Below are 459284 nucleotides of genomic sequence, written 5' to 3' on the forward strand. Positions count from 1 at the left end.
TCCGCTTTCGCGAGCAGGCTCGCTCCCACAGGTTCATTGCCTGGCCATCGGCGTCGGGTTCTTTCCACCGGTCAGAAGTGGAAATTGGTACTCAACAACGCCGTGCGCCCGGCCGCCTGGTTGGCGAAGTGGGTCGAGAATGCCTTGTCGTAGTAAGTCTCGTCGGTCAGGTTCTGCACGTTGAGTTGCAGGTCCAGGTGCTTGCTGACCTTGTAGCTGGCCATGGCGTCATAACGCACATAAGAGTCGACCATGGTGGTGTTCGCCACGCTGCCGAACACATCATCCACATAGAAGGCCCCGCCACCGATGGTCAGCTTTGGCGTGAGTGCGTAGGTGGTCCAGACGCTGGCGCTGTTTTTCGGCGTGTTCGGCAATTCGTTGCCATCGCTGGTGCTCATTGGCCCGCCATCGACCTGCTCACTGTCCAGGTAGCTGTAGCCGGCGAACACCTGCCATTTCTCGGTGAGCTTGCCGCTGGCCGACAGCTCCAGGCCGTCGACGCGAGTCTTGCCGGCGTTTTCATAGTTCGTGGTGTCGACCTGCACCCGGGCGTTTTCCTTCTCGGTGCGGAAAATCGCCGCGGTCAGCGAAAGCCGGCTGTCGAGCAAGTCCCACTTGGTGCCGATCTCGTAGTTCTTGGTGGTTTCCGGCTCCATGTCACTGGCGAGCAGGTTGCCACTGCGGTCTGGCGTCCCACCGAGCGGATTGCCCTCGATGCCTTCGCCAACCATGCTGCCGGGCGGCGTGGCCGAGGTCGCGTAGGACGCATAGATGCTGCCGTTGTCGGCTGGTTTCCAGATCAGGCCGAACTGGCCGGTGACGAACTCGCTGGTGTCGTCACCCTTGGACGTGGTGGTACCGGCGGCGTCGTAAGTCTTGTATTTCGTGTCGAAGTGGTCGTAGCGCAAGCCCATGTTCACCAGCCACTGCGGTGACAGTTCCAGCGTGTCGAACACGTAGAGCGCGCGGGTGACGCTGGTGGTGTCGGTGCCGGCGTAATTGCGCGAAATCGCGCCGTTCCAGGGATCGTTCGGGTTCGGGTTGGACAGCGACGTGCAGTTGTAGCCGCTCGGTGCGCCGACCAGCGATGGCGCGCAGTTGGTGTTCGCGGCGGTGGTGCCCGGTACGGTGTCGGTGTTGACGTTGTACGAAGTCTTCTCGCCGGTCTCGCGGCTCAGCTCGATGCCGGTGGAGAAACTGTTCTTGAAGCCGGCCACATAAAAATCACCGAACAGATCAGTCTGGTTGGTGGTGGTGTCGACGTTGCTGACGCGGCTGTTGACGCGCCGCCAGACCGTACCGTTGTTGACGTTGCCCTTGCTGTCGTCGGGTTGGGTGAGAATGTAGTCCTGCATGCTGGAGCCGTGGCGCAGGGTGTTCTTGACGGTCAGTGCATCGCTCAGGTCATGCTCGATGGCGATGGTCGCGGTGTCGACGCGGGTCTTGCGGAAGTCGCGGTCGGTGAGGCCATAGAAGTTGCTGCTGTCGCCGCCGGCATCGGGCTTGTCCGGGTTGGCTTTGGTGCGATCGGCGGTGCGGCCCGAGGCGGGAACGCTGTAGGGAATGCCCGAATCCGGCAGATCGTTGCTTTCCAGGTGGTAGTAGTCGAGGTTGATCCGGGTGTCGGTGCCCAGGCCGAACGCCAGCGACGGCGCGACGCCCCAGCGATCGTAGTTGACCTGGTCACGACCGGCGACGTTGCTTTCGTGGCTCATCAGGTTGAGCCGGCCGGCGGCGCTGTCGCTGAACTGGTAATTGCCGTCGAGGGTGTAGCGCTGGGTCTGGTCCGAACCCCAGGTGAAGCCGCCGTCGAATGAGTCGCCCAAGTGGGCTTTCTTGCTCACCAGATTGATGGTGCCGCCAGCGGCGCCGCGGCCGCCGATGGCCGAGTTCGGGCCCTTGCTGACCTCGATGGACTCCACCGCAAAGATCTCCCGGCTTTGCGAACCGGTATCACGCACGTTATCCAGGTAGGTGTCGCCCTGGGCATCGAAGCCACGGATGAATGGACGGTCGCCCTGGGGGTTGCCGCCTTCACCGGCACCAAAGGTGATGCCCGGCACGGTACGCAGGGCGTCCTGCATGTTAAGGGCGCCGGTGTCCTTGAGCACCTGCTGGGGAATGACCGTCACCGAGCGCGGCGTGTCGACCAGCGGCGCGGTGTATTTCGAGGACGAGGCTTTTTCGACCTGGTAGGACGTCATGTCCTGGGCCTCGCCCGTAATGCTGGTAGCGTCCAGGGAAATGGCATTGCGCGGGGCTTTTTCGTCGATCTTTTCCGCCGCTTGGGCCATCTGTGCGATTGACGTCGCACCGAGGGCGACGCCGATGGCGGAGGCCAGCAGACGAGGTGAATTAACCGGTAATTGTGATTGTTGACGCGACATGAACAGTGCCTTCCCCAAGGTTGAGGCGGCGGAATATAGGGTAAACACTTTTATGTATCAATTGCGAAACATTGCTATTTGGGAGGAATTTACATTCTTTACATTTTGCCTTTACGGTTTCTGCCCAATGGCGCGTTGGCGGGGGTTGTACACAGTCAATAAGAATCACTACCATTGGCGCCCCGCGTTATCCACAGGTCTTGAATGCCATGTTGCTGCACATTCCCGGTGTGTTTTCTCCTGAAGAAGTGCAGCGTATCCGCGAGGCCCTGGAGCAGGCCGAATGGGCAGATGGCAAGGTCACGGCCGGTTATCAATCGGCCAAAGCCAAGCACAACCTGCAACTGCCCGAGGGGCATCCCCTGGCCAAGGAAATCGGCGCGGCCATGCTGGATCGGTTGTGGAAAAACCCCTTGTTCATGTCGGCGGCGCTTCCACACAAAGTCTTCCCGCCGCTGGTGAACTGCTACACCGCCGGCGGCAGTTTCGATTTCCATATCGACAATGCCGTACGCCAGCCCAAGGGCAGTGCCGAGCGGGTGCGCACCGACCTGTCGGCCACGCTGTTCTTCAGCGACCCGGAGGACTACGACGGCGGCGAGCTGGAAATCCAGGACACCTACGGCACCCAACGGGTCAAATTGCCGGCCGGGGACATGGTGTTGTATCCGGGCACCAGCCTGCACAAGGTCAACGCGGTTACCCGTGGCGCACGCTATGCCTCGTTCTTCTGGACCCAGAGCCTGGTGCGCGAAGACAGCCAGCGCGCGCTGCTGTTCGAGATGGACGGTGCGATCCGGGAACTGACCCGGGACGTGCCCGAGCATCCGTCGTTGATTCGCCTGACCGGCACCTACCACAACCTGTTGCGTCGCTGGGTCGAGGTGTAGGTGGCGGATTTTCGTCTGCGCCGCGAGGAAGTGCTCGACGGCGAGGCCCTCAAGGCCATGCTCGAGGACAGCCCGGCGCGGGCGGCCCAGGCGATTCTGATCGCAGCGGGCGAAGGGCTGCTTGAGGCCCAGGCGCTGCTCGGGCAGATCCTGCTCGACGGGCGCGGTATCGAACAGGACAAAACCCTGGCCCGGCGCTGGTTCGAGATCGCCGCCCAACGCGGGCACCTGATGGCGCGCAACATGTTGGGGCGTTGCCATGAGCATGGCTGGGGTTGTGTCGCCGATCCTTCGGTCGCGGCCGGACATTATCGCCAGGCAGCCGAGGCAGGACTGGATTGGGCGATGTACAACCTGGCCAACCTGCTGGCGACTGGGCGCGGCGTTTCTGAGAATCAGCCGCAGGCATTGGTCCTTTATCGGCGCGCGGCCGAGCTGGGGCACGCCAAATCAATGAATCTGTTGGGGCGGTATCTGGAAGAGGGGCGTTTCTGCCCGGCGGACCCGGTGGCGGCGGCCCGGTGGTATCGACGTTCGGCCGAAGGCGGGGATTTTCGGGGGCAGTTCAGCCATGGCTGCGTATTGATTGCCGATGCCCGTATCGAAGAGGGCTTGGTGTGGTTGCGCCGGGCGTTGGCCGGAGGGAATCTGAATTTTCTTCGTGTCGCCGTGCAAACCTTGCAGACGGCGCGGCTGACTGCGTTGTCTTCACTGATCGAGGCCTATCAGGCGCGAATCCAGCAGATGCAAAAAAGCCCGTGAGCAAGTCACGGGCTTTTGGGTCAGGCAAGCGCGTTTTTACACGTAGAACGATTTCAGCGGCGGAAAGCCATTGAACTCCACAGCGCTGTAGCTGGTGGTGTAGGCACCGGTCGACAGCCAGTACAAACGATCGCCAATCGCCAGGTTCAGCGGCAAACCGTATTTGTAGTTTTCGTACATGATGTCGGCGCTGTCGCAGGTCGGGCCGGCGATGACAACTTCTTCCATCTCGCCTTTCTTCTCGGTCCAGATCGGGAACTTGATGGCCTCGTCCATGGTTTCGATCAGGCCGGAGAATTTGCCCACGTCGGTGTACACCCAACGCTCGACGGCGGTACGCGACTTGCGCGCCACCAGCACCACTTCGCTGACCAGGATGCCGGCGTTGGCGATCAACGAACGGCCCGGCTCGAGGATGATTTCCGGCAGTTCGTCGCCGAAGTCTTCCTTGAGGAAGCGGATGATTTCCTCGGCGTAGGTTTCCAGGCTGTTGGTGCGGGTGATGTAGTTGGCCGGGAAGCCACCGCCCATGTTGATCAGCTTCAAGACGATGCCGTCTTCTTCTTTCAGACGCTCGAAGATCACCTTGACCTTGGCGATGGCCGCGTCCCAGACGCTGATGTCGCGCTGTTGCGAGCCGACGTGGAACGAGATGCCGTAAGGCACCAGGCCCAGGTCGCGGGCGAGGATCAGCAGGTCCATGGCCATGTCGGTCTGGCAACCGAACTTGCGCGACAGGGGCCAGTCAGCCGTGGTCGAACCTTCGGTGAGGATGCGCACATAGACTTTCGAACCCGGCGCGGCCTTGGCGATATTGCGCAGGTCGGCTTCGGAGTCGGTGGCGTAGAGGCGCACGCCCTTCTCGTAGAAGTAGCGGATGTCCTTGGATTTCTTGATGGTGTTGCCGTAGCTGATCTGGTCCGGGCCGACGCCACGGCTCATCACCTTGTCCAGCTCATAGATCGAGGCGATGTCGAAGTTCGAGCCTTTATCCTTGAGCAGGTCGATGATTTCCACCGCCGGGTTGGCCTTGACGGCGTAGTAGACCTTGGCAAATTCGAAACCGGCGCGCAGGTCGTCATAGGCCTTCGAGATCATCGCGGTGTCGATCACCACGAACGGGGTTTCCTGCTTGTCGGCGAACGCCTTCATTTTCTGAAAGGTTTCGCGCGCGAAATAATCTTCGACCTGGATCGACATACTTGGGACTCCTACTGGCAAACATCAGGATCAATGGGTTTGAGGGCAGCAACCCCCGCGAACGTCCTCCGTATCCCCACTTTGGTTCGCCTACTTCCCAAGGCATGTCGCCGAAAGCAAAAAGGCCACGGGATGCGTGATTCCCTTGGCCTTGCTGTCTCGTCGTCAGTACTTGAGCCGGATGGATCGTTTCCAGCATGGACGTTCGGCGCGAACTTTAGGGCGTGAGGGGCCTGAGATCAACTAAAAATGTCGCGTTTTTGCACGTCTCCGTCGTGCAGTGCGCGACAGCTCATGATGTAACCGACCGGTGTGACAGGTTGATGTTCCCTCGGATCGGTTTTCAACCTTGCGCAATGTGCCTTTTGATTTTGTGGCGAGGGGATTTATCCCCGCTGGGCTGCGCAGCAGCCCCATCCGGTTGATTCGCCCTATCTGAATAAGCGTGGTCCCAGAGTCTGGGTCTGCTTCGCAGCCCAACGGGGATAAATCCCCTCGCCACAAATTGCCCCCTCACTACAAAGGAATTGTGCTTCACCGATGGTCAGGTAGACGCGGTCTCGGCCGGCGAGACGATACTGGTCTTGCCGCCACGGGACTTGCCGGAGCTCAGGTATTCGGCAATCGATTCCTGGGTCACTTCCCCAAGAAAGACCCGCTCGGCATCCATCACCGGCAGCCACGAACGGTTGAACTCATACATGCGCGACAACAGGATCCGCAGATGTTCGTCGTAGGCCGCGGTGGCGTTGAATTCCCGCAGGAACTGCCCGCAGGTGCCGGTCTGGCGGTACAGGTCGCGCCGGCGCACATACCCCAGCGCCTTGTTCTCGGCGCAGGTGACCACCACGTAGCGACGGTCGTGTTCGTCCATCAACTCCAGCGCCTCGGCCACCGGCGTCTCGGGGCTGACCGACGGGGCGTTGTCGGCGGCGTCTTCGGCCTTGACCAGCAACAGGCGCTTGAGCGTGCTGTCCTGGCCGACGAAATTGCTGACGAATTCATCGGCCGGGTGGGCGAGGAGCGTGTCCGGGTGATCGCACTGGACCAGCTTGCCGGCGCGGAAGATCGCGATCTTGTCGCCCAGCTTGATGGCTTCGTCGATGTCGTGGCTGACCATGATCACGGTTTTGTTCAGCGCCCGTTGCATCTCGAAGAACTCGTTCTGGATCATCTCGCGGTTGATCGGGTCGACCGCGCCGAAAGGTTCGTCCATCAGCAGCAACGGCGCATCGGCGGCCAGGGCGCGGATCACGCCGATCCGCTGCTGCTGGCCGCCCGACAGTTCACGGGGGTAGCGATGCAGGTACTGCTTGGGTTCGAGCTTGATCATGCTCATCAACTCGCGGGCGCGGTCGTGGCATTTCTGCTTGTCCCAGCCGAGCAGGCGCGGCACCACGGTGATGTTCTCCTCGATGGTCATGTTCGGGAACAGGCCGATCTGCTGGATCACGTAGCCGATGTTGCGGCGTAGGGTTACCTCGTCGAGGCCGGTGGTGTCTTCGCCGTTGATCAAGACCTTGCCCGAGGTCGGCGGGATCAAGCGGTTGATCATCTTCAGCGTGGTGCTTTTGCCACAGCCCGACGGCCCGAGGAACACGCAGATCTCGCCTTCGTTGACGGTCAGGTTCACCGAGTCCACGGCTTTTACATCCTTGCCGTTGCTCTTGAAGGTTTTGCTGAGGTTTTGAAGTTCGATCATTTTAATAGTCCTTTCGGGGTCAGCGAGCGTTGCAGCCATTGCAGAAGCAGGTCGGCGAAGATGGCCAGGAGGCTGACCAGCACGGCGCCGACGATCAGCATCGACATGTCGCTGCGGCTGATGGAAGCGAGTATGAGCACGCCCAGGCCACCGGCGCCGATGGTGGCGGCGATGGTCATGACGCCGATGTTCATGACCACGGCGGTGCGTACGCCGGCGAGGATCACCGGCACGGCAATCGGCAGTTCGACCATGCGCAGGCGCTGGCCGAAGGTCATGCCGATGCCGCGGGCGGCTTCACGAATGCCCGGTTCGACGCCGGTCAAGGCCAGGTACGTGTTGCGCATGATCGGCAGCAGCGAATAAAGGAACACTGCGGTGATCGCCGGCATCGGACCCAGGCCCTGGCCGAACTTGGAATAGAACGGCAGCAGCAGGCCGAACAGGGCAATCGACGGAATGGTCAACAGTACCGTGGCGCTGGCTTGCAACGGGCCGGCGAGCGCCGGGAAGCGGGTCATGAAAATGCCCAGCGGCACGCCGACGATTATCGCCAGGGTCACGGCGATGCCCACCAGGGTGATGTGCTGCCAGGTCAGGTGCAGCACCAGCGGCCAGTCCAGATGGGAAAAGGCGTCAAGAAAATCCATGGCTTTTCCTCTAGGTCATTGGGTTGAGAGCAGGGAATGCTGGCGCAGGAAATCGGCGGCAACGGCGGAAGGGCTTTCATGATCGACATCCACGCGGGCGTTGAGCTGGCGCATGGTTTCGTCGTCGAACAATTCGGCCAGTGGCTTGAGCTGCGCGGCCAGTTGCGGATGGGCGTCGAGGAAGGCCTGGCGCACCACTGGCGCGGCGGTGTAGTCGGGGAAATAGTGCTTGTCGTCTTCCAGCAGCTTCAGCTTGAACGCGTTCAGTCGGCCGTCGGTGGTGTACACCAGTCCGGCGAACACCTGGCTGTTGCGCAGGGCGGTGTAGACCAGGCCGGCGTCCATCTGCCGGATATTCTTGCGGGTCAGGTTCATGCCGTAGCGCTCGACCATGCCGGCCAGGCCGTCGGAACGGTTGGCGAACTCGGTGTCCAGCGCGACCAGGTGATTTTCCTCGGCCTCGGTCTGCAGCACCGTATTCAATTGGCTGATGGAATTGATCTGCGGGTACTTCTTCGCGACTTTCTCCGGCAGGGCCAAGGCGTAGGTGTTGCTGAATTTCGACGGCGCGAGCCAGACCAGGCCTTTTTTCGCGTCGAGTTCTTTCACCCGGGCGTAGGACTGGGCGCTGTCGAGTTTTTCCGTGACATGGTTGTAGGAAATCAGCGACACGCCGGTGTATTCCCAGAGTAAATCCAACTGCCCGGTTTCATGGGCGCTGCGGGCCAGGTTGCTGCCCAGCCCGCCAGTGACCTGTGCGTCGTAGCCCTTGTCGCGCAGGTATTGCGCGGTGATCTCGGCCAGCAGGGTCTGCTCGGTGAACACCCGGGCACCGAGGCGGATCAGCGGTTTTTCAGCGGCTTGGGCGAACCCCGCGAACAGCAGCAGGCAGCCCAGGATCAAGCTCAACTTCTTCATAATGATTCCTTTATCCAGCCAGGCTCAGGACGGTCGCAGACCGCGTTCCAGCCAGAGGCGGCTGGCCAGGGTTACCAGGCCGTCGAGCAGCAGCGCCAGCAAGGCGGTGCAGGCCGCGCCGAGCAGCAATTGCGGCTGATTGTTCAAGGCGATGCCGGGGAAAATCAGGCTGCCAAGGCTGTTGGCGCCGATCAGGAACGCCAGCGGTGCGGTGCCGACGTTGATCGCCAGGGCTACGCGCACGCCACCGACGATGATCGGCACGGCGTTGGGCAGTTCGACTTTCCACAACACCTGGCGCGGGGTCATGCCGATGCCGACGGCAGCTTCCTTGAGCGAGCCCTGGACATTTTTCAAGCCTTCATAGGTGTTGCGCACGATGGGCAACAGCGAGGCGAGGAACAGGGCGAAGATCGCCGGCCCGCTGCCGATGCCCAGGATACCCAGGGCAATGGCCAGCACGGCCAGGGGCGGCACGGTATTGCCGATGTTGAACACTTGCATGAAGCGTTCGGCGCGCCCGACCATGCCGGGGCGGCTGAGGGCGATGCCGGCGGGAATGCCGACGATCAGGGCCGCCAACATGGAAGCCAGTACAAGCATCAGGTGCGCTTGCAGGTAGAACAGCAGGTCGTCGCGGTAACGGTGGATCGTATCGATGCCGATCCAGTGGACCAACAGGGCCAGGAGGGCGACGACAACCGCCCCCCCGATAAGCCCTTTGCCATAGCGGATAGCCACAGGCGGACTCCTTTGTCTTTTTTTGTCGGCGCACGCTTTCCCGGGCGGCGGACCTTCATCGGTTGCCGGGAAAACGTTCGCGAGAAGCAGCTCTTTTCGATGCCGTCAAAACGGCTGTCGAAGCGAGCCATGAGCGCAGCCTCGTCAGGCTAACTTGCTGATTTTTCAGCCCCTGACGGTTGCTCGTATCAGGGTGGTGGACGCCTCCACGTGGCAAAAGGTTCCCATGTGCGGCAGCATCTGGCCACCCTTGATGTGCTCAACGGTTCGGTTCCTGGCACAAGTTGAGCTATAATCGCCGCCCTTTTTTGAATCACCTGCCAGGCGATTTCCCATGACCAAACAGGCCGCCGAAGTCGCGAAACGCCGCACTTTCGCCATCATTTCCCACCCCGATGCCGGTAAGACCACCATCACCGAAAAGCTCTTGCTGATGGGCAAGGCGATTGCGGTGGCCGGCACGGTGAAATCCCGCAAGTCCGACCGCCATGCCACCTCCGACTGGATGGAGATGGAAAAGCAGCGGGGTATCTCCATTACCACGTCGGTCATGCAGTTCCCGTATCGCGATCACATGATCAACCTGCTCGACACCCCGGGCCACGAAGACTTCTCCGAAGACACCTACCGCACGCTGACCGCGGTGGACTCGGCCTTGATGGTCCTCGACGGCGGTAAGGGCGTCGAGCCACGGACCATCGCGCTGATGGACGTCTGCCGTCTGCGGGACACGCCGATCGTCAGCTTTATCAACAAGCTCGACCGCGACATTCGCGACCCGATCGAACTGCTCGACGAAATCGAAGCGGTCCTAAAGATCAAGGCCGCGCCGATCACCTGGCCGATCGGTTGCTACCGCGACTTCAAGGGCGTTTACCACCTGGCCGACGACTACATCATCGTCTACACCGCCGGCCACGGTCATGAACGCACCGAAACCAAGATCATCGAGAAGCTCGACTCCGACGAGGCCCGCGCGCACCTGGGCGACGAATACGAGCGTTTTGTCGAGCAACTGGAGCTGGTGCAGGGCGCCTGCCATGAATTCAACCAGCAGGAATTTCTCGACGGCCAGCTGACCCCGGTGTTCTTCGGTACCGCCCTGGGCAACTTCGGCGTCGACCATGTGCTCGACGCCGTTGTCGACTGGGCCCCGCGGCCGCTGCCACGCGTTGCCAACGAGCGCACCGTGGAACCGGTGGAAGAGAAGTTCGCAGGCTTCGTGTTCAAGATCCAGGCGAACATGGACCCCAAGCACCGCGACCGTATCGCCTTCATGCGCATCTGCTCCGGCAAATACGAAAAAGGCATGAAGATGCGCCACGTGCGCACCGGCAAGGACGTGCGTATCGGCGACGCATTGACCTTCTTCTCCTCGGAGCGCGAGCAACTGGAAGAGGCCTTCGCCGGTGACATCATCGGCCTGCACAACCACGGCACCATCCAGATCGGCGACACCTTCACCGAAGGCGAAGCCCTGGGTTTTACCGGCATCCCGCATTTCGCCCCGGAACTGTTCCGCCGCGTACGCCTGAAGGACCCGCTCAAGTCCAAGCAATTGCGCCAGGGCCTCCAGCAGTTGGCCGAAGAGGGCGCCACCCAGGTGTTCTTCCCGGAGCGCAGCAACGACATCATCCTCGGCGCCGTCGGTGTGCTGCAGTTCGACGTCGTCGCCAGTCGCCTGAAAGAGGAATACAAGGTCGAGTGCTCCTACGAGCCGATCACCGTGTATTCCGCCCGCTGGATTGAATGCGACGACAAGAAAAAACTCGAGGAATTTTCCAACAAGGCCGTGGAAAACCTCGCGCTGGACGGCGGCGGCCACCTGACCTACCTGGCGCCAACACGGGTCAACCTCGCGCTGATGGAAGAGCGCTGGCCAGATGTGAAATTCCGCGCGACGCGCGAGCATCACTAAGCCCCAAGCGTCGAAACCGAAAACCTGTGGGAGCGAGCCTGCTCGCGAAAGCGGAGTGTCAGCCATATCCATTTTGGATGTGCCGCCGTCATCGCGAGCAAGCTCGCTCCCACATTGGTCCTATGCAGGTCGCCAATCTTCCAGTCATCCACAACCCCTGTGGGAGCGAGCTTGCTCGCGAAAGCGGTGGGTCAGCCTGCCTGGATGCCGGATGTGCGGGCCTCTTCGCGAGCAGGCTCGCTCCCACATTGGACCTTTTGGTGCCAGTGGGTTTGGGAATAAACCTTATTCGAAACCATTCTTTAGAAGAGCGGCATTTCTGGCTGTTCCATGGCGTCCTATCTGATGAACCGGTCTGTTCAGAACACGATTTTCCTGAGCACCGTCGGCCCCGGCTTTATCCGGTAAAGAAGGAATTGGCTATGAATAAGCTGCTGCGCATAATGTTTTTTCTAAAAGTGTTGGTGATGCTGTCCCTCGGTTCCACCGCTGCGTGGGCCGAATGCGATGAGCACGAGAAGCACGCGTCGAGTGGCTCGGTGGTTCAAGGCGAGTTGATGCTTGCCGCGACCGATGCGGACGCAGGCGATCCGGACGATGGCGAGGATGATGATGGTTCGCCGATTGACACGCCGGATGGCGATGAGGATGAAGAGGGCGACAGCCAGACGTAGATGCCCTGCATAAAAAACCCTCCAGCCCGAGTCGGTCTGGAGGGTTTTTTTATTTCCTGTGGCGAGGGAGCTTGCTCCCGCTGGGCCGCAAAGCGGACCCTCTTTTTGGGCCTGCTACGCAGTCCAGCGGGAGCAAGCTCCCTCGCCACAAAGGCTTTTCCGCCTTAAGTGCTTTTGCTGTCCTTTAGCCTTACGCCGCGCCGTCAAGAAACCGCTCGGCGTAGTGACACGCCACCAACCGGTTGTCGAGTGGCCGCAACGCCGGTTCTTCAGTCTTGCAACGCTCAGTCGCGTACGGGCAGCGCTTGTGGAAGGCGCAGCCGGACGGTGGGTTGAGCGGGTTGGGCAGTTCGCCGACGATCTTGATCTTCGGCTTGTTCGGGTCCGGATGGATGGTCGGGGTGGCCGACAGCAGCGCCTGGGTGTAGGGGTGCAATGGGCGGCTGTAGATGGACTCGTTGGGGCCCATTTCCACCGGGCGGCCGAGGTACATCACCATCACGTCGTCAGCGACGTGCTGCACCACCGCCAGGTTGTGGGAGATGAACACGTAGGCGGTATTGAACTCCTGTTGCAGATCCATGAACAGGTTCAGCACCTGCGCCTGGATCGACACGTCCAGCGCCGAGGTCGGTTCGTCCGCCACCAGCACCTTGGGCTGCAGCATCATGGCGCGGGCCAGGGCGATGCGCTGGCGCTGGCCGCCAGAGAACATATGCGGATAGCGCTGGTAATGCTCGGGGCGCAGGCCCACCTGCTTCATCATCGCCTGGACTTTGTCGCGACGCTCGGTGGCCGAGAGGTTGGTGTTGATGAGCAACGGCTCGGCCAGTTGATCACCGATTTTCTGCCGCGGGTTGAGGGACGCATAAGGACTCTGGAAGACCATCTGCACGTCTTTGCGCAGTTGCTTGCGCTCGGCCTTGTTGGCGCCGGCCACTTCCTGGCCGGCGATTTTCAAGGAACCGGCGGACGGCTCTTCGATCAGCGTCAGGGCCCGGGCGAGGGTGGATTTGCCGCAACCGGATTCACCCACCACGGCCAGGGTCTTGCCGGCTTCCAGTTCAAACGACACACCGTTGAGGGCGCGCACGGTCGCATGGCCCTTGAACATGCCACGGGACACTTCGTAATGACGGGTCAGGTCACGGGCGGTAAGTACGACGGCCATCACGCCACCTCCTGGTTCAACGGGTAGAAGCAGCGGGCGAGGCTGTTGGATTTCGGATCGAGCGCAGGGCGCTCCTGGCGGCAGTTGTCGCGCACGTACGGGCAGCGCGGCGACAGCAGGCAGCCTTGCGGGCGGTCGTAGCGACCGGGCACGATCCCCGGCAACGTCGCCAGACGCTCGGCGCCCATGCTGTGCTCCGGAATCGCCGCCAGCAGTGCTTCGCTGTACGGGTGGGCCGGGATGTCGAACAGCTGCGGCACCTGGCCCACTTCCACGGCCTGGCCGGCGTACATCACGCACACGCGCTGGGCGGTTTCAGCCACGACGGCGAGGTCATGGGTGATCAGCACCAGGCCCATGTCCTGCTCTTTCTGCAGGGCCAGCAGCAGGTCCATGATCTGCGCCTGGATGGTCACGTCCAGAGCGGTGGTCGGTTCGTCGGCGATCAACAGTTTCGGCTCGCCGGCAATCGCCATGGCAATTGCCACGCGCTGGCTCATGCCGCCGGACAGTTGATGCGGGTAGGCATCCATGCGGCTGGCGGCGCCCGGGATCTCGACTTTTTCCAGCAGTTCGATGGCGCGCTTGCGGGCGGCCTTGCCGGACAGCTTCAGATGCAGGCGCAGTACTTCTTCGATCTGGAAACCCACGGTGTAGCTGGGGTTGAGCGCGGTCATCGGGTCCTGAAAAACCATCGCCAGGTCCTTGCCGACGATCTGCCGGCGCTGGCGGTTGCTCAGCTTGAGCATGTTCTTGCCGTCGAAGTTCAGCGCATCGGCGGTAACGATGCCGGGGTGCTCGATCAGGCCCATCAGCGCCATCATGGTCACGGATTTACCCGAGCCCGATTCGCCGACGATCGCCAGGACCTCGCCTTTATCCACGCTCAGGTCCAGGCCGTCGACCACCGGCACGGCGGTGGCGTCGCCGAAGCGGACGTTGAGATTCTTGATTTCTAGCAATGACATGGGAATCTCCTCAGGCGGCATTCTTGAGTTTCGGGTCCAGCGCATCGCGCAGACCGTCGCCCATCAGGTTGATTGCCAGCACGCTGAGCAAAATGGTCAAGCCAGGCAGGCTCACAACCCACCAGGCGCGTTCGATGTAGTCGCGGGCGGAGGCCAGCATGGTGCCCCATTCAGGGGTCGGCGGTTGCACGCCGAGGCCGAGGAAGCCCAGGGCGGCGGCGTCGAGGATCGCCGAGGAGAAGCTCAGGGTCGCCTGGACGATCAGCGGTGCCATGCAGTTGGGCAGCACGGTGATGAACATCAGGCGCGGCAGGCCGGCACCGGCCAGGCGGGCGGCGGTCACGTAGTCGCGGTTCAGCTCGCCCATCACGGCGGCGCGGGTCAGGCGCACGTAGGACGGCAACGAGACGATGGCGATGGCGATCACAGTGTTGATCAGGCCTGGGCCGAGGATGGCGACGATCGCCACGGCCAGCAGCAGCGAGGGCAGGGCGAGCATGATGTCCATCAGGCGCATGATGGTCGGGCCGAGGATGCGCGGGAAGAACCCGGCGAGCAGCCCCAGCAGGATGCCCGGGATCAGCGACATCACCACCGACGACAAGCCGATCAGCAGCGACAGCCGCGAACCCTGGATCAGGCGCGAGAGCAAATCACGGCCCAGTTCGTCGGTGCCCAGCAGGAACTGCATCTGCCCGCCTTCGAGCCATGCCGGCGGCGTCAGCAGAAAGTCGCGGTATTGCTCGCTCGGGTCGTGCGGCGCGACCCACGGGGCGAAGAGTGCGCAGAACACGATCAGGATCATGAACATCAGCCCGGCGACGGCGCCCTTGTTGCGGGAAAACGCCTGCCAGAATTCTTTGTACGGGGACGGGTACAGCAGGCTTTGATCGACTGCTACCGCGGTAGTTGGAGTACTCATGGTCTTGATCTCAGCGCTGGTGACGGATACGTGGGTTGGCAAAGCCGTAGAGAATGTCCACGACGAAGTTGACCAGAATCACCAGGCAGGCGATTAACAGGATGCCGTTCTGCACCACGGGATAGTCCCGGGCGCCGATGGCTTCGATCAGCCACTTGCCGATGCCCGGCCAGGAGAAGATCGTTTCGGTCAGGACCGCGCCGGCCAGCAGCGTGCCGACTTGCAGGCCGACCACGGTCAACACCGGGATCAGCGCGTTGCGCAGGCCGTGCACGAACACCACGCGCGATGGCGACAGACCCTTGGCCTTGGCGGTGCGGATGTAGTCCTCGCGCAGCACTTCGAGCATCGAGGAACGGGTCATGCGGGCGATCACCGCCAGCGGAATGGTGCCCAGCACGATGGCCGGCAGGATCAGGTGATGCAACGCGTCGAGGAACGCGCCCGGCTCATCGGCCAGCAGCGTGTCGATCAGCATGAAGCCGGTTTTCGGCTCGATGTCGTAGAGCAGGTCGATCCGTCCCGACACCGGTGTCCAGCCCAGGGACACGGAGAAGAACATGATCAGGATCAGGCCCCACCAGAAGATCGGCATCGAATACCCCGCCAGGGAGATGCCCATCACCCCATGGTCGAACAGGGATCCTCGCTTGAGTGCCGCGATCACCCCGGCCAGCAGGCCGAGGATACCGGCGAACAGCAGCGCGGCCAGGGACAGTTCCAGGGTCGCGGGAAACAGTGAGCTGAACTCGGTCCATACGCTTTCACGGGTGCGCAGCGATTCGCCAAGATCGCCCTGGGCCAGTTTGCCGATGTAGTCCAGGTACTGGGCATACAGCGGTTTGTTCAGGCCAAGGCGTTCCATTGCCTGAGCATGCATTTCGGGATCGACCCGACGTTCGCCCATCATCACTTCCACGGGGTCGCCGGGGATCATGCGAATCAACGCGAAGGTCAGCAAGGTGATGCCGAAGAACGTGGGAATCAGTAATCCCAGTCGGCGGGCAATAAAACTAAACATCTTCAGGTGTACCTCATCAGCCGGTTAGGCGTGCCCGGCAATCCTTTGGTGAAGGTTGCCGGGCGTTTTCTTATCTACTTCACCTGGGTGGTGGCGAAGTTGTTGGTGGTGAGCGGGCTAATCACATAGCCCTCTACGTTCTTGCGCATTGCCGTGAACATGCGGGTGTGGGCCATGCTGATCCATGGCTGGTCCTGGTTGAAAATCACCTGGGCCTGCTCATAGAGCCTGGCGCGCTCCTCGGGGTTCACTGTGGCGCGTGCCTGGTCGAGCAGCGCCTGGAATTTCTCGTTGCACCAGCGCGCGTAGTTTTCGCCGTTCTTGGCGGCTTCGCAACTGAGCATAGGCGTCAGGAAATTATCCGGGTCGCCGTTATCGCCCGCCCATCCGGCGGAAACCATGTCGTGCTCGCCGTTTTTCGCGCGTTTGAGCATTTCGCCCCATTCCATCACGCGGATATCGACCTTGATCCCGACTTTCGCGAGGTCGGCCTGCATCATTTGCGCGCCGAGCATCGGGTTGGGGTTGGTCGGACCGCCGCCGTTGCGGGTGAACAGGGTAAACACGGTGCCTTCCGGCACGCCGGCTTCCTTGAGCAACTGGCGCGCCTTGTCGAGGTCGCGGGTCGGGTTCTTCAGGTCGTGGTTGTAACCCAGCAGCGTCGGCGGGTAAGGGTTGACTGCGGCGGTGGCGTTACCCTTGCCGAACAGCGCGTTGACGTAGGCTTCCTTGTCGAAGGCCAGGTCGATGGCTTTGCGCACCCGCACGTCGCTCATGTATTTGTGGCTGGTGTTCAGGGCGGTGTAGGAAACGGTCATCGCATCCAGCTCGGTGACCTTCAGGTTCGGGTCTTTCTTGATGCTGGGGATATCGTCCGGTTTCGGGTACAGCGCAATCTGGCACTCGTTGGTCTTGAGTTTTTGCATGCGCACATTGTTGTCGGTGGCGATCGCCAGCACCAGCGCATCGGCCGGCGGCTTGCCCCGGAAGTAGTCCGGGTTGGCCTTGAAGCGAACCTGGGCGTCTTTGTTGTAGCGCTGGAAGATGAACGGCCCGGTGCCGATCGGCTTGTTGTTCAGCTCGCCGGCCTTGCCTGCCTTGAGCAACTGGTCGGCGTATTCGGCCGGGTAAATCGAGGAGAACGCCATGGCGATGTCGGCCAGGAACGGTGCTTCGCGGCGGGTCAGGGTGAACTTGACCGTGTGCTCGTCGACTTTTTCGACGTTTTTGAGCAGTTCCTTGAAACCCATGCTTTCAAAGTACGGGAAACCCACGCTCGACAGTTTGTGCCACGGGTGATTCGGGTCCAGCTGGCGCTGGAAGCTCCAGACCACGTCGTCGGCGTTCATGTCGCGGGTCGGCTTGAAGTAATCGGTGGTGTGGAACTTGACGCCTTTGCGCAGGTGGAAGGTATACGTCAGGCCGTCGTCGCTGATGTCCCAGGACTCGGCCAGGGCAGGAATCACTTCGGTGGTGCCGGGCTTGAAGTCGGCCAGGCGGTTAAAGATCGTTTCGGCCACGGCGTCGGCGGTGACTGCAGTCGTGTACTGGACCATGTCGAAGCCTTCCGGGCTGGCTTCTGTGCAAACCACCAGGGGTTTGGCCGTGGCGCCAACGGCAACACTCAGCAGTGCGGCGGCAATGGCGGCGCGTAGGGGGTTCATGTTCATCGTCAATCCTCTGCAATCGGTTGAACGGCAAAAAACCGAACGGTCAACCTTGTGGGTCGACCGTCGGTGGAAAGGTTAGAGAATGTTGAACGGGATGGTGGTGACCAGGCGGAATTCGTTGATGTTGCCATCAGCCTGGTTTTCGCTGGCGCGGTGTGTGGTGTAGGTCGCACGAATCGCGGTGGCCTTGAGCGGGCCGCTCTGCACGGCGTAGGAGGCGCCGATGCCATATTCGTAGTGAGTTTCGCCGTCCATCAGGCTCAGGTCGCCGCGCTGCTTACCTGGATCGGTGTAGGCAGTGCCACGGTAATGCGTGCCGTCAATGCCCCAGCCACGTGCCTGGTAGATGTTGAACTTCAGGCCGGGCACGCCGTACTCGGCCATGTTCAGGCCGTAGGCGATCTGGAACGATTTCTCGTTCGGGCTGTTGAAGTCGGACAGCAAGGAGTTGGCCAGGTAGATGCCGTTGGTTTCGTGCAGGTAGTCGAAGTATTCGTCGCCGTTCACTTCCTGGTAGGAGAACGTCAGGCTGTGGGCCTGGTGAGCAAGGCCGAGGGACAGGGAGTAGGTATCGTTGTCGATATTCCCCATCAGTTTTTTGCCTTCGTCGACGGTTTTGTAATAATTCAGGCTGGTGGTCAGGCTGAGCACCTGGCTATCGCCCAGTTCATGGGTGGCGCCGAAGTAGTATTGGTTCCAGAAGTCTTCGACCTTGGCGCCATACAGGCTGGTTTTCAGGCTCTTAAACGGCTGGTAGTTGACGCCGGCGGTATAGACCTTGTCGGTTTCCACGCCAGTGGCGGAATACTCGGTGCGAAATTTCGACAGGCTCTGCTCGGTTCGTGGCGAAACGCGATCGAAGCCGGCCAGATCGAACGACAGGTTGTTGAATTCTTCACTGTGCAGGCTGATACCTTCGAAGCTCGAAGGCAATGCACGGTTGCCGATGACGTCGATGATCGGCGTACTGAAATTCTGGCGACCCGCGGTCAGCGTCGTGTTCGATACGCGGAACTTGGCGTTGGCCAGGCCCAGTTTGCTCCACTGGTCCACGGCATCGCCGTTGGAGTCCGCCAGGGTGCGGTTGGAGCCACCGGCGATGTGCTTGCGATCCCGGTCCAGCACGATAGCGTTGTAGGCGGCGACTTCGGTGCTGACGCCGACGGTGCCCTGGGTAAAGCCCGAGGTGTAGTTGACGATGGTGCCTTGGACCCAGTTGATACGACGAGCAATCGGCGTCGCTGGCACGGTAGGGTCATTTTTTACGCTATTTGGCTTGTAGCTGAATCGGTCGTCGCGGCGTTTCAACTCGTTGGAGTACCAGTTACGCGTCGTGCCTCCCAGGCTTTGGCCGTCGATGAAACCTTTTGCTTCGCTTTGGGCGCTGCTGTCGGCCAGCGCGGTAGGAACGAATTCCTGACTGACAGATTCAGCGTAAGCCGTGGCCGTAACGCTGCTGATGGCCAGGGCCAGTATCGCGGTGCTGCTCAGTTTCATAGGTAACGCTCCTTTTTCTTTCTTTTTTATGCCGTTCTTTTTCGGTGATACGGCTATTGGTTTACAACTCATTTGCAGCTTGCAAACGTTTGCCAGGCGCTTGATCGGCGAATTAAGGCAAAACGCTGGCGGAGGGCTTCCAAAGGAAGCCCTCGCTGCATGGCTAAACGGTTATGGGTTCAGGCTGACGCCCGAGAAGACGTTGCGACCGAAGGGGCTGACCTTGAACCCTTCGACTTTGGCACTCAGCGGCTGGTTGACCGTCGAGTGGGCGATCGGCGTGATCGGCACTTGCTGCTTGAGCAACTGCTGGGCCTGTTTATAGAGCACGGTGCGCTGCTCGCGGTCGGTGACGATCTTGGCCTGCTTGATCAGCTTGTCGTAGTCCTGGTCACACCATTGGGAGTAGTTGTTGCCGCCAATGGCGTCGCAGCTGTACAGCGTGCCCATCCAGTTGTCCGGGTCCCCATTGTCGCCGGTCCAGCCGATCAGGTTGATGTCGTGCTCGCCGTTCTTGGTGCGCTTGATGTACTCGCCCCATTCGTAGGTGACGATCTTCACCTTCAAACCGATCTTCGCCCAGTCGGACTGGAGCATTTCGGCCATCAGCTTGGCGTTGGGGTTGTACGGGCGTTGCACGGGCATGGCCCAGAGGGTGATTTCGGTGCCTTCCTTGACCCCGGCGGCCTTGAGCAGCTCCTTGGCTTTTTCAGGGTCGTAGGGAGCGTCCTTGATCGTGTCGTCGTAGGACCATTGGGTTGGCGGCATGGAGTTTTGCGCCAACTGCCCCGCGCCCTGGTACACGGCGTTGAGAATGCCCTGCTTGTTCACCGCCATGTCCAGCGCCCGGCGTACTTCGACCTGGTCGAAGGGTTTGTGGCGAACGTTATAGGCGATATAGCCAAGGTTGAAACCGGGCTTCTCGATCAGTTGCAGCTTGGGATCGTTCTTCAGCGCCGGCACATCGGCCGGGCGTGGATGCAGGGTAATCTGGCATTCGTTGGCCTTGAGCTTCTGCACCCGCACCGACGCATCGGTGTTGATCGAGAAGATCAGGTTGTCCAGCTTGACCCGCTCAGGCGCCCAGTACTGCTTGTTGGCGACGTAGCGGATGTTGGAGTCTTTCTGGTAGCTCTTGAACTCGAAAGCCCCGGTGCCGATCGGCTTCTGGTTGATGTCGCTCGGCTTGCCGCTAGTGAGCAGCTTGTCGGCGTACTCGGCCGAAAGGATCGAGGCGAAGCTCATGGCGATGTTCTGGATGAATGCGGCGTCCACGCTGTTGAGCGTCATGACCACCGTCAGCGGTCCTGTCGCTTCGACCTTCGCGATGTTCTTGTTCAGGCTCATGCCGTTGAAGTACGGGAACTCGGTGGGGTAGGCCTTGCGAAACGGATGCTGCGGATCGAGCATGCGGTTGAAGGTGAACAGCACATCGTCGGCATTGAAATCCCGGGTCGGCGTGAAGTAGTCGGTGGTGTGGAACTTCACCCCTTCGCGCAGGTGGAAGGTGTATTTCAAGCCGTCTTCGGAAATGTCCCAGCTCGTCGCCAGGCCCGGCACGACATTGGTCGCGCCTTTTTCAAACTCGGCCAGGCGGTTGTACAGCGGTTCGGCGGCATCGTTGTCGGTCGCGGTGGTGTATTGCGCGGTGTCGAAACCGGCAGGGCTGCCTTCGGAACAGAACACCAAGCTGCCGCCGGCAGCCTGGGCCGCGGATGTAGCGGCCAGCAGGCCGGTGCCCAGCAATGCGGATAAAACCAAGGTATGGCGCATGACGCTCCCTCTCTCGTTCGGGGTGTTTGACAGTGAACCGGTGTCCTTCCAGTGACAGGGCCGGGGCACTGGGCTCATTCCAATGCGTGAACAGCGCTGCCGCAGGATTGGCAAAACCTCCAGCCCCGACGGTATGAGTCGTGTGCCAGGCGGTATATGCGCAATGCCTGAAAGACTTGTGGGAAAAGGCGACACGTCCTAAACCAACTGCTGTGGTACGCAGTGCTTTTGGATGTAGGCAATTTCCAAGTCTTTGTCTCGGCAGATAAAGCAACGGCGACGTTGGAAACGCCGCCGTTGATTACCTTTATTTGCTGACGCTGACGCCGTAGAAGGAGTTCAAGCCAAAGGGGCTGATCTTGAAGTCCTGCACGTTGGCGCGCATGGGTTGATACACCGTCGAGTGAGCGATAGGTGTCATCGGTACGGCGTCCTTGAGGACGTGTTGCGCCTGTTTGTAGAGGTCGGTGCGCTTGGCCTGGTCGGTGGTGCGCTTGGCTTCCTTGACGAGGCCGTCGAACTTCTTGTCGCACCATTTGGAGAAGTTGTTGCCTTGCAGCGAGTCGCAGCCAAACAACACGTTGAGCCAGTTGTCCGGGTCACCGTTATCACCGCTCCAGCCGATGATCATGGCCTGGTTCTCGCCGCCCTTGGAACGCTTGATGTACTCGCCCCACTCATAGCTGGTGATCTTGACCTTCAGGCCGATCTTGGACCAGTCGTTCTGCAGCATTTCCGCCATCAGTTTGGCGTTCGGGTTGTACGGACGCTGAACCGGCATGGCCCACAGAACGATCTCTGTGCCTTCCTTGACGCCGGCTTCCTTGAGCAGAGCCTTGGCTTTTTCAGGGTCGTATTTGGCATCTTTGATGGTGGTGTCGTAGGACCATTGGGTCGGAGGCATGGCGTTGACCGCCAGTTGTCCCGCACCTTGGTACACCGAGTCGATGATCTGTTGCTTGTTTACAGCCATGTCCAAGGCTTGACGAACGCGCAGGTCAGCCAACGGGTTGGGCTTGTCGTCGCCTTTGACTTTTTCCATCACGTTGTAAGCTACATAACCCAGGTTGAAACCCGCCTGGTCAGGCATCTTCAGCGCTTTGTCGTCCTTGAGGGCCTTGAGGTCGGCCGGGCGTGGGAAGAGGGTGATCTGGCACTCGTTCTTCTTCAGCTTCTGGATACGCACCGACGGGTCGGTGGTGATGGCGAAGATCAGGTTGTCGATCTTCACGTCTTCAGGCTTCCAATAGTCCTTGTTGCCGGTATAACGGATGTTGGAGTCTTTCTGGTAGCTCTTGAACACGAACGGGCCGGTGCCGATCGGCTTCTGGTTGATGTCGGCAGGCTTGCCGTCCTTGAGCAGCTGGGCGGCGTACTCGGCGGACTGGATCGAGGCGAAGCTCATGGCCAGGTTCTGGATGAACGCGGCGTCGACATCCTTGAGGGTGAACTTGACGGTGTGGTCGTCGACTTTATCGACCTTGGTGATGTTGGTGTCCATCCCCATGTCGGTGAAGTACGGGAATTCGGTTGGGTACGCCTTACGGAACGGATCGTCCTTGTTGATCATGCGGTTGAACGTGAACAGCACGTCATCGGCATTAAATTCACGGGTCGGCTTGAAATACGGGGTGGTGTGGAACTTGACGCCGTCACGCAGATGGAACGTGTAGGTCAGGCCGTCTTCGGAAATGTCCCACTTGGTGGCCAGGCCAGGAATCACGGCGGTACCGCCGCGCTCAAACTGGGTCAGGCGGTTGAACATGGTTTCTGCAGAGGCATCGAAGTCGGTTCCGGTGGTGTACTGACCAGGGTCAAAACCGGCCGGGCTGCCTTCGGAGCAGAACACCAGGTTAGTCGCGGCGGAAGCGAAAGGAGCGCTGGCTAACAAGCCTGCGCCGACTAAAAACGGAATGACCGCGTGTTTAAGCATGTTGGCCTCATGATTTGTTGTCATTTTTGGATTTGAGGGCGACCTCGTGAGTCGTCCTGCGGATACTTATGCAGGCCCCATACCCAATGCAAGATCCAGAGCGGTTTCAAGTCTGAAACAGTGGCACGTACGTACCTTAATGTCGCATCTTTATAACTTTTGACGCATTTTAACGTTTGCGCAGGTTTTTTTGGGGCAAGCGGCGCTCCGTGCCGGTGCGCTGCGAGGCTGCAACGCACCGGCCTGGGGCGGGTTTTACTTGTTCAAACCCACGCCGTAGAAGGGTGTAAGCCCGAACGGGCTGAGCTTGAAATCCACCACTTCCTTGCGTATCGGCTGGAACACCGTCGAGTTGGCGATGGGCGTGATGGGCACCTGCTGCTTGAGGATTTTCTGCGCCTGGCGGTACAGGTCGATGCGTTGTTGGCGGTCGGTCGAGACCTTGGCCTGCTGGACCAGCCGGTCGTAGGCCGGGTCGCACCACTTGGCGTAGTTGCTGCCCTTGACCGCCGCGCAGCTGTACAGCACGCCGAGCCAATTGTCCGGATCGCCGTTGTCGCCGGTCCAGCCGTAGATCATCGCGTCGTGGTCGCCATTCTTGGCGCGCTTGATGTACTCCCCCCATTCGTAGCTGACGATGTTGGCCTTGATGCCAACTTTGGCCCAGTCCTGCTGGATCATTTGCGCAGACATTCGCGCATTGGGGTTGGAGGCGCGCTGCACCGTCATTGCCCATAAATCAATGGTTGTACCGGGCGCAACCCCGGCTTCCTTGAGGAGCGCCTTGGCCTTGGTTACGTCATGGGGCGCATCCTGGATCGCCGGGTCGAACGACCATTGAGCCGGGGGCAAGGCGTTCTGCGCCAGCTGCCCGGCGCCCTGATACACGGCCTTGATGATCGCCGGCTTGTCGATGGCCATGTCCAGCGCCTGACGGACCTTGAGCTGGTCCAGCGGCGGATGCGTCAGGTTATAGGCGAGGAAACCCAGGTTGAAACCGGGCTGCCTGAGCACGCGCAGGTTCGGGTCCTGCTCCATCACTTCGATGTCGGCCGGACGCGGATAACCGCTGACCTGGCATTCGCCGCGCTTGAGCTTTTGCAGGCGCACGGCAGCGTCCGGGGTAATGGAAAAAATCAGGTTGTCGAGCTTCACGTCCTCGGGTTTCCAGTACGCGGTGTTGGCGGCGTAGCGGATCTGCGAATCCTTCTGATAGCGCTTGAACACAAACGGCCCGGTGCCGATGGGCTTCTGGTTGAGGTCGCCGGCCTTGCCTTCCTTCAATAGCTGCGCTGCGTACTCGGCGGACTGCACCGAGGCAAAACTCATCGCCAGGTTCTGCACGAATGCGGCGTCGACGTTGTTCAGGCTGAAGCGCACGGTGTGCTCGTCGATTTTTTCGACGCTTTTGATCGTGGTGTTCAGGCCCATGTCGGTGAAGTACGGCGACTCGGTGGGGTAGGCCTGACGGAACGGGTGTTGCGGATCGAGCAGGCGCTGGAACGTGAACAGCACGTCGTCGGCGTTGAAGTCGCGGCTCGGGGTGAAATAGTCGGTGGTATGAAACTTCACACCCTCGCGCAGGTGGAAGGTGTAGGCCAGGCCATCGGCGGATACCTCCCAGCTCGACGCCAACCCGGGCTCGACTTCGGTGCCGCCGCGCTTGAACTGGGTGAGGCGGTTGAAGACGGTTTCGGCCGAGGCATCGAAGTCGGTGCCGCTGGTGTATTGGCTGGGATCGAAGCCGGCGGGGCTGGCTTCGGAGCAATAGACCAGGGTGGTCGCGGCCTGGGCCAGTGGGGCGCCGCTGATCAGGGCGAGCGTGAGCAAGAGGGGCTTGAAGGTGGTTCTGTCCATGAAATCCCTTAGGGCTTGATGACGGTTTTTCTGAAGGGTAGCGGGTGGGGCGGGCGCGTAGGAAATATCTAAAAGTGAGGATGACCCGTGGGTTTGGGCATACCGCGCTTTTCATCAATATTTAATTGACGCCGAAATAATGGCTATCTAGTATCGCGCCACTATTTTGATATTGCTTTTTCGGGGCGGGGACGATGCGCGTCTTCCCGCCTCGGGACGAAGTCATGTTCGGCTCTGCCGCGACCGACTTCGGCATGGATGACCTTTAATTGCTCTGCAACGAGACCCGATCATGGACGACCGCCAACACGCCTTCCTGGCCCGCCAACCTTCTGCTCTCCTGAAAAACCGCGAGCGGTTTCTCGGCATGCCCAAGCGCGGCCTGGCGTTCCTCTTGGCCAACGTCATGTTCTGGCAACCGATGTGGGCCCAGGCTGACGGCATCGTGGTCAGCGCGCCGGGCACCGGCCTGGACCGGGCGGGCAACGGCGTGCCCATCGTCAACATCGCCAAGCCCAATGCCAACGGTCTGTCCCACAACCAGTTCAAGGACTACAACGTCGGCAGCAACGGCGTAATCCTCAACAACGCCACCTCGCGCACCCAGACCACGCAACTGGGCGGGATCATCCTCGGCAACCCGAACCTGCAAGGCGCGGCCGCCACGACCATCCTCAACGAAGTTAACGGCGGCAACCCGAGCCAGCTGCGCGGCTACACCGAAGTGGCCGGGCAATCGGCCCATGTCATCGTCGCCAACCCGTATGGCATCAGCTGCAATGGCTGCGGCTTTATCAACAGCCCGAAAGTGACCTTGAGCACCGGTAAACCGGTGGTGGAAAACGGTCGGCTGGATCGCTACCAGGTCGACCAGGGCAGCGTCGCCATCGAAGGCGCCGGTCTCAACGCCAGCAATGTCGATCACTTCGAAATCATCACCCGTAGCGCCAAGATCAACGCCGAGATTCAGGCGAAGAACCTGACGATCGTGGCCGGGCGTAACGATGTCAACGCAGAGACTTTGAGCGCCAGCGCTCGCGCCGATGACGGCAGTGTGAAGCCGGAACTGGCGATCGACTCCTCGGCCCTGGGTGGCATGTACGCCGGCGCGATCAAGCTGGTCGGCACCGAGGCTGGGGTTGGGGTGAAGCTGGACGGCAAGTTGATTGCCAGTGGCGGGGATATTCAGCTCGATGCCAATGGGCATTTGAGCATGGTTGATACCTCGGCCAGCGGGGCGGTCAACGTCAAGGCGGCGAGTCTTGACGCGAAGGGGCCGGTCTATGCCGGCACGACCCTGAGCGCCCAGACCCAGGGCAACCTGACTAACCAACAAACCCTCGCCGCTCGGGATAGCATCACGTTGAATGCCGGTGGGCAGCTAACCAACAACGGCATTATCGAAGCTGGAGTTAACGCGGATAACACGCGCAATGCTTCGGGAGATGTGAGCCTTACAGCGCAGAACCTGAACAACAACGGCAAGAGCATCGTCGCCAGCCGTAACCTCACCGCCAACGTTGCGCAAACCCTGAACAACCAGGGCGGCACCCTGAGCGCCGGGCAAACCGCCACGGTAAAAGCCGGGACGCTGGACAACCAGAACAAGGGTCGCGTGCTGAGCAGCGGCGCGCTGGGCGTTACTGCCGACAAACTCCTCAACACCCAAGGCACCGTCAGCAGCAACGGCAACCTGACGGCCAATGTCGGGCAGTTGAATAACCACGACGGCGAAGTCTCCAGCGCCGCCACCACTCAAGTCATCGGCACTGCGCTGGACAACAGCGATGGCCTGCTCACCGGCGACGTGGCGCTGAACATCGGGTTGATCGGTGCCCTGAACAACCAGAACGGCGTGTTGGGTTCCGGCAAGCACCTGAGCGTTACCGCCACCAGCCTGGACAACACCCTCGACGGTAGCCTGGTCAGCGATGGCAGTCTGAGCGTGCGCATCAGCGGCCTACTCGACAACCGACAAGGCAGCCTCGGCGCCAAGGGCATGACCGATGTCCAGGCAGACAGCCTGGACAATCGCGCCGGCAAGGTCCAATCCGTGAAGGACCTGCAACTGACGGTCGCCAAGCTCGATAACCGCGGGCAAGGCTTGCTCAGCAGCCAGGCGGGGCTGCGTGTCGATGGCTCGCAATTGGATAATGGCGCCGGCCTGCTCAGTGCCGTCGGCCCTGTGCATTTGCAAGTGACTGACGTCGACAACAGCGGCGGACGAATCTCCAGCAAAACCGACCTCACCGCCGACGTCTCGCACCTGAACAACCAGGGCGGCGAACTGGTCGCCCAAGGTGTGCTCACCGTTAGCGGCCAGGACCTGGATAACCGCGGCGGATTGGTTGGCGCGACCAACGCACTGAAACTCGACATCGACACGCTGGACAATCGAAACGGCGAAATCTCCAGTACCGCCGATATCAACATCACCGGCCAGCGCCTGGACAACAGCGACAACGGTAAGGTCCTCGCCGGCACTGATCTGGGCCTGAAAGTCGCGGCCATCATCAACCAGACCAAAGGCCTGCTGTTCAGTACGGGCGTCTCCACTGTCGAGGGCAAAAGCCTGGACAACAGCGGCGCCAATCTGGTCGCCCGCCAGGGTTTGGATATTCGCCTGGACAATGCATTGATCAACGTCGGCGGCGCCATCACCACCGAAGCCGGCCTGACCGTCAACAGCCAAAGCCTGGATAACCACGGCGACGGCCTGCTCAGCGCCAAAGGCGCCACCCACGTGACCACTGGCACGTTCGACAACACCGCCGGCGGTTATCTGGTCAGTGGCGACATGCTTGACCTCACCGCCACCCAGGTCAACAACGGAGCCGCCAGCCGCATCGCCAGTGACAAGGTGCTGACTGCAAGGGTCACCGGCCTCGACCAGCAGGGCGGCGAACTGTTCAGCAAGACAGCCTTGACCCTGGACTTGAACAACGGCCAGTTGAACAACCTCAAGGGCATGATCAACGCGCCGCTCCTGGTGCTGAAAAACCTCAAGGACGTGGACAACCGTGGCGGCGAGATTTCCAGTGCCCAGGCGTTCACCCTGGCGGCACGCAACCTGGACAACCGTGACGGTAAGCTGATCAGCAACCAGGCGCTGACCCTGCGTATCGACCAAGCGCTTAACAACATCAAGGGGCTGGTTTCCGCGCAATCCATCGACACCCATAGCGCCAGCCTGGACAACAACGATGGCTTGATCAGCAGCCGTGGCGCCCTGATCATGACCGTGGACGGTCAACTGACCAATCGGGACGCCGCGATCATTGCCGACCGTGACCTGCACATCGAGGCCACCCACCTCGACAACGGCGCCGGCCAGATCGCCGGCAAAACCAATGTCACGGCCACTATCGACAGTGTGAACAACCAGGGCGGCCAGATGATCGCCCTCGGCGGATTGACGCTGACCGGCGCCTCGCTGGACAACCGCGCCGCAGGGCTGGTCGGGGCGACCGACACGCTGACGTTGAACGTCGGTTCGATCGACAACCGTGGCGGCGAACTGTCCGGCCACGCCGACGTTGCTTTGACAGGCGACGCGCTGAACAACAGTGACGGCGGCCAAGTCATCGCCAACGGCGCGTTGGCCCTGAAGGTGAAGGAAGTGCTCAACCGCACCAAGGGCCTGCTGTCCGGCAAGACCGGTCTGACCTTGAGCGGCGAGACGCTGGATAACAGCGGCGGCGCGCTACTGACCCAAAAGAACCTCACCGCGCACCTCGACGGCGACCTGAACAACGCCAAGGGCACGTTGAGCGCCGAAGGCGAGCTTGAAGTCACCGCCGCCAGCCTCACCAACACCCTGGGCAGCGTTTCCAGTGCCGGAGCGTTGGCACTCACCCTCGACAACGCCGTGCTGAACCAGGGCGGCGAAATCGTCACCGATGCCGGCCTCACCCTCAAAAGCTTGAGCCTGGACAACCGCAGCCAAGGCAGCATCAGCGCCAAGCAAGCGGTCGCCGTTGAAACCGGCGCGTTCGACAACAGCCAGGCCGGACGCCTGAGCAGCGGCGCCAACCTTGACCTCACCATGAAGCAGTTGACCAATCAGGACGGCGGCCGCATCGCCAGCAGCGGTGCGCTGATCGCTAGCGTCACGGGCCTCGACCAGCAGGGCGGCCAGCTTTTCAGCAACACGTCGCTGAGCCTTGATCTGAACCAAGGGCAACTGAACAACCAGAGTGGCTTGATCAACGCCCCCTTGCTGATGCTGAAAAACCTCAAGGGCGTCAACAACGCCGGCGGCGAAATCTCCAGCGCCCAGGCGTTCACCCTGGCCGCACAAAACCTCAACAACGACAACGGCAAGTTGCTGAGCAACCAGGCCCTGACCCTGCGCATCGATAACGCGCTGACCAACCTCAAGGGCCTGATCGCCGCCGCCGCGCTGGACGTCGAGGCCGCGAGCCTGGACAACAGCGCCGGCACCCTGACCAGTCGCGCCAACCTCGACCTGAAACTGGCCGGCCCGCTGATTAACCAGAATCAAGGCCTTATCAACGCCGCCGACGCCTTGACCGTCAGCACTCACAACTTGAACAACCACCAGGGTTCGTTGCTGGGCAGCGCCATCGCCATCGACTTCGGTGCCGCCACGGGAGACTTGAGCAACAGCGCCGGCCTGATCACTACCGCCGGCGTACTCAGCCTCAAGCACCTGCGGGACCTGGACAACCAGGGCGGCGAAATCTCCAGCAGCCAGCCCCTCGACCTGACGGTTCGCGATTTCAACAACAGCGCCGGCAAACTCATCAGCAACGGTTTACTGACCGTGAAGGCTCGCGACGTCATCAACCAGGGCGGCCTGATGTCCGGTTTCAAAGGCCTCGGCCTGAGCGCCGTGGGCCTGGACAACCGCAACGCCGGCACGCTGTCGAGCCGCGACGAAGACGTCAGCGTGACCCTGAGCGGCGCGCTGCTTAACAGCACTGACGGCGCGTTGGCGAGCAAGAAAACACTCACCGTCACCGCGGCCAGCGTCGACAACCGCGGCGGGATTCTGTCCAGCGGCACCGACCAGACCTTGACCGTCACCGGCGGTTTGCTGAACAACGCCCAAGGCGGCTTGGTCGACAGCGGCGCGACCCTGGTCATCAACGCCATGACCCTGGGCAACGCTGGCGGCACCGTCAACGCGCAAAACGCACTGACCTTCACCGGCACCACCCTGGACAACACCGGCGGCAAGCTGATCGGCAACTCTGCCGTGACCCTGGACCTGCTCGGCGCCCTGACCAACACCAACGGCAAACTCGCCAGTGCCGGCCCGCTGCGGGTCGAGCGCGCCACGCAGCTCGACAACCAGGGCGGCCAGATCGCCAGCCAAAGCTTGCTGACCTTGCTGATCGGCGGTCTGGACAACCGCAATCGCGGCACCGTCGCGGCCAATGACGCACTCGTCCTGACCGCCTCCGGCGCGGTGCAGAACGGTGGCGATGGCCTGATCTACAGCCAGAACGGCGCCGTGCGAATCGACGCCAATAGCCTCGCCAACGGCAAGGGCACCGTACAAAGCCAGGGCAACCTGACCCTGGTCGTCGACCAAGACATCGACAACCAGAGCGGCCGCATCCAGGCCAAGGCCGGTGACCTGACCGTTGAAGCGCGCAACCTCGACAACCGCGGCGGCGTGCTCGCCAGCCTGCAAGGACTGCTGAAGACCGACCTGACCGGCGTGTTGAAAAACGGCTACGACCTGAACAACAACCGCCAGGGCGGCATCACCCAGGCCCAGCGCCTGAACCTGATCGCATCGGGCGGCCTGGACAACTACGGCGGACGCATCTCGGCGCAAACCGGCGATGCCCTCATCACCACCGGCAACATCGACAACCGCAACGGCGGCCTCTACGCCAAAGGCAAAGTCAACGTTACCGCCAACAATTTCGACAACAGCGGCGACAACGACGGCCAGATCGCCGGCAGCCAGATCGACCTGAACCTGACCGGCGCCTTGAACAACCGCCTGGGTATCATCGAAAGCGACAGCACGCTGATGATCAAGGCCGCGAGCCTGGATAACCAGACGGGGCAGATCCGTGCCTTGGGTACGGGGGGCAAGACCAATTTCCAGATCGGCGGGTTGTTCGATAACCGCAGTGGTGTGTTGGAAAGTGCCAACACTGACCTGACCCTTGGCGCCTCCAGTTTCCTCAATACCGGCGGCAGCTTGCTGCACGTTGGCACCGGCACGTTCGATATCTCCACCGCCAATGTCACCGGAGCCGGCGGTACGGTCGTGACGCGTGGCGGCCTGACTATCAGCACCGACACTTGGACCAACAGCGGGGTCATCCAGGCCGGACGCCTGAACGTCAACGTCAACCATTTCACCCAGACTGCCGGTGGCCAGTTGCTGGCTTCCGACAGCTTCATCGGCAGCGGCGTCAATTGGTTCAACGAAGGCCTTGTTGCCAGTAATGGCAGCCTGAAAATCGACCTGGGTGGTGCCTATTGGGGGGCCGGTCGTCTCAATAGCCTGGGGACGCTTGGCCTCAGCGCGGCCCAGGTGAGCCTCAACAGCGTCAGCTCCAGCATAACGGGCGGCGGCGATACCACCATTGGCGTTAATGGTCAGCTCGACAATGCCGGTCGCTTGACCTCGGCGGCGCGCCTGACAATTGGCGCCACGGGGATCAATAACTTTGGGACGTTGGGCGGTGGTCAAGCTTTGACCGTCACGACCGGCGCGCTGACCAACAGTCAAGGGCTGATTTTCAGCGGCGGCGACATGGGCCTGCGGGTCGATACGCTGAACAACCTCGATGCCAACATTTACAGCCTGGGAAATCTCAGTATTGACCGTAACGGCCTGGGCGCGCTGGCGAGCAGTATCGTCAACAGCTCCAGCTCGATTCAAAGCGACGGCAGCATGAGCCTGGCCGCCAGCACGATTCAGAACATCCGCACTCTGCTGACCATGGGCAGCAGTGGAATCTATACCGCCAAAATCTACGAAATCGCCTGCATCGAGGGGTACAACGCCGGTGACTGCAGCGGCAAGCAGAACCATGTATGGGAGCTGCTGCAACGCGAGAAAACCGAAGTGACCGCTGCCACCGCGGCCTCCAGCATCACGGCGGGTGGAAACCTGAGCCTGAGCGGCGGCGATCTGCTGAACCAGAGCAGCACTATCGCCAGCGGCGGCAACCTGACGGCCTCGCTGGTTAACTTGACCAACAACGGCGTCGAAACCGGCGAGACCGAAACGACGCGGGTGTTCCGTTCCGAGCGGACCCGAAATGCGGGTGGGTGGTACAACGCGGCCAGTAACTTCACCAATAAATATTGGTTTGAAAGTGCCGGTTACGATGTCAACAGCCTGAGCGGCTTGGAAGCGGGTATTGCCAACTTCATTGGCATGACCGAAATGGAGTACACGAATTTAGGCACCACCCGGAAACTCGCCGGCGGTGACCAGAGCTACGCAGCCGTGATCCAGGCCGGTGGCGCCGTCAATATTAATGCGCAAAACAACATCGACAACAGCGTTGTGCGGCCTGGTTACAGCTACGTCGGCAGCGGTCCACGGACCAATACCGGGGCAGCCGGCAGCCCGTACTCCACGCGCATCACACTTAATCAACAACTACCGCCCAATCTGGCGCAACAACAAGTCAATCCGGTAGCCCTGCCTGGTTTCAGCCTGCCCACTGGCCAGAACGGCCTGTTCCGCCTGAGCGGGCAGGGCGGTGGTGCACCAGCCATCAGCGGCCCGCAAAGCTGGACACTGGGTAACGCAAGCCTGACTCCGGCTCAGCGCCAACAGGGCCTGCCTGCCGTCCAGGCCAGGGACCTGCAAGCAGGCAACGTCCCTCAAGCCAGCGCCAGCAACCTTGACCTGAGCATCGCAGCGCGCCAGGCAACCGCCATCGGCGACCAGGCCAGCAGTTTCGACACCAATACGGCCGGCGCCCCTGCGTCCGGCGCCGTGCCTGGCCGCACCACCGCGTTCACGATCAACCGCGTCCAGGGCCTGCCCGCTCCCACCCTGGCGGCCAATCCGCACAAATACCTGATCGAAACCAACCCGGTACTCACCGACCTCAAGCAGTTCATGAGCTCGGATTACCTGCTGGCAAACCTCGGCTACGACCCGGACCAGAGTGCCAAGCGTCTGGGCGACGGGTTGTATGAGCAGACCCTGATCCAGCAAGCCGTGGTTGCCCGCACCGGCCAGCGCTTCATCGACGGGCAGACCTCCAACGAGGACATGTTCAAGTACCTGATGAACAACGCCATCGCCAGCAAACAGGCGCTCAACCTGGCCCTGGGCGTCAGCCTCACCTCCGAGCAAGTCGCGGCGCTGACCCACGACATCGTCTGGATGGAAAACGTCGAGATCAACGGTGAACAAGTTCTGGTCCCCGTCCTGTACCTGGCTAACGCCAACAACCGCCTGGCGGCCAACGGCGCGCTGATCCAGGGCAGCGACGTCACTCTGATCGCCGGCAAGGACCTGAATAACGCCGGGACCCTGCGTGCCAGCAACAACCTGTCCGCGACCGCCACCAACGACCTGGTCAACAGCGGCCTGGTGGAAGCGGGCAATCGCCTCGACCTGCTGGCGGGCAACAACCTCGTCAACAAGGCCGGCGGCATCATTGCCGGACGCGAGGTCACGCTCACCGCCACCCGGGGCGACGTGATCAACGAACGCACCGTCACCACCCACGAAAGCGACAGCGGCTACCGCCGCGAGCGCACCGATTTCATCGACAGCGCCTCACGCATCGAAGCCGCGAATAACCTGACCATCAGCGCCGGGCGTGACATCAACAATGTCGGCGGTGTACTGAAAAGCGGCGCTGATACCACCCTCAACGCCACCCGCGACGTCAATCTTGCCTCCGCCGAGCGCATCACCAGCGGCAATCGTGGCACGCATCGCAACGAAACCATCACCCAGTACGGCTCCAGCCTCGACATAGGCCGCGACCTGGCCGCCAACGCCGGCCGCGACCTCACCGCTGTAGCCAGCCAGATCGACGCCAAGCGCGACATCACCATGAGCGCCATCGGCGACCTGACCTTGGCGTCTGCGGCGGATGAGCAGCATTCATATGGCAAGAGCAAGAAGGTCACGGCTCAGGAAGACCATGTGAGCCAAGTCTCCACCAGTGTGACGGCGGGTGGAAATGTGACGCTGAGCGCGGGCAAGGACCTGGGGTTGATTGCCAGTCGGGTAAGTGCGGGGGATGAGGCATATCTGGTCGCCGGCGCGAACCTGGTACTGCAATCGGCCGAGGATTCGGACTACAGCTTTTACAGCAAGACCAAGAAATCTTCTTCCGGGAAGAAGTTTCGGTTGGATGAGACCAGTTCGGTTACCAACGTTGCCAGCTCGGTTACCTCCGGAGGCAACAACGTGCTGACCGCCGGCAACGATCTGCTGATCAAAGGCAGCAACGTCATTTCCGAAAAAGGCAGCGTCGGCCTGGGGGCTGGCAATGATGTGGAAATTGTTGCGGTTACCGACTCCGAGAGCGCTCGCCACGAGCGCAGCAAAAGCAAAAGCAGTTGGGGCGGTTTGAAATCGAGCAAGGTCCAGGACAAGTTGGCCGAAACTCAGACAACCGCCGTCGGTAGCCTGATCTCGGGCGACACCATCGCCGTCAGCGCCAAACGTGATGCCACCGTGACGGGTTCGGCGCTGGTCAGTACCAATGACCTGGCGGTACGTGCAGGGCGCGACCTGACTATAGACGCGGCAGAAAATACCTTCTCCCGTACCCAAATGCACAAGGAAAAAAATCGCGATCTGACGGGCGTGTTAACAGGCAACAATTTGGGCCTCGACGACATTACCGGCAACCAGCACCTGTCGATCAGTAACCAGAAACACAACGGCACGGCATCGCAGACCACCCTGACCGGCAGCACCATCGGCTCCAGCAAAGGCAACGTCAGCCTCGTTGCCGGTGGCGACCTCAACGTCATCGCCAGTGACTTGGTCAGCACCAAGAACATGAGCCTTCGCGGTTCGAACGTCACTATCGCTGCGGGCATGGAAACGGCCAAACAAAGCACCGCCGATAAATCCAGCAGCCTGGCCGTGGGGCGTGTCATCGGTGGGGCGATCATCGACACGGTCAACACCATTCGCTCGTCAGTCGAAGCCGCCAAGAATGCTGATGACCCTCGGCTCAAAGCCGTGAAGCTGGCGCAGGCGGCGCTGGCGGCTTACAACCTTGGCGGGATGGTTTCGGAAGCCAATGATCAAAAAACCGGTTTCGCCGATAAACAGGGCGGTACCGCGAGCAACGGCTCGTTGATCAAAATCGGTACCGAGCTCGCCAGTACCCACAGCAAAAGTACCAGCGATTACGCCAGCCAAACCGCCAAGCAAAGCACCCTTAACGCGGGCGCCACGTTATCCATCATCGCTAACGGCAATGCGGCGGAAAACGACGGCGATCTACACGTCATCGGCAGCAGCATCAAAGCGGCCAATACTTCTCTGCTCGCCAGCAACGACATCATCCTGGAAAGCGCACAGAACACGGCGGATTGGTCCAACCGTAACAGCAACAACAAGACCGCTATCGGCGCGAGCTTCAACATCGGCCAGCAAAACGGCTTCACCCTGGACCTTGGCGCGCAACTCGCAAAAGGCATGGGCAACGGCAGTTCTGTCACGCAGGTCAACACGACGGTCGATACCGGTTCGTTGCTGTTGCGCAGCGGCGGCGACACCACGCTGGCGGGCGCTCAGGTTCGTGCTGATGAAATCGACGCGCTGATCGATGGCAACCTCAACATCATTTCCCGCCAGGACACCCAAGACCAGAAAAGCAAGCAAAGCAGCGGCGGTTTTGGTGCGAGCATCTGCATTCCGCCGTTCTGCTACGGCACACCTGTAGCCGCCTCGGCCAACCTGGCCGCCGGCAACATGAACAGCGAATACAAAGCCGTCACGGACCAGACCGGCCTGTTCGCGGGAACGGGTGGCTACACCGTTGACGTGGGCAAGACCACCACGCTTGAAGGCGGGGTGATTGCCAGTGATGCCTCGGCGGATAAAAACACGCTGATCACCGACCGACTCATCGCGCGCGACATCAAGAACGTCAGTGAAATCGAGGCTCAGTCCGCAGGTATCAGCATCTCGGGCAGTTACGGTGGCGCTGGGGCGAGCGCCTCGGTGGGGGGCTTGTACGGCATTGCCCTAAGCGAATCCGACAAGAGCCATACACGTAGCGCGGTGAGTGAAGGCACGATCATCGTCCGCAATCCGGAGGGGGCACAGGACACGGTTGGCCTGAATCGCGATACGAAGAATGCCAACGAGCTTTTGGACAAGCCTGATGAAGAGGCGATGAACGAGCGTATCGAGCTGGTGAAGAGCTCGGTGGAGTTGGTGAAAGGGATCAGCAGTGTGGTTGCTGCGGAGAGGATCAAGGAGGCTCAAGATCCAAATAGCGAGGCCTACCAAGTTGCGCGTGAAAAGTTGAACGACAGTGGTGTGGCTAATCCAACCCCTGAGCAAATCAGCCAACAGGTTCAGCGCGATTATGGAACAGGCAGTAGTTTCCAAAAGGCCAGCCAGGCGGTCGCAGGGATTGTCCAAGGCATCCTGACTGGAGACATTGGAGCTATCGTGGGAGGAGGGGCGGCGCCTTACCTGGCTCAAGCCGTTAAACAGCTCACGGAAGGAGACGACGCAGCCAACCTGATGGCGCATGCCGTACTGGGTGCTGTTTTGGCAAAAGCGCAAGGAGGCTCGGCGCTGGCCGGTGCTGCTGGTGCCACTGCCGGTGAGCTGATAGCCAGCCAACTCTACCCGGGCAAGTCCAGCGACCAATTGACCGAAGCGGAAAAACAAACAATCGCGGCGCTATCGACTCTGGCTGGTGGGTTATCCGGGGCGCTTGCTGGAGGGGACGCATTTAATGCGGCGCTTGGCGCTGGAACAGCTAAAAATGCTGTCGAAAACAATCATCTGAGCGATATAGAAAGGCTTTCGTTAACGGCGCTGCAGAGAGAGTACCAGGCGTCGTGCAAAGGCTCTACCTCGAGCGATTGTCAAGGATTGTCCAAAGATATCTCGGATCTTATCGCCAAGGGCTATAGCGTACTCAAGGAAGAACGGATCTCAGAGGATGGCGATTTCACGCGTGCCTTTGTGTTCACTACCAACCCTGGAGATGTGGTTTCCTGCGCTACGTCACCAAACGGATATTGTGTTGCTACCGACAAGTCGATCATAACGGATCAAGGTGAGGAGTGGATTCTGCAACCTGCTTCGTTTGAACAGGCGACAGGAGGAAAGGCAAGGAATGAGTTGAATGAGGCGGCTGTAAAGGCTCAGCTTCAGGGGCTTTCCAATGAGCTATTCACTGCTGGTTGTGGTGGGGCTGGCCCGGCCGGTGCTGGGTGCTCATTTTATATGTTCGCAGGAGGCTCGAATCCTGTTACGGGGGAGGCGGCCACAGGTAGCGAAAGGGTGGTATGGGGTATACAGAGCTTATTGAGTGCGTGGGGGGTGTTCGGTTCTGTTTACACTGGTGGAATAAAGGCGACAGCAGATATTCCGTTAAAACTTGGCGAAACAAAAGTTATTAATGGGGTCAGTGAAGTTCGTGTGGGGAGGTGGATGTCTCCCACCGAGTTGGCACAAATGAAAGATACGGGTAGAGTAGTGCAAGGTGGTGGAGGCCAAACCTTTATTTCTATTAATGGTGCTCTGGATTTTAAAGGTGCTGCGTCGAAGGGGGCGGTGTATGTTGAATTCGATGTGCCAAGTAATTCTTTGTTGCAAGGTGGGAAAGAAGGTTGGCTTAAAATGATTGGTCCGGATGCAAGCAAGTCTCAACAGTTTCTGCTTAATAAACAAGGGGGGCAGCACCTTCCCGAAGTAAAAAATATTCTAATCATAGACAGGAAGTAAGGTGTTTATGGACGGTTCTTGGTTTGATGAGTTTATAAAGCCTAGGCTGGGTGGGTATTCATTTGAGTACTCAATATTTGTTAATGGTGACTTTGGTGATCTTGAGAGGATAGAGCTGGAAGGTTTAGATAAATTAGGAACGGTAGAGTTTTGGTCCAAAGGTTGGGTGGGGTTAGATGTGTATGACTGTGCTTGTGACGGGCAGATTATGAATGTATTGCTTTCGCCTGAGGAGAAGGAATCCGTTTTGCAAGAGTTTGAAAGATTTATTGGGGTGTTAATGCAGAGTGGTTAGGGAGTAAGGCAATCGCCACATTGACTCTAATGGTGATTAATGATGTTGAAAAAAAGGGGCATATTTGAATGGCGCTTACTTAACCTTCTTCGGGTGACCATTCTTCCCAACCTCGGCCCTGGCTGATCGACGTGGTTTCATCAGCATGGGGTAAGGCTTGGGTCTTCGTTTTATGGCGCGCGGCTCAATCCTGCCAGGACGCCTTCCAACACGTTTCTGGGCAATATGCGTCTAAGTTGAACCCGGGTGATTTCAGGAAAAAATAATGATGAGCTTCGAACTGTTGGGTTTTGGTGATTTAGGTCCGGTGCACGTGGGTATGACTCGCGATCAATCGCGAGCGATATTGGGAGGTGGTTTTGATGAGTTCTTCAAAACGACAGACTCTACAGTTCCGATTGACGCCTACGATGATTTAGGAGTGCATGTTTATTTTGATGAGGGTTTCACCATCATCGGCCTGGAATTCGTGAAATGGAGTGACCTCAGCTGGCGCGGACAGCGTTTGTCCGGTGCGGATGTCCTTGAAGTTCAGCAGAATTTAGTTGCGCAAGGCGAGATCCTTAACTTTAATAGTTCAGGATTTGATGTGGATGGATTAGGTCTTAGGATTTATGCGCCTGATATCGGTGAGGAGGACGCTGTGATAGAGGCGGTTTATGTCAGCTTTGTAAAAAACAAATAAGCTTGCTAAAAGGGTCAGGCACATTATTAAAGCCTTAAATTTGATATTCCATCGGCCGTGCCTCTCACAAAAAAAGGCGACAGATTTTACTTAACAAATGGCACGAAAGTAAATGGCAATCCAACAAGCATGTTACTTGCTGTGCGAGTTCAGCCTGGCGGTCTGAGGGCTGCAAAATTAAAAAAGGAATTCAAATGAGGTCTGGGAGGCTTGAGCGGTTAAAGCTTGTTTTTTGCGCTGACTCGATAAAAGGCTTGCAGGCTTTGGATCTGGTTGTTCGCATTTTGAATGATTTCGGATTTCCATCTGTATTTTCGCTGCAGGGTGTTGAGGTTGATGTCGCAACACTTGAGAAAAAAATCCAGAACAAAAAATCTTGGCCTAGTGGTGTTGCATCAAATAATTTCGAGTTTCGATTTGGAACGCTGCCCGCCTTGGATCAGTGTTTTTTAGTAGTTGAAGAAGTACAAAATTTTGATGGTTTTGATTGGGATCAGGCTGTAAGGCCTTTTCTCGATGTTGAAGGTTTTATCCAAGCATGGCTTGCTGATGTTGAATACGATTTTTGGCAAAATGCGACAGATCCTTTAGAGTACGAATGTGCTGGTAGATCATTTGCAAAACTTCCTCTGAAATCGAGTGGATTGCCTGCGCCCTTAAATCAAATGGAAATAGACACATCGGTAAATCCAGGTCGTGTCTTGTTGAGACAAGGGTTTATGGAGGCAATCGGAAGTTTTATGTGGCTAGGTGACCAGTTCTGGGAGCGGACGGGAAGGAACAAGCTAGAAAGTCTGACATTTCTGAGGAGAGCAGGGGTTAGTATTTTTGAGTGTGGTAGCACTGTAAAGGTGGTTGCGTCTGAAAAGTGTTTTCATGATGACTTAACAGCGGATAAGCAACGTGTTCTTCGGCGCGCTTTGTTTGGCGTAAGTTAGCCTTAAGAAAGGGGGGGCGACGCGGAGCGGGTTTTTAGGAAGAGACCAAAAAGGACCAAAAAAAAAAGGGGAGGTATGACTCACCCACATAGGTTACAAATCAGGTCACTCACATAGGTAACAGTTTTTAACTGGCAGGGTCGGTTTTCGAGGATCTGACCATGCCATGGCGAGAGCTGAAACCTATGGACCTGAAACTGCTATTCATCGCGGACTACATCAAAGGCTTGCCAAGCTTCAGTGCGCTTTGCCAGGCTTACGAGATCAGGAGAAAAGGGGACAGATTTGTTTTCTGAGCCTGTAATGATGCGGAGTGGTCAGGCCCTGGTTTGATCGTGTAGAGGCAAAGCTGATCGGAAAATAAATCTGTCCCCTTTTTTGGTCCCCTTTTTTGTCCCCTTTTTTCTCTTTTTTCTCAAATTTGGACTTTAATGGTCACTGAGAATCACGATTATGTTTGCCCTGTTTGTGGGTACGACCGTCTTGATGAGCCGGCTTACGATAGCTTCGGCTGTGCCACGTACAATATTTGTCCGTGCTGTGGCACAGAGTTTGGATACGATGACTCGACAGTAGCGCATGCAGAGCTACGCAAAAAATGGATTTCTGAGGGTAGATTGTGGTGGAGTAAACACCAATTGAAACCTAATGATTGGGATCCGGTAAGGCAGTTAAAAACCACTCTCGTAATTGGCGAAAATTAGAAAAGAGAAAAATAAAACGAATAAAAAACGGTACGGATTTATCGCGGGGGGACACAAGACAGTTCTCACCTAACATATCGCGTATGGGGCGAAGCCAAGAGCTTATTGAGAAATAAATCCGTCCCTTTTTATGAAGTTAATGTTCGGAATGGAATTATCAATACGGTTTTCCCAAAGTGATGGAGAGGCTATGGTCAATAACAGTTTGATTGAGCGATTTATTGCTCAAGAGTTGAGCCCTCATGTTCGTAAGGTTTTAAGTGAGGCCCTCCAGCAAAGAGCTGATTCCGATAAGGTTTTAGCTAGGCAGTGTGAGTTTAATTGTTTTGATGTTGAATTTGATTTTTTAAAAGGAATGGTTGTTGTTCAAGATATTCTCCACTCAGGGGAAGAGAGTAGCGTGGAACTGCCGATTGCAGATTTTGTTATTCTCTGTAGTTTGAATGATCGTTAATGGGGTGGTGGGGACGGACCATTTGGCCGAAATGTGGGTTTCTCAGGGACAGACCACGTTTCCGGGCAATACTTTTAATTCGACCAAAAAGGACCAAAAAGGGGACGGATTTATTTCTAGCGAGAAAAGGGTACAGATTTGTTTTCTGAGCCTGTGATGATGCGGAGTGGTCAGGCCTTGGTTTGATCGTGTAGAGCAAAGCTGAACGGAAAATAAATCTGTCCCCTTTTTCTACTCTACATTAGGGGCTAATTACGTGCCGACTGCAGTGCAAAAAAGCTCTAGGAGTAAAATTGAAATGATTTATGGCGATCCGTTTTTGTTCTCATTGCAATTTGATGTGGTGGAGGAGTGGACCGATTCAAGTTGCTTTTGGAGAAATGGTTTGTTTTCAATGTTAGTCGATGGGGAGCGCCTGTTAGATTGTATTGATGTTGTTGAGTTGCAAACTGCGGTTGATTTTTATGCGAAGATGCAGTTCGATCGGAGTGTAACAGGTGATGCAACGATCTCCGCAGCGGAGTTATTCAGGACCGCTCACAGTCATTTTTTTGAGGGTGACTTGGCTCCTCCAAAGGGGGTTCAAGATATGACATGTACTGCACTGGGGGATTCAGGTTTGTTTGTTTATTTCCAGAAAACTGAGCAGTCGGATCGGCTCGTTTGGAGTTATGATTTTGGCAAGGTTGTGTACGAGAAGCTGCTGCCGGTGGGTACGATAATTGGGGTTGTAGAGCGTATTGTTGAGATGTAAGTAGGTAATAAGTTTGTTTTTATTTCATTTTCTCGGTAAGGAGTGGTGGGGTTGTTTTTTGTCTTCTGAGGTTGTAGCTCGGAAAAATAAATCCGTCGCGAATGGCGCGTACTTAACCTTCTTCGGGAGTCCATTCTTACTGATCTCGGCCCTTGCTGAACGATGTGTTTTTGCGGGCTTAGGCATGAACTGTGCGATTCGATGGTGTGAAATGCAAAAAACTGAATGGCTTGTCGGTCAGCTAGTCACCTAATTCATACGCATGGAGTGTTTATGTATAAGTTTCCACTGATAGTCTTAACCCTGATCCTGACCTTACCCGCCTGCAAATCCAACGTCAGAGATTCCTCCCCCACGCTGCTCAACGACGGCATCCAGTTCCAGCAAAACAAAGTGACCGTCGATGCGCAGCACGCCAAGGTCATCATGAAAGCGTCCGGGGCTACTTATCCGGTGGAGTTTTCCATCAGGCGCGCGGCGGATCCTGATCAGCGTCTGGATGTGCAGGGAACCGTGGTGGATACCGGTCGGGGCAAGGTGTTCGGCTGGATTGCCAAGGTCAACGAGACGGTGCACAGCGCAACCTTGAAGCACTTTCCGCAGCTGGAAGTGCAAGCTGACGTTGATCAGCCCTTCGAGGTGTCAGGCTTCGCCAGTGGCGGGAGCATCGGTAATGGTTACCGCTGTGGTCCGCTCCGAAGCACTTTTACGCCGCAGCGGAGCAAGGTTTATCTGGTGGAATTCCAGTTTGTGGGCAGCCGGTGCGAGCAGCATGTGTTTGATGTCACGCAGCCACAGGAGCGGGTTCCTGTGGCGAGCTTGCCTTAGCTCGGAGCGAGTGGGATGGGTGGCTTGATGTTGTCATGTCGTACTGAGGTGTCTGGTTTGGGGCTGCTGTGCAGCCCAGCGGGAGCAAGCTCCCTCGCCACGGAGGTTGTGTCGGGTGTTGGGTGGCATGCGTCCTTCGAGAGCGTAGGAACGTTCGGCCCTACATAAGGAAATGTCCGACGTGTTTTTAGGGTTGCCGGTCGGAAGTGCGGTCTCTAGTCTTTTGGTTGTCGCTGCCACTCAGCGACCGGGCGTGAGAAACCCGAATAATAGGCATCCAGCCTCGGTACCTGCATAATTGCAGCCAGCTTATCCGCTGCCTGTAGATGCGTTATGGCGGCTGTGTGCGGGCAGACCTCGGTCTGGCCGAGTACCTATTCTCGGATTTCTCACCCCTGCACACAGCTGCCACCCATTTGCCGAGTGAGAAACGGTAAGTGATGGCTATCATCACTAATAGGTAAAAAAATGGATAAGCCAGTCCCCGACCCACCCTTCAACAAACTCAACCCGCTTGCCGGCTTCGATTCCATCGAAGAGCTGCTGAAAGACCGCGCCGCCGCCGAGCGAGTCCTCGATCATTACCTCAACCCGAAATCGTCAGAGACAAGCACTGATCCACGCATCGACAGCCTGTTTGCAGTCACGGCCGTAGCCGACACCGATACGTTGCTAACCAGCGCTTCCGAAACCCTGGCCTCGATCAAAGCCATGGCCGAGGATCTGGCCTTTGAAGTGGAGGGCACGCGGCGCAGCGTGGCGCTGGGGATTCATCAGTTGGTGGAGTTGTGCCAGTTGCTGGTGGACAAGGCGCTGGACCAGCTTGAAGCACAGGCCAGCCCGGCACCTTGATCTCCTTGTGGCGAGGGAGCTTGCTCCCGCTGGACTGCGAAGCGGTCCCAACAGCAGCGACTCAATTTATCTGGCACACCGAGGTGTCTGGTTTTGGGGCTGCTGCGCCCGAAGCGTCGGACCGTCCCAGCGGGAGCAAGCTCCCTCGCCACGGGGGACGCGGTGGTCGGTCGGTGGATACTGACTGGCCACCGCCAATCATTACTGCATCAACACCTCAACCACCCCGTCCGCGGTCATGGTCACTTTGCTGGTGCCGGCTTCCACCTCAGGCGTGACCGACTCGGCGTCCATGGATGCCGCTTTCATCATCATTTGCGGGCGCATGTACGGTTGTGGGTAACCGTTGGTGTTGAAGTTCAGGTTGACGATCTTGTAGCCCTTGCCACCCAGGGCCTCGGTGGCGAGTTGGGCGCGGGCCTTGAAGGCGTTGACGGCGTCCTTGAGCAGGGCGTCTTCGCTGGTCTGGCGTGTGGCGGTGGCGATGGCGAAGTCCATGCCCGCCATTTTCATGTCGCCCAGCAGTTCGCCGGTGAGTTTGGACAGGGCGGCGAAGTCGGCGCTTTCCAGGCGTAATTCGGCGCGTTCGCGCCAGCCGGTGATTTTCCCGCCTTTGTTGTCATAGACCGGGTAGCTGTTGCGGCTGCCCTGGCGCAGGTTGATGTCCTTGACTTGTTTGGCCTGGCCGATGGCTTTGTTCAGCGTGGTGCTGACGGCGGCGGCGAGTTTGGCCGGGTCGGTGTTCTGTTCCTCGGTGTAGAGGGTGACGATCATCAGGTCGCGGGCCACTTCCTGGCTGGCTTCGGCGTGCAGGGAAATCTGGTTGTAGTGCAGCTCATCGGCGGCCAGGGCCGGCAGGCTGGCGACGGCGCCGAGGCTGAGGGCGAGCAGGGCGGCGGGGCGACTGAACGTGTGCATGAAAGCTCCTTGGGATGATGCGCAGGGGTAGGTTCCGAGCCTGCGTGGACGATAAGACTCTAGCTTTTATGGGCGGGTTCGCACAGTTACAACTTCTATACAGATGATGCCCGGCGAAGGGCTTTTGTGGCGAGGGAGCTTGCTCCTGCTGGACCGGTCCGACGTTTCGGGCGAAGCAGGCCCAACCGATGGCGACTGCTGCGCAGCCGAGCGGGAGCAAGCTCCCTCGCCACAGAGGGGGTATGTAGCCATCAGGGCTGTGGCGCTTTGCCGCATCTTCGCCTCTGCCTGCCGCGCCTTGGTTATACTCCGTGCGATCCGCCTGGAGCGCTCATCAGGAGAGCTCATGCTCGCCCCTTTGCAAATGACTTCCGCTTCGCGCCAGAACCTCTGGCGTCTGACGTTCATCCGCATTCTGGTCCTCGCGGCCCAGGCCGGCTCCGTGGGGCTTGCCTATTGGTTCGACCTGCTGCCGCTGCCCTGGCTGCAACTGGCGATTACCCTGGTGTGCTCCAGCGTACTCTGCGCATTGACGGCGATTCGCCTGCGCACTTCCTGGCCAGTGACCGAGCTTGAATACGCCGTGCAATTGGCCTGCGACCTGTTTATCCACAGCGCGCTGCTATATTTCTCCGGCGGCTCGACCAACCCCTTCGTGTCGTATTACCTGGTGCCGCTGACGATTGCTGCGGTCACGCTGCCGTGGCGTTTTTCGCTGATCCTGTCCGGCATCGCCCTGGCGCTGTACACCTTGTTGCTGGCGCGGTTCTATCCGCTGGAAACCTTTCCCATCGCCCGGGAAAACCTGCAGATCTACGGCATGTGGCTGAGTTTTGCCCTGGCCGCCGCCGTCATCACGTTTTTTGCCGCGCGCATGGCTGAGGAGCTGCGTCGCCAGGAAGAGCTGCGGGCGATTCGCCGCGAAGAGGGCCTGCGCGACGAGCAACTGCTGGCCGTGGCGACCCAGGCCGCAGGCGCCGCCCATGAATTGGGCACGCCGCTGGCGACCATGAGCGTGCTGCTCAAGGAAATGCGCCAGGATCATCACGACCCGGCGTTGCAGGAAGACCTCGGCGTGCTGCAGGACCAGGTCCAGCTGTGCAAGGAAACCCTGCAATACCTGGTGCGTGCCGCCGAGGCCAACCGCCGGTTGGCCATCGAAATGCAGGACGTCACCGACTGGCTCGATGAGGCCTTGAATCGCTGGCACCTGATGCGCCCCGAAGCCAGTTATCGCTTCCAGTGCCTGGGCCAGGGCACGGTGCCGCGCATGGCGCCGCCGCCGGACCTGACCCAGGCCTTGCTGAACCTGCTGAACAACGCCGCCGACGCCTGCCCCGAAGGCCTGGAGGTGGTGCTGGACTGGAACGCCTATGAACTGACGATCTGCATTCGCGACCACGGCGCCGGTGTGCCGCTGGCGATTGCCGAGCAGATCGGCAAACCGTTTTACACCACCAAGGGCAAGGGTTTCGGCCTCGGCCTGTTTTTGAGCAAGGCCAGCGTGACACGCGCCGGCGGCTCGGTGAAACTCTACCCCCATGAGGAGGGCGGCACGCTCACCGAGCTGCGCCTGCCCCATGCCGACCGAGGAGACGAATATGAGTGACGAGATCCAAGTCGACGGCGAAGAACTGCCGCACCTGTTGCTGGTGGACGACGATGCCACCTTCACCCGCGTCATGGCCCGGGCCATGTCTCGACGCGGTTTTCGCGTCAGCACCGCCGGCTCCGCCGAAGAGGGCCTGACCATCGCCCAGGCCGACCTGCCGGACTACGCCGCCCTCGACCTGAAGATGGATGGCGACTCAGGGCTGGTGCTGCTGCCCAAGCTGCTGGAACTCGACCCGGAAATGCGCGTGGTGATCCTCACCGGTTATTCAAGCATCGCCACGGCGGTCGAGGCGATCAAGCGCGGCGCCTGCAATTACCTGTGCAAACCGGCCGACGCCGACGACGTGCTGGCCGCGCTGTTGTCCGAGCATGCCGACCTGGACACGCTGGTGCCGGAAAACCCGATGTCGGTGGACCGCCTGCAGTGGGAACACATCCAGCGGGTGCTGACCGAGCACGAAGGCAACATCTCCGCCACCGCCCGCGCCCTGGGCATGCACCGGCGCACCTTGCAGCGCAAATTGCAGAAGCGTCCGGTACGTCGCTGAACCTGCGCTGAACGAATGCTGTCCACCCTCGCGACACATCGGGCCGTTGCTTTATGATCGGCCCGAGTTTTCCCCTTATCGAGCCTTAACCATGAATCAGAACGCTGAATATTCCGCGGTCAATGACGCGGTGCGCGGCCAGTTTTTCCGCCGTGTCTGGCAAATGACCACGCCATACTGGCGCAGTGAGGAGAAGGGCAAGGCCTGGACGCTGTTGATCGCCGTGATTGCGCTGTCGCTGTTCAGCGTGGCGATTTCGGTGTGGCTGAACAATTGGTACAAGGATTTTTATAACGCCCTGCAGGAAAAGAACAGCGAGGCGTTCTGGAAGTTGATCCTGTATTTCGGCGGCATCGCCACGGTGGCGATTCTCGGCGCCGTGTATCGTTTGTACCTCACCCAGATGCTCACGATTCGCTGGCGGGCCTGGCTCACCGAGCAGCATTTTGCCCGTTGGCTGAACGACAAGAATTATTACCGGCTGGAGCAGGGCGGCTACACCGACAACCCTGACCAGCGGATTTCCGAAGACCTCAACAGCTTCACTTCCACCACGTTGAGCCTGGGCTTGGGGCTGCTGCGTACCGTGGTCAGCCTGGTGTCGTTCTCGATCATTCTGTGGGGCGTGTCGGGCAGCATCGAAGTGTTCGGCTACACGATCCCTGGCTATATGTTCTGGTGTGCGCTGCTGTATGCGGCGGTGGGCAGCTGGCTGACGCATCTGATCGGCCGACGCCTGATCGGCCTCAACAACAACCAGCAGCGCTTCGAAGCCGACCTGCGTTTTTCCATGGTGCGGGTGCGGGAAAACGCCGAGAGCATTGCGCTGTACAACGGCGAACCCAACGAGAATCGCCGCCTGAGCGAGCGTTTCGGCCTGGTGTGGCACAACTTCTGGGACATCATGCGCGTGTCCAAGCGCCTGACGTTCTTTACCTCTGGGTATGGGCAGATCGCGATCATCTTTCCGTTTATCGTCGCTGCGCCGCGTTATTTTTCCGGGAAGATCCAGCTGGGCGAGCTCATGCAGATCAACTCGGCGTTCGGCAATGTGCAGGAGAATTTCAGCTGGTTCATCGATGCTTACGCCTCGCTCGCCGCGTGGCGCGCCACTTGTGACCGTCTGCTGAGTTTCCGCCAGGCCATGAGCGACAACGAAGACCGGGTACCGGCCATCGATGTGCAGAACCAGGGCAACGAACTGAAAGTCCGCAACCTCGGGTTGGACCTGAGCGACGGTCGTCATTTGCTGACCCGCGCTGAACTGAGTGTCGAACCGGGTGAGCGGGTGATGCTCAGCGGGCGTTCCGGCAGCGGCAAGTCCACCTTGCTGCGGGCGATGGGGCATTTGTGGCCCGCCGGGCACGGCAGCATCCTGTTGCCTTCGGCGCGTTATCTGTTCCTGCCGCAAAAGCCTTACCTGCCGATTGGCAGCCTGCGCGAGGTGTTGAGTTATCCACAAGCGGGCGATATCTACCCCAACGAACGTTATGCACAGGTGCTGGAAACCTGTCGCCTGCCGCACTTGATTTCGCGGCTGGACGAAAGCAACCATTGGCAACGTATGCTCTCGCCGGGCGAACAGCAGCGCCTGGCCTTCGCCCGTGCGTTGCTGTATGCGCCGCTATGGCTGTATATGGATGAAGCAACGTCGGCGATGGACGAAGAAGACGAGGCAACGCTGTACCAGGCGTTGCTCGACCAGCTGCCAGGCCTGAGCATCATCAGCGTCGGCCATCGAAGCAGTTTGAAACGTTTCCATGGGCGACATGTGCGCATCGAGAATGGCCAACTGGTGGAGCAGGCCGTAACCGCCTGAAACCCCCAAACCTGATGTGGGAGCGAGCCTGCTCGCGAAGGCGGTGTGTCAGTTGCGGTTGAAGTGTCTGACCCACCGTCTTCGCGAGCAGGCTCGCTCCCACAAGGGGTGCTGGCGAATCGCAGGTTTATGTCTACAGCCGGTCCCCGTGGAAGCCTGCTCGCGATGAAAGCGACTCGGTTTCTGCACCAACGGTGATCGTACAACCACGTTGCGCTATGATGCGTATTCAGCCGCTTGTCAAAATAGAGATACACCATGGAAAACCCGCTCAACGTCCCACGTCTTCCCCGCAAGCGCCGCAGCCTGGCGCAGGAGCTGGTGACGGTGCTGTCCGAGCAGATTCGCGACGGTCTGCTCAAGCGTGGCGATAAATTGCCCACCGAGTCGGCGATCATGGAGGCCCATGGCGTCAGCCGTACCGTGGTGCGCGAGGCGATCTCCCGTTTGCAGGCGGCAGGGCAAGTGGAAACCCGCCACGGCATCGGTACATTCGTGCTCGACACGCCGAGCCCGAGCGGCTTTCGCATCGACCCGGCGACGGTGGTCACCTTGCGTGACGTGCTGGCGATCCTGGAATTGCGCATCAGCCTGGAGGTGGAATCGGCCGGGCTGGCGGCGCAGCGCCGCAGCGACGAACAATTGGCAGCGATGCGCGCGGCGCTCGACGCCTTGAATGAAAGCGCGGCCCACGCCAGCGACGCGGTGGCCTCGGACTTCGCTTTCCACCTGGAAATCGCCTTGTCCACCGGCAACCGCTACTTCACCGACATAATGACCCACCTGGGCACAAGCATCATCCCACGCACCCGACTGAATTCGGCGCGCCTGGCTCACGACGACCAGCAGCACTACATGGATCGCCTGAGCCGCGAGCACGAAGAAATCTACGAAGCCATCGCCCGCAGGGACTCCGATGCGGCCCGCGCGGCCATGCGCCTGCACCTGACCAATAGCCGCGAGCGGCTGCGCCAGGCCCATGAGGAGGCGCAAGCACAAGGCTGAACTTCGCTGCTTTTCGTGGCGAGGGAGCTTGCTCCCGCTTGAGTGCGAAGCGCTCATTTGGAGAGGGGCCGCTGCGCAGCCCAGCGGGAGCAAGCTCCCTCGCCACGGAAGGTCCTGTGTTGAGTTCTGTTCAGCAGATGAACCAACCGCAACGGAAGGGCGGTTACGGCTCGATCTTCAACTTCACCGGGGCTGAATGGATGTCCTGGCTGGACTCGTTGGCAAACTGGTACTGCAATTCGACTTCTTTCCCCAAGTACCCTTTCAGCTCGCTCTTTGGCACGGTCACCCGTAATCCCGTCAATTTAATCGGCCCTTGGTCGGGGTCGTCCCATCTGCCCGCAGGCACTTGTTCTCCTTCCCAATCGGGAATGTTATCGGCGCGAAGCGTCGGAAAAACCCACCAGTCGGCGGAAATCCCGTCGGCATCAGGGATCAAGACGTCCAGGGTTTTTCCCAAAGCCGACAAACTGATCGACAGGATGGGTGGGTCGAACATAGCCATGATCTAACTCCATGTAGTCTTGGCCGCGGCTGTTTTGCGGGCGGCTCATGTCAAAGATTGTTTGGGTTCGCAGCAATACCCTCTCAGCACTGCCGAGAAGGCACAACTGTCAGATCTGCTAGTGGTAACGAGCGCTCGGTATGCCGCGCACTGTCCTGAACCCCGGCGGAAGAGGTCGCGCTCGGCCACAACACCTACCCACCGACGAAATTCAGTTGACGTTCAGATTTTAAGTTGTACGATGACCTACAACTTCTCACGAAGCTGAACCGCTTTCCTACAACACAACATTTGCGTCCAGGGTGTTCGAATAATGAATCCACAAGAACTGAAGTCCATCCTCTCGTCTGGCCTGCTGTCGTTCCCGGTCACCGATTTCACTGCCAATGGCGATTTCAATCGCGACAGCTACATCAAGCGCCTCGAGTGGCTGGCCCCGTATGGCGCCTCTGCGTTGTTCGCAGCGGGCGGCACCGGTGAATTCTTCTCCCTGGCCGCCAGTGAGTATTCGCAAGTCATCAAGACTGCCGTCGATACCTGCGCCACCAGCGTGCCAATCCTCGCCGGTGTTGGCGGTGCGACCCGCCAGGCCATCGAATACGCTCAGGAAGCCGAGCGTCTGGGTGCCAAGGGCCTGTTGCTGCTGCCACACTACCTGACTGAAGCCAGCCAGGACGGCGTTGCCGCCCACGTTGAAGCCGTGTGCAAATCGGTGAAGATCGGCGTGGTGGTCTACAACCGTAACGTCTGCCGCCTGAACGCCACCCAGCTGGAGCAGTTGGCTGAGCGTTGCCCGAACCTGATCGGCTACAAGGACGGCCTGGGCGATATCGAATTGATGGTGTCGATCCGTCGTCGCCTCGGCGATCGCTTCAGCTACCTGGGCGGCCTGCCGACCGCCGAAGTCTACGCCGCTGCCTACAAGGCGCTGGGCGTACCGGTCTACTCCTCGGCGGTGTTCAACTTCATCCCGAAAACCGCGATGGACTTCTACCACGCCATTGCCCGCGAAGATCACGAAACCGTTGGCAAGATCATCGACGACTTCTTCCTGCCGTACCTGGACATCCGCAACCGCAAGGCCGGTTACGCGGTGAGCATCGTCAAGGCCGGTGCGAAAATCGTTGGCTACGACGCGGGCCCTGTGCGCACGCCGCTGACCGACCTGCTGCCAGAAGAGTACGAAGCCCTGGCCGCGCTGATCGACAAGCAAGGCAAGCAGTAACAGACCCGACAAAGCCGCTGAGCAATCAGCGGCTTTTTGCGTACAGGGACGCCCAGCGTTCCTAGACAGGTTTTGTAATAGGAGAAGCTCCGTGGCAGATTCAAAGCGTTTCGATAACTACATCAACGGTCAGTGGGTAGCCGGTGCCGACTATTGCACCAACATCAACCCGTCTGACTTGTCCGATGTCATCGGTGAATACGCCAAGGCTGACGCCGCTCAAGTCAACGCCGCCATCGACGCTGCTCGTGCTGCGTTCCCGGCCTGGTCGACCTCGGGTATCCAGGCCCGCCACGACGCGTTGGATAAAGTTGGCAGCGAAATTCTCGCCCGCCGCGAAGAACTCGGCCAGCTGCTGGCCCGGGAAGAGGGCAAGACCCTGCCCGAAGCCATCGGCGAAGTGACTCGCGCCGGCAACATTTTCAAATTCTTCGCCGGCGAGTGCCTGCGCCTGTCGGGCGATTACGTGCCGTCGGTGCGTCCGGGCGTCAACGTTGAAGTCACTCGTGAAGCCCTTGGTGTGGTTGGCCTGATCACTCCGTGGAACTTCCCGATCGCTATTCCCGCGTGGAAAATCGCCCCGGCCCTGGCCTACGGCAACTGCGTGGTGATCAAGCCCGCCGAGCTGGTGCCGGGCTGTGCCTGGGCCTTGGCCGAAATCATTTCCCGCGCCGGTTTCCCGGCCGGTGCGTTCAACCTGGTCATGGGCAGCGGCCGCGTGGTCGGTGAAGTCCTGGTCAACAGCCCCAAAGTCGACGGCATCAGCTTCACAGGTTCCGTGGGCGTGGGCCGGCAGATCGCGGTCAACTGCGTGTCGCGCCAGGCCAAGGTGCAGTTGGAAATGGGCGGCAAGAACCCGCAGATCATCCTCGACGACGCCGACCTCAAGCAGGCCGTCGAGCTGGCGGTGCAGAGCGCGTTCTACTCCACCGGCCAGCGTTGCACCGCGTCGAGCCGCCTGATCGTCACCGCCGGTATCCACGACAAGTTCGTCGCGGCGATGGCCGAGCGCATGCAGTCGATCAAGGTTGGTCATGCATTGAAGGCCGGCACCGATATTGGCCCTGTGGTCTCCGAGGCCCAGCTCAACCAGGATTTGAAGTACATCGACATCGGCCAGAGCGAAGGTGCGCGGCTGGTCAGCGGTGGTGGTGTGGTGACCTGCGACACCGAAGGTTATTTCCTGGCGCCGACGCTGTTCGCTGACAGTGAAGCCTCGATGCGCATCAGCCGTGAAGAGATCTTCGGCCCGGTCGCCAACGTCGTGCGCGTGGCTGACTACGAGGCGGCGCTGGCAATGGCCAACGACACCGAGTTCGGCCTGTCGGCCGGTATCGCCACCACCTCGTTGAAGTACGCCAACCACTTCAAGCGCCATTCCCAGGCGGGCATGGTAATGGTCAACCTGCCGACCGCCGGCGTGGATTATCACGTGCCGTTCGGCGGGCGCAAAGGTTCGTCCTATGGTTCGCGCGAGCAAGGCCGCTACGCGCAAGAGTTCTACACCGTGGTGAAGACTTCCTACATCGGCTCGTAATACGCAACACCGGTCGGCGCCGGGCTCCGGCGCCGACCGTACAATTTGATTTCCCGCATAAAAATAAATAGTGGAAGTAGATTACATGCAAGAGACCAAGCCGACGCACGTCCGCTATTTGATCCTGCTCATGCTGTTTTTGGTGACGACGATCAACTATGCCGACCGTGCCACCATCGCCATCGCTGGTTCCAGCCTGCAAAAAGACCTCGGCATCGATGCCGTCACCCTCGGTTATATCTTCTCCGCCTTCGGCTGGGCCTACGTGGCCGGGCAGATTCCTGGTGGTTGGCTGCTCGACCGTTTCGGTTCGAAAAAAATCTATGCCCTGAGCATTTTCACCTGGTCGTTGTTCACCGTGCTGCAAGGCTATGTCGGTGAATTCGGCATGTCCACGGCCGTGGTTGCGCTGTTCATGCTGCGCTTCCTGGTCGGGCTGGCCGAAGCGCCTTCCTTCCCGGGCAACGCCCGTATCGTCGCGGCCTGGTTCCCCACCGCGGAACGCGGCACCGCCTCGGCGATTTTCAACTCGGCGCAGTATTTCGCCACCGTACTGTTCGCACCGCTGATGGGCTGGATCGTCTACCGCTTCGGCTGGCAGCACGTGTTCATCGTGATGGGCGTGATCGGTATCGTGTTCTCGCTGGTCTGGCTGAAGGTGATCTACAGCCCGCGCCAGCACCCGATGATCAACGAGGCCGAGTTCAATCACATCGCGTCCAACGGCGCGATGGTCGACATGGACCAAGACAAGGGCAAGGAAAAGAAAGCCGATGGTCCGAAGTGGGATTACATCCGCCAGCTGCTGACCAACCGCATGATGCTCGGCGTGTACCTGGGCCAATACTGCATCAACGGCATCACCTATTTCTTCCTCACCTGGTTCCCGGTGTACCTGGTGCAGGAACGCGGCATGACCATCCTCAAGGCCGGTTTCATCGCGTCCTTGCCGGCCATCTGCGGCTTTATCGGCGGCGTGCTTGGCGGGGTGATTTCCGACTACCTGCTGCGCAAGGGCCACTCGCTGACCTTCGCCCGCAAGGCGCCGATCATCGCAGGCCTGCTGGTGTCCAGCAGCATCGTGGCGTGCAACTACGTCGACATCGAATGGATGGTGGTGGGCTTCATGGCCCTGGCCTTCTTCGGTAAAGGCGTCGGTGCACTGGGCTGGGCCGTGGTCTCCGACACTTCGCCAAAACAGATCGCCGGCTTGAGCGGTGGCCTGTTCAACACCTTCGGCAACCTGGCGTCGATTACCACGCCAATCGTCATCGGCTACATCATCAGCTCCACCGGTTCGTTCAAGTGGGCGCTGGTGTTTGTCGGTTGCAACGCGCTGATGGCGGTGTTCAGCTACCTGGTGATCGTGGGCCCGATCAAGCGTGTCGTGCTCAAGGAACCAACGGCCAGAGATGCCGACATTTCCAGCCTGTCTGAAGCCAAATCCTGAGGAGCGGCGTCGATGAATCTGATTGAACATGCCGATTCGCCCCGTTACATCCGCCTGCATGAGCGGGACAACGTAGTGATCGTCGTCAACGACCAGGGCGTACCGGCCGGGACCGAATTCCCGGACGGCCTGGTCACCGTCGACTTCGTGCCGCAAAGCCACAAAGTCACCCTGGAGGATATTCCCGAGGGCGGCGAGGTGATTCGCTACGGCCAGGTCATTGGCTACGCGCTGCAGCCGATCCCGCGTGGCAGCTGGGTCAAGGAAGACCAGCTACGTATGCCCACCGCGCCACCGCTGAACAGCCTGCCGCTGTCCACCGACGTGCCGGCGGCCGATGCGCCGCTTGAGGGCTACACCTTCGAGGGTTATCGCAACGCCGACGGTACCGTCGGCACGCGCAACATCCTGGGTATCACCACCACGGTGCAGTGTGTAACCGGCGTGCTGGACCATGCGGTCAAGCGCATCAAGGATGAGCTGCTGCCCAAGTATCCGAACGTCGATGACGTGGTGGCGCTGACCCACAGCTACGGCTGTGGCGTGGCGATCACCGCCACCGATGCCTATATCCCCATTCGCACCGTGCGCAACCTGGCGCGCAACCCGAACCTGGGCGGCGAGGCGCTGGTGATCAGCCTGGGCTGCGAGAAATTGCAGGCCGGGCAGGTCATGCACGAGGGCGACAGTTCGGTGGATCTCAGCGAGCCATGGTTGTATCGCTTGCAGGACTCCAGCCATGGTTTCACCGAGATGATCGAGCAGATCATGGAGCTGGCCGAGACCCGTCTGAAAAAACTCGACCAACGCCGTCGCGAAACCGTGCCGGCCTCGGAGCTGATCCTGGGCATGCAATGCGGCGGCAGCGATGCGTTTTCCGGCATCACCGCGAACCCGGCCCTGGGCTACGCCTCGGATTTGCTGCTGCGGGCCGGTGCGACGGTGATGTTCTCCGAAGTCACCGAAGTGCGCGATGCGATCTACCTGCTGACGTCCCGGGCGCAAACCCGTGAAGTCGCCGAGGAGCTGGTGCGCGAGATGGACTGGTACGACCGCTATCTGGCCAAGGGCGAAGCCGATCGCAGCGCCAACACCACGCCGGGCAACAAGAAGGGCGGGCTGTCGAACATCGTCGAAAAATCCCTGGGCTCGATCGTCAAGTCCGGCAGCAGCGCGATCAACGGCGTGCTCGGCCCGGGCGAGCGCTTCAAGCAGAAGGGCCTGATCTTCTGCGCCACGCCGGCCAGCGATTTTGTCTGCGGTACGCTGCAACTGGCGGCGGGGATGAACCTGCATGTGTTCACCACCGGACGCGGTACGCCGTACGGTTTGGCGATGGCGCCGGTGGTGAAGGTCTCGACCCGCACCGAACTGGCCCAACGCTGGCCCGACCTGATTGATATCGACGCCGGCCGGATCGCCACCGGGCGTGCAAGCATCGAAGAGTTGGGCTGGGAGCTGTTCCACTACTACCTGGATGTGGCCAGCGGCAAGAAACAGACCTGGGCCGAGCGGCACAAGTTGTACAACGACATCACGCTGTTCAACCCCGCGCCGATTACCTGATGGTTTCCTGATTGCTGGAGAAGCTATGTGGGAGCGAGCCTGCTCCGGGCGGCGATCCGACGAAGGCGGTGGTTCAGCTGGCATTGATGGTGGATGTGCCGCCGTCTTCGCGAGCAGGCTCGCTCCCACAGGGGTTGTGGGGTGAATATGAGTTTTGTGTTCACGCAGGACAAATGTAGGAGCGAGCCTGCTCGCGAAGAGGCTCGACCAGACGCCAGTGCCGTGAGTGGCTATCATTAGCCACCTAACGACACTCCTTCTCAAGGTCCCCCGGCATGCTGGCAATTTTCCTCGAAACCCTGAACATCACCGCGCCGGTGTTTGCCATGCTGTTTCTGGGGACGCTGCTCAAGCGTATCAATTGGATCAACGACAACTTCATCTACATCGCCTCGTCGCTGGTGTTCAACGTCACCATGCCGGCGCTGTTGTTCCTCGGCATCCTGCATGCCGACCTGCATGCGGCATTGCAGCCCGACCTGCTGATCTATTTCTCGATTGCCACCCTGGCGAGTTTTGCCATGGCCTGGGGCTGGGCGATCTGGCGTTGCCCGCGTGAAGATCGCGGTATCTACACCCAGGGCGCGTTTCGCGGCAATAACGGGGTAATCGGCCTGGCGCTGGCGGCGAGTATGTACGGTGACTACGGGATTTCCCTCGGCGCGATTCTCGCGGCGCTGGTGATCCTGTTCTACAACACCTTGTCGACCATCGTGTTGGCGGTCTACAGCCCGGTGATCAAGTCCGACCCATGGAGCATCTGCAAAAGCGTGATCAGCAACCCGCTGATCATCAGCGTGCTCGCCGCCGCGCCGTTCGCCTACTGGCAAATCGGCCTGCCGAACTGGTTCGAGACCTCGGCCAGGTACTTGTCGCAAATGACCTTGCCCCTGGCGTTGATCTGCATCGGCGGCACGCTGTCGCTGGCGGCCTTGCGCAAGAGCGGCAAGATGGCCCTGAGTTCGAGCCTGGTAAAAATGGTCGGCCTGCCCCTGGTGACCACGTTGGGCGCCTGGCTGTGGGGCTTTCGCGGCGCCGAGTTGGGGATCCTGTTCCTGTACTTCGGCAGCCCCACCGCCGCCGCCAGCTTCGTCATGGCCCGCGCCGCAAATGGCAACCATGAGTTGGCGGCGGCAATCATCGTCATCACTACGCTGATGGCGGCGATTACCACCAACGTGGGGATTTTTGTGCTGCAGTGGGGTGGGTGGATCTAGACCCTTGCTTGTTCATTGGTCAGCCAAGGTCTTGCAGGCCGGCTCGATCACGGGTGGAGCAACCGCAGGATAGCTGTCCGGCGTAATGACGACGGGCGTGGTCGAGACGAACCCATCGGCAAATGTCGCCTCTACAAACGTGGCGCTCCAACCGCTGTCTGGCGTGGCAAGCGGTACTTGCAGGTGTGGTTCACCGGGCTGCAATGGTTTCGATACGTAGCGGATGCCGCAAGAGTGGCGGAAATCGCGGGCCAGCGGATTATGTGCGGTCCATTGGACGACCTTTGACGGCGCCTCGGAAAACCTCACATCAAGCATCGGCTTTTGCGCCACCGTAAGCTGTTCGATGCGCACGACAGGCAACGGCCGGTCGCGCTGCCAACGCCCCAGAGCGGTGATCAAGGTCTGTTCGGTGAATGCCGAAATACCGTAGTGGCTGCTATTCGGAGCCACGCGAAGGGCGGTCGGCGCGGGCAGCTTTTCGAGATAGAAACGCGCATTGTCCGGAACGAAGAAATCGTCGCCGCTGGCATTGACGATGTACTTGTCGATCGACAGGCGCTCGGCATACGCGCTGTCCAGATAGGCCAGCGGGTCTTCGATTTGCCGCAGTTGGGCAAAGGCGGGGGTGTGTCGTTGCCGGGTGATGCCTTGCTCGTGATAGTCACGAAACGCCAGCGGCCACTGTTTGCCATAGGTGCGCCAGGTGTGCTCAAGGACCTGGTCCATGTTCAGTATGTCTATCACGAACGGGACGATGGCGTTGATCCGTGAGTCGACGATCGCGGCCAACCATACTGCCCAGGCCCGCTTCGAAGTGCCGGTGGCGACAAACGTGTCGATTTGCCAATCCTTCAGTTCCGCCTGGGCCAGGTCCATGGTCTTGACCACCGTTGCGGCCATGGGCAAATGCAGAGTCATGAACGGATTGGATTCCGGCGCCTTGAGAAAGAGTTGCCAGCTGTGCGCCACGCTGGAGTCCTCACGACGAGGAACCTGGTCATCGGTATAGGTCAGGTATTGGTTGGGCACGTCGCTGACCGAAATCACGATGGTGCGACTCTTGCGGGCGACTTCCTGCAGCGTCGCTTCCGTGAAGTCCGTCGGGGGAGCGGATGACTTGCCTGGAGCGGGGATGCTGATGCCGTTATTGATCACCAGGAGCGCGCGGTGCCTGGTCGCGCCTGCGGGAATATAGATTTCTACCGTGTGCCCCCAACGCGTGGGGCTGACCAGCTCGCGAGGGGACCAGTCCTGTGAGTTCAGGCGAAAGCTGCGTTTCTCCAGATCAGGCAAGCGCTGGGTCTCGACGAGGTGGTAGTCGAGCGGGTAGCTGTCCTGGGTCTTCTTGTAACAGGCCAGCACTTCATTGAAATCCGCGGATTCTGCTCCGAGGCAGTACTGAGAAGGTTGTTCGGCAGCAGCGCAGGCAAGCGAGGCAAGCGCCATGACGATGGCCGATACGAGGCGTAGTGGGAATTTCCACATGAGGGGCTCCTTGTGGATAGGCGTCCATGAACTGGGCCGCCAGTTTGGCCCACGACACTTCGATAGGCACGTTCGATTGATGCCCCGATGTTGTCCGGATATGTCGTCTCTTGCAGATGCCCCTTCGCTTGCGCGATTCCCGTCTATGCCAAAGGCTCGTACGCCTCAATCACTTCCTGCGCCGCCCGAAACGCATCGATCGCCGCAGGCACGCCCGCGTACACTGCGCAATGCAGCAGTGCCTCACGAATCTCCTCTACCGTGCAGCCGTTGTTCAGCGCACCGCGCACGTGGCCTTTGAGTTCCTGGGGGCATTTGAGGGCGGTGAGGGCGGCGAGGGTGATCAGGCTGCGGGTTTTCAGCGGCAGGCCTTCGCGGCTCCAGACACTGCCCCAGGCGTGCTCGTTGACGAAATCCTGCAGTGGCTGGGTAAATTCGGTGGCGTTGCCCAGGGCGCGATCGACGAAGGCGTCGCCCATCACCTGGCGACGCATGTCGAGGCCGGTCTTCGGGGTGTCGGTCATGGCAAATCCCTCTTGTGGTGTTGGCGGCGCCAGGCGCGCACGGAAGTGAACAGCAAGAACGCCAGCAGCGCCGGCAGTACATAGAACAGCATCAGCCGTTCCAGTTGGCCGGCCAGGGGCATGCCGGTGGTGAACGACACCACGTGCAGCCCGTAGGCCAGGTACAAGCCTAGTAACAGCAGCCCTTCGGCGCGGGTGACGCGGTAGCCGGAATAGAATACCGGCAGGCACAGCACCGCCACGCCGAGCATTACCGGCAGGTCGAAGTCCAGGGCATTGGGCGAGACCGAGAGCGGCGAAGGGGCGGCGAGGGCGGTCACGCCGAGTACGCCCAGCAGGTTGAACAGGTTGCTGCCGATCACGTTGCCCACCGCAATGTCGCGCTGGCCACGCAGTGCGGCGATCAGCGAGGTGGCGAGTTCCGGCAGCGAGGTGCTGACGGCGACGATGGTCAGGCCGATGATGCGCTCCGACAGTCCCAGGTCCGTCGCCACTTCCACTGCGGCGCCCAGTAACAGGTGCCCGGCGAAAACCAGCATGGCCAGGCCCGACGCGATCATTACCAGGCTTTTGGGCCAGGCCATGTCGACCATTTCGCCCAGCGGATGCGGTCGTCCCGAATGCCGGGACTGGCGCAGCAGCAGCGCCAGGTACACCGCCAGGGCTATCAGCAGCAGCGCTCCGTCCAGTCGGCTCAGCTCTTCGTTCCAGGCCAGTACGAAAACCAGCAGGCACGCGCCGATCATCAGCGGGATGTCCAGGCGCACCAGTTGTCGCGAGACGCGCAACGGAATGATCAGGGCCGACAGGCCTAGAGTCACGAGGAGGTTGAAAATCGTGCTGCCGATGACGCTGCCCACGGCGATGTCGGCATTCTGGGCCAGGGTCGCCTGCAGGCTGACGGCCATCTGTGGCGCGCTGCTGCCAAAGGCGACGACGGTCAGGCCGATGATCAGCGGACGCACCTGCAAGCGCGCCGCCAGGCCGACAGCGGCACGCACCAGCAGCTCGGCGCCGGCGATCAGCAACAGCAAGGCGCCGAGCAATTCGATCAGGCTGAGCAGGGATAAAGCGTTGATCAGGGAAATGGCCGGACTCCGTCTGTCAGTCGTCGAGGGCTTGTACGCGCACCCGCGCGGTACCGCTACGCAGCATGCCCAACTGTTCGGCAGCGGCGCGCGATACATCGATCAGTCGGCCGCGTGAATACGGACCACGGTCGTTGATGCGGACCACGACGCTGTCGTTGTTTTTCAGGTTGGTGATTTTCACCCGGGTGCCGAACGGCAACTGGCGATGAGCGGCGGTCAGGCCGTGCTGGTCGAAACGTTCGCCGCTGGCGGTGCGTTTGCCGTGGTGCCGGGAACCGTAATAGGAGGCGACGCCGGTCTGGTCGTAGCCGTGTGGATCGACCGTCCCGCTCTGGCTGGCACAGCCGGCCAGCAGGGACAGCAGGGCGCAGGCGCCGAGGAGACGCTTCATGTAGGGGGTTTCCACATCAGTGTGGTTGTGAAAGTTATTGTGGCGAGGGAGCTTGCTCCCGCTGGGCTGCGCAGCAGCCCCCTGAATCTGGCAGCAGATTGTTGGGGGCCGCTTCGCGACCCAGCGGGAGCAAGCTCCCTCGCCACAGGGGGGTGAGCCAGATTGGAAGACTGGCTCCATGGCCATCAGCCCTCGAGCTTGCTTTTTAGCAGTTCGTTGACCTGTTGCGGGTTGGCCTTGCCCTTGGAGGCTTTCATGGCCTGGCCGACGAAGAAGCCGAACATCTTGCTGCGCTTGGCTTCGTCCGCCGCGCGGTACTGTTCGACCTGCTCGGCATTGGCCGCGAGCATTTCATCGAGCACGGCGCTGATCGCACCGGTGTCGGTGACCTGTTTCAAGCCGCGCTTCTCGATGATCTCGTCGGCGCTGCCTTCGCCATTGGCCATGGCTTCGAAGACCATCTTGGCGATCTTGCCGGAAATGGTGTTGTCCTTGATCCGCAACAGCATGCCGCCCAGTTGCTCGGCCGAGACCGGCGACTCGTCGATTTCCAGGCCCTGCTTGTTCAACAGGCTGCCCAGTTCGACCATCACCCAGTTGGCCGCCAGCTTGGCGTCGCCGCCGATGCTTACGACTTTCTCGAAGTAATCGGCCTGTTCGCGGCTGGTGGCCAGGACGTTCGCGTCATAGCTCGACAGCCCGAACTGCGCCTGGAAGCGCTCGCGCTTTTGCGGCGGCAGTTCCGGCAGGGTGGCGCGCACTTCGTCGAGGAACGAGTTCTCGATGACCACCGGCAGCAGGTCCGGATCGGGGAAGTAACGGTAGTCGTTGGCTTCCTCCTTGCTGCGCATCGGACGGGTCTCGTCCTTGTTCGGATCGTACAGGCGAGTCTGCTGGATGACCTTGCCGCCATCCTCAATCAGTTCGATCTGGCGCTGGATCTCGCTGTTGATCGCCTTCTCGATGAAGCGGAACGAGTTGACGTTCTTGATCTCGCAGCGGGTACCGAACTCGGTCTGGCCCTTGGGCCGGATCGACACGTTACAGTCGCAGCGCAGCGAGCCTTCGGCCATGTTGCCGTCGCAGATGCCCAGGTATCGCACCAATGCGTGGATCGCCTTGACGTAGGCCACGGCTTCCTTGGCGCTGCGCATGTCCGGCTCGGAGACGATTTCCAGCAGCGGCGTGCCGGCACGGTTCAGGTCGATGCCGGTGGCGCCGTTGAATTCTTCGTGCAGGCTCTTGCCGGCGTCTTCTTCCAGGTGCGCACGGGTGATGCCGACGCGCTTGACCGTGCCGTCTTCCAGGGCGATGTCCAGGTGGCCCTTGCCGACGATCGGCAGTTCCATCTGGCTGATCTGGTAGCCCTTGGGCAGGTCCGGGTAGAAGTAGTTCTTGCGGGCGAACACGTTGTGCTGGCCGATCTCGGCGTCGATCGCCAGGCCGAACATCACCGCCATGCGCACCGCTTCGGCGTTGAGCACCGGCAATACGCCGGGCATGCCCAGGTCTACCAGGCTGGCCTGGGTGTTGGGCTCGGAACCGAAGGTGGTCGAGCTACCGGAAAAGATTTTCGATCGGGTGGTGAGCTGGGTATGAATCTCCAGCCCGATCACGACTTCCCATTGCATGTGTTTCTCCTCAGAAGCCGGTTGGGGTGCGGGTGTGCCAGTCGCTGTTCAGCTGATACTGGTGCGCCACGTTGAGCAGGCGGCCTTCCTGGAAATACGGCGCGAGCAGTTGCACGCCCACCGGCAGGCCATCGACGAAGCCGGCCGGCATGGACAGGCCCGGCAAGCCGGCGAGGTTGGCGGTGATGGTGTAGACGTCTTCCAGGTACTCGGCGACCGGGTCGCTGTTCTTGGCGCCGAGCTTCCAGGCCGGGTTCGGCGTGGTCGGGCCGAGGATGATGTCGACCTCGTTGAAGGCGGCCATGAAGTCGTTTTTCACCAGGCGGCGGATTTTCTGCGCCTTGAGGTAGTAGGCGTCGTAGTAGCCAGCGGACAACGCGTAGGCGCCGACCATGATCCGGCGCTGCACTTCGGCGCCGAAGCCTTCGCCACGGGAACGCTTGTACAGGTCGACCAGGTTCTGCGGGTTTTCGCAGCGATAGCCGAAGCGCACGCCGTCGAAGCGCGACAGGTTCGAGGAGGCTTCCGCCGGAGCGATCACGTAATACGCGGGAATCGCGTGCTGCATGTTCGGCAGGCTGATTTCCTTGATGCTCGCGCCGAGCTTTTCCAGCGCCTTGACGCTGTTGTGGATAAGTTCGGCGATGCGCGGATCGAGGCCGGCACCGAAGTATTCCTTCGGCACGCCGATCCGCAGGCCTTGCAGCGAGCCGTTGAGGCTGGCGCTGTAGTCCGGCACCGGTTCATCGATGCTGGTGGAATCGTTCGGGTCGAACCCGGCCATGCCTTGCAGCAGGATTGCGCAGTCTTCGGCGGTGCGTGCCAGCGGGCCACCCTGGTCGAGGCTGGAGGCGTAGGCGATCATGCCCCAGCGCGAGACGCGGCCGTAGGTCGGCTTGAGGCCGGTGAGGTTGGTGAACGCCGCCGGCTGGCGAATCGAGCCGCCGGTGTCGGTGGCGGTGGCCGCCGGCAGCAGGCGCGCGGCCACGGCGGCAGCGGAACCACCGGACGAACCGCCCGGTACGTGTTCCAGGTTCCAGGGGTTTTTCACCGCGCCGTAGTAGCTGGATTCGTTGGCCGAACCCATGGCGAATTCGTCCATGTTGGTCTTGCCCAGCGTCACGGCGCCAGCGGCGGCCAGCTTGGCGACCACGGTGGCGTCGTACGGGGCCTTGAAGTTGTCGAGCATCTTCGAGCCGCAACTGGTGCGGATGCCCTGGGTGCAGAACAGGTCCTTGTGGGCGATCGGCGCGCCGAGCAGGGCGCCGCTCTCACCGTTGGCGCGACGGGCGTCGGCGGCCTTGGCCTGGCTCAGGGCCAGTTCTTCGGTGAGGCTGATGAAGCTGTTGAGCTGCGGGTCGAGCTGGGCAATGCGCGCCAGCAGGGCCTTGGTCAGCTCTTCGGAGGAAAATTTCTTGTCGGCGAGTCCGCGGGCGATCTCGGCCAGGGTCATGTGATGCATGAGAGGCTCTTTCCCTTTAGTCGATGACTTTCGGAACCAGGTACAGGCCGTTTTCGACCGCCGGTGCGATGGACTGGTAGGCCTCGCGGTTATCGGACTCGGTGACGACGTCGGCGCGCAGGCGCTGGCTGGCTTCCAGTGGGTGGGCCAGCGGCTCGATACCGTCGGTGTCGACCGCCTGCATCTCGTCGACCAGCCCTAGAATGCTGTTCAGGGCAGAAGTAATGTGTGGAAGATCGGCTTCATTGAGGCCCAGACAGGCCAGATGAGCGATTTTTTCCACGTCGGAGCGTTCAAGCGCCATGGGATTCTCCAGTGGAAAACAAAACGGACGCAGTCTGTCCGTGTGTTAGATTGTCGGAACACTACCGCATTTCTACGGCCCTACGGCCGCGATCTTGGGGTTTGGTGCACAGAAAAGCGGCCAATTTAACATATTGGCGCCTTGCCCAAAATCCCTGTCGTTGTTAGAGTTTGCCGCACTTTTTTACCCACGCGTTGCCTAGGGTCCCTTTCCCATGTTCAAGAAACTGCGTGGCATGTTTTCCAGCGATCTTTCCATCGACCTGGGCACTGCCAACACCCTTATTTACGTGCGCGAGCGCGGTATCGTCCTGAATGAACCCTCGGTCGTGGCCATCCGCACCCACGGTAACCAGAAAAGTGTCGTGGCTGTCGGTACGGAAGCCAAGCGCATGCTGGGCCGCACACCGGGCAACATTGCAGCCATTCGCCCGATGAAGGATGGCGTGATCGCCGACTTCAGCGTCTGCGAAAAGATGCTGCAGTATTTCATCAACAAGGTTCACGAAAACAGTTTCCTGCAGCCCAGCCCTCGCGTGCTGATCTGCGTGCCCTGCAAATCCACCCAGGTGGAGCGTCGCGCCATCCGCGAATCGGCCCTCGGTGCCGGTGCCCGTGAAGTATTCCTGATCGAAGAGCCGATGGCCGCTGCCATCGGTGCCGGCCTGCCGGTGGAAGAAGCCCGCGGTTCGATGGTCGTCGATATCGGTGGTGGTACCACTGAAATCGCCTTGATCTCCCTGAACGGCGTGGTCTATGCCGAATCCGTGCGTGTCGGCGGCGACCGTTTCGACGAAGCGATCATCACCTACGTACGCCGCAACTACGGCAGCCTGATCGGCGAATCCACCGCCGAACGCATCAAGCAGGAAATCGGCACCGCCTACCCGGGCGGCGAAGTGCGTGAAGTCGACGTGCGCGGCCGTAACCTGGCCGAAGGCGTTCCTCGTGCCTTCACCCTCAACTCCAACGAAGTGCTCGAGGCGCTGCAAGAGTCGCTGGCGACTATCGTGCAGGCGGTCAAGAGCGCCCTGGAGCAGTCGCCGCCGGAACTGGCGTCGGACATCGCCGAGCGCGGCCTGGTGCTGACCGGTGGTGGTGCGCTGCTGCGTGACCTCGACAAGCTGCTGGCCCAGGAAACCGGCCTGCCGGTAATCGTCGCCGAAGACCCGCTGACGTGCGTTGCCCGCGGCGGTGGCCGTGCGCTGGAAATGATGGACAAGCACACCATGGACCTGCTCTCCAGCGAATAAGCTGGCGGGATCGTCTATGTTGTTCGCTTCCGGGCAGCACTTTGCAGTGCTGCCCGTTGGCGTTTATCTTCTGTCATTCGTATCCAGGCCGGTTGATGCCGTATGAATAAAGACAACATTTGCCTGGGAGGAGCGGCCTATTAAACCGCTTTTTGCCAAGGGCCCCTCATTGGGCGTACGCCTGCTGGTGTTGGCCGTGCTATCGGTCGCGCTGATGGTGGTCGATGCCCGCTTCACGCTGCTCAAGCCGGTGCGCAGCCAGATGTCGCTGGTGTTGATGGAGTCCTACTGGATCACCGACCTGCCGCAGCGGCTGTGGCAGGGTGTGGCCAGCCAGTTCGGCAGCCGCACCGAACTGGTCGCCGAAAACGAAAAACTCAAGACCGAAAACCTGCTGTTGCAGGGGCGCATGCAGAAGCTCGCGGCCCTCACCGAGCAGAACGTGCGGCTGCGCGAGTTGCTCAACTCCTCGGCGCTGGTCAATGAGAAGGTCGAGGTCGCCGAGTTGATCGGCATGGACCCCAACCCCTTCACGCACCGGATCATCATCAACAAGGGTGAGCGCGACGGCGTGGTCCTCGGCCAGCCGGTGCTCGATGCCCGTGGCCTGATGGGGCAGGTGGTCGAGCTGATGCCCTATACCTCCCGCGTGCTGTTATTGACCGATACCACCCACAGCATTCCGGTGCAGGTCAATCGCAACGGCCTGCGGGCGATTGCCAGCGGCACCGGTAATCCTGAGCGCCTGGAGCTGCGGCATGTGGCCGACACCGCCGACATCAAGGAAGGCGACCTGCTGGTCAGCTCGGGTCTTGGCCAGCGATTCCCGGCGGGGTATCCGGTGGCGACGGTCAAGGAAGTCATCCACGATTCCGGCCAGCCATTTGCCATTGTCCGGGCGGTGCCCACGGCCGCGCTGAACCGTAGCCGTTACCTGCTGCTGGTGTTCAGCGACAACCGCACGCCTGAAGAGCGCGCCAATGACGCCGCCGTGGCCCAGGAAGTCCAGGATCGGCAAGGTGGCGAATCGACGGCGCCTGCTGCGCCTGCGCCCGCACCTGCACCCGCGTCGGTCCCGGCCACGGTGCCAAAACCCCAAGTGGCGGCGCCCGCCACGGCAACCACCCCGCCGGCCGCACCCGCTGCGACGCCTGCCCGGCCGCCCGCCCATGCGACGACATCCCAACCTGCACGGCCCGCGGCCAAGCCACCGGCCTCGACACCCGCCGCTACACCGGCGACCAGGGGAGCACGAGAAGAATGAGCAGTACTCGATCCGGTAACGGCTGGATGGTCTGGCTGACCTTCGCCATCGGCCTGTTGCTCAGTGTGTCGCCGCTGCCGCAGTTCATGGAGATCCTGCGTCCGTTGTGGCTGGCCTTGCTGCTGGCCTTCTGGGCGCTGGCCTTGCCGCACAAGGTCGGCATGGTCACCGCCTGGTGCCTGGGCCTGACCGAAGATGTGCTTTATGGCACGTTGCTGGGGCAGAACGCGCTTATCCTGACCTTGATCACTTTCCTGGTGCTCTCGCTGCAACAGCGCCTGCGGATGTTTCCCATGTGGCAGCAGAGCCTGGTGATCCTGGTGATCTTCGGCCTGGCGCAACTGGTGCAGTTGTGGCTCAGCGCACTGACCGGCAATCGTCAGCCGACGCTGGCGCTGGTGTTGCCAGCGCTGGTCAGTGCGTTGCTCTGGCCTTGGGTCAGCTTCGGTTTGCGTGGCTTGCGCCTGCGTTTCAAGATCAACTGATGCGGTCGGGATCCCTGCAATTTTTTAATGACTTACATCCCTGTGGCGAGGGAGCTTGCTCCCGCTGGGCTGCGTAGCGGCCCCATTTTTACGGTCGCTGCACAACCGAGCGGGAGCAAGCTCCCTCGCCACAAAAGCCGGCGCGTACAAGGGAGATGTCTTGATGAAACCGCTTTACCTTGCCTCGGGCTCGCCGCGTCGGCGTGAATTGCTCACGCAGATCGGCGTTCCCTTTACCGCGATCAGCGCGGACATCGACGAAACTCCCCTCGACCACGAAACCCCATCGGCCTATGTCGAGCGCCTGGCGCGGGGCAAGGCCGAGGCTGGGCTGCACTCGTTGCAGAACGGCACCGATTGCTGTGTGCTGGGTGCCGATACCGCGGTGGTACTGGATGGCCGGATTCTCGGCAAGCCTCGGGACCAGGCCGATGCCAAGTCGATGCTGCTGAGCCTGTCCGGTCGCGACCATGAGGTATTGACCGCGATTGCCGTGCTCGATGGCCAGCGTTGCGAATCCCGGGTGGTTCGCAGTCGGGTGCGCTTTCGCCCGGTCACGGAGCAGGAAGCGATTGCCTATTGGGCCAGCGGCGAACCCCGGGACAAGGCGGGCGGCTATGGTATCCAAGGGCTGGGCGCGGTGTTCATCGCCGATCTCGAAGGCAGTTATTCGGCCGTGGTCGGCCTGCCACTATGCGAAACCTTCGAGCTGCTCGGCCATTTCGGCATACCCTGTTGGCAAACCTTGAGCGCGCGCTGAGCGCCGTCTGACCAGATGCGGCCATAATCGTGAATATGCCTGAACGAGACCCTGCCATGAGTGAAGAGATCCTGATCAACATCACGCCGATGGAATCGCGCGTGGCGGTGGTTGAAAACGGCGTCCTGCAAGAGGTCCATGTCGAGCGTACGCAAAAACGCGGGATCGTCGGCAATATCTACAAGGGCAAGGTGGTACGGGTGCTGCCGGGCATGCAGGCGGCCTTCGTCGATATCGGCCTGGACCGCGCTGCGTTCATCCACGCCTCGGAAATTTCGATGCGCGAAGGGCCGGCGGTAGAGAGCATCAGCGCCTTGGTCCATGAAGGCCAGAGCCTGGTGGTGCAGGTCACCAAGGACCCCATCGGCTCGAAGGGCGCGCGCCTGACCACCCAGTTGTCGATTCCGTCGCGCTATCTTGTGTACATGCCACGCACCGCCCACGTTGGCATTTCCCTGAAGATCGAGGACGAAGCCGAACGCGAGCGTCTGAAGAAGGTTGTCAGCGACTGCGTTGAGAAAGAAGGCATCAAGGAGGCCGGCGGTTTCATCCTGCGCACGGCCGCCGAGGGCGCCGGGGCCGATGAAATCCTCATGGATATCCGCTACCTGCGCAGGCTCTGGGACCAGATCGCCGAGCAGATCAAGACCATCGCCACGCCGAGTGTGATCTACGAGGACCTGGGCCTGGCGCTGCGGACCCTGCGGGACCTGGTCAGCCCGAAGATCGAGAAAATCCGTATCGATTCCCGGGAAACCTTCCAGAAAACCACCCAATTCGTCGCCGAGCTGATGCCGGAAATCGCCGACCGCCTGGAGCACTACCCTGGCGAGCGGCCGATTTTCGATCTGTACGGCGTCGAAGATGAAATCCAGCGAGCCCTTGAACGCAAGGTGCCGCTCAAATCCGGCGGTTACCTGGTGGTCGATCCGGCCGAGGCGATGAGCACCATCGACGTCAATACCGGTGCATTCGTCGGCCATCGCAACCTTGAGGAAACCATCTTCAAGACCAATCTTGAAGCGGCCACGGCCATCGCCCGGCAACTGCGCCTGCGTAACCTGGGCGGGATCATCATCATCGACTTCATCGACATGGAAGACGAAGAGCACCAGCGCCAGGTGCTGCGGACCCTGGAAAAACAGCTCGAACGCGATCACGCCAAGACCAACATCATCGGCATTACCGAACTGGGCCTGGTGCAGATGACCCGCAAGCGCACCCGCGAGAGTCTTGAGCAGGTGCTGTGCGAGCCGTGCAGCAGTTGCCAGGGCCGGGGCAAGTTGAAGACTCCGGAAACTGTGTGTTACGAAATCTTCCGGGAAATCCTCCGGGAGGCGCGCGCCTACCAGGCCACCGGCTATAGAGTGTTGGCGAACCAGAAGGTGGTGGATCGCCTGCTGGATGAGGAGTCCGGCAACGTCGCGGAACTGGAGGCCTTTATCGGGCGCACGATTCGCTTCCAGGTGGAAACCATGTATTCCCAGGAACAGTACGACGTGGTGTTGCTCTGAAGCGGCGCGCGCAGCGCCAGGGCCGCGAATATGAATGCCTTTGCCAGGGGAGCCCGCTGACATGGAGCGTCTGACACGCCTTATGGGGACGCTGACTCGCTGGGGGCTGGGCCTGTGTGCGCTGCTGCTGATACTGCTGGCCCTGTATGTCAGCCTCGGCCGGGAGTTGATCCCGCTGGTGGCCGAGTATCGCGGTGAAGTCGAGAGCCGGGCCGGCGAAGCGTTGGGCATTCCCGTGCACGTTGGTAGCCTCGAAGGCAGTTGGAGCGCCCTGGCGCCCGTCCTGGCGGCGCGCGACGTGGTAGTCGGCGAGGGGCCCAACGCCTTGCACCTGGATCAGGTACGTGCCGTGCCTGCGGTGTGGGACAGCCTGCTGGCGCGCCAGGTGCGCATCGCTCATCTGGAAGTCAGCGGCCTGAAGGTCAGCCTGAAAGAGGGCGCTGACGGCAAATGGTCCCTTGAAGGCCTGCCGGTGAAGGACGATCAGCCGCTCGATCCGCAGCAATTGCTTGAACGCATGCAGATGATTTCAAAACTGTCGGTGCTCGACAGCCAGGTCACCTTGCAGCCGCTGGACCATCCGCCCCTGAGCCTGACCTATGTTGGTCTGAGCTTGCGCACCGGTCCGGCTCGCCAGCGCCTGGACGCACGTCTTACCCTGCCTGACGGCCAGCCCGTGGCGCTCAACCTGCGCACCCGTATCCGCGCCAGCGATTGGCGAAATGGCGAGGCCGACGCCTACCTGAGCCTGCCGCAAAGCGACTGGTCGAAATGGCTGCCGAAACGCCTGACCCGGCAGTGGAATTTTGCCGAGATCAAGGCCGGTGGGGAATTCTGGCTCAGTTGGGGCGGGGGCACGGTGCAAAGCGCCGCCGTGCGGTTGAACGCGCCACAGATCCAGGGCGCCTATGCCGATCGCAAGCCAGTGCAGATCCACAACCTGGCCCTCAACGGATATTTCCAGCGCAGCAGCCAGGGGTTCACCGCGACCTTCGACTCGCTGGCGATGAACCTGGGTGAGACGCGCTGGGAAACACGCCTGCAATTGCAACAGAACGGCGCCACCGAGAAGGTCGAGGAGCGTTGGCACGTGCAGGCCGATCGCCTTGACCTGACGCCCCTCACGCCGTTGCTCAATGCCCTGGCGCCATTGCCCGAAGGTGTCGCCACGGCGATCGACCGGCTCAAGGTGACCGGTGGCCTGCGCAACGTGTTGCTGGATTACCGGCCACAGAACACCGGTGATCAGAAAATCAGCTTCGCCACCAATCTGGACACGGTCGGGTTTGACGCCTATCGCGGCGCCCCGGCGGCGCGCAACGTCTCAGGCAGCCTCAGCGGTGACCTCGGCGGCGGTGAGCTGCGCATGGACAGCAAGGATTTTTCCCTGCACCTGGACCCGATTTTCGCCAAGCCCTGGCAATACTTGCAGGCCAATGCCCGGCTGACCTGGAAGCTTGACAAGCAGGGGTTCACCCTGATCGCACCGTACTTGAAGGTGCTGGGAGAGGAAGGGCGGATTGCCGGCGACTTCCTGATCCGCCTGCATTTCGACCACAGCCAGGAAGACTACATGGACCTGCGGGTCGGCCTGGTGGACGGTGACGGGCGCTACACTGCCAAGTACCTGCCGGCCGTCCTCAGTCCGGCGCTGGATGAATGGTTGCGCACCGCCATCGTCAAGGGCGCGGTGGACGAGGGTTTTTTCCAGTACCAGGGCTCGCTGAACAAAGGTGCCGAGGACGCGTCTCGCAGCATCAGCCTGTTTTTCAAGGTGCATGACGCCGAGCTGGCGTTCCAGCCGGGCTGGCCTTCGGTCAGCAAGGTCAGCGGCGACGTCTTTGTCGAGGACAGCGGCGTACGTATCTATGCCAGCCAGGGGCAACTGCTGGACACCCAGGTCAAGGATGTTGCGGTAACCATTCCCCATGCGCCGGCCGGGCAGAATGTCCATCTGTTGTTGGACGGCGGCTTTGCCGGGGTATTGGGCGACGGGCTGAAAATCCTCCAGACCGCACCCATCGGCACGGCCGAGACCTTCGCCGGTTGGGAAGGCGACGGCGACCTGCAAGGTAAGGTGAACCTGGATATCCCGCTGGCCAAAGGTGAACAGCCGAAGATCCTGGTGGATTTCAGTACCGACAAGGCCCGGCTCAAGCTCAGCGAGCCGGCGCTGGAGCTGACCCAGCTCAAGGGCGATTTCCGTTTCGACAGCAACAAGGGGCTCAGTGGCAAGAACATCGCGGCCCGGGCATTCGACCGGCCGGTAAGCGCGCAGATTTTTGCCGAGGGCCGTGCCGGTGCGCTCGACACACGGGTGGTGGCGTCCGGACGGGTCGAGGTCAAGAAGCTTACGGACTGGTTGAGCGTGACCCAGCCGTTGCCCATCTCCGGCGTGGTTCCCTATCAGTTGCAAGTGACGCTCAACGGTGCCGACAGCCAATTGTCGGTCAGCTCCGATCTCAAGGGCGTGGCGGTGGATCTGCCGGCGCCCTTTGGCATGGCTGCGGATGTCGGGCGCGACACGGTGTTCCGTATGACGTTGCAAGGGGCGGAGCGTCGCTACTGGGTCGATTATGGCGACCTGGCCAGTTTCACTTACGCCGCGCCGAGCGGAAAAGTCGCTGACGGGCGTGGGGAATTGCTGCTGGGCGCCGGCGAGGCGGTTCTGCCTGGCGCCAAGGGGCTGCGGCTGCGCGGCACATTGTCGGAGCTGGACGTGAGCCCCTGGCAGGATCTATTGGGCAAATATGCCGGCAAGGACCCGGGCGGCAGTGCCCGGCAGGTGCTCAGCAGTGCCGATCTCAAGGTTGGCAAGCTCACCGCGATGGGCACGACGCTTGACCAGGCCTCGGTACAGTTGGACCGCAAGGCCGATGCCTGGGCCCTGCGGCTCGATAGCCAGCAGGCCAAGGGCAGCGTCAACCTGCCGGATGCGAAGGCCGCGCCGATCGGGATCCGGCTCGACTATGTGCGCCTGCCGGCCGCGGACCCGACGGTCCAGGCCGACGAAAACGCCCCGGACCCGCTGGCCTCGGTCGACCCGAGCAAAATCCCGGCGATGGATATCGCCATCGACCAGTTGTTCCAGGGGCCGGATCTCATTGGTGCCTGGTCGCTGAAAGTCCGGCCGACGGGCAAGGGCATCGCGCTGAATGACTTGGACATGGGCCTCAAGGGCATGGTCCTGCATGGCAATGGCGCCTGGGAGGGCCTGCCCGGTTCCACCAGCAGTTGGTACAAGGGCCGGATCAAGGGCAAGAACCTCGCCGATGTGCTCAAGGGCTGGGGGTTTGCGCCTAGCGTGACAAGCCAGGAATTCCATCTGGACGTCGACGGACGCTGGCCCGGTTCGCCTGCATGGGTCGCCACCAAGCGTTTCTCCGGCAGCCTCGATGCGTCACTCAACAAGGGTCAGTTCGTCGAAGTCGAAGGCAGCGCCCAGGCCTTGCGGGTTTTCGGCCTGTTGAACTTCAACTCCATCGGCCGGCGCTTGCGCCTGGATTTCTCCGATCTGTTCGGCAAGGGGCTGAGCTACGATCGGGTCAAGGGCCTGCTGGTGGCGAGCAGTGGTGTGTACGTGACTCGTGAGCCGATTACCCTGACCGGACCTTCGAGCAACCTGGAACTCAACGGAACGCTGGACATGGTGGCTGACCGGGTCGATGCCAAGCTGCTGGTAACCCTGCCCGTCACCAATAACCTGCCGATCGCCGCGTTGATCGTCGGCGCACCGGCGGTGGGTGGGGCGCTGTTTCTGATCGACAAGCTGATCGGCGACCGCGTCGCGCGTTTTGCCAGCGTAAGATACGACGTCAAGGGACCGTGGAAAGAGCCGAAGATCACTTTCGACAAGCCGTTTTGACAGAAAATGCGAAGCCCCCTTGTGGGAGCGAGCTTGCTCGCGATAGCGCCGGGTCAGCAAAGGAAGAGGTGACTGATGCACCGCTATCGCGAGCAAGCTCGCTCCCACAGGGGCAATGAGGCATAAGAAAAATAAGGAGGCACCATGCCAATCGCCGTGATTCAAATGGTCAGCCAGAGCGATGTGCTTGCCAACCTGGCCCGTGCCCGGGTGTTGCTGGAGCAGGCCGCGGCGGGTGGCGCACGGCTGGCGGTGCTGCCGGAAAACTTCGCGGCCATGGGCCGGCGGGACGTTGCCGATATCGCGCGGGCCGAAGCCTTTGGTCAGGGTCCGATCCTGCAGTGGTTGAAACAGGTCGCGCGCGACCTCAGGTTATGGATTGTAGCCGGCACGTTGCCGTTGCCCCCGGTGGGCCAGCCCGAGGCCAAGGCCCATGCATGTTCGTTGCTGGTGGACGACCAGGGCGAGATCGTCGCGCGTTATGACAAGCTGCACCTGTTCGACGTGGACGTGGCGGACAATCGCGGTCGTTACCGCGAATCCGATGACTATGCTTATGGCGGCAACGTGGTGGTTGCCGACACACCGGTGGGCCGGGTTGGCCTGACGGTCTGCTACGACTTGCGCTTCCCCGAGCTCTACAGCGAGTTGCGGGCGGCCGGGGCCGAGCTGATTACCGCGCCTTCGGCGTTTACCGCGGTGACTGGCGCTGCGCATTGGGACGTACTGATTCGCGCCCGGGCCATTGAAACGCAGTGCTACGTGCTGGCGGCCGCCCAGGGTGGGTTGCATCCGGGGCCCCGGGAAACCTTTGGCCATGCCGCGATAGTCGACCCGTGGGGGCGTGTGCTGGCGCAACAGGATCAAGGCGAGGCCGTGCTGCTGGCCGAGCGCGACGACAGTGAACAGGCGTCCATCCGGGCGCGCATGCCGGTGGCGAGCCATCGGCGCTTTTTCTCGCAGGGCGCCCGACAGCGACCTGTCCAAGACGACGAATTCAAGGCGTAAAACATATGAGCGGGTTGTTGTCCTCAGTCAGTGAACACCTTTTAGCCCCCGGCGGCGTGACCCTCGAAAGCCTGCAAGGCGTGCTGGGCGACCTGGCCGGTCCGGGCATCGATGCGGCCGACCTGTATTTCCAGGGACAGATTTCCGAGTCCTGGTCGCTGGAAGACGGCATCGTCAAGGAAGGCAGTTTCAACCTCGACCAGGGTGTGGGCGTGCGTGCCCAATCCGGCGAGAAGACCGGGTTTGCCTACAGCAACGCCATCACCCTTGAAGCCCTCGGCGCCGCGGCTCGTGCGGCTCGCTCGATTTCCCGGGCCGGGCAGAATGGCACGGTCCAGGCGTTCAGCAGCCAGGACGTGGCCCAGCTGTATGCGCCGGACAACCCACTGGAAGTCATGAGCCGCGCCGAAAAGGTCGAGCTGCTCAAGCGCATCGACGTCGCCACGCGTGCCCTCGACCCGCGTATCCAGCAGGTATCGGTGAGCATGGCCGGGGTCTGGGAGCGGATTCTGGTGGCCTCCACCGACGGTGGCCTGGCGGCGGATGTGCGGCCGCTGGTGCGTTTCAACGTCAGCGTGATCGTCGAGCAGAACGGTCGCCGTGAGCGCGGCGGCCATGGGGGTGGCGGTCGTACCGACTATCGCTATTTCCTCAGCGAAGACCGCGCCATGGGCTACGCCCGCGAAGCGCTGCGCCAGGCGCTGGTGAACCTGGAGGCCGTCCCGGCCCCGGCCGGCACGTTGCCAGTGGTGCTCGGCTCCGGCTGGTCCGGCGTGCTGCTGCACGAAGCCGTGGGTCACGGCCTGGAAGGTGACTTCAACCGCAAGGGCAGTTCGGCCTACAGCGGGCGCATGGGCGAGATGGTCGCCTCGAAACTCTGCACCATCGTCGACGACGGCACGCTCGCCGGGCGTCGTGGTTCGCTGAGCGTCGACGATGAAGGCACCCCGACCGAATGCACCACGCTGATCGAGAACGGCGTGCTCAAGGGTTACATGCAGGACAAGCTCAATGCCCGCCTCATGGGCGTGGCCCGCACCGGCAACGGTCGCCGCGAGTCTTACGCGCACCTGCCCATGCCGCGCATGACCAACACCTACATGCTCGGCGGCCAGAGTGATCCGGCGGAAATCATCGCGTCGGTGAAGAAGGGCATCTACTGCGCCAATCTCGGCGGCGGCCAGGTGGACATCACCAGCGGCAAGTTCGTGTTTTCCACCAGCGAGGCCTACCTGATCGAAGACGGCAAGATCACCGCACCGGTCAAGGGCGCGACGTTGATCGGCAACGGGCCGGAGGCGATGAGCAAGGTGTCGATGGTCGGTAACGACCTGGCGCTGGACAGCGGCGTGGGCACGTGTGGCAAGGACGGTCAGTCGGTGCCGGTAGGCGTCGGTCAGCCGACACTGAAGATCGATGCGATTACCGTGGGTGGCACGGGCGCATAAAAATATTCAAGGATGTGCGCACGTCATCGTGGCGAGGGAGCTTGCTCCCGCCGGGCTACGCAGTAGCCCCAATGCGGTTGCTACGCAACCGAGCGGGAGCAAGCTCCCTCGCCACGGTAACTGCCGCCTCTTGCAGAGGAGTCAAGCTGTTACGATCAGCGCAGGCCGCGTTGAGTCTCGTCCAGCTCACGGATGTACTTGAAGATTTTACGGCTCGACGCCGGCGGCTTGTTCTGCGCCAGTTCGTGCTGGGCCTGACGGATCAGCGAGCGCAGTTGCTGGCGATCGGCCTCCGGGTAGTCGATGACGAATTTTTCCAGAGTACCGTCATCGCCTGCGATCAGGCGATCACGCCAGCGTTCCAGGTTGTGGAAACGCTCGTTGTACTGCCGGGTGGAGGCATCGAGCTGGTCGAGCAGAACCAGGATGGCGTCAGTGTCCTGGTCGCGCATCAGCTTGCCGATGAATTGCAGGTGCCGTTTACGCGCGATATTCGCGGTGTGCTTGGGCGCATCGGCCAGGGCCCGGCGCAAGGCGTCGGTCAAGGGCAGTTTGGCCAGCAAGTCAGGCTTGAGTGTTGTCAGGCGCTCGCCGAGGTCAACCAGAGCATGCAGCTCGCGTTTGACCTGGGATTTGCTTTTTTCACCCTCGTAGAGGGAGTCGTCGTAAGAATCAACCATGGTGGCAGTCCGCAAAGAAACGCCGCCATGATAACCAGTCGGGGGCCGCTTGTCCGGCCCGGTCGCTCGATGGCCATTACCGAAAGCAGAATTTGAGTGGAGAACACCATGAGTGCAGTTCAAAGCGTCGGCCCGCAAGCATTGCCGGCACTGCAGGAACAGGTCGAGCAGATCCTCGCCGAAGCCAGGCGACAGGGCGCCAGCGCGTGCGAAGTGGCGGTGTCGCTGGAGCAGGGGCTGTCGACGTCGGTGCGCCAACGCGAAGTGGAGACCGTCGAATTCAATCGCGACCAGGGCTTTGGTATCACCCTTTACGTGGGGCAGCGCAAGGGGTCGGCCAGCACCTCGGCCAGCGGCCCTGACGCCATTCGCGAAACAGTCGCCGCTGCATTGGCGATTGCCCAGCATACGTCCGAAGACGAAGCCTCCGGCCTGGCCGATGCCGCGCTGATGTGCAAGGAGCTCAAGGACTTCGATCTGTTCCACGCCTGGGACATCACGCCCGAGCAGGCCATCGAGCAGGCACTGCGCTGCGAAGCGGCGGCATTCGACGCCGACAGCCGGATCAAGAATGCCGACGGCACTACGCTCAATACCCACCAGGGATGCCGCGTCTATGGCAACAGCCATGGTTTCATCGGCGGGTACGCATCGACGCGTCACAGCCTCAGCTGCGTGATGATCGCCGAGGCCGACGGGCAGATGCAGCGCGACTACTGGTACGACGTGAGTCGCCAGGGCACATTGCTGGCGGACCCGGTGAGCATCGGCCAGAAGGCTGCGCAACGGGCCGCCAGTCGCCTGGGCGCGCGGCCTGTGCCGACCTGTGAGGTGCCGGTGCTGTTCTCCGCCGAGTTGGCCGGTGGCTTGTTCGGCAGCTTCCTGTCAGCGGTGTCCGGCGGCAACCTGTACCGCAAATCCTCGTTCCTCGAAGGCGCGCTGGGCCAGAAATTGTTTCCGGAATGGATGACCATCGACGAGCGTCCGCACCTGATGCAGGCCATGGGCAGTTCGGCTTTCGACGGGGATGGCCTGGCCACCTATGCCAAGCCGTTCGTGGAAAACGGCGAGCTGGTTTCGTACATCCTCGGCACCTATTCGGGTCGCAAGCTGGGCATGCCGAGTACCGCTAACGCCGGTGGCGTGCACAACCTGTTCGTCACTCATGGCGAGGAAGACCAGGCAGCGCTGCTGCGGCGCATGGGGCGTGGGTTGTTAGTCACCGAGCTGATGGGCCATGGCTTGAACATGGTGACCGGCGATTATTCCCGTGGCGCGGCGGGGTTCTGGGTCGAAAATGGCGAGATCCAGTTCCCGGTCCAGGAAGTCACAATTGCCGGCAACATGCGCGATATGTTCAAGCAGATCGTGGCGGTGGGCAGCGACTTGGAGCTGCGCAGCAACATCCGCACCGGCTCGGTGCTGATCGAGCGAATGATGGTGGCGGGTAGCTGAAACTCATCGCATCAAAAAAGGCGCGTCATCCGTTGGGATGACGCGCCTTTTTTGTGCCAGCAGAAACCCGAGACAAGAGAGCTTTTGTGGCGAGGGAGCTTGCTCCCGCTCGGTTGCGCAGCGACCGCAAAATCCTGGGGCCGCTGCGCGACCCAGCGGGAGCAAGCTCCCTCGCCACGACGGTGAGTGCTATCTTGCTGTTGTGTTGGTTCTTATTATCATCTAATAATGAATCTCATTCGCCGATTGAGCCCCGGTCATGAGTCCTGCCCTGCACGAACAACCCTACCTTGAAAACTGGCGCTGGATGAGCCGCCAGATCCGCTGCGCGATGAGCCCGGACGAGCCGCGGCTGATCGAACACTACCTGGCCGAGGGGCGCTACCTGGCCTGCTGTACCGCCACGTCGCCGTGGATGATTGGCGAAACCGCCTTCCGGCTGTTGCTCGACACCGCTTCGGATGTCGCGCTGCCCTGGCACTGGCGCACCCTCTGCCTGGATCAAGCTTGGCGTCCTTTGCGTGAACTTGAGCGGCAAGCGCTTTGCCGCTGCCGCCTCAAGCGTTGGCAAAGCCATGCCTGGGCGCTGGCTACCTGCGCGCTGGAGCCATCGATTTCCCTTATTGAACTGGAGCAAGGATTTCCCGATGAGTAATACCCGTATCGAACGCGACAGCATGGGTGAACTTCAGGTCCCCGTGGACGCACTCTATGGCGCGCAGACCCAGCGCGCGGTGGATAATTTTCCGGTCAGCGGCCAGCGCATGCCGGCGCAGTTCATTCGTGCCCTGATCCTGGCCAAGGCCGCAGCCGCACGAGCCAATGTCGAGTTGGAGCAAATCAGCGTCGCCCAGGGCAAGGCCATCGTCGATGCGGCCCAGGGCCTGCTCGAAGGCGACTTCATGGCGCATTTTCCGGTAGATATCTTCCAGACCGGCTCCGGCACCAGTTCCAACATGAACGCCAACGAAGTGATTGCCACGCTTGCCAGCCGCTTGCTGGGAGAGGTGGTCAACCCGAACGACCACGTCAATTATGGCCAGAGCAGCAACGACATCATCCCCACCAGCATTCATGTCAGCGCCGCGCTGGCCCTGCACGAGCAATTGCTGCCGGCGCTGTTGCACCTGGTCCAGGTGATCGAACGCAAGGCCGAAGAGGTCCATCCCTTCATAAAGACTGGCCGCACCCACCTGATGGATGCCATGCCGGTGCGCTTGAGCCAGGTGCTCGACGGTTGGGCGCAACAGCTCAAGGCCAACATCGGCCACTTGCAGGATCTGTTGCCGAGCCTGCAGTCCCTGGCCCAGGGCGGTACGGCGGTTGGCACCGGCGTCAATGCCCATCCACGCTTCGCCGAATTGTTCAGCCAGCAGCTGACGCAACTGACCCAGGTGCAATTCACCCCGGGCAAGAACCTGTTCGCGTTGATCGGCTCCCAGGACACTGCCGTGGCGGTTTCCGGGCAGCTCAAGACCACCGCCGTGTCGCTGATGAAAATCGCCAACGACCTGCGCTGGATGAACTCAGGGCCGCTGGCCGGCCTGGGCGAGATCGAGCTCGAGGGCCTGCAGCCGGGCTCCTCGATCATGCCCGGCAAGGTCAACCCGGTCATTCCCGAAGCCACCGCCATGGTCGCAGCCCAGGTCATCGGCAACGACGCGGTGATTACCATCGCCGGCCAGTCGGGCAATTTCGAACTCAACGTGATGCTGCCGATCATCGCCCAGAACCTGCTGAGCAGCATCGCCCTGATGTCCACCGCCAGCCGATTGCTGGCGGATAAGGCCATCGCCACGTTCAAGGTCAACGAAGCCAGGCTCAAGGAAGCGCTGTCGCGCAATCCTATCCTGGTCACGGCACTGAATCCGATCATTGGTTACCAGAAGGCCGCTGAAATTGCCAAGAAGGCTTATCAGCAAGGTCGCCCGGTGATCGATGTCGCCTTGGAACACACCGACCTGTCGCGCGCCGAACTGGAGATCCTGCTGGACCCGGAAAAGCTCACCGCGGGCGGTGTGTAACCCCGACACTTGTGTGGAGGACTCATCATGGAGCATTGGAAACGTACGATCGAACGGGCCAATCACCATTTCCTGCAGGGCGAGTGGGTGGATGCCCGCGAAGCCTACCTGCAAGCCCTGGCCCTGGCGCAGGTGTTGTTCGAGCGTTGGGCGGATGCCGACGAAGCCGTGGCCGCCTGTGTCGTGTCGCATCATAACCTGGCGGATCTGCACTTGCGCCTGAACCAGCCGGAGGAGAGCGCCGAATACCTCTGCGCGGTTCACCAACGGTTATTGCAGACCATGCAGGACGAACGCCTGGCGCCGGCCCTGCGTGCCGCCGCGATGCGCCAGAGCCACAGGACCTATGTCGAACTGCTGAATTTCATCAGCGAGCATGGCGAGTACCCACGCACTCAGCGCCTGCTGCACAACGCTGCCGTTTCGTCCCGGCACAGCCACGTCCCTTACCATTACGGAGTCCACTGAGATGGCTTTCACCTTGCCTGCATTGCCTTACGCCTACGACGCCCTGGAACCGCACATCGATGCGCAGACCATGGAGATTCACTACACCAAGCATCACCAGACTTATATCAACAACCTCAACGCGGCGGTGGATGGCACTGAATATGCCGATTGGCCCATAGAAAAACTGGTGGCCAGCGTGGAGCAATTACCGCAGGCGCTACGAGCCGCGGTGATCAACCAGGGCGGTGGTCATGCGAACCACTCGCTGTTCTGGGAAGTGATGACGCCCCACGGTGGCGGGCAGCCGGACGGTGCGCTGGCAGCGGCGATGGACGCGCAGTTGGGCGGTCTCGATCAGTTCAAGGAAGCCTTCACGAAAGCGGCACTGACCCGCTTCGGCAGCGGCTGGGCCTGGTTGAGTGTGACCCCGCAAAAGACTCTGGTGGTGGAAAGCAGCGGCAACCAGGACAGTCCGCTGATGGGCGGCAACACGCCGATCCTGGGCCTGGACGTCTGGGAGCATGCCTATTACCTGCTGTATCAAAACCGCCGTCCGGAATACATCAACGCGTTCTACAACGTGATCAATTGGCCAGAAGTCGCCCGGCGCTACCAGGCTGCGCTTGCTTGAGTTCTTATAAACAACCCAAGGCTGACTATGGACACTGAAACTCTGGCGATAGGCGGCGGGCGAATGTTCCGCTATGCCTTGGGCTCGCTGTTGCTGTTGGCCGGCATGACATTGTTGGCGGCCCAAGGGCTGGCGTGGCTGGACCTTGAGCCAAAAATATTGCGTGCGCTCCAGGGCGGTGGGCTTTGCGCCTTGGGTACGGCGTTGGGCGCGGTGCCGGTGCTGGTGATACGGCGCATGCCTCAGGCCATGAGCGACTCGCTGCTGGGCTTCGGGGCCGGGGTGATGCTCGCCGCCACCGCGTTTTCGCTCATCGTGCCGGGCATTGCCGCAGCCGAGCAGTTGGGCTTCACGCCTTGGGCGGCCAGCGGGCTCATCTGTTTCGGCATCCTGTCGGGGGCGTTCGGACTGTACCTGGTGGACCGCAAGGTCTCTGCCAGCCCTGAACGACTGGTTGCGACGCCAGGACGACCGGTTATTGCGCCGCGGATCTGGTTGTTCGTGTTCGCCATCATCGCCCACAACATCCCGGAAGGCATGGCGGTGGGCGTTTCGGCGGGCGGCGGCATGGCGGATGCCGATAGCCTGGCGATGGGCATCGCTTTGCAGGATGTGCCGGAAGGGCTGGTGATTGCGCTGGTGCTGGCCGCGGCGGGGATGTCGCGGGTCAAGGCGTTCCTGATTGGCGCAGCGTCAGGGCTGGTCGAGCCGGTGTTCGCATTGCTTTGTGCCTGGCTGGTGACGTTGGCCGAGGTGCTGTTGCCGTTGGGGTTGGCGCTGGCCGCCGGAGCGATGCTGTTGGTGGTGACCCATGAGGTGATTCCAGAATCGCGCCGCAATGGGCACGAAAAACTGGCGAGCCTGGGGCTTTTGATTGGGTTCTGCTTGATGATGGTGATGGATACGGCGTTGGGGTGATGCAAAATCTGCAAGTGAATGAGGTTTTGTGGCGAGGGAGCTTGCTCCCGCTCGGCTGCGAAGCAGTCGTAACATCTGTGTTGAGAAAGAGGGGCTGCTTCGCAGCCCAGCGGGAGCAAGCTCCCTCGCCACGGGTCAATCAGCGGCGGCTGAATTACTCGCCTTCGTCGAAATAGTTGTTGATCAGCTCCACCAGCGCATCCATGGCTTCCTGCGCCTGTTCACCTTCGGTACTCAAGTGGATCTTGGTGCCTTTACCCGCAGCCAGCATCATCATCGCCATGATGCTCTTACCGTCGACTGTTGCCTCCGGCGTGCGCCCGACCCTGATCGTGGTATCCGGAAACTTACCCGCGACACCGACAAATTTCGCCGACGCGCGGGCATGCAACCCCAGCTTGTTGATGATTTCAATTTCCCGAGCAGGCATCGCGGTGTGAATCCTTTAGCTGAGGTCGCGGTGGCGGACCTGGACATTCTTCAAGGTTTGTTGCAGGAGCTGACCCAGGCGTTCCGTGAGGTACACGGAGCGGTGATGACCGCCAGTGCAGCCGACGGCAATCGTGACATAGGCGCGGTTGTTGGCGGCAAAACGCGGCAGCCATTTGAGCAGGTAGCTGGAGATGTCCTGGTACATTTCCTCGACGTCCGGCTGGGCGGCCAGGTAGTCGATCACCGGCTGGTCGAGCCCGGACTGCTCGCGCAGTTCAGGTTTCCAGTAAGGGTTGGGCAGGCAGCGGACATCAAACACCAGGTCGGCATCCACCGGCATGCCACGCTTGAAGCCGAACGACTCCACCAGGAACGCCGTACCGGGTTCCGGCTGGTTCAGCAGGCGCAACTTGATGGTGTCGCGCAACTGGTACAGGTTCAGGTTGGTGGTGTTGACCTTCAGGTCCGCCAGGTCGGCAATCGGCCCCAGCAGTTGGCTCTCGTCATGGATCGCTTCCGCGAGGGAGCGGCTGGCGTTGCTCAAGGGGTGGCGTCGGCGGGTTTCCGAAAAGCGCTTGAGCAGGGTTTCTTCGTCAGCGTCCAGGTACAGCACGTCGCATTGGATATGCCGGTTGCGCACTTCCTCGAGCAATTCTGGAAACCGCGACAAATGGCTCGGCAGGTTGCGAGCGTCGATGGACACGGCTACCAGCGGTTGCGCCAGCTCGGTATGGATCAGGGCGCGCTCGGCCAGTTCCGGAAGCAGGCCGGCCGGCAGATTGTCGATGCAATAGTAGCCGCTGTCCTCAAGGACGTTGAGGGCCGTGCTTTTACCGGAGCCGGAGCGGCCACTGACGATAATCATGCGCATGTTTAATGGCCGTTCTGCTCGTCCAGGACTACCTGATACAAGGCTTCGTTGCTCGGGGCGCTGCGCAGTTTTTCGCGTACTTCCTTGCGGTCGAGCATGCTGGCGATCTGACGCAGCAGCTCAAGGTGCGCATCGGTCGCCGCTTCCGGGACCAGCAATACGAACAGCAGGTCGACCGGGGCGCCGTCGATGGCGTCGAAATCGATGGGGGCTTCAAGGTGTAGCAGCGCACTGATCGGCGCGGAACAACCCTTGAGGCGACAATGGGGAATGGCGATGCCGTTGCCAAAACCGGTGGAACCGAGTTTTTCACGGGCAACCAGCGCCTCGAAAACGTCCTGCATTTCCAGATCCGGCACTTCGCGGTGGATCAGGTTGGCGATTTGTTCGAGGGCTTTCTTTTTACTGCCACCCGGCGCGTTCACCTGGGAACGGCCGGGGGTCAGGATGGATTCTAGTCGGATCATGGATTGGGGGGGTTAACGACCGGTTGCGCCCTGGAGGAGGCTCTGGGTCTTTTCCTTATGCTTTTTGAGTTGGCGATCCAGCTTGTCGGTCAGCAGGTCAATCGCGGCATACATGTCTGAATGCTCTGCGTTGGCAACCACTTCTCCGCCGGGGATATGCAGCGTGGCTTCGATTTTCTGCAGCAGCTTCTCGACGTTCATCGTGACTTGCACGTTGGTGATCTTGTCGAAATGCCTTTCCAATCGGTCGAGCTTTTCGCCGATGTAGGTGCGCAGGGGTTCGGTCACTTCCAGTTGGTGTCCACTGATGTTGACTTGCATACAGCTTCTCCTTCGTTGCCAGTGCATAAAGCGGCAGGCAGAAATACCTGCCACTGGAACGCTGTGGCGTGGCCTATTACATCAACCGCTTGCGTTCGCTCGAAGGTGCGATTCCCAGGGATTCGCGGTATTTGGCGACGGTACGGCGGGCCACCTGAATGCCTTGTGCCTCCAGTAAACCAGCGATCTTGCTGTCACTCAACGGCTTTTTCTGATTTTCCGCGGCGACCAGTTTTTTAATGATCGCGCGGATGGCCGTGGACGAGCATTCACCGCCTTCGGAGGTACTGACGTGGCTGGAGAAAAAGTATTTCAATTCATAGATGCCCCTTGGGGTATGCATGAATTTCTGGGTGGTCACCCTTGAAATCGTCGACTCGTGCATGCCCACCGCCTCGGCGATATCGTGCAGGACCAACGGTTTCATCGCTTCGTCGCCATACTCCAGGAAGCCGCGCTGATGCTCGACGATCTGGGTGGCGACTTTCATCAGGGTTTCGTTGCGGCTTTGCAGGCTCTTGATGAACCAGCGCGCCTCCTGTAACTGGTTGCGCATGAAGGTATTGTCGGCGCTGGTGTCGGCGCGCTTCACGAAACCTGCGTATTGGGCATTGACCCGCAGCTTGGGTACCGATTCCTGGTTCAGCTCCACCAGCCAGCGATCATTGTGTTTGCGCACGATCACATCGGGGACGACATACTCGGGCTCGGTGGACTCGATTTGCGAGCCGGGGCGCGGATTCAGGCTTTGCACCAGTTCGATGACCTGGCGCAGCTCATCTTCCTTGAGCTTCATCCGGCGCATCAGCTGGCTGTAGTCGCGGCCGCCCAACAGGTCGATGTAATCGGTTACCAGGCGCTTGGCTTCGGCCAGCCATGGCGTCTTGGCGGGCAGCTGGCGCAATTGCAGCAGCAGACACTCACCGAGGTTGCGAGCGCCGATGCCGGCGGGTTCGAATTGCTGGATGCGGTGCAGCACGGCTTCGATCTCGTCCAGCTCGATATCGAGCTCCGGATCGAAGGCTTCGAGGATCTCTTCGAGGGTCTCGTCCAGGTAGCCCTGGTTGTTGATGCAATCGATCAACGTCACCGCGATCAGCCGATCGGTGTCCGACATCGGCGCCAGGTTCAATTGCCACAGCAGATGGCTCTGCAGGCTTTCACCCGCGGACGTGCGAGTGGTGAAGTCCCACTCGTCGTCATCGCCGCCTGGCAGGCTGCTGGCGCTGGTCTGGTAGACGTCTTCCCATGCCGTGTCTACGGGCAGGTCACTGGGAATGCGTTCGCTCCATTCGCCATCGTCGAGGTTATCTACCGTCGGGGCGGCTTCCTGATAGGACGGTTCCGGGACCTCCGGGGTGGTTTTCTGCTCGACGTTGTCGGCCAATGGGTCGGTGTTGTCGAAGTCGTCGCCTTCTTCCTGGCGTTCGAGCATCGGATTGGACTCCAGGGCCTCCTGGATTTCCTGTTGCAGGTCCAGGGTCGACAATTGGAGTAGGCGGATAGCCTGTTGCAGCTGCGGTGTCATCGTCAGCTGCTGGCCCATTCTCAAGACTAGCGATGGTTTCATGGCTGGGGCTTAACACCTTATTCGCCGGCGCACATGCGCCATCCACTACAGGGCGCCGGAGCGCCAAACTTAAGCAAATTATATGCCTGAAACTGAAGTGTTTGCCTAGGGGGCGATCTCAATTAATTGAGGGCGCCCCGGCATCCGCCAGGCCACCTTTGCTTAAAGGCGGAACTCATGACCCAGATACACTTCCTTGACCAGTTCGTTGGCCAGGATGGTGGCGGAGTCGCCCTCGGCGATCAGCTGGCCATCGTTGACGATGTAGGCGGTTTCGCAGATATCCAGCGTCTCGCGCACGTTGTGGTCGGTGATCAGCACGCCGATCCCTTTGGCCTTGAGGTGATGGATGATCTGCTTGATGTCGCCCACGGAAATCGGGTCCACGCCGGCAAACGGCTCGTCGAGCAGAATGAATTTCGGCGCGGTTGCCAAGGCGCGGGCGATCTCCACGCGGCGACGTTCGCCACCGGACAGGCTCATGCCCAGGTTGTCGCGAATGTGGCTGATATGGAACTCCTGCAGCAGGCTTTCCAACTCCTGGCGACGGCCAGCCTTGTCGAGCTCCTGGCGGGTTTCCAGGATCGCCATGATGTTGTCGGCCACCGACAGCTTGCGAAAGATCGACGCCTCTTGTGGCAGGTAGCCAATGCCAGCCTTTGCCCGGCCATGCATCGGCCGGTGGCTGACGTCCAGATCATCGATCAGTACTCGACCCTGGTCGGCCTGCACCAAGCCGACAATCATGTAGAAGCAGGTGGTCTTGCCCGCGCCGTTGGGGCCGAGCAAGCCTACGATCTGGCCGCTTTCGATGGACAGGCTGACGTCACGCACTACTTGGCGGTTCTTGTAGCTCTTGGCCAGATGCTGAGCTTTCAGAGTTGCCATTACTGGGCCTTCTGCTCGTCGGTTTTCTTCTTCGGCTGGATCACCATGTCGATGCGCGGGCGCGATTCGGTGACCTTGCTGCCAGTGGCGCGACCGGCGCTGGCGAGTTTCTTGTTGGTGTCATAGACGATTTTCTCGCCCTGGGTCACGTTATTGTCCTTGTCGACAACCTTGGCGCGGTCGATCAGCACGACACGGTCCTGGGACGCATGATACTGGATGGTGACGCCATAGCCCTGGACCGGCTTGGTGTCGCCCGCGGTCTGCATCTGCTCGAAGTAGGCCAGGTTGCCCACCGAGGTCACCACGTCGATGTCGCCGGACTGGGTGCGCGTGATGGTCACGGTGTTGCCGGTGACCTTCATCGAGCCCTGGGTGATGATCACGTCGCCTTTGTAGGTGGCGACGCCGTTCTTGTCGTCCAGTTGCGCGTCGTCGGCCTGGATGCGGATAGGCTGGTCGCGGTCGGTGGGGAGGGCCCAGGCGCTCGCGCTTCCCAGTGCTGCGCCCAGACTGAGCAAAATAGGGAGGGTTTTAGCGAGCTTCATACTGTCCTCTTACGTTCGATAGCAGGTGTATCCTGCTTTCCTTCAAATAGGCCTTCATTCCCGTGCCGGTCGACACGCCGCCGGCGCCGTCGATTCTAACGGGTTGCTCGGTCTGCGCATATTGGCGCTGCGGGAAGACTGTCATACGGGTACTGGTAATGATGGTCGTACGGTTCTTCTCATCGGTCCGGGCCACGCGTACCGAGTCGATCAGTTCCACCTCGGTGCCGCCGGGATTGACCTCGGCACGCTCGCTTTGTACGTGCCACGGAAATTCCGTGCCGCGGAACATGTTCAGGTCCGGCTTGGTAACCAGCGTGATGTCGCTGGCCTTCACGTGATCGACCTTGTCCGAGGTCATCTCATACTGCACCTTGCCGTCAGGCAGGTACTGCAAGGTATGCGTGTTGGTCGCGTACCAGTCGATATCGTTCTCCGGCGCCTGGACCGCGGGCTGGTCGAGGAAGCGTTCCGGGCTGATGTTCCAGTAGCCCACCGCCGCGAAGATCGCGGCGATACAGCCGAACACCAGGATGGTGCGAATTTTCTTGCTTAGCATAGGTGGCTCACAGGTACGCGGCGTTGGCCGCTTCGAGGTGGCCCTGGGCACGCAGGATCAGTTCACAAAATTCTCGGGCCGCGCCTTCGCCGCCCCTCGCCGTGGTAACGCCATGGGCGTGCTCGCGTACGAAGGCGGCCGCGTTGGCCACGGCCATGCCCAGGCCGACACGGCGGATCACCGGAAGGTCTGGCAGATCGTCACCAAGGTAGGCGACCTGCTCATAGCTTAGATTGAGTTGGCCGAGGAGTTCGTCCAGCACCACCAATTTGTCTTCGCGGCCCTGATAAAGGTGCGGGATGCCGAGGTTCTTCGCGCGCCGTTCGACCACTGGGGTCTTGCGGCCACTGATGATGGCGGTCTGCACGCCGGTGGCCATCAGCATCTTGATGCCCTGGCCATCAAGGGTGTTGAACGTCTTGAATTCGCTGCCGTCTTCGAGGAAGTACAGGCGGCCATCGGTCAGCACACCATCCACGTCAAACACTGCCAGTTTGATTGCTTTGCCGCGTTGCAACAGGTCTGTGCTCATTTACATGACTCCCGCACGCAGCAAGTCGTGCATATTCAGGGCGCCCACCGGGCGGTCTTCGTCGTCGACCACCACCAGGGCGCTGATCTTGTGGTCTTCCATGATCTTCAAGGCTTCGGCGGCAAGCATTTCGGCCCGGGCCGTCTTGCCGTGGGGGGTCATGACCTCATCGATGGTCGTGCTGTGGATATCGATGGTGCGATCCAGGGTACGACGCAGGTCGCCGTCGGTGAAGATCCCGGCGAGCTTGCCGTCCGTCTCTAGAATAACGGTCATGCCCAGGCCCTTGCGGGTCATCTCCATGAGGGCGTCCTTGAGCAGCGTGCCACGCTGTATCTGCGGCAATGCATCTCCCGCGTGCATCACGTTTTCGACTTTGAGCAGCAGCCGGCGGCCCAGGGCGCCACCGGGGTGGGAGAAAGCGAAATCTTCGGCGGTGAAGCCCCTGGCTTCCAGCAAGGCCACGGCCAGGGCGTCGCCCATGACCAGCGCCGCCGTGGTGGAAGAGGTGGGTGCCAGGTTCAGCGGGCAGGCTTCGTGTTCGACGTGCACGTTGAGGTTCACCTCGGCGGCCTTGGCCAGCGGCGAGTCAGGATTGCCGGTGAGGCTGATCAACTGGATGCCCAGGCGCTTGATCAGCGGCAGCAGGGTGACGATTTCATTGGTGGAGCCGGAGTTCGACAGCGCCAGGATGATGTCGTCCCGAGTGATCATGCCCATGTCGCCATGGCTGGCTTCAGCGGGGTGGACAAAAAACGCCGGGGTGCCGGTGCTGGCCAGGGTCGCGGCAATCTTGTTGCCGATGTGCCCGGATTTACCCATGCCCACCACGACCACGCGGCCCTTGCTGGACAGAATCATCTCGCACGCACGTACGAAATCAGCATCGATATGGGCCAGCAGACCTTGCACGGCTTCGAGTTCGAGGCGGAGGGTACGTTGTGCCGATTGAATCAGTTCGCTGGATTGGCTCATGTCAGAAATCGTATAGCCCGATGAAAAGGCGGCGATTATACCGGCAATGAACGATTCCCTCACGTTAGTTCGTCATGCTTTGTTCAGGCAGCCCCAACGCTTGACATGAAATGTGACGTTTTACCTCAAGCAAGGCTCAACGGGCGGGCGTCGGCCTTGGGCGCTTGGTCGTTGCAGTGATATAGTTCGCCGCCGGTTCGTGTGCCCGGCGTTACCGGCGTTTGTCGGCTGGCCGGGACATCCGAATATGAGGCTGCATCGCAAGGAGTTTAGATGAGTGCCGACAACGCCTACGCGGTCGAGCTGAAGGGGCTGTCCTTCAAGCGAGGGACGCGCAGCATTTTTAATGACATCGATATTCGTATCCCGCGCGGCAAGGTGACCGGCATCATGGGGCCTTCCGGCTGCGGCAAGACCACGCTGCTGCGCCTGATGGGGGCACAATTGCGTCCCAGTGCCGGCGAAGTCTGGGTCAATGGCCAGAATCTTCCAGAATTGTCGCGCAGCGATCTGTTCGATGCGCGCAAGCATATGGGCGTGCTGTTCCAGAGCGGTGCGCTGTTTACCGATCTCGACGTGTTCGAAAACGTGGCGTTTCCCCTGCGGGTCCATACGGAGCTGCCGGAAGAGATGATCCGCGATATTGTCCTGCTCAAATTGCAGGCCGTCGGGCTGCGCGGCGCCCTGGAGCTGATGCCGGACGAACTGTCCGGTGGCATGAAGCGTCGGGTCGCGCTGGCTCGGGCGATTGCCCTCGATCCGCAGATCCTCATGTACGACGAGCCCTTCGTCGGGCAGGACCCTATCGCCATGGGCGTGCTGGTGCGCCTGATCCGCTTGCTCAACGATGCGTTGGGCATCACCAGTATCGTGGTGTCCCACGACCTGGCCGAAACCGCGAGCATTGCCGACTACATCTATGTGGTCGGCGATGGTCAGGTGCTGGGGCAGGGCACGCCCGAGGAGTTGAAGGATTCGGACAACCCGCGTATTCGCCAATTCATGAAAGGTGATCCGGACGGCCCGGTGGCGTTCCATTTTCCGGCCACGGATTACCGTACCGATCTGCTGGGGAAGCGCTGATGCGCAAGAAGTCATTAATAGAAAGAGTCCGCCTGTTCGGTCGCTCGGGCATCGACGTGGTGGCGGTACTGGGGCGTTCGTCGCTGTTCCTGATGCACGCCTTGCTCGGTCGCAGTTCGACCGGCGGCGGTTTTGGCCTGCTGGTCAAGCAACTGCATTCGGTGGGGGTGATGTCCCTGGTGATCATCGTCGTCTCGGGGATTTTCATCGGCATGGTCCTGGCGCTCCAGGGCTTCAGCATATTGTCCAGCTACGGTTCGGAGCAGGCGGTCGGGCAGATGGTTGCGCTGACCTTGCTGCGTGAGCTCGGCCCCGTGGTCACGGCACTGCTGTTTGCCGGGCGCGCCGGTTCAGCGTTGACGGCCGAAATCGGTAACATGAAGTCCACCGAACAGCTGTCCAGCCTGGAAATGATCGGGGTCGACCCGCTCAAGTACATCATTGCCCCGCGCTTGTGGGCCGGCTTCATTTCCCTGCCGGTGCTGGCAATGATCTTCAGCGTCGTGGGGATCTGGGGCGGCTCATGGGTTGCCGTCGATTGGCTGGGGGTCTATGAAGGCTCCTACTGGGCCAACATGCAGAACAGCGTCGATTTTCTCGACGATGTGCTCAACGGTGTGATCAAGAGTGCCGTATTCGCTTTCGTGGTGACCTGGATCGCCGTGTTTCAAGGTTATGACTGTGAGCCCACGTCAGAGGGGATCAGCCGTGCCACAACCAAGACCGTGGTATACGCCTCGTTGGCCGTCCTGGGCCTTGACTTTATTCTGACCGCCTTGATGTTTGGAGATTTCTGATGCAAAACCGCACCCTGGAAATCGGTGTCGGCCTTTTCCTGCTGGCTGGCATCCTGGCTTTGCTGTTGCTGGCCCTGCGGGTCAGTGGACTGGCGCCGACCGCAAGCACCGATACTTATAAACTTTATGCTTATTTTGACAATATCGCCGGTTTGACGGTCAGAGCCAAGGTGACCATGGCCGGTGTGACCATCGGCAAGGTCACGGCAATCGATCTGGATCGCGACAGTTTCACCGGTCGGGTGACGCTGCAGCTGGAAAAGCGCGTGGACAACCTGCCGACTGACTCCACTGCATCTATCCTCACGGCTGGGCTGTTGGGTGAGAAATACATCGGTATCAGCGTGGGCGGGGAAGACTCCCTGCTCAAGGATGGCGGGACCATTCACGACACGCAGTCGTCGCTGGTGCTTGAGGACCTGATCGGTAAATTCCTGCTCAATACCGTTAGCAAAGACGCCAAATGAGGAGCTTTTGAATGATCTCTATCCTGCGACGCAGCCTGCTGGTCCTGCTGGCGGCGCTGCCGCTGATGGGCAACGCCGTGGCGGCGCCTTCGGCGCACGACATCATCAAGACGACCACCGACCAACTGTTGGCCGATCTGTCGGCGAACAAGGAAAAGTACAAGCAGGACCCGGGCGCATTCTACGAGTCCTTGAATCGTATCGTCGGGCCGGTGGTGGATGCCGACGGTATTTCCAAGAGCATCATGACCGTCAAATATTCGCGCAAGGCTACGCCCGCGCAGATGACCCGCTTCCAGGAAAACTTCAAGCGCAGCCTGTTCCAGTTCTATGGCAACGCCTTGCTCGAGTACAACAACCAGGGGATCACGGTCGACCCGGCCAAGGATGAGTCAGGCGAGCGCACCAGCGTCGGCATGACGGTCAAGGGCAACAATGGCGCCGTTTACCCGGTTTCCTACACACTCGAGAAAATCAACGGCGAGTGGAAAGTACGCAACGTGATTATCAACGGTATCAACATTGGCAAGTTGTTCCGTGACCAGTTCGCCGATGCGATGCAGCGCAATGGCAATGACCTGGACAAGACCATCAACGGTTGGGCCGGTGAAGTCGCCAAGGCCAAGGAAGTTGCCGAAGACGCCCAAGAGAAGCAGCAACAATGAATGAGCCGGTGAGTGAATCGGCCGTTCGCCTGAGCGAGGCCGGCGAGCTGCTGCTCAGCGGCGTGCTCGATTACCGTACCGGCCCTGGATTGCGCAAGCAGGGCCAGGCGCTGATCGAGTCCGCGAAGACTGCGGAGCTGGTTATCGACTGTTCGGGCGTGCAGAAGTCCAGCAGCGTCGGCCTGTCGCTGCTGCTGTGCTTCATGCGCGACGCCAGGGCCGCCGGCAAGACGTGGAGCATCCGCGGGATGCCCGAAGACATGCGCGAAATAGCCCAGGTCAGCGAATTGACCGAGCTGTTGGCGCATCCCTGACCCACATCGCTGGAAGAGCCCCCTGTCAGAGTCCTGCTTCGCGGGGTTCGCAGGCGCGGGGCTTTTTTGTATGATGTGCGACCCGTGCGCACAGGGCGCCGATTGAGGTTGAGCATGCAGGCTGTAGAAGTGAAGAGCTTCCTTGAAGGAAAGCTGCCTGGTACGCAGGTGGAAGTTGAAGGCGAAGGCTGTAACTTCCAGTTGAACGTGATCAGCGATGAACTGGCGGCGTTGAGCCCAGTGAAGCGTCAGCAGAGCATCTATGCCCATTTGAACCCATGGATTGCTGATGGCAGCATCCACGCGGTCACGATGAAATTTTTCAGCAGCGCGGCCTGGGCCGAGCGCACCTGAGCCCAAGGGCCTCGAGATTCTTATGGATAAACTGATTATTACCGGCGGCGTTCGTCTTGATGGCGAAATCCGTATTTCCGGGGCAAAGAACTCCGCCCTGCCGATCCTGGCCGCGACGCTGCTGTGCGATGGCCCGGTGACCGTGGCCAACCTGCCGCACCTGCACGACATCACCACGATGATCGAGCTGTTCGGTCGCATGGGCATCGAGCCTGTGATCGACGAGAAGCTCAGCGTCGAAATCGACCCGCGCACCATCAAGACCCTGATCGCGCCGTACGAACTGGTGAAGACCATGCGTGCGTCGATCCTGGTACTCGGCCCGATGGTCGCTCGTTTCGGTGAAGCCGAAGTCGCCTTGCCTGGCGGTTGCGCCATCGGTTCGCGTCCGGTGGACCTGCACATCCGTGGCCTCGAAGCCATGGGCGCGGTGATCGACGTCGAAGGCGGCTACATCAAGGCCAAGGCGCCTGAAGGCGGCCTGCGTGGCGCGCATTTCTTCTTCGACACCGTCAGCGTGACCGGTACCGAAAACATCATGATGGCCGCCGCCCTTGCCAAGGGCCGCAGCGTGCTGCAAAACGCTGCCCGCGAGCCTGAAGTCGTCGACCTGGCGAACTTCCTGATCGCCATGGGCGCCAGGATCAGCGGCGCCGGCACCGACACCATCACCATCGATGGCGTCGAGCGCCTGCACTCGGCCACCTATAAAGTGATGCCGGACCGTATCGAAACCGGCACCTACCTGGTAGCCGCCGCCGTCACAGGTGGTCGCGTCAAGGTCAAGGACACCGATCCGACCATCCTCGAAGCCGTCCTGGAAAAACTCAAGGAAGCCGGTGCCGAAGTCACCTGCGGTGAAGACTGGATCGAAGTGAACATGCACGGCAAGCGGCCGAAAGCCGTCAACGTGCGGACCGCTCCATACCCGGCGTTCCCGACTGACATGCAGGCGCAGTTCATCTCCCTCAACGCCATTGCCGAAGGCACGGGCGCGGTGATCGAGACGATCTTCGAAAACCGTTTCATGCACGTCTACGAGCTGCACCGCATGGGCGCCAGGATCCAGGTCGAAGGCAACACGGCCATCGTCACCGGGACCGAAAAACTGAAAGGCGCGCCTGTCATGGCGACCGACCTGCGGGCTTCGGCCAGCCTGGTCATCTCTGCACTGGTTGCCGAAGGCGACACGCTGATCGACCGCATCTACCACATCGACCGTGGCTACGAGTGCATCGAAGAGAAGCTGCAGATGCTCGGCGCCAAGATCCGTCGCGTACCGGGCTAGTACCGGCTGAACGGGCACACGGAAGTGCCCTCTGATTTCGTTTCACATCGAGGGTGGTTGCACCCTCGATGTCTGTCTGGCGCCGCTTGCGACCAGGCATGAGTACCTTGATAAGGACTGACGCTTCCCATGTTGACCATCGCACTGTCCAAGGGCCGCATCCTTGACGACACCCTGCCGCTTCTGGCCGAAGCGGGCATCGTGCCGACCGAGAATCCGGACAAGAGCCGCAAGCTGATCATTCCCACGACCCAGGCCGACGTGCGCTTGTTGATCGTGCGCGCCACCGATGTGCCGACCTATGTGGAACATGGCGCCGCCGATCTGGGCGTAGCCGGCAAGGACGTGCTGATGGAGTATGGCGGCCAGGGCCTTTACGAGCCGCTGGACCTGCGGATCGCCCGCTGCAAGCTGATGACCGCCGGCAAGGTCGGCGCCCCCGAGCCCAAGGGCCGCCTGCGGGTGGCGACCAAGTTCGTCAACATTGCCAAGCGTTACTACGCCGAACAAGGCCGTCAGGTCGACATCATCAAGCTCTACGGCTCGATGGAGCTGGCGCCGCTGATCGGCCTGGCGGACAAAATCATCGACGTCGTCGACACCGGCAATACGTTGCGGGCCAATGGTCTTGAGCCGCAGGATTTCATCGCCGACGTCACCTCCCGGCTGGTCGTCAACAAGGCTTCGATGAAAATGCAGCACGCCCGCATCCAGGCCTTGATCGATACCCTGCGCAAGGCAGTGGAATCGCGACACCGCGGCTGATTCACCTGCGCGACTTCTGCGTCGCGCCCGTCTATCCGCGTCATAGCCAATTTTCTCAGGTGCCCACGCGAATGGACTGGTAGCTTAGGGCGCCTGAGCATTTGCCATTAATGAGGCCCTCGCCATGACCGCTCCCACCTCGATTCGCCGACTCAACGCTGCCGACCCGGATTTCGCACATCATCTGGATCATCTGCTGAGCTGGGAGAGTGTGTCCGACGACTCGGTCAATCAGCGTGTGCTCGACATTATCAAAGCCGTGCGCGAGCGTGGTGATGCCGCACTGGTGGAGTTCACCCAGAAGTTCGACGGCCTGCAAGTCGCCTCGATGGCCGACCTGATCCTGCCGCGCGAGCGCCTGGAGCTGGCCCTGACCCGAATCACCGTGCCCCAGCGCGAAGCCTTGGAAAAAGCTGCGTCCCGCGTGCGCAGCTATCACGAAAGACAGAAGCAGGATTCCTGGAGCTACACCGAAGCCGATGGCACGGTGCTTGGCCAGAAGGTCACGCCGCTGGACCGCGCCGGCCTGTATGTGCCGGGTGGCAAGGCCTCCTATCCGTCTTCGGTGTTGATGAACGCGATTCCGGCCAAGGTGGCTGGCGTGACCGAAGTGGTCATGGTCGTCCCGACTCCACGCGGGGAAATCAACGAACTGGTGTTGGCGGCCGCCTGCATCGCCGGCGTCGACCGAGTGTTCACCATCGGCGGTGCGCAGGCCGTGGCTGCGTTGGCCTATGGCACCGAAAGCGTGCCGCGGGTCGACAAGGTGGTCGGGCCGGGCAACATTTATGTTGCCACCGCCAAGCGCCACGTATTTGGCCAGGTCGGCATCGACATGATCGCCGGCCCTTCGGAGATCCTCGTGGTCTGCGACGGCCAGACCGACCCGGACTGGATCGCCATGGACCTGTTTTCCCAGGCCGAGCACGACGAAGATGCCCAGGCCATCCTGGTCAGTCCGGATGCCGGGTTCCTCGACAAGGTCGCTGCCAGTATCGCCAAGCTGCTGCCGACCATGGACCGCGCCGAGATCATCAACACCTCGATCAATGGCCGTGGAGCGCTGATCAAGGTCGAAGACATGGAGCAGGCCATCGAGGTCGCCAACCGCATCGCGCCGGAACACCTGGAGTTGTCGGTGGCCGACCCGCAAGCCTGGCTGCCGAAGATTCGCCATGCCGGTGCGATCTTCATGGGCCGTCACACGTCCGAGGCATTGGGTGACTATTGCGCGGGCCCCAACCACGTGCTGCCGACCTCCGGCACCGCGCGTTTCTCGTCGCCGCTGGGCGTTTACGATTTCCAGAAACGTTCGTCGATCATTTTCTGCTCCGAGCAGGGCGCGTCCGAACTGGGCAAGACCGCTTCGGTGCTGGCCCGCGGCGAATCGCTGAGCGCCCACGCCCGTAGCGCCGAGTACCGCATTCTTGACGAGCCATCCATTGAAGGGCAGGGGAACTGAAATGAGTAAATTCTGGAGCCCGTTCGTCAAGAACCTGGTGCCCTACGTGCCGGGCGAACAGCCGAAGCTGACCCGGCTGGTCAAGCTCAACACCAACGAAAATCCCTACGGCCCATCGCCCAAGGCCCTGGCCGCGATGCAGGCCGAGCTGAACGACAATCTGCGCCTGTATCCGGACCCCAACAGTGATTTGTTGAAAACCGCCGTGGCCCGGTATTACGCAGTGCAGACCAACCAGGTGTTCCTGGGCAACGGTTCGGATGAAGTGCTGGCGCACATTTTCCACGGCTTGTTGCAGCACGATCAGCCGTTGTTGTTCCCGGACATCAGCTACAGCTTCTATCCGGTTTATTGCGGGCTGTACGGTATCCAGTTCGATGCGGTGCCGCTGGATGAACAATTCCGGATCGACCCGGCAGACTATGCCAAGCCCAATGGCGGGATCATTTTCCCCAACCCGAATGCGCCGACCGGTTGCCTGCTGGCGCTGGACGCGGTGGAACAGATCCTCAGGGCCAGCCCGGATTCAGTGGTAGTGGTCGATGAGGCCTATATCGATTTCGGCGGCGAAACGGCCATCAGCCTGGTGGATCGTTATCCGAATCTGCTGGTGACACAAACCCTGTCCAAGTCACGCTCGCTGGCGGGGCTGCGCGTGGGCCTGGCGGTGGGCCATCCGGACTTGATCGAAGCGTTGGAGCGGATCAAGAACAGCTTCAACTCCTACCCGCTGGATCGCCTGGCAAATGTCGGCGGCGCGGCAGCGTTCGATGATCGCGAGTATTTTGACCAGACCTGCCGGTCGGTCATCGAGCATCGCGAATGGGTAGTTGGGCAGCTTGAAGCCAAGGGTTTTGAAGTACTGCCGTCGGCGGCCAACTTCATCTTCGCCCGTCACCCCCGACATGACGCGGCGGGGCTGGCGGCGAAACTGCGCGAGCAGGGCGTGATCGTGCGGCACTTCAAGCAGGCGCGCATCGCCCAGTTCCTGCGGATCAGCATCGGCACACCGGAGCAGAACCAGGCACTGATCGAGGCTATGGGCGAGCTCTAACCTTCAGCGCTGCCCTGTGGGAGCGAGCTTGCTCGCGATGGTTGACTGTCTGCCACTTCAAGGGTGGCTGAACTGATGCTTTCGCGAGCAGGCTCGCTCCCACATGTGTTTCAGGGTGTCCAAAAGGTCGGCAAAACTTGTAAATCCCTGTGGGAGCGAGCCTGCTCGCGAAGGCGTCGGCTCAGCTCCGCAGTTTTCGACTTCACTCGTGATGCGGCTCACCGAGGAATGTCAGCGAAGTAAACACCCCGCGTGTCGCCACGTCCTTGTTGTCCTTGAGCGGGATTTCCATGCTTGCGGCGATCACGTTCAAACCTTCATTGCGCACCAGCACCTTGGCCCGGCCTTCGGCGTCGGTTTCAGTGCTCACGGTGTTCGGTGCGCTGCGGTAGTCGCCCACCAGCTTCACACCGGCCGCCGGTTTGCCATCGAGCAGCACCCGCACCGGCAACGATTGGCCGGGGCCGACGGTCAGCGGGTCGACTTCCGGCAGAATCACGAACTTGATCGGTTCGAGCTTCGGCAGCTTGGCGCCCGGCTCGTAGATCGCCAGGCTGTACTTGAAGGTCTGGGTTGATTCAATCGCCCCAGGCACTTTGCTGCGGCCTTCGTTGATCCATTTCTTGTCGGCGGTCTGCGACCACATGCCGTTGTCCAGGGCGACCGCCAGCACGGCCGGCGGCTTGAGCGGCTGCAGGCGCGCGTGGTCCGACAAACGCTCTACCGTGACCGGGATCATCTTTCCGCCGAGGTCGTAGGCCCAGGCGCCACTGATTTTCTGCGCCTTGAAGGCGTTGTCTTCGGCGCCGTGGCCGTAGATCACCTCGATATTGCCGCGGCGTTGTTCGGTCCACAGGCCATGGGCCGAGGCGTCGATAGCCAGGAGCATGCCGAGCAGGGCAAAGGTCTTGGGGTATTTCATGCTGATTTTCCTTTTTATAGATCGAGGGTGAGGCTGACAGTGAAGTTGCGCGGATCGCCGGGGGTGACCCAGTAATTGCTGTAGGAGCGTTCGTAGTATTTTTCGTCGAGGACGTTGTTCAGGTTCAGGCCGACGGTGACGTTGTCACTGGCCTTGTAATGGGCCAGCAGATCCACGGTGTGGTAGGCCGGCAGTTCGAAGTCCTTGCCGGCCTCGCCCGAGCGATCACCGACGTAAGTGAACGCCGCGCCAACGTCCGAGCCGCGCAGGTGGCCGTCCTGGAATTCGTAGACCCCAAGCAGGCTGCCGCTGCGCTTGGCAACGCCGAGGATTCGGCTGCCGTCGGGAATCTGTTCGTCGCCCTTGGTCACTTCGGCATCGATGTAGGCGAAGGCGCCAATTACCCGCACGGCGTCGGTCACCTGGCCGGTGACCTGGAGGTCGATGCCCTGGCTGCGGGCCTTGCCCACGGCGCGGCTGAAGTCGGTTCCGGCGACTTGGGTCAGGACGTTTTCCTTTTCTATATGAAAAGCCGCCAGGGTGGTGCTCAGGCGATCGTCGAACAGTTCGCTCTTGATTCCGACTTCATAACCGACACCTTCCTCCGGGTCGAAGGTCTTGCCGCCGGCATCCAGGCCGTTATTGGGCTTGAACGAAGTGGAGGCGTTGGCGAACAGCCCGACTTCAGGCGTCAGTTGATACAGCAGCCCCGCGCGTTGCGTCAGGGCGTCATGGCGCTGGCGACTGGTGACGTCGTTGACATGGTTGTCGATGCTTTGCTCGAAGTGCTCGTAACGCACGCCAAGCAGGCCGCGCAGCTTGTCATTGAAGACGATCTGGTCCTGCAGGTTCAGGGCCCTGCTTTCGACATGCTCGAAGAAGTCCGTGCCGGAGCGCGTACCGTTGGGTTTCGGCTGGCCGTAGATCGGGTTGTAGATGTCGATGGGATAAGCGCTGCCGGCGATGGTCGTCACGCGCTCGTTCTTGCGGTAGTCCTCGTATTCCGTACCGATCAGCAGTTCATGTTGCCAGGGGCCGAGGTCGAACTGGCCGCGCAGTTCCAACTGAGTGATGCTGTCGTGCCAATCGTTGTCGCGCTCGCGGTAGCGGCGGTTCACGGTGTGGCCGTCGGCGTTCAGGGCGCGCGCCTCTGAGGCGAAGCCCCAGAGTTCACCCTGCTTGTAATGGCTGGCGAGACGCAGTTGCCAGGTATCGTTGAGCTGATGCTCAAGGGCGGCCTGGAGCATATTGTTGTGATTGTCGATGTCGCCGTCGTTGGGTTCGCCGAGGAAAGTCGAGCGGGAGACGCCACCCCAGCGATTATTCGGAGCGACGATGCCGCGATCGAACGTCGAGCTGTGGCGCACGATTTCGCTTTCCACCAGCAGTCGAGTGTCCGGGCTCAGTTGCCAACTGATGGACGGGGCCACGAAGACGCGCTTGCTGTCGACGTGATCACGGAAGCTGTGGTTGTCCTCCACCGCCAGGTTTACTCGCGACAGCAGGTTGCCTTCGGCGTCCAGTGGCGTATTGACGTCCAGCGCGGTGCGATAGCGGTCCCAGCTGCCGGCGCTGGTCTGCAGTGTGGTGAAGGCTTCGGGTTGGGGCTTCTTGGTGACAATGTTCACCGTCCCGCCAGGGTCTCCCCGACCATAAAGGCTGGCCGCCGGGCCCTTCAGAACTTCGATGCGTTCGATATTGGCGGCGTCCGGGGTGCTTGGGTAACCGCGGTTGGCGCTGAAGCCGTCCTTGTAGAACTCCGACGTGGTAAAGCCGCGCACGCTGTATTCATAAAGCGTCAGGCCGCCGAAATTGTTCTGCTTCGATACGCCACCGGCATATTCCAGCGCCCGTTCGACGCTGGTACTGCCCAGGTCCTTGAGCACGCTGGCAGGAATCACGCTGATGGATTGCGGAACGTCACGCAGGGCGGTGTCGGTTTTGGTCGCGCTGGCGGAGCGGGTGGCGCGATAACCTGAAACGGGGCCGGTAGGGGATTCGTACTCGGACGTGACGTTGATGGCGTCCAGTTCCAGGGGCTGGATTTCTTCGGCGAAGGCGGGATCACCGAGCAGGCCCAGAGCGATACTGGCAGCGGAAATCCGTTTGAAGGATGACATGTTATGTTGTTCCAATTTTTAGTATTGAAACAATATAACACTACTAATGAGAATTTATGCTATTTCTGGCTCCTGCGATTCGCGGATAGTTTTTGTGGCGAGGGAGCTTGCTCCCGCTGGGTCGGTCCGACGCTTCGGGCGAAGCGGCCGATCGGATGCGGTCGGTCTGATAGTTTTGAGGTGACAGGTTTTAGGGCCGCTGCGCGACCCAGCGGGAGCAAGCTCCCTCGCCACAGGGCAATGGATGGTTACTCTTCTTCCTTGAGCACCACCGGTGCCGGCGGTGGACGCAGGCCGATCTCGGCGGTGAGCTTGAGCTCCTTGCCGTTGCGCATCACCTGGATGGTGACCTTATCGGTGGGCTTGATCCGCGCCACCTGGTTCATCGAGCGGCGGCCGTCGCCGGCCGGTTCGCCGTCGATGCTGAGGATCACGTCGCCCAATTGCAGGCCGGCTTTCTGGGCCGGACCGTCGCGGAAAATTCCCGCCACGACGATGCCGGGGCGCCCGGACAAGCCAAAGGACTCCGCCAGCTCCTGGGTCAGCGGCTGGACTTCAATGCCCAGCCAGCCGCGAATCACCTGGCCATGCTCGATGATCGACTTCATCACCTCCATGGCCAGCTTCACCGGAATGGCAAAGCCAATGCCCTGGCTACCACCGGACTTGGAGAAGATCGCCGTATTGATCCCGGTGAGGTTGCCATTGGCATCCACCAGCGCACCGCCGGAGTTGCCGGGGTTGATCGCGGCGTCGGTCTGGATGAAATCCTCGTAGTTGTTCAGGCCCAACTGGTTGCGACCGGTGGCGCTGATGATCCCCATGGTTACGGTCTGGCCGACGCCGAACGGGTTGCCGATCGCCAGGGCCACGTCGCCGATACGGATGCTGTCGGAACGGCCGATGGTGATTGCCGGCAGGTTTTTCAAATCGATCTTCAGCACGGCCAGATCGGTTTCCGGGTCGCTGCCGATCACCCGCGCCAGGGTTTCACGACCGTCCTTGAGTGCCACCACGATCTGGTCGGCACCACTGGTGACGTGGTTGTTGGTCAGGATGTAGCCTTCCGGGCTCATGATGACGCCCGAGCCCAGGCTTGATTCCATGCGCTTCTGCTTGGGGGAATTGTCACCAAAGAAGCGTCGGAATTGCGGGTCCTCGAACAGCGGGTGACCGGACTTGTTGACGACCTTGGTGGTGTACAGGTTGACCACCGCCGGCGCGGCGAGGGTCACCGCATCCGCATAGGACACGGGGCCCTGCTGCGGAGCCTTGGCCTGCGGTGCCTGTTGCAGGTTGACGTCGAGGCTTGGCAAGCCGACCCATTCCGGGTAGCGCTGGATAATCAGTAGTGCGACAAGTACGCCGGCCAACAGCGGCCAGCCGGAAAAACGCAGCGCCTTGAGCATTAAGCACGTCCTACAGAGGTTGCAGGCGGAATGGGACCGCCCATAATGTCGCGCATTATACGAGGCCGCGCACGCCTCTGAACGGGATATTTAGGAGTCTTTTTATGGCCGTAGCCCTGAGCACCCTGGTTGAAGAAGCGGACCGATACCTGGCAAGCAGCCGGGTCGCCGATTACTGCCCCAATGGCTTGCAGGTCGAGGGCGCGCCGCAGGTGATGCGCATCGTCAGCGGCGTGACCGCCAGCCAGGCGCTGCTCGACGCCGCCGTGGAGGCCAGCGCCGACCTGGTGCTGGTGCATCATGGTTATTTCTGGAAGGGCGAGAATCCGTGCATCACCGGCATGAAGCAGCGGCGCCTGAAAACGCTGCTCAAGCACGACATCAGTCTCCTGGCTTACCACTTGCCGCTGGATCTGCACCCCGAGGTGGGCAATAACGTGCAACTGGCCCGGCAACTGGACATCACCGTCGAGGGGCCGCTGGATCCGGACAATCCGAAAATCGTCGGCCTGGTCGGCTCCTTGTCCGAGCCGATGACGCCCCGGGATTTCGCTCGCAAGGTCCAGGAAGTGATGGGGCGCGAGCCGTTGTTGATCGAAGGCGAGCAGATGATCCGCCGGGTCGGCTGGTGCACCGGCGGTGGCCAGGGCTACATCGATCAGGCGGTACTCGCCGGGGTTGACCTGTATCTCAGCGGCGAAGCGTCGGAGCAGACCTTCCACAGCGCCCGGGAGAACGGGATCAGCTTCATTGCCGCCGGGCATCATGCGACCGAGCGCTATGGCGTCCAGGCGCTGGGTGACTATCTGGCGCGACGCTTCGCGCTGGAGCATATCTTCATCGATTGCCCAAACCCGATCTGACTGTTTATATCCCTGCGGGGAGTTGTAGCCCCTGTGGGAGCGAGCTTGCTCGCGATAGCGGCGGATCAGTCGACATTAATGTAGCTGACACTCCGTCATCGCGAGCAAGCTCGCTCCCACAGAAAAGCATGTGCGGGGCCCGAACCACTGGGCATATCCATATGCTGTTTCGATCTAGTTGGCGCCCTGATTAGAAGAGGTCGCTGTGCTAGGATTCCCCGCTCGAACACGGCCCGCTGGCCGTTCATAAGAAAGCTTTCGTGAGTAGCCATGGTCGACAAACTGACGCATCTGAAACAGCTGGAGGCGGAAAGCATCCACATCATCCGCGAGGTGGCCGCCGAGTTCGATAACCCGGTGATGCTGTACTCCATCGGTAAAGACTCCGCCGTGATGCTGCACCTGGCACGCAAGGCGTTTTTCCCCGGCAAGCTGCCGTTTCCGGTGATGCACGTCGACACCCGCTGGAAATTCCAGGAGATGTACAAGTTCCGCGACAAGATGGTCGAAGAACTGGGCCTGGACCTGATCACCCACATCAACCCGGACGGCGTCGCGCAGAACATCAACCCGTTCACTCACGGTAGCGCCAAGCACACCGACATCATGAAGACCGAGGGCCTGAAACAGGCGCTCGACAAGCATGGTTTCGACGCTGCATTCGGCGGCGCCCGTCGCGATGAAGAGAAGTCCCGCGCCAAGGAGCGCGTCTACTCGTTCCGCGACAGCAAGCACCGCTGGGACCCGAAGAACCAGCGCCCCGAGCTGTGGAACGTCTATAACGGCAAGGTCAACAAGGGCGAGTCGATCCGCGTCTTCCCGCTGTCGAACTGGACCGAGCTGGACATCTGGCAGTACATCTACCTCGAAGGCATCCCGATCGTGCCGTTGTACTTCGCCGCCGAGCGTGAAGTGATCGAGAAGAACGGCACGCTGATCATGATCGACGACGAGCGCATCCTCGAGCACCTGTCCGACGAAGACAAGGCGCGCATCGTCAAGAAGAAAGTGCGTTTCCGTACCCTTGGCTGCTACCCGTTGACGGGCGCGGTGGAGTCCGAGGCCGAAAGCCTGACGGACATCATTCAGGAAATGCTCCTGACGCGAACTTCCGAGCGCCAGGGCCGGGTCATCGACCACGATGGCGCAGGCTCGATGGAAGACAAGAAACGTCAGGGTTATTTCTAAGGGGTTGTCATGTCGCACGTATCTGATTTGATCAGCGAGGACATCCTCGCCTACCTGGGCCAGCACGAACGTAAAGAGCTGCTGCGCTTTTTGACCTGCGGTAACGTCGACGACGGCAAGAGCACCCTGATCGGGCGCCTGCTGCACGACTCGAAGATGATCTACGAAGATCATCTGGAAGCGATCACTCGCGATTCGAAGAAAGTCGGCACCACCGGTGACGACATCGACCTGGCGTTGCTGGTCGACGGCCTGCAGGCCGAGCGCGAGCAAGGCATCACCATTGATGTCGCCTACCGCTATTTCTCCACCGCCAAGCGTAAATTCATCATCGCCGACACGCCCGGCCATGAGCAGTACACCCGCAACATGGCCACCGGTGCCTCCACCTGTGACCTGGCGATCATCCTGGTGGACGCCCGCTACGGCGTGCAGACCCAGACCCGCCGCCACAGCTTCATTGCCTCGTTGCTGGGCATCAAGCACATCGTCGTGGCCATCAACAAGATGGACCTCAAGGACTTCGACCAGGGCGTATTCGAGTCGATCAAGGCCGACTACCTGAAGTTCGCCGAAGGCTTGAAGATGAAGCCCACCAGCATGCACTTCGTGCCGATGTCGGCGCTCAAGGGCGACAACGTGGTGAACAGGTCCGAGCGTTCGCCGTGGTACACCGGCCAGTCGCTGATGGAAATTCTCGAGACCGTGGAAGTGGCGGGCGACCGCAACTTCACCGACCTGCGTTTCCCGGTGCAGTACGTCAACCGTCCGAACCTGAACTTTCGCGGTTTCGCCGGCACCCTTGCCAGCGGCATCGTGCACAAGGGCGACGAAGTCGTGGTGCTGCCGTCGGGCAAGAGCAGCCGCGTGAAATCCATCGTCACCTTCGAAGGCGAGCTGGAACACGCCGGCCCGGGCCAGGCTGTGACGTTGACCATGGAAGACGAGATTGATATCTCCCGTGGCGACCTGCTGGTACACGCCGACAACGTTCCGCCGGTGACCGACAGCTTCGAAGCGATGCTGGTGTGGATGGCCGAAGAGCCGATGCTGCCGGGCAAGAAGTACGACATCAAGCGCGCCACCAGTTACGTGCCCGGCTCGATTGCCAGCATCGTCAACAAGGTCGATGTGAACACCCTTCAAGAAGGTCCGGCCAGCGCGTTGCAGCTCAACGAAATCGGCAAGGTGAAGATTGCTCTGGACGCGCCGATCGCCCTGGACGGCTACGAGAGCAACCGCACCACCGGCGCCTTCATCATCATCGACCGCCTGACCAACGGCACCGTCGGTGCCGGCATGATCGTCGCCCAGCCGCTGGCCCACGGCAGCAGCACGCACCACGGCAAACTGGCCCACGTGTCGGTGGAAGAACGCACCCAGCGTTTCGGCCAGCAGCCGGCCACCGTGCTGTTCAGCGGCCTGTCGGGCGCGGGCAAGAGCACGCTCGCCTATGCGGTAGAGCGCAAGCTGTTCGACATGGGTCGCGCGGTGTTCGTGCTCGATGGTCAAAACCTGCGCCACGACCTGAACAAAGGCTTGCCGCAGGACCGTGCCGGGCGCACCGAGAACTGGCGTCGTGCGGCTCACGTCGCCCGTCAGTTCAACGAAGCGGGCCTGTTGACCCTGGCCGCCTTCGTTGCACCGAGTGCCGAAGGGCGCGAGCAGGCCAAGGACCTGATCGGCCGCGAGCGCCTGCTAACGGTCTATGTCCAGGCCTCGCCAACGGTGTGCGCCCAGCGTGATCCGCAAGGGCTGTACGCCGCCGCCGGCGACAACATCCCGGGCGAGTCCTTCCCGTACGACGTGCCGCTGGATGCTGATCTGGTGATCGACACCCAGTCGCTGACCCTGGAAGAGAGCGTCAAGCAGGTGCTGGATCTGCTGCGCAAGCGTGGGGCGATCTAAGCCTCGCCGCTGTAACTAAAAAGCCCGCAGATGAGTGATCATCCGCGGGCTTTTTATTTCTCGAGAGAACACCCCCGGTCCAGTGTGGGAGCGAGCCTGCTCGCGAAAGCGGTGCGTCAGTCTAAGTAGATGTGACTGATCCAACGCCTTCGTCGGATCGCCGCCCGGAGCAGGCTCGCTCCCACAAAGGAATCAGCGGCGGTTTGGAAATTCGCGATGCATCTGCTCAAGCAGCGCATCCTTGTCCTGCCACAACTGATTGATCCAACCCTGGAATTCCAGGCGATACTCCCCATCCTGATCGTAGCTTTTACCAATGAACTGCGGTGGGATCTTCAACTCCTGGAAATGCACCACCACCTCGCCAACGTTGCCGCAGAGCAAATCCCAATAGCCCGGACGGCCGCCCGGATAATGGATCGTCACGTTGATGATCGACTCCAGCTGCTCGCCCATCGCATCAAGCACAAACGCGATGCCGCCGGCCTTGGGCTTGAGCAGGTAGCGAAACGGTGATTGTTGCTGGGCATGCTTACCCTCGGTGAAGCGCGTGCCTTCGACGAAATTGAAGATGCCCACGGGGTTGTTGCGAAACTTCGCGCAGGTCTTGCGGGTCGTTTCCAGGTCCTTGCCTTTCTTCTCCGGATGCTTTTCCAGATACGCCTTGGAATAACGCTTCATGAACGGAAACCCCAGCGCCCACCAGGCCAGGCCGATCACCGGCACCCAGATCAGCTCCTGCTTGAGAAAGAACTTCAATGGGCGGATGCGTCGGTTCAGCACGTATTGCAGCACCATGATGTCGACCCAGCTCTGGTGGTTGCTGGTGATCAGGTACGAGTGCTGGTAGTCCAGGCCTTCCAGGCCGCTGAGGTACCAGCGGGTAGGGCGTACCAGGTTCATCCAGGCCTTGTTGTTACTGATCCAGGCTTCATGGATGTGGCTCATCAGCCAGTCGGTGAAACGCTGGGCGGCGGGGAAGGGCAGCAACAGCTTGAAGATCGCCACGACGAACAGCGGCGTACAGCAGGCGATGGTGTTCAGCGCCAACAGCAGCGAGGCAATGACGCCGCGCACGGGGGCAGGCAGGAAATCCAGCATTTAAATGTCCAGAGGTCGGTTGGCGGCTTGGATCGCTGTCAGGGCGATGGTGTACACGATGTCATCGACCTGGGCGCCGCGCGGCAGGTCGTTCACCGGTTTGCGCAGGCCTTGCAGCATCGGCCCGAGGCTGACGCAGTCGGCGCTGCGCTGCACGGCCTTGTGGGTGGTGTTGCCGGTGTTCAGGTCCGGGAAAATGAACACCGTGGCGCGGCCGGCTACCTGGCTGTTGGGCGCCAATTGCCGGGCCACGGCCTCGTTGGCGGCGGCGTCGTATTGCAACGGGCCATCGATCAGCAAGCCATGTTGTGCCTCGTGGGCCAACAGGGTGGCTTCGCGGACCTTCTCCACTTCTTCACCGCTGGCCGATTCGCCGCTGGAATAGCTGAGCATCGCCACCCGTGGCGTGATGCCGAACGCTGCGGCTGAATCGGCGCTTTGCAGGGCGATTTCGGCCAGCTCCGCTGCACTGGGGTGCGGGTTCATCACGCAGTCGCCGTAGACCAGTACTTCCTCGGGAAACAGCATGAAAAATACCGAGGACACCAGCGAACAGCCGGGTGCGGTCTTGATCAATTGCAACGCCGGGCGAATGGTATTGGCGGTGGAGTGGATGACCCCCGAGACAAGCCCGTCGACTTCGTCCAGCGCCAGCATCATGGTGCCGATCACCACGGTGTCTTCCAGTTGCTGCTCGGCCATCGGTGCGTTCAGGCTCTTGCTTTTGCGCAGCCGCACCATGGGTTCCACGTAGCGCTCGCGGATCGTATCCGGGTCGAGAATCTCCAACCCAGGCGGCAGTTCGATGCCTTGGGCGCGGGCCACCGCTTCGACGTCGGCCGGCTTGGCCAGCAGCACGCAACGGGCGATGCCTCGGGCCTGGCAAATCGCCGCCGCCTGTACGGTCAGCGGTTCGCTGCCTTCGGGCAAGACGATACGCTTGTTGGCCGCTTGGGCGCGCTGGATCAGTTGGTAGCGGAACACCGCCGGCGACAGGCGCATTTCCCGGGGCGTGCCGCAGCGTTGGTGCAGCCAGTTGGCGTCGAGGTGACTGGCAACAAAATCGGTGATGATCTCCGCGCGTTCGCGGTCATCGATGGGGATTTCCTTGTTCAGGCTGTTGAGCAGGTTGGCGGTGTCGTAGGAGCCGGTGCTCACCGACAGCACCGGCAACCCCGCCTGCAAGGCGCCTCGGCACAAGTCCATGATGCGCGGGTCGGGCAGGGTGTCGCTGGTCAGCAGCAGGCCGGCCAGCGGCACGCCGTTGATCGCCGCCAGGCTCACGGCCAGGATGATGTCATCGCGATCGCCCGGGGTGACCACCAGTACGCCGGGCTTGAGCAGCTCCACCGTGTTGCGCATGGTGCGGGCGCAGATGATGATGTTGCTCATGCGCCGGGTTTCGTAATCGCCGGCGTTGAGCACCTGCGCGCCCATCAGGTCGGCCACGTCGCGGGTGCGCGGGGCGTTGAGTTCGGGGCGAAAAGGGATGCAGCCGAGCAGGCGGAAGTCGCCGCTGCGCAGCAAGGGCGAGTGCTCCTTGAGCCGTGCTGAAAACGCTTCCATGCTTTCGTCGGTGCGCACCTTGTTGAGGATCACGCCGAGGACCTTCGGATCTTTCGGCCCGCCGAACAGTTGCGCCTGCAACTCGACACGACCGGACAGTTCGGTCAGCACTTCGTTTTCCGGCGCCGACACCAGGATCACCTCGGCGTCCAGGCTCTTGGCCAGGTGCAGGTTGACCCGGGCGGCGTAGCTGGCGCTGCGGGTCGGGACCATGCCCTCGACGACCAGCACGTCCTTGCCGATCGCGGCCTGTTGATAGAGGGTGATGATTTCTTCCAGCAATTCATCGAGCTGGCCATCGCCTAGCATGCGCTCCACATGGGCCAGGCCCAGTGGTTGCGGTGGCTTGAGGCCGTGGGTACGGGCCACCAGTTCGGTGGAGCGTTCCGGGCCGGTATCGCCAGGGTGGGGCTGGGCGATGGGTTTGAAAAAGCCGACTTTCAGCCCGGCCCGTTCGAGGGTACGCACCAGCCCGAGGCTGATGGAGGTCAGACCCACACCAAAGTCGGTGGGCGCGATAAAAAAAGTCTGCATGCGGATTCTCTAGAGGGGCATGGCAAGGCTGCAGCCTATGACTGGCTGTCTACCGTCAATTCAGTCGCCAAGGTTAGCGCTAACCGGGCCTTGAGCGCACCAGCCGCAATCAAAGGGCTGGCCTATTTTTTCAATACGTTGCGCCGGGTCCAGCACCCAGGCCCGGGATTGCCACGGTGGCTGGTGGCGCAGGTGCTGGGTGTGGCCGCAGGACAGCTCGGCCACCCAGTGCCCGTCCTCATCCTGATGGAAACCGGTGACCGTTGGTCTGTTCGAGCTAGCCCGTTTGTCCGGGTTCCGTTCGCTTTCGGGCAAATCCTTGTTTAGACTTGTCCGTTCTTCATTCTTATGCAAAAGGTCTCGCCCCATGCTGATCGCCGCCAATAAGGCTGTCTCCATCGACTATACCCTGACCAACGACGCTGGTGAGGTCATCGACAGCTCCGCCGGCGGCGCTCCGCTGGTCTACCTGCATGGCGCAGGCAACATCATCCCGGGCCTGGAAAAAGCCCTGGAAGGCAAAACCACCGGTGACGAGCTGAAAGTGGCCGTTGAGCCGGAAGACGCTTATGGCGAATATTCCGCCGAGCTGGTCAGCACCCTGAGCCGCAGCATGTTCGAAGGCGTGGATGAGCTGGAAGTGGGCATGCAGTTCCACGCTTCGGCGCCTGATGGCCAGATGCAGATCGTCACTATCCGTGACCTCGACGGCGACGACGTGACTGTCGACGGCAACCACCCGTTGGCCGGTCAGCGCTTGAACTTCCAGGTCAAGATCGTCGACATCCGTGATGCCAGCCAGGAAGAAATCGCCCATGGCCACGTCCATGGTGAAGGCGGCCATCAGCACTGATTTCTGCGCTACGCTCAAGTTGACTGGAGAGGCGCCCTATGGCGCCTTTTTAGTCGCTTGCTGTTAGCATCGCCCATGGCTGTTTCGAAAAGATCCGCAAACCCTGGAGTTCGTCATGAGTGCTTTCCACGACCTTAAACTGCAAGCCCTGGATGGTCAGGAGCTTCCCCTCGCGCCATTCAAGGGCCAAGTCGTGCTGGTGGTCAACGTCGCCTCCAAATGTGGCCTGACGCCTCAGTACGCGGCGCTGGAAAATCTTTATCAGCAATACAAGGACAAGGGGTTCAGCGTGCTGGGCCTGCCCTGTAATCAGTTCGCCGGCCAGGAGCCGGGAACCGAGCAGGAGATCCAGGAATTCTGCAGCCTCAATTACGGCGTGACGTTTCCGCTGTCGAGCAAGCTGGAAGTGAACGGCCACGACCGTCACCAGCTGTACCGTCTGTTGGCGGGTGAAGGCGCCGAGTTTCCCGGGGACATCACCTGGAACTTCGAAAAATTCCTGCTCGGCAAGGACGGCCGGGTGCTGGCGCGTTTCTCGCCGCGCACGTCGCCGGATGATCCTTCGGTCATCCAGGCGATTGAAAAAGCGCTGGCTTGAAGCTCAGCTTGTGATTGCTCCGTGGCGAGGGAGCTTGCTCCCGCTCGGTTGCGTAGCGACCGCCAGAAGCCAGGGCCGCTTCGCAGCCCAGCGGGAGCAAGCTCCCTCGCCACGGGATGCTTGAGCCCATACCTCAGCGCGGCCTTTTGATCCTTAATCACTCCAATCAATAGTGCTACCCAGCGCTGTGCATGCCCCATATTATCGTCGTCATATCCGATCTGTGACCTCGTTTTCATGGAGTGCCCCATGCCTGTAAAAGCCCTGTTCAAACCCTTTCATCTCGGCGCGCTGGAATTGCCGACCCGGGTCGTGATGGCGCCGATGACGCGCTCCTTTTCGCCTGGCGGAGTGCCGAACTCCAAGGTGATCGAGTATTACCGTCGTCGCGCGGCGGCTGGGGTCGGCCTGATCATCACCGAGGGCACCACGGTCGGCCATCAGGCGTCCAATGGCTATCCGAACGTACCGCACTTCTACGGCGACGCCGCGCTGGCCGGCTGGAAAAAAGTGGTCGATGCCGTGCACAGCGAAGGCGGCAAGATTGTTCCGCAACTGTGGCATGTGGGCAACGTGCGGCGCCTCGGCACCGAGCCGGATGGCACCGTGCCGGGCTACGGCCCGACTGAAAAACTCAAGGACGGCCAGGTCGTGGTCCATGGCATGACCCAGACGGACATCGACGAGGTCATTGCGGCATTCGCCCAAGCGGCAAAAGACGCCCAGAGCATTGGCATGGACGGGGTGGAAATCCACGGTGCCCACGGTTACCTGGTGGACCAGTTTTTCTGGGAAGGCAGTAACCAGCGCACCGACGGTTACGGTGGCAGCCTGGCCAACCGTTCGCGTTTCGCGATCGAGCTGATTCGCGCGGTGCGGGCTGCGGTAGGTGAGGGCTTCCCGATTATTTTCCGTTTTTCCCAATGGAAACAGCAGGACTACACCGCGCGCCTGGTGCAGACGCCCGAAGCGCTGGGAGAATTTCTCAAGCCCCTGGCGGATGCCGGCGTGGATATCTTCCACTGTTCTACGCGTCGCTTCTGGGAGCCGGAATTCGAAGGCTCGGACCTGAACCTGGCCGGCTGGACCCGCAAGCTCACGGGCAAGCCCACCATTACCGTCGGCAGCGTCGGCCTTGATGGTGAGTTCCTGCAATTTATGGTGAGCACCGACAAGGTTGCGCAACCGGCCAGCCTGGAGAATCTGCTCGAGCGCCTGAACAAGGAGGAATTCGATCTGGTGGCGGTGGGGCGCGCGCTGCTGGTGGATCCGGACTGGGCGCAGAAAGTGCGGGAAGGGCGCGAACAGGAGATTCTGCCGTTCAGCCGCGAGGCGTTGATGACGTTGGTCTGAGTGGCGCCTGCCTTCGCGAGCAGGCTCGCTCCCACATCCGATCCTCAGTGAACATACATCTTATGTTTGACCGAGATCCAATGTGGGAGCGAGCCTGCTCGCGAAGGCGATTTCAAAATCACCGAAGCTCAACGCACCGTCGGCGCCGCAGGCAGCACCTGCTCACCCACACAAACCCCGCGTAACTGCGCCTCGAACTGCTCGATCACCGATGCCCAGCCCTGGCGACTGGCATGCTGGCGCGCATTGAGCCGCACACAACGCAAGGCCTCGCGCTCTTCCAGCAGCCAGCGGGCCGCGTCGCAAAAAGCCTCTTCATCCCCTGGCATCGCCAGCACGCCGTTATAGCCGTGACGGATGTGCTGCGCCGCCGCAGCCTGATCGTAGGCCACCACGCCCAGCCCCGAGGCAAGTGCTTCGAGCACGACGTTGCCAAAGGTTTCGGTCAGGCTCGGAAAGACAAACATGTCCCCGGACGCATAATGCGCAGCCAGCGCTTCGCCACGCTGTGCGCCGCAAAAGATCGCCTCGGGCAATAGCTGTTCGAGGGCGGGCCGCTGCGGGCCGTCACCGACTATCACCAGTCTGATTCGCCGTGTCGGGAAGGCGCTACTCAGCGTGTCGAAACTGCGCTTGAGCAGCCCGAGGTTTTTCTCCGGCGCCAGGCGTCCGACATGGATTACTGCAATGTCGTCCTCGCCCAGGCCCCACGTTTCACGAAGGTCTGTGGATCGTTTGGCTGGATGGAACAATTGGCTGTCCACGCCGCGGGACAGCAACGCCACGCGTTCGAAATGCCGGCGTTCCAGTTCCAGACGCTGGCTGAGGCTGGGCACCAGTGTCAGGCTGGAGCGGTTGTGGAACCAGCGCAGGTAATGGGTCAGCCCGCGACTTAGCAAGCCGAGGCCATATTGCTGGGTGTACTGCTGGAAATTGGTATGAAAGCCGCTGACCACCGAAATCCCCAGGCGCCGCGCTGCTCGTAGCGCGGACAAGCCCAGCGGGCCTTCCGTGGCGATATACAGCACGTCCGGGCGATGACGTTTCCAGCGCCTGAGCAACTTGTGCATCGACGCCTGCCCCCATTGCAGCCCCGGATACCCGGGCAAAGGCCAGCCCCGGCATAGCAGCAACTGCTCGTCACTGGCCAGGCCCTGGTCCCCGGCCTGGCGGGGGCGGATCAGTTCCACCCGGTGCCCGCGGGCACGCAAGCCGTCGTAGAGACGACCCAGGGTGTTGGCTACGCCATTGATTTCCGGCGCAAAGGTTTCGGTGACGAGGGTAACGTGCAGGAGTGTGGTCATGACCCCAGTGTCGACCGGGGCCATTTCGTCATTGTGACGCCAGGATGATGGATTTGTGACGGCTCAGCCCTGACGGGCCAAAGCGGTCTCGGCACCTTGTTCGCGCACCCAGAACAGCGTCGCCCCGGCCACCGCCGCCGGCATCATCAAAATGTTCACGAAGGGGATCAGCAACACCAGGTAAACGCTGCCGCCGAAGCCCAGGCTCTGCCAGCGTTTTTCCCGCAGCCAGGCGAGCATCTCGTTCCAGCCCAGTTTGTGGTTGTCCGCCGGGTAGTCGATGTACTGGATCGCCATCATCCAGATGCCGAACAGCAGCCACAGCGGTGCGGCGACGATATTGATCACCGGGATGAATGACAGCACGAACAGCCCCAGGGCCCGGGGTAGAAAATAGCCGAGCTTGCGCGCCTCCCGGGCCAGGGTACGCGGGATCATCGCAACCAGCTCGCCCCAACTGAACGCGGGGAAATCATCGGTGCCGCGAACCACTACCTCGACTTTCTCGGCGAGAAAGCCATTGAAGGGCGCCGCAATGATATTGGCGAGCATGGTGAAGCTGAAAAACACCATCAGTACGACAAGGACGACGAACAATGGCCAGAGCACGTAGCTGAGAAAGCTCAGCCAATCCGGCAACGACGGCATCAGCGTGTCGACCCACAGGCTGAACTGGTGACCGGCGAGGTAGATCAGCCCGACGAACAACACCAGATTGATCGCCAGCGGCAACAAGACAAACAGGCGCAGGCTTGGGCTCAGGACCAGTTTGAGTCCTTCTCGCAAATATTGCGGGCCGGACAGGACAGGGGCGGCGGGCATAGGTGGCTCCGAGGGTAGGTGGACGCGCCGACCTTACCGGCTTTGCTCGGTGCGCGAAAGCCACGACACTGTGTGTAACAAAGGTTTAGCGCAGGATCGCAGCTATCGGGAGCGCTGCCGCGGATAGAGCTCACCTATGAGCTGGATTGTTAAACCGTATTTCCTTAATCTTCGCTCCCTCGATACGCTGCACCCAATCTTTTTCAGGACTGTCGAACCAAGCCTTCCCCAAGTGCATCCACAGTCCTTTTTTATTCCCGCCGCATAGCCGGCGTTCCGGGCCGCAGGGTCCGGTCAACAGGAGCAGGTCATGTCTGAAGTCCGTCATTCGCGAGTGATTATCCTCGGTTCCGGCCCTGCCGGTTACAGCGCCGCGGTCTATGCGGCACGTGCCAACCTCAAGCCGTTGCTGATCACCGGCATGCAGGCCGGCGGTCAGTTGACCACCACCACTGAAGTCGACAACTGGCCGGGTGATGTCCATGGCCTGACCGGTCCGGCCTTGATGGAACGCATGAAGGAACACGCCGAGCGCTTCGAGACCGAGATCGTTTTCGACCACATCAACGCCGTGGATTTCGCCGCCAAGCCCTACACCCTGACCGGCGACAGCGCGACCTACACCTGTGACGCCCTGATCATCGCCACCGGCGCCAGCGCCCGCTACCTGGGCCTGCCATCGGAAGAAGCTTTCATGGGCAAAGGCGTGTCCGCCTGCGCCACCTGCGATGGTTTCTTCTACCGCAACAAGCCGGTCGCCGTGGTCGGTGGCGGCAACACCGCAGTCGAGGAAGCGCTGTACCTGGCCAACATCGCCAGCACGGTCACGCTGATCCACCGTCGCGAAACCTTCCGCGCCGAGAAGATCCTGATCGACAAGCTCAACGCCCGCGTCGCCGAAGGCAAGATCATCCTCAAGCTCAACGCGACCCTGGACGAAGTGCTGGGCGACAACATGGGCGTGACCGGTGCCCGCCTGAAGAACAACGACGGCAGCTTTGACGAGATCAAGGTCGACGGCGTCTTCATCGCCATCGGCCACACGCCGAACACCTCGTTGTTCGAAGGCCAGCTGGAGCTCAAGGACGGCTACCTGGTGGTCAAGGGCGGTCGCGACGGCAACGCCACGGCCACCAGCGTCGAAGGTATCTTCGCGGCCGGCGACGTGGCCGACCACGTCTACCGCCAGGCGATCACCTCGGCCGGCGCCGGTTGCATGGCGGCCCTGGACACCGAGCGTTACCTGGATGGCTTGCAGAACGTTTCGTTCTGATCCATCGGGCAATAAAAAACCGGCTTCGGCCGGTTTTTTTATGCCTGTCACATGACCAACGGGTGGATGCCGAGCCCTTGGACTGACCCCAAAATGTTGGACGGTCTACTGCCACATGCCCACGGATTGAGTCCTGTATTCCACAGGGCTTCGTCCACCGAGCTTCGATTTGATCCGCTCATGATTGTAATAACTGATGTACTCGTCCAGCCCTACATTCAGCTCTTCCAGATTTTCAAAGCGTTTGAGGTAGAAAAACTCGGACTTCAGGGTGCCGAAAAAACTCTCCATCGCCGCGTTGTCGAGGCAATTTCCCTTACGTGACATGCTCTGCTTTATGCCGCGTTCCTTGAGCGCATGCTGATAGCGAGGTTGCTGATACTGCCAGCCCTGGTCAGAGTGCAGCAGCAGATGAGACGGCCCTTGCAGGCGCTCGAAGGCCTTTTCCAACATTCCGGTCACCAAGGCAAAGCATGGGCGCGGGGCGGTTTCATAGGCGATGATCTCGCCGTTGTACAAATCCATTACCGGCGATAGATAGAGCTTCTTTGATCCGACTTTGAATTCGGTGACGTCCGTTACCCATTTCTGATTGGGCCGTTGCGCGACGAAATTACGCTCCAGAAGATTCGCCGCGATGGTTCCAACTTGCCCTCTGTAGGATCGATACTTTTTGGGACGCACCAAGGATTTAAGGCCCATGCGGTCCATCAGGCGCTGAATCATTTTTTCACTGACCGACTCTTTCTTTTGAAGCGCCAAAGCGATGCGGCGATAGCCAAATCGCCCTTCGTGCTGGTCGTAGAGGTCGCGGATCTTCGTTTTCAGCGAGGCATATTTGTCAGGTTTCTGAAGGGCGCTGACCTGGTAATAGAACGTGCTGCGGGCCAGATTGGCTAACTTCAGCAGACTGTCCAGAGGAAACCTGGATCTCAACGCCATTACGGAGATGGTTTTTTCCCGGGGCGACTCCTCTTCGAAGCCTCCCTTACCTCTTCGAGCTTTTTTAGGTAAGCGTTCTCCATACGTAGGTATTCGAGTTCGGCCTTCAGTTGCTCTCGGCTCTTCGAATCGTCCTCCACGGGTTGGGAGTGATCAGGGACAGGCGTTTTTTTGGGCATGACAACAGCCTTTTTTCTCTTGGGTACGATCAGGGCAGGAAGACCGCCACTGTAGTACTGCCGCTCCCAAATGCCCACCTGCGAGGACTGACCGAGCCCGAACCGCGCGGCGACTTCCCGATGTGAGAGCCGCTCTTTTTGCATGCATTGGATGACTGAGCGTTTAAAGGCCGCGCTGTAATGGTGACCATGCGATTGCAGCCCAGCACTGTCTCGAGCCTGATAGGTGGCGACCCAGCGCCGAAGCAGGCTGTAGTCGATCAAGTAGCGGTGAGCTACCTTTCGAAAGCCTTCATTGCCATTGATATAAGCCTCAATGGCCGTAATTTTGAACTGAAGAGAAAATTTGCCCATGGAAACACCGCCAAAAGTCAGGTTAGTGTCTAACTTTTGGGGTGCAGTCCACCTTGTGGGAGCGAGCTTGCTCGCGATGACGGTGTGTCAGTCAACATAGATGTTGGCTGACCTGACGCTATCGCGAGCAAGCTCGCTCCCACAAGGGCTGTGTGGACAAGGGGACCGTATTCAGGCCAGTTCCGCCAGGCACGCTTCCAGGATGTCCAATCCCTCTTCCAGCACCGCCGGCTCGGTCGTCAACGGCGCCAGCAGCCGAATGATGTGCCGGGATTTGCCGCTGGGCATCAGCAGCAAGCCCGAATCCCGTGCCGCCGCCAACAATTGCGTCAGTTGAGCCGACGCCGGGGTGCCATCGGCGTGGGCCAGTTCGATGCCGCGCATGGCGCCCACTCCGGTCAACCGCCCCAGATAGGGGGACAGCCCGCGACGGCGCCAGGATTCGTAGCGGCTTACTATGGCCTCCTCCTGGCGCGCCCCCCAGGCCCGCAGGTTCGTGTCGGTCATCTCGTCCAGGGTCGCCAGCGCGGCGGCGCAGGCGATAGGGTTGCCCGAGTAGGTGCCGCCGAGGCCGCCCTTGGGCAGGTTGTCCATCAGGGCCTTGCGTCCCATCACCGCCCCCAGCGGGACACCGCCGGCGATGCTCTTGCCCAGCAGAATCAGGTCCGGTTCGATGCCCAGCCGCGAAAACGCAAAACGTTGGCCGGTACGGCCGAAACCGGACTGGATCTCATCGATGACCAACACGATGCCCTTGTCGTCACAGAACTGGCGCAGCGCCTGGGCGAAGGTCACGTCCATCGCCAGGAAACCGGCTTCGCCCTGCACCGGCTCGACGATGAAACAGGCTACGTCGTTTACGTCGATCTCGACGCTGAACAGCCGGTCCATGGCTTTCAAGGCTTCGGCACAGGTCACGCCGTTGTCCTGGCTGGGATAGGGCAGGTGATAGACCGGTCCGGGCAGGACACCTACTTTCTGTTTGTAGGGCGCAACCTTGCCGTTGAGGTTGAGGGTGGCCAGGGTCCGGCCGTGGAAGCCGCCATCAAACGCGATCACGGCGGTGCGCCCCGTGGCGCCGCGGACGATTTTCAAGGCGTTCTCCGCTGCCTCGGCGCCGCTGTTGGTAAGCATGCCGCTAACCGGATAGTCCACCGGGATGAATCTTGCCAGGCGCTCCATCAATTCGAGATAAGGCCGGTGCGGCGCGGCATTGAACGCATAGTGGGTCAACCGGGTGGCTTGCTCGCGAATCGCCTCGACGACACGCGGATGACAGTGGCCGAGATTCAGCACGCCGATGCCGCCGACAAAATCAATGTAGCGCTTGCCATCCGTGTCCCAGACTTCGGCGTTTTTTCCATGGTCGAGGCTGACGGGGTGAACGAAGGAAATCGATTGGCTGATGCTTTCGCGGCTCATGGATGACGGCTCGGAGGAAGGAAGATTGCCTTTATCTAAGCCGCGAGGAGAGGTGCCCGGCAAACGAAATAAAGTTGCCGGGTCAATCATAAAAGTCGGGATGTGGATAACTGTGAATCTTGCCAGAATCGCTTCTGTGGCGAGGGAGCTTGCTCCCGCTGGACTGCGAAGCAGTCCCAAATCAGCAAGTGCGGTGTATCAGTTGCAGCGGCGCGGGGCCAGCGGGCTACTTCGTAGCCCAGCGGGAGCAAGCTCCCTCGCCACAAGAGCGGGACGGTCAGCGCCGTTGCAGCGGCTGCGCCTCGAACTTCACGCCGGCGAGACCATGGACCATCAACGCGCGGATATTGCCGTGATCGCTGCCCTCGGGCGTGGCCAGCACCGAACGGTAATGCTCGCCAAACGCCAGGAGTGCTTCTTCATCGCTCAAGCCTTCAAGCAACGCCAGGCCCAGGGTCTTGCACGAACCTTCGTTCTGCCCGGCGGCGTTCTCGACGCCACCGTTGTTGAAAGCCTGGGGCTGGTAATCGTAGCCATCGGCGACAAAGGCCAGGGTATCGGCGAAAACATGTTCGCCACTCTTGAGGCTGGCGCGGAAGGTGTTCAGGTCAGGCATCGGGAGTTCCTTTGGCGAACGCCGCTTGCTGTTCGGCGCTGGCTTCTTTCTGGTATTGAGCTTTCCACTCGGCATAGGGCATGCCGTAGACGACTTCGCGGGCATCGTCGAGGCTGACCTCGACCTGACGCTCGTCGGCGGCAGCCTTGTACCACTTCGACAGGCAGTTGCGGCAGAAACCGGCGAGGTTCATCAGGTCGATGTTTTGCACATCCTTGCGGCTGTCCAGATGGGCAACCAGCCGGCGGAAGGCGGCGGCTTCGAGTTCGAGGCGTTGTTGATCGTTCATGGGAGTCTCTGCGAGACAGCTTCAAGCGGCGAGCTTCAAGCTGCAAGTGGGTTTGCGGTGTTCAGGCTTGAAGCTTACCGCTTGAAACTTTTGGCTGCTACGAAGCAGCACGGCTTGCCGCGAGGGTAATCGACACTGACTCGGCGAAGCGCAAGGCGTGCGGCTTGTCGACTTCGACCTCGGCGTACAGCACCGACTCGTTGGCCATGACCAGGTCCAGCAACTCCTGGGTCAGGCGTTCGAGCAAGGCGAAACGGTTGCCCTCCACATGGGCGATGATTGCCTTGGTGATGGTGCGGTAGTTCAGGGCGTGGTCGATGTCGTTATCGCGCACTGCCTCTTGGGCCGCGTAGAGGATGGTCAGGTTGATCAACACATCCTGCTTGTTGAGGATCTCGTCCTCGTTGATGCCAATGAACGTACGCAGGCGCAGGTCCTTGACCTTGATGCGCGCCATGGCGGGCTGAAGTTGTGGCATTTATTGGCTCCGTCGAATCAATTGCAGGAACTCCTGGCGCGTGGTGCTGGACTCGCGAAAGGCGCCGAGCATCACCGAGGTGTTCATCGTCGAGTTCTGTTTTTCGACACCGCGCATCATCATGCACATGTGCTGGGCTTCTATCACCACCGCAACGCCGGCGGCCTGGGTGACCTGCTGCACCGCGTCAGCGATTTGCCGGGTGAGGTTTTCCTGGATCTGCAGGCGACGGGCGAACATATCCACCAGCCGGGCGATCTTCGACAGCCCCAGGACCTTGCCCGTAGGAATATAAGCCACATGGGCCTTGCCGATGAAGGGCAGCAGGTGATGTTCGCACAATGAATAGAGTTCGATGTCGGCAACGATCACCATTTCATCGCTGTTGGAGGCGAACAGGGCGCCGTTGACGATCTGTTCGATGCTCTGTTCATAGCCATGGCAAAGGTACTGCATGGCCTTCGCGGCCCGCACCGGTGTATCAAGCAGGCCTTCGCGTTCCGGGTCTTCGCCCAGGCCGATCAGGATCTCGCGGTAATGCTCGGGCGACAGGGCCATTGCGCTTCCTCGGAACAGGATTATTTGATGTGCCGCCCACCGTTGACGGTCAGGGTCGTGCCGGTGACGTAGGGGTTGTCCAGCAGATAACGCAGGCTCTGGTAGATCACTTCACTGCCTGGCTCGAAACCCAGCGCGGATTTGGCCAGGGCCTTGGCCCGATAGGCTGAATCGTCGTCGGGATTGAACAGTAGCAGGGCCGGGGCGATACCGTTGACCTTGATGGCGGGTGCGTATTTTGCCGCAAACGACAAGGTCAGGCTCTCGAGCCCGGCCTTGGTGGCGCAATAGGCGATGTGCCGGCTGCTGCCCTTGCGGGTCACGTCATCACTGATGTGCACGATATCGGCCGGCACCGAGCGTTGCAGCAGCTCGGCGCACTGCAGGTTGATCAGGTAAGGTGCGAGCATGTGCACGCCAAACATCGCGCCGAAGGCGGCCGCCTCATCGCCTGGGGTTTCCGCCAGCCAGGCCGAGGCGTTATGCACAATGGCGCGTAGCTGGTCGGTGTGCTGCTTGAGTTGTTCGATGAAGGCGAGGATTCCCGCTTCACTGGAAAAGTCGGCAAACAGCATCGTGGCCCCTGAGTCCCGTAGCGTCTGCACGCCCGGGCGTTCGGTGCGATAGGTGGCGATGACCGGTTGCCCGTCTTCCAGCAACCGACGGGCGCAATGCAGGCCGACACGCTGGGCTGCGCCGGTGATGAGGATCGGAGCGGTAGGCATGGGGCGGCTCGGTTTGCGGCGGAAGCAAAACTATAACAGTGCCGGATACCGTGTACCTATTGGCAACCGATCCAGTGAATGCATTGCCAATTTCACTGTGGGAGCGAGCCTGCTCGCGAAGGCGTTGGTCCAGCTGGATTCAATCTGGCTGGCAGGCCGCTTTCGCGAGCAGGCTCGCTCCCACACGAAGTCCTGCTGCATTAATGGTTCTGCGTCGCCGGCACTGGTCGTTGCGGTGCGCCGGCGAGCCAGTTCGCCAGCAAGTGGGTCGATAACGGGATAAACAGATAAACCATCAGCGGCGTCAGGATGAGCGTGCTGATCAGCACCCGGCTCAACATGCCCAGTTCAACCAGTAATGGCCCCAGCAGGAAATTGAACAACAACGAAACCGGAAAAAACGCCAGCCAGATAGCCACCGCCTGTTTCCAGCGCGGTGGGCGCTGGTTGACGGCGCCGAACCAGCCGTCGATGCCGCGCACCCGGTGTTCGGAGGGATGGGCAAACAGCTCGCTGCCGCGTCCCAGCCAAGCCGTACGCGAGGCCGAATGTTCCCATGCATGCAAGGTCTGCTCATCGGCGAAACGGAAGATGATCTGGAATTCGTCGTCTTCGGGCGGCGGCGCAAGTACGCCTGAGCCCAGGTAGCCGGGGAAGTCGGTCGCCAGTTGCTCGCCTTCGCGCAACCAGGCGATCAAGTCCTGATAGCGGCCATTGGCGACGCGGCGGGCAACCATCAACGTGACGGGTGAGGCAGACATTTTGTATCTCCATGTTACGGTTGCGGCACTCCGGGTAGGAGATTCGCTTGAAGAACGGCCCGAGGGTAAGGGGGCGGCGTTCGATGCCTGAAGGCAAGCAAGGATTATTCCTTGTAGGATAAAAAACTACAAATTCGAATATGGTTCGCCATCTCCCTTGTAAAGACATCCCCGGTGAGGAGTAAACTGGGATCCAATTCGAGCCGGGTAAGCCTTCGGAATGAGCGTGATCATCGAAGAGAACCTTGCGTTTCAGGCCTCCGTGGCTTTGAAAAGCGAGGACTTGTTTCCCATCCGCGAAGTGGCGCGGGTGACTGGCGTGAATCCGGTGACCTTGCGCGCATGGGAGCGGCGCTACGGCCTCATCCAGCCCACACGCACCGAAAGCGGGCACCGCCTGTATTCATTGGGCGATATCGAAAAGGTTCGCAGCATTCTCGCCTGGATCGAACGCGGGGTAGCGGTGAGCAAGGTGGGGAAAATTCTCGCCAGGACCGAGTCGGTCCAGCCAGCCTCCAGGTTCATTTCGCCCGATCTGGTGCGCGCTGATTGCGCCCAGTGGCAACAGCTTGTGGCTGAAGCAGTCGGCAACTTTGACGATGTGGAGCTGGATCGGGTCTATGGACAGATTTTTTCCAGCTATACGGCACCGGTCGTCTTCCAGGACATCCTGATGCCGCTCTGGCGAGCATTGCTCCAACGCCAGCATGAGTTCGGGCAGACCAGTGAGTGGCTGTTTTTCGACGGTTTCTTGCGCTCGCGTGTCATGCAACGACTCTTGCTGAAGCGCGAAACTTCGTCGCGCCGGGTCCTGGTCAGCGCCATAGCTGGCCAATGCCGGGAATTGGAGTTGCTGGTCACGACGCTATTCATCTCCAGGGCGGAGGTGGATGTCAGGCTCATGGCTGTCGGCCAACCCTTTGACGAATTGACCCTGATTTGCCAGAAGATCAAGCCATTGGCGCTCGTGCTGGTTTCCAATCATGCGCCGGCCGCGGAGCTGCCCAAGCGGCTGAACAGGCTGGCGATGAGCCTCGATTGCCCGGTCATGCTCGCCGGCGATGCGTCCGACCTGGCGCAGGAAAGCCTGGCGGGCTCTTCCATCGCTTGCCTGGGAAATGAAGGCATGCTGATGCGCCAACGCTTGCGTCAATTTCTGGCGGGTAACCTGGACACTTGAATGGCTTGCTAGGATTTGTACGAAAAGTCGCCGATCGTCGCGCAGGCACTTTTCGTACAAAGCCTAGAGGTGCATCGCCGGATGGGTCAGACGATGTTGCTGGAGGATGTACTGACGCAGGCGCTCGGTTTCGTCCTGGTCATGCTGATTCAGATGGTAGGCGTACAGGCCCTGATCGGTTTCCCGTTCGAACGTACCGCGAAGCGAAATTCTCTCGTAGCCTGAAGGGCTGAACCACAACGCGAACTGTTTTGGCGGTTTGGTGCGGTTGCGAATTTCCAGCAGAACGCCCTTGCAAGATACCTCGTGCACCCATAAAGGACCTGGCTGACCCTTGGCATTTTCCAGCGCAACCGGTGCCTGGAGCGTCAGGCGCCATGGGCGCACCTTTGGTCCATCCTCATAGATGCTCGGCACACCCAGGCGCAGGTGCATGGCATGGAATTCGTCTTCCACCAGATGCAACGGAAAGGTCATCTGCTGGTTTTCGAAATTGGCTTGTAACGTGACCTGCTCGTTTGCCGCCAGGCGCGTCAAAAGGTCACGGATCTGCGACCCACCGTTTACCAGCAAGCTCGACGTGACATCCCGCTCGTTCAACTGCGGGCTATGCTGCATGGTCCGGATGAAATCCAGCTCATCCTGGGTAAGAAGGGCGTCGCGCTGCATACAGTGCTCGAAAAATATGTGCGAGTTCACGGGTGATTGTAGTGACTGACCATTAATTCGCCGTTTTGTTTGCGCCGTTCGTCGCATCCAGGCGCGCAATGGTCTCCCGTGCTTCAGCCAACTCCTTTTCAAGCTGGGCGATTCGCTGTTGAGCTTTCACCTGGATTGTCACGTCCTTCTGCACACCGACGAAATAAGTGTGCCCGTCAGCCTGGTTTTTCACGGTCGACAACGACAGCTCATTCCAGAACGGCGTGCCGTCCTTGCGATAGTTGCGAAGGACCTGTCGGCATGATCCGCCTTGCTTCAAGGCCATGCGGATGTGCTCCAGGGCCGGTTGATCGCGATCGCCGGACTGCAGGAAACGGCAGTCCTGGTAGAGGATCTCGTCGCGGCTGTAGCCGGTCAGCCGTTCAAACGCCGGGTTTACATAAATCAGGATATTGTCTTCGTCGCCTTCCTTTTCGGCGATGACGATCCCGTCGTTCGAAGCGCTGATCACTAACTGCATCAAGTGAGCATTAATCATGAGGCCTCCAGCCATCGTCATCCCTGCGTGCGCTGCATTCTAGAAGAACTCTGGGCGATGTCTACTTGCCATTATCGGTTGTTGAGAATCAATCCCGGCATCACTGTTCAGCCTGCTACCATTGCGGCTCTTTAATTCCGCTTCAGGATCAGATTGATGAAAGTCGCCATCCTTTCCGGCTCCGTATACGGCACCGCCGAAGAAGTCGCCCGGCATGCCGCCAAATTGCTTGATGACGCCGGTTTCCAGACATTCCACAATCCGCGGGCAACCCTGGCGGATATCCAGGCGTTTGGCCCGCAGGCGTTGCTGGCCATAACGTCCACTACCGGCATGGGCGAACTGCCGGACAACCTGATGCCATTGTATTCGACGATTCGCGACCAATTGCCCGCGTCGTTTCGCGGCCTGCCCGGTGCGGTGATCGGCCTCGGCGATGCCAGCTATGGCGATACGTTCTGCGGTGGTGGCGAGCAGATGCGCGAATTGTTCGCCGAGCTGGGCGTGCATGAGGTGCTGGCCATGTTACGTCTGGATGCCAGTGAGAGTGTGACGCCGGAAAGCGATGCCGAGCCCTGGCTGGGCGAATTGATCGCTGCATTGCGCCATTGATGGAGGAGCGGCCGGCACTGATCGCGGATGTTCGCCTGATGACCCGCTCGGTCAGTAAGCTGGCTGCCAATGCAACTACCGGCCCTGGCGGAGCTGACTAGACTGGTTTTCTGTTCATGGAGGTTGGATACGCCTCCACCATAACAAGAAGCCAGAGGTCATAACCGTGAGCGTGACGCCCATTCAATCGACACCCGGCATCAAGGACCAGGTCAGCGCCGCGGAATGGCAAACCCGCGTCGATCTTGCCGCCTGTTACAGGCTGGTCGCGCTGCACGGCTGGGACGATCTGATCTTTACCCATATCTCCGCCAAGGTCCCCGGCACCGAAGATTTCCTGATCAACCCGTTCGGGTTGATGTTCCATGAAATCACCGCGTCGAGCCTGGTCAAGGTCGACCAGGCCGGCAACAAGCTGATGCCCAGCCCCTACGAGATAAACCCGGCGGGTTACACCATTCACAGTGCGGTGCACGAGGTGCGGCACGATGTGATGTGTGTGTTGCACACCCACACGGCCGCCGGTGTCGCGGTATCGGCGCAAAAACAGGGCGTCCTGCCGATCAGCCAGCAATCGCTGTTCGTGCTGTCGAGCCTGGCGTATCACCCTTACGAAGGGGTCGCCCTCAATCCTGAAGAGAAGGCCCGCCTGCAAGCGGACCTGGGCGACAGTAATTTCCTGATGCTTCACAACCACGGTCTGCTGACTTGTGGCGGCACCATCGCCGATACCTTCCTGATGATGTTCATTTTCCAGCGAGCCTGTGACATCCAGGTTCTGGCGCAGACCGGCGGCGCTGAGTTGATCGCCATCGAGCCTCAGGTGCTGGCCGGTGCCCGGGCGATGGTTGCCGGGGTGACCCGAAGCGCCCAAGGCATGGGGGGCGCGCTGGCCTGGCCGGCCTTGCTGCGCAAACTCGACCAGCAAGATCCGGGTTATAAAAGCTGATGCCCATGGTCCAGATTCCGCTGCGTATCTGGCGCCAGCGCGGACAGACCTTCATGTTTCGGGGTCACGCTATCCGCTATTGGGTGGCGGGCCACGGCGAGCCTCTGCTGTTGATCCACGGGTTCCCGACCGCCAGTTGGGACTGGCATTACCTGTGGCAGCCGCTGGCGCAGCGTTACCGGGTGATCGCCTGCGACATGCTCGGTTTCGGTGACTCCGATAAACCCGTGGGTCACACCTATAGCCTGTTGGAGCAGGCCGATCTGCAGCAAGCGTTGCTGACGCATTTGAATGTGACGCAGGGAGTTCATGTGCTGGCCCACGATTATGGCGACAGCGTGGCCCAGGAGTTGATTGCCCGGCACAGCGAGGCGCGCGCCGACGTCGCCAGTTGTGTCTTTCTCAATGGTGGACTGTTCCCCGAGACCCATCGTCCGGTGCTGATGCAGAAGTTGCTGCTCAGCCCCTTGGGTTGGCTGATAGGCCGGGCCTTCTCCAGGGACGGGCTGGTGAAGAGTTTCCAACGGATTTTCGGCCCCAGGACCTGCCCGACCGAAAGCGAGATGGATGATTACTGGAGCCTCGTCGAAACCCATCACGGGCCGCGGATCATGCACAAACTCATCGCCTATATTCCCGAACGACGGGTGCAACGCGACCGTTGGGTGCAGGCGATGCAGCGCGGCGAAGTGCCGTTGCGGGTCATCGACGGGGCAATCGATCCGATTTCCGGTGCGCATATGGTGGCGCGTTACCGCGCCTTGATTCCGAACGCCGACACGGTGCTGTTGCCTGACATTGGTCACTATCCACACACCGAGGCACCTGTTCAGGTACTCAAGCATTACCTGGCATTTCGCGAAATCATCGCGGCGCCGATCAGGCAAATGGCCTGTTCATGACCGATTGCCTGGCATCATCCCCTCACCTTATCGCCCACCATTCACTCTGAGCCCAGTTGATTGTGGCCTGCCGACTTGTGCCGGACACTCGTGGCAATGTCCTATCGGCCTGCTGGAGTTCTGCCCATGAGTGAATCTGTGCGCTTCGAAGATAAAGTCGTGATCGTCACGGGAGCCGGCGGCGGCCTTGGCCGCGCTCATGCGCTGCTGTTTGCCCGGCAGGGCGCACGCGTGCTGGTGAACGATCTCGGCGGGTCGGCGCAGGGGGAGGGCGCCAACGCCTCGGCAGCGGATCGGGTGGTGGCAGAAATCCGTGCCGCCGGTGGTATTGCCGAGGCCAATCATGACTCGGTCACTGACGGCGACAAGCTTGTGCAAAACGCCCTCGACGCGTTCGGCAGGGTGGATGTGGTCGTCAATAATGCCGGTATCCTGCGCGACAAGACCTTCCATAAGATGGACGATGCCGACTGGGACCTGGTTTACCGTGTCCATGTCGAAGGTGCCTATAAAGTCACCCGCGCCGCCTGGCCGCACCTGCGCGAGCAGAACTATGGACGAGTGATCTTCACCGCCTCCACGTCCGGCATCTATGGCAACTTCGGCCAATCCAACTACGGCATGGCCAAGCTTGGCCTGTACGGCCTCACTCGCACCCTGGCTATCGAAGGTCGCAAGAACAACATCCTCGTCAACGCCATCGCCCCCACCGGCGGCACCCGTATGACTGAAGGCCTGATCCCGCCGCAGGTATTCGAACAACTCAAACCTGAACTCGTCAGCCCGCTGGTCGTGTACCTGGCCAGCGAAGCCTGCCAGGAAACTTCCGGATTATTCGAAGTAGGCGGCGGCTGGATGGGCAAGGTGCGCTGGGAGCGCAGCCTCGGTGCCGGCTTTGATCCGCGCGAGGGGTTTTCACCTGAGGACGTCGCGGCTCACTGGCAGCAGATTTGCGACTTCGAAAACGCAGTCCACCCGAACGACAACCTGGAAGCTTTGAAAGAGATGATGGCGAACCTGCAGCGTCACGCCATTTGAATCGCGTCCCTGGGCACGTTGTCGCCAGGCGCGGCACCGCGCTCAGGGGAAGTACTTCTGCACCAGGGCCGCGAGATTCGCGGCGGTCTCCATGTCCATCACACCGTCATGTTTCGCAGGACGGAAATGCAACTGGAAGGCGCGGACCAGGCGTTGGAACCCAACATTGGTCGTCGCGGCCGACGTATCAAAACCATACCTCCTGAACAGACCGAGCAATTGCTCGCGGGTCGGCACGCCGCTGATTTGATAGGCCTGCAGGAAAGCCTTTTGGGCGTGGTCATCAAACCAGGCGCCGATACCCTTGAGATACAACATATGCCACGGAAACATCGGGCCAGGATCACTCTTGCGCCCGGCGGCGATATCCGAGTGCCCCACTACGTTTACCGGACTGATTTCCGAATGGCGTTTGAGGATATCCGTTGCCAGGTATTCGATCGCCTCGATTTGCTGGGGCGCATAAGGCGGAAAGGTAAATTGCCCTTGGTTGTCCGTTGCCAGATTGACGATTTCGACCCCGATCGAAGTATCGTTCAGGTTGCTGCGATTACCCCAACTACTCACCCCGGCATGCCAGGCCCGCTGGCTCTCGTCCACCAGATTGAAGATCTGCGGCTCCTTGAAACCCGCCTTCAAATAGGTAGGGTCGGCAAAGTCCGGGATGAGGTAATGAGCACTCACGGACGGGCCGGTCAAAGCGTTTATCGAAGAGGCGAAGTTGCCGGCGGTGTAATGGAAGACTAGAAAGCGAACGCGACTGTTGTAGCCTTTTTTTGAACGATGGGTTGTGTTGTTTATTAGCATTATCAAATAACTCACTGGTTAATAATCGAAGCGAAGCGCTGCGATTGAATTTCAGCGTAACAGATGAGTTATTTAAGCGTGTGTAGTGGGTTTCGGGCTTTGTTGTAGGAATGGGTTCGTTAATGAAAGGGGCGAATCTATTGGGTGAGCTGTGGAATACGCCTGGTGATCCTTAATGACCGAAGTAGGCAGCGTGACGGTAACGCAAAAAAACCGACAAAGTATTACGTGTCAATTTTTCTTGCGGGATTCTGATTTTGTACCAAAGATCCAGTCGGCTATTAAAGGCCGTCGCCAGATAGAGAGGCAACGGCCTGAGACCAAGTTAGATCAAGTGCTTTCGGCGTATCTTTTTTCCAATACGAATTTCGGTGCTTTCCAGTTTGGTCCCTTTAGGCATAGACCTTTTTCCCCCCTTGTCAGTATTCCCGCCTCGAAAAGGTTCTTATAAGTTATTTCAAGCTCCCCGTGTTGTATTAGCTCACGCTTGTGGCGCCTGATCATCATGTCTAAGTGCGGAGAAGCCTTCAGTAGCGCAAAGACCGTGACGATCTCTTCCAAAGACTCGTTCTTAACGATCTGCTCGACAGTGCTCATTGCGACATCTCCTTCAGAAGCTTCTGATAATCTCTTTCATCCTGTAGTCCCGCTTTGGCTAAGGCGTCGGAGGTATAAAGTAATGACTCGTGATCGTGGACTTTAAAATCTTCGAGTGTCGCGGTATGTGCATTGTTCCAAGCGGGTGAGCTTTGCTCGGGCGAGAAGTCGTCAGCCAGCCCGAGGTTTCGAAATCTTTCGAGTTCTCTGATCTCATGAGTGTAGTACCGCCGATCTGTATCGGTGATATTGATATTGCCACTCAGAATGTTTTCAAGCCGTACGATCATCACATCGTTCGCATCAGATTGGTTCAGCCGAGAGATATGCAGTTTTACGGCATCCAAACCGTCCTGAGTGACGGTCGCCGTGCTCCAGTCTAATTCCACAGTAGGCCCTCCCGCCTGCTCCGGATTGAAGTTGCGTCCACTGTGCTCACCTTTGGTGGTAGCACCCTCGTAAGGACTGTTGAAGACGGTATAGATCGGTGGAATGCCCGAGTCAGCTGGAAACACTGTAACGAACCCACCAAAACGGTAGAGATCAAACTCCGGGTGCGTATCGGTTCGTCCAGTTACCGCCACTGGCGTCGCGCCGGTATAAGGGATCATGTTCGGCACGCTGGCGGGCAGCGATGTCGATGCGCCGTCCGGCTTCACTATGGGCGTCCAGATAATGTTGCTGGACGCAGCATCCGGGCTTACGGACCGGTAAAAGTTTCCCAGCGGATCAAGCGTGGCGAGCCGTACGGGGACCTTGGAGAATGTCGATGCACTTTGGGTGCTTGTTACGACGTACTCCGTTTTTTTGCTCGTTGTTCTGGAGCCAATGATGAGGGGCAGGATGATCTCACCCTGTACTGCTGCGATTGCCTGCAGATCGTCGGAGTTGTCTGGCGAGAGTTCGGAAAGGGGGACGCTCAAGGCATAAAGGTCGCTATTTCCCAGTTCCGATGAGTAAAGCAACGCCGCGAACCCCGCCAAAGCTGGCACTGTTACCGCTGTGAGCGATTCGATAGCCATGGCGACCGCGGTCCTTAGCGCAGTCTGGATTGCCAGCGTCGTTGCCGGGCTTGTGGCCACAGTGTTGCCGGCCATGGCGAACACTGGACTGGCTGCCGCGCCTACCATGGGCAATGCCCGACCAGACAGGGCTTGGCCTAACGCTTCTGCCTGGGTCGCACGCCGGATCTCGGCTTCGGCTGCTTTGCGAGCCTCTTCCTCGGCCTGGCTGTTGGCTTGCGCCTGGGCTTTTGCCTGCGCAGCGGTTTCCTCCGCCGCGAGTCGTGCTTGTTCTTCAGCGGCGTATTTAGCTTCGGCTTCAGCGGCTTCACGTGCCGTCTCAGCGGCCACACGTTGGGCTTCGGCTTGAGCAGCGGCCAGCGCTTTCGCCTGGGCCTCTGCGACGACTTTATTCTGCGCGGCCAAGAGGGCCTCAAGGAGTTTCATCTGTTCGGCAAGAAACTTCGCCTGGTAAGCGGCGGCGTAAGATACGTTCCATTTGGCAATGGCGTCGGTATAACCCCTTTGCCCTCCGCGACCACCTACGAGTTCAAAGCCTTTATGAGGGGGGTGCCCAGTCATGTGGGACAGCGGATCATAACCATAGTAAAGATTGGCGCTGGTTATTTGTTGTTGATGGTCTGCCCTGGTTTTGGAAAGTTGCTGGTCAAGGGTTTGTAACTCAATATCGTAAGCGGCGGTTTCCAGTGGGGCAGCAGCCCGAACGGCTGCTCTTGTATTCGCAAGTTCGGCATCGGTTATGTATGTAATATTCTGGATGTTTTCCGTAAAACATTCTTCGACCGACTCATTGCTTTCAATAAGCCATTCAAACGCGTAGTCAACTGCGTCGAATCCACGGTCGGAGTGGTCCGGGCCCGATACGCCCCCTACGCCAAAACCAAAGCCATGAGACGACGTAGGCGTGCGGGGTATACCTCTATTTACAACGATGTTCTTTTCCTGCGGCATGTCGAGGTCCTTTCGAATCGAATAATGGAAACTCATGTCGGTATTCATGAATCCGTGCATGGTCATAGGGATCAGTGCCATCCGTGGCGACGACGAAGACTATAAATTCAAACGCTTTAGCCAGACAGGTAGGCCTTTCCGACAATGTTGTAGGAAACAAGAAGTTCCACCACGGAAATAACCCGGAAATAAAAAAGGCCGCTGCAAAACGCAGCGGCCTAAACGTGACGTTGTAAAGGAGCTACAAATCAACGTCAGTGGACACGGGGACGATGGATTGATGCGCAATCCATCCGAATGACGGTGCGCCAGGCGCGAGGGACGCCTGGCGGCTTGCGCTTGCAGGCCCGTTGTCCCGCAAGCCCGGCCAGCATAGGGATGGGACGTTTTCGGAAACAGCCCGGATCCGGACATGCACTGTTGCAGTGCATGTAACAGTGCAGGCGCAGCGATGAAAATGCACGCCGTTGATAACCTCTCATCCAGTCCGTTCATGCACCACGCAAAGGCCCGGCCCGCATGGGCTGTCATCCTTTGGAGGTACATCGCGAATACCCCCTTGGTGCGCTTATCGCCCATGACGTGGGGCAGTAGGGTGGAGGCTCTGTCACTCACCGGGGAAGACGCATGACAACAATAACAATGCGCGCCATCTTCAAGCCGCAGGCGCTGGCCGTCGCGGTGGCCTTGGGTTGCTGTGCCCAGGCGCAGGCCGTTTCATTCAACATTGGCGAAATCGAGGGGCAGTTCGACTCCTCGCTGTCGGTTGGCGCGAGCTGGGGCATGCGCGATGCCGACAGGGATCTGGTCGGCACCGTCAATGGCGGTACGGGCCAGTCTTCCACCGGTGACGACGGCCGATTGAATTTCAGGAAAGGCGAGACCTTCTCGAAAATCTTCAAGGGCCTCCACGACCTCGAACTCAAGTACGGCGACACCGGCGTGTTTGTCCGTGGCAAGTATTGGTACGACTTCGAGCTCAAGGACGAAAACCGCGAGTTCAAGGACATCAGCGACAGTAACCGCAAGGAGGGCGCCAAGTCGTCGGGGGCGCAGATCCTCGATGCCTTCGTCTATCACAATTATTCCATCGCCGACCTGCCGGGCACGGTACGCGCCGGCAAGCAGGTGGTCAGTTGGGGCGAAAGTACCTTCATCGGCAACTCCATCAACAGCATCAACCCGGTGGACGTGTCCGCGTTCCGTCGCCCGGGAGCGGAGATCAAGGAAGGCCTGATCCCGGTCAACATGCTGTTCGCCTCCCAGGGCTTGACCGACAAGCTCACCGTCGAAGGTTTCTACCAACTGGAGTGGGACCAGACGGTTGTGGACAACTGCGGCACTTTCTTCGGTAACGATGTGGTCGCCGACGGTTGCACCGACGGCTATACCGTAGGCAGCCCGGCGATTGCGCCGTTCGTGCCGTTGACCACCGCGTTCGGCCAGGGCATCCAGGTGACCAGCGAAGGCGTGGTCATCCCCCGTGGCGGTGACCGCGATGCGCGGGACTCCGGCCAGTGGGGCACGGCGTTGCGCTGGCTCGGCGATGACACCGAGTACGGCCTGTACTTCATGAATTACCACAGCCGCACGCCGACCGTTGGTACCACTACGGCGGGGCTCTCTACGCTGGCTGCGTTGCCACGGATGGTCGCGACTGCAAACGCCATTGCCCCTGGCAGCGGCGCGGGCCTGGCGCAAAGCGTGATGTTGGGGCGCGGTGGGTATTACCTCGAATACCCTGAAGACATCCGCCTGTACGGCGCCAGTTTCTCCACCACGTTGCCGACTGGCACGGCGTGGACCGGCGAAATCAGTTACCGCCCCAATGCACCGGTACAGGTCAATACCAACGACCTGACCCTGGCCTTGGTGAACCCGATCGCCGGGGGCGCCGCGTCACCGATCGCCACTTCGCCGGGCGCGGACAATACCGGTTACCGCCGCAAGGAAGTGACCCAGGTGCAGAGCACCCTGACGCACTTCTTCGACCAGGTGCTGGGCGCCGATCGCCTGACCGTGGTCGGTGAAGCAGCGGTCGTGCATGTCGGCGGTCTCGAATCGAAGGACGAGCTGCGTTATGGACGCGATTCGGTCTACGGCCAGTACGGCTTCAACGGCGACACCGACGGTTTTGTCACCTCGACCTCCTGGGGTTATCGCGCCCGGGCGATTCTCGACTATTCCAACGTTATCGGCGGGGTGAACTTCAAGCCCAACCTGTCCTGGTCCCATGACGTGGCCGGCTATGGGCCCAACGGTCTGTTCAACGAAGGCGCCAAGGCGGTCAGCGTGGGTGTCGATGCCGATTACCGCAACACTTACACCGCCAGCCTGAGCTACACCGATTTCTTCGGCGGCGATTACAACGTTCTCGAAGACCGCGACTTCCTCGCGCTGAGCTTCGGCGTGAACTTCTGATCTGGCTGACAAGGAAAACCCAATGCGCAAGATGATCCTGCAATGCGGTGCCCTGGCCCTGAGCCTGCTGGCCGCGAACGTGATGGCGGCAGTCTCGCCGGAGGAAGCCAACAAACTGGGCACCAGCCTCACCCCGCTGGGCGCGGAAAAGGCCGGCAACGCTGATGGCTCGATCCCGGCCTGGACCGGCGGTATCCCGAAGAATGCCGGTGCCGTGGACAGCAAAGGCTTCCTCGCCGACCCGTTCGCCAGCGAAAAACCGCTGTTCACCATCACCGCCGCGACCGTGGACAAGTACAAGGACAAACTCTCCGAAGGCCAGGTCGCGATGTTCAAGCGCTACCCGGAAACCTACCGGATTCCGGTCTACCCGACCCACCGCAGCGTTGGCCTGCCGCCGGAGATCTATGAGGCGGCCAAACGTAGCGCACTGAACGTGAACGCCATCAACGACGGCAACGGCCTGGCCAACTTCACCGGCAACCGCTACTACGCGTTCCCGATTCCCAAGACCGGCGTGGAGGTGCTGTGGAACCACGTCACCCGCTACCACGGCGGCAACCTGCGGCGCGTCATCATCCAGGCCACACCGCAGACCAACGGCAGCTTCACGCCGATCCGCTTCGAAGAAGAGATCGCCGTGCCGTTCCTGATCAAGGACGCCGATCCGGAAAAAGCCAGCAACGTACTGACTTATTTCAAGCAAGAGGTGACGGCCCCGGCGCGCCTGGCCGGTAACGTGTTGCTGGTGCATGAAACGCTCGACCAGGTGACGGAGCCGCGTCTGGCATGGATCTACAACGCCGGCCAGCGTCGCGTGCGTCGTGCCCCGCAAGTGGCCTATGACGGCCCGGGCACCGCTGCCGACGGCTTGCGTACTTCCGACAACTTCGACCTGTTTTCCGGCGCCCCGGATCGCTACGACTGGAAGCTGGTAGGCAAGAAGGAAATGTACATCCCGTACAACAGCTACAAACTTGATTCACCGAGCCTCAAATACGATGACGTGATCAAGGCCGGGCACATCAACCAGGACCTGACGCGCTACGAGCTGCACCGGGTCTGGGAAGTAGTGGGTACGGTCAAGCCCAGCGAGCGGCACATCTACGCCAAGCGCCACATGTACATCGATGAGGACAGCTGGCAAGCGGCACTGGTGGACCACTATGACGGGCGCGGCCAGTTGTGGCGCGTGGCCGAAGGGCATGCCCAGTTCTATTACGATCATCAGAACCCGGGCTACACACTCGAAGCGCTCTACGACATCATCGCTGGCCGCTACATTGCCCTGGGGATGAAAAACGAAGAGAAGCACGCCTACGTCTATGGGTTCGAGGCTCGGGCAGCCGACTACACGCCGGCAGCGTTGCGGTCGAGCGGGGTTCGCTAGATCGTCTTGGCAAAATACCCGTGGCGAGGGAGCTTGCTCCCGCTGGGCCGCGAAGCGGCCCCAAAGCCCTCCAGACCCTGAGCAAAACCAATGACCGACAGCTGAGCTGCCGGTCATTTTTTTATGAGCCGCAATCAGCGCGCTGAATATTTCTCCTAAGGTGCTCGACACAGGTCTAGGGTGATGGAACAACAATAAAAGGGACCTTGCACAATGACCGCCATGACCCCGTGTCCGGACCGTCCCGGGCTGCTGCCGCGCCTGTCTTCGACGCATGTGCCACGCCGGTCCTTGAGCGAGTCGTTGCTGGCTTCCGAGGCGCGGGTAAAGCTGCTTTACGCACCGGCGGGCAGCGGCAAGAGCGCGTTGTTCGCTGAGTGCTTCCTGCAAGCGCCCCCGGGCTGCCGGCTGCATTGGCTGCCGCTGGGGGGCGCGGCGATGGATGTCGCGCAATTCTGTGAGTGCCTGGCCCAGGCCCTCGGATTGCCGGTGATCGATGAGGCGAGCCTGCTGGCTCACCTGGCACGGTTGCAAACCCCGACATGGTTGTTCCTGGATGATTATTGCCGGGTGCCCAATCCGGCACTCGACCAATTGCTCGACCGCTTGCTGAACACCAGCAGTCCGGCGCTGCATCTGTGGCTCAATGGCCGTCGCCGCCCGCACTGCAATTGGCCGCGCTTGTTGCTGGACGACGAGCTGCACGAGTTCGACGCGCAAGCCCTGGTTTTTACCGCCGAGGATGTTCAGCAATTGCTCGGGCATTTGCCCGGCCCACTGGCAGCACGCACCGCCCGCGAGGTGGTTCAGCGCAGTGGTGGCTGGTGTGCCGGGGTGCGCTTCGCCTTGCTCGAACGTTGCGAGTGGGCGCGGAGCAACGCTTCGTCGGGGCGTGCCGGGACTTTGCCCGACTACCTCGAATATGAGTTGTTTGGCGCCTTGTCCCCGGAGCTGGCGCAGGCCTGGCGCGTGCTGGCGCATTTGCCGCGCTTCAATGCCCGGCTTTGCGAGCATCTGTTCGGCGATACGGTGGGGGCCGAATGCCTTCCCTTGCTGCTGGACCTGGGATGCTTCATCGAGCCGTGGGCGCAGTCTTCGGAATGGATGCAGATTTTCCCTCCGCTGGCCCGCCTCGTGCGGGACGAGCCCTGGCCCCAGGCGCGCTCCTGGCACCGGCGGGCCTGCCAATGGTTCGCCGCCGAGCAGGATTGGCCGATGGCATTCGAACAGGCCATGCAAGCGGGGGAGTTCGAGACCGCCGTGAGTGTCCTCCAGCATCTGAATTTCGAGCATGTCTTGCAGGGCAACAACGTCCAGCTGTTATTGAGCCTGCATGACCAGCAGGACGAGGCGTTGTCCCTCGGTACGCCGCAATCGGTGGGGCTGGTTACCGCAGCCTTGCTGTGTGCCGGACGTTTCGCCGAGGCCGAGCGGTGCATCGAGCAATTGGGCAGGTTCGCGCCACAGCCGCTGGCCTGCCGGCAGCGAGAACTGATTGCCCGCTGGCAGGTCTTGCGTGGTTGGCTGCTGCATCTGGACGGCGAGGGCGAACCGGCGCGTGAGCATTTCCTTCAGGCCGAAGCCGGCCTCGAACCGCACGCCTGGGCCCTCAAGGTGCTGTGCCTGATCGGCCAGACGCAGCAGGCACTGCTCAAAGGTGAGCTGGCGTCCGCGCAATGGATCAACCGTCAGGCGCTGTGCCTGGCCCGGGCTCATGGCTCGCTGGTGTTCGAAGGATTGCTGGAACTGGATCACGCCCAGGTGCTTGAGCAACGCGGCGCGCCCCATCGGGCGGATCATTTGTTGAGCGCCGTCCAGGTGCTGCTCGACAAGCCCGGCCAGGACTTTTCCGCGTTGCTGGGACGTATCGCCCTGCGACGTGGGCGCCTGGCGTTACGCATGGGATCTGACGAGCAGGCCGCCGAACACTTTCAAGCCGGCCTGGAGGCGGGCCTGCGCAGCCAGGACAAACAAGTGCTCTACGGCTTTCTCGGCAAGGCTTGCCTGGCGGCCAACCGGGGTGACTATGGCGAAGCCTTCATGCAACTGCGCGACGCCGAGCGGATCATGCAGCAGCGACACATCCCCGACACGGTCTATCGCGGCGTGCTGCTGCAAACCAGCTGTCAATTCTGGTTGCAGCAGGGGCGCCCGGAGCTTGCTCATGAAGTCTTGACCCGGGTCTTGCGGCATTTCCACGGGCCGCAGGCCAAGCAGGCGCCGCCAGCGACCCTGGAGCTGATTCCGCGTCTTGAGTATCTGCTGGTGCTGGCCGAGGTCTACCTGCATCGGGCGCATGAGCCGCAGGCTCGCCTGCAGGCGATGATCGCCCAGGCACGACAGCGCGAAATGCACGCATTGGAAACGGAGTTGCAGTTGGCGCTGGCCGAGGTCGTCTGGTTGTCCGTCGACCGCACTTCTCTTGGATTGATCGCGCCGGAGGCGCTCAAGCAAGTGGCCTGTTGGCGGGCGCAGCAGGCCTTGAGTGAGCTGCGTATGCGCCAGCCTGAACTGGTGCACTGGATGCAATCTCAGGAGCGGATCGAGCTGCCGGGACGCGCGGCGGAAGAAACGCTGCTCAGCCAGCGCGAACTGGAAGTACTGGAACTCATTGCCCAGGGCCATTCAAACCAGCAGATCGCCGAGCGCCTGTTCATCTCGCTGCATACGGTGAAAACCCATGCGCGGCGGATCCATAGCAAACTGGGCGTACAGCGGCGGACACAAGCGGTCGCAAAAGCGAAAACCATGGGCGTGATGAGTTAGCCAATATCCTGCTGGGCTGATGACTCCGACTCATACCCCATTCGCCGGCTCACGGCCCGGGTCGCGGTCAACAGGCGCTGCGCCGCCGGGCCGTTTTCGTCGGCGTGGAACAGCGATGCCGGACCCACAATGGTCATGACTGCCGCCACCCGGCCCATGGCGTTGAATATCGGCGCGGACAAGGCATCAATGCCGGGCATCAACAAGCCATGCACATGGTGCAGGCCGCGACTGCGGATCTGCCCCTGCAAGGCGGCATAGACATTGTCATCGGCCAAGGCGTGGTCGGTGGCGTCGCGCACCTCCTGTTCGCGCAGCTCGATGGTCTCGCGCTCCGGCAGGTAGGCACTGAAAACCAATCCCGTGGATGAGCTGAGCAACGGCAGGACCGAGCCCAGTTGCGTCACCACGGTCACGGCCCGCACGGCGGGTTCGATCCGCACCACGGTCGCGCCGTGATTGCCCCACACCGCGAGAAAACAGGTTTCGTTCAAGTCGTCGCGCAGTTCGGCCAAGGGCAGGGCGGCCACTTGCAGCACATCCATGCCGTTGAGCGCCGCCAGCCCTACGCGCAAGGCTTCGCGGCCCAAACCGTAGTGGTTGGTTGCGCTGTTCTGTTCGGCGAAGCCACTCGCGATCAGGGCTTGCAGGTAACGATGAACCTTGCTGGCCGGCATCCGCACATGTTCGGCCAGGCGTGACAGCGAGGTGGAAGGGGATAACTCGGCCAAGGCCTTGAGGATGTCGGTGCCGACCTCAGCGGAGCGGACTTTCTGTTTACCGTTGCTGGGCGGGTTTTCCATGGAGGTTCTGGTCCGGAAGCGAATGGGCGTCTTTATAGCTTGACGGTGGTCGCCGAGCAAATTACGTTATGCGTAATCGAATTACGATAAAAATAACCCGGTGCGCCCAGGCTCCTCCACAGAGCGACGGGACGCATCCAGTCCTGTATTCAGGAGGCTCCATGAACCTCGATTCCACGGCGTCGGACCTGGCTTACCAGTCTGGCTTCGGTAACGAATTCGCCAGCGAGGCGCTGCCCGGCGCACTGCCCGTTGGCCAGAACTCTCCGCAGAAGGCCCCGTACGGCCTGTACGCCGAACTGTTTTCCGGCACCGCCTTCACCATGGCCCGCAGCGAAGCGCGGCGAACCTGGATGTACCGCATCCGTCCTTCGGCCAACCATCCGGCCTTCGCCAGGTTGGAACGGCAATTGGCCGCAGGCCCGCTGGGCGAGGTGACACCCAATCGCCTGCGCTGGAGCCCGTTGCAGCTCCCCACCGAGCCCACCGATCTGATCGACGGCCTGGTCCAGATGGCGGCCAATGCCGGTGCGGAAAAACCCGCCGGTATCAGCATCTATCACTACTGCGCCAACCGCTCCATGGAGCGGGTGTTCTTCAATGCCGACGGTGAGTGGCTGATCGTGCCGCAACTGGGGCGGCTGCGCATCGCCACTGAGCTGGGTGTGCTGGAAGTGGCTCCGCTGGAAATCGCTGTACTGCCTCGGGGGCTGAAATTTCGCGTCGAACTGCTCGACGCGCAAGCCCGCGGCTACATCGCCGAGAACCACGGTGCGCCGTTGCGCCTGCCAGACCTCGGGCCGATCGGCAGCAATGGCCTGGCCAATCCAAGGGATTTCCTGGCCCCCGTCGCCCATTACGAAAACCTCGTGCAACCGACCACGCTGGTACAGAAGTTCCTCGGTGAACTGTGGGCCTGCGAGCTGGATCATTCGCCGTTCGACGTGGTGGCCTGGCATGGTAACAACGTGCCGTACAAATACGATCTGCGGCGATTCAACACGATCGGCACGGTCAGCTTCGACCACCCCGATCCGTCGATTTTCACCGTGTTGACGTCGCCGACCAGTGTCCATGGCCTGGCGAATCTCGATTTCGTGATTTTCCCGCCGCGCTGGATGGTTGCGGAAAACACCTTCCGTCCGCCGTGGTTCCATCGCAACCTGATGAATGAATTCATGGGCCTGATCCAGGGCGCCTACGATGCCAAGGCCGAGGGCTTCCTGCCGGGCGGCGCGTCGCTGCACAGCTGCATGAGCGCCCACGGCCCGGATGGCGAGACCTGCACCAAGGCGATCAATGCCGAGCTCAAGCCAACAAAAATCGACAACACCATGGCCTTCATGTTCGAGACCAGCCAAGTGCTGCGTCCCAGCCGTTTCGCCCTGGACTGCGCACAATTGCAAACTGACTACGACGCCTGCTGGGCCTCGCTGCCGGTCACTTTCGACCCGACCCGGAGATAACCCATGACCCAAGTTTCCCCTACCCTCAGCTGGGTTGTTTGCGCTAATGGTCATCCCGACTTCCCGCTGCAGAACCTGCCGCTGGGCATCTTCAGTGTCGCTGGCGAAGCTCCCCGTAGCGGCGTGGCGATTGGTGAGCGGATCTTCGACCTGCAGGCCGCGTTGCAAGCGGGACTGTTCGACGGCAAGGCAGGCGAAGCCGTCGAGGCCATGCAGGGCGGCCAGTTGAACGCCTTCTTCGACCTGGGGCGCGAGGCCCGGGTTGCCCTGCGCGAAAGATTGCTCGAACTGTTGCGCGAGGACAGCCCCCAGCGGGACGCGATCCAGGCCCAGGGCGCGCGGTTGCTGCCGCTGGCGGCGGACTGCCAGATGCACTTGCCGGCGAAAATCAATGACTACACCGATTTCTACGTAGGCATCGAGCACGCGCAGAATGTCGGCAAGCTGTTTCGGCCGGACAATCCGCTGCTCCCCAACTACAAGTACGTTCCCATCGGTTATCACGGTCGCGCTTCGACGGTTCGCCCCTCCGGTACCGATGTGCGCCGTCCGCAAGGCCAGACGCTGCCGCCCGGCCAGGCCGAGCCGATCTTCGGCCCGTGCGCGCGGCTGGATTATGAACTGGAGCTGGGTATCTGGATCGGCAAGGGCAACGCCCTGGGCGAGCCCATTGCCATCGGCGATGCGGCCGAGCACATCGGCGGTTTCTGCTTGCTCAACGATTGGTCGGCCCGGGATATCCAGGCTTGGGAGTACCAGCCGCTGGGGCCTTTCCTGTCGAAAAGTTTCCTCACCAGCGTATCGCCGTGGGTGGTGACGGCCGAGGCTCTTGAGCCGTTCCGTCGCCCGCAGCCGGCGCGCCCGGAAGGCGACCCCCAGCCGCTGCCGTATCTGCTGGACAAGCGTGACCAGGCTGGCGGAGCCTTTGATATCGAACTGGAAGTCCTGCTGCTGACCGAATCCATGCGCGAGCAGGGCCTGGCGCCTCATCGCCTGACCTTGAGCAACACCCGGTACATGTATTGGACCGTGGCGCAGATGGTCGCGCACCACAGCGTCAACGGTTGCCAATTACAGGCCGGCGATCTGTTTGGCTCGGGCACATTGTCAGGGCCTGAAAATGGTCAGTTCGGCAGCCTGCTGGAAATCACCGAGGGCGGTAAAAAGCCGATCGAACTGGCGTCCGGCGAAGTCCGCAAATTTCTCGAAGACGGTGACGAAATCATCCTGCGCGCCCGTTGCGGCCGCGAAGGTGCCGCCTCCATCGGTTTCGGCGAATGCCGCGGCAAAGTCTTGCCGGCGCATTGAGGGGGCGGCATGGAGCTTTACACCTACTACCGTTCCACGTCGTCTTACCGGGTGCGCATCGCGCTGGCGCTCAAGGGCCTGGATTACCGGGCCCTGCCGGTCAACCTGATCGCGCCGCCCGGGGGCGAACATCGCCAGCCGGCCTACCTGGGGATCAATCCCCAGGGGCGGGTACCCGCGCTGCGTACCGATGAGGGCGCTTTGCTGGTCCAGTCTCCGGCGATCATCGAGTACCTGGAGGAACGTTATCCACAGGTGCCGTTGCTCAGCCGTGACCCCGTGCTTCGCGCACATGAGCGTGGCGTGGCCGCACTGATCGGCTGCGACATCCATCCACTGCACAATGTCAGCGTGCTCAACAAACTCAGGCAGTGGGGCCACGACGAAGAGCAGGTGACGGAGTGGATCGGGCACTGGATCAGCCAGGGGCTGGCAGCAGTGGAACAGTTGATTGGCGAAGCCGACTATTGTTTCGGCGCGGCGCCAGGCCTGGCGGACGTTTACCTGATCCCGCAGCTGTATGCGGCCGAGCGCTTCAATGTGTCGTTGCAGGGGTATCCACGAATCCGCCGGGTGGCAGCGTTGGCGGCAGCCCATGCGGCGTTCCAGCAAGCGCATCCGGCGAGTCAGCCTGATACTCCCTGAGTCGCCCCTGTGGGAGCGAGCCTGCTCGCGAAGGCGGTGGGTCAGACGCTCTGATAGTGAGACTGCCTGCTTCATCGCGAGCAGGCTCGCTCCCACAGGGTGTGTAATGGGCCGCGGGGGCTCAATGCACAATCGTATTCGGTGGCAGATGCCCCAGCCGCTCGGTCAGCCGGATCCGCTGGATCGGGTCATCACTGAGCATCAATGCATGTTCGAGATCGAAACGCTCGGCATTGGGGCAATCGAGTCGCTGGTAGAGGCTGGCGCGGGCCAGGTAGTCGGCGGCGCTGGCGTTACCCAGTTCCAGCACCCGTTCGGCATCGACCAGCGCGGCGATGTAGTCGTCGTTGGCCAGATGTAATTGCCTGAGATTACGCGACAGCCGCTGGAGCATCTGCATCGGCTCGGCGCAGACCATGTGCTCGGCCTTGAGCGGCAGGTTGGCGCCGTATTGGCGATGCAGCAAGTCCCGGCAGTCATTGGGGTACAAGCGGCGACCGCCGCAGGGGTCGAGCAGGTGGTCCGCGCCAGGTACACGCAGCAGGAAATGGCCGGGGAAATTGACACCGGTCATCGGGATTTCCAGGCCCTTGGCCAGCTCCAGGGCTATCAGGCCCAAGGCCAGCGGCTGCCCTCGCTTGCGGACCAGGACCTTGTCCAGCAGCGCCGCGCCAGGCCGTAGCGGCGTAGCGTCGTCCTGGGCGAAACCCAGATCATTGAGGCGCCGAAGCAGGGGCTGGCCCAATTCGCTGACAGGCAGCATCGGCAGGCCGTGGCTGACTTTCTGCTGCAGCTCCCTGAAATCCTTCAATAACGCTGGCACGTCCACTTCACGATCATGCTCGGCGGCGATCCACAGGGCTGCTTCGAGCAGTGCCGGTGGCGAGCGGTGCAGACAGTCAAAAAAGGCTTGGCGCGGTTTCATCACAGTCTCCGGACTATGCCTCGTTTTAGCTCTGCCGCGAGGTTTCGTCCAGTCTCGCAAAGAGGGGGTAGCCGGTTATGCCGAAAAGACTGACGATCATGCGGCGTTATTCCGGCGTGCTCCTGCAATTTTCGATTGCGCGCCTATACTGGCGAGACAGACAAAAAAGTGATTCGGGAGCCTGTCGATGTTTGCTCTCATGCAAAGCTCCCGCCTTGAATCGCTGCACTTGAGCGTAGACCCGGCAACCGGGTTGAAGGCGGTGATTGCCATTCATTGCAGCCGTCCTGGGCCTGCACTGGGTGGCTGTCGTTATCTTTCCTACCCCGACGACGAAAGTGCCGTGGCCGACGCCGTGCGCCTGGCCCAGGGCATGAGCTACAAGGCCGCGCTGGCCGGCCTGCCCGTGGGCGGGGGCGTGGCGGTCATCATGCGTCCGGCACATGTCGAAAGCCGGGCGGCGCTGTTCGAAGCCTTCGGCCGCTCCATCGAGCAGCTGGACGGTCGCTACATTACCGCCATCGACAGCGGCACATCGGTGGCGGACATGGATTGCATCGCCCAGCAGACTCGTCATGTCACCAGCACCACTGCCGCGGGAGACCCGGCGCCCCATGCGGCCATGGGGGTGTTCGCCGGGATCCGCGCCACGGCCATGGCTCGCCTGGGTAGCGACAACCTGGAAAGCCTGCGGGTGGCCATCCAGGGCTTGGGCAATGTCGGTTATGCGCTGGCCGAGCAACTGCATGCGGCGGGCGCCGAACTGCTGGTCAGCGATATCGACCCCGGTAAAGTGCAACTGGCGATGGAGCAACTGGGCGCCCATCCCATCGCCAACGACGCACTGCTCAGTACCCCCTGCGACATCCTGGCTCCCTGCGGCCTCGGCGGGGTACTCAACAGCCAGAGCGTGGCGCAACTGCGCTGCTCGGCCGTTGCCGGCTCGGCGCATAATCAGTTGAGCAACCTGCAAGTCGCCGACCAGTTGGAAAGACGCGGGATCCTCTATGCACCGGACTACGTGATCAATTCCGGCGGCCTGATCTATGTTGCCTTGAAACACCGCGGCGAAGAGCTGCCGACCATCACGGCGCATCTCGCCAAGATCGGTGCCCGGCTCACGGAAGTCTTCGCCCACGCCCAGGCCGAAAAACGCTCACCGGCCAGGGTGGCTGACGAGCTCGCGGAGCGTCTGTTGTACCGATAAAAAAAGATCGCAGCCTTCGGCAGCACCTACACCGTGTAGGAGCTGCCGAAGGCTGCGATCTTTTTGATCATTCGTCCGACGGATTGAGCAGTTCGGACAACGCGTCTGGCTGGCTCTTGAATGCCTTGGCGAACACATCGCGATTCTTCGCCATGTAGATGCCGGCTTCCTCCACCTGTTGTTCGCTCAGCGATGGAACGGCTTTTTGCAACACTTCGGCGAGCAATTCAGCGAGTTCCAGCATTTTGTCATGACGGTCAGCTTCGGCTTTATCCATGAACAATCGCTCCAGATCTCGGCTGCTGCGGTATACCACTTCGACGGCCATTCACCACCTCACATGCCTTCACATTTGGTTTTGTCTGTGACTACTGTATTTATATACAGGCCAAAGGATAAGCGAATCCTGACGCTTTGAATAGTGGCTTTTTAATGTAGACCGGTTTCGAGGTTTGTCGCCCAGGACAAACGTGCCCGCGACGGGACCGCTTGATGTCGCCAACGTGTCGAATGCCAGCCCGGTGCCATCTCATTGCGGTCGCTGGCCTTTTTTCTGCATGCAGAACAACCGTCACGTCCAACCCGCATCATCCGGTCGAGTCGACCTAAGGAAACTACACCGTGAAAATCAACTGGGCCGAGAACCTGCGCCAGAATGTCCACCAACTGGCCGAATCCCTGGGCAACCTGTTCGTCGAGACCTTCCACTACCTGGCGCTGTTCGCCATCGGGGCGGTGACGGCATGGGCCGCCGTGATGGAGTTTCTGCAGATGATCGAGGAGGGTCATATCAAGATCGACGACATCCTCCTGCTGTTCATCTACCTGGAGTTGGGGGCGATGGTCGGGATTTACTTCAAGACCAATCACATGCCCGTGCGATTTCTCATCTACGTGGCGATCACCGCGTTGACGCGCCTGCTGATTTCCAACGTCTCGCATCACAGCCCGCCGGACCTGGGCATCATCTACTTGTGCGGCGGCATCCTGCTGCTGGCGTTCGCGATCCTGGTGGTGCGCTACGCCTCGTCGCAGTTTCCCTCGGTGAAGATCGAACACCCGCACCGTAAGGTCGGCGCGGGTTCGAGCGAGCATGCCGAAGTGGAGAAGGGCGAAATCTAGAGGCCTGCGGCGCTGGACGCCTGGCCCTGTACCTGCGGTGGCGGCACTTTGATGTTGTCGCCGCCGGTCATGGCTTCGAGGATGGCCACGGCGCTGTGGCCCTGCTCGATGGCAATGCCGAATTGAATGCTCTGCACCAGGCGCTTGAGCCGTTCCGGGTCGTTGCGTTGCTGCGCGCTGATCATGCGCTTGGCAACGACGCGCCCGGCCTTGGACAAGGTCAGCATGATGCTGCCGTCCAGGCCCTGGATGCTCAGGTTGATCTGGTATTGCGGCGCGAAGGCGTCCGTAATGATCTGAAAAGGGTTGTCCATGATGCGTCACCGCCTGATTGAACGTGCAGTTGTTGACCGGCCATGATCGGGATTAGTTCGCAACACCGGACCACCGGCCATTCCATGATCGTATCCATCGCCAGATTCCCGGGGCGGGCAGGCGGCTGACCCATTGATCGCAGCCCGCGGCGCCTCCTGCAAGGGAGGTAGCAAGGGGCATGCCGGAAAAACTGTCGGACAATGATCACGGAGCCTGGACGCGCAATGCTCTGGAATGAGGTTATGGCGGCAGCCCGTTTCGGGGCACTGGCGGGCCGATGTTCGCTGACGGTGCAGGGCACGCAGGCGGATTGGAATGAACAAGCGGGGCGAGACAACTCCCGACATTAACAGCGCTGTTGCTCGTTGTCCGGCTTTATTTGCAAATGAATATTTATCTTTTTTCGGGGGTTGAATTGTTCTTCCGCCAGCCCGACTCTGTACTCAAGGGGCCGTTGCGCTAACGTCGATTGGCCCCTGGCGAGCTAGCCGAAATAAGGGATGAACTATGCAAATCCAAGTCAACAGCGATAACCATATTCAAAGCAGCATCCGACTGGAGGAGTGGGTACGTACTACCATTGAAAGCACGCTCGAACGTTACGAAGAAGACCTGACACGGATCGAGGTTCATTTGGGGGATGAGAACGGCGACAAGCCCGGTCCCCATGATTTGCGTTGCCAACTTGAGGCTCGGCCAAAAGGCCACCAGCCAATTTCCGTAACGCACAAGGCCGAGTCGCTGGAACTTGCGATCGAAGGCGCAGCCACCAAGCTGGAACATAAACTGGAGCATCTGTTCGGCAAACTGCGCGGCAAGCGCGCCGCCACCAACGGCCAAACCGAGTCGATTGCACTGGCTGATGCCATGCTGGAAGAAGAATTCCTCGAGAACGAACGGGCTGCGCTTAACGGCTAAACCCGGTCACTGAAATTACCCACCAAACAGACGGGCCTGCAATTGCAGGCCCGTCTTGTTTCAGCTATTCACCATGGCCCCGAATCAGAACGCCACGGACGTCTGCACATACAACGTGCGCGGTTCCCCTACGTACTTGCCCCGATTGTTGTCGTCAAACGAGCGGGTGAAGTATTGGGTATTGAAGATGTTCTTCACGCCCACCGCGACGTTCAGGTCCGACAGTTGCGGGCCGAAGTCATAAGCGGCGCGGCTGCTGAACAGCATATAGCCAGGGATATTGCCGGTGCTGCCATCGGCGCTTTCCGCGCGGGTATTGGCGTTGTCGGCAAACTGCGCGCTCTGGTAGGTGCTGTCCAGGTTCAGCTTCCACGGCCCATCCGTGTAACCCACGCCCAGCGTACCTTTGTGCCTGGAGGAGAAGGGCACGCGGTTGCCCTTGTTCGGTCCGTCTTCGCGGATGGTGGCGTCGACGAAGGCGTAAGTGGCGTACACGTCAAAACCGGCCAGCGCCGGGCTCAGGCCGTCGAGGGCATAGTTGATGCTGGTTTCGATGCCCTGGTGGCGGGTCTCGCCCCGGGCGATCACCGAATCGTTGGTCTGGTTGCTTTCGTACTGGTTGTCGAAGTTGATCAGGAAGGCGCCGATCTCTGCCCGCAGGTTGCCATTGTCATAGCGGGTGCCAAGCTCCCAGGTGCGGGCTTTCTCCGGCTTCACTTCACCGCTGCTGACGCGGTTGGGCATCTGGCTGTACTGCACGCTGCCGAACGAGCCTTCGGTGTTGGCATACAGATTCCATTCGTCGGTCAGGTGGTACAGCAAATTCAGCGCTGGCAGGGCGGTGTTGTAGTCGCCCTTGTACTTCGCGTTGGTCAGGTTGTTGGTTTGCTGCGACTCGATCATTTCGTAGCGAATGCCGGGCGTGATCGTCCATTTGCCGATATCGATCCGGTCATCGATGAAAAATGCATTGGCTTCGGTTCCGCCGCGGGTATCGCGGTCGTTGCGGCTGGAGGTGGTCGGCAGCTCGTTGCTGGCGATCGGTGTGCGATAACGCAGTTCATGACCGGCTTCGTTGATATAGCGATAGCCGACGCCGACCTCGTGGCTGGTCGGGCCGAGATCGAAGCCTTGGGCGAAACGGGTTTCCAGGCCGCGTACCCAATATTCACGAGGCGACAGGGACAGGAAGGAGCCCTGGTCCAGATAGCCGCTGCGCAAGGTCTTGGTGAAAAACGTGTTGGCGGTGAATTCTCGCCGGTCCTGCTGGTAGCGGTAGCCGAAATTGACCAGGGTACGACGACCCCAGAACCGGTCTTTCTGGCGGGTGGACTGATACGGGTCGGCGTTGTAGTCGGCCACGTTCAGGCCGCCGGGCATGTCGGCCTCGCCTTCGTAATACTGGGCCATGGCGTTGAAGCTGTTGGCCTCGTCCAGTTGATAGTTGCCCTTGAGGATGAGATCGTCGATCTGCGTGTCGCTGTGCTCACGCCAGTCGCCGCCGCGGGTGCCGGAATACAGCAGGGCGCCGCCCAGGCCGTTATCGGCGGTGCCGCCGGCCAGCAGATTGGCGGACGTCTTGAAGCCATCGTGGCTGGAAGACGGGCTCGCCTCGGTCTGGAAACCGCCTTTGACGGTCGGTGCATCGGGTATTGCCCGGGTCACGAAGTTGACCACGCCGCCGACGTTTTGCGGGCCGTAGCGCACCGCGCCGCCCCCGCGCACGACATCCACCGCGTCCATGTTGCCCATGCTCACGGGAGCAAAGGACAGCTGCGGTTGGCCATACGGCGCGAAAGGCACTGGAATCCCGTCCATCAGTACCGTCGAGCGGGAAGCCAGGCGCGGATTGAGGCCACGGATACCGAAATTCAGCGCCATGTCATGGCTGCCGGTGCCGTTGTTTTCCGGTGCGTTGACGCCGGGAATGCGATTGAGCACGTCCCGGGCCTGGGTCGCGCCCTGGCGTTCGAATTCTTCGCGGCGGATAACGTCCCGAGCGCCCGGGTGTTCGAAGACGTTGGTCGGCGCTGCGTCGCCGAGCCAGTCACCGACCACGGTCGTGGTGCCGATGTCCAGTGCAGTGCTGCTGACCGGTTGCAGGCTGAAAGCATTGTCTCCCTCGGGCCGGGCTTGCAGGCCTGTGCCTTCAAGCAGCGCGTTCAAGCCTTGCTCGGGGCTGTAGCTGCCTTCCAGGCCGCGACTCTGCAGGCCGCCGGTCAGTTGCGAGCCGAAGGAAATCAACACGCCGGCTTCGCGGCCGAACTGATTGAGAGCGTTTTCCAGCGACGACGGCGCAATGTGATAGGCCTTGGCCTCTGCAGCCAGCACGGCGGGCAGTGCAACGAAACTCAAGCTGGCCCCCAGGAACAGTTGACGCGCGGCGCGAGCGAGCGGGGTGAGACGGGTGGGTTGCTGCGGCATGGATGGGAGTCCCGAGAAGGTTATATCGAAGTGGCTTTCCTTCTCTGTCACCCGAGGTGTGGAAAACGGCTCACAGGCAAATCATTTTTTTTGGGTGGCCCGCCATGGGCTCAAGCGCGAGCTTCGACCGTGACCCAATAGCGGGTGAAACGCCGCACTTTTACCGGCAGGCTGATTTCCAGCAGATCAAGGATTCGCTCGCCGTTGTCCAGCGGATAAGTTCCGGAGACCAGAAGGTTGGCGACTGCCTCGTCGCAGTGCAGCTGGCCGCGTCGGTAGCGGCCCAGTTCCTCAAGGAAATCCGCCAGGCGCATGTGCGCGGCGACCAGCATGCCCTCCGTCCAGGCACCGCTGTTGGCGTCCAGCGCCGTGGCGACACCGGTACCGTTGATGCGAAGGGACGCTTGTCGGGAAGCCCCCAGCAGAAAAGCCGGGCCGTGCCTGCCGCGAATGTCCACCTGGCCGGCAAACACTGCGACCTGGGTGTGGTCTGCATACTCACGCACATTGAAGCGGGCGTCGTGGCTTTCCAGCAGGCCATGGGCGGTCAGCACCTGCAGGGGGCGTGGGTCCTGGGCTGCGGTCAACAGCAGTTCGCCTTCCAGCAGGCGGATCAGGCGGCGCTGAGCGTCGAAGCGAATATCGACCGCGCTGCCGCTGTTGAGCTGCAACTGGCTGCCGTCATCCAGCGCCAGGCGACGCCGCTCGCCCACCGGGCTGCGGTAATCGGCGAGCAATGGCGGCAACAACTGGCGTTCACGCAGGCCCCAGGTCGCGGCCGAGCCGGCACCCAGCAGCAACAGCATCTTGAGGGCCCGGCGCCGCGTTGCCGACTTCGGTGTGTTGAGCGTCGCATGGGCCAACGGAGAAGACACGTTGCGCAGCCGCTGATTGACCCGCTGGATATGCTCCCAGGCGCGGCGATGTTCGCTGTGTGCATTGAGCCACTGTTCCCAGGCTTGCTGCTGGCGCGCATCGAGTGGTCCTTGCTGCATTTCCAGCAGCCAATGCACCGCCTGCTCGGCGACTTGCGCGCTGACGTTCGGCGCGCTGGGCATCGGCGGGTTCACAGGGCGAAGTAGCAGCGCATCGCTGCCTTGTTCAGGTGGCGCTTGACCGTCGCCAGGGAAATACCCAGTTCACGGGCGATTTCGTTGTAGGTCAGGCCATCGATCTGCGCCAGCAGGAACGCCTTTTTGACCGCACGTGGCAGTCCATCGAGCAGTTGGTCCAGCTCCAGCAGGGTCTGCAGGATGATCGCTCGCTCCTCTTCCGACGGCGCCACTTGCTCCGGCATCTGGGCGAGGGTGTCGAGGTAGGCGCGTTCCAGGTCCTGGCGTCGGTAATGGTTGAACAGTACGCGCTTGGCGATGGTGGTGAGAAATGCACGGGGCTCCAGGACCGGCTGCGGATCGCGCGCGGTCAGCACGCGCATGAACGTGTCATGGGCCAGATCGGCGGCACTGTCGGGACACCCGAGTTTTCTTCGCAACCAGCCGTTGAGCCAACTGTGGTGGGCGTTGTAGAGCACTTCGACGGTGTGTGCAGGCGGCAACGAGGAACATCCCGACAGCGGTAAGCTGTGCTAGAGAACAAGAATTGTTCGCATTGTAGAGGCGCGCAGAGGGAAACGGCAATCGGGATGAGTGTTTCGTTTCGGCTATGGATCGGATCGGGCTTTCGTGAGCTGGTTCGTTCGCACATGGATGCGCTAGCGCAAAAACGCCTGCCGATACTCCCCGGGGGTTGCCCCCAAGGCTTGGCGAAAACGGTTGGTGAAATGGCTGGCGCTGGCAAATCCGCAGGCCAGAGCTACCTCGCCCAACGGTTGTAGGGTATGGCGCAGTAAGTGCCGCGCCCGGGTGAGACGCCGCGCCAGGACGTACTGGTGCGGTGGCAGGCCGAAGGTTTCGCGGAACATCCGGGCGAAATGGTATTCGGAGAGGGCACACAGCGCGGCGAGTTGACCAAGGCTGATGGCTTCGGCCAATTGAGCGTCGATGTAATCCACCAGCAAGCGTCGCTGGTGCGCGGCCAACCCACCCTTCAGGCGCAGGCCCTGGCGCTGGCCAACCTGATTGAGCAGCAGATGGCTGAGCAGCTCATGGGCCAGGCTGGTACCGAGCAGGCGTTCACCCGGCTCGGCCCAGTCCAGCTCGATCAACTGTCGAAAGCGCTGTGCCTGCCGCGGGTCATCGAGAAAGGTTGCCTCGTGCAATTGCACTTGCCGCGGTTCGCGATCCAGCAGCGTGACGCAACCCAGGGCGAATTGCTCGGGGCTGAAATACAGGTGGGCGAGGCGAATGTCGCCGTTGATGACCCAGGCCGATTCATGTCCGGCCGGCAACACGCAGAGTTTGCCGGGCGCCCCCGTGGTGTCGGGACGCTCGCGGCGAAAAGTGCCGGTGCCGCCGGCGATGTAGCACGACAGCGTATGGTGGGTTGGCGCCTCGTAGTCACGGGCGTCGTGATGGTTGCTCCACAAAGCCGCCGCCATGCCGTCACCGAGCTCGGCGCTGTGCTCCAGGCGAGCATTGGGCGAGCTGTTGAGGGCTTGGAAGACTTGCAGGGTTTGCAGACTGGTCATGATCGGTTTCTCCAGCTCGAATCCTACTCCCTCGAGGCGCCCATGCCAGCCTGTCCCTGATAAAAACCGCAAGTTTACGCAAGCGTCGGGCAGGTATCGGCGTGAGACTGGCCGTCATTGCCAGGAGTCGTCGCCATGAACCTTTCGTTGTACCTGCTTACCGTGCTCATCTGGGGGACCACCTGGATCGCCCTGAAATTGCAGTTGGGCGTCGTCGCCATTCCCGTGTCGATTGTCTATCGCTTCGGCCTCGCCGCGCTGATCCTGTTCGTGATGCTCCTGCTCAGCCGCCGCCTGCAGGTCATGAACCGGCGCGGTCATTTGATCTGCGTCGCCCAGGGCCTGTGCCTGTTCTGCATCAACTTCATGTGTTTCCTGACCGCCAGCCAATGGATTCCCAGCGGCCTGATCGCCGTGGTGTTTTCCACCGCGACGCTCTGGAACGCCGCGAATGCGCGGGTGTTCTTCGGTCAGCGGATCGCCCGCAACGTCTTGCTCGGCGGTGCCCTTGGGCTGCTCGGGCTGGCGTTGTTGTTCTGGCCGGAGCTGGCCGGGCACAGTGCAAGTCCGCAAACGCTGCTCGGGTTGGCGCTGGCGCTGTTGGGCACCTTGTGTTTCTCGGCGGGCAACATGCTGTCGAGCCTGCAACAGAAGGCCGGCCTCAAGCCGTTGACCACCAACGCCTGGGGCATGGCCTACGGGGCCGCGATGCTGTCGGTGTGGTGCTTGTTCCAGGGCATTCCGTTCGAGATGGAATGGAATACGCGCTACGTAGGCTCGCTGTTGTACCTGGTGATCCCGGGTTCGGTTATCGGCTTTACTGCATACCTGACGCTGGTAGGGCGCATGGGGCCGGAGCGGGCGGCGTATTGCACCGTGCTGTTCCCGGTGGTGGCCTTGAATGTCTCGGCTGTTGTCGAGGGTTATCAGTGGACGGCACCGGCGCTGGTCGGACTGGTGCTGGTGATGCTGGGCAACGTGTTGGTGTTTCGCAAGCCGCGACCCGTGGCCGCGGAAGTCGCGCTGGCTCGTTAAGCCACAACGTCCGCTATGAATCCCGTGGCGAGGGAGCTTGCTCCCGCTGGGTTGCGAAGCAACCCCAAGGCGTATCTGCCACCGCGCTGTATCAGATAAACCGCAAGGGGCTGCTGTGCAGCCCAGCGGGAGCAAGCTCCCTCGCCACGGTGTGTTCCTCGTTGTATCGGAGGGCTATTTCCAGACTTGCGGGTTGACCAGGTTTTTCGGTCGTTCGCCCAGCAAGGCGCTGCGCAGGTTTTCCACGGCCAGATTGGCCATGGCCTCACGGGTTTCATGGGTAGCCGAACCGATATGCGGCAAGGTGACGGCATTTTTCAACTGGAACAGCGGCGACTCGGCCAGCGGTTCCTTTTCGTAGACATCCAGCCCGGCGCCGCGGATGCGGTTGTTCTGCAAGGCTTCGATCAACGCCGGCTCATCCACCACCGGACCGCGGGAAATGTTCACCAGGATGGCGCTCGGTTTCATCAGGGACAGCTCGCGCTGGCCGATCAGGTGGCGGGTCTTCTCGCTCAACGGCACCACCAGGCAGACGAAGTCCGCTTCGGCCAGCAACTGGTCCAGTTCGCGAAACTGCGCGCCCAACTGGTTTTCCAGCTCGGGCTTGCGACTGTTGCCGCTGTAGAGGATTGGCATGTTGAACCCCAGCCGACCACGTCGGGCAACAGCCGCGCCGATATTGCCCATGCCGACGATGCCCAGGGTCTTGCCATGTACATCGCTGCCGAACAGCTGTGGCCCGACAGACGCCTGCCACTCTCCGGCCTTTGTCCAGGCGTCCAGTTCGGCGACGCGCCGGGCACTGCTCATCACCAGGGCGAACGCCAGGTCGGCGGTGCTTTCGGTGAGCACGTCGGGAGTGTTGGTGAGCATGATCCCGCGTTCATTGAAGTACGCCAGGTCGTAATTGTCATAGCCCACCGACACGCTGGAGACCACTTGCAGCTTCGTGGCGTGCTGCAGTTGCTCGCGGCCGAGCTTGCGGCCAACGCCAATCAGCCCGTGGACATGGGGCAAGGCTTCGTTGAACTGCGCATTGATGTCGCCGTTCGACGGGTTGGGCACGATCACGTCGAAGTCCTGGCGCAGGCGCTCGATCATGGGGGGCGTGATACGGCTGAAGGCGAGTACGGTTTTTTTCATCGTGCAAGGCTCATCTGCGGAGAATACCAAGCACGCTAACATTCCTGGCGCGGGTTAGGCGAGAGGGACGGTGCATCCCAGCGCCACACTTTTCCTTTTGGGAGTGAGCTTATGTGGGAGCGAGCCTGCTCGCGATCGCGGTGTGTCAGTCACCGGATAGGCCGGCAGATAAATCGCCATCGCGAGCAGGCTCGCTCCCACAGGGACCTTTCTTCCACAGGGGCCTTTCTACACAGTCAGGCGGCCCGCAGCGAAATAAACGCGTAGTTGACCGGCTCCTCCGTGACGACACTTGCGCCGCTGTCGGTGACCTGGCGAGCAACGTCATCACCAGACAAGTGGAACTGCCATTCACCCGCCGCTTGGTCCAGCGTCTGCGCGCGAGCCTGATCGATGGCGGCAGCAAACGCCGCCATGTTCGGCAGGTACGCGGTAAATCCGTCGCCCTTCAGCGCGGTGGTGTGGATGCCCAGGGACACGCAGATGCGTTCCTTGATCGCGATCTCTTCACGGTCGGCCTGGCGGGAGCGCTCGATCAATCGGGCCAGTTCCTGATCCACCAATTGACCGCCGACGATCAGTTGCGGCCCCGTTTCCCACGACTCCGGCGGGCAATCCTTGGCGGCGGTATTGAGTGGAATGTGCGGGTTGATTTCCATGGGATAGATGCGGCACACCAAGGGGCGACGCTCATAGATGCGGCACAGGTTGTCCGCGTCCAGATTATGGCAAGGACCGGGATTATAGGCAGCGAAGGTGATCGCCACGCGGGCCTCGCTGGTACCGCTGCGCACTACCGCCGAGCGTCGTTCGGCGTGCTCGCGTTGCGCCACCGGCAGGCCGAGGCCATTGGGCAGGAAGGCTTCGACCAGGACAATCACCTGGCCGCCATCATTCGCCCACATCCTGGCTTCATCGAGCGTCAGGGGAACGTGATGGCCCGTGCAGCATTTACCGCACCCTACGCAAGAAAACGTTGTGTTCATTGATTGACCGAAGGCAATTGGCTAAAGCGGCGACAGAAAAACGCCGTGATAAGCCATGCGAAGCAATTTATGCGCCACTCATCCGGGGGTTTCGGTCGGGCGGATCGAGTCCCATTCGGTCACGAAAGCGCTCTTGGTTTTCTTGCGGTAGAGGCACAGCTCGGTGCCGGTCGCGCCTTGCATGTGCTTCTGCGGGTATTGGCCTTGCAGCAACAGCGCGGTGTAGCCCACCCGGTCATCGAATTGCGCGGGGCCGCCGACCGGTTCGGCATTTTTCAAACCGCTGGCCTTGATGCAACTGGCGAGGACCTTCTTGTCATAGGCAGCCCAAGCATCGGAGCTGGAGGCATGGGCCTGTGCAGCCAGGGCGCTGAGGGCGAAGAAAATCAGGCAGGGTACTTTCATCGGCAAGATCCTTGTTCTGGGAGGCCAGCGCAGGAGTATGCCTGAGGTTGGGACGGTATCGAGGCCGCGAACTCGCAGCCTCGTGCATTCGGCGCACCATCGGAACGCGGGCGGGTTCAGCGACCTTGTTCGGCGACGGCCTTGGCCGCCGTGATCAGGCATTTGGTCAGTTCCGGCGAGGAGAATTTGGTCAGGACCCCGTTGGCGCCCGCCAGCCGCGCTTTCTCACTGTTCATCGCGCTGTCGAGCGAGGTGTGCAACAACACGTAGAGGTGAGCGAAGTCGGGTGTTTCGCGCAGGGTCCGGGTGAGGGCGTAACCGTCCATCTCGGACATTTCGATGTCGGAAACGATCAGGTTGATCTCCTGCGCCGTGCCTTGCAGCTCAAGCAGGCAGTCGATGGCTTCCTTGGCGCTGCGGGCGGTGTGGCATTGCAGGCCCAGATTGCGCAGGGTATGCACCGATTGCTGGAGCGCCACCTGGCTGTCATCGACCACCAGGATTCGGGCGTTGCCGAGGACTTCGGCGTCTTCCATGCTCAGTTCGGTGGGCGCCGTCTCGATCTGCGCCGGGGCGATGCCATGGATGACTTTTTCGATGTCCAGCACCTGCACCAGCGTGCCGTCCACCGAGGTCACGCCAGTGATGAACGCACGCACACCGCCGGAGCCGTAGGGCGGCGGCTTGATGTCGGTAGTCAGGCAATGCACGATCTTGCTCACCGCCTGCACGTGCAGGCCCTGCTTGGAGCGACTGACGTCGGTGACGATCAGGCACCCGCCGTCCGGGTCTTCCAGCGGCCGCTCGCCAATGGCGCGGCTGAGGTCGATCACCGACAACGACGTTCCGCGCAACGTGGCGATGCCTTTTACGTGTGGGTGCGACTCCGGCAGTTTGGTCAGCGGCGGGCAGGGAATGATTTCGCTGACCTTGAGCAGGTTGATTGCCATCAGCTTGCCGCTGCGCAAGGTAAACAGCAGAAGCGAAAGGGAATCTGCGCGGGCTTTGTTGGAAGACATAAAAACCTTCTGTGGAAAAAGGTGGGGCGAGCATGAAGATCGCCAAGACAGCTTTTGATAACGGGTTATCGACTTGTCGGGGGCAGGCTTTAGGGCGAAAAACTGTCAATGGCCAGGATCACTGCAGCACTGTCCACATAACGCTGCTTTTGTGGCGAGGGAGCTTGCTCCCGCTCGGCCGCGCAGCGGTCGCAAAATTCGAAACCGCGCTGCAGGTGAGGGCCGCTTCGCAACCCAGCGGGAGCAAGCTCCCTCGCCACAAAAGTCCCCTCGGCAAACTATTTGAGGCCCAGCCGCCTGGCCATCCGCCCCAGGTTGGCCCGATCCAGGCCCAGTTCCCGGGCAGCGCTGGCCCAGTTGTGCTGATGGCGTTCCAGGCAAGCGCTGATCATTTGCCGTTGATAATTTTCCGTGGCCTGGCGCAAGTCACCGGAAACCTTCACCGTGGAGGCTGGCACGAGGCTGTTGTTCGGAGCATTTTCCGGGAGTACGTGAGGCAGATCCAGATCATCGGCGCTCAAGCTGAGAATCTTCGGCCGAACCGGATGCTTGCCCAATGCCTTCAACGCGCTGCGACCGATCAGGTGTTCCAGTTCGCGCACGTTGCCCGGCCAATCGTAGGCCAGCAACGCAGCCTGGGCGTCGCTGGTCAGGCGCAGGCTGCCAAGGCCCATGCGCGAGCGGTTCTGTTCCAGGAAGAAGCCGGCGAGCAGCAGCACATCGCGCCCGCGATCACGCAGCGCGGGCACTTGCAGCGGGTAGACACTCAACCGGTGGTAGAAGTCGGCCCGATAACGGCCATTGCGCACTTCCTCGGCGAGGTCGCGGTTGGTCGCCGCAATCAGGCGTACATCGACGCGGTGCTCCTTGTCCGAGCCCAGGCGTTGCAGCTGGCCGCTTTGCAATACGCGAAGCAATTTGGCCTGGACGGTCAGGGACAGTTCGCCTACCTCGTCGAGGAACAGCGTGCCGCCATCCGCCAGCTCGAATTTGCCGCGCCGGTCCTGGGTGGCACCGGTGAATGCGCCTCGAACATGGCCGAAGAGTTCACTTTCCACCAGCGTGTCAGGCAGCGCCGCGCAATTGAGGCTGATCAGCGGCTGGTCGGCACGGTGGGAGGCGGCATGAATGGCCTGGGCGACCAATTCCTTGCCGACGCCGGTTTCGCCATTGATCAGTACCGTCAGGTCACTGCCCCCGACCAGCTTGATCTCTTCCACCAGGCGTTTATGGGGCTTGCTCTGGCCGACCATGTCGCGCTGCTGCTGGCCGCTGGCCTGACGGTAAACCTCGGCGCGGCGATGCTCGTCCTCGGCCCTCAACGCCAGGCGCTCGATGCGTTCGGCGGCGCTGACGGTGGCTGCGGCGAGACTGGCGAAGGCTTGCAGGGCGCTCAAGTCAATAGGTTCGAAGCGTTCCGGGTCCAGCGAGTCCAGGGTCAGCAAGCCCCAGGGCTGCTCATCGACAAACAGCGGGCAACCCATGCAATCGTGAACCTCCAGATGTTCATCCAGCCCTTCCACCAATCCATCGTACGGATCGGGCAGGTCACTGTCGGTGGCGAAGCGAGTGGGCTGCGGATTGGCCAGCAAAGCTTCGAAACGCGGATGCTCACTGACCCGGAATCGCCGGCCCAGGGTGTCGGTGCTCAAGCCATCCACGGCCAGCGGGACGAGGCAGTCGCCGTCCAGGCGCAACAGTGCGGCGGCGTCGCAAGGCAACAGGCTGCGCAGGGCTCCGAGCAGGCGCCGATAGCGCTCGCCTTCAGGCAGTTCGCGGGACAGGTCGGCCACTAGCGGCAATAGCGAGGTCAGCAAGGAAGTTGCGGTCATAATGACTCCATCTAGTCATATGGACTATAAACGCTGCCTTGTCGATATGACTACATCGTCTTCAACTGCCTGAAATACAAGGCCAAAATTTGTGGCATGAAAACTGATAGGCATAGGTAACTGTTATTTGTACCACGCGAGGAGTCACCTATGCTGAGTCGAGAACAACGCGCCATCATCCGGTCCACTGTCCCCTTGCTTGAAAGCGGTGGGGAAGCGCTGATCACTCACTTCTACCGCATGATGCTGTCCGAATACCCGCAAGTGCGCCCGCTGTTCAACCAGGCTCACCAGGCCAGCGGCGACCAGCCGCGTGCGCTGGCCAACGGTGTATTGATGTATGCGCGGCACATCGATCAGCTCGACCAGTTGGGCGATCTGGTGGCGAAGATCGTCAACAAGCACGTGGCCTTGCAGATCCAGCCACAGCATTACCCGATCGTCGGCTCCTGCTTGCTGCGGGCAATCGCCGAGGTACTGGGCGAAGAGATCGCTACACCTGAAGTGATTTCGGCGTGGGGCGCGGCCTATAACCAGTTGGCCGATATCCTGATCGGCGCCGAAACCAGCTTGTATGACCGCAAAGCCGCGGCACCCGGCGGCTGGCGCGGTGAACGTGAGTTCATCCTGAAGGCCAAGGTGCAGGAAAGCGCGGAAATCACTTCGTTCTACTTCGAACCGGTGGACAAGGGGCCTATCCTGCAAGCCGAGCCCGGCCAGTACATCGGTATGAAGCTGGTGCTGGACGGTGAAGAAGTGCGCCGCAACTATTCATTGTCGGCCTTGGCGAACAATGGCCAGTACCGCATCAGCGTCAAGCGCGAGGCGGGCGGACGGGTGTCCAATTACCTGCACGACCATTTCCAGGTCGGCAATAGCATCCAGCTGTTTCCGCCGTCGGGAGATTTTTACCTCACCGCCAGCGACAAGCCGCTGGTGCTGATCAGTGGCGGCGTCGGCATCACTCCGACCCTGGCGATGTTGCAAGCGGCGCTGCAAACCGAGCGCCCGGTGCATTTCATTCACTGCGCGCGCAATAGCCAAGTCCATGCCTTTCGCGAGTGGATCGACGACCTGGCCAAGCGGCACCCGCAACTCAAGCGTTTCTACTGTTATGACGAGCACGACGGCGCAGGGCCGGCGGCTGACAAGGTAGGGCTGTTGAGTGAAGAGCAACTGGCGCAGTGGTTGCCCGAGCAGCGAGACCTGGACGCGTACTTCCTTGGGCCTAAGGGCTTCATGGCGGCCATCAAGCGTCATCTCAAGGCCTTGGGCGTACCGCCGGGACAAAGCCGCTATGAGTTCTTCGGGCCGGCGGCTGCTTTGGAATAAATGCCAGGGGCAATCCGGGTGACCGGGTTGCCTTCTTCGCGAGCAGGCTCGCTCCCACAGAGGATCTGCATTATCCGGAACACGCATGCACGACGCGTGACCTGTGGGAGCGAGCCTGCTCGCGAAAGCGGCGGCATGACCGGCGCTGTCCTGAAATTAATCCCCGCTTAACCTCTTTCCTGTTTATTCCCTCCATATTGCCGACTGCGCTCGTTCACGATCTGCGTGTAGACTTCGGCCATCCGAAAGCGCGCCGGTCGCCGCAAGGCCGCGCGTCGATCCATGCCTATCAAAGGGAAAAGCAATGAGTGAGGAAATGCTGCGGCTGGGCCGTGAGCGGCGCTATCTGGTGCTGCTGGGGTTGATCTGCCTGGGACTGATCGGCGGTGCTTTATATATGCAGGTAGTGCTTGGTGAAGCGCCATGCCCGCTGTGCATCCTGCAGCGCTATGCGTTGTTGCTGATCGCCATCTTCGCCTTCATCGGCGCGGCCATGCGCACGCGCCGCAGCCTGACGGTCTTCGAAGGCCTTGTCGTGCTTTGCGCGCTGGCGGGGGCGGGTGTGGCAGGGCACCATGTGTACACCCAGTTTTTCCCCGCGGTCAGTTGCGGTGTGGATGTGTTGCAGCCGATTGTCGATAGCCTGCCGCTGGCGAAGATCTTCCCGCTGGGCTTCCAGGTCGATGGTTTCTGTTCCACCCCGTACCCGCCGATCCTCGGCCTGTCGCTGGCGCAATGGGCACTGGTGGCGTTCGTCCTCACCGTCGTGCTGGTGCCATTGCTGGTGTCGCGCAATCGCAAGACGCTGCGCTGAAGTATCGTGGAAAAACGCCCCGGCTCTTCTTCGGAACCGGGGCGTTTTACGTTTCAGGGTCGATGGAGCAGCGTCTTGATCAGCGGCAGGATCACCCTGCGACAGTGTGCGACATGTTGTCACATATCTGCTGTCTCGCAGCCGTCCCGGGGCCGAATTGCCGCCTCATTCTGCAACAAAAAAACCGCCTGACCACCCTTCGTTTTCAATTGGGAGTCGCTCTGGAGCAGGCATTTTTAACAGCGCAGCGGGTTGCCTTCAAGGCCCCGGAAAACGGGCGCCTAAAGCGGGTCAAAGCTCGCCGGAAATTGCTCGAGCTGTCTAAATCGGGCGTAGTAGCCTTACGTTTTTTGGGGTTCTTGTTGAGAATTAATTTCGATAACATGCTGGCCCGTTGCAATATCGGCGGCAGATTATTGCCGGATCGGAGAAAAATTATTTCGGGTTAAGACATGGTCTCGAACGCCGCAGCTCACTACAATCGCCCGCACCGATTTTCCGACCCGGCTCAGGCTTGAGCACGAGAGTGGTCGAAGGGCGCCAGCGCCCCATGCGACCTCAGGTGTCGGTGCCTCCAACTACCCGCACCAAACGGAATTGGGCTTGAACAGGCCTTTGACCAACGAATAAGAACTCACTGCTGGCCCAGGATGTGTCGAACAGCGTCTGACGTTCGACGGGCAGCCCTTATTCAATCCAAGAAAATGCCAACCCTTGGCAGGGTGAAGTGTTGGCGATCAAAACCCAACTGCATTGCGCAAGCTGCTTTAGAGGTCGTGAGATGAGTAAAAACAGGTACCCCCGATTACTAGGCTTGTTGCCGCTGCTCGGCACGTTGCTGCTGGGAGGCTGCAACATGACCCTGCTCGATCCCAAGGGCCAGGTCGGCCTGGATGAGCGAAACCTGATCATCACCGCCACGCTGCTGATGTTGCTGGTCGTCGTGCCGGTTATCGTCATGACGTTCCTGTTCGCCTGGAAATATCGCGCGTCCAACACCAGTGCCACCTACACGCCGAAATGGTCCCACTCGACCAAGATCGAAATCGCGGTGTGGACCATTCCGGTACTGATCATCATTGCCCTGGGTTACATCACCTACAAGTCGACCCACGCCCTGGACCCGTACCGTCCGCTGGATTCCGACGTCAAGCCGATCACCATCGAAGTGGTCTCGATGGACTGGAAGTGGCTGTTCATCTATCCGGAACAAGGCATTGCCACGGTCAACAAGATCGTGTTCCCGGCCCACACGCCGGTCAACTTCAAGGTCACCTCCGACACCGTGATGAACTCGTTCTTCATCCCGGGCCTGGGCGGCCAGATCTACGCGATGGCCGGCATGCAGACCAAGCTGCACCTGATCGCCAACCAGAACACCGAACTTGAAGGTATCTCCGCCAACTACAGCGGCGCGGGTTTCACCGGCATGAAGTTCAAAGCGACCGCCACCACCCAGGAAGAGTTCGACGCCTGGGTAAACGAAGTGAAGAAGGCACCTAAACAGCTTGAAAAAGCTGAATACGAAGCCCTTTCCAAGCCGAGCCAGAACAACCCTGTCGAACTCTACTCGTCGGTCACGCCGAACCTGTTCCAGACCATCATCGATAAGTATGAAGGGATGAATCCGGGCAAGCCGATGCATCACGAGAAGAAAGACAAGGAAGTGGCCCACAACATGGAAGGGATGGACATGAGCTCGCATTCAGCTGCCGGGGCAGAGGAGTAAACGATGTTTGGTAAATTAAGTTGGGAAGCGATCCCGTTCCACGAGCCGATTGTCATGGTGACCCTCGCCATCATCGCGCTCGGTGGTCTGGCGTTGTTCGCGGGTATCACTTATTTCAAGAAGTGGACTTATCTGTGGACTGAATGGTTGACCTCGGTCGACCACAAGAAGATCGGCGTGATGTACATCATCGTCGCCATGGTCATGCTGCTGCGCGGTTTTGCCGACGCGATCATGATGCGTACCCAGTTGGCCATGGCCACCGAGGGCTCGCCCGGCTACCTGCCGCCTGAACACTATGACCAGATCTTCACCGCCCACGGTGTGATCATGATCATCTTCATGGCGATGCCATTCTTCACCGGCCTGATGAACCTTGCAGTGCCGCTGCAGATCGGCGCGCGTGACGTTGCCTATCCATTCCTGAACTCCCTGAGCTTCTGGCTGCTGGTGTCCGGCGTGGTGCTGATCAACCTTTCCCTGGGTGTCGGCGAATTCGCCAAGACCGGTTGGGTTGCCTATCCGCCGCTGTCGGGGCTGCAATACAGTCCGGGCGTCGGGGTGGATTACTACATCTGGGCGCTACAGCTATCCGGGCTCGGGACAACGCTGACGGGGGTCAACTTCCTGGCCACCGTGCTGAAAATGCGTACCCCTGGCATGAAGCTGATGGACATGCCGATCTTCACCTGGACCTGCACCTGGGCCAACGTGCTGATCGTCGCTTCGTTCCCGATCCTGACCGCTACACTCGCTCTGCTGACGCTTGACCGCTACATGGATTTCCACATTTTCACCAATGAACTGGGTGGAAATCCGATGATGTACGTCAACCTGTTCTGGGCCTGGGGTCACCCTGAGGTGTACATCCTTATCCTGCCGGCGTTCGGTATTTTCTCCGAAGTCATCTCGACCTTCTCCGGCAAGAAACTGTTTGGCCACCACTCGATGATCTACGCTTCCGGCGCGATCTCGGTACTGGGCTTCATGGTCTGGCTGCACCACTTCTTCACCATGGGTTCGGGTGCCAGCGTCAACGCCTTCTTCGGCCTGGCGACGATGCTGATCTCGATTCCGACGGGTGTGAAGCTGTTCAACTGGCTGTTCACCATCTACCAGGGCCGCCTGCGTTTCACCAGCCATGTGCTGTGGACCCTGGGCTTCATGGTGACCTTCGCCATCGGCGGCATGACCGGCGTACTGCTGGCCATCCCGGGCGCGGACTTCGTGCTGCACAACAGCCTGTTCGTGATCGCGCACTTCCATAACGTGATCATCGGCGGCGCCGTGTTCGGCTACATCGCGGGCTTTGCGTTCTACTTCCCGAAAGCGTTCGGCTTCAAGCTGCACGAAGGTTGGGGCAAGGCAGCGTTCTGGTTCTGGATCTCGGGCTTCTTCGTCGCGTTCATGCCGCTTTATGCACTGGGCTTCATGGGCATGACCCGTCGCCTGAACGCCACCACCAACCCTGAGTGGGTGCCGTACCTGTACGTTGCCATGTTCGGTGCGGTGATGATCGCTGTCGGTATCGCCTGCCAGCTGATCCAGCTGTACGTCAGTGTGCGTGACCGCAAGAAGCCGGAAAACATGTGCGAACACGGTGACCCGTGGAATGCCCATACCCTGGAATGGTCGACTTCTTCGCCACCACCGTTCTACAACTTTGCCGTGCTGCCGAAAGCGGAAACCATCGACCCGTTCACCGAAGCCAAGGAAAACGGTACCGCGTACCAGACTCCGGCCAGGTACGCGCCGATCCACATGCCCAACAACACCGCTACCGGTGTGGTCATGGGGGCTCTGTTGACCGTGTTCGGTTTCGCGATGATCTGGCACATCTGGTGGCTGGCCATCGCCAGCCTGGTCGGCACCGTGGTGTATTTCGCCATCCATGCCGCCCGTGATGATCAGGGCTACATGGTGCCGGTGGATGTCATCGAGCGCATCGAAGCCGAGCAGCACAAGCGTCTGGTCGCGGCCGGGAAAGTCCCAGCCTCCGCCACCCGTGTTGAAACCTCGTTGGAACAGGCTTAAACCATGTCGAACTTAGTGACCAATGTTGGACACGCCCATGGTCATGACCATGGGCACGATGACCATCACCACGACTCGGGCGAGATGACCGTATTCGGTTTCTGGCTCTACCTGATGACCGACTGCATTCTGTTTGCGTCGATCTTCGCGGTATACGCGGTGCTGGTTAACAACGTCGCCGGTGGCCCGTCGGGCCACGACATCTTCGAACTGCCTTATGTACTGGGCGAAACCGCGCTGCTGCTGTTCAGTTCGATCACCTACGGCTTCGCCATGCTGGCGTTGTTCAAGGGCAAGAAAACCCAGGTACTGGGCTGGTTGGCAATGACCTTCCTGCTGGGCGCCGGCTTTATCGCCATGGAGATCAACGAGTTCCACATCCTGATCGCCGAAGGCTACGGCCCTAGCCGCAGCGGCTTCCTGTCCGGGTTCTTCACCCTGGTCGGCACCCACGGTCTGCACGTGACCAGCGGTCTGATCTGGATGGCGATCATGATGTACCAGGTCCAGAAAAACGGCCTGACCGCCACCAACAAGACGCGCTTGAGCTGCCTGAGCCTGTTCTGGCACTTCCTGGACGTGGTGTGGATCTGCGTATTCACCGTTGTTTATCTGATGGGGACCCTGTAAATGGCTAACGCTCATTCCCATGATGGCCACGACGCCGGCCACGGCAGCGTCAAGTCCTACGCGATCGGTTTCATCCTGTCGGTGATCCTGACCGTCATTCCGTTCGGCCTGGTGATGTATCCAACGCTGCCGAAGAGCCTGACGCTCTGGATCATTCTGATCTTCGCCGTGGTCCAAGTATTGGTCCACCTGGTGTACTTCCTGCACCTGGACCGCTCGGCCGCCCAGCGTAACAACGTCATTGCGTTTGTCTTCGCTGCGCTGGTGATCGTACTGCTGGTCGGCTTGTCGTTGTGGATCATGTTCAGCATCCACTCCAACATGATGGCGCACTGAGGAAAGTCCGGATGTCACTGAAGCACTTTATCCAAATCACCAAGCCGGGGATCATTTTCGGTAACGTGCTTTCTGTGGCGGGCGGGTTTTTCCTGGCCTCGAAAGGGCATGTCGATCTGGCCATCTTCCTGGCGGCGATGATCGGCACTTCCCTGGTGGTGGCGTCCGGTTGCGTGTTCAACAACTGCATCGACCGCGACATCGACATCAAGATGGAACGCACCAAGAACCGGGCGCTGGTCCAAGGCCTGATTCCGGTGCAACTGGCCCTGGCATTCGCCACGGTGCTGGGCGTGGCCGGCGTGGCGCTGTTGTACTGGGTGGCCAATCCGTTGGCGGCGTTGTTCGCGGTGATCGGTTTTGTCATCTACGTCGGTCTCTACAGCCTGTACCTCAAGCGCAAGTCGGTCCACGGCACGCTGGTAGGCAGCCTGTCGGGGGCGATGCCGCCGGTGATCGGTTATGTCGCGGTCAGCAACAGCTTCGACATGGCTGCGCTGACGCTGCTGGTGATGTTCAGCCTGTGGCAGATGCCGCATTCCTATGCCATCGCGATCTTCCGCTTCAACGACTACCTGGCGGCTTCGATTCCGGTGCTGCCGGTCAAGCGGGGCATCCAGGTGGCCAAGAAGCACATCCTGCTCTACATCCTGGCCTTCCTAGTGGCGACCTTGATGCTGACGTTCAGCGGTTACGCCGGCATGAGCTACCTCGCCGTCGCCGCCGCCATGGGCATGTACTGGCTGTACATGGCCTGGACCGGTTACAAGGCGGTGGATGACACGGTCTGGGCACGCAAGCTGTTCGTGTTCTCGATCTTCACCATCACCGCCCTGAGCGTCATGATGTCCCTGGACTTCAAAGTGCCAAGTGAGCTGCTGCTGACCTACGCGCCTTAAGCTTCAGACGCTGCACAAAAAGCCCCGCCTTCGAGAGAAGCGCGGGGCTTTTTCTTGGGTGATATTCCGGACGCTGTCGACCTTCCACAAGGTTGCGGAGTGCCCGTTAATGCCTTATCAATGCTGGTCAATTTAATAGTTAGCGATTTATGACGAGCAAGGACGAGTTGGAAAACCTGACCTCCGAGCAAGAGAAGACGCTCAAGCGAGCCATGGAAGCAGAGTTGAAAGTACGAGGTACCTTTATGAAAAAACGCGATCTGTTTGCCGAGATGATGCAAGGCGTCGAAGAGATGGCCGCTCACCGCGAGGGCAAGATTACCCTTCGCCAGATAAAACGCCCAGGCGGCTTTGTTGATCAAGCTGGTCGAGAAGTTTCCGGACATGGTCGAACGGCTTGGCGCTGTTTGAAAAGCTGATAGCTATGAAAAAGCCCCGCCTTCGAGAGAAATGCGGGGCTTTTTCATAGGTAATATTCAGGGCGTTGTTGACCTTCCTGTGGGAGCGAGCCTGCTCGCGAAGCGGTGGGTCAGTTGAGCTGAGGCTGACTGACACGGCGCATTCGCGAGCAGGCTCGCTCCCACAAGGGCCCGGATTCGGGGGTTACTGCTGGGCGATGCTGTAGCCGTCGAAGGCTTTTTGCTGCTGCAAGGCGGTGACGATGCTTTTGCGGGTGACCGGCTGTTCGGTGCCGTCGTTGTCCAGGAAGGTTTCGCTTTCCAGCTCGGCTTCGTCGCCTTCGCCGATGAAGTTGAAGCCGAGGAATTCGAAGGCCTCGCGGTCGACGTTCGGCTTGGAGCGTGGTGTGCGCAAGGGCAGGGTGACGCTGATGCCGTCCTTGCTGATGACAAACACCTCGGCTTCCTTCTTGGCGCGCGCGGCCTTGCCCTTGCCGCCGCTCGGGTTGCTGATGGCCTGATGGGTCTGGTTCAGCACCTTCAGGGCCAGGCCGTAGACCAGTTCCTGGAAGGCCGGGTCATCCTTGTAGCTGGAAAGGATACGGCTGATCGGGAAGCGGCTGCTGAGGTCTTCCAGCGCGGCGAAATCGGCGGCTTCGGCGTCCTTGAGCTGCTTGAGCTGGCCCATCAGTGCGTAGGCCTTGTCGTCGTCGAACGCATCGTGAGCCTGGCGAATGGCGGTGCGCAGTTCGCGGATCTGGTCGCTTTCGCGGTTCGACTGGAAGGCATCGAGGACCATTTCGCTGATGCTTTTGGCCTGGGGCAGATGCTGTGAAAGATTGATGGAGTTTTCGTATTCCGCTTTGGACGACAGGGAGATTACAGATTCAGCGGTATTGGAATCGGACATTGAAATTTCACTACTTCTATTAGCGGGATATGGCGAGAAGACGCACGGGGCTTTTTTCGGTCGCCTAATCTATTGGACCCGGGCGGTGTTGTCACGGTCGGACCGGCCACCGGTGACTATTTCAATCGCCCAGCAGCTCCAGCAATCGCAACGCATCGGGCGTCGCGGCGCCGCTGGCGGTGTTGTCGAAGATGCACCAGGTCGGCGTGTCCGGGGCGGCCTTCAGTAGGACTGTCAGTCGCTGCAGCCACGCGTCTTCGTAGGCGGAGTAATAAATGCGCGGCGAGCCATGCAGCCGGTAATAACGCACGCCCGCCCAGCCCGCCGGTTGATCGCCGCCCGGCACAGGCGACGGGTCGGCGGCGACGCGGGCGATGCGCTCTTTCTCAAGCAATGCCATGGCCTGTGGCGCGAGCCAGCTCGGGTGCCGGGGTTCGAGTACCGCGTGGCCTTGATAACGGTCACGCAAGGCTTTGAAAAAGTCCTCGGCCTGGGTGTTATCGAAGGCCAGCGACGGCGGCAACTGGATCAACAGGCAACCAAGTTTCTCCCTCAATTGCGAGCATTGCCCGAGGAACTCATCCACCAGCCCCTCGCAATCATGCAAGCGCCGCTCATGGGTGATCTGCTTGGGCATCTTGACTGAGAAGCGAAAGCCCGCCGGCACACTCTCGGCCCATTTTGCATAGGTGGCGGGACGGTGCGGGCGGTAGAACGAACTGTTGATTTCCACCGCTGTGAAGCGGGCACTGTAGCGCTGCAAATGGGTGCCTTCAGCGGGAAAGGACGGCCATTGCTCCCTTGGCAATGACCAGCCCGCGCAGCCCACCAACACGGGCGAGGAGGAGAGGAGTCGAGTCGGCAATGGCGAGGACCTGATTGCAAGGGTTATAACCTATGACCACCGCCACGCCCCGAGGATCCAATCGGGCACTGCCCGTTCAATCACAGATCACATTCTTGCCAGCCATCTTGGAGCGATACAGTGCCTGGTCAGCCCGATCCAGTAGCGCTGCTTGCGGTTCGTCTTCGCGGCGTTGCACCACGCCAAAACTCATGGTGATCTGGAAATCGCCCACCGGCAGCAGGTCGGACAAGCCTCGGCGAATGGTTTCGGCCAACAGGACTGCATCGGCCTTGGACGTGTTGGGCAAGATCATGATGAATTCATCGCCGCCCCAGCGTACCAGCAGGTCGCCGTCGCGCTCGCAGCGCTTGACCGCCTGTACCACTTGCACCAGCGCCGCGTCGCCGAAGGCATGGCCGTAGCGATCGTTGATGTCCTTGAAGTCGTCGACATCCATGGCAATCAGCGACAACGGCTCGCGAAAGCGCTGCGTACGTTCACAGGCCAATGGTAGCGCCTGTTCCAGGCGATAACGGTTGGCGACCAGCGTGAGGGCGTCGGTTTCGGCGAGCCTGCGGTTTTCCTCGAGCTGGATTTGCAACTGCTCGTTGACCCGGGACAGTTCGCGGGTGCGTTCTTCGATGATGGCTTCGAGGGACTTGTTGCGCCGTTCAAGTTGTTCGAACAGACGCTTCTTGTCATCGATGCTGCGATGGGCACCGATCATGCGGGCGACGCTGCCATCGGGATTGCGGGCGATCACGTAGCCGCGGTCTTCGATCCAGATATAGGAGCCGTCATAGGCGCGGCAGCGGTATTCGGCCTGGTACTTAGGGGCGCGTTGTTCGAGGTAATCGTCGAATAACGCCATTACGTAGGGATAATCTTCCGGGTGGATCACACTCTCCCAGGTCAGCACGGTATTGCTCAGGGAGTGAGGCGTGTAGCCGAGCATCGTGTACCAGCCGGGATTTCGATAGACGAAGCCGGTGTTGGCGTTCCAGTCCCAGATGCCATCGCTGACCAGTTCCATGATGGTGTGCAGCACGTTTTCGTCCAGATCGGACAAATCGAACCGCAGCAAATCGATCTTCGAGGCGTCGTCCATATCGTTCCCTCAATCAGCCCTGATATCAAAATGCTTTCCAGGGGTTAAGAGTAGCCGATGGGGCGGGGCGCCACTAGCGGGAGGCATGGTTGATGGGACTCGCCGGCGCATACGCGGCCGCAGGGTAGCCCCACCGTGGCGAGGGAGCTTGCTCCCGCTGGGTTGCGCAGCAGCCCCCTGGATTATTCGTCCTGATTGCACTGACACACGGCATTGGGCCTGCTGCGCAGGCCAGCGGGAGCAAGCTCCCTCGCCACGAGAAGATTTATTACTTCAGGGTTTGCTCCACTTTTGCAGCGCAAACTCGACGAAACTGCGCAGCTTCGGCAAACGATAGCGATCCTGGGCGTACATCAGGCTCATCGGCCGGTGGGGCAGTTGATAGTTCTGCAACAGCGCCACCAAGTGTCCATCCTCCAGATCCTGCGCCACCAGCGCGTCCGGCAGCATCACCACGCCCATGCCGGCCAGGGCGGCGCGGTGCAGGCCCGACGAGCTGTTGATCAGCATCGGCCCGCGCACCGGCACTTTGATCTCCCCGTCCGGCCCGTTGATGGGCCAGTGCTCCTGGGCGAAACGCCATTCGTCTCCGGCGGAATAGGCAAACGACAGGCAGTCATGCTGTTGCAGGTCTTCGGGTTTTTGCGGCGTGCCGCGCCGTGCCAGGTAGGCCTTGGAGGCGCAGACGGTCAGGGTGTAGTCCATCAGGGGACGAACGATCAGCTTCGGGTCGGGACTGCCCAGGCGAATGGCGACGTCGAAGCCGTGGTCGAGCAGGTCCAGACGCTGGTTGGTCAAGACAACGTCGAGCTTGACCTGGGGATAACGCTGGCTGTACTCGGCCAGTGCCGGGGCGAGGCGCTCCGTGCCGAAGGTCAGCGGCGCGGTGATGCGCAAGGTGCCGCTGGGATCACCTTGGGTCTGCTCGGCCAGGCGTTCGGAATCGGCAACCAGCCCGATCACTTCCAGGCAGCGCTGATAGTAGGCCGAGCCGAATTCAGTCAGGCGCTGACGACGCGTCGTACGGTTGATCAGGCGCACACCCAGGCGTTGTTCTAGCGCCCGGAGGTGACTGCCGACCATGGTCGTGGACATTTCGCACGCCTGGGCCGCTGCGGTCAGGCTTCCGGTTTCCACCACTTTCACGTAAACGGTCATTGCCTGGAACAAGTCCATTATCAAGCTCTGCTTTTAAATGAATGAAGTAAAGCGGGGTTTATCCAGCGAGAGTGGCTAACCATACTGGAAAAAACCACCCGATGGAGCTAGATGTCATGACTGCCGCCTGCCTGATGAGCACTTACCAGCCCTTGGCGCTGAACTTCACCCATGGCTTGGGTACGCGCCTGTGGGATCAGGATGGTCGCGAATACCTTGATGCGGTGGCGGGCGTGGCAGTGACCAACGTGGGTCATTCGCATCCGCGGCTGGTGGCAGCCATCAGTGAACAGGCCGGCCTGCTGCTGCACACGTCCAACCTGTACAGCATCGACTGGCAGCAGCGGTTGGCCCACAGACTCACCCAGCTCTCGGGGATGGAGCGGGCGTTTTTCAACAACTCCGGCGCCGAGGCGAATGAAACCGCATTGAAGCTGGCCCGCCTGCATGGCTGGCACAAAGGCGTCGAACAGCCCTTGGTCGTGGTGATGGACAACGCTTTCCATGGGCGCACCCTGGGCACGATGTCCGCCAGCGACGGGCCCTCGGTGCGGCTGGGCTTCAATCGATTGCCGGGGGACTTCATCAAGGTGCCGTTCGGCGATCTCGGCGCATTGGAAAAAGTCCAGCAAGCCCACGGCGAGCGCATCGTTGCGATCCTGGTAGAGCCAATCCAAGGCGAAAGTGGCGTACAACTCGCGCCACCGGGTTACCTGAACGCTCTGCGGGATTTGTGCAGCCGGCGCGCCTGGTTATTGATGCTCGACGAGATCCAGACCGGCATCGGCCGCACCGGGCAGTGGTTCGCGTTCCAGCACGAGGGCATCGTGCCGGACGTGATGACCCTCGCCAAAGGCCTCGGCAACGGCGTGCCCATCGGTGCCTGCCTGGCGCGCGGCAAGGCCGCCGGACTGTTCACCCCCGGCAGCCACGGCAGCACGTTCGGCGGCAATCCTCTGGCTTGTCGGGTCGGCTGCACCGTGCTGGACATCATCGAGGAGCAAGGCCTGCTGGAGAACGCCAGACGTCAGGGCGAGCAATTGCTCAGCCGGTTGCGGGCTGAGTTGGCGGACAACCCGAATGTCCTGGAGATTCGGGGCCAAGGCTTGATGATCGGCATCGAACTCAAGCAACCGGTGCGCGACCTGACCCTCTGTGCCGCCCGGGATCATGGTTTGCTGATCAACGTCACCCGGGGCAAGACCATTCGCCTGTTGCCGCCGTTGACGATCGACGGGCGGGAAGTCGAGATGATCGTCAGAGGGGTGAGCCGCTGCCTGGCGCAGGCGTGAGGCTACCTCGTCCGGGCCGATGACTCATGGTGATCGGTCCGGGCGAAGCGCAGCGCGACGGGACGGAATTTTTGACGATTGTCGCGTTCCAACGCCAGCCAGAGTCGATTGCCTACACTTTGGCACTCAGACTGAAAACCCAGGAGCATCTTCATGTTCACCTCGCGTCGCTTGATCGTTGTCGCTACTGCCGTGGCCCTGTTGTCCGGCTGTGCGTCGCCCAACCCCTATGACAACCAGGGCCAGGCCTCTACCGAATCTTCGGGCATGAGCAAAACCGCCAAGTATGGCGGCCTCGGCGCCCTGGCCGGGGCATTGGCCGGTGCGGCCATCGGCCACGACAACCGGGGCAAGGGTGCGTTGATCGGCGCGGCGGTGGTTGGGGCCTCCGCGGCCGGCTACGGTTACTACGCGGACCAGCAGGAAAAGAAATTGCGCGCCAGCATGGCCAATACCGGCGTTGAGGTGCAGCGCCAGGGCGACCAGATCAAGCTGATCATGCCGGGCAACATCACCTTCGCCACCGACTCGGCGAACATCGCATCGAGCTTCTACCAGCCGCTGAACAATCTGGCCAATTCCCTCAAGGAGTTCAACCAGAACCAGATCGAGATTGTCGGCTACACCGACAGCACCGGCAGCCGCCAGCACAACATGGACCTGTCCCAGCGTCGCGCGCAGAGCGTGGCGACCTACTTGACGTCCCAAGGTGTCAGCGGCGCCAACCTCTCGGCCCGTGGCGCCGGCCCGGACAACCCGGTGGCAAGCAACGCCGACGTCAACGGCCGTGCGCAAAACCGTCGCGTCGAGGTCAACCTCAAGGCCATTCCTGGCCAGCAGTACCAGGCGCCGCAGCAGCAGGGGCAGACTTACCAGCAATATCCATAACCGCTGGACGTTAACTGAAAGGGGGCCATGGAAACATGGCCCTTTTTTTGTGACCGGCGCCTGGGCCTTTGTGGCGAGGGAGCTTGCTCCCGCTGGGCTGCACAGCAGCCCCCAGACCATTCACCTCAACCTTCCTGGCACACCGTGGTGGCTGATTTGCGCCTGCTGCGCATGCCAGCGGGAGCAAGCTCCCTAGCCACAAAGTGCTCCCTTAATTCGCTTCTTTCACCGCACTCAAGAATGCGCACGTCCGCTCCTGCTGCGGGTGCTCGAAAATCTGCGCCGGGGTGCCTTGTTCGTGAATCTGCCCCTTGTAGAAAAAGCACACCCGGTCGGCGAATTCCCGGGCAAAGCCCATCTGGTGGGTCACCATCAACATCGTCAGGTTGTGCTCGGCGCCCAGCTTGCGGATCACGTTCAGCACCTCGCCGCACAATTCCGGATCAAGCGCCGAGGTCACTTCATCGAACAGCATCACTTTGGGGCGCATCGCCAGCGCCCGGGCAATCGCCACCCGCTGCTGCTGGCCGCCGGACAACTGCGACGGGTAATGGTCGAGCTTGTTGCCCAGGCCCACCAGCTCCAGCAGGTCGGCGGCGCGCTCCCGGGCTTCCTTGGGGTTCATGCCCAGCACCTGCACTGGCGCCTCGATCACATTTTGCAGCGCGGTCATGTGGGGAAACAGGTTGAAGCTCTGGAACACCATGCCGATCTTGCCACGCACCCGGCGGATGTGCCGGTCATTGGCCGGAACCAGCACGCCGCTGCGGTTGGGCATGTGGGTCAGGGAATCGTCCTCGATGCGGATCTGGCCCTGATCGATCCCTTCGAGCGTCATCAGCACCCGCAGCAGCGTCGATTTGCCCGAGCCGCTGGGGCCGATGATCGCGACCTTTTCACCGGGCGCGACATCCAGGTTCAAATGATCGAGCACGGTGAAGCTGCCATAGCTTTTGGTCACGTCCTGGAAACTCACAATCGGCCGGGACGGTGTCGGAATCTGCATGGCCGGGGCCTCCTGCTGCGATGCCAGCGTGCTGCGCCGGGACAAATCGGTGGGCGTGGACAGGGGTAAAGTCATTAGCGTAGCTCCATGCGCGTTTCAAGGCGCCGTACCAGCCAAGCCAGGGCAAGGCTCAGGGCAAGGAAGAACAGGCCGACCAGGGTGATCGGTTCCAGGTAGCGGAAATGCTCGGAGCCGATGTTCTTGGCCTGTTGCATGATTTCCACCACGGTGATCGCCGATAGCACCGGCGTGTCCTTGAGCATCGCCACCAGGTAGTTGCCCAGCGGCGGCACGATCGGCCGCAGCGCCTGGGGCAGGATGATGTTGCGGTAGGCGTCGTACGGCGCGATGTTCAGCGCGGTCACCGCCTCCCACTGCGCCCGTGGCACGGCGTCGAGGCCACTGCGGTAGACCTCGGCGATGTAGCAGGCGTAATGCAGGCCGATGCCGAGGACGCCGACCTGCATGGCCGTCAGGCTCAGGCCGTAGTTGGGCAGCACGTAGTAAAGGAAGTACACCTGGATCAGCAACGGTGTGCTGCGGATGAACTCGATCACCGCCGTGGCCGGCCACGACAACCAGAACTTGCGGCTGCGCCGGCCAATCGCCAGGAACAGCCCCAGCACGATCGCGATCAGGAAACCGATCAGGGTAATGCCCACGGTGTTGAGCGACGCGCGCAGCAGGTCCGGGAGGATTTGTGCGGCGTAGGACCAATCGAACAGCGTCATGACAGACCTCCGCGCATCCGGCCCCGGCTCAGCCGACGCTCGACGTGGCGCATGCCCAGGTTGATGGCCTGGGCGAGGATGAAATACATCACCAGCGCCAGGCTGAAGATTTCCAGGGTCTGGAACGTCGCCTGGTCCAGTTGGCGTGCCCGGAAACTCAGGTCGGACAAAGTGATCAACGACACCAGCGAGGTATTTTTCAACAACTCGATCAGCAGGTTTGTGCCCGGTGGAATGGCCGCCAGCAAGGCCTGGGGCAGGATGATTCGCTTGAAGCGCGTATAGCTGCTGAAGTTCAGCGCCGTGCAGGCTTCGTATTGCCCCTTGGCGACCGAGCTGATCGCGCCACGCATTACCTCGGCCCCGTAGGCGCCGATGTGCAGCCCCAGGCCGACAATCGCCACGGCGTAGGGACTCAGCTCGATGTTGAACGGCGGCAGTGGCAGCACGAAGAACAGCCAGAACAGCTGCACCAGCAGCGAGGTGCCACGAAACACCTCTATGTAGGTGATGGAAAACCAGCGCAACGCGCGCCACGGCGAGAGCCGTCCGAGTGCCGCCAGCACCGCGGCGACAATCGCCAGCAACGAGCCAAAGAATGTCACCTGGAGCGTGACCCAGGCCCCTTGAATCAATAACGGAAGTAATTCGCCCATGGTTCAACCCGTATCCGATGAGGCTGGGAACAGGCATCACGCGTACGCGTTATGCCCGTTTCGGCACGCCAGTGTCGATTACGGCTGAGCGCAGAGCTCGGCCGCGGTCTTGCTGGTGACGTTGGACTTGTCGAAACCGAATGGTGCGACGGCCTTGAGATGTTCCTCCGAGCCCAGCCACTTCTTCAACTCGGCGTTGACCGCGTCGCGCAGGTCCTTGTCCTCGGGCCGGAAGGCCAGGGCGCCGTAGCCGATGTGGGACGGGTCGTCCTTGAACTCGGTCATCGCCTCGACTTTGTCGCCGCCCTTGCTGGCCAGGCCTTTCATGGTCAGTTGTGTGCCGACGGCGGCATCGGCGCGACCGGCGCGCACCGCTTGCAGTTGCGCCGTAGTGTCGGGAACCTGGAGGATCTGTTCGTCCTTGACCCCCGAGTCGCGGGCGTAAGCGAGGTTGACCGTACCGGCCATGATTGCCAGCTTCACGTCCGGTTGCTTGGCGATGTCTTCGTAGCTGTGGAGCTTTTTCGGGTTGCCCTTGGCCACGAGCAGGGCGTCGGGCAACTGGTACTGTGGGTCGGTGAACAACACTTGCTTGCACCGCGCCGGGGTGATGTACATGCCGGCGGCAATCACGTCGAAACGCCCGGCGCGCAGGCCCGGAATCAGCGAGCCCCATTCGGTGAGCACCCCATTGACCTGCTTGATGCCCATCCTGGCGAAGATGATCTTGGCGATCTCCGGCGATTCGCCGGTCACGCTGCCGTCGGTTTCGGTGAACGCAAACGGCGTTTCGTTGGCGTAGCCGATGCGGATGCTGCTGTTGCTTTTGACGGTATCCAGGGTGGCCGCTTGAACGCTGCCGGCCAGGCCGAGCGCGGCACACGTCAACAAGAGGCGGCGCAGGGGCGTGCAGCTGCTGGTTGGAAAATTGCTCATCGATAAAATCTCCTGTTTCTTGTGGATCCGTCGCTGGACGGTTCTGTGTTAGGAGGCAGTGTGGCAAGAGCAAAGCGTACAGCGGCGGATCCGGGCGGGGCCTGAGTCGGTAACAGCGCCGGTACAGGTCGATCCGGCTTTTTGTCGGGGCAGTGTGCCCGCCTGGATGACGACCTTGGACCGAGCATACAAAAGCCCCGGCGCCGATTGTATTGCACTAGGACAATTGCTTTGCCGCGAAGCCCGAGCAATGCTGGGCGCACCAGTACACAGGCGGGTCGCAGCGTTATGGATAAGTGGAAATCAGCCTTGGACGTCGCCCGCAGCGGTGAATCCAAATACAAGATTCTGGTCCAGGCGATCGCCGACGACATCGAACAGGGCATCCTCGCCAACGACCAGCGCCTGCCGCCGCAACGACAAGTGGCCGACGCCATGGGCATCAGCGTGCAGACCGTCACCAACGCCTACAAGGAACTGGAGCGCCAGGGGCTGGTGCGTTGCGAAGTAGGACGCGGCAGTTTCGTTTCGCGGCGCATGAGCGACCGGGTCGCCACTTACATACTCGACAGCCCCGAGCGGGCGCTGGTGGATTTTTCCATCACGCGGATCCTGCACACTCGCGAGCATGATCAGTTCTGGCGCGACACCTGCGCCGAGCTGAGCACCGAAGAGGATCAGCCATGGATTCATGCGTTTCGTCCGATTGCGGGGTTTGAATCCCATCGCGAAGCGGCGGCGCAATGGATCGGCCGGCAGGGGCTGAAGGTCGATCGCAACGACGTCCTGATTACCAACGGCGCGGCTCATGGCATCTTCCTTGCCCTGGCTTCCCTGGCCGGTCCCGACGACGTGGTGCTCTGCGAAGGGCTGACCGACCACGGTGTGATCGGCAATTCCCAGGTGCTGGGTTTCACCCTCAAGGGCCTGGACACCGACCGCCACGGCATCGATCCCGAGCATTTCGAGGACATGTGCAGCAACGAGCGCATCACCGCGCTGGTGTGTACACCCAACCTCAATAACCCCACCACCAGCCTGATGCCCGACACCCGCCGCCGGGAAATCGCCGAGATTGCCCGGCGCTTCGGCGTGCACATCATCGAAGACGATGTCTACGGGCCGTTGCTGGACGAGCGCCGGGCGCCGCCCATCAGCCATTACCTGCCGGAGCTGTCGTTCTACTGCACGAGCATGACCAAGTCAGTGCTCACGGGCTTGCGCATCGGCTACCTGGTGGTGCCCAAGCGCCTGGCGCTGCGCACCGAGAGCATCCTGCGGGTGAACAGTTGGATGGCCACGCCGATGGTCTCGGAGATCGCCGCTCGCTGGATTCGCGACGGGCGCGCCGACTCGTTGTTGCATTTACAACGGCGCCTGTTGGCCGGGCGCCAGGCGATGGTCACCGAGTACATGGGCGAGCACGTCTTGGCCCAGCATCCCCATGCCTTAAATGCCTGGATCGGTATCCCGCCCCACTGGGAAGTCGACAGCCTGGTGCGGGCGCTGCGCCACAAGCACATCGCCGTCACGTCCCCCGACCCGTTCACCGTGCGCGGCACACCGCGGCCACGGGCGGTGCGAGTCTGCGTTGGCGCCGAATGCAGCGATGAAGAAATGCGCCACGCGCTGATCGGCATGCGGCAGATCTTCAACCAGTATCCGCAGATTCATGATTTTTGATAACGCGAACAAAAATCCCGTGGGAGCGAGCCAGCTCGCGAAGGCGGCAGCACATCCAGCATTGATGTGACGGGTAGACCGCTTTCGCGAGCAGGCTCGCTCCCACAAGGGGATTTTCTGCAGCCTCTAAATCTGGGCACGCCACAGTCCAAACTGTGGGAACGAGCTTGCTCGCGATAGCGGTTTGACAGTCAGCAGGGATGTCGGAAGTGAGGGCCTCATCGCGAGCAAGCTCGCTCCCACAGGGAACTGTGGTGACTTTGGAACTTCATCACTAAATTGCCCTAGTACATTCATCAGTAGAATCCGGCCCTCTTAGACTGCGCTCAACACATCGGCTCGGGACGCGGTCATGACAGGGTTGCAGCTTCAGGACATCTACCTCGCTCGCCAGCGCATCGAGTCGCTGGTGCGGCGCACGCCCATGGAGTACTCCGCCAGCCTGTCGCGATTGATCGGCGTGCCTGTGTACCTCAAGCTGGAATCCCTGCAGATCACCGGCAGCTTCAAGCTGCGTGGCGCCAGCAATGCCGTGGCGCAACTCAGCCCGGGGCAGAAGGCGTCAGGCGTGGTGACGGCCTCGACCGGTAACCATGGTCGGGCACTGGCCCATGCCGCATCGCAACAAGGGGTCAAGGCGATTGTCTGCCTGTCGAACCTCGTGCCGGCCAACAAAGTGCAGGCGATCCGCGATCTGGGCGCCGAGGTGTGCATTGTCGGCCAGTCCCAGGACGACGCCCAGCGCGAGGCCGAGCGCATCGCCCGCGAGCAGGGCGCGACCTTCCTGCCGCCGTTCGATCATCCCGCAATCATCGCCGGCCAGGGCACCCTTGGCCTGGAGATCCTCGAACAGCAAGCGGATGTGGCCCAGGTGCTGGTGCCATTGTCCGGCGGCGGCCTGTTCGCCGGTGTGGGCCTGGCCCTGAAAAGCGCCAATCCAGCCATTCAAGTCCACGGCATCAGCATGGCGCGAGGCGCCGCGATGCACGCCAGCCTCGCCGCCGGCCAGCCGCTGGAAGTCGAAGAGCTGCCGACCCTGGCGGACTCTCTTGGCGGCGGCATCGGCCTGGACAACCGCTACACCTTCGCCATGACCCGGCAGTTGGCCGATGACGTGCACCTGCTCTCGGAAGCTTCGATCGCCAACGCCCTGCGCCACGCCTATCACCACGAACGCCTGGTGCTCGAAGGTGCCGCCGTGGTGGGCATCGCGGCGTTGCTCGACGGCCTGGTCGAACCGCGCGGACCGATCGTGGTGGTGGTCAGCGGGCGCAACGTCGACACCGAACAACATGCCCGCGTGATCGCCGGCGCCAACGCCTGATAACCCGTTAACGGAGCCTGTCATGAGTGAAGTCACCCTATTGAGCGAGGCCGACCTGCGCAGTTGCGTGGCCCTCGACCTGGCCAGCATCGACGCCATCGAACAGGCCTTCGTACTGCTGGCCACCGCGGCCGTGGCGATGCCGCCGATCCTGCGGCTGGACATTCCCGAGCACAACGGCGAAGTGGATGTGAAGACCGCTTACCTGCCGGGCCTGGAGCGCTTCGCCATCAAGGTCAGTCCGGGTTTCTTCGACAACCCCAAGCTCGGCCTGCCCAGCCTCAACGGCATGATGATGCTGCTCTCGGCGCGTACCGGTCTGCTGGAGGCGCTGCTGCTCGACAATGGCTACCTCACCGCCGTGCGCACCGCCGCGGCCGGGGCGGTGGCGGCGCGTTGCCTGTCTCGCGAGCAAAGCCGCAGCGTGGCGTTGATCGGGGCCGGCGAGCAGGCGGCGTTGCAGCTTCAGGCGCTGCGCCTGGTGCGGCCGATCGACGAGGTGCGGGTCTGGGCGCGGGATGCGCAAAAGGCCAAGGCGTTCAGTGATGGACTGGCCCGAGACAGCGGACTTGCCGTCACGCCCTGCAGCTCCATTGACGCTGCCCTGGAGGGCGTGGATATCGCGATCACCTGCACGCCCAGCCGCGAGCCGCTGATCGAGCCCCGCCACTTGCACCCTGGCCTGCACATCACCGCGATGGGCTCGGACGCGGAGCACAAGAACGAAATTTCCCCACAGGCCCTGGCAGCCGTCGACTGCTATGTCGCCGATCGCCTCAGCCAGACCCGCGTGCTCGGCGAACTGCACCATGCCTTGGCGGCCGGCTTTGTCCGTGACGATTTGATGGAACTCGGGCAAGTGCTGGCGGGCCAGCAGCCCGGGCGCTCCGATGCAACGCAGGTAACGCTTTGCGACCTGACCGGCACCGGCGCCCAGGACACCGCCATCGCCAATCTGGCGTTCGAGCGGGCGAGGGCGGCAGGCAAGGGTTTCGCGTTCGGTCGTTGAATCGATTTGTTTATTCGTGTCATTGAACAGAGGGCAGGTGGATGTCAGAGATAGTCGTCAATCTTCCGTTCCAGCGGGAGGAATACGCCCAGCGCCTGGCAAAGGTTCGCGCGGCGATGCAGGTCCAGGGCCTGGAGCTGTTGCTGGTCACCGATCCGTCGAACATGGCCTGGCTCACCGGCTATGACGGTTGGTCGTTTTATGTGCACCAGTGCGTGCTGCTGGCGCTGGACGGCGAGCCGGTGTGGTTCGGGCGTGGCCAGGATGCCAACGGGGCGAAGCGCACGGTGTTCATGCAGGCCGATAACATCGTCGGCTACCCGGACATTTACGTGCAGTCTCGCGAGCGTCATCCCATGGACTACCTGTCCCGCGAGGTGATCATTGCCCGTGGTTGGGGCGCGCTGAGCATCGGCTTGGAAATGGACAACTACTACTTCAGCGCCGCCGCGTACCTGTCGCTGCAAAAGCACCTGCCCGAGGCGAAGCTGGTGGACGCGGTGGGCCTGGTGAACTGGCAGCGCGCGGTCAAGTCGCCGCAGGAAATCGCCTACATGCGCATCGCCGCACGCATCGTCGAGAACATGCACAGCCGGATCCTTGAACGCATCGAGCCGGGCATGCGCAAGAACGAACTGGTGGCCGAGATCTACAGCAGCGGCATCCTCGGGGCCGACGGCCATGGCGGCGATTACCCGGCTATCGTGCCGCTGCTGCCCACCGGTGCCGACGCCAGCGCACCGCACCTGACCTGGGATGATTCACCGTTCGAAAAAGGCGCTGGCACCTTCTTCGAAATCGCCGGCTGCTACAAGCGTTACCACTGCCCGCTGTCGCGCACCATTTACCTGGGCAAGCCGCCGCAGCATTTCCTCGACGGCGAAAAAGCCGTGGTCGAGGGCATCGCCGCCGGCCTGGACGCGGCCAAGCCGGGCAACACCACCGGCGACATTGCCGTGGCGTTTTTCAAGGTGCTGGAAAAGTTCGGCATCCACAAGGACAGCCGTTGCGGCTACCCCATCGGCATCAGTTATCCGCCGGATTGGGGCGAGCGCACCATGAGCCTGCGCCCCGGCGACAACAGCGTGTTGCAGCCGGGCATGACCTTCCACTTCATGCCGGGGCTGTGGATGGACGATTGGGGCCTGGAAATCACCGAGAGCATCCTGATCACCGAGACCGGCGTCGAGACGCTGTGCAACGTGCCCCGTCAACTGTTCGTGAAGGATTGAGCCATGCGCGAATTGCCCAGCAATCCCATCAGCGCCACGGTCGACTTCAGCCGCGAGGGTGTGCAGCACGGTTTTCTCAAGTTGCCGTATTCGCGGGACGATTCGGCCTGGGGCGCGGTAATGATCCCCATCACCGTGATCCAGCGCGGCAGCGGCCCGACCGCGCTGCTCAGCGGTGGCAACCACGGCGACGAATACGAAGGCCCGGTGGCCCTGAGCAAACTGGCCCAGCAGTTGAGCGCCGAAGACGTCAGCGGGCGGATCATCATCGTGCCGTTCATGAACACCCCGGCGTTCCGTGCCGGACGCCGGACTTCGCCCATCGACAAAGGCAACCTGAACCGCAGTTTTCCCGGCAAGCCGGACGGCACCGTCACCGAGAAAATCGCCGACTATTTCAACCGCACCCTGCTGCCGTTGGCTGACCTTGTGCTGGACATTCATTCCGGTGGGCGAACCCTGGATTTCCTGCCATTCGCCGCCTGCCACGTATTGCCGGACAAACAGCAACAGGCGCGTTGCGAGGCCGCGATGCTGGCGTTCAACGCGCCGTATTGCATGCGCATGCTGGAGCTGGATGCCGGGTCGATGTACGACACGGCGGCCGAGTCCCAGGGCAAGGTGTTTGTTACTACCGAACTGGGCGGCGGCGGTTCGTCCACCGCCCGCAGCGTGGCGACTGCCGAGCGCGGGGTGCGCAACCTGTTGATCCACGCCGGCATCCTGCGGGGTGCGATCGAGTTGCAGCCGTCGGTGATGCTCGACATGCCGGACGCCAGTTGCTTCGTCGCCAGCGAGCATGACGGCTTGCTGGAAATGTGTCGCGACCTCGGCGAAAGCGTGAACCAGGGAGAAGTGGTGGCGCGCATCCACGACGCCACCCGCAGCGGCGTCGCCCCGGTTGAATACCGCGCCGCCCGCGGCGGCCTGCTGGCGGCGCGGCACTTTCCCGGGCTGGTGCAGTGTGGCGATACGCTGGTGGTGATCGCGGATGTGTTGGCTTGATAGCCCTCAACTGACACGTACACACCCTGTGGCGAGGGAGCTTGCTCCCGCTGGGGCGCGCAGCGGCCCTGATCTTCAGGCCAAAAGCGACGACTGCTTCGCAGCCGAGCGGGAGCAAGCTCCCTCGCCACAGGGGACGGTATGATTTTCTGATTTGCCTGGAGAGCCCGGCCCATGCACAAGCTCGATCGCTACGACCTGAAAATCCTGCAGATCCTCGCCGAGGACGGGCGGATCACCAAGTCGAGCCTCGCCGAGGCGATCAACCTTTCAGTGACCCCGGCCTGGGAGCGGGTGCGCAAACTCGAGGCGGCGGGGCTGATCATCGGCTACCGGGCGCAGATCGATTGGGGCGCGGTGTTCAAGCGCCAGCAGGTACTGGTGGAAATCACCCTGGCCCGGCACACCGCCCAGGACATGCGCCGTTTCGAGCAACGCCTGCTCGCCGCGCCCGAAGTGGTGTTCTGCTACGCCACCGGCGGCGGTGTGGATTACCTGGCGATGATCCAGGCGCCGGACGTCGATTCGTATCAGCGCTTCGTTGATCAACTGTTGCTTGAGGACCTCGGCATCGAACGCTACTTCACCTACATCGTCACCAAGACCATCAAGACCGTCGGCGCCTTGCCGGCGGAGCTCACACCGTCATCCTGAACACCGCAGAAAACATTTTCCGGCAGGGTATTTCCAGAAAAAAACCAAGGTCCGGGCCGGTGCAAACAGCCGATAACAAAAGCGCAGCAGCCCTAGCATGGATTCACGCAAACGGTCTGGAGTGAACGTCATGCCTTATCAACACCCGCTGCTGTTCAAAGCGCTTTGCTACATCGATGGCCATTGGGTCCACAGCGACAGCGGCCAGAGCATCGCGGTGCAGAATCCAGCAACCCGCACGGTTATCGGCCATGTGCCGATGCTCGATCAACCTCAGATCGTTGCGGCGGTGGACGCGGCGCATCGCGCGTACCCCGCATGGCGCGAGCAGAGCCTGGAGATTCGCGGCGCGATGCTGCGGCGCTGGGCGGCGTTGATCAGCGAGCACAGCGAAGACCTCGCGCGAATTCTCAGCCTGGAGCAGGGCAAGCCGCTGGCAGAGTCCCGTGGCGAAATCGCCTATGCCGCAAGTTTCATCCCGTGGTTCGCCGAGGAGGCCCGGCGCCTCTACGGCCAGAACATTCCCAGCCATATCCCGAACGCTCATTTGGGCACGGTCAAGGAACCAGTGGGCGTCTGCGCGCTGCTCACACCCTGGAACTTCCCCTCGGCGATGATCACCCGCAAGGCCGCTGCCGCGCTGGCGGCCGGATGCACCGTGGTGGTCAAGCCGGCCCATGAAACGCCTTACTCGGCGTTGGCCCTGGCGCAACTGGCCGAGGAAGCGGGCTTTCCTGCCGGCGTCTTCAACGTGGTATTGGGCGAGCCGCAGATGACCATGGAGACCCTGGTCAAGGACCGCCGCGTGCGTTCGGTGAGTTTCACCGGCTCGACCCGGGTCGGCAAACTGGTGCTGCAAGCAGCGGCCCATGACGTGAAAAAGGTCGCGCTGGAGCTGGGCGGCAATGCGCCGTTCATTGTCTGCGCCGATGCCGACCTGGCCTTGGCAGTCAAAGTCGCTGTCGAGGCGAAATTCCAGACCTCGGGTCAGGATTGCTGCGCGGCCAACCGGATCCTGGTGCAGCGCCCGGTGTATCAGGCGTTTCTCAGTCGTTTCGCCGCCGCGGTGCGCGCCTTGCGGGTCGGGCCGGCGCTGGTTGATCAACAGGAGCAGGCGGTGGATGTCGGGCCGTTGATGCATCAGGCGGCGCTCGATGCGACCGCCGACCGCGTCGCCGATGCGCTGGCCCTTGGCGCCCAACGCCTGGCCGGTGGCGAGGCCCATGCTCTGGGCGGGTTGTTCTACCAACCGACCGTGCTGGCCGACGTCACGCCAAAAATGCGCATCTACCGTGAAGAGAACTTCGCGCCCATCGCCGGGGTGATGCCGTTCGACACCCTGGACGAAGCCATCGAACTGGCCAACGACACCGAATACGGACTGGCCGCCTATATTTGCTCCAATCGCCTGGATGTCATTTATCCACTGATCCGTCGTCTCGATCACGCCATGGTCGCCGTCAACGGCGTCAAGTTCACCGGTCATCCGATTCCATTCGGCGGCATGAAAGCCTCGGGCCTCGGCCGCGAGGGCGGCACCGAGGGCTTCGAGCCCTTCGTCGAAACCAAATACTTTTGCCTGCACCATCAAGGCCAATTCCCAGGAGAGCCCGCATGAGCCAAGAACTCAACACGCTGTTCGAACAAGACCGTGCGCATTTCATGCACCCCTCGACCCACGCCCACGACCACGCCAGCGGGGCGCTCAAGGGGCGCATCATCAAGAGCGCGTCGGGCATTCGCATACGCGATCACGAGGGGCGTGATTTCATCGACGCTTTCGCCGGGCTCTATTGCGTGAACATTGGTTATGGCCGTACCGAAGTGGCCGATGCCATCTACAAACAGGCCAAGGAACTGGCCTACTACCACACCTATGTCGGTCATTCGAGCGAGGCGATCATCGAACTGTCCAGCCGCATCATGGACTGGGCGCCGACGGGGATGAAGAAGGTCTATTACGGGCTGTCCGGCTCCGATGCCAACGAAACCCAGATCAAACTGGTGCGTTACTACAACAACGTACTCGGCCGGCCGCAGAAGAAAAAAATCATCTCCCGTGATCGTGGCTACCATGGCTCGGGCATCATGACCGGCAGCCTGACCGGGCTGCCGGCGTTCCACCAGCATTTCGACCTGCCGGCCGAAGGGGTCAAGCACACCGTGTGTCCGCACTGGTATCGCAAGGCCCCGGCGGGCATGGACGAAGCAACGTTCGTGCGTTATTGCGCCGATGAACTGGAAAAAATGATCCTCGCCGAGGGCCCGGACACGGTGGCGGCGTTCATCGGCGAACCGGTGATGGGCACCGGTGGCATCATCGTTCCGCCCGCCGGTTATTGGGCTGCGATCCAGGCCGTGCTGAACAGATACGACGTGCTGTTGATCGCCGATGAGGTGGTCTGCGCGTTTGGTCGCCTGGGTTCGAAGATGGGCAGCCAGCGCTATGGCATGCAGCCGGACCTGATCACCACGGCCAAGGGACTGACCAGCGCCTACGCGCCGTTGTCGGCGGTGATCATCGGTGAAAAGGTCTGGAGCGTGATCGAAAAAGCCTCCCAGGCCGAAGGTGCGATGGGCCATGGCTGGACTTACTCCGGACACCCGATCTGCGCGGCGGCGGCCCTGGCCAACCTGGATATCCTCGAAAGGGAAAACCTCATGGCCAACGCCGAAGACGTCGGTGGTTACCTCAACCGGCGTTTGCGCGAAACCCTCGAAGGCCATCCGTTGGTGGGCGAAGTGCGCGGTGACGGCATGCTGGCGGCGGTGGAGTTCATGGCCGATCGTGAACAGCGTACGGCGTTCGACCCGGCACTCAAGGTCGGCCCCAAGGTCTCGGCCGCCTGCCTGGAACGCGGAATGATCGCCCGCGCCATGCCCCACGGCGACATCCTGGGCTTCGCTCCGCCGCTGATCCTGACCCGCGAAGATGCCGACCTGATCGTCGACATCACCAAAGGGGCCATCGACCAGGTGGCGGGTGAGGTGTTGGTTTGAGCTGAGTGAATAATTCTTCAGGGCCCCTGTATCCCGTGGCGAGGGAGCTTGCTCCCGCTGGGCTGCGAAGCGGCCCCAAAACCAGGCAACTCGGTGTGCCAGGAAAATCGAGTTCGCTGCTATAAGGGCCGCTTCGCGACCCAGCGGGAGCAAGCTCCCTCGCCACAGGTGACCAAAATTGAATAGGGGAAATTGGTAGCAATAAAAAGCCCGCCCGATCATGCGATCGGGCGGGCTTTTTGGTGTTGCTGGAAATTACTTCTTCAAACCGTAATGCTCATCCAGCATCCCCGGGGAGTTCGGGGCCTTGGGGGCGTAGTCCCGTGGCGGTTCCTGGATCCCTTTGGGCGGGGTCAGGCGCTCCCGTGGCGTCTGCGCCGTGTCGGCTTGCAGGGCGGCCAGCAGGCGCTGGCGCGTCTGCTCGTCCAGGGCCAGGCGGTTGGCGCCCTCGGACAGATGATCCTGGACTTCCTGGTAGCTCTGGGTGAGCTTTTTCACCAGGGAAGCGGTGCTGTTGAAGTGGGTTACCACTTCATTCTGGTAACTGTCGAAACGTTCCTGGATGTCGTCGAGCTGACGTTGGGTGCTGTTGGGCACCGCGTTAGGCAGCAGTCGGGCAATCAGGAAACCAATGGCGACACCGGCAACCAGGGCAAGAGTCGGCAACAGCCAAACTAAGAGCGAGTGTTCCACGAGTCCTTCCTCTATAAACGGCTTTGCTTTACGTTAACGGCTCGGACCTGCGCTGTATACCGCGAAGAACATCGCAATCATGCCAGGCACAGACTTTTAGCTAGACGAGTCGACCCTATTCGGGGTCACGGAGTTCTTTCCCTTGCTTATGCGCGAAACCCCTGTAGTCATCGATGGCCCGGTCGGCCAACTGGAAGCCTTGTACCTGGACAGCGAAGCGCCCCGTGGCCTGGCGCTGATCTGCCACCCCAACCCGGTACAGGGCGGGACCATGCTCAACAAAGTGGTCTCGATCCTGCAGCGCACCGCCCGCGACGCTGGCCTGGTTACGTTGCGTTTCAATTATCGCGGCGTCGGCGCCAGTGCCGGCAGCCATGACATGGGCACCGGCGAAGTGGACGATGCCCAGGCCGCGGCCGCCTGGTTGCTGGAAAAATATCCGGACCTGCCCCTGACCCTGTTTGGTTTTTCCTTCGGCGGCTTCGTCGCCGCCACCCTTGGCGGACGCCTGGAAGCCCAAGGCCAGGCGCTCAAGCACCTGTTCATGGTTGCTCCGGCGGTAATGCGCCTGGATGCACAAGCGCCCCTGCCGACCAGCGGGGAATTGACCGTGATCCAGCCGGAAACCGACGAAGTGGTCGATCCCCAACTTGTCTACACATGGTCCGACGCGCTCCAGCGCCCCCATGAGCTGCTGAAAGTGGCAGAATGCGGACACTTTTTTCATGGCAAGCTGACTGATCTCAAGGATCTGCTCCTGCCGCGCCTCTCGAATTGACAGCAGTCTGACAAGCGATAACCCATGACGACTCGTACCCGTATCCTGACCGGCATCACCACCACCGGCACCCCGCACCTGGGCAACTACGCCGGCGCCATCCGTCCGGCGATCCTCGCCAGCCGCGAAAGCAATGCCGATTCGTTCTATTTCCTGGCCGATTACCACGCCCTGATCAAATGTGATGACCCGCTGCGCATCCAGCGCTCGCGCCTGGAAATCGCCGCGACCTGGCTGGCCGGTGGCCTGGATGTGGACCGCGTGACGTTCTATCGCCAGTCCGATATCCCCGAAATCCCGGAACTGACCTGGCTGCTGACCTGCGTCGCCGCCAAGGGCCTGCTCAACCGTGCCCACGCCTACAAGGCGTCGGTGGACAAGAACGTCGAGACCGGCGAAGACCCGGACGCCGGCGTCACCATGGGCCTCTACAGTTACCCGATCCTCATGGCGGCCGACATCCTGATGTTCAACGCCCACAAGGTGCCGGTCGGTCGCGACCAGATCCAGCACGTGGAAATGGCGCGGGACATCGGTCAGCGCTTCAACCACCTGTTCGGCAAGGGCAAGGAGTTCTTCACCATGCCCGAGGCGCTGATCGAGGAAAGCGTCGCCACGCTGCCGGGCCTCGATGGCCGCAAGATGTCCAAGAGCTACGACAACACCATTCCGTTGTTCAGCAGCGCCAAGGACATGAAGGACGCGATCTCGCGGATCGTCACCGACTCGCGCGCGCCGGGCGAAGCCAAGGACCCGGACAACTCGCACCTGTTCACGCTGTTCCAGGCCTTCGCCACTGCCGAGCAGTCCGCCGCGTTCCGTAGCGAACTGCTGCAAGGCCTGGGTTGGGGCGAGGCGAAGAGTCGTCTGTTCCAACTGCTCGACGACCAATTGGGTGAAGCGCGCGAGCGGTACCACCAGTTGATCGAACGCCCGGCGGACCTTGAAGACATCCTGCAACTGGGCGCGAAAAAAGCCCGGGCCGTAGCAACGCCGTTTCTCAATGAACTGCGCGAGGCAGTTGGCCTGCGGTCCTTCGTCAGCCAGGTGCAAGTGGCAACGCAGACCAAAAAGAAAGCGGCCAAGGCTGCGCGCTTCGTCAGCTTCCGCGACGATGACGGCAGTTTCCGCTTCCGCCTGCTTTCTGCCGATGGCGAGCAGTTGTTGCTTTCGAACAACTTCGCCGATGGCAAGACCGCTGGCCAGGTGACCAAGCAATTGCAATCCGGCCAGCCCTTGGACGTGCGCAGCGATGAACTGAGTTTCAGCGTCTGGCTCGACGGCGAATGCGTGGCCCACAGCCCGGCCTTTGCCGACAGTAGCGCCCGAGACGCGGCCATCGATGCGTTGCGCGTGGCACTGACGCCTGCCCAGGATTGATTGAAGGCGTTCCCGACCATCGGCCCGAATAAGGGCCGATTGCCATTCCTCTGGGCCATCGCTACAGTGACGGCCCGTTTTTGTTGCCTTGCTAACGAATATGACGCCCCTAGAACGATATCAAGCTGATCTGAAACGCCCGGAATTCTTCCACGACGCAGCCCAGGAAACGGCCGTGCGGCATTTGCAGCGCCTGTACGACGACCTGGTTGCCGCGTCGAACAACAAGCCGGGCTTGTTGGGCAAACTGTTCGGCAAAAAAGACCAGACACCGGTCAAGGGCCTGTACTTCTGGGGTGGCGTCGGCCGTGGCAAGACTTACCTGGTGGACACCTTCTTCGAAGCGTTGCCCTTCAAGGAAAAGACCCGGACGCACTTTCACCGCTTCATGAAGCGTGTGCACGAGGAAATGAAGACCCTGGGTGGCGAAAAGAACCCGCTGACCCTCATCGCCAAGCGCTTCGCCGCCGAGACGCGGGTGATCTGCTTCGATGAGTTTTTCGTTTCCGACATCACCGACGCCATGATCCTTGGCACGCTGATGGAAGAACTGTTCAAGAACGGCGTGACCCTGGTCGCCACCTCGAACATCGTCCCCGACGGCCTGTACAAGGACGGTCTGCAACGGGCGCGCTTCCTGCCGGCGATCAAGCTGATCAAGGAGCACACCGAAATCGTCAACGTCGACAGCGGCGTGGACTATCGCCTGCGTCACCTCGAACAAGCGGAGCTGTTCCATTTCCCGCTGGATGCCGCCGCTGAAGAAAGCCTGCGCAAGAGCTTCCGCGCCCTGACGCCGGAATGCACCCAGGCGGTTGAAAACGATGTATTGATCATCGAGAACCGCGAAATCCGTGCGATCCGCACCTGCGACGACGTGGCCTGGTTCGACTTCCGTGAACTGTGCGACGGCCCCCGCAGCCAGAACGACTACATCGAGCTGGGCAAGATCTTCCATGCCGTGCTGCTCAGCGGCGTCGAGCAGATGAGCGTCACCACCGATGACATCGCCCGCCGTTTCATCAACATGGTCGACGAATTCTACGACCGCAACGTGAAGCTGATCATCTCGGCTGAAGTCGAGCTCAAGGACCTCTATACCGGCGGTCGCCTGAACTTCGAATTCCAGCGGACCCTCAGTCGCCTGCTGGAGATGCAATCCCACGAATTCCTGTCGCGGGCGCATAAACCGTAATACAACTGCAGCACAAACCCGTGGCGAGGGAGCTTGCTCCCGCTGGGCTGCGCAGCAGCCCCCGCCGATCCGTCTAGGCAACCTCAATACTGCAAAAGCCTCAGATAGCGAGCCAGGTCATCTTGTCGCTGGCAACCGAGCAGCAGCCACAAGAGAATCCTCGATTTTCGTGGGCAGACAAAACCGGCCATCGAAGCACCTCTTTTAACCAGATCCATCTCGCCGCCCTTGAAGCCGTAAGTCGAGCGAGCCGTTGGGCCGCAATCGCAGCGAGTCGCAACAATGACCGGGATTTTTCTGGCAATGGCGTCAATTTTTCCAGCCCAGGTTTCAGAAATGTGCCCAGCACCGAAACCGGCGATCACCAGCCCGTCGTAACCCAGCGCGAGAATGTTTTCCAGCAACAGGCTGTCGGCAGACAGCGACGCTTGTAATAGCGCAACCTTGTGCGTCGAGCGCTGTGGCAACGGCAAGACGTGGCGCTGGCGTTGAGGATGGAAATAGTGAACGTCACCTTCCAGTAACAGGCCTGCCGGGCCTACGACGGGCGAAGAAAAAGCCTGCAGTGCCATCGAATCGGTTTTGCGAACCGCCTGCGCCGAATGAATCTGCCCGTTCATGACCACCTGAACACCACGTCGCCAACTGCTCTCGGCGAGGCCGACCTGGCAGGCATCCAGCAGATTGCCCGGTCCGTCGGCGCCTGTCTGGGCTGCGGAACGCATCGCTCCAGTAAGCACCAGAGGTTCGTCGTGGTCCCACAAGAGATCGAAAAATGCGGCGGATTCCTCCAGCGTGTCGGTGCCCTGAGTGAGGACAACCGCCACCGCACCTAGCTCGATCTGAGTGTTCGCCCAGCGCAGGACACTCAATAAATGCTCGAAACTCAATGAGGCGCTGGGCAACAGTTGGAGCGTTTCGACAGTGACGCGGGCCAGGGTTCTCAATTCGGGTACCGAAGCCAGCAGAGTTGCGCCGCTGACGGTCGGGACCACTCCTTCTCCGAAGACCCGGGCCTGCATGCTCACGGTGCCGCCGAGTGAAGCGATGCTCAGGTTGGGCAAGTCCATGTGATACCTCGCTTGCTTGTAATAAATGGCTGCAACCGCCTACCGGTCGAGATGCAGCCGTGGAAGGGGGCGGCTCAGTTGGTTATCAGGCGTCCGATAAGCGGAATGATGAGCAAGGTACTGATGGCCATGGACAGGACATTCGCAATGAAACCGTGCATGTCGGTGGGTAGCCTTTTGGCAATCGCACACGCCAGCGGTGGCGCCACAAGTGCACCTAGCAAGGCGCTGGAGACAATCACCGGCCAACTGCCGCCGTAGGTCAGAACCGCGGCAGGCACGACCGATACCAGCGGGATATAGGTGGGATACCAGCCTCGCAACCTCCACTGTCGACGCCAGATCATCACGCCCAAGGCCGAGGTCAGCGCTTGCGCACCGATCAGTTGCGGCAGCAAGCCCGAGCCGTAGACCGGGCTCATCGGGTTCAAGGCATAGGCCAGCAAGGCGCCCGATATGAGCCCAAGGCTGGCCCACTCATTGCCGAAGAACGGCGCTTCGGAGAAATCCGCCAAGACTCGGCGCAGGCTCCAGACGACACCGTAGTCGGGTGCACGGCTGGGCGTGGGCCTTGATGGCGTTTCGGATGGTTTCATTGAGACCTGCGAGCTCACCAGGCTTGGCACATAACGACAGAGCAGGAATGCCATGACGCTGGCGACAGCCATCCCCGAAACGTTGCCGATCACTGCCGGCAAACCCAGTGGATTGCAGACGTAATTGACCAGCAACAAGCACGCCGGGGTGACCAGCGCTGCACCCATGACTGCGCCATTGATCGCCACTTTCCAGCCACCGCCAAACATCAGCACCATCGCCGCCGGCAATGAAACGAATGCGGCAAAGGTCGGTTGCCAGGCGGTGGCCGTAACGGTCCAGCCCCATAACAGGTTGCTGAGCAGGAGCCCAAGCAGTGAGCTGGCGACGACCCACGGCCACAGGCCGCTGCCGTAGCAGATGGAAAAACCTTGCCAGGCCTTTCCCGTTTCATTGGCCCGGTATGCCAGGTATGCCCCCGCCAGCAGTCCGATGGATGCAAATTCATGCTTGTAAAAGGCGACTTCGCTGATGTCTCCCACCACCCAGCGTAGCCATGAGGTTGGCTGTGGCAAATTCGACACCATGTGGCCGTAGTCGGGCCAGGAGGCGAGGCTCATGAAAGAAAGCCAGAAGACCAGCGACAGCGCGCCGAGCATCAACAGGATCACTGCAAGATCCAGCGGTGAACGAGCGGTATGCCGGCGTTGACGTTTTTCGTTTGTGGATTCCATTGGATAAACCCCCTCAGCGCGGCAGGAGAGGGTGCTGGGTATAACCAAGCATCGGATCGTAGAGATCCGAACGCCGATCACGGTGCAGGTCGTTCAGGTTGTTCCAGATGGCGGCGCTACGGGAACTGGTCAGGTCGATGTCGGCGAACAGCACTTCCTGCTGGTCGGCGGAGGCCACCGCGCCAATCGGCCAACCGTTAGTACCCGCGATCAGCGAGCAGCCCAGATAGCGGGCACCGCGTTCTTCGCCGATGCGGCTTGCCGCTGCAATGAACACGTTATTGACGTGTGCCGCCGTCATGGTCAGGTATGACGCCATGCACTTGCCTGCGTCATCAAACAGCGGTGGGGGCGTCCAGACCCAGTTATTCAGGCTGCAGATGATGTCCGCGCCTTGCTGGGTCAGGATTCGCGGCACTTCCGGAAACCAGATGTCCCAGCAGATCAGCATTCCGATGCGGCCTATCGGGGTTTCGAACACTGGAAAACCCAGGTCCCCTGGTGTGAACCAGAGTTTCTCCAGGTTCCACAAATGGGCTTTTCGGTACTTGCCAATAAAACCGTCTGGCCCCAACAGAACACCGGTGTTGAAAAGCCGCATGCCCTCGCGCTCTGTCAAGCCGGCCACCAGGTAAATCTTGTGCTGGCGGGCGAAGTCCTTCCAGGCCTGCACGCTCGGCCCGTTGGGGACCAATTCGGAGTGTTCGAACGCATCCTGTCGGTTGCTGAAAAAATAACCGGTATTTGACAGCTCGGGCAGAACGATGAGATTCGCTCCGCCGTTTACCGCCTCCAACGCCAGCGCAAGGCTGTGATGCAGGTTCTGCTCATGATTCCTTACGCCGACCTGAGGGTCGAATTGCACAACCGCTACGCGGACAGGACTGGTTGGCTCGCTCATTCAAGAAACCTCTTTTTATTTTTATTCACGCTGTTTAATGGCGTGTTTATAAGAGGCGAAACGGGCGTGGAGCGTAAGTCAGCCGTTTCCGTGTGGTTTGTAGGGCATCTCCCAAGATGAATGAGCGGAGCTGTTGTGAGAGGAGGGGGGCCAGAGCCAATCCACGTTGTGCCTGGCTCCAGATGCCGGTGTCAGGTTGCGGTTTGGTAGTGCGGATAGTCGTTCATGGAAAAACCTCCATTAAACACTGCAGCGGTTTTGTCGCAGATATGAATGGCGGCATCTATGGCGCCCCGAAAGCAAGGCTCCGTCCAGCCGGCATCCACCGAAAACGATTCACCGGAAAAGTACAGGCCCGAATGATGGGCAAAATCCCTGTTGTACTTCATCAGGCCAACCGCATCGTAATAGGTGCCGGGGCGGTACAGCTTGGCGCAACCCAACGAGTTCTTGTCGGTTATCCAGCGTTGGACTACGGCTTGTTCGAGTCCGATATAGGGTGAAATCCGTTCCTGGATATTGGTGCATTTCATCAATATCCGGTCCAACTCCCTGGCGCACTTGTCCACCAGCTCCTCGTCGGTGAATGCGGCAAGTTTGGTGGCGTCGTCTTCCCACGTATAGCTCAGGAGGATGCAGTCATAACTGTAGTGGTCGTTGTAGCGGTAGGTGTAGACGTCATGGATGAAACTGTCGGTGACGATGGCCTGCGGAATCGTCTTGTTCCTGGAAAGGAATGATTTCTTCAGTGGCGCAAAGACCTTGCAACTGGTCTCCCAGTGAGCCGTCTTGTAGGCGCTGATCGTTTCCAGAGGCAGCATCTGCGGGGTGAAGTTCTCAAGCTCGATGCGGGTTTCGATCAACCAGGAGGGGAGTGTCAAAATGACCGAGTCGAAGTCCTCGAAGCGCTGTTGGGTTTGCTCGGGCAAACTGTGTTTCCAGTCGAAATGGACGCGTATCCTGCCGTTCGCCAGTTTTATCAATTTCGTAACGGATGAGTCTGTCAGCAATCCATCCTGTCGTTCACGGCAATGCTCGTAGAACGATCTACCCGTCTCGGCGGTTTTCATGAATAACAGGCACTCGCTCAAAGCGGCGAGCCCGATATAGCGAGGGCTGTCGAAACTCAATCCCGCCGAATCGACAGTGGTTGCGTCATGCAGCTGAGGTGCGGGCAGCGGATCGCCCATCGAGTCGACCCGACCCAGTACCAATTGCAATTGACTGCTGAATCCAAAGATGGCGGTGCGAAGCGGATACAGGGAACAGACATCATAAAAGGCACCCCAGCTGCCATCGCCTATTCCGATGGCATAAAAGATCGCGGACTCTTCGGCGGACATCCCCATCCCGCCGAAATCTCCCGGTGAGCGTTCATCCCAAGCTTGCAATGCAGGCATGCTCACCAGGTCGCGGAACGAGACACGCTCATATTTCGCCACGATGGCTGACCACATGGCTTCCCATCTTTCGCTGGCATAAACCTCTGCAACATGTCGAGTCATCCGGTCGGCGAAGGTTGTCCATTTTGCATAGACCTTTTGCAGTTCCGTGCCAGGAGGTGGCGTGTGGCCGTCCTGGTTTTTCCAGATCAGCATTTGTGGCGTCGGCCCGCCACCAACGCTGCCCTCGCGCAGATAGACCCCTGTCGAACGGACCCACTCGCTTCCAGGATTGGCGAAGTTCGCAGTCGATAAATCAAACGCCTTGGCGTAATAAGCCATCATCGACCGCCCTTCTGTGGGGGGCTCGTCCACCCGGTTGAAGAAGGGCATGCGCATGGCGCCCATTTCGAAAGGCGTATGGCTCGCGCTGGCGTTTTTACTCCCGGGTACGGTCAAGTGCCTGCCGCCTATGCGGCTGGACTGCTCAATCAGAGTGATGTGTTTGAACCCACAACGATAAAGCTCTCTGGCGGCGGTCAGGCCGGTAACGCCAGCGCCAATGATGCAGATGCGATGTGCTGGATCACTGGCCTTGGCAATGCCATTTTCCTGTTCGACCAGCGCGCGGTAGTCGAAACACAGGTCGGGTGGGTTCGGGAAGCGAGCCGCCCATTTATTACCCGTCGAGCGCTTGGTTCGAGCGCCGTCGCTGGAGGCGGAGGAGGGGTAGTTATAGCTTGATCCGATGGTCATTTTGATCGTCCCTGATGGTTTTTTCAGGGCGCGATATTGAGTCGTTCATGTGAAGTTGTATGTGAGCGAAATCCGCTACTCGGGCGTTCTGTGTTCTGCTTTTTATGTAGGAATGTGCGAGGAGGGGGTGGCCTGAACCGCCAGTGACCAAGGTGGGAGCGAGCCTGCTCGCGAAGAGGCGAGCCTGCTCAACAACCCTGCAAGCTGACACACCGCCTTCGCGAGCAGGCTCGCTCCCACAATGGAATTTGCGTTCAGCGGCGTGCTCACGCCGCCTGCTGGAATTGCTGCCGGTACTGGTTCGGTGACAGGTCGGTGTGCTGCCGGAACAGGCGTGCGAAAAAGCTCGCGTCGTCGTAGCCGACTTCATAGCTGATCGTCTTGATGCTCTTGCGGCTGCCGGACAGCAGGCCCTTGGCGGTTTCTATCCGCAGGCGTTGCAGGTAGTGCAAGGGCTTGTCGCCGGTGGCGGTCTGGAAGCGGCGCATGAAATTGCGGATGCTCATGCCGTGCTCCCGGGCGACGTCCTCGAAGCGGAACTTGTCGGCGAAATGCTCCTCCAGCCATTGCTGGATCTGCAGGATGATCACGTCCTGATGCAGTTTCTGCCCGCCAAAGCCGATGCGTCCCGGCGAATAGTTGCGCTGCACTTCATACAGGATGTCCCGCGCCACGGCCTGGGCGACGTTGGCGCCGCAGAAGCGTTCGATCAAGTAGATGTAAAGGTCGCAGGCCGACGTGGTGCCGCCGGCGCAGAACAGATTGTCGGCGTCGGTCAGGTGCTTGTCCTGGTTCAGGTGCACCTGAGGGAAACGCTCCTTGAAGGCATTGAAGAAGCGCCAGTAGGTGGTGGCTTCCTTGCCATCGAGCAGCCCGGCCTCGGCCAGCCAGAATACTCCGGTGGCTTCGCCGCAGAGCACCGCGCCGCGAGCGTGTTGTTCGCGCAGCCAGGGCAGGACCTGGGGATAACGTTGGCAGAGCGTGGCGAAGTCATCCCAGAACGCCGGCAGGATGATCACATCGGTATTTTCGAGGCCACCGTCCACCGGCATGAGCACATCGCTGAAGCTGTTGACTGGCTTGCCGTCAGGGCTGACCAGCCGGGTTTCGAACGCTGGGGTCAGGCCGTGGCCAAGCTGTTTGCCGTAGCGCAGGCTGGCCAGGTGGAAAAAATCCTTGGCTTGCATGAGGGTGGAAGCGAAAACCCGGTCGACTGCCAGGATGCTGACGCGCCGCAAGGGCGTGGAGGCGTGCATGGACATAACTCATCTTTATTTTTATAGGGGAAAGTGGTCACCAGACGGCTGGATCGTCTTATTTTTTGTCGGATGTGTCCAGTGTCCTCTCATACGCCGCAGGCTTAGGCTCTGTCGGATAACCACACCCAACAATAACCAAAGGTGCGCCATGATCCCCAGAACCCTGTTCAGTCCCGAGCACGAGTTGTTTCGCGACACCGTACGAACCTTCCTTGAAAAAGAAGCCGTGCCGTACCACAGCCAGTGGGAAAAACAGGGGCACATCGATCGCCAACTCTGGAACAAGGCCGGGGAGGCGGGGATGTTGTGCTCGCATCTGCCGGAGGCCTACGGCGGGCTGGAGGCGGATTTTCTCTACAGCACGGTGGTGATCGAGGAAATCGGCCGCCTGGGGCTGACCGGGATCGGTTTCTCGTTGCATTCCGATATCGTCGCGCCTTACATCCTGCATTACGGCAGCGAAGCGTTGAAGCATAAATACCTGCCGAAACTGGTGTCCGGCGAAATGGTCACGGCCATCGCCATGACCGAGCCGGGCGCCGGTTCCGACCTGCAAGGCGTGAAGACCACGGCAGTGCTCGACGGCGATGAATACGTGATCAACGGCTCCAAGACGTTTATTACCAATGGCTTCCTGGCCGACCTGGTTATTGTCGTCGCCAAGACCGACCCGAAGGCGGGGGCCAAAGGCACCAGCCTGTTCCTGGTGGAGGCGGGCACGCCGGGCTTTGAAAAAGGCAAGCGCCTGGAGAAAGTCGGAATGAAGGCCCAGGACACGTCGGAGCTGTTCTTCCAGGATGTCCGCGTGCCGAAGGAAAATCTGCTGGGCCAGGCCGGAATGGGCTTCGCCTACCTGATGCAGGAACTGCCTCAGGAGCGCCTGACCGTCGCCATCGGTGGCCTGGCCTCGGCCGAAGCGGCGCTGCAATGGACGCTGGATTACACCCGTGACCGCAAGGCGTTCGGCAAATCCATCGCGGATTTCCAGAACACCCGCTTCAAACTGGCGGAAATGGCCACCGAGATCCAGATCGGCCGGGTCTTTGTCGACCGCTGCCTGGAGCTTCATCTGCAGGGCAAGCTCGATGTACCGACGGCGGCGATGGCCAAGTACTGGGGCACCGACCTGCAATGCAAGGTGCTCGACGAATGCGTGCAGCTGCATGGCGGCTACGGTTTCATGTGGGAATATCCGGTCGCCCGGGCGTGGGCTGATGCGCGGGTGCAGCGGATCTATGCGGGGACCAACGAAATCATGAAGGAGATTATTGCGCGGTCGCTTTGATTATTGCGTTGGATGTCAGATCGCTTTCGCGAGCAGGCTCGCTCCCACATAGGTTTTGTGTCGATCGCAATGTAGCGGTCAGACAAAAAGCCAGTGTGGGAGCGAGCCTGCTCGCGAAGGGGCCTATGAATCAAGGCGCCGGATTCGGCTGGTCCTTGTGAATCGCCTCGATTCCCGCCAGCACTTCATCCGACAGCTTCAGGTCGAAGCTGGCGATGTTGCTGTCCAGTTGCTCCAGCGTGGTGGCGCCGATGATGTTGCTGGTCACGAACGGCTGCTGGGTAACAAATGCCAGGGCCATTTGCGCCGGGTCCAGGCCGTGTTCGCGGGCCAGTGCCACATAGCGGCTGCAGGCGGCTTCCGATTGCGGGTTGAAGTAACGCATGAAGCGGCTGTACAGCGTCAGGCGGCCCTTGGCGGGCCGTGCGCCGTTTTCGTATTTGCCCGACAGGAAACCGAACGCTAGGGGCGAATAGGCCAGCAGGCCGCATTGCTCGCGAATGGCGATTTCCGCCAAGCCGATTTCGAAGCTGCGATTGAGCAGGTTGTACGGGTTCTGGATCGACACCGCGCGAGGCCAACCGCGGGCTTCGGCCAGGGCGAGGAATTTCATGGTGCCCCACGGCGTCTCGTTGGACAGGCCTATATGGCGGATCTTGCCGGCGCGGACCTGTTCGTCCAGGGCTTCGAGGGTTTCCTCCAGAGGAGTGAAATCCTCGTCGGCCTTGTGCGTGTAGCCCAATTGGCCAAAGAAATTGGTGCTGCGCTCCGGCCAGTGCAGTTGGTACAGGTCGATCCAGTCGGTCTGCAGGCGCTTGAGGCTGGCGTCCAGCGCTTCGACGATGTGGCGGCGGTTGTGCTTGAGATTCTTGTCGCGGATATAGTCGATGGTATTGCCCGGGCCGGCGATCTTGCTGGCCAGGATCCAGTCGGCGCGGTCGCCACGGCTCTTGAAATAATTGCCGATATAACGCTCGGTGGTGGCGTAGGTCTCGGCCTTCGGCGGCACGGGGTACATCTCGGCGGTGTCGAGGAAATTGATCCCGGCACCCTTGGCGCGTTCAATCTGGGCGAACGCCTCTGCCTCGCTGTTCTGCTCGCCCCAGGTCATGGTTCCGAGACACAAGGCGCTGACATTCAGATCGGTACGGCCTAGCTTGCGATAGTCCATCAGGGACTCCTTGGGCAAAACAATCATAAAAGCAGGTTGAAATATTTTTCGCAATCTGCATAATTGCGCACCTCTTTCTGCAGTGGAAGTGATGCGCCGCCGCCGAAGAATCTTGCCGTTGAACGGACGCGCCGACCCGAGCCCCCGAAAGCGTCTGTATCCGGCTGCCTTTGACTTGTCAAAGTACGCACTATTCAGTAAGATCCGCCGTCTAATTTACAGGGCGGCCCCTGAGGCTATAAAGAATGAAAACTTTTACTGCTAAACCGGAAACAGTAAAGCGCGACTGGTTTGTCGTCGACGCTGCTGGTCAGACCCTGGGTCGTCTGGCCACCGAAATCGCGAGCCGTCTGCGTGGCAAGCACAAGCCTGAGTACACCCCTCACGTTGACACCGGTGACTACATCGTCGTGATCAATGCCGAGCAAGTACGTGTTACTGGCGCTAAAACCACTGACAAAATGTACTACTCCCACTCCGGTTTTCCTGGCGGCATCAAGTCGATCAACTTCGAAAAGCTGATCGCCAAAGCCCCTGAGCGCGTGATCGAGACCGCGGTTAAAGGCATGCTGCCTAAAAACCCACTGGGTCGCGACATGTATCGTAAGCTGAAGGTTTATGCGGGCGCTGCTCACCCTCATACTGCTCAGCAGCCCCAAGAACTGAAGTTTTAACGGAATAGTTCATTATGTCGGCGACTCAAAATTACGGCACTGGCCGTCGCAAGACTGCAACCGCACGCGTTTTCCTGCGTCCGGGTACTGGCAACATCTCCATCAACAACCGCTCCCTGGATAACTTCTTCGGCCGCGAAACTGCCCGCATGGTAGTTCGTCAGCCGCTGGAACTGACCGAGACCGTCGAGAAGTTCGACATCTACGTCACCGTTATCGGTGGTGGTGTAAGTGGCCAGGCTGGCGCAATCCGCCACGGCATCACTCGCGCCCTGATGGATTACGACGAAACTCTGCGCAGCGCCCTGCGTAAAGCTGGCTTCGTAACTCGCGATGCTCGCGAAGTAGAACGTAAGAAAGTCGGTCTGCGTAAAGCGCGTAAGCGTCCGCAGTACTCGAAGCGTTAATTTCGCTTCCGCGTTCAAAAGGCGCCCAGTTCCTCACGGAGCTGGGCGTTTTTTTTATGCGCGAAATAATTGCTCTGTGACAACTTGCCACATTCGTAGAGCCCCTATACTACAAGGCCTGGCGGTTTGGCCGCTGGGTAATTACCTTGTCAGAATTGGGGGTTTTCATTACCATTCGGCAAAATTTTTATAAGTTCAGATTTTTACTTAGTAGACGCCTGATTTAACAGGCCACAAAGCTGATGGGAGAGGACTGAATGAGCAATGACGGCGTGAATGCAGGCCGGCGTCGCTTCCTGGTAGCAGCCACATCCGTGGTGGGTGCTGCAGGAGCGGTGGGGGCTGCGGTCCCGTTCGTGGGGTCATGGTTTCCCAGTGCCAAGGCGAAAGCCGCAGGCGCACCGGTGAAAGTGAATGTCAGCAAGATCGAGCCAGGCCAGCAAATGATTGCTGAGTGGCGCGGCCAGCCGGTATTCATCGTCCGCCGTACAGAGGAGATCCTGGGGAATCTGAAAAAGATCGAGGGCCAGCTGTCCGATCCCTCTTCCAAGAACTCGGTCCAACCGGAGTACGTCAACCCTGAAACCCGTTCGATCAAGCCGGAAGTCCTGCTGCTGATCGGGATCTGCACTCACCTGGGTTGCTCGCCAACGTTCCGTCCCGAAGTGGCGCCTGCCGACCTGGGCAAAGACTGGGTCGGTGGTTATTTCTGCCCATGCCACGGCTCCCACTATGACCTGGCCGGTCGCGTCTACAAATCGCAGCCTGCACCTCTGAACCTGCCAGTTCCCCCGCATTCCTATGAGTCGGACGACATCATTGTCGTTGGCGTCGATACGGAGAAAGCGTGATGAGCAAATTAATGGACTGGTTTGATGCGCGCTTTCCCGCGACCAAGATGTGGGAAGACCATCTCAGCAAGTATTACGCGCCGAAGAATTTCAACTTCTTCTACTTTTTTGGCTCCCTGGCATTGCTCGTCCTGGTCAACCAGATCGTTACCGGTGTCTGGCTGACCATGAGCTACACCCCGTCGGCGGAGGAAGCGTTTGCCTCCGTCGAGTACATCATGCGTGATGTCGAGTACGGCTCGATTCTGCGTCTGCTGCACTCCACCGGCGCCTCGGCGTTTTTCATCGTGGTCTATCTGCACATGTTCCGTGGCCTGCTCTACGGTTCGTACCAGAAGCCGCGTGAGCTGGTGTGGGTGTTCGGCATGCTGATCTACCTGGCGCTGATGGCCGAAGCCTTCATGGGTTATCTGCTGCCGTGGGGCCAGATGTCCTACTGGGGCGCCCAGGTGATCATCTCGCTGTTCGGTGCGATCCCGGTCATCGGCGATGACCTGACCCAGTGGATCCGCGGTGACTACCTGATCTCGGGCATTACCCTGAACCGCTTCTTCGCCTTGCACGTCGTGGCCTTGCCGATCGTGATCCTCGGCCTGGTCGTACTGCACATCCTGGCGTTGCATGAAGTCGGTTCGAACAACCCCGATGGCGTGGACATCAAGAAACACAAGGACGAGAACGGCGTACCGCTGGATGGCATCGCCTTCCACCCGTACTACACCGTGAAAGACATCGTCGGCGTCGTGGTCTTCCTGTTCATCTTCTGTTCGATCGTGTTCTTCTTCCCGGAAATGGGCGGCTACTTCCTGGAGAAGCCGAACTTCGAACAGGCCAACGCCTTCAAGACCCCTGAGCACATTGCCCCTGTCTGGTACTTCACCCCGTTCTACGCGATCCTGCGGGCGGTTCCCGACAAGCTGCTGGGCGTAATTGCCATGGGCGCCGCGATTGCCGTGCTGTTCGTCCTGCCCTGGCTGGACCGCAGCCCCGTCAAGTCGATGCGCTACAAGGGCTGGCTGAGCAAGATCTGGCTCTGGGTGTTCTGCATCTCGTTCGTGATCCTCGGCGTGCTGGGTGTGCTGGCACCGACACCGGGCCGGACGCTGCTGTCACAGGTCTGCACCTTCCTGTACTTCGCCTACTTCATTCTGATGCCGTTCTACACCAGGCTCGAGAAGACCAAACCGGTTCCGGAAAGGGTGGCTGGCTGATGAAAAAGCTATTTTCTGTACTGATTCTTGCTGCTTTGCCTGTCCTGTCCTTTGCGTCCACATCGAGTGGTCCGGAGCTGGAAAAAGTCGACATCGACGTTTCCGACAAAGCGGCCATGCAGGACGGCGCCCGTACTTTCGCCAACTATTGCATGGGCTGCCACAGCGCCAAGTTCCAACGCTACGAGCGCGTGGCCGATGACCTGGGTATTCCCCATGAGTTGATGCTTGAAAAGCTGGTGTTCACCGGCGCCAAGCTGGGCGACCACATGAACATCGGCATGCAGCCGGCGGATGCCAAGACCTGGTTCGGCGCGGCGCCGCCCGACCTGACCCTGGTGGCGCGCGTGCGTGGTACCGACTGGCTTTATGGTTATCTGCGTTCGTTCTATGAAGACCCGGCGCGCCCTTGGGGCGTGAACAACAAGGTCTTCCCGAACGTCGGCATGCCGAACGTTCTGGTCGGCCTGCAGGGTCGTCAGGTGATAGGCTGCAAGCAGGTTCAGATCGTCGAGGACGGCAAGAAGCAATATGATCCGCTGACCGGCACCGCTTTGACCCATGAAGCCTGCGACCAGCTGACCATCGTGCCGAACTCCGGCAGCCTGACCCCGGAGCAGTTCGACGAGAAGGTCAAGAACCTGGTGACCTTCCTGGCCTACTCGGCCAACCCGGTGAAGCTGGAACATCAGCGCATCGGTACGTATGTATTGCTGTACCTGGCGTTCTTCTTCGTATTCGCTTATCTGCTCAAGCGTGAATACTGGAAAGACGTGCATTGATAAAGCTGTAAGCCGTTGCTGTTAATCGTGCGCGCCCAAGGGCGTCTCTGAAGGTGTAACGAGCCTGGTCGGCCAGGTGGTTACGGGAGACGTCCTCTGGGCGCGCTCGTTTTTCCGTTTTTCGATAATTTCAACAAGCGAGGAGGATCGCCATGGGCGTGACCAATCGGTTGGCCTGTTACTCCGACCCCGCCGACCACTATTCCCACCGGGTACGTATCGTACTGGCCGAGAAGGGTGTCAGCGCCGAGATCATTTACGTCGAAGCGGGCCGTCAGCCGCCGAAGCTGATCGAGGTGAACCCTTACGGCAGCCTGCCCACGCTGGTCGATCGTGACCTGGCACTGTGGGAGTCGACCGTGGTGATGGAGTACCTGGATGAGCGTTATCCGCATCCGCCTTTGCTGCCGGTGTACCCGGTCGCGCGTGCCAACAGTCGTTTGCTGATCCATCGCATCCAGCGTGACTGGTGCGGGTTGGTGGACCTGATCCTGGATTCCAGGACCAAGGAGCCGGCGCGTGTCGTGGCGCGCAAGGAATTGCGCGAAAGCCTGACAGGCGTGTCGCCGCTGTTTGTCGACAAGCCGTTTTTCCTCAGTGAGGAACAAAGTCTGGTGGATTGCTGCCTATTGCCCATACTCTGGCGTTTGCCGATCCTGGGTATCGAACTGCCACGGCCCGCCAAGCCGTTGCTTGATTATATGGAGCGCCAATTTGCGCGTGAGGCTTTCCAGGCGAGTCTGTCTGGTGTCGAACGTGACATGCGCTAAGGCTTAGGGAGCCGCTATGAACTCCAGTCGACCTTATCTGGTCCGCGCGCTCTACGAGTGGATTGTGGACAACGATTGCACCCCGCACATGCTGGTCAATGCCGAGTATCCGTCGGTACAGGTGCCGCAGGGTTTTGCCAATGACGGGCAAATTGTCTTGAACGTATCGCCGGCCGCTGTACGTCATTTGCACATGGACAACGATGCGGTCAGTTTCGAGGGGCGCTTCGGTGGGGTGCCGCATACGCTGTACGTGCCGATTGCCTCCATCCTGGGGATCTATGCCCGGGAGAATGGCCAGGGAATGGTATTCGAGCTGGAAGTGCCGTTGGGCGGTGAGGAAGAGTTCGAGGCGGATGAGGACGTGCCGCCCGACGACGAGCCGCCGCGTCCTAGCGGGCGGCCTAGTTTGAAAGTGGTGAAGTGATCGGGTCTGTGTGAAAGCCTGGTTATTTGGTTGAGAAAATGCCCGTGTCGTGAGATGCGGGCATTTTTTTGAGTGCCCCACCAATCGGCACTCATGTGCATCACAGATATCCCGTGGGAGCGAGCCTGCTCGCGAAGAGGCCACCACATCCGACATTTTGATCGGCTGATACTCTGCCTTCGCGAGCGGGCTCGCTCCCACAGAGAAAATGCAAAAACCACCGAAACCAGGTCGGCTTTAAGGAATATCCCATAAAAAAACGGCGCCTCTCCATCGCGGAGCAAACGCCGTTTTTCTTGAGCGAATGAGCGCTGGATATCAGTCAATGTACTCAAACAACTTCACAATCTTCTGCACCCCAGACACACCCTGAACAAGATTGGTCGCCTGCGCAGCCTCCTGCTTGGTGAGCAACCCCAGCAGATAGACAATCCCGTTCTCTGTCACAACCTTGATGCGCGAACCAGGAATGCTGGCGTCGGTGAGCATCTGGGTCTTGATCTTGGTGGTCAGCCAGGCGTCGTTCTGGCGAGCCAGCAGCGAAGAGGGCTGGAGGACCTGCAGTTCGTTGTGCACGGTCTTGACCCGCTGCACGGCGCTGGCTTCCTGTTCGGCCTTGGCCTTGAGGTCGGCGCGGGGCGTCTGGCCGGCCAGCAGCACAACGCCGTTGAAGCTGGTGACGACGATGTGCGAATTGTTGTCCAGGTCCGGGTCGGCCTTGGCAATGTTCACGCCCACTTTGGTTTCGATCAACGAGTCGTCGATCTTGCTGCCGAAGGTGCGGGTGCCGCGGTCGTCTTCAATCGGCTTTTCCCGGCTGGCGTTAACCACCGATGTGCAGCCGCTGATGCCGAGGCACAGGGTCAGGGCCAAAAGGCCTAGGCGATTAGGGGTCATTCTTCACTCCCGAACAGTTGGCTGTCGATCAAGTCGCAAAGGCAGTGGATCGCCAGCAGGTGGACTTCCTGAATACGTGCGGTGACATTGGCCGGTACGCGGATCTCGACGTCTTCAGGCAACAGCAGTGAAGCCATGCCGCCGCCGTCGCGACCGGTCAATGCTACGACAATCATTTCGCGATCATGTGCGGCCTGGATCGCCTGAATAATATTCGCCGAATTGCCACTGGTGGAGATCGCCAGGAGCACATCGCCAGGCTGGCCGAGGGCGCGGATCTGTTTGGAGAACACTTCGTTGTAGCTGTAGTCGTTGGCGATCGAGGTAATCGTCGAGCTATCGGTCGTCAGTGCGATGGCCGGCAGGCTCGGACGTTCGCGCTCGAAGCGGTTGAGCAGTTCCGAAGAGAAGTGCTGGGCGTCGCCGGCCGAACCGCCATTGCCGCACGAAAGCATCTTGCCCTCGTTGAGCAAGGCATTGACCATCACTTGGCTGGCTTGCTCGATGTGCGGTGCAAGTACGTCCATCGCCTGTTGCTTGGTGTCGATGCTGGCCTGAAAAAGCTGGCGGATTCGCGATTGCATGTCCATCTGTGTGACCTTAAGTAGCGCGACTTATCGGCACAAATGTGCGGCGCGCAAAGCAAAGAGCAAAAAAGTTGAGTGAAGGTGTCCGGCTCGGCTGCGCTCAACTGTCGAAGGCGTTTTGCAGCCAATTCAGTTGGTCGACGTTGCTATCGATGGCAACCACGTCGAAGCGACAAGGATGATCGGCCCAGCGAGACTCGCGTTGCAGGAAATACTGCGCGGCGAAAACCAGCTTCTGGCGCTTGCGCTGGTCAATGCTGTCGAGCGCGCCACCCCATTGGGTATTTTTTCTGTAGCGGACTTCGACGAATACTACTGTATCGCCGTCAAGCATGACCAGATCCAGCTCGCCGCGTTTGCACAGCCAGTTTTGCGCCAGCAGTCGCAGGCCGTGTTGCTCAAGATGCGCGAGGGCGAGGCCCTCGGCATCCCTGCCGCTTTGCTGGCGCGATCGGTCGGGCATCAGCGCGGAGTGTCCGGCAGGCGCTGGACCTGGCCGTTGACGAACTGCGCCCAAGGGAGTTGACGTTGCACGCGCTGGGTCGGGGAGACAGCCAGGCTACCCGACAGGCCTTCGATGCGGCTGTCCGGCAGGGCCTTGAGCTGGCCGAGGCGTGGAGCCAGGCGATAGGCGTCAGCGCCCATCGCGTACAGCCGGCCCAGGCTGCCGGCCGCCTGGGGCCACTGCGCGGTGACCTGCTGGCGCAGCGGATCGTTCGCGTCGAGCAGCCATGGGGTTTCGCAGAAGCGAACGCCGTTCATGTCGTTGTACTGGTTCTGGTCGCCGCTGACGCTGAACACCGAGGAGGTCGCGTAGACCGGCACGTCGCCGGCGTACTGGAAGTTCAGGGTCGGCTTGATCTGCTGGGCCTGCTGCGGGGTCGACGCGAGGAAAATGAACTCGATGTCCTGGCGACGCGATGGCTGCGCCGCGACCGCGGTGCCTACCGTACTTTGCAGGCTCTTGGCGCGACCTTCGCTCTGGCGCAGCTGGAACATGTCGGCGATCTGCTGGGCCAGTTGCACTGGCTGATCGACACGCTCGATTGCCATGATGGTCCCACCATTGGCCTGCCAATCCTGGCTGAAGGCTTTCAAGACGCGATCGCCCCATTCGCCTTTCGGCACCATCACGGCTGCGCGATGCAGGCCGTCGGCGCGGGCGCGCCGGGAGACTTCGCGGGCTTCGTCTTCAGGCGCCAGGCCGAACTGGAACAGTTGCGGCGGGCCTTGTTCGCCTTCGCTGTAGTTCAGCGCCAGGGTGGTGATCGGCAATTGCGGGCGGGTGCTGATCTGCTTGACCAATGGTTTTTCCAGCGGGCCGACCACCAGCTGTACGCCGTCGGCCTGGGCCTTGCGATAGAAGTCGTCCATCGAGGTCAGGCTGGCGCTGTCATAGAACTGGATGCTCGGCGGCTTCTGCCCGGCCTGTTGGGCTTGGTAATGCGCGGCCATGAAGCCTTCGCGCAGTGCTTTTGCGACCGCGGCCAGCGGGCCATTCTGCGGTAGCAACACGGCGATCTTGCTCAGTGGCTGGCTTGCCAGCTCCTTGAGCTTGGCCAGCGGCGTCGGCAACTGGAGTGCGGCAGGGTGTTTCGGGTTCTGATCGCGCCAGCTGTCGATGGCGGCTTGCTGCTGCTCCAGGGTGCCGGCGGTTTTCACGGCTTTGGCCAGGCTCAGCCAGCCACCGAGATCGTCGGTAGTGGTCGGTTGCAGTTGATCGGTGGGCAGCGAGGCGATCAGTGTCCAGATGGCTTCGTGATTTTTTGCCTTTGCTTCGTCTTCAAGCAGCGGAGCAATGAAGATCCGTTCGCGGGCGGCGGCCAGGGTCTGGCCATCGGCCTCCAGAGCGCGAGCGCGGACGGTACCGGTGCGGACTTGCTGCTCCACGGGCATTTCGCTCAGGTGCTGCAGGCTCGGATGGCTCAGCGAAGTCAGCGCGGCCTTGGGCTGGTTGCGCATCATCGCCAGTTCGGCCGACAGCGTGTTGGCGAAAATCTGCTGGCCGGGCTTGAGCTGCTCCATCGGCACTTGTTGCAGGATCTGTGCGGACTGGCCGGCATTGCCCTGGCGGTAGGCCAGGTCGGCGGCGCTCAAGCGCAGCAGGGCGGCTTGTTCCGGGTTTTTACTCTGGGCGGCCTGTTCGAGCAATTGCTCGATACTGGCGTCCGGGGTCCGTGGAAGTTCGCCAAGGCTGGACGAGGGCGAGCTGACGCAAGCCGCCAGGAGGGCAGCGAGGCAGAGGGCGGAGAGCAGCCGCAGGCAAGCGATCATGTAAGTGTTCCTGATACGAGATCAAATTAGCGTCGAATTGTACCCAAGCACTGGCCGGGGCGCGATGTTAGTGGTGTGAATCGATCAATTTAGGTATTTCAAAGCGTGCATTGCAGCACAAAGATGCTGCTCACTCGAATGTCTGACCCCGTGGGAGGGAGCAAGCTCCCTCCCACGGGGGGTAATGTGAGCGGCTGAGAATGGCGGCACACGCTACAATGCCCACTTTCATGATCATGAGGTGTGCGCTTTGACTGCTCCAGGTGCTTTGAATTCCGCTGCCGGCTCGCTTTACGTGGTGGCGACGCCCATCGGCAACCTGGACGATATCAGCGCCCGCGCGCTGAAGATCCTTGGCGAGGTCGCCCTTATCGCCGCCGAAGACACGCGTCACTCCCAGCGTCTGCTGCAGCACTTCGGTATTTCTACGCCATTGGCAGCTTGCCATGAACATAACGAACGGGACGAAGGCAGTCGTTTCATTACCCGTCTGCTGGCCGGCGACAATGTGGCGCTGATTTCCGATGCCGGCACGCCGCTGATTTCCGATCCGGGTTACCACCTGGTGCGCCAGGCCCGCGCTGCCGGTATCAATGTAGTGCCGGTGCCAGGTGCCTGCGCATTGATCGCGGCGTTGTCGGCGGCCGGCTTGCCATCGGACCGGTTTATCTTCGAAGGTTTCCTGCCGGCCAAGGCGGTGGGGCGGCGAGGGCGCCTGGAAGCTATAAAGGAGGAACCTCGAACGCTGATCTTTTATGAGGCGCCGCACCGTATCCTCGAATGTCTCCAGGACATGGAGCTGGTGTTCGGTCCCGAGCGCCAGGCATTGCTGGCTCGGGAGCTGACGAAAACCTTCGAGACCTTGAAGGGGCTGCCTCTGGCGCAGTTGCGTGCGTTTGTTGAAAGCGACAGCAATCAGCAGCGTGGTGAGTGTGTGGTGCTGGTCGCGGGCTGGACACCGCCCCAGGACGAAGACGCCGTCAGTAGCGAAGCGATGCGCATCCTTGATCTGTTGCTGGAGGAAATGCCCCTCAAGCGAGCGGCGGCCCTCGCCGCGCAGATCACCGGCGAGCGCAAGAATGTGCTGTATCAGGCTGCGCTGGATAAACAGAAGGCTCAATGAAACCGGCGCGCCAAGCTGGCCAAGGGCTTTTAGCGCTTGTTCTTCGGGCGCGCTACCGTTAACCTTCGCGGCGGAGAGTCGATCGGACAGTCGCTGCCCTCTATGAAAATTAGGGGGGGGAGGAAAGTCCGGGCTCCATAGGGCGAAGTGCCAGGTAATGCCTGGGAGGCGCGAGCCTACGGAAAGTGCCACAGAAAATAACCGCCTAAGCGCTTCGGCGCCGGTAAGGGTGAAAAGGTGCGGTAAGAGCGCACCGCACGACTGGCAACAGTTCGTGGCTAGGTAAACCCCACTTGGAGCAAGACCAAATAGGGTCCCAAGGCGTGGCCCGCGCTGGGACCGGGTAGGTTGCTAAAGATGTCCAGTGATGGCCATCGTAGACGAATGACTGTTCAAGACAGAACCCGGCTTACAGATCGACTCTCCACCTTTTCCCTCCCTGCCGGAATCAATGGCAGAAGCAGTTCCTAAGATCAAAAAAATCTTACTCTTAATAAATCACTTTAACTTCTGCGTGCAGTCCCCTGTGTGCCTTCGAGTTAAAGCGAATTTTCCTACGTCAGTTTCTTGTTGCCCCTCCTGAAACGCTCCTAAATCTCCGATCTATAAGGCTTTTCCTTCATTCCGCGCCTTGACGGTGCGGTGGGCGCATTCCTATAGTGTGCGCAAGTGGCGGAAAGTGGCATGAAGTGGGTTTTTTTGAAGGTAAAACGCCAAAAAGTGGAGAAACGCTGACGTGTTTCGCGGAGCTAACGCTATCAGTCTCGATGCAAAAGGCCGTCTCGCCATGCCGAGCCGGTATCGTGACGAGCTCGTTTCGCGAAGTTCGGGGCAGTTAATCGTCACGATCGACGCCGTTGATCCATGTTTATGCGTTTACCCTCTCGATGAGTGGGAAATCATCGAAACCAAACTGCGCGCACTGCCTTCGCTGCGGGAAGAGAACCGTCGCCTGCAACGCTTGCTGATCGGTAATGCCGTCGACCTCGAACTCGACGGCAGCGGTCGTTTCCTGGTGCCGCCGCGTCTGCGCGAGTACGCCAGGCTGGACAAGCGCGCGATGCTGGTGGGCCAACTGAACAAGTTCCAGCTGTGGGACGAAGATGCCTGGAATGCGGTTTCTGCCGCCGACCTTGCTGCTATTCAACAACCGGGCGCCATGCCTGATGAACTGCGTGATTTGATCCTGTGACTACTGATAGCGGCTTTAACCACATCACCGTACTGCTTGACGAAGCCGTCGAGGCTCTCGCCGTACGTCCTGATGGCTGCTATCTGGACGGCACGTTCGGGCGTGGCGGGCATAGCCGGCTGATTCTCAGCCAGCTCGGTCCGGACGGTCGGCTGCTGGGGTTCGACAAGGATCCTCAAGCGATTGCCACCGGGCAAGCGCTAGCGGCCGAAGACGGCCGCTTTGTCGTTGTGCAGCGCAGCTTTGCGGAGCTCGGTTCGGAAGTCGCCCAACGCGGCCTGGCAGGCAAGGTCAGCGGCGTGTTGCTTGACCTGGGCGTGTCTTCGCCGCAGCTGGACGACCCGGAACGCGGCTTCAGTTTTCTCAACGACGGTCCGCTGGACATGCGCATGGATCCGTCCCGTGGCATCAGCGCGGCTGAATTCGTCAATACCGCGTCCGTAGAAGAAATCGCCCGCGTGTTCAAGGAATACGGCGAGGAACGTTTTTCCGGGCGCATGGCGCGCGCGGTGGTCGAGCGTCGCGACATCAAGCCGTTCGAGCGTACCGGTGATCTGGCCGAAGTGCTGAAGGTTGCCAACCCTGCCTGGGAAAAAGGCAAGAACCCGGCGACCCGGGCTTTCCAAGGGCTGCGTATCCACGTCAACAACGAATTGGGCGATCTTGAGGCCGGTCTCGAAGCCGCTCTCGAGGCACTGGAAATCGGTGGGCGCCTGGTGGTGATCAGCTTCCATTCCCTGGAAGACCGTATCGTCAAGCTGTTCATGCGCAAGCTCACCAAAGGCGAAGCCGATAACCTGCCGCGCAATCTGCCGGTGCGTTTCGAGGCCTTCGTACCGAAAATCAAGATTCATGGCAAAGCGCAGTTCGCCTCCGAGGCCGAGCTCAAGGCCAACCCTCGCGCCCGTAGCGCCGTTATGCGTGTCGCGGAGAAGTTGCGGTGAGCAAGCTCTTCGCCAAGCCCCTGCCAGGCGGCAGCTTTTTCATGCTGCTGCTGTTTATTGGCGTGCTCGTGTCGGCCATTGCCGTGTCTTACAGCGCGCATTGGAACCGGCAGTTGCTCAACACCCTTTACAACGAGCTCAGCGTGCGCGACAAGGCGCAGGCCGAGTGGGGTCGGTTGATCCTGGAGCAAAGTACCTGGACCGCCCACAGCCGTATCGAAGTCCTGGCGACCGAACAACTGAAGATGCGCATCCCCGGTGCGGCTGAAGTGCAGATGGTGGCGCCATGATGAAGCTCGAAGGGGCGCTGTTCCCGTGGCGGTTCCGCCTGGTTCTGGGTTTGCTCGGGATCATGGTCGCGGCCATCTCGTGGCGCATCATCGACTTGCAAGTGGTCGACCGTGACTTCCTCAAGGAACAGGGCGACGCCCGTAGCGTGCGTCATATCCCGATCCCGGCTCACCGTGGCCTGATCACCGACCGCAATGGCGAGCCGCTGGCTGTCAGTACCCCGGTGACCACCTTGTGGGCGAACGCCAAGGAAATGCAGCAGGCCAAGGAGAAGTGGCCGGCGCTGGCTGCCGCCCTCGGCCAGGACCCCAAGGCTCTGACCGAACGCCTCGAAGCCCAGGCCAACAAGGAATTCATCTATCTGGTGCGCGGGCTGACGCCCGAGCAAGGCCAGAGCGTGCTCGACCTGAAAGTGCCGGGGGTCTACGGCATCGAAGAGTTTCGGCGTTTTTATCCGGCCGGTGAGGTCACCGCCCATATGGTCGGGTTTACCGACATCGATGACCGGGGACGGGAAGGGGTCGAGCTGGCCTACGACGAATGGCTCGCCGGTGTCGCCGGCAAGCGCCAGGTCATCAAGGATCGGCGCGGCAGGCTGATCAAGGATGTCCAGGTCACCAAAAACGCCAAGGCCGGCAAGCCCTTGGCGTTGTCCATTGACCTGCGCCTGCAATATCTGGCCAACCGCGAGCTGCGCAACGCCATCGTCGAGAACGGTGCCAAGGCCGGCAGCCTGGTGATCATGGACGTGAAGACCGGCGAGATCCTCGCCATGGTCAACCAGCCGACCTACAACCCGAACAACCGTCGCAACCTGCAGCCGGCGATGATGCGCAACCGCGCGATGATCGACGTGTTCGAACCCGGTTCGACGATGAAGGCCGTGTCCATGGCCGCCGCCCTGGAAACCGGGCGCTGGAAGCCGAGCGACACCGTCGAGGTCTATCCGGGCACGTTGCAGATCGGCAAGTACACCATTCGTGACGTATCCAAGACCGAAGGACCGGTGCTCGACCTGACCGGCATCCTGATCAACTCCAGTAACGTCGGCATGAGCAAGATCGCCTTCGATATCGGTGGCGAGGCGATTTATCGCCTGGCCCAGAAGATCGGCCTCGGCCAGGACACGGGCCTGGGCTTCCCGGGCGAGCGCGTCGGCAACCTGCCCAACTATCGTGAATGGCGCAAGGCGGAAACAGCCACTTTGTCCTACGGCTACGGTGTTTCCGTGACGGCGATCCAGCTCGTCCACGCGTTTTCCGCGCTGGCTAACAACGGCCGTATTGCCCCGTTGACGCTGATCAAGACCGACAAGGCGCCGCAAACTACCCAGGTAATTCCTGAGGACGTCGCCAAGACCATGCAGGGCATGCTGCAACAGGTGATCGAGGCGCCGCGCGGTGTCTATCGCGCTCAGGTTCCGGCCTATCACGTTGCCGGCAAGTCCGGTACGGCGCGCAAGACTTCCGTGGGCACCAAGGGTTATGCCGAGAATTCCTATCGTTCGCTGTTCGCCGGCTTCGGGCCGATGAGCGATCCGCGCTATGCCATCGTGGTGGTCATCGACGAACCGAGCAAGGCCGGTTATTTCGGCGGCCTGGTATCGGCGCCGGTGTTCAGCAAAGTGATGTCCGGCACCCTGCGCCTGATGAATATCACCCCGGATAACCTGCCGCCGACCCAGCAGGCGAGTACCGCCCCGGTCGTCCCCCTGAAAGCCGACGGAGGGCGAGGCTGATGTCCCTGAGCCTGAACAAGATTTTTGCCCACGCCGGGCATGACCTGCTGATTCGCGAGCTGGCCCTCGACAGCCGCGACGTGCGCGCCGGAGACCTGTTCCTGGCGGTGCCGGGTGCCCGTTTCGATGGCCGTGACCACATTGCCGACGCCTTGAAGCGTGGCGCGGCGGCGGTGGCTTATGAAGTGAACGGCGCAACCGTGCTGCCGATCACCGATGTTCCGCTGATCCCGGTCAAGGGACTGGCGGCGCAGCTGTCGGACATCGCCGGGCGTTTTTATGGCGAACCGAGCCGTCACCTGAACCTGATCGGCGTGACCGGCACGAACGGCAAGACCAGCGTCACCCAGTTGGTGGCGCAGGCGCTGGATCTGCTCGGCCAGCATTGCGGCATCGTCGGAACGCTGGGCAACGGTTTCCATGGCGCGCTGCAAAGCGGCCTGCACACCACGCCGAACCCGATTGCCGTGCAGGCGACCCTGGCCGACCTGAAGAAGGCCGGCGCCAAGGCCGTGGCGATGGAAGTCTCTTCCCACGGCCTTGATCAGGGTCGCGTCACTGCACTGGCGTTCGACGTCGCGGTGCTGACCAACCTGTCCCGGGATCACCTGGACTACCACGGCTCCATGCAGGCCTACGGCGAAGCCAAGGCCAGGCTGTTCGCCTGGAACGATCTGAAGTGCCGGGTCATCAACATTGATGACGAGTTCGGCCGCCAACTGGCCGCCGAGCAGCGCGAGTCCCGGTTGATCACCTACAGCCAGGAAGACGCCAGCGCCTACCTTTATATCCGCCAGGCGCAATTCGATGACGAAGGCGTGCGCGCCACGCTGGTCACGCCCCAGGGCGAACACCACTTGCGCAGCACCTTGCTGGGGCGTTTCAACCTGAGCAACGTGTTGGCCGCCATTGGCGCCTTGCTCGGGCTGGACTATGCCCTGGACGAAATTCTCAAGGTGCTGCCGAAACTCGAAGGTCCGGCCGGACGCATGCAGCGCCTGGGCGGCGGAACCCAGCCGCTGGTAGTGGTCGACTATGCCCACACCCCCGATGCACTGGAAAAAGTCCTCACGGCACTGCGTCCGCACGCCAAGGGCAAGTTGCTCTGTCTGTTCGGCTGCGGCGGCGATCGTGATCGCGGCAAGCGCCCATTGATGGCCGAGGTCGTGGAACGACTGGCCGATGGCGTGCTGGTCACCGATGACAATCCGCGCAGTGAAGATCCAGCGCGCATTTTCGACGACATCCGCGCCGGTTTCTCGGAGGTGGACAACGTCACCTTCGTGGCCGGGCGTGGCCAGGCCATTGCCCAATTGATCGCCAGCGCTTCGGCGGACGACGTCATCGTCCTGGCCGGCAAGGGGCACGAGGACTACCAGGAAATAAACGGCGTGCGCCAGGCCTTTTCCGATCTGGTGGAAGCCGATCACGCCCTGACCGCATGGGAGGTGGCCCATGCTTAAGGCCTTGAAGCTCAGCGAGCTGAGTAACGCTTTGAATGCGCGCCTGATCGCCGCGGACGCCTCGTTCGACGGCGTCAGCATCGACAGCCGTGCGATCGCGTCGGGGCAGTTGTTCGTCGCCCTGGCCGGACCACGCTTCGACGGTCACGATTACCTCAACGAGGTGGCAGCCAAAGGCGCGGTCGCAGCACTGGTCGAGCGGGAAGTGAGCAACAGCACGCTGCCGCAGTTGCTGGTCAGCGACACTCGCCAGGCCCTGGGTCAGCTCGGTGCGCTGAATCGCGCGGCGTTTGCCAACCCGGTCGCGGCCATCACCGGTTCCAGCGGCAAGACCACGGTCAAGGAGATGCTCGCGAGCATCCTGCGCACGCGCGGTCCGGTGCTGGCGACCCGTGGCAACCTGAACAATGATCTCGGCGTGCCTTTGACCCTGCTCGAACTGGCGCCGGAGCACAGCGCCGCGGTCATCGAGCTCGGCGCTTCACGGCTCGGCGAGATTGCCTACACGGTCGGCATGACCAAGCCTCACGTGGCGGTGCTCAACAACGCCGGGACCGCCCATGTCGGCGAGTTCGGCGGCCCCGAGAAAATTGTCGAGGCCAAGGGCGAGATCATCGAAGGGCTGGCTGAAGATGGCGTCGCCGTGCTCAATCTCGACGATAAAGCCTTCGAAATCTGGAAGGCCCGGGCCGGGGAGCGCAAGGTGCTGACCTTCGCCCTGAGCAACCTGGCGGCGAATTTCTACGCCAGCGACCTGGATCGCGACGCCCGTGGTTGCCCGGCTTTCAACCTGCACAGCCCTGATGGCGCGGAGCGCGTGCAGTTGAACCTGCTTGGCACGCATAACGTTGCCAATGCCCTGGCCGCCGCGGCCGCCGCCCATGCGCTGGGTGTGTCGTTGCCGGGCATTGTCGCCGGGTTGAACGCCGTACAACCGGTCAAGGGACGCAGCGTCGCGCAGTTGGCAAGCAACGGCATGCGCGTCATCGACGACACCTACAACGCCAACCCGACGTCCATGTGCGCCGCTGTGGATATCCTTGCCGGTTTCTCCGGTCGCACCGTGCTGGTGCTCGGGGATATCGGTGAACTGGGCGAGTGGGCGCAGCAAGGCCATCACGATGTCGGTGCCTACGCGCGCGGCAAGGTCGATGCGCTGTACGCGGTCGGCCCGATGATGGCCCACGCCGTGGCGGCGTTTGGCGAGCACGCACAGCATTTCACCACGCAGGCCGAGCTGATCCAGGCCCTGGGCGCCGAGCAAGACCCGAACACCACCCTATTGATCAAGGGCTCACGCAGTGCGGCGATGGAAAACATCGTTGCGGCTTTGTGCGGCACCCGTATGGAGAAACATTAATGCTGCTGCTGCTAGCGGAGTACCTGCAACAGTTCCACAAAGGCTTCGCGGTCTTCCAGTACCTGACCCTGCGCGGGATTCTGGGTGTGCTGACCGCGCTGTCGTTGTCGCTGTTCCTGGGCCCGTGGATGATCCGCACCCTGCAGAACCTGCAGATTGGCCAGTCGGTTCGTAACGACGGCCCGCAGTCGCATCTGTCCAAATCCGGTACGCCGACCATGGGCGGCGCGCTGATCCTGTCGTCCATCGGTATCAGCACCTTGCTCTGGGCCGACCTGGCGAATCGTTACGTCTGGGTCGTGCTGCTGGTGACGCTGTTTTTCGGCGCCATTGGCTGGGTCGACGACTACCGCAAGGTCATCGAGAAGAACTCCCGTGGGCTGCCAAGCCGCTGGAAATATTTCTGGCAGTCGGTGTTCGGCCTCGGCGCGGCGATCTTCCTTTATATGACCGCCGCCTCGCCGGTGGAAACCACCCTGATCCTGCCGATGCTCAAGGACTACAGCATCCCGCTGGGCGCAGGTTTCATCGTGCTGACCTACCTGGTGATCGTCGGTTCGAGCAATGCGGTCAACCTCACCGACGGCCTCGACGGCCTGGCGATCATGCCGACGGTGATGGTCGGTGGTGCGCTGGGGATCTTCTGCTACCTGTCGGGTAACGTGAAATTCGCTGAATACCTGCTGATTCCTTATGTACCGGGGGCGGGCGAGCTGATCGTATTCTGCGGCGCGCTGATCGGTGCCGGCCTGGGCTTTCTTTGGTTCAACACCTACCCGGCGCAAGTCTTCATGGGCGACGTCGGCGCGCTGGCGCTGGGCGCGGCCCTGGGCACCATCGCCGTCATCGTTCGCCAGGAAATCGTCCTGTTCATCATGGGCGGCGTGTTTGTGATGGAGACCCTGTCAGTCGTCATTCAGGTTGCTTCCTTTAAATTGACCGGCCGCCGGGTATTTCGCATGGCGCCGATCCACCACCACTTTGAACTCAAGGGCTGGCCCGAGCCGCGTGTGATCGTCCGTTTCTGGATTATCACCGTGATTCTCGTGTTGGTCGGCCTTGCCACCCTGAAGCTGAGGTAGAACGAGTGTCCCTGATCGCTTCTGACCACTTCCGCATCGTTGTCGGCCTCGGCAAGAGCGGCATGTCCCTGGTTCGCTTCCTGGCGAACCGGGGTGTGTCGTTTGCCGTCGCCGATACGCGGGAAAATCCGCCTGAGCTGGCCACGCTGCGTCGTGACTATCCCCAGGTGGATGTGCGTTGTGGCGAGCTGGACGTCGAGTTCCTGTGCCGCGCCGACGAGCTCTACGTGAGCCCTGGCCTGGCCCTGGCGACCCCGGCCCTGCAGGCTGCCGCCGCCCGTGGCGTGAAATTGTCCGGCGATATCGAGCTGTTCGCGCGCAACGCCAAGGCGCCGATTATCGCCATCAGCGGTTCCAATGCGAAAAGCACCGTCACCACGCTGGTCGGTGAAATGGCCGCGGCCGCCGGCAAGCGTGTCGCCGTGGGCGGCAACCTCGGCACCCCGGCGCTGGATCTGCTCAGCGACGAGGTCGAGCTGTACGTCATGGAGCTGTCGAGCTTCCAGCTCGAGACCACCGATCACCTTGGCGCTGAAGTGGCCACTGTGCTGAACATCAGCGAAGACCACATGGACCGCTACAGCGGCCTGCCGGCCTATCACCTGGCCAAGCACCGGATTTTCCGTGGTGCCCGGCAAGTGGTGTTCAACCGCCAGGATGCCTTGACGCGTCCGCTGATGAGCGAAGGGCTGCCGTGCTGGACTTTCGGCCTCGGCGCTCCAGATTTCAAAGGCTTCGGTTTGCGCGAAGAGAACGGCGAGAAATATCTGGCCTTCGAATTCCAGAACCTGATGCCGGTGCGCGAACTGAAGATTCGCGGCGCCCATAACCAGGCCAATGCCTTGGCCGCGCTCGCCCTCGGGCATGCCGTCGGGCTGCCGTTTGACGCCATGCTTTCGGCGCTGCGCAGCTTTGCCGGGCTCGAGCACCGCTGCCAGTGGGTGCGCGACCTGGATGGCGTGGCCTGGTACAACGATTCCAAGGCCACCAATGTTGGCGCCGCCCTGGCTGCCATCGAAGGCCTCGGCGCGGACATCCAGGGCAAGCTCGTGCTGATCGCCGGTGGCGATGGCAAGGGTGCCGATTTTAAAGACCTTCGCGATCCGGTGGCGGTCAACTGTCGTGCCGTGGTGCTGATGGGCCGCGATCGCGAACTGATCGCCCAAGCCCTCGGCGATGCCGTGCCGCAGGTTCGCGTCGCTTCGCTGGACGAAGCCGTGCAGCAATGCCGTGCCCTCGCGCAACCGGGCGATGCCGTGCTGTTGTCGCCGGCCTGCGCCAGTTTCGACATGTTCAAGAATTACGAAGAGCGCGGGCAACTGTTCGCCCGGGCTGCGGAGGACTTGGCATGAGCCTGATGAACATCATCAAGCCGTACCCGTCGCCGCTGATTACCGGTCGCGGTATCGACCTGGACTTCCCGATGCTCGCCGGCTGCCTGGCGCTGCTCGGCCTGGGCCTGGTGATGATCACTTCCGCCTCGTCGGAAGTGGCCGCCGTGCAATCGGGCAACACCCTCTACCACATGATCCGCCACCTGATTTACCTGGTGATCGGCCTGGGCGCGTGCATTGTCACCATGATGGTGCCGATCGCCACCTGGCAACGCCTGGGCTGGCTGATGCTGCTCGGTGCCTTCGGCCTGTTGGTGATGGTGCTGGTGCCGGGCATCGGCCGCGAGGTCAACGGCTCCATGCGCTGGATCGGCTTCAGCTTCTTCAACGTGCAGCCTTCGGAAATCGCCAAGGTCTTTGTGGTGATCTACCTCGCCGGGTACCTGGTGCGTCGCCAGAAAGAAGTGCGCGAGAGCTGGATGGGCTTCTTCAAGCCGTTCATCGTGCTGCTGCCGATGGCCGGCCTGCTGCTGATGGAGCCGGACTTCGGCGCGACGGTGGTGATGATGGGCGCGGCGGCGGCAATGCTGTTCCTCGGCGGTGTCGGGCTGTTCCGCTTTACCCTGATGGTAGCGCTGGCGTTCGCGGCAGTGACCGTCCTGGTGCAGGCCCAGCCGTACCGGATGGCGCGCCTGATCACCTTTACCGATCCGTGGGCCGACCAGTTCGGTTCCGGCTACCAGTTGACCCAGGCATTGATCGCCTTCGGTCGCGGCGAGTGGCTGGGCGTGGGCCTGGGCAACAGCGTGCAAAAGCAGTTCTACCTGCCGGAAGCCCACACCGACTTCGTGTTCTCGGTTCTCGCCGAGGAGCTAGGGGTAGTGGGATCCCTGTGCACCGTCGCGCTGTTCGTCTTCGTTTGTGTGCGCGGCATGTACATCGGCTTGTGGGCCGAGAAGGCCAAGCAGTTCTTTGCCGCGTACGTGGCGTACGGCCTGTCGTTCCTGTGGATCGGCCAGTTCCTGATCAACATCGGGGTGAACGTCGGTCTGCTGCCGACCAAGGGCCTGACGCTGCCGTTCCTCAGTTATGGCGGCAGCTCCCTGGTGATCTGCTGTGCCTGCCTCGGCTTGTTGCTGCGCATCGAGTGGGAAAGTCGAACCCACCTGGGCAGTGAAGAAATGGAATTCCATGAAAGCGACTTCGCCGAGGAGCCGACTCATGGGCGCTAACGTGCTGATCATGGCGGGCGGAACCGGCGGGCATGTATTCCCGGCGCTGGCCTGTGCCCGGGAGTTCCAGGCGCGCGGCTACACCGTGCACTGGCTCGGCACGCCGCGTGGCATCGAGAATGAACTGGTACCCGCCGCCGGCCTCGAGCTGCATCGGATCAACGCCAGTGGCCTGCGGGGCAAAGGCAAGCTGTCGCTGCTCAAGGCTCCGCTGATGCTGCTCAAGTCGATCTGGCAGGCGCGGGCGGTCATCCGTCGGCTGCGGCCGGTGTGTGTCGTCGGCTTCGGCGGTTATGTGACCGGTCCTGGCGGCGTCGCGGCAAAACTGGCCGGTGTGCCGGTGATCGTTCATGAGCAGAACGCGGTCGCTGGTACCGCCAATCGGTTACTGGTGCCGTTGGCCGCTCGAGTGTGTGAAGCCTTCCCCGACACCTTTACCCTGTCGGGCAGCCGTCGCACCACCGGTAACCCGGTGCGCACGGAGCTGTTCCTCGATACACCGCGCCCGGCCCTGGCCGGACGCAAGGCGCGTTTGCTGATCCTCGGCGGAAGCCTCGGAGCGGAACCGTTGAACAAACTGCTGCCCGAAGCCTTGTCCCAGGTCGCCCCCGAATTGCGCCCGGAAGTGTTTCACCAGGCTGGCAAAAACCACGATGAAGTGACCGCCGAGCGCTATCGCGCCGTTGGCGTCGAGGCGCAAGTGCAGCCTTTCATCAAAGACATGGCCCAAGCCTATGGCTGGGCCGACCTGGTGGTCTGCCGCGCAGGCGCGCTGACCGTCAGTGAACTGGCTGCCGCCGGTCTGCCCTCGATGCTGGTGCCTTTGCCCCACGCCATCGACGATCACCAGACCCGCAACGCCGATTATTTGGCCCGCGAAGGCGCTGCCTTCCTGATGCCACAAAGAACGACTGGCGCCGCGGATCTAGCCGCGCGCCTGACAGAGGTCTTGATGCAGCCGCAAACACTCGAAGACATGGCCCGCGCCGCACGCCGCCTGGCCAAACCCGATGCCACGGCCCAAGTGGTCGATACCTGCCTGGAGGTGGCCCATGGTTGAGAATCGCAAAGCCATGCCGCAGCCGGAAATGCGCCGCATCCGCCGCATCCACTTCGTCGGGATCGGCGGCGTGGGCATGTGCGGGATCGCCGAGGTGTTGCTGAACCTGGGTTACCAGGTCTCGGGTTCCGACCTGAAGGCTTCGCCGGTCACCGAGCGCCTGGAATCCTTCGGTGCACAGATTTTCATCGGCCATCGTGCCGAGAACGCCGCCAACGCCGATGTGCTGGTGGTCTCCAGCGCCGTGAACACTTCCAACCCGGAAGTCGCCACCGCCCTGGAACGTCGCATTCCCGTGGTGCCGCGCGCCGAGATGCTCGCCGAGCTGATGCGCTATCGCCACGGCATCGCCGTCGCCGGTACTCACGGCAAGACCACCACCACCAGCCTGATCGCCTCGGTGTTCGCTGCCGGTGGCCTGGACCCGACGTTCGTGATCGGTGGGCGCCTGAATGCCGCGGGCACCAATGCCCAACTGGGCACCAGCCGCTACCTGATCGCCGAAGCCGACGAGAGCGATGCAAGTTTCCTGCACCTGCAACCGCTGGTAGCCGTGGTCACCAACATCGACGCCGACCACATGGCGACCTACGACGGTGACTTCAACAAACTGAAGAAAACCTTCGTCGAGTTCCTCCACAACCTGCCGTTCTACGGCCTGGCGGTGGTGTGCCTGGACGATCCGGTGGTGCGCGAAATCCTCCCGCTGATCAAGCGTCCGACCGTGACCTACGGCTTTGGCGAAGACGCCGACGTGCGCGCGATCAACGTGCGCCAGCAGGGCATGCAGACGTTCTTCACCGTGCTGCGTCCTGATCGCGAGCCGTTGGACGTGTCGGTGAACATGCCCGGCAACCACAACGTGCTCAACTCGCTGGCGACCATCTGCATCGCCACCGACGAAGGCGTCAGCGATGAAGCCATCGTCCAGGGCCTGTCCGGGTTCCAGGGCGTGGGTCGACGCTTCCAGGTCTACGGCGAGCTGCCGGTGGACGGCGGCAACGTGATGCTGGTGGACGACTACGGCCATCACCCGACCGAAGTCGCGGCGGTGATCAAGGCCGTGCGCGGTGGCTGGCCGGAGCGCCGGCTGGTGATGGTCTACCAGCCGCACCGCTACAGCCGCACCCGCGACCTGTACGACGATTTCGTCCAGGTGCTGGCCGACGCCAACGTGCTGCTGTTGATGGAAGTCTACCCGGCCGGCGAAGAGCCGATCCCGGGCGCCGACAGCCGCCAGCTGTGCCACAGCATCCGCCAGCGCGGCCAGTTGGACCCGATCTACATCGACCGCGGCGTGGACCTCGCGCCGCTGGTCAAGCCGCTGCTGCGCGCCGGCGACATCCTGCTCTGCCAGGGCGCCGGTGATATCGGTGGCCTGGCCCCGAAACTGTTGAAAAGTCCGTTATTCGCCGGAGCCACCGTGGCCTCCAGCGAGGGGAAACTGAAATGACTGCTGCCTACGCCAACCTGGTCTCGACCCTTGATCCGAAAGCCTTCGGCCGCGTGGCCGTGCTGTTCGGTGGCAAGAGCGCCGAGCGCGAGGTCTCTCTCAAGTCCGGCAACGCCGTGCTGCAAGCCCTGCAAAGCGCCGGCGTCGACGCATTCGGCATCGACGTGGGCGACGACTTCCTGCAGCGCCTGCTGAGCGAAAAGATCGATCGCGCCTTCATCATTCTTCATGGCCGTGGCGGCGAAGACGGCAGCATGCAGGGCTTGCTCGAATGCCTGGGCATTCCCTACACCGGCAGTGGCATCCTGGCTTCCGCCCTGGCGATGGACAAGTTGCGCACCAAACAGGTCTGGCACAGCCTCGGCATCCCGACGCCGCGTCACGCCGTGCTGGCGTCCGAGGCCGATTGTATTTCGGCGGCGACGGAACTGGGCTTCCCTTTGATCGTCAAACCGGCCCATGAAGGTTCAAGTATCGGCATGGCGAAAGTGAATTCGCTGCCTGAGTTGACCGCAGCCTGGAAGGACGCCAGTTCCTACGATTCGCAAGTGTTGGTCGAGCAATGGATCACCGGTCCCGAGTTCACCATCGCCACCCTGCGTGACCAGGTGTTGCCCCCGATTGCGCTGGGCACGCCCCACACGTTCTACGACTACGACGCCAAGTACATCGCCAATGACACCCAGTACCGCATTCCCTGCGGGCTGGACGCTGCCAAGGAAAAACAATTGATGGACCTCACGGCCAAGGCCTGTGAGGCGCTGGGTATCGCCGGTTGGGCGCGGGCGGACGTGATGCAGGACGCCGATGGGCAGTTCTGGTTCCTGGAAGTCAACACCGCGCCCGGCATGACCGACCACAGCCTGGTTCCGATGGCGGCTCGTGCTGCCGGCCTGGATTTCCAGCAACTGGTGCTGTCGATCCTGGCCGCCAGTGTCGGCAACCAAGAGTCCAGGGGTTAAGCCATGCAAGGCGCATCGCTTCGTCATCAGCCATCCGCACCCGGTCGCAAGCCGGTGCCGCGGGGTGCCAGCCGAATGGTGGCCAAAGAGCCGATGTCGGCGCGCTTGCCGAAAGCCAATTTCGGCTTTCTCAAGAGCCTGTTCTGGCCGGTGATGCTGGTGGTATTGGGGTTCGGCACGTATGAAGGCGCGCAGCGGCTGCTGCCTTATGCCGATCGGCCGATCGCCCGGATCAACGTCCAGGGTGACCTGAGCTACATCAGCCAGCAGGCGGTGCAGCAGCGGATCGCTCCGTTCGTCGCGTCGAGCTTCTTCACCATCGACCTGGCGGGCATGCGCACCGAGCTGGAGCAGATGCCCTGGATCGCCCACGCCGAAGTGCGGCGGGTATGGCCGGACCAGGTGTCGATTCGTCTGGAAGAGCAGTTGCCGGTGGCCCGTTGGGGCGACGAGTCGCTGTTGAACAACCAGGGCCAGGCGTTTACGCCACGGGAACTGGCCAATTATGAACATTTGCCGCAACTGTTCGGTCCACAGCGGGCCCAGCAGCAAGTGATGCAGCAATACCAGGTGTTGAGTCAGATGTTGCGGCCACTGGGCTTCTCCATCGCGCGCCTGGAATTGCGTGAGCGCGGCAGCTGGTTCCTGACCACTGGCGCGGGCAGCTCGGGGCCGGGCATCGAGCTGTTGCTCGGGCGCGGCAACCTGGTGGAAAAGATGCGCCGCTTCATTGCCATCTATGACAAGACGCTCAAAGAACAGATTACGAACATTGCGCGCATCGATCTGCGCTACGCCAACGGCCTCGCTGTTGGCTGGCGGGAACCTGTAGCGCCGACGACGGCCGAACCCGCCGTCGCGAAGAATTAAGAAGAGGCAGGACCCATGGCAAACGTGCAAAGCGGAAAAATGATCGTCGGTCTGGATATCGGCACTTCCAAGGTGGTAGCGCTGGTAGGCGAGGTCGCGGACGACGGCACGCTGGTCATCGTCGGGATCGGTACACACCCGTCCCGTGGCTTGAAGAAAGGCGTGGTGGTGAACATCGAGTCCACCGTCCAATCGATCCAGCGCGCCATCGAAGAAGCGCAGCTGATGGCCGGTTGCCGGATCCACTCGGCGTTCGTCGGTGTCGCGGGCAATCACATCCGCAGCCTGAACTCCCACGGCATCGTGGCGATTCGGGACCGTGAAGTCAGCTCCGCCGACCTTGAGCGCGTACTCGACGCGGCCCAGGCCGTGGCGATTCCGGCCGACCAGCGGGTGCTGCACACCCTGCCGCAGGATTACGTGATCGATAACCAGGAAGGCGTACGCGAGCCCCTGGGTATGTCCGGGGTACGCCTGGAAGCCAAGGTCCACGTGGTCACCTGCGCCGTGAACGCCGCGCAGAACATCGAGAAGTGCGTGCGTCGCTGCGGCCTGGAAATCGACGACATCATCCTCGAGCAACTGGCTTCGGCCTACTCGGTGCTGACCGACGACGAGAAAGAACTCGGCGTGTGCCTGGTCGATATCGGCGGCGGCACCACCGACATCGCGATCTTCACCGAAGGCGCCATCCGCCACACGGCAGTGATCCCGATTGCCGGCGACCAGGTGACCAACGACATCGCCATGGCGCTGCGCACCCCGACCCAGTACGCCGAGGAAATCAAGATCCGTTACGCCTGCGCCCTGGCCAAGCTGGCCGGTGCCGGTGAAACCATCAAGGTGCCGAGCGTCGGCGACCGTCCGCCGCGCGAATTGTCGCGCCAGGCCCTGGCCGAAGTGGTCGAGCCGCGCTACGACGAACTGTTCACGCTGATCCAGGCCGAACTGCGCCGCAGCGGCTACGAAGACCTGATCCCGGCCGGCATCGTGCTGACCGGCGGTACGTCGAAGATGGAGGGCGCGGTCGAGCTGGCCGAAGAGATTTTCCACATGCCGGTGCGCCTGGGCGTGCCCCATGGCGTCAAGGGCCTGGATGACGTGGTGCGCAACCCGATCTATTCGACTGGCGTGGGCCTGTTGATGTACGGCCTGCAAAAGCAATCCGACGGGATCTCGTTCTCGGGCATCGGCAGCCGTGACAGCTACAGCAGCGAAGAGCCCAAGGCACCGCTGTTCGAGCGGCTCCAGGCTTGGGTGAAGGGCAATTTCTAAACGATTTCAGATTCAGGCGTCGGGTTTCAGGCCCGGCGTTGCAAGACGGCAACAAACGCAGTAGGCGAAAAAACTAGAGAATGAAAGGAGAGGGAAAATGTTCGAACTCGTAGACAACATCCCCGCCAGCCCGGTTATCAAGGTAATCGGTGTCGGCGGTGGCGGCGGCAACGCTGTCAACCACATGGTCAAGAGCAACATCGAAGGCGTTGAGTTCATCTGCGCCAACACCGATGCTCAGGCGCTGAAAAACATCGGCGCGCGGACCATCCTGCAACTCGGTACCGGCGTGACCAAGGGCCTGGGTGCCGGCGCGAATCCCGAGGTTGGCCGTCAGGCTGCCCTGGAAGATCGCGAGCGCATCGCTGAAGTCCTGGCTGGCACCAACATGGTGTTCATCACCACTGGCATGGGCGGCGGTACCGGTACCGGTGCAGCGCCGATCATTGCCGAAGTGGCCAAGGAAATGGGCATCCTCACCGTTGCTGTGGTGACCCGTCCGTTCCCGTTCGAAGGCCGCAAGCGCATGCAGATCGCCGATGAAGGCATCCGCGCGCTGAGCGAAAGCGTCGACTCGTTGATCACCATCCCCAACGAGAAGCTGCTGACCATCCTCGGTAAGGACGCCAGCCTGCTGTCGGCTTTCGCCAAGGCCGATGACGTACTGGCCGGTGCCGTTCGCGGTATCTCCGACATCATCAAGCGTCCGGGCATGATCAACGTCGACTTTGCCGACGTACGCACCGTGATGTCCGAAATGGGCATGGCGATGATGGGCACCGGCTGCGCCAGCGGTCCGAACCGTGCACGCGAAGCCACCGAAGCGGCCATCCGCAACCCGCTGCTCGAAGATGTGAACCTGCAGGGCGCCCGCGGCATCCTGGTAAACATCACCGCCGGTCCGGACTTGTCCCTGGGCGAGTACTCCGACGTGGGTAGCATCATCGAGGCGTTCGCTTCCGACCACGCAATGGTCAAGGTCGGCACCGTTATCGATCCGGACATGCGTGACGAACTGCACGTGACCGTGGTTGCCACTGGCCTGGGCGCGAAAATCGAGAAACCGATGAAGGTGATCGACAACACCGTGCAGACCGCCATGGCTTCGCAGCCACAGCAGCAAGCTGCCGCTCGTCAGGAAGCTCCCGCGGTGAACTACCGTGACCTGGACCGTCCGACCGTCATGCGCAACCAGGCCCAGGCCGGTGCTGCGACTGCCGCGAAGATGAATCCGCAAGACGATCTGGATTACCTGGACATCCCGGCATTCCTGCGTCGTCAGGCCGATTGATGGAATGTATCAGGGGTATACGGGTGATTGGTGTTCAGCAAAGGTCTGGTCTGCTATCATCGCCAGCCTTTGTTGATACCAGTTCGCAATTTGCGCTGAAGCGGCCCATGCCATGATTAAACAACGCACCCTGAAGAATATTATCCGTGCCACAGGTGTCGGCCTGCACTCCGGCGAGAAGGTCTATCTGACCCTCAAGCCCGCGCCTGTCGACACCGGCATTGTGTTTTGTCGTGCCGACCTCGACCCTGTGGTGCAGATTCCTGCTCGCGCGGAAAACGTTGGTGAAACCACTATGTCGACCACGCTGGTCAACGGTGACACCAAAGTGGACACGGTGGAGCATTTGCTCTCGGCCATGGCTGGCCTGGGCATCGATAACGCCTACGTCGAGCTCTCCGCGTCCGAAGTCCCGATCATGGATGGCAGCGCCGGACCTTTCGTATTCCTGATTCAATCGGCTGGCCTGGAAGAGCAGGACGCGGCCAAGAAGTTCATCCGCATCCTGCGGGAAGTGACAGTGGAAGACGGCGACAAGCGCGCCACTTTTGTCCCTTTCGAAGGTTTCAAGGTGAGCTTCGAGATCGATTTCGATCACCCGGTTTTTCGTGACCGCACCCAGAGTGCAAGCGTGGATTTTTCCAGCACTTCGTTCGTTAAAGAAGTCAGCCGCGCGCGTACCTTTGGTTTCATGAGTGATATCGAGTACCTGCGCAAGCACAACCTCGCACTCGGTGGCAGTGTGGAAAACGCGATCGTGGTCGATTCCGATGGCGTGTTGAACGAAGACGGCCTTCGTTATGAAGACGAATTCGTCAAACACAAGATCCTCGATGCAATCGGCGACCTCTACCTGCTGGGCAACAGCCTGATTGGTGAGTTCAAGGGCTTCAAGTCCGGCCACGCACTGAACAACCAGCTGCTGCGCAAGTTGATTGAGCAGAAAGACGCTTGGGAAGTCGTGACGTTCGAAGACGCCAGCACCGCACCAATCTCTTACATGCGCCCTGTAGCGGCCGTGTAAGCAAAAAACCTCTCTAGTTTTTTAAGGGCTGCCTTCGGGTGGCCTTTTTTTATGGCTGGGTTTTATGTCGGCTGCGAAAGGCTTTTGTGGCGAGGGAGCTTGCTCCCGCTGGACTGCGAAGCAGTCCTCAACCTGGTCTGCGGTGGATCAGGCGAGCGAGTCGCTATCTCTCTGGGGCCGCTTCGCGGCCCAGCGGGAGCAAGCTCCCTCGCCACAAAAGCAGGAGCAAGGCTTACATCGCACAAACAACTCGATTACGCCCGCTGGCCTTGGCCTGGTAGAGCGCCTTGTCGGCGGCGAGCAGCAACGCCTCAAGTTCGTTGTAAGGCCCGTTCGCCCACGTAGCGATGCCGATGCTGACGGTCATGGGGGCGTCGCCGGGCAGTTGCTCAACGGCTTCGCGAATGTTTTGCGCCATGGTGAACGCTCCTGCGGTCGTCGTCTCCGGCAGCACCACCGAGAACTCTTCACCGCCATAACGCGCCGCCAGGTCGGCCGGTCGGCGCACGTACCCGCCGATCAGTTGCGCCAGGGTTCGTAACGCCTCGTCACCGCGTTGGTGGCCCAGGCGATCATTGAGCGCCTTGAAGTGGTCGGCATCGATCATCAGGATCGACAACGGTTGACCGGAGCGCTGGGCGCGCAGCCACTCCAGTTGCAGCGTCTGGTCCAGCGTCCGGCGGTTGGCCAGGCCTGTCAGCGGGTCGACGGATGCCAGCAGGGCCAGTTCCCGTTCAGCGGTGTGCCGGCGTCTCAATTCCCGACGCAGCAGCCAGGTGAGCCAGAGCAAGCTGAAGCACAGCGCGCCCGTGGCGCCACTGACCAGCAGCGCCGTGCGTTGCCATGACGCGAAAACCTCTTGGGAAGAGAGCGCGACCACGACGATCAGCGGCAGATTACCTACCTGGGAAAAGGTGTACAGCCGCTGCTTCTGATCCACGCTGGACACGCTGGTAAAACTGCCATCGCCTTCGCGCAGGATCCGCACGAAGTTCGGTCGGCTGCTGAAATCCTTGCCGATCATGTCTTCGGCCAGAGGCGGCTCCTGAGCCAACAGGATCCCGTCGCGGCTGACCAGGTTGACCGTGCCGCCATGGCCGATGTTCAAGCTCTTGAAGAGCTGGCTGAAGTAGCCCAGGCGCATTGCAGCCTCGGCCACGCCCATGAACTCGCCCCGGTCGTCGTTCAAGCGGTAGCTGAAGCTGATACGCCAATCATGCGGGCTGCTCCGGGCCCGGAACGGACGGCTGATCTTCATGCCCGGGCCCGGATCCTGCAGATGGGACTGGAAGTATTCCCGATCGGCGTAATTGCCCTTGCGCGGTTCGACCGAAGCGGAATCGGCGACCACGTCGCCGCGCTTGTCGAGCAGCAATATGTCGCCTTTGTAAGGGGCTGCGGTGGCGCGGTCGAACAGGGCGAGGTGGCGGATCGTTGGCGAAACGTCCTGGAGGTCCTGGCGTTTCGCTGCGGCAATCAGGCCTTGCAGCGAAAGATCGTAGAGTTCGACATTGCGCAGTACGTCGGCGTCGATCAACTGCACAATGTTGCTCGCCGCGCGCGTCGCTGCCTGCTGCGCGCTGGCGTGTTCACGGATCAGCAGGAACGTCACGATAGCTACGATGGCGATGACAACCAGCGAGCTGGCCAAAACGAGTACCCGCTCCGAACGTATCGAAAGCGGAATGTTGCCGGGTGTTGCACTGCTCGCGCTCATGATTCCGATCTGCATTGTCATGTGGCTGGGATCCTTCCCATAGGCTGCTCATCTTTAACAGCGGATGACTGGCATCAGACAATGCTGGCCTTTTGCAAGATTGTGCTTGTGACACTGGAATTGAGCAATCCACATCGTGGCTTATTGCATGGAAATCGAGGTTGGATGGACTGCCGCTTTCGCGAGCAGGCTCGCTCCTACAGTGTTGTCTTGGGTGGGCGTATGCCACAGGAATTTCGTGGGGGCGGGCTTGCTCCTCAGGCCGGCAAGCGGATCCCGAAGGTGTTGGCACCACGGTCGCTGCGCACGAATACATCGCCGCCGTGCATGAGCGCAATCGCCTTGACGATGGCCAGGCCCAAGCCGTGGTTGGCGCCGCTGTTGCTGCGGGAGACGTCGACCCGGTAGAAGCGCTCGAACAGGCGCGGCAGGTGTTCGCCGGCGATAGGCTCGCCGGGATTGGTGACGCCCAGGATGACCTGGTCGCCGGTGGCTTCGATGTCCACGTCGATCACCTGGCCGGGCGCGGTGTGCTGGACGGCGTTGCTGAGCAGATTGATCAAGGCCCGGCGCAGGTGGGCGATCTCGATACTGGCCTGGGCATCGCCGCTGACGCGAACCTGGACCTGGGCGTCTTCCAGGATGAAGTCCAGATAATCGAGGGTGGTTGCCACCTCATCGGCCAGGGACGTCGTGGTCAGCTTGGTGGCCTTGCTACCCTGGTCGGCGCTGGCCAGGAACAACATGTCGTTGATGATCGAGCGCAGTCGCTCCAGCTCTTCGAGGTTCGATTGCAGCACTTCGAAGTAATGCTCTGCCGAGCGCCCGCGGGTCAACGCCACCTGCGTCTGGCCGATCAGGTTGGTCAGCGGCGAGCGCAGTTCATGGGCAACGTCGGCATTGAATGACTCCAGCCTTGAATACGCCTGCTCGACCCGGTCCAGGGTTGCGTTGAAGGAACTGACGAACTGGTTGAGTTCCGGTGGCAGCGGTGACAATTGCAAGCGCCCGGTGAGCCGGGGCGGGGCCAGGCGCCGGGCTTCGTCCGACAACTTGATGAGTGGCTTGAGACCGATGCGCGCCACCCAGTAGCCCAGCAACGAGGCCAGCAGCACGCCGACGATCGCCAGGCTCACCAGCGCGACCAGCAAACGATGCTGGGTCTGGTAGAAGGTCTCGGTGTCGATACCGATCATGAACCGTAGCGGCGGTCGCTGGTCCTTGGCCGGGAACTGGCTCACCAGCACTTTCATCGGGTAATGCTGCGTCGCCAGCTTCAGGTCACGTTTGCCCAATGGACCTGCGGCGAAGGCACGGATCTGTGCATCGGGGTTACCGTATTCAAAGCGCGGGTCATCGCTGACGATCCAGAAGTGGATGCGTTTATCCTCCTCGCCGAGCAAGCGCAGCTTGTTGTTGATCTTGACCCAGTGCTCCGGCGTGCCATAGCGGCCGACGGTGGACTCCAGCACGCTGTAGCGGGCATCGAGCTCCGCCTCTGGCAACAGGCCGAGACCTTTTTCGACCTGCTGGTACAAGCCGCCGCCAATCAGCAGGAACACCAGCGCCGCCACCAGCGTGAACATGCCGCTCAGGCGCAGGGCGATGCTGTTACTCACCGCGGTTCTCCAACACATAACCCATCCCTCGGATGGTATGCAGAAGCTTGTGCTCGAAAGGCCCGTCGAGCTTGGCCCGCAGGCGTTTGATCGCCACTTCGACGACGTTGGCGTCGCTGTCGAAATTGATGTCCCAGACCATTTCGGCAATCGCGGTTTTCGAAAGGATCTCGCCTTGGCGGCGAGCCAGCACGCTGAGCAGCGAAAACTCCTTGGCGGTCAGGTCCAGGCGCTGCCCGGCGCGGCTGGCCTTGCGGCTGATCAGGTCGATCCACAGGTCGGCGATGCTCACTTGTACTGGTTCATGGCCGCTGCTGCGGCGGGTCAGGGCTTGCAGGCGGGCCACCAGTTCCAGGAACGAAAACGGCTTGCCCAGATAATCATCGGCGCCATCGCGCAGGCCCTTGATGCGATCTTCGACCCGTTCGCGGGCGGTGAGCATGATGACCGGCGTCTGCTTGCGGGCGCGCAGGGCCCGCAGCACGCCAAAGCCGTCGAGGCCCGGCAGCATGACGTCGAGCACGATCACCGCATAGTCACTTTCCAGGGCCAGGTGCAGCCCTTCGACGCCGTCCCGCGCCACATCCACGATGTAACCCTGTTCGGTCAGGCCGCGGTGCAGATAGTCGGCGGTTTTTTCTTCGTCTTCGATGATCAGAACGCGCATGGCCCGGCCTCAGTCTGCATTTGCCAGCGCCGCCGTCGGCGCAGAACCGGGTCGAGGCGCGGGCCGATGGAACAATCGCTCCAGCCACAAGTATATGACCGGCGTGGTGAACAGCGTCAGTGCCTGGCTCACCAGCAGGCCACCGACCACCGCGATGCCCAGTGGTTGGCGCAATTCGGCTCCAGGGCCGTAGCCGAGCATCAATGGCAGGGCGCCGAGCAGGGCGGCCAGGGTCGTCATCATGATCGGACGGAACCTCGTCAGGCAGGCCTGGAAAATCGCTTCCTGCGGCGCCATCCCGCGGTTGCGCTGGGCATCGAGGGCGAAGTCGATCATCAGGATGCCGTTCTTCTTGACGATGCCGATCAGCAGCACCAGGCCGATCAGCGCCATGATCGAGAAGTCCTGGCCCAACAGCCAGAGCATGATCAACGCGCCGAGGCCGGCCGAGGGCAACGTGGAAATGATCGTCAACGGATGGACGAAACTCTCGTAGAGCACGCCGAGGATGATGTACACCGCCACCAACGCAGCGAGGATCAGCCACGGCTGGCTTTTCAGCGAGCTCTGGAACGCCTGGGCCGCGCCCTGGAAGCTGCCGGTGATGGCGGCGGGCATGCCGATCTCGTTCTTGGCCTGGTCGAGCAGGCGCACGGCATCCCCCAGCGCCACGCCCGGCGCGAGGTTGAACGACAGGTTGGCGGCCGGGAACATGCCGTCGTGGGCAATCGACAGCGGGCCGTTGGTCGGTGCGTCGAAGCGGGCAAGGGCCGAGAGCGGGACCATTTCCCCGCTCAGCGGCGAGCGCAGATAGAAATACGCCAGGCTTTCGGCCTTGCCGCGTTGCTGGGTGTCGAGTTCCAGGATGACGTTGTACTGGTTGGTCTCGGTCTGGAATTCATTGATCTGCCGCTGGCCGAAAGCGTCGTAGAGCGCCTGGTCGACATCGCTGGCGGTGAGGCCGAAACGTGCCGCCGCGCTGCGGTCGATGTTGATGTGGGTGATGCTGCCGCCCAGTTGCAAGTCGTTGGAGATGTCGCGGAATGCCGGAATGCTGCGCAGCTTGTCGGTGAGTTTCTGCGTCCAGGCGTTGAGGGTCGGCCCGTCGTTGCTCTTGAGCACGTATTGATACTGGGCGCGGCTCGGGCCGGAGCTGAGGTTGATGTCCTGTCCGGCCCGCAGGTACAGCACAACGCCGGGAATCTTCAGCAACTTGGGGCGGATCCGGTCGATGAAGCCGCTGGCCGATACATCGCGCTCGCCCCGAGGCTTGAGGGCGATCCAGAAGCGGCCGTTGGCAATGGTCTGGTTGTTGCCCGAGACGCCGACGGAGTGCGAGAAGGTCTGCACTGCCGGGTCGGCGGCGACGATCTCGGCCAGGGCCTTGTGCTTGGCCACCATGTCCGGGAATGAGATGTCGGCGGCCGCCTCGCTGGTGCCCAGCACCAGGCCGGTGTCCTGGACGGGGAAGAAGCCCTTGGGGATGAACACGTAGCCCACCACCGCGAGGGCGAGGGTCAGGCCGAACACGCCGATCATCAGTTTCTGGTGGGCCAGGGCCCGGCGCAGGCCGCGTTCGTACCAGCCGAGCAGGCGCTCGCCGAAACCCGGCCTGGCCTGCGCGTGATGCTTCGGGGCGCGCATGAACAAGGCAGCCAGGGTCGGCGCCAGGGTCAGGGACACCACGACGGAAATCAGGATGGTCGAAGTGGCGGTCAGGGCAAACTCCTTGAACAGCCGCCCGACCACGCCGCCCATGAACAGCAGCGGAATGAACGCCGCCACCAGCGAGAAGCTGATGGACACCACCGTGAAGCCGATTTCCCCGGCGCCCTTGATCGCCGCCTCGCGCATGCCATCGCCGGCTTCCAGGTGCCGGTGGATGTTCTCCACCACCACGATCGCGTCGTCCACCACGAATCCCACCGAGATGACGATCGCCACCAGGGTCAGGTTGTTGAGGCTGAAACCCATCACATACATCAGCGCGAAACTGGCGGTCAGCGACACCCCGAGCACTGCCGAGACGATCAATGTCGCCGAGAGCTGGCGCAGGAACAGCGCCATCACCGCCACCACCAGCAGCACCGCGATCAGCAGGGTGATTTCCACTTCATGCAGCGAAGCGCGAATGGTCTGGGTGCGATCGATCATCACCTTGACCTGTATGGCGGCCGGCAGCATGGCTTCCAGCGTCGGCAGCGCCGCCTGGATGCGGTCGACCGTCTCGACGATGTTCGCCCCCGGCTGGCGGAAGATCACCAGGTTGACGCCGGGCTGATCGTCGGACCAGGCCTGCACGTAGGCGTTTTCCGAACCGTTGACGACTTTGGCGATGTCCTTGAGATGGACCGGTGCGCCGTCCCGGTAGGAAACGATCAGCTCGCCGTATTCCTCCGGCTTGAACAGCTGGTCGTTGGTGGACAAGGTGGAAATACTCGACTCGCCATACAGCGCGCCCTTGGCCAGGTTGAGGCTGGCCTGCTGCAGGGACTGGCGAATATCGGCGAGGGTCAGGCCGATGGCGGCAAGCCGGTCGGCCGAGGCCTGGACCCGGATCGCCGGCCGCTGCTGGCCGGTGATATAGATCTGCCCAACGCCGTCGATCTGGCTGATCTGGCGGGCGAGCAGCGTCTCGACGTAATCACTCAGTTCGGTGCCTGGCATCAGGTCGGAGCTGATGCTGAGAATCAGCACCGGGCTGTCGGCCGGGTTGACCTTGCGCCAGGTCGGCAGGTTCGGCATGTCATTGGGCAGCTTGCCGGCGGCGGTGTTGATCGCCGCCTGCACTTCCTGGGCGGCGGTGTCGATGCTCTTGTCGAGACTGAATTGCAGGGTCAGGTTGGTCGAGCCCAACGCACTGCTTGAGGTCATCTGGGTAATGCCGGGGATGGCGCTGAATTGCACCTCCAGCGGGGTCGCCACGGACGACGCCATGGTTTCGGGACTGGCGCCGGGCAGTTGGGCGTTGACCTGGATGGTCGGGAATTCCGCCTCGGGCAAAGGCGCGACGGGCAGGCGGGGAAAGGCGATCAACCCCAGCAACACCAGGGCGAACGTCAGCAGCACCGTGGCGATGGGGTGGTCGATGCACCACGCCGATATCGAGCCGCGGCCCTTCATGGCTGCGCCTGCCCGGTCTTGGCGAGGGCGGGCGGATCGCTGAGCACCTGGACGCTGGCGCCGGGCTTGAGCCGTGACTGGCCGTCGCTCACCAGTTGATCGCCGGCGTTCACGCCTTTGATGATGTGCCTGTCGCTGTCCTGGTAAACCATTTGCACCGGCACGCTTTCGACCTTGTCACCTTTGACCCGATAGACGAAATGTTGCTCCAGCCCGCGTTGGACCACGGTGGGCGGCACTACCAGGGCACCCTTGTCGATAGCGGTCTGGATTTTCAGCGTCACCAGTTGCCCCGGCCACAGCCGTTGCGCGGCGTTATTGAATTCGGCCTTGGCCCGCAGGGTTCCGGTGTTGGTGTTGATCTGGTTGTCGATGAGGCTGAGCCGTCCCTCGCCGAGCAATTCCCCGGTCACGCCGTCGGCCCCGATATAGGCCTTGACCAAGGCCTGGTCCGGGGCGGCGATCAATCGCTGCAAGGTCGGCAGCATTTGCTGGGGCAAGGAGAACTCCACGGCGATCGGGTCGATCTGGGTCACCGTGAACAGGCCTTCGGTGTCGCTGGTGCGCAGGAAGTTGCCTTCATCCACGTTGCGAATGCCGACGCGACCGCTCACCGGCGAGCGGATCTGCGTGTAGGACAGCTGCACCTGCGCCGAATCGATGGCCGCCTGGTTGCCCTGGGCAGTGGCCTTGAGCTGGTTGACCAGCGCTTGTTGCTGGTCGTAGGTCTGCTTCGATACGCCGTCATCGACGCTCAGCAGCTTGTAGCGCTTGAGGTTGACCTGGGCCACGGCCAGTTGCGCCTGGCTCTCGCTGAGCTGGGCCCGGGCCTGGTCGAGGCTGGCGCGGATCGAGCGATCATCGATGGTCGCCAGCAGGTCGCCCTTCCTGACCAGTTGCCCTTCCTTGACCAGCAGCCTGGTGAGGATGCCGTCGATCTGCGGACGGATCACCACGCTGTGCAGCGACAATACCGTGCCGATGCCACTGGCAAAGCGCGGCACATCCTGCTCGACAACGCTTATCACTTTCACAGGCACTGCGGTGGAAGCACTGGGTTTGCTGGCGACGGGCTTCATGATGAACCAGAGGGCGAGGGCGGCCAGGGCGATCAGTAACGCGACGAGCAGGACGGTTTTTTTCTGGATAGGCATGAACGTGAAACGCCGGTTCGGGACGGAGGAATTCCTGGCTTTCTTATATAGCGTTGTGAGCCCGTCAGGAAGGTGACGGCTAGCTGTCAGGGCTGTCAGTTTTGTCTTGGTTTCCCGTCAGACGGAACTCCACCGCTGCATCTGCTCCGTGGCACCGTGATTTCGCGCAGGTATACTGCTGCGTTTCGCGGCTCGGCTACCGAGCCACGCATACTCAATTGTGGCGAGGGAGCTTGCTCCCGCTTGAGTGCGAAGCGCTCACAGAAATGGGGCCGCTTCGCAGCCCAGCGGGAGCAAGCTCCCTCGCCACGGTTTGTTGTCCCACTCAAGTGAATAACTCAAATGACTTCCCCAATACCATCGCCCGCAGACGAACGCTTGCCAGGCGAATCGTCTGGCCAGACGGACAGCGATGTTTCCAGCGCCGCCGACGACAAGGCGCCGATCCCGGCCTTCAAGTTTCCATTCAAACCAGGCGACCTGGCGGCGGCCAAAGGTGCCGGCCAACAACCGTGGTACAAGAACGGCGCGAAGAATGGCCATACCAAGACCCCCGGCGCCGCGCCTCCCGGCACGCGCCGTTCGATGGGCAAACGCTGATCTTTCCCCTCGGCGCGCGGTCGCGGATTCAGTTCGCGACCCGTGCTCCCGTCAGGCTTCCACTCAATTCATAGGCCGTCAGTTCGGCCTGGTGCGCCGCGAGGATTTCCGGCAACGAGCCTCGCAGGTATTCGACCCACGTCTTGATCTTCGCATCCAGGTACTGGCGCGAAGGGTAGATGGCGTAAAGGTTCAGTTCCTGGGAACGGTAGTTAGGCATGACCCGCACCAGCGTGCCGTTGCGCAAGCCTTCGATGGCGGCGTACACCGGCAGCACGCCCACGCCCATGCCGCTGGTGATCGCGGTCTTCATCGCATCGGCGGAGTTCACCAGGAACGGTGAGCTGTTGATGGTGACCATCTCCTGGCCCTCCGGGCCGTCGAACACCCACTTCTCCAGCGGAATGACCGGGCTGACCAGGCGCAGGCAGGCGTGGTTCAGCAGGTCGCTGGGTTTCTGCGGGCAGCCGCTGGCCTTCACGTAGGCGGGCGACGCGCAGACGATGCTGTAAGTGATTCCCAGGCGCTGGGACACGAAGCCGGAGTCCGGCAACTCGCTGGCGAGTACGATCGAGACGTCGTAGCCCTCGTCGAGGATGTCCGGCACCCGGTTGGCCAGGGTCAGGTCGAAGGTCACGTCCGGGTGCGTCTTGCGATAACGAGCGATGGCGTCGATGACGAAATGCTGGCCGATGCCGGTCATGGTATGGACTTTCAACTGTCCGGCCGGGCGCGCATGGGCATCGCTGGCCTCGGCTTCCGCCTCTTCGACATACGCCAGGATCTGCTCACACCGCAGCAGGTAGCGTTTGCCGGCTTCGGTCAGGGCGATGCGGCGAGTGGTGCGGTTGAGCAGACGGGTTTGCAGATGCGCTTCCAGGTTGGAAACCGCACGCGAGACGTTGGCCGTGGTGGTGTCGAGTTGCGCGGCGGCGGCGGTGAAGCTGCCGGCTTCGGCAACACAGCTGAACGCACGCATGTTTTGCAAAGTGTCCATGAAGGGCTCTCTTGGGAGGTGCCAAATTGTGACATGAAGTTACAGAGATGCGGGACCCCGACTAATGGATTATCACGATAACGGTAACAAAGATTCGCAGAAAGGTCGGCTTATCGCCGTTGGAGGCGATGCCTAGAATTGCCGCCAGTCCTGGATCTTGTGGGAGCGAGCCTGCTCGCGAAACTGGCACCACAGTTGCTCTCGGTGTGCCTGCGCGGCCGCTTTCGCGAGCAGGCTCGCTCCCACAGGTGTGTTCCAGGGCGAAATTCTCATCATCTCTTCTTGCCTCTCCACCTCAGGAATATTGCGCCCGTGCCGCGTTGCATCAGCAGAGAGCTGAAGACTCTCAGTGTTTGGGTTTTGACGCTGACCCTCAGCGGTTGTATCGGGACGGGAGGGATCGCGCCGCAAGGCGAGCTCTTGTTGGCCAACCAGTTGGCGACCGATGCGGCGATACGCGAGGCCGCCCGCGATGCTCACTGGCCGACCCGCCAGTGGTGGAAAGCCTATGGTGACCCGCAACTGGACGGCTGGATTGACCTGGCCGTGCGAGACAGCCCGAGCCTGGCCATGGCCGTCGCTCGGGTGCGCCAGGCCAAGGCCATGGCGGGTGTCGCCGAGGCCGCCGAGTCGCTGCAGATTAATGGCGAGTCGGCCCTCAAGCGCCACAACTGGCCCACCGATCAGTTTTATGGCCCCGGCGAACTGGCCAACACCACCACGTGGGACAACAACGCCGCCCTGGGCCTGAGCTATGCGTTGGACCTGTGGGGCCGCGAGCGCAGCGCCAGCGAGCGGGCCGTCGACCTGGCCCATGTCAGCGTCGCCGAGGCGCGGCAAGCGCAGCTGGAATTGCAGGACAATATCGTGCGCGCCTACATCCGGTTTTCGTTGCATTACGCCCAACGCGACATCGTCGCCGCAACCCTCCATCAGCAAGAGCAGATCCTCGAACTGGCGCAAAAGCGTCTGGACGGTGGCATCGGCACCCATTTCGAAGTCAGCCAGGCCCAGGCGCCATTGCCGGAAACCCATCGTCAGCTCGATGCCCTCGACGAAGCCATTGCCCTGAGCCGCAATCAATTGGCGGCGCTGGCCGGCAAGGGCCCGGGCGACGGCGCGCGCCTGCAACGGCCGAGCCTGGCGCTGGGGGCTCCGTTGAAACTGCCATCGGCATTGCCCGCCGAACTGCTCGGCCAGCGCCCGGATGTGGTTGCCGCGCGCTGGCAGGTGGCGGCCCAGGCCCGTGGAGTCGAGGTGGCGCGCGCGGGTTTTTACCCCAACGTCGACTTGGTCGGTAGCCTCGGTTACATGGCTACTGGCGGTGGGGCGCTGGAGTTCCTGACAGGCAAGAAGCTCACCTACAACGTCGGCCCGGCGATTTCGCTGCCGATCTTCGATGGCGGACGCCTGCGTGGCGAGTTGGGCGAGGCTGCGGCGGGTTATGACATCGCCGTGGCGCGCTACAACCAGACGCTGGTGAATGCCCTCAAGAGCATTTCCGATCAGTTGATTCGCCGTGAGTCGATGGACAAGCAGCAGGCCTTCGCCGCCGAATCGGTGGCCGCCGCCCAGCGCACTTACGACATCGCGCTGGTGGCGTTCCAGCGTGGGCTCACCGACTACCTCAACGTGCTCAACGCCCAGAGCCTGCTGTTCAAGCAACAACAGGTGCAACAGCAGATAGAGGCAGCGCGGCTGAGCGCCCATGCCGATTTGGTCACCGCATTGGGCGGCGGGCTGGAGGCCGGCAGCGACATGCCTGTGGCAAGCGCTCCCCTGTGGCGAGGGAGCTTGCTCCCGCTGGGCTGCGAAGCAGCCCCAGGTTCTTCAGATGGGTGCCGCGCCGTCCCTTCAGTTGGATGCTGCGCACCCAAGCGGGAGCAAGCTCCCTCGCCACGATGCTGAGCAGGCCTTCCGTGACGTATTTACTTCGGCTTCATCGCCTCGAATGGCGCCGTGGCTTTTTCGACTGGGCCCGCAGCGATGGGGTGACCTGGGTCTACATCTTCAAGATATTGCTCGCCGCGTTCCTGACGCTGTGGCTGGCGATGCGCCTGGAGTTGCCGCAACCGCGTACGGCGATGATCACCGTGTTCATCGTCATACAGCCGCAGAGTGGCCAGGTCTTCGCCAAGAGTTTTTATCGCCTGCTCGGCACCTTGGCCGGCTCGACGGTGATGGTGGCGCTGATCGCCCTGTTCGCCCAGAACACCGAGTTGTTTCTCGGCTGCCTGGCGATCTGGGTCGGCATCTGTTCGGCCGGAGCAGCGCGTTATCGCAACTTTCGCGCCTACGGTTTTGTGCTGGCCGGGTACACCGCGGCGATGATCGGCCTGCCGGCCCTGGCCCATCCGGAAGGGGCTTTCATGGCGGCGGTGTGGCGGGTGCTGGAGATTGCCCTGGGGATTCTCTGCGCCACCGCGGTGAGCGCCGCGATCCTGCCGCAAACCGCGAGCGCGGCCATGCGCAACGCGCTCTACCAGCGCTTCGGGGTGTTCGCCCGGTTCGTCACCGATGGCTTGCGCGGACGCAGCCTACCCGAGGCATTCGAGGCACGCAACGTCGCTTTCATTGCCGAAGCGGTGGGCCTGGAAAGCCTGCGCAGCGTGACCGTGTTCGAAGACCCGCACATGCGCCGGCGCAACGGTCGGCTCAGTCGCCTGAACAGCGAATTCATGGGCGTTACCACGCGCTTCAATGCCTTGCATCAGTTGCTTGAACGCTTGCGCAACGGCGCGGCGGACGCGGTGGTGGACGCGATCAAACCCGGTTTGCAAACCCTCGCCGAATTGCTCGACGGCTTCAGCGCGCGGGCCTTGACCGATGCCGATGCGACGCACCTGGCGGCGGCGCTGGCGGCCTACAAGGCCGACTTGCCGGCTCGGGTGCGCCAGCTGCGGGCACAGTTTCAGGAGACGGATCCCAGCGAGGCGCAGCAGTTGGATTTTCATACTGCCTACGAATTGCTGTATCGCTTCGTCGAGGACCTGCATGGCTACGCCCAGACCCACGCGTCATTGGCCGACCACCGCCACGAACGTGAGCGCTGGGACGAACCCTTCGTGTCGCAGACCAATGGCCTGGCCGCCGCGGCTGCCGGTTTTCGTGCTGCCTTCATCCTGGTGGTGCTGGGCAGCTATTGGGTCGCCACGGCCTGGCCGAGCGGTGCGACCATGACGATGATCGCCGCCGCCACCGTGGGCTTGTCGGCCGCCACGCCGAACCCCAAGCGCATGGCGTTCCAGATGGCCTGCGGCACGCTGTTCGGGGCGTTGATCGGGTTCGTCGAGATGTTCTTCATCTACCCTTTGATCGACGGCTTCCCCTTGCTCTGCGTGATGTTGGCGCCCGTGATCATGCTCGGCGCATTCCTCAGCTCACGTGCGCAATACGCCGGGGTCGGGTTGGGCCTGCTGATTTTTTTCAGCACCGGCTCGGTGCCGGACAACCTGACGGTCTACAACCCCTACGCCTTCATCAACGACTACCTCGCGATGATCCTCGGCATGCTGGTGTGTGCGGCTGCCGGGGCGATTATCCTGCCGCCCAACAGCCGCTGGATGTGGCGCCGGCTGGAACAGGACTTGCGCGAACAAGTGGTGTTCGCCATCAGCGGCAAGCTCAAGGGCCTGGCGTCGGGATTCGAGAGCCGTACCCGCGATCTGCTGCACCAGGCCTACGGGCTGGCGGCGGGGCAGCCCCGGGTGCAACGGGACTTGCTGCGCTGGATGTTCGTGGTGCTGGAAGTCGGCCACGCGATCATCGAGTTGCGCAAGGAGCAGTCGATGCTGCCGGTGCATCCGGCCTATGCCGAAAGCCAGCCATGGCGCCAGGCAATCCGGGTGATGGGGCGAGCGCTGGTGCGGCTGTTCCGCCAGCCCGGCCAGAACAATCTGGAGCGCGCCCTGGTCGCGGTGGACCAGGCCATCAGCCGGGTCCAGGCCACCGACGAACCTTTCGCCCCGCATTTCGACACCTCCGCCCTGCGCCGGGTAAAGAGCTACCTCCACTTCATCCGCACCTCCCTGCTGGACCCGCAATCACCCTTGGCGGCTTATGCCGCGTCGCTGCCCCAGGAACCTGAACATGCTCCGTGAGATCGCCTTCCACGGCGTATACATGCCGACCATGACCCTGATGTTTTTCATCGCCGCCGGCCTCGCCTGGGCGTTGGATCGTTTCCTCTCGGGGCTGGATCTGTACCGTTTTTTCTGGCATCCGGCGCTGCTGCGCCTGAGCCTGTTCACTTGCCTGTTCGGCGCGCTGGCGCTGACGGTCTACCGTTGAGATCGATGCGATGAAGAAATTTTTCAGCCTGCTGGCGACGCTGTTGGTGCTGGCGCTTGCGCTGTGGATCGGCCGGACATTGTGGGTGCATTACATGAACACCCCATGGACCCGCGATGGCCGGGTACGGGCCGACATAATCAATGTCGCTGCCGACGTCAGCGGCGAAGTGATCGAGGTGCCGGTGCGCGACAACCAGTTGGTCAAGAAGGGGGACTTGCTGATGCGCATCGACCCCGAGCATTACCGCATTGCGGTCAAGCAGGCGCGTTCCCTGGTGGCGTCACGCAAGGCCACTTGGGAGATGCGCAAGGTCAATGCCCATCGGCGCGCCGACCTGGACAGCCTGGTGATTTCCCGGGAGAACCGTGACGACGCCAGCAATATCGCCGACTCGGCCCTGGCTGATTACCAGCACGCCCAGGCGCAGTTGGAGGCGGCCGAGCTGAACCTGGCTCGCACCGAGGTCCGTGCGGCGGTGGACGGCTACGTCACCAACCTCAATGTGCACCGTGGCGACTATGCGCGCATCGGCGAGGCGAAGATTGCCGTGGTGGACATGAATTCGTTCTGGGTCTATGGCTTCTTCGAGGAAACCAAGTTGCCCAAGGTGCGGGTCGGCGATGCCGCGCAGTTGCAGTTGATGAGTGGCGAACTGCTCAAGGGGCACGTGGAAAGTATCTCCCGGGGCATCTACGACCGCGACAACCCCGAGAGCCGTGAATTGATTGCCGACGTGAACCCGACCTTCAACTGGGTGCGCCTGGCCCAGCGGGTGCCGGTGCGTATACATCTGGATGAAGTACCGGACGGCGTGCCGCTGGCGGCGGGGATGACCTGTACGGTGGTGGTAGAACCCCACGACAAGCGCTGAGCCCCTGTGGGAGCGAGCCTGCTCGCGGAAGCGGTGGTTCAGCCAACATCAATATTGAATGTGAGACCGTATTCGCGAGCAAGCTCGCTCCCACACTGGATCTTCGGCGGGCATGAATGTTGTGTTCATCCAAAGTCCCCTGTGGGAGCGAGCCTGCTCGCGAAAGCGGTGGTTCAGCCAACATCAATGTTGAATGTGAGACCGTATTCGCGAGCAAGCTCGCTCCCACACTGGATCTTCGGCGGGCATGAGTGTTGTGTTCAGCCAAAGTCCCCTGTGGGAGCGAGCCTGCTCGCGATAGCGGTGGTTCAGCCAACATCAATGTTGAATGTGAGACCGTATTCGCGAGCAGGCTCGCTCCCACACTGGATCTTCGGCGGGCATGAGTGTTGTGTTCAGCCAAAGTCCCCTATGGGAGCGAGCCTGCTCGCGAAAGCGGTGGTTCAGCCAACATCAATGTTGAATGTGAGACCGTATTCGCGAGCAAGCTCGCTCCCACACTGGATCTTCGGCGGGCATGAATGTTGTGTTCATCCAAAGTCCCCTGTGGGAGCGAGCCTGCTCGCGAAAGCGGTGAGTCAGCTGCATGGACGGTGACTGACACGCCGTCATCGCGAGCAGGCTCGCTCCCACACTGGATCTTCGGCGGGCATGAATGTTGTGTTCAGCCAAAGTCCCCTGTGGGAGCGAGCCTGCTCGCGAAAGCGGTGGTTCAGCTGCATGGACGGTGACGGACACTCCGTCATCGCGAGCAAGCTCGCTCCCACATTGGATCTTCGGCGGGCATGAATGTTGTGTTCACCCAAAGTCCCCTGTGGGAGCGAGCCTGCTCGCGAAAGCGGTGAGTCAGCTGCATGGACGGTGACTGACACGCCGTCATCGCGAGCAAGCTCGCTCCCACACTGGATCTTCGGCGGGCATGAATGTTGTGTTCAGCCAAAGTCCCCTGTGGGAGCGAGCCTGCTCGCGAAAGCGGTGAGTCAGCTGCATGGACGGTGACGGACACTCCGTCATCGCGAGCAAGCTCGCTCCCACATTGGATCTTCGGCGGGCATGAGTGTTGTGTTCACCCAAAGTCCCCTGTGGGAGCGAGCCTGCTCGCGAAAGCGGTGGTTCAGCCAACATCAATGTTGAATGTGAGACCGTATTCGCGAGCAAGCTCGCTCCCACACTGGATCTTCGGCGGGCATGAGTGTTGTGTTCAGCCAAAGTCCCCTGTGGGAGCGAGCCTGCTCGCGATAGCGGTGGTTCAGCCAACATCAATGTTGAATGTGAGACCGTATTCGCGAGCAGGCTCGCTCCCACATGTTTCCGGTTATCCCCAAGGATTCTTGGCACAACAGTAAAAAGCAGAGCCCGATGATTTAAAGCGACCGACCCAACCCGAACCGCTTCATCAAGCCTTTCTCCAGCAACCCCTTGGGTAACAGACCGGCCATCAACGGCAACGCCCGGCTGCCGTTGCCCAGACGCAACAAGCGCGGTGGTTTGGGTTGTTGCACGGCTTTGAGCAGCGCGGCGGCGAATTCGCTGGTGGGGGTGGGGTTGTCCTGGGAGGCCTTGGCGCGGGCGCGGATACCGTCACGCAGGGGCCACCAGGGCGATTGTTCGCTGATCAAATGCTCGGCTTCATGGCCGGCATTTTTCGCGAAGCTGGAGGCAATGGCACCGGGCTGGACCTCCATCACGCGGATCCCGAACGGCGCCAGTTCCATGCGCAGCGCATCGCTCAAGGCATGCACGGCAGCCTTGGAGGCGCAGTACGCCCCGGCAAATGGCGTGACCAGCACACCGGAAACACTGCCGATGTTCACCACCAACCCCTTCGCCCGGCGCAGCACCGGAAAGAGCGCGCGGGTCACGCCGACGATGGCGAACACGTTGGTTTCGAACTGACGCTGCATGGCCGGCACGCCGCCATCCAGCAACGGGCCCATGGCGCCATAACCGGCGTTGTTGATCAGCACATCGAGGCCGCCATGTTCCTGGTTGATTCGCTCGCCGAGCTGTTCCAGCGCCTGAGCGTCATTGACGTCCAGTTGTACCGCGGTGAACCCGGCGGCGCGCAACTGCGCCACGTCGTCATCCTTGCGCGCGCTGGCCCAGACCTGGTAACCGGCGGCCTTGAAAGCCTCGGCGAGGGCGCGGCCGATGCCGCTGGAACAACCGGTGATCAACGCAACGGGCATGGCGCTTTCCTTGTGCAAAAAATGGGAGGGTCAGTTGGAGAAACTACCTTGCAGTCGCTCGGCACGAAACTCCAAGGTCTGCGGGCGGTAGCCGGGGCGCAGTGGCGGTATCGGCAGGCAGTCCTGCCAGTCGGCGCCGGGTTGCAATTCGCCAGGGCCGCGGTAGCGAGGTGAGCTGTACTGGTTGTCCGCCAGGTTGATGGTATCGCCGGGAGCATAGGCTGCGATTCGCCAGCGCAGTTCGGTCAGGGGCACGTCGTTGCCGTTACGCATTTTCAGCAGCAGTGGGCGATCGGCGGGGCACAGGTCAGGAGCGAACGTGACGCGCAGGTCCAGACGTGCCAGTTGCCGGGTTTCCCGGTTCTCTTCCCAGAGTACCCATGCCGCCACCAGCCCCAACCCGACAAACGCCGCCAGGGACACCGGCAATGCCTTGGCCGGGTAGCGCAACAGCAGGATGAGCCAGGTGATGACCAGCAAGACGCCGATAAACATGGTTGAAGCCTCCGTGACCGTCGCCACATCCTACCGAAGGGGGCGGGCCATGGGTATTGCTCCCTGGATGGGTCACCGAACGCCTAGGAAAAAGCCCCCGCCCAACCCGCTGCGGATAGGGGACGCAGTGGGCTGGACGGGGGCTTCTTGTACGACTGATCTTTTGTTGCCGATCGTTACTACTGATCGTTGCTACTGGTTGTTGCTACTAGTTTTTACTGCGCGATGGTCTTCACCGACACGCCGCGTTCGATCGGGGTGGAGCGACCGTAGATGTCTTCGAAGCGCTCGATGTCGTCTTCGCCCAGGTAGCTACCGGACTGCACTTCGATGATTTCCAGCGGGATCTTGCCCGGGTTGCGCAGGCGGTGGACCGACGCGATCGGGATGTAGGTCGACTGGTTTTCGCAGAGCAGGAACACATTCTCGTCGCAGGTCACTTCGGCGGTGCCGCTGACCACGATCCAGTGTTCGGCGCGGTGGTGGTGCATCTGCAGCGACAGGCACGCGCCCGGTTTGACCGAGATGTGCTTGACCTGGAAACGACCGCCCATGTCCACCGAGTCGTAGGAACCCCATGGACGATAGACTTCGCAGTGGTTCTGGGTTTCGGTGCGGCCCTGGGCATTGAGGGTGTTGACCATCTGCTTCACGCCTTGGACCTTGTCCTTGTGGGCGATCATCATGGCGTCCTTGGTTTCGACCACGACGATGTTGTCCAGGCCGATCACCGACACCAGCTTGCCGTTGCCGTGGATCATGCAGTTGCGGCTGTCCTGCACCACGACGTCGCCCTTGGTGACGTTGCCGTTGGCGTCCTTCGGATTGACTTCCCACAGCGACGACCAGCAGCCGACATCGCTCCAGCCGGCCGATAGCGGCACTACGCAGGCGCGTTGGGTTTTTTCCATCACGGCGTAGTCGATGGAGTTGTCCGGGCAGCAAGCGAAAGTGGCTTCGTCAAAAGTGATGGTGTCGGCGGTCTGCTCGCTGCGCTCCAGCGTCAGCAGGCAGGTGTCGTAGATGTCCGGATCGTGCTTTTTCAGCTCTTCGAGGAAGCGGCTGGCACGGAACAGGAACATGCCGCTGTTCCAGAAGTAACCGCCGGCATCGACGAACTCAGTGGCGCGCTTGACGTCGGGTTTTTCGACGAAGTGCGAAACGCGGCTGACGCCTTCAGGCAGCAGGGCATCGTTGGTCGACTTGATGTAGCCATAACCGGTTTCCGGCTTGGTCGCCGGTACGCCGAACAGCACCATTTCGCCACGCTCGGCGGCCACGGTGGCCAGCGCCAGGGCGCGTTGCAGGGCCTTCTGGTCCTCGACGACGTGGTCGGCCGGCAGCACCAGCATCAGTTCGTCGCGGCCTTCATTGACCAGCATCATCGCAGTCAGGGCCACGGCAGGTGCGGTGTTGCGACCGAACGGTTCCATCAGGATGCGCTGGGCTTCCAGGTTGCGGGCCGACAGCTGCTCGTTGACGATGAAACGATGGTCCTTGTTGCAGACCACGATCGGCGTGTCCATGCCTTCGAACACCAGGCGCTCGAGGGTCTGCTGGAACAGGGTATGTTCGCCGGTCAAGGCCAGGAACTGTTTAGGGAATTGCTTGCGCGAAAGCGGCCAAAGACGTGAGCCGCTACCACCTGACAAGATCACCGGAATCATGTGTGTTACTCCTACAAAATCGAAATGGTTTCAGAGCTACTGCGTTCTGTCGTTTCACTCTCTTGTTGTTGTTCCGTGCCTGAATGACGCCTCGGTTCAAAGTGGGAGCAGGTTGGCTCCCACAGGCAGGGCGTCAGTCAGGAAAACTCATCAGCGGGTCGACACCGGGCGTTTCACCCAGACTGGCGACAGGCTGCTGCCGGAGCCGGTTACGTACAGCACGGCCGCTTCGCCACGCTCCAGGGCAACAGGCTTGACGTCGCCGACTTTCTTGTCGCCTTCGTACAGTGCCAGGCTCACTTTCACCGGGTTGATTTCACGTTCGCCACGGCCCTTGGCCGCTACGTTCGGAACCACTTCGGTCTTGCCATCAGCGGTCTTGAGGGTCAGCGGCTTGTCGCTGAGGTTCTGCATGCGGACCAGGGATTTCTGCTTGTTCTTGAACGGTGGCTCTTCGATCAGTTGTGGCTGGCCGCTGGCGTTGTTGACCAGGGTGTAATAGTGATCGGAGGCCAGTTTAACCGGTACGGTCTGGCTGCCCACCTTGGCGCTGTAGTCGCCGCCAGGCATGAAGCTGAAGTCGCTGCTGGCCAGTGGGGCCACGTCGCTGATATTGGTGCTGCCGACGGTGGCGCTGACTTCGGCGTTGCTGGCGTTGTAGATCCGCACGAAGCTCGAACCTTTTGGCGCGACCGGGCCGTACAGGGCCGAGTCACCGGCAAAGGCTGAGAAGGACAGGGCACTCATGCTGGCGACCAGGGCAACGGCCTTGAAGGAGCGAACAGCGAGACGGCGAGGAGTAGTGTTGAAAGTCATGGTGGACCTCTCTTTCAGTTTTGCGCCCGGTCGGGCGTCTCGGATTGTGTGTTTGCAGCTACGTTCTGTTGGCGGGCGCCGGCTTGTTTGAGCTCGGCGACCCATTGCGGATCGGCGTCGCCGATCTCGTTGTTCACGGGCAGATAACGTTCAGGAAACTCCCAGATCAGCACTTGCGGCGGGCTGTTCTTGAAGGCGTCGCTCTTGAGGTAGCTGAGCATCGGCAGAATCGGGCCATGGCCGTCTTCGGCGTAGTTGACGACGTCGCTGTGCAGGGCTTGCTTGAGTGCACCGACGAAGTTCCAGTTCGGGTTGGCGCTGTAGCTGGTACCGATCAGGGCCACGGGCACCTGGGCATCGGCGAACAGTGCGTCTTCGCTGGCCGGCTGGTCGTCGGCTTCGCGGGTGTTGCGCTTGACCAGCGGTTCCTGGGCTGGCATCAGGTTTTCGAACAGCGGGTCCAGCGGCAGGAACTGACGCAGGTCGCCCTTGTGGATGATTTTTTCCGCAGGCTCTGTGACGAAACGCTGTGGCTCACCGTTCAGTGGTGTGCGTTCGGCAATCGCTTTGGCCAGATGTTCCGCAGCGATTTGCGCGCCTTCCGGAGTCCAGTGGGTGTCGGTGCGCAGGAACACTTGCTGACCGCTTTGCTTGGCCTGTTGCAGCGGGGCGAGCAAGTCAGGGGCAAGGATCTTGTCCGCCGCGACACGGGCGTGGAAATCCTGGTACAGGTTGGCGTGAATGCTCGAAGGCTTCACTTCACCCAGGTGCTCCGGATACAGCCGCGCCTTGGCCGGCACGATGGCCATGACCAGGGTAATGCCTTGCTCCTTGAGCTTCTGGCGCACGCCTTCGATCAGCGCGTAGTTGCCTTGCAGGTTCTGGTCTTCGTTGACGATCGGGTTGAATTCCTCGTCGCTGAACAGCCACTGATCGCGGCCCAGGACCACGCCTTTGCGGCCCTCGTTGAACAGCTTGTAGTCCAGCGCCGCCCAGATGTTGGTGCCCAGGCGTTTGATCGGGAATTCTTCGTCGTAATGCGTTTCCACGGCCTTGGCCCAGCGACCGTTGAGCACGGTCGCATCGGGGTTGGTGCTGAAGCCGAGGAAGCTGCGCATCGACCAGATACCCAGCGCTGTCAGTATCAGCATGAACAGTGCGACGTAGAAGATGCGTAATGAGCGGGTCATGTCCGGATCCCTCAGAACTGGAAGTAAAGGAACGGCGAGAAGCTTTGCGCCGACAGTTTGAGAATCGAGGCGATGAACAACACCAATACCAGGGTGCGCATCACGTAGCGCGACCAGTCCACAGTCCAGTAGGCCGGTTGCACCTGGGCTTCGACGCCGACGGTGTAGCCTGGTTCATGGATGGTCGACGGGTTGTCACCCGGTACGGCTTTGATCAGTCCCGGTTGCGCGGTGGCAGGCCCATTGGCTTCGGTGCTCTCTTCAGGCTTGGCCTTGACCGGCGGACGATTGGTGTAGAAGTCGCGCAGGCCGAAGAAGGCGAGGGTGATGTAGGCCACCGCCAACGTAGCGATCTGCAGGCCGGTGAGGTTGGCGCGGGTCAGTTCCGACAGCGACCAGTCACCAAAGCTGAACATCGCGCTGTACATGCGACCGGCGACGTGCAGGTTTTCGGCACGGAAGATCACCCAGCCCATCACCACCAGCAGGAAGGTCAATGCCCAGCGGATCGGGTTGATGCTGCGTGGGTTGGTGTCGATACCCACCGCTTTTTCGATGGCAAGCCACATGCCGTGCCAGGCACCCCAGATCACGTAGGTGATGTTCGCACCGTGCCACAGACCACCGAGCAGCATGGTCAGGAACAGGTTGCGATAGGTCATCAGCGTGCCTTTGCGGTTACCGCCCAGGGTGATGTAGAGGTAGTCGCGCAGCCAGGTCGACAGGCTGATGTGCCAGCGCCGCCAGAACTCGGTGATCGACTGGCTGATGTAGGGCTGCTTGAAGTTTTCCATGAAACGGAAACCCATCATCAGGCCCAGGCCGATGGCCATGTCGCTGTAGCCGGAGAAGTCGAAGTACAGCTGCGCGGTGTACGCCAGGGCGCCGAGCCAGGCATCGCCCGTGGTCGGGTTCTCCAAGGCGAAGCAATGGTCGGCCACCACCGCCAGGGTATCGGCGATGAACACTTTCTTGATGAAGCCCTGCATGAAGCGCGTGCAGCCTTCGGAGAACTTGTCCAGCGTGTGGGTGCGGTTGTTGAACTGGTCGGCCAGATCACGGAAACGCAGCACGGGGCCGGCGATCAGGTGCGGGAAGATCGCCACGAATGCCGCGAAGTCGATCAGGTTGCGAGTGGCCGGTGTGTCACCGCGATACACGTCGATGATGTAGCTGATGGACTCGAAGATGTAGAACGAGATACCGATCGGCAACAGTACGTGGGTCAGGATGAACGGGTTCAGCCCGAAGCCGGTGATGATCGCGTTGAGGCTGTCGACACCGAAATTGGCGTACTTGAAATAGCCCAGGATGGCCAGGTCCACGCCCACGCCGAGCAGCAGCCAACGTTGGGCCGGCTTGGTGCGCACGCCGGCGGCGCCGACTTTCAGGCCGATCCAGTAGTTCCACAGGGTGACGCCGGCGAACAGGGCGAGGAAGTCCACCCGCCACCAGGCATAGAACACGTAGCTGGCGATCAGCAGCAGCAGGTTGCGATAGCGTTGCCCGCTCAGGTAGTACAAGCCGAGAAAGATCGGCAGGAACAGGAACAGGAACACATTGGATGAAAATACCATCCCGATCTCTCCATGTTGAATCAACAGTCAAGGGCCAGAGCCCCCCCAAACCCCCCCATGAAAACCGGGGGGCTATTACATTTCGAACACTTGCTTACCTGTGGCGAGGGAGCTTGCTCCCGCTCGGCTGCGAAGCAGTCGCATCGTCAGGCTTGGGGGCGCTACGCACCCCAGCGGGAGCAAGCTCCCTCGCCACAGGAAATGTGTTGAGTCTTAACTACCTTTTTCGCCTTTCTCCCGCGAAGGGTCATACACCCGGGTCAGGTCGCCGCCGAGGCGGAAGGTCTTGAACGGTTGCATTTCATGCTTGCGTTCCAGCACGTCCTCGGAGCAGGTGTAGAGGCTGCAGAACGGTTCGAGCCAGGCGAATTTCGAATCGATCTTCAGATCCTTCATGTCCTGCTCGTCGCCGTTCTTCTCTTCGAAGATGTCCGGGTCTTCCACCCCGGCCAGCACCCGGTCGCCCAGTCGCTTGAGGGCGCCATTGTTTTCCTGGCGCAGGTCCACGCCGTTGACCTGGGCAAAACTGGCGATCATCGCCAGCGGCGGCAGGGCATAGTTGTGGTAGGACAGGGCGCGTTGCTTGCGCTTGAGCTCGTTGGGCAAGAAGCCTTCGGCGTCTACCTGGTTGACGCCGACCTTGTATTCCTTGACGGCCCAGTCGAACAGGTCACGACGGTTGGTCGCCACGGCGGTCGCCATCACTGACCAGGCGGCCCAGTACGAGTGGTTGTTGGTCTTGTCCAGCGGCAGGTTGTCCCAGTCGCTGACGACCTGGTCGGCCATCTTGCTGAACCAGCTCTCGATCAGTTGCGCCTGTTCCTGGTGATTCGCCAGCGGGCGCGACTCGGAGAACTTCAGGCGCACATAGGCCGAAGCCATGCTGCCCAGCGCCCATTTGCGCATGGACTTGCCGGTGTGGTTGAAGTCCTTGGACATCAACGCATCGGCCTTGGCCCAGGCGGTCAGCCAGTTCAGGGTGCATTCCAGTTGCTCGGGGCGGCCGTCGCGCATGAACTGCATGACCTGCTTGCTGATGCCGCGCTCGATCTTGGTGATGTCGGCAGTGCTGTCGCGGAAGGCTTTTTCCGACTGCACGTTCAGCGTTGCGCGAGCCTTGTCGGAGCCCTCGTACTTGCTGCGAAACTGCAGCGAGCCGGTGTAAGGCGTCGGCACGGCTTCGCAGCCCTGGCCGCCGGAGCCTTCCTTGACCTTTTCAATCGGTGCGAAGTAGCCCTGCGGCGGGCGCAGTGGAGCCGCCGCCTGCGTGGCCCCGGCGAATATCGCCAGGGTCAGCAGCGATGGCGCCAACAGCGTTTTCAACGTTCGGGTGCGCATGGTTCTGGTCATGAGACGAGACCTCATTGTCCGATTTGAGCCGTTTGTTGCTCGGCTTGCGGAGATGCATTGCGTTTGCAGACTTTCGCTTCCACTTGCAGTGGCTCTTTACCGGCTTCAGGACCCTGGACTTCTAGAGCCAGGAGGTTCTGCGAGGCCCAGTCTTCGTCGGTGCGCAATTGGAAGGCGAAACGCCCGTCGGTTTCGGAGGTGTTCGGTTTTTCGATCTTGATGTCCTCGTGGCGCCCATTCATGTACCAGAGGGTGGCTTGCAAGGTTTTCACCGAGGTGTCGGTGAAGCGGATGTCGATCTGGTGACTGCCGTTACGCAGGTCCATATTCTTGCTGTTGACCATCAATTCGTTCTTGCCCGGCTTGAGCTTGGCCTTGCTGCTCATCAGCGCCGGCTTGCCTTCGCAACCGTTGTTGTCGAGCAGCGCCATCATCTGGCGATAGATGGTTTCCTGGTCCAGGCGATACAGCGGCGAGAATTCCCAGATGAGAATCTTCGGCGGATTCTTCTGGAACTCTTCGCTGCCCAGGTACTGGATCATAGCGCCCTCGAAACCGCCGCCCGGGAAGGCCACGTTGAGGATGTCGGCGCCGATGGCTTCTTGCAGGAAACCGGCGAAGTTGTAGTTCTTGCCGCTGTGGCTGGTGCCCACGAGGGTGATCTGCGGATTGCCGGAATCACCGAACAGGTCGCCGTCGCCAGCCTCGCCCTTGGGCTCGGTGGTGAACTGGTCCATGTACTGGATCGCATAGCTGGTGCCGCAGAGTTGCCCGGCCATGTTGTGCAAGGTGCCGGTCTTGCCCATGCGGCCAGACTTCTTGGTCTCGAATTCCTGCTTGGGAATGTCAGCGAAAGCCGGGATCTGCTTGACCTTCTCGGCCACGATCTTCGCCGTGCGCTGGGCGCCGTATGGGGTCCAGTGCTGGTCGCCGCGGAAGTAGAAGTCGTGGGCCGGCAGGGTTTCGGGCAGGTTTTCGTTGGTCAGTGGCGACAGGTCCGGCACCACGTAACCCATCTGCGCGAAACGGCCGAGCATGGTTTTGTAATTGGCCAGGGCCTTTTCGTAGTCGAAGGAAGCCTTCTCCTGCGGGTTGAGCTTGTTGCGGTTCACCAGGCCACGGGTCGGCTGGTAGACGATTACCAGCTCGACGCCTTTTTTCTTGAAGGCGTCGTGCAGTTGCTGCATGCGCTTGTAACCGGCCGGCGTGGTATTGAACTCGGTACGCAGGTCTTCCTGAGTACGGAACAGCCAATCGCCCTGGGCCTGCACCAGCGTGGTGAAGTTCTGCTGGTAGCGCGTGGTGTAGTTCTTCGCGTCATGGGCAGCCGGGCACAGGTTGCAGCAGGGTTCGGCGGTAAAGGTCGGTGCTTTGACTTCATCGGCGCGCGCGCCGCTTGCGGCGGCGAGAATGCCGGCAGTCAGGGCGGACAGGCCCAGAAGTTTGATCATCTGTGGGTTCATAAAGGTCATTCCTCAGTCCCGCATTTCGGTCTGGCGTTCGACAGGGTCGATCAGCACGGCTTTTTGCTGGCGCACCAGCAGGTCGAGGATTTCGTCCTGGCGTTCGCCAAGGATCCCCGTGAAGCTGATGCCGCTGGATTTGGTCGGCGCGAGCATGGACACGCGGTACAGCTCGACACTCAATGGCGAGTCGATGGACAACGGGCCGCTGCCATTGCCGGCCAGTTCGCCACCGACCACGATCAAGGAGACCTGGGCGTCGAACGGGTCGAGCTTGATGTCCCGGTCAGTGTCGGAGAGGTCCTTGATGTGGCCATAAAGACCGGTCAGGCCGTTGGCCATGGACAGGTTTTCGTACAAGCGGATGTTCACGCTGTTACGAATCCGAATGCCGTGGCGCTGGTTGCTGATCACCTTGTTGCCCCACAACAGGTTGTCACCACTCTCATAAAGCGTGATGCCGTCGGTGTGGTTCTTGTAGATCTCGTTGTAGGCGATCACGTTGTTCACGCTGTTACGGTCGATCACCAGGCCCGAGAGTTTGTTGTCATAGCTGCGGTTGTTGAAAATGAAGCTGTCGTTGACCTCACGGGAAATAATGATCCCGTGCTTCTTCTTGGTCCCGTAGACGGTGTTGTCGGCAATGATCAGCCGATGGGAACGGTCGTGGGGGTCGATGCCGTAGACGATGTTGTCTTTGTAGGTGTTGCTCTTGACCACGAAATCGTTGGTTTCGTAGCAGTAGAAGCCGTACCACATGTCCGAGAACTCGGAACCGATGATCCAGCCGGTCGGTTCCGGGCGCTTGAGGACCTTGGCCATGTTCGGCGTGTACTGGGAAATACTCACCCCATACGACTTACTGTTGGCGTAGCCGAAGCTGGCCATCTTGGTGTTGACGATGTAGGTCTCGGTGCCGCCCCAGGACAGCAGGAACGGCCGGAACTCGTTGGCCGAACGGAACGTCGCGGGGCCGTTGTCCTTTTCACGCCAGCCGGTGACCTTGGTGTCGCGGATGAACATCCGGCCATCGTTGACCAGGAACGAGCCGCCCTCTTGGGACAGGCGCAGTTCCTGGGTCTGCTTATCGATTTCCAGGATGCCTTTTTCGCCCACGACAATCGGAATCCGCGCCAGGAAGACGCCTGGCGAAGTTTCCTTGAGGTACTGCTTGGGCACCTTCTTGACCAGATCCTTGAGGTTCATGTAGCCGTCGTCGATGAAGATGGCCTGCGGGATGCCGTGCTGGCGCACCACCCACTCGGCCATCTTGTTGTCGCCGCCGATGAAGTCCTTCAAGGCGTTTTCCTGCATCATCCGCCGCACGCTGACCTTGCCGGGCTTGCTGCGCACGATCTTCGCCGCGACCGCTTCGGCGGTGTAGCCGGAGAGGTCGGGCAGGGTCGGTGCGGCCAGTTCCAGCGGTGCGGTTGGCGCGCTGCTGACGGTGTAGGTCTTGGCTTGCTGCAGTTCCTTGACCACGTTGCCCGGCTTGACCACCGGTTCAACGTTGGCGAACGCCGACGAGCCGGCCAGCAGCATGGCTGCGGCCAACAGGCTGATCGAACCTTTCATCGCCTGGCTGTTCCTGAGGTAGTGGTTCATATCGGGCACTCCCATGGCCGTTCGCATCAGAAGCGCCAGATCACGTCGACAAAGGCGCGATGCATGTACGAATCGACCTCTTTGCCGTAGGCGTCGCCTGGCTTGAACACGCCGCCACGAAAGCGCACCAGCGCCGACGGCTCATCAATCGATTGACTCAGCGCAGCCGGCAGCAGGCCTTGCTTGAAGTACTTGGTGACGACCAGGTCGACTTCCTGGCCCAGGTCCTTGTTGCCGTCGCGCAGCGGCAGGGACGAGGTGGACAGGATCGCGCCGGTCACGTCATCGGTGTTGTTTTCCACGGCGTTGATGCCGTTGCTGCCCACTGCCTTGTTGCCGTCCACGCGCCAGAACTTGTGGTACACCAGGCTGGCGTCGTACTCGTCACGCAACTGCCAGGAACCGAACAGGCTGGCGCTCTGGGTGTTGGCCATTTCGCCGCGGAACGCCTCGCCGAAACGATGCACGCGCGAGCGGGTGCCGGTGAAGTTCGAGCGGTTGCTTTGCAGGCCGTTCTGTTCGTAGTCCTCGCTGGCGCGGGCATAGGCCGCACCGACTTGCCATTGCGGGTCGAGGCGCAGGCGGATACCCAGGTCGGTGGCCCAGCCGTCGACGTCGTCGCTGCGCTTGAGCTGCGCGGGGCGGGTGCCGTCGGCGTTCAGCGGGTTGACGGTGTCGCGGTCGCCGGTCATGCCGGTGACGCTTGCCCAGTAGTTGACGGTATTGGTGTTGCGCCAGTTGTAGGCGTCGCTGTTGGCTTCCAGGCCGAGCCAGGTCAGATCACCGTTCTGGGTCTTGTCCAGGGTGTCGGTGGCCTGGCCCGGGACCGGGTAGTCGAGGCTGCCGCTGTCATGGCTGTGGTGGGCACGGATCCCGGCCCATTGGCCTGGCATCCACTGATAGCCGACGTCACCGTAGACATGCATACGGTCCTTGTCCTGGGGCGACAGCTCCTTGAGGTCGGTGCGGTATTCGCTGAACCGCTCGGCGACGCCCAGGTTGGCGCGCAACAACGTGGTGTCGAAGGTCCAGTTCAGGGCTTCGATGTTGGTGTCGCGCCATTGCCCGTCGTCATTGCGCAGGCGTTGGCGGCCGAACTTCAACTGCTCGCCCGGATAAGGGGTCAGGCCCCGGTAGCCAATCCAGAATTCGCGCATGGCCAGGTAGCTTTTCTTGGCCTCGCGGTCGCCGCTGTCGGTTTGCTGGGTCGCGTCGTCCGACTGTTGCAGGGTGTCGGTCTCGATGATGTCGGTGGACGTCACGGCCTGGGCCATGGCATAGGCGCTCCACGCACCGCTTTCGCCGTAGACCCAAGGGCGCAGGTCGAGGCCGATGCCGTTGACGTCGCCACCACGCTGGGTGCCGAGGTCGCGGTCATCTTCGGACTGGCCGGTGATCTTCACTTCCAGGCCGAAGTTCTTGCTATCGGTCAGGGCCGCCAGGGTCGGGCAGGACCACAGCAGGGCAAACGACAGGCCAATACCAGCCTGTACAAAAGGATTGAGCTTCAAAAGCTTCATAGAGGTTCCTCGCCGTCATCTTCTTTTAGGGCTTGCAGTTCCAGCGTATCGGGGCTCATGGCGCCGCGAATGGCCTGCTCTTGTTGTAGCAGGCGTTGCGCTTGTGCAAGTTGTTCCGGCGGTAATTGTTCTTCGAGGGTCTGGGCAAGCTCGATGGCTTGCGGGGTGTTTTGCGCCTTGGCCAACTGGCTGAACACATAAGCGTTGACCGGGTTGGGCTTGGTGCCCTTGCCTTGGGAAAACAGCTGGGCAATGGCGTAGTCGGCGCTGTTCTGGCCGTTGCGAGCGGCCTTGAGCAGGTGATCCAGGGCCTTTTGCGAGTACACCTGGCCCAGGTAGCCGCGACGATAGATCTGGCCGAGGTAGTAATCGGCGGCCACTTCACGGCCCACGGCTTTCTGGAAATGCGCCTCGGCGACCTTGGCGTCGGCGGGTACCCACTTGCCTTCGTAGTACAGCTTGCCCAGCAACAGCTCGGCGCGCGGCTGGTCGGCGGCGCGGCCGTTTTCCAGGTACTGCATCATCTTGTCGACGTCGCCCAACTCAGGGAAATCGTAGAGCAGCTGCGCCAGGCTGACCCAGGAAGCAGGGTTGCCGGGCGCGATGCCTTCGAGCAGCGACTGAGCGGTTTTCTCGTCGGTCTTGCCCAGGCTGGAATCGGCCAGGACACGCGCGACACTGTCCACGCGCTGGGCCGAGACCACACCACGAGCGTGACCGGCCTGCATCTGCTTGATCAGCTCGGCCTGCTGTTCCGGCTGGCCGCGTTTCTGATAGACCGTGGCCAGTTCGACGTAGCAGATGTCGGTGGTCGCCAAGGCGGCCTTGCAGACTCTTTCCACTTCGTCCAGATGCTGGTCGTACGTACCCTGGGTGCGATAGAGCAGGATCTGCGCCAGGCCCGCTTCCGGATAACCGGCGCTGCGCCATTGGCTGATCTGTTGCTGCGCGTTGACGTTCGGGAAGCTGTGGGGATATTGCAGGTACAGCATCGCCAGCGGGATCAGCGTATTGCCTTCACCGTTGGCAAAGGCTTTTTTCAACAGGCCTTCTGCTTCGTGCTTTTCAGCTTCGGTGGAACCGGGCTTGGCCACCAGCAGGCGACCCAGGCGAGCCTGGGCGCGCGGCGAGATGTCGGCGGCGGCGCGGTAGGTCGCCTCGGCCTTTCTCATCTGCTCGGGGTCGCGGCTGTCCACCTGGATATCGGCCAGGCCCACCTGGGCCTCGCTGTAGCCCAGGTCTGCCAGTTGCTGATAGTTCTGCTGCGCCAACGCCGTGTCGCCGCGCTTGAGGGCTTCGTTGGCCAGGCGCTGGTCGGGCAGGCCGGCGCAACCGGCCAGGCTCACGGCCAGTGCCAAGGCGCAGAGGGTCCCCACTTGGAAACGGGCTTGCGGCGCATCATCCTGACCGCGTTGATCCTTTCGCGAGCTGGCTCGCTCCCACAGGCTCTGTGGGGTGTTAAGGATTTTTATAATGGTCACGGGCATTTCCTCGACTTAAAGACCGACGGCCATGGCTTTGTCGATCAGCCAGTTCAAGTTCGGGCCACGGTCGCTGACGACTTCCACCGGACGGCCGGCCAGCGCGCTGTCCAGGGCTTCGTCAGGCTGAATCAGCACACGGATATCGGAAGACAGGTCGGCGCTTTTCAGGCTGGTGCTGCTGACGATCTTGCCGGTGCGGGTGGCGTCTTCGCCGGCTACCTGGAAGCTGACCGGGGTGCCTGGACGCACGTCGCCGAACTGGCGATAGGAGAAACGTGCCTCGACGTTGGCTTCGGCGCCGCGAGGAACCAGTTGGAAGATCACGTCACCCTTGCTGGCGTACTGGCCGTTGGAAACCAGTTGCTGGGCCACGATGCAATCGCATGGCGAGGTTAGGGTGCCGGTCATTTGCTTGCCGAACAGTTCCTCGACCTTGGCTGGCTGCAGCTGGTTGTCGTCCAGGTGACCCTTGAGCACGTCGAGCATGCTGGTGCTGAAGGTCGCCAGCGGGGCGCCTTTGGCGGCCAGGCCGTCGGCCTTGACCAGGCTTTGCACGGTGCCGTCGCGCGGCATGGTGATGGCCATGCCCGGTACGTTGACGATGCCGGCCTGGGCGTGGCTGACGAAGTACATGCCGTACACCGACTTGAAGATGAAGCCGAATGCCGCCAGGCCGACAATGAAGATGCCCAGGCTGAAGGTCACGGCGCGCAGGCGACCGAAGGCGCTCATGCCACCGTTTTCATCTTTCTGCTTGCGAGCCTTGGTGAAGTTGTCGCGTTGCAGGGTCGCCAGCACATCACCGACGCCGACGATGTCGCCGGCCAGGTGCGAGGTGATGATGTGGCGCAGTGTCGAGATGTCCCGCGGCTCCAGGTTCTGGAACTGGCAACCGGCGCGGCCGGTCTGGCGGTCGTAGGAACGGATCTGCAATTCGACGTCCATGGCCAGGCCGAGGTTGTCGATCACGAACTGCAGGCGCGCCTTGTAGGTCTCGCCAACCTTGAGCGGCAGTTGGCCGGCGTTGAAGCACAACCCACCGGCGGACAGGTCGAGGACCTTGACTTCCATCGGCGTACGGTCGGGGCCGAAGAAGCGCAACTTGGCCGGGATTTTGACCCGGGCGTGTTGGCGTTGGGCTTCGGATTCATGCACTACGTTGACATTCACGGCGGTGTTCATAGGGGCGATTTCCTAGTTAATTCATTCAAGTCCGGTCAGACCATCGTCAGCAGCACGGCGACAAAGATGCTGCCGGCGGAGAAGGTCATGGTCCGAGACGACCAAGTGTTGAACCAACGTTGAAAGCTGGCGAGATCACGGGTCAGGTGGGTGGGCTGGCGAGTCCAGGATTGTTGATCGAGGCGGAAGAACACGTAGATCTTCACCAGCGCGCCGACGATCTGGTTGTAATAGAGAATCGCCGGGTAGGCCGGACCGATCCGGTGTCCGGAGCACGACAGCAGCAGCGTCAGGAGCAACCGCGTGATACCGATCCACAGCAGGTACACCAGGATGAACGCGGTGCCGTACTTGACACTGGCGATGATCGCCACGGTCAGGCCCAGCAGCGAGGTCCACATCGACACGCGCTGATCGAACAGCACGACCGAGGTGAACAGGCCCAGACGTTTCATGCCCAGGCCCAATGCCCGGGAGTTCTGCCGCAGGTTGTTCCCGTACCAGCGGAACATCAGTTTGCGGCTCGCCTTGATGAAGCTTTTTTCCGGCGGGTGCTCAACCGTGTTGATGGCGGCGTCCGGCACGTAGAACGTGTCGTAGCCCAGGCGCATCAGGCTGAACCAGCTCGACTTGTCATCGCCGGTGAGGAACTTGAAGCGGCCCAGGCGCCAGTGTTGCAGCGAGTCGCTTTCAACGTCGGCGATGAAGTCCGGGTTGGTCACGACGGTGGCGCGGAACACCGACATGCGCCCGGTCATGGTCAACACGCGCTTGGACAGGGCCATGGAGCACATGTTGATGTGACGCTGGGCGAAACGCAGCTTGTGCCACTCGCTCATGATGTAGCCGCCGCGCACTTCGCAGAACTCGTTGGTGGTCAGGCCGCCGACGTTGCCGAACAGCTGGAACCACGGCACGGTCTTGCGCACGACGCCTTCGGCCAGGACGGTATCGCCGTCGATCACGGCCACGACGGCACGGTCGTCCGGCAGGTGACGGGAGATGGCACGGAAACCGAAGGCCAGGCCGTCACGCTTGCCGGTACCGGGAATGCGCACGAAGTCCAGCTTGACGTGCTCTGGCGGGTTCATGCGGGCCCAGAGGCTCTTGACCAGCAGTTCGTCGGACATTTCCACGATGGAGCAGACCACGGTGGTCGGCAGCCCGCAGTCGATGGCTTCGCGGATGACCGAGCTGTAGACCTGGGCGGTGGTCAGCGCATCGATGCGGAAGCTGGTGACCATCAGGTAAACGTGGGACGGATCCGCCGCCTTGCCCAGCTTGCGCACTTTGCGGCGCAGGTGTGGGTAGACGATGTACAGGAAAATCATGCCGCGCACGAAATGCGTCGCGCCCATGGAATAACGCCAGATGCCCACGGCGCCGATCAGGAAGATGAAATCCTTCGATTCGGAGTCGAACGTGGACGTGGGCAGCGCCGTGGCGATGCCCATCAATAAACTCAAGTAAAACAGCCAACCGGCGGCCTGAAGCAGGCCGTGCTTTAGCCTGTGCATAATCTGCATCCGTCTCTATCTCGGGCGGGCCTTGTGGGCGGCCCGATGGGTTAAGGCAGGCGAAAGGCCGGCCGGGGCACGCCCCGGCCGGCTAACAGACTTACCAGCAGATGCCTTCGGTCCGGCCACTCGGGGAGGTGGCCTTGGACATGAAGCCAACCAGGTCGATGACCTGCTTGCCTTCCGGTACGTTCTCGGTCAGCGCGCGGAACTTCTCGTCGCGGTTACCAAGGATGATGATGTCGGAGTTGTCGATCACCGCGTCGAAGTCCGAATTGAGCAAGGACGAGACGTGAGGAATCTTCGACTCGATGTAATCCTTGTTCGCACCGTGGACGCGTGCGTATTCGACGTTGCTGTCGTAGATCTTCAGGTCGAAACCCTTGCCGATCAGCATTTCCGCCAGTTCCACCAGTGGGCTTTCACGCAGGTCGTCGGTGCCGGCCTTGAAGCTCAGGCCCAGCAGGGCGACTTTGCGCTTGTCGTGGCTGGAGACGATGTCGAAGGCGTTCTGCACCTGGGATTCGTTGCTGCGCATCAGCGAGTTGAGCAGCGGCGCTTCCACGTCCAGCGAGCCTGCACGGTAGGTCAGGGCGCGCACGTCTTTTGGCAGGCACGAGCCGCCGAAAGCGAAGCCTGGACGCATGTAGTACTGGGACAGGTTCAGGACCTTGTCCTGGCAGACTACGTCCATCACTTCACGACCATCGACGCCGACGGCCTTGGCGATGTTGCCGATCTCGTTGGCGAAGGTCACCTTGGTGGCGTGCCAGACGTTGCAGGTGTACTTGATCATCTCGGCGACAGCGATGTCCTTGCGGATGACCGGTGCGTCGAGTTCTTCGTACAGCGATTGCAGGACGTCGCCCGACGCTTTGTCGAACTCGCCGATGACGGTCATTGGCGGCTGGTCGTAGTCCTTGATCGCGGTGCTTTCACGCAGGAACTCAGGGTTGACCGCGACGCCGAAATCGACGCCGGCTTTCTTGCCGGAGCAGTCTTCGAGGATCGGGATGACCACATTGGCCACGGTGCCCGGCAGTACGGTACTGCGAACCACGATGGTGTGACGGGTGGTCTTGTCACGCAGGACAAAACCGATCTCGCGGCACACGGCTTCGATGTAGTTCAGTTCCAGGTCGCCGTTCTTTTTGCTCGGTGTACCGACGCAAATCATCGACAGGTCAGTATCACGAATAGCTTCGGCGAAGTTGGTAGTACCGCGCAGGCGACCCGTTTGAATGCCTTGCGCCAATAGCTCGCCCAGGCCCGGTTCAACGATCGGTGATTTACCGGCGTTGATCATGTCGATCTTGTCTTTGGCGACATCTACGCCAACTACATCATGGCCCCGTGCAGACAGGCAACCGGCACATACTGCACCGACGTAACCCAAACCAAATATGCTAATGCGCATCGCATTTACCTCTGTTTTCACGCCATCAAATGGCCGGAGTTAATAAGTGTTCAGCGGTCATCGCGCACTCGGAAGTGTGGAATGCAGGCGCCACAGTGCCGTGTGCAGGCATACTAAGTTCCGAGTGTCTAAATAAATGCACTCAAGTTGTGCGCAAAGCGGCCTAGTTGTTATGACCTGCCCTGTTATGCAGCCAGTCCTCGTTGGCGGGACGTTCGTGCAACGGTCGTTCACTTTCCGATTTCTGGCAAAAAGCCCACAAAATCAGAAGCTTGTGTGCTCGGGTGAGCACGTTATAGGGGCGCAGCCTTGGCCTTGTAGGGGATACAAATGGTGCTTTATCTCCCGTCCTTTTAAGGGTGGATCCAATTAGACGACCGTTTCGCTAAATTGTCGTGACAACTCGGTTACTTCGGACGACGTGCCACGTAAGTTATCTCGTACACACTCGGCGAGAATCGTTACGGGTGGTATGAGCCGTGCAATTTCACATAGTTCCGATCCGCTCATCGCCATTTTCGAAATTTTTCGAAATATTTGCCTAGATGGCACTGCTCTCAAATTGATAGCACGCGCGCTTTTGGCCTTTAGTTTCGGGGAGTTGGCGGGGGTAGATAGTTTTGTGCCACTACTGATGAAAAATTTCCGTGCCACTACGGAAAAATCTGACATTTGTCGAGTGAAAGAAAAGTTAGAGCAGGGGGTGTTTGTTTTGTTGACGCCAAGAAAGTGTCAAGTGCGGTGGGGAAGTGAGATGACATATAGCGGGATGATCGAGGCCCCTTATCGGGGCCCGAAACAGGTGTTGCGTTATTGCGGGGCGTGGTCGCGCAAAAAGACCAACTTGTTCGGGGAGGATTGTTCGGCGTTGTAACGATAGCCCTGTACATCGAAGTGTCTGAGTTGCACGGGATCGTTGATGCGCTGCTCGATGACAAACCGGCTCATCAAGCCCCGGGCTTTCTTGGCGTAGAAACTGATGATCTTGTATTGGCCGTTCTTCAGATCCTTGAACTCGGCATCGATGACGCGGGCTTTCAGTGCACTGCGCTTGACCGCCGAGAAATATTCATTGGAAGCCAGGTTCAACAGTACGTCGTCGCCCTGATCGGCCAAGGCTTCGTTCAGCCATTCGCTGATGCGGGTGCCCCAGAATGCATAAAGGTCCTTACCCCGGGCATTGGCCAGCTTCGTGCCCATCTCCAGGCGATAAGGTTGCATCAAGTCCAGCGGACGCAGCAGACCGTAGAGGCCGGAGAGCATGCGCAGGTGCTGTTGGGCGTAGTCGAAATCAGCTTCACCGAGGCTTTGCGCGTCGAGGCCGGTGTACACATCGCCCTTGAACGCCAGCAACGCCTGTTTGGCATTGGCCGGGGTAAACGCCGGGTTCCAGCTGCCGAATCGCGCGGCATTGAGGCCGCCGATCTTGTCGGAGACGTGCATCAACTCGCTGATCTGCGCTGGCGAGAATTCGCGCAATTGTTCAATCAGCTCTTGGGAGTGATCCAGGTACTGCGGCTGGGTAAAACGCTCGGTGGCCGGCGGTGTTTCGTAATCGAGGGTCTTGGCGGGGGAAATCACCATCAGCATGCAAACGTCTCCTTTAAGGGTGCGGCGATTCTAGGGGGTTGTCCGGGTGGACTCCAGCTATTGAGGTGATAGGGGATGGGTGGTGGGCGGATGGATTGCAGAGAGGCCCTTGTGGCGAGGGAGCTTGCTCCCGCTCGGTTGCGCAGCGACCGTAAGATCCTGGGGCCGCTGCGCCCGAAGCGTCGGACCGACCCAGCGGGAGCAAGCTCCCTCGCCACACAAGCAGGTTCGCCAAGAAGGATGCGGTCACAGGCCAGTGCCGCACCAGATCAGCTATCATCCCGCGCGGGTTTCGTTATGGAGCATCCCTTTTGCGTATCGTCCTTTTACTGTCGGCCTGGTTGTTGAGCCTCGGCGCTTTCGCTGCGCCCAACGACGTCGCAACCCTGGACCGCAGCACCTGGCCTGAACAGCTCACCAGCCCGACGCTGTTCGATGTGGCTTCGCGGGCCGAGGTCCTGATGTTCGCCCGGGTATTGCTGGATGCCGATGCCATGGACGAAATAGCCCTCAAGCAATACCTGGGGCTGCGCTCGGTCAATATGGTCGCGGTGAACGCCTTGCGCGCACGGCTATGGCAGCGCCTGCTTTCGAGCTACAACTTCGCCCAGCGCAGTTGCACGCTGGATGCCTCCTTCTGCTACCTGGTCGAGGACATGGCGACCCTGCGCGAAGAAGCGGCCCGGTTCCGGCTCGACGACAATTCCTATTACATCAAGTGGGCCGAGCCGAGCCGGATCTTTCATACGCAATACCGCGACGAGCTGCTGCGCAAGGCTGCGCTGTTTCCCCAGGTCAGCAGCGAAGTCGAGCGTTTCGGCGATTACGAGCGCAACGGTGAGCAGATGAATGACCGACTGTTCTTGCTGACCTTCGACAGCGCTGCCAACGTCGCGCCGGACCACACGCCATGGCTGACCGAGTACCTGCGCAAGTCGAACATGAACGGCACTTTTTTTGTGCTGGGCAAGGACATCCAGGCGCGCCTGACAGACGGCTCGGCAAATGATCTCCAGACTCTGTTTGCTGGGCAATGCGTCGGGGTGCAGGGCTGGGAGTTCCGCTCCCACAGCCATTGGCAGGACTGGCAGGACTCGGTACGGCGCAGCGTTGACCTGGTCAAGGGCAGGCTGCCGGAGAATTACGTGCCCCTGTTCCGTCCGCCACAGGGCCAGCGTCGAGGCGATGCCCAGGCATTCTTCAGGAACCAGGGCCTGCAAGTGGCGCTATGGGATATCGATCCCCAGGACAGCACCAACCGCCTCAAGCCCGAGCAGAGTGCCCAGCGCGCGCTGACCTTGATGCTGTTGTGGCGCCACGGGGTCATCAACTTCAATGCCAAGCAGGACGCGGTGAAAACGGCGCTGCCCTGGCTCGTTACGCAAACGGCGCAAAGCGGGATCGGCTGGGAAGAGTGTCAGGACGCGTTTCGCTGAAAAAAGGCAAAAGTCCCGTAAACATTGGGCGGGGCGGGAATCGGGTCGCGCATTCAGGGCGACCGGACTTCCGACTTTAACGGCGCCGGGGCACTACGCCAAGGGTTATTCGTCACTCTGAAAAATAAACTTCAAAAAAGCGTCAAAGTGCTTTTTCCTGTCATCGTTTTTGGAGTATCAAGAAGTCAGACCGCCGAAACCTGCAACACAGGTGGCGTCTTCCAAGACCCAGATTGTGTGCAGTTCACCCCAAATCCTCGCGGGTGAATTCGGTGGCTACCTCGAGGCGCAGCACTGTCACGGTATTGCGTCGAATGGCCCCCACAAAGGTGACCGAGTATGGATGACCACGGACGTAGCCCTTCCTCCAACCAGCCAATCCTGTATGTACTCGATACCAACGTATTGATCCACGATCCAAACGCGCTGCTGAATTTCGAAGAACACCACGTCGCCATCCCGATGACCGTGCTCGAGGAGCTGGACAAGCTCAAGAGCGGCCATCACAGCGTGGCGGCTGAATGCCGGCAGGCGATCCGCCTGATCGACAAGACCCTGGGCGATGCCTCTCCAGAAGACGTTGAACTGGGGGTGCCGATCCAGCGCGGCAAGAGCGGCCCCAAGGGCCTGCTCTCGATCCTGATGAGCAAGCGCACCGAACCCAACCTGGTGCTGCCTGAACACCTGAACGACAACATCATCATCAACCAGTTGATCGACCTGCACGCGCGCAACAAGGATCAAGCCGTGGTGCTGGTGACCAAAGACATCAACATGCGCCTCAAGGCCCGCGCCTGCGGGATCGCGGCGGAGGACTACAGCACCGACCAACTGGTCGACGACGTATCGCTGTTGCCTAACGGCTACCACACCATGACCGGCTCCTTCTGGGACCGCGTGAGCAAGGTCGAGACCCGCCAGGACCATGGGCGCACCTGGCACCAGGTGCAACTGATCGACAACCTGCCGGCGGTGCACATCAACGAATTCATTATCGATGAACAAGGATTCGTCGGCTGGATCAAGGAAATCCAGGTCGACAAGCTGCTGATCCTCGACCTGCACCAGGAACCCCTGCTGCATCAGGAGGCGTGGGGCCTCAAGCCTCGCGACATCTACCAGAGCCTGGCGCTGTTCGCCTTGCTCGACCCGGACATCCACCTGGTCAACCTGTCCGGCGCCGCCGGTTCCGGCAAGACCATCCTGGCCCTCGCCGCCGCCATCGAACAGACCATGGTCAGCAAGCGCTACCGGCGCATCATCGCCACTCGCAGCGTGCAGGGCCTGGACCAGGAAATCGGCTTCCTGCCCGGTACCGAAGCGGAAAAAATGGAGCCGTGGCTGGGTGCAATTACCGACAACCTCGAAGCCTTGCACATGGATGACGAGAGCACCCATGGCAGCGTCGACTACATCCTCAGCAAAGTGCCGTTGCAGTTCAAATCCCTCAACTACATCCGAGGCCGCAGCTTCCAGCAGAGCCTGATCCTGATCGACGAATGCCAGAACCTGACCCCGCACCAGATGAAAACCATCATTACCCGTGCCGGCGCCGGTTCCAAAGTGGTGTGCCTGGGTAACCTGGCGCAGATCGACACCCCTTACCTGTCCGCGACCAGCTCCGGGCTGACCTACCTGACCGAACGCTTCAAGGACTTCCCCAACGGCGTCCACATCACCCTGCAGGGCGTACCGCGCTCGATCCTGGCCGAATACGCCGAATCTCATCTGTAACTCAAGCGAACCGGGCGGCCATCAAGGTCGCCCGGTTCTTTCATGCACCACATGACCCTGTGGGAGCGAGCCTGCTCGCGAATGCAGTATGTCAGCCAAATATTCTTATCTGATACACCGCCTTCGCGAGCAGGCTCGCTCCCACAAGGGATCTGCTGGGTTTGGCCAATTGTGGGTACGACAATCAACCCTGCCGGAATTTGACTCACAGGTTTACAATCGACGCTCCTGATCAGGAGTTACCCTGTGCTGACCCATCTCGATTCCCAAGGTCGCGCCAACATGGTCGACGTGACCGACAAGGCCGTGACGTTCCGCGAAGCCACCGCCGAAGCCTTTGTGCGCATGCTGCCCGATACTCTGCAAATGATCGTCAGCGGCGGCCATCCCAAGGGCGATGTGTTCGCCGTCGCGCGTATTGCCGGTATCCAGGCGGCAAAAAAAACCAGTGACCTGATCCCGCTCTGCCATCCGCTCATGCTCACCAGCGTCAAGGTCGAATTGACCGCCGAAGGCGAGGACCGGGTGCGCATCGTGGCCCGCTGCAAGCTGTCGGGACAGACCGGTGTCGAGATGGAGGCGCTCACCGCCGCCAGCGTCGCCGCGCTCACCCTCTACGACATGTGCAAGGCCGTAGACCGGGGCATGGCCATCGAGGGCGTGCGTGTGCTGGAAAAACTCGGCGGCAAGAGCGGCCACTTCCAGGCGGATGCGCCATGAACATCACCGTGAAGTTCTTTGCCCGTTATCGCGAAGCGCTCGGCGTGGATTCGCTGAAAGTGGAGGGCGTTTTCGCCACGGTTGACGATGTGCGCGCATTGCTCGCTCAGCGTGACGGAGCCGAGGTGCTGCGAGAGCAGAACCTGATGTGCGCCCGCAACGAAGACCTGTGCCAGCTCGATGAACCGCTGGCGGACGGCGACGAAGTGGCCTTCTTTCCCACCGTGACCGGAGGCTGAGCCATGGCGATTCGGGTGCAGGCCGAGCCGTTCGACCCGGGGGCCGAGGTCAATGCGATGCAGGCAGCAAATGTCGGCGTCGGCGCCGTGGTGAGTTTTGTCGGCTACGTGCGCGACTTCAATGACGGCCTCGATGTGTCCGGGATGTTTCTCGAGCATTATCCGGGCATGACCGAAAAAGCCCTGGGCAAGATCGCCACCGAGGCCGAGCAGCGCTGGCCGCTGCTCAAGCTTGAGGTATTGCACCGCATCGGCGCCCTGGAACCGGGTGAGCCGATCGTTTTTGTCGGCGCCGCCAGCGCCCATCGCCAGGCGGCATTTGACGCCTGCGCCTTTGTCATGGACTACCTGAAGACCCGCGCACCGTTCTGGAAAAAGGAAAATACCGCCGACGGCCCGCGTTGGGTCGAGGGGCGGGACAGTGATCATGCGGCGGCGGATCGCTGGAAGCGGTAGGCAACCTGTTGAACTACCAGGGTATCCAAGACGAAAAAAAGCGCAGCCTGGTTGGGCTGCGCTTTCGGTACTGTGAAGACGGTTAAGGTCGCTTGCGCTCGACCGGCCGCAACAGATGAGTCGGCGGCATCTCGCAACTGATCTTGCGGCCCAGCAGTGCCTCGATCGAGGGTAACTGGTAAGAATCATCCTCGCCGGCGAAGCTGATCGAAACCCCGGCGGCCCCGGCACGACCGGTGCGGCCGATACGGTGCACGTAGTCGTCCGGCACTTCCGGCAGGGTGAAATTGATCACGTGGCTGATGCCGTCGATGTGAATGCCGCGACCGGCCACGTCGGTGGCGACCAGCACGCGGATCTTGCCTTCGCGGAAACCTTCAAGTGTCTTGATGCGCTTGTGCTGCGGCACGTCGCCCGACAGTTGCGCGGCGTTGACGCCATCGCGCACCAGGCGTTCTTCGATGCGGCGCACTTCGTCCTTGCGGTTGGCGAAGACCATCACCCGCTCCCAACCGTTGTCGTTGACCAGGTTGTAGAGCAGTTTGTACTTGTCGGCACCGGCGACCGCGTAGATGTGCTGTTCGACATTTTCGCTGGCGACGTTTTCGGCTTCGATCTCGACGATTGCAGGATCGGTGGTCCATTGCTTGGCCAGGTTCATCACGTCTTCGGTGAAGGTGGCGGAAAACAGCAATGTCTGGCGTTCGTTTTTCGGCGGGGTCTGGCGAATGATCTGGCGTACCTGGGGTATGAAGCCCATGTCGAGCATTCGGTCGGCCTCGTCGAGCACCATCACTTCGACCATGTCCAGGTGCACGTCGCCGCGCTGGTTGAAGTCCAGCAGGCGTCCCGGCGTCGCCACGAGGATGTCGCAGTGGCGGGCCTCGAGGTGCTTGAGCTGCTTGTCGAAATCCATGCCGCCGACGAACGTCATCACGTTCAGGCCGGTGTACTTGGTCAGGTCGGCGGCATCCTTGGCGATCTGCACCACCAGCTCACGGGTTGGCGCGATGATCAGCGCCCGCGGCTCGCCCATGTAGCGTTCCTTGGGGGGCGGGGTCTGGAGCAACTGGGTGATGATCGAAATCAGGAACGCGGCGGTCTTGCCGGTGCCGGTCTGGGCACGACCGATAGCGTCCTTGCCGGCGAGGGTATAGCCCAGCACTTGCGCCTGGATCGGCGTGCAGTACGGGAAGCCCAGGTCCTGGATGGCATGCATCAGCTCGGGGGCGAGCTTGAAATCGTGGAAGCGGGTCTTGCCTTCCTGAGGTTCTACGACGAAGTCTTCGAGCTTCCAGGCAACGACCGGCGGTTTGGGTGCGCGCTCGCGACGTGGCTTTGGGGCTTCGCTGCGTGGTTTTTCCGGCTCGGATGCCGCCACGGGTTGCGCAACGGATGCGGTCGACGGCGATAGTTTTGCGTCCGCAACGGGGGCGGTCCGACGTGGTTGGTGCGCATCGGTGCGGCTCGCGCCGTGGGCGGGGGCGCTGGCTTCAGGCGCGAGTTGCTCGGCCTCGCTTTTACCGAACATCTTCTTGAGTGCTTTGAGCACGGTCATCTCATCGGTTGGTTAAGGAATGTACGCCGGCCAGTGTAATGCAAGAAACGGGCGCGGCGTAGTGTGATCATCAAAGCGCTGGCGTGGCTATCTGCCTCTTAGCGCAAGCGTTCCGCCAGCCAGGTACCGATGTCGCGAATCTCCTCGGGTAACACTTCGTGGCCCATTGGGTATTCTTGCCATGTCACGGTGACACCATGCTGCTTCAGATACTCTTTGGCGGTCCGGCCCATCGGGTTGAGTACCACTTCGTCGTACTGTCCGTGCAGCGCCAGTACCGGAATGCGTTGCTGGCTGGCCGACAACTGCAGTTCTTCGCCGAAAGTTGGCGCATAAGTGGACAGCGCAATCACGCCGCCCAGCGGTCCCTGCCACTTGACGAATGCCGTGTGATAAACCACTGCTCCGCCTTGGGAAAAACCTGCCAGGAAAATCCGCGAGGCGTCTATTCCGCTGGCTCGCTGGGTTTCCATCAGGTCGATGACCCGTTGTGCCGAGGCGTCCAGTTGTTGCTCGTCGATCGCCCGCGCCGGGCTCAAGGCACGAATGTCATACCAGCTGGGCATGGCGTAGCCACCATTGATGGTCACCGGTTGCGTCGGCGCCTGGGGCAATACGAAGCGCGTGGTCAGCAGGCTTTGCTGCAGCATTTCGGCGACCGGCATGAAGTCGTAGCGATCGGCGCCCAGGCCGTGGAGCCAGATAACGCACGCATCGGCGGTGCTGGAGGGCTCGAGAATCAAGGGGTCGGTCATGGTGTGCTCCAAAAATGTGCGGGTGCGCTCAATCAGTGCCTGATTGCGGTGCGCGCCTGGTGCCTCAGTTAATTAGATGTCGCAATGCTACAAGTTTTTGTCTTGACGTCGCCAGTAACGGACAAGCGCAGCGGTGTGGTACGGGCTTTGCTATTGGTTTAGCCGAATGATGATTCTTACGCAGCGCGGTAACACTATCAGCTCGACGCGACGCATGGGATATCAGAAATCCGGTGATGGATGTTCGCCAATAGCCGCTACGGGCTTCGCGAACGTGAAGGGCTACAGCCCGTTCGGCCGATTGGTGAGAAGTGAGTAAGGCGCCGTTTATAGCCGCTCTCATTTATTAGACTCATAGCGAAGGCCCAGACGTCGGTTGACCCTAAAAAAAGCCAACAAGGGTCGGCAATGCCTCAAAAGGGTGCGACAGGGTCCCAGCTCCGACACAACAAGAGCAAAACTGGAGGTTTGAATGAAGTTACTGAAATCCACCCTGGCAGTCGTGACTGCAGCAGCAGTTCTCGGTGTCAGCGGGTTCGCTCAGGCGGGTGCAACCCTGGATGCCGTGCAGAAGAAAGGTTTTGTGCAATGTGGTGTAAGTGATGGCCTGCCGGGTTTCTCGGTGCCTGATTCCACCGGCAAGATCGTGGGTATCGACGCTGACTTCTGCCGTGCCGTGGCCGCTGCGGTGTTTGGCGATGCGACCAAGGTCAAGTTCAGCCAGTTGAACGCCAAGGAGCGCTTCACCGCGCTGCAATCCGGCGAAATCGACATGCTGTCGCGCAACTCCACCATGACCAGCTCCCGTGATGCGGGCATGGGCTTGAAATTCCCGGGCTTCATTACCTACTACGACGGCATCGGCTTCCTGGCCAACAGCAAATTGGGCGTCAAGAGCGCCAAGGAACTGGACGGTGCAACCATCTGCATCCAGGCCGGTACCACCACCGAGCTGAACGTGTCCGACTACTTCCGCGCCAACGGCCTGAAGTACACCCCGATCACTTTCGACACCTCCGATGAAAGCGCCAAGTCGCTGGAATCCGGTCGTTGCGACGTGCTGACCTCCGACAAATCCCAACTGTTCGCCCAGCGCAGCAAGCTGGCTTCGCCGAAGGACTACGTGGTCCTGCCGGAAACCATCTCCAAGGAGCCACTGGGTCCGGTCGTGCGTAACGGCGACGACGAGTGGCTGGCCATCGTGCGTTGGACTGGCTTCGCCATGCTCAATGCCGAAGAAGCAGGCGTGACCTCGAAGAACGTCGAAGCTGAAGCCAAGTCCACCAAGAACCCGGACGTCGCTCGTATGCTGGGCGCTGACGGTGAATACGGTAAAGACCTGAAGCTGCCGAAAGACTGGGTTGTGCAGATCGTCAAGCAAGTCGGCAACTACGGTGAAATGTTCGAGCGCAACCTCGGCAAGGACACCCCGCTGCAGATCGATCGCGGTCTGAACGCTCTGTGGAACGCAGGCGGCATCCAATACGCACCACCAGTGCGCTGATGGTTCTATCACCCGGTGGGCCAACCACCGGGTGATGTTCTGTTCCATTCTTTGCGGGGCACTTCATGCAAAATTCAATCGGCGCACCTAAGCAGAGGCTCAGCCTCAGCGATCCACGAGTGCGTGCGTGGGTATTTCAGATCGTCACCATCGTGGCGGTTATTTCGCTGGGCTGGTTTCTGTTCGATAACACACAGACCAACCTGGAACACCGGGGCATCACGTCCGGTTTCGGCTTTCTGGAGCGCAGTGCCGGTTTCGGCATCGCCCAACACCTGATCGACTACACCGAAGCGGACAGTTATGCCCGCGTCTTTGTAATCGGTTTGCTCAACACCCTCCTGGTGACCTTCATTGGCGTGATTCTGGCGACCATCCTGGGGTTCATCATCGGCGTCGCACGCTTGTCGAAGAACTGGATAATCTCCAAGCTGGCGACCGTCTACGTGGAGGTCTTTCGTAACATCCCACCGCTGTTGCAGATCCTGTTCTGGTACTTCGCGGTATTCCTGACGATGCCGGGACCACGGGCTGCCCACAACTTCGGCGACACCTTCTTCGTCAGCAGCCGTGGCCTGAACATGCCGGCGGCGTTGATGGCCGAAGGGTTCTGGCCATTCGCGGTCAGCGTGGTGCTGGCGATTGTCGCCATCGTGCTGATGACCCGCTGGGCCAACAAGCGTTTCGAAGCGACCGGCGAGCCGTTCCATAAATTCTGGGTCGGCCTGGCGCTGTTCCTGGTGATCCCGGCGTTGTGCGCACTGATCTTCGGCGCGCCCGTGCATTGGGAAATGCCGCAGCTCAAGGGTTTCAACTTCGTCGGTGGCTGGGTTCTCATCCCGGAACTGCTGGCCTTGACCCTGGCGCTGACGGTGTACACCGCGGCGTTCATCGCCGAGATCGTGCGTTCTGGCATCAAGTCGGTCAGCCATGGCCAGACCGAGGCGGCTCACTCGCTGGGCCTGCGCAACGGTCCGACCCTGCGCAAGGTGATCATCCCGCAAGCCCTGCGCGTGATCATCCCGCCGCTGACCAGCCAATACTTGAACCTGGCGAAGAACTCTTCGCTGGCGGCCGGTATCGGTTATCCGGAAATGGTTTCGCTGTTTGCTGGCACGGTGTTGAACCAGACCGGTCAGGCCATCGAGGTGATCGCGATCACCATGAGCGTGTACCTGGCGATCAGTATCAGCATTTCCTTGCTGATGAACTGGTACAACAAGCGCATTGCGCTGATCGAGCGGTGAGGAAAAGCGCATGACATCCCATACTTTCAAACCTGATATGCCGCCACCGAGCAAAGTGTTCGGGCCGGTGGCATGGATGCGCGCGAACATGTTCTCCAGCTGGCTCAACACGCTGCTGACGTTGTTCGCGTTCTACCTGATCTACCTGATAGTTCCACCGATCCTCGGTTGGGCTATCCTCGATGCCAACTGGGTCGGCACCACCCAGGCCGACTGCACCAAGGAAGGCGCCTGCTGGGTGTTCATCCAACAGCGTTTCGGCCAGTTCATGTACGGCTATTACCCGACAGGCCTGCGCTGGCGCGTAGACCTGACGGTGTGGGCGGCAGTGCTTGGCGTGGCGCCGCTGTTCATCTCGCGCTTCCCGCGCAAGGCGATCTACGGCCTCAGCTTCCTGGTGCTGTACCCGATCATTGCCTGGTGCCTGCTGCACGGTGGCGTTTTCGGTCTCGATACCGTGGCGACCAGCCAGTGGGGCGGCCTGATGCTGACGTTGGTAATCGCCACCGTCGGTATCGTCGGTGCTCTGCCGCTGGGCATCGTCCTGGCCCTGGGCCGGCGCTCGAACATGCCGGCGATCCGCGTGGTCTGCGTGACCTTCATCGAGTTCTGGCGCGGCGTGCCGTTGATCACGGTGCTGTTCATGTCCTCGGTGATGCTGCCGTTGTTCCTGCCTGAGGGCATGAACTTCGACAAGCTGCTGCGGGCGCTGATCGGCGTGATCCTGTTCCAGTCGGCCTACGTGGCCGAAGTGGTGCGTGGCGGTCTGCAAGCGATTCCGAAGGGGCAATACGAAGCGGCCGCGGCGATGGGCCTGGGCTACTGGCGCAGCATGGGCCTGGTTATCCTTCCGCAGGCGCTGAAGATGGTGATCCCGGGGATCGTCAACACCTTCATCGCATTGTTCAAGGACACGAGCCTGGTGATCATCATCGGCCTGTTCGACTTGCTCAACAGCGTGAAACAAGCTGCCGCCGACCCGAAATGGCTGGGCATGGCCACTGAAGGCTATGTGTTTGCCGCCCTGGTGTTCTGGATTTTCTGTTTTGGTATGTCCCGCTATTCCATGCATTTGGAACGCAAGCTGGACACTGGCCACAAGCGTTAGGAGTTGACTCATGAGTGAAGCGATCAAACAGCCTGTGAGCCCTGAAGGCATTATTCAGATGCAGGGCGTGAACAAGTGGTACGGCCAGTTCCACGTGTTGAAAGACATCAACCTGAACGTCAAGCAGGGCGAGCGTATCGTGCTGTGCGGCCCGTCGGGTTCTGGCAAGTCCACCACCATCCGCTGCCTCAATCGCCTGGAAGAACACCAGCAGGGCCGCATCGTGGTCGACGGCGTGGAACTGACCAACGACCTCAAGCAGATCGAAGCGATCCGCCGCGAAGTCGGCATGGTGTTCCAGCACTTCAACCTGTTCCCGCACCTGACCATCCTGCAGAACTGCACCCTGGCGCCGATGTGGGTGCGCAAGATGCCCAAGCGCAAGGCCGAGGAAATCGCCATGCATTATCTGGAGCGCGTACGCATTCCGGAACAGGCGCACAAGTACCCGGGCCAGCTCTCTGGCGGTCAGCAGCAGCGCGTGGCGATTGCCCGTGCCCTGTGCATGAAACCGAAAATCATGCTGTTCGACGAACCGACCTCGGCCCTCGACCCGGAAATGGTGAAAGAGGTTCTGGACACCATGATCGGCCTGGCCGAAGACGGCATGACCATGCTGTGCGTGACCCACGAGATGGGCTTCGCCCGCACCGTGGCCAACCGCGTGATCTTCATGGACAAAGGCGAAATCGTTGAACAGGCTGCGCCGAATGACTTCTTCGACAACCCGCAGAATGACCGTACGAAGTTGTTCCTGAGCCAGATCCTGCACTGATCCGATCTCAGGCAGTGAAAATAGACCCGGACTTGTCCGGGTTTGTTTTTTTTCGGGTCAGAGATCCGCCGTGTCATGTTCCGGATGGCGACCCGACAACAGTTGCTGCAAATGGGCTTCGTCGTTCAGCGAGTGGACTTCAGCCATCAGGTGCGGATGCCGATCAAGCAGGCGCATCAGCAGGAATAACGACTGAGCCGGGGTAACTTCGCCGCGTTCATAACGGGAAAACGCGTTATGCCCGCCTCCGGATAGCAGCTTCACCGCGTCTTTTTGCGTGAGGTGCAGTTTGCGGCGGATGCGTTTGATTTCCGCACCTGTCGCCAGCGCGTAATCTTCCAGCAATTGGTCGCTGGCCCTGGAGTAACGTTCGGCGCTGTCAGTGTCGTGATCGAATTCGATTTCACCGCAGATCCGGCATTCCCATCCGGCAATATCGTGTACTTGCCGAGTCACCTGCCTGTAGTCGACCGTAAAGCTACGGCCTTTGAAATGATGCATCGCGTCGATGCTGCCGCAGCTGACACATTGCTGGAGTTTCATTGGTTTTTCTCCTTGAAGGAGACCACCGGATGCCCACCGCCGGGGCGGTAAGTCACCTTGATGTAAATCTCCCGATCCTGAAATGTTGTGTGATAGACGTCTTGCCAGATTCGGTGATCGGCATACGTGGTCATCGATTTATGCAGCATCCTGTATTCCAACAGGTGAACGATCCGCAGCATCCGGGCGAGACTCAACATCATCCTTCGTCCGCCTTCGCGGGCGTTCAATGTGAACGCCTTGCTTCCCAACCTGTGAACCTCGGCCTTGACCACTGTCAGGTCGTAATGGGGTGTGCTCTTTTCCATAAGAAGCCGTTTGCCTTGTCTCAATGATTACCCGTAAAGGGTAAATCTGACTAATCGAAAATTCGGATTCTTTGCCTCCAATAAAACGTAGGCGGTTGCCGTCCTACACGAAGCTGACTAACATGTCAGAAAATTCATCCCATGATTGGATGAAAAGGCGAGCCCCATGTCAGAAATGTCCCCGCTAATAAAGCGCTCCCTGGTCGATCAAGCCTTGGAGCAACTGCGCCAACGCATCAGCGACGGCGTGTGGGCTGTCGGCCAGCGCTTGCCTACCGAGCCGGAATTGGTCGCCGAGCTAGGCATCAGCCGAAACACGGTGCGCGAAGCCATGCGCGTACTGGCGTTTTCCGGATTGATCGAGATTCGTCAGGGCGACGGCAGTTACGTGCGTGCGGTCGTCGACCCGCTGGACACGCTCAAGGCGCTCTCCCGTTGCTCGTTGGAGCAGGCCCGGGAAACCCGGCACATCCTTGAAGTCGAGGCCATCGGCCTGGCGGCGCTACGGCGCACCGAGGACGATCTGCTTGCCTTGCGCCAGGCGCTGAAAACCAGCGGCGAGCATTATCACGGCGACCTGGAGCACTACATCGCCTGCGACCTGGTGTTCCATCGCCTGCTCGTGGACGCCGCGCACAACCCGGCCCTGAGCGAGCTGTATCGCTATTTCTCCAGCGTGATCGGCGCTCAGTTGCGTCAGAGCCTCAATATCATTCCGCGCCATCAACACGTGTTCGACCTGCACATCGAAATCCTCGAAGCCGTCGAACGCCAGGATCCGGAGCGGGCCAAGACCCTCTGCCGGCAGTTGATCAATGAACCCTGAACCCGAGCTTTCCATGTCCCGCGATCCGCTTGACCGCACTACCGCAACGCCGAACAAACGCGGCGCCGAACTCGAAGAATTGCTGATCGACGCCGAGGCGGACGACGAGCAGGCCCAGCAGAGCCACCCGCTGGTGCGCCGGCCCTGGTTGCTGCTGCTAGGCCTGATCCTGGTCGCGTTGAACCTGCGCCCGGCCTTGTCGAGCATGGCACCGCTGCTCAGCGACGTGTCGAAAAGCCTTGGCCTGTCGGCTGCCCAGGCCGGTCTGCTGACAACCTTGCCAGTGCTCTGCCTGGGCCTGTTCGCGCCATTGGCGCCAGTGCTGGCGCGGCGCTTCGGCGCTGAACGAGTGGTGCTCGGGATCCTGCTCACGCTGGCTGGCGGCATCATCCTGCGCAGCTCGTTCGGCCAGTTCGGCCTGTTCGCGGGCAGCATCCTCGCTGGCGCCAGCATCGGTGTGATCGGCGTGTTGCTGCCGGGCATCGTCAAGCGCGACTTCGCCAAGCAGGCCGGCACCATGACCGGTGTCTACACCATGGCGCTGTGCCTGGGTGCGGCGATGGCGGCCGGCGCGACGGTGCCATTGAGCGAACATCTGGGCCATGACTGGGCCCTCGGCCTGGGCTTCTGGATGCTGCCGGCCCTGCTGGCCGCCGTGTTCTGGCTGCCGCAAGTGGGCCAGAAACACGGGGCGCATCAAGCGGCGTATCGTGTCCGCGGGTTGCTGCGTGATCCCCTGGCCTGGCAGGTGACCTTGTACATGGGGCTGCAATCGTCCCTGGCCTACATCGTGTTCGGCTGGCTGCCGTCGATCCTCATCGGTCGCGGGCTGACCCCGACCCAGGCGGGGCTCGTGTTGTCCGGCTCGGTAATCGTGCAACTGGTCAGCTCCCTCGCGGCGCCCTGGCTGGCAACGCGCGGCAAGGACCAGCGCCTGGCCATCGTGGTCGTCATGCTGATGGTGCTCGGCGGGCTGTTCGGCTGTCTCTATGCGCCCATCGACGGGTTGTGGGGCTGGGCGATTCTGTTGGGCCTGGGGCAGGGCGCGACATTCGCCCTGGCTCTGACGCTGATCGTGCTGCGTTCGCGCGACGCTCATGTGGCCGCCAACCTCTCCGGCATGGCCCAGGGTTTTGGTTATACGTTGGCGTCATTGGGGCCGTTCGCGGTCGGCGTGGTACATGACTTGACCGGCGGCTGGAATGCGCTGGGCTGGATCTTTGGCCTGGTTGGCCTGGGCGCGATCATCGCCGGCCTCGGCGCCGGTCGAGCGTTGTATGTCGGTGTCGTCAGCGAAAGAGTCGGCGAGCTTCGCTGATGTCATTTTCATAGCGAATGACGATAGTGTTCCTCGCGGCGGCAGATTATCGTGCAGGCCTTACTGAAACGATTTCCGGAGTCCGTCCATGAGCGATGCCCACACAGCCCTGATCATCCGGTTCTACCAGGCATTCCAGCGCCTCGATGCCGAGGCCATGAGCGCCTGCTACACCGATGACGTGGTGTTCAGTGATCCGGCCTTTGGCGAACTGCGTGGGCGCGATGCCGGCGACATGTGGCGCATGCTCACCACGCGGGCCAAGGATTTTTCCCTGACGTTCGATAACGTGCGCAGCGACGAACGTTCCGGCGGCGCCCATTGGGTGGCGACTTATCTGTTCAGCCAGACCGGCAATACAGTGGTCAACGACATCCAGGCGCGCTTCGTGTTTCGTGACGGCAAGATCTACGAGCACCACGATCATTTCGACCTGTGGCGCTGGTCGCGCCAGGCCTTGGGCACCAAAGGCCTGCTGTTGGGCTGGACACCGCTGGTGCGCAACGCCGTCCGCGCCCAGGCGCTCAAGGGGCTGCGGGCGTTCCAGGCCAGTCGCTGATAAGATCGCGGCTTGTTTCCATCGCGGCTGTTGAATATTTCCGTGACCACCGTCGAATCATCCCCCGGCCTCGCTGCCCCCGCCACACCCGAACCGGCCAAGCCCTGGTTCGTCTACCTGGTGCGCGCCGCCAACGGCTCGCTGTACTGCGGCATCAGCGATGACCCGGTGCGGCGTTTCACCAAGCACCAGAGCGGCAAGGGCGCGCGTTTTTTCCTCTCCAGCCCGGCGGTCGCGCTGGTCTATACCGAGGCCTGCCGTGACAAGGGCGAGGCGTTGCGGCAGGAGCGGTTGATCAAAAAGCTCAAGAAAAGCGCCAAGGAATGCTTGGTGGCCAGTGCGCTGTCGCTTCATCAGCCAGGCTGATAGGCCTTCATCAGGCCGGTAGGCTGGTCCGGTCAGGCGCGCTAAGCTGCAAGACTTCATCCCAGCAGTGGCGAATCTCATGTCTGAACTGATCCTCCATCATTACCCAACCTCCCCATTCGCAGAGAAAGCCCGCCTGTTGCTGGGTTTCAAAGGCTTGTCCTGGCGTTCGGTAGGTATCCCGCCAATGATGCCCAAGCCGGACCTGACGGCCTTGACCGGCGGTTACCGCAAGACGCCGGTGTTGCAGATCGGCGCTGACATCTACTGCGACACGGCGTTGATAGCCCGGCGGCTGGAGCAGGAGAAAGCCTCGCCGGCGCTGTTTCCCGAGGGCCGGGAAATGATCGCTGCGTCCTTTGCGGCATGGGCGGATTCGGTGGTGTTTCAGCATGCGGTAAGCCTGGTGTTCCAGCCGGAATCGGTGGCGGTGCGTTTTGCCAAGTTGCCGCCCGAGGCGATCAAGGCGTTCATCAGCGACCGTGCCGGGCTGTTCAGTGGCGGCACGGCCACGCGTCTGTCCGCCGAGCAGGCCAAGCATCAATGGCCTGTGATCATGGCGCGCCTGGAGCAGCAGTTGCAGCGTGAAGACGGCGACTTCCTGCTAGGCGATCCGTCGATTGTCGACTTTGCCATGGCGCATCCGCTGTGGTTCCTCAAGGGCACGCCTGTCACTTCACCTTTGGTGGATGCTCATCCGGCGGTATCGGCGTGGCTGGCGCGGGTGTTGGGTTTCGGTCACGGTGCGTCGAGCCAGATGAGTTCCGAAGAAGCCCTGGAGGTGGCTCGCAATGCGACGCCAGCAGCGTTGCCGGATGAGTCATTCGAGGAGCCGAACGGGTTTGTGGCGGGGCAGCGGGTGAGCATCGCGGCGACGGATTACGGTGTCGATCCGGTGGTTGGGGAGTTGTTGTTTGCCGGTAGCGAAGAATTGATTCTGCGTCGTCAGGACGAGCGTGGCGGGGTGGTGCATGTGCACTTTCCGCGGTTCGGGTTTCGCATCGAGGCGGTTTGATTTTTGCTGAGGTGGTGACTGGGCTTCCGCTTTCGCGAGCAGGCTCGCTCCCACATTTGGCCGGGGGTGAGCCCAGGATTTGTGTTTGCCGCAATCACTGTGGGAGCGAGCCTGCTCGCGATGGGGTCATCAGGGCCGACATCACTGTTGGCTGGTAGAACTTATGTCGCGGCTAGGATTGAACACCCGCTCGATCTTGCCCCAGTTCTGGTACGCGACCACCACCAGCAGAACCAGCAGGCACTTTTTCAGTACCCGAGTGAGCATCAGTTACGCCGCTTGAGCTGATCGGTCAGCGAGGTCGGTAGACCCTTGATGATCAGCGTGCCGGCCTCTTCGTCGTATTCGATCTTCGAGCCCAGCAGATGCGCTTCGAAGCTGATGGACAAGCCTTCGGCGCGGCCGGTGAAGCGGCGGAACTGATTGAGGGTGCGTTTATCCGCCGGAATTTCCGGCGACAGGCCGTAGTCCTTGTTGCGGATGTGATCGTAGAACGCTTTCGGGCGCTCTTCGTCGATCAGCTCCGAGAGCTCTTCCAGGCCCATCGGCTCGCCGAGCTTGGCCTGGCTGCTGGCGTAGTCCACCAGGGTCTTGGTTTTCTCCCGGGCGTCGTCTTCGGGCAGGTCTTCGCTTTCGACGAAGTCGCTGAAAGCCTTGAGCAGGGTGCGGGTTTCGCCGGGGCCGTCGACGCCTTCCTGGCAACCGATGAAGTCGCGAAAGTACTCCGAAACCTTCTTGCCGTTCTTGCCCTTGATGAACGAGATGTACTGCCTGGACTGTTTGTTGTTCTGCCATTCCGACACGTTGATCCGCGCCGCCAGGTGCAACTGGCCCAGGTCCAGGTGGCGCGACGGGGTCACGTCCAGCTCGTCAGTCACGGCTACGCCTTCGCTGTGGTGCAGCAGGGCGATCGCCAGGTAGTCGGTCATGCCTTGCTGGTAATGAGCGAACAGCACGTGGCCGCCCACCGACAGGTTGGATTCTTCCATCAGCTTTTGCAGGTGTTCCACCGCCACGCGACTGAACGCAGTGAAGTCCTTGCCGCCGTCGAGGTATTCCTTCAGCCAGCCGCTGAACGGATGCGCCCCGGATTCGGCATGGAAGAAGCCCCAGGCCTTGCCTTGCTTGGCGTTGTAGCTCTCGTTGAGGTCGGCGAGCATGTTCTCGATGGCCGTGGACTCCGCCAGTTCGGAGTCGCGGGCATGGAGCACAGCGGGCGTGCCGTCGGGTTTTTTGTCGATCAGGTGGACGATGCAATGACGGATCGGCATGGATTTCTCGGCTGATGAAAGAGGGGAGGGCGCGCTCCCCGAAAAAGGGCCCAGTGTACCGCAATCACTGGTTTTGGAACGTGGTGAAGGCCCTTTCAGACCGGTCTGACACCCGGTGAGCATTTTTTTACCGATTTAGCGCAATAAAGCTGACCAAATGGGTAGGTAGAGGCGGATATTTCACAGGCGTTGTGCTAGTTTTGCCCGGTCTTACGCGAAGTCACTGCGTTAAGCGTGCATTCAGCATTTGTCAGGTCGAACCAAACCCGGATTTCGGCATCTATTACCCCGATCCGTCGTGGTGATGACCGAGGGCGGCTGATCAGATAGATCGGCTCGATGGCTGACACTGCACTCTGCAATCCATATGAATTTGATAGGGAAGGAACACTACATGGCTCTTACTAAAGACCAACTGATCGCTGATTTGGCTGAATCTGTAGACGCACCAAAAGCTACCGTGCGTGCGCTGCTGGACCAACTGGGCCAAGTGGTTGCCGATCAGCTGGAAAACGGCGGCGAACTGACCTTGCCAGGTGTTGGCAAGCTGAAAGTCACCGAGCGTCCTGCCCGTACCGGTCGCAACCCTTCGACTGGCGCAGCCATCGAAATCCCGGCCAAGAAAGTGATCAAGCTGGTTGTGGCCAAAGGCCTGACCGACGCGGTCAACAAGTAAGATCGTTTTATGAAAAACCGTGCCGCGGAGCGATCCGGGCACGGTTTTTTGTTGTCTTGAAAAAGTGGCCAGTGGTCAGTAATGCTATTCACTCAAGAAAAACGACGTACCTGTGGCGAGGGAGCTTGCTCCCGCTCGGCTGCGAAGCAGTCGTATTCCGGCGGGTACGGTGTGTTTGATGCTGCGTATTCGGCAGGTTTTGGGGCCGCTACGCAGCCCAGCGGGAGCAAGCTCCCTCGCCACGGGAATGTCGATACCTTAAGTGAACCGCATCAGGCTGTGTTGAGGGAGGTTCAGTCCTTGCGAGCCCAGCGCGCCTGGCGCCAGGCTTGTTGCTGCGCCTGGTCCTGAAAGGTCCAGGCCACGAACCGACTCTGCTTCTGCCCCTGGGACATTTCCACCACCTGGCTGTGCAGCGCTCCGGCCTTCTTCAGCGCGGCTTGAATTGCCGGCAGGTTCGACGCCTTCGATACCAGCGTGCTGAACCACAGCACTTGCCCGGCGATCTGGGCGCTCTCACTGATCAACTGCGTGACGAAGCGCGCCTCGCCACCCTCGCACCACAGCTCCGCCGCCTGGCCGCCGAAATTCAAGACTGGCAACTTGCGCTTCGGATCCGCCTTGCCCAGTGCCCGCCATTTTCGCTGGCTGCCCTTGGTGGCTTCCTCCAGGGAGGCGTGGAACGGCGGGTTGCACATCGTCAGGTCGAACCGTTCGGTACTTTCCAGAAGCCCCGACAGGATGTGCTTGCGGTTGGGTTGCTGGCGCAGCTGGATGGCTTTGTTCAGGCCGTTGGACTGGACGATGGCCTTGGCCGACGCGATTGCCGTCGGGTCGATTTCCGAGCCCAGGAAGTGCCAGCGGTAATCGCTGTAGCCGATCAGCGGATAAACGCAGTTGGCGCCGGTGCCAACGTCCAGCACCTTGACCGCCGCGCCGCGAGGGATTTCGCCTTCATTGTGGCTGGCGAGCAGGTCGGCGAGAAAATGCACGTAGTCGGCGCGCCCCGGCACGGGAGGGCACAGGTAGTCAGCCGGAATGTCCCAATAGGCGATGCCATAAAAGGACTTGAGCAGCGCCCGGTTGAACACTCGCACCGCCTCGGGGCTGGCGAAGTCGATGCTTTCCTTGCCGTAGGGATTGATGATCACGAACTTCGCCAGTTCCGGTGTGCTCTTGATCAGCGCCGGGAAGTCGTAGTGGCCCTGATGGCGATTGCGCGGATGCAGGCTGGCCTTCTCCCGCGGCGCTTTGGCCTCGGCGACGGGCTTGGGCTTCTGGCGGGGAGGGCGGGGAGGGCGAGGAGCGGTCATGGCGGGTCGATTCAGGGCTGGCTCAAAAAGTGGCGGGCATTGTCCCACATTCGGCGCGGTCTTGATGACTGCGCTATTCAAATGAGCGGGGGAACCTGTGTGGGAGCGAGCCCGCTCGCGAAAGCGGTGGATCAGCTTGCATTGATGTTGAATTTTGCCACCGTCATCGCGAGCAGGCTCGCTCCCACAGGGGGAGGCGCTTTTTTTGGGAAAGGACAGGCAGAAAAAAAGGAGGCCACCTGGGCCTCCCTTTTCAATCACGAACCACCGTTACAGGCTGGCAATCCGCGCGTGCTGCTCGGCCAGCTTGCCCACGGCCTGTTCGGCCTCGGCCAGTTTGGCCCGCTCCTTCTCGATGACTTCGGCCGGTGCCTTGTCGACGAAACCGGCATTCGACAGCTTGCCGCCGACGCGCTGGACTTCGCCCTTCAGACGCAGGATTTCCTTGTCCAGGCGCGCCAGTTCGGCGGCCTTGTCGATCAGGCCGGCCATTGGCACCAGCACTTCCATCTCGCCAACCAGGGCGGTGGCTGACAGCGGTGCTTCTTCGCCCGTAGCCAGTACCGTCACCGATTCCAGTTTCGCCAGCTTCTTGAGCAGCGCTTCGTTCTCGTTGAGACGGCGTAGGTCTTCGGCGTTGGCGTTTTTCAGGAACAGGGTCAGCGGTTTGCCTGGGCCGATGTTCATTTCGGCGCGGATGTTGCGCAGGCCGAGCATGAAGGTCTTCAGCCACTCGATGTCGTCTTCGGCTGCCGGATCGATGCGGCTTTCGTTGGCCACCGGCCACGGTTGCAGCATGATCGTCTTGCCCTGGGCACCGGCCAGCGGTGCGACGCGCTGCCAGATTTCCTCGGTGATGAACGGCATGAACGGATGCGCCAGGCGCAGGGCCACTTCCAATACGCGAACCAGGGTGCGACGGGTGCCGCGCTGGCGCTCGACCGGTGCGTTTTCGTCCCACAGTACCGGCTTGGACAGTTCCAGGTACCAGTCGCAATACTGGTTCCAGATGAACTCGTACAGCGCTTGTGCGGCCAGGTCGAAACGAAACTGGTCGAGCTGGCGGGTCACTTCGGCTTCGGTGCGTTGCAGTTGCGAAATGATCCAGCGGTCAGCCAGGCTCAGCTCGTAGGTTTCGCCGTTCTGGCCGCAGTCTTCGCCCTTGTCCAGCACGTAACGCGCGGCGTTCCAGATCTTGTTGCAGAAGTTGCGATAGCCTTCGACGCGGCCCATGTCGAACTTGATGTCGCGACCGGTGGATGCCAGCGAGCAGAAGGTAAACCGCAGAGCGTCGGTGCCGTAGCTGGCGATGCCCTCGGCGAATTCTTCGCGGGTGGCCTTCTCGATCTTCTTCGCCAGTTTCGGCTGCATCAGGCCCGAGGTGCGTTTCTGCACCAGGGTTTCCAGGTCAATGCCGTCGATGATGTCCAGTGGGTCCAGGACGTTGCCCTTGGACTTGGACATCTTCTGGCCCTGGCCGTCGCGCACCAGGCCATGGACGTAGACAGTCTTGAACGGCACTTGCGGCGTGCCGTCCTCGTTCTTCACCAAGTGCATGGTCAGCATGATCATCCGGGCGACCCAGAAGAAAATGATGTCGAAGCCGGTGACGAGCACGTCGGTGGAGTGGAATTTCTTCAGGAACTCGGTCTGTTGCGGCCAGCCCAGGGTCGAGAACGTCCACAGGCCCGAACTGAACCAGGTGTCGAGAACGTCGTTGTCCTGCGCCAGCGCTACGTCCGGGCCAAGGTTGTGCTTGGCGCGGACTTCGGCTTCATCGCGACCGACGTAGACCTTGCCCGACTCGTCGTACCAGGCCGGGATGCGGTGGCCCCACCACAGCTGGCGGCTGATGCACCAATCCTGGATGTCGCGCATCCACGAGAAGTACATGTTTTCGTATTGCTTGGGCACGAACTGGATGCGGCCGTCTTCCACGGCGGCAATCGCCGGCTCGGCCAGCGGCTTGGTCGACACGTACCACTGATCGGTCAGCCACGGCTCGATGATGGTGCCAGAGCGATCGCCTTTCGGGACTTTCAGGGCATGGTCGTCGACGCTGACCAGCAGGCCGGCGGCCTCGAACGCAGCAACGATCTGCTTGCGCGCTTCGAAGCGATCCAGGCCGGCGTATTCGGCCGGGATCTGGCCGTCGACGCTTTCGTTCAGGGTGCCGTCGAGGTTGAATGCCTGGGCGGCCGGCAAGACATTGGCGTTCTTGTCGAAGATGTTCAGCAGCGGCAGGTTGTGGCGCTTGCCGACTTCATAGTCGTTGAAATCGTGGGCCGGGGTGATTTTCACGCAGCCGGTGCCGAATTCGGGGTCGCAGTAATCGTCGCCAATGATCGGGATGCGACGGCCAACCAGCGGCAGCTCGACGAACTGGCCGATCAGCGCCTGGTAGCGCTCGTCGTTCGGGTTCACCGCTACGGCGGAGTCGCCCAGCATGGTTTCCGGACGCGTGGTGGCGACGATCAGGTAATCCTTGCCTTCGGCGGTCTTGGCGCCGTCGGCCAGCGGGTACTTGAGGTTCCACAGGAAACCTTTCTCGTCGTGGTTCTCCACTTCGAGGTCGGAAATCGCCGTGTGCAACTTGGTGTCCCAGTTGACCAGGCGCTTGCCGCGATAGATCAGCCCGTCTTCATGCAGGCGCACGAAGGCTTCCTTGACCGCTTCGGACAGGCCGTCGTCCATGGTGAAGCGCTCGCGGCTCCAGTCAACGGACGAGCCGAGGCGACGGATCTGACGGCTGATGTTGCCGCCGGATTCGTCTTTCCATTCCCAGACTTTCTCGAGGAATTTCTCGCGACCCAGGTCATGGCGATTCTGGCCCTGGGCTTCGAGGCGACGTTCCACCAGCATTTGCGTGGCGATACCGGCGTGGTCGGTGCCCGGCTGCCACAAGGTGTTGCGGCCTTGCATGCGACGGAAACGGATCAGGGCGTCCATGATCGCGTTGTTGAAACCGTGGCCCATGTGCAGGCTGCCGGTGACGTTCGGCGGCGGGATCATGATGGTGTAGGAATCGCCCGCGCCTTGCGGAGCGAAATAATTCTCGGACTCCCAGGTGTTGTACCAGGAAGTTTCAATGGCGTGCGGCTGGTAGGTCTTATCCATGCGCGGCGGGACCCTATTGGCATTTATTCAGGAAAAGCCGGGAAGTATAGCGGGGCGAAGGACGCAGGGCGAGCCAGTACACAGCGAGTGGGTATAAACAGGCGCAACGAACCCCCGTGGCGAGGGAGCTTGCTCCCGCTGGGCTGCGGAGCGGCCCCCTAAGTGACAGTCTTATGAAGTGGGTGTGGAATGCCGACGATTGCGGCTGCTTCGCAGCCGAGCGGGAGCAAGCTCCCTCGCCACAAAAAGCCCATGCAACCGAGTCACAGCGCTATTCGTACTGGCTCAACAACCGCTCCATACGCGCATCCAGCCGGCGTTTGATCTCGGTTTCGATGTGCGGGGCGAAATCGTCGATCACGTCTTGCAGGATCAGTTGGGCGGCGGCGCGCAATTCCTGGTCCAGATGCAACAGGGCGTCGGGGCCTTTTGGTTCGGCATTGGGGGCTGGCTTGGGTTCGGGCTGGCCGTTGATCGGTTCGAACAGCAGCGGAATCTGCTCGTCATGCACGGCTTCGTGTTCCACCGTGTCGGTCAACAGCGGTGGCTGCAGGGTGTCGTCACCGAGCAGTTGGCGGATCGACTCGAGGTCATCCAGCAGGTGAGCAGGTTTTTGCGGCGGTTTTGGAGTGTCCATCGTAGGCTCAGAGTCGCTGTAAACGGTGGTCTTGCAGAGCATAGCCCTGTTCGCGGTAGAAACGGAAACTCTCCCGCGCGGCTTGGCGGATGGCCGGGTCTTCAACCACGACTTCCGCCACGCGGGCGAAACGCTGGGCAAACGCCGGCACTTTCAGGTCGAGATTGACCAGCAGGTCCTGATGCTGACCGCAGTCTTCCCCCAGCCCCAGCACGATCAGCCCTTCGGGTTCGCTTTCGGCCGGACCGTGGGGCACGAAACTCTCGCCCTTGAACGCCCACAGGCGCGCGTCCAGGTCTTCGCGCTGAGCGGCATCGCTGCAATGCAGATAGATGCGATGGCCCATGCGCCAGGCTTTCTCGGTGAGCTTGCAGGCGAAATCCAGTCGCGCCGAGGGATCGGCGCTGGGCAGGATGTAGAAGTCGACTTTGGTCATTGCGTTCCTTGAATCGCCGAGGCGTCACCCGAGGGCGACGCACCGGAGAACATCGGTGTCAGGCCTTGGCGCGGTCCAGCAGGTACTGGGTCAGCAGGGGTACCGGACGGCCGGTGGCGCCCTTGTCCTTGCCGCCGCTGGTCCAGGCCGTGCCGGCGATGTCCAGGTGGGCCCAGTTCAGGTTCTTGGTGAAGCGCGACAGGAAGCACGCGGCGGTGATGGTCCCGGCTTTAGGGCCACCGATGTTGGCGATGTCGGCGAACGGGCTGTCCAGCTGTTCCTGGTACTCATCGAACAGCGGCAACTGCCAGGCGCGATCGTCGGCCTGCTGGCCGGCGCTGAGCAGTTGGCCGATCAGCTCGTCATTGTTGCCCAGCAGGCCCGAGGTATGGGCGCCCAGGGCGACGACGCAGGCGCCGGTCAGCGTGGCGATGTCGATCACCGCTTGCGGCTTGAAGCGTTCGGAATAGGTGAGGGCGTCGCACAGCACCAGACGACCTTCGGCGTCGGTGTTGAGGATTTCCACGGTCTGGCCGCTCATGGTGGTGACGATGTCGCCCGGGCGCGAAGCCGTGCCGCTGGGCATGTTCTCGGCGCAGGCGAGGATGCAGACCAGGTTGATCGGCAATTGCAGCTCGAGCACGGCGCGCAGGGTGCCGAACACGCTGGCGGCGCCGCCCATGTCGTATTTCATTTCATCCATGCCGGCGCCGGGCTTGAGGCTGATGCCGCCGGTGTCGAAAGTGATGCCCTTGCCCACCAGGGCGTACGGCTTCTCGGATTTCTTGCCGCCGTTGTATTGCATCACGATCAGGCGTGGCGGCTGGGCGCTGCCCTGGCCGACGGCATAGAACGAACCCATGCCCAGGTCCTTGATTTTCTTCTCGTCGAAGACCTCGACCTTCAGACCCTTGAATTCCTTGCCCAGTGCCTTGGCCTGTTCACCCATGAAGGTCGGGTGGCAGATGTTCGGCGGCAGGTTGCCCAGGTCGCGGGTGAAGGCCATGCCGTTGGCGATCGCGGTGGCGTGGGTCACGGCGCGCTGGACTTCGGCCTGGGCAGCCTTGATGGTCAGCAGGGTGATTTTTTTCAGTGCACGGGGTTCGGCTTTCTGGCTCTTGAACTGGTCGAACTGGTATTCGCCATCCACCAGGGTCTCGGCCAGCAGGCGATTCTTGCCGTAGCTGTCGCGGCCTTTTACAACCAGTTCGTCCAAGGCCAGCACCGCGTCGCCACCGCCCAGGTTCTTCAAGGTGCCCAAGACGCCGGCAATGATCTTGCGAAACGGACGGTCGCCCAGTTCAGCGTCCTTGCCGACGCCCACCAGCAGCACGCGTTCGGCCTTGAGGTTGGGGAGGCTGTGCAGCAGCAGGCTCTGGCCGACCTTGCCGGCCAGGTCGCCGCGCTTGAGCACGGCGCTGATGGCGCCGCCGCTCAAGGCGTCGAGCTGGGTGGCGACGACGCCGAGCTGGCGGTTCTCACCAACGGCAACCACCAGCGTGGCGGTCTTCAACGTTTCTGGGCTGACGCTTTTTACAACCAGTTCCATGTCCGGATCCTTGAGTCAATGGTCAAGAGGCCAGGCGCCGCGACGACAGTGGCGCGCTGAACAGCTGTCTTCTATATAAAAGAAGCGCCGGAGCTTGCCGGCGACAAAGGCCGCAGTTTGAACCCCGGCGCCCGAAGCTGACAACCCTCGCAACGGTTAACTTTTTTGGCTGGGGAGCGTCTGCTTAAAGCATGCGCAGTGACAGGCGCCTCCAATCACAGGATAATGCGGCTCTTTTTTCGGCTGCTCGCAGTATGCGTCGGCTCGATACGTTTCTTGTTTGGCCGCCTAGCCTGACAATCGTGGAGTGTCTGGTTTGATCGTCTTCCGTTATCTATCCCGCGAAGTCCTGCTGACCCTGAGCGCGGTCAGTGCCGTGCTGCTGGTCATCATCATGAGCGGGCGCTTCATCAAGTATCTTGCCCAGGCGGCTTCGGGCGCCCTCGATCCGGGCTCGCTGTTCCTGATCATGGGGTTCCGCCTGCCGGGCTTCCTGCAACTGATCCTGCCGCTGGGATTGTTCCTCGGGATCCTGCTGGCCTACGGTCGCCTCTACCTGGACAGTGAAATGACCGTGCTGTCGGCCACCGGCATGAGTCAGCAGCGTCTGTTTCGCATCACTCTGTTCCCGGCCACATTGGTGGCGCTGGTGGTGGCCTGGCTGAGCCTGAGCCTGTCGCCCCAGGGCGCCAACCAGTTCCAGCTGCTGATCAACCAGCAGGACGCCATGACCGAATTCGACACCCTGGTACCGGGGCGCTTCCAGGCCCTGCGCGACGGGACGCGTGTCACCTACACCGAACAACTGTCGGACGACCGGGTCAACCTCGGCGGCGTCTTCATCACCCAGAAAAACGTCTCTTCGGACACCAAGAAGGACCGCGGCATTTCCGTGCTGGTGGCTGAGAAAGGGCGCCAGGAAATCAACCCCGACGGCAACCGCTACCTGATCCTGGAGAACGGCTATCGCTACGATGGCACCCCGGGACAGGCCGATTACCGGGCGATCAAGTACGACACCTACGGTGTGCTGCTGCCCAAGCCCGATGTCAGCGATGAAGTCACCGACCGTGATGCCATGCCTACCGCCAGCCTGCTGGGCAGTGACGACATCCGCGCCCGCACCGAATTGCAATGGCGCCTGTCGCTGCCGTTGCTGGTGTTCATCGTGACCCTCATGGCGGTCCCGCTGTCGCGGGTCAATCCGCGCCAGGGTCGTTTCCTCAAGCTGCTGCCGGCGATTCTTTTGTATATGGCCTACCTGACCATCCTGATTTCCGCCCGCAGTGCCCTGGAGAAAGGCAAGATCCCGCCGGCCCTGGGCCTGTGGTGGGTGCATTCGATCTTCCTGGTCATTGGCCTGGGCTTGCTCTATTGGGAACCGTTGCGCTTGAAGCTGGCCAGTCGTCGCAGCGCGCTGGAGGTGGCCCGTGGTTAAACTCGACCGCTATATCGGCAGCAGCGTGTTCATGGCGATCCTCGCGGTGCTGGGGATCATTCTTGGCCTGGCGACCCTGTTCGCGTTCATCGACGAGATGGGCGATGTCAGCGATACCTATACATTGCTGGACGTGGCGAGCTACGTGTTGCTGACGGCACCAAGGCGCCTGTACGACATGTTGCCGATGGCTGCGCTGATCGGTTGCCTGATCGGCCTGGGGAGCCTGGCGAGCAACAGCGAACTGACCATCATGCGCGCCGCCGGCGTGTCCATCGGCCGCATCGTGTGGGCGGTGATGAAACCGATGCTGGTCCTGATGCTGGTCGGGCTGCTCGTCGGCGAGTACGTCGCGCCGGCCACCGAGAACACCGCCCAGGCCAATCGCTCCCTGGCCCAGGGCGGCGGCGATGTCCAAAGCGCCAAGCATGGCTTGTGGCACCGCCAGGGTGACGAGTTCATCCACATCAACTCGGTCCAGCCTAACGGCACGCTGTACGGCGTGACCCGGTATCGCTTCGACGAAGAGCGGCACTTGTTGTCGTCGAGCTTCGCCAAACGCGCCAATTTCGCCGAGGATCACTGGCAACTGACCGACGTTACTACCACCTTGTTCCATGACAAGCGCACCGAGGTGGTCGCCGCTCCGCAGGAACGTTGGGACGTGCAGATCAGCCCGCAGTTGCTCAGCACCGTCGTGATGGCGCCGGAGTCGCTTTCGATCACCGGTTTGTGGGGTTACATCCACTATCTGGCGGACCAGGGCCTGAACAATGGCCGCTACTGGCTGGCATTTTGGGTCAAGGTGTTGCAGCCGCTGGTCACTGCCGCCCTGGTGTTGATGGCGATTTCCTTCATCTTTGGTCCGCTGCGCTCGGTGACCCTCGGCCAGCGGGTCTTCACCGGCGTGCTGGTGGGCTTCACCTTCCGTATCGCCCAGGACCTGCTGGGGCCATCGAGCCTGGTGTTCGGTTTCTCGCCGCTGCTCGCGGTGCTGGTGCCGGCCACGGTCTGCGCGCTGGCCGGGCTCTGGCTGCTGCGCCGGGCGGGTTGATCCATTTTATTGTGGCAGGGGAGCTTCTGTGGCGAGGGAGCTTGCTCCCGCTGGACTGCGCAGCAGTCCCCTGCAGCCTGCCTGACACATCGCCGTGGCGCATAATCGAGGGGCCGCTTCGCAGCCCAGCGGGAGCAAGCTCCCTCGCCACACGTGACGCTTGCACGATGGATCAGGTACAATTCCCGGCTATTTTTCGGCGGGCCATGCCTGCAGCCTTTTTGAGTGTTGATCCGTGAGTGATTTGAGTCATATCCGCAATTTCTCCATCATCGCCCACATTGACCATGGCAAGTCGACGCTGGCTGATCGCTTCATCCAGATGTGCGGCGGTCTGGCCGAGCGTGAAATGGAAGCCCAGGTCCTGGACTCCATGGACCTCGAGCGTGAGCGCGGGATCACCATCAAGGCCCACAGCGTTACCCTCTATTACAAGGCTCGCGACGGCATCACCTACCAGCTCAACTTCATCGACACCCCCGGCCACGTCGACTTCACCTATGAAGTCAGCCGGTCGCTGGCGGCCTGCGAAGGCGCGCTGCTGGTTGTCGATGCCGGCCAGGGCGTCGAGGCCCAGTCGGTCGCCAACTGCTACACGGCCATCGAGCAAGGCCTGGAAGTCATGCCGGTGCTGAACAAGATCGACCTGCCCCAGGCCGATCCGGACCGCGTGAAAGAAGAAATCGAGAAAATCATCGGCATCGACGCCACCGACGCGGTCACTTGCAGCGCCAAGACCGGCCTGGGCGTGGATGAAGTGCTCGAGCGCCTGGTCACTACCATTCCGGCGCCGACCGGCAATATCGAAGATCCGCTGCAGGCGTTGATCATCGACTCGTGGTTCGACAACTACCTGGGCGTGGTCTCCCTGGTTCGCGTGCGCCATGGCCGCGTGAAGAAGGGCGACAAGATCCTGGTCAAGTCCACTGGCAAGATCCACCTGGTGGACAGTGTTGGTGTGTTCAATCCGAAACACACCGCCACCGTCGACCTGAAGGCTGGCGAAGTCGGCTTCATCATTGCCGGTATCAAGGACATCCACGGTGCGCCGGTCGGCGACACCCTGACCTTGAGCTCGACCCCCGACGTTGACGTGCTGCCGGGTTTCAAGCGCATCCAGCCGCAGGTCTATGCCGGCCTGTTCCCGGTCAGCTCCGACGACTTCGAGGATTTCCGCGAAGCCCTGCAGAAGCTGACCCTGAACGACTCGTCCCTGCAGTACACCCCGGAAAGCTCCGACGCCCTGGGCTTTGGCTTCCGCTGCGGGTTCCTCGGCATGCTGCACATGGAAATCATCCAGGAGCGCCTGGAGCGCGAATACGACCTGGACCTGATCACCACGGCGCCGACGGTAATCTTCGAGTTGCTGCTCAAGAGCGGCGAGACCATCTACGTCGACAACCCGTCCAAGCTGCCGGACCTGTCGGCCATCGAGGACATGCGCGAGCCAATCGTGCGGGCGAATATCCTTGTGCCTCAGGAACACCTGGGCAACGTCATTACCCTGTGCATCGAGAAGCGCGGCGTGCAACACGACATGCTGTTCCTCGGCACGCAGGTCCAGGTGACCTACGACTTGCCGATGAACGAAGTGGTGCTGGACTTCTTCGACCGCCTGAAATCCACCAGCCGCGGCTATGCTTCGCTGGACTATCATTTCGATCGTTACCAATCGGCTAATCTGGTGAAGCTGGATGTGCTGATCAACGGCGAAAAAGTCGATGCCCTGGCATTGATCGTGCACCGTGACAACGCGCACTACAAAGGTCGTGCGTTGACCGAGAAGATGAAGGAGCTGATTCCGCGGCAGATGTTCGACGTGGCAATCCAGGCCGCCATTGGCGGGCAGATTGTGGCGCGCACAACCGTCAAGGCACTCAGAAAGAACGTATTGGCCAAATGCTACGGCGGCGACGTCAGCCGTAAGCGCAAGCTGTTGGAAAAGCAGAAGGCCGGTAAAAAACGCATGAAGCAGGTCGGTAACGTGGAAATTCCACAGGAAGCCTTCCTTGCGGTGCTCAGGTTGGATAGTTAGGTCCTATGTCGCTAAATTTCCCGCTGTTGCTGGTGATCGCCGTGTTCGTCTGCGGCCTGTTGGCGTTGCTTGATCTGTTGTTCCTGGCGCCTCGGCGTCGGGCCGCCATTGCCTCATATCAGGGCAGCGTCAGCCAGCCTGATGGCGTGGTCATCGAAAAGCTCAACAAGGAACCGCTGCTGGTCGAATACGGCAAGTCGTTCTTCCCGGTGCTGTTCATCGTCCTGGTGCTGCGCTCGTTCCTGGTGGAGCCGTTCCAGATCCCGTCCGGCTCGATGAAGCCGACCCTGGACGTGGGCGACTTCATCTTGGTGAACAAGTTTTCCTACGGGATCCGGCTGCCGGTGATCGACAAGAAAGTCATCGAGATCGGCGACCCGCAACGGGGTGATGTGATGGTGTTCCGCTTCCCGAGCGACCCGAACGTCAACTACATCAAGCGTGTGGTCGGCCTGCCGGGCGACAGGATTCGCTACACCGCCGACAAGCGTCTGTTCGTCAACGGCGAACTGGTGGCCGAGCAGTTGATCGGCTCCGAGCCGGGCACGCTGGGCAGTGCCGAGCTCTACAAGGAAAAACTCGGCGAGGCGGAACACCTGATCCGCAAGGAAATGAGCCGCTACCGCGCCACGCCGGACCATTCGTGGACCGTGCCGGCCGGGCACTATTTCATGATGGGCGACAACCGCGACAACTCCAACGACAGCCGCTACTGGGATGATCCGAACATTCCCAGGGACATGCTGGGCATGGTCCCCGACCGCAACATCGTCGGCAAGGCCTTTGCGGTCTGGATGAGCTGGCCGGAACCCAAACTCAGTCACCTGCCGAATTTCTCGCGGGTTGGCCTGATCAAGTAATCACACACGGCGCTGTTGAACACAGCGCCGAATGCATTTCTGGAGCCTGCACAAGGCTGCCCGAAGGCATGAAGCCAACGATAGTCAGGACGTCATTTTTGAACACAGCGTTAATTGTCCCAAGCCAACGGCGCTCAGTCGCTGTGGCGGTGGAATCCAGCCACGAACTCAGCGTGGGTAAACCGTGAGCGTTTCTCTAAGCCGTCTCGAGCGTCAGCTCGGCTACACTTTCAAGGATCAGGAGCTGATGCTCCTGGCCCTGACTCACCGCAGTTTTGCCGGGCGCAACAACGAACGCCTGGAATTTCTCGGCGATGCCATCCTCAACTTCGTGGCCGGCGAGGCGTTGTTCGAACGCTTCCCCCTGGCGCGGGAAGGCCAGTTGTCGCGTTTGCGTGCACGGTTGGTAAAAGGTGAGACCCTGGCGGTACTGGCCCGTGGTTTTGACCTGGGCGATTACCTGCGCCTGGGCTCCGGCGAGTTGAAAAGTGGCGGTTTTCGTCGCGAATCGATCCTGGCCGATGCCCTGGAAGCGCTGATTGGCGCGATCTATCTGGATTCCGGCATGGAAATGGCCCGCGAGCGCGTGCTGGCCTGGCTGACTTCCGAGATCGACAGCCTGACGCTGGTGGACACCAACAAGGATCCCAAGACGCGCTTGCAGGAATTCCTGCAGTCGCGCAGCTGCGAACTGCCGCGCTACGAAGTGGTGGATATCCAGGGTGAGCCGCATTGCCGAACCTTCTTCGTCGAATGCGAAGTGGTCCTATTGAATGAAAAAAGCCGAGGCCAGGGCGTCAGCCGTCGTATTGCCGAACAGGTAGCGGCCGCTGCAGCACTGATCGCCCTGGGCGTGGAGAATGGCAATGACTGATACAACCGTCACCCGCTGCGGCTATGTCGCCATCGTTGGCCGGCCGAACGTGGGCAAGTCGACATTGCTCAACCACATTCTCGGCCAGAAGCTGGCGATCACGTCGCGCAAGCCGCAAACCACTCGCCACAACATGCTCGGCATCAAGACCGAAGGCGCCGTACAGGCGATCTACGTCGACACGCCCGGCATGCACAAGGGCGGCGAGAAGGCCCTGAACCGCTACATGAACAAGACGGCCTCGGCGGCGTTGAAGGACGTCGACGTGGTGATCTTCGTGGTCGACCGCACCAAGTGGACCGAAGAAGACCAGATGGTCCTCGAGCGTGTCCAGTACGTGACCGGTCCCTTGATCGTTGCGCTGAACAAGACCGACCGCATCGAAGACAAGGCCGAGCTGATGCCGCACCTGAGCTGGTTGCAGGAGCAGTTGCCGAATGCCCAGATCATCCCGATTTCAGCCCAGCACGGTCACAACCTCGACGCGCTGGAGCGGGTAATCGCCGAGCACCTGCCGGAAAACGATCACTTCTTCCCCGAAGACCAGATCACCGACCGCAGCAGCCGTTTTCTCGCCGCCGAACTGGTGCGCGAGAAAATCATGCGCCAGATGGGTGCCGAGCTGCCGTACCAGATCACGGTGGAAATCGAAGAGTTCAAGCAGCAGGGCAAGACCCTGCACATCCATGCCTTGATCCTCGTCGAGCGTGACGGCCAGAAAAAAATCATCATTGGCGACAAGGGCGAGCGCATCAAGCGCATCGGCACCGAGGCGCGCAAGGACATGGAGCTGCTGTTCGACTCCAAGATCATGCTCAACCTGTGGGTCAAGGTGAAGGGCGGCTGGTCCGATGACGAGCGGGCGCTGCGCTCGCTGGGTTACGGCGACCTGTAACCTGATTGGCTGGGGGCGGGCTCTTGTGGCGAGGGAGCTTGCTCCCGCTGGGTTGCGAAGCAGCCCCGGAACCTGCGACTTCGTTCCGCCAGACATACCCCGCTGCCTGATTTTACGACTGCTTCGCAGCCGAGCGGGAGCAAGCTCCCTCGCCACAGGACTTGTTCATCCATTGATGTCTTGCTGATACTCAGGCCCCCGATGCCGCCCAACCAACCCCTCGCTCAATCCGCCTACGTCCTGCATTCCCGCGCCTATCGCGAAAGCAGCGCCCTGGTGGACTTCCTCACGCCTCAAGGGCGGCTGCGGGCGGTGTTGCGGGGGGCTCGGGGCAAGGCCGGGACCCTGGCGCGGCCGTTCGTGCCGCTGGAAGTCGAGTTTCGCGGCCGGGGTGAGTTGAAGAATGTCGGGCGCATGGAAAGCAATGGCGTCGCTTCCTGGCTCAATGGCGAAGCGCTGTTCAGTGGCCTGTACCTCAACGAATTGCTGATCCGCCTGCTGCCCGCCGAAGATCCCCATCCCGCCGTGTTCGACCATTACACCGCCACGTTGCTGGCCCTGGCCGAGGGTCGACCCTTGGAGCCATTGCTGCGCTCTTTCGAATGGCGCCTGCTGGATGACCTGGGCTACGGTTTTGCCCTGGACGCCGACCTGCACGGCGATCCTATTGCGGCCGACGGTCTGTATCGCCTGCAAGTGGATGCAGGCCTGGAGCGGGTCTACCTGCTGCAACCGGGACTGTTCAACGGCGTCGAGTTGCTGGCCATGGCGCAAGCCGACTGGACAGCGCCTGGCGCGCTGGCGGCGGCCAAGCGGCTGATGCGCCAGGCCCTGGCGGTTCATCTGGGCGGCCGGCCGCTGGTCAGTCGCGAGTTGTTTCGCAAGCCCTGATCTCCCCGTATGCTGTGGGCCGAATCTCTGTCCATTCAGGAGCGCTTTTCGTGAGCACCAGCAATCGCATTCTTCTCGGCGTGAACATCGACCATGTCGCCACTCTGCGCCAGGCCCGTGGTACGCGTTACCCGGACCCGGTCAAGGCCGCGCTGGACGCCGAAGAGGCGGGCGCCGACGGCATCACCGTGCACTTGCGCGAAGACCGTCGACACATCCAGGAACGCGACGTTCTGCTGCTCAAGGATGTGCTGCAGACTCGCATGAATTTTGAAATGGGCGTGACCGAGGAAATGATGGCGTTCGCCGAACGCATCCGTCCGGCGCACATCTGCCTGGTTCCGGAGACGCGCCAGGAATTGACCACCGAAGGCGGCCTGGATGTAGCGGGGCAGGAGTCGCGGATCAGCCTGGCGGTGGAGCGCCTGTCGAAGATCGGCGCCGAGGTCTCGCTGTTCATCGATGCCGATGAACGGCAGATCGAAGCCTCCAAGCGTGTCGGTGCGCCGGCCATCGAGCTGCACACCGGCCGTTACGCCGACGCCGAGACACCTACGGACGTGGCCGATGAGCTGCAGCGGGTCGCCGACGGCGTCAGCTTCGGCCTGGCCCAGGGGCTGATCATCAATGCCGGCCACGGTCTGCATTACCACAACGTTGAAGCCGTCGCGGCCATCAAGGGCATCAACGAGCTGAACATCGGCCACGCGCTGGTGGCCCATGCGTTGTTTGTCGGGTTCAAGTCGGCTGTGTCGGAGATGAAAGCGTTGATCCTGGCGGCTGCCAAATCCTGAGCCCATTCCATAAAGCTTACTTAAGGCGTGCCTGATCCGTTGTGGCGAGGGAGCTTGCTCCCGCTCGGTTGCGTAGCAACCGCAAAATCTCGGGGCCGCTTCGCAGCCCAGCGGGAGCAAGCTCCCTCGCCACGGGGGCACCGCAGCCTCAGGAATTGTGTTCAGCTTTTTAGAGCTGTGGAGATTCCTGGTTAGGCTTGCTCTTGTCCACGCCCGGCACATGCAGGTTGCCCTCGGCCACCTGGTCGCCTTCGAGCTGTGGCTGAGTCACCCATGTGAGAATGTCGTAGTAGCGACGGATGTTCGCCACGAAATGCACCGGTTCGCCACCGCGGGCGTAGCCGTAGCGGGTCTTGCTGTACCACTGTTTCTGGGACAGGCGCGGCAGGATCTTCTTCACGTCGAGCCACTTGTTCGGGTTCAGTCCTTCCTTGGCGGCGAGCTTGCGCGCGTCGTCCAGGTGACCACTGCCCACGTTGTAGGCGGCGAGGGCGAACCAGGTGCGGTCCGGCTCCTCGATGCTCTCGTCCAGTTGCTCCTTCATATAGGCCAGGTACTTGGCGCCGCCCATGATGCTCTGCTTCGGATCGAGGCGGTTGGACACACCCATGGCCTGGGCGGTGTTCTGGGTCAGCATCATCAGGCCGCGCACGCCGGTCTTGGAGGTGACCGTCGGTTGCCACAGCGATTCCTGGTAGCCGATGGCAGCCAGCAGGCGCCAGTCGACCTTTTCCTTCTTGGCGTAGGTCTTGAAGTGTTGCTCGTATTTGGGCAGGCGTTGCTGCAGATGCTGGGCGAAGGTGGTCGCGCCCATGTAGCCGAGGACGTCGACGTGCCCGTAATAGCGGTCCTTGAGGCGTTGCAGCGTGCCGTTCTTCTGCACCTTGTCGAGGTAGGCGTTGATTTCGTTGAGCAGGCTGTTGTCTTCGCCGGGGCCCACCGCCCAACTCTGGCTGCGGGCATCGCCGAGGTCGAACGCCACGCGCACGTTAGGGAAGTACACCTGGTTCATCGCCACTTCGTTGGAATCCACCAGCGTCAGGTCGATCTGGCCTTCATCGACCATGCGCAGCAGGTCGACGACTTCAACCGCGTCGGATTCCTCGTATTCGATTCCCGGATACTGCTGTTTCAACTGCGCCAGCTGCTCCGCGTGGGAGCTGCCCTTGAGCACCATGATCTTCTTGCCCGCCAGGGCGGCCGCGTCGGTGGGGCGGGACTGGCCGTTGCGGTAGATGACCTGCGGGGTAACCTCCAGGTAGGCGTGGGAGAACCGTACCTGTTTCTTGCGCTGTTCGCTGCTGACCAGGCCCGCCGCGGCCAGCACCGGGCCATTGGGCTTGCCGACCTGGCTGAACAGGTCGTCGAGGTTGTCAGCGGTCTCGATCTTCAGCTCGACCCCCAAATCCTCGGCGAAGCGCTTCACCAGCTCGTATTCGAAGCCGGTCTCACCATTGCGATCCTGGAAGTAGGTGGCGGGGCTGTTCCGGGTAACCACCCGCAGCACGCCATCCTCCTTTACGCGCTCCAGTGTGTTGGGTTTCTCAACACAACCACTGAGCACCAGGAAGAGTCCGGTTGCGATCAGCCATCTGGCGTACCGCGGACGCAAAGCCGTTGGGGAAAACATCTGCGCAGTATACGCAAACGGCCTCGACCGCCATATATCGACAGCAAAAGGCCAGTCTGCTAGAGGTTGCAAAACGTGTCCGCAACACAGGCGGGCCGGCGTGCGGCGGCGGTTGCGCCAGAAAAAAATAACTCCGCTGAATTATCCCAATGACGCCTGGCTGCAGCCGTCCAAGGGATGACCGACGTCCGGCTGGCATCGCACGTAGCGTTTCGGGTGCCGTTGCCAGCGGTTTAGGCTAGAATGCACGGCCTCAAAGCACACCCCCTTCCCGAGGCTGTCCCGAAGATGTTGATCCTGCGCGGCGCTCCTGCCCTTTCTGCCTTTCGCCACAGCAAACTCCTTGAGCAACTGAACCGATGCGTTCCGGCTGTCAGTGGCTTGTATGCTGAATTCGCTCACTTCGCCGAAGTCACCGGCGGTTTGACCGGCGACGAACAGCAGGTGCTCGCGCGCCTTCTGAAGTACGGTCCCAGCGTTCCCGTCCAGGAGCCGACCGGTCGTCTGTTCCTGGTACTGCCGCGTTTCGGCACCATTTCGCCTTGGTCGAGCAAGGCCAGCGATATTGCGCGCAATTGCGGCCTGGCGAAAATCCAGCGTCTGGAGCGCGGCATTGCCTTTTATGTCGCCGGTGAGTTCAGCGAGGCCGAGGCCCAACTGATTGCCGATGGCCTGCATGACCGCATGACCCAGGTCGTTCTGGGCAACCTGGAGCAGGCCGCCGGCCTGTTCAGCCACGCCGAACCCAAGCCGCTGACCGCTATCGACGTGCTGGGCGGTGGCCGCGCCGCGCTGGAAAAAGCCAACGCCGAGCTGGGCCTGGCCCTGGCCGAAGACGAGATCGATTACCTGGTCGACGCCTTCCAGGGCTTGCAGCGCAACCCGCACGACATCGAACTGATGATGTTCGCCCAGGCCAACTCCGAGCACTGCCGCCACAAGATCTTCAACGCCAGTTGGGACATTGACGGCCAGAGCCAGGAAAAAAGCCTGTTCGGCATGATCAAGAACACCTACCAGATGCACAACGAAGGTGTGCTGTCGGCCTACAAGGACAACGCGGCGGTGATCGTCGGCAACGTTGCCGGTCGCTTCTACCCGAACCCTGAGACCCGTCAGTACGGTGCGGTCCAGGAGCCGGTGCACATCCTGATGAAGGTCGAAACCCACAACCACCCGACCGCCATCGCCCCGTTCCCGGGCGCGTCCACCGGTTCCGGTGGCGAGATCCGCGACGAAGGCGCTACCGGCCGTGGCGCCAAGCCCAAGGCCGGCCTGACCGGCTTCACCGTGTCGAACCTGCAGATCCCGGGCTTTGAACAGCCGTGGGAAAAGCCTTACGGCAAGCCTGAGCGCATCGTCAACGCCCTCGACATCATGATCGAAGGCCCGCTCGGCGGGGCGGCATTCAACAACGAATTCGGCCGTCCGGCCCTGACCGGTTACTTCCGTACTTTCGAGCAGTCCATCACCACCCCGCGCGGTGAAGAGGTTCGTGGCTATCACAAGCCGATCATGCTCGCCGGCGGCATGGGCAACATCCGCGCCGAACACGTACAGAAGGGCGAGATCCTGGTCGGCTCCAAGCTGATCGTCCTCGGCGGCCCGGCCATGCTGATCGGCCTGGGTGGCGGCGCAGCGTCCTCCATGGCCACCGGCACCAGCTCGGCGGACCTGGACTTCGCCTCGGTCCAGCGCGAAAACCCGGAAATGGAACGTCGCTGCCAGGAAGTCATCGACCGTTGCTGGCAGCTGGGCGAGCAGAACCCCATCAGCTTCATCCATGACGTCGGCGCGGGCGGCCTGTCCAATGCCTTCCCGGAGCTGGTCAACGACGGCGGTCGTGGTGGTCGCTTCGAATTGCGCAACATTCCGAACGACGAGCCGGGCATGGCCCCGCACGAAATCTGGAGCAACGAATCCCAGGAACGTTACGTCCTGGCGGTCGGCCCGGCCGACTTCGAGCGCTTCAAGGCGATCTGCGAGCGTGAGCGCTGCCCGTTCGCGGTCGTCGGCGAAGCCACCGCCGAGCCGCAACTGACCGTCACCGACAGTCATTTCGGCAACAGCCCGGTGGACATGCCGCTGGAAGTGCTGCTGGGCAAAGCCCCGCGCATGCACCGTTCGGCCGTCCGCGAAGCCGAGCTGGGGGATGATTTCGATCCGTCCACCCTCGACATCGCCGACTCCATCGAGCGCGTCCTGCATCACCCGGCCGTGGCGAGCAAGAGCTTCCTGATCACCATTGGCGACCGCAGCATCACCGGCCTCGTGGCGCGCGACCAGATGGTCGGCCCATGGCAGGTGCCGGTGGCCGACGTGGCCGTGACCGCCACCAGCTTCGACGTCTACACTGGCGAAGCCATGGCCATGGGCGAACGTACGCCGCTGGCGCTGCTGGACGCTCCGGCGTCGGGCCGCATGGCGATCGGCGAGACCCTGACCAACATCGCGGCCTCGCGCATCGGCAGGATCTCCGACATCAAGCTGTCGGCCAACTGGATGTCCGCCGCCGGCCATCCTGGTGAAGACGCCCGCCTGTACGACACCGTCAAGGCTGTCGGCATGGAGCTGTGCCCCGAGTTGGGCATCACCATTCCGGTGGGCAAGGACTCCATGTCCATGGCCACCCGTTGGAACGATGAAGGCGTGGACAAGAGCGTGACCTCGCCGCTGTCGCTGATCGTGACCGGTTTTGCCCCGGTCACCGACATCCGCCAGACCCTGACCCCGCAACTGCGCATGGACAAGGGCACCACCGATCTGATCCTGATCGACCTGGGCCGTGGCCAGAACCGCATGGGCGCCTCGATCCTGGCCCAGGTGCATGGCAAGCTCGGCTCGCAAGCGCCGGACGTCGACGATGCCGAAGACCTGAAGGCGTTCTTCGCCGTGATCCAGGGCCTCAATGCCGACGGTCATCTGCTGGCTTACCATGACCGTTCCGATGGCGGCTTGCTGACCACCGTGATGGAAATGGCCTTCGCCGGCCACTGCGGCCTGAACCTGACCCTGGACAGCGTGGCCGAATCGGCCAGCGAAATCCCGGCCATCCTGTTCAACGAAGAACTCGGTGCGGTGATCCAGGTTCGCCAGGACGCCACCCCGGATATCCTCGCCCAGTTCAGCGCCGCCGGCCTGGCCGAGTGCGTCTCGGTGATCGGCCAGCCGATCAACAATGCCCACATCAACATCACCTTCAATGGCGACACCGTCTTCGAAGGCCAGCGCCGCCTGTTGCAGCGCCAGTGGGCCGAGACCAGCTACCAGATCCAGCGCCTGCGCGACAACGCCGACTGCGCCGAGCAGGAATTCGACGCAATCCTGGAAGAAGACAACCCGGGCCTGAGCGCCAAGCTCAGCTACGACGTCAACGACAACGTGGCCGCGCCTTACATCAAGAAAGGCATTCGCCCGCAAGTGGCGGTCCTGCGCGAGCAGGGCGTCAACGGCCAGGTGGAAATGGCCGCGGCGTTCGACCGCGCCGGCTTCAACGCGATCGACGTGCACATGAGCGATATCCTCGCCGGCCGTGTCGACCTGAACGACTTCAAGGGCATGGTCGCTTGCGGCGGCTTCTCCTACGGCGACGTGCTGGGTGCCGGTGAAGGCTGGGCCAAGTCGGCGCTGTTCAACAGCCGCGCCCGCGACGCGTTCCAGGGCTTCTTCGAACGCACCGACAGCTTCACCCTCGGCGTGTGCAACGGTTGCCAGATGATGTCCAACCTGCACGAGCTGATTCCGGGCAGCGAGTTCTGGCCGCACTTCGTGCGCAACCGCTCCGAGCAGTTCGAAGCGCGCGTGGCGATGGTCCAGGTGCAGGAGTCGAACTCGATCTTCCTGCAGGGCATGGCCGGTTCGCGCATGCCGATCGCCATTGCCCACGGCGAAGGCCATGCGGAATTCGAAAGCGAAGAAGCATTGCTTGAAGCCGATCTGTCCGGTTGTGTGTCGCTGCGTTTTGTCGACAACCATGGCAAGGTCACCGAAACCTACCCGGCCAACCCGAACGGCTCGCCACGCGGGATCACCGGCCTGACCAGCCGCGACGGCCGCGTCACGATCATGATGCCGCACCCGGAGCGAGTGTTCCGCGCAGTGCAGAACTCGTGGCGTTCGGACGACTGGAACGAAGACGCGCCATGGATGCGCATGTTCCGCAACGCGCGCGTCTGGGTGAACTGAGGCGGTGTACAAGCTCTGCTTCTTCGTCCCGGCCAGCCATGTGGACGTGGTCAAAAGCGCTGTATTCGCCGCCGGTGGCGGACGGATCGGCGCGTATGACCACTGCGCCTGGCAAGTGCTGGGCCTGGGCCAGTTTCGCCCCTTGGACGGCAGCCAGCCGTTCATTGGCGAGGCGGGGCACGTCGAGCAGGTCGAGGAATGGAAGGTGGAGCTGGTAGTGGCCGACGGGTTGATCCGGCCCGTGGTGGAGGCGCTGAAACAGAGCCACCCCTACGAGACACCGGCGTATGAAGTGTGGCGCTTGGAGGATTTCTGATCCTCTTCACGCCGAAATGAAAAACCCGCTGATTGATTCAGCGGGTTTTTTATTGGCTGCGATTCGGTGTACGCGAATCCCGTGGCGAGGGAGCTTGCTCCCGCTCGGCTGCGTAGCAGTCGCAAAAAACCGGGGCCGCTGCGCGACCCAGCGGGAGCAAGCTCCCTCGCCACGGGGGGGTGTCACAGGTTAGGTGTTGAGTGTCTTCAGGCCCCATCGCGAGCAGGCTCGCTCCCACAGTGGTTTTGTGGTGTTGCAGATATTCGTGACTCACACCGTACCCTGTGGGAGCGAGCCTGCTCGCGAAGAGGCCAGAACAGACACCAGGAATCTAAGCCTTGACCCCAGCCTTGGGGTTCACGATCACCGCCTCCAACGCCCGCCACACCCCCGGCGCTTTTTCCCCCAGCAACAAATGCCACACGCCATCCTCCAGCGCGCTGACCCCCTGGCAGCCAAGCGCTTTTAGCTGGCTTTCCGACAATCCCTTGCCATCGGACAATTGCACCCGCAACCGGCTCATCGCCACGCAATCGAGTTGCACCACGTTGTGATTGCCGCCCAAGGCATCCAGCCATTTCTGTGCTTCGACAGCGCCGACCTGTGGTGACGGTTCAACGCTATCCAGTACAGCGACGGGGGCCGTCTGTTCGGAGGAGGGCAACGCCTGGCGGATTTCATCGGCGATGCTATCCGCCATCGGCCCGACCACCACCTGCAAGCTACCGCCATAGCCCGGGCGAACCACGGCCATGGCGCCGAGGGCCTTGAGTTGGGCGTCGGACGCCTTGTTGCGGTCCACCATGTCCAGGCGCAGGCGAGTGGTACAGGCGCCGACGGTGATCAGGTTGTCGGCACCGCCCAGCGCCTGGATGTAGGCTGCGGCTCGCTGGTTTTCGGCGATGACCGGTTTGTCGCCCGCCGGCACCTCTTCACGCCCGGGGGTCTTGAGGTCGAAGCGGCGGATGCAGAAGTCGAACACCAGGTAATAGATCAGCGCATACGCCAGGCCAACCGGGACGACCAGCCAGCCGTTGGTGGATTTGCCCCAGCCCAGCACCATGTCGATGAAACCACCCGAGAAGGTGAAGCCCAGGTGAATGTCCAACAGGTTGGTCACCGCCATCGACAGACCGGTGAGCAACGCGTGGACCAGGTACAACAGCGGCGCAAGGAACATGAAGGCGAATTCGATCGGCTCGGTGACGCCGGTCAGGAACGAGGTCAGCGCCATCGACAGCAGGATCCCGCCCATCACCTTGCGCCGCTGGGGCAGGGCGTTGCGGTACATCGCCAGGCACGCGGCGGGCAGGCCGAAGAGCATCACCGGGAACATGCCGGTCATGAACTGGCCGCCTTTGGGGTCGCCGGCGAAATAGCGGGTCAGGTCACCGGTGACCACCGCGCCGGTCGCCGGGTCGGTGAAGCTGCCGAAGATGAACCAGGCCATGTTGTTGAGGATGTGGTGCAGGCCGGTGACGATCAGCAGCCGATTGAACACGCCGAACACGAACGCGCCGAAGCTGCCGCTGGCCATCAGCAGTTCGCCGAAGCCGTTGATGCCATGCTGGATCGGCGGCCAGATCAGGCCGAACACGACGCCCAGGCCCACGGCGCTGAAACCGGTGACAATCGGCACGAAACGCCGGCCGCCAAAAAACGCCAGGTACTCCGGCAGCTTGATGTCCTTGAAGCGGTTGTACAGCGCGCCAGCCAGCAGGCCACTGATGATCCCGGCGAGCATGCCCATGTTGATGGTCGCGTCGAGTACCTTCAGCGTCGCGATCATGACCAGGTAGCCGATCGCCCCGGCCAGCCCGGCGGTGCCGTTGTTGTCCCGGGCGAAGCCCACGGCAATGCCGATGGCGAAAATCAATGCCAGGTTGGCGAAGATCGCCTGGCCGGCGTCGTGAATGATCGCGATATTCAACAGGTCCGTGTCACCCAGGCGCAACAGCAGGCCGGCAATCGGCAGGATCGCGATCGGCAGCATCAGCGCCCGGCCGAGGCGTTGCAGCCCTTCGATGAAATGCTGGTACATGGCGTCTCTCCTTTTTGTTGTTGTTCGACGTGGCTCAGCCCAGAGGCCAGTGTTGGTGACAGGCCTGGCGCACAGCGGCGGCGCTCGGCAGATTCAGCAAATCGCTACTGATGCGGCGGCATTGGGCAGCGTCGAGGTGGCGCACGCGGTCCTTGATTTCACCAATCTGTGGCGGGCTGACCGATAGCTCCCGTACGCCCAGCCCGATCAACACCGGTGTCGCCAGGGGATCGGAAGCCAGGGCGCCACACACGCCGACCCAGCGTCCATGCCTGGCCGCGCCGGCGCAGGTCTGGGCGATCAGCCGCAACAGCGCCGGGTGCAGGGCATCGACCCGGGCGGCGAGGCCGGCGTGGTCGCGGTCCATGGCGAGGGTGTACTGGGACAGGTCGTTTGTGCCGATGGACAGGAAGTCCGCGTGCTCGGCCAGTTGCTCGGCGAGCAGGGCGGCGGCCGGCACTTCGATCATCACCCCCAGATGCGGACGCTCGCCCAGGCCCAGCTCGGTGCCCAAGGCATCAAGGCGCTGGCGGATGTGCAGCAGTTCGTCGACTTCGGTGATCATCGGCAACAGGATCCGGCAGCGATTCAACGGACGGGTCTGCAGCAGGGCGCGCAACTGTTGGTCGAGCAATTCCGGGCGCACCTGGGCCAGGCGTATGCCGCGCAGGCCGAGCACCGGGTTGGCTTCGGCCGGCAGCGGCAGGTAATCCAGCTGCTTGTCGCCGCCGACATCGATGGTGCGGATGATCACCGGCCTGTCGCCCATGGCATCCAGCACGGCTTGATAGGCCTGGCGTTGCTCGTTTTCGTCGGGGGCCGTGTGACGGTCGACAAAAAGAAATTCCGTGCGCAACAAACCGACGCCGTCGGCGCCGTTGGCGAAGGCCTCGCCCGCTTCGGTGCTGGAAGCGACGTTGGCGGCGATTTCGACATCGACCCCATCAACGGTTCGCGCCGGCGTGTGGGCGAGGGACTGATGCCAGGTGCGCAGGGCGGCGCGTTGGGCTTGTGCTTGGCGGACCTGTGTCAGGCGCTCGGCGCTGGGCGTGAGTTCGAGGCGGTCATTGTCAGCGTCCAGCACCACCGTTCGCCCCGGCGCCTGTTCGAGCAGGGCCTCGCCCAACGCCACCAGGCAGGGCAGGCCTTTGCCCCGGGCCAGGATCGCCACGTGGGACGTCGCGCCGCCTTCGGCCATGCATACGCCGGCCACGCCTTGAGCGCAGAGTTGCAGCAGGTCCGACGGCGTCAGCTCCTGCGCGGCGACAATCGCGCCCACCGGCACGTCGAATTGCCACGCTTCACCGAGCAAAACACGCAGGACACGTTGGCGCAGGTCGTGCAGATCATTGGCACGCTCGGCCAGCAACGTGCTGCCCAATTGCCGCAGCACTTGGCACTGCACGTCGATGGAGCGGCTCCAGGCGTGGGCCGCCGCGCAACCCTGATCAATGGAAAGGTAAGCGGCGTCCAGCAGGACCGGGTCTTCCAGCAGCGCCAGATGAGCGCTGAAAATCGCCTGCTCATCCGCGTGGTGCCGGGCCTTGGCGTTTTCCAACGTAACACCGATGTCGCGGCTGACCTGCTCCAGGGCTTGGCGCAGCCGCTGTCGTTGTTCCTCAACGTCGTGACCACCGGGGTCCTCGGGCAATTGAATGCCCTCCAATCGAACCAGCGGGCCGGTGACCAGGCCGGGTGCGGCGCAGACACCGTGCAGCACGCCATCCTCGGCGGCATGGTTCGGCGCCTGGACCCGTGGCGTGTCGGCGTGAACCTCTTCGGCCAAGGCTGTGGATAATGTCTTCAACAACGCTTGCAACGCCGCTTCGGCATCGCTGCCGCGGCAACTGACATGGACTTCGGCCTGCTCGGTGATTGCCAGGCCCATCATGCCCATCACGCTGTCGCAGGGCGCCGAGCGGTCGCCGAAATGCAGGTGCGAGCGGCTCTTGAAGCGTTGCGCCGTCTGACGAACCAGGGCGGCGGGGCGGGCGTGCAGGCCACCTCGATGGACGATGCGGATCTGGCCCGACACTTCGATGCCGACCTGCGGTTCATCGCTGCGGGTTTCGCCCGCCGCCCGGGCGACGATGTGCAGCAAGGGCTCGCCGACCTTGACCGCTTTGAGGGTGATGGGCCGTGCCTGGAAGCGCTCGCCATTGGTGATGACCAGCAGGCTCACCAGGCTTTTGCAGCGCAGTGCCACGCGGTCCAGGTCATAGCGCAGCAACGCCTGCCCGTTGCTGACCCGGGCGCCTTGCTTGACCAGCATCGAGAACCCGTCGCCCTGCAAATCGACGGTATCCAGCCCCAGGTGCAGCAGCAGTTCGGCGCCGTTGTCGGCCCGCAGGGTCACGGCGTGGCCGGTGCGAGCGACGTGGATCACCTCGCCGTCACAGGGCGCGTAGAGCGTGTCGTTCAGTGGATCGATGGCAATCCCGTCGCCCATCGCGCCGCTGGCGAACACCGCGTCCGGGACGTTGGCGAGGGTGAGCAGCGGACCGCTGAGCGGGGCGCTGAGGGTCAGCTCTTTATTGTTATTGGGCATGGGCTCGCTCTCTTTGAAATCGGGTTGGCCTTGCGTTAAAAGACGCCGTCGGCTCAGTGGGTTCGGGTGACCTTGCTCAAGTGCCGTGGCTGGTCCGGATCCAGGCCTCGGGCCACGGCCAGCCGGGCGGCCATGCCATAAAAGCTCTGGATCGCCAGGATCGGGTCCAGGGCCGGGTGTTCGGCGCGGGACAGGGTCAGGTCGCGTTCGGCAATGTCATCGGGGGCGGCCAGCAGCACCCGCGCGCCGCGTTGGCGCATGTCGGCGGCCAGGCTCAACACGCCGGCCTGCTCGGCTCCCCGCGGAGCGAAGACCAGCAGCGGATAGTGTTCGTCGATCAGCGCCATCGGCCCGTGACGGACTTCGGCGCTGCTGAAGGCCTCGGCTTGAATCGCCGAGGTTTCCTTGAATTTGAGCGCCGCTTCCTGGGCGATGGCGAACCCGGCGCCACGGCCGATCACCATCAACCGCGTACAGTCGCGCAGCGCCTCGACGGCCGGGCTCCAATCCTGGCGCGCGGCGTCGCGCAAGCCTTCGGGCAACGCGCGGCCAGCCTCCAGTAACTCGGAATCGTCCTTCCAGTGCGCCACCAGCCGCGTGCTGGCGCTGAGGGTGGCGATGAAACTCTTGGTCGCGGCGACGCTGTTTTCGACGCCGGCGCACAGCGGCACGCTGAATTCACAGGCAGCCTCCAGCGGCGAATCCTCGGCGTTGACCATCGCCACGCTCAGCGCGCCACGCTTGCGCAACAGACGCAGGCTGTTCACCAGGTCGGGGCTCTGCCCGGACTGGGAAAAGGCAAAGGCCACCTGGCCGCTGACCTTGAGCGGCGCCTGTTGCAGCGTTACCACCGACATGGGCAACGACGCCACCGGCAAGCCCAGGTGCTGCATGGTCAGGTAGGCGAAGTAACTGGCGGCATGATCGGAACTGCCCCGGGCGACGGTCATCGCCACTTGCGGCGGCTGGCGGCGCAGGCGCCCGGCGATCTCCAGCAGGGCTGGATCCAGGCGCTGCAACTGGCGCTCGACGGCATCGGACGAGGCGAGGGCCTCTTCAAGCATTCTGGAAGACAATGGCTTCTCCTTCGACCATCACATCGGTCAGATTCAGGGAACGGTCAAAGCGCACACAGTCGGCCCAGGCGCCGGGGTGCAGGCGTCCGCGTTCGGGCAGGCCGAGGTAATCGGCGGGAAATTGCGACAGGCGTTGCGAGGCTTCGGCGATGGGCAGGCCGATTTTCACCAGGTTGCGCAGGGCCTGGTCCATGGTCAGGGTGCTGCCGGCCAGCGTGCCGTCGGCCAGCCGCACGCCGCCCAGGCATTTGGTCACGGTGTGGCTGCCCAGCTTGTATTCGCCGTCGGGCATGCCGGCGGCGGCCGTCGAGTCGGTGACGCAATACAGGCACGGAATCGAACGCAGGGCCACGCGCATGGCGCCGGGGTGTACGTGCAGCAGATCCGGGATCAATTCGGCATATTGCGCGTGGGCCAGCGCCGCGCCGACGATGCCCGGTTCGCGGTGATGCAGCGGGCTCATGGCGTTATACAAATGGGTAAAACTGCTGGCCCCGGCGGCCAGCGCCGCGACGCCTTCTTCGTAGCTGCCGAGGGTGTGGCCGATCTGCATGCGCACGCCGCGGGCGCTGAGGGCGCGGATCAAGGCATCGTGCCCGGCGATTTCCGGCGCAATGGTGATCACCCGGATCGGCGCCAGGGCGAGATAAGCCTCCACTTCCGCCATCAACGCGGTGTGGGCGAAATTCGGTTGGGCGCCCAGTTTTCCGGGGTTGATATAAGGCCCTTCCAGATGCACGCCGAGCACCCGCGCGCTGCCGCCGGGCCGTTGTTCGCAGTATTCGCCGAGGGCCTTGAGCACACCGGCGATTTCTTCGCTTGGTGCAGTCATGGTGGTGGCGAGCAGCGACGTGGTGCCGAAGCGCACGTGGGTGCGGGCGATGGTCTCGAACGCCGTCGCGCCCTCCATGATGTCCTTGCCGCCACCGCCGTGCACATGCAAGTCGATGAAGCCGGGCAGCAGATAGGGCAGGTCGTTGCTCGCCGGGTCGCAGGGCTGGCCTTCGATGGCCGCGACCTTGCCGTGTTCGTGGAACAGGCGGCCGCGTATCCAGCCGTTGGCGGTGAGGATGTTGTCTTCGGACATGGGAATTCTCTGGTCTCTAGCGCCGCAGCTCGGCGACAAAGTCGTAGTAGTCGTTGCGGCAATAGGTGTCGGTGACTTCGATGGGCGTGTTGTCTTCCAGGTAGCCGACCCGCGTCATCAGCAACATCGCAGTACCGGGGGCGATGCCCACCAGGGCGGCGAATTCATCGGAAGCGTTGATCGCCTGGATGTGTTGCAGCGCGCGAACGACCGGTTTGCCAATGCCATCGAGGAACTCGTACAGCGAATCGCCCACCGCCTGTGGCTTGGGAATGATCGATGCCGGCAGCGTGCTCATTTCAATCGCCATGACCGTGTCATCGGCCTTGCGCAGGCGCTTGAGCCGCGCGACTTTGTCGGTGGGCGACAGGCCCAGGCGGATCAGTTCTTCGTGGGTCGGCGGGGTGATCTCGCGCTCAAGCCATTGCGAACCGGGCACGAAGCCCTTGAGCCGGAGCATCTCGCTGAAGCCGCTGAGGCGTGACAGCGGTTGCTCCAGGCGCGGGGTGATGAACGTGCCCGAACCCTGGTTGCGGCGGATCAGGCCTTGTTCGAACAGCACTTCCAGTGCTTTGCGGGCGGTAACCCGGGAGATGCCCAGTTGTTCGCTGAGGCTGCGCTCGGACGGCATTGCCTGCTCGGCTTTCCATTGGCCAGCGTGGATGGCGGCTTCCAGGTTGCGGGCCAGTTGCAGGTAGAGCGGGGTGGGTTGGGTATCGTCAGGGCGCAGGGTCTGGATGTCGTTCATGGGGGTGTCCGATGCGGTTTTTGTGGGCGTTGTCGCTCGGTAAGTTGGGTGGAAGCTAATACCACTTGAATACCATGTCAACGTGGGATCTGGTTGGTTCTTGGGCGTTTATGGGGTGTTTCGAGGGGGTTGGCTTTAAGTGGTATTAGAGGGCGGGGGAGGGTGCGTGAGCGTACGGCGTTGGGTGGTGGTTTCAGGAGGGCAGTGGTATGCATGGGTTGTAAATTAGGGGATTTGATATTTATTTTTTTTGCGACCGGGGGGGCGGCGTGTATATCCGTTGCTGCGGTAACGGCTGCTTAGGGTTCCGCCCTTACGGCGGCTCACTTTTAAGAGGCGCAAAAGTAAGCAAAACGCCTTTGCCCCACCACTTGGTGCCTCGCTGAGGCTCGGCATGCCCTCACTCCGGCCTTGCTCCGTGGGCCCGCCGCGAAGGGCCGTCCCTGGCCCAGCGCGGCTACCTCGGCATCCTTGCCGAGGTGCCCACTGCGCAACGCCTGCGTTCGGCCAGCGTGGTTAACGGGGCGCTGAGATCAAAGTCAAAAACACAGCAAGAGCAAGAGCAAGAGCAAGAGCCGGCCTGTCTTTGGCGGTGGTACTTCGATCCATCCGGCATCTGTGGGAGCGAGCCTGCTCGCGAAGGCGGAGTGTCAGTTGATGAAGATGTCGGCTGTGCCGGCCTCTTCGCGGGCAAGCCCGCTCCCACAGGGGCTGTGGCGTACGCAAAATTTGTAGCTGCTGAAGATCGAATGTGGGAGCGAGCCTGCTCGCGAAGACGGAGTGTCAGTCAATGAAGATGTTGGATGTACCGGCCTCTTCGCGAGCAGGCTCGCTCCCACGGTGTGGTGTGGCGTACATAGATTCTGCGGTTTCCTGAAAATCCAGTGTGGGAGCGAGCCTGCTCGCGAAGGCGGAGTGTCAGTCAATGAAGATGTTGGCTGTACCGGCCTCTTCGCGAGCAGGCTCGCTCCCACAGGAGAAATGCGATTCCATCAAGAGTCAGGTCGGCTTCAGGCCGCCTCGTGGCGGACGTTGATTTCGGCGCCCCGTTAACCACGCTGGCCGAACGCAGGCATTGTGGAGTGGGCATCCCGGCATGGATGCCGGGATAGCCGCGCTGGGCCAGGGACGGCCCTTCGCGGCGGGCCCACGGAGCAATGCCGGAGTGAGGGCATGCCGAGCCTCAGCGAGGCACCAAGTGGTGGGGCAAAGGCGTTTTGGTTACTTTTGCGCTTCTCAAAAGTGACCCGCTGTAAAAGCGGAACCATTACTGGCCGTGACCGCAGCAAAGGATATGTACCCCCATTCAACTCCAAAAAACTACCCGAACTCTGTGGGAAACATCCCTGATCAGATGGTTGGTCTGTCAGACGCCCCGAAATTTCCGACATGTTTTTAAGGTTGTCCCTCGGAAGTGAGAATTCTAGTTTCAGGAGTCGCGTTTATTTAGTGTGCAGAGATTATGAATCCCGTTAACGGTTACGTCCTTTCAAGCGCCTTGGATGTGCTAGTCAAAAGCCCGCTAATTCATGCTGATGACGCTGCGCTAGTGAGCGCGGCTACAGCGGTCTGGTATTCCAATTTGGATCTGACGAGCACAACCCAAGCTTTTCTCGGCCGGCATACCGAAGAAATAGAAATTCGTCGTGCCGGTTATTTGCTGGAACGATTTACTCGTTTTTCATGCGTAACGGACGCTCGTGCATCTGATGTTTTTAAAGCCCTTGAACTTTTTTGGCTTTCGACGCCGAAGCGAGCTGTAACTTCGAAGAGTCAAGTTGCGCTTCGAAAACGGCGGGATGAACTGGCTCTTTCCTGGGGGTTGAGTGAGGGGCTTGGCTTGAAAATACAAACCTTGTTGCCCTACCAGACCCGACACTATGAAGCTCAGCAGCGTGCAACCATTCTTTAATCTTGTGTTCTTGCAGGGCTATGTGGGCGAGCCCGCTCGCGAAGGCGATGTCACAGCCGATGAAGAAGTTGGCAGTGCCGGCCTCTTCGCGAGCAGGCTCGCACCCACAGGAGAAATGCGATTCCATCAAGAGTCAGGTCGGCTTCAGGCCGCCTCGCGGTGGACGTTGATTTCGGGCGCCCCGTTAACCACGATGGCCGAACGCAGGCATTGTGGAGTGGGCATCCCGGCATGGATGTCGGGATAGCCGCGCTGGGCCAGGGACGGCCCTTCGCGGCGGGCCCACGGAGCAATGCCGGAGTGAGGGCATGCCGAGCCCAGGCGAGGCACCGAGTGGTGGGGCAAAGGCGTTTTGCTTACTTTTGCGCCTCTTAAAAGTGAGCCGCTGTAAAAGCGGAACCATTACTGGCCGTGACCGCAGCAATGGATATGTACTCAATTCAACTCCCAAAAAGACTACCCGGAATTTTGTGGGAAACATCCCGGATCAGATGGGTGGTCTGTCAGACGCCCCGAAATTTCCGACATGTTTTTAAGGTTGTCCCTCGGAAGTCAGGCAGCTAGCCTCAGGGTGTCGCTGCCAATTCAGCGACTCGGATTTGACCGTCCGAATTAATAAGGCGCGTCAGCGCTCCAAGGCCTATTTCAGGCGTTTTTCCTTCGTCTGAGGTATCGTGTCGCGGCGGCTGTGCGTGGGACGTCTTCGGACGTGCCGGTTTGCCTTATTCCCGGTCGGTCAACCCGCGTACAGCTGCCACTTTTTTGTTTGACCGCGAAGGGTGGTGGCTCCGTCAAAAATGAGGAGTTGCAAATGATCAAAGAAACCCCAAACCCGCCAAACCCCGCCGACCGCGCTATGGACCAGAATCCCAAGCCGGACGACAGCGACTCAGAACCCCAACCGTCGACCCAACTGTTCAACGTGACGGACTGCATCGACACCGAAACCCTGCTAGCCAACCTCAGCGAAACCCTGGCCTCGGCCAATGCAATGCTCAGCGACCTGGCATTCAATCTGGAAGGCTCACGACGGCACGTGGCATTGGGAGTGGTGCAGATGATAGAGCTAGGGGAGTTGCTGACGAACAAGGCCTTGGATCGAGTCGAGCTTCGGACTTGATGCCATAAGGAATGGCCTCATCTCTAGCACGATGCGGGAACGCCAGGCCCCCTGTGGCGAGGGAGCTTGCTCCCGCTGGGTTGCGCAGCGACCCCAAGGCCAGCAACTCAATCTGCCTGATACACCGCGCTGTCGGGGCTTGGGGCTGCTGCGCAGCCCAGCGGGAGCAAGCTCCCTCGCCACAGGGAAAAGGGGTTACGGGCGAATCTCGATCATCGTCCCATCCGGCACCAGGTTCCACACCTCACGCATATCCACATTGCGCATGGCGATACAGCCATCGGTCCAGTCCAGCGTATGGAACAACTGCTCAGGGTTCTCCTCCGAATCCGGCGTGCCGTGGATCATGATCATTCCCCCCGGCTCCACGCCTTCGCGGCGGGCGCGGGCGGCGTCGCTGATGTTGGGGTAGGAAATGTGCATCGACAGATAGAAGCGCTCGCTGGTCTTGCGCCAGTCCAGCCAGTAGAAACCCTCGGGGGTGCGCTTGTCGCCTTCGATCAGCTTGGGGCCTTTCTTGGCGCCCTTGCCCAGGGAGATGCGATAGGTCTTCAGCGGCTTGCCGTCGTTGATCAACTGCAATTGATGGGCGGACTTCAGCACCAGGACTTTTTCAATGACCTTGCCGTTATAGGTTCCCACGGCGGCGGCTTGGGACACAGCGGTGAACGACAGGCAGAACAGGACAAGCAACCAGCGCATTAAAACGATATCCCTAGAGGTGTCGCGACTATATTGGATTTCAAGTATTGGCAGGCTGGGCCAGCGGCGGTATCGACTCGGATCGCACCGGGAAATCCTCGGCCCGTCGGTCCGCGTAAAAGTATTCCAGGGTACGGCCCACCGTGCGGAAAGCCAGCTCGTCCCACGGAATCTCGGTTTCTTCGAACAGCTGCACTTCCAGGCTCTCGGGCCCGGCGGCAAAATCCATGTCGACCAGCTCTGCGCGGAAGAATACATGCACCTGGCTGATGTGCGGTACGTCGATCAGCGTATAGATGCTCAGGTTTCGCACCCGGGCGCAGGCTTCCTCGGCGGTTTCACGGACGGCGGCCTGCTCGACGGTCTCGCCGTTTTCCATGAAGCCCGCCGGCAACGTCCAATAACCGCGGCGCGGTTCGATGGCGCGGCGGCATAAAAGGACTTTGCTACCCCAGGTCGGTACACATCCGGCAACGATATTGGGGTTCTGGTAATGGATGGTGTGGCAGGTGTCGCAGACGAAGCGCAGGCGCGAGTCGCCCTCGGGTATGCGCTGGGTCACCGGGTTACCGCACTGGCTGCAGAATTTCATGCTTGGATTCCTGGAGGCTGCGCCTATCTTGGCGTGTGCGGGCGGGTATCGGCAAGTTGTCGTTTCGCGACATGACGTGGTCCCGGGGCTTGGGCCGCTTGGCTGATTGGTGCATGATGCTAGGCAGCGAATAAATCGAGAAGTCTCATGCTGGACGAGCTACTGCATCGAGTAAGCAACCATACGCCGCGCGATCTGGAGACCGACCGGCGTTTCCCTGAAGCGGCGGTGCTGGTGCCGATCACCCGCAGCGACGAGCCGGAACTGGTCCTGACTTTGCGCGCCAGCGGGCTCTCGACCCACGGCGGCGAAGTGGCTTTCCCCGGCGGGCGCCGCGACCCGGAAGACCCGGACCTGATCTTCACTGCCCTGCGCGAAGCCGAAGAGGAAATCGGCCTGCCGCCTGGCCTGGTGGAAGTGATCGGCCCTCTCAGCCCGCTGATTTCCCTGCATGGCATCAAGGTCACCCCCTATGTCGGGGTGATTCCCGATTACGTCGAGTACCAGGCCAACGATGCCGAGATCGCCGCGGTCTTCAGCGTGCCGCTGGAGTTTTTCCGCAAGGACCCGCGCGAACACACCCACCGCATCGATTACCAGGGCCGCAGCTGGTACGTGCCCAGTTATCGCTTCGGCGAATACAAGATCTGGGGCCTGACGGCGATCATGATCGTCGAGCTGGTCAACCTGCTCTACGACGCGGGTATCGACCTGCACACACCGCCCAACAGTTTCATCAATACCTGACGCCCCGAGGACTTCCATGAAATACCGCCTGGGCGATGCCCGTGTCGAAACCCACCCACAGAGCTGGGTCGCGCCCAACGCCACGCTGGTGGGCAAGGTCCGCCTCGAAGAAGGCGCCAACGTCTGGTTCAACGCCGTGTTGCGCGGCGACAACGAACTGATTCTGATCGGCAGGAACAGCAACGTGCAGGACGGCACGGTGATGCACACCGACATGGGCTTCCCGCTGACCATCGGCACCGGCGTGACCATCGGCCACAACGCGATGCTCCACGGCTGCACGGTGGGGGACTACAGCCTGATCGGCATCAACGCGGTGATCCTCAATGGCGCGAAGATCGGCAGGAATTGCATCATCGGCGCCAACTCGCTGATTGGCGAAGGCAAGGAGATTCCCGACGGTTCGCTGGTGATGGGCTCGCCGGGCAAGGTCGTGCGCGAGCTGACCGAGGCCCAGAAGAAGATGCTCGAAGCCAGCGCGGCGCACTATGTGCACAACTCGCAGCGTTATGCCCGCGACTTGGTCGAGCAAGAACAATGAACCCGGCCGAACGTCCGGTTCCCTCGCCCTGCGTGAACATCTGCGCGCTGGATGATGACGACATCTGCACCGGCTGCCAGCGCACGGTGGCGGAAATCACCCGCTGGAGCCGGATGGACAATGAAGAGCGGCGCGGCGTCCTGGCGTTGTGTCATGAACGGGCCAAGGCCAGTGGGTTGGTGTGGATGTTGCCGGCAAAACCTTGATTGTGATTACGCCTCTGTGGCGAGGGAGCTTGCTCCCGCTGGGCCGGTCCGACGCTTCGGGCGCAGCGGCCCTGAAACCAGACAACCCGGTACTACAGGCAGATTGAGTTGCATGTTTTGGGGCCGCTGCGCGACCCAGCGGGAGCAAGCTCCCTCGCCACAAAAGCATTCACAACGCTTTAGCTGCTCGCCGCCCCAGCCACCAATCCAATCCCACCACCCCCAGCGCGATCCCGACAAACCCCGCCAATATCCCCCCGGCGTTGATCAGTACCTGTGGATAACCCAGAGTCGCCACATCAATGAAAGGGTAGGGGTAGGCCGCCAGCAGATTGCCACGCAGCAGGATATAACCGAAGTACACCAAGGGATAAAGCATCCACAGCCCGATGTGGCGCAGGCGCAAGCTGCCCTTGGGCACGCAGAACCACCAGTAGCCGATGAACAGCACGGGCATCACGTCGTGCAGCAGTTCGTCGGCGATAAACTGCCAGCCTTCGGGTTGCCAGAGATGGCGCAGCAGCAGGCTGTAGGCCAGGCCGACCAGGGCAATGCTCACGGCGATGCCGCTGCATACCGCTGGCCCGAGGAACCAGCGCCGCGCCGCTGAATCGCGGTGGGTCAGTTCGAAGCTCAGCACCACGGCCACCAGCGTGTTGGTCAGCACCGTGAAAAAACTGAAGCAATTCACCAGCCCGCCCAGCAGGCTCGCGCCCAGCTCCCAACGCCCGAGCAAGATCAGATACAACTGGATGCTCAGTCCCGCCCAGCCAAGCAGTGCCGCCATCGACACGAAACCGCGTCGAAGGGGAATTCCAACGCCCACGACTCAGACCGGCCGTTTCGTGCGCATCAGCTTGATGTACAGGCGCTCGACTTTTTCCCGCGCCCACGGCGTCTTGCGCAGGAAGGTCAGGCTCGACTTGATGCTGGGGTCGCTCTTGAAACAGCGGATATCGATGCGTTCGGCCAGGCCCGACCACTCGTAGTGCTGCACCAGGGCATTGAGGATCTGCTCCAGCGTCACGCCGTGCAGTGGGTTGTCGTTGTGTTCGGTCATGAAGCCTGTACGCCAGGTAAGTGATATGCCGCGCACCTTAGCCGAGGTGCCGTTCGGGTGGAAGCGCCGCGCTTTGAAAGCAATGGCCGCGTCGTTGAAGCCCGTTTGACTGTTACCGAATCCGAAAGGATCCATGTTGGTAAAAGCGCTTTCTCTATTTGTAACAGAACATTATCCTTGCGCAGCCAGCTGAAACGCTTCTCCTGCCGCGCCAGAGCCTTTGCGTTTGTTCAATCCTTAAAAAAAGATCAAGAAACCCCTCTTTATGTTTGATGTTCAGACTCTTCCAGACAGCGCTGTCCGGCTTCGCTGCCAGGCGGACGACACGCCGATTGGCGGGAGCCAGTCGTCGTTCTGATGGCCAACGCAAGCCCAGCGGCAGCGCGTCGACCGATCACTTTTTTACTGAACCATGCCTGCGCGAGATCGTCATCTAAAGTGACTGCTTGCGCGGGACTCTTTAAAACGTCACGGAGATACACACTATGAGCACTGAGGGTGCTTTGAGTCGAAGCCGTCTGCTACCGAGCCTGCTCGGCATTCTGCTTCTATTGATGGGCCTGGCCCTGTTGGCCGGGGGAATCAAGCTGAGCACGCTCGGCGGCTCGCTGTATTACCTGCTTGCCGGTATCGGCCTGGCGCTCACCGGCGTCCTGCTGATCCTGGCCCGCCGTGCGGCGTTGGGGCTGTACGCGCTGGTGCTGTTCGCCAGTACCGTTTGGGCCCTGTGGGAAGTGGGCCTGGACTGGTGGCAACTGGTGCCGCGCCTGGCGATGCTGTTTGCCCTGGGCATCGTCTTGCTGCTGCCATGGTTCCGCCGCCCGTTGCTGACTGCCGATGCGTCGCCGATGGGCACCCGCGCATTGGGCGCTGCGGTGATCATCGCGGGTATCGCCGCGCTCGCCAGCCAGTTCACCAACCCGGGTGAAATCAAGGGCCAACTGGACCGCGACAGCGTGCCAGGCATGGCCAACACCGCACCGGCGATGCCGGACGGGGACTGGAACTCCTACGGCCGCAGCGCCCACGGCGACCGTTATTCGCCGCTGGCGCAGATCACCCCGCAGAACGTCGGCCAGTTGAAGGAAGCCTGGACGTTCCGCACCGGTGACCTGCCAGGGCCGAACGACCCGGGCGAGACTACCGCTGAAAACACCCCGCTCAAGGCCAACGGCATGCTCTACGTGTGCACGCCGCACAGCCAGGTGATTGCGCTGGAGCCTGAAACCGGCAAGGAAATCTGGCGTTTCGATCCGAAGCTTTCCACGCAGAATGCGGAAAACTTCAAGGGTTGGGCCCACATGACCTGCCGCGGTGTGAGCTATCACGATGACGCCGTGTACGCCTCGGCCGAGCAGAGCCCGACCGGCGCCGCCAGCACCACGCCGGCCAGCACCGTGTGCCCACGACGGATCTTCCTGCCAACCGCCGACACCCGCCTGATCGCCCTCAACGCCGACACCGGCAAGATGTGCGAAGACTTCGGCGACAAGGGCCAGGTCGACCTGACCGCCAACATCGGTGGTTTCGCCGCCGGCGGTTACTACTCCACCTCGCCGCCGGCGGTCACCCAGAACCTGGTCGTGATCGGCGGCCACGTCACCGATAACGTTTCCACTGACGAGCCAAGCGGTGTAATCCGTGCCTACGACGTGCACACCGGCAAACTGGTGTGGAACTGGGACAGCGGCAACCCGGACGACACCACGCCGATTGCCGAAGGCCAGACTTACACCCGCAACTCGCCAAACATGTGGTCGATGTTCAGCGTCGACGAAAAACTCGGCATGCTCTACCTGCCGATGGGCAACCAGACGCCCGACCAGTTCGGTGGTTTCCGCACGCCCGAGTCGGAAAAATACGCTGCCGGCCTGACCGCGCTGGACATCGCCACCGGCAAGGTGCGCTGGTACTTCCAGTTCACCCACCACGACCTGTGGGACATGGACGTCGGCGGCCAGCCGACCCTGATGGACCTCAAGACTGCTGATGGCGTGAAACCGGCCGTGCTGGCTTCGACCAAGCAGGGCAGCATCTACGTGCTGGACCGCAGCAACGGCCAGCCGATCGTGCCGATCAAGGAGATTCCGGTGCCGCAAGGCGCGGTCGAAGGCGACTTCACTTCACCGACCCAACCGATGTCCGACCTGAACTTCGTGCCGCCGGTCCTTAAGGAACGCGACATGTGGGGCGTGACCCCATTCGACCAGATGTTGTGCCGGATCGACTTCAAGTCGCTGCGCTACGAGGGCATGTTCACACCGCCGTCGTTGCAGGGCTCGATCGTCTATCCAGGCAACTTCGGTGTATTCGACTGGGGCGGTATCTCGGTCGATCCGGTGCGCCAGATCGCTTTCGTCAACCCGAGCTACATGGCGTTCAAGTCGAAACTGGTGCCGGCGGCGGAAGTCGCGGGTGGTCCGGGTCGCAAGAGCGAAACCGAAGGCGTGCAGCCGAACAAGGGCGCGCCGTACGGCGTAATCCTCGAGGCGCTGCTTTCGCCAATGGGCCTGCCTTGCCAGGCGCCGGCCTGGGGTTATGTGGCGGCCGTCGACCTGACCAACAACAAGACCCTGTGGAAGCACAAGAACGGCACCGTGCGCGACAGCTCGCCGGTTCCGATCCCGCTGAGCATGGGCGTTCCGAGCCTGGGCGGCACGTTCACCACCGCCAGTGGCCTGGCGTTCCTGAGCGGCACGCTGGACCAGTACCTGCGCGCCTATGACGTGAAGAACGGCAAGCAGCTGTGGGAAGGCCGCCTGCCCGCCGGCGCCCAGACCACGCCGATGACCTACACCGGCAAGGACGGCAAGCAATACGTGCTGGTCGTAGCCGGCGGCCATGGCTCGCTGGGGACCAAGCAGGGTGATTATGTGATCGCCTACAAGCTGCCGGATTAAGCAGAACCGCGCCCAAAAAAAAGGCGACACCCTTGCGGGTGTCGCCTTTTTTGTATCGGAGTCTGAACACAAGCCGCTTTTGTGGCGAGGGAGCTTGCTCCCGCTGGATGCGTCAGCATCCCCTGCGGTGTGATGGCTGACAAAGCAAGGGGGGCTGCTTCGCAACCCAGCGGGAGCAAGCTCCCTCGCCACGGGGTTTTATGTACGAGGTTTCAGAGTTCGATCTTGACCGCCTGCGAAGCCCGGGTTGCCTTGGCGCGGGCGGCTTCGATGGATTCGTCGCGGGCCAGGGCTACGCCCAGGCGGCGTTGGCCGTTGACTTCCGGCTTGCCGAACAGGCGCAGGGCGGTGTCCGGTTCGCTCAGGGCGGCGCCGAGGTTGGCGAAGGCGGTCTGCGTCGACTGCCCTTCCACCAGAATCACCGCCGAAGCCGATGGGCCGAACTGGCGGATCAGCGGAATTGGCAGACCCAGAATGGCGCGGGCGTGCAGGGCGAATTGCGACAGGTCCTGGGAGATCAGCGTCACCAGGCCGGTGTCGTGCGGGCGCGGCGAGACTTCGCTGAACCACACCTGGTCACCCTTGATGAACAGTTCGACGCCAAACAGTCCACGACCACCCAAGGCCTCGGTCACTGCCTTGGCGACGCGCTCGGATTCGGCCAGGGCCACCGGGCTCATGGCCTGTGGCTGCCAGGATTCCTGATAGTCGCCCTTTTCCTGACGGTGACCGACCGGTGCGCAGAACGTGGTGCCGCCGACGTGGCGCACGGTAAGCAGAGTGATTTCGTAGTCGAAGTCGATGAAGCCTTCGATGATCACCCGGCCCTTGCCGGCGCGGCCACCTTCCTGGGCGTAGTCCCAGGCTTTCTGCACGTCATCGGCACTGCGCAGCAGGCTCTGGCCCTTGCCCGAGGAACTCATCACCGGCTTGACCACGCATGGGAAACCCAGGGTCTCGACGGCCTTGCGGTAGTCTTCCACGGTGTCGGCGAAGAAGTACGGCGAGGTCGGCAGGCCGAGTTCTTCGGCGGCCAGGCGGCGGATGCCTTCGCGGTTCATGGTCAGTTGCGCGGCGCGGGCGGTAGGGATCACGGTGAAGCCTTCGGCTTCCAGTTCCACCAGGGTCGCGGTGGCGATGGCTTCGATTTCCGGCACGATGTAGTGCGGCTTCTCGGCCTCGATCACTGCGCGCAGGGCCGCGCCGTCGAGCATGTTGATCACGTGGCTGCGGTGGGCCACTTGCATGGCCGGCGCGTTGGCGTAGCGATCCACGGCAATCACTTCAACGCCCAGGCGCTGCAGTTCGATTACCACTTCCTTGCCCAGCTCACCGCTGCCACACAACAAAACGCGGGTCGCGGTGGGCGACAATGGGGTTCCGATACGGGTCATCTGAAGGTCCTCAAACAGGAGCGGATCATCGGGGCGCGCGCCGGGCGAGCTTCCCATGGGGAGAAAGCGCGGCATTTTACATGAACCGCGTCAGCCGGCGACGGCCTGTTTGCGCAGACGCCAGGCCATGATCAGCCAGACGGCCGTGACCCCGGCGAATTTCGACAGCAGGGCGGTGATGACCACGCCTGGCGTGAGGGCGTCGATCAGGCCGAAAAAGATGAAGGTATCCAGCGGAATACTCAGGGCCGAGCTGATCCACAATCGGTCGTGCAACGGGCGCTTGGTGACGCTGAACACCAGCCAGTCGATGCATTCGGACACTGCGAATGCCGTGGCGCTGGCCAGGGCGATGGTCGGATCGGAGGTGACATAGGACAGCACCAGCGCCACCAGCATCGCCGCGATGGCGCCATGACCGAAGCGGGTCTGCACCATGTCGCGCAGGACGAACACCAGGCCACCCCAGGCCGACCAGATGATGTCCAGGTGCGGCGCGGCGGAGAACGCGAAGTTGATCAGCACGACGCTGCCGATGTAGGCGATCAGGAAAAGCATGGGGCGGGGTACCTGGTGGGTTGGATGTCGGGGTAACGACTCCGTGGCGAGGGAGCTTGCTCCCGCTGGGCTGCGAAGCAGCCCCCAAAGCAGTCACCTCGATTTATCTGATCCACCGAGTTGTCAGGTTTTGGGTCTGCTGCGCAGCCCAGCGGGAGCAAGCTCCCTCGCCACAGAGGTTGTGTTCAGTCAATGGGTAAAGGTTACTTCAGCGCCGCCAGACCCTCAATCTTCCTCATTGTCATCAAGCTTCCAATACCCCACCGCCTTGATGAAATCCTGGTCCAGCCCTTTCTCCTCCAGCAACACTTTGCGAATCTGCCGCGACACTTTGCTCTCGGTCGCGACCCAGGCGTACAGCTTGCCACCGGGCATTTCCAACTGCTGGACGGTGCGAAGCAGGCTGTCGCGGTGGCCTTCGCGCAGTACCCAGATCACTTGCACCTGGGCCGGGCTGTGAAGGATCTGCTGTTCGGCGCCGTTTTCCACTTCCACCACCACCAGTGCCCGCCGGTTGGGTGCCAGGCCTTCGAGACGTCGGGCGATGGCGGGCAGGGCGGTTTCGTCGCCGATCAGCAAGTAGCTGTCGAAAATATCCGGCACGATCATCGAGCCCCGTGGCCCGGCGATGTTCAGGTACTGCCCAGGCGCCGCCTGGGCCGCCCAGGTTGAAGCAGGGCCGTCGCCGTGGAGGACGAAATCGATCTCCAGCTCCAGGGCGTCCAGGTCGTAGCGGCGCGGGGTGTAGTCGCGCATCTCGGGCATCGGGCCCTGGGCCTTGCCGGCGCCGGGGTTGAAGTTTTCCAGGGCGGCGTGTTCCTCGGCGTTCTGCGGGAACAGCAACTTCACGTGATCGTCCGTGCCGAGGCTGACGAACCCCGCCAGTTCCGGTCCGCCGACGGTGATGCGGCGCATGCGTGGTGTCAGGTCTTGCACCCGCAGCACTTGCAGGCGGCGGCGTTTGATTTCGTGGCTGACGCGGTGGATGGTGTCTGGATCGACTTCAGTCATGCTTTTACTCCGAAACGGTTGGACGGCGAGGGCCGTCGACAATGGCTTTGGCGGTGTCGTTGAGCAGGTCGCGTACCCGCAGGATCTCTTCCGGGCTCCAGCGACCATGGTGCATCTGCAAGGCATGGCGCAGGTTGTGGACCGCCTCGTGGATTTCCGGCGGCCGATCCTGGCCGCGCAGCGAACGCTTGCTGACTTCGATGCGCATCCGTACGCCATCCAGCGCCACGGCCTGATCTTCAAGGGATAGACGTCCGGCATCGGTGACGCTGTAGCGTTTTTTTCCGCCATCGGCATCGCCGCTGATCATTTCGCTTTCTTCGAGGAAGGTCAGGGTCGGATAGATCACGCCGGGACTGGGGCTGTAGGCGCCGTCGAACATGCTTTCGATCCGGCGGATCAGGTCATAGCCGTGGCAGGGTTGTTCGGCAATCAGCGCCAACAACAGCAGTTTCAGGTCGCCCGCGGCGAAAACACGCGGCCCGCGACCGCCGCGCTCACGGCTTGCCGCACGTTTGTCGAAGCCGTCGTGGGCGGCGTGTTCGCGGTGAGGGTGGGAATGCGGGTCTCTCATCGGTCTGTCCTCAGAAATTCTTAAGATAGAACTTAAGATATATCTTTATACGATGCACGCATGTTTTTTATAAATCCGACGAGCAGCCGGATTCGCCCGACGGCGCAGCGTTGAGCGCGATGGGTTATCAGAAGCTGAAATGGCGGTTGCTCAGCGGCTCGTCACCAATGGCTGACATTGGGTGTGGCTGCCCGGTTGCAAATAGGCCGAGAGAAAAGGCGCCATGCCCTTGAGCACCTGTACCGGCAAGGCCGAGGTGAACTTGAAGTTCTGTGCCGAGGCGCCCGGGACGAAGGCGGTCAGGGTGCCGAAATGGCTGTCGCCGATGTAGAACACGAACGTGGCGGTGCGGTTGATCGATTTGGAACTGATCACCCGTCCGCCTGAGCCAACGGCTTCGATGCGGTTGTCGCCGGTGCCGGTCTTGCCGCCCATGGCCAGCGGCGTGCCGTCGGCCAGTTTGAAACTGCCCGCGACACGTTTCGCGGTGCCGGCGTCCACCACTTGCGACAGGGCGCCGCGCAAGGCCCGGGCCACTTCCACCGGCATCACCCGCTTGCCGTTGTCCGGATCGCTGACCAGCCGCGTTTCGTAAGGCGTGTCGACGGCAAATTGCAGGCTGTCGACACGCAGCGCCGGTTGGCGGATGCCGTCGTTGAGAATGGTCCCTACCAGTTCCGCGAGGGCGGCGGGGCGGTCGCCGGAGCTGCCGATCGCAGTGGCAAGCGACGGCACCAGGTGGTCGAACGGATAACCGACTTGCTGCCAGCGCTGATGGATATCCAGGAAGGCTTCGACCTCCAGCATGGTGCGGATGCGGCTGTCGCGGGCACTCTTGTGCCGGCTCTTGAACAGCCAGCTGTAGACCTCCTGGCGCTCGAACTGGCTGGCCTTGACGATCTGGCTGAACTTGGCGTCGGGGTTGTTGAGCAGGTAGCCCACCAACCACAGGTCCAGTGGATGGACCTTGGCGATGAAGCCTTGATCCGGCAGGTCATATGCGCCGGGGCCGTAGCTTTGGTAGAGCCGCTGCAGACGCTCGTCGGTGAGCTTTTCGGCGCTCTTGGCGTTTTTCAGATGGGCGCGTACGAAGCGGTTGAAACTCTCCTGGCTGTCGTTGGGAAAGAAATAGCGGTGCACGGCGGCGAGGCGGATCGCGGTGGGACGCATGCCGTCGAGGAAGGTTTCGAGGCGCTGGGCGGTGTCCTTTTTCTGGTATTTCTTCCAGAACCTGAGCAGGAACGAGGTGCCTTCGCGATCGGCGAACTGGGCCAGGTATTCCTGGCGGCGCGGGTCCTTGTCATCCTTGAGCAGTTCGGAGCTGTTGTTGGGACCGGCATAGGTGGCGTAGCGCACCAGGTCGCGCATCAGGCGAATGAACGGCAGGTTGATCGATTCGCGCAGGGCGTCGCGCAGGGTCGGCAGGCGACCGTCGTCTTCCCTGCGAAAGTTGTGAAAGGTGTGCAGTCCGCCACCGGTGAAAAATGCCTCGCCGGGGCTGGCGGAGTAGGTGCGGTCGAGTGCCGCTTCGAGCATTTTCGGCAGGCTGCGGTCGGTGTTTTCAATCAGGTAGTCCACCGCCCAGCGCGAGAGGCGGTCCTGGTCGGCGATCTCGGTTTTCTTCAGTTGCGCCGGGGTCTGCTGGGCGTAGCGCTCGTGCAATTCGGCGATGATCTGCAGGTAGGTGGTCAGCACCCGCAATTTGGCGGTGGAGCCCAGTTCCAGCTTGCTGCCCTCGTTGATGTCGAAGGGCTGGTCGGTGCTGTCGGTCTGTACCCGCACACGCGAACCGTCCGGCGTCAGTTCCAGCAGGGTAAAGCTGTAGCGCACCTGCGTGGTGCTGGTGGGGGTCAGCAGGCGCTCTCCCATCAGGCCGATCTCGGCGGCGAACGCCGGGTCGGCCAATCGCTTGAGGTACTCGGTGGCCTGGGCCTGCAATTCGCTTTGCAAGGTGCTGGTGGCCGACAGGTCGAGGCGATCAAGGTCGTACAGCGGACGATTGAGCAGCGTGGCGAGACGACTGCGGGCGGCGCTGATGCCCTTGTTGGTTTCGTTGGGCTGGATCGTCGGCTGCTGCACCCAGTCGCGATAACTGACTTTGCTCGCCAGGGCGGCTTCGGCCAGGGCCGCATCGATCACGCCGTTCTGCGCCAGCAGCCGGATGTGGCTGTCAGTCAGGCGAGCGAGTTCATCGTGGCCCTTCGATAGGTAATGGGAAGGCCGCCGCTGGGCGATCATCAGCGAGAGCATTTCCCGCAGGGCCAGGCCTTTCTGCGCCAGGCTCTCGGGGTCGGTGGCGGTGCTGAACAGGCGCTCGTTGGCCTTGTTGAAATCGGCGCCGTACCAGACCCTCAGTCCTTCCGCCATGCCATGGACTTCGCCATGACCTGGAACCGCGGAAAGCGGCACGCTGTTGAGGTAATCGCGGATGACCCGCTGGCGGGCCTCGAGGGTTTGCGGGCCGGCCTGGTAGGCGCGCACGCTGGCGGAAATCATCTGGCGGATCTTCTCCGCCCCCGACACGGTCAGGCCCTCGGGGGAGTGCCGGTACTTCTCCAACTGCGTCGCCAATGTGCTGCCGCCCGCCGACTGGCCGGGCAAGCTCAGCAACTTGGCCACTTGCGACCAGGCCGCCATGCCGAAACGCGGCCAGTCCACCGCCGGGTTAGCCAGCGGCTGCTTGGGATCGAGCAGGAAGCGGTTCTCGATAAACAGCAGGCTCTGCACCACGAGCGGCGGGATGGCGTCGAAACTGGCGTACAGCTGTTGCGGGTATTTGAACTGATACACCGGCGCGGCGCGGCAATCGGTGATGGTCAGTCCCGCCTGGATCTTTTCCGCGTAGGGCACGAACAGGCCTTTATCGACATAGTCCATCAGCTCTGGGGAGAAACGGGCCTGGGCCTGGATCACATAGTCGCGCTTGATCAGTCGTGGCAGGAACTCCCCCAGCGAGCTGTAGCCCAATCGCCGGTCGAACGGACCTGCGCCAGGGTAGACGATGGCGTCGCTGGGCCCCGGTTGCACCGAATAGGTCAAGGACGCGGCGTACTGGCTGATCTCCCGGGCCTGGAACCGGGACGTGCGCATCTCCTTGGCCACGGCAAGGCCGACCACCACGACGATAATCAGCAACAACAACCAGAACGCCCGCCAGCCATGCCGTGCGCGGCGTTTTTTCGGGGGTAAAGGCGCTTCTTCCATACGTTCAGTCGGGACCACAGGTTTATTCGAATCGGTTTGCCACAAAGCGCCCATAGTCGACTGATCCATTCACGCAGATTGATCGGACTTGCTTGAAGCTTAGACGGTGGTTGGCGTGGGGGGAGGGAAATTGTGGCGGTCAGCTCAAGGCAACTGAGTGGCGAGGCTTGTGTGGCGAGGGAGCTTGCTCCCGCTGGGTTGCGCAGCAGCCGCAAGCTTTCAAAAGCTGAAAGCGAGGGCGGCTTCGCCCCCCAGCGGGAGCAAGCTCCCTCGCCACAAAGGCGGTTAGAGCCATATCGCATCCCAGAGAGGGTAATCACCAACGCGTGTTACCAAGCCGGCGCGAAGAGGGTTGGCAATGATGTAGCGGGCGCAAGGCAACAAGTCCTGGTTATCGCGGATTGCCCTGTCATGAAATCCGTTTTGCCAGAAAGCGCCCTGCCTGCCCATGACTCGATTGATAGCGAGGGTGCTGCGGGATTTCACTGCCTGCATCACGTTGGGCAGTTGGGCTTGTTCCAATTGCAGCAGCCAATGCAGATGATCCGGCATCACGACCCAGGCGAGAGAATTGACCTGACATTGCTCATGCGCCAAACGCATTTCCGCAACCAGCAACCGGCCTAACTGCAAGTCGTTGAAGAGATGTGCGCGTCGGTGGACTACCGTAGTGACGAGGTAACCTCGCCCCGGATCCGAAGAGCGTCCGTGGCGAAGACGATGAGAGTTTGGACGTTGAGGATGCATTCCGTGCTTCCTTTGACTGGAATAACTATTACGGTAGCTTCGCTCGTTCCGACCCGACGCGTTGATGACTGAGCGACTTTTCCGAAAACAACGTAGTCCCGTGGCGAGGGAGCTTGCTCCCGCTCGGTTGCGCAGCAGCCGCAAGCTTTCAAAAGCTGAGAAGCGAGGGCGGCTTCGCCACCCAGCGGGAGCAAGCTCCCTCGCCACGAGGCGTAGGCTGAAAGTATTGTGCTAGAGCCATCGCCTGCGCCAACTCATGACCCTGCACCATCACTGTGCAATACTTGCGGCGTTCCCTGAACCGCTGTAACCGCAGATAATGCCTCTCCTTAAAGACGGTTTTTACTGCGGCATATCCCTGAATTTTCCGGGTTTTACAGTGAAACTCTCTGTTCTCTGCTTTTTATACTGCACGACCCGCTGATCTTGAGGACTTGTCCTACAGGACGGTCTGCCCACGAGGTAGGCCCGGTTTCGGCAAGGTTGCAGGCTTATCCGCCTGTGGCCTTGGAGACTTGGTGGTCAATCCAATAACAAGACGAGGTTGTATCCCTATGCCAGTCGGCAATCCTCTGCCCCATGGCGAGACCGCTCAGGGTGGTCCGCTCAAACGTGAGCTCGGCGAGCGGCATATCCGCTTGATGGCGCTCGGCGCCTGCATCGGTGTCGGGCTGTTCCTCGGTTCGGCCAAGGCCATCGAAATGGCCGGCCCGGCGATCATGCTGTCCTACATCATTGGTGGCCTGGCGATCCTGGTGATCATGCGCGCCCTCGGCGAGATGGCCGTACATAACCCGGTGGCCGGTTCGTTCAGCCGTTATGCCCAGGATTACCTCGGCCCGCTGGCAGGCTTCCTGACCGGTTGGAACTACTGGTTCCTCTGGCTGGTGACCTGTGTGGCGGAGATCACCGCGGTGGCGGTGTACATGGGCATCTGGTTCCCCGATGTGCCCCGGTGGATCTGGGCGTTGGCCGCACTGGTCAGCATGGGCTCGATCAACCTGATCGCGGTCAAGGCCTTCGGTGAGTTCGAGTTCTGGTTCGCCCTGATCAAGATCGTGACGATCATCGCCATGGTCATCGGCGGCGTCGGCATCATCGCCTTCGGGTTCGGCAACGATGGTGTGGCCCTGGGCATTTCCAACCTGTGGACCCACGGCGGCTTCATGCCCAACGGCGTGTCCGGCGTGTTGATGTCTCTGCAAATGGTGATGTTCGCCTACCTGGGCGTCGAGATGATCGGCCTGACCGCCGGTGAAGCGCGCAACCCGCAGAAAACCATCCCCAACGCCATCGGTTCGGTGTTCTGGCGGATCCTGCTGTTCTACGTCGGTGCGTTGTTCGTGATCCTGTCGATCTACCCGTGGAACGAAATCGGCACCCAGGGCAGCCCGTTCGTGATGACCTTCGAGCGCCTGGGCATCAAGACCGCCGCCGGCATCATCAACTTCGTGGTCATCACCGCCGCCTTGTCGTCCTGCAACGGCGGGATCTTCAGCACCGGTCGCATGCTCTACAGCCTGGCGCAGAACGGCCAGGCCCCGGCCGGTTTCGCCAAGACCTCGAGCAACGGCGTGCCGCGCCGAGCGTTGCTGTTATCGATCGCCGCGCTGCTGCTAGGCGTGCTGCTCAATTACCTGGTACCGGAGAAAGTCTTCGTCTGGGTCACTTCCATCGCCACCTTCGGCGCGATCTGGACCTGGGTGATGATCCTGCTGGCCCAGCTGAAATTCCGCAGAGGCCTGAGCGCGTCCGAGCGTGCGGCGTTGAAGTACCGCATGTGGTTATACCCGGTCAGCTCGTACCTGGCGCTGGCATTCCTGGTGCTGGTGGTGGGCCTGATGGCGTACTTCCCCGACACGCGTGTGGCGCTGTATATCGGCCCGGCGTTCCTGGTGTTGCTGACGGTGTTGTTCTACACGTTCAAGTTGCAGCCGAAGGAACAGGTACAGGGTTCGATGCGTTCCGCATCGTAAGCCCGGCACTGTCGAAGAAAGCCCCGGCCGAATGACCGTAATGCGCTTCACCTGAGAAAAATGATGTACCTGTGGCGAGGGAGCTTGCTCCCGCTCGGCTGCGAAGCAGTCGTAAACCGGCAAGTGCGGTGTGTCTGATGCTCCGCATGTGGCAGGTTTTGGGGCCGCTTCGCGGCCCAGCGGGAGCAAGCTCCCTCGCCACGGGTTCGTCGACTGCCTTGAGGAAACCTGACCCCCGCCTCGCGGCAACTGCCGAAGCGTTTTCCTGAACTGTCTCGCTCCTGTTATTTCTAACGCAAGACCGCGTGTTTAAGGCGTTGGACGTCATGTCCGGCGGCACTGACCGTTGGAGGGAGCATGAAAGCGATATGGAATGGTTTTTTCAGCTATTCGCTCGTCGGATTGGCCAACACGCTGATCCACTGGCAGGTGTTCTTTGTGCTGCGCGTGGCGTTCGACTTCGATCAGTCGACGAGTAACTTCATCGCTTTTTGCCTCGCCGCGACATTCTCCTTTTATGCCAATGCGCTTTATACCTTCGAGGCCAAGCTCTCGGTGCCAGGTTATATGCTGTTCCTGTGTGTCATGGGCGCCCTTAGTTTCATCGTCGGGCATCTTGGGGATCGCTGGCAGTTGCATGGCCTGCTGACCGTCGCGGCGTTCTCGCTGTTAAGCCTGGTGTTCGGTTTTCTGTTTTCCCGGTTTGTCGTGTTTCGCGGACCTCGTCCATGAAGATTTCGCTGATCGTTCCGGTGTACAACGAAGAGCAGGCCATCGGCCTGTTCTACCAAAGTGTCCGCGAGCATCCGCAGCTCCAGGACCATAGCGTCGAGATTGTTTTCATCAACGATGGCAGCAGCGACCAGACTGCCGCACTGGCCCGTGACATAGCGTTGGCGGACAGCCAGGTTGTGTTGATCGACTTCTCGCGTAATTTTGGCAAGGAGCCGGCCTTGTTTGCCGGGATCGAACACGCCAGCGGTGATGTGGTGATCCCGATGGACGTGGACCTGCAAGATCCCATCGACGTCATTCCCCGGATGATCGAGCAATGGCACAAAGGCGCCGAAGTGGTGCTGGCCAAGCGTCGCAATCGTTCATCCGACAGTTACCTGAAGCGGCGCGGGGCGGCGTTGTTCTACCGCCTGCTCAATCGGATTGCCTACCCGCACATTGAACAGAACGTGGGCGACTTTCGCCTGATGGACCGCAAGGTCGTTGAGGTCATCAAGACCCTTCCCGAATATCAGTTGTTCATGAAAGGCGTTCTGTCGTGGGCCGGTTTCAACACCGTCATCATCGAATACGACCGCGCCGGCCGCGCCGCTGGCAACAGCAAGTTCAACGGCTGGAAGTTGTGGAACCTGGCACTCGAAGGCATCACTTCGTTCAGCACCGTGCCTTTACGGTTGTGGACTTACGTCGGCAGTTGCATTTCGCTGGTTTCGTTGCTGTATGCCGCTTACCTGATTGTGGACAAGTGGATCTTCGGAAACGATCTGCCCGGTTATCCATCGCTGATGACCGCGATCCTGTTCCTGGGGGGCGTGCAACTGATCGGGATTGGCGTGTTGGGTGAATACATCGGGCGCATTTACCTGGAGACGAAACATCGGCCTCGGTATGTCATCAAGGAAATGATCCAGGGCGGACGACCCAAGATGCGAGATGAACCGTGAGCCAGTCCCTGTGGACCAGGGTAATGACGCCACGGGAAGTGCTGCTGTTTTTCCTGGCGGCCAGTTTTCTTCATATCTTTCCCCTGGTTCAGGCTGATTATCTCTATAACGACGATAACTGGCGGGCGCTGGTGGCGGGCGAGGGCTGGGGCGAGGAAGGGCGGGTTGTCATCGAGCTGTTCTACAACGCCCTTTCGTTTGGTTCGAAAGCGCCAGATCTGTTTCCTTTGCCATTGTTCGTCGCCACCGCGGGCATCTCGTTTGCGCTGAGGTCGCTGACGTTTTTTTATTTCAAACGGCCGACGTTTGTTCATTGCCTGGTCGTCCTGCCGATCTGGTACAACCCGTTCTTCTTGCAGAACCTGTCCTACCACTACGACGGACCGGCGATGGCATTGGGACTGGTGGCGCTTGTTTACGCCGCAATCTGGTCCAACGGCAGGGCCTGGCGAGACGTATGGATACCGGCATTGTTACTGGCCGTGGCCCTCGCGATCTATCAAGTGCTCATCGGTTTTTTTATCGCCATGTGTTGTGTCGATGTGATCAGACGGGTGTGGGAGGGCGAGCCGTCGGAGCAAGTACTGCGGTTCATTACGCGCAGGCTTCTGGTCATTGTCGGCGGCGGGTTGGTCTATTACGTCACGGCTTATCAACTGATGACCGGAGCGCGTCAGGCGTTGCTGCCGCTGCAAGCCAGCAGCCTGATGGAAGTAGGCGACCGGCTTTTTTTTCTTGCGCATCTGCTGGTTGAAGGGGCCCGACCTTGGGTCTGGAGCGGTGCGTTGCTCATGCTGGTCGGGTTCGCATGGGCAGGCATCGGGTTGTTCCGTCGTCCAGACCTGCTTTGGCGAAAAGCACTGCTATTGCTCGTTTATCTACTGGCCCTTCCAGTGATCCTGTTCTGCATCCCTGGCATCACGCTGTTATTTGCCGAGTTCAACTACGGTGTCAGGACGCTGGTGGCTTTTTCGGCGTTGTTATTGCTGACGTTCTTTCTGAGTCTGCAAGTACTCACCCGTGTCCATGCAGGACTGGGACTGGTCTTGTTGATTCCGTTGTTGGCGATGTTGTCATTCTCCTTCGGACACGGCCGTGCCCTGTCGCTGCAAAAGGAACAGGAAGCCGTGGTGCTGGCTTCGCTGGCTTATGACATCAACCATTCGCCGCTGCGCGATAAAAGCCGTCTCTACATGGTCCCGGAACTGAAAGCCAACTGGCTCCCGGCCGCCAGCGGATTGTTCGCGGCGATGCCGGCTCAACGGTACGTGCTGGGCGTGGGCTACGTATTACTGCCGGAAAGCTTGCCTCGAGCGGGCATCACCAACGTGTATCTCGCCAAGGATGCAGAAGTGGTTGCATCGATCCGGCGCGGGGATTTCCTGCCGGTGGTGTCTACTGGGTTTTATGACCTGTTTGTCATCAATGACAGCGGCTACATCTTCATGAAAAAACCGCAGGCTGATCCTGATGTGGCGCCCAAGTTGTGTTTGATGGTTGATATCGAGCGGTGTCGCTGAACGGCCGCGGCAGCTGGCAAACCGGGTGCTGGATTGTCCGATCCGCATTAGCAAACACAGCGCATCACCCCGTGGCGAGGGAGCTTGCTCCCGCTCGGCTGCGCAGCAGTCGCAACCGGGCTGGCGCGGTCTGACTGTTGTATCGCGGTGCCTGTCTTGGGGCCGCTGCGCGCCCAGCGGGAGCAAGCTCCCTCGCCACAAGGGCTGGTGCGTGCTAGCAGGTCGATGTTTAGGCAGCCGCTATTTCCTGAGGCTCAAAACTGTCCGCCCGTGCCAACTGCCACATCCGTGAGTAGAACTCGCCATTGACCTCACCAGTCAGCAGCTCCCCTGGTTTGAGGAAGACATGCAGTTGGGAGAACAGCTTGATCTCGGTGGCCGACATGCGCCGCACCAGGTGCTTGGGTTGCAGTTGCGAAGGGTGGTCGAGGCCGGCGGCGGCGAGCATTTCGGCCAGGGCCTTGAGGGTGTTGCGGTGGAAGTTGTAGACCCGCTGGGCTTTGTCCGGGACGACCAGGGCGCGCTGGCGCAGGGTGTCCTGGGTGGCGACGCCGGTGGGGCATTTGTTGGTGTGGCAGCTTTGTGACTGGATGCAGCCGATGGCGAACATGAAGCCGCGCGCGGCGTTGGCCCAGTCGGCGCCGATGGCCAGGACACTGGCGATGTCGAAGGCGCTGACAATCTTGCCGCTGGCGCCGAGCTTGATCTTGTCCCGCAGGTTCAGGCCCACCAAGGTGTTGTGCACAAACAGCAGGCCTTCGCGCAGCGGCACGCCGATGTGGTCGGTGAACTCCACCGGCGCGGCGCCGGTGCCGCCTTCCTTGCCGTCGACCACGATGAAGTCGGGCAGGATTCCGGTTTCCAGCATGGCCTTGGCGATGCCCATGAATTCCCACGGATGCCCCAGGCAGAACTTGAAACCCACCGGTTTGCCGCCTGACAGTTCGCGCAGTTGCTGGACGAACTGCATCAGTTCGATAGGCGTGGAAAACGCGCTGTGGCAAGACGGCGAAATACAATCCTCGCCCATGAGTATGCCCCGGGTCTCGGCAATTTCCCGGGTGACCTTGTGCTTGGGCAGAATCCCGCCGTGGCCCGGCTTGGCGCCTTGACTCATCTTGATTTCGATCATCCGCACCTGCGGGTTCTGCGCCTGGATTGCGAAGCGCTCCGGGTCGAAACGCCCGTCGGAGGTGCGGCAACCGAAGTAACCGCTGCCCAATTCCCAGGTCAGGTCGCCGCCGTGTTCGCGGTGGTAAGGGCTGATGCTGCCTTCGCCGGTGTCATGGGCGAAATTGCCGAGCTTCGCGCCCTGGTTCAACGCCCGGATGGCGTTGGCACTCAGGGAGCCGAAGCTCATGGCCGAGATGTTGAACACCGACGCCGAGTACGGCTGGGTGCATTGCGGGCCGCCGACCGTGACGCGAAAGCCGCTGGGGTCGCTCAACGGGGCCGGGCGCATGGAGTGGCCGATGAATTCGAAGCCGGTCTGGTAAACGTCGATCAAGGTGCCGAACGGTTTGTCGGCGCTTTCGTTCTTGGCCCGCGAGTACACCAGCGAGCGCTGGGCGCGGGAAAAGGGCAGGGCGTCGCTGTCGGACTCGAGCAGGTATTGGCGGATCTCCGGGCGGATGCCTTCGACCAGGTAGCGGATGTTGCCCAGGATCGGATAGTTGCGCCGTACCGCGTGACGGCTTTGCAGCAGGTCGAACACCCCCAGCAGGCTCAACAGCCCGGTCAACAACGCAATCGGCCAGAGCCAGTCGTGTTGCAGGAACGGCAGGCTGGCCAGGGTGAAGATCACACAGCCGGCGAAGAAGGCGTAGCGGCTCAGCAACGATAGGCTCATGCGGGTTCCTTGGGGGAGAGCGATTGGCGAGACATTAGCGTGGAATGCAACCCCGTGGCGAGGGAGCTTGCTCCCGCTCGGCTGCGCAGCAGTCGTAAAACCGGATCCTACGCAACGACTGGATTACTGCGACGGGCCATTTGGGGCTGCTGCGCAGCCCAGCGGGAGCAAGCTCCCTCGCCACAAAAGCCATCTCGCTGAAATTAGAACTGCGGTCGCTCACCCCGCCAATTTCATCTGCCTTACCGGCAGCTCCACGCGAAAGGTGGTCCCGACGCCGACTTCGCTGCGCACCGTAATCTCGCCGTGGTGTTTTTTCACGATGCCGTAGGACAGTGACAGCCCGAGCCCCGTGCCCTGGCCGATGGGTTTGGTGGTGAAGAACGGGTCGAAGATTTTCTGCAGGGTTTCCGGTGGGATGCCCGAGCCGTTGTCGGCGACTTCGATCCAGACGTTGTCGCCCTCGACCCCGTTGCGCAGGGTGATGGTGCCGCGCTCGGGGCCGATGGCCTGGGCGGCGTTGACGATCAGGTTCATGATCACCTGGTTGATCTGCGACGGCAGGCATTCGACTTCCGGCAGAGGGCTGTATTGCTTGACCACGTCGGCCTTGTATTTGATTTCGTTGGCGACGATGTTCAACGTCGAATCCATGCCCTGCTGCAGATTTGCCATCTGCCATTCCTGGCTGGAGTCGACGCGGGAGAAATCCTTGAGGTCCTTGACGATCTGCCCGACGCGAGCGATGCCGTCCTTGGATTCCTTGATCAGTATTGGAATGTCCTCCACCAGGAAATCCAGTTCCACCTGTTCGCGCAGGCTTTTCAAATTCATTGCCAGCTCCGGCGAGGCGATGGCCTGTTCGGCGCTGCCGTAGGCCTGGAGCATTTCCTCGAGTTTGCTGAAATAGCCACCCAAAGCGCCGAGATTGGAAGAAATGAAGCCGATCGGGTTGTTGATTTCGTGGGCCACGCCGGCCGCCAACTGACCCAGCGAAGCGAGCTTTTCCGACTGCACGAGCTGGCTTTCAAGCATCTTGCGTTCGTCGATTTCCATCTGCAGCAATTCGCTGGCCTGCTTGAACGCCAGGGTGCGTTGCTCAACCAGGTCTTCGAGCTTGTTCATTTTCAAACGGGCACGAGAAGTCATTTCCCATTTGGTGGTCAGGGTATTGGCCATCTGCTGGACTTCGATGTTGTCGAAGGGCTTTTTCAGTATGAGCAGGCGGTCATGGCCGTTCAGGCGATCGAGCAATTCGTCCCAGGAATAATCCGAATACGCGGTGCAGACCACCACTTGCAATTGCGGGTCGACTTTCCACAGCTCTTCGATGGTCTTGGCCCCGTCCCAGCCTTCGGGCATGCGCATGTCGACGAAGGCCAGGGCATAGGGAAGCTCCTTGGCCAAAGCCCCTTGCAATTTCCCCAGGCCTTCCTGGCCACCGTAGGCCGAGTCGAGTTCGAACACGGTCGCGGCGGGTTTCGGGGCCTCGCCGAACAGCGCGCTTTCCATGTCCTGCAGGTCGCTGTCGCTTTCGTCCTCCGGGGTCAGGATCTTGCGGAAATCGTCGTGGATGGCGGGCGTGTCATCAATCAAGAGGATGCGCCGGTTGCTCAGGCTGTTCATGGCTCACCTTCTGCGAGTTTCAGGGGCAGCTGCAATACAAACGTCGCCCCGGTACCAGGCCCCTCGCTGTGTGCGGTGAGGTGGCCGTTCATTTCAATCGCCGCCAGTGCGCAACTGTGCAGGCCGAACCCGTGGCCGTCCTTACGGGTGGTAAAACCGTGGGCGAAGATGCGTGTCATGTTCTCTTCCGGGATGCCTTCGCCTTCGTCCTTCACGCTGATCTGCAGGGTCTCATCGTCTACGACGGTGGCCTTGAGCGTCATGTTCCGTGCATGGTTGGAAACCCCGGCCATGGCGTATTTGGCGTTGCTGATCAGGTTGATCAGGATCAGCAGCAAGCGGTGTTTGTCGCCCATGATCCGCGGCACTTCGCCGTAGTCCTTGATGACCGTTACATGGTGGCGGGTCAGGGCTCCGGAGTTCATGCGCAGGGCATCTTCGAGCAGTTCGCTGACCACCAGGGGTTCCATCAGGCTGTTGGCGCCGGCGTAGGACTGCTGCGTGGAAACGATGTCCTTGATGTGATCCACGCTCTTGCTCAGTTGCGCCAGTTCGTCGGTCAGGCCTTGTTGTTCCACCGCGATGGCTTCCACCAACTGGTTGAGGTAGCCGGGCAACAGCTTGCCTTTTTCGTCCTCGGTGAGGAAATGCCCCAGGTCGTGGTTGTGTTCGTTGATCAGGTTCATCGCCTTGCCCAGCCCCAGGGCCTTGCTGCTGCGCAGCTTGCGGCTGACCAGGTCGGCGGAGATGTTCACGCTGTTGAGCACGTTGCCGACGTTGTGCAATACGTTGGTGGCGATTTCCGCCATGCCGGCCTGGCGGGCGGTGTCCATCAATTCGCTCTGGGTGTCCTTGAGCTGGCGGGTGCGCTCTTCGACCCGTTGTTCGAGTTCGTCGTTGGCGGTTTGCAGCGCACTGTTGACCCGCTTGATCTCGCCGAAACTGCGCACCAGCCGAACCGCCAGCCAGATCAGGATCAGCACCAGGAGGGTAGCGAACACCAGCAACATAATGTGGTTGCGCTGATGCTTGGCGGCGGCTTTTTCCTGGTCCTTTTCCAGCAGGCTGGTGATGGTGTCCAGGCGGGCGGCCAGGGGGACGGCCTCGAAATCGCGCAGTAGCTGGTTGACCAAGGGTTGCTCACGCAGGATCAGCGCAATGTGCCTGCGCAGGATTTCCACGGAGCTGACGAGCCCGTCCGGCAAGCGCTCCTTGTTGATATCCAGCTGGTTGAGGCCCATCAGGATTTCGGCAGCCTGATCCTGCGTGGTGATCTGCGCGAACTCCAGCGTGGCGAGCAGCAGGTCGTAGGTGTCGATGGTGGCGCTCTGCAGCCGAAGCTTGTCGTTGTCGGACAGCAGGGAGAACTGGCGCTGGATATCGTCTTCGGCGGTGGGCAGGAAAGCCAGGGAGTTGCGCAGCACCGCGTTATGGGACTTGAACTGTTCCACCAGGCGGGTTTTTTCCTTGAGTGCCTTGAGGTACTCGTCGCGCTGGGTCGACCAGAGCTCGGGCGCATGGCGGCCCGGCTCCGCCTCGATGGCATCGAGGCGCTGCCACAGGCGCGTCATTTCATTGAGCGGCGAGACTAGCGGGTCGTAGTTGTGGCTCAGGGCGATTCGCGACTTGAGCACTTCGTTGTCCCAGATCCCGTCCTGCTGCTTGAGCAGGCGGATCAGGTCGCGCGATTCGATGTGCGAGGCGGCTTGTTGGGCGCCTGATTCGATGTACATGAACAACAGGACTGAGGCCAGCAAGACGCCGATGAAAGCCAGGCCGAGGCGGCGGGAGAGACTGTTCATAGCGGCTTGCCCTCCCATTCGCCAGTGAGGGTCTTGAGGAACTCGACGATCAGTTCGGTATCGTTTTTCAGCGGTTCGCGACCCAACTGGTACTTGAACATGACTTCCACCGCGCGCTCCAGGGTCGGCGCGGAGCCGCCATGGAAATACGGCGCGGTGACGGCCACGTTGCGCAGGCTCGGCACCTTGAACACCTGGCGGTCGGCTTCGTCGCCGGTGATGTTGAAGCGGCCGTTGTCGGCCCGGGTGGGGTTGCCCCGGTCCTGGATGTAGTCGCCCATCACGCCGAACTTCTGAAACATGTTGCCGCCGATGTTCACGCCCTGATGGCAGGCGATGCAGCCGTATTCCTTGAAGCGCTGGTAACCGAATTTTTCCCGGGGGGTGAGAATGTCGGTGTTGCCCAGCAGGTATTGGTCAAAGCGCGAATTCGGCGTCAGCAGGGTGCGCTCGTAATCGGCGAGAGCGCCCTGGATGTTGGGCTGGGTCACGCCGCCGGGGTAGGCGTCGGCAAAATCCTTGGCGTAGCCCGGATCGTCGGCGATGCGCTTGACCACCGTCTTCCAGTCGCTGCCCATTTCCCCGGGGCTGGTCACGACGATGTGCACCTGTTCTTCCAGGGTATCGACGCGACCGTCCCAGAACTGATGGAAGTTCAGGCTGGCGTTGAACACGGTAGGGGTATTGACCTCCACCGGCTTACCGTCGAAGCCCAGGGAAAACTGCTTGTCATCGGCGCCGCCCTTGTCCAGGCGATGGCAGCTGGCGCAGGACAGCGTGTTGTTGACCGACAGCCGTGGGTCGTTGAACAGCCGCTGGCCCAACTGGACCCGCTTGGGGTCCAGGGCCGGCGCGGCGGGCAGGGGTTTGAGCGGTTCGTCCAATGGTTCTGCGTGAGTGACCACGCTGTATCCCAGAAGCAGGCAGAGAGCCAGAATCAGTCCGTGTGACGCCATGGGATGCTTTCCTTGAAACTTCGGTTTATGGACTCAATTGCTCATGAAAACGGATTCGGTTTTTTTTCCCATGCCGCCATCCACTGGGCAAAGGCCTGCGGCTCCACGGCCTTGCTGAAGTAATAGCCCTGGGCTTCCTCGCACTGGTGCGCCTTGAGGAACGCCAGTTGCTCGCGGGTTTCCACACCCTCGGCAATGATGTGCAGGTTCAAGCTCTTGCCCAGGCTGATGATGGTGCTCACCAGTTTCGCGTCGTTGCTGTCGATGCTCAGGTCGCCGACGAACGACTGGTCGATCTTCAACACGTCCACCGGAAATTTCTGCAGGTAACTCAGGCTCGAATAGCCGGTGCCGAAGTCATCGATGGCCAGCCGTACCCCCAGTTGCTTGATGGCCTTGAGGGTAGCGACGGTGGTATCGATGTTCTGCATGAGCACGCTTTCGGTGATCTCCAGTTCCAACTGTGTCGGGTCCAGGCCGGTTTCCTTGAGGGTGCGCGCAATGCCTTCGACGAAACCGCGCTGGCGAAAATCGATCGCCGAGACATTCACCGACAGGTACAGCGGCCGCATGCCATCTGCCTGCCAACGACAGGCCTGCTGGCAGGCTTCCTGGAGCACCCACTGGCTCAGCGGTACGATCAGCCCGCTGTCTTCGGCCACCGGAATGAAATCCGACGGATAGACGAGCCCCTGGTCGGGCCGGTTCCAGCGCACCAGCGCCTCGACACCGACCACCGTGCCGCTCGTCAGATCGAGCTTGGGTTGGTAATGCAGCACGAATTCCTTGCGTTGCAGCGCCAGGCGCAAACCTGATTCGATGGTCTGCTGCTGCCGTGCCCGGCGGTTCATGTCCTCGGTGAAAAAGCGGTAGTCGTTGGGGCCGGTTTCCTTGACGTTGCGCATTGCCGTCTCGGCTTTCTTGATCAGCGCCACGGCGTCGAAACCGTCGGTCGGGTACACGCTGATGCCCAGGCTCGCCGTCACCGTCAGGTCATGGCCGTCGATGGGGTGCGGAGAGTTGATCGCCGCGAGCAGTTTTTCCGCCACGCCCTTGATCAATTGCGGATCGGCGACGTCGCCGAGGATCACCACGAACTCATCGGAGCCGTAGCGAAACACCGAGTCGGATTCACGCACCACGGTGGCCAGGGTGCGTGCCACCCGCTTGAGCATTTCATCGCCCACCGGATGGCCCAGCGCATTGTTGATGCGCTTGAAGCGGTCGAGGCCGATGAACATCACCGCCAGCTGCCGGTCATGCCGGCGGCACTGGGCGAGGGCCTGGGTCAGGCGGTCGCCGAGTAGCATGCTGTTGGGCAGTTCGGTGAGGACGTCGTATTGCAGCAGGTGAGAAACCTTGAGCAGTTCCTGGACTCGCTCTTCGATCGTGCGCTCCAGGCTGCGCATCTTCCGCGCTGCGTCTTGCGCCAGTTGCCATTTCCAAGTCATGGCGCTGGCCATCTGGCGGATTTCCAGGGTGTCGAACGGTTTCTTGAGAATCAGCAACTGGTCGTCGAATTCGATGCGTTCGGACATGGTTTCCCAGGAATAGTCGGAATACGCGGTGCACAGGGCAATTTGCAGCCGCGGGTCGGCTTTCCACAGCTGTTCGATGGTTTGCAGGCCGTCCCAGCCCGGCGGCATGCGCATGTCGGCGAATACCAGCGCATACGGCTGGCCCTCGGCCTGGGCGCGCTTGACCAGCTCCAGCGCTTCCTCGCCCTGATAGGCCGAGTCGATCTGGAATTGCAATCGATTGACCTGCGGTGTGCCGAACAGCAGGCTCTCGGTGTCGTCCAGCGAATCGTCATTGCCGGCGCTGGGGCTGAGGATCTTGCGAAAATCCTGGTGGATGGCGGGCGTGTCGTCCACCACCAGGATTCGCCGGTTGGCAGGTACCGACATGGGGTTCATGGGTTGCTCTCCGATAGCTGGCTGGCCGGCCGGGTCCAGTGGTCCGCCACCGGCACGATGGTACCGGCCTTGAGCAGTGCGGCCGCCTGGTCGCTGTCGACCACGGTACTGAAGTAATGCCCCTGGGCCTGCATCGAGCCGCCGCTGGACATCAGGGTGGTGCGTTGTTCCTGGGTCTCGACGCCTTCGGCAATGATGCCGATGCCGACGTCCCGGGCAAAGTTGATGATCGCCCGTAGGGTCGTGGCGTTCTCCGGATCGGCGTTGGCGCTGTCGAGGAATCGCTGGGCGAGCTTGAGATGGTTGACCCGGTAGGTCTTCAGATAATCGAACGAGGAATACTCGGTGCCGAAATCATCGATGGCCACCTGCACGCCGAGTTCGCACAGGCGGGGCAGCACGTCGTTGTGGGTCCATTTGGTCTGGGCCAGGGTCGCTTCGGTGACATCGAAGCGCAGGTCCCAGGGCGCCAGCTCCCAGCGCGCGGTGGTGCGCAGCACGTCGTAGATCAGTTCCGGGCCGGTCTTGAGCTGGGTCAGGGACAGGTCGATGGCGATCACCGGCGGCGCCATGCCCTGGTCGCGCCATTGGCGCATCTGCTGGCAGGCCTGGTCCAGGACCCAGTGACCGAGGCCGATGATGATCCCGGTTTTCTCGGCGGCAGGCATGAACGCCGCCGGCTCCAGCCAGCCGCGTTCGGGGTGGTTCCAGCGCACCTGCACGCCCATGCCGAGGATCTTGCCGGTGCCGAGGTCGACTTCCGGCAGGTAGTGCAAATGCAGTTCGTTGTTCTCGATGGCCTGGCGCAGGTCATTGGCCAGGGCGACCCGGTCGGTGACTTCCTGATTGATCTCTTCGTTGTGGAAGTGATATTGGTTGCGGCCCTTCTCTTTCGAGCGGTACAGGGCCATGTCGGACTGCGCCATCAGGCTGTCGGCGCTCAGGCTTTGTGGCGTGTACAGGCTGATGCCGATGCTCACCGAGATGCGCACATCGTTGCCGTCCAGGAAATAGGGCGCCACCAGCGCGTCACGGATTTTGCCGGCCAGCGCGGCGCAGTGCGTCGCTTCGTGGACATCCAGTTGCAGGATGGCGAATTCATCGCCGCCCAGGCGCGCCACCACGTCGTTTTCCCGGGTACAGCCCTTGAGGCGCGCCGCGACTTCCTGCAACAGCAGATCGCCGATGGGGTGACCGAGGGTGTCGTTGATGCGCTTGAAGTGGTCCAGGTCCAGGTAGAACATCGCAAACGGCGCCGCCCCCCGGCGCGCGGCGGCGAACGCCTGGTGCAGGCGCTCGATCATGGTGGCGCGGTTGGCGAGCGCGGTCAGGCCGTCGGTGCGGGCGAGCAGGGCGATCTTTTCCTCGGCCACTTTGCGCTCGGTGATGTCGAGGATGATGCCCTCGACTTCCAGCAGCAGGCCTTGTTCATTGCGCACTGGAATGTAGCGGTTCTCCACCCAGCGAAAGGTGTCGTCTCCGGTGCGCATGCGAAACTCGATGGACGCCCCGGCCGTGTCGCGGTCCAGGACGCGGACCATGGCCTCCTGGACCTTGCCCTGATCGTCGGGGTGGATCAGGGTTTGCGCCCAGTCCGGCGAACTGATCAGTTGCGCCGCGACATGGCCGAACTTGGTGATGTTGTGCGAGATGTACATCAGCGGGAACGGCGGCTCGCCACGCAGGCGATAAAGAATGGTCGGGCTGTTCTGCACGATGATATTGGCGTCGGCCAGTTCCCGGGTGCGTTCCTCCACGGCCCGTTCGAGCATGTCCATTTTCAGCGCCGCGTCTTCGGTCATCTGCCATTTGACGGTGAGGGTGCTCGCCATCTGGCGGATCTCGATGGCGTCGAAGGGTTTCTTCAGGATCAGCAGGCGATCACCCAATTCCAGGCGATCGGCGATGTCCTCCCAGGAGTAATCCGAATAAGCGGTGCACAGTGCCACTTGCAGCTTGGGGTCGACGCGCCACAGCCGCTCGATGGTTTCAAGACCGTCCCAGCCTGGCGGCATGCGCATGTCGATAAAGGCCATGGCGAAGGGTTTACCCCGGGCCAGGGCCGTTTCCACCTTGCTCAAGGCCTCCATGCCCTGGAATGCCGACTCCAGCTCGAAACTCTGGGCGGCGATCACCACCGGTGCGCCGAACAAGGCTTCTTCGGCGCTGCTCAGGCTGTCTTCGGGGATCACATGGGGGGCGAGGATCTTTCGAAAATCCTCATGAATCGTTGGCGTGTCGTCGACGATCAGGATCCGCCGATTGGATCTATCCATCGGCAGGCTCATGGCCGTGCACCGTCGAGATGCTGACTATGGAACCGTGGGAACATCTGATATCCCTTTCGCTGGCATGAGTATTCGGCCTGTACTTGGCCCTTCATGAGGTACAGCATAGTCGGCTCAAGGAAACCGCGCGGTGCATGGTGGCGAATTGTGTCTAAATGTCCGCTATCTACTAGCCTGTCTGTCAGGGGTAAGGTAGAACGGTGATCGTCAATAGGAGGGGGTGCCAATGGAAGATCAATCGTCGAACGTTCCTGCTGCGAAGCCGACGGTGTTGCTGGTGGATGACGAAGAGTCGATTCTCAACAGCCTGCGCCGGCTGTTGCGCAGCCAGCCGTATGAAATCCTGCTGGCCGACAGCGGTGCGAAGGCCCTGGAAATCCTCAAGGAGCGGCCGGTCGACCTGGTGATGACCGACGCCCGGATGCCGAACATGGACGGCGCCACGCTGCTGGCGGAAATCCGCAAGCTGTATCCATCGACCTTGCGCATCCTGCTCACCGGCTACGCCGACGTGGACATGATGACCAAGGCCATCAACGAGGGGCAGCTCTATCGCTACCTCAGCAAACCCTGGAATGACGAGGAACTGGTGCAGGCCCTGCGCCAGGCCTTGGCCCACCAGCATTCGGAAAGCGAGCGTCAGCGCCTCGAAGCGTTGAACCGCGAGCAGAACCAGCAACTCAAGACCCTCAACGCCACGCTGGAAAAACGCGTGGCGTCGCGCACCGCCGAGCTGCAGCAGACCGCCGATATGCTCGACCTGGCCTACGAAGAGCTCAAGCGCAGCTACGTGACTGGCACCGAAGTGTTCTCGCTGATCGCCAACCTGCGCCTGCCCAAGGCCAAGCAGACCAACCGGCAGATCATCGAATTGATCCGGGTCTACAGCCGGCTCAATTTTCTCGACGAGTCCACCGACCGCGACCTGACCATGGCCGCCGCCCTCTACAACATCGGCAAGCTGAGCTGGACCGATAACATGATGGTCACGCCCGCCGACATGCTGCACCACAGCGAACTGGAACTGTACCGGGCCTATCCGAAGCAGAGTGAATCGCTGCTGATGACCCTCGACCCGATGAAGGACGCGGCGCGCATCATCCTCCATCACCAGGAGCGCTGGGACGGCAGCGGTTTCCCCGATCACCTCAAGGGCGAGGCGATTCCGTTCGGTTCGCGGCTGTTGAAACTGGCGGTGGATTTCATCGAATTGCAGCGCGGGTTGATCCTGGAGCGGCAGATGAACAGCGATGAAGCGCTGGTCTACATCCGCAAATACGCCGGCAAGCTGTACGACCCGAACATGGTCGAGGACTTCATCAAGGCCTGCGCCGAGTACCTGGAAGACGTGACCTTGTCCGACCCGACGGTGAAGGTCGTGACCACCCGCGAGCTGGCGGCCGGCATGGTCCTGGCCCGCAATCTCAATGCCGACAACGGGATGCTGTTGCTCAATGCCGGCAAGGTCATGAGTGCTCCGCTGATCGAAAAACTCATCGCCTTCGAGGCGATGGAAGGGGCGCGGTACAGCGTGTTCGTCAAGATCCCCGAGGAGGAAGCGGATCCTTCGGTGCCGAAGCCGATTTTGGGGTGAAACCGCTCCAGCTACCACTGCGGTTCCTTGTGGGAGCGAGCCTGCTCGCGAAAGCGTTCTGTCAGTCAAAATAGTCTGACTGACACTCGGTCTTCGCGAGCAGGCTCGCTCCCACAGGGGAATTGTGTTGGGTTGGAGGGGGAAGCCAGGCTTTGCTCCCACCGCCGGCCCCTGTAACCTGCCCCGGCATTTTCCGCCCGAGGCCTTTTTGACCATGACCACTGCTCTCATCCGTATCGCCGCCGCCCTGCTCATCGGCCCTGACGGCCGGACCCTGCTGGTACGCAAGCGCGGCACCCAGGCCTTCATGCAGCCGGGTGGCAAGATCGAGGCCGATGAACAACCGGTCCAGGCCCTGGCTCGGGAGCTGGAGGAGGAACTCGGGCTGAGGATCGACCCGGCGCATGCTCGTCACCTTGGACAGTTCAGCGCGCCGGCCGCCAACGAGCCGGGTTTTACCGTGCAGGCCGAAGTGTTTTTGCTGGACATCGATGCTCAGGTTTCTCCCGCCGCCGAGATCGAGGAAGTGTGTTGGATCGATCCGGCCGGCACCGGCGATTTGTTGCTGGCGCCGTTGACAGGCGAGGTGATCCTGCCGTTTTATCGAGCCACTTGTCTCGCGACCTGCTGATTCAAAACTCAAGGACTGACGCCATGATTCCATTGCCGGACCTGCTGATTTTCGCCGCCGCCGCGTTGTTGATGGTGCTCACGCCCGGCCCGAACATGATCTACCTGATTTCCCGTTCGATCTGCCAGGGCCGCAAGGCCGGCGTCACCTCCTTGCTTGGCGTGGTGGCGGGCTTCTTCGTGCACATGTTCGCCGCGGCGGCGGGGCTGACGGCGGTGTTCCTGGCAGTGCCGATGGCTTATGAAATCCTCAAGTGGGCCGGTGCGCTTTATCTGCTCTGGCTGGCCTGGCAAGCGGTGAAGCCGGGGGCTCGCTCGCCTTTTCAGGCCCAGCAGTTGCCGGCGGACTCGACCCGCAAACTGATCACCATGGGTTTTCTCACCAGTGCCTTGAACCCTAAGATCGCGGTGTTCTACCTCTCGGTGTTTCCGCAGTTCATCAGCCCGGAGCACGGCTCGCTGTTCACCCAGAGCATCATCCTCGGGCTGACTCAGATCAGCGTGAGCTTCAGCGTCAACCTGCTGATCGCACTGTTCGCCGCCGGCATCGCCTCGTGGTTTGTTCACAACCCGACCTGGCTGGCGGCGCAGCGCTATTTCATGGGGTTTGTTCTCGGTGCGCTGGCGCTGCGACTGATGCTTGAGCAACGGCGCTCGGCGTGAACATCCGACGGCTGAAGGTGGCTGATGCCCAGGGCTATCGGGAGTTGATGCTCCAGGCCTATGAGTTGCATCCAGAGGCTTTCACCTCCAGTGCCAGTGAGCGGGCGACGCTGCCCATCAACTGGTGGGAGTCACGCCTGACCAGCCGGCTCGATGTGATCCTCGGGGCATTCGTGGAGGACGAACTGGTGGGTATCGTCGGCCTGTCCCTGGAGCCTCGGTTGAAGGCCAGGCACAAGGCGACCCTGTTCGGCATGTACCTCGCCGCAGCCCATCGCCAAGGGGGGCTTGGCCAGCAGTTGGTCCAGGCGGCCCTCGACGAAGCCCGTCGTCACGCCTTTCTGCGGCTGGTGCAACTGACCGTCACCGCCGGCAACGACCCGGCCGTCAAGCTTTACCAGCGTTGCGGCTTCGTTTTGTACGGGCTCGAACCGATGGCGATTCGCGTGGGCGATGAGTATTTCGACAAGATCCACATGTGGCTTGAACTCTGATCTCACCGAAGATTGGAGTGATGGAGCTTTTGTGGCGAGGGAGCTTGCTCCCGCTGGGCCGGCTGGCGCTCCAGTGCGTAGCAGACCCTTTCTTGTGGCCGCTTCGCGCCCAAGCGGGAGCAAGCTCCCTCGCCACAAAAGCATTCAGCGCACGGCACTGACACCGTCGAGGGTGGAAAACGATGTGTCCTTGGCCGTCAGCAAAAAATCGCGCATGTACGGCGCGTCGAGCATGTCGGTGCGCACCGCCGCGTAGAGCGTGGCGAACAGACCCTTCTCCCCCAGCCGCTTGGCCTTCACGTAGCCCCGTGAGCTGTATTCATGCAGTGCCCAGTGAGGCATGCCACAGACGCCCCGGCCGCTGGCTACCAGTTGCATCATCATTACCGTCAGCTCGGAGGTGCGAACCTGGGCCGGTTCGATGTCGGCCGGCTCCAGGAAACGGGTGAAGATGTCCAGCCGATCGCGCTCCACCGGGTAGGTGATCAGGGTTTCGCTGACCAGGTCTTCGGGCACGATGTACGGTTTGCCCGCCAGTCGATGCTGGTTCGCCACCGCGAGCATCGCCTCGTAGGTGAATAGCGGCACATAGGTGATGCCCGCCAGCTCCAGCGGGTCGGAAGTGACCACCAGGTCGAGGTCGCCCCGGGCCAGGGCCGGCAGCGGGGCGAAGGCGAAGCCCGAGGCCAGGTCCAGCTCGACTTCCGGCCAGGCATCGCGGAACTGGTCGATGGTCGGCATCAGCCATTGGAAGCAGCTGTGGCACTCGATGGCCATGTGCAGACGCCCGGCGGTGCCGCCGGCCAGCCGCGCGATGTCCCGCTCGGCGCTGCGCAGCAATGGCAGGGCGGCATCCGCCAGTTGCAACAGGCGCAGGCCGGCGCTGGTGAACCGGACCGGTTTGGTCTTGCGCACGAACAGCTGCATGCCCAGGCGCTCCTCCAGTTCCTTGAACTGGTGGGATAGCGCGGACTGGGTCAGGTGCAGGCGTTCGGCGGCCTCCACCAGGCTGTCGGCTTCGCGCAGGGCGTGCAGGGTCTTCAGGTGACGGAGTTCAAGCACCGGGGTGGCTCCATGAGTAAAACTTGTGATCAACACGAAAAGGTTGAGTTTGTCTCATGTGGGTCCAGCTGTCGACAATGTCGCCATCTTTTACAGAAGGACATTCACCATGGCCCTGGCCCATACCCTCGGTTTTCTTCGCATCGGCGCCGATCGCCGCCCCGTGCGGCAAGCCCACAACCGGGTTCCGGAGTTTACCGCCGGGCAGACCTTCGCGCTGAGCTGGGAGCACCTGTTCGACGAGGTCGACGAAGCCCATGCGCTGGGGCATCGAGTCAAGCCGGCGATCATCGGCCCGCTGACGTACCTGTGGCTGGGCAAGGCCAAGGGCGGTGACTTCGACAAACTCGACCTGCTGGAAAGCCTGTTGCCGGTTTACGGCGAAATCTTCAATCGCCTCAAGGCTCAGGGCGTGGAGTGGGTGCAGATCGATGAACCGATCCTCACCCTCGACCTGCCGCTGGCCTGGCGAAGTGCCTTCGAGCGGGCCTACCACATCCTCCAGTATTCACCGCTGAAAAAATTGCTGGCGACCTGTTTCAGTGGCCTGCAAGACAACCTCGGCCTGGCGGCGGGCCTGCCGGTGGATGGGCTGCACGTCGACGCCGTGCGTGCGCCGGAACAACTCGGCCAGGTGCTCGATCGCCTGCCGACCTACAAGATCCTGTCGGTGGGCCTGGTCAATGGCCGCAACGCCTGGCGCTGTGAACTGGAACAGGCGCTGGCACAATTGCGACCGGCCCGGGAACGCTTCGGCGAGAACCTTTGGGTCAGTACCCTCGCCACGGGTGCTCAGCAATTCAGATAACCACTCGGCAATCTTCATCAAACTGTCACGCAACTGTGGCAGCGCGCTTGAACAAACTTCATCAGACTTGCGCTCTATTGGGGTTCTGCGTTCTGGTGTTTGTTCATGCGTGTATTCATTTTTCTGGCCGCATTGTTGTGCGGCCTGCCGTCGTTGGCGGCTTCTCGTTGTGATGTCAACGTCGCGACCCAACGGGTCGACCTGGACCAGGTAAGCCTGGCGTACCAGAGCATCGGCCGTGCTTCGGATCCCGCGCTGCTGTTGGTGATGGGGCTGGGCGGTCAGTTGATCCATTGGCCGGACGAAGTGGTGGTGGCGCTCTGCGAACAGGGTTTCCGGGTGATTCGCTACGACAACCGGGATGTGGGCCTGTCCGCCTGGCGCCAGGCCCCCGGCACTGCCAACCTGACCTTCGAAGCCTTGCGCTACAAGCTTGGCTTGCCGGTGGCCGCGCCTTATACCTTGACCGACATGGCCGGCGATGGCCTGGGCTTGATGGATGCCTTGCAGGTGCAAAGCTTCCATGTACTGGGCGTAAGCATGGGCGGGATGATCGCCCAGCACATGGCGGCGATGGCGCCGCAACGGGTCGAGAGCCTGACCCTGATCATGACCAGTTCCGGCGCCGCAGGCTTGCCGGCGCCCAGTGAAACGCTGGTGCAGTTGCTGTCACGACGCAGCGCGCCGAATCGTGAAGTGGCGCTTGAGCAACAGGCCGACCTGCTCGCCGCGCTGGGCAGCCCGATGGTGGTCGATGACCGGCAGGCCTTGCTGCATCAAGCCGCCGTGGCTTACGACCGGGCCTTCAACCCCGAAGGTGTGAAGCGTCAGATCATGGCAATCCTGGCCGAGCCGAGTCGGGTGGCGCTGCTCAATCAATTGCAGGTGCCGACCTTGGTGGTCCATGGCACCGCCGATCCGTTGCTGCCGGTGATGCATGGTGTGCATCTGGCGGCGCATATTCGTGGCAGCCAGTTGAAACTGATCCCAGGCCTGGCCCATCGCTTTCAAGAGGCCTTCAAGGAACCCTTGCTGGGCGCGGTGTTGCCCTACTTGCAGCAGCACCGCGAAGACACCTCGCACTGGGCGCAGGTCGAGCCGGCGCAGGCACCGAATCTGCTTTGATCTTCAAGACTCGCACGATCCCTTGTGGTGAGGGAGCAAGCTCCCTCACCACAAGGGGGGCTACCGTGCGCGAGCCTGCTTCACCAGCCATTCCATCAATTCCTGCAACTGGCCAGACACCTGGGCCTTGCGCGGATGCACCAGGTGATAACCCAGCCCGGTCCTGACCTTCAATTCGAACGGCGCCACCAGCCTGCCGGCGCTGAGGTCGTCGCCGATCAGCGACCAGTCGCCAATCGCCACGCCTGTGCCTTGAGACGCCATGGACATCGCCAGGTCCAGGGTTTCGAAATGCTGGCCCTTGCTGACGTTGTTCAGGTGGACGCCGGCCTCGGCGAGCCAGGCGTTCCAGTCGCGCTCGTCGGTGGTGGGGTGCAGCAGCAAGTGCTGTTGCAGGTCGGCGGGCGAGCGCAACGGTGCGGGGCCTTCCAGCAGCGGCGGGGAGCAGACCGGCGTCAGTTGTTCATCGAACAGGTGCAGGCGGGCCAACGAGGCATCGGGCGGCGGGCCGTAGACGACCGCCGCGTCGAAGGTTTCCTGTTGGAAATTCACGCCGTGCCGGACCGTGGTGGTCAGCTCCACCGGCACGTCTGGCCGCTCCTTTTGCCATTGCAACAGGCGCGGCAGCAACCAGCGCATCACGCAGGTCGGCGCCTTGAGTTGCAGGGCCTGGCGTTTCTCGCCGATCTGCTCCAGCGCCTCGCCGATCAGGCCGAACACCTGCTGCACCCGCGGCAGCCACGCCTGGCCTTCGGCGGTCAGGCTCAGGCCACGCGCCTGGCGGTGAAACAGCGCGTAACCCAGGTGCGCTTCCAGCCCGGCAATTTGTCGGCTCACCGCACCTTGAGTGATATGCAGCAGTTCCGCCGCGCGCGTGAAGTTGCAACATTGGGCGGTGATCAGGAAGGTGTGTAGCGCCGGCAGTGGAGGAAGTCGTTTCATTGAGGCCGAGCCATGACTTGAAGACATGGCTAGTATGACTTTTTATCGATTGTTGTCGCTATGGCCCGACCGTTCCAATAACGCCATTCCCGAAGAAAAAGGCGATGGCAATGGCGACGTGCGGCGAAGTATTGGTCAAGTTACTCGAAGCTTACGGTGTGGAGCAGGTGTTTGGCATTCCTGGCGTGCACACCGTCGAGTTGTATCGCGGCCTGGCCCGTTCGAGCATCCGTCATGTGACGCCGCGTCACGAGCAAGGCGCCGGGTTCATGGCCGACGGTTATGCGCGGGTCAGCGGTAAGCCGGGCGTGTGTTTCATCATCACCGGGCCGGGCATGACCAACATCGCCACCGCCATGGGCCAGGCTTATGCCGACTCGATCCCGATGCTGGTGATCTCCAGCGTGCAGTCGCGCAGCCAGTTGGGCGGCGGGCGCGGCAAGCTGCATGAGCTGCCGAACCAGAGTGCGCTGGTGGGCGGCGTGACGGCGTTTTCCCATACGTTGATGTCGGCTGCCGAGTTGCCCGGCGTGTTGGCCCGCGCCTTTGCCGTGTTCCAGGCCGGGCGCCCACGGCCGGTGCACATCGAAATCCCGCTGGACGTGCTGGTTGAGAACGCCGATGCGCTGTTGCGCAGCGCACCGGTCCGGGTCAGCCGCGCCGGGGCCGCGCCAGACGCCGTGGAGCAGATGGCGGCATTGCTGGCGACGGCCAGACGGCCACTGATTCTTGCCGGCGGGGGCGCCATCGATGCAGCAGCCGAATTGACAGAACTGGCCGAACGCCTCGGTGCACCGGTGGCGTTGACCATCAATGCCAAGGGCATGCTGGCGTCCCGGCACCCGTTGCTGATCGGCTCTACCCAGAGCCTGGTCGCGACCCGGGCCTTGGTGGCCGAGGCCGATGTGGTGCTGGCCATCGGTACCGAACTGGCCGAGACCGACTATGACGTGACCTTCGCCGGTGGCTTCGAGATTCCCGGTACGCTGCTGCGCGTCGACATCGACCCCGACCAGACCGTGCGCAATTACCCACCGAAACTGGCGCTGGTGGCCGATGCGCGAAGTGCTGCTCGCAGCTTGCTCGACGCGCCGAGCCTGCAAGCGCCCGCCGCACGCCAGGACGACTGGGGAGCGGCGCGTGTCGCGCGGTTGTGGGCTGAACTCGACCGACTATGGGATGCACCGACTCGCGCCCAGACCGTGTTTCTCGACAGCGTTTTACAGACGCTGCCTGACGCGGTTTTTGTCGGCGATTCCACCCAGCCGGTGTACACCGGCAACCTCACCTTCAATCTCGAACAGCCGCGCCGCTGGTTCAATTCCTCGACCGGCTACGGCACCCTCGGCTACGCATTGCCGGCGGCGATCGGCGCCTGGCTTGGCGGTGTCGATAACGCCCATGGACGCCCGCCGGTGGTGTGCCTGATCGGCGATGGCGGCCTGCAATTCAGCCTGCCGGAACTGGCCAGCGCCGTGGAAGCGCGGGTACCGGTGATCGTGTTGCTGTGGAATAACCAGGGCTACGAAGAGATCAGGAAATACATGGTCAACCGTGCCATCGAACCGGTGGGCGTGGACATCTACACGCCGGATTTCATCGGCGTCGCCAAGGCGTTGGGCTGTGATGCCGAGGCGGTTGAGGATGTGCCGTCATTGCGGGTGGCGTTGCTTGCTGCACGTGAGCGGCAGGGGCCGACGTTGATCGAGATTGATCAGGACCTTTGGGCGGCGAAGTATTGAGGTGCCTTTACTGGCCCCATCGCGAGCAAGCTCGCTCCCACATGGGAATCTCTGTTGGCTATAAATGTTGCGTTCACCGCCGATCCCTGTGGGAGCGAGCTTGCTCGCGATGAGGCCGGCCCAGTCAGCACAAAGTACAGATCATACGGTCATCCGCAACCGCGCCAGATCCCTCAGCGGCGGCGCGCCGAACAGCCGGCTGTATTCGCGGCTGAACTGTGACGGGCTTTCATAACCCACGCGATACCCTGCCGCCGAGGCTTCCAGCCCTTCGGCCAGCATCAGGCGACGGGCTTCCTGCAGGCGCAATTGCTTCTGGTACTGCAACGGGCTCATGGCGGTCATTGCCTTGAAACGATGGTGCAGGGTCGAGACGCTGAGGTTGACTTCCCGGGCCAGGTCGTCGATGCGCAGCGGCTGTTCGAAATGGCCGTTGAGCCATTTGATCGCCTGGCTGATGCGATGGCTCTGGCTGTTGGCAATGGCGATTTCATACAGCCGGTAGCCTTGCGGGCTGCGCAGCAGGCGATAGAGGATTTCCCGGCGCACCAGTGGCGCGAGCATGGCGATGTCTTTCGGGCTGTCCAGCAACCGTGCCAGGCGCAGCACGGCATCGAGCATCGGCGTGTCCAGGCGTTCGACATACAGGCCGCGACCGGCGGGGCGGGTCGGTACGCCCAAGGGACCGGCGTCGGCGATCAGCGCGGTGATTTCCGCCGGGTCGATGTCCAGGCGCAGCGCCAGGATCGGCTGTTCGGGCGACACGTCGGCGATGCACCCGCTCAATGGCATCGAGACCGAGACCACCAGGTAGTGCAACGGATCGTAGTTGAACAGTTCGTCTGCCAGGCGTACCTGCTTGCTGCCCTGGGCCATGATGCACAGCGCCGGTTGGGCCAGCACCGGGGCAAATCTATGCGGCTGGCTGTGGCGCGACAGGTGCAGCGAACCGATGGCCGTGGCGTAGCTGCCGTCCTCGTTGGTATTGCGTTCGATGATCGATGCCAGCTCGGCGCGCTGTTGTTCCAGGTAAGTGTCCAGCGGGACGTGGGCGTGATCGAGTGGCGACATGCCGAAATCCTCGGATGATAGGGATGCGATGGACGCAGCTTAAATTTGTGCAAGGCGCAGCGGTAGCAACATCCTGTTGAAAGCTTGCCTGATCCTGCACGGCATGTCGGATCGGGACGGCGCAACCTGCTCGAAACTTGCTTGAAACCTTTTGTTTCAAGTTGCGCTGTTTGTGTCGGTTCCAAGCCAGGTCGGCGGCATCTGCGGGCAGGATCGTGCAATGTGTCGGCAGGAATCGACTAACGAAGCTGGCGTCGGGGCGCTTAACCTTTGATCCTGTCGCAGCCCGTCCCCGGCTGCACAACGGATCACCTGGGAGGGTTGAACATGACTACACAGATCCCCGTCAGTCACATGGCTTTCGTGCGGGCACGAGCCGGCCGCAGCCAGCAATTGGGTGCGCGCTTGAGTACCTTGATCACCCCGTCGCGGCAAGCTCCCGGTTGCCTGCACTTCGCCTTGCAGCAATCGCAATGCGACGCCGATTTGTGGCTGGTGTCCGGGCTGTGGTCCCACCAGCAGGCGATGGAGGCCTACTTCAATTCCCCGGCGATGGCGATCTTCGCCGAGCTGGTGCAGGACCTGGTGGTGAGCAGCCTGGATTTCCATACCTTTCGCGAGGTGTCTGCCGCCAAGGCGACCGAAGGGTGCATGGCGAAGGTACACAAACTGGCCGGTTGAAGGTTTAATGACGGTCATTCCAACCGCCAGGATGCGCATTATGGCACGCAAAGCCTTTGAAACTTTTGAAGCTGTTTCCGCTGTTGTCCCAAAGGAGGGTGGCGGCTACCACGCGGCCATTGCCACCAAGGCCATCGGCAGTTCCGGCGCGCCGCGTTTCAATAAAGTGCTCGAAGAGCAGACGTTCGAGACTGCTTTCAAAGCCGATGAAGCGGCTGCCCAGCAGTTGACTCACCTGCAGGGTGTCGACGACGAAGGCGACCTGATCTGGTAATCGGCATTTGAGGATTGCTTTTGTGGCGAGGGAGCTTGCTCCCGCTGGGCCGGTCCGACGCTTCGGGCGAAGCGGCCCCTGCTTTCTGGCCATCACACCGTAGGGGATGCTGACGCATCCAGCGGGAGCAAGCTCCCTCGCCACGGGTGATCGTGCAGGTCTCACTTCGGGCGATGCATCCTGAACAACGCCTCCGGCCCCAGCTGGAAATAATCCGCCGGCCCGCCACCGCGCAAAATCGGCTCGGCGGCGGCGGTGTCGTATACCCCATCCTTCAACAGCCACTTGGCGATGTGCACGGCGACGACTTCGCCGAGGATCAGCCAGCTCGGTACGAGCGCCTTGTCGGCACGTTGCAGCTGAATGATCTGCGTGACCTTGCATTCGAAGGACACCGGGCTCTCTGCCACGCGCGGCACCTGGATCACCCGCGACGGGGCGGTTGTCAAACCTGCCAGTTCGAACTCATCGACCTCTGGCGCGACCATTGCGCAGCTCTGGTTCATCTGCTCGGCCAGCGGGCGGGTGGCCAGGTTCCAGGCGAACTCCCCGGTCTGCTCGATATTGTTCAGGCTGTCTTTGCGCCCGACACTTGAGAAACCGATGATCGGCGGAACGTAGTTAAAGGCGTTGAAGAAACTGTAAGGCGCCAGGTTCAGGCGACCTTCGCCGTCCTGGGAAGAAATCCAGCCAATGGGCCGTGGACCGACGATCGCGTTGAACGGATCGTGGGGCAGGCCGTGACCGTTGGCGGGTTCGTAGAAATGGATGTCATCGGGCATGAAGGCGTAGGTCCTGGGATCGGTTTGAACGGTATCCGAGGATAGTGCAGGCGCCGACCGGTTTTGTCAGCAACCCAGAACCCGTGTGGGAGCGAGCCTGCTCGCGAAAGCGCTGGATCAGTTGGCTGGGATGCCGACTGTGCCATTGTCTTCGCGAGCAGGCTCGCTCCCACAGTGTCGGGTGATGGCTGGAATCAGTTGGTGGACGCCGCATCGGCGCGGTCGGCGCCCTGTGTTGCGACGGTCGGCTCGGTGGCGTGATTTTCATCTTGTCTGGCAACAGCGGCCGAGCCGCTGCGGTCATGGGTGCCGGCGATAAAAGCGGCGGTGCCGGTGCGGTCGAAGCCGTCGTCGGCAAAAGCGCTGGAGGCCAATACGGAGAGAGTCAGGGCGAAAATGAGTTGGGTTTTCATGGTCATGCTCCAATCAATGTTTTGATGGAGATGAGAATGAAGTGCGGTCATTAAGTGAGAATTAATCTCGAAAACCTGGAGCGAAAAAGGGGCGAACCTGGCGAGGTCAGCCCCTTCTGTTGCTACGCCTTGACTATCAGTCCGTCACGATCCGCGAGTGCTTGCGGGTGTCTTTCATGGTGATGTAGACCAGCAGCGATACCGCGATGCAGCCCGTCACGTACCAGTAGTAGCCGGTTTCCATGCCGATGCTCTTGAACCACAGCGCGATGTATTCGGCGGTGCCGCCGAAGATCGATACGGTCAGGGCGTACGGCAGGCCGACGCCGAGGGCGCGGATCTCGGTAGGGAACAGCTCGGCTTTCACCACCGCGTTGATCGAGGTGTAGCCGCTGACGATGATCAGCGCGGCCATGATCAGGAAGAACGCGCCCCACCAGGTCTGGATGGTGTGCAGGGTGGTGAGGATCGGCACCGTGAACAACGTGCCCAGGATGCCGAAGGCAATCAGGATCGGCCGGCGACCGATCTTGTCCGACAGCCCGCCGATGATCGGTTGCAGGCACATGAACAGGAACAGCGTGGCGGCGGAAATGGTGGTGGAGTCGGAGATGCTCATGCCGACGGTGTTCACCAGGTACTTCTGCATGTAGGTGGTGTAGGTGTAGAAGGCCAGCGTGCCGCCCATGGTCAGGCCGACCACGGTCAGCAGTTCCTTTGGATGACGCATCAAGGTGCGCATCGCGCTTTCCTTGGCTTTTTCCTTCTTGGTGAACGACTCGGTTTCTTCCATGCCGCGACGCAGGTACAGCGCCACGACCGCGCACAGCGCGCCGATGGCGAACGGGATGCGCCAGCCCCAGGCGTACAGTTGCTCGGTGGTGAGGACCTGCTGCAACACGATCAGCACGCCGAGGGCGATGAGCTGGCCGGAGATCAGGGTCACATACTGGAAGCTGGAGAAGAAACCACGCCGTTCCTTGGTCGCCATCTCGCTCAGGTAGGTGGCCGACGTGCCGTACTCGCCCCCCACTGACAAGCCCTGGAGCAAGCGGGCGAAGACCAGCAGGATCGGCGCGCCGACGCCGATGGTTTCGTAGCTCGGGCTCAGGGCGATGATCAGCGAGCCGAAGCACATCAGGTACACCGAGGCCATCAACGCGCGCTTGCGGCCGGCACGGTCGGCATACAGGCCCATCAGCCAGCCGCCGATCGGGCGCATCAGGAAGCCGACGGCGAAGATCGCGGCGGTGTTGAGCAGTTGGGCGGTGGTGTCGCCCTTGGGGAAGAAGGCTTTGGCGAAGTACAACGAGAAAGCGGCATAGACGTACCAGTCGTACCACTCGACCATGTTGCCGACCGAGCCGCTGAAGATCGATTTGATCCGGCTGGCGGTGGTTCTTTCACGGGCGGGCACGGCAGCCGACCCAATGGGCAGGGCGTTGGAGTTATCCATTGAAGGATCCTTCGTTTAATTGTTTTTGTGGAGCGCGTGTGAACGCAGCCTGACAGGGCTATAGCAGGAGCTGTGCCAGGTGGCGGAGGGCCGGTTTAGAGGGGTTGATGGCGGCGTCTAAGCGGAAATCCGCTTATTGTGGCTAAGGGGTTGGGCGGAAATCCGCTTATCAAGTGATGTATCGGGCGGCCTCTTCGCGAGCAGGCTCGCTCCCACATGGGTTCAGTATTCGCAGGTCCCTGTGGGAGCGAGCCTGCTCGCGAAGAGGGCAGAGCAGGCAGCGGAAAAATCAGCTCTCCTGCAAAAACATCTCCCGATTCAACCCATGCCGCTGCATCTTTTCATTGAAGGTACGGCGCGGCAGTTGCAGTTCTTCGAGCACGGCTTTCACGTCGCCCTTGTGTCGCGTGAGGGCGGCGCGCAGGCATTGCGCTTCGAAGGCTTCCTGCCGGGCCGCCAGGGATTGGCCGGGCGCCGCATCCTCGGCGGGCAGCTGCTCCAGGCCCAGCACCTGGCGTTCGGCGACGTTGGCCAGCTCGCGGACGTTGCCCGGCCAGTCATGGCTGAGCAAATGGCTCAGTTGCGGGCCGCTCAGCGGCGTTGCCGGGCGGCCCAGGCGTTCGGCGGCGCTGTAGGCGAAATGTTCAAACAGCAAGGGGATGTCTTCGCGCCGTTCACGCAGCGGCGGCAGGCGCAGTTCGGCAATGTTCAAGCGATAGGCCAGGTCTTCGCGAAAGCGCCCGGCACGGGCTTCGTCCAACAGGTCCGGTTTGGTCGCGGCAATGATGCGCAGGTCCACCGGGATGCTCTGGTTGGAGCCCAGGCGCTCGAGTTTCTTTTCCTGCAGAACCCGCAGCAACTTGGCCTGTTGCGCCAGGGGCATGCTTTCGATTTCATCAAGAAACAGCGTGCCGCCATCGGCATATTCGAGCTTGCCGATGCGTTTGCCCTGGGCGCCGGTGAACGCGCCGCTTTCATGGCCGAACAGTTCGGCCTCGAACAGCGGCTCGGGAATGGCCGCACAGTTCAGCGCCACGAAAGGCTTGCTCGCCCTTGGGCCGAAATCATGCAGGCAGCGGGCGACCAGTTCCTTGCCACTGCCGGTTTCGCCGCGAATCAACACGTTGACTGGCAGGGTCGCCAGGTCCAGCACCTGGCGGCGCAGGTTCTGCAAAGGCCGGGAGACGCCCAGCAGCGTGGTGTCCAGCCGGGCCCTGGCGTCGGCCTGCTCGTGCAGTCGCCGGTTCTCCAGCACCAGGAAACGTTTATCGAGGGCGCGACGCAGGCTGCCCAGCAGGGCTTCAGGGCTGAAGGGTTTTTCCAGGAAGTCGTAGGCCCCGTCGCGCATGGCTTCCACCGCCATCGGTACATCGCCGTGACCGGTCAACAGGATCACCGGCAGGTCGGGGTCGCGCTTGCGTACTTCGGCCAACAGTTCCAGGCCGCTGAGCCCAGGCATGCGCACGTCGCTCAGGATCACCCCGGCAAAATTCTCCGGCAACTGCACCAGGCAGTCTTCGGCGCGGCTGAACAACTGCACGCGGAATCCGGACAGGCTCAGCCACTGCTCCACGGCACTGCGGATACTGCTCTCGTCATCGACGACTATGACCGAATCAAGCATGCAACGGCGCCTCCGGATCGATGGGCAAGGAGACGCAGAATACCGCGCCGTTTTCGTGATTGCCCGCTGTCAGCCGCCCGCCGGATTCATGAATGATCGCAAACGACACCGCCAGGCCCAGGCCCAGGCCATCGCCGACGGCCTTGGTGGTGAAAAAGGGGTCGAACACCTGGGCCAGGTGCTCTTCGGCAATTCCGCCGCCGCTGTCTTTCACCGTCAGGCACCACAGTTGCTCATCGGCCTGCAGGCGCACTTCCAGGCGCTTGATCGGTTGATCGACCATCGCGTCGAGAGCGTTGCGCAGCAGGTTGATCAGCACCTGTTCGAGGCGGATCGCGTCGCCGCGAACCCAGGCCGGGCGGGCCAGGTGCAACACCGTGCTGACGTGTTCATCGCGCAGGCGTGTCTCCAGCAATTGCAGGGCCTGGTCGACCACCGCTGCCAGGTCCAGGCGCTCTCGCAGGCCGCTCGGGCTTTTGCGGGCAAAGGTTTTGAGGTGGCCGGTGAGAGCCGCCATGCGCGTGAGCATGTCATCCACCGGTTTGAGCGCCTTGTAGGCGTCATCGATCCGGCCATGGTCAAGCAACAGGCGCAGGGTCGCCAACTGCATGCGCTGGGCGGTTAGCGGCTGGTTGATCTCGTGGGCCAGTGCCGCCGACATCTGCCCCAGGGCCGCGAGCTTGGCCGATTGCACCAGGCCGTCCTGGGCAGTGTGCAGTTCACGCGTGCGTTCCTCCACCAGCCGTTCGAGTTCCTCGCGGCTGCGTTGACGCAGTCTTGCCAGGCGCCAGCGCTGATTGAGAAACAGCAACAGGAACACCAGCGCCAGCCACAACCCGGCGGCGGCGAGCCCGGCGTTGCGCAGGTCTTCAAAGGCGATCTGCGGCCTGCGCAACAAATGCAAGGTCCAGCCTTCGCCGGTCAACGGCAGGGATTCCCAGAGATAGTCCGCCGTGCCATCGGGCGCTTCGACCCGGGCCAGATGGCTGTTGTCGTCGAAGCGTCGCAGCGGATCGAAGGCCAGGGGCTGCAACGGTTGCTTGTCGTATTGACGGGTAGCCTTGAGTTCGGCGCGGTCGCTGTCGGCCAGTGGGCGCAGGTGGCGATAACGCCAGCCCGGGCGGTTGGCAATGAAAATGATGCCGCGCGCATCGCTGACCAGCAAGGTGTCGCTGCCCTGGCGCCACTCCCGCTCCAGCTCGGGGAACTCCAGCTTCACGACCATGGCGCCGAGGAACTCGCCGTTGTCGCCGGTTACCGCGCTCGACAGGAAATAGCCGGGGATGCCACTGGTTACGCCCACGGCATAAAACCGCCCGGTGCCTTGGGTGCGGGTCTGGATGAAATAGGGACGAAAACCATAGTTGTGGCCGACATAGCTGCTCGGCAGCCGCCAGTTGCTGGCCGCCACGGCCAGGCCGGTATGGTCCAGCAATTCCAGGGTGGAGGACTGCGCGGCGCCGTTGATCTTTTCCAGCTTGCGATTCAGTTCATCCTGTTGCGCCGCACTGACCGGGCCCTTTAGGGCATCGCGCAGTTGTGGGTCCAGCGCCAGCACGGAGGGCAGGGCGCGGTAGCGTTCAATCAGGGTATGAAGGGAGTTGGCGTACAGCGCCAGTTGCTGGCTGGCACGGCTGGCGTCCTCTTCCAGGGCCGCGCGTTCGGCGTGACGCACGGCGAGAGCGGCGGCGATGGCAGCGCCAGTGAGAATCAGCAGGGTGTACAGCGACAGGCGCAGGGTACGGGTATTCGGCATGCTGGCGTAAACCAGTGGAAAGTCGGGCGGGCAAGATAGCATGCTGGATCGGCTTCGGGCCTGCACCGCCGCCATCGCGAGCAAGCTCGCTCCCACACTGTGGTCTGCGGTGATCACTGTATTTCGATTCACACCCTATCCCTTGTGGGAGCGAGCCTGCTCGCGAATGCGGTGGAACACTCTGCATTGATGTCGACTGACAAAGCGCTTTCGCGAGCAGGCTCGCTCCCACAGGTTTTGATTGTGGTATCACAAAAAAAGGCCGGTGAGCTTGTCGCCCCACCGGCCTTTTTCACAACGGTAAAATGCGCGTTACTGCACTTCGACCGCCAGGCTTTCGCTGATCTTCTGCTGCCAGATCGCCGGACCGGTGATGTGCACCGACTCGCCCTTGCTGTCGACCGCAACGGTCACCGGCATGTCCTTGACCTCGAACTCGTAGATCGCTTCCATCCCCAGTTCGGCGAACGCCAGGACCTTGGATTTCTTGATCGCCTGGGCCACCAGGTAAGCGGCACCGCCGACGGCCATCAGGTAGACCGCCTTGTTGTCCTTGATCGCTTCGATGGCGGTCGGGCCGCGCTCGGATTTGCCGATCATGCCCAACAGGCCGGTCTGCTCGAGGATCTGGCGGGTGAACTTGTCCATCCGCGTGGCGGTGGTCGGGCCGGCCGGGCCAACCACTTCGTCGCCGACCGGGTCGACCGGGCCAACGTAGTAGATGAAGCGGCCCTTGAGGTCCACCGGCAGGGTTTCACCCTTGTTCAGCATCTCGACCATGCGCTTGTGCGCCGCGTCGCGACCGGTGAGCATCTTGCCGTTGAGCAATACCGTTTCGCCCGGCTTCCAGCTCTGCACTTCTTCCGGGGTCAGGGTGTCGAGGTTCACGCGCCGCGCCGACGGACCGGCTTCCCAGACGATTTCCGGGTAGGCGTCCAGCGGTGGCGCTTCCAGCGAGGCCGGGCCGCTGCCGTCGAGCACGAAGTGGGCATGACGGGTGGCGGCGCAGTTGGGGATCATGCACACCGGCAGGGAGGCGGCGTGGGTCGGGTAGTCCATGATCTTCACGTCGAGCACGGTGGTCAGGCCGCCCAGGCCCTGGGCGCCGATGCCCAGTTGGTTGACCTTCTCGAACAGCTCCAGGCGCATCTCTTCGATACGGTTCTGCGGGCCGCGGGCCTTGAGCTCGTGGATGTCGATGGATTCCATCAACACTTCCTTGGCCATCACCGCGGCTTTCTCGGCGGTGCCACCGATGCCGATGCCGAGCATGCCCGGTGGGCACCAGCCGGCGCCCATGGTCGGAACGGTCTTGAGTACCCAGTCGACGATGGAGTCGGACGGGTTGAGCATGGCCATCTTCGACTTGTTCTCGGAGCCGCCGCCCTTGGCCGCCACGTCCACTTCCACGGTGTTGCCCGGGACAATGGAGTAGTGGATGACCGCCGGGGTGTTGTCCTTGGTGTTCCTGCGCGCGCCTGCCGGGTCGGCGAGGATCGATGCGCGCAGGACGTTTTCCGGCAGGTTGTAGGCGCGACGCACGCCCTCGTTGATCATGTCGTCCAGGCCCATGGTCGCGCCATCCCAACGCACGTCCATGCCCACGCGCACGAACACGGTCACGATACCGGTGTCCTGGCAGATCGGCCGATGGCCGGTGGCGCACATGCGTGAGTTGATCAGGATCTGCGCCATGGAATCACGGGCCGCCGGCGATTCTTCGCGCAGGTAGGCCTCGTGCATCGCCTGGATGAAATCCACGGGGTGGTAATAGGAAATGAACTGCAAGGCGTCGGCGACGCTCTGTATCAGGTCATCTTGCTTGATCACGGTCATGAGTCGCGCTCCTCTCTAAAGACGGGAACATTCAATAAGGTGCCGGCCGCTTGGGTGCATCGGTCGACGGGCGGCACCTCTATAAGGCACGCCGGGCATGCTGGCGCGACGCTAAAAAGGCGCGGCAGTATATCGCAGGCACGCAGCCTGTGGGAGCGAGCTTGCTCGCGATGGCGACCTGCGGCCTGAAGGCAGCGTCACCAAACCCGTGGCGAGGGAGCTTGCTCCCGCTGGGCTGCGCAGCGGCCCCAGGATTTTGCGGTCGCTGCGCATTGGAGCGCCAGCCCGGCCGAGCAGGAGCAAGCTCCCTCGCCACGGGGACCGCGTCGGAGCCAGCAGATGCGTCAATCTGGGCCATTGCTTTGACGCCATTTTTCTGCGCCAGAATTGAATGGTCATTTGCCGAACACGCCACTAAAGTGGCGTCTGGCCTGTAGCGTAGGACGCCTCTGTCAGTCTCCTTTCCCATGGTGAGTCACCGATTGACCCATAACGCCATCCAACGTCTTTTGCTTAAACGCTTTGCCCTCGCAGCCACGACTTATGCGCTGGCACTGGTATTGTTGTGGCTGGCGTTTTTCAGTGGTCATTACCTCGACACATTGCGTGGCGTCATTGTTGGCAGCCTGTTGGTCGTGCTGTGCCAGGCCGGTCTGTTCACGCTGTTCATCACCGACCGCAACCTGCGATTCGCCGACCCCAGCCTCACGGAAATACAGGTCTGGATCGGCCTGGGCTGGCAGACCTGGATGATGGCGCACCTGGACCAGGCCCGGGGCGTGTTCCTGGTGTTCTATGTGCTGATCCTGCTGTTCGGGCTGTTTCACCTTTCCCGCCGGGCCTTCGTGCGTTGCGCGACGCTGGTGTTCATCAGCTTCACCGGGATCACGCTCTGGGACGGTTATTTCTTTCGCCTGCCCGATCCGACGCTGGCCGGTCTGCAGGTCTGCGTACTGTTCATCGTGCTGGTGTGGCTGGTGTTGTACGCCCGCTACGTCCAGACCTCGCGCCAACGCATGCGCCAGCGTCGGTTTGCCTTGCAGGCGCACCAGGACACATTGCGCGGCATGATGCGCCAGCTCGAAGACCTGGTGGCCACCGATGAACTGACCGGCCTGTTCAACCGCCGGCACTTCCTGCGCCTGGCCGGCCGCGAGCTCAATACCCTCAGGCCCGGCGTCGCCCATGGCCTGGCCTTGATCGACCTCGACCATTTCAAACGCATCAACGACCTGCATGGCCATGCCGCGGGCGACCAGGTATTGCAGGCATTCGCCGCTGTCGCCACGGCATGCCTGCGCGAGGGCGATGTGCTGGCCCGTTACGGTGGCGAGGAGTTTGTCATGCTGCTCCCCGCTTGCGATCCCGCGCGCCTGACGGCCTGTTGCGAGCGATTGCGGCTGGCGTTCACCGAGGTTCGATTGGTCGATCTGCCGGTGGGCAACCTCAGTTTGTCGGTGGGGATGACGATGCTGGAAATCGGCGATGACCTGGACAGCGCCTTGCAGCGCGCCGACCAGGCCTTGTACCGTGCCAAGCGGGACGGTCGCAACCGTTGCGCCGCCGCCTGGGAGAACGTCGATGCCTGAACTGAAAGTCGCCGACCGGCAATGGACGGTGGCGGCTGGCGGCAATCTGCTGGACGCGCTTAACCACGGCGGCGTGCCGGTGCCCTATAGCTGCCGTGCCGGCAGTTGCCATGCCTGCTTGGTGCAATGTGTGAAGGGGGATGTGCGTGACAGCCGTCCCGACGCCCTGAGCCCGGCGCAGCGAGATAACGGTTGGCGCCTGGCATGCCAGTGCCAGGTGGTCGAAGACGTGCAGATCCACACCTTTGATCCGCAGCGCGACGGCCAGGCCGCCGCTGTGGACGCGGTGGATTGGCTGGGGGCTGACGTGCTACGCCTGCGCATCAGCCCGCAGCGACCACTGCGTTATCGAGCCGGGCAACATCTGGTGTTATGGGCCGGTGACGTGGCCCGGCCGTACTCCCTGGCGAGCCTGCCCGAAGAAGACCGATTCCTGGAGTTTCACCTCGATTGTCGCGAGCCCGGTCAATTCGTCGATGCGGCGCGACAACTGAGCACCGGAGACCCGATCCGCCTCGGCGAACTGCGCGGCGGCGCGCTGCATTACGACGCCGACTGGCACGATCGGCCGCTCTGGCTGCTGGCTGCTGGCACCGGCTTGGCACCGCTGTTCGGCATCCTCCGTGAAGCGCTGCGCCAGCAGCACCAAGGCACGATTCGGCTGATTCACCTGGCCCATGATGAGGCCGGGCATTACCTGGATAAACCTCTGAAGGCACTGGCGGCCAAACACCCCAACCTGAACGTCGAGCTATTGACCGCGGCCGAGGCGCCAGCGGCGCTCGCGCAACTGCGCCTGGCTTCGCGCCAGACCCAGGCCCTGGTGTGCGGTCATCCGGACCGGGTCGAGGCGTTTGCCAAGCGTTTGTACCTGGCGGGGCTGCCGCGTAATCAGTTGCTGGCGGATGTGTTTCTGACCCGCGAGGACAGTGGCGGCTGACAGACCGCCTTCGCGAGCAGGCTCGCTCCCACAGAGGGCGGCGCAAATCCAGTGTGGGAGCGAGCCTGCTCGCGAAGGCCTCAGCCCAGGCATCACATCCCCAAAGCCATAAACCAAAAAGCCCCGCCATTCACATGGCGGGGCTTTTGTTTTCAGCAACCGGTCATCAAACCATCGGGTCGCCGACGTGCAGGATCTTCATCCCGTTGGTGCCGCCGATGGTGTGGTAGCTGTCGCCCTTGGTCAGGATGACCCAGTCGCCGGTCTGCACCACGCCACGCTTGACCAGTTCATCCACCGCCGCCTGGCTGACTTCGCCCGGTTGCAGGGCGGCCGGGTCGAACGGCACGGTGTAGACGCCACGGAACATGGCGGCACGGGCCTGGGTTTCGCGGTGCGGGGAGAACGCATAGATCGGCACGGAGGAGCGGATGCGCGACATGATCAACGGCGTGTAGCCACTTTCGGTCAGGGCGATGATCGCCTTTACGCCCGGGAAGTGGTTAGCGGTATACATGCTCGCCAAGGCAATGCTCTCGTCGCAGCGCTCGAAGGTCTTGCCGATGCGGTGGCTGGACGTCTTGCCGGTCGGGTGCTTTTCAGCGCCGATGCAGATACGTGCCATGGCCTGCACCGCTTCGAGCGGGTAGAGGCCGGCGGCGCTTTCAGCCGAGAGCATCACGGCGTCGGTGTAGTCGAGCACGGCGTTGGCTACGTCGGACACTTCAGCGCGGGTCGGCATCGGGTTCTGGATCATCGACTCCATCATCTGGGTCGCAACGATCACCGCTTTGTTGTGGCGGCGTGCGTGCAGGATGATCTTCTTCTGGATGCCCACCAGCTCGGCGTCGCCGATTTCCACGCCGAGGTCGCCACGGGCCACCATCACGGCGTCGGACGCCTTGATCAGGCCATCGAGGGTTTCATCGTCGGCCACGGCTTCGGCGCGTTCGATCTTGGCCACCAGCCAGGCGGTACCGCCGGCCTCGTCGCGCAATTGACGGGCATATTCCATGTCCGCCGCGTCGCGCGGGAAGGACACCGCCAGGTAGTCGACTTCCATTTCCGCGGCCAGCTTGATATCGGCTTTGTCTTTGTCGGTCAGGGCCGGAGCAGTCAGGCCGCCGCCGCGACGGTTGATACCTTTGTGGTCCGACAGCGGGCCGCCAATGGTCACGACGCAGTTCAGTTCGGTGGCGGTGGCGGTCTCGACGCGCATCACCACGCGGCCGTCGTCGAGCAGCAGCTCGTCGCCCACGCCGCAATCCTTGACCAGGTCCGGGTAGTCGATACCGACGACTTGCTGGTTACCCTCGGTCAATGGATGGCTGGTGGAAAAGGTGAACTTGTCACCGATCTTCAGCTCGATGCGCTTGTTGGCGAATTTGGCAATGCGGATCTTCGGGCCTTGCAGGTCACCCAGCAGGGCGACGAAGCGGCCATGCTTGGCGGCCAGGTCGCGCACCAGCTTGGCACGAGCCTTGTGCTCGTCGGGGGTGCCGTGGGAGAAGTTCAGGCGGGCAACGTCCAGGCCAGCCAGAATCAGCTGTTCGAGAACTTCCGGCGAGTTACTGGCCGGGCCAAGGGTAGCGACGATTTTGGTGCGACGGACGGACATGCAGGACTCCTCAAGTTCAAGCGCCAGCGAAGGCTACTATGGTCTTTGGGTGTAGTCATTGTTCATGTGCACTACTTATTCGTTTCTTTTTCGAAATGAACATTCCTGAAAATTTCTGCGCCGTTAATTACTAAAGCCGAACATCGCTTTTGTGGCGAGGGAGCTTGCTCCCGCTCGGTTGCGTAGCGACTGCAAAATCTTGGGGCCGCTGCGCAGCCCAGCGGGAGCAAGCTCCCTCGCCACAAGAGCTGGTCCGATTGAAGATTTTTCGCGCCAGGTCGATAAAGAGCTCAAGACAGGAGAACCTCCCCATGCGATTCGTGCTTTTTATTGCCTTGGCCTTGAGCATCACGGGCTGCACCCGTTGGTCGATGAACCACCACATGAACCTGGCCTACAAGGCCTACGAGCGCGGCAATTGCGAGCAAGTGATGCTTGAACTGTCCAAGGTCGACCGCGCCAGCCGTGCCCGTCGTTATATGCAGCCGGAAGTCTCGATGATGCGTGGTCAATGCCTGGAGCGGCAAAAGCTGTTCGTCGATGCGGCGCAGACGTACCAGTTCATTCTCACGCAATACCCCAACAGCGAGTACGCCTATCGTGCCCGCGCCCGGCTCGAAACCTTGCAGAGCCTTGGGCATTACCCGACCCGTAGCACCTCGGCCATCCGCCCGACGGCGTTCTGAACGACGCCGGATCCAGGCCCTCGGCCAGGCGACGGCGCGGCATTATGATGGGGATCGCATCCGGACTGGCCGTCGTCAGAACCTGCGCTATAGTTGTACATCTGGCTATTAGAGCTTGGACTCTAATAGCCAGGTGGCGCCTGTAACCGATGAGACACGCCATGACGTTTGCTGGCGTCTGGCAAGGGAATCAGGGAGAGCGGGCTCGCTTGGGTTCGTTCCGAAGTGTTCGGTTGGCCGGTGAGCGGCCATTAAAAAAGCGATACAGGACATGTACAAAGAGCGCCGCATTGAACGACATCAGTTGGCTTGTTTTCTTGAGGTGTTCAACGGCCTCAACGAGAAACCGATCGGTTTTCTGGGCAACGTCTCTGAAAGTGGCCTGATGTTGATCAGTCAATTGCCGTTGATGATTGGCGCAAGCTTTGATCTTTATCTGAAAATCCCCACCGACGACGGATCACAGCAAGAGATCCGGTTGAAGGCCAAGTGCCTGTGGTGTCATGAAGACGTGACGCCGCAGCATTTCGATGCCGGTTTCAGCCTGCAATGGGCGCCGCCGGAGTACGGGGCGCTGGTCAGCGCGTTGCAGCAGTATTTCTGTTTTTATCCGTTGCCCGCCTCGGCTTGAGTAACCGACTCCTGCGCAGGGCCTAAGCGGTTCCGGCCTTTTTCCATGCCAGGTATTGGCTCACCAGATCCGCCCCTAGCTCGCCGGGGCGCGAATCCAGGGTCGGGATGCCATGGGCCGCCAACCGCAGATGGAGTCCGGCGCGGGTGTTCATGTAGTCCACCGTCCCGCAATAGGCCAAGGCTTCGGGCTGGGTTTGTACCGGCGCCTGGCGCAACCGGTCGAGTGCCTCTTCGCGCAGGCTGGCCACCAGCACCCGATGCTGCTGGCCCAGGCGCTTGACGGCAGCCAGCAGTTCCTCGTCGTCCTCATCCCGCAGGTTGGTCACCAACACCACCAGGGCCCGGCGTTTTTGCCGGGCCAGCAGTTGATTGACCGCGACCTGGTAATCGGCGGGATGCTGGCTGCTGTCCAGGTCATAGACCGCGTTGAGCAAGACGTTGAGCTGGCCGCTGCCTTTGACCGGCGCGAGGTAGCGCGGTCGCTCACTGGCGAAGGTGTACAGGCCGACGGCGTCGCCCTGGCGCAACGCGGTATAGCTGAGCAACAGGCAGGCATTGAGAGCGTGATCGAAGTGCGCCAGCTCGTCGTCCTGGCTGCGCATGCGCCGGCCGCAGTCGAGCATGAAGATAATCTGTTGGTCGCGTTCGTCTTCGTACTCACGGGCGATCGGCGTACGGTGGCGGGCGGTGGCCTTCCAGTCGATCTGGCGCAGGCTGTCGCCCTCGCGAAACTCGCGCAACTGATGGAATTCCTGGCCCTGGCCACGGCGCTGCCGCTGGCGTATGCCGAGCTGGCTCAGCCAGTTGTCGACGGCCAATAGCTGGCCGTCATAGAGCCTGGCGAAATCCGGGTAGACGCGAGTGTTGTCGAGCGCCTCCAGCAGGCGTTTGCCGGACCACAACCCCAGCGGGCTGGGCAGGCTGATCTCGCAGTGGCTGAAAATGAAATGACCGCGCTTGAGCGGGCGCAAGCGGTAGCCGAGCTGGCTGCGTTGGCCGGGTTGAAGTTCGACCGACAAGGGCAGGTCGTCGAAGTCGAGGCCATCGGGTACGTGATCGAACACCTGGACCGGCATTGGCTGGGCAAAGTCATGGCTGATCTGCAGGCGCACTTCGCCCCATCGGCCCAGTGCCAGGCTGCCCGGCATGTGTCGCTGTATGCGGGGCGAGGGCAGGCGCCGCAGCCGCACGGCATCGAGCAGCGCCAAGGCCAGCAAGGCCAGCAGCATCCCCCAGTTGATCGACAGGAGTGTCGACGGCACCGCGATGCCCAGCGCTCGCAATGTGCCTAGCACGATGCCGACGGCCAGCAGGATCGCGAGCCAGATGAGCAACAGGCGCGAGGGTTTCATGGGCGCATCCTTGCCGCGCGATTTTTCACAGCCGCGGCGCCGAAACTTGATCGAGCAACTGCCCCAGCACCTGGTCCACCGAGAGCCCCTCGATGTCCAGCTCCGGCGCCAGCCTTACGCGATGGCGCAGCACGGCCAGGGCGCAGCCCTTGATGTCGTCCGGGACCACGAATTCGCCACCGCGCAGCAGCGCCCGGGCCCTTGCGCAACGTACCAGCGCGATCGAGGCGCGCGGCCCGGCGCCCAGCGTCAGCCCCGGCCAGCTGCGAGTGGCGCGGGCCAGGCGGACGGCGTAGTCGAGGACCTGATCGTCCATCGGCAGGTCACTGGCGATGCGCTGCAAGGCCTGCACATCCTTGGCTTGCAGCACCGTGCGCAACGGTTGCACGTCAAGCATGTCGGCCCGGGTCGAGCGGCTGACCTGGCGGACCATGTCCAGTTCCTGGTCGGCATCGGGATAGTCCATGCGGACCTTGAGCATGAAGCGGTCGAGCTCGGCTTCCGGCAGCGGGTAAGTGCCTTCCTGTTCGATGGGGTTCTGGGTCGCCAGCACCATGAATGGTTGGGCGATCGGCAGGGCGCGGCCTTCCAGGGTGACCTGGCGTTCCTGCATGGCCTCGAGCAGCGCCGCCTGGGTTTTTGCCGGCGCGCGGTTGATCTCGTCGGCCAGCAGAAGGTTGGTGAAAACCGGACCCTTGCGCAACTTGAACTGCTCGGTCTGCAAGTCGTACACCGCATGGCCGGTGACGTCGCTGGGCATCAGGTCGGGCGTGAACTGGATGCGCGCGAACTCGCCACTGAAACAGCGCGCGAGCGCGCGCACCAGCAGCGTCTTGCCCAACCCTGGAACGCCTTCGAGCAGCACATGCCCGCCAGCGATCAACGCCGTGAGCACATCGTCGACCACCGCAGCCTGGCCGACCACCGCCTTGTGCAGTTCGGTACGGATCGCCTGGGCCAACTGGCTGGCGCGCTGGCGCTGTTGGGCGGCATGGGCCTGGCCGTCGACAGGTTCGTTCTGTTCAGTCATAAGGCATTCCTGAGAGTTTGCAAAAGGGCAACCTGGCGGCAGAACTCAGTGCTGGACATGCGCTGCGCCGGCCGGGGGCTGAGGGCCTGGCTGATGGTTCGCGTGGGTTGGCGGGTCAGGCGTGCAAGCACTTGCCATTGTTCGGCGACGACCAGCCGTTCGAAACCTGGATGAAGCTGGCGCGCCCGGCGCAACACGTCATGCTGCAAACTCTGCAACAGGTGTTGCCGGCCGTGGTGGCGCAGCTGGAACGCGGCGCTGGCCTGCAGGTGTTCCAGTAACTGCCGTCGCGCCTTGGGGGCGGGTTGTTGCAACGGGCCATGCCGCACCGCCGAGCGCCAGAACCACAGCCCGATCAGGACCAGCAGCGCCACCAGGGCCTGGGGGAAATAGCGCAGCAGCAGGGTCAGCAGGTTGTCGTGCTCGATGTCGAACAGCAGCGTGACATTCGTGTCGGCACTCAGGTACCAGAGCAGCCAGGCGTTGTCGTATTGGTCGATCTGGTCGTTCTTCCAAAGCTCGGCGTCAGTGAGCACAGTGATGGTGCCCAGGCCGTGGTTCAGTTGCATCATGTGAGTTGCCTGTTCGCTGTTGGCCCAGGCCTGGGCGAGGTTCTGCGGGTCTTCGAGATGGAAGTCGGTGTCGAAGCCGACATAGGCCGGCGCTTCTTCATCTTCCAGATAAAGCTTGGTCAGTTCGGGGTAGCGATCCTTGATGAGTTCGGCGTCGGATTCCTCGAGGTCCTTGCTGAGGAGTTGGCGCAGACCCACGCGGTCCAGCAACAAGTCGCCGCTGCTGCTGGTGCTGTCATCCCACAAGGCCTCGGCGACGAACAGCAGCCGTCCGCCGGCCCGGGTCCAGTTCATCAACTGGTCTGCCTCCCGTGGCGTCATGTCGCTCCGCTCGCCCAGCAACAGCAGGCTGCGCTGGTGGGGTTCGAGGCCGGGCAGGACGTCCAGGCTGTTGGCGTGTTCGACTTCTACCCCATGCCGACGCAGGTAATGTTCCGCCGCCAGGTAGGGATTGGCCTGGGCTTCGGGGGATGGGCCGTGATCAATGGTTTCCTGGTAGGGCACCGCTTTCGTGGACAAGTAGACGCCCACTGCACAGACCAACGCCGCAACCAGCGCCGCGACCAGCCATCCGGCGCGGCGGCTCATCGGGAAACTCCCGGACCGAACAGGCCGCGCCAGCCATCGCACAGCTCCCGTTGCAGGTGCGGCGCTGGTGGACGGTGCCCGTAGGCGATGTTTTGCCAGTGCTGGGTCAGGTTTTTGCTGAAGACCAGCAGGTCCGGCTGCTGGAGTCGTTCGACGCGCAGCAACACCTGGCCTTCCGTGTCCGCGGGTTTCAGGGGGATGGCGAATTCATGGTGCAATCGGCTGAGCAAGGCTCGATAGAGCAAACCCAACGCCTCGCGAGGCGCGGTGGACCATAACTGCTCGGCGCGGCTCGCCACATCCTCCGGCAGGCTCTCTTCGCGAATATCCAGGCCGAACATCTGCACCGGCGCAGCGGGTTTCGAATGCATGCGCTGTGCTGGCCTACGGTTCGCCAGGGTCTTGAGACTATGGCGGTAATGCCAGGCCAGCCAGGCGATGGCCGTCAACAGGGCCGCCCAGAGCAGCACCTGGATCAGCGCGGCAATACCCTCGAAGCGTTTTTTCGACAGCCATTCGAACAGCGATTTGAGCCAGCCCGGCGCTCCATCGGTTTCAGCTGGCTCGGCTGATTCGTCTGGTTTTTCGGCTTCTTCGCCGAAACGATAGCGGGTGATCGTTTCCGGATTCTTGAATGGCGGCGCTTCGAGAATCGCTTCAATGCTCTCCCGAGAGGCCTCGCTGGTCAGCGGCTGATTGAGCAAGCGCGGGCTGTCGGGACCGTTGTCGTCCTGCGCGGCCCAGGCAGGTGGCGCCAACGGCAGCAGCGTCATTGCCAGCAGCAACAGCGCCGGGGCCAAGCCGGCCAGGCGCTGGCGCAGGCGCCGGAATACCAGTTCGATGTCCCAGGCCTCGAGAATCGTGCGGCGGTTCAGGTAGAGGCTGAAGCCACAGGCGACGTAAACCGGTTCCCAGAAAATCAGCAGCAGTGGATACAGGAAGTTGACCAGGTGCTCGAGCCACAGCCAGTCGTGCTCGGCCACGGCGATCAGGGTCTGCCAGTCCCATTCCAGCTCGACCTGTTGCGGTATGAACAGATAGAACAGCGCCATCAGGCCGAACCACAGCGCGGTTTCCAGGTGCACGCCGATGATGGTCAGCCACTGCGCCGCGCCGCCGTTGCGCTGCAGCAGGACGCGCAAGCGTTGCTCGCGCGCCTCGCCGGCCAGGCCTTCGAGTTGCATCACCGGCATCAGGAAGCTGCGGTTCAGGCTCAGCCGTCGCCAGGTCAGGCTAGCCAGCAATTGCGGCTTGAGCAGCGCGGGCCATTGGCGCAACGCCTGCTTCAGCGTAGGCGGCTCGCCAAACAGGGCCTTGGACAAAATGAACAGGGGCAGGCGGTCGAAGGCCGGTTTCAGCCACCAGAACACAATGACTACCAGCGACGGCGAGTCCCACAGCAACAGGGTCAGCAGCGCATACACCGGTAGCGTGACGATGGCCCAACTGGTCATCAGCAGCCGTCGGTGCTGCTGGCTCATCAGCACGCCGAGGTCCATGGCTTCCCAGGTGGTGCGGGGGCGGATGACAACGCTGGCGTCACTCAGGCGCATGGTGGCCTCGTCCGGCAAACAGCAGATACCCGAGCACCAGCAGCCACAACAAGGCGCCGACGATGTATTTGGTGGTGGGTGTCACCGCGCTGGAGGACCAGTAGGCCTCGACGAACGCGGCGATGAGCAGCAACAGCACCACGCCGCCGATTATCAGCACGCTCTTGCCGGCGGCGAGCCGTAACGCTTCGCCTCGGGTGAGGCGCCCCGGCGCGATCAATGCCCAACCGAGCAACAGGCCCGCCGCGCCGGCCAGCACGATGGCGGTGAGTTCGAAGGCGCCGTGGCCGATCACGAATGACCAGAACGTCGATCCCGAACCGATCTGGGTCAGGTGCCCGGCCACCGCGCCAATGGTCAGGCCGTTGAAGAACAGGAAGAATGCGCTGCCCAGGCCAAACAGCAAGCCGCTGGCGAACGTCTGAAAGGCAATACCGATGTTGTGCATGATGTAGTAGCCGAACATGACCCAGTCTTCGCTGGCGGCCCGCTCGATCGAGCGCCCCAGGTGGCCGGCGGCAGGGTCGTACATGCCGCGTATCTGGCTGGCTTCTTCGACGCTCAACACGCTGTAGACCAGTTCGGGGAACAGGTAGACCAGCAGCCCGATGCCGACCAGGCTACCAAGGAACATCAAGGCCGCCGCCAGCACGAATCGCCATTGCTCACGAATCAGTCGGGGGAAACCGGCCAGGATGAAGGTCGACAGGCTGGCCGAGAACCGGCCGCGGTCCCGGTAGAGTTGCTGGTGACCACGCAGGGCCAATTGCTGCAACGCGTCTATTAAAAGGCTGCTGTAGCCCCTGGCCTGGGCCAGCGTCAGGTGGTGGCAGAGGCGTCGATAGGCATTGGGGAAATCGCTGCTCTGCGCGACGTTGCGGCTGCGCTCCAATTGGTCGAGCTGTTGGGACAGACGGTCCCATTCCTCTTGATGACGTTTTTCGAAAAGGCTTTGTTTCATGTCGGCCCCAGCAGGCCGCGGGCGATGCCATTGAGTTCGGCCACGGCTCCGGAAGGGTGCACCTTCAGCGGCGCGGCCAGGATCGTCGCCAGTTCGGTGACCCTGGCACCGGACAGTTCTGCCTGGCGCTCGGCGAAGCCCAGCACGGCACGCTGCTCGTTGAGGTCGAGGACAAAAGGTGGCCGTATCGGTCGGGCCGATGGCAGGATGGGGCGTTTGATCGCTTGTTCGCGATAAACCACCAGGGTCCCGGCCGCCAGGTCGCCCAGGCGCTTGAACGCTGGATGCTGCAGGCAGGTAATCGCCCCGAACGCATAGCCGAAGGGCAGCATGTCGACGAAGCGCAGCAGGTTGCGGATCAGCGAGGCCGACCAGTCGACAGGCCGGCCGTCATCCTGCACCACGCGCAAACCCATGATCTGCTTGCCGGGGGAACGCCCTTGGTTCAGCACCTCGAACAGCACCATGTACCACCAGCTGATGACGAACAGCAGGATCGAGCCCAGGCCGACGCCCAGTTCGCCAAAAAACGCCAGGATCAGGAACAGCAGGCCCAAGGCCAGCCCCCGTATGCCGAGGTCGATGGCAAAGGCCAGGGCGCGAGGCATCAACCCCGCCGGGCGCAGCGGCAGGTCGATGCCCTCGGGCGTCTCGACCTGGTAACGCGTGTCCAGTGGCGCGGGCAGCGGCGCGTTCCTTTGCAATGCTGGTGTCTCGAGCATGGGCAACCTGTGAGGGGGCGGTTCGAACGTTCGATCTCGGCCCAGATGCTAGCAGTCTTCGTGCAGGCGCACGATACAACTCTGTGGGTCATTTCACGCTTCATGTAAACAACAGGGATCTTGCGGGAGGGCGCAGGTTTGCGCCTCCCAGGTATTCAAAAGTTACAGCAGCGCTGGCCGCCGGCCGGTTGCAGCGCCTAGACTTCGCCAGTCCTCAGCACAGGAACCACCCGTGACCTCCATTTTCTGGTACGACTACGAAACCACCGGCATCAATCCGCGTTGCGACCGCCCCTTGCAGGTGGCCGGGATACGTACCGATTTCGAACTCAATGAAATCGATGAACCGGTGAACCTGTACTGCCGGCCCAGCGATGACATCCTGCCCCATCCTGCCGCATGCGCGATCACCGGGATCACACCGGCCTGCCTGGCGGAAAAAGGCTTGAGCGAGGCCGATTTCATGACCCGCGTCCATGCGCAACTGGCCGCGCCCGGGACCTGTGGCGCCGGCTACAACACGCTGCGCTTCGATGACGAGATGACCCGCTACAGCCTTTATCGGAATTTCTTCGACCCGTACGCACGGGAATGGCAGGGGGGCAACAGTCGCTGGGACCTGATTGACCTGGTGCGGGCCGCCTATGCGTTGCGCCCCGATGGGATTGTCTGGCCGCAGGAGGAGGGGCGCGTCACCCTCAAGCTCGAACGCCTGACCGCCGCCAACGGCATCGACCATGGCCAGGCCCATGATGCGCTGTCGGATGTACGTGCGACGATTGCCCTGGCCCGGTTGATCCGTGAGAAACAACCCCGGCTTTACGACTGGCTGTTCCAGTTGCGCACTAAACAGAAAGTGATGGACCAGGTCCGCCTGCTACAGCCCATGGTGCACATCTCCGGGCGCTTCTCGGCGGCGCGAAACTACATCGGCGTGGTCCTGCCGCTGGCCTGGCATCCGAAGAACCGCAACGCCCTGATCGTCTGCGATCTGCATATGGATCCTCAAGGGCTGCTGGACCATGACGCCGAAATCCTGCGCCAACGCTTGTATACCCGCCGTGAAGAGTTGTTGGAAGGGGAATTGCCCGTACCCCTCAAGCTTATTCATATCAACAAGTGCCCGGTGGTCGCGCCGCTGTCAGTCCTGCGCGACGAGGACCAGCAACGCCTGCAACTGGACATGGAGGGTTATCGCCAGCGGGCGCTGCGGCTAAGTGACGCACAGCAAGTCTGGCACGATAAACTCCAGGCGATTTATGGTCGCGAGGATTTCACTGCGAGCGAGGACCCCGAACAACAGTTGTACGCTGGATTCATGGGTGATCGTGATCGGCGTTTGTGCGAACAAGTGCGCCAGGCAGATCCCGACCAGTTGGCGGGGGAACGTTGGCATTTCGATGATGAGCGCCTGCCGGAATTATTATTCCGATACCGGGCCCGTAACTTCCCCGACACCTTGAGCACCGAAGAGCAGGCACGCTGGAAACTATTTTGCCAGCAGCGACTGAAATCACCGGAGTGGGGTGCGCCTAATACCCTGGAAAGTTTTGATGAGGCGATGACGCAGTGGCTGGCGCTTTCCAGCCCAATGCAGCAAGAGGTGCTGACTCAATGGCAGGGCTATAGCCAGCAATTGCGCAAACGTTTAAGCCTTTGAGTCGCCGCACTGCCATGTAAGGAAATAAATCAGAAGTGGACAGGCAACAAAAAACGCCAGCAATCGCTGGCGTTTTTTTCTGCGTCGAGAACGCTTCGAACCGCCGGAGCTTAGCCCAGCAGGGTCGCCCAGCCTTCAACCACGTCGCCGCCCCACTTGGCTTTCCACTCTTTCAGAGTCTTGTGGTTGCCGCCTTTGGTTTCGATGACTTCACCGTTGTGCGGGTTCTTGTATTGCTTAACTTTGCGAGCGCGCTTGGTACCGGTAGTTTTCACAGCGCCACGCGGGGCTTTGCTCGACTTGGACTCTGGATCCAACAGGGCGATGATATCGCGCAGGGACTTCGAGTATTCACCCATCAGCGTGCGCAGTTTGCCTTCGAATTCCAGTTCTTTTTGCAGTTTGTCGTCTTTGGACAGGTCGGCCAGACGTTGTTGCAGTTCTTCAATGGCTTGTTTTGTAGCGTTGTATTCGGTGATCAGGGACATGGGGACTACCTTATGTAGGACGCTGGTGACAAGGAGACAGTGGGGTAATAGTAATCAGACAGTTTCATCAAGTAAACATTTAAGCAGTGTTTATTTAATTAATAGTGCGCTAGCACAGAGTGAGCGCCGTGAAATAAATAATGTGATGCAGTCTTCACATCTGTTCACGATAAAGCTTGCCACGCGGGCATTGGCAGTCCCGGTCAGCCACTGCTGGGCGCGATGTGTGATCGATACTGCAGTTTTGCCGCGCAATGGCTAGAATGGCCGCCTTTGCGAAGTTCTGGAGTTCCCTAATGCGCACTTTTCGGCTGGTGATCGCTTGCCCGGACCGCGTCGGTATCGTTGCTAAAGTCAGTAACTTTCTGGCGTCCCATAACGGCTGGATCACTGAAGCAAGCCACCATTCGGACAATCAGAGTGGTTGGTTTTTCATGCGTCACGAGATACGCGCCGACTCGCTGCCCTTCGGCATCGAAGCCTTCCGCGAGGCATTCGCCCCGATTGCCGAAGAGTTTTCGATGGACTGGCGTATCACCGATACCGCGCAGAAAAAGCGCGTAGTGCTGATGGCCAGTCGTGAGTCCCACTGCCTGGCTGATCTGTTGCACCGCTGGCACAGCGATGAGCTCGATTGCGACATCGCCTGTGTCATTTCCAACCATGACGACTTACGCAGCATGGTGGAATGGCACGGCATCCCGTACTACCACGTACCGGTCAACCCGCAGGACAAGCACCCGGCGTTCGCCGAGGTCTCGCGGCTGGTCAAGCAGCACGACGCCGAGGTGGTGGTACTGGCCCGCTACATGCAGATCCTGCCGCCGTCGCTGTGCAGCGAATATGCGCATAAAGTCATCAACATCCATCACAGTTTCCTGCCGTCGTTTGTCGGTGCCAAGCCTTACCACCAGGCCTCGATGCGCGGTGTGAAGCTGATCGGCGCCACGTGCCACTACGTGACCGAAGAGCTGGACGCCGGCCCGATCATCGAGCAGGACGTGGTCCGTGTCAGCCACAGCGACAGCATTGAAGACATGGTGCGCTTCGGCCGCGACGTGGAAAAAATGGTCCTGGCGCGCGGCTTGCGCTATCACTTGGAAGACCGCGTACTGGTGCACGGGAACAAGACCGTGGTCTTCTGATCTGTAGTCTTCTGACTCTATGTGGCAAGGGAGCTTTCTCCCTTGCCACGAACCTCGAGGCATGAATCCCATGACCGATCCCTTGGACAAAGCCACCGCCAGAGCGCCGGCAACCGTGGGCGAGGGTTGCCTGAGTCGCTACGATCCCGAAGGGCTGGGCCCGGAAGACGGCACCGAATTTCCCGACGCCGCCCAGCTGTGGGAAGAAATGCACAAGCAGCCCCAGGACGACCCCGAGTCCAAGGGCTGACCTCTCAGGCTTGCCGCAGCTTCATCAGCTTCTTGATCAACGGTCGCCCGACCATCATGAAGAACACCGGTCCTCCGGCCAGCAGATAGAAGTAATACGTCACCGCCCGCCAGATCAGGATCGCCGCCGCCGCGGTGGATTTGCCCACCATCGGCGCCAGCAACGCCGCCGAGGTCAACTCCGCCGCTCCGGCGCCGCCCGGCAACAGGCTGAACTGCCCAGCGCTGAGGGACAGCATCTGGATCAGGAAACTCCAGGCCCATTGCAGATCCGCCCCGAGTCCTTTTAATGCCAGGTACAGCACGCTGTAGCGCAGGACCCAGTGCAGGCAGGTCAAGACGAACACCTGGAACAGCGTCTGGCGTGGCAATTTCAGAGTGTCGGTAAATGCCGCGAGGAAATTCAGGATCTTGCGTCCCCAGCGTCGACGGGTCACCGGCTTCACTCGCAAATGCCGCAACAGCCGCGCACCCAGGAGAATCAGCCTGCGATGGTAGCGGGCCACCAGCGCGCAGCAAAAGAGCCCGCCGAACAATGAAACCGCGCTCAGCCCCAGCATCCATTCCATGCGCTGGCTGAGGTTCTGGAAAAGTGCATAAAACAGGATGCCCAACAAGGCGCAGAGAAAAAACAGCAGGTCGCTCAACTGATCCATGGCGAACACCGCGCTGCCATGGGCGGGGCGCACGCCGTTGCGCGCGAGCAGCGCCATCAGCGTCAGCGGCCCGCCACTGCCGCCGGGCGTCGCGCACATCGCGAACTCGGTGGACATCACCACGCCAATGCTTTTCAACCCGCCTATGCGCCCACGGTGTTCACCCAGCAGCAAGCGCAGGCGCACCGAGTTGAGGCCCCAGCAGAGTACGATCATGCCAAGCATGACCAGCAGCAAGGACAGCGGAAAGCGCTGCAACCGCGACCACATCTCCCCGCCGCCCACGAGCATCGGGACCAATACCGCAATCAACAGGGCGGCGCCTAACCAGACCAGCCGTTTCATGCGGCACTGCTGACTGGCTGGCGCAGTGACGCCAGCCAGTCGATCTTGGTCATCGGCACGCGCCCGTCCTCAAGCAGGCGCTCCAGGGTTCGCAGCCAGTAGTTGCGGGAAAATCCGTGGCGCATGTCTACGGGGTGCAGGCCCAGGCGAATGACCGGTGCCTGGCGCCAGCGCTGTTCACGCCGGTCGCTGATGACTTTTGACAGGCCTCGACGCCAGGCGCTGCGGGCGCTCCAGACCAGTCCCGGGGCATCGATCGGGGTGAACTCCGGCAAGCGGTAGAGGTGCTGGGTGTCGCTGGTATAACTCAACGGCAACTGGCGCAAGGCATGGCGCGTGCCTTCGCTCATCAGCCAGGCCGGTGCGACGAAGCCTTGCAGCGGCCACTGGTAGCGCTGAAAGATCTCGATGCCGGCGCGAAGGCGGGTGAGGGCCGCTTCCTCGGACAGACCGTAGAACTCCCCTTCATGGGTATAGACCCGGCGCATGAACCAGTCCTTGGGATGAAGCGCCGGCGGACCGTCATCACAGTGGTAATAACCGTGCAGCACCAGTTCATCGCCGCGTTCGACCCGGCTGTCGAGCATGCGCCGGAAGCCGGGATGTTCGTCGAGCGCGTTGGCGTGGTGGAAGTCCGGCACCACCAGCCAGGTCATCGGCACCTGGCCGAGGGCGTCGACGGCTTCGACGAAGGGCTGGTAGTCGGGCCAGGTTTGCGGTGCGACATCGTGCAGCACCAGCAGCAGGCTGGATTGAGCGGTCATCGACATGGGCCTCGACTCAACCATTGGCTAGCAGGGGCATTTCTGCGCCGAGCACGCTGTAATAGTGGCCCAACAGACTATTGACCACCGAATCCCAGGCGTAATGACGTTCTACATGTCGGCGTGCTTTTGCGCCGCGTTGCTGGCAGCCTTCGGCGAACAGTTGCCGAACGGCGTTGGCCATCGCCTGTGGATTGTCGGGCGCGCACAGCAGGCCACAGTCCTCGTGGACGATTTCATTGAAGGCGCCTGCCGCGACCGCTACCACCGGGATGCCGCTGGCCATTGCTTCGAGGATTACCAGGCCGAAGGTTTCCTGGTCGCCTGCGTGCAGCAGGGCGTCGGCGCTGGCCATCAGCCGGGCGACTTGCGGAGCCGGGCAGAATTCGTCGATCACCGTGACGTTGTCCGGCACCACGGCTGGCATGGAAGAGCCCACCAGCAGCAGGTGATAGCGTTCGCCCAGGCGTTTCATGCATTTGAGCAGCACCGGCAGGTTTTTTTCCTTGGAGCCGCGACCGGCGAAAATCAGCAGGCGCGCATCCTCGGCGATGCCCAGTTCGGCCCGCAGTTCCGGGTCGCAAGCGGCGGGATTGAAGGTCTGCAGGTCTACCCCCAACGGCTGCACGTAGACATTTTTGACCCCGAGTCCGGTGAGTTTGTCGGCCATGACCTGGCTCGGCGCGAGCACCCGGTCGAAGTTGCCGTACAGTTTGCTGACATAGGCTTCGATATTGGGCGTGAACCAGTTGCCCATGCGGTTGCTTACCAGCAACGGCAGGTCGGAGTGATAAAAGCCGATCACGGGCACGTCCAGCTGTCGCCGGGCATCCAGGGCGGCCCAGGCGGTGAGGTAAGGGTCGCCGACCTCGATCAGGTCGGGCTGCAAGTCGCGCAGGACATTACGCCAAGGGGCCAGGCGCAGCGGGAAGCGGTAGCCCTTGCCAAAGGGCAGCGGAGGGGCCGGGACCTTGTAGATCCCATCCTGCTCGCTCAAATGCGCGCCGGGGATCAGAAGACTATGGCGAATACCCGGCCGATTGCCCAGGCGCCGGTGCTTGGCATCCAGATAAGTGCGTACACCTCCGCTGGCGGGGGCGTAGAACATGGTTATGTCCGCTATATGCACGATGAACATCCCTCCGGTCTGTGTTCTCCCCTTGTTGACCTTGGGTAAGAATAGATGTTCGGTTGGGGTTGGGTGCAGTAAAGGAATGCGTTGTCGGGCACTCTTCCCGAGCAGGCTCGCTCCCACAGGGTTCTGTACTCAACATAGGTCCAAATTGTGGGAGCGAGCCTGCTCGCGAAGGGGCCAGTGCTGGTTGCAGGCTATTATTCTGCCGCTCGGGCCTTATTGCACTGGGCATGCTTTTATATAAGCGCGCAAAATGGCGTCATACCGCAAACCCACAGGTGACCAAATGCCTGATTCATCGCAACTCGTTATCGGGGCCGACCTGGCCGGCCAACCTGTCGCCCAGGCCATGCGCCTGGCCAATCGTCATGGGCTGGTGGCGGGCGCCACCGGCACCGGCAAGACCGTCACCTTGCAGCGCCTGGCCGAGATGTTCAGCGATGCCGGCGTGGCGGTGTTCGCGGCGGACATCAAGGGTGACCTGTGCGGCCTCGGCGCCGCCGGCAATCCTCAAGGCAAGATCGCCGAGCGCATCGCCGGCATGCCCTGGCTCGGCCATGAGCCCCAGGCCTATCCGGTGACCTTGTGGGATATCCACGGCCAGTCCGGTCATCCGCTGCGCACGACGTTGAGTGAAATGGGCCCGTTGTTGCTCGGCAGCCTGCTGGAACTGACGGACAGCCAGCAAGCGGCGTTGTACGCAGCGTTCAAGGTCGCCGACCGCGAGGGCCTGTTGTTGCTCGACCTCAAGGACCTGAAGGCGCTGCTCAATCACCTCAAGGACAACCCTGAATTGCTCGGGGACGACGCGGCCCTGATGACCACCGGTTCCAGCCAGGCCTTGATGCGCCGACTGTCCACCCTGGAACAGCAGGGCGCGGACGCCTTGTTCGGTGAACCGGCGTTGCAGCTTGAAGACATCCTGCAACCGGCCAGTGACGGCCGTGGCCGCATTCATCTGCTGGACGCCAGTCGTCTGGTCCATGAAGCGCCGAAAGTCTACGCGACGTTCCTGCTGTGGCTGCTGGCCGAGCTGTTCGAGCAACTGCCCGAGCGCGGCGATGCGGACAAACCCTTGCTGGCGTTGTTTTTCGATGAGGCACATTTGTTGTTCGCCGGCACGCCCAAGGCGTTGCAGGAGCGCCTGGAACAAGTGGTGCGGCTGATCCGCTCCAAGGGCGTCGGGGTGTATTTTGTCACCCAGTCGCCGGGCGATCTGCCGGACGACGTGCTCGCGCAGTTGGGATTGCGCATCCAGCATGGCCTGCGAGCGTTCACCGCCAAGGAACAGAAATCCCTGCGGGCGGTGGCTGACGGTTTTCGACCGAATCCACAATTCGATGCCCTGGCGGTGCTGACCGAGCTGGGCATCGGTGAAGCGCTGGTCGGCACCTTGCAGGAAAAAGGCACGCCGGAAATGGTCCAGCGTGTGCTGGTGGCGCCGCCGCAGTCGCGCATCGGGCCGTTGACCGCGGCCGAGCGTGCCGGGCTGATCGCCAGCTCACCGTTGCAGGGCCGTTATGACAAACCCATCGACCGCGAGTCGGCCTATGAAGTGTTGATGGGGCGCAAGGGGCTGGAGCCGCAGGCCGAAGCCGTGCCAGGCAAACCGGCCGCCGAGGAGCCGAGCTTCACCGAAAAGGCCGGGGAATTCCTCGGCACCGCCGCCGGCCAGGCGCTGAAGTCGGCGATGCGCCAGGCGGCCAATCAGTTGGGCCGGCAGTTGGTGCGTGGGTTGATGGGATCGTTGCTGGGGGGCAGCAAGCGGCGTTAGATCGAAGACCGAGTCGCCGCCTTCGCGAGCAGGCTCGCTCCCACAGGAGATCTCCTGCGCGCGCAAGCCTTGTGCCTCACGCAGATCCATTGTGGGAGCGAGCCTGCTCGCGAAGGCTATTCAACAGCCGAAAAAAATCTCAATCCTTGGGCCGCGCATGCGCCGCCAATCGCTCCAGGGCTGCCCGCAGGTTGGGGTCGCTGATGCCATCGGCCGTGGCCTGGATGGTGGCGGCAGCGTCGGTGGACAGATCCAGCGTATGACCCTTGGCGCCGACTTGCACCGTGGGCGGCTGGACCTTGAACAGGATTCGCGTCAGGTTGGCGAACTCCTCGAATACCTGCAATTGGCGCAGCAGGCGCTTTTGCTGGTAGCGCAGGCGCGTGGCCCAGTGACCGTCGGTGACGATCAGCAACAAACTGCCTTCCCGCCAGGACGCTACGTGACAATGCTCGCGCGCAGCGGGCTGTAGCTGGCTGTCGAGCAGGCGCTGCAAGTGCCCCAGGCGTCTGGCGTGGCCGAAGATGGCTTTCAGCGGCTTGGCTTCGCGCAGCAGAACGGCGGGCGCCTTGGCTGGAAGAGGGCGAAAGGCCATGGTTGATTACCGCAAGTGACAAAGGCGCCATGGTAGCAGAAAGCGCCAGATACGCCCGAGCCCTGCCGCCCGGTGGCTTTTACTCGCATAATCAATGAGTAACTTCTGCGTTTTGTGGGTTGAAGTTCGCGCAAAAGCCCTTATTTTAGGGAGGCCCCGTCACAGCGCTGTGCCAGCATCGTGGAATAACGCCACTTTCCTCTCCATCGTTTCCGGGTAGAATGCTCGTTCGCATGCGGCCATGAGGGCTGCACGGGCGACTCATGGGGCCGCCCTCCATCCCTTTAGTGTGGAAGATCCTGCCGATATGTTTGCGCCTTTGTTAAAGAAACTTTTTGGAAGCAAGAACGAGCGTGAAGTCAAACGCATGCTCAAGACGGTACAGATCGTCAATGCCTTCGAAGAGCAAATGGTGGCCCTTTCGGACGATCAGTTACGCGCCAAGACCGCCGAATTCAAGGACCGCATCGCCAAGGGCGAGACCCTTGACCAGATCCTGCCCGAAGCTTTCGCGGTCTGCCGTGAAGCCGGCAAGCGGGTCATGGGCATGCGCCACTTCGACGTCCAGTTGATCGGCGGCATGACCTTGCATGAAGGCAAGATCGCCGAAATGCGCACCGGTGAAGGCAAGACCCTGGTGGCGACCCTGGCGGTATATCTCAACGCACTGTCCGGCAAGGGCGTGCACGTGGTGACGGTCAACGACTACCTGGCCCGTCGCGACGCCAACTGGATGCGCCCGCTCTATGAATTCCTCGGCCTGACGGTCGGCGTGGTCACGCCGTTCCAGCCGCCGGAAGAGAAGCGCGCGGCCTACGCCTCGGACATCACCTACGGCACCAACAACGAATTCGGTTTCGACTACCTGCGCGACAACATGGCGTTCAGCATGGAAGAAAAATTCCAGCGCGAACTCAACTTTGCCGTGATCGACGAAGTCGACTCCATCCTCATCGACGAAGCCCGTACGCCGCTGATCATTTCCGGGCAGGCCGAAGACAGCTCCAAGCTGTACATCGAGATCAACAAGCTGATCCCGCAGCTCCAGCTGCACGTCGAAGAAGTCGAAGGCGAAGTGACCCAGCCCGGCCACTACACCGTCGACGAGAAGACCCGCCAGGTCGAGCTCAACGAATCCGGTCACCAGTTCATCGAAGAGATGCTGACCCGCGTCGGCCTGCTGGCTGAAGGCGAAAGCCTCTACTCGGCCCATAACCTGGGCCTGCTGACCCACGTCTACGCCGGCCTGCGTGCCCACAAGCTGTTCCATCGCAACGTCGAATACATCGTCCAGGACGGCCAGGTCGTACTGGTTGACGAACACACCGGCCGCACCATGCCGGGCCGTCGCCTGTCCGAAGGCCTGCACCAGGCCATCGAAGCGAAGGAAGGCCTGAACATCCAGGCCGAGAGCCAGACCCTGGCCTCGACCACGTTCCAGAACTACTTCCGCCTGTACAACAAACTGTCCGGCATGACCGGTACCGCCGACACCGAAGCGTTCGAATTCCACCAGATCTACGGCCTGCAAGTGGTGGTGATTCCGCCGAACAAGCCGCTGGCGCGCAAGGACTACAATGATCTGGTGTTCCTGACCGCCGAAGAGAAATACGCGGCGATCATCAACGACATCAAGGAAGGCATGGCCCAGGGCCGTCCGATCCTGGTGGGTACCGCGACCATCGAGACCTCCGAGCACATGTCCGCCTTGCTCGCCAAGGAAGGTATCGAGCACAAGGTTCTCAATGCCAAGTTCCACGAGAAGGAAGCCGAGATTATCGCCCAGGCCGGTCGCCCGGGTGCGTTGACCATCGCCACCAACATGGCCGGCCGTGGTACCGACATCCTGCTGGGCGGCAACTGGGAAGTCGAAGTGGCTTCGCTGGAAAACCCGACCCCCGAGCAGATCGCGCAGATCAAGGCCGACTGGCAGAAGCGTCACCAGCAGGTGCTCGAATCCGGTGGCTTGCAGGTGATCGCGTCCGAGCGTCACGAATCGCGCCGTATCGATAACCAGCTGCGTGGCCGTGCCGGTCGCCAGGGCGACGCCGGCTCCAGCCGCTTCTACCTGTCCCTGGAAGACAGCCTGATGCGCATCTTCGCCTCTGATCGGGTGAAGAATTTCATGAAGGCCCTGGGCATGCAGCCGGGCGAGGCGATCGAGCACCGCATGGTGACCAACGCCATCGAGAAGGCTCAGCGCAAGGTCGAGGGCCGCAACTTCGACATCCGCAAGCAGTTGCTTGAGTTCGACGACGTCAACAACGAGCAGCGCAAAGTGATCTATCACATGCGCAACAGCCTGTTGGCCGCCGACGACATTGGCGAAACCATCGCCGATTTCCGCCGCGAAGTGCTCGACGCCACTGTCAGCGCACACATTCCGCCGCAGTCGCTGCCGGAGCAGTGGGACGTTGCTGGTCTGGAAGCCTCCCTGCGCAGTGATTTCGGCGTGTCGTTGCCGATCCAGCAGTGGCTCGACGAGGATGATCACCTCTACGAAGAAACGCTGCGCGAGAAACTTCTGACCGAACTGATCGCCGCGTACAACGAAAAAGAAGACCAGGCCGGCGCCGAAGCGCTGCGCTCGTTCGAGAAGCAGATCGTGCTGCGGGTGCTGGACGACCTGTGGAAAGACCATCTGTCGACCATGGATCACCTGCGCCACGGTATCCACTTGCGTGGCTACGCGCAGAAGAATCCGAAGCAGGAATACAAGCGCGAGTCCTACACGCTGTTCTCCGAGCTGCTGGATTCGATCAAGCGCGACTCGATCCGGGTCCTGTCCCACGTTCAGGTTCGCCGCGAAGATCCGGTCGAAGAAGAAGCCCGCCTGCGCCAGGAGGCCGAAGCCCTGGCCGCGCGCATGCAGTTCGAGCACGCCGAAGCTCCGGGCCTGGAAGTGGTCCAGGCGATGGAAGAGGGCGTCGATGTGGACGTGGCACTGGCCACCGCACCGGTACGCAACGAGCAGAAACTGGGCCGAAACGAGCTGTGCTATTGCGGCTCGGGCAAGAAATACAAGCATTGCCACGGGCAGATCCAATAAACCCGTTTCAACGCTGAGCGACCCGCGCCGCGACAAGAGTCTCTTGTCGCGGCGTTTTGCCATTTGATTCGCCGTCTTGATGAAGGCGGTGCTGAAATAATTTTATAAGGAGCGCATTCATGGCTGTTGGTCTTGGTCCGTTGCCAACGTTGCACCCGGTTGCCGGTTTTGAACTTGGTATCGCCTCGGCGGGCATCAAGCGTCCCGGGCGCAAGGATGTGGTGGTCATGCGTTGCGCCGAGGGCTCGACGGTGGCCGGCGTGTTCACGCTCAATGCGTTTTGCGCCGCGCCGGTGATCCTGGCCAAGCAACGCGTGCAAGGGCCGGTGCGTTACCTGCTGACCAACACCGGTAACGCCAACGCCGGCACCGGCGCGCCAGGCTTGGCCGCCGCCGAGCGCACCTGCGCCAGGCTGGCTGAACTGACCGGTGTCGACGCCAGCCAGGTGCTGCCGTACTCCACGGGTGTGATCGGCGAACCGCTGCCGGTCGAAAAAATCGAAGGCGCGCTGCAAGCCGCCCTTGATGACCTCTCGGAAAACAACTGGGCCGCGGCCGCCACCGGCATCATGACCACGGACACCTTGCCCAAGGGTGCGAGCCGCCAGTTCCAGCACGACGGTGTAACCGTGACCGTGACCGGCATCAGCAAGGGCGCCGGCATGATCCGCCCGAACATGGCGACCATGCTCGGTTACATCGCCACCGACGCCAAGGTCTCCCGCCAGGTGCTGCAGGACCTGATGCTCGACGGCGCCAACAAGTCCTTCAACCGCATCACCATCGACGGCGACACCTCGACCAACGACTGCTGCATGCTGATCGCCACCGGCAAGGCCAACCTGCCGGAGATCACCGAAGCCAGCGGTCCGCTGTTCGCGGCGCTGAAACAGGCGGTGTTCGAGGTGTGCATGGAAGTGGCCCAGGCCATCGTCCGCGACGGCGAAGGCGCGACCAAGTTCGTTACCGTACAGGTCAACGGTGGTGGTAATCACCAGGAATGCCTGGACGTCGGTTATACCGTGGCGCATTCGCCGCTGATCAAGACCGCACTGTTTGCTTCCGACCCGAACTGGGGTCGTATTCTCGCCGCTGTCGGCCGCGCCGGGGTGCCTGAGCTGGACGTGAGCAAGATCGACGTATTCCTCGGTGAGGTCTGCATCGCCAGCCAGGGCGCCCGGGCGACGACCTACACCGAGGCGCAGGGCGCGGCGGTGATGCAGCAGGAGGAAATCACCATCCGCATCGAGCTGGGGCGTGGCGATTGCAGCGAAACGATCTGGACCACCGATCTGTCCCACGAGTACGTCAAGATCAACGCTGAGTATCGGACTTAAAACCGAGTCGTTCCATTCGCGAGCAGGCTCGCTCCCACAGGGATTCTGTGAACGCCGCAGATTCAGTGTGGGAGCGAGCCTGCTCGCGAAGGCGGCAGTACAAACACCCCCAGAACCAAAAGAAAGGAATCCAAATGAGCCTGCACCTGATCATCGGCGATAAACGAGCTTCTTCCTGGTCCCTGCGGGGCGCGCTGGCCTTGTCGTTGACCGGCGCGAACTACACCGAAGAACTGGTCAGGCTCGGCCAGCCCGATACCCGCGAAAAACTGCTGAAGTATTCGGCCACGGCCAAGGTCCCGCTGCTCAAGACCGGGTTCGGCGTGATCGCCGACTCCCTGGCCATTGCCGAGTACCTGGCCGAGCAGTTTCCCGAGGCCGGTCTCTGGCCCAAGGATGTAGCGGCACGGGCCCAGGCTCGTTCGGCCTGTGCGCAGATGCACAGTGGTTTTTTTGCCATCCGCACCCACATGCCGTTCGATCTGGGCCGCGATGCGCCGTTGTCACCGATTCCGGCGGATGTGCAGGCGGAAATCCAGCGGATGCTGGCGTTGTGGGCAGAGTGCCGCGCGGCGGCTACCGAAGCCGGGCCCTACCTGTTTGGTACCCTGAGCCTGGCTGACGTATTTTTTGCGCCGATTGCCGTGCGCTTGCGCACCTACCAGGTGGAACTGCCGGAAGTCGACGCGGCCTACGTTGAAACCCTTTATCAATGGCCGGCCTTCAAAACGTGGCAACAAGCTGGCCTGGAGGAAATTGCCCGGTGAAACGCGTACATGTAGCGGCGGCGGTCATTCGCGACGCCGCCGGCAGAATCCTGATTGCCCGCCGGGCCGATTCCCAGCACCAGGGCGGTTTGTGGGAATTCCCGGGGGGCAAGGTCGAGGCCGATGAGTCGGTCGAAACGGCGCTGGCCCGGGAGCTTCTCGAAGAGTTGGGCATTGTCGTCAGCGCTGCCCGGCCACTGATCAAGGTGCGCCACGATTATCCGGACAAGCAGGTGTTGCTGGATGTCTGGGAAGTCTCGGCGTTCAGCGGCGAGCCCCATGGCGCCGAAGGCCAGCCGCTTGCCTGGGTGACGGCCCGTGAATTGACCAACTACGAGTTTCCAGCGGCCAATCAGCCAATCGTCGCGGCGGCCCGTTTGCCGGGCGAGTACCTGATCACCCCTGAAGGCCTTGAAACGCCCGCCTTGCTGCGTGGCATTCAAAAGGCTGTCGCTGGCGGGATCAAGCTGCTGCAACTGCGCGCGCCCAACGGTTACGACCCGCAATACCGTGACCTGGCGGTGGACGCGGTGGGGCTGTGTGCCGGCAAGGCGCAATTGATGCTCAAGGGGCCGTTCGAATGGCTGGGTGACTTTCCGTCTGCCGGCTGGCATATCACCGCCGCGCAACTGCGCAAGCATGCGGCGGCGGGTCGGCCGTTCGGCACCGATCGCTGGCTGGCGGCCTCGTGCCACAACGCCGAGGAACTCTCCTTGGCTCAGCAGATGGGCGTGGATTTCGTGACGTTGTCACCCGTGCAACCGACCCAGACCCATCCCGATGCGCAGCCATTGGGGTGGGAAGAGGCTGCGCGACTGATCGAGGGGTTCGACAGGCCGGTGTATCTGTTGGGCGGGGTAGGCCCCGATCAGCGGCAGAAAGCCTGGGAAGCCGGGGCGCAAGGGGTAGCGGGGATTCGGGCGTTCTGGCCTGACGCTTGATTCTATGGGTGTGTCTGCTGGCCTCTTCGCGAGCAGGCTCGCTCCCACACTGGATTTCGGCGTTCACAAAACCTCTGTGGGAGCGAGCCTGCTCGCGAAGAGGCCCTGACAGCGCCTATGCTTCAACTCTCAGGCTTTGCCGCCGCCTCCCAAAGCACTTCCGCCACACCCTGGCGCCGGGCGATGACCCGCGCCGCCACGAACAGCAGGTCCGACAACCGATTGATATACGCCAGCCCCGGCCCGGCCAGTGGTTCCACTGCGTTCAACTGTTGGCAACGGCGCTCGGCGCTACGGGCCAGACTGCGGCACACATGGGCCTGGGCGATCAGGGTCGAGCCGCCGGGCAGGATGAAATTCTCCAGCGGCCCCAACTCTTCATTCCACATATCGATGGCCGCTTCCAGGCGCGCCACTTCTGCATCGTTCAGGGCCTGATAGGTCGGCATCGCCAGCTCGCCGCCGAGGTCGAACAGCCGATGCTGACAAGGCGCCAGCACCTCGGTTACTTCCTTCAACGCCGGGTAACGTTCCATTTCGGCGGCAAGCCCGGCCAGCAACAAGCCCAGTTGGCTGTTCAGCGTATCCACTTCGCCGATGGCCTCGATCCGCGGATGATCCTTCGCCACCCGGCGACCATCCCCCAGTCCGGTTTCACCTTTGTCCCCGGTACGGGTGTAAATCTTCGACAGACGAAAACCCATGTTCAGCGCTCCACTTGCTTGTGTTCTTGCGCCACCATCGAAGTGCCCGCCAGCGGCAGGCGCAGGGTGAAGCAAGTGCCTTGGCCCGGCGCTGATTGCACTTCCATCTGGCCCTTGTGGTTGTTGGTGATGATGAAATACGACACCGACAATCCGAGCCCGGTGCCCTGGCCGATCTCCTTGGTGGTGAAGAACGGCTCGAAGGTACGCTTGCGCACGTTCTCGCTCATGCCGATGCCGTTGTCCTCGACCTGGATTTCCGCCCACGGCGGATTCAGCCGTGTACGCAGGATGATACGGCCGGGCTCGCTGTCGTCCTGGCGTTGATGGATGGCCTGGGCGGCGTTTTTCAACAGGTTGAGCAATACCTGCTCCAGTTCGTTGGCGGTGCCTGGCACCGGGCCGAGGTTGGGGTCGAACTGGCGGATGATCGCCTGGCCCTTGAAGTCGAAACCGATCGCCAGATCGAAGTCGTTACCGGCAATTTCCACAGCCTGGTCGATGAGTGCTGGCAGGTCGCAAGGCGCCATCTGCCTTGTGCTGCGGCGGCTGAAGCTGAGCATGTGGGTGACGATTTTCGCTGCCCGGGCGCCGGCCTGCTGGATGCCATCGAGCAACTGCGGGATCTCCCGGCTTTCCAGATAGCGGTTGACCACCGGTAAATCGATCCCCAACTGCTCGGCCTGCTCAAGGTTCTTCGGCAATTCCGCAGACAGGCGTCGGCGAATATTCTGCACGTTGTGCAGGATCGCCCCCAGCGGATTATTGATCTCATGGGCCATGCCCGCCGCGAGGCCGCCTACCGAGAGCATTTTTTCCGATTGCACCATCATTTCCTCCAGCGACAGGCGCTGGGTGATGTCATCGATGCGGATCACCACGCCGCGCCCGGCACCGCCCATCAAAGGATAGAAAGTCAGGGCGTAATGCCGGGCTTCATCGTCCTTGGTCCAGGTGACGCGCTCGATCTTGGCCACTGTGTGCTGTTCCACCGTCTGCTTGAGCTGCGGCAGGTACGGCTTGAGCGGCTCGAAGGCGAGGAAAATCGGCTGGTTCAGCGCCTCATCCAGCCGGGTGCCGGAAAGGGCGCTGGCCTCCTGGTTCCATTGCGTGACATAGAGCTGTTCGTCGAGGGCAATCAGCGCCGACGGCATGGAGTCGATGATGCTGTTGAGGTAGTTCTGGAAGCCGGTGAGTTTTTTCTCGATTTTGCTGCGGACCTGGACTTCCAGCTCCAGCTTGCGGTTGGTGTGACGGGTTTCTTCCGCCAGGCCCTGGGCCTGGTCGTAGGCGGCCTGGGAATCGTCGCGGGCGCGCTTGAGCTGCTGCTCCCGGGCTTCGATCCGCGAGAGCATGGTGTTGAACGCTTCGGCCAGGCTGCCGATTTCGTCGTGGTTGCCCCGGGCGGCGCGCAGGGAATAGTTTTCTTCGCGGGTGACCTGGCGCGACAACTCTTCGAGTTGATGGATCGGCTGGGTGATCAGCCGCTTGATCTGCTGGGCAATGACCAGCCACAACAGCACGCTGAAAATCAGGATGCCCAGGCTGGCGGTCAGGGTACCGGTGTAGAACGCGGTGGGCAGTTCGCTGCTGGCCACCAGCAGGAGATGGCCGGGCGCCGTGCCGGGGCGGGGCAGGGTAATGACCTGGTTGCTGCGAAACTCCCCGGCCTGCCAGGCCTGCATGTTACGGAAATGCTCCGGCAACTTGAGCTTCTCGCCCTGTTGCAACTGGGCCAGGCGTACGCCGTCACCGTCATACAGTGCCGCTGCCCGCAGCGGCGCATAGCTGTTGAGTTCATCGAGCAGGCGCTTGGCACTTTGCGGCGATTGCAATGCGTCGGAGATCAGGCTCGGGTTGGCTACCAGTCGGCCGATGGTCTGCAAGGCCTGGGGTGCCATGCTTTCCTGGGAAATGTAATAGGCCGCGCTGATAAAGGTCAGGTTGGCCACCAGCAGAACCGTGGTCAACAATACCAACAGGGCCGCCAGCAGTTTCTGGCCGACCGGGAGATTTTCAAGGCGCTGGCGCAATGGCATCTGACTCGTCGCTGAAAGGGAACACGAGGGCCAGCGTAGCCGCTGCTCAGTCGCTGGGCAATCCGAGGTTGTCCAAGTGGGCAATCAGGCGCTGGCGCATCTGTTCAAGATGCGGCACCGCCACGTCATGGCGCCGCGCGACGGCGCAGGCATGGCCGAGCAGATAGCTGATTTCGGTACGTCGCCGGTTGGCAACGTCCTGGTACATGGAGGAATAGTTGGCGGCTGTGGCCTGGATCACCCGTTCCACCTCCGACTTTAAATCCTCAGCCGCCGTCGGCTGGCCGCAGCGTTCGAGCAGATCGGCGAGCTCCGCGCACAAGGTCGCCACTTCGCAGCGGTGTTCCTGCAAGCCGCCGTTTTTGCACTGATGCAGTACCGTCAATGGGTTGATTGCACAGTTGAGCGCCAGTTTGCGCCACAGGCGGGTGAGGATGTCGGCGCTCCATTCGTGGGGAATGCCGGCCATGCCCAGGTCATCCAGCCAGACCGGCGCCACCGGCTGGGCGGGGTCGCCCAGCCAGGTGTAGCCGTGGCCGGCGAACACCACGCGCCAGTCACCGTCGCGAAACGCGCCTTCGGTGCTGGAGGCGCTGATACAGCGGGCCTGGGGGACGCGGTTCGCCACGGCGTCCTGGCTGCCGAGGCCGTTCTGCAGCAGGATCAGTTCGCTCTCGCCATCCAGGCGATGGGCGACCGAAGCCACAGCCGCCTCCGCGTCATAGGCCTTGCAGGCCAGCAGCAAGCGTTTTATCGGTTCGAGGCCCTGCGCGGTTTCGCCTGGCACCGGGTAACACTGCGCCTGGCCTTGTTCCACCAGCGTCAGCCCTCCGGCCTCCCGGTAAGCCTGCAGCCGTTGTTCATTGCGCAACACCAGCCGCACCGGCAGGCCGGCCCGGGCCAGGCGCGTCGCCCACAAGGTGCCGAGGCTGCCGGCGCCCAGGACGTGCCAGGTGGTGGACATCAGTTTTTTACTCGGTTTGGCGCAGGCATCTGAGGCGCTCGCGGTAACGACGGGAAAAGACCCGTTATAATGAGCCCGATTTCAACCACAAGCCAAGTGCGCGCCTTTGTCATGAGCGCGCCTTTTTATTTGGAGAACACTACATGCCGTCATTCGACGTGGTATCCGAACTGGACAAGCACGAAGTCACCAACGCCGTTGAAAACGCCGTCAAGGAACTCGACCGTCGGTATGACCTCAAGGGCAAGGGCAGTTTCGAGTTCAAGGAAAAGGACCTGACCGTCAACCTGACCGCCGAGGCCGATTTCCAGCTCGAGGCGATGATCGAGATCCTCAAGCTGGCGCTGGTCAAGCGCAAGATCGACGTGCAATGCCTTGAGGTCAAGGACGCCTTCGCCTCCGGCAAGCTGATGAAGCAGGAAGCTGTGCTCAAGGAAGGCATCGACAAGGAACTGGCCAAGAAAATCGTCGCTCATATCAAGGACGCCAAGCTCAAGGTCCAGGCCGCCATCCAGGGCGAGCAGGTGCGTGTCACTGGCAAGAAACGTGACGACCTGCAAGAAGCCATCGCCGCGCTGCGGGGCAAGGAATTCGGCATGCCGCTGCAGTTCAACAACTTCCGCGACTGACCCCTCGGTTATAGGGAACCACTGTGGCGAGGGAGCTTGCTCCCGCTGGGCTGCGTAGCGGCCCCTTTGGTGGGTGCTGCGCCCCCAAGCGGGAGCAAGCCCCCTCGCCACAACCGCGTGCAACAGGAACAAAGGAGAATTAGATGGACTTGAACGCTGAAGTAGACCACCTGGTCAAGGCCTCCCAGGCCTGGATACCGATGATCATGGAGTACGGCAGCCGCGTGTTGCTGGCAATTGTCACCCTGGCCATCGGCTGGTGGCTGATCAACAAGGTGACGCAGAAGCTCGGGGCGCTGCTGGCCCTGCGTAACGCCGACCTCGCGCTGCAAGGGTTTATCAGTACCCTGGCAAACATCATTCTGAAGATCCTGCTGATCGTCAGCGTCGCCTCGATGATCGGTGTGGAAACAACTTCCTTCGTTGCGGCTATCGGTGCGGCAGGCCTGGCGATTGGCCTGGCCTTGCAAGGCAGCCTGGCGAACTTCGCCGGCGGCGTGTTGATCCTGCTGTTCCGCCCGTTTCGCATCGGTGACTGGATCGAGGCCCAAGGCGTGGCCGGAACGGTCGACAGCATCCAGATCTTCCACACGGTCCTGCGTACCGGTGACAACAAGACGGTCATCGTGCCCAACGGCAACCTGTCGAACGGCATCATCACCAACACCAATCGCCAGCCGACCCGTAAAGTAGTGTTCGACGTGGGCGTGGATTACCAGGCCGACCTGCAAAAGGCTCGGGAAGTGTTACTGGAATTGGCCAAGGATGAACGGGTGTTGACCGATCCTGCACCTGAAGCGGTGATCTCCACCTTGGGCGACAGCTCGATCACTGTTTCACTGCGCATCTGGGTAAAAACGGCGGACTACTGGAACGTGATGTTCATGCTCAATGAACAGGCCCGCGACCGCTTGAAGGATGCCGGTATCGATATTCCGTTTCCTCAGCGCGTGATTCGAGTGGTTCAGGAGTCCGCATCGGCCTGACCGATTTGATTTTCTGGTCAAGCTTCAGCGCAATAAAAAAGACCCATCCGAAGATGGGTCTTTTTTTGATTACCGCAAACTGACTTTCGGCAATTACAGAACCGAAATCGGGTAGTCGACGATCAGGCGGAACTCTTTGACGTCGCCTTCACCTTCGTCAGCGTTAGCGTAGTGCCAGGCTTGACGAATACGGAAGGAAAGATCTTTGGCCGGGCCAGACTGAACAACGTACTTGGCTTCGAAGTTGGTTTCGTTGTGCTTGCCGTCTGCACCGTACAGCGGGTTGCCCAGGTCGTCACGGTAGACGCTGTTAGCAGCCAAACCGGTACCGTCGATGTCCCAGCCCTTAACGTAACGGGTCATGAAGCTCAGACCAGGAACACCGTATTCAGCCATTTTCAAGTCATAACGGATCTGGGCAGATTTCTCGTTAGGTGCGTTGAAGTCGGAGTACTGAATGGAGTTGGCGAGGAAGATCGAGTCGCCGCCACGGTTGTTCGTGCCCACGCCGATGTAGTCGAACGGGGTGTCGCCGTTGACCTTCTGGAAGGCCACGGTGATGGTGTGTGCTTTCAGGAACGAGAAGGCCGCTGCCAGGGAGAACGTGGTGTTGCTGATGTCGCCAGCTTCAGCGCTACCGGCATCAGTGGTGCGGTAGATGTTACCGTCCAGGTTCAACGACTGGTCACCGCCCATTGGGATGGTGTAGTTCAGGTTGGCGTAGTACTGGTTCCAGATGTCTTCCAGCTTGGCGCCATACAACGATGCGCTCAGGTTTTCGCTGATGGCATATTTGCCGCCCAGGTAGTCGATAGTATTGGCTTCGACGCTAGCGTAGGTAGCCCATAGGCCGCCATTGCGTGCGTTACGGTCCTGGCTGGTACCCGAGTAGAAGTGACCGGCTTCGAGATCAAGGTCTTTGACTTCGCTGCTCTGCAGTTGGAAACCGCTGGCAGTTTGAGGCAGGACGCGGGAACCGCCAATCGCGAACACTGGAGCGGTGCTTGGCTGCATGTCGCCAACTTTCAGCTCGGTTTTGGATACGCGGAACTTAATCGCTGCACCGGCTTTGCCCTGGCTGTCGTTGACGGGGCCATCGGAGTCGCCGTCGCCATCGCGATCGACACCGCGGCTCATGTTGCCGGTACCACCGGTACCGTCGCCACCGTCCAGTTTCAGTGCCAGGTAACCAAACGCATCGACACCGACGCCTACGGTACCTTGGGTGTAGCCAGAGCTGAAGTTGCCCCAGATACCTTGGGTCCAGTCTTTCTGGTCGTTGCCACCGTCTTTGTTATCACGGTTGAAGTAATAGTTACGCAGCAGCAAATCGAACTTGGCGTCTTCAACAAAGCCTTTGGCTTCAGACTGGTCACTTACGAAAGGTGCGGCCGTAGCCATTTGAGTACTGGCTGCTGCAGCAACGGCCAGTGCGATCATGCTCCACTTCATCACGCGCATCGTGATTTGCTCCTTTGGTTTTAAGAGTACTGCCGTCCCACCTGTTTTTTTATCTGGGCGGCTCTTTCTTTTTGTGTCGGCGCAAACTTATATCACGCCGACATTCTTTGGCGACACTTGCCCATTCAACCTTTCAGCTTCTTTACGACCATGTCGCCAATGGCTCGATCCATGTCGTGTTTCAGCTGAACCGAGGCGTCCGAACTGACAACTTCAGAGTTGTTCTATTGGGTTCGCCATCGGTGTAAAGAGTCCCTGGTTGCTACGCTTGATGCTCCTGAGGGCAGCCTTGCCACTTTAATTTTCGAGCCTGCAGGTTTCGCTTCCTACGCTACCCTGTAGACGATGTTGGGATGAATGCAACAAGCATGCACAAATCCCGTTTTCTTTTACATTTTTTTCACATTTTAGCTGCGGTTGCGGTGAAACCTCATGAAACCGGGCTCCAAAGGCCTTGTTTTAAATGGGGTTGACTGCTGGACAGCTGCCATGTTTGAAGCGGGTAAACCGCGCCGGACAACCAAAAACGTTACCGGTTCACCCCTTCGGTGGGTAAAACGCGGATGCTTCGTGCACAGAGCGTAGACGCATTGTGCTGTTTTGGTGCAAAAAATCTTCCAGCTGTACGAAAACCGCACAGCGCTTGTGTCTGCTCAGCTCGAGGTGCGCCGTTAAAGTACCGGTGCGCGGTATTGGTGCGCAAAGACGGTGCGCAGTGAACGTTCCGGCATTCACAGGTATGCTGGCCTCCTGTGCTCGGGCGGGCCTGCGGGCTGCCAGCTCGATCGCAATCGATCAATGAGCGAGGAGTACGCGCGGTGTTTGCCCTAGATCCACGACTGCAACAAGACACATTGCCTATCGGCGATTTCCCGCTGTGCCGTTTGCTATTGTCCAATGATTCCAATTACCCGTGGTTCATCCTCGTGCCGCGCCGGGAAAATATCAGTGAATTGTTTCAATTGGATGACGCCGATCAACAACAGTTGTGGAAAGAAACCACGGCACTGGCTGAAACCCTCAAGGACTCGTTCGATGCCGACAAATTGAATGTTGCAACCTTGGGTAACGTTGTCAGTCAATTGCACATGCATGTGATCGTGCGCAAGCGAGAGGATGCCGCATGGCCTGCGCCGGTGTGGGGCAAACATCCGGCACGGCCTTATGATGCCGAGCAGGTAAGCGTCATTCGTGAACGTTTGCGAGCGGTCCTGACCGATGATTTCAAGTTCCTGGAGGGCTGAACCATGAACCTTGAAGAGCGTGTAACCGACCTTGAAAGCCGCCTGGCGTTTCAGGACGACACCATCCAGGCATTAAACGACGTGCTGGTGGAGCAGCAGCGAGTTGTCGAACGTCTGCAGCTGCAGATGGCGGCGTTGCTCAAACGTCAGGAGGAAATGGCCGGCCAGTTCGAATCCTTTGAAGAAGATGCGCCGCCACCGCATTACTGACCGGGGCCGAACGGCAGGCGATAAAAAACCGCGAGCAGCCTGGCTGCATCGCGGTTTTTTTACGCCTGGATCAGCGGCGCGGCAGCGCGGCGATCACATCTTCGGCCTGCAAGCCTTTATCACGGTGCATGACGGAAAACTCCACGCGCTGGCCTTCGACCAGGACGCGATGGCCTTCGCCACGAATGGCCCGGAAATGCACAAAAATGTCATCGCCGGAGTCGCGGGAGATAAAGCCGAACCCCTTGGAGGTGTTGAACCACTTCACGGTACCGGTATCACGGTTGGACATGTCGTAGTTCTGCGGCGCGGCGGCCGGCGGCGACTTCTTGTAGAAGCTGACGGCCAGGTGTAGCAACACAGCGAGCAACGCGGCGGCCAGGCTGGAAAGAATGGCGGGTTGGCCGCCGATTTCCGGCATTGGCGCCAGCAGGGTCAGTGTTTGCAGGGCGACGGCCAGCACCAGCAGGGCGCTGACAAGGTTTTGCAGTTGATGACGTGGACCTTTGTTCCAGTAAGGGATGACGGGTGCCAGGGTCAGGTTGAGCAGGCCGAAAAAGGCCAGGTACAGCGCGTCGGGATGTTGCAGGTAAGGTGTGGCTTCGGAACCCAGGCTAGGGATGAAGGACAGCAGCAGGGCAGCTGCGCCCATTAGCAAGTGGACGATTTTCAACATTTTGATTGGCTCACGGTTAAGACAGATCACAAGGAAGAGCTGGTCGGGGGCGGTTCGCTTCAGAACAATGAGAGGCGTAGGAACACGTACCCGAATCAGCCTATGCGCGACGCCCGGAAAAATAGGCGTAGCGACACACTGCCTATTTAACAGCAAAGCCCCGGCCTTCTCAAACTCGTTACGGGCCCGTGACACGCTGTTCGTCGGCCGAAAAGCGCCGGCGGGGCGCTTGAAGGTGGTCGGCAAAGGAGCTTGAATTTTCCGCTGCGCCGGAACCCTCCGCCATCCCGGCTTGTCGGTTCAGGAGGGCTGGCGATTAGTCGCAGGCTACAGACGGCGACACCCGCTAGAGTGCAATGGCCGCTGTCGAATTCATCACCGTCAGGAGATCAAACACATGGCAATTGATATCGGTATCAGCGAAGAAGATCGCAAGTCCATCGTCGACGGGCTTTCGCGCCTGTTGTCGGACACCTACGTGCTTTACCTCAAGACCCATAATTTTCATTGGAACGTCACCGGGCCGATGTTCCGGACCCTGCACTTGATGTTCGAGGAGCAGTACAACGAGCTGGCGCTGGCGGTGGACCTGATCGCCGAGCGGATCCGTGCCCTGGGCTTTCCGGCGCCGGGTGCCTACTCGGTGTATGCGCGCCTGTCTTCCATCAAGGAGGAGGAAGGCGTGCCTGGCGCCGAGGACATGATCCGGCAACTGGTCGAAGGCCAGGAGGCGGTGACACGTACCGCCCGCGGAATCTTTCCTTTATTGGACAAGGTCAGCGACGAGCCGACCGCCGACCTGCTGACCCAGCGCATGCAGGTTCATGAAAAAACCGCCTGGATGCTGCGTTCGCTGCTGGACGAGCGGTAAGCCTGAATCGGGCGATGGTGCCGCCAAAGGCATCATCGCCTGCGGTCCGGGGTAGGACGGAGTCATTCGTCCTCGGGCTACTGTTGTCATCTCCTACGCTGATGGGCAAAAAGTCATCTGGAGCTTGCGCTCGAGTTGAGCTTCCATAGAGCCCCAGGCCGCTTGGCCTGACTGAGGCTCGTATGGCAAAGGAGTGTCAACGGTATGATTCAAGGAAAAGCACCCAGGGGCGGTGCAGGCGGGCGCCTCAAGTCCGTCAGCATCGACCCGTTCGTCAGCGGGTTCGATATGCAACTGGCCCGGCCCCTGGCCCGCTCCATCCGGCTTAACGGGTTCGCCACCTGTTTACGCCTTGAGCAAGTCTATTGGGATATTCTCGGCGATATGGCCGAGCTCAACAGTTGCTCCGTCAGTACGTTGCTCTCCCATGTGGATCGGGAGGTGCAGTTGCGTCACGGCGGCGTGCGCAATTTCAGCGGGCTGGTGCGTGTTGTCTGCGTGGTGCACAGCCTGAAGGATATGGGCACCGATCATCGCGAGGCCTAGCCCTCTCACCGCCTGTGCGGTCTTACGGCTGCACAGGCCGCATTTAATGGATATAATCCCGCTCTTTGCCGCAAAGCCCGGGTTTTGCGTGAATAACCTGATTGTCGAGACAACCCCCATGCCGATGTACGACTATCAATGTGCTTCCTGTGGTCATCAGATGGAAGCCATTCAAAAAATCAGCGCGGCACCGCTGGTCGATTGCCCTGCCTGCCAGGCGCCGGAGCTGAAAAAGATGCTGTCCATGCCAGGTTTCCGCCTCGGCGGCACCGGCTGGTATGAAACCGACTTCAAGACCGGTGCCAAGAAGAACCTGGCCGGTGGCGACAAGGCTGACTGAGTTGAACACGCGCGGGTTCTTGCACGGGCAGGGCCTCCAACCGAATTTCGAATTACGAGAAGTGAAACCACTACCATGATGCGCAGCCATTATTGCGGCCAACTGAACGAAAGCCTGGAAGGTCAGGAAGTTACTCTTTGCGGATGGGTTCATCGTCGCCGTGACCATGGCGGGGTGATTTTCCTCGATATCCGTGATCGTGAAGGCCTGGCCCAGGTAGTGTTCGACCCTGATCGCGCGGAAACCTTCGCCACCGCCGACCGCGTGCGCAGCGAATACGTGGTCAAGATCACCGGCAAGGTGCGCCTGCGTCCGGCCGGCGCCGGCAACGCCAACATGGCGTCGGGCATGATCGAAGTGCTGGGCTACGAGCTGGAGGTTCTGAACGAATCGGAAACCCCGCCGTTCCCGCTCAACGAATATTCCGACGTGGGCGAGGAAACCCGCCTGCGCTACCGCTTCATCGACCTGCGTCGCCCGGAAATGGCCGAGAAGCTGCGCCTGCGTTCGCGCATGACCACCAGCATCCGTCGCTACCTGGACGAGAACGGCTTCCTCGACGTCGAGACGCCGATCCTGACCCGTGCCACGCCGGAAGGCGCCCGCGACTACCTGGTGCCGAGCCGTACCCACCCCGGCAGTTTCTTCGCCTTGCCGCAATCGCCACAGTTGTTCAAGCAGCTGCTGATGGTGGCCGGGTTCGACCGCTACTACCAGATCGCCAAGTGCTTCCGCGATGAAGACCTGCGTGCCGACCGGCAGCCTGAATTCACCCAGATCGACATCGAGACCAGCTTCCTCGACGAAAAAGACATCATGGGCCTGACCGAGGGCATGATCCGCAACCTGTTCCGGGAAGTGCTGGGTCTCGAGTTCGGCGAATTCCCGCACATGACCTTCGAAGAGGCCATGCGTCGCTACGGTTCCGACAAGCCTGACCTGCGCAACCCGCTGGAACTGGTGGACGTCGCGGACCAGCTCAAGGAAGTCGAATTCAAGGTCTTCAGTGGTCCGGCCAACGATCCGAAATGCCGTATCGCCGCCCTGCGTGTTCCAGGCGGCGCCAGCATGCCGCGCAAGCAGATCGACGATTACACCAAGTTCGTCGGCATCTACGGTGCCAAGGGCCTGGCGTACATCAAGGTCAACGAGCGCGCCGCCGGTATCGACGGCCTGCAGTCGCCGATCGTCAAGAACATCCCGGAAGCCAACCTCAACGTGATCCTCGATCGCGTGGGCGCGGTCGATGGCGATATCGTGTTCTTTGGCGCCGACAAAGCCAAGATCGTCAGCGAAGCCCTGGGCGCGCTGCGCATCAAGCTGGGTCACGACCTGAAACTGCTGACTTGCGAGTGGGCGCCGATGTGGGTCGTCGACTTCCCGATGTTCGAGGAAAACGACGACGGCAGCTTCTCTGCCTTGCACCACCCGTTCACCGCGCCGAAGTGCTCGCCTGAAGAGTTGGAGGCCAACCCGGCCGGCGCATTGTCCCGTGCCTACGACATGGTCCTCAACGGCACCGAGCTGGGCGGCGGTTCGATCCGTATCCATCGCAAGGAAATGCAACAGGCAGTGTTCCGTCTGCTGGGTATCAGCGAAGCCGAGCAGGAAGAGAAGTTCGGCTTCCTGCTCGATGCTTTGAAGTACGGTGCGCCGCCCCACGGTGGCCTGGCCTTCGGCCTGGATCGCCTGGTGATGCTGATGACCGGCGCCCAGTCGATCCGCGAAGTGATCGCATTCCCGAAAACCCAGAGCGCGGCCGATGTCATGACCCAGGCTCCGGGCGTGGTGGATGCCAAGGCGCTGCGCGAGTTGCATATCCGTTTGCGTGAACAGCCAAAGGCTGAGTAAGGCCGGCACCTGAGGGCGCATCTTCGGATGCGCCTTTTCGTTGGGGTCGATATTTCCGATTGCTGGCTGCCGCGCAAGCGGGGCGGGCAATGTTTCAAAGAAAAACCGGAGCGAGTTATGGCAGGTCATTCCAAGTGGGCGAACATCAAGCACCGCAAAGAACGTCAGGATGCCAAGAGGGGCAAGATATTTACCAAGTGGATCCGTGAGCTGACGGTCGCGGCCCGCCAGGGTGGCGGCGATCCGGGTTCCAATCCGCGCTTGCGCCTCGCCTTGGACAAGGCACTGGGCGCGAACATGAGCCGCGACATCATCGACCGGGCCATTGCCCGTGGCGCGGGTGCCACCGAGGCCGACAATGTCGAAGAGCTGACCTATGAAGGCTACGGCCCGGGCGGCGTGGCGGTCATGGTCGAGTGCATGACCGACAACCGCAACCGCACCGCTGCGGCCGTGCGCCATGCGTTCAGCAAATGCGGTGGCAACCTGGGAACCGACGGTTCGGTGGCTTATCTGTTCGAGCGCAAGGGGCAGATCAGCTTCGCGCCAGGCATCGATGAAGATGCGCTGACCGAAGCGGCGCTGGAAGCCGATGCCGATGACGTGGTCAGCCACGAAGACGGTTCGTTCGACGTGTTCACCTCGTTCGCCAGCTTCTACTCCGTGCGTAATGCCCTGGAAGCGGCCGGCTTCAAGCCGGTCGACGCGGAAATCGTCATGCAGCCGACCACCAGTGCCGAACTCGACCTGGAAGGCGCCGAGAAGGTGCTCAAGCTGATCGACATGCTTGAAGACCTGGACGATGTGCAGAACGTTTATTCCAACGCCGATATTCCGGAGTCGGTGGCTGAGCAACTGGGCTGATGGTCTTTATCCAATAGCATGAGTGCCAGGGTGGGAGCGAGCCTGCTCGCGAATGCGCTGTATCAGCCGACATTCATGTCGGATGTGACGGCCTCTTCGCGAGCAGGCTCGCTCCCACCGTTCCAGGTAACCTCCTTCAAGCCGCAGGCGTTATGACTTTAATCCTTGGTATCGACCCCGGTTCGCGCATCACCGGCTACGGCGTGGTTCGCGATACCGGGCGTGGCTGCGTGTACGTTGCTTCCGGCTGTATCCGCACCGGTGCGGGCGAGTTGCACGAGCGCTTGCAGATCGTTTACCGCGGCGTGCGCGAAGTCATCCAGACCTACGGCCCGGTGACCATGGGCATCGAAAAGGTCTTCATGGCCCGCAACGCCGATTCCGCCCTGAAGCTGGGGCAGGCCCGCGGCGCGGCCATTGTGGCCGGCGCCGAGGAAAACCTGGAGATCGCCGAATACACCGCGACCCAGGTCAAGCAGGCCGTGGTAGGCACCGGCGCGGCAAACAAGGAACAGGTGCAGATGATGGTGATGCACCTGTTGAAACTGGTCAGCAAGCCGCAGATCGACGCCTCCGACGCCCTGGCCATCGCCATTTGCCATGCGCATACCCGTTCCAGCCTGCTGCCTCATGGTCTGGGAAGCGCACGCAGTCGTGGCGGGCGCCTGCGTCTCTGATAGCATCAGCGCATTCATTCATCAGCCCATGCAAGTTGCGCCTGTGTCGTCGGCCTTCCTGCCTGGGCTGTTATTCGCCAGCCAGCGGGCTGGCCAACGCCCAAGGATCTGAAACGTGATTGGACGCTTGCGCGGCACCCTGGCTGAAAAACAGCCGCCGCACCTGATTCTGGATGTAAACGGCCTCGGTTATGAGCTGGAAGTACCCATGACCACCCTGTATCGCTTGCCGTCGGTCGGTGAGCCACTGACGCTGCACACTCATCTGGTCGTGCGTGAAGATGCGCAGTTACTCTATGGTTTCTTCGCCAAGCGCGAGCGGGATTTCTTTCGCGAGCTGATCCGGCTCAATGGCGTCGGCCCGAAGCTGGCGCTGGCCTTGATGTCCAGCCTGGAAGTCGATGAGCTGATTCGTTGCGTGCAATCCCAGGACACCTCGGCCCTGACCAAGGTGCCGGGGGTCGGCAAGAAAACCGCCGAGCGCCTGTTGGTCGAGCTCAAGGATCGCTTCAAGGCCTGGGAAACGGTGCCGGCAATGTTCGCCCTGGTACCGAACCAGCCGGATGCGCCGATGCCGGCGGTCAGCGCTGAAAACGATGCGGTCACCGCGCTGATTTCCCTGGGCTACAAGCCGCAGGAAGCCAGCAAGGCGATCTCCGCGATCAAGGAAAAAGGCTTGAGTACCGAAGACATGATTCGCCGCGCCCTGAAGGGAATGATTTAAGTGATTGAAGCCGATCGTCTGATCGCCGCCACGGGCGCGCCCCGTGACCGCGAGGAAATCCAGGACCGTGCGATTCGTCCCGTCAGCCTCGCCGATTACATTGGCCAGCCGACCGTGCGCGAGCAGATGGAGCTGTTCATCCAGGCGGCCCGCGGGCGCAGCGAGTCGCTGGACCACACACTTATCTTCGGCCCGCCGGGCCTGGGCAAGACCACCCTGGCCAATATCATTGCCCAGGAAATGGGCGTGTCGATCAAGAGCACGTCCGGCCCGGTTCTCGAACGGCCGGGCGACCTGGCGGCGCTGCTGACCAATCTTGAGCCGCATGATGTGCTGTTCATCGACGAAATCCATCGGCTGTCGCCGATCGTCGAGGAAGTGTTGTACCCGGCCATGGAAGATTTCCAGCTCGACATCATGATCGGCGAAGGGCCGGCGGCGCGCTCCATCAAGCTGGACCTGCCACCCTTTACCTTGGTGGGCGCCACCACCCGCGCCGGGATGCTGACCAACCCGCTGCGCGACCGGTTCGGTATCGTCCAGCGCCTGGAGTTCTACAACAACTCCGACCTGGCGACGATTGTCAGCCGCTCGGCGGGCATCCTCGGGCTGCCCCTGGACCCTGACGGCGCCTATGAGATCGCTCGTCGGGCGCGGGGGACGCCGCGGATCGCCAACCGCCTCCTGCGTCGGGTCCGCGACTTTGCCGAAGTGCGGGCCAAGGGGCACATCACCAAGCCGATCGCCGACCTGGCCTTGAACCTGCTGGACATCGACGAGCGCGGCTTCGACCACCAGGACCGGCGCCTGCTGCTGACCATGATCGAGAAATTCGACGGTGGCCCGGTGGGCGTGGACAGCCTGGCGGCCGCCATCAGCGAAGAGCGCCACACCATCGAGGACGTGCTGGAACCGTACCTGATCCAGCAGGGCTATATCATGCGCACGCCCCGCGGACGCGTGGTGACCCGTCATGCTTATCTGCACTTCGGCTTAAACATCCCGACACGAATGGGTGAGATGCCGGTGGTAGACGAATTTCTCGATGCGGTGGACGATTGAACCCGCTCTGTATCCCGACTTTTTTCCGCTTCGTGCTGTCCCAGACCACGCCTGGAGCGTCAATGCGTTCAAGAATGAAAAAACAGTTGCCTGGCCGGATTGGCAATCCGAGGAGTAAGCACTAGAGTATGCGCGCGCAAAACGGGCTTGAGTCGTTCGCACATCGCTGTCGCGTTTATTACGAGGACACCGATGCCGGCGGCATCGTTTACTACGTCAATTACCTCAAGTTTATGGAACGGGCTCGAACCGAACGGCTGCGGGAACTGGGTTTTGCCCAATCCGCGCTGGCAGGGGAGGACCTGTTATTCGTCGTGCATTCCAGCGAAGCGCGCTACCACGCGCCGGCGCGACTGGACGACGAGCTGGTGGTGACTGCCGATGTCATCGAATTGAACCGCGTCAGCCTGCGCTTCAAGCAGCAGGTCAGGCGGGCTGTGGATAATGTGCTGCTCTGCGAAGGGCAGTTTTTGGTGGCCTGTGTGCGCACCCATAGTTTGAAACCCCGGGCCATTCCCGAAGCTTTACGCGCGGCCTTTGCCGGCGTGAGCGGCGCGGGTACACACTCAGAGCAGGAGATAAAGCGTGGAAGCTAACGTCGTCGACCATTCCTCCATGTGGAGCCTGGTCAGCAATGCCAGCGTCGTGGTGCAACTGGTAATGCTGATCCTGGTAGCCGCATCGGTGACCTCATGGATCATGATTTTTCAGCGCAGCAACATGCTGCGTGCCGGTCGCCGTGCCCTGGAGAGCTTCGAAGAGCGCTTCTGGTCCGGCATCGACCTGTCCAAACTTTATCGCCAGGCCGGCAGCAATCCGGACCCGGATTCCGGCGTCGAGCAGATCTTCCGTGCCGGCTTCAAGGAATTCTCCCGTCTGCGCCAGCAGCCGGGCGTAGACCCTGAAGCGGTGATGGAAGGTGTGGCCCGCGCCATGCGCGTCGCCATATCCCGCGAGGAAGAAAAACTCGAACAGGGCCTGCCGTACCTGGCTACCGTCGGTTCGGTCAGCCCGTACATCGGCCTGTTCGGTACCGTGTGGGGGATCATGAACTCGTTCCGTGGCTTGGCTTCCGCCCAGCAGGCGACGCTGGCCACCGTAGCCCCGGGTATCGCCGAGGCGCTGATCGCCACCGCCATCGGCCTGTTCGCGGCGATTCCGGCCGTGATCGCCTACAACCGCTTCGCGGCTCGCAGCGAAACGCTGACCAGCCGTTACTACACCTTCGCCGATGAATTCCAGGCGATCCTGCACCGCAAAGTGCACACCAGCGAAGAATAAGCAGGTATTTCCCGATGGCTTTAATCGCTCGAGCCCGAAACAAGCGCAAGCCGGTTGCCGAGATGAACGTGGTGCCCTACATCGACGTGATGTTGGTGCTGCTGGTCATCTTCATGGTGACCGCGCCGATGCTCAATCAGGGCGTGAAGGTCGATCTGCCCAAGGTTTCCAGCGAAGCCTTGCCGCAGGACAACAACACCCAGGTCCTGACCATTTCGATCAAGGCCGACAAGACCTATTACTGGAACCTTGGCAGCGAAGTCGACACCGAGAAGCAGCAGGACCGGGCCATGACCCTGCCGCAGATGACCGATGCGGTGACCAAGATCATCAATGCCGGCAACAGCAACGGCAAGCGCACCCAGGTCTTCATTCGCGGCGACAAGACCGTCGACTACGGTGCCGTGATGGGCGCCATGGGCGGCCTGCAGAAAGCCGGGGTCGGTAATGTTGGCTTGATCACCGAGGCGCCCTGATGCAGCAACAGCGAGAGCCGTCCGCCTCGGAAAGCTACTTCTGGCCTAGTGTCCTGGCGATCGGCCTGCATGTGCTGGTATTCGGCATGCTGTTCGTCAGTTTTGCCATGACCCCGGAGCTGCCGCCGGCCAAGCCGATCGTGCAGGCGACCCTGTACCAGCTCAAATCGAAAAGCCAGGCCACCACGCAGACCAACCAGAAGCTTGCCGGCGAGGCGAAGAAATCCGCCGCGCGCCAGACCGAAGTCGAGCAGATGGAGCAGAAGAAGGTCGAGCAGGAAGCGGTGAGAGCAGCGGAACAAAAGAAAGAGGAAGCTGCTCAAAAGGCCGAAGAAGCCAAGAAGGCCGATGAGGCGAAAAAAGCGGACGAGGCCAAAAAGGCCGACGAAGCCAAGAAAGCCGACGAGGCGAAGAAAACCGCCGAAGCGAAAAAGGCAGAAGAGAAACAATTGGCTGATATAGCCAAGAAGAAAGCCGAAGAAGAAGCCAAGAAAGCCGCTGAAGAAGAGGCCAAGAAAGCGGCCGCTGAAGAAGCGAAGAAAAAGATTGTCGAGGACGCGAAGAAAAAAGCGGCCGAAGACGCCAAGAAGAAAGCTGAAGCTGAAGAGGCGAAAAAGAAAGTCGCCGAAGACGCGAAGAAGAAAGCCGCCGCCGACGCCGCCAAGAAGAAGGCCCAGGACGCAGCGCGTAAATCCGCCGAAGAGAAAAAGGCCCAGGCCCTGGCAGATTTGCTTTCCGACACGCCGGAGCGTCAGCAGGCCTTGGCCGACGAGCAGGGCGATGAAGTCGCCGGCAGCTTCGACGATCTGATTCGCGCCCGAGCGGCGGAAGGCTGGGCTCGTCCTCCTTCGGCGCGCAAAGGCATGACGGTAGTATTACAAATCGGCATGTTGCCCGACGGTACGGTTACCTCGGTCAGCGTGGCCAAGTCCAGTGGCGATGGTCCGTTCGACGCTTCGGCGGTCGCGGCGGTCAAGAACATTGGGCGATTGACGGAAATGCAAGGAATGAAGCCGAGCGATTTTGCTCCCTATCGTTCGTTCAAGATGACATTCACACCTGAGGATCTAGCCTTGTGAGAAACCTTCTTCGATCAATGCTTGTCGTTATCTGCTGCCTGGCAGGGATAGCGGTAGCAGAGGAAAAGAACATCCTGGTCACCAGCGGCAGCGACCGTGCGACCCCGATCGCCGTCGTTCCGTTCGGTTGGCAGGGCGGCAGCGTCCTGCCGGACGACATGGCGGAAATCATCGGCAACGACCTGCGAAACTCGGGCTACTACGCGCCGATTCCCAAGCAGAACATGATCAGCCTGCCGACCCAGGCCAGCGAAGTCATCTACCGCGACTGGAAGGCTCTTGGCGCCCAGTACATCATGGTCGGCAGCATCGTTCCGGCCGGTGGCCGCCTGCAGGTGCAGTACGCCCTGTTCAACGTCGCCACCGAGCAGCAAGTGCTGACCGGCAGCGTGTCGGGCAGCGTTGACCAGTTGCGTGACATGTCCCACTACATCGCCGACCAGTCGTTCGAGAAACTTACCGGCATCAAGGGCGCGTTCTCGACCCGCATGCTCTACGTGACCGCCGAACGCTTCTCCGAGAAAAATACCCGCTACACCCTGCAGCGCTCCGACTATGACGGCGCCCGCGCGGTGACCCTGCTGCAATCGCGCGAGCCGATCCTGTCGCCGCGTTTCGCCCCAGATGGCAAGCGCATCGCCTATGTGTCGTTCGAACAGAAGCGCCCGCGCATCTTCGTTCAACACATCGACACCGGTCGCCGCGAGCAGATCACCAACTTCGAAGGCCTGAACGGCGCGCCTGCCTGGTCGCCCGACGGTACGCGGCTGGCGTTCGTGCTGTCCAAGGATGGCAATCCGGACATCTACGTGATGAACCTGGCTTCACGCTCGATCTCCCGCGTGACCAACGGCCCGGGCATCAACACCGAACCGTTCTGGGGCAAGGATGGCTCGACCATCTACTTCACCTCGGACCGTGGCGGCAAGCCGCAGATCTACAAGACCAGCGCCGGTGGCGGTGGTGCCGAGCGCGTGACGTTCGTCGGTAACTACAATGCCAACCCTAAACTTTCGGCGGACGAAAAGACTCTGGTAATGATCCATCGCCAGGACGGTTTCACCAATTTCAAGGTGGCGGCCCAGGATTTGCAGCGCGGTAGCGTAAAAATCCTCACTGATAGCACTCTGGACGAGTCACCTACTGTTGCGCCCAACGGCACCATGGTAATCTACGCCACCCGCCAGCAGGGCCGGGGAGTCTTGATGCTCGTGTCCATTAATGGACGCGTGAGGCTCCCGCTTCCTACCGCTCAAGGCGAAGTCAGAGAACCGTCCTGGTCCCCTTACCTGAACTGACGCGGCGCAATACGTTTTACTTAACACACTGGGGTTCATTAGGAGTTTCACGATGGAAATGCTGAAGTTTGGTAAATTTGCTGCGCTGGCTCTGGCCATGGCTGTAGCTGTAGGTTGCTCGTCCAAAGGCGGCGACAACGCCGGTGAAGGCGCTGTTGATCCAAACGCTGGTTACGGCGCTAACACTGGTGCAGTTGATGGCTCCCTGAGCGAAGAAGCTGCTCTGCGCGCAATCACCACCTTCTACTTCGAATACGACAGCTCGGACCTGAAGCCAGAAGCCATGCGCGCTCTGGACGTTCACGCCAAAGACCTGAAAGCAAACGGCGCTCGCGTTGTTCTGGAAGGCAACACCGACGAACGTGGTACTCGTGAGTACAACATGGCACTGGGCGAGCGTCGTGCGAAAGCCGTTCAGCGCTACCTGGTACTGCAAGGTGTTTCCCCAGCTCAGCTGGAACTGGTTTCCTACGGCGAAGAGCGTCCAGTTGCTACCGGCAACGACGAGCAGTCCTGGGCTCAAAACCGTCGCGTCGAACTGCGTAAGTAATTCGTCATGCGAACGTGCCGTCGTGCTGTAACTGTTCTGGCTCTCAGCCTCGCGCCGCTTGCGGCGTGGGCTGCGGTTCCTGTGGTCGATAACGATGCCGGCTATAACAATAGCGGGAGCAGTTATCCGCCTGCAGGTTACGGTACGAACGGCGCCTATGCCGGGGGAGGGGTTTCGGCCCCTGTCTCGGCACAGGGCGAGCTGTTCAACCAACTGCAGCAAATGCAGGATCAACTTTCACGCCAGCAAGGCGCGATTGAAGTTCTGCAAAACGAAGTATCGCGCATGAAGCAGGAAAACCTGGAGCGATACCAGGATCTTGATCGGCGCATAGGAACCGGCGTTGCACCTGCCGCGACTCCTGAGAATTCTCCAGCCGGTGGCGACTTGAACGCCCCCGGTGCAGCCGCAGGCGCTGGGGCGAGTGCCCCGGCAGCACCTGCCGCCGGTGGCGAGCCGGCTGACCCGGCGAAGGAAAAGCTCTATTACGATGCGGCCTTCGACCTGATCAAAGCCAAGGATTTCGACAAGGCCAGCCAAGCCTTCGGCGCTTTCCTGCGTAAATACCCCAACAGTCAGTATTCGGGTAATGCCCAATACTGGCTGGGCGAAGTGAACCTGGCCAAGGGCGACCTGCAAGGCGCCGGCCAGGCGTTCGCCAAGGTCTCGCAGCTGTATCCCAAGCATGCCAAAGTGCCGGATTCGCTGTACAAGCTCGCTGATGTCGAGCGCCGCCTCGGTCATACCGACAAGGTAAAAGGCATTCTGCAGCAGGTGGTGGCCCAATATCCGGGCACCTCCGCCGCTCAGTTGGCCCAGCGCGATCTGCAACGCATGTAAGGCCGTTTGACCCGTTTTGAAGAAACCCGCGCCTGTCGCGGGTTTTTTCGTTAGAATTCACGCCCTTTTTCTGAAACACGCTTCCTGGGATCTACGCGTTGGCGGGGTTGCTTGAAGTGCCTGACGGAGGCGGACAGCCTGTTTAGCTGTTACGCCCGTGGCGACTATGCAAGACACATTGAGAATTACCGAAGTTTTTTACTCGTTGCAGGGTGAAACGCGGACGGCCGGGTTGCCCACTGTTTTTGTGCGCCTCACCGGTTGCCCGCTGCGTTGCCAATACTGCGACAGCGCCTACGCCTTCAGCGGCGGTACCTTGCGCACCCTCGATGACCTCGTTGAACAAGTCGCAGGTTTTCGTCCGCGCTATGTTTGCGTCACTGGCGGTGAGCCATTGGCACAACCCAATGCCATCCCTTTACTCAAGCGACTGTGCGATGCCGGCTATGAGGTCTCGCTGGAGACCAGCGGCGCCTTGGATATCTCGGCTGTCGATCCGCGCGTCAGTCGTGTCGTGGACCTGAAGACCCCGGGTTCGAAGGAGGCGCATCGTAACCGCTACGAGAACATGGAGCTGTTGACGTCCAACGACCAGGTCAAATTTGTTATCTGTTCGCGGGAAGATTACGACTGGGCGGTGTCCAAGCTGATCCAGTACGGACTCGATCAGCGCGCCGGCGAGGTATTGTTCTCGCCGAGTCACCATGACCTGAACGCCCGGGATCTGGCCGACTGGGTGGTAGCGGACAATTTGCCGGTGCGCCTGCAATTGCAGCTGCATAAATATCTTTGGAACGACGAGCCGGGGCGCTGACATGACTGAACAATCAACCACTTCTGAAAAACGTGCCGTCATCCTGCTGTCCGGTGGCCTGGACTCGGCGACCGTCGTGGCGATGGCCCGTGCCGAAGGTTATCGCTGCTACACCATGAGCTTCGATTATGGCCAGCGCCACCGTGCCGAACTGCATGCTGCCGAGCGAGTGGCACGAGACCTGGGTGTAATCGAACACAAGGTGATCGGCCTGAACCTCAACGGCATCGGCGGTTCGGCGTTGACCGACAGTTCCATCGACGTACCCGAAGCACCGAGCGAGGGGATTCCGGTGACCTACGTGCCGGCGCGCAATACCGTGTTCCTGTCCCTGGCGTTGGGCTGGGCCGAAGTACTGGGGGCGCGTGACATCTTCATTGGTGTCAATGCGGTGGATTATTCCGGTTATCCGGATTGCCGCCCGGAGTTCGTCGAAGCCTTCGAGCGTATGGCCAACCTGGCGACCAAGGCCGGTGTAGAAGGGCAAGGCTTCCGTATCCAGGCGCCGCTGCAAAATCTCAGCAAGGCTGACATCGTCAAGGCGGGGGTGAAGCTGGGCGTGGACTACGGCCTTACCGTCTCGTGCTATCAGGCCGATGATCAAGGGCGTGCTTGTGGCAAGTGCGACAGCTGCCGTCTGCGTGCTGAAGGCTTCGCGGCAGCCGGCGTAAGCGATCCAACCCCTTATTTTTGATTTATTTCAAATTAAGTGTTGAATAGTCCTTAGAAATCAGTATTATACGCGCCACCACACAGAGGGTCGTTAGCTCAGTTGGTAGAGCAGTTGGCTTTTAACCAATTGGTCGTAGGTTCGAATCCCACACGACCCACCATTTTCTGTAGTTTTAAAAGTCTGGAAGGCCCACGTAAGTGAGGATTTCCGGATTTTTTTTTGCCCGCAGGAAAGTGATCGAGCGAATCCGGCCGATTACAGGATGTGCCGGGCGTAATGCCTGGGATCGAGCCGCAACGCCATCCCGATCATCAGCGCGATGACCGCCACGAGCGACCACCAAGCCCATTCGAAACTTCCCAGTCGGTCACGGATCATCCCGGCAATCAGCGGCGACAGCCCGGCGATGAGGTAGCCGATGCCCTGCACGAATGCAGTGAGCCCCCCGGCGCGGCGTGGGTTGTCCAGGTGATCGAGGGAGACGATCAGGCTCATGGGGAACAGCCCGCCGATACCCAGCCCCAACAGGCTCGGCCATAACAGGCTGAGGCGCTCCGGATTGAGAATCAGACCGCAGAAGCCGGCCATGATCATGACCAGCAGAACGATCAGGATTTTACGTTTGTCCTGCCTGCGGTTGGCGATCGCCGGAGTGATGAGGCCGGACAACACCTCCATCGTCGTGAGAAATCCCAGCAGCAGGCCGGCGTGCTGTTCGCTCCAGCCTTTTTCCACGTAATACGGGGCCAGCCAGGCCAATACGCAGGTATAAGAGGCGGTGCCCAAGCCAAAAAAAATCGCCAGCAGCCAGGCTCGGGCGTTGCCGAAAAACGCTTGGTGGCGTTGGGATGCGGCTTGGGGCAGGGGCGTGACGCTCCAGCGTTGGACCCACCAGCAGCCCAAGGCGACCAGCGCCAGCAAGGCCCAGATCGCCAGGCCGATGCGCCAACTGCCGGTCTGCGCCAGGATAAAGGGTGAAAACGAGGCGGCAAGCGCCGCGCCGCCCATGATTGAGGTGACATACAAGCCCATCAGCAGCGAGACGCTGTCGGCGAAGCGCGCCTTGATCAGTGCCGGCATCACGGCCTGGATCAAGGCGATTCCGAGCCCGGCCACCACCGCGCTGGTGACCAACCCGACGGTGCTGTCCAGATACAAGCGCGATGCCGTGGCGATACCAATGATCAGCAGCGACAGGACGACGGTACGGTGTTCACCGATGCGCAGGGCGATGCGCATGCCCAGGAACATGGCCACGCCCATCGCCATGACGGGCAGCATGGTCAGCAGTGAAGCGCTGCTGAAACTCAGGGGCACCTCGTCGCGAATGGCTGACAGCAGCGGCCCGACCGCGGCCATCGAGGGCCGCAGGTTCAGCGCTACCAGCACGATACTGACCATCAGCCAGACGGCGCGGGTGCTCAAGATCTGGTTGTTTTCCATGACAGGGCCTTGGCTAAGACGAAGCACATTTAGGCTGCGGTGGCCTGCTTTGGGCAAACTGAAAAACGGCGGAGCTTATCGAATAATCAAATTCCGCACGCAGTTGCCCTTCGTGGCGAGGGAGCTTGCTCCCGCTGGGCTGCGAAGCAGACCTGAAAAAGAATGGACGCGATGCATCTGGTGGACCGAGTGCGGCGGTTTTGGGGCGGCTTCGCCCCCAGCGGGAGCGAGCTCCCTCGCCACGGGTTCGGTGAGTGCCGTGAGAGGGGTTCTATCCTATCCCTGGGCTTAACGTCCCCAGCCACGCCACCAATCCCAGGATAATCACCGCTACACAAAGCTCCAGCAGCATGCTGCGCCGCAGGGCCCTCACCGCGGCTCGGTGCTCGCCGGTCTGTCGGGCCTGTTCCAGCAGCGGGCCCAGGTGAAAACGGTTCAGCGCGGCGAACCCCAGCATGGCCAGGAACAGGCCGAGTTTCAGCATCAGCAGCTGACCATAGGTGCTGTCGAGTAACCCCGCGACGTTCGGACCGACGATGAACAGATAATTGGCGACTCCTGTCACCGCGATGACTGCCACAATTACCGCACCGGCCGTGGCAAATCCGCTCAAGGTCCGGGCCAGTACCGCCAGCTGAGGTTCGGCCTGCCGAAGCAGCAGGGCAAACGCGGCCAAGGCTCCGACCCAGCCACCCGCTGCCCACAGGTGCAGGAAGTCGCTGATGAAATGCCAGCTGCGGCGTGCGCCTTCGTCCATGGCGCCGTGCCCCGCCCAGGCCAGCGTCGCCAGAGCCACGGCTCCGCCCAGCATGGCCAGGACCAGGCTGACGGTTGGCGAGCGGCTATCAAGCGTCACGGCGAAACCGGCCAGCAACAACGCCGCCATTCGCAGCGTCCAGCTCAGACCGACATCGGTTTCCAGCACCATCATTTCGAAGTGCGGCCACAGCTCCGCCCACTCCGAAGCTCCGCTCATGGCCCAGGTCATGCACGCCATGGCGCCCAGGGAGAGCAACATCCCAAGCACGGCCGTGGTCGCCAGCAACGACGCGAAAGGCAACACCGCGCCTGACACCCGCTCCCGACCTCGCAGGCTGTAAAGGCCAAACGCAGCCAGGCCGAACAGCAACATCAGATCCAGGTACAGGGCAAAGCGCAGCGCGATGTTGATCGAGTCGCTCGTCAACTCACTTCACCTTGAACGTGATATTGCCGGTGATCGGGTGCGTGTCTGACGATACCGCGCGCCACTGCACCTGGTAGGTGCCGGCGGTGAGAGGCGCATGGGGAGTAATGACCATGGTTTTCGGATCATCGCTGCCGGAAACCTTGGCTGGCACGGGCATTGGTGCGTGCGCCGACATGCCGGGCATCCCGGTCATAATCAGCTTGGCGCCGGAAAATTGGGTCACGAGATTTTCGGAAAAGTGCAGCTCGATCTTCACTGGCGATGCCCCCTCAGCGCCTTCGGCGGGGCTGGAGGACAGCAGTTTCGGATGGGCCTGGGCCAGGCCACTGGCCAACAGGCCGGTGGACAGCGCGGCGGCCATGACAGCGGTTTTGATGAATGACATGCAGGACTCCTACAGCTTGTTTTTCAGTGATTGATGGAGCAGGGCCAATGCCTCAGAACCACAGGCGCACACCTACGACCAGGCGTGCCTCGCTGCGGTCTTCGCCTTCGTCCCGGGCGTAGTCGGCGGTGTTGCCGTAGACGCGGTTCCAGGTCACGCCAACGTACGGGGCGAACTCACGGCGGATTTCGTAGCGCAGCCGCAGCCCCACTTCGGTGTCGGACAATCCCGAGCCGACGCCCCGATCAGGGTCATTCTTGCCGTAGAAGTTGGCTTCGGCGGTGGGCTGCAGAATCAGCCGATTGGTCAGCAGAATGTCGTAGTCGCCCTCCAGGCGCGCCGCGCTCTGGCCATCTTCACCGATGAAGGCGGTGGCCTCGGCTTCGAAGTTGTACAGCGCCATGCCTTGTACGCCGAATGCTGCCCAGGTCTGTGAGTCGCCTGGCTTGAAGTCCTGGCGCACGCCGGCCACCACATCCCACCAAGGGCTGATGGCATGGCCCCAGAGGGCCTGGAGTTCGGCTTCTTCGGTCTTGCCATGGGTGCGCTCGCCTTCAGAGCGCAGCCACAAGCGGTCGATGTCGCCGCCGATCCAGCCGGAGGCATCCCAGCTAAGGGCGCTGCCGTCATCGGCGTCTTGCCACTCCAACTGGTCGATCAGGAAGAATGAGTTGATGGCGCTGTCGTGCACCGCATGGCCACCATGGTCTTCATAGACGGCGGCGCGGTCAGCGGCGGTCAGTTCAGGGATCGGTGTGCGACTGCTGGTGGGCGCGGCTTGCATGGAATCCATGCCCTGCATCGAGTCCATGCCTTGCATCTGGCTGTGGTCCATACCCGGCATCTGGCTGTGATCCATGCCTTGCATCGTGTCGCTTGCTGCCCAAGCTGACAGGCTGGTGCCGAGGGCAAGCACAGCCACGGGCAGGGTGGGGGATTTAAACAGGCTGATCATGGTCGGCTCCTCATTCCTGTACCCGGACTTCGCGGAACATGCCCATTTCCATATGAAACAGCAGGTGGCAGTGATAGGCCCAGCGGCCAAGCGCGTCGGCAGTCACCCGATAGCTGCGCCTGGAACCGGGCGGTACGTCGATGGTGTGCTTGCGCACCATGAACTGGCCGTTTTCGTCTTCCAGGTCGCTCCACATGCCATGCAGGTGGATGGGGTGGGTCATCATGGTGTCGTTGATCAAGACGATGCGCAGGCGCTCGCCGTACTTGAGCAGCAGCGGAGCGGCGTCGCTGAACTTCACGCCGTTGAACGACCAGACGAATTTTTCCATGTGCCCGGTCAGGTGCAGCTCGATCGTGCGGCCCGGCTCGCGGCCGTCGGGGTCGCCAAAGGTGCTGCGCAGGTCCGCGTAGGTCAGCACTTTGCGGCCATTGTTGCGCAGGCCCATGCCTGGGTCGTCGAGCTTGGGTTTGACGCTCATGGCCTGCATGTCAACCAACGGATTGTCGTTCTCCGTTTCGGGATGGGTTTGCATCCCGCCCATACCTGGCATGGTGCCGTGGTCCATGCCGGTCATGTCATCCATGCCCTGCATCTGGCTATGGTCCATGCCCTGCATCGATCCGTGCTCCATGTCGGCCATGCCCATGTCGTCCATGGTCACCAGTGGCCGAGGGTCCAGGGGCGGAACCGGCGCCGCCAATCCGGCCCGGGTCGCGAGGGTGCCGCGGGCGTAGCCGGTGCGGTCCATGGACTGGGCGAACAGGGTGTAGGCTTGCTGCGTCGGCTCGATGATGACGTCGTAGGTTTCCGCCACGGCGATTCGGAACTCATCGACACTCACCGGTTTGACGTACTGGCCATCAGAGGCCACGACGGTCATTTTCAGGCCGGGGATACGCACATCGAAATAGGTCATCGACGAGCCATTGATAAAACGCAAGCGGATGCGTTCACCCAGCTTGAACAGGCCGGTCCAGTTCATGTCCGGTGCCTGGCCGTTCATGAGATAGGTATAGGTGGCGCCACTGACGTCGGCCAGGTCGGTGGGATTCATCTTCATCTCGGCCCACATCTTGCGATCGGCCACGGTGGCGGCCCAGCCGTTCTTGCCGACATCGTCGATGAAGTCGCCGACCGTGCGTTTGTTGTAGTTGTAGTAGTCCGATTGTTTCTTCAGCTTGCGGATGATTTGGGTGGGGTCCTCATCGCTCCAGTCGGTGAGCATGACCACGTAGTCCCGCTCGTACTGGAAAGGCTCGGGTTCCCTGGCGTCGATGACCAGTGGGCCATAGACCCCGGATTGCTCCTGGAAGCCGGAATGGCTGTGGTACCAATAGGTGCCGTTCTGCCGGACCTTGAACTGGTAGACATACAGGCCGCCGGGCTCGATGCCTTTGAAGCTCAGCCCGGGGACGCCGTCCATGTTGGCCGGCAGGAGGATGCCGTGCCAATGGATCGAAGTGCTGTCTTGCAGGCGATTGCGTACGCGCAAGGTCACGGTGTCGCCCTCCCGCCAGCGCAGCAACGGCCCGGGGATACCGCCGTTGATGGTCTGGGCGGTGCGCGGGTTGCCGGTGAAATTGACCGGGCTTTCGCCGATGAACAGGTCGAACTCGGTGCCGCTCAGTACGTTGGGCTGGCCCGGGCTGGCAATCGCCCAGACGGGCGAGCGCCACAAGCCCAGGCCACCAAGGATGCCGCCGGCAGTCAGGCCCTTGACGAAGGTTCGCCGGGAAGTTTTCGATTGCATGACGTTTGAAAATCCATCGCTCGATTCAAAGCTGGCACAGGGGCAGGCCCCTGTGCGGGTTGAAAAGAAGATGACACAGCCGGACGCGGCGGGTGATTACATTTCAGTCAGCTTGGCACCACGAGGGAACGGGTGCGTTGCAGTGGCCGGGCACAGGTCAGAATGATCTTTTGCAACGGCGGGATATTCTGTAGCCTTGCCGGCTTCATGCTGTCCCGTGCCTGATTGATACCCACTTTCCCGGCGGTACCCGAGTGGTCCGGAGCCGGGTGTATACTCGACTTTCGCGCAAAACGCGCCCATAGGTCTTGCGAACATGACGCAGATTTCCGAACGCCTTCTGGTCCAGGCCCACCTCGATGCCAAGCAGCCCAAGCCGCTGACGGCCGAGCAAGAAGCCTGGTACCGCGCCGCCATCGCCGCCGAGCTCAAGGCTCAGGACGCGGTGCTGGTTGCGCATTTCTACTGTGACCCGATCATCCAGGCCCTGGCCGAGGAGACTGGGGGCTGTGTTTCCGACTCCCTGGAAATGGCCCGCTTCGGCAACGCCCATCCGGCCAAGACTGTGGTGGTGGCCGGGGTCAAGTTCATGGGCGAGACCGCGAAGATCCTCAATCCTGAAAAACGCGTGCTGATGCCGACCCTGGAAGCCACCTGCTCCCTGGACCTGGGCTGCCCGGTGGATGAGTTCTCGGCGTTCTGCGACCAGCATCCGGAGCGCACCGTGGTGGTCTACGCCAACACTTCGGCGGCGGTAAAGGCCCGGGCCGACTGGGTCGTGACGTCCAGCTGCGCGCTGGAGATCGTCGAGAGCCTGATGGACAACGGCGAGACGATCATCTGGGGCCCGGACAAGCACCTGGGCACCTACATCCAGCGCAAGACCGGCGCCGACATGCTGCTCTGGGACGGTGCCTGCATCGTCCACGAGGAGTTCAAGTCCAAGCAACTGGAAGACATGAAGGCGCTGTACCCGGACGCCGCGATCCTGGTGCACCCGGAGTCGCCGACCTCGGTGATCGAGCTGGCGGATGCCGTGGGCTCCACCAGTCAGTTGATCGCTGCGGCGCAAAGCTTGCCGAACAAGACGCTGATCGTCGCCACCGACCGCGGCATCTTCTACAAGATGCAGCAGCTGTGCCCCGACAAAGTCTTCATCGAAGCCCCTACGGCTGGCAACGGCGCGGCGTGCCGCAGTTGCGCGCATTGCCCGTGGATGGCGATGAACACCCTGGAGCGCACGCTCCAGGCGCTGAAGGATGGCAGCAACGAAATCTTTGTCGACCCGGCCTTGATCCCTCAGGCCATCCGCCCGCTCAAGCGTATGCTGGACTTCACCCAGGCAGCGCGGATGAAATTGGCGGGGAATGCTTGATTCCTGGAGTCTTGAGACCTCTGAAGGGCTTGAAGCTTTGAGAGGTATTGAGACCTGAGAAACCTTCGTGGCGAGGGAGCTTGCTCCCGCTAGGCTGCGAAGCAGCCCCCTCCTGCCAGCACCGCATATCTTCAGGTAAACCAAACAGGCCTTTTACGACTGCTGCGCAGCCGAGCGGGAGCAAGCTCCCTCGCCACGAGACCAGTGGTTGTTCCTTTACTTGGTCTTCTTGGGAATCCGCACCAGCTGCGTATCCGAGTAGATGTCATGCCAGCCGCGCTTGCGCTTGTCGAACAGCGCCCAGATGAAACCCAGCCCCAGCAGCAGCAACGACGCAATCGACACCACGAACCGCAACAGCGCCTGCCACAGGCTGATGGCCGTGCCATCGGCGTTCTGCACGCGAATACACCAGACTTGCATGCCCAGGGTCTGGCCGTTGTGGGTCCAGAACTTGGCGAAGAAACCGAACAGCACAAAAAGCAACACGGTGGACAGCAGCGGGTCACCGTCCAGCGCTCCGGCGTCGGTGAGGGCGCGCATCTTTTCTTCGCCGAGGATCGCCATCTGGATCATCTTGTAGACGCCGCCGGTCACGATCAGCAGCGCCGTGCACAGCAGGAAGTCATAAAACATCGCTGCCAGGCGACGGCCCAGGCCGACGGGGGGGAAATCGCCCTGGGGAGTGAGCAGGTGTTTCGGCATGACGGCCTCGGCTGAAAAAAGAAGCCATTTTACGGATTTGCGCCCATAAAAAAGCCCCTGATATCAATCAGGGGCTTTTTAGTTTGCGAAAGCCTCAGGCCTCGGCTTGAACCTCGTCAGCCTGCATGCCTTTCTGGCCCTGCACAGCGACGAAAGTGACTTTCTGGCCTTCTTTCAGGCTCTTGAAGCCGTTGCCCTGGATGGCGCGGAAGTGCACGAACAGGTCCGGACCGCTTTCAGGGGTGATGAAACCAAAACCTTTTTCGTCGTTGAACCACTTGACGGTACCGCTCTGACGAGTAGACATTTTCTTAATTTCCTTGACGCTAAATTAATGACAGCCTCTTTCAACGCGAAAGAGTACTGGGGCTGGGTTGCAGGAAAGTAAGATGACGTCGAACGGGATGTAGCTAACTTCGTAGGCTACTGCCCAGGTCACGATCCAAGCGACCCATGCAAACACAGTGACGAAACTCTACGCCAACTTCCGATGAAAAAACAACCCCCCTCAAGGGCCCGGATTTGCTCAGCTTGCTGGCGATTTAGATGTTTCGCTGGGGAAGGCTTATTCGAAAGGCTAGTCCGATAGTTCCGCGACGTTATAAGCCCGGTTGAATATCAAACATGCACCTTTTTATGGCGGTTGCGTTACACATTAGTGCACGTTTAACGCAACCGCGTTACTTATAGAAACAGCCAATCAACCACGGTAGTAGCGCTGTGCAACAAATGGCATTTTGCTTACAAGCATGGGCACCTTTTTCCCACGCACAATGGCCCAGACCGGTGTATCCAATGCCACGTAGGCGCTGTCCAGATAGCCCATCGCCAACGGACCGCCCAGCGTCGGGCCGAAACCGCCGCTGCATACGGTGCCGATGTTCTCGCCAGCTTCGTTGACGATCTCCGCGCCTTCGCGCACCGGTGTGCGTTCCTGGGGCAGCAGGCCGACGCGTTTGCGGCTGACGCCGCTCTGTTGTTGGGCGAAGATGGTCTCAGCCCCGGGGAACCCACCGGCGCGGGCACCGTCGGCACGGCGTACTTTGGAAATGGCCCAGAGCAGGCTGGCTTCGATCGGCGTGGTTTCGGTGTTCATGTCGTGGCCATAAAGGCACAGGCCGGCTTCCAGGCGCAGGGAGTCGCGGGCACCGAGGCCAATGGCCGCGACTTCCGGTTCGGCCAGCAGGGCACGGGCGAGTTTCTCTGTGTCGGCGGCCGGCACGGAAATCTCGAAACCGTCTTCGCCGGTGTAGCCCGAACGACTGACAAAACAATCCACGCCCAGCAGCGTGACGCGCTGGAACTGCATGAAGGTCATTTTCGCCACGTCCGGCGCCAGGCGCGCGAGTACGCTGACGGCGGCCGGGCCTTGCAAGGCGAGCAGGGCGCGGGCTTCGAACAGCGGTTCGATGCTGCACCGGTCGCCGATTTTCGCTTGCAGGTGGGCCAGGTCCTGATGCTTGCAGGCGGCGTTGATCACCAGGATCAGTTCGTCATTGCCCAGGTTGGCGACCATCAGGTCGTCAAGGATGCCGCCGTTATCGTTGGTGAACATGGCGTAGCGCTGCATGCCCACCGGCAGGTCGATGATGTCCACCGGCACCAGTGTCTCCAGGGCTTTGGCGGCATCGGCGCCGGTCAGGCGGATCTGGCCCATGTGGGACACATCGAACAGCCCGGCCTGATCACGGGTGTGCTGGTGTTCTTTCATGACGCCCAGCGGGTATTGCACGGGCATGTCGTAGCCGGCAAATGGCACCATGCGCGCGCCCAGCTCAAGGTGCAGCGCGTGCAGCGGGGTTTTCAACAATTGTTCGGTGGACATATCAGCTCCTGGAAAATGAAAGTGGCGCGCATCAGCATTCGATGATGTTGACCGCCAGACCGCCGCGGGCGGTCTCCTTGTATTTGCTTTTCATGTCGGCGCCGGTCTGGCGCATGGTGCGGATGACTTTGTCGAGGGAGACGAAGTGATGCCCGTCGCCGCGCATGGCCATGCGCACCGCGTTGATGGCTTTCACCGAGCCCATGGCGTTGCGCTCGATGCAGGGCACCTGGACGAGGCCGCCAATGGGGTCGCAGGTCAGGCCGAGGTTGTGTTCCATGCCGATTTCGGCGGCGTTTTCCACTTGTTGCACGGTGCCGCCCAAGACTTCGCACAGTGCGCCGGCCGCCATGGAACAGGCCACGCCGACTTCGCCCTGGCAGCCGACTTCGGCGCCGGAAATGGAAGCGTTTTCCTTGTAGAGGATGCCAATGGCGGCGGCCGTCAGCAGGAACCGCACCACGCCATCCTCGTTGGCCCCGGGAATGAAGCGCATGTAGTAATGCAGTACGGCCGGAACGATGCCTGCCGCGCCGTTGGTAGGCGCGGTGACAACGCGTCCGCCGTAGGCGTTTTCTTCGTTGACGGCCAAGGCATACAGGTTGACCCAGTCGAGCACGGACAACGGATCACGCAATGCCGCTTCGGGGTTCTTGCACAGCTGGCGATGCAGCGCGGCGGCCCGTCGCTTGACCTTCAGCCCGCCCGGCAGGATCCCTTCATTGCGACAGCCGGCCGCCACGCAATCCTGCATGACCTGCCAGATCTTCAGCAGGCCGGCGCGGGTTTCGGCTTCGGGGCGCCAGGCACTTTCGTTGGTCAGCATCACCTGGCTGATGGACAGGCCGTAAGTGGTGCAATGGGCGAGCAGGTCCTTGGCGCTCTTGAACGGGAAGGTCAGCGGTGTTGCATCCTCGACGATGCGGTCGGCACCGGCGGCGCCTTCGTCCACCACAAAGCCGCCGCCTACCGAGTAATACTCGCGGCTGCGCACTTGCAACCCGGCGGCATCGAAGGCGCGGAAGATCATGCCGTTGGGGTGGAAGGCCAACGGTTTGCGGATCATCGCCAGGTGCAGTTTTTCGTTGAATTCGATGGGGTGTTCGCCGAGCAGGTTCAGGCGACCGCTGCTGCGAATCTCCTGGAGCCGGGCGGTGACTGTTTCGGTGTCCACGGTATCCGGGTGCTCGCCTTCCAGGCCCAGCAGCACGGCCTTGTCACTGCCATGGCCCTTGCCGGTGGCACCGAGGGAGCCATACAGCTCGACTTTGACGCTGGCAGTGGTCTTGAGCAGGTCATCACGGCGCAGACCTTCGACGAACCGGGCCGCGGCACGCATCGGGCCAACCGTGTGGGAGCTGGAAGGGCCGATGCCGATCTTGAACAGGTCGAACACGCTTAACGACATGGTGTTTCTCCGGTTTCTTTTTATGAGTTCGAGATTGGCGTAGATCCCCTTGTGGGAGCGGGCTTGCTCGCGAAGGCGGTGTGTCAGCCAGATAGATGTTGACTGATACACCGCCTTCGCGAGCAAGCCCGCTCCCACAAGGGATAGGCGGTGTTATTGAAAGAGGGGCGAGCTAGCCCGCCCCTTCATGGTCAAGCGTAGCTTTCGATCGACGGGCAGGCGCAGACCAGGTTGCGGTCGCCGAACACGTTGTCGACCCGGCCCACCGGCGGCCAGTATTTGCCTTCGATCAACGACGCCACCGGGTAAACGGCCTGTTCGCGGCTGTAGGGGTGAGTCCACTCGCCGACAAGTTCCGCCGCGGTGTGCGGGGCGTTTTTCAGCGGGTTGTCGTCTTTGTCGAGGCTGCCGTTCTCCACCGCGCGGATTTCTTCACGGATGCAGATCATGGCGTCGCAGAAGCGGTCCAGTTCTTCCTTGGATTCGCTTTCGGTCGGCTCGATCATCAATGTGCCGGCCACCGGGAACGACATGGTCGGGGCGTGGAAGCCGAAGTCGATCAGGCGCTTGGCGACGTCATCGACGCTGATGCCGCTGCTGTCCTTGAGCGGACGCAAATCGAGGATGCATTCGTGGGCTACCAGGCCGTTGCTGCCGGAGTAGAGCACCGGGTAGTGCTCTTCCAGGCGACGGGCGATGTAGTTGGCGTTGAGGATCGCCAGTTGCGAGGCGCGCTTGAGGCCGGCGCCGCCCATCATGCGGATGTACATCCAGGTGATCGGCAAAATGCTCGCACTGCCGAACGGCGCCGCGCATACCGCGCCTTCCTTGCGCTCCATGTTCGCATGGCCGGGCAGGAACGGTGCCAGGTGCGACTTGACGCCGATCGGGCCGACGCCCGGGCCGCCACCGCCGTGAGGGATGCAGAAGGTCTTGTGCAGGTTCAGGTGCGACACGTCGCCGCCGAACTTGCCTGGGGCGCAGAGTCCGACCATGGCGTTCATGTTGGCGCCGTCGATGTATACCTGGCCGCCGTTGTCATGAATGATGCCGCAGATTTCGCGGATGCCTTCTTCGAACACGCCGTGGGTGGACGGGTAGGTGATCATCAGCGCGGCGAGGTGTTCGCGGTGCTCGATGGCCTTGGCGCGCAGGTCTTCGATGTCGACGTTGCCACGGGCATCGCACGCGGTCACGACCACGCGCATGCCGGCCATGTTGGCGGTGGCCGGGTTGGTGCCGTGGGCGGAGGACGGGATCAGGCAGATGTCGCGACGGTCTTCGCCACGGCTCTGGTGGTAGGCGCGGATTGCCAGCAGGCCAGCGTATTCACCTTGGGAACCGGCGTTGGGTTGCAGCGACACCGCGTCATAGCCGGTGGCGGCGCAGAGCATCGCTTCCAGCTCGTCGGTCAATTGCTGGTAGCCGGCGCTCTGCTCGGCCGGGGCGAACGGGTGCAGGGCGCCGAATTCGGCCCAGGTCACCGGGATCATTTCGCTGGCTGCGTTGAGTTTCATCGTGCAGGAACCCAGCGGGATCATGGTGCGATCCAGGGCCAGGTCCTTGTCGGCGAGCTTGCGCAGGTAACGCATCAGCTCGGTTTCGGAATGGTAGCGGTTGAACACCGGGTGGCTGAGGATCGCCGATTGGCGCACCAGTTCGGCCGGGATGCGGCTTTGCACGCTGGCGGCGAGGGAGGCGAAGTCCGGCAGGGCCTTGCCGTCGGCCAACAGGCTCCACAATGCCTCGATATCAGCCTGGCTGGTGGTCTCGTCCAGGGACAGGCCCAGGCGCTCTGCATCCACCGCGCGCAGGTTGATGCGTTGAGCGCGCGCCTTGTCGTGCAGGGCGGCAGTCTGTGCGCCGGTGTGCAGGGTCAGTGTGTCGAAGAAGCTCTCTTGCTCGACGCTCAGGCCCAGCGCGCCCAGGCCCTTGGCGAGGATCGCGGTCAGGTGGTGGATGCGGTTGGCAATCTGCACCAGGCCTTTGGGACCGTGATACACAGCGTACATGCTGGCGATGTTGGCAAGCAGCACCTGGGCGGTGCAGATATTGCTGGTGGCTTTCTCGCGGCGGATGTGTTGCTCGCGGGTCTGCATCGCCAGGCGCAGGGCCGGCTTGCCGAAACGGTCTACGGAAACGCCGACCAGACGGCCCGGCATGTCGCGCTTGAACGCATCCTTGGTGGAAAAATACGCCGCGTGCGGGCCGCCGAAACCCAGTGGCACGCCGAAGCGCTGGGCGCTGCCGATGGCCACGTCTGCACCGAATTCACCGGGAGCGGTCAGTAGCGTCAGGGCCAGCAGGTCAGCCGCGACGGCCACCAGGGCATTGGCGGCGTGGAAACGTTCGGTCAGCTCGCTATAGTCGAACAGGTCACCGTTGCTGGCCGGGTATTGCAACAGTGCGCCAAAAAAGCCGCTGACGTCGCTCAGTTCGCGTTCATCACCGACCACCACGTTGATACCCAGGGGCTCGGCACGGGTGCGCAGCACGTCGAGGGTCTGCGGGTGGCAATGGCGGGAGGCGAAGAAGGCATTGCTGCCCTTGTTCTTGCTCAGGCGCTTGCAGAAGGTCATGGCTTCGGCAGCGGCGGTGGCTTCGTCGAGCAGCGAGGCGTTGGCGATCGGCAGGCCGGTGAGGTCGCTGATCAAGGTCTGGAAATTCAGCAGCGCTTCGAGACGGCCCTGGGAAATTTCCGGCTGGTACGGGGTGTAGGCGGTGTACCAGGCCGGATTTTCCAGCAGATTGCGCAGGATCGGCGCTGGGGTGTGGCAGTTGTAGTAACCCTGGCCGATGTAGGTCTTGAATAGCTGGTTCTTGCCGGCGATGGCCTTGATCGAGGCCAGTGCATCGGCTTCGCTCTGGCCGTCGCCCATGTCCAGCACGCTGGTGCCCTTGATGCTTTCCGGGATGACGCTGGCGCTGAGGGCTTCCAGGGAGTCGAAACCCAGGCGCTCGAGCATGGCTTGCTCGTCGCTGGCCCGAGGGCCGATATGACGGGCGATGAATTCGTTGGCGGTGCCGAGATTTACGGTCATGTCGTGGCTCCTCAGGCTTCGGCGTTGGCTTTGATCAGGCGATCGTAGGCGTCTTGATCCAACAGCTTAGCCACTGCGTCGGCGTCGGTCGGTTTAAAGCGGAAGAACCAGCCGTCGCCCAGCGGATCTTCGTTGACCAGTTCCGGGCTGTCGCCGAGCTTGTCGTTCACTTCAAGTACTTCACCATCGAGGGGCATGTACACACCGCTGGCGGCTTTCACCGATTCAACCGTGGAGGCTTCGTCGCCCTTGGCGTAGGACTGCAATTCAGGCAGTTGCACAAAAACCACGTCGCCCAATGCGTTCTGCGCGAAGGCGGTAATGCCTACGGTGACGCTGCCGTCTGCTTCGGTGCGCAGCCATTCGTGATCTTCAGTAAAACGCAACTCGCTCATGGAAACTCCTGGGGCCAGATTTCGTCTGGTGGACGCGAAGAAAGGCGCGGGGCTTGGCCCGGCCGAATAGCTAAAGCCTTAGCAAGAACGTGGCCAATATACAAAATCCTTTATTTATCAATAAGTTGAAGAATCTTCGCGCGACGATAAACTTTCGCCCTGTAGCGAAATCGCTACAGTGCCTGGGCCGGATAAAATCGTTATGGGATCAGAGCCTTACGCTGCGCAGGCTGACGGCGACTGTAGCGATATCGTTCCGCTGTAGCGCTTTCAGTACAGTGGAGGTCGTTTTTAGATGTGCCCGTCAGACCTTGTGGGAGCGAGCCTGCTCGCGAAAGCGGTGTATCAGGCAACATCAATGCTGGCTGACATACTGCTTTCGCGAGCAGGCTCGCTCCCACAGGGGCAGGTGTCCGCAGAGGTGTGCCCACAAGGAATGTGGTGGTGGGTTCATGGCTTGTTGGTGATGCCGTACTTGCGCAACCGATGGGCAATGGCCGTATGAGAGGTTTGCAAGCGGCTGGCGAGTTGACGGGTGGAGGGGTAGTTGGTGTACAGCGATTCGAGCAATTGTTTCTCGAACGCTTCGACGGCCTGCTCCAGGCTTTCGACTTCCACATCGCCTTGGCGCGCCACGGAGGTGCCGGCGATGTCGAGGTCGCCGATGTCCACCAGGCTGCTTTCGCAGATGGCGGCGGCGCGGAAGATCACGTTCTGCAGTTGCCGCACATTGCCCGGCCAACGATTGCCCAGCAATGCCGGATAGGTGCCGGGGGCCAACCGACAGACCGGGCGCTGGATTTGCGCGCAGGCCTGCTGCATGAAATAACGCGCCAGCAGCAGGATGTCCTGGCCGCGCTCACGCAGCGGCGGGACTTCGACGTTAAGCACGTTCAGGCGGTAGAACAAGTCTTCGCGGAACGAGCCTTCGCTGACCATTTTCTCCAGGTTGCGGTGGGTGGCGCTGAGGATCCGCACATTGACCTTGATCTCCCGATCGCCACCCACACGGCGAAAGCTGCCGTCATTGAGGAAACGCAGCAGCTTGGCTTGCAGGTACGGCGACATCTCGCCGATTTCATCGAGAAACACCGTACCCTGGTTCGCCAGTTCCATCAGCCCCGGCTTGCCGCCGCGCTGGGCGCCGGTGAAGGCGCCGGGGGCATAGCCGAACAGTTCGCTTTCGGCGAGGTTCTCCGGCAGCGCGGCGCAGTTCAGGGCCAGGAATGGCGCACCGTGGCGGGCGCTGATGGCGTGGCAGGCGCGGGCCACCAGTTCCTTGCCGGTACCGGTCTCCCCCTGGATCAGCAGCGGCGCATCCAGGGCCGCGACGCGCTGGGCCCGGGCCTTGAGCGTGCGGATCGCCGGGGATTCGCCCAGCAGCGCATCGAAACCCTCGGCGTGGTCGTGATGCAGGGCCGACAGGCGTTCGCCGATACGGTTTGGCTGGTAAAGCGTCAGCAGCGCCCCGGCATCGGTAATGGGCGTGGCGTCCAGCAACAAGGTCTGGCCGTTGAGGGTGATTTCCCGCAGCGGCAGGCGAAAGCCGTTTTCCAGCAGCGCGTCCAGCAGCGCCGCGTCACCGAACAGCTCGGCCACGCTTTCCCCGGCCGGTTCCCGACCGTACAAGGCGATCAGCGCGGGGTTGGCGAGCAGCACCTTGCCGGCGCTGTCGAGGGCCAGCACCGGGTCAGTCATGGCGGCGAGCAAGGCATCGAGCTGCAAGTGTCGGCGTTGCCCCGGCAGAATGTCCACCACGGTGACCGCCTGCACGCCGCGCACGCTGAACAGTGCCTCGCGCAGTTCGTCGAGCACCTGCGGGCTGAGGGTCGGGGCATCGATGTAGACGTTGGGCGGCACCATCTCCACCGCATCCAGGTTCAAATTGCGCCCACCGAGCAAAGCCAGGACTTCCTGGGTGATGCCGACGCGGTCGATGAAACTGACGTGGATGCGCATGGGGCGGTTTCGGGTTCTGGATTACGAAGGGTGGCAAGTATGCCTTGGGCCGGGGTTTTGGTGAAATCCCGGTCATGCGTCGATTTCCATTGTGGGAGCGAGCCTGCTCGCGAAAGCAGTATGTCAGCCAGCATTGATGTTGGCTGAAACACCGCTTTCGCGAGCAGGCTCGCTCCCACAGGCTCCCCACAAGGCTTAAAGCCCGTCATCCCACTCAGGCGTTTCGGGAAACTTCAGCACCAGAAAATCCACCAGGCAACGCAGCGCCGAGGGCATGTGCTTGCGCGATGCATACACCGCATACATGTTCATCAGCCGCGGTTCGGCGTGGGCCAGCAGGCGCACCAGTTCACCACTGCGCAGATAAGGGCCGGCCTGGTAGCTGGGCAGCATCGCCACGCCAGCCCCGGCGATCGTTGCCTGGAGCAGCGTGCTGGCTTCGTTGGCGCTGATGTTGCCCTGCACCGGAACCGCGATCTGTTCGCCGTCCTGCTCGAAATGCCACAAGCTCTTGCCGACGTAGGAATGGGTCAGGCAGTTGTGCCGGCTCAAATCCTCCACCCGTTGCGGTGTCGGCTGCTCGCGCAGGTAACGGGGCGAGGCGCAGATCACCGAGCGGCACACCGTGAGGCGCCGGGCGATCAGGTTGGGATCGAGATCGTTGCTCATGCGGATCGCCAGGTCGATGCGCTCATCCACCAGGTTCACCGTGCGATCGAGCATCTGCAGGTCGACGCTTACCCCTGGGTAGCGCTTGACGAACTCGGCCATGGCCGACGCCAGCTGGGACTGGCCGAATGATGGGCTGGCGGTGATGCGCAGCATGCCCCGGGGCGCGTCTTCCGGCGTGCTCACGGCGGCTTGAATGTCGCCGGACAGCTCGAGCATCTGTCGGCAGCGCGGCAGAATCTCCGAGCCGGCGGCCGTCAGGCTCAGTTTGCGCGTGGTGCGGTGCATGAGCCGAGCACCGACCCAGTCTTCCAGCTCCGCCAGGTACCGCGACACCACCGGTCGCGACAGGTCCAGATGTTCGGCCGCCGCCGATTGGCTGCCCAGGTCCACCACGGTTACGAACACCCGCATTGCTTGTAGACGATCCATGATCTGCCCGATTTTAGAAACAAACTATGTCCCAGCATCGCATTTTTTGTATCGAGTCAGGCAACTAAGCTCTGTCCATTCCCTTGCGGACCCTTGGACGACGGAGCACAACATGACCGGATTCACCCCAATCAAACGCCTGCTGCTGGCGACCGCCGCCTTGGCCTTCACCGCCCAGGCCTGGGCGGGCGACTTGACGCTCGATGTCTATAACCCCGGCGCCGCGGCGATTTTTCCGGTGACTTCGGTTCTGGTCAGCGGCGACAAGGAGGCAATCCTGGTGGACGCTCAGTTTGGCAAGGCCCAGGCCGAGCAGGTCGTGGAGAAAATCCGCGCCAGCGGCAAACGGCTGACCACGATTTACATCAGCCACGGCGATCCAGACTACTATTTCGGCCTTGAAACCCTGACCTCAGCGTTCCCTGAAGCCAAGGTGCTCGCGTCGGCAGCGACCGTTGAGCACATCCAGCACACCGCCGACGGCAAGTTGAAATACTGGGGGCCGATTCTGAAGGCCGATGCACCGGCCAAGACTCTCGTGCCCCAGGTACTCAAGGGCGACAGCCTGACGCTGGAGGGCAAGCGCTTGCAGATCATCGGCCTCGACGGCCCGCAACCGGACCGCAGCTTTGTCTGGATTCCATCTATCAAGGCAGTGGTTGGCGGCGTGGTGGTGGCGGAAAATATTCACGTCTGGATGGCCGATACCCAGACGGCGCAATCCCACAAGGACTGGCTGGCGACGCTGGCGGGCATTGAAAAACTGCAACCGGCCACGGTGATCCCCGGCCATTACCTGGGTGAAAGTGCCCGCTCCCTGGCGCCGGTGCGCTTCACCGCCGACTACATCAAGGCCTTCGACGAGGAGACCGCCAAGGCCAAGGATTCCGCCGCGCTGATCGCCGCGATGAAACTACGCTACCCCAACCTGGGGGAGGCCAGCTCCCTGGAACTCAGCGCCAAGGTCGCGAAGGGCGAGATGAAGTGGTGACCCTCAACCTTTGACCGGGGCTTTTGTGGCGAGGGAGCTTGCTCCCGCTGGGCTGCGCAGCAGCCCCCATACCAGCAAATGAGTTGTACCTGGCACACCGCATGAACCTTTTTGCGACTGCTTCGCAGCCGAGCGGGAGCAAGCTCCCTCGCCACGAATGTGTTCATGGCTCCAAGATGCGTTGAAGTAATCCCTACGAATAACCATAGGAGAATCTCATGAGCAAAATCGCAATCATTGGCGCCACCGGCCGGGCCGGCAGCCAGCTGTTGGAAGAGGCCCTGCGACGCGGCCACAGCGTGACGGCCATCGCCCGCAATACGACCAAGATCGGCGAGCGGGCCGGCGTGGTCAGCAAGCAACTGGACGTACTGGACAGCGAGGCGTTGACCGCAGCAGTCACCGGCCATGACGTGGTAATCAGCGCCGCGCACTTTGCCACCGTGCCGGCCGATAAGGTCATCGCTCCGGTGAAAGCTGCCGGGGTCAAGCGTCTGCTGGTGGTGGGCGGTGCCGGTTCGTTGTTGCTGCCGGATGACAGCCGTGTGATCGACAGCGAGGGCTTCCCGGAGGAATACCTGGCCGAAGCCAGCGCCGGTGCATTGTTCCTCGACGTGTTGCGCAAGGAACAGGACCTGGATTGGACCTTCCTCTCGCCCTCGGCGGAGTTCGTCGAAACCGAGCGCACCGGGCAGTTCCGTGTCGGCAAGGATCACCTGTTGTTCGACCAGGCCGGACGCAGTTGGATCAGCTTTGCCGACTACGCCATTGCGATGATCGATGAAGTCGAAACGCCGCAGTTTTCACGGACGCGGTTTACCGTCGGCTATTGATCGCGGGGATCAGCCGTGAAGCCGCACCCAGACGCTGACCAGCACCGTCGCTGCCATCAGCCAGGCGACGGCTGCTATGGCCAATGAGGCTTCGAGGCGCATGCGGTCGACCATCACGTACAGCGTCGCAAGATAGACGAAGTACGGAATGATCGACCACATGCCGAACACGATGGTGGTCTTCAGGTCGTCCACCGAGCGGCCCTTGCCGACGATGTAGTGGGCGATCAGGGCGAAAGTGGGAAACAGCGGCACCAGCCCGGCAATGTAATAATTCCTGGTCTTGGCGAGCATCGCCAGGATGACCACTACGGCTGCGCCAAGCGCCGCCTTGAAAATCAGATCCACAGGTTCGCGTCCCCGGTCAGTGGCTCAAGCCATATTTTTTGACTTTGTCGAACAGCGTGGTCTTGGCCATGCCCAGTTCCTGGCTGGCCTGGGTCAGGTTGCCGCCGCTGCGTTGCAATGCGTCCACCAACAGGTTGCGCTCGAAGGCTTCCACCGCTTCGGCGAAAGCCAGGCCCTGGCTGCCCGCGCTGGCGCCGGACTTCTTGAAAGCGGGCAGGCCGAGGGCATAACGCTCGGCGACGTTGCGCAGTTCACGTACGTTGCCCGGCCAGTCATGGCTCATCAGGTTCGACAGGGTCTGGTTGTCCAGCTCCGGCACCGTGCGGTCGAAGCGCAGGGACGATTGCTGGAGGAAATGCTCGAACAGTTGCAGGATGTCCTCGCGCCGTTCGCGCAGGGGCGGCAGTTCCAGGGTGACCACGTTGAGGCGGTAATACAGGTCGCTGCGGAACTGCCCGGCCCGGCCCATTTCGTCGAGGTCGGACTTGGTGGCGGCGATCACGCGACAATCCACGGCCACGCTCTGGTTCGAACCCAGGCGCTCCAGGGTGCGTTCCTGCAACACCCGCAGCAGCTTGATCTGCAAGGGCAGGGGCATGCTTTCCACTTCATCGAGAAACAGCGTGCCGCCATCGGCGTGCTCGATCTTGCCGATCCGGCGTTTGCCCGCACCGGTGAAGGCGTTGGCCTCGTGACCGAAAATCTCGCTTTCGAACAGGTTTTCCGGCAGCCCCCCGCAGTTCAGCGCGACGAACTGTTTGTCCTGGCGTCGGCTGAAATCATGCAGGCAGCGGGCGACCAGCTCCTTGCCGGTGCCGGTTTCACCCTCGATCAGTACGTTGGCCGAGGTGTCGGCGACATTGGCGATCAGTGCTCGCAAATGCTGCATGGCCGGCGAGCGGCCAATGATCCGGCCTTCCAGCGAATCGCGTTCGGCCAGTTTCCTGCGCAGCGTTGAAACTTCCCGGGCCAGGCTGCGTTGCTCCAGGGCGCGGCGGGCGACGTCCACCAGGCGTTCGGGAGAGAAAGGTTTTTCCATGAAGTCATAGGCGCCTTTCTGCATGGCGCCGACGGCCATGGATATGTCGCCGTGGCCGGTGATCAACACCACTGGCAGGCTGCGGTCGCGGGCCTTGAGCCGGGTCAGCAGTTCCAGCCCATCGATGCCCGGCAGCCGGATGTCACTGATGACGATGCCGGCAAAATCATCGCCAACCCGTTCCAGGGCCTCTTCGGCGCTGCCCACGCCCACGCAGGGAATGTCTTCCAGGGTCAGGGCCTGTTGGCAGCCCAACAGGACATGGGGGTCGTCTTCGACGATCAGAACGCTCAGGTCGTTGTTCATAGCGGCTCGGCAGGTGAAAGGCTTACCAACGGTAAACTGAGGACAAACGTGGTGCCACCATCGTCCGGGTGCTCGACGCCCAGGTGTCCGCCCGCGGCGGCGCACAGGCTCGCCGAAAGCGTCAGGCCGAGGCCCAGGCCTTGTTCGCCGGGCTTGGTGGTGAAGAAAGGTTCGAACAGATGCTTGCGTGCCTGCGGATCGATGCCGTGGCCGTTATCGCGCACCCGCAGGCGGTATTTGCCATCGCTGATCTCACCGGCGAGCCACAGTCTTGGCTCGGGTTGGACTTGCATCGCGTCCAGGGCGTTGCCAATCAGGTTCACCAGGATCTGCTCCAGGCGTGTCTGGTCGATTTGCAGTTGGACGTCTTCGAAAGCTGTCTGTGTCTGGACCCCAAGCTTTTCCAGACGCGCCCCGAGCAATTGCAGCGCGGCCTCGACGGCCTTGCCCAGGCTGGCCCGGCCTTTGTCGTCACCGCGCCGGGCAAAGGCACGCAGGCTGGCGGTGATCCGGCCCATGCGGTCGATCAGGTCGTTGATGGTCCTGAGGTTGGCGCTGGCAATGTCCAGCTGGCCTCGCTCCAGGAAGCGCACCGTGTTGCCGGACAACGTACGCAACGCAGCCAGCGGCTGGTTGAGTTCATGGGCGATGCTGGTGGACATCTGGCCGATGGCCGCCAGCTTGCCGGCCTGTACCAGTTCGTCCTGGGCGCGGCGCAGGGTCTCTTCCGCTTGCCGACGTTCGCGGATCTGGCCTTTGAGCCGCTCGTTGCTGGCCCGCAGATCGGTGGTGCGTTCGGTAATCCGACGTTCGAGCTGGTTGTTGGCTTCCTGCAACGCTTCGCGGGCGGCGAGGCGGGTGGCAATGACCTTGCGCCGCTCGTTCCAGGCGATCAGCAGGAAGGCCACCAGGGCAAACGCCACGGCCACCAGAATGCCCTGGTTGATCGCTTGGCGGCGCAGGTCTTCAAGTGGGGTGAGCAAGGTGAAATTCCACGGCGTGTCGCTCAACGGCCGGGTCTGCGAGAGGTAGCTGGTGGCCTGCTGGTCGGCGGCGATTTCGGTATTGGCGGGGAAGGTCAGCTTCTCCATGCCTTCGGCCAGTTGCTCGCGGGCCAAGGGGATCAGTTCGTTCAGCGGGAACCAGTAATATTGCAGGCTGCGGGCCAGGCGTTCCTTGGTTTCGTCGCTCAGCGGCCGCACGGATTTGAGCCGTCGCGCTGGATCGCTGGAGAGGATGATGATGCCGTTCTCGTCGCTGACGAAGGCTTCCAGGCGTGCTCGCTGCCAGCGTTCCTCCATGGCTTCGAGACGCACCTTGACCACGGCCACGCCGATGATCTTGCCTCTTTCTTCCAGCCCATGGGCCAGGTAATAGCCCGGCTCGCCGTTGGTGCTGCCGATGCCGTAGAAGCGTCCCGGCTGGCCGCGAACGGCGTTCTGGAAGTAGGCGCGGAATGACAGGTCTTCGCCCAGGTAACTGTCGACGTCGCGCCAGTTGCTGGTGGCCATCACCCGGCCGGTGGTGTCCATGACATAGATGGCCCGGCTACGGCTGCGCCGATTCAGGCCCTCGAGGTATTCGTTGACGGTCTTGCGGTGCTCGGGTGTCGGGTCGTCGAGCAGTTTCGAGACGCTGGATTCAAGTTCCAGCAGGCTGGGCAGATAGGTGTATTTGCTGATTTCGCTTTCCACCGCACGGGCATGCAGTTCCAGCTGGCGTTCGCCATTCTCGGCCAGGCCGCGAATGCCGTAGTGCTCGCTGATCCAGAAGCCGAGGTAACCCAGGCCGATCATCAGCGCAATGACCAGCGGCGGCAGGAACAGGTGGCGGATCAGGCGGGGTTTCACGGCGAGTGATGGCGGCGCGGCGCGATAGAGGGTGGGGTCGCATTTCATCACAGAAGCCTTGGGTCAACCAGTGAGGCGGCGATTGCCCTTCAAACGCGGTCCGGCGAGGGAGCTTGCTCCCGCTCGGCTGCGAAGCAGTCGCAAAACGGCTAATGCGGTATGCCTGATACATCGCATTTGCCGGATTTGGGGCCGCTACGCGACCCAGCGGGAGCAAGCTCCCTCGCCACAAGGGCAAGCGCGTCTAAAGAAGGCGACGCTTAGTGCTGCAGGATTTTCTCAAGGAAATGCTGCGCGCGTTCGGAGCGGGCGCTGATGTCGCCGAAGAACTCTTCCTTCTCGCAATCTTCGATGATCTGGCCCTGGTCCATGAAGATCACCCGGTTCGCCACTTTGCGGGCAAAGCCCATTTCGTGGGTCACGCACATCATGGTCATGCCTTCGTGGGCCAGTTGCACCATCACGTCGAGTACTTCGTTGACCATTTCCGGGTCGAGGGCAGAAGTCGGTTCGTCGAACAGCATTACCACCGGATCCATCGCCAGCGCACGGGCGATCGCCACGCGCTGTTGCTGGCCGCCGGAAAGCTGGCCCGGGTGCTTGTGGGCGTGGGCGGACAGGCCGACGCGCTCAAGCAGTTGCAGGCCTTTTTTGGTGGCTTCTTCCTTGCTGCGGCCCAGCACCTTGATCTGCGCGATGGTCAGGTTTTCGGTGATGGTCAGGTGCGGGAACAATTCGAAGTGCTGGAACACCATGCCCACCCGCGAACGCAGTTTCGGCAGGTTGGTCTTCGGGTCGGCGATGGAGGTGCCATCGACCACGATGTCGCCTTTCTGGAACGGCTCCAGCGCGTTGACGCACTTGATCAGCGTGGACTTGCCCGAACCCGACGGCCCGCACACCACCACAACCTCACCCTTGCTGACCTCGGTGCTGCAATTGGTCAGTACCTGGAAGTCCCCATACCACTTGTTGATGTTCTTGATAGAGATCATACGGCGAACCTTTTTTGCAGACGCTTGACCAGCAGCGAGGCGGCAAAGCTGATTGTGAAGTACACGAGACCTGCGATGATCAGGAACTCATTGGAGCGGCCGATGATGTCGCCATTGGCCCGCGAAGCATTGAGGAAGTCCACCAGGCCGACGGTGTAGACCAGCGAGGTGTCCTGAAACAGGATGATGCTCTGTTGCAGCAACAGCGGGGTCATCTTGCGAAACGCCTGGGGCAGGATGATCAGGCGCATGACCTGGCCATAGTTCATGCCCAATGCCTGTGCCGCGCCCATCTGGCCCTTGGGGATCGACTGCACGCCGGCCCGGACGATTTCGCAGAAGTAAGCCGCCTCGAACATCATGAACGCCACGACGCAAGAGCCGAACGCGCCGATCGGCGTGTCTTCACCGGTGATCCAGCGCAGCACGAACGGCACCGCCAGGTAGAACCAGGTGATGACCAGCAGCAACGGGATCGAGCGGAAATAGTTGACGTAGGCGCCAGCGATGTTGGAGACCAGCTTGTTGTGGGACAGGCGCATCAGCGCGAGGATCGTCCCCAGGATGATCCCGCCAACGACACCCAGGGCCATCAGCTTGAGGGTCATCACCATGCCGTTCCACAAACCGGGAATGGCCGGGATGATGCCTGTGAAGTCGAATTCCATTATTTACCCCCCACGGAGATCAGGCCGGGCACCGCGACTTTCTTCTCGACCATGCGCATGAGCAGCATCAGGCTCATGTTCAGGGTGAAGTAGATCAGCGTCGCCAGGGTAAAGGCTTCGAACAGGTTGGCCGAGAACTCGGCGGTCTGCTTGGTCTGCGCGAGCAGCTCCATCAGGCCGATCAGCGAGGCCACGGAGGAGTTCTTGAAGACGTTGAGAAATTCCGAGGTAAGCGGTGGAATGATGATCCGGTAGGCCTGGGGCAGCAGCACGTTCCAGTAGATCTGCGGCAGCTTGAAGCCCATGGCGCGAGCGGCGGCTTCCTGGCCGCGTGGCAGCGCCTGGATGCCGGTGCGCACCTGCTCGCAAACCCGTGCGGCAGTGAACAGGCCCAGGCAGACGACGACGCTCAGGTAGGCCGAGGTGGTCGGGTTGAGGTCCTGCTTGTACCATTCCTGCATGTCGGCGGGCAGCAGGTCCGGCACCAGGAAGTACCAGATGAACAGCTGCACCAGCAGCGGTACATTACGAAAGAGTTCCACGTAGCAAGTCGCGATGCCCGACACCAGCCGGTTCGGCACGGTGCGCATCACACCCAGGATCGAGCCCAGCAGCAGGGCAATGATCCAGGCGACGACGGCGATGGCTATGGTCCAGCCCAAGCCGGCCACGTACCAGTCGAGATAGATCTCGCTGCCCACGCCGGTGGACTTGAAGAATACGCCCCAGTCCCAGTTGTAATTCATCAGGGTCTCCCCTCAGATCGATCGATGTACAAATATCTGCAGGGGGAAGTCCTTTCCCGCCCAATCTTGAGAATCGGGCACACACCGACGGCTCGACCGCACCGTTCGAGTGGTTCCTTGGATGCCAGCAGGGAATGACACACTCCTGGAAGGGCAGGCCCTTCCAGGAGGTAAGGTTAGTCAGAAATCAGGATTTCTTGTCGTCAGCCGCTTTATCGGTCGGCGTGGCGATCAGTGCCTTGAGTTCGTCGCTCATCGGGAAATTGAGGTTCAGGCCTTTTGGCGGGATCGGTTGCATGAACCATTTTTCGTAGATCTTGTTGATCTCGCCCGACGCGTAGGTGGCCTTGATGGCGTCATCGACAACCTTTTTGAACGGCTCGTCGCCCTTGCGCACCATGCAGCCGTAGATTTCGTAGGACTGTGGGGTACCGGTTACTTCCCAGTCAGTCGCTTTCTTGGCCTTGGCGGCTTCGCCGGCCAGCAGCGCGTCGTCCATCATGAACGCGACGGCACGACCCGATTCCAGCATCTGGAAGGATTCGCCGTGGTCCTTGGCGGAGATGACGTTCATGCCCATCTGCTTGTCGGCGTTCATGGCCTTGAGCAGGCGCTCGGACGTGGTGCCGGCGGTGGTCACGACATTCTTGCCGTTAAGGTCGCCGAAATCCTTGTACTTGGAGTCTTTCTTGGACAGCAGCTTGGTGCCGATCTCGAAGATGCCCACGGAGAAGGCGACTTGCTGCTGGCGCTCGACGTTGTTGGTGGTGGAGCCACATTCCAGGTCCACGGTGCCGTTCTGCACCAGCGGGATACGGGTTTGTGAGGTGACCAGGTTGTACTTGACCTGCAGGTTCGGCACATCCAGCTCTTTTTTCAGGGCTTCGACGACTTCCAGCTGGATGTCGTGGGAATAACCGACCGGTTTGCCGGAAGCGTCCGCGATGTAGGAAAACGGAATGGAGGCGTCGCGGTGGCCGAGCGTAACGACGCCGGACTCTTTGATCTTTTTCAGCGTGCCGGTCAGTTCGGCGGCGAAGACCGGAGTGCTGATCAGAGCGGCAGCAACGGCTGCGCCCAGGAGATGGGGAACGATGCGCATCGATGTTTCCTCGACATTGTTTTTTTTGTATTCGGCCGGTTCACCGGCCCTGAGTGCTTCGAATGCCTGGCAGCTCCTGTTGTGTTGGCGTACAGGCGTTCGTCTCCACGAGTGTAGAGCATGACTCGTGCCAGGCCAGTCGCGATTGGTTAACAGACTGTTTTTAAAGGGAATTAATGTTTTGTTTCGGATTTTTGGCCGGTCGTTTATCCGGTTTGCCGAACTGACTGTCGGGTCGTGTTCGGAAAACCGAATGACCTGAGAGCCCATAAACTCCCCAGTGGGAGCGAGCCTGCTCGCGAAGGCGGCCTCTCAGTTCCATCAGTTGGGAAATGGATGGCCTCTTCGCGAGCAGGCTCGCTCCCACAGGGATCCGTGGCGGATCCGGATAACAAAAAGCCCCTGAACTCAGGGGCTTTTCGTTTAGCTAGCGTGTTACCGCTCAGGCCGCTTCGATTTTGCGCCGGTTGTGCTCGACCTTGTCCAGGTACGTGCGAAGCTTCTCCTGTTCAGCGGCGGTTGTGAACAAGCCCAGCTTGCTGCGGCGCCAGAGAATATCCTCGGCGTCGATGGCCCACTCGTCGCTGCACAGATAGTCGACCTCCCGGGTATAAAGGCCCGCGCCGATGTGCTCGCCCAGGTCGGCAAGGCTGTGCACGCCTTCGAGCATGCGCCAGGTGCGGCTGCCATAGGTAGTGGCCCAGCGGCGGGCGATATCGGTGGGCAGCCAGTCGAACTTGTCGCGGATTGCCGAGCACAAAGCCTGTGGCGTGGTCATGTTCTCGCCGCCGGGCAAGGTCTCCAGGGCCGTCCAGCTCGGGCGCATCTGGGTGAAGTACGGAGCCAGCTGGGCCATCGCCGACTCGGCAAGCTTGCGGTACGTGGTCAGTTTGCCGCCGAACACCGATAACAACGGAGCTTCCTGGCCACCGCCCGACAGCGCCAAGGTGTAGTCCCGGGTCACGGCGGAAGGGTTGTCGGATTCGTCGTTGCACAAAGGCCGAACCCCGGAATAGCTGTGCAGAATGTCGTCGCGGCTGATTTGCTTCTTGAAGTGCGCATTGACGACTTTCAGCAGGTAGTCCGTTTCACCCTCGGTAATTGCCACCTTGGCTGGATCACCGGTGTATTCGCGGTCGGTCGTGCCTATCAGGGTAAATTGATTCAGATACGGGATGGTGAAGACGATGCGCTGGTCTTCGTTTTGAAGAATGTGCGCATGCTCGCCTTCGTAGAGTTTTGGCACGATCAGGTGGCTGCCCTGGATCAGACGGATGCCGTAGGGCGATTCCATCTTCAGGTCATCACGAATGAACTTGGCGACCCATGGGCCGGCGGCGTTCACCAGCGATTTGGCCAGGATTGAAAACAGGCTGCCGTCGGCACGTTCCAGGTTCAATTGCCACAGGCCTTTACTGCGCCGAGCGCTGACGCAACGGGTGCGGGTGTGGATATGCGCGCCTTTTTCTCGCGCCGCCATGGCATTGAGCACCACCAGCCGGGCGTCATCGACCCAGCAATCGGAGTATTCGAAGCCTTTGGTGATCTCGCTTTTTAATGCGCTGTCGGCGCCGAATTTCAGACTCCGGGAGCCGGCGAGCTGCTCGCGCTTGCCCAGGTGATCGTAAAGGAACAGGCCGGCGCGGATCATCCAGGCCGGACGCAGGTGCGGGCGATGGGGCAACACGAAGCGCATCTGCTTGACGATATGCGGAGCCTTGGTCAGCAGCACTTCGCGTTCGGCGAGTGCTTCACGCACCAGGCGGAATTCGTAATGTTCGAGATAACGCAGGCCGCCATGGATCAGCTTGCTGCTGGCCGAAGAGGTGTGGCTGGCCAAATCGTCCTTTTCGCAAAGGAACACCGAAAGACCGCGACCGGCAGCATCCGCGGCGATCCCTACACCATTGATACCGCCACCGATGACGGCGACGTCATAGATTTCAGCGAGAGGGGGCATAGGCAAGGTGGAATTGGGCATCGGCTGGCCTCGGGTTCTTTTTTCAAAATATTTGAATTCGAACATAAATGTTCATTTGCGAAAATACTAGCCCATAAGCACAGCAACAGCCAGTCGAATCCGATTGAAAATACTGATCGAAGTACGCTGAAAGGAAAATTTTCGAACAAAAAGGAGTTGAGGAGGGCTTTTGTGGCGAGGGAGCTTGCTCCCGCTGGATGGCGAAGCCGTCCCAAGCAGGCCGGCGTTTTTCTTCAGGCTAACCCCATCAGGCCGATTTACGACGGCTACGCCGCCGAGCGGGAGCAAGCTCCCTCGCCACGGGGGATCGGGGGTGAAGTCAGACCACTTCCAGGCGAATCTTGTGCTGGCTCAACAACTGCGCCAGGGCCGGCACCGGTTGTTGGTCGGTCACCAGGCAATCGATCAGGCTGATCGGGCCCAGGCGGACCATGGCGTTGCGGCCGAACTTGCTGGAATCCGCCGCCAGCAATACCTGCCGGGCGTTGGCGATGATGGCTTGGGAGACCCGGACTTCCTGGTAGTCAAAGTCCAGCAGGCTGCCGTCCTCGTCGATCCCGCTGATGCCCACCAGGGCGAAGTCGACTTTGAACTGATTGATGAAATCGACGCTGGCCTGACCGACCACGCCGCCGTCACGGCGCACGTTGCCGCCGGCGATCAGGACTTCGAAATCATCCTTGGCACTGAGGATCGACGCCACGTGCAGGTTGTTGGTGATGACTTTCAAATGGTTGTGATTGAGCAGCGCCCGGGCGATGGATTCGGTGGTGGTACCGATATTGATGAACAGCGAGGCGTGGTCGGGAATCTGCGCAGCGATCGCTTCGGCGATGCGTTGCTTCTCATCGCGCATCTGATCGGCGCGCATGGCGTAGGCAGTGTTTTCCACGCTGGAATCGTAAGCGGCGCCGCCGTGGTAGCGGCGCAGCAGGTTCACTTCCGCCAGTTGATTGATGTCGCGGCGGATGGTCTGCGGGGTGACGACAAATAGCTGCGCCATTTCCTCGATGCTGACATAGCCGCGTTCGCGGACCAGTTCGAGGATTTGCTGCTGGCGGGGAGGCAGATTCATGGGGCTTCCTTTGGGCTGCCGTACAAAATTTGCCCATGATGCCGCAGGAATCCTTTCCCGACCAGTTTCAGATCCTCATCATCCCCGGCTCAGCTGTCATTCAGCGTCTTCGTGGGGCTCCCAATCGCGCGTGCGGCTGACGGCTTTTTTCCATCCTGCGTAGAGTTTTTCCTTGGCTTGCTCATCCAGCTGCGGTTCGAACTCGCGCTCGATGACCGCTTTGCCACGCAACTCTTCCAGGCTGCCCCAGAAACCGCATGCCAGGCCAGCCAGGTATGCCGCGCCGAGCGCAGTGGTTTCGCGCATTTTCGGGCGTTCGACCTGCGTGCCAAGTATGTCGGCCTGAAATTGCATGAGGAAATTGTTGGCCACGGCGCCACCGTCCACGCGCAAGGACTTGAGGCGTTCGCCGGCATCCTGTTGCATGGCGTCGAGTACGTCGCGGGTCTGGTAGGCGATGGATTCCAGCGCGGCCCGGATGATGTGATCGACCCGCACGCCACGGGTCAGGCCGAACAGCGCGCCACGGGCGTAGGGGTCCCAGTACGGTGCGCCGAGGCCGGTGAAGGCTGGCACCAGGTAAACGCCGTTGCTGTCCTTGACCTTGTTGGCGAAGTATTCGGTGTCGAGGGCGTCGTTGATGATTTTCAGTTCATCGCGCAGCCACTGGACGGTAGAGCCACCGTTGAACACCGCGCCTTCCAGGGCGTAGGCCACTTCGCCGCGAGGACCGCAGGCGATGGTGGTCAGCATGCCGTGGTTGGATTTGACGGCTTTGTTACCAGTGTTCATCAGCAGGAAGCAGCCGGTGCCATAGGTGTTTTTCGCCTGGCCCGGTTCCACGCACATCTGGCCGAAGAGGGCGGCCTGCTGGTCGCCGGCGATGCCGCCAATAGCGATGCCGCTTTTGGTCCGGCCGTAGATTTCCGAGGATGATTTGACTTCCGGCAGCATCTCGCGAGGGATGTTGAGGATGTCGAGCATCTTCGCGTCCCACTCCAGCGTGTGGATGTTGAAGAGCATGGTGCGAGAGGCGTTGGTGTAGTCGGTGACGTGGACCTTGCCGCCGGTAAATTTCCAGATCAGCCAGCTGTCCACGGTGCCGAACAGCAATTCACCGTTGCGCGCGCGCTCGCGGCTGCCTTCGACGTTGTCGAGGATCCACTTGAGCTTGGTACCGGAAAAGTAGGGGTCGGTCACCAGGCCAGTGGCTTCACTGATGTACTGCTCGTGGCCATCGCGCTTGAGTTGCTGGCAGATTTCGGTGCTGCGTCGACATTGCCAGACTACCGCGTTGTAAATGGGGCGGCCGGTGGACTTGTCCCAGACCACGGTGGTTTCGCGCTGGTTGGTGATGCCGATCGCGGCGACCTGGTCGTGATGCAAACCCGCTTGAGCCAAGGCTTCCACCATCACCGCGCTTTGCGTGGCAAAGATTTCCATGGGGTCATGCTCGACCCAGCCCGGTTGCGGATAGTGCTGGACGAACTCCCGTTGGGCGGTGCAGACCACGTTGGCGTCACGGTCGAAAATAATGGCGCGTGAGCTGGTCGTACCCTGGTCGAGGGCAATGATGTAGTTTTTGTTCTCTGAGTCAGTCATGTCGATTGCCTTGGGACGTGTGTTTGGGATGAAGCCATGGCGCATGCTTGAAGGGCAGTGGCATGCGCCCATTGTTTCAGGAAGTTCTTGGCTTGCCGTCAATGGCCGGTTCTGCATCCTTTGTAGCAGCCTTGGCACCCGGCAGGTGTCGGGCAATCAATCCGCGATACGCGGCAGCGCCCAGGCACGCACCCACTATCGGCGCGAAAATCGGAACCAGGAAGTAAGGGATGTCACGCCCGCCCGTGAGGGAAATTTCACCCCAGCCAGCGAAGAAAGTCATCAATTTTGGACCGAAGTCCCGCGCCGGGTTCATCGCGAAGCCTGTCAGCGGCCCCATCGAGCTGCCGATCACGGCGATCAGAAGGCCGATCAGCAGCGGCGCAAGCGCACCACGAGGCAGGCCATTGTTGTCGTCGGTCAGGGACATGATCACGCCCATCAGGATTGCAGTGATGATCACCTCCACCAGAAAGGCTTGGCCGGTGGAGAGCGCCGGGTGCGGGTAGGTGGAGAATACCGAAGCCAGTTCGAGGCTGGCTTGGGTGCCACGAATCATCTGTCGGGACTGTTCGAAATCGAAGAAAAGATTGCTGTACAGCGTGTAGACCAAGAGCGCGCCACAGAATGCCCCCGCCACCTGACAGACAATATAGAAGGGCAGTTTGCGTTTTTCGAAATCGGTAAAAATACACAGGGCGATGCTGACGGCGGGGTTGAGGTGGGCGCCGGAAATACCCGCGCTGAGGTAGATGGCCATGCTGACCCCGACACCCCAGATGATGCTGATTTCCCACAACCCGAAACTCGCACCCGCGACCTTGAGCGCCGCGACGCAACCGGTACCGAAAAAAATCAGCAGGGCGGTGCCGAGGAATTCGGCCAGGCATTGGCTGGAAAGGGTGGGCTGTTGTAAAGCGGTAGTCATGCAAACCTCGGTGTTTTTTGTTCTTGTCTGGCGCCTTCGATAAACCTTGAAGACACGTTCTTCGCCGAGACCAGGATCCCCATCCAGGTCTAGGGTGCTGCTTGAGACAGGTAAATCTGCTTTCAGTTTCGAAAAAATATAGACAAGAAACGCTGATGTCAAAGGTCGAAAGTGAACCGTCGGTCACATTTGGATTATTCGTCACGTGAATGTCTCGCTGTGCACCCTGCAGGGAGATCATCCCAGTAGGCTCACGACGCCTTTTCATTGCCGATGGCTTAGAATCCGCGCCACTCTTTTGCTTTTTCCTGGTCAGGAGCCGTCATGACCCCCGCATTGGACCTGCTTAAAAAAGTGCGCGCCGAACATCGCATCCACAGCTACGAACATGACCCGAAGGCTGCCTCCTATGGGCTGGAGGCGGCTGAAAAACTCGGTCTGGATCCGGCGCAGGTGTTCAAGACCCTGTTGGCGGCCAGCGAAAAAGGCGAATTGCTGGTGGCCGTGGTGCCGGTGGCCGGGAGCCTGGATCTGAAAGGCCTGGCTCATGCGGCCGGAGTGAAAAAAGTCGAGATGGCCGATCCGGCCGCGGCGCAGCGTTCGACCGGCTATTTGCTGGGCGGGATCAGCCCGCTGGGTCAGAAAAAGCGTCTTCGCACGTTTATCGACAACTCTGCGCAGCCGTTGGCCAGCATGTTCGTCAGCGCGGGGAGACGCGGGCTGGAAGTGGAACTGGCGCCTGCGGTACTGGCGGAGCATACCGGAGCGATCTTTGCTGATATCGGGCGTGCCTGAGCCAGTTGGTGGCCGCTGCGATCAAGCGGGAGCAGGCTCCCTCGCCAGAATGATTTGAATCTTCAAGATCGATCGGGCGTCAGATTTCATGTGCGCTGTAGTGTGAAAATTCTGCTGATCTATCACTGGCTAAACGATGTCCGGGCAGCTCATGCTCGCGCATCCATAAAAAAGGAGAAGTGCCATGCAGCTCGCGTTTCATCAAGTCGATGCGTTCAGTGACCGGCCGTTTGGCGGTAACCCGGCGATGGTCTATCGGCTCGATGCCTGGCTTGCCGATGAACTGATGCAGAAAATTGCCGCCGAACACAACCTGGCCGAGACCGCTTTTCTGGTACGTGAGAACCAGCGTTGGCACATTCGCTGGTTCACGCCCACCACCGAAGTGCCGCTGTGTGGGCACGCGACGTTAGCCAGCGCTCATGTGCTGTTCGAGGTTTACCGCGAACCGGCCGAGCGACTCGACTTCATCTGCAGGTCCGGAGCGTTGAGTGTCACTCGTGAAGGCGATCGGTTGTGGTTGGATTTCCCGGCCATCGTGCCGACTGAGTTGGGCGCCTCCCTGGCGGTCCAGAGCGCCTTGGGTGTCGAGGCGGTGGATGTGCTCAGTTGCAACGAATTGTTCGTGGTGCTGGAGTCGGAGCAGGCAGTGCTCGATTGCAAGCCGGACATGGCGGCCCTGGCGAAGCTGCCGTGGCCGGGTGCAATCGTTACCGCACCGGGAAGCAAGCACGATTTTGTCTCGCGCTATTTTGCCCCGGCGATCGGCATCAACGAGGATCCGGTGACCGGGTCGACTCATTGCAGCCTGATTCCATATTGGTCCAAACGCCTGAACAAACACGGCCTGACGGCCTATCAATGCTCGGCGAGGGGCGGGGCGCTGTTCTGCCGATTGGAAGGTGAGCGGGTGAAGATTGGCGGGGATGCGACGTTGGTGGCTAGCGGTACGCTGACACTCGGCTAAGCCAGCTGAATCCAATGATATAAATTGTGGGAGCGAGCTTGCTCGCGATAGCGATTCTTCAGCTTGCATCAATGCTGACTGTGCCTCCGCTATCGCGAGCAAGCTCGCTCCCACAGGTATTGTGTTCTTCCAATCTTAGCTTGCAGCGCCATACCGCCGCACACCACTTTCCCCGATCGGCAGATGCGCCGCCGTGCTGCCCGACGCCTGGAACAGCACCAGGTGCTCAGCCGCCACGCGTATACCGACCGTAGCCCCGACCTGATGGTCGGCATGACTTGGGAAAATCGACTCCAGTTGTGCGCCGGTCGGCAGTTGCAGGCGATACAAGGTTGAAGCACCGAGGAACGTCTTGCCAACGATAGTCGACGTGAGCGGACTGTCCGGCGCGTGGACGATGTCGTCCGGGCGCAGCAGGACGTCTACGGCACTGCCGATAGGCCAGGTGTACGCCCGGTTGCCGCGCAGCATGCCCAGTTCGGTCTGCACCGATTCCGGGCTGTCGAGCTGACCGCGGATGAAGTAACCCTGGCCGATGAAACTGGCGACATAGGGCGTCAGAGGTTCGTGATACAGGTTGTAGGGCGTATCCCACTGTTCCAGGCGACCCTCTCTGAACACGCCAACATGGTCACTCACCGCAAAGGCTTCTTCCTGGTCATGGGTGACCAGGATTGCGCTGGTGCCGCGGGCCTTGAGAATGTCCCGCACCTCATGGCTGAGCTTGCGTCGCAGCTCGCCGTCGAGGTTGGAGAAAGGCTCGTCGAGTAACAGCAGCTGGGGTTCCGGTGCCAGTGCGCGAGCCAGCGCCACGCGCTGTTGCTGGCCTCCCGACAGTTCGTGGGGAAAACGCTTGCCCAGGCTTTTCAGGTTGACCAGCTCCAACAGTTCTTCGACCACGCGATCCTTGTCCGGGTGTTTGCGGATGCCGAACGCGATATTTTCGGCGACGCTCAAATGCGGGAACAGCGCGTAGTCCTGAAACACCATGCCGATGCGGCGTTTTTCCGGGGCGAGGGTAAACCCCGCGCGGGAAATGGTTTCCCCAGCCAACTGGATCTCGCCTTCATGCACCGGTTCGAAACCGGCGATGGCCCGCAGGGTGGTGGTCTTGCCACACCCGGACGAGCCGAGCAGACAACCGATGTCACCAGCATTGAGGTGCAGGTTGAGGTTCTGGACGACCCGCTGGTCCTGATAACCGCAGGCCAGATTGTGCAGATTCAATAACAATGGAGCACTCATGCGTGGTGGTACGCCGGCTCGACGAGGAATTCAAGCAGGGCCTTCTGTGCATGGAGACGGTTTTCTGCCTGGTCCCACGCCACCGAGCGGGGATCGTCGAGCAGGTCGAGGCTGATTTCTTCGCCACGGTGGGCTGGCAGGCAATGCATGAACAGCACCTCGGCATCCGCCAGGTCGAGCAGTGCCCGATTGACCTGGAAGGGCGCAAACAACTCCAGGCGCTTGGCGGTTTCTTCTTCCTGGCCCATGGACGTCCAGACGTCGGTGCTCACCAGGTGCGCGCCGGCGACGGCCTGTTTCGGATCGCGCAGGATTGTCACCCGGTCGCCGGCCCTGGCGACGAATTGCGGGTTGGGTTCGTAGCCTTCAGGGCAGGCGATGCGCAACTGGAAGTCGAACTGGATGGCCGCTTCTATATAGCTGTTGCACATGTTGTTGCCATCGCCGATCCAGGCCACGGTCTTGCCCTGGATCGGGCCGCGATGTTCGAGGAAGGTCTGCATGTCGGCGAGCAACTGGCACGGGTGCAGATCGTCGGACAGGCCATTGATCACCGGCACGCGCGAATGCGCCGCGAACTGGGTCAGCGTGCTATGGGCAAAGGTCCGGATCATCACCGCATCGAGCATGCTCGACATGACGATGGCGCAATCGCCAATGGGTTCGCCACGGCCCAGCTGGGTGTCACGGGGCGACAGGAAAATCGCCTGGCCGCCGAGCTGGATCATGCCGGCTTCGAAAGAAATGCGCGTGCGCGTGGAGGATTTCTCGAAGATCATCCCCAGCACACGGTTTTTCAAGGGCTCGAACAGTACGCCGCGCTTACGCAGGTCCTTGAGCTCCACGCCTCGACGGATCACGCCGAGCAACTCTTCGGGCGTGAAATCCATCAGGGAGAGAAAGTGCCTTGCGCTCATGATTGACTACCTTTTTGTAACTGACCGCAGATGCTCAAAGCCTTGTTTAATGGAAAAACGGGCGAGACCTGCGGCAAAAGCCGCACGGGGCGACGAAATTAGGGGAAGGCGCGATATTGACATTAAATGTCGCGTCTTACCAATAGGGCTACGGTTTTAGGGGATTTCAATGAGGTCATGGCAGGACTGCGATGACATGTTTGAAGCCGGTTTCCTGACAGCAGCGAGCCCATTTGTACACTGGCGCTGCGGCGCTTGGCAAACAAGCCGGACGGGCGCCGGAGGACAAACGGCGTTTTATTGGCCAGCGTGCAATTGTTTTCGTGTGTCTGTCATCGGATGTGAGATTTCTAAATGCAAGGGCCTGGGTTATAAATGAACCCTTAGACGCAGGAGCCCCGAAATGGATTCGAAAGAGCAACAACTGATGGAACTGCTGGGGCTGACGGCACGCTCCCTGACGCACCTGACCGCTTCGGTGACCTCCATGTCATTCGAATTGTTGCGCAGCGAAGACGAAGTGACCAAGGCTGCCGGCCGCCGCATGATCGACCGCATGGCTACCATCAGCAGCGGCCTCGACGAACATTGGCGATTGATCGGCGAGTTGACCGGAGTGCCCATCGCTCAGGAACAAGTGGAAACCGTCGAGGAAATCCAGCTGCTGGCGCCGCCTCCCGAGCACCCCTGAAATCGGTTGGCCTAATGCCCGGCGATTCACAGGACGAACGTCGCTGGCGCGGTGGAGGATCCCGCGCCATAGTTTTGTTCCCGCGGCCGAAAGTGCCCGCTACGAATAAAACAGAGACTGGCCATGACCAAGACTCTTCATCACCGTGCGTGCCATCTATGTGAGGCCATCTGTGGCCTGACGCTCGAAACCACCGAAACTGAAGGCCAAGGCCTGGCGATCACCTCGATCAAGGGCGATCCGCTGGACAGTTTCAGCCGTGGGCACATCTGTCCCAAGGCCGTCGCCCTGCAAGATATCCAGAATGACCCGGACCGGCTGCGCCAACCCATGCAGCGAGTCGGCGGCGAGTGGCAGCCGATTGCCTGGGATGACGCTTTCGCCCTGGTCGCCGAACGCCTGGCGGCAATCCAGGAGCGCCACGGCCAGAACGCGGTGGGCGTCTACCAAGGCAACCCCAGCGTGCATAACTATGGGTTGATGACCCACAGCAACTATTTCCTCGGCCTGCTGAAGACACGCAGTCGCTTCTCGGCGACGTCGGTGGATCAACTGCCCCATCACCTGACCAGTCACCTGATGTACGGTCACGGCCTGCTGCTGCCGATACCGGACATCGACCATACCGATTTCATGCTGATCCTGGGGGGGAATCCGCTGGCTTCCAACGGCAGCATCATGACCGTGCCGGACGTCGAGAAGCGCCTCAAGGCGATCCAGGCCCGTGGCGGCAAAGTCGTGGTCGTCGATCCACGGCGCAGCGAAACGGCGGCCATTGCCGACCAGCATGTTTTCGTGCGTCCCGGTGGCGATGCCGCGCTGCTGTTTGGCCTGCTCAATACGCTGTTCAGCGAAGGTCTGAGCCGCGACAGCCATTTGCCGGTGGACGGCCTCGAAGAGGTGCGCCAGACCGTGGCGGGGTTTACCGCCGAGGTGATGAGCCCCCTCTGTGCGGTGGCGGCGCCGCAGATCCGGCAGTTGGCCCGCGACTTTGCCGCTGCGCCCTCAGCGGTCTGCTACGGCAGAATGGGCGTGTCCACCCAGGCGTTCGGCACGTTATGCCACTGGCTGATCCAAGTGATCAATCTGGTCACCGGCAACCTCGATCGGGTGGGCGGGGCATTGTGCACCGAGCCGGCGGTGGACCTGGTGGCGACCACTTCGGGTGGTCATTTCAACCGTTGGCAGAGCCGGGTGTCCGGACGTCCCGAATACGCCGGCGAGCTGCCCGTGTCGACCTTGGCCGAAGAAATGCTGACCGAGGGCGACGGGCAGATTCGTGCGCTGGTCACCGTGGCCGGCAACCCGGTGCTGTCCACGCCCAACGGGCGGCAGCTCGAACAGGCGCTGGATGGGCTGGAGTTCATGGTCAGCATCGATTTGTACATCAACGAGACCACGCGTTATGCCGATCTGATCCTGCCATCGACCTCGGCTTTGGAAAACGATCACTACGACACCACGTTCAACCTGTTCGCGGTGCGTAACGTCAGCCGTTTCAATCGGGCGATCCTGCCCAAGCCCGAAGGGGCGCTGCACGATTGGGAGATTTTTGTCGGCCTGGCCAAGGCCTTCGCCGCGCGGACTGGCAAGGCACTCAAGCCGACCATGCCGCCCGCGCAAATGATTGATTTTGGCCTGCGCGCGGGAAGGTATGGGGATGCCTCGCCACACAAGTTATCGCTGGCGACGCTGTTCGATTATCCCCACGGCATCGACCTCGGTGCGCTCAAGCCCAACCTGACGACGCGCTTGAAAACCGAAAATGGCCGTGTGCAGGCGGCGCCGGCGGTGATCCTCGCTGATCTGGCGCGCTTTGCCGCGCTGCGAGCGCCGGCATCGGACGAGTTGCTGATGATTGGCCGTCGGCATGTGCGCAGCAACAATTCCTGGATGCATAACTTTCATAGGCTGGTGAAGGGCAAGCCGCGCCATCAGTTGCTGATGCATCCTGAAGACCTCGCCAGTCGCGGTTTAGTCGATGGCCAGCGCGTGCAGGTCAGTTCACGGGTGGGCGTGATCGAAGTGGAGGTGCAAGGCAGCCTGGACATGATGAAAGGCGTGGTCAGCCTTCCCCATGGCTGGGGCCACGCCCGACCAGGCGTGCAGATGACCATCGCCAGCAGCCAGCCTGGTTCCAGCGCCAACGACCTGACCGATGAATGTCAACTCGATGAGTTGTCCGGCAATGCGGCGCTTAATGGGGTTCCGGTGAAAGTGGCGGCTGCGTAGAATTGTCCTTGGGCCGGACCGAGCAGGGTGCTCGGCTTTCCGTTACAATGCGCCACCGTGTCGACATCTGTAGTCGCAAAGTTCAAGCCGAGGTGCTCCGTGGATATCATCGAAACGATCAAAGACCAGATTGCCAACAACACTATCCTGCTTTACATGAAAGGCTCGCCGAATGCCCCTCAGTGCGGCTTCTCGGCCAAGGCTGCTCAGGCGGTGATGGCGTGTGGCGAGAAGTTCGCTTACGTGGACATCCTGCAGAACCCGGAAATCCGCGCCAATCTTCCCAAGTACGCCAACTGGCCAACCTTTCCACAGTTGTGGGTTGGCGGTGAACTGATCGGCGGCAGCGACATCATGACCGAGATGGCCGCGGACGGTTCGCTGCAGTCAACGATCAAGGCAGCTGTAGAAGCGGCAGCAGTGAACAAGACTGAAGCCTGATCCACCCCAAACCAATGTGGGAGCGAGCCTGCTCGCGATGAGGGCGTGTCAGTCAATTTGATGGTGACTGACACACCGCTATCGCGAACAGGCTCGCTCCCACAAGGAATCTAGGTGAGCCTGGAATCCAGGCAACAAAAAGCCCCGCTCCTCGAAAGAGGGCGGGGCTTTTTTGTGGCTCGCTGTCGGGGAAGCTTATTCTTCGCCCATCTGCGACTGCAGGTAGTTCTCCAGACCGATCTTGTCGATCAGGCCCAACTGGGTTTCCAGCCAGTCGATGTGCTCTTCTTCGGACTCGAGGATATCCTCGAGCAACTCGCGACTGCCGAAGTCACCGACGGTTTCGCAATGGGCGATGGCGGCTTTCAGGTCGGCGTGGCCGGTGCGTTCGATGCGCAGGTCGCATTCGAGCATTTCCCGAGTGTGTTCGCCGATGTGCAGCTTGCCCAGGTCCTGGACGTTCGGCAGGCCTTCGAGGAACAGGATGCGCTTGATCAGCTTGTCCGCGTGTTTCATCTCGTCGATGGATTCGTGGTACTCGTGCTTGCCCAGCTTGTTCAGGCCCCAATCCTCATACATGCGCGCATGCAGGAAGTATTGATTGATCGCGACCAGCTCATTGGCGAGGATCTTGTTGAGATGCTGGATGACTGTGATGTCGCCTTTCATGGTGAGGGCCTGCCCTGTAATAGCTGTGTATACGGCAGAGTTTGAGCCGCGCAATTACTAGTGTCAAACCTAAGTTATTGAATAATAAATGAAAATTAATCGGAATAAGAATGTTTGTGTTCCGCGTCTGGAGGCTAAGCACTTGATTTACCGGCATAAAAAAACCGGACATTGAGTCCGGTTCTTCAAAAAGCTGGATTTATGCGGCAGTAAATTCTACCGGATAAGGGATCGAGGCCTGGGCGGTCTGCACTTTGGCGAGGGTTTCACGCACCACTTCCTTGGCAAGGCAGGCACATTTACCGCATTGGCTGGCTACGCCGGTGGCCTGGCGGACTTCCCGATAACTGCAGCAACCTTCATAGATCGCTTCGCGGATCTGTCCGTCGGTGACGCCAGTGCAGAGGCATACATACATAAGTGAGAACCGTCGCTGGTTGTGACTCAATTGAGACGGATCTTAATGTTAACGAGAATGATTGTCAAAGCAGTTTCTGATAGTCCCAGGCTTGAGATGCCTCGGTCTGACGAACGGTTTTTTCCCGGTGGGCCATGCGACGTCGCGGATTTCCGAGATCCCCGAAAAACCGTTGAGGACAGTCCAAACGCGCGGTGTATGATGGTCGGTCCTTGCAAAGCGGGTTCGTGTCACAGGGCTGTCGCCTGAGGGTGGCAGGCTGGCGCGGACCCGGTTTTCACGTTACTACACCAGGAGATATCCAATGAGCGTACTCGTAGGCAAACAAGCCCCTGACTTCACCGTTCCAGCCGTCCTCGGCAACGGCGAAATCGTCGACAGCTTCACCCTGTCCTCGGCCATCAAAGGCAAATACGGCCTGGTGTTCTTTTACCCGCTGGACTTCACTTTCGTCTGCCCGTCCGAGCTGATCGCACTGGATCACCGCATGGACGACTTCAAGGCGCGCAACGTTGAAGTGGTCGCGGTTTCGATCGACTCGCACTTCACCCACAACGCCTGGCGCAACACCCCGATCAACAACGGCGGGATCGGCCCGGTGAAGTACACCATGGCCGCTGACATGAAGCACGAAATCGCCAAGGCCTACGACGTTGAGTCCGAAGGCGGCGTGGCCTTCCGTGGCGCGTTCCTGATCGACGACAAAGGCGTGGTCCGTTCGCAGATCATCAACGACCTGCCGCTGGGCCGTAACATGGAAGAGCTGATCCGTCTGGTCGACGCTCTGCAATTCCACGAAGAGCACGGCGAAGTCTGCCCGGCCAACTGGAAAAAAGGCGACAAGGGCATGACCGCATCGCCTGAAGGCGTAGCGGCTTACCTGGGCGAACACAGCGACAAGCTGTAAGCGCACTCAGGCATAAAAAAAACCGGCCCTTGATGGGCCGGTTTTTTTTGGGGTGTTCCAAACTTGTCGGCCGAAGCACGATACCGCGTGGCGAGGGAGCTTGCTCCCGCTTGAGCGCGAAGCGCTCACAAAATATTTGGGGCGGCTACGCCACCCAGCGGGAGCAAGCTCCCTCGCCACAAAAGCCGCAAGAGCCAGATTTGGCGCCGATATCAGTCGTCGAAATCCTGCCAGCCGCCCATTTCCTTCCAGCGATTGACGATGCCGCAGAACAGCTCGGCAGTCTTCTCGGTGTCATAGCGGGCCGAGTGGGCTTCGCGGCCGTCGAAATCGATGTCGGCGGCCTGGCAGGCCTTGGCCAATACGGTCTGGCCGTAGGCCAGACCGGCCAGGGTCGCCGTATCGAAGCTGGAAAACGGGTGGAATGGGTTGCGCTTCATGTCCAGTCGCGCAACGGCGGCGTTAAGGAAGCCCAGGTCGAAGCTGCTGTTGTGGCCGACCAGGATCGCGCGCTTGCAACCGTTGGCCTTCAGGGCCTTGCGCACGCCACGGAAGATGTCGGTCAGTGCCGTTTCCTCGCTGACCGCCATGCGCAGCGGGTGGTCGAGCTTGATCCCGGTGAATTCCAGCGCGGCTGCTTCGATGTTGGCGCCTTCGAACGGTTCAACGCGGAAGAAATAAGTGTGGTCCGGGAACACAAAGCCTTTTTCGTCCATGCCGATAGTCGTCGCGGCGATTTCCAGCAACGCATCGGTGGCCGAGTTGAAACCGCCGGTTTCTACGTCGACCACGACCGGCAGGTAACCCCGGAAACGGGCTGCCATGGGGTGCCGAGCGCCGCCGGAACCACCGTTGCCGTCCAGTTCGTCGTCGAAATGATCTTCACTCACGCGTTTTCCTCCAGCAGGCGCCAGCGCAGTTTTTCACCGGCGCGCAGCGGGATGACAGTCTGTTCGCCAAACGGCAAGCTGGCGGGGGCAGTCCACTCGTCGCGGACCAGGGTAATGCTATCGGTGTTCACCGGCAGGCCATAGAAGCGCGGGCCGTGCAGGCTGGCAAAACCTTCGAGCTTGTCCAGCGCGTTGCGCTGCTCGAACGCTTCGGCGTACATCTCGATGGCGGCATAGGCGGTGTAGCAACCGGCGCAACCGCAGGCGGCTTCCTTGGCATGGCGGGCGTGGGGCGCCGAGTCCGTGCCGAGGAAAAACTTCGCACTGCCGCTGGTGGCGGCGTCGAGCAAGGCTTCCTGGTGGGTGTTGCGCTTGAGGATCGGCAAGCAATAGAAGTGCGGCCGGATCCCGCCCACCAGCATGTGGTTGCGGTTGTAAAGCAGGTGATGCGCGGTAATGGTCGCGCCGACGTTGGCCGGGGCTTCGTTGACGAACTGCACGGCATCGCCGGTGGTGATGTGTTCGAACACCACCTTGAGCGTCGGGAAACGCTCCACGACGCGGCGCATGTGCTCGTCGATGAAAATTTTCTCGCGGTCGAACACGTCGACATCGCCCCGGGTGACTTCGCCATGGATCAGCAACGGCATCCCGACTTCGGCCATCGCTTCAAGCGCCGGGAATATCTTGTCGATGCTGGTGACGCCGGAGTCCGAATTGGTGGTGGCGCCGGCCGGGTACAACTTGGCCGCGTGGACGAAGCCACTGGCCTTGGCCTCGCGAATTTCCTCGGGCTGGGTGCGGTCGGTGAGGTAAAGCACCATCAGCGGTTCGAAGCGGCTGCCGGCCGGGCGTGCGGCCAGGATGCGCTGGCGATAGCCATCGGCCTCGACGGCGTTGCGGACAGGCGGAACCAGGTTAGGCATGATGATTGCGCGCCCGAAGGTGCGCGCGACATCGGCGACGGTATGGGTCAACACAGCACCATCGCGAAGATGAATATGCCAGTCGTCGGGACGCAGCAGGGTCAGGCGGTCGGACATTGAGGGGCTTCCAGGCGGGTCAAACTCTGGGGGAATGCTACCGGAAAAGACCGATGCGGGCACCCGCTATCAAGTTTTGCCACAAGTTACCGATAGCCCCTTCAGGTGTGCCACGAATCCGTGCGGTGTCTCGTACAGGCGTCATGCCCGGTGTTTTTCGATTTCCGTAAGTAAAAAGCCAGTGGAGCCTCCCGTGCGCCAGCGTTATCTAGCCTTGCTCAGTGTGTTTGCCAGCCTTCCTGCGATGGCGCTCACTTTCCAGACTCGTCTGGAGAGCATCGAGTGGACGGTCGAAGGCGACAAGTTCGAGTGCCGGCTGAGCCAGCCGATCGCCGATTTCGGCAGCGGCGAGTTCGTCCGCCGGGCGGGCGAGCAGGCCACGTTCCGACTTAAGGCCTACAACCCGGTGCTGGGTGGCGGTTCCGCGACGCTGCTGGCGGCCGCTGCGCCGTGGCAACCGGGGCGGGGCGACATCAACCTGGGGTCGGTCAGGATCGGCAGCGGCGACGTGTTGTTCAACAGCTCCCAAGTCCAGGCGGGACGCCTGATCAGTGGATTGATGGAAGGGCGCAGCCCCGTGGTCCGGCGTAATACCGAGGATGGCCGGGTGTCGGAAGTTCGCCTGTTGCCTGTGCGCTTCAACAAGGCCTTCAGCGACTACCAGGGCTGCGTGGCGAAACTGTTGCCGAAGAATTTCGAGCAGATCAAGCAGACCCAGATCGGCTTTCCCGGCGAGGGGGTTGAGCTCGACGCCCAGGCCAAGGCTCAATTGCAGGCCATGCTCGACTTCATCAAGGCTGACCCGAGCGTCAACCATGTCGAACTCGATGGGCATTCCGACAACAGCGGCAACCGCTTGACCAATCGTGAGCTGTCGCGCCGCCGTGCGCTGGCGGTCATGGATTTCTTCAAGGCCAATGGCTTCCAGGAATCGCAGTTCACTGTGCGTTTCCACGGTGAGCGTTATCCGCTCGTGCCTAATAACAACGCCGCCCATCGCGCCAAGAACCGGCGTGTGGTGGTGCAACTGGATCGAGTGGCGGCCACTCAGGCGCCAGCGGCCCAGCCCACCACGCCAACCCCGCCAGCAACGCCAGCTGTGCCTGCGGCGACGCCCGCTGCGGCACCCGGCAAGGCTCCGGCGCCGGTCGCCCCCACCAAGGCCGTGGCGCCCGCAGCGGCGACTGCAAGAACTTCCTGAGGCCATTCTGATCGTCGCGCCATCGACATAATCTGTCGCTTCGTCGTCATAAGCTGTCGCGCCTCTGTAAATTATCCGCGCTGGACGTTAGACTTCCCGGCTTTCCGTACAACCCGTGGAGTGATGGCATGGCGGACGTAAACAAGGTCGTTCTGGCGTATTCCGGCGGCCTGGACACTTCGGTGATCCTCAAGTGGCTGCAGGACACTTATAACTGTGAAGTAGTGACGTTCACCGCTGACCTGGGGCAGGGCGAAGAAGTTGAGCCAGCCCGCGCCAAGGCTCAGGCCATGGGCGTCAAGGAGATCTACATCGATGACCTGCGCGAAGAATTCGTCCGCGACTTCGTGTTTCCGATGTTCCGCGCCAACACTGTTTACGAAGGCGAGTACCTGCTGGGTACCTCCATCGCCCGTCCGCTGATCGCCAAGCGCCTGATCGAAATCGCCAACGAAACCGGCGCCGACGCCATTTCCCACGGTGCTACCGGCAAGGGCAACGACCAAGTACGTTTCGAGCTGGGCGCCTATGCCCTCAAGCCGGGCGTCAAAGTCATCGCCCCGTGGCGCGAGTGGGACCTGCTGTCCCGTGAAAAACTGATGGACTACGCCGAGAAGCATGCGATCCCGATCGAGCGTCACGGCAAGAAAAAATCCCCGTATTCGATGGATGCCAACCTGCTGCACATCTCCTACGAAGGCGGCGTGCTGGAAGACACCTGGACCGAGCACGAAGAAGACATGTGGCGTTGGACCGTCTCCCCGGAGAAGGCTCCCGATACCCCGCAATACCTTGAGCTGACCTATCGCAACGGCGATATCGTTGCCCTCGACGGCGTGGAAATGAGCCCGGCCACCGTCCTCGCGACGCTGAACCGTATCGGCGGCGAACACGGCATCGGTCGCCTGGACATCGTTGAAAACCGCTATGTCGGCATGAAATCCCGCGGCTGCTACGAAACCCCCGGCGGCACCATCATGCTGCGTGCTCACCGGGCGATCGAGTCGATCACCCTGGACCGCGAAGTGGCTCACCTGAAAGACGAGTTGATGCCCAAGTACGCCAGCCTGATCTACACCGGCTACTGGTGGAGCCCGGAGCGTCTGATGCTGCAACAGATGATCGATGCTTCCCAGGCCCACGTGAACGGCGTCGTGCGTCTGAAGCTGTACAAGGGCAACGTGATCGTGACCGGGCGCAAGTCCGACGAGTCGCTATTCGATGCAAACATCGCGACCTTCGAAGAAGACGGTGGCGCCTACAACCAGGCCGACGCGGCCGGCTTCATCAAGCTCAACGCCCTGCGCATGCGCATCGCGGCGAACAAGGGTCGCAAGCTGTTCTGACCCGGCTGCTCAAAAAAAGGCCTGCCATGCGCAGGCCTTTTTTTTGCGCATTGTCTCGTCCTGAATAATGTATTGCCGGGGAATATCATTGATCGCTTTTGCTGGTTTATAACAAAAGTAGAGCGGTTGAATTGAGTAAGCGCAAATAGGCTTCGGAAATAAGGTTATTAAGCTGCGATCTCTTCCATGGAAGTTTTTTCTGGAGGAGGCAAGCGTTTGTGCATGAATAAATCAATTACTTTGTGTGAGAAAAGTCCCACGTCTAATAACAGGTCAGGTTTGTTTTTTGCCGAAACCGAGCTGTTCTCGGGGAGCTGTGGCGCGTCAGAATCACTCCATCGCTGCGACGGAAAAAATCATGGCGCGTTATTTCACGGATTATTTGTAGGATTTTTCTGCATTGCTTGTAAGTTATGTCTTTCGGTGCGAACGGCTTGCTACAGCGGCATCCCACGGGTGAAATGACTACGCTATTGTGCGTGCTCTAAAAATTCGAACAGCTAAGTTGGATTTGCCCATGAATAAAGTGCTGATCGTGGATGATCACCCCGTCATTCGTCTTGCTGTACGTTTGTTAATGGAGCGCCATGGATATGAAGTCATCGCGGAAACAGACAATGGCGTCGATGCGTTACAGCTGGCGCGCGATAAAATGCCCGACATCGTTGTTCTCGATATCGGGATCCCGAAGTTGGACGGACTGGAGGTTATCGCGCGCCTGACCACCAATCCTTCGCCGCTCAAAGTGCTGGTGCTCACCTCTCAGTCGCCAGGGCATTTCTCGATGCGATGCATGCAGATGGGAGCGGCCGGTTATGTGTGCAAGCAACAGGACCTGACCGAGTTGTTGAGTGCAATAAAAGCGGTGCTCTCGGGCTACAGTTATTTTCCCAACCAGGCGTTGCATACCGTGCGTTCGAGCCTGGGCAACGCCAGCGAGTCGGATATGGTCGATCGTTTGTCCGGACGAGAGATGATGGTCCTGCAGCAGCTGGCCCGTGGGAGGACCAACAAGGAGATTGCCGACGGGATGTTCCTGAGCAACAAGACAGTGAGCACCTACAAGACCCGACTGTTGTTGAAGCTCAATGCCCGCTCACTGGTCGACCTGATCGAGCTGGCGCAGCGTAACGGATTGGTGTGAGTCCACAGCCCCACGTGCTCGGTAAAAGGCCTCCGACAGGGAGGCTTTTACGAGTCAGAGGTCAAAATCATAGTCGGCCAATTGTTTCTGCAAGCGACGCTCTTCCAGCAGGTTATCGATGGTGCGACGTTTGCTCAGGTTGGTTTTCGCCACTTCCACGACCACAGGTTCCGCATCGTCAGCCTCGACGGCGATGAAATCGTCTTCTACATCCAGTTGTTCTTTGCCAGCGCTCATGGGTTCGACTCCAGGCTAAGACTGCCATTGGCGCTCCTTATAGCGATAAACCTGCGGCGGGTAAAAAAGATTTTTTCAATCGCTCGATGAAAGAAAGCAATAGCGCCTCAATCGTCAGATGTCTTGTGCTTGTATTCGCACAGGTCTTCGATTCGGCAACTGCCGCAACGGGGCTTTCTCGCCAGGCAGACGTAACGCCCATGGAGGATGAGCCAGTGGTGGGAATCCAGGAGGTATTCCTTGGGGACAAATTTCATCAGTTTCTTTTCCACTTCCACGACATTTTTGC

Annotated in this window: 408 protein-coding genes, 1 tRNA gene, 1 other RNA gene and 4 pseudogenes (1 of these 414 only partly in view); 212 read left to right on the forward strand and 202 right to left on the reverse strand. The window is 61.2% G+C overall.

Annotated features, from left to right (window positions below; all coding sequences use genetic code 11):
• Window positions 1-71: 71 nt before the first annotated feature.
• Window positions 72-2390 carry a TonB-dependent receptor gene (locus tag M1E16_RS03730; RefSeq protein ID WP_458129238.1) on the reverse strand — a complete coding sequence of 773 codons (2319 nt, stop codon included), beginning with the start codon at window positions 2388-2390 and terminating at the stop codon, window positions 72-74.
• Window positions 2391-2599: 209 nt separating this feature from the next.
• Here M1E16_RS03730 and M1E16_RS03735 point away from each other — a divergent pair, with 209 nt between their 5' ends.
• On the forward strand, window positions 2600-3280 hold the full coding sequence (locus tag M1E16_RS03735; RefSeq protein WP_434569842.1) for a Fe2+-dependent dioxygenase: 681 nt from the start codon (window positions 2600-2602) through the stop codon (window positions 3278-3280).
• On the forward strand, window positions 3281-4042 hold the full coding sequence (locus tag M1E16_RS03740) for a tetratricopeptide repeat protein (RefSeq protein ID WP_458129239.1): 762 nt from the start codon (window positions 3281-3283) through the stop codon (window positions 4040-4042). It begins immediately after the preceding gene.
• Window positions 4043-4078: 36 nt separating this feature from the next.
• Here M1E16_RS03740 and M1E16_RS03745 read toward each other — a convergent pair whose 3' ends face one another.
• The 5 genes from M1E16_RS03745 to M1E16_RS03765 form a co-directional block, all read right to left on the reverse strand.
• Window positions 4079-5242: a type III PLP-dependent enzyme gene (locus M1E16_RS03745; protein WP_434569840.1), complete on the reverse strand. Its 1164-nt coding sequence runs from the start codon at window positions 5240-5242 to the stop codon at window positions 4079-4081.
• A 544-nt stretch (window positions 5243-5786) separates the two neighbouring features.
• Window positions 5787-6944 carry an osmoprotectant ABC transporter ATP-binding protein OsmV gene (locus M1E16_RS03750; protein ID WP_305496869.1) on the reverse strand — a complete coding sequence of 386 codons (1158 nt, stop codon included), beginning with the start codon at window positions 6942-6944 and terminating at the stop codon, window positions 5787-5789.
• On the reverse strand, window positions 6941-7594 hold the full coding sequence (locus M1E16_RS03755) for an ABC transporter permease (RefSeq protein WP_305496867.1): 654 nt from the start codon (window positions 7592-7594) through the stop codon (window positions 6941-6943). Before M1E16_RS03755 ends, M1E16_RS03750 begins: the two co-directional genes overlap by 4 nt.
• Before the next feature lie 15 nt (window positions 7595-7609).
• Window positions 7610-8512: a glycine betaine ABC transporter substrate-binding protein gene (locus M1E16_RS03760; RefSeq protein ID WP_458129240.1), complete on the reverse strand. Its 903-nt coding sequence runs from the start codon at window positions 8510-8512 to the stop codon at window positions 7610-7612.
• Window positions 8513-8536: 24 nt separating this feature from the next.
• Window positions 8537-9253, reverse strand: a complete 717-nt coding sequence (locus M1E16_RS03765; protein ID WP_186612146.1) for an ABC transporter permease — start codon at window positions 9251-9253, stop codon at window positions 8537-8539.
• 334 nt (window positions 9254-9587) lie between these two features.
• Here M1E16_RS03765 and M1E16_RS03770 point away from each other — a divergent pair, with 334 nt between their 5' ends.
• The gene (locus tag M1E16_RS03770) at window positions 9588-11171 is read left to right on the forward strand and encodes a peptide chain release factor 3 (protein ID WP_305496861.1); all 1584 of its coding nucleotides are present in this window, start codon (window positions 9588-9590) and stop codon (window positions 11169-11171) included.
• Between the two features lie 422 nt (window positions 11172-11593).
• Window positions 11594-11845, forward strand: coding sequence for a hypothetical protein (locus M1E16_RS03775; protein WP_458129241.1), 252 nt, complete (start codon window positions 11594-11596; stop codon window positions 11843-11845).
• A 190-nt stretch (window positions 11846-12035) separates the two neighbouring features.
• Here M1E16_RS03775 and M1E16_RS03780 read toward each other — a convergent pair whose 3' ends face one another.
• The 9 genes from M1E16_RS03780 to M1E16_RS03820 form a co-directional block, all read right to left on the reverse strand.
• Complete coding sequence (locus M1E16_RS03780; protein WP_305496858.1) at window positions 12036-13016, reverse strand: peptide ABC transporter ATP-binding protein; 981 nt, start codon at window positions 13014-13016, stop codon at window positions 12036-12038.
• The gene (locus M1E16_RS03785) at window positions 13016-13984 is read right to left on the reverse strand and encodes an ABC transporter ATP-binding protein (RefSeq protein WP_434653691.1); all 969 of its coding nucleotides are present in this window, start codon (window positions 13982-13984) and stop codon (window positions 13016-13018) included. Before M1E16_RS03785 ends, M1E16_RS03780 begins: the two co-directional genes overlap by 1 nt.
• Window positions 13985-13994: 10 nt before the next feature.
• Window positions 13995-14906 carry an ABC transporter permease subunit gene (locus M1E16_RS03790; protein WP_458129242.1) on the reverse strand — a complete coding sequence of 304 codons (912 nt, stop codon included), beginning with the start codon at window positions 14904-14906 and terminating at the stop codon, window positions 13995-13997.
• Window positions 14907-14916: 10 nt separating this feature from the next.
• Window positions 14917-15927, reverse strand: a complete 1011-nt coding sequence (locus M1E16_RS03795; RefSeq protein WP_305496852.1) for an ABC transporter permease subunit — start codon at window positions 15925-15927, stop codon at window positions 14917-14919.
• A gap of 74 nt (window positions 15928-16001) precedes the next feature.
• Window positions 16002-17597, reverse strand: a complete 1596-nt coding sequence (locus M1E16_RS03800; protein ID WP_458129243.1) for an ABC transporter substrate-binding protein — start codon at window positions 17595-17597, stop codon at window positions 16002-16004.
• Between the two features lie 75 nt (window positions 17598-17672).
• A complete protein-coding gene (locus M1E16_RS03805; RefSeq protein WP_458129244.1) occupies window positions 17673-19094 on the reverse strand; it encodes an OprD family porin in 1422 nt (473 codons plus the stop codon).
• 171 nt (window positions 19095-19265) lie between these two features.
• The gene (locus M1E16_RS03810; RefSeq protein ID WP_434569832.1) at window positions 19266-20867 is read right to left on the reverse strand and encodes an ABC transporter substrate-binding protein; all 1602 of its coding nucleotides are present in this window, start codon (window positions 20865-20867) and stop codon (window positions 19266-19268) included.
• Window positions 20868-21174: 307 nt separating this feature from the next.
• Window positions 21175-22800 (reverse strand): ABC transporter substrate-binding protein, encoded by a 1626-nt coding sequence (locus M1E16_RS03815; protein WP_434695882.1) that lies wholly within the window; start codon window positions 22798-22800, stop codon window positions 21175-21177.
• Window positions 22801-23055: 255 nt separating this feature from the next.
• Window positions 23056-24657, reverse strand: coding sequence for an ABC transporter substrate-binding protein (locus M1E16_RS03820; RefSeq protein ID WP_458129245.1), 1602 nt, complete (start codon window positions 24655-24657; stop codon window positions 23056-23058).
• Between the two features lie 292 nt (window positions 24658-24949).
• Between M1E16_RS03820 and M1E16_RS03825 the strand changes: the two genes are divergently transcribed.
• Window positions 24950-37561, forward strand: a complete 12612-nt coding sequence (locus M1E16_RS03825; protein ID WP_458129246.1) for a two-partner secretion domain-containing protein — start codon at window positions 24950-24952, stop codon at window positions 37559-37561.
• A 7-nt stretch (window positions 37562-37568) separates the two neighbouring features.
• Window positions 37569-37856, forward strand: coding sequence for a hypothetical protein (locus M1E16_RS03830; protein ID WP_458129247.1), 288 nt, complete (start codon window positions 37569-37571; stop codon window positions 37854-37856).
• A 75-nt stretch (window positions 37857-37931) separates the two neighbouring features.
• Here the strand turns inward: M1E16_RS03830 and M1E16_RS03835 are convergent.
• Window positions 37932-38081, reverse strand: a pseudogene (locus tag M1E16_RS03835) (IS4 family transposase); the annotation flags it as partial.
• A 40-nt stretch (window positions 38082-38121) separates the two neighbouring features.
• Between M1E16_RS03835 and M1E16_RS03840 the strand changes: the two are divergent.
• The 7 genes and pseudogenes from M1E16_RS03840 (at window position 38122) to M1E16_RS03870 (ending at window position 43071) form a co-directional block, all read left to right on the forward strand.
• Window positions 38122-38541, forward strand: coding sequence for a hypothetical protein (locus M1E16_RS03840; RefSeq protein WP_458129248.1), 420 nt, complete (start codon window positions 38122-38124; stop codon window positions 38539-38541).
• Between the two features lie 194 nt (window positions 38542-38735).
• On the forward strand, window positions 38736-39479 hold the full coding sequence (locus M1E16_RS03845; RefSeq protein WP_458129249.1) for a hypothetical protein: 744 nt from the start codon (window positions 38736-38738) through the stop codon (window positions 39477-39479).
• Between the two features lie 161 nt (window positions 39480-39640).
• A pseudogene (locus M1E16_RS03850) lies at window positions 39641-39754 on the forward strand (helix-turn-helix domain-containing protein); the annotation flags it as partial.
• 619 nt (window positions 39755-40373) lie between these two features.
• A complete protein-coding gene (locus M1E16_RS03855) occupies window positions 40374-40637 on the forward strand; it encodes a hypothetical protein (protein ID WP_458129250.1) in 264 nt (87 codons plus the stop codon).
• A gap of 298 nt (window positions 40638-40935) precedes the next feature.
• Entirely contained in the window at window positions 40936-41391 is a 456-nt protein-coding gene (locus M1E16_RS03860; protein ID WP_458129251.1) for an Imm42 family immunity protein, read from the forward strand.
• Between the two features lie 273 nt (window positions 41392-41664).
• The gene (locus M1E16_RS03865; protein ID WP_458129252.1) at window positions 41665-42219 is read left to right on the forward strand and encodes a hypothetical protein; all 555 of its coding nucleotides are present in this window, start codon (window positions 41665-41667) and stop codon (window positions 42217-42219) included.
• 468 nt (window positions 42220-42687) lie between these two features.
• Window positions 42688-43071 carry a DUF6124 family protein gene (locus M1E16_RS03870; protein WP_458129253.1) on the forward strand — a complete coding sequence of 128 codons (384 nt, stop codon included), beginning with the start codon at window positions 42688-42690 and terminating at the stop codon, window positions 43069-43071.
• A gap of 201 nt (window positions 43072-43272) precedes the next feature.
• Here M1E16_RS03870 and M1E16_RS03875 read toward each other — a convergent pair whose 3' ends face one another.
• Window positions 43273-43989, reverse strand: a complete 717-nt coding sequence (locus tag M1E16_RS03875; RefSeq protein WP_434569824.1) for an SIMPL domain-containing protein — start codon at window positions 43987-43989, stop codon at window positions 43273-43275.
• Between the two features lie 346 nt (window positions 43990-44335).
• On the opposite strand from M1E16_RS03875, the gene M1E16_RS03880 reads away from it, so the two are divergent.
• The 4 genes from M1E16_RS03880 (at window position 44336) to M1E16_RS03895 (ending at window position 48975) form a co-directional block, all read left to right on the forward strand.
• Entirely contained in the window at window positions 44336-45598 is a 1263-nt protein-coding gene (locus tag M1E16_RS03880; RefSeq protein ID WP_305496839.1) for an ATP-binding protein, read from the forward strand.
• Window positions 45591-46151 (forward strand): response regulator transcription factor, encoded by a 561-nt coding sequence (locus tag M1E16_RS03885; RefSeq protein ID WP_003177957.1) that lies wholly within the window; start codon window positions 45591-45593, stop codon window positions 46149-46151. Before M1E16_RS03880 ends, M1E16_RS03885 begins: the two co-directional genes overlap by 8 nt.
• Window positions 46152-46242: 91 nt before the next feature.
• On the forward strand, window positions 46243-47970 hold the full coding sequence (locus M1E16_RS03890; RefSeq protein ID WP_305496838.1) for an ABC transporter ATP-binding protein/permease: 1728 nt from the start codon (window positions 46243-46245) through the stop codon (window positions 47968-47970).
• Between the two features lie 258 nt (window positions 47971-48228).
• On the forward strand, window positions 48229-48975 hold the full coding sequence (locus M1E16_RS03895; protein ID WP_434626136.1) for a FadR/GntR family transcriptional regulator: 747 nt from the start codon (window positions 48229-48231) through the stop codon (window positions 48973-48975).
• Between the two features lie 163 nt (window positions 48976-49138).
• Here the strand turns inward: M1E16_RS03895 and M1E16_RS03900 are convergent, their stop codons facing one another.
• Window positions 49139-49480 (reverse strand): hypothetical protein, encoded by a 342-nt coding sequence (locus M1E16_RS03900; RefSeq protein ID WP_458129254.1) that lies wholly within the window; start codon window positions 49478-49480, stop codon window positions 49139-49141.
• Window positions 49481-49793: 313 nt separating this feature from the next.
• Here M1E16_RS03900 and kdgD point away from each other — a divergent pair, with 313 nt between their 5' ends.
• The 5 genes from kdgD (at window position 49794) to M1E16_RS03925 (ending at window position 56475) form a co-directional block, all read left to right on the forward strand.
• Window positions 49794-50705: a 5-dehydro-4-deoxyglucarate dehydratase gene (kdgD, locus tag M1E16_RS03905; RefSeq protein WP_186613371.1), complete on the forward strand. Its 912-nt coding sequence runs from the start codon at window positions 49794-49796 to the stop codon at window positions 50703-50705.
• Between the two features lie 91 nt (window positions 50706-50796).
• Window positions 50797-52242: an aldehyde dehydrogenase family protein gene (locus M1E16_RS03910; RefSeq protein WP_434569820.1), complete on the forward strand. Its 1446-nt coding sequence runs from the start codon at window positions 50797-50799 to the stop codon at window positions 52240-52242.
• An 85-nt stretch (window positions 52243-52327) separates the two neighbouring features.
• On the forward strand, window positions 52328-53692 hold the full coding sequence (locus M1E16_RS03915; protein ID WP_434626133.1) for an MFS transporter: 1365 nt from the start codon (window positions 52328-52330) through the stop codon (window positions 53690-53692).
• Between the two features lie 12 nt (window positions 53693-53704).
• A complete protein-coding gene (garD, locus tag M1E16_RS03920; RefSeq protein WP_458129255.1) occupies window positions 53705-55258 on the forward strand; it encodes a galactarate dehydratase in 1554 nt (517 codons plus the stop codon).
• 275 nt (window positions 55259-55533) lie between these two features.
• On the forward strand, window positions 55534-56475 hold the full coding sequence (locus M1E16_RS03925; RefSeq protein WP_305496830.1) for an AEC family transporter: 942 nt from the start codon (window positions 55534-55536) through the stop codon (window positions 56473-56475).
• 12 nt (window positions 56476-56487) lie between these two features.
• On the opposite strand, the gene M1E16_RS03930 is transcribed toward M1E16_RS03925, so the two are convergent.
• The 7 genes from M1E16_RS03930 to gatC form a co-directional block, all read right to left on the reverse strand.
• Window positions 56488-57963 (reverse strand): PhoPQ-activated pathogenicity-related family protein, encoded by a 1476-nt coding sequence (locus tag M1E16_RS03930; protein ID WP_458129256.1) that lies wholly within the window; start codon window positions 57961-57963, stop codon window positions 56488-56490.
• A gap of 143 nt (window positions 57964-58106) precedes the next feature.
• Entirely contained in the window at window positions 58107-58487 is a 381-nt protein-coding gene (locus tag M1E16_RS03935) for a carboxymuconolactone decarboxylase family protein (protein WP_434695858.1), read from the reverse strand.
• Window positions 58484-59542: a calcium/sodium antiporter gene (locus M1E16_RS03940; RefSeq protein WP_458130280.1), complete on the reverse strand. Its 1059-nt coding sequence runs from the start codon at window positions 59540-59542 to the stop codon at window positions 58484-58486. The genes M1E16_RS03935 and M1E16_RS03940 overlap by 4 nt, the downstream gene beginning before the upstream one ends.
• Before the next feature lie 49 nt (window positions 59543-59591).
• Window positions 59592-59969, reverse strand: a complete 378-nt coding sequence (locus M1E16_RS03945) for a septal ring lytic transglycosylase RlpA family protein (protein ID WP_434569816.1) — start codon at window positions 59967-59969, stop codon at window positions 59592-59594.
• A gap of 185 nt (window positions 59970-60154) precedes the next feature.
• A complete protein-coding gene (gene gatB / locus M1E16_RS03950; RefSeq protein ID WP_458129257.1) occupies window positions 60155-61600 on the reverse strand; it encodes an Asp-tRNA(Asn)/Glu-tRNA(Gln) amidotransferase subunit GatB in 1446 nt (481 codons plus the stop codon).
• 10 nt (window positions 61601-61610) lie between these two features.
• The gene (gene gatA, locus M1E16_RS03955) at window positions 61611-63062 is read right to left on the reverse strand and encodes an Asp-tRNA(Asn)/Glu-tRNA(Gln) amidotransferase subunit GatA (RefSeq protein WP_458129258.1); all 1452 of its coding nucleotides are present in this window, start codon (window positions 63060-63062) and stop codon (window positions 61611-61613) included.
• A gap of 16 nt (window positions 63063-63078) precedes the next feature.
• On the reverse strand, window positions 63079-63366 hold the full coding sequence (gatC, locus tag M1E16_RS03960; protein ID WP_072388421.1) for an Asp-tRNA(Asn)/Glu-tRNA(Gln) amidotransferase subunit GatC: 288 nt from the start codon (window positions 63364-63366) through the stop codon (window positions 63079-63081).
• A gap of 214 nt (window positions 63367-63580) precedes the next feature.
• Here gatC and mreB point away from each other — a divergent pair, with 214 nt between their 5' ends.
• The 8 genes from mreB to tldD all read left to right on the forward strand — a co-directional run bounded on the left by mreB (window position 63581) and on the right by tldD (window position 74962).
• The gene (mreB, locus tag M1E16_RS03965) at window positions 63581-64618 is read left to right on the forward strand and encodes a rod shape-determining protein MreB (protein ID WP_002555108.1); all 1038 of its coding nucleotides are present in this window, start codon (window positions 63581-63583) and stop codon (window positions 64616-64618) included.
• Window positions 64619-64787: 169 nt separating this feature from the next.
• The gene (gene mreC / locus M1E16_RS03970) at window positions 64788-65882 is read left to right on the forward strand and encodes a rod shape-determining protein MreC (RefSeq protein ID WP_458129259.1); all 1095 of its coding nucleotides are present in this window, start codon (window positions 64788-64790) and stop codon (window positions 65880-65882) included.
• On the forward strand, window positions 65879-66367 hold the full coding sequence (gene mreD, locus M1E16_RS03975; RefSeq protein ID WP_305496816.1) for a rod shape-determining protein MreD: 489 nt from the start codon (window positions 65879-65881) through the stop codon (window positions 66365-66367). The genes mreC and mreD overlap by 4 nt, the downstream gene beginning before the upstream one ends.
• Window positions 66368-66530: 163 nt before the next feature.
• The gene (locus tag M1E16_RS03980; RefSeq protein WP_458129260.1) at window positions 66531-67127 is read left to right on the forward strand and encodes a Maf family protein; all 597 of its coding nucleotides are present in this window, start codon (window positions 66531-66533) and stop codon (window positions 67125-67127) included.
• Window positions 67128-67183: 56 nt separating this feature from the next.
• Window positions 67184-68641: a ribonuclease G gene (rng, locus tag M1E16_RS03985; RefSeq protein WP_305496813.1), complete on the forward strand. Its 1458-nt coding sequence runs from the start codon at window positions 67184-67186 to the stop codon at window positions 68639-68641.
• 61 nt (window positions 68642-68702) lie between these two features.
• Window positions 68703-72506, forward strand: a complete 3804-nt coding sequence (locus tag M1E16_RS03990) for a YhdP family protein (RefSeq protein WP_458129261.1) — start codon at window positions 68703-68705, stop codon at window positions 72504-72506.
• A 144-nt stretch (window positions 72507-72650) separates the two neighbouring features.
• Window positions 72651-73514, forward strand: coding sequence for a carbon-nitrogen hydrolase family protein (locus M1E16_RS03995; protein WP_458129262.1), 864 nt, complete (start codon window positions 72651-72653; stop codon window positions 73512-73514).
• Between the two features lie 5 nt (window positions 73515-73519).
• Window positions 73520-74962, forward strand: a complete 1443-nt coding sequence (tldD, locus tag M1E16_RS04000; RefSeq protein ID WP_434626113.1) for a metalloprotease TldD — start codon at window positions 73520-73522, stop codon at window positions 74960-74962.
• A gap of 155 nt (window positions 74963-75117) precedes the next feature.
• Here tldD and yjgA read toward each other — a convergent pair whose 3' ends face one another.
• Window positions 75118-75642 carry a ribosome biogenesis factor YjgA gene (gene yjgA / locus M1E16_RS04005; RefSeq protein WP_014336624.1) on the reverse strand — a complete coding sequence of 175 codons (525 nt, stop codon included), beginning with the start codon at window positions 75640-75642 and terminating at the stop codon, window positions 75118-75120.
• A 108-nt stretch (window positions 75643-75750) separates the two neighbouring features.
• Between yjgA and pmbA the strand changes: the two genes are divergently transcribed.
• The 6 genes from pmbA to M1E16_RS04035 all read left to right on the forward strand — a co-directional run bounded on the left by pmbA (window position 75751) and on the right by M1E16_RS04035 (window position 81120).
• Window positions 75751-77097 carry a metalloprotease PmbA gene (pmbA, locus tag M1E16_RS04010; RefSeq protein WP_434626111.1) on the forward strand — a complete coding sequence of 449 codons (1347 nt, stop codon included), beginning with the start codon at window positions 75751-75753 and terminating at the stop codon, window positions 77095-77097.
• 259 nt (window positions 77098-77356) lie between these two features.
• Entirely contained in the window at window positions 77357-77752 is a 396-nt protein-coding gene (locus M1E16_RS04015) for a FagA protein (RefSeq protein WP_458129263.1), read from the forward strand.
• The gene (locus M1E16_RS04020; protein ID WP_458129264.1) at window positions 77745-79121 is read left to right on the forward strand and encodes a class II fumarate hydratase; all 1377 of its coding nucleotides are present in this window, start codon (window positions 77745-77747) and stop codon (window positions 79119-79121) included. Before M1E16_RS04015 ends, M1E16_RS04020 begins: the two co-directional genes overlap by 8 nt.
• A gap of 27 nt (window positions 79122-79148) precedes the next feature.
• A complete protein-coding gene (locus tag M1E16_RS04025; RefSeq protein WP_458129265.1) occupies window positions 79149-79589 on the forward strand; it encodes a hypothetical protein in 441 nt (146 codons plus the stop codon).
• 1 nt (window position 79590) lies between these two features.
• Complete coding sequence (locus tag M1E16_RS04030) at window positions 79591-80202, forward strand: superoxide dismutase (protein ID WP_458129266.1); 612 nt, start codon at window positions 79591-79593, stop codon at window positions 80200-80202.
• A gap of 27 nt (window positions 80203-80229) precedes the next feature.
• Window positions 80230-81120: a ZIP family metal transporter gene (locus M1E16_RS04035; protein ID WP_458129267.1), complete on the forward strand. Its 891-nt coding sequence runs from the start codon at window positions 80230-80232 to the stop codon at window positions 81118-81120.
• Window positions 81121-81274: 154 nt separating this feature from the next.
• Here the strand turns inward: M1E16_RS04035 and M1E16_RS04040 are convergent, their stop codons facing one another.
• From M1E16_RS04040 to M1E16_RS04085, 10 genes are all read right to left on the reverse strand, one after another.
• Window positions 81275-81550 (reverse strand): HPr family phosphocarrier protein, encoded by a 276-nt coding sequence (locus M1E16_RS04040; protein ID WP_458129268.1) that lies wholly within the window; start codon window positions 81548-81550, stop codon window positions 81275-81277.
• A gap of 15 nt (window positions 81551-81565) precedes the next feature.
• Entirely contained in the window at window positions 81566-82423 is an 858-nt protein-coding gene (rapZ, locus tag M1E16_RS04045; RefSeq protein ID WP_434695848.1) for an RNase adapter RapZ, read from the reverse strand.
• 2 nt (window positions 82424-82425) lie between these two features.
• Complete coding sequence (gene ptsN / locus M1E16_RS04050) at window positions 82426-82890, reverse strand: PTS IIA-like nitrogen regulatory protein PtsN (RefSeq protein ID WP_210642854.1); 465 nt, start codon at window positions 82888-82890, stop codon at window positions 82426-82428.
• A 12-nt stretch (window positions 82891-82902) separates the two neighbouring features.
• The gene (hpf, locus tag M1E16_RS04055; RefSeq protein WP_039592236.1) at window positions 82903-83211 is read right to left on the reverse strand and encodes a ribosome hibernation-promoting factor, HPF/YfiA family; all 309 of its coding nucleotides are present in this window, start codon (window positions 83209-83211) and stop codon (window positions 82903-82905) included.
• 76 nt (window positions 83212-83287) lie between these two features.
• Window positions 83288-84781 (reverse strand): RNA polymerase factor sigma-54, encoded by a 1494-nt coding sequence (locus M1E16_RS04060; RefSeq protein WP_434695846.1) that lies wholly within the window; start codon window positions 84779-84781, stop codon window positions 83288-83290.
• Between the two features lie 162 nt (window positions 84782-84943).
• Entirely contained in the window at window positions 84944-85669 is a 726-nt protein-coding gene (lptB, locus tag M1E16_RS04065; RefSeq protein WP_305496791.1) for an LPS export ABC transporter ATP-binding protein, read from the reverse strand.
• Complete coding sequence (lptA, locus tag M1E16_RS04070) at window positions 85669-86217, reverse strand: lipopolysaccharide transport periplasmic protein LptA (protein WP_305496790.1); 549 nt, start codon at window positions 86215-86217, stop codon at window positions 85669-85671. Before lptA ends, lptB begins: the two co-directional genes overlap by 1 nt.
• A complete protein-coding gene (gene lptC / locus M1E16_RS04075) occupies window positions 86204-86776 on the reverse strand; it encodes an LPS export ABC transporter periplasmic protein LptC (RefSeq protein WP_434695844.1) in 573 nt (190 codons plus the stop codon). Before lptC ends, lptA begins: the two co-directional genes overlap by 14 nt.
• A 7-nt stretch (window positions 86777-86783) precedes the next feature.
• On the reverse strand, window positions 86784-87308 hold the full coding sequence (locus M1E16_RS04080) for a KdsC family phosphatase (protein ID WP_305496788.1): 525 nt from the start codon (window positions 87306-87308) through the stop codon (window positions 86784-86786).
• Window positions 87309-88283: a KpsF/GutQ family sugar-phosphate isomerase gene (locus tag M1E16_RS04085; protein WP_434626092.1), complete on the reverse strand. Its 975-nt coding sequence runs from the start codon at window positions 88281-88283 to the stop codon at window positions 87309-87311.
• 273 nt (window positions 88284-88556) lie between these two features.
• On the opposite strand from M1E16_RS04085, the gene M1E16_RS04090 reads away from it, so the two are divergent.
• The 10 genes from M1E16_RS04090 to hisC all read left to right on the forward strand — a co-directional run bounded on the left by M1E16_RS04090 (window position 88557) and on the right by hisC (window position 96532).
• Window positions 88557-89366, forward strand: a complete 810-nt coding sequence (locus tag M1E16_RS04090) for an ATP-binding cassette domain-containing protein (RefSeq protein ID WP_458129269.1) — start codon at window positions 88557-88559, stop codon at window positions 89364-89366.
• On the forward strand, window positions 89366-90163 hold the full coding sequence (gene mlaE, locus M1E16_RS04095) for a lipid asymmetry maintenance ABC transporter permease subunit MlaE (protein WP_305496784.1): 798 nt from the start codon (window positions 89366-89368) through the stop codon (window positions 90161-90163). The genes M1E16_RS04090 and mlaE overlap by 1 nt, the downstream gene beginning before the upstream one ends.
• Window positions 90163-90630 carry an outer membrane lipid asymmetry maintenance protein MlaD gene (gene mlaD, locus M1E16_RS04100; protein WP_186613429.1) on the forward strand — a complete coding sequence of 156 codons (468 nt, stop codon included), beginning with the start codon at window positions 90163-90165 and terminating at the stop codon, window positions 90628-90630. The genes mlaE and mlaD overlap by 1 nt, the downstream gene beginning before the upstream one ends.
• A gap of 11 nt (window positions 90631-90641) precedes the next feature.
• Window positions 90642-91295 carry an MlaC/ttg2D family ABC transporter substrate-binding protein gene (locus M1E16_RS04105; protein ID WP_305496782.1) on the forward strand — a complete coding sequence of 218 codons (654 nt, stop codon included), beginning with the start codon at window positions 90642-90644 and terminating at the stop codon, window positions 91293-91295.
• A gap of 8 nt (window positions 91296-91303) precedes the next feature.
• Complete coding sequence (locus M1E16_RS04110; RefSeq protein ID WP_458129270.1) at window positions 91304-91609, forward strand: STAS domain-containing protein; 306 nt, start codon at window positions 91304-91306, stop codon at window positions 91607-91609.
• A 114-nt stretch (window positions 91610-91723) separates the two neighbouring features.
• Window positions 91724-91963, forward strand: a complete 240-nt coding sequence (locus M1E16_RS04115; protein ID WP_007953556.1) for a BolA family protein — start codon at window positions 91724-91726, stop codon at window positions 91961-91963.
• A 22-nt stretch (window positions 91964-91985) separates the two neighbouring features.
• Complete coding sequence (murA, locus tag M1E16_RS04120) at window positions 91986-93251, forward strand: UDP-N-acetylglucosamine 1-carboxyvinyltransferase (RefSeq protein ID WP_434569795.1); 1266 nt, start codon at window positions 91986-91988, stop codon at window positions 93249-93251.
• A 129-nt stretch (window positions 93252-93380) separates the two neighbouring features.
• Entirely contained in the window at window positions 93381-94016 is a 636-nt protein-coding gene (gene hisG, locus M1E16_RS04125; RefSeq protein ID WP_305496776.1) for an ATP phosphoribosyltransferase, read from the forward strand.
• Between the two features lie 124 nt (window positions 94017-94140).
• Window positions 94141-95478, forward strand: coding sequence for a histidinol dehydrogenase (gene hisD / locus M1E16_RS04130; RefSeq protein ID WP_434695842.1), 1338 nt, complete (start codon window positions 94141-94143; stop codon window positions 95476-95478).
• Between the two features lies 1 nt (window position 95479).
• Complete coding sequence (gene hisC, locus M1E16_RS04135) at window positions 95480-96532, forward strand: histidinol-phosphate transaminase (RefSeq protein ID WP_458129271.1); 1053 nt, start codon at window positions 95480-95482, stop codon at window positions 96530-96532.
• A gap of 202 nt (window positions 96533-96734) precedes the next feature.
• Here hisC and M1E16_RS04140 read toward each other — a convergent pair whose 3' ends face one another.
• The 3 genes from M1E16_RS04140 to algW form a co-directional block, all read right to left on the reverse strand.
• On the reverse strand, window positions 96735-97454 hold the full coding sequence (locus M1E16_RS04140) for a DUF4198 domain-containing protein (RefSeq protein ID WP_434569792.1): 720 nt from the start codon (window positions 97452-97454) through the stop codon (window positions 96735-96737).
• A gap of 14 nt (window positions 97455-97468) precedes the next feature.
• Complete coding sequence (locus tag M1E16_RS04145; protein WP_458129272.1) at window positions 97469-99574, reverse strand: TonB-dependent siderophore receptor; 2106 nt, start codon at window positions 99572-99574, stop codon at window positions 97469-97471.
• 248 nt (window positions 99575-99822) lie between these two features.
• Window positions 99823-100983, reverse strand: coding sequence for a Do family serine endopeptidase AlgW (gene algW, locus M1E16_RS04150; RefSeq protein WP_305496771.1), 1161 nt, complete (start codon window positions 100981-100983; stop codon window positions 99823-99825).
• Window positions 100984-101087: 104 nt separating this feature from the next.
• On the opposite strand from algW, the gene M1E16_RS04155 reads away from it, so the two are divergent.
• From M1E16_RS04155 to cysN, 3 genes are all read left to right on the forward strand, one after another.
• Window positions 101088-101846: a Nif3-like dinuclear metal center hexameric protein gene (locus M1E16_RS04155; protein WP_434626075.1), complete on the forward strand. Its 759-nt coding sequence runs from the start codon at window positions 101088-101090 to the stop codon at window positions 101844-101846.
• 270 nt (window positions 101847-102116) lie between these two features.
• Complete coding sequence (gene cysD, locus M1E16_RS04160; protein WP_007912374.1) at window positions 102117-103034, forward strand: sulfate adenylyltransferase subunit CysD; 918 nt, start codon at window positions 102117-102119, stop codon at window positions 103032-103034.
• Between the two features lie 9 nt (window positions 103035-103043).
• A complete protein-coding gene (cysN, locus tag M1E16_RS04165) occupies window positions 103044-104942 on the forward strand; it encodes a sulfate adenylyltransferase subunit CysN (RefSeq protein WP_434699511.1) in 1899 nt (632 codons plus the stop codon).
• A 192-nt stretch (window positions 104943-105134) separates the two neighbouring features.
• Here cysN and M1E16_RS04170 read toward each other — a convergent pair whose 3' ends face one another.
• From M1E16_RS04170 to M1E16_RS04180, 3 genes are read right to left on the reverse strand one after another with little or no spacing between them, the layout of a single operon-like run.
• Window positions 105135-106043, reverse strand: a complete 909-nt coding sequence (locus tag M1E16_RS04170) for an acyltransferase (protein WP_434695836.1) — start codon at window positions 106041-106043, stop codon at window positions 105135-105137.
• Entirely contained in the window at window positions 106044-108143 is a 2100-nt protein-coding gene (pta, locus tag M1E16_RS04175) for a phosphate acetyltransferase (RefSeq protein WP_305496764.1), read from the reverse strand.
• Window positions 108144-108203: 60 nt separating this feature from the next.
• Window positions 108204-108542 (reverse strand): DUF3565 domain-containing protein, encoded by a 339-nt coding sequence (locus M1E16_RS04180; RefSeq protein WP_305496763.1) that lies wholly within the window; start codon window positions 108540-108542, stop codon window positions 108204-108206.
• On the opposite strand from M1E16_RS04180, the gene M1E16_RS04185 reads away from it, so the two are divergent.
• The 3 genes from M1E16_RS04185 (at window position 108511) to M1E16_RS04195 (ending at window position 110947) form a co-directional block, all read left to right on the forward strand.
• Window positions 108511-108996, forward strand: coding sequence for an FKBP-type peptidyl-prolyl cis-trans isomerase (locus M1E16_RS04185; protein ID WP_305496761.1), 486 nt, complete (start codon window positions 108511-108513; stop codon window positions 108994-108996). The two genes, M1E16_RS04180 and M1E16_RS04185, sit on opposite strands and share 32 nt — an antisense overlap.
• A 115-nt stretch (window positions 108997-109111) precedes the next feature.
• Complete coding sequence (locus M1E16_RS04190; RefSeq protein WP_434695835.1) at window positions 109112-109594, forward strand: glutathione peroxidase; 483 nt, start codon at window positions 109112-109114, stop codon at window positions 109592-109594.
• Window positions 109595-109843: 249 nt separating this feature from the next.
• On the forward strand, window positions 109844-110947 hold the full coding sequence (locus tag M1E16_RS04195) for an NADH:flavin oxidoreductase (protein WP_458129273.1): 1104 nt from the start codon (window positions 109844-109846) through the stop codon (window positions 110945-110947).
• A 128-nt stretch (window positions 110948-111075) separates the two neighbouring features.
• Here M1E16_RS04195 and M1E16_RS04200 read toward each other — a convergent pair whose 3' ends face one another.
• Window positions 111076-112275, reverse strand: a complete 1200-nt coding sequence (locus M1E16_RS04200; RefSeq protein WP_458129274.1) for a glycosyltransferase family 4 protein — start codon at window positions 112273-112275, stop codon at window positions 111076-111078.
• Window positions 112276-112314: 39 nt separating this feature from the next.
• Window positions 112315-113073 (reverse strand): sulfate transporter CysZ, encoded by a 759-nt coding sequence (gene cysZ / locus M1E16_RS04205; RefSeq protein ID WP_434569783.1) that lies wholly within the window; start codon window positions 113071-113073, stop codon window positions 112315-112317.
• 310 nt (window positions 113074-113383) lie between these two features.
• Here cysZ and trxB point away from each other — a divergent pair, with 310 nt between their 5' ends.
• The gene (gene trxB / locus M1E16_RS04210) at window positions 113384-114346 is read left to right on the forward strand and encodes a thioredoxin-disulfide reductase (protein WP_212799028.1); all 963 of its coding nucleotides are present in this window, start codon (window positions 113384-113386) and stop codon (window positions 114344-114346) included.
• 105 nt (window positions 114347-114451) lie between these two features.
• Here the strand turns inward: trxB and M1E16_RS04215 are convergent.
• The 8 genes from M1E16_RS04215 to M1E16_RS04250 all read right to left on the reverse strand — a co-directional run bounded on the left by M1E16_RS04215 (window position 114452) and on the right by M1E16_RS04250 (window position 120670).
• A protein-coding gene (locus tag M1E16_RS04215; protein WP_458129275.1) for an IS3 family transposase occupies window positions 114452-115821 on the reverse strand; the annotation gives its coding sequence in 2 pieces (ribosomal slippage) (window positions 114452-115345 and window positions 115348-115821; 1368 coding nt in all).
• Window positions 115822-115992: 171 nt separating this feature from the next.
• Window positions 115993-117243: a 2-aminoadipate transaminase gene (locus M1E16_RS04220; protein WP_434626059.1), complete on the reverse strand. Its 1251-nt coding sequence runs from the start codon at window positions 117241-117243 to the stop codon at window positions 115993-115995.
• A gap of 277 nt (window positions 117244-117520) precedes the next feature.
• Complete coding sequence (locus M1E16_RS04225; RefSeq protein WP_305496755.1) at window positions 117521-117859, reverse strand: HopJ type III effector protein; 339 nt, start codon at window positions 117857-117859, stop codon at window positions 117521-117523.
• Window positions 117852-118148 (reverse strand): DUF1244 domain-containing protein, encoded by a 297-nt coding sequence (locus M1E16_RS04230; protein ID WP_305496754.1) that lies wholly within the window; start codon window positions 118146-118148, stop codon window positions 117852-117854. Before M1E16_RS04230 ends, M1E16_RS04225 begins: the two co-directional genes overlap by 8 nt.
• Before the next feature lie 97 nt (window positions 118149-118245).
• The gene (gene folX / locus M1E16_RS04235) at window positions 118246-118626 is read right to left on the reverse strand and encodes a dihydroneopterin triphosphate 2'-epimerase (RefSeq protein ID WP_014340149.1); all 381 of its coding nucleotides are present in this window, start codon (window positions 118624-118626) and stop codon (window positions 118246-118248) included.
• Window positions 118627-119184: a GTP cyclohydrolase I FolE gene (folE, locus tag M1E16_RS04240; RefSeq protein ID WP_458129276.1), complete on the reverse strand. Its 558-nt coding sequence runs from the start codon at window positions 119182-119184 to the stop codon at window positions 118627-118629.
• 20 nt (window positions 119185-119204) lie between these two features.
• Window positions 119205-119909 carry a dihydromonapterin reductase gene (gene folM / locus M1E16_RS04245; protein WP_458129277.1) on the reverse strand — a complete coding sequence of 235 codons (705 nt, stop codon included), beginning with the start codon at window positions 119907-119909 and terminating at the stop codon, window positions 119205-119207.
• A gap of 200 nt (window positions 119910-120109) precedes the next feature.
• Complete coding sequence (locus M1E16_RS04250; protein WP_434653654.1) at window positions 120110-120670, reverse strand: antibiotic biosynthesis monooxygenase; 561 nt, start codon at window positions 120668-120670, stop codon at window positions 120110-120112.
• Between the two features lie 220 nt (window positions 120671-120890).
• Between M1E16_RS04250 and M1E16_RS04255 the strand changes: the two genes are divergently transcribed.
• On the forward strand, window positions 120891-121850 hold the full coding sequence (locus M1E16_RS04255; RefSeq protein WP_458129278.1) for a MerR family transcriptional regulator: 960 nt from the start codon (window positions 120891-120893) through the stop codon (window positions 121848-121850).
• 63 nt (window positions 121851-121913) lie between these two features.
• Here M1E16_RS04255 and M1E16_RS04260 read toward each other — a convergent pair whose 3' ends face one another.
• Both M1E16_RS04260 and M1E16_RS04265 read right to left on the reverse strand, forming a co-directional pair.
• On the reverse strand, window positions 121914-122519 hold the full coding sequence (locus M1E16_RS04260; RefSeq protein WP_434695827.1) for a hypothetical protein: 606 nt from the start codon (window positions 122517-122519) through the stop codon (window positions 121914-121916).
• 52 nt (window positions 122520-122571) lie between these two features.
• Window positions 122572-123048, reverse strand: coding sequence for a PAS domain-containing protein (locus tag M1E16_RS04265; protein WP_305501358.1), 477 nt, complete (start codon window positions 123046-123048; stop codon window positions 122572-122574).
• 156 nt (window positions 123049-123204) lie between these two features.
• Here M1E16_RS04265 and M1E16_RS04270 point away from each other — a divergent pair, with 156 nt between their 5' ends.
• From M1E16_RS04270 to M1E16_RS04285, 4 genes are all read left to right on the forward strand, one after another.
• Complete coding sequence (locus M1E16_RS04270) at window positions 123205-123660, forward strand: flavodoxin (protein ID WP_434626049.1); 456 nt, start codon at window positions 123205-123207, stop codon at window positions 123658-123660.
• A gap of 166 nt (window positions 123661-123826) precedes the next feature.
• Window positions 123827-124609: a class II aldolase/adducin family protein gene (locus M1E16_RS04275; RefSeq protein WP_434569773.1), complete on the forward strand. Its 783-nt coding sequence runs from the start codon at window positions 123827-123829 to the stop codon at window positions 124607-124609.
• Window positions 124609-125511, forward strand: a complete 903-nt coding sequence (locus M1E16_RS04280; RefSeq protein ID WP_458129279.1) for an alpha/beta fold hydrolase — start codon at window positions 124609-124611, stop codon at window positions 125509-125511. The genes M1E16_RS04275 and M1E16_RS04280 overlap by 1 nt, the downstream gene beginning before the upstream one ends.
• A 126-nt stretch (window positions 125512-125637) precedes the next feature.
• Window positions 125638-126549 carry an SDR family oxidoreductase gene (locus tag M1E16_RS04285; protein ID WP_434569771.1) on the forward strand — a complete coding sequence of 304 codons (912 nt, stop codon included), beginning with the start codon at window positions 125638-125640 and terminating at the stop codon, window positions 126547-126549.
• Between the two features lie 42 nt (window positions 126550-126591).
• On the opposite strand, the gene M1E16_RS04290 is transcribed toward M1E16_RS04285, so the two are convergent.
• The 3 genes from M1E16_RS04290 to M1E16_RS04300 all read right to left on the reverse strand — a co-directional run bounded on the left by M1E16_RS04290 (window position 126592) and on the right by M1E16_RS04300 (window position 129974).
• Window positions 126592-127356, reverse strand: a complete 765-nt coding sequence (locus tag M1E16_RS04290; protein WP_458129280.1) for an N-acetylmuramoyl-L-alanine amidase — start codon at window positions 127354-127356, stop codon at window positions 126592-126594.
• A 330-nt stretch (window positions 127357-127686) separates the two neighbouring features.
• Window positions 127687-127953 (reverse strand): hypothetical protein, encoded by a 267-nt coding sequence (locus tag M1E16_RS04295; protein WP_434695822.1) that lies wholly within the window; start codon window positions 127951-127953, stop codon window positions 127687-127689.
• Window positions 127950-129974, reverse strand: coding sequence for an S-type pyocin domain-containing protein (locus M1E16_RS04300; RefSeq protein ID WP_458129281.1), 2025 nt, complete (start codon window positions 129972-129974; stop codon window positions 127950-127952). Before M1E16_RS04300 ends, M1E16_RS04295 begins: the two co-directional genes overlap by 4 nt.
• 579 nt (window positions 129975-130553) lie before the next feature.
• Between M1E16_RS04300 and M1E16_RS04305 the strand changes: the two genes are divergently transcribed.
• The 3 genes from M1E16_RS04305 (at window position 130554) to M1E16_RS04315 (ending at window position 136503) form a co-directional block, all read left to right on the forward strand.
• Window positions 130554-132347, forward strand: coding sequence for a DUF1302 domain-containing protein (locus M1E16_RS04305; protein ID WP_434673559.1), 1794 nt, complete (start codon window positions 130554-130556; stop codon window positions 132345-132347).
• Between the two features lie 22 nt (window positions 132348-132369).
• Window positions 132370-133737 carry a DUF1329 domain-containing protein gene (locus M1E16_RS04310; RefSeq protein WP_434626043.1) on the forward strand — a complete coding sequence of 456 codons (1368 nt, stop codon included), beginning with the start codon at window positions 132370-132372 and terminating at the stop codon, window positions 133735-133737.
• Window positions 133738-133950: 213 nt separating this feature from the next.
• A complete protein-coding gene (locus tag M1E16_RS04315) occupies window positions 133951-136503 on the forward strand; it encodes a LuxR C-terminal-related transcriptional regulator (protein WP_458129282.1) in 2553 nt (850 codons plus the stop codon).
• Here the strand turns inward: M1E16_RS04315 and M1E16_RS04320 are convergent.
• Window positions 136500-137306: an IclR family transcriptional regulator gene (locus M1E16_RS04320; RefSeq protein ID WP_458129283.1), complete on the reverse strand. Its 807-nt coding sequence runs from the start codon at window positions 137304-137306 to the stop codon at window positions 136500-136502. The two genes, M1E16_RS04315 and M1E16_RS04320, sit on opposite strands and share 4 nt — an antisense overlap.
• A 161-nt stretch (window positions 137307-137467) precedes the next feature.
• Between M1E16_RS04320 and hmgA the strand changes: the two genes are divergently transcribed.
• The 3 genes from hmgA to maiA are packed head-to-tail and all read left to right on the forward strand — an operon-like array spanning window position 137468 to window position 140725.
• On the forward strand, window positions 137468-138772 hold the full coding sequence (hmgA, locus tag M1E16_RS04325) for a homogentisate 1,2-dioxygenase (RefSeq protein WP_458129284.1): 1305 nt from the start codon (window positions 137468-137470) through the stop codon (window positions 138770-138772).
• A 3-nt stretch (window positions 138773-138775) separates the two neighbouring features.
• Entirely contained in the window at window positions 138776-140080 is a 1305-nt protein-coding gene (gene fahA, locus M1E16_RS04330; protein ID WP_458129285.1) for a fumarylacetoacetase, read from the forward strand.
• A gap of 9 nt (window positions 140081-140089) precedes the next feature.
• Window positions 140090-140725, forward strand: coding sequence for a maleylacetoacetate isomerase (gene maiA / locus M1E16_RS04335; RefSeq protein ID WP_458129286.1), 636 nt, complete (start codon window positions 140090-140092; stop codon window positions 140723-140725).
• A gap of 121 nt (window positions 140726-140846) precedes the next feature.
• Here the strand turns inward: maiA and M1E16_RS04340 are convergent, their stop codons facing one another.
• Complete coding sequence (locus M1E16_RS04340; protein WP_434602853.1) at window positions 140847-141650, reverse strand: SirB1 family protein; 804 nt, start codon at window positions 141648-141650, stop codon at window positions 140847-140849.
• A gap of 187 nt (window positions 141651-141837) precedes the next feature.
• On the opposite strand from M1E16_RS04340, the gene M1E16_RS04345 reads away from it, so the two are divergent.
• Complete coding sequence (locus tag M1E16_RS04345; protein WP_458129287.1) at window positions 141838-142857, forward strand: Glu/Leu/Phe/Val dehydrogenase dimerization domain-containing protein; 1020 nt, start codon at window positions 141838-141840, stop codon at window positions 142855-142857.
• 67 nt (window positions 142858-142924) lie between these two features.
• Here M1E16_RS04345 and M1E16_RS04350 read toward each other — a convergent pair whose 3' ends face one another.
• Window positions 142925-143185 carry a YebG family protein gene (locus M1E16_RS04350; RefSeq protein ID WP_003205410.1) on the reverse strand — a complete coding sequence of 87 codons (261 nt, stop codon included), beginning with the start codon at window positions 143183-143185 and terminating at the stop codon, window positions 142925-142927.
• A 293-nt stretch (window positions 143186-143478) separates the two neighbouring features.
• Here M1E16_RS04350 and M1E16_RS04355 point away from each other — a divergent pair, with 293 nt between their 5' ends.
• Window positions 143479-143979, forward strand: a complete 501-nt coding sequence (locus M1E16_RS04355) for a phosphate-starvation-inducible protein PsiE (protein ID WP_186611035.1) — start codon at window positions 143479-143481, stop codon at window positions 143977-143979.
• Here M1E16_RS04355 and M1E16_RS04360 read toward each other — a convergent pair.
• Window positions 143976-144293: a DUF3509 domain-containing protein gene (locus M1E16_RS04360; protein ID WP_434626032.1), complete on the reverse strand. Its 318-nt coding sequence runs from the start codon at window positions 144291-144293 to the stop codon at window positions 143976-143978. The genes M1E16_RS04355 and M1E16_RS04360 overlap by 4 nt on opposite strands.
• A gap of 508 nt (window positions 144294-144801) precedes the next feature.
• Here M1E16_RS04360 and M1E16_RS04365 point away from each other — a divergent pair.
• Window positions 144802-145212 carry an HPF/RaiA family ribosome-associated protein gene (locus M1E16_RS04365; RefSeq protein ID WP_434626030.1) on the forward strand — a complete coding sequence of 137 codons (411 nt, stop codon included), beginning with the start codon at window positions 144802-144804 and terminating at the stop codon, window positions 145210-145212.
• Between the two features lie 84 nt (window positions 145213-145296).
• Here M1E16_RS04365 and fecA read toward each other — a convergent pair whose 3' ends face one another.
• From fecA to M1E16_RS04385, 4 genes are all read right to left on the reverse strand, one after another.
• Window positions 145297-147636, reverse strand: a complete 2340-nt coding sequence (gene fecA, locus M1E16_RS04370; RefSeq protein ID WP_458129288.1) for a TonB-dependent Fe(3+) dicitrate receptor FecA — start codon at window positions 147634-147636, stop codon at window positions 145297-145299.
• A 110-nt stretch (window positions 147637-147746) separates the two neighbouring features.
• Window positions 147747-148694 (reverse strand): FecR domain-containing protein, encoded by a 948-nt coding sequence (locus tag M1E16_RS04375; RefSeq protein ID WP_458129289.1) that lies wholly within the window; start codon window positions 148692-148694, stop codon window positions 147747-147749.
• Between the two features lie 8 nt (window positions 148695-148702).
• Window positions 148703-149191, reverse strand: a complete 489-nt coding sequence (locus tag M1E16_RS04380) for a sigma-70 family RNA polymerase sigma factor (protein WP_458129290.1) — start codon at window positions 149189-149191, stop codon at window positions 148703-148705.
• Between the two features lie 156 nt (window positions 149192-149347).
• Entirely contained in the window at window positions 149348-150223 is an 876-nt protein-coding gene (locus tag M1E16_RS04385; RefSeq protein ID WP_458129291.1) for a helix-turn-helix domain-containing protein, read from the reverse strand.
• A 135-nt stretch (window positions 150224-150358) separates the two neighbouring features.
• Here M1E16_RS04385 and M1E16_RS04390 point away from each other — a divergent pair, with 135 nt between their 5' ends.
• A complete protein-coding gene (locus M1E16_RS04390; RefSeq protein ID WP_458129292.1) occupies window positions 150359-151258 on the forward strand; it encodes a DMT family transporter in 900 nt (299 codons plus the stop codon).
• Between the two features lie 174 nt (window positions 151259-151432).
• On the opposite strand, the gene M1E16_RS04395 is transcribed toward M1E16_RS04390, so the two are convergent.
• From M1E16_RS04395 to norR, 5 genes are all read right to left on the reverse strand, one after another.
• Complete coding sequence (locus M1E16_RS04395; protein WP_458129293.1) at window positions 151433-152404, reverse strand: 2-hydroxyacid dehydrogenase; 972 nt, start codon at window positions 152402-152404, stop codon at window positions 151433-151435.
• 236 nt (window positions 152405-152640) lie between these two features.
• A complete protein-coding gene (locus M1E16_RS04400; protein ID WP_458129294.1) occupies window positions 152641-153390 on the reverse strand; it encodes a YkgJ family cysteine cluster protein in 750 nt (249 codons plus the stop codon).
• 78 nt (window positions 153391-153468) lie between these two features.
• Window positions 153469-153795, reverse strand: coding sequence for a hypothetical protein (locus M1E16_RS04405; RefSeq protein WP_458129295.1), 327 nt, complete (start codon window positions 153793-153795; stop codon window positions 153469-153471).
• A gap of 116 nt (window positions 153796-153911) precedes the next feature.
• Complete coding sequence (locus M1E16_RS04410; protein ID WP_030139917.1) at window positions 153912-154814, reverse strand: chemotaxis protein CheV; 903 nt, start codon at window positions 154812-154814, stop codon at window positions 153912-153914.
• Window positions 154815-155092: 278 nt separating this feature from the next.
• Entirely contained in the window at window positions 155093-156646 is a 1554-nt protein-coding gene (gene norR / locus M1E16_RS04415; RefSeq protein WP_458129296.1) for a nitric oxide reductase transcriptional regulator NorR, read from the reverse strand.
• 150 nt (window positions 156647-156796) lie between these two features.
• Between norR and hmpA the strand changes: the two genes are divergently transcribed.
• From hmpA to M1E16_RS04460, 9 genes are all read left to right on the forward strand, one after another.
• Window positions 156797-157978 (forward strand): NO-inducible flavohemoprotein, encoded by a 1182-nt coding sequence (hmpA, locus tag M1E16_RS04420; RefSeq protein WP_458129297.1) that lies wholly within the window; start codon window positions 156797-156799, stop codon window positions 157976-157978.
• Between the two features lie 304 nt (window positions 157979-158282).
• A complete protein-coding gene (locus M1E16_RS04425) occupies window positions 158283-158792 on the forward strand; it encodes a disulfide bond formation protein B (RefSeq protein ID WP_434569750.1) in 510 nt (169 codons plus the stop codon).
• Window positions 158793-158854: 62 nt separating this feature from the next.
• Complete coding sequence (locus M1E16_RS04430) at window positions 158855-159241, forward strand: hypothetical protein (RefSeq protein WP_458129298.1); 387 nt, start codon at window positions 158855-158857, stop codon at window positions 159239-159241.
• 332 nt (window positions 159242-159573) lie between these two features.
• Window positions 159574-160521, forward strand: a complete 948-nt coding sequence (cyoA, locus tag M1E16_RS04435; RefSeq protein ID WP_458129299.1) for a ubiquinol oxidase subunit II — start codon at window positions 159574-159576, stop codon at window positions 160519-160521.
• Window positions 160522-160524: 3 nt separating this feature from the next.
• Window positions 160525-162555: a cytochrome o ubiquinol oxidase subunit I gene (cyoB, locus tag M1E16_RS04440; protein WP_434626009.1), complete on the forward strand. Its 2031-nt coding sequence runs from the start codon at window positions 160525-160527 to the stop codon at window positions 162553-162555.
• A gap of 3 nt (window positions 162556-162558) precedes the next feature.
• Window positions 162559-163185 (forward strand): cytochrome o ubiquinol oxidase subunit III, encoded by a 627-nt coding sequence (locus tag M1E16_RS04445; protein ID WP_053125033.1) that lies wholly within the window; start codon window positions 162559-162561, stop codon window positions 163183-163185.
• Window positions 163186-163521 carry a cytochrome o ubiquinol oxidase subunit IV gene (gene cyoD, locus M1E16_RS04450; RefSeq protein ID WP_249876093.1) on the forward strand — a complete coding sequence of 112 codons (336 nt, stop codon included), beginning with the start codon at window positions 163186-163188 and terminating at the stop codon, window positions 163519-163521.
• Window positions 163522-163532: 11 nt separating this feature from the next.
• On the forward strand, window positions 163533-164420 hold the full coding sequence (gene cyoE / locus M1E16_RS04455) for a heme o synthase (RefSeq protein WP_039591595.1): 888 nt from the start codon (window positions 163533-163535) through the stop codon (window positions 164418-164420).
• Window positions 164421-164569: 149 nt separating this feature from the next.
• Window positions 164570-164839, forward strand: coding sequence for a hypothetical protein (locus M1E16_RS04460; protein WP_458130385.1), 270 nt, complete (start codon window positions 164570-164572; stop codon window positions 164837-164839).
• A 184-nt stretch (window positions 164840-165023) separates the two neighbouring features.
• Here M1E16_RS04460 and M1E16_RS04465 read toward each other — a convergent pair whose 3' ends face one another.
• The 4 genes from M1E16_RS04465 to M1E16_RS04480 form a co-directional block, all read right to left on the reverse strand.
• Complete coding sequence (locus M1E16_RS04465; protein WP_434673575.1) at window positions 165024-165728, reverse strand: hypothetical protein; 705 nt, start codon at window positions 165726-165728, stop codon at window positions 165024-165026.
• Window positions 165729-165849: 121 nt separating this feature from the next.
• Window positions 165850-166593 (reverse strand): DUF72 domain-containing protein, encoded by a 744-nt coding sequence (locus M1E16_RS04470; protein ID WP_458129300.1) that lies wholly within the window; start codon window positions 166591-166593, stop codon window positions 165850-165852.
• Window positions 166594-166669: 76 nt separating this feature from the next.
• Complete coding sequence (locus tag M1E16_RS04475; protein WP_458129301.1) at window positions 166670-167683, reverse strand: sensor domain-containing diguanylate cyclase; 1014 nt, start codon at window positions 167681-167683, stop codon at window positions 166670-166672.
• 273 nt (window positions 167684-167956) lie between these two features.
• Complete coding sequence (locus tag M1E16_RS04480) at window positions 167957-168859, reverse strand: LysR family transcriptional regulator (RefSeq protein WP_458129302.1); 903 nt, start codon at window positions 168857-168859, stop codon at window positions 167957-167959.
• A 98-nt stretch (window positions 168860-168957) separates the two neighbouring features.
• Between M1E16_RS04480 and M1E16_RS04485 the strand changes: the two genes are divergently transcribed.
• Window positions 168958-170133, forward strand: a complete 1176-nt coding sequence (locus tag M1E16_RS04485) for an acetylornithine/succinylornithine family transaminase (protein WP_458129303.1) — start codon at window positions 168958-168960, stop codon at window positions 170131-170133.
• A 153-nt stretch (window positions 170134-170286) separates the two neighbouring features.
• A complete protein-coding gene (locus M1E16_RS04490) occupies window positions 170287-171021 on the forward strand; it encodes an OmpA family lipoprotein (RefSeq protein ID WP_018604257.1) in 735 nt (244 codons plus the stop codon).
• A 211-nt stretch (window positions 171022-171232) separates the two neighbouring features.
• On the opposite strand, the gene ehuA is transcribed toward M1E16_RS04490, so the two are convergent.
• The 4 genes from ehuA to ehuB all read right to left on the reverse strand — a co-directional run bounded on the left by ehuA (window position 171233) and on the right by ehuB (window position 174350).
• Window positions 171233-172102: an ectoine/hydroxyectoine ABC transporter ATP-binding protein EhuA gene (ehuA, locus tag M1E16_RS04495; protein WP_434695797.1), complete on the reverse strand. Its 870-nt coding sequence runs from the start codon at window positions 172100-172102 to the stop codon at window positions 171233-171235.
• Window positions 172102-172758: an ectoine/hydroxyectoine ABC transporter permease subunit EhuD gene (gene ehuD, locus M1E16_RS04500; protein WP_434695796.1), complete on the reverse strand. Its 657-nt coding sequence runs from the start codon at window positions 172756-172758 to the stop codon at window positions 172102-172104. The genes ehuA and ehuD overlap by 1 nt, the downstream gene beginning before the upstream one ends.
• Entirely contained in the window at window positions 172755-173414 is a 660-nt protein-coding gene (gene ehuC / locus M1E16_RS04505; RefSeq protein WP_434625989.1) for an ectoine/hydroxyectoine ABC transporter permease subunit EhuC, read from the reverse strand. Before ehuC ends, ehuD begins: the two co-directional genes overlap by 4 nt.
• Before the next feature lie 78 nt (window positions 173415-173492).
• Complete coding sequence (gene ehuB, locus M1E16_RS04510; protein ID WP_305496678.1) at window positions 173493-174350, reverse strand: ectoine/hydroxyectoine ABC transporter substrate-binding protein EhuB; 858 nt, start codon at window positions 174348-174350, stop codon at window positions 173493-173495.
• A gap of 288 nt (window positions 174351-174638) precedes the next feature.
• Here ehuB and ehuR point away from each other — a divergent pair, with 288 nt between their 5' ends.
• The 8 genes from ehuR to M1E16_RS04550 all read left to right on the forward strand — a co-directional run bounded on the left by ehuR (window position 174639) and on the right by M1E16_RS04550 (window position 184257).
• Window positions 174639-176033, forward strand: a complete 1395-nt coding sequence (gene ehuR, locus M1E16_RS04515) for a MocR-like ectoine utilization transcription factor EhuR (RefSeq protein ID WP_434625984.1) — start codon at window positions 174639-174641, stop codon at window positions 176031-176033.
• 352 nt (window positions 176034-176385) lie between these two features.
• Window positions 176386-177357 (forward strand): hydroxyectoine utilization dehydratase EutB, encoded by a 972-nt coding sequence (eutB, locus tag M1E16_RS04520; protein ID WP_458129304.1) that lies wholly within the window; start codon window positions 176386-176388, stop codon window positions 177355-177357.
• Between the two features lie 22 nt (window positions 177358-177379).
• A complete protein-coding gene (locus M1E16_RS04525) occupies window positions 177380-178366 on the forward strand; it encodes a cyclodeaminase (RefSeq protein ID WP_434625980.1) in 987 nt (328 codons plus the stop codon).
• Between the two features lie 41 nt (window positions 178367-178407).
• Complete coding sequence (doeA, locus tag M1E16_RS04530; protein ID WP_458129305.1) at window positions 178408-179598, forward strand: ectoine hydrolase DoeA; 1191 nt, start codon at window positions 178408-178410, stop codon at window positions 179596-179598.
• Between the two features lie 3 nt (window positions 179599-179601).
• Window positions 179602-180603: a N(2)-acetyl-L-2,4-diaminobutanoate deacetylase DoeB gene (gene doeB / locus M1E16_RS04535; RefSeq protein ID WP_458129306.1), complete on the forward strand. Its 1002-nt coding sequence runs from the start codon at window positions 179602-179604 to the stop codon at window positions 180601-180603.
• 174 nt (window positions 180604-180777) lie between these two features.
• Entirely contained in the window at window positions 180778-181257 is a 480-nt protein-coding gene (locus M1E16_RS04540; protein WP_305496671.1) for an Lrp/AsnC family transcriptional regulator, read from the forward strand.
• A gap of 130 nt (window positions 181258-181387) precedes the next feature.
• On the forward strand, window positions 181388-182875 hold the full coding sequence (locus tag M1E16_RS04545; protein ID WP_458129307.1) for an NAD-dependent succinate-semialdehyde dehydrogenase: 1488 nt from the start codon (window positions 181388-181390) through the stop codon (window positions 182873-182875).
• Window positions 182872-184257, forward strand: coding sequence for an aminotransferase (locus M1E16_RS04550; protein WP_458129308.1), 1386 nt, complete (start codon window positions 182872-182874; stop codon window positions 184255-184257). The genes M1E16_RS04545 and M1E16_RS04550 overlap by 4 nt, the downstream gene beginning before the upstream one ends.
• Before the next feature lie 255 nt (window positions 184258-184512).
• On the opposite strand, the gene M1E16_RS04555 is transcribed toward M1E16_RS04550, so the two are convergent.
• On the reverse strand, window positions 184513-184950 hold the full coding sequence (locus M1E16_RS04555; RefSeq protein WP_305496666.1) for a Z-ring associated ZapG family protein: 438 nt from the start codon (window positions 184948-184950) through the stop codon (window positions 184513-184515).
• 148 nt (window positions 184951-185098) lie between these two features.
• Here M1E16_RS04555 and M1E16_RS04560 point away from each other — a divergent pair, with 148 nt between their 5' ends.
• The 3 genes from M1E16_RS04560 to zapE all read left to right on the forward strand — a co-directional run bounded on the left by M1E16_RS04560 (window position 185099) and on the right by zapE (window position 188303).
• Window positions 185099-185728, forward strand: a complete 630-nt coding sequence (locus tag M1E16_RS04560; protein ID WP_458130281.1) for an alpha/beta hydrolase — start codon at window positions 185099-185101, stop codon at window positions 185726-185728.
• Between the two features lie 24 nt (window positions 185729-185752).
• Window positions 185753-187108, forward strand: a complete 1356-nt coding sequence (locus M1E16_RS04565; protein WP_434625969.1) for a tryptophan--tRNA ligase — start codon at window positions 185753-185755, stop codon at window positions 187106-187108.
• Between the two features lie 100 nt (window positions 187109-187208).
• Complete coding sequence (zapE, locus tag M1E16_RS04570; RefSeq protein ID WP_305496664.1) at window positions 187209-188303, forward strand: cell division protein ZapE; 1095 nt, start codon at window positions 187209-187211, stop codon at window positions 188301-188303.
• 83 nt (window positions 188304-188386) lie between these two features.
• On the opposite strand, the gene M1E16_RS04575 is transcribed toward zapE, so the two are convergent.
• The 5 genes from M1E16_RS04575 to M1E16_RS04595 all read right to left on the reverse strand — a co-directional run bounded on the left by M1E16_RS04575 (window position 188387) and on the right by M1E16_RS04595 (window position 194846).
• Window positions 188387-189373: an asparaginase gene (locus M1E16_RS04575; protein WP_458129309.1), complete on the reverse strand. Its 987-nt coding sequence runs from the start codon at window positions 189371-189373 to the stop codon at window positions 188387-188389.
• Window positions 189374-189447: 74 nt separating this feature from the next.
• Window positions 189448-190644, reverse strand: coding sequence for a hypothetical protein (locus tag M1E16_RS04580; protein ID WP_458129310.1), 1197 nt, complete (start codon window positions 190642-190644; stop codon window positions 189448-189450).
• A 13-nt stretch (window positions 190645-190657) separates the two neighbouring features.
• Entirely contained in the window at window positions 190658-191545 is an 888-nt protein-coding gene (locus M1E16_RS04585; RefSeq protein WP_305496660.1) for a nitrilase family protein, read from the reverse strand.
• A 191-nt stretch (window positions 191546-191736) separates the two neighbouring features.
• Window positions 191737-193683 carry an FAD-dependent oxidoreductase gene (locus M1E16_RS04590; RefSeq protein WP_458129311.1) on the reverse strand — a complete coding sequence of 649 codons (1947 nt, stop codon included), beginning with the start codon at window positions 193681-193683 and terminating at the stop codon, window positions 191737-191739.
• 266 nt (window positions 193684-193949) lie between these two features.
• Window positions 193950-194846 carry a GlxA family transcriptional regulator gene (locus M1E16_RS04595; protein WP_305501352.1) on the reverse strand — a complete coding sequence of 299 codons (897 nt, stop codon included), beginning with the start codon at window positions 194844-194846 and terminating at the stop codon, window positions 193950-193952.
• A 244-nt stretch (window positions 194847-195090) separates the two neighbouring features.
• On the opposite strand from M1E16_RS04595, the gene M1E16_RS04600 reads away from it, so the two are divergent.
• Window positions 195091-196227: an acyl-CoA dehydrogenase family protein gene (locus M1E16_RS04600; protein WP_434625962.1), complete on the forward strand. Its 1137-nt coding sequence runs from the start codon at window positions 195091-195093 to the stop codon at window positions 196225-196227.
• Between the two features lie 130 nt (window positions 196228-196357).
• Here M1E16_RS04600 and M1E16_RS04605 read toward each other — a convergent pair whose 3' ends face one another.
• Window positions 196358-197398 carry an NADP(H)-dependent aldo-keto reductase gene (locus tag M1E16_RS04605; RefSeq protein WP_198796609.1) on the reverse strand — a complete coding sequence of 347 codons (1041 nt, stop codon included), beginning with the start codon at window positions 197396-197398 and terminating at the stop codon, window positions 196358-196360.
• Window positions 197399-197643: 245 nt separating this feature from the next.
• Between M1E16_RS04605 and rplM the strand changes: the two genes are divergently transcribed.
• From rplM to M1E16_RS04640, 7 genes are all read left to right on the forward strand, one after another.
• On the forward strand, window positions 197644-198072 hold the full coding sequence (gene rplM / locus M1E16_RS04610) for a 50S ribosomal protein L13 (RefSeq protein ID WP_003205365.1): 429 nt from the start codon (window positions 197644-197646) through the stop codon (window positions 198070-198072).
• Window positions 198073-198086: 14 nt separating this feature from the next.
• A complete protein-coding gene (gene rpsI, locus M1E16_RS04615; RefSeq protein WP_003228056.1) occupies window positions 198087-198479 on the forward strand; it encodes a 30S ribosomal protein S9 in 393 nt (130 codons plus the stop codon).
• Window positions 198480-198736: 257 nt separating this feature from the next.
• Complete coding sequence (gene petA, locus M1E16_RS04620) at window positions 198737-199330, forward strand: ubiquinol-cytochrome c reductase iron-sulfur subunit (RefSeq protein ID WP_305496657.1); 594 nt, start codon at window positions 198737-198739, stop codon at window positions 199328-199330.
• Window positions 199330-200541, forward strand: a complete 1212-nt coding sequence (locus tag M1E16_RS04625) for a cytochrome b (RefSeq protein ID WP_434625960.1) — start codon at window positions 199330-199332, stop codon at window positions 200539-200541. The genes petA and M1E16_RS04625 overlap by 1 nt, the downstream gene beginning before the upstream one ends.
• Window positions 200541-201323 (forward strand): cytochrome c1, encoded by a 783-nt coding sequence (locus M1E16_RS04630; RefSeq protein WP_305496653.1) that lies wholly within the window; start codon window positions 200541-200543, stop codon window positions 201321-201323. The genes M1E16_RS04625 and M1E16_RS04630 overlap by 1 nt, the downstream gene beginning before the upstream one ends.
• 152 nt (window positions 201324-201475) lie before the next feature.
• The gene (locus M1E16_RS04635; protein WP_003178195.1) at window positions 201476-202093 is read left to right on the forward strand and encodes a glutathione S-transferase N-terminal domain-containing protein; all 618 of its coding nucleotides are present in this window, start codon (window positions 201476-201478) and stop codon (window positions 202091-202093) included.
• A gap of 16 nt (window positions 202094-202109) precedes the next feature.
• Complete coding sequence (locus tag M1E16_RS04640; protein WP_458129312.1) at window positions 202110-202520, forward strand: ClpXP protease specificity-enhancing factor; 411 nt, start codon at window positions 202110-202112, stop codon at window positions 202518-202520.
• A gap of 318 nt (window positions 202521-202838) precedes the next feature.
• Here M1E16_RS04640 and M1E16_RS04645 read toward each other — a convergent pair whose 3' ends face one another.
• The 4 genes from M1E16_RS04645 to M1E16_RS04660 all read right to left on the reverse strand — a co-directional run bounded on the left by M1E16_RS04645 (window position 202839) and on the right by M1E16_RS04660 (window position 206278).
• On the reverse strand, window positions 202839-203417 hold the full coding sequence (locus M1E16_RS04645) for a BON domain-containing protein (protein WP_030139689.1): 579 nt from the start codon (window positions 203415-203417) through the stop codon (window positions 202839-202841).
• The gene (locus tag M1E16_RS04650) at window positions 203414-204007 is read right to left on the reverse strand and encodes a phosphoheptose isomerase (RefSeq protein ID WP_007928463.1); all 594 of its coding nucleotides are present in this window, start codon (window positions 204005-204007) and stop codon (window positions 203414-203416) included. Before M1E16_RS04650 ends, M1E16_RS04645 begins: the two co-directional genes overlap by 4 nt.
• A gap of 97 nt (window positions 204008-204104) precedes the next feature.
• Complete coding sequence (locus M1E16_RS04655) at window positions 204105-204467, reverse strand: YraN family protein (protein ID WP_434569741.1); 363 nt, start codon at window positions 204465-204467, stop codon at window positions 204105-204107.
• The gene (locus M1E16_RS04660; RefSeq protein WP_458129313.1) at window positions 204467-206278 is read right to left on the reverse strand and encodes a penicillin-binding protein activator; all 1812 of its coding nucleotides are present in this window, start codon (window positions 206276-206278) and stop codon (window positions 204467-204469) included. Before M1E16_RS04660 ends, M1E16_RS04655 begins: the two co-directional genes overlap by 1 nt.
• Window positions 206279-206528: 250 nt before the next feature.
• Here M1E16_RS04660 and rsmI point away from each other — a divergent pair, with 250 nt between their 5' ends.
• From rsmI to lpxC, 18 genes are all read left to right on the forward strand, one after another.
• Window positions 206529-207401: a 16S rRNA (cytidine(1402)-2'-O)-methyltransferase gene (rsmI, locus tag M1E16_RS04665; RefSeq protein ID WP_434625955.1), complete on the forward strand. Its 873-nt coding sequence runs from the start codon at window positions 206529-206531 to the stop codon at window positions 207399-207401.
• A gap of 74 nt (window positions 207402-207475) precedes the next feature.
• Window positions 207476-207829: RNase P RNA component class A (rnpB, locus tag M1E16_RS04670), an RNA gene on the forward strand.
• 308 nt (window positions 207830-208137) lie between these two features.
• Window positions 208138-208593, forward strand: a complete 456-nt coding sequence (gene mraZ, locus M1E16_RS04675) for a division/cell wall cluster transcriptional repressor MraZ (protein ID WP_186530428.1) — start codon at window positions 208138-208140, stop codon at window positions 208591-208593.
• On the forward strand, window positions 208590-209537 hold the full coding sequence (gene rsmH / locus M1E16_RS04680; RefSeq protein ID WP_305496646.1) for a 16S rRNA (cytosine(1402)-N(4))-methyltransferase RsmH: 948 nt from the start codon (window positions 208590-208592) through the stop codon (window positions 209535-209537). Before mraZ ends, rsmH begins: the two co-directional genes overlap by 4 nt.
• Window positions 209534-209827 (forward strand): cell division protein FtsL, encoded by a 294-nt coding sequence (gene ftsL / locus M1E16_RS04685; protein WP_003178214.1) that lies wholly within the window; start codon window positions 209534-209536, stop codon window positions 209825-209827. Before rsmH ends, ftsL begins: the two co-directional genes overlap by 4 nt.
• On the forward strand, window positions 209827-211566 hold the full coding sequence (locus tag M1E16_RS04690) for a peptidoglycan D,D-transpeptidase FtsI family protein (protein WP_305501351.1): 1740 nt from the start codon (window positions 209827-209829) through the stop codon (window positions 211564-211566). Before ftsL ends, M1E16_RS04690 begins: the two co-directional genes overlap by 1 nt.
• Entirely contained in the window at window positions 211566-213029 is a 1464-nt protein-coding gene (locus tag M1E16_RS04695; RefSeq protein WP_434695781.1) for a UDP-N-acetylmuramoyl-L-alanyl-D-glutamate--2,6-diaminopimelate ligase, read from the forward strand. Before M1E16_RS04690 ends, M1E16_RS04695 begins: the two co-directional genes overlap by 1 nt.
• Entirely contained in the window at window positions 213022-214389 is a 1368-nt protein-coding gene (locus M1E16_RS04700) for a UDP-N-acetylmuramoyl-tripeptide--D-alanyl-D-alanine ligase (RefSeq protein ID WP_458129314.1), read from the forward strand. Before M1E16_RS04695 ends, M1E16_RS04700 begins: the two co-directional genes overlap by 8 nt.
• A complete protein-coding gene (mraY, locus tag M1E16_RS04705) occupies window positions 214389-215471 on the forward strand; it encodes a phospho-N-acetylmuramoyl-pentapeptide-transferase (protein WP_063324484.1) in 1083 nt (360 codons plus the stop codon). Before M1E16_RS04700 ends, mraY begins: the two co-directional genes overlap by 1 nt.
• Window positions 215472-215476: 5 nt before the next feature.
• Window positions 215477-216823 (forward strand): UDP-N-acetylmuramoyl-L-alanine--D-glutamate ligase, encoded by a 1347-nt coding sequence (gene murD, locus M1E16_RS04710; protein ID WP_458129315.1) that lies wholly within the window; start codon window positions 215477-215479, stop codon window positions 216821-216823.
• Entirely contained in the window at window positions 216820-218037 is a 1218-nt protein-coding gene (ftsW, locus tag M1E16_RS04715; protein ID WP_370870999.1) for a putative lipid II flippase FtsW, read from the forward strand. The genes murD and ftsW overlap by 4 nt, the downstream gene beginning before the upstream one ends.
• Window positions 218027-219097, forward strand: a complete 1071-nt coding sequence (gene murG / locus M1E16_RS04720) for an undecaprenyldiphospho-muramoylpentapeptide beta-N-acetylglucosaminyltransferase (protein WP_434625947.1) — start codon at window positions 218027-218029, stop codon at window positions 219095-219097. The genes ftsW and murG overlap by 11 nt, the downstream gene beginning before the upstream one ends.
• Window positions 219090-220550, forward strand: a complete 1461-nt coding sequence (murC, locus tag M1E16_RS04725; RefSeq protein WP_305496639.1) for a UDP-N-acetylmuramate--L-alanine ligase — start codon at window positions 219090-219092, stop codon at window positions 220548-220550. The genes murG and murC overlap by 8 nt, the downstream gene beginning before the upstream one ends.
• Window positions 220547-221512, forward strand: coding sequence for a D-alanine--D-alanine ligase (locus tag M1E16_RS04730; RefSeq protein ID WP_305496638.1), 966 nt, complete (start codon window positions 220547-220549; stop codon window positions 221510-221512). The genes murC and M1E16_RS04730 overlap by 4 nt, the downstream gene beginning before the upstream one ends.
• Window positions 221513-221515: 3 nt before the next feature.
• Complete coding sequence (locus M1E16_RS04735) at window positions 221516-222382, forward strand: cell division protein FtsQ/DivIB (RefSeq protein WP_434569734.1); 867 nt, start codon at window positions 221516-221518, stop codon at window positions 222380-222382.
• 15 nt (window positions 222383-222397) lie between these two features.
• Window positions 222398-223657 carry a cell division protein FtsA gene (gene ftsA / locus M1E16_RS04740; RefSeq protein WP_058542749.1) on the forward strand — a complete coding sequence of 420 codons (1260 nt, stop codon included), beginning with the start codon at window positions 222398-222400 and terminating at the stop codon, window positions 223655-223657.
• A 97-nt stretch (window positions 223658-223754) separates the two neighbouring features.
• Complete coding sequence (gene ftsZ / locus M1E16_RS04745) at window positions 223755-224948, forward strand: cell division protein FtsZ (RefSeq protein WP_305496634.1); 1194 nt, start codon at window positions 223755-223757, stop codon at window positions 224946-224948.
• Window positions 224949-225060: 112 nt separating this feature from the next.
• On the forward strand, window positions 225061-225972 hold the full coding sequence (gene lpxC, locus M1E16_RS04750) for a UDP-3-O-acyl-N-acetylglucosamine deacetylase (protein ID WP_030139673.1): 912 nt from the start codon (window positions 225061-225063) through the stop codon (window positions 225970-225972).
• Between the two features lie 232 nt (window positions 225973-226204).
• Here the strand turns inward: lpxC and M1E16_RS04755 are convergent, their stop codons facing one another.
• The 5 genes from M1E16_RS04755 to M1E16_RS04775 form a co-directional block, all read right to left on the reverse strand.
• Window positions 226205-227689, reverse strand: coding sequence for a sensor domain-containing diguanylate cyclase (locus M1E16_RS04755; protein ID WP_434698046.1), 1485 nt, complete (start codon window positions 227687-227689; stop codon window positions 226205-226207).
• Window positions 227690-227946: 257 nt separating this feature from the next.
• Entirely contained in the window at window positions 227947-229326 is a 1380-nt protein-coding gene (locus M1E16_RS04760; RefSeq protein ID WP_434699552.1) for a heavy metal sensor histidine kinase, read from the reverse strand.
• Window positions 229301-229975: a heavy metal response regulator transcription factor gene (locus M1E16_RS04765; protein WP_434625940.1), complete on the reverse strand. Its 675-nt coding sequence runs from the start codon at window positions 229973-229975 to the stop codon at window positions 229301-229303. Before M1E16_RS04765 ends, M1E16_RS04760 begins: the two co-directional genes overlap by 26 nt.
• A 9-nt stretch (window positions 229976-229984) precedes the next feature.
• Window positions 229985-233098, reverse strand: a complete 3114-nt coding sequence (locus M1E16_RS04770) for a multidrug efflux RND transporter permease subunit (RefSeq protein ID WP_458129316.1) — start codon at window positions 233096-233098, stop codon at window positions 229985-229987.
• Window positions 233095-234252: an efflux RND transporter periplasmic adaptor subunit gene (locus M1E16_RS04775; RefSeq protein ID WP_458129317.1), complete on the reverse strand. Its 1158-nt coding sequence runs from the start codon at window positions 234250-234252 to the stop codon at window positions 233095-233097. The genes M1E16_RS04770 and M1E16_RS04775 overlap by 4 nt, the downstream gene beginning before the upstream one ends.
• 342 nt (window positions 234253-234594) lie before the next feature.
• On the opposite strand from M1E16_RS04775, the gene M1E16_RS04780 reads away from it, so the two are divergent.
• A complete protein-coding gene (locus M1E16_RS04780; protein ID WP_458129318.1) occupies window positions 234595-234852 on the forward strand; it encodes a hypothetical protein in 258 nt (85 codons plus the stop codon).
• Between the two features lie 28 nt (window positions 234853-234880).
• On the opposite strand, the gene M1E16_RS04785 is transcribed toward M1E16_RS04780, so the two are convergent.
• Window positions 234881-235849, reverse strand: coding sequence for a LysR family transcriptional regulator (locus M1E16_RS04785; RefSeq protein ID WP_434569728.1), 969 nt, complete (start codon window positions 235847-235849; stop codon window positions 234881-234883).
• A 312-nt stretch (window positions 235850-236161) separates the two neighbouring features.
• Here M1E16_RS04785 and M1E16_RS04790 point away from each other — a divergent pair, with 312 nt between their 5' ends.
• Genes M1E16_RS04790 through M1E16_RS04805 form a run of 4 tightly spaced genes read left to right on the forward strand, consistent with a single transcriptional unit; the run spans window position 236162 to window position 241013 of the window.
• Complete coding sequence (locus tag M1E16_RS04790; protein ID WP_458129319.1) at window positions 236162-237757, forward strand: efflux transporter outer membrane subunit; 1596 nt, start codon at window positions 236162-236164, stop codon at window positions 237755-237757.
• Between the two features lie 11 nt (window positions 237758-237768).
• Window positions 237769-239949 carry an FUSC family protein gene (locus M1E16_RS04795; RefSeq protein ID WP_458129320.1) on the forward strand — a complete coding sequence of 727 codons (2181 nt, stop codon included), beginning with the start codon at window positions 237769-237771 and terminating at the stop codon, window positions 239947-239949.
• Entirely contained in the window at window positions 239939-240139 is a 201-nt protein-coding gene (locus M1E16_RS04800) for a DUF1656 domain-containing protein (RefSeq protein WP_434569726.1), read from the forward strand. The genes M1E16_RS04795 and M1E16_RS04800 overlap by 11 nt, the downstream gene beginning before the upstream one ends.
• 10 nt (window positions 240140-240149) lie before the next feature.
• Complete coding sequence (locus M1E16_RS04805) at window positions 240150-241013, forward strand: efflux RND transporter periplasmic adaptor subunit (protein WP_458129321.1); 864 nt, start codon at window positions 240150-240152, stop codon at window positions 241011-241013.
• Between the two features lie 1364 nt (window positions 241014-242377).
• Here M1E16_RS04805 and M1E16_RS04810 read toward each other — a convergent pair.
• From M1E16_RS04810 to yaaA, 15 genes are all read right to left on the reverse strand, one after another.
• The gene (locus M1E16_RS04810; RefSeq protein WP_458129322.1) at window positions 242378-243202 is read right to left on the reverse strand and encodes an SDR family oxidoreductase; all 825 of its coding nucleotides are present in this window, start codon (window positions 243200-243202) and stop codon (window positions 242378-242380) included.
• Between the two features lie 30 nt (window positions 243203-243232).
• Window positions 243233-243697 (reverse strand): multidrug transporter, encoded by a 465-nt coding sequence (locus M1E16_RS04815; RefSeq protein WP_458129323.1) that lies wholly within the window; start codon window positions 243695-243697, stop codon window positions 243233-243235.
• Between the two features lie 215 nt (window positions 243698-243912).
• Window positions 243913-245364 carry a mannose-1-phosphate guanylyltransferase/mannose-6-phosphate isomerase gene (locus M1E16_RS04820; protein ID WP_434569722.1) on the reverse strand — a complete coding sequence of 484 codons (1452 nt, stop codon included), beginning with the start codon at window positions 245362-245364 and terminating at the stop codon, window positions 243913-243915.
• A 150-nt stretch (window positions 245365-245514) separates the two neighbouring features.
• Window positions 245515-246180, reverse strand: coding sequence for an alginate O-acetyltransferase AlgF (locus M1E16_RS04825; RefSeq protein ID WP_458129324.1), 666 nt, complete (start codon window positions 246178-246180; stop codon window positions 245515-245517).
• A 14-nt stretch (window positions 246181-246194) separates the two neighbouring features.
• Window positions 246195-247370 carry an alginate O-acetyltransferase gene (locus tag M1E16_RS04830; protein WP_305496611.1) on the reverse strand — a complete coding sequence of 392 codons (1176 nt, stop codon included), beginning with the start codon at window positions 247368-247370 and terminating at the stop codon, window positions 246195-246197.
• A gap of 11 nt (window positions 247371-247381) precedes the next feature.
• The gene (locus M1E16_RS04835; protein WP_434625921.1) at window positions 247382-248947 is read right to left on the reverse strand and encodes an MBOAT family O-acyltransferase; all 1566 of its coding nucleotides are present in this window, start codon (window positions 248945-248947) and stop codon (window positions 247382-247384) included.
• 213 nt (window positions 248948-249160) lie between these two features.
• Window positions 249161-250285 (reverse strand): mannuronate-specific alginate lyase, encoded by a 1125-nt coding sequence (locus M1E16_RS04840; RefSeq protein ID WP_434631474.1) that lies wholly within the window; start codon window positions 250283-250285, stop codon window positions 249161-249163.
• Between the two features lie 23 nt (window positions 250286-250308).
• Window positions 250309-251760: an alginate O-acetyltransferase gene (locus M1E16_RS04845; protein WP_434631471.1), complete on the reverse strand. Its 1452-nt coding sequence runs from the start codon at window positions 251758-251760 to the stop codon at window positions 250309-250311.
• 12 nt (window positions 251761-251772) lie between these two features.
• Entirely contained in the window at window positions 251773-253365 is a 1593-nt protein-coding gene (gene algG, locus M1E16_RS04850) for a mannuronan 5-epimerase AlgG (protein WP_434673588.1), read from the reverse strand.
• Between the two features lie 26 nt (window positions 253366-253391).
• Window positions 253392-254876 carry an alginate export family protein gene (locus M1E16_RS04855; protein ID WP_305501346.1) on the reverse strand — a complete coding sequence of 495 codons (1485 nt, stop codon included), beginning with the start codon at window positions 254874-254876 and terminating at the stop codon, window positions 253392-253394.
• Window positions 254877-254881: 5 nt separating this feature from the next.
• On the reverse strand, window positions 254882-256366 hold the full coding sequence (gene algK, locus M1E16_RS04860) for an alginate biosynthesis TPR repeat lipoprotein AlgK (protein WP_434569717.1): 1485 nt from the start codon (window positions 256364-256366) through the stop codon (window positions 254882-254884).
• Window positions 256367-256381: 15 nt separating this feature from the next.
• Window positions 256382-257551, reverse strand: coding sequence for an alginate biosynthesis protein Alg44 (locus M1E16_RS04865; RefSeq protein WP_305496605.1), 1170 nt, complete (start codon window positions 257549-257551; stop codon window positions 256382-256384).
• Window positions 257552-257586: 35 nt separating this feature from the next.
• Window positions 257587-259068, reverse strand: coding sequence for a mannuronan synthase (gene alg8 / locus M1E16_RS04870; RefSeq protein WP_370870998.1), 1482 nt, complete (start codon window positions 259066-259068; stop codon window positions 257587-257589).
• A gap of 100 nt (window positions 259069-259168) precedes the next feature.
• Window positions 259169-260485: a nucleotide sugar dehydrogenase gene (locus M1E16_RS04875; RefSeq protein WP_305496603.1), complete on the reverse strand. Its 1317-nt coding sequence runs from the start codon at window positions 260483-260485 to the stop codon at window positions 259169-259171.
• A gap of 810 nt (window positions 260486-261295) precedes the next feature.
• Window positions 261296-262075 (reverse strand): peroxide stress protein YaaA, encoded by a 780-nt coding sequence (gene yaaA, locus M1E16_RS04880; protein ID WP_434673589.1) that lies wholly within the window; start codon window positions 262073-262075, stop codon window positions 261296-261298.
• A gap of 311 nt (window positions 262076-262386) precedes the next feature.
• Here yaaA and M1E16_RS04885 point away from each other — a divergent pair, with 311 nt between their 5' ends.
• The 5 genes from M1E16_RS04885 (at window position 262387) to moaE (ending at window position 266660) form a co-directional block, all read left to right on the forward strand.
• Window positions 262387-263511 (forward strand): polysaccharide deacetylase family protein, encoded by a 1125-nt coding sequence (locus M1E16_RS04885; protein WP_434625914.1) that lies wholly within the window; start codon window positions 262387-262389, stop codon window positions 263509-263511.
• A 339-nt stretch (window positions 263512-263850) separates the two neighbouring features.
• Window positions 263851-265245, forward strand: coding sequence for a PhoH family protein (locus M1E16_RS04890; RefSeq protein ID WP_072408927.1), 1395 nt, complete (start codon window positions 263851-263853; stop codon window positions 265243-265245).
• 246 nt (window positions 265246-265491) lie between these two features.
• Complete coding sequence (gene moaC, locus M1E16_RS04895; RefSeq protein ID WP_458129325.1) at window positions 265492-265965, forward strand: cyclic pyranopterin monophosphate synthase MoaC; 474 nt, start codon at window positions 265492-265494, stop codon at window positions 265963-265965.
• Entirely contained in the window at window positions 265962-266204 is a 243-nt protein-coding gene (locus M1E16_RS04900) for a MoaD/ThiS family protein (RefSeq protein ID WP_305496595.1), read from the forward strand. Before moaC ends, M1E16_RS04900 begins: the two co-directional genes overlap by 4 nt.
• Before the next feature lie 3 nt (window positions 266205-266207).
• Entirely contained in the window at window positions 266208-266660 is a 453-nt protein-coding gene (moaE, locus tag M1E16_RS04905; protein WP_305496593.1) for a molybdopterin synthase catalytic subunit MoaE, read from the forward strand.
• Between the two features lie 82 nt (window positions 266661-266742).
• On the opposite strand, the gene rhlB is transcribed toward moaE, so the two are convergent.
• On the reverse strand, window positions 266743-268218 hold the full coding sequence (gene rhlB / locus M1E16_RS04910; protein ID WP_458129326.1) for an ATP-dependent RNA helicase RhlB: 1476 nt from the start codon (window positions 268216-268218) through the stop codon (window positions 266743-266745).
• 98 nt (window positions 268219-268316) lie between these two features.
• Window positions 268317-268973, reverse strand: a complete 657-nt coding sequence (locus M1E16_RS04915; protein WP_434653596.1) for an alpha/beta hydrolase — start codon at window positions 268971-268973, stop codon at window positions 268317-268319.
• Window positions 268974-269445: 472 nt separating this feature from the next.
• Here M1E16_RS04915 and M1E16_RS04920 point away from each other — a divergent pair, with 472 nt between their 5' ends.
• The 4 genes from M1E16_RS04920 to M1E16_RS04935 all read left to right on the forward strand — a co-directional run bounded on the left by M1E16_RS04920 (window position 269446) and on the right by M1E16_RS04935 (window position 273607).
• On the forward strand, window positions 269446-270477 hold the full coding sequence (locus M1E16_RS04920) for an amino acid ABC transporter substrate-binding protein (protein ID WP_053124867.1): 1032 nt from the start codon (window positions 269446-269448) through the stop codon (window positions 270475-270477).
• 65 nt (window positions 270478-270542) lie between these two features.
• The gene (locus M1E16_RS04925) at window positions 270543-271724 is read left to right on the forward strand and encodes an amino acid ABC transporter permease (protein ID WP_458129327.1); all 1182 of its coding nucleotides are present in this window, start codon (window positions 270543-270545) and stop codon (window positions 271722-271724) included.
• Window positions 271725-271734: 10 nt separating this feature from the next.
• A complete protein-coding gene (locus M1E16_RS04930) occupies window positions 271735-272832 on the forward strand; it encodes an amino acid ABC transporter permease (protein WP_186705160.1) in 1098 nt (365 codons plus the stop codon).
• 10 nt (window positions 272833-272842) lie between these two features.
• Window positions 272843-273607, forward strand: coding sequence for an amino acid ABC transporter ATP-binding protein (locus tag M1E16_RS04935; protein ID WP_003178331.1), 765 nt, complete (start codon window positions 272843-272845; stop codon window positions 273605-273607).
• A 57-nt stretch (window positions 273608-273664) separates the two neighbouring features.
• On the opposite strand, the gene M1E16_RS04940 is transcribed toward M1E16_RS04935, so the two are convergent.
• On the reverse strand, window positions 273665-274150 hold the full coding sequence (locus tag M1E16_RS04940; protein ID WP_458129328.1) for a type II toxin-antitoxin system MqsA family antitoxin: 486 nt from the start codon (window positions 274148-274150) through the stop codon (window positions 273665-273667).
• Window positions 274147-274458, reverse strand: coding sequence for a type II toxin-antitoxin system MqsR family toxin (locus M1E16_RS04945; RefSeq protein ID WP_434625899.1), 312 nt, complete (start codon window positions 274456-274458; stop codon window positions 274147-274149). Before M1E16_RS04945 ends, M1E16_RS04940 begins: the two co-directional genes overlap by 4 nt.
• A 166-nt stretch (window positions 274459-274624) precedes the next feature.
• Between M1E16_RS04945 and M1E16_RS04950 the strand changes: the two genes are divergently transcribed.
• The 5 genes from M1E16_RS04950 to M1E16_RS04970 all read left to right on the forward strand — a co-directional run bounded on the left by M1E16_RS04950 (window position 274625) and on the right by M1E16_RS04970 (window position 278542).
• Window positions 274625-275284, forward strand: coding sequence for a FadR/GntR family transcriptional regulator (locus M1E16_RS04950; RefSeq protein ID WP_434695762.1), 660 nt, complete (start codon window positions 274625-274627; stop codon window positions 275282-275284).
• Window positions 275274-276602, forward strand: coding sequence for a CynX/NimT family MFS transporter (locus M1E16_RS04955; RefSeq protein WP_458129329.1), 1329 nt, complete (start codon window positions 275274-275276; stop codon window positions 276600-276602). The genes M1E16_RS04950 and M1E16_RS04955 overlap by 11 nt, the downstream gene beginning before the upstream one ends.
• 88 nt (window positions 276603-276690) lie before the next feature.
• Window positions 276691-277161 (forward strand): nuclear transport factor 2 family protein, encoded by a 471-nt coding sequence (locus M1E16_RS04960; protein ID WP_458129330.1) that lies wholly within the window; start codon window positions 276691-276693, stop codon window positions 277159-277161.
• A 42-nt stretch (window positions 277162-277203) separates the two neighbouring features.
• A complete protein-coding gene (locus tag M1E16_RS04965) occupies window positions 277204-277527 on the forward strand; it encodes a GIY-YIG nuclease family protein (RefSeq protein ID WP_458129331.1) in 324 nt (107 codons plus the stop codon).
• Window positions 277528-277606: 79 nt separating this feature from the next.
• Window positions 277607-278542, forward strand: a complete 936-nt coding sequence (locus tag M1E16_RS04970; RefSeq protein WP_458129332.1) for a glutathione S-transferase family protein — start codon at window positions 277607-277609, stop codon at window positions 278540-278542.
• Between the two features lie 147 nt (window positions 278543-278689).
• Here the strand turns inward: M1E16_RS04970 and M1E16_RS04975 are convergent.
• Window positions 278690-278809 (reverse strand): annotated as a pseudogene (locus M1E16_RS04975) (glutaredoxin family protein); the annotation flags it as partial.
• Complete coding sequence (gene yejK / locus M1E16_RS04980) at window positions 278809-279813, reverse strand: nucleoid-associated protein YejK (RefSeq protein ID WP_420765369.1); 1005 nt, start codon at window positions 279811-279813, stop codon at window positions 278809-278811. The pseudogene M1E16_RS04975 and the gene yejK, both read right to left, overlap by 1 nt.
• Before the next feature lie 394 nt (window positions 279814-280207).
• On the opposite strand from yejK, the gene M1E16_RS04985 reads away from it, so the two are divergent.
• Window positions 280208-280489 carry an HU family DNA-binding protein gene (locus tag M1E16_RS04985; protein WP_030139622.1) on the forward strand — a complete coding sequence of 94 codons (282 nt, stop codon included), beginning with the start codon at window positions 280208-280210 and terminating at the stop codon, window positions 280487-280489.
• A gap of 293 nt (window positions 280490-280782) precedes the next feature.
• Here the strand turns inward: M1E16_RS04985 and rlmF are convergent, their stop codons facing one another.
• From rlmF to M1E16_RS05010, 5 genes are all read right to left on the reverse strand, one after another.
• On the reverse strand, window positions 280783-281802 hold the full coding sequence (rlmF, locus tag M1E16_RS04990; RefSeq protein WP_434673601.1) for a 23S rRNA (adenine(1618)-N(6))-methyltransferase RlmF: 1020 nt from the start codon (window positions 281800-281802) through the stop codon (window positions 280783-280785).
• Between the two features lie 270 nt (window positions 281803-282072).
• On the reverse strand, window positions 282073-284919 hold the full coding sequence (locus M1E16_RS04995; RefSeq protein WP_458129333.1) for a valine--tRNA ligase: 2847 nt from the start codon (window positions 284917-284919) through the stop codon (window positions 282073-282075).
• Between the two features lie 271 nt (window positions 284920-285190).
• Window positions 285191-285556, reverse strand: coding sequence for a DNA polymerase III subunit chi (locus M1E16_RS05000; RefSeq protein WP_434625881.1), 366 nt, complete (start codon window positions 285554-285556; stop codon window positions 285191-285193).
• Window positions 285557-285563: 7 nt separating this feature from the next.
• Window positions 285564-285992: a DNA polymerase III subunit chi gene (locus tag M1E16_RS05005; RefSeq protein WP_305496566.1), complete on the reverse strand. Its 429-nt coding sequence runs from the start codon at window positions 285990-285992 to the stop codon at window positions 285564-285566.
• A gap of 58 nt (window positions 285993-286050) precedes the next feature.
• Complete coding sequence (locus tag M1E16_RS05010; RefSeq protein WP_305496564.1) at window positions 286051-287541, reverse strand: leucyl aminopeptidase; 1491 nt, start codon at window positions 287539-287541, stop codon at window positions 286051-286053.
• Window positions 287542-287857: 316 nt separating this feature from the next.
• Here M1E16_RS05010 and lptF point away from each other — a divergent pair, with 316 nt between their 5' ends.
• The 8 genes from lptF to pdxJ all read left to right on the forward strand — a co-directional run bounded on the left by lptF (window position 287858) and on the right by pdxJ (window position 296382).
• Window positions 287858-288979, forward strand: a complete 1122-nt coding sequence (gene lptF / locus M1E16_RS05015) for an LPS export ABC transporter permease LptF (protein ID WP_434625879.1) — start codon at window positions 287858-287860, stop codon at window positions 288977-288979.
• On the forward strand, window positions 288972-290033 hold the full coding sequence (lptG, locus tag M1E16_RS05020; RefSeq protein WP_458129334.1) for an LPS export ABC transporter permease LptG: 1062 nt from the start codon (window positions 288972-288974) through the stop codon (window positions 290031-290033). The genes lptF and lptG overlap by 8 nt, the downstream gene beginning before the upstream one ends.
• A gap of 235 nt (window positions 290034-290268) precedes the next feature.
• Window positions 290269-292068 carry a translation elongation factor 4 gene (lepA, locus tag M1E16_RS05025; protein ID WP_458129335.1) on the forward strand — a complete coding sequence of 600 codons (1800 nt, stop codon included), beginning with the start codon at window positions 290269-290271 and terminating at the stop codon, window positions 292066-292068.
• 5 nt (window positions 292069-292073) lie between these two features.
• Window positions 292074-292928, forward strand: a complete 855-nt coding sequence (gene lepB / locus M1E16_RS05030; RefSeq protein WP_305496556.1) for a signal peptidase I — start codon at window positions 292074-292076, stop codon at window positions 292926-292928.
• Window positions 292929-293112: 184 nt separating this feature from the next.
• On the forward strand, window positions 293113-293802 hold the full coding sequence (gene rnc, locus M1E16_RS05035; RefSeq protein WP_030139612.1) for a ribonuclease III: 690 nt from the start codon (window positions 293113-293115) through the stop codon (window positions 293800-293802).
• Window positions 293795-294697: a GTPase Era gene (era, locus tag M1E16_RS05040; RefSeq protein ID WP_072345611.1), complete on the forward strand. Its 903-nt coding sequence runs from the start codon at window positions 293795-293797 to the stop codon at window positions 294695-294697. Before rnc ends, era begins: the two co-directional genes overlap by 8 nt.
• Before the next feature lie 201 nt (window positions 294698-294898).
• Window positions 294899-295588: a DNA repair protein RecO gene (recO, locus tag M1E16_RS05045; RefSeq protein WP_458129336.1), complete on the forward strand. Its 690-nt coding sequence runs from the start codon at window positions 294899-294901 to the stop codon at window positions 295586-295588.
• Between the two features lie 50 nt (window positions 295589-295638).
• Window positions 295639-296382, forward strand: a complete 744-nt coding sequence (pdxJ, locus tag M1E16_RS05050; RefSeq protein ID WP_458129337.1) for a pyridoxine 5'-phosphate synthase — start codon at window positions 295639-295641, stop codon at window positions 296380-296382.
• Window positions 296383-296551: 169 nt separating this feature from the next.
• Here the strand turns inward: pdxJ and mltF are convergent, their stop codons facing one another.
• Complete coding sequence (gene mltF / locus M1E16_RS05055) at window positions 296552-298012, reverse strand: membrane-bound lytic murein transglycosylase MltF (protein WP_305496550.1); 1461 nt, start codon at window positions 298010-298012, stop codon at window positions 296552-296554.
• A 288-nt stretch (window positions 298013-298300) separates the two neighbouring features.
• Between mltF and purL the strand changes: the two genes are divergently transcribed.
• Both purL and M1E16_RS05065 read left to right on the forward strand, forming a co-directional pair.
• Entirely contained in the window at window positions 298301-302197 is a 3897-nt protein-coding gene (gene purL, locus M1E16_RS05060) for a phosphoribosylformylglycinamidine synthase (protein WP_458129338.1), read from the forward strand.
• Between the two features lie 4 nt (window positions 302198-302201).
• Window positions 302202-302513 carry an NGG1p interacting factor NIF3 gene (locus tag M1E16_RS05065; protein ID WP_458129339.1) on the forward strand — a complete coding sequence of 104 codons (312 nt, stop codon included), beginning with the start codon at window positions 302202-302204 and terminating at the stop codon, window positions 302511-302513.
• Window positions 302514-302844: 331 nt separating this feature from the next.
• On the opposite strand, the gene nagE is transcribed toward M1E16_RS05065, so the two are convergent.
• The 5 genes from nagE to M1E16_RS05090 are packed head-to-tail and all read right to left on the reverse strand — an operon-like array spanning window position 302845 to window position 310013.
• Complete coding sequence (nagE, locus tag M1E16_RS05070) at window positions 302845-304554, reverse strand: N-acetylglucosamine-specific PTS transporter subunit IIBC (RefSeq protein WP_458129340.1); 1710 nt, start codon at window positions 304552-304554, stop codon at window positions 302845-302847.
• A 34-nt stretch (window positions 304555-304588) separates the two neighbouring features.
• Window positions 304589-307102, reverse strand: coding sequence for a phosphoenolpyruvate--protein phosphotransferase (gene ptsP, locus M1E16_RS05075; protein WP_458129341.1), 2514 nt, complete (start codon window positions 307100-307102; stop codon window positions 304589-304591).
• Window positions 307103-307155: 53 nt separating this feature from the next.
• Window positions 307156-308178: an SIS domain-containing protein gene (locus tag M1E16_RS05080; RefSeq protein ID WP_458129342.1), complete on the reverse strand. Its 1023-nt coding sequence runs from the start codon at window positions 308176-308178 to the stop codon at window positions 307156-307158.
• On the reverse strand, window positions 308159-309265 hold the full coding sequence (nagA, locus tag M1E16_RS05085) for an N-acetylglucosamine-6-phosphate deacetylase (RefSeq protein ID WP_458129343.1): 1107 nt from the start codon (window positions 309263-309265) through the stop codon (window positions 308159-308161). The genes M1E16_RS05080 and nagA overlap by 20 nt, the downstream gene beginning before the upstream one ends.
• Window positions 309266-309281: 16 nt before the next feature.
• The gene (locus M1E16_RS05090; protein ID WP_305496537.1) at window positions 309282-310013 is read right to left on the reverse strand and encodes a GntR family transcriptional regulator; all 732 of its coding nucleotides are present in this window, start codon (window positions 310011-310013) and stop codon (window positions 309282-309284) included.
• Between the two features lie 1462 nt (window positions 310014-311475).
• On the opposite strand from M1E16_RS05090, the gene M1E16_RS05095 reads away from it, so the two are divergent.
• The gene (locus M1E16_RS05095; protein ID WP_458129344.1) at window positions 311476-311925 is read left to right on the forward strand and encodes a hypothetical protein; all 450 of its coding nucleotides are present in this window, start codon (window positions 311476-311478) and stop codon (window positions 311923-311925) included.
• A 144-nt stretch (window positions 311926-312069) separates the two neighbouring features.
• Here M1E16_RS05095 and M1E16_RS05100 read toward each other — a convergent pair whose 3' ends face one another.
• Window positions 312070-312270: a nucleoid-structuring protein H-NS gene (locus M1E16_RS05100; protein WP_458130386.1), complete on the reverse strand. Its 201-nt coding sequence runs from the start codon at window positions 312268-312270 to the stop codon at window positions 312070-312072.
• 466 nt (window positions 312271-312736) lie between these two features.
• Here M1E16_RS05100 and M1E16_RS05105 point away from each other — a divergent pair, with 466 nt between their 5' ends.
• Entirely contained in the window at window positions 312737-313045 is a 309-nt protein-coding gene (locus M1E16_RS05105; protein ID WP_458129345.1) for a DUF6124 family protein, read from the forward strand.
• Between the two features lie 195 nt (window positions 313046-313240).
• Here the strand turns inward: M1E16_RS05105 and M1E16_RS05110 are convergent, their stop codons facing one another.
• Window positions 313241-313747 carry a L,D-transpeptidase family protein gene (locus M1E16_RS05110; RefSeq protein ID WP_305496533.1) on the reverse strand — a complete coding sequence of 169 codons (507 nt, stop codon included), beginning with the start codon at window positions 313745-313747 and terminating at the stop codon, window positions 313241-313243.
• Window positions 313748-313787: 40 nt separating this feature from the next.
• Window positions 313788-314339: an NUDIX hydrolase gene (locus M1E16_RS05115; protein ID WP_434625850.1), complete on the reverse strand. Its 552-nt coding sequence runs from the start codon at window positions 314337-314339 to the stop codon at window positions 313788-313790.
• A gap of 147 nt (window positions 314340-314486) precedes the next feature.
• Here M1E16_RS05115 and M1E16_RS05120 point away from each other — a divergent pair, with 147 nt between their 5' ends.
• The 3 genes from M1E16_RS05120 to M1E16_RS05130 are packed head-to-tail and all read left to right on the forward strand — an operon-like array spanning window position 314487 to window position 315833.
• The gene (locus M1E16_RS05120; protein WP_434569685.1) at window positions 314487-315086 is read left to right on the forward strand and encodes a CoA pyrophosphatase; all 600 of its coding nucleotides are present in this window, start codon (window positions 314487-314489) and stop codon (window positions 315084-315086) included.
• Window positions 315087-315102: 16 nt separating this feature from the next.
• Complete coding sequence (locus tag M1E16_RS05125) at window positions 315103-315627, forward strand: gamma carbonic anhydrase family protein (RefSeq protein WP_305496527.1); 525 nt, start codon at window positions 315103-315105, stop codon at window positions 315625-315627.
• Window positions 315624-315833 (forward strand): DUF1289 domain-containing protein, encoded by a 210-nt coding sequence (locus M1E16_RS05130; protein WP_434569683.1) that lies wholly within the window; start codon window positions 315624-315626, stop codon window positions 315831-315833. Before M1E16_RS05125 ends, M1E16_RS05130 begins: the two co-directional genes overlap by 4 nt.
• A 169-nt stretch (window positions 315834-316002) precedes the next feature.
• Here M1E16_RS05130 and M1E16_RS05135 read toward each other — a convergent pair whose 3' ends face one another.
• Complete coding sequence (locus tag M1E16_RS05135) at window positions 316003-316620, reverse strand: Pr6Pr family membrane protein (RefSeq protein WP_434674506.1); 618 nt, start codon at window positions 316618-316620, stop codon at window positions 316003-316005.
• A gap of 42 nt (window positions 316621-316662) precedes the next feature.
• Complete coding sequence (locus M1E16_RS05140; RefSeq protein ID WP_434569681.1) at window positions 316663-316893, reverse strand: VF530 family protein; 231 nt, start codon at window positions 316891-316893, stop codon at window positions 316663-316665.
• Between the two features lie 57 nt (window positions 316894-316950).
• Between M1E16_RS05140 and M1E16_RS05145 the strand changes: the two genes are divergently transcribed.
• Together M1E16_RS05145 and M1E16_RS05150 are read left to right on the forward strand one after the other, a co-directional pair.
• A complete protein-coding gene (locus tag M1E16_RS05145; RefSeq protein WP_458129346.1) occupies window positions 316951-317166 on the forward strand; it encodes a hypothetical protein in 216 nt (71 codons plus the stop codon).
• Between the two features lie 212 nt (window positions 317167-317378).
• A complete protein-coding gene (locus M1E16_RS05150) occupies window positions 317379-319793 on the forward strand; it encodes a glucose/quinate/shikimate family membrane-bound PQQ-dependent dehydrogenase (protein WP_458129347.1) in 2415 nt (804 codons plus the stop codon).
• A gap of 212 nt (window positions 319794-320005) precedes the next feature.
• On the opposite strand, the gene purT is transcribed toward M1E16_RS05150, so the two are convergent.
• The 6 genes from purT to M1E16_RS05180 form a co-directional block, all read right to left on the reverse strand.
• Window positions 320006-321187: a formate-dependent phosphoribosylglycinamide formyltransferase gene (gene purT, locus M1E16_RS05155; protein WP_230151134.1), complete on the reverse strand. Its 1182-nt coding sequence runs from the start codon at window positions 321185-321187 to the stop codon at window positions 320006-320008.
• 90 nt (window positions 321188-321277) lie between these two features.
• Window positions 321278-321745: a VUT family protein gene (locus tag M1E16_RS05160; protein ID WP_434569679.1), complete on the reverse strand. Its 468-nt coding sequence runs from the start codon at window positions 321743-321745 to the stop codon at window positions 321278-321280.
• A 225-nt stretch (window positions 321746-321970) separates the two neighbouring features.
• Window positions 321971-322756, reverse strand: a complete 786-nt coding sequence (locus M1E16_RS05165) for a siderophore-interacting protein (protein WP_434653569.1) — start codon at window positions 322754-322756, stop codon at window positions 321971-321973.
• Between the two features lie 4 nt (window positions 322757-322760).
• Window positions 322761-323330, reverse strand: coding sequence for a PadR family transcriptional regulator (locus tag M1E16_RS05170; RefSeq protein ID WP_305496513.1), 570 nt, complete (start codon window positions 323328-323330; stop codon window positions 322761-322763).
• 150 nt (window positions 323331-323480) lie between these two features.
• Window positions 323481-326588, reverse strand: coding sequence for a transglycosylase domain-containing protein (locus M1E16_RS05175; protein ID WP_458129348.1), 3108 nt, complete (start codon window positions 326586-326588; stop codon window positions 323481-323483).
• A gap of 231 nt (window positions 326589-326819) precedes the next feature.
• Window positions 326820-327281: an REP-associated tyrosine transposase gene (locus tag M1E16_RS05180; RefSeq protein WP_458129349.1), complete on the reverse strand. Its 462-nt coding sequence runs from the start codon at window positions 327279-327281 to the stop codon at window positions 326820-326822.
• A 554-nt stretch (window positions 327282-327835) separates the two neighbouring features.
• On the opposite strand from M1E16_RS05180, the gene M1E16_RS05185 reads away from it, so the two are divergent.
• The 4 genes from M1E16_RS05185 (at window position 327836) to M1E16_RS05200 (ending at window position 332456) form a co-directional block, all read left to right on the forward strand.
• Window positions 327836-329257 (forward strand): amino acid permease, encoded by a 1422-nt coding sequence (locus tag M1E16_RS05185; RefSeq protein ID WP_434653565.1) that lies wholly within the window; start codon window positions 327836-327838, stop codon window positions 329255-329257.
• A gap of 357 nt (window positions 329258-329614) precedes the next feature.
• A complete protein-coding gene (locus M1E16_RS05190; protein ID WP_434653564.1) occupies window positions 329615-329989 on the forward strand; it encodes a GtrA family protein in 375 nt (124 codons plus the stop codon).
• Entirely contained in the window at window positions 329986-330936 is a 951-nt protein-coding gene (locus tag M1E16_RS05195; RefSeq protein ID WP_458129350.1) for a glycosyltransferase family 2 protein, read from the forward strand. Before M1E16_RS05190 ends, M1E16_RS05195 begins: the two co-directional genes overlap by 4 nt.
• A gap of 38 nt (window positions 330937-330974) precedes the next feature.
• Window positions 330975-332456 (forward strand): glucosyltransferase domain-containing protein, encoded by a 1482-nt coding sequence (locus tag M1E16_RS05200; protein WP_458129351.1) that lies wholly within the window; start codon window positions 330975-330977, stop codon window positions 332454-332456.
• Between the two features lie 229 nt (window positions 332457-332685).
• Here M1E16_RS05200 and M1E16_RS05205 read toward each other — a convergent pair whose 3' ends face one another.
• From M1E16_RS05205 to M1E16_RS05230, 6 genes are all read right to left on the reverse strand, one after another.
• A complete protein-coding gene (locus M1E16_RS05205; RefSeq protein ID WP_458129352.1) occupies window positions 332686-334305 on the reverse strand; it encodes an FMN-binding glutamate synthase family protein in 1620 nt (539 codons plus the stop codon).
• Between the two features lie 219 nt (window positions 334306-334524).
• On the reverse strand, window positions 334525-335931 hold the full coding sequence (locus M1E16_RS05210) for an ATP-binding protein (protein WP_458129353.1): 1407 nt from the start codon (window positions 335929-335931) through the stop codon (window positions 334525-334527).
• Entirely contained in the window at window positions 335928-337733 is a 1806-nt protein-coding gene (locus tag M1E16_RS05215; protein WP_434699591.1) for a DAHL domain-containing protein, read from the reverse strand. Before M1E16_RS05215 ends, M1E16_RS05210 begins: the two co-directional genes overlap by 4 nt.
• Entirely contained in the window at window positions 337730-338689 is a 960-nt protein-coding gene (locus M1E16_RS05220) for a cytochrome-c peroxidase (protein ID WP_458129354.1), read from the reverse strand. The genes M1E16_RS05215 and M1E16_RS05220 overlap by 4 nt, the downstream gene beginning before the upstream one ends.
• 41 nt (window positions 338690-338730) lie before the next feature.
• Complete coding sequence (locus M1E16_RS05225; RefSeq protein ID WP_458129355.1) at window positions 338731-340605, reverse strand: EAL domain-containing protein; 1875 nt, start codon at window positions 340603-340605, stop codon at window positions 338731-338733.
• Window positions 340602-342893, reverse strand: a complete 2292-nt coding sequence (locus M1E16_RS05230; RefSeq protein WP_458129356.1) for a GGDEF/EAL domain-containing response regulator — start codon at window positions 342891-342893, stop codon at window positions 340602-340604. The genes M1E16_RS05225 and M1E16_RS05230 overlap by 4 nt, the downstream gene beginning before the upstream one ends.
• A gap of 226 nt (window positions 342894-343119) precedes the next feature.
• Between M1E16_RS05230 and M1E16_RS05235 the strand changes: the two genes are divergently transcribed.
• The 4 genes from M1E16_RS05235 (at window position 343120) to M1E16_RS05250 (ending at window position 346274) form a co-directional block, all read left to right on the forward strand.
• Entirely contained in the window at window positions 343120-344487 is a 1368-nt protein-coding gene (locus M1E16_RS05235) for an HD domain-containing phosphohydrolase (protein ID WP_434695732.1), read from the forward strand.
• 214 nt (window positions 344488-344701) lie between these two features.
• A complete protein-coding gene (locus tag M1E16_RS05240) occupies window positions 344702-345118 on the forward strand; it encodes an NUDIX hydrolase (protein ID WP_458129357.1) in 417 nt (138 codons plus the stop codon).
• 23 nt (window positions 345119-345141) lie between these two features.
• On the forward strand, window positions 345142-345780 hold the full coding sequence (locus tag M1E16_RS05245) for a LysE family translocator (protein WP_434602926.1): 639 nt from the start codon (window positions 345142-345144) through the stop codon (window positions 345778-345780).
• Complete coding sequence (locus M1E16_RS05250; RefSeq protein ID WP_458129358.1) at window positions 345777-346274, forward strand: N-acetyltransferase family protein; 498 nt, start codon at window positions 345777-345779, stop codon at window positions 346272-346274. The genes M1E16_RS05245 and M1E16_RS05250 overlap by 4 nt, the downstream gene beginning before the upstream one ends.
• Window positions 346275-346418: 144 nt before the next feature.
• Here the strand turns inward: M1E16_RS05250 and metR are convergent, their stop codons facing one another.
• Window positions 346419-347336: a transcriptional regulator MetR gene (gene metR, locus M1E16_RS05255; RefSeq protein ID WP_053124730.1), complete on the reverse strand. Its 918-nt coding sequence runs from the start codon at window positions 347334-347336 to the stop codon at window positions 346419-346421.
• Window positions 347337-347511: 175 nt separating this feature from the next.
• Between metR and M1E16_RS05260 the strand changes: the two are divergent.
• Both M1E16_RS05260 and M1E16_RS05265 read left to right on the forward strand, forming a co-directional pair.
• Window positions 347512-348114 (forward strand): annotated as a pseudogene (locus M1E16_RS05260) (5-methyltetrahydropteroyltriglutamate--homocysteine S-methyltransferase); the annotation flags it as partial.
• A gap of 135 nt (window positions 348115-348249) precedes the next feature.
• Window positions 348250-349269 (forward strand): alpha/beta fold hydrolase, encoded by a 1020-nt coding sequence (locus M1E16_RS05265; RefSeq protein ID WP_458129359.1) that lies wholly within the window; start codon window positions 348250-348252, stop codon window positions 349267-349269.
• 60 nt (window positions 349270-349329) lie between these two features.
• Here M1E16_RS05265 and M1E16_RS05270 read toward each other — a convergent pair whose 3' ends face one another.
• Window positions 349330-350211, reverse strand: coding sequence for a LysR substrate-binding domain-containing protein (locus M1E16_RS05270; protein ID WP_458129360.1), 882 nt, complete (start codon window positions 350209-350211; stop codon window positions 349330-349332).
• A gap of 110 nt (window positions 350212-350321) precedes the next feature.
• Between M1E16_RS05270 and M1E16_RS05275 the strand changes: the two genes are divergently transcribed.
• Complete coding sequence (locus M1E16_RS05275; RefSeq protein WP_458129361.1) at window positions 350322-351953, forward strand: 5-guanidino-2-oxopentanoate decarboxylase; 1632 nt, start codon at window positions 350322-350324, stop codon at window positions 351951-351953.
• Between the two features lie 141 nt (window positions 351954-352094).
• On the opposite strand, the gene M1E16_RS05280 is transcribed toward M1E16_RS05275, so the two are convergent.
• Window positions 352095-353024, reverse strand: a complete 930-nt coding sequence (locus tag M1E16_RS05280; RefSeq protein ID WP_458129362.1) for an AraC family transcriptional regulator — start codon at window positions 353022-353024, stop codon at window positions 352095-352097.
• A gap of 327 nt (window positions 353025-353351) precedes the next feature.
• Between M1E16_RS05280 and M1E16_RS05285 the strand changes: the two genes are divergently transcribed.
• Window positions 353352-353705, forward strand: coding sequence for a putative quinol monooxygenase (locus M1E16_RS05285; protein WP_458129363.1), 354 nt, complete (start codon window positions 353352-353354; stop codon window positions 353703-353705).
• 40 nt (window positions 353706-353745) lie between these two features.
• On the forward strand, window positions 353746-353979 hold the full coding sequence (locus M1E16_RS05290) for a hypothetical protein (RefSeq protein WP_458130282.1): 234 nt from the start codon (window positions 353746-353748) through the stop codon (window positions 353977-353979).
• 161 nt (window positions 353980-354140) lie between these two features.
• On the opposite strand, the gene M1E16_RS05295 is transcribed toward M1E16_RS05290, so the two are convergent.
• The 6 genes from M1E16_RS05295 to M1E16_RS05320 all read right to left on the reverse strand — a co-directional run bounded on the left by M1E16_RS05295 (window position 354141) and on the right by M1E16_RS05320 (window position 361846).
• Window positions 354141-354761: a flavin reductase family protein gene (locus M1E16_RS05295; protein WP_458129364.1), complete on the reverse strand. Its 621-nt coding sequence runs from the start codon at window positions 354759-354761 to the stop codon at window positions 354141-354143.
• A 194-nt stretch (window positions 354762-354955) separates the two neighbouring features.
• On the reverse strand, window positions 354956-355174 hold the full coding sequence (locus M1E16_RS05300) for a hypothetical protein (protein ID WP_458129365.1): 219 nt from the start codon (window positions 355172-355174) through the stop codon (window positions 354956-354958).
• Between the two features lie 136 nt (window positions 355175-355310).
• Window positions 355311-356630 carry an MFS transporter gene (locus M1E16_RS05305; protein WP_305496467.1) on the reverse strand — a complete coding sequence of 440 codons (1320 nt, stop codon included), beginning with the start codon at window positions 356628-356630 and terminating at the stop codon, window positions 355311-355313.
• Window positions 356631-356919: 289 nt separating this feature from the next.
• The gene (locus M1E16_RS05310) at window positions 356920-358254 is read right to left on the reverse strand and encodes a sigma-54-dependent transcriptional regulator (RefSeq protein ID WP_458129366.1); all 1335 of its coding nucleotides are present in this window, start codon (window positions 358252-358254) and stop codon (window positions 356920-356922) included.
• On the reverse strand, window positions 358247-360010 hold the full coding sequence (locus tag M1E16_RS05315; RefSeq protein ID WP_458129367.1) for a sensor histidine kinase: 1764 nt from the start codon (window positions 360008-360010) through the stop codon (window positions 358247-358249). The genes M1E16_RS05310 and M1E16_RS05315 overlap by 8 nt, the downstream gene beginning before the upstream one ends.
• Window positions 360011-360322: 312 nt before the next feature.
• Window positions 360323-361846: a fumarate hydratase gene (locus tag M1E16_RS05320; RefSeq protein WP_305496463.1), complete on the reverse strand. Its 1524-nt coding sequence runs from the start codon at window positions 361844-361846 to the stop codon at window positions 360323-360325.
• A gap of 482 nt (window positions 361847-362328) precedes the next feature.
• On the opposite strand from M1E16_RS05320, the gene M1E16_RS05325 reads away from it, so the two are divergent.
• Together M1E16_RS05325 and M1E16_RS05330 are read left to right on the forward strand one after the other, a co-directional pair.
• Entirely contained in the window at window positions 362329-363435 is a 1107-nt protein-coding gene (locus M1E16_RS05325; protein WP_434569654.1) for a GGDEF domain-containing protein, read from the forward strand.
• Entirely contained in the window at window positions 363428-364375 is a 948-nt protein-coding gene (locus M1E16_RS05330) for an iron-sulfur-binding ferredoxin reductase (RefSeq protein ID WP_458129368.1), read from the forward strand. Before M1E16_RS05325 ends, M1E16_RS05330 begins: the two co-directional genes overlap by 8 nt.
• 166 nt (window positions 364376-364541) lie before the next feature.
• On the opposite strand, the gene pyk is transcribed toward M1E16_RS05330, so the two are convergent.
• Window positions 364542-365993, reverse strand: a complete 1452-nt coding sequence (gene pyk, locus M1E16_RS05335; protein WP_434625788.1) for a pyruvate kinase — start codon at window positions 365991-365993, stop codon at window positions 364542-364544.
• Between the two features lie 311 nt (window positions 365994-366304).
• On the opposite strand from pyk, the gene M1E16_RS05340 reads away from it, so the two are divergent.
• Window positions 366305-366679: a tetratricopeptide repeat protein gene (locus M1E16_RS05340; protein WP_305496455.1), complete on the forward strand. Its 375-nt coding sequence runs from the start codon at window positions 366305-366307 to the stop codon at window positions 366677-366679.
• Between the two features lie 271 nt (window positions 366680-366950).
• Window positions 366951-367310, forward strand: a complete 360-nt coding sequence (locus M1E16_RS05345) for a PilZ domain-containing protein (RefSeq protein WP_434625785.1) — start codon at window positions 366951-366953, stop codon at window positions 367308-367310.
• Between the two features lie 22 nt (window positions 367311-367332).
• On the opposite strand, the gene M1E16_RS05350 is transcribed toward M1E16_RS05345, so the two are convergent.
• Genes M1E16_RS05350 through M1E16_RS05375 form a run of 6 tightly spaced genes read right to left on the reverse strand, consistent with a single transcriptional unit; the run spans window position 367333 to window position 374090 of the window.
• Complete coding sequence (locus M1E16_RS05350) at window positions 367333-368664, reverse strand: DUF58 domain-containing protein (RefSeq protein ID WP_458129369.1); 1332 nt, start codon at window positions 368662-368664, stop codon at window positions 367333-367335.
• A 25-nt stretch (window positions 368665-368689) separates the two neighbouring features.
• Entirely contained in the window at window positions 368690-369694 is a 1005-nt protein-coding gene (locus tag M1E16_RS05355) for an AAA family ATPase (RefSeq protein WP_434695720.1), read from the reverse strand.
• Window positions 369691-370854 (reverse strand): DUF4350 domain-containing protein, encoded by a 1164-nt coding sequence (locus M1E16_RS05360; protein WP_458129370.1) that lies wholly within the window; start codon window positions 370852-370854, stop codon window positions 369691-369693. The genes M1E16_RS05355 and M1E16_RS05360 overlap by 4 nt, the downstream gene beginning before the upstream one ends.
• Window positions 370851-372407: a DUF4129 domain-containing protein gene (locus M1E16_RS05365; RefSeq protein ID WP_458129371.1), complete on the reverse strand. Its 1557-nt coding sequence runs from the start codon at window positions 372405-372407 to the stop codon at window positions 370851-370853. The genes M1E16_RS05360 and M1E16_RS05365 overlap by 4 nt, the downstream gene beginning before the upstream one ends.
• A complete protein-coding gene (locus M1E16_RS05370; protein ID WP_458129372.1) occupies window positions 372394-373368 on the reverse strand; it encodes a stage II sporulation protein M in 975 nt (324 codons plus the stop codon). Before M1E16_RS05370 ends, M1E16_RS05365 begins: the two co-directional genes overlap by 14 nt.
• Window positions 373365-374090 carry an RDD family protein gene (locus M1E16_RS05375; RefSeq protein ID WP_434569646.1) on the reverse strand — a complete coding sequence of 242 codons (726 nt, stop codon included), beginning with the start codon at window positions 374088-374090 and terminating at the stop codon, window positions 373365-373367. Before M1E16_RS05375 ends, M1E16_RS05370 begins: the two co-directional genes overlap by 4 nt.
• Window positions 374091-374322: 232 nt before the next feature.
• Between M1E16_RS05375 and sbcB the strand changes: the two genes are divergently transcribed.
• On the forward strand, window positions 374323-375750 hold the full coding sequence (gene sbcB / locus M1E16_RS05380) for an exodeoxyribonuclease I (protein ID WP_458129373.1): 1428 nt from the start codon (window positions 374323-374325) through the stop codon (window positions 375748-375750).
• Between the two features lie 110 nt (window positions 375751-375860).
• On the opposite strand, the gene mvaT is transcribed toward sbcB, so the two are convergent.
• Window positions 375861-376238: a histone-like nucleoid-structuring protein MvaT gene (mvaT, locus tag M1E16_RS05385; protein WP_305496444.1), complete on the reverse strand. Its 378-nt coding sequence runs from the start codon at window positions 376236-376238 to the stop codon at window positions 375861-375863.
• 296 nt (window positions 376239-376534) lie between these two features.
• Here mvaT and purU point away from each other — a divergent pair, with 296 nt between their 5' ends.
• Together purU and M1E16_RS05395 are read left to right on the forward strand one after the other, a co-directional pair.
• On the forward strand, window positions 376535-377383 hold the full coding sequence (gene purU, locus M1E16_RS05390; protein ID WP_305496443.1) for a formyltetrahydrofolate deformylase: 849 nt from the start codon (window positions 376535-376537) through the stop codon (window positions 377381-377383).
• 70 nt (window positions 377384-377453) lie between these two features.
• A complete protein-coding gene (locus M1E16_RS05395) occupies window positions 377454-377633 on the forward strand; it encodes a hypothetical protein (protein ID WP_458129374.1) in 180 nt (59 codons plus the stop codon).
• A 4-nt stretch (window positions 377634-377637) separates the two neighbouring features.
• Here the strand turns inward: M1E16_RS05395 and M1E16_RS05400 are convergent, their stop codons facing one another.
• Genes M1E16_RS05400 through M1E16_RS05410 form a run of 3 tightly spaced genes read right to left on the reverse strand, consistent with a single transcriptional unit; the run spans window position 377638 to window position 380535 of the window.
• On the reverse strand, window positions 377638-378633 hold the full coding sequence (locus tag M1E16_RS05400; RefSeq protein ID WP_434625767.1) for a lysylphosphatidylglycerol synthase transmembrane domain-containing protein: 996 nt from the start codon (window positions 378631-378633) through the stop codon (window positions 377638-377640).
• Window positions 378630-379403 (reverse strand): DUF2334 domain-containing protein, encoded by a 774-nt coding sequence (locus tag M1E16_RS05405; protein ID WP_458129375.1) that lies wholly within the window; start codon window positions 379401-379403, stop codon window positions 378630-378632. Before M1E16_RS05405 ends, M1E16_RS05400 begins: the two co-directional genes overlap by 4 nt.
• A gap of 10 nt (window positions 379404-379413) precedes the next feature.
• Window positions 379414-380535, reverse strand: a complete 1122-nt coding sequence (locus M1E16_RS05410) for a glycosyltransferase family 4 protein (protein WP_458129376.1) — start codon at window positions 380533-380535, stop codon at window positions 379414-379416.
• Between the two features lie 283 nt (window positions 380536-380818).
• On the opposite strand from M1E16_RS05410, the gene M1E16_RS05415 reads away from it, so the two are divergent.
• Window positions 380819-382306: a helicase HerA-like domain-containing protein gene (locus M1E16_RS05415; protein ID WP_434569640.1), complete on the forward strand. Its 1488-nt coding sequence runs from the start codon at window positions 380819-380821 to the stop codon at window positions 382304-382306.
• Between the two features lie 139 nt (window positions 382307-382445).
• On the opposite strand, the gene M1E16_RS05420 is transcribed toward M1E16_RS05415, so the two are convergent.
• A complete protein-coding gene (locus M1E16_RS05420; protein WP_458129377.1) occupies window positions 382446-382901 on the reverse strand; it encodes a DUF721 domain-containing protein in 456 nt (151 codons plus the stop codon).
• Window positions 382902-383208: 307 nt separating this feature from the next.
• On the opposite strand from M1E16_RS05420, the gene secA reads away from it, so the two are divergent.
• The 4 genes from secA to M1E16_RS05440 all read left to right on the forward strand — a co-directional run bounded on the left by secA (window position 383209) and on the right by M1E16_RS05440 (window position 388995).
• The gene (gene secA, locus M1E16_RS05425; protein ID WP_305496429.1) at window positions 383209-385950 is read left to right on the forward strand and encodes a preprotein translocase subunit SecA; all 2742 of its coding nucleotides are present in this window, start codon (window positions 383209-383211) and stop codon (window positions 385948-385950) included.
• A 119-nt stretch (window positions 385951-386069) separates the two neighbouring features.
• Window positions 386070-387287 carry a bifunctional glutamate N-acetyltransferase/amino-acid acetyltransferase ArgJ gene (argJ, locus tag M1E16_RS05430; protein WP_434653534.1) on the forward strand — a complete coding sequence of 406 codons (1218 nt, stop codon included), beginning with the start codon at window positions 386070-386072 and terminating at the stop codon, window positions 387285-387287.
• Between the two features lie 134 nt (window positions 387288-387421).
• On the forward strand, window positions 387422-388054 hold the full coding sequence (locus tag M1E16_RS05435; RefSeq protein ID WP_458129378.1) for a glutathione S-transferase family protein: 633 nt from the start codon (window positions 387422-387424) through the stop codon (window positions 388052-388054).
• On the forward strand, window positions 388051-388995 hold the full coding sequence (locus M1E16_RS05440; RefSeq protein ID WP_434625753.1) for a Nudix family hydrolase: 945 nt from the start codon (window positions 388051-388053) through the stop codon (window positions 388993-388995). Before M1E16_RS05435 ends, M1E16_RS05440 begins: the two co-directional genes overlap by 4 nt.
• Before the next feature lie 122 nt (window positions 388996-389117).
• Here M1E16_RS05440 and M1E16_RS05445 read toward each other — a convergent pair whose 3' ends face one another.
• The 3 genes from M1E16_RS05445 to M1E16_RS05455 are packed head-to-tail and all read right to left on the reverse strand — an operon-like array spanning window position 389118 to window position 392702.
• Window positions 389118-389699, reverse strand: a complete 582-nt coding sequence (locus tag M1E16_RS05445) for a cob(I)yrinic acid a,c-diamide adenosyltransferase (protein ID WP_458129379.1) — start codon at window positions 389697-389699, stop codon at window positions 389118-389120.
• Window positions 389700-389701: 2 nt separating this feature from the next.
• A complete protein-coding gene (locus M1E16_RS05450) occupies window positions 389702-391738 on the reverse strand; it encodes a sensor histidine kinase (protein ID WP_434602950.1) in 2037 nt (678 codons plus the stop codon).
• Window positions 391739-391784: 46 nt separating this feature from the next.
• Window positions 391785-392702, reverse strand: a complete 918-nt coding sequence (locus M1E16_RS05455; RefSeq protein WP_458129380.1) for a putative 2-dehydropantoate 2-reductase — start codon at window positions 392700-392702, stop codon at window positions 391785-391787.
• Window positions 392703-392845: 143 nt separating this feature from the next.
• Here M1E16_RS05455 and M1E16_RS05460 point away from each other — a divergent pair, with 143 nt between their 5' ends.
• Both M1E16_RS05460 and M1E16_RS05465 read left to right on the forward strand, forming a co-directional pair.
• Complete coding sequence (locus tag M1E16_RS05460) at window positions 392846-393331, forward strand: YajQ family cyclic di-GMP-binding protein (protein WP_042728748.1); 486 nt, start codon at window positions 392846-392848, stop codon at window positions 393329-393331.
• Between the two features lie 143 nt (window positions 393332-393474).
• Window positions 393475-394317, forward strand: a complete 843-nt coding sequence (locus M1E16_RS05465; protein WP_305496415.1) for a mechanosensitive ion channel family protein — start codon at window positions 393475-393477, stop codon at window positions 394315-394317.
• Between the two features lie 93 nt (window positions 394318-394410).
• Here M1E16_RS05465 and M1E16_RS05470 read toward each other — a convergent pair whose 3' ends face one another.
• On the reverse strand, window positions 394411-395778 hold the full coding sequence (locus tag M1E16_RS05470; protein WP_434695707.1) for an OprD family porin: 1368 nt from the start codon (window positions 395776-395778) through the stop codon (window positions 394411-394413).
• 818 nt (window positions 395779-396596) lie between these two features.
• Between M1E16_RS05470 and M1E16_RS05475 the strand changes: the two genes are divergently transcribed.
• Both M1E16_RS05475 and M1E16_RS05480 read left to right on the forward strand, forming a co-directional pair.
• Window positions 396597-397022, forward strand: coding sequence for an HIT family protein (locus M1E16_RS05475; RefSeq protein WP_434695706.1), 426 nt, complete (start codon window positions 396597-396599; stop codon window positions 397020-397022).
• Between the two features lie 3 nt (window positions 397023-397025).
• Entirely contained in the window at window positions 397026-397232 is a 207-nt protein-coding gene (locus M1E16_RS05480; protein WP_420765260.1) for a SlyX family protein, read from the forward strand.
• Between the two features lie 70 nt (window positions 397233-397302).
• Here the strand turns inward: M1E16_RS05480 and M1E16_RS05485 are convergent, their stop codons facing one another.
• Window positions 397303-397908 (reverse strand): cold shock domain-containing protein membrane protein, encoded by a 606-nt coding sequence (locus M1E16_RS05485; protein WP_458129381.1) that lies wholly within the window; start codon window positions 397906-397908, stop codon window positions 397303-397305.
• 397 nt (window positions 397909-398305) lie between these two features.
• Between M1E16_RS05485 and M1E16_RS05490 the strand changes: the two genes are divergently transcribed.
• The 18 genes from M1E16_RS05490 to M1E16_RS05575 all read left to right on the forward strand — a co-directional run bounded on the left by M1E16_RS05490 (window position 398306) and on the right by M1E16_RS05575 (window position 412014).
• On the forward strand, window positions 398306-398779 hold the full coding sequence (locus M1E16_RS05490; protein ID WP_305496408.1) for a Dps family protein: 474 nt from the start codon (window positions 398306-398308) through the stop codon (window positions 398777-398779).
• A gap of 204 nt (window positions 398780-398983) precedes the next feature.
• On the forward strand, window positions 398984-399325 hold the full coding sequence (locus M1E16_RS05495) for a ribbon-helix-helix domain-containing protein (RefSeq protein WP_458129382.1): 342 nt from the start codon (window positions 398984-398986) through the stop codon (window positions 399323-399325).
• A gap of 118 nt (window positions 399326-399443) precedes the next feature.
• Window positions 399444-399665, forward strand: a complete 222-nt coding sequence (locus M1E16_RS05500; RefSeq protein WP_003178589.1) for an FmdB family zinc ribbon protein — start codon at window positions 399444-399446, stop codon at window positions 399663-399665.
• 75 nt (window positions 399666-399740) lie between these two features.
• The gene (gene aspS / locus M1E16_RS05505; protein ID WP_458129383.1) at window positions 399741-401516 is read left to right on the forward strand and encodes an aspartate--tRNA ligase; all 1776 of its coding nucleotides are present in this window, start codon (window positions 399741-399743) and stop codon (window positions 401514-401516) included.
• A 117-nt stretch (window positions 401517-401633) separates the two neighbouring features.
• Entirely contained in the window at window positions 401634-402380 is a 747-nt protein-coding gene (locus M1E16_RS05510; protein ID WP_458129384.1) for a YebC/PmpR family DNA-binding transcriptional regulator, read from the forward strand.
• A 152-nt stretch (window positions 402381-402532) separates the two neighbouring features.
• A complete protein-coding gene (gene ruvC / locus M1E16_RS05515) occupies window positions 402533-403057 on the forward strand; it encodes a crossover junction endodeoxyribonuclease RuvC (RefSeq protein ID WP_305496403.1) in 525 nt (174 codons plus the stop codon).
• 115 nt (window positions 403058-403172) lie between these two features.
• Window positions 403173-403781 carry a Holliday junction branch migration protein RuvA gene (ruvA, locus tag M1E16_RS05520; protein WP_434569629.1) on the forward strand — a complete coding sequence of 203 codons (609 nt, stop codon included), beginning with the start codon at window positions 403173-403175 and terminating at the stop codon, window positions 403779-403781.
• Window positions 403782-404843: a Holliday junction branch migration DNA helicase RuvB gene (gene ruvB / locus M1E16_RS05525; protein WP_458129385.1), complete on the forward strand. Its 1062-nt coding sequence runs from the start codon at window positions 403782-403784 to the stop codon at window positions 404841-404843.
• A gap of 128 nt (window positions 404844-404971) precedes the next feature.
• Window positions 404972-405439: a tol-pal system-associated acyl-CoA thioesterase gene (gene ybgC / locus M1E16_RS05530; protein ID WP_434695703.1), complete on the forward strand. Its 468-nt coding sequence runs from the start codon at window positions 404972-404974 to the stop codon at window positions 405437-405439.
• On the forward strand, window positions 405429-406124 hold the full coding sequence (gene tolQ / locus M1E16_RS05535) for a protein TolQ (protein WP_305496399.1): 696 nt from the start codon (window positions 405429-405431) through the stop codon (window positions 406122-406124). The genes ybgC and tolQ overlap by 11 nt, the downstream gene beginning before the upstream one ends.
• A gap of 23 nt (window positions 406125-406147) precedes the next feature.
• Window positions 406148-406600, forward strand: a complete 453-nt coding sequence (tolR, locus tag M1E16_RS05540; RefSeq protein ID WP_162254906.1) for a protein TolR — start codon at window positions 406148-406150, stop codon at window positions 406598-406600.
• Window positions 406600-407679 (forward strand): cell envelope integrity protein TolA, encoded by a 1080-nt coding sequence (gene tolA / locus M1E16_RS05545; protein WP_186611664.1) that lies wholly within the window; start codon window positions 406600-406602, stop codon window positions 407677-407679. The genes tolR and tolA overlap by 1 nt, the downstream gene beginning before the upstream one ends.
• Window positions 407676-408977 (forward strand): Tol-Pal system beta propeller repeat protein TolB, encoded by a 1302-nt coding sequence (gene tolB, locus M1E16_RS05550; protein ID WP_370870988.1) that lies wholly within the window; start codon window positions 407676-407678, stop codon window positions 408975-408977. Before tolA ends, tolB begins: the two co-directional genes overlap by 4 nt.
• Window positions 408978-409029: 52 nt before the next feature.
• Window positions 409030-409527: a peptidoglycan-associated lipoprotein Pal gene (pal, locus tag M1E16_RS05555; protein WP_003178634.1), complete on the forward strand. Its 498-nt coding sequence runs from the start codon at window positions 409030-409032 to the stop codon at window positions 409525-409527.
• 6 nt (window positions 409528-409533) lie between these two features.
• Complete coding sequence (ybgF, locus tag M1E16_RS05560; RefSeq protein ID WP_434569627.1) at window positions 409534-410367, forward strand: tol-pal system protein YbgF; 834 nt, start codon at window positions 409534-409536, stop codon at window positions 410365-410367.
• A gap of 166 nt (window positions 410368-410533) precedes the next feature.
• On the forward strand, window positions 410534-411181 hold the full coding sequence (gene queE / locus M1E16_RS05565; RefSeq protein WP_434602956.1) for a 7-carboxy-7-deazaguanine synthase QueE: 648 nt from the start codon (window positions 410534-410536) through the stop codon (window positions 411179-411181).
• A gap of 1 nt (window position 411182) precedes the next feature.
• Window positions 411183-411875 (forward strand): 7-cyano-7-deazaguanine synthase QueC, encoded by a 693-nt coding sequence (gene queC / locus M1E16_RS05570; protein WP_305496390.1) that lies wholly within the window; start codon window positions 411183-411185, stop codon window positions 411873-411875.
• 63 nt (window positions 411876-411938) lie between these two features.
• Window positions 411939-412014: transfer RNA gene (locus tag M1E16_RS05575), tRNA-Lys, on the forward strand.
• A gap of 95 nt (window positions 412015-412109) precedes the next feature.
• Here the strand turns inward: M1E16_RS05575 and M1E16_RS05580 are convergent.
• The 5 genes from M1E16_RS05580 to M1E16_RS05600 all read right to left on the reverse strand — a co-directional run bounded on the left by M1E16_RS05580 (window position 412110) and on the right by M1E16_RS05600 (window position 417579).
• Window positions 412110-413297 (reverse strand): cyanate transporter, encoded by a 1188-nt coding sequence (locus M1E16_RS05580; RefSeq protein WP_458129386.1) that lies wholly within the window; start codon window positions 413295-413297, stop codon window positions 412110-412112.
• A gap of 271 nt (window positions 413298-413568) precedes the next feature.
• On the reverse strand, window positions 413569-414429 hold the full coding sequence (gene copD, locus M1E16_RS05585) for a copper homeostasis membrane protein CopD (protein ID WP_458130283.1): 861 nt from the start codon (window positions 414427-414429) through the stop codon (window positions 413569-413571).
• Between the two features lie 55 nt (window positions 414430-414484).
• Complete coding sequence (gene copC, locus M1E16_RS05590; RefSeq protein ID WP_458129387.1) at window positions 414485-414871, reverse strand: copper homeostasis periplasmic binding protein CopC; 387 nt, start codon at window positions 414869-414871, stop codon at window positions 414485-414487.
• A 52-nt stretch (window positions 414872-414923) separates the two neighbouring features.
• Window positions 414924-415826, reverse strand: a complete 903-nt coding sequence (locus M1E16_RS05595; RefSeq protein ID WP_434695697.1) for a copper resistance protein B — start codon at window positions 415824-415826, stop codon at window positions 414924-414926.
• Window positions 415827-415836: 10 nt separating this feature from the next.
• Window positions 415837-417579: a copper resistance system multicopper oxidase gene (locus M1E16_RS05600; protein WP_458129388.1), complete on the reverse strand. Its 1743-nt coding sequence runs from the start codon at window positions 417577-417579 to the stop codon at window positions 415837-415839.
• Between the two features lie 316 nt (window positions 417580-417895).
• On the opposite strand from M1E16_RS05600, the gene nadA reads away from it, so the two are divergent.
• Window positions 417896-418954: a quinolinate synthase NadA gene (nadA, locus tag M1E16_RS05605; protein WP_305496382.1), complete on the forward strand. Its 1059-nt coding sequence runs from the start codon at window positions 417896-417898 to the stop codon at window positions 418952-418954.
• 216 nt (window positions 418955-419170) lie between these two features.
• Here nadA and M1E16_RS05610 read toward each other — a convergent pair whose 3' ends face one another.
• From M1E16_RS05610 to M1E16_RS05645, 8 genes are all read right to left on the reverse strand, one after another.
• On the reverse strand, window positions 419171-419659 hold the full coding sequence (locus M1E16_RS05610) for an RDD family protein (protein WP_458129389.1): 489 nt from the start codon (window positions 419657-419659) through the stop codon (window positions 419171-419173).
• Between the two features lie 94 nt (window positions 419660-419753).
• Entirely contained in the window at window positions 419754-419966 is a 213-nt protein-coding gene (locus M1E16_RS05615) for a cold-shock protein (RefSeq protein ID WP_003227496.1), read from the reverse strand.
• A 393-nt stretch (window positions 419967-420359) separates the two neighbouring features.
• A complete protein-coding gene (gene gcvT, locus M1E16_RS05620) occupies window positions 420360-421484 on the reverse strand; it encodes a glycine cleavage system aminomethyltransferase GcvT (RefSeq protein ID WP_458129390.1) in 1125 nt (374 codons plus the stop codon).
• Window positions 421485-421515: 31 nt separating this feature from the next.
• Window positions 421516-422892 (reverse strand): L-serine ammonia-lyase, encoded by a 1377-nt coding sequence (locus M1E16_RS05625; RefSeq protein WP_434695691.1) that lies wholly within the window; start codon window positions 422890-422892, stop codon window positions 421516-421518.
• A 191-nt stretch (window positions 422893-423083) separates the two neighbouring features.
• Window positions 423084-425933: an aminomethyl-transferring glycine dehydrogenase gene (gene gcvP, locus M1E16_RS05630; protein ID WP_458129391.1), complete on the reverse strand. Its 2850-nt coding sequence runs from the start codon at window positions 425931-425933 to the stop codon at window positions 423084-423086.
• 11 nt (window positions 425934-425944) lie between these two features.
• Window positions 425945-426328: a glycine cleavage system protein GcvH gene (gene gcvH, locus M1E16_RS05635; RefSeq protein WP_434561638.1), complete on the reverse strand. Its 384-nt coding sequence runs from the start codon at window positions 426326-426328 to the stop codon at window positions 425945-425947.
• 450 nt (window positions 426329-426778) lie between these two features.
• Window positions 426779-428287: a sigma-54-dependent transcriptional regulator gene (locus M1E16_RS05640; RefSeq protein WP_458129392.1), complete on the reverse strand. Its 1509-nt coding sequence runs from the start codon at window positions 428285-428287 to the stop codon at window positions 426779-426781.
• 195 nt (window positions 428288-428482) lie between these two features.
• The gene (locus tag M1E16_RS05645) at window positions 428483-429388 is read right to left on the reverse strand and encodes a LysR family transcriptional regulator (protein ID WP_434699633.1); all 906 of its coding nucleotides are present in this window, start codon (window positions 429386-429388) and stop codon (window positions 428483-428485) included.
• 112 nt (window positions 429389-429500) lie between these two features.
• On the opposite strand from M1E16_RS05645, the gene M1E16_RS05650 reads away from it, so the two are divergent.
• Together M1E16_RS05650 and M1E16_RS05655 are read left to right on the forward strand one after the other, a co-directional pair.
• Window positions 429501-430379: an MBL fold metallo-hydrolase gene (locus M1E16_RS05650; RefSeq protein ID WP_458129393.1), complete on the forward strand. Its 879-nt coding sequence runs from the start codon at window positions 429501-429503 to the stop codon at window positions 430377-430379.
• A 218-nt stretch (window positions 430380-430597) separates the two neighbouring features.
• Complete coding sequence (locus M1E16_RS05655; protein ID WP_458129394.1) at window positions 430598-431212, forward strand: NAD(P)-dependent oxidoreductase; 615 nt, start codon at window positions 430598-430600, stop codon at window positions 431210-431212.
• 9 nt (window positions 431213-431221) lie between these two features.
• Here M1E16_RS05655 and M1E16_RS05660 read toward each other — a convergent pair whose 3' ends face one another.
• From M1E16_RS05660 to M1E16_RS05710, 11 genes are all read right to left on the reverse strand, one after another.
• Entirely contained in the window at window positions 431222-431551 is a 330-nt protein-coding gene (locus M1E16_RS05660) for a GlpM family protein (RefSeq protein WP_434574272.1), read from the reverse strand.
• A gap of 25 nt (window positions 431552-431576) precedes the next feature.
• Complete coding sequence (gene aauR, locus M1E16_RS05665; RefSeq protein ID WP_458130284.1) at window positions 431577-432857, reverse strand: two-component response regulator AauR; 1281 nt, start codon at window positions 432855-432857, stop codon at window positions 431577-431579.
• Between the two features lie 44 nt (window positions 432858-432901).
• A complete protein-coding gene (gene aauS, locus M1E16_RS05670; RefSeq protein WP_434695684.1) occupies window positions 432902-434803 on the reverse strand; it encodes a two-component sensor histidine kinase AauS in 1902 nt (633 codons plus the stop codon).
• Between the two features lie 212 nt (window positions 434804-435015).
• A complete protein-coding gene (locus tag M1E16_RS05675; RefSeq protein ID WP_014339893.1) occupies window positions 435016-435750 on the reverse strand; it encodes an amino acid ABC transporter ATP-binding protein in 735 nt (244 codons plus the stop codon).
• Window positions 435747-436418 (reverse strand): amino acid ABC transporter permease, encoded by a 672-nt coding sequence (locus tag M1E16_RS05680; protein WP_014339892.1) that lies wholly within the window; start codon window positions 436416-436418, stop codon window positions 435747-435749. The genes M1E16_RS05675 and M1E16_RS05680 overlap by 4 nt, the downstream gene beginning before the upstream one ends.
• Entirely contained in the window at window positions 436418-437164 is a 747-nt protein-coding gene (locus M1E16_RS05685) for an amino acid ABC transporter permease (RefSeq protein WP_434569610.1), read from the reverse strand. The genes M1E16_RS05680 and M1E16_RS05685 overlap by 1 nt, the downstream gene beginning before the upstream one ends.
• Window positions 437165-437351: 187 nt before the next feature.
• Window positions 437352-438266 (reverse strand): glutamate/aspartate ABC transporter substrate-binding protein, encoded by a 915-nt coding sequence (locus M1E16_RS05690; RefSeq protein ID WP_458129395.1) that lies wholly within the window; start codon window positions 438264-438266, stop codon window positions 437352-437354.
• A gap of 442 nt (window positions 438267-438708) precedes the next feature.
• Window positions 438709-440247, reverse strand: coding sequence for a glycerol-3-phosphate dehydrogenase (gene glpD / locus M1E16_RS05695; protein ID WP_434673656.1), 1539 nt, complete (start codon window positions 440245-440247; stop codon window positions 438709-438711).
• A 319-nt stretch (window positions 440248-440566) separates the two neighbouring features.
• The gene (locus tag M1E16_RS05700) at window positions 440567-441322 is read right to left on the reverse strand and encodes a DeoR/GlpR family transcriptional regulator (RefSeq protein ID WP_003204973.1); all 756 of its coding nucleotides are present in this window, start codon (window positions 441320-441322) and stop codon (window positions 440567-440569) included.
• Window positions 441323-441418: 96 nt separating this feature from the next.
• Window positions 441419-442924, reverse strand: coding sequence for a glycerol kinase GlpK (glpK, locus tag M1E16_RS05705; RefSeq protein ID WP_305496365.1), 1506 nt, complete (start codon window positions 442922-442924; stop codon window positions 441419-441421).
• 76 nt (window positions 442925-443000) lie between these two features.
• Window positions 443001-443852, reverse strand: coding sequence for an MIP/aquaporin family protein (locus M1E16_RS05710; protein WP_434602968.1), 852 nt, complete (start codon window positions 443850-443852; stop codon window positions 443001-443003).
• 324 nt (window positions 443853-444176) lie between these two features.
• Between M1E16_RS05710 and ybaK the strand changes: the two genes are divergently transcribed.
• Together ybaK and M1E16_RS05720 are read left to right on the forward strand one after the other, a co-directional pair.
• A complete protein-coding gene (gene ybaK / locus M1E16_RS05715; protein WP_305496364.1) occupies window positions 444177-444647 on the forward strand; it encodes a Cys-tRNA(Pro) deacylase in 471 nt (156 codons plus the stop codon).
• Window positions 444648-444831: 184 nt separating this feature from the next.
• Window positions 444832-445614, forward strand: a complete 783-nt coding sequence (locus tag M1E16_RS05720) for a PhzF family phenazine biosynthesis protein (RefSeq protein WP_458129396.1) — start codon at window positions 444832-444834, stop codon at window positions 445612-445614.
• A 135-nt stretch (window positions 445615-445749) separates the two neighbouring features.
• Here M1E16_RS05720 and M1E16_RS05725 read toward each other — a convergent pair whose 3' ends face one another.
• Both M1E16_RS05725 and argF read right to left on the reverse strand, forming a co-directional pair.
• Window positions 445750-446859 carry an ABC transporter ATP-binding protein gene (locus M1E16_RS05725; RefSeq protein WP_458129397.1) on the reverse strand — a complete coding sequence of 370 codons (1110 nt, stop codon included), beginning with the start codon at window positions 446857-446859 and terminating at the stop codon, window positions 445750-445752.
• On the reverse strand, window positions 446856-447776 hold the full coding sequence (gene argF / locus M1E16_RS05730) for an ornithine carbamoyltransferase (RefSeq protein WP_305496361.1): 921 nt from the start codon (window positions 447774-447776) through the stop codon (window positions 446856-446858). Before argF ends, M1E16_RS05725 begins: the two co-directional genes overlap by 4 nt.
• Before the next feature lie 403 nt (window positions 447777-448179).
• On the opposite strand from argF, the gene M1E16_RS05735 reads away from it, so the two are divergent.
• The 3 genes from M1E16_RS05735 (at window position 448180) to grxD (ending at window position 451140) form a co-directional block, all read left to right on the forward strand.
• Window positions 448180-448467: a hypothetical protein gene (locus M1E16_RS05735; RefSeq protein ID WP_305496360.1), complete on the forward strand. Its 288-nt coding sequence runs from the start codon at window positions 448180-448182 to the stop codon at window positions 448465-448467.
• A 123-nt stretch (window positions 448468-448590) separates the two neighbouring features.
• On the forward strand, window positions 448591-450699 hold the full coding sequence (locus M1E16_RS05740; protein ID WP_458129398.1) for a molybdopterin oxidoreductase family protein: 2109 nt from the start codon (window positions 448591-448593) through the stop codon (window positions 450697-450699).
• Window positions 450700-450798: 99 nt separating this feature from the next.
• Window positions 450799-451140, forward strand: a complete 342-nt coding sequence (grxD, locus tag M1E16_RS05745; RefSeq protein ID WP_458129399.1) for a Grx4 family monothiol glutaredoxin — start codon at window positions 450799-450801, stop codon at window positions 451138-451140.
• Window positions 451141-451335: 195 nt separating this feature from the next.
• On the opposite strand, the gene bfr is transcribed toward grxD, so the two are convergent.
• Complete coding sequence (bfr, locus tag M1E16_RS05750; protein ID WP_186635709.1) at window positions 451336-451809, reverse strand: bacterioferritin; 474 nt, start codon at window positions 451807-451809, stop codon at window positions 451336-451338.
• A gap of 199 nt (window positions 451810-452008) precedes the next feature.
• Window positions 452009-452227, reverse strand: a complete 219-nt coding sequence (locus M1E16_RS05755) for a bacterioferritin-associated ferredoxin (protein ID WP_003178704.1) — start codon at window positions 452225-452227, stop codon at window positions 452009-452011.
• Window positions 452228-452531: 304 nt separating this feature from the next.
• Here M1E16_RS05755 and M1E16_RS05760 point away from each other — a divergent pair, with 304 nt between their 5' ends.
• Complete coding sequence (locus M1E16_RS05760) at window positions 452532-453134, forward strand: peroxiredoxin (RefSeq protein ID WP_434569603.1); 603 nt, start codon at window positions 452532-452534, stop codon at window positions 453132-453134.
• 212 nt (window positions 453135-453346) lie between these two features.
• Here M1E16_RS05760 and rnt read toward each other — a convergent pair whose 3' ends face one another.
• The gene (rnt, locus tag M1E16_RS05765; protein ID WP_039591753.1) at window positions 453347-454024 is read right to left on the reverse strand and encodes a ribonuclease T; all 678 of its coding nucleotides are present in this window, start codon (window positions 454022-454024) and stop codon (window positions 453347-453349) included.
• On the reverse strand, window positions 454021-455067 hold the full coding sequence (gene pyrC / locus M1E16_RS05770) for a dihydroorotase (protein WP_305496357.1): 1047 nt from the start codon (window positions 455065-455067) through the stop codon (window positions 454021-454023). The genes rnt and pyrC overlap by 4 nt, the downstream gene beginning before the upstream one ends.
• 193 nt (window positions 455068-455260) lie before the next feature.
• Between pyrC and M1E16_RS05775 the strand changes: the two genes are divergently transcribed.
• The 3 genes from M1E16_RS05775 to M1E16_RS05785 all read left to right on the forward strand — a co-directional run bounded on the left by M1E16_RS05775 (window position 455261) and on the right by M1E16_RS05785 (window position 458758).
• A complete protein-coding gene (locus M1E16_RS05775) occupies window positions 455261-456268 on the forward strand; it encodes a flagellar protein MotY (protein ID WP_458129400.1) in 1008 nt (335 codons plus the stop codon).
• 128 nt (window positions 456269-456396) lie between these two features.
• Window positions 456397-457614 (forward strand): argininosuccinate synthase, encoded by a 1218-nt coding sequence (locus M1E16_RS05780; protein ID WP_003204943.1) that lies wholly within the window; start codon window positions 456397-456399, stop codon window positions 457612-457614.
• A 517-nt stretch (window positions 457615-458131) separates the two neighbouring features.
• On the forward strand, window positions 458132-458758 hold the full coding sequence (locus tag M1E16_RS05785; RefSeq protein WP_305496355.1) for a response regulator transcription factor: 627 nt from the start codon (window positions 458132-458134) through the stop codon (window positions 458756-458758).
• Between the two features lie 54 nt (window positions 458759-458812).
• Here the strand turns inward: M1E16_RS05785 and M1E16_RS05790 are convergent, their stop codons facing one another.
• Together M1E16_RS05790 and nth are read right to left on the reverse strand one after the other, a co-directional pair.
• Window positions 458813-458995, reverse strand: a complete 183-nt coding sequence (locus M1E16_RS05790; protein WP_135846865.1) for a PA3496 family putative envelope integrity protein — start codon at window positions 458993-458995, stop codon at window positions 458813-458815.
• A 107-nt stretch (window positions 458996-459102) separates the two neighbouring features.
• Window positions 459103-459284: the 3' portion of an endonuclease III gene (gene nth / locus M1E16_RS05795; RefSeq protein WP_434569599.1), read on the reverse strand. 457 nt of this gene lie beyond the right edge of the window; 182 of the gene's 639 nt are visible here — the last part of the coding sequence; its start codon lies off the right edge, out of view; the stop codon is at window positions 459103-459105.

It is taken from the genome of Pseudomonas sp. Z2-11 (genome assembly GCF_054161305.1).

Excerpts from the sequence above, each read along its gene's own strand:
- M1E16_RS03730 (WP_458129238.1), bottom strand. The coding sequence starts at position 2,390 with ATGTCGCGTCAACAATCACAATTACCGGTTAATTCACCTCGTCTGCTG.
- M1E16_RS03735 (WP_434569842.1), top strand. The coding sequence starts at position 2,600 with ATGTTGCTGCACATTCCCGGTGTGTTTTCTCCTGAAGAAGTGCAGCGT.
- M1E16_RS03745 (WP_434569840.1), bottom strand. The coding sequence starts at position 5,242 with ATGTCGATCCAGGTCGAAGATTATTTCGCGCGCGAAACCTTTCAGAAA.
- M1E16_RS03750 (WP_305496869.1), bottom strand. The coding sequence starts at position 6,944 with ATGATCGAACTTCAAAACCTCAGCAAAACCTTCAAGAGCAACGGCAAG.
- M1E16_RS03755 (WP_305496867.1), bottom strand. The coding sequence starts at position 7,594 with ATGGATTTTCTTGACGCCTTTTCCCATCTGGACTGGCCGCTGGTGCTG.
- M1E16_RS03760 (WP_458129240.1), bottom strand. The coding sequence starts at position 8,512 with ATGAAGAAGTTGAGCTTGATCCTGGGCTGCCTGCTGCTGTTCGCGGGG.
- M1E16_RS03770 (WP_305496861.1), top strand. The coding sequence starts at position 9,588 with ATGACCAAACAGGCCGCCGAAGTCGCGAAACGCCGCACTTTCGCCATC.
- M1E16_RS03775 (WP_458129241.1), top strand. The coding sequence starts at position 11,594 with ATGAATAAGCTGCTGCGCATAATGTTTTTTCTAAAAGTGTTGGTGATG.
- M1E16_RS03780 (WP_305496858.1), bottom strand. The coding sequence starts at position 13,016 with ATGGCCGTCGTACTTACCGCCCGTGACCTGACCCGTCATTACGAAGTG.
- M1E16_RS03785 (WP_434653691.1), bottom strand. The coding sequence starts at position 13,984 with ATGTCATTGCTAGAAATCAAGAATCTCAACGTCCGCTTCGGCGACGCC.
- M1E16_RS03790 (WP_458129242.1), bottom strand. The coding sequence starts at position 14,906 with ATGAGTACTCCAACTACCGCGGTAGCAGTCGATCAAAGCCTGCTGTAC.
- M1E16_RS03795 (WP_305496852.1), bottom strand. The coding sequence starts at position 15,927 with ATGTTTAGTTTTATTGCCCGCCGACTGGGATTACTGATTCCCACGTTC.
- M1E16_RS03800 (WP_458129243.1), bottom strand. The coding sequence starts at position 17,597 with ATGAACATGAACCCCCTACGCGCCGCCATTGCCGCCGCACTGCTGAGT.
- M1E16_RS03805 (WP_458129244.1), bottom strand. The coding sequence starts at position 19,094 with ATGAAACTGAGCAGCACCGCGATACTGGCCCTGGCCATCAGCAGCGTT.
- M1E16_RS03810 (WP_434569832.1), bottom strand. The coding sequence starts at position 20,867 with ATGCGCCATACCTTGGTTTTATCCGCATTGCTGGGCACCGGCCTGCTG.
- M1E16_RS03815 (WP_434695882.1), bottom strand. The coding sequence starts at position 22,800 with ATGCTTAAACACGCGGTCATTCCGTTTTTAGTCGGCGCAGGCTTGTTA.
- M1E16_RS03820 (WP_458129245.1), bottom strand. The coding sequence starts at position 24,657 with ATGGACAGAACCACCTTCAAGCCCCTCTTGCTCACGCTCGCCCTGATC.
- M1E16_RS03825 (WP_458129246.1), top strand. The coding sequence starts at position 24,950 with ATGGACGACCGCCAACACGCCTTCCTGGCCCGCCAACCTTCTGCTCTC.
- M1E16_RS03830 (WP_458129247.1), top strand. The coding sequence starts at position 37,569 with ATGGACGGTTCTTGGTTTGATGAGTTTATAAAGCCTAGGCTGGGTGGG.
- M1E16_RS03840 (WP_458129248.1), top strand. The coding sequence starts at position 38,122 with ATGATGAGCTTCGAACTGTTGGGTTTTGGTGATTTAGGTCCGGTGCAC.
- M1E16_RS03845 (WP_458129249.1), top strand. The coding sequence starts at position 38,736 with ATGAGGTCTGGGAGGCTTGAGCGGTTAAAGCTTGTTTTTTGCGCTGAC.
- M1E16_RS03855 (WP_458129250.1), top strand. The coding sequence starts at position 40,374 with ATGGTCAATAACAGTTTGATTGAGCGATTTATTGCTCAAGAGTTGAGC.
- M1E16_RS03860 (WP_458129251.1), top strand. The coding sequence starts at position 40,936 with ATGATTTATGGCGATCCGTTTTTGTTCTCATTGCAATTTGATGTGGTG.
- M1E16_RS03865 (WP_458129252.1), top strand. The coding sequence starts at position 41,665 with ATGTATAAGTTTCCACTGATAGTCTTAACCCTGATCCTGACCTTACCC.
- M1E16_RS03870 (WP_458129253.1), top strand. The coding sequence starts at position 42,688 with ATGGATAAGCCAGTCCCCGACCCACCCTTCAACAAACTCAACCCGCTT.
- M1E16_RS03875 (WP_434569824.1), bottom strand. The coding sequence starts at position 43,989 with ATGCACACGTTCAGTCGCCCCGCCGCCCTGCTCGCCCTCAGCCTCGGC.
- M1E16_RS03880 (WP_305496839.1), top strand. The coding sequence starts at position 44,336 with ATGCTCGCCCCTTTGCAAATGACTTCCGCTTCGCGCCAGAACCTCTGG.
- M1E16_RS03885 (WP_003177957.1), top strand. The coding sequence starts at position 45,591 with ATGAGTGACGAGATCCAAGTCGACGGCGAAGAACTGCCGCACCTGTTG.
- M1E16_RS03890 (WP_305496838.1), top strand. The coding sequence starts at position 46,243 with ATGAATCAGAACGCTGAATATTCCGCGGTCAATGACGCGGTGCGCGGC.
- M1E16_RS03895 (WP_434626136.1), top strand. The coding sequence starts at position 48,229 with ATGGAAAACCCGCTCAACGTCCCACGTCTTCCCCGCAAGCGCCGCAGC.
- M1E16_RS03900 (WP_458129254.1), bottom strand. The coding sequence starts at position 49,480 with ATGGCTATGTTCGACCCACCCATCCTGTCGATCAGTTTGTCGGCTTTG.
- kdgD (WP_186613371.1), top strand. The coding sequence starts at position 49,794 with ATGAATCCACAAGAACTGAAGTCCATCCTCTCGTCTGGCCTGCTGTCG.
- M1E16_RS03915 (WP_434626133.1), top strand. The coding sequence starts at position 52,328 with ATGCAAGAGACCAAGCCGACGCACGTCCGCTATTTGATCCTGCTCATG.
- garD (WP_458129255.1), top strand. The coding sequence starts at position 53,705 with ATGAATCTGATTGAACATGCCGATTCGCCCCGTTACATCCGCCTGCAT.
- M1E16_RS03925 (WP_305496830.1), top strand. The coding sequence starts at position 55,534 with ATGCTGGCAATTTTCCTCGAAACCCTGAACATCACCGCGCCGGTGTTT.
- M1E16_RS03930 (WP_458129256.1), bottom strand. The coding sequence starts at position 57,963 with ATGTGGAAATTCCCACTACGCCTCGTATCGGCCATCGTCATGGCGCTT.
- M1E16_RS03935 (WP_434695858.1), bottom strand. The coding sequence starts at position 58,487 with ATGACCGACACCCCGAAGACCGGCCTCGACATGCGTCGCCAGGTGATG.
- M1E16_RS03945 (WP_434569816.1), bottom strand. The coding sequence starts at position 59,969 with ATGAAGCGTCTCCTCGGCGCCTGCGCCCTGCTGTCCCTGCTGGCCGGC.
- gatB (WP_458129257.1), bottom strand. The coding sequence starts at position 61,600 with ATGCAATGGGAAGTCGTGATCGGGCTGGAGATTCATACCCAGCTCACC.
- gatA (WP_458129258.1), bottom strand. The coding sequence starts at position 63,062 with ATGCATCACATGACCCTGGCCGAGATCGCCCGCGGACTCGCCGACAAG.
- gatC (WP_072388421.1), bottom strand. The coding sequence starts at position 63,366 with ATGGCGCTTGAACGCTCCGACGTGGAAAAAATCGCTCATCTGGCCTGT.
- mreB (WP_002555108.1), top strand. The coding sequence starts at position 63,581 with ATGTTCAAGAAACTGCGTGGCATGTTTTCCAGCGATCTTTCCATCGAC.
- mreD (WP_305496816.1), top strand. The coding sequence starts at position 65,879 with ATGAGCAGTACTCGATCCGGTAACGGCTGGATGGTCTGGCTGACCTTC.
- M1E16_RS03980 (WP_458129260.1), top strand. The coding sequence starts at position 66,531 with ATGAAACCGCTTTACCTTGCCTCGGGCTCGCCGCGTCGGCGTGAATTG.
- rng (WP_305496813.1), top strand. The coding sequence starts at position 67,184 with ATGAGTGAAGAGATCCTGATCAACATCACGCCGATGGAATCGCGCGTG.
- M1E16_RS03990 (WP_458129261.1), top strand. The coding sequence starts at position 68,703 with ATGGAGCGTCTGACACGCCTTATGGGGACGCTGACTCGCTGGGGGCTG.
- M1E16_RS03995 (WP_458129262.1), top strand. The coding sequence starts at position 72,651 with ATGCCAATCGCCGTGATTCAAATGGTCAGCCAGAGCGATGTGCTTGCC.
- tldD (WP_434626113.1), top strand. The coding sequence starts at position 73,520 with ATGAGCGGGTTGTTGTCCTCAGTCAGTGAACACCTTTTAGCCCCCGGC.
- yjgA (WP_014336624.1), bottom strand. The coding sequence starts at position 75,642 with ATGGTTGATTCTTACGACGACTCCCTCTACGAGGGTGAAAAAAGCAAA.
- pmbA (WP_434626111.1), top strand. The coding sequence starts at position 75,751 with ATGAGTGCAGTTCAAAGCGTCGGCCCGCAAGCATTGCCGGCACTGCAG.
- M1E16_RS04015 (WP_458129263.1), top strand. The coding sequence starts at position 77,357 with ATGAGTCCTGCCCTGCACGAACAACCCTACCTTGAAAACTGGCGCTGG.
- M1E16_RS04020 (WP_458129264.1), top strand. The coding sequence starts at position 77,745 with ATGAGTAATACCCGTATCGAACGCGACAGCATGGGTGAACTTCAGGTC.
- M1E16_RS04025 (WP_458129265.1), top strand. The coding sequence starts at position 79,149 with ATGGAGCATTGGAAACGTACGATCGAACGGGCCAATCACCATTTCCTG.
- M1E16_RS04030 (WP_458129266.1), top strand. The coding sequence starts at position 79,591 with ATGGCTTTCACCTTGCCTGCATTGCCTTACGCCTACGACGCCCTGGAA.
- M1E16_RS04035 (WP_458129267.1), top strand. The coding sequence starts at position 80,230 with ATGGACACTGAAACTCTGGCGATAGGCGGCGGGCGAATGTTCCGCTAT.
- M1E16_RS04040 (WP_458129268.1), bottom strand. The coding sequence starts at position 81,550 with ATGCCTGCTCGGGAAATTGAAATCATCAACAAGCTGGGGTTGCATGCC.
- rapZ (WP_434695848.1), bottom strand. The coding sequence starts at position 82,423 with ATGCGCATGATTATCGTCAGTGGCCGCTCCGGCTCCGGTAAAAGCACG.
- ptsN (WP_210642854.1), bottom strand. The coding sequence starts at position 82,890 with ATGATCCGACTAGAATCCATCCTGACCCCCGGCCGTTCCCAGGTGAAC.
- hpf (WP_039592236.1), bottom strand. The coding sequence starts at position 83,211 with ATGCAAGTCAACATCAGTGGACACCAACTGGAAGTGACCGAACCCCTG.
- M1E16_RS04060 (WP_434695846.1), bottom strand. The coding sequence starts at position 84,781 with ATGAAACCATCGCTAGTCTTGAGAATGGGCCAGCAGCTGACGATGACA.
- lptB (WP_305496791.1), bottom strand. The coding sequence starts at position 85,669 with ATGGCAACTCTGAAAGCTCAGCATCTGGCCAAGAGCTACAAGAACCGC.
- lptA (WP_305496790.1), bottom strand. The coding sequence starts at position 86,217 with ATGAAGCTCGCTAAAACCCTCCCTATTTTGCTCAGTCTGGGCGCAGCA.
- lptC (WP_434695844.1), bottom strand. The coding sequence starts at position 86,776 with ATGCTAAGCAAGAAAATTCGCACCATCCTGGTGTTCGGCTGTATCGCC.
- M1E16_RS04080 (WP_305496788.1), bottom strand. The coding sequence starts at position 87,308 with ATGAGCACAGACCTGTTGCAACGCGGCAAAGCAATCAAACTGGCAGTG.
- M1E16_RS04085 (WP_434626092.1), bottom strand. The coding sequence starts at position 88,283 with ATGAGCCAATCCAGCGAACTGATTCAATCGGCACAACGTACCCTCCGC.
- M1E16_RS04090 (WP_458129269.1), top strand. The coding sequence starts at position 88,557 with ATGAGTGCCGACAACGCCTACGCGGTCGAGCTGAAGGGGCTGTCCTTC.
- mlaE (WP_305496784.1), top strand. The coding sequence starts at position 89,366 with ATGCGCAAGAAGTCATTAATAGAAAGAGTCCGCCTGTTCGGTCGCTCG.
- mlaD (WP_186613429.1), top strand. The coding sequence starts at position 90,163 with ATGCAAAACCGCACCCTGGAAATCGGTGTCGGCCTTTTCCTGCTGGCT.
- M1E16_RS04105 (WP_305496782.1), top strand. The coding sequence starts at position 90,642 with ATGATCTCTATCCTGCGACGCAGCCTGCTGGTCCTGCTGGCGGCGCTG.
- M1E16_RS04115 (WP_007953556.1), top strand. The coding sequence starts at position 91,724 with ATGCAGGCTGTAGAAGTGAAGAGCTTCCTTGAAGGAAAGCTGCCTGGT.
- murA (WP_434569795.1), top strand. The coding sequence starts at position 91,986 with ATGGATAAACTGATTATTACCGGCGGCGTTCGTCTTGATGGCGAAATC.
- hisG (WP_305496776.1), top strand. The coding sequence starts at position 93,381 with ATGTTGACCATCGCACTGTCCAAGGGCCGCATCCTTGACGACACCCTG.
- hisD (WP_434695842.1), top strand. The coding sequence starts at position 94,141 with ATGACCGCTCCCACCTCGATTCGCCGACTCAACGCTGCCGACCCGGAT.
- hisC (WP_458129271.1), top strand. The coding sequence starts at position 95,480 with ATGAGTAAATTCTGGAGCCCGTTCGTCAAGAACCTGGTGCCCTACGTG.
- M1E16_RS04140 (WP_434569792.1), bottom strand. The coding sequence starts at position 97,454 with ATGAAATACCCCAAGACCTTTGCCCTGCTCGGCATGCTCCTGGCTATC.
- M1E16_RS04145 (WP_458129272.1), bottom strand. The coding sequence starts at position 99,574 with ATGTCATCCTTCAAACGGATTTCCGCTGCCAGTATCGCTCTGGGCCTG.
- algW (WP_305496771.1), bottom strand. The coding sequence starts at position 100,983 with ATGCTCAAGGCGCTGCGTTTTTCCGGCTGGCCGCTGTTGGCCGGCGTA.
- M1E16_RS04155 (WP_434626075.1), top strand. The coding sequence starts at position 101,088 with ATGGCCGTAGCCCTGAGCACCCTGGTTGAAGAAGCGGACCGATACCTG.
- cysD (WP_007912374.1), top strand. The coding sequence starts at position 102,117 with ATGGTCGACAAACTGACGCATCTGAAACAGCTGGAGGCGGAAAGCATC.
- cysN (WP_434699511.1), top strand. The coding sequence starts at position 103,044 with ATGTCGCACGTATCTGATTTGATCAGCGAGGACATCCTCGCCTACCTG.
- M1E16_RS04170 (WP_434695836.1), bottom strand. The coding sequence starts at position 106,043 with ATGCTGGATTTCCTGCCTGCCCCCGTGCGCGGCGTCATTGCCTCGCTG.
- pta (WP_305496764.1), bottom strand. The coding sequence starts at position 108,143 with ATGCAGACTTTTTTTATCGCGCCCACCGACTTTGGTGTGGGTCTGACC.
- M1E16_RS04185 (WP_305496761.1), top strand. The coding sequence starts at position 108,511 with ATGCTGATCGCCGCCAATAAGGCTGTCTCCATCGACTATACCCTGACC.
- M1E16_RS04180 (WP_305496763.1), bottom strand. The coding sequence starts at position 108,542 with ATGGAGACAGCCTTATTGGCGGCGATCAGCATGGGGCGAGACCTTTTG.
- M1E16_RS04190 (WP_434695835.1), top strand. The coding sequence starts at position 109,112 with ATGAGTGCTTTCCACGACCTTAAACTGCAAGCCCTGGATGGTCAGGAG.
- M1E16_RS04195 (WP_458129273.1), top strand. The coding sequence starts at position 109,844 with ATGCCTGTAAAAGCCCTGTTCAAACCCTTTCATCTCGGCGCGCTGGAA.
- M1E16_RS04200 (WP_458129274.1), bottom strand. The coding sequence starts at position 112,275 with ATGGCCCCGGTCGACACTGGGGTCATGACCACACTCCTGCACGTTACC.
- cysZ (WP_434569783.1), bottom strand. The coding sequence starts at position 113,073 with ATGCCCGCCGCCCCTGTCCTGTCCGGCCCGCAATATTTGCGAGAAGGA.
- trxB (WP_212799028.1), top strand. The coding sequence starts at position 113,384 with ATGTCTGAAGTCCGTCATTCGCGAGTGATTATCCTCGGTTCCGGCCCT.
- M1E16_RS04220 (WP_434626059.1), bottom strand. The coding sequence starts at position 117,243 with ATGAGCCGCGAAAGCATCAGCCAATCGATTTCCTTCGTTCACCCCGTC.
- M1E16_RS04225 (WP_305496755.1), bottom strand. The coding sequence starts at position 117,859 with ATGCCTGACCTGAACACCTTCCGCGCCAGCCTCAAGAGTGGCGAACAT.
- M1E16_RS04230 (WP_305496754.1), bottom strand. The coding sequence starts at position 118,148 with ATGAACGATCAACAACGCCTCGAACTCGAAGCCGCCGCCTTCCGCCGG.
- folX (WP_014340149.1), bottom strand. The coding sequence starts at position 118,626 with ATGCCACAACTTCAGCCCGCCATGGCGCGCATCAAGGTCAAGGACCTG.
- folE (WP_458129276.1), bottom strand. The coding sequence starts at position 119,184 with ATGGCCCTGTCGCCCGAGCATTACCGCGAGATCCTGATCGGCCTGGGC.
- folM (WP_458129277.1), bottom strand. The coding sequence starts at position 119,909 with ATGCCTACCGCTCCGATCCTCATCACCGGCGCAGCCCAGCGTGTCGGC.
- M1E16_RS04250 (WP_434653654.1), bottom strand. The coding sequence starts at position 120,670 with ATGTCTGCCTCACCCGTCACGTTGATGGTTGCCCGCCGCGTCGCCAAT.
- M1E16_RS04255 (WP_458129278.1), top strand. The coding sequence starts at position 120,891 with ATGAGCGTGATCATCGAAGAGAACCTTGCGTTTCAGGCCTCCGTGGCT.
- M1E16_RS04260 (WP_434695827.1), bottom strand. The coding sequence starts at position 122,519 with ATGCAGCGCGACGCCCTTCTTACCCAGGATGAGCTGGATTTCATCCGG.
- M1E16_RS04265 (WP_305501358.1), bottom strand. The coding sequence starts at position 123,048 with ATGATTAATGCTCACTTGATGCAGTTAGTGATCAGCGCTTCGAACGAC.
- M1E16_RS04270 (WP_434626049.1), top strand. The coding sequence starts at position 123,205 with ATGAAAGTCGCCATCCTTTCCGGCTCCGTATACGGCACCGCCGAAGAA.
- M1E16_RS04280 (WP_458129279.1), top strand. The coding sequence starts at position 124,609 with ATGCCCATGGTCCAGATTCCGCTGCGTATCTGGCGCCAGCGCGGACAG.
- M1E16_RS04285 (WP_434569771.1), top strand. The coding sequence starts at position 125,638 with ATGAGTGAATCTGTGCGCTTCGAAGATAAAGTCGTGATCGTCACGGGA.
- M1E16_RS04290 (WP_458129280.1), bottom strand. The coding sequence starts at position 127,356 with ATGCTAATAAACAACACAACCCATCGTTCAAAAAAAGGCTACAACAGT.
- M1E16_RS04295 (WP_434695822.1), bottom strand. The coding sequence starts at position 127,953 with ATGAGCACTGTCGAGCAGATCGTTAAGAACGAGTCTTTGGAAGAGATC.
- M1E16_RS04300 (WP_458129281.1), bottom strand. The coding sequence starts at position 129,974 with ATGAATACCGACATGAGTTTCCATTATTCGATTCGAAAGGACCTCGAC.
- M1E16_RS04305 (WP_434673559.1), top strand. The coding sequence starts at position 130,554 with ATGACAACAATAACAATGCGCGCCATCTTCAAGCCGCAGGCGCTGGCC.
- M1E16_RS04310 (WP_434626043.1), top strand. The coding sequence starts at position 132,370 with ATGCGCAAGATGATCCTGCAATGCGGTGCCCTGGCCCTGAGCCTGCTG.
- M1E16_RS04315 (WP_458129282.1), top strand. The coding sequence starts at position 133,951 with ATGACCGCCATGACCCCGTGTCCGGACCGTCCCGGGCTGCTGCCGCGC.
- M1E16_RS04320 (WP_458129283.1), bottom strand. The coding sequence starts at position 137,306 with ATGGAAAACCCGCCCAGCAACGGTAAACAGAAAGTCCGCTCCGCTGAG.
- hmgA (WP_458129284.1), top strand. The coding sequence starts at position 137,468 with ATGAACCTCGATTCCACGGCGTCGGACCTGGCTTACCAGTCTGGCTTC.
- fahA (WP_458129285.1), top strand. The coding sequence starts at position 138,776 with ATGACCCAAGTTTCCCCTACCCTCAGCTGGGTTGTTTGCGCTAATGGT.
- maiA (WP_458129286.1), top strand. The coding sequence starts at position 140,090 with ATGGAGCTTTACACCTACTACCGTTCCACGTCGTCTTACCGGGTGCGC.
- M1E16_RS04340 (WP_434602853.1), bottom strand. The coding sequence starts at position 141,650 with ATGAAACCGCGCCAAGCCTTTTTTGACTGTCTGCACCGCTCGCCACCG.
- M1E16_RS04345 (WP_458129287.1), top strand. The coding sequence starts at position 141,838 with ATGTTTGCTCTCATGCAAAGCTCCCGCCTTGAATCGCTGCACTTGAGC.
- M1E16_RS04350 (WP_003205410.1), bottom strand. The coding sequence starts at position 143,185 with ATGGCCGTCGAAGTGGTATACCGCAGCAGCCGAGATCTGGAGCGATTG.
- M1E16_RS04360 (WP_434626032.1), bottom strand. The coding sequence starts at position 144,293 with ATGGACAACCCTTTTCAGATCATTACGGACGCCTTCGCGCCGCAATAC.
- M1E16_RS04365 (WP_434626030.1), top strand. The coding sequence starts at position 144,802 with ATGCAAATCCAAGTCAACAGCGATAACCATATTCAAAGCAGCATCCGA.
- fecA (WP_458129288.1), bottom strand. The coding sequence starts at position 147,636 with ATGCCGCAGCAACCCACCCGTCTCACCCCGCTCGCTCGCGCCGCGCGT.
- M1E16_RS04375 (WP_458129289.1), bottom strand. The coding sequence starts at position 148,694 with ATGCCCAGCGCGCCGAACGTCAGCGCGCAAGTCGCCGAGCAGGCGGTG.
- M1E16_RS04385 (WP_458129291.1), bottom strand. The coding sequence starts at position 150,223 with ATGACCAGTCTGCAAACCCTGCAAGTCTTCCAAGCCCTCAACAGCTCG.
- M1E16_RS04390 (WP_458129292.1), top strand. The coding sequence starts at position 150,359 with ATGAACCTTTCGTTGTACCTGCTTACCGTGCTCATCTGGGGGACCACC.
- M1E16_RS04395 (WP_458129293.1), bottom strand. The coding sequence starts at position 152,404 with ATGAAAAAAACCGTACTCGCCTTCAGCCGTATCACGCCCCCCATGATC.
- M1E16_RS04400 (WP_458129294.1), bottom strand. The coding sequence starts at position 153,390 with ATGAACACAACGTTTTCTTGCGTAGGGTGCGGTAAATGCTGCACGGGC.
- M1E16_RS04405 (WP_458129295.1), bottom strand. The coding sequence starts at position 153,795 with ATGAAAGTACCCTGCCTGATTTTCTTCGCCCTCAGCGCCCTGGCTGCA.
- M1E16_RS04410 (WP_030139917.1), bottom strand. The coding sequence starts at position 154,814 with ATGTCTTCCAACAAAGCCCGCGCAGATTCCCTTTCGCTTCTGCTGTTT.
- norR (WP_458129296.1), bottom strand. The coding sequence starts at position 156,646 with ATGACCGCAACTTCCTTGCTGACCTCGCTATTGCCGCTAGTGGCCGAC.
- hmpA (WP_458129297.1), top strand. The coding sequence starts at position 156,797 with ATGCTGAGTCGAGAACAACGCGCCATCATCCGGTCCACTGTCCCCTTG.
- M1E16_RS04425 (WP_434569750.1), top strand. The coding sequence starts at position 158,283 with ATGAGTGAGGAAATGCTGCGGCTGGGCCGTGAGCGGCGCTATCTGGTG.
- M1E16_RS04430 (WP_458129298.1), top strand. The coding sequence starts at position 158,855 with ATGGAGCAGCGTCTTGATCAGCGGCAGGATCACCCTGCGACAGTGTGC.
- cyoA (WP_458129299.1), top strand. The coding sequence starts at position 159,574 with ATGAGTAAAAACAGGTACCCCCGATTACTAGGCTTGTTGCCGCTGCTC.
- cyoB (WP_434626009.1), top strand. The coding sequence starts at position 160,525 with ATGTTTGGTAAATTAAGTTGGGAAGCGATCCCGTTCCACGAGCCGATT.
- M1E16_RS04445 (WP_053125033.1), top strand. The coding sequence starts at position 162,559 with ATGTCGAACTTAGTGACCAATGTTGGACACGCCCATGGTCATGACCAT.
- cyoD (WP_249876093.1), top strand. The coding sequence starts at position 163,186 with ATGGCTAACGCTCATTCCCATGATGGCCACGACGCCGGCCACGGCAGC.
- cyoE (WP_039591595.1), top strand. The coding sequence starts at position 163,533 with ATGTCACTGAAGCACTTTATCCAAATCACCAAGCCGGGGATCATTTTC.
- M1E16_RS04460 (WP_458130385.1), top strand. The coding sequence starts at position 164,570 with ATGACGAGCAAGGACGAGTTGGAAAACCTGACCTCCGAGCAAGAGAAG.
- M1E16_RS04465 (WP_434673575.1), bottom strand. The coding sequence starts at position 165,728 with ATGTCCGATTCCAATACCGCTGAATCTGTAATCTCCCTGTCGTCCAAA.
- M1E16_RS04475 (WP_458129301.1), bottom strand. The coding sequence starts at position 167,683 with ATGGACGACGCCTCGAAGATCGATTTGCTGCGGTTCGATTTGTCCGAT.
- M1E16_RS04480 (WP_458129302.1), bottom strand. The coding sequence starts at position 168,859 with ATGGACTTGTTCCAGGCAATGACCGTTTACGTGAAAGTGGTGGAAACC.
- M1E16_RS04485 (WP_458129303.1), top strand. The coding sequence starts at position 168,958 with ATGACTGCCGCCTGCCTGATGAGCACTTACCAGCCCTTGGCGCTGAAC.
- M1E16_RS04490 (WP_018604257.1), top strand. The coding sequence starts at position 170,287 with ATGTTCACCTCGCGTCGCTTGATCGTTGTCGCTACTGCCGTGGCCCTG.
- ehuA (WP_434695797.1), bottom strand. The coding sequence starts at position 172,102 with ATGACTTTACCCCTGTCCACGCCCACCGATTTGTCCCGGCGCAGCACG.
- ehuD (WP_434695796.1), bottom strand. The coding sequence starts at position 172,758 with ATGACGCTGTTCGATTGGTCCTACGCCGCACAAATCCTCCCGGACCTG.
- ehuC (WP_434625989.1), bottom strand. The coding sequence starts at position 173,414 with ATGGGCGAATTACTTCCGTTATTGATTCAAGGGGCCTGGGTCACGCTC.
- ehuB (WP_305496678.1), bottom strand. The coding sequence starts at position 174,350 with ATGAGCAATTTTCCAACCAGCAGCTGCACGCCCCTGCGCCGCCTCTTG.
- ehuR (WP_434625984.1), top strand. The coding sequence starts at position 174,639 with ATGGATAAGTGGAAATCAGCCTTGGACGTCGCCCGCAGCGGTGAATCC.
- eutB (WP_458129304.1), top strand. The coding sequence starts at position 176,386 with ATGACAGGGTTGCAGCTTCAGGACATCTACCTCGCTCGCCAGCGCATC.
- M1E16_RS04525 (WP_434625980.1), top strand. The coding sequence starts at position 177,380 with ATGAGTGAAGTCACCCTATTGAGCGAGGCCGACCTGCGCAGTTGCGTG.
- doeA (WP_458129305.1), top strand. The coding sequence starts at position 178,408 with ATGTCAGAGATAGTCGTCAATCTTCCGTTCCAGCGGGAGGAATACGCC.
- doeB (WP_458129306.1), top strand. The coding sequence starts at position 179,602 with ATGCGCGAATTGCCCAGCAATCCCATCAGCGCCACGGTCGACTTCAGC.
- M1E16_RS04540 (WP_305496671.1), top strand. The coding sequence starts at position 180,778 with ATGCACAAGCTCGATCGCTACGACCTGAAAATCCTGCAGATCCTCGCC.
- M1E16_RS04545 (WP_458129307.1), top strand. The coding sequence starts at position 181,388 with ATGCCTTATCAACACCCGCTGCTGTTCAAAGCGCTTTGCTACATCGAT.
- M1E16_RS04550 (WP_458129308.1), top strand. The coding sequence starts at position 182,872 with ATGAGCCAAGAACTCAACACGCTGTTCGAACAAGACCGTGCGCATTTC.
- M1E16_RS04560 (WP_458130281.1), top strand. The coding sequence starts at position 185,099 with ATGCGCGAAACCCCTGTAGTCATCGATGGCCCGGTCGGCCAACTGGAA.
- M1E16_RS04565 (WP_434625969.1), top strand. The coding sequence starts at position 185,753 with ATGACGACTCGTACCCGTATCCTGACCGGCATCACCACCACCGGCACC.
- zapE (WP_305496664.1), top strand. The coding sequence starts at position 187,209 with ATGACGCCCCTAGAACGATATCAAGCTGATCTGAAACGCCCGGAATTC.
- M1E16_RS04575 (WP_458129309.1), bottom strand. The coding sequence starts at position 189,373 with ATGGACTTGCCCAACCTGAGCATCGCTTCACTCGGCGGCACCGTGAGC.
- M1E16_RS04580 (WP_458129310.1), bottom strand. The coding sequence starts at position 190,644 with ATGGAATCCACAAACGAAAAACGTCAACGCCGGCATACCGCTCGTTCA.
- M1E16_RS04585 (WP_305496660.1), bottom strand. The coding sequence starts at position 191,545 with ATGAGCGAGCCAACCAGTCCTGTCCGCGTAGCGGTTGTGCAATTCGAC.
- M1E16_RS04590 (WP_458129311.1), bottom strand. The coding sequence starts at position 193,683 with ATGACCATCGGATCAAGCTATAACTACCCCTCCTCCGCCTCCAGCGAC.
- M1E16_RS04600 (WP_434625962.1), top strand. The coding sequence starts at position 195,091 with ATGATCCCCAGAACCCTGTTCAGTCCCGAGCACGAGTTGTTTCGCGAC.
- M1E16_RS04605 (WP_198796609.1), bottom strand. The coding sequence starts at position 197,398 with ATGGACTATCGCAAGCTAGGCCGTACCGATCTGAATGTCAGCGCCTTG.
- rplM (WP_003205365.1), top strand. The coding sequence starts at position 197,644 with ATGAAAACTTTTACTGCTAAACCGGAAACAGTAAAGCGCGACTGGTTT.
- rpsI (WP_003228056.1), top strand. The coding sequence starts at position 198,087 with ATGTCGGCGACTCAAAATTACGGCACTGGCCGTCGCAAGACTGCAACC.
- petA (WP_305496657.1), top strand. The coding sequence starts at position 198,737 with ATGAGCAATGACGGCGTGAATGCAGGCCGGCGTCGCTTCCTGGTAGCA.
- M1E16_RS04625 (WP_434625960.1), top strand. The coding sequence starts at position 199,330 with ATGAGCAAATTAATGGACTGGTTTGATGCGCGCTTTCCCGCGACCAAG.
- M1E16_RS04630 (WP_305496653.1), top strand. The coding sequence starts at position 200,541 with ATGAAAAAGCTATTTTCTGTACTGATTCTTGCTGCTTTGCCTGTCCTG.
- M1E16_RS04635 (WP_003178195.1), top strand. The coding sequence starts at position 201,476 with ATGGGCGTGACCAATCGGTTGGCCTGTTACTCCGACCCCGCCGACCAC.
- M1E16_RS04640 (WP_458129312.1), top strand. The coding sequence starts at position 202,110 with ATGAACTCCAGTCGACCTTATCTGGTCCGCGCGCTCTACGAGTGGATT.
- M1E16_RS04645 (WP_030139689.1), bottom strand. The coding sequence starts at position 203,417 with ATGACCCCTAATCGCCTAGGCCTTTTGGCCCTGACCCTGTGCCTCGGC.
- M1E16_RS04650 (WP_007928463.1), bottom strand. The coding sequence starts at position 204,007 with ATGGACATGCAATCGCGAATCCGCCAGCTTTTTCAGGCCAGCATCGAC.
- M1E16_RS04655 (WP_434569741.1), bottom strand. The coding sequence starts at position 204,467 with ATGCCCGACCGATCGCGCCAGCAAAGCGGCAGGGATGCCGAGGGCCTC.
- M1E16_RS04660 (WP_458129313.1), bottom strand. The coding sequence starts at position 206,278 with ATGATCGCTTGCCTGCGGCTGCTCTCCGCCCTCTGCCTCGCTGCCCTC.
- M1E16_RS04690 (WP_305501351.1), top strand. The coding sequence starts at position 209,827 with ATGAAGCTCGAAGGGGCGCTGTTCCCGTGGCGGTTCCGCCTGGTTCTG.
- M1E16_RS04695 (WP_434695781.1), top strand. The coding sequence starts at position 211,566 with ATGTCCCTGAGCCTGAACAAGATTTTTGCCCACGCCGGGCATGACCTG.
- M1E16_RS04700 (WP_458129314.1), top strand. The coding sequence starts at position 213,022 with ATGCTTAAGGCCTTGAAGCTCAGCGAGCTGAGTAACGCTTTGAATGCG.
- mraY (WP_063324484.1), top strand. The coding sequence starts at position 214,389 with ATGCTGCTGCTGCTAGCGGAGTACCTGCAACAGTTCCACAAAGGCTTC.
- ftsW (WP_370870999.1), top strand. The coding sequence starts at position 216,820 with ATGAGCCTGATGAACATCATCAAGCCGTACCCGTCGCCGCTGATTACC.
- murG (WP_434625947.1), top strand. The coding sequence starts at position 218,027 with ATGGGCGCTAACGTGCTGATCATGGCGGGCGGAACCGGCGGGCATGTA.
- murC (WP_305496639.1), top strand. The coding sequence starts at position 219,090 with ATGGTTGAGAATCGCAAAGCCATGCCGCAGCCGGAAATGCGCCGCATC.
- M1E16_RS04730 (WP_305496638.1), top strand. The coding sequence starts at position 220,547 with ATGACTGCTGCCTACGCCAACCTGGTCTCGACCCTTGATCCGAAAGCC.
- M1E16_RS04735 (WP_434569734.1), top strand. The coding sequence starts at position 221,516 with ATGCAAGGCGCATCGCTTCGTCATCAGCCATCCGCACCCGGTCGCAAG.
- ftsA (WP_058542749.1), top strand. The coding sequence starts at position 222,398 with ATGGCAAACGTGCAAAGCGGAAAAATGATCGTCGGTCTGGATATCGGC.
- ftsZ (WP_305496634.1), top strand. The coding sequence starts at position 223,755 with ATGTTCGAACTCGTAGACAACATCCCCGCCAGCCCGGTTATCAAGGTA.
- lpxC (WP_030139673.1), top strand. The coding sequence starts at position 225,061 with ATGATTAAACAACGCACCCTGAAGAATATTATCCGTGCCACAGGTGTC.
- M1E16_RS04755 (WP_434698046.1), bottom strand. The coding sequence starts at position 227,689 with ATGAGCGCGAGCAGTGCAACACCCGGCAACATTCCGCTTTCGATACGT.
- M1E16_RS04760 (WP_434699552.1), bottom strand. The coding sequence starts at position 229,326 with ATGTGTTGGAGAACCGCGGTGAGTAACAGCATCGCCCTGCGCCTGAGC.
- M1E16_RS04765 (WP_434625940.1), bottom strand. The coding sequence starts at position 229,975 with ATGCGCGTTCTGATCATCGAAGACGAAGAAAAAACCGCCGACTATCTG.
- M1E16_RS04770 (WP_458129316.1), bottom strand. The coding sequence starts at position 233,098 with ATGAAGGGCCGCGGCTCGATATCGGCGTGGTGCATCGACCACCCCATC.
- M1E16_RS04775 (WP_458129317.1), bottom strand. The coding sequence starts at position 234,252 with ATGCCTATCCAGAAAAAAACCGTCCTGCTCGTCGCGTTACTGATCGCC.
- M1E16_RS04780 (WP_458129318.1), top strand. The coding sequence starts at position 234,595 with ATGACTTCCCCAATACCATCGCCCGCAGACGAACGCTTGCCAGGCGAA.
- M1E16_RS04785 (WP_434569728.1), bottom strand. The coding sequence starts at position 235,849 with ATGGACACTTTGCAAAACATGCGTGCGTTCAGCTGTGTTGCCGAAGCC.
- M1E16_RS04800 (WP_434569726.1), top strand. The coding sequence starts at position 239,939 with ATGCTCCGTGAGATCGCCTTCCACGGCGTATACATGCCGACCATGACC.
- M1E16_RS04805 (WP_458129321.1), top strand. The coding sequence starts at position 240,150 with ATGAAGAAATTTTTCAGCCTGCTGGCGACGCTGTTGGTGCTGGCGCTT.
- M1E16_RS04810 (WP_458129322.1), bottom strand. The coding sequence starts at position 243,202 with ATGCCCGTTGCGTTGATCACCGGTTGTTCCAGCGGCATCGGCCGCGCC.
- M1E16_RS04815 (WP_458129323.1), bottom strand. The coding sequence starts at position 243,697 with ATGTTTATCGGCGTCTTGCTGGTCATCACCTGGCTCATCCTGCTGTTG.
- M1E16_RS04820 (WP_434569722.1), bottom strand. The coding sequence starts at position 245,364 with ATGATTCCGGTGATCTTGTCAGGTGGTAGCGGCTCACGTCTTTGGCCG.
- M1E16_RS04825 (WP_458129324.1), bottom strand. The coding sequence starts at position 246,180 with ATGACTTTCAACACTACTCCTCGCCGTCTCGCTGTTCGCTCCTTCAAG.
- M1E16_RS04830 (WP_305496611.1), bottom strand. The coding sequence starts at position 247,370 with ATGACCCGCTCATTACGCATCTTCTACGTCGCACTGTTCATGCTGATA.
- M1E16_RS04835 (WP_434625921.1), bottom strand. The coding sequence starts at position 248,947 with ATGGTATTTTCATCCAATGTGTTCCTGTTCCTGTTCCTGCCGATCTTT.
- M1E16_RS04840 (WP_434631474.1), bottom strand. The coding sequence starts at position 250,285 with ATGCGCACCCGAACGTTGAAAACGCTGTTGGCGCCATCGCTGCTGACC.
- M1E16_RS04845 (WP_434631471.1), bottom strand. The coding sequence starts at position 251,760 with ATGAACCCACAGATGATCAAACTTCTGGGCCTGTCCGCCCTGACTGCC.
- algG (WP_434673588.1), bottom strand. The coding sequence starts at position 253,365 with ATGAACCACTACCTCAGGAACAGCCAGGCGATGAAAGGTTCGATCAGC.
- M1E16_RS04865 (WP_305496605.1), bottom strand. The coding sequence starts at position 257,551 with ATGAACACCGCCGTGAATGTCAACGTAGTGCATGAATCCGAAGCCCAA.
- alg8 (WP_370870998.1), bottom strand. The coding sequence starts at position 259,068 with ATGCACAGGCTAAAGCACGGCCTGCTTCAGGCCGCCGGTTGGCTGTTT.
- M1E16_RS04875 (WP_305496603.1), bottom strand. The coding sequence starts at position 260,485 with ATGCGCATTAGCATATTTGGTTTGGGTTACGTCGGTGCAGTATGTGCC.
- yaaA (WP_434673589.1), bottom strand. The coding sequence starts at position 262,075 with ATGCTGATGGTGATTTCCCCCGCCAAGACCCTCGATTACGAAACACCG.
- M1E16_RS04890 (WP_072408927.1), top strand. The coding sequence starts at position 263,851 with ATGGATGACCACGGACGTAGCCCTTCCTCCAACCAGCCAATCCTGTAT.
- M1E16_RS04900 (WP_305496595.1), top strand. The coding sequence starts at position 265,962 with ATGAACATCACCGTGAAGTTCTTTGCCCGTTATCGCGAAGCGCTCGGC.
- moaE (WP_305496593.1), top strand. The coding sequence starts at position 266,208 with ATGGCGATTCGGGTGCAGGCCGAGCCGTTCGACCCGGGGGCCGAGGTC.
- rhlB (WP_458129326.1), bottom strand. The coding sequence starts at position 268,218 with ATGACCGTGCTCAAAGCACTCAAGAAGATGTTCGGTAAAAGCGAGGCC.
- M1E16_RS04915 (WP_434653596.1), bottom strand. The coding sequence starts at position 268,973 with ATGACCGACCCCTTGATTCTCGAGCCCTCCAGCACCGCCGATGCGTGC.
- M1E16_RS04920 (WP_053124867.1), top strand. The coding sequence starts at position 269,446 with ATGAAGTTACTGAAATCCACCCTGGCAGTCGTGACTGCAGCAGCAGTT.
- M1E16_RS04925 (WP_458129327.1), top strand. The coding sequence starts at position 270,543 with ATGCAAAATTCAATCGGCGCACCTAAGCAGAGGCTCAGCCTCAGCGAT.
- M1E16_RS04930 (WP_186705160.1), top strand. The coding sequence starts at position 271,735 with ATGACATCCCATACTTTCAAACCTGATATGCCGCCACCGAGCAAAGTG.
- M1E16_RS04935 (WP_003178331.1), top strand. The coding sequence starts at position 272,843 with ATGAGTGAAGCGATCAAACAGCCTGTGAGCCCTGAAGGCATTATTCAG.
- M1E16_RS04940 (WP_458129328.1), bottom strand. The coding sequence starts at position 274,150 with ATGAAACTCCAGCAATGTGTCAGCTGCGGCAGCATCGACGCGATGCAT.
- M1E16_RS04945 (WP_434625899.1), bottom strand. The coding sequence starts at position 274,458 with ATGGAAAAGAGCACACCCCATTACGACCTGACAGTGGTCAAGGCCGAG.
- M1E16_RS04950 (WP_434695762.1), top strand. The coding sequence starts at position 274,625 with ATGTCAGAAATGTCCCCGCTAATAAAGCGCTCCCTGGTCGATCAAGCC.
- M1E16_RS04955 (WP_458129329.1), top strand. The coding sequence starts at position 275,274 with ATGAACCCTGAACCCGAGCTTTCCATGTCCCGCGATCCGCTTGACCGC.
- M1E16_RS04960 (WP_458129330.1), top strand. The coding sequence starts at position 276,691 with ATGAGCGATGCCCACACAGCCCTGATCATCCGGTTCTACCAGGCATTC.
- M1E16_RS04970 (WP_458129332.1), top strand. The coding sequence starts at position 277,607 with ATGTCTGAACTGATCCTCCATCATTACCCAACCTCCCCATTCGCAGAG.
- yejK (WP_420765369.1), bottom strand. The coding sequence starts at position 279,813 with ATGCCGATCCGTCATTGCATCGTCCACCTGATCGACAAAAAACCCGAC.
- M1E16_RS04985 (WP_030139622.1), top strand. The coding sequence starts at position 280,208 with ATGGCTCTTACTAAAGACCAACTGATCGCTGATTTGGCTGAATCTGTA.
- rlmF (WP_434673601.1), bottom strand. The coding sequence starts at position 281,802 with ATGACCGCTCCTCGCCCTCCCCGCCCTCCCCGCCAGAAGCCCAAGCCC.
- M1E16_RS04995 (WP_458129333.1), bottom strand. The coding sequence starts at position 284,919 with ATGGATAAGACCTACCAGCCGCACGCCATTGAAACTTCCTGGTACAAC.
- M1E16_RS05000 (WP_434625881.1), bottom strand. The coding sequence starts at position 285,556 with ATGGACACTCCAAAACCGCCGCAAAAACCTGCTCACCTGCTGGATGAC.
- M1E16_RS05005 (WP_305496566.1), bottom strand. The coding sequence starts at position 285,992 with ATGACCAAAGTCGACTTCTACATCCTGCCCAGCGCCGATCCCTCGGCG.
- M1E16_RS05010 (WP_305496564.1), bottom strand. The coding sequence starts at position 287,541 with ATGGAACTGGTTGTAAAAAGCGTCAGCCCAGAAACGTTGAAGACCGCC.
- lepB (WP_305496556.1), top strand. The coding sequence starts at position 292,074 with ATGTCGCTAAATTTCCCGCTGTTGCTGGTGATCGCCGTGTTCGTCTGC.
- era (WP_072345611.1), top strand. The coding sequence starts at position 293,795 with ATGACTGATACAACCGTCACCCGCTGCGGCTATGTCGCCATCGTTGGC.
- recO (WP_458129336.1), top strand. The coding sequence starts at position 294,899 with ATGCCGCCCAACCAACCCCTCGCTCAATCCGCCTACGTCCTGCATTCC.
- mltF (WP_305496550.1), bottom strand. The coding sequence starts at position 298,012 with ATGTTTTCCCCAACGGCTTTGCGTCCGCGGTACGCCAGATGGCTGATC.
- purL (WP_458129338.1), top strand. The coding sequence starts at position 298,301 with ATGTTGATCCTGCGCGGCGCTCCTGCCCTTTCTGCCTTTCGCCACAGC.
- nagE (WP_458129340.1), bottom strand. The coding sequence starts at position 304,554 with ATGTACCAGCATTTCATCGAAGGGCTGCAACGCCTCGGCCGGGCGCTG.
- ptsP (WP_458129341.1), bottom strand. The coding sequence starts at position 307,102 with ATGCCCAATAACAATAAAGAGCTGACCCTCAGCGCCCCGCTCAGCGGT.
- nagA (WP_458129343.1), bottom strand. The coding sequence starts at position 309,265 with ATGTCCGAAGACAACATCCTCACCGCCAACGGCTGGATACGCGGCCGC.
- M1E16_RS05090 (WP_305496537.1), bottom strand. The coding sequence starts at position 310,013 with ATGAACGACATCCAGACCCTGCGCCCTGACGATACCCAACCCACCCCG.
- M1E16_RS05095 (WP_458129344.1), top strand. The coding sequence starts at position 311,476 with ATGAATCCCGTTAACGGTTACGTCCTTTCAAGCGCCTTGGATGTGCTA.
- M1E16_RS05105 (WP_458129345.1), top strand. The coding sequence starts at position 312,737 with ATGATCAAAGAAACCCCAAACCCGCCAAACCCCGCCGACCGCGCTATG.
- M1E16_RS05110 (WP_305496533.1), bottom strand. The coding sequence starts at position 313,747 with ATGCGCTGGTTGCTTGTCCTGTTCTGCCTGTCGTTCACCGCTGTGTCC.
- M1E16_RS05115 (WP_434625850.1), bottom strand. The coding sequence starts at position 314,339 with ATGAAATTCTGCAGCCAGTGCGGTAACCCGGTGACCCAGCGCATACCC.
- M1E16_RS05120 (WP_434569685.1), top strand. The coding sequence starts at position 314,487 with ATGCTGGACGAGCTACTGCATCGAGTAAGCAACCATACGCCGCGCGAT.
- M1E16_RS05125 (WP_305496527.1), top strand. The coding sequence starts at position 315,103 with ATGAAATACCGCCTGGGCGATGCCCGTGTCGAAACCCACCCACAGAGC.
- M1E16_RS05130 (WP_434569683.1), top strand. The coding sequence starts at position 315,624 with ATGAACCCGGCCGAACGTCCGGTTCCCTCGCCCTGCGTGAACATCTGC.
- M1E16_RS05135 (WP_434674506.1), bottom strand. The coding sequence starts at position 316,620 with ATGGCGGCACTGCTTGGCTGGGCGGGACTGAGCATCCAGTTGTATCTG.
- M1E16_RS05140 (WP_434569681.1), bottom strand. The coding sequence starts at position 316,893 with ATGACCGAACACAACGACAACCCACTGCACGGCGTGACGCTGGAGCAG.
- M1E16_RS05150 (WP_458129347.1), top strand. The coding sequence starts at position 317,379 with ATGAGCACTGAGGGTGCTTTGAGTCGAAGCCGTCTGCTACCGAGCCTG.
- purT (WP_230151134.1), bottom strand. The coding sequence starts at position 321,187 with ATGACCCGTATCGGAACCCCATTGTCGCCCACCGCGACCCGCGTTTTG.
- M1E16_RS05160 (WP_434569679.1), bottom strand. The coding sequence starts at position 321,745 with ATGCTTTTCCTGATCGCCTACATCGGCAGCGTCGTGCTGATCAACTTC.
- M1E16_RS05165 (WP_434653569.1), bottom strand. The coding sequence starts at position 322,756 with ATGACTGAAGTCGATCCAGACACCATCCACCGCGTCAGCCACGAAATC.
- M1E16_RS05170 (WP_305496513.1), bottom strand. The coding sequence starts at position 323,330 with ATGAGAGACCCGCATTCCCACCCTCACCGCGAACACGCCGCCCACGAC.
- M1E16_RS05175 (WP_458129348.1), bottom strand. The coding sequence starts at position 326,588 with ATGGGCGCTTTGTGGCAAACCGATTCGAATAAACCTGTGGTCCCGACT.
- M1E16_RS05180 (WP_458129349.1), bottom strand. The coding sequence starts at position 327,281 with ATGCATCCTCAACGTCCAAACTCTCATCGTCTTCGCCACGGACGCTCT.
- M1E16_RS05185 (WP_434653565.1), top strand. The coding sequence starts at position 327,836 with ATGCCAGTCGGCAATCCTCTGCCCCATGGCGAGACCGCTCAGGGTGGT.
- M1E16_RS05190 (WP_434653564.1), top strand. The coding sequence starts at position 329,615 with ATGAAAGCGATATGGAATGGTTTTTTCAGCTATTCGCTCGTCGGATTG.
- M1E16_RS05195 (WP_458129350.1), top strand. The coding sequence starts at position 329,986 with ATGAAGATTTCGCTGATCGTTCCGGTGTACAACGAAGAGCAGGCCATC.
- M1E16_RS05205 (WP_458129352.1), bottom strand. The coding sequence starts at position 334,305 with ATGAGCCTATCGTTGCTGAGCCGCTACGCCTTCTTCGCCGGCTGTGTG.
- M1E16_RS05210 (WP_458129353.1), bottom strand. The coding sequence starts at position 335,931 with ATGAACAGCCTGAGCAACCGGCGCATCCTCTTGATTGATGACACGCCC.
- M1E16_RS05215 (WP_434699591.1), bottom strand. The coding sequence starts at position 337,733 with ATGAACAGTCTCTCCCGCCGCCTCGGCCTGGCTTTCATCGGCGTCTTG.
- M1E16_RS05220 (WP_458129354.1), bottom strand. The coding sequence starts at position 338,689 with ATGGCGTCACACGGACTGATTCTGGCTCTCTGCCTGCTTCTGGGATAC.
- M1E16_RS05225 (WP_458129355.1), bottom strand. The coding sequence starts at position 340,605 with ATGAACCCCATGTCGGTACCTGCCAACCGGCGAATCCTGGTGGTGGAC.
- M1E16_RS05230 (WP_458129356.1), bottom strand. The coding sequence starts at position 342,893 with ATGAGCCTGCCGATGGATAGATCCAATCGGCGGATCCTGATCGTCGAC.
- M1E16_RS05235 (WP_434695732.1), top strand. The coding sequence starts at position 343,120 with ATGGAAGATCAATCGTCGAACGTTCCTGCTGCGAAGCCGACGGTGTTG.
- M1E16_RS05240 (WP_458129357.1), top strand. The coding sequence starts at position 344,702 with ATGACCACTGCTCTCATCCGTATCGCCGCCGCCCTGCTCATCGGCCCT.
- M1E16_RS05245 (WP_434602926.1), top strand. The coding sequence starts at position 345,142 with ATGATTCCATTGCCGGACCTGCTGATTTTCGCCGCCGCCGCGTTGTTG.
- M1E16_RS05265 (WP_458129359.1), top strand. The coding sequence starts at position 348,250 with ATGCGTGTATTCATTTTTCTGGCCGCATTGTTGTGCGGCCTGCCGTCG.
- M1E16_RS05270 (WP_458129360.1), bottom strand. The coding sequence starts at position 350,211 with ATGAAACGACTTCCTCCACTGCCGGCGCTACACACCTTCCTGATCACC.
- M1E16_RS05275 (WP_458129361.1), top strand. The coding sequence starts at position 350,322 with ATGGCGACGTGCGGCGAAGTATTGGTCAAGTTACTCGAAGCTTACGGT.
- M1E16_RS05280 (WP_458129362.1), bottom strand. The coding sequence starts at position 353,024 with ATGTCGCCACTCGATCACGCCCACGTCCCGCTGGACACTTACCTGGAA.
- M1E16_RS05285 (WP_458129363.1), top strand. The coding sequence starts at position 353,352 with ATGACTACACAGATCCCCGTCAGTCACATGGCTTTCGTGCGGGCACGA.
- M1E16_RS05290 (WP_458130282.1), top strand. The coding sequence starts at position 353,746 with ATGGCACGCAAAGCCTTTGAAACTTTTGAAGCTGTTTCCGCTGTTGTC.
- M1E16_RS05295 (WP_458129364.1), bottom strand. The coding sequence starts at position 354,761 with ATGCCCGATGACATCCATTTCTACGAACCCGCCAACGGTCACGGCCTG.
- M1E16_RS05300 (WP_458129365.1), bottom strand. The coding sequence starts at position 355,174 with ATGAAAACCCAACTCATTTTCGCCCTGACTCTCTCCGTATTGGCCTCC.
- M1E16_RS05305 (WP_305496467.1), bottom strand. The coding sequence starts at position 356,630 with ATGGATAACTCCAACGCCCTGCCCATTGGGTCGGCTGCCGTGCCCGCC.
- M1E16_RS05310 (WP_458129366.1), bottom strand. The coding sequence starts at position 358,254 with ATGCTTGATTCGGTCATAGTCGTCGATGACGAGAGCAGTATCCGCAGT.
- M1E16_RS05315 (WP_458129367.1), bottom strand. The coding sequence starts at position 360,010 with ATGCCGAATACCCGTACCCTGCGCCTGTCGCTGTACACCCTGCTGATT.
- M1E16_RS05320 (WP_305496463.1), bottom strand. The coding sequence starts at position 361,846 with ATGACCGTGATCAAGCAAGATGACCTGATACAGAGCGTCGCCGACGCC.
- M1E16_RS05330 (WP_458129368.1), top strand. The coding sequence starts at position 363,428 with ATGCCTGAACTGAAAGTCGCCGACCGGCAATGGACGGTGGCGGCTGGC.
- pyk (WP_434625788.1), bottom strand. The coding sequence starts at position 365,993 with ATGTCCGTCCGTCGCACCAAAATCGTCGCTACCCTTGGCCCGGCCAGT.
- M1E16_RS05340 (WP_305496455.1), top strand. The coding sequence starts at position 366,305 with ATGCGATTCGTGCTTTTTATTGCCTTGGCCTTGAGCATCACGGGCTGC.
- M1E16_RS05345 (WP_434625785.1), top strand. The coding sequence starts at position 366,951 with ATGTACAAAGAGCGCCGCATTGAACGACATCAGTTGGCTTGTTTTCTT.
- M1E16_RS05350 (WP_458129369.1), bottom strand. The coding sequence starts at position 368,664 with ATGAAACCCTCGCGCCTGTTGCTCATCTGGCTCGCGATCCTGCTGGCC.
- M1E16_RS05355 (WP_434695720.1), bottom strand. The coding sequence starts at position 369,694 with ATGACTGAACAGAACGAACCTGTCGACGGCCAGGCCCATGCCGCCCAA.
- M1E16_RS05360 (WP_458129370.1), bottom strand. The coding sequence starts at position 370,854 with ATGAGCCGCCGCGCCGGATGGCTGGTCGCGGCGCTGGTTGCGGCGTTG.
- M1E16_RS05365 (WP_458129371.1), bottom strand. The coding sequence starts at position 372,407 with ATGCGCCTGAGTGACGCCAGCGTTGTCATCCGCCCCCGCACCACCTGG.
- M1E16_RS05370 (WP_458129372.1), bottom strand. The coding sequence starts at position 373,368 with ATGAAACAAAGCCTTTTCGAAAAACGTCATCAAGAGGAATGGGACCGT.
- M1E16_RS05375 (WP_434569646.1), bottom strand. The coding sequence starts at position 374,090 with ATGCTCGAGACACCAGCATTGCAAAGGAACGCGCCGCTGCCCGCGCCA.
- mvaT (WP_305496444.1), bottom strand. The coding sequence starts at position 376,238 with ATGTCCCTGATCACCGAATACAACGCTACAAAACAAGCCATTGAAGAA.
- purU (WP_305496443.1), top strand. The coding sequence starts at position 376,535 with ATGCGCACTTTTCGGCTGGTGATCGCTTGCCCGGACCGCGTCGGTATC.
- M1E16_RS05395 (WP_458129374.1), top strand. The coding sequence starts at position 377,454 with ATGACCGATCCCTTGGACAAAGCCACCGCCAGAGCGCCGGCAACCGTG.
- M1E16_RS05400 (WP_434625767.1), bottom strand. The coding sequence starts at position 378,633 with ATGAAACGGCTGGTCTGGTTAGGCGCCGCCCTGTTGATTGCGGTATTG.
- M1E16_RS05405 (WP_458129375.1), bottom strand. The coding sequence starts at position 379,403 with ATGTCGATGACCGCTCAATCCAGCCTGCTGCTGGTGCTGCACGATGTC.
- M1E16_RS05410 (WP_458129376.1), bottom strand. The coding sequence starts at position 380,535 with ATGTTCATCGTGCATATAGCGGACATAACCATGTTCTACGCCCCCGCC.
- M1E16_RS05415 (WP_434569640.1), top strand. The coding sequence starts at position 380,819 with ATGCCTGATTCATCGCAACTCGTTATCGGGGCCGACCTGGCCGGCCAA.
- M1E16_RS05420 (WP_458129377.1), bottom strand. The coding sequence starts at position 382,901 with ATGGCCTTTCGCCCTCTTCCAGCCAAGGCGCCCGCCGTTCTGCTGCGC.
- secA (WP_305496429.1), top strand. The coding sequence starts at position 383,209 with ATGTTTGCGCCTTTGTTAAAGAAACTTTTTGGAAGCAAGAACGAGCGT.
- argJ (WP_434653534.1), top strand. The coding sequence starts at position 386,070 with ATGGCTGTTGGTCTTGGTCCGTTGCCAACGTTGCACCCGGTTGCCGGT.
- M1E16_RS05435 (WP_458129378.1), top strand. The coding sequence starts at position 387,422 with ATGAGCCTGCACCTGATCATCGGCGATAAACGAGCTTCTTCCTGGTCC.
- M1E16_RS05445 (WP_458129379.1), bottom strand. The coding sequence starts at position 389,699 with ATGGGTTTTCGTCTGTCGAAGATTTACACCCGTACCGGGGACAAAGGT.
- M1E16_RS05450 (WP_434602950.1), bottom strand. The coding sequence starts at position 391,738 with ATGCCATTGCGCCAGCGCCTTGAAAATCTCCCGGTCGGCCAGAAACTG.
- M1E16_RS05455 (WP_458129380.1), bottom strand. The coding sequence starts at position 392,702 with ATGTCCACCACCTGGCACGTCCTGGGCGCCGGCAGCCTCGGCACCTTG.
- M1E16_RS05460 (WP_042728748.1), top strand. The coding sequence starts at position 392,846 with ATGCCGTCATTCGACGTGGTATCCGAACTGGACAAGCACGAAGTCACC.
- M1E16_RS05465 (WP_305496415.1), top strand. The coding sequence starts at position 393,475 with ATGGACTTGAACGCTGAAGTAGACCACCTGGTCAAGGCCTCCCAGGCC.
- M1E16_RS05470 (WP_434695707.1), bottom strand. The coding sequence starts at position 395,778 with ATGCGCGTGATGAAGTGGAGCATGATCGCACTGGCCGTTGCTGCAGCA.
- M1E16_RS05480 (WP_420765260.1), top strand. The coding sequence starts at position 397,026 with ATGAACCTTGAAGAGCGTGTAACCGACCTTGAAAGCCGCCTGGCGTTT.
- M1E16_RS05485 (WP_458129381.1), bottom strand. The coding sequence starts at position 397,908 with ATGTTGAAAATCGTCCACTTGCTAATGGGCGCAGCTGCCCTGCTGCTG.
- M1E16_RS05490 (WP_305496408.1), top strand. The coding sequence starts at position 398,306 with ATGGCAATTGATATCGGTATCAGCGAAGAAGATCGCAAGTCCATCGTC.
- M1E16_RS05495 (WP_458129382.1), top strand. The coding sequence starts at position 398,984 with ATGATTCAAGGAAAAGCACCCAGGGGCGGTGCAGGCGGGCGCCTCAAG.
- M1E16_RS05500 (WP_003178589.1), top strand. The coding sequence starts at position 399,444 with ATGCCGATGTACGACTATCAATGTGCTTCCTGTGGTCATCAGATGGAA.
- aspS (WP_458129383.1), top strand. The coding sequence starts at position 399,741 with ATGATGCGCAGCCATTATTGCGGCCAACTGAACGAAAGCCTGGAAGGT.
- M1E16_RS05510 (WP_458129384.1), top strand. The coding sequence starts at position 401,634 with ATGGCAGGTCATTCCAAGTGGGCGAACATCAAGCACCGCAAAGAACGT.
- ruvC (WP_305496403.1), top strand. The coding sequence starts at position 402,533 with ATGACTTTAATCCTTGGTATCGACCCCGGTTCGCGCATCACCGGCTAC.
- ybgC (WP_434695703.1), top strand. The coding sequence starts at position 404,972 with ATGCGCGCGCAAAACGGGCTTGAGTCGTTCGCACATCGCTGTCGCGTT.
- tolA (WP_186611664.1), top strand. The coding sequence starts at position 406,600 with ATGCAGCAACAGCGAGAGCCGTCCGCCTCGGAAAGCTACTTCTGGCCT.
- pal (WP_003178634.1), top strand. The coding sequence starts at position 409,030 with ATGGAAATGCTGAAGTTTGGTAAATTTGCTGCGCTGGCTCTGGCCATG.
- ybgF (WP_434569627.1), top strand. The coding sequence starts at position 409,534 with ATGCGAACGTGCCGTCGTGCTGTAACTGTTCTGGCTCTCAGCCTCGCG.
- queE (WP_434602956.1), top strand. The coding sequence starts at position 410,534 with ATGCAAGACACATTGAGAATTACCGAAGTTTTTTACTCGTTGCAGGGT.
- queC (WP_305496390.1), top strand. The coding sequence starts at position 411,183 with ATGACTGAACAATCAACCACTTCTGAAAAACGTGCCGTCATCCTGCTG.
- M1E16_RS05580 (WP_458129386.1), bottom strand. The coding sequence starts at position 413,297 with ATGGAAAACAACCAGATCTTGAGCACCCGCGCCGTCTGGCTGATGGTC.
- copD (WP_458130283.1), bottom strand. The coding sequence starts at position 414,429 with ATGTTGCTGTTCGGCCTGGCTGCGTTTGGCCTTTACAGCCTGCGAGGT.
- copC (WP_458129387.1), bottom strand. The coding sequence starts at position 414,871 with ATGTCATTCATCAAAACCGCTGTCATGGCCGCCGCGCTGTCCACCGGC.
- M1E16_RS05595 (WP_434695697.1), bottom strand. The coding sequence starts at position 415,826 with ATGATCAGCCTGTTTAAATCCCCCACCCTGCCCGTGGCTGTGCTTGCC.
- M1E16_RS05600 (WP_458129388.1), bottom strand. The coding sequence starts at position 417,579 with ATGCAATCGAAAACTTCCCGGCGAACCTTCGTCAAGGGCCTGACTGCC.
- nadA (WP_305496382.1), top strand. The coding sequence starts at position 417,896 with ATGACGCAGATTTCCGAACGCCTTCTGGTCCAGGCCCACCTCGATGCC.
- M1E16_RS05610 (WP_458129389.1), bottom strand. The coding sequence starts at position 419,659 with ATGCCGAAACACCTGCTCACTCCCCAGGGCGATTTCCCCCCCGTCGGC.
- M1E16_RS05615 (WP_003227496.1), bottom strand. The coding sequence starts at position 419,966 with ATGTCTACTCGTCAGAGCGGTACCGTCAAGTGGTTCAACGACGAAAAA.
- gcvT (WP_458129390.1), bottom strand. The coding sequence starts at position 421,484 with ATGTCCACCGAACAATTGTTGAAAACCCCGCTGCACGCGCTGCACCTT.
- M1E16_RS05625 (WP_434695691.1), bottom strand. The coding sequence starts at position 422,892 with ATGTCGTTAAGCGTGTTCGACCTGTTCAAGATCGGCATCGGCCCTTCC.
- gcvP (WP_458129391.1), bottom strand. The coding sequence starts at position 425,933 with ATGACCGTAAATCTCGGCACCGCCAACGAATTCATCGCCCGTCATATC.
- gcvH (WP_434561638.1), bottom strand. The coding sequence starts at position 426,328 with ATGAGCGAGTTGCGTTTTACTGAAGATCACGAATGGCTGCGCACCGAA.
- M1E16_RS05640 (WP_458129392.1), bottom strand. The coding sequence starts at position 428,287 with ATGCGCATCCACGTCAGTTTCATCGACCGCGTCGGCATCACCCAGGAA.
- M1E16_RS05645 (WP_434699633.1), bottom strand. The coding sequence starts at position 429,388 with ATGGATCGTCTACAAGCAATGCGGGTGTTCGTAACCGTGGTGGACCTG.
- M1E16_RS05650 (WP_458129393.1), top strand. The coding sequence starts at position 429,501 with ATGACCGGATTCACCCCAATCAAACGCCTGCTGCTGGCGACCGCCGCC.
- M1E16_RS05655 (WP_458129394.1), top strand. The coding sequence starts at position 430,598 with ATGAGCAAAATCGCAATCATTGGCGCCACCGGCCGGGCCGGCAGCCAG.
- aauS (WP_434695684.1), bottom strand. The coding sequence starts at position 434,803 with ATGAAATGCGACCCCACCCTCTATCGCGCCGCGCCGCCATCACTCGCC.
- M1E16_RS05675 (WP_014339893.1), bottom strand. The coding sequence starts at position 435,750 with ATGATCTCTATCAAGAACATCAACAAGTGGTATGGGGACTTCCAGGTA.
- M1E16_RS05680 (WP_014339892.1), bottom strand. The coding sequence starts at position 436,418 with ATGGAATTCGACTTCACAGGCATCATCCCGGCCATTCCCGGTTTGTGG.
- M1E16_RS05685 (WP_434569610.1), bottom strand. The coding sequence starts at position 437,164 with ATGAATTACAACTGGGACTGGGGCGTATTCTTCAAGTCCACCGGCGTG.
- M1E16_RS05690 (WP_458129395.1), bottom strand. The coding sequence starts at position 438,266 with ATGCGCATCGTTCCCCATCTCCTGGGCGCAGCCGTTGCTGCCGCTCTG.
- glpD (WP_434673656.1), bottom strand. The coding sequence starts at position 440,247 with ATGCCCAATTCCACCTTGCCTATGCCCCCTCTCGCTGAAATCTATGAC.
- M1E16_RS05700 (WP_003204973.1), bottom strand. The coding sequence starts at position 441,322 with ATGAATCTGCCTCCCCGCCAGCAGCAAATCCTCGAACTGGTCCGCGAA.
- glpK (WP_305496365.1), bottom strand. The coding sequence starts at position 442,924 with ATGACTGACTCAGAGAACAAAAACTACATCATTGCCCTCGACCAGGGT.
- M1E16_RS05710 (WP_434602968.1), bottom strand. The coding sequence starts at position 443,852 with ATGACTACCGCTTTACAACAGCCCACCCTTTCCAGCCAATGCCTGGCC.
- ybaK (WP_305496364.1), top strand. The coding sequence starts at position 444,177 with ATGACCCCCGCATTGGACCTGCTTAAAAAAGTGCGCGCCGAACATCGC.
- M1E16_RS05720 (WP_458129396.1), top strand. The coding sequence starts at position 444,832 with ATGCAGCTCGCGTTTCATCAAGTCGATGCGTTCAGTGACCGGCCGTTT.
- M1E16_RS05725 (WP_458129397.1), bottom strand. The coding sequence starts at position 446,859 with ATGAGTGCTCCATTGTTATTGAATCTGCACAATCTGGCCTGCGGTTAT.
- argF (WP_305496361.1), bottom strand. The coding sequence starts at position 447,776 with ATGAGCGCAAGGCACTTTCTCTCCCTGATGGATTTCACGCCCGAAGAG.
- M1E16_RS05735 (WP_305496360.1), top strand. The coding sequence starts at position 448,180 with ATGGATTCGAAAGAGCAACAACTGATGGAACTGCTGGGGCTGACGGCA.
- M1E16_RS05740 (WP_458129398.1), top strand. The coding sequence starts at position 448,591 with ATGACCAAGACTCTTCATCACCGTGCGTGCCATCTATGTGAGGCCATC.
- bfr (WP_186635709.1), bottom strand. The coding sequence starts at position 451,809 with ATGAAAGGCGACATCACAGTCATCCAGCATCTCAACAAGATCCTCGCC.
- M1E16_RS05755 (WP_003178704.1), bottom strand. The coding sequence starts at position 452,227 with ATGTATGTATGCCTCTGCACTGGCGTCACCGACGGACAGATCCGCGAA.
- M1E16_RS05760 (WP_434569603.1), top strand. The coding sequence starts at position 452,532 with ATGAGCGTACTCGTAGGCAAACAAGCCCCTGACTTCACCGTTCCAGCC.
- pyrC (WP_305496357.1), bottom strand. The coding sequence starts at position 455,067 with ATGTCCGACCGCCTGACCCTGCTGCGTCCCGACGACTGGCATATTCAT.
- M1E16_RS05780 (WP_003204943.1), top strand. The coding sequence starts at position 456,397 with ATGGCGGACGTAAACAAGGTCGTTCTGGCGTATTCCGGCGGCCTGGAC.
- M1E16_RS05785 (WP_305496355.1), top strand. The coding sequence starts at position 458,132 with ATGAATAAAGTGCTGATCGTGGATGATCACCCCGTCATTCGTCTTGCT.
- M1E16_RS05790 (WP_135846865.1), bottom strand. The coding sequence starts at position 458,995 with ATGAGCGCTGGCAAAGAACAACTGGATGTAGAAGACGATTTCATCGCC.